Below are 453,949 nucleotides of genomic sequence, written 5' to 3'. Positions count from 1 at the left end.
TTCGGCACGAGGCCGCGCAACGCGATCCGGCCGGCGACAACGCCGCCGGCATTGCCCTGCTGAAACAGGCGGTGCTGCTGGGCGACACATTCAGCGCTGCCGCCAAGACGCACCAGACGGTGGCCTACGCCAGCCACATCGGCGCCAGCGCAGCAAACGCCAGCGCGCTCGACGGCCAGGCTGCGCCCTTGAAAGCGATGCTGGCCAGCGTTTCCGGCATGCATGAACAGTTGCCGCACACAAAGGACGCCATCATCGCGATCGCCGCCAGGGCCGGACTGGGCGTTGTCGCGGGGCAAGACATGCAACTGGCCAGCGGCGAAACCGTCACCATGATGAGCGGCCAGGATACCCAGTTCACCGGTGGCGGCCAGTGGCGCGTGCACGCGGGCCAGGCCATCGGCGTGCTGGGCGGCGCCGTCAAGGCCGGCGAGGGGGATACCGGGGTGCAACTGATCGCGGCCCAGGGCGCCATCGACCTGCAGGCGCAGGCCGACGTGCTCAACGTGCAGGCGCGTGACGAGGTCAACGTCATCAGCGCCAACGCGCATGTGGACTGGGCGGCGGCGAAAAGCATCCGCCTGTCGACGGCGGGCGGCGCGAATATCACCATCGAAGGCGGCAATATCACGATCCAGTGCCCGGGCAAGATTACGGTGCATGCGGGCAAGAAAAGCTTCAGCGGACCGACGAAACTGGACCATCTCATGCCAGTGTTGCCCAAAGAAGACAATACCTGGGTTGAACTCGAGGCAAGTTACGACGATGCATGGAATACACCTTGGCCTTTGGAACAGCTGAAATTCAAGGTCGATGGCAAGAGCATTTTACAGTCGGTCAATGTCAACCCGCTCAAATCAGGTAGCAAATAAGATGCAAGAGAAAGACTCGGAAATCAAGCACCTGCAGTTGCCGAAAGATGGTGCTGTGCTGGTGACCAGCGAACCCAAGGTGACGGAACGGGAAATCTTCGAAGACCGTGAATCCATCGTCCAGCGCCTGCATGCCACTTACCTCAACCTGACCGACCAGATGGCGGAATTCCAGAGGCTATGGGATGACGGCCCGACATTAGCGTTTATCAATAGCGCACGCGAGGGCTTGAATCAGGGGGGAGCCAGCTGGCTTGATGATCAGGCCGAGCTTTTCGAAGCCCGGACCTGGGTGGCAATAGGTGACAACATCAAAGAGAACGCAGGTACAGCTTATGACCGTCTTGGGACATACAGTGGGCAGCGTTATCGGGCACTTCAAAAGGAATTGAACAAGCATATCGATCATCCGGAAGATACCTTGTACAACTGGGCATGGTGGCGGAAGTCCATTGAAGATGAGGCGAGCGAACTGTATCGGCAGCAAGTCGGAAAATTGAAAAATACGGTCAATGCAATTTCCGACACTGCCGGGATGGTGCTCAATACAGCGGCAACAGCGAAGAAAATCTACAAGCATCGCACCGCCATCCTCAATCTGCCCAGTTTGATTGCCAATGGCGATCCAAAGCCGATCCAGGCGTTTGTCGACAGGGAATTGATGGATATCGATCCCAAACTGGCCAAGGCCATTAAAAATGACCCCAATTTTCCAGTTGTGCTGGAAATTATTGCCGACGCCGATAGCGCCTTGGCCTATGTTTCTTACGTTGGCCTGATGCTGGAAGCGATTCCGCCGAATTTCTATGCTTATGCGGCCGGCAAAGGGGGCGCGTATTTGATGATCGAGGTAGTCCTGCTGATTGTGACTGCTTTATTGAGTGCCGGAACCGCAGCAGCTGCACGCATCACCATGCTGGTCGCGCGGATTGCCGCAAGCAGCGCGAAAATCGCAACGGCAGGAAAGAAAATCAAGCGCGCGAAGGCAGCGGTGGATGCCCTGATAAGAATGCTGGAAGACTTGTCGAATGCGGTGGATGACTTGCACCAGCTCGGCGCCAAGCTGGTCAAGGCACGCGCAAAAGGACTTCGCATCAAGGGGAAATCAAAGATGACGCTGAAAACCAGGAAAGAAAGCATCAAACGCGACAAAAAATGTCGCTTGTGCGGCAGTACCGGGCACAGCACGCCGCGTGGCAGGCAGGGAACAGTGGTCTATAAATGATATTTTAAATTTATCGAGGCAGGTATGGCATTGATTGGAAATTCATCCAAGGATAGTAAATACTTGAATAGAATTAAGGCGGTAATTGAAGGAGATCATCATCATCCTCGCAATAACGGCGTGAGAATGCAGGCGCATCATATTATTTCCGCAGAGGGTATGAAAAGAAGTCAGCTTGGGAAGAAAATAGAAAAGTTTGGCTATGATATTAATCTTCTGCCGAATCTTGTATTTATACCATGTACTTTGCAAGGGGCCTGTCACCTCAACGTTCAGTTACACCGAGGGAATCATACTTCGAACCAAGATTCTTATGACGATGATTCTGAACCTGCGAGTTATCATCATATGGTGGCGCAAAGGATAATAGATCTTGGCCTGCCTCTTCATAAAGTATGTGCTGGCGACAAAATTTCAAATTCAAAAAAAGTCATATCTGAATTAAACAGGCTAAGCACTACAATTTTGGCTATGATTCAAAACAAACCTAATAAAGCACCGCTAACACGAATCGCTAAAAATTTTTCCCCAGGGAGTTTGCAAGGTTGTGGTAGCGTGGATTCGATAAAAAAATATAATGATAAAAAAGCATGTGGGGTGGATAGAAATCACTTCAACAGAGAAGCGAAAGAGCAAACAAGTGAAAATATAAAATATAAAAAAGTCAAAAGCTATATTTTCATGACAGGAAGGTAAAGTGAAAAAATATGAGCAGCAATATTACATTTTGATCGAGGCAGATGATGAAAGAATTCCATCGCTTTCTGCAGATAAGAACACGTCAAATAAAAATTATGATTTCGAGGAATTTCCAATCGGTTCACCTCCTTTTATGTTTTTTAACGCCGGGAGAGAATACAATGAAAAAAATGGTATTCCGTCATTGAAAAAAGTTCCATCCATACTTTTTGATGGAAATAATTTGCTTATAAGCAGCAGAATGCGAGAGGCGCTTCTGGAACTTGACATTCCGCATCTTCATATGCATCCATCGGTTTATATTCATGATGATGGACAATGGCATGAAGATTACTGGTATATGACTTTTACGGAAAGGTTCGATTGTTGGAGCAGGGCTGAATCTAATTATTTCAAAGATGCGGGACCTGTAAGTCTGGGCGGATTTGAACTTTATGAAGTATATGACTTTTGTTTTGATGAAGAGTTGTTGAATTCAATTCCGCAATCCAAGCGTTTGCTGTTCAAAATGGGCGGCGCTTTGAATGCTTTTATCGTATGTCATGAATCAATTTTAAGTATATTTAAATCTGGTGAGGTTAATGGAATAAAATTTACCAAAGTCGAAGATTATTGATGGGGTTATTTTAATGAAATGCAAAGGAGTAAATTGGTGAAAAATTTATTTCAAAAACTAATTATTGCATTTTAAGAGCTGGGAAATTAATTGAAAAAATATGAGCAGCAATATTATTTTTTAAGAAAGGCAAAAGAAAATGAAAGCCTTCCTTCCCTATGTCCTGATGATAACACCTCAGATAAAAACTATGATTTCGAAGAGTTTCCAGCCGCTGCCTCCCCGTTCTTTTTTTTAAATGCGGGAAGAGAGTATGGTGAAAAAAGAAATATTCCATCTACGCAAAGGATTCCGTCCATATTGTTTGATGGAACGAATTTACTTGTGAGTAGTAGCATGCGGGAGGCACTTCTTGAGCTGGATATTCCACATCTTCATATGCATCCATCGGTTTACATTCATGACGACGGAAAATGGCATGAGGATTATTGGTACATGACATTTGTGCAAAGATTCGATTGTTGGAGTAGGGGAGAATCCGAATATGATAATGAGGATGAACCTATACAGCTTGGTGGATTTGATCTTTTTGAAGTTTATAAATTTCACTTTGATGAAAAGCTGTTGAATTCGATACCTCTATCTCAGCGCTTGCTTTTTAAGATGGGCGGTGCGGTGAATGCTTTTATTGTTTGCCATGAGTCAATTTTGAAAATATTTAAATCAGGAGATGGCGATGGTGTAAGATTTGTAAAGGTGGAAGATTATTAATTCATGGGGTAATAAATTCAGGGGGCGAGCATGGAAACCAAGATCAATCTATACGGCCAGGTAGATTAATTGGCTATAAAAAGTCGAAAGCTATATTTTCATGATGGGAAGGTAATGTGAAGAAATATGAACAGCAATATTACTTTTTGAGAGTTGCAGATGATGAAAGGATTCCTTCAGTTTCTGCGGATGATGACACGTCAGATAAAAATTATGATTTCGAGGAATTTCCAATCGGCTCGCCTCCTTTTATGTTTTTTAACGCCGGGAGAGAATATAACGAAAAGAATGGGATTCCATTATTGAAAAATGTTCCGGCCATATTGTTTGATGGAACGAATTTGCTTGTGCCTGGCAGTATGAGAGAGGTACTTCTTGAGCTGAATATTCCCCATCTTCATATGCATCCTTCAGTTTATATCCACGATGATGGGCAGTGGCACGAAGACTATTGGTATATGACCTTTGTAGAAAGATTGGATTGTTGGAGCAGGGAGAAATCTGATTATGAAGATGAAATTCAACCCATACGACTGGGTGGATTTGAATTTTTTCTAGTTTATAAATTTTGTTTTGATGAGGAGTTGTTGAACTCGATGCCGCAATCCGAGCGTCTGCTGTTCAAAATGGGTGGAGCATTAAATGCTCTTATTGTATGCCATGAATCTATATTGGATATATTTAAATTGGGCGATGTGCATGGCATCAAATTCATAAAAGTTGAAGATTATTGATGCTCGGCGAGGAGCGTATGTTGCGGTTGTCCGGAGAGCTGAAAGTTCGAGTGGCATATTGGATGTGATAAAGAGTATTCCTAATAAGGCAGCTCTCGCAAGAATTGCTGAAAATTCCCATTTTGAATTTTCAGGCTTGCGATGGGTGGATTCAGTAAGAAATGAAATAATAAAAAGACATATGAGGTGCATGGTCAAAAAGAAGCGAAACTAAAACAAGTGAAATATAAATTGCAAAAGATCGACGATTCCAATTTCAAAATAGGGAAATGCAATGAAGAAATATGAACAGCAATATTATTTTTTAAGTGAGATGGAAGATGAACGAGTTCCTTCACTGTCTCCAGATGATAATACATCTGATAGAAATTATAATTTTGAAGAGTTTCCAATCGGCTCTCCTCCATTTGTATTCTTTAATGGCGGAAGGGAATATAATGAAAAGCGAGGCATTCCATCGTTGAAAAAAGTACCATCCATATTGTTTAGCGGGACGGATTTGCTTGTAACCAGCAGCATGCGGGAGGAACTTCTTGAACTTGATATTCCGCATCTTCATATGCATCCATCGGTTTATATTCATGATGATGGACAATGGCATGAAGATTACTGGTATATGACTTTTACGGAAAGATTCGATTGTTGGAGCAGGGTTAAATCTAATTATTTCAAAGATGCCGGACCTGTAAGTCTGGGTGGATTTGAGCTTTATGAGGTATTTGACTTCTGTTTTGATGAAGAGTTGTTGAATTCAATTCCGCAATCCAAGCGTTTGCTGTTCAAAATGGGCGGCGCTTTGAATGCTTTTATCGTATGTCATGAATCAATTTTGAATATATTTAAATCCGGTAAAGTCAATGGAATAGAATTTACCAAAGTCGAGGATTATTGATTGTTGTTGCAGGTAGGACTCATGAGTCCTGGTTGTTACCAGAGCTAAAAATTCTGCTGGGCGCGTGCTTTGGCCACAGCTTTGAACCAATGATTGCCGCAGTCCCGATTTCAATCGAATCACTCTTGCTATAACGAAATTTCTAGGGTGTAATGGCTTTGATAAAAGTGCTTATTTACTAATTTTGTGCGGGAAGCCGCGTGATGGAGTTTCCGGATGTCGATGTCCTTGCCCGCCAGTTTCACGCAAGCCAGCAGATTGCTACAGCTGACCACGCCCCTCGGCGCCGACCGCCTGCTGGCCGAATGCGTGCGCGGCGAGGAAGGCTTGAGCACGGGCTTCGTGTTCCAGATCGCGGCCCTGTCGACGGACGCCACCATTTCCTTGCGCACCCTGATCGGCCAGCCGGCCTTGCTGCAATTGCTGACCTCCACCAGCGCCGACGCGCTGCGCCCGTTCCACGGCCATATCACCGCCGTTGAACTGGTCGGCGCGAACGGCGGCATGGCGCGCTATCACCTGACCCTGGAACCCTGGAGCGCGTTTCTTGCCCACGGCCGCGACAGCCGCGTGTTCCAGGACATGACGGTCTTCGACATCCTCGACGCGCTGTTTGCCGCCTATCAGGCGCAGGGCAAACTGGCGCCGGCCTGGCGTTTCGATATTCTCGACCGCGCGGCATACCCGAAGCGCAGCCTGAGTACCCAGTACCAGGAAAGCGACTGGGCTTACGCGCAGCGCCTGATGCACGAGGAAGGGCTGTTTTATTACTATGAACACGGCGGCGATCCCGGCAGCCCCAGCCTGGGCAGCCACTGCCTGGTGATCGCGGACCATAACGGCGCGTTCAAGCCGAATGCCCAGAGCAGCATCAACTTCACGCAGCCGGGCGCCGTCATGAAGGTCGACAGCATCGACCGCTGGCGCACCGAATTGCGCCAGCAGACCAATGCCATCGAAATGGGCAGCTGGGATTACCGCTCGCTCGACCAGCGTGTCGCCAGCGCGGCGGCAGAGGCGGGCGGGGCGCAGGGCGTGGAGCTGCTCAGCCGCGACGCGCCCGGCGCCTATGCCTACGCTTCGCGCGAGCAGGGTCAGCGCATCGCGCGCAACCAGTTGCAGGCGCTGGAAGCGGGGAAGGAGATCCACGTGGCGGCCGGTACCGTGCGTACCTTGTCGCCGGGCACCACGTTTGTCTTGCAGGGACAGCCGGTGTTCGACGAGGCCGGCGGTGACGACGAACGCACTTTCCTGGTCGTGCGCACGGTCCACTTGATGCACAACAACTTGAGTGCGGATTTGCAGTCATCCATTGTGCAAACGCTCAAGACGGGTTTGCTCGATGCGGCCATCCGCAAGGAGCAAGCGGGCAGCCTGCACCGTATGCCGGCGCTGTTGGGCGCCATTGCCGAGCGGCCCCTGTATCGCAACCGCATCGATGCCATCCGCAGCAATATTGCTTATCGCGCCAGCGGCAAGGACCAGCATGGCCATTTGCTGCATCCGCGCCCGACCGTGCATGGCCAGCAGACGGCCGTCGTGGTGGGGCCGGCCGGCGCCGTGATTCACACAGACCGCGACCACCGCATCAAGGTGCAATTTCACTGGCAGCGCGGCGTCATGAGCCACAGCCGCCTTGACCATCCGCAAGGCGGAGGGCATACGGGCGCGCCGGGCGACGACAGTGCCGGCATCTGGGTACGCGTCGCTTCCACCATGGCGCCGGTGGCGGGCGCCAACTGGGGCGGCCATGCACTGCCGCGCATCGGCCAGGAAGTATTGATCGATTTTCTGGAAGGCAATATCGACCGGCCGGTCGTCATCGGCGCCGTCTACAACGGCCAGGGCACGGCCGATGCACAGAATAACCGCGTGAGCCATGGCGCGGGACCGGCCACCGGCAACGCGCCGGCCTGGTTTCCCGGCGAAGCGGGCGCGCATGCCCATCCGGCCGCGTTGTCCGGCATCAAGAGCCAGGCCATGCAGTCCAGCCAGCAGGGCGGCGCGGCGTACAGCCAGCTGGTGTTCGACGACAGCCCCGGCCAGCCGCGCGTGGCCCTGCAGCGCCATGCCGGCGCACACCAGGGCACTGCCGAGCTGAACATGGGACATTTGCGCCATCAGACGGACAACCAGCGGCTGGCCGCCGCCGGCTTCGGCGCCGAACTGAAAACCGGGCACAGCGCCGCGCTTCGCGCAGGGCAGGGGTTGCTGTTGTCGACCGACGGGCGCAGCAACGCCAGCGGCACGCAGATGGATAGCAAGGAGGCGACGGACCAGATCGAACAGAGCCTGGCCCTGCTGACTTCGCTTGCGGAAACGGCGCAAAAGCACAATGCGGGGCTGAAAGGTGGCCAAGGGCAGGCCGAAGCGGCGCCCGACACCTTGCCGGCGCTGAAACAATTGGCGCACAGCATAGAAATGCTCAAGGGCGCGGCGGGCACGGGCGACGGCCAGGCGACGGCCTATGGCGCGCCGCAGCTGCAATTGTCCAGTCCGGCTGGCATCGCCGCCACCACGCCGCTCAATGTGCTCTTTGCCGCCGGCAATACCAGCAGCATCGCGGCAGGGCAGGACATCAACTTCGGCGCACAAGGCAACCATTTTCATGCAATCAGTTCCGGCATCAGCCTGTTTACCTACGGCAAGGCCAGCAAGGCCGACAAACCGAACCAGGAAACGGGCATCCGCCTGCACGCCGCCAGCGGCAAGGTCAGCAGCCAGAGCCAGTCCGATGAAACAAAATTAACCGCAGACAAGGCCGTGACCGTGGCCAGCGTCAGCAAGAGCGTCAACGTGAGCGGCAAGCAGCATGTGCTGCTGACGGTGCAGGGCGCCTACATCAAGCTCGAAGGCGGCAATATCGAGATTCATGGGCCCGGCAAGATGGAATTCAAGGCCGGCATGAAGGAGTTCACGGGGCCGGCGAGCAGTAGCGCGGTAAAGCAATTGCCGGTGGGTGACCTCAAGGGGTGCGAACAAGCAAGTAAGAATGCCAGCGCCACTCAGGCCGGATCACAAACATTGTAGCTCGGGGAATTTGTATGGAATCGACGGTCGAGGTTATTGTCAGCCAAGCATGGGAAGCACCACTCCAACTGCTCCATAAACAATTTCATGAAACGGCAAATGACCGATGTTTGTTATGGGTAAATCCTGCACAAGGAGATCCGTTTTCTTCGTATGCGATCGTGCAGCAACGAAAAATAGTCGTGCCCATTGCACATCCCCGTTTCGATCAGCAGTTCGCGCCATATCTGATCGAGCTGGCGCTGGATGAATATGCCGGCGCTGAACTATTCAAAATGAGTGTCGAACTTGCCTGGAAATCTTGGACAAAGGACAGTCTGTGGGCTGGTAACGGCCAAGCGATCGCTGGATGGGTTGTCAGTGACGAAGCGCCGGAAAACATAGCGCGCCATTGGGCCAGCCATTGCCATATTCATTCAGTTCAAGGCCTGGAAAAATTGCTCAGATTCCATGACCCGGGTGTCCGCGAATGGTTATGGCCGGCGATGACTGTCGAACAGCAGCGTCAGATGCTGGGGCCGGCAAGCAGTGTGATCGCATTTGACCGGCAGCAAAACCTGATGCGACATGGTCTGGATGACACCCGTGCGCTGTCGCCCCATGTTGCGCCTGAGCAGCGGCTGATCCTGAATTCATTGCAGTGGGCGCAAGTGAATGATTATTCCACGCTTCATGCCGCGTGGTTAACGTGGGGGGAATCTGGGCCGATGCGATGGGAGCAGGCGGTTTTTTCAGCATTGGCACGCGCTACGGACTATGGCATCTTGGATAGAAAAGACCGTGAATTATTTGCTTTACATGTTTTGCAACTCGGCAGTAGTTTCCATGATGATCAGCGTCTACAGGCAGTGTGGAGAATGACCAGCGCCGGCGAATTTTATGGCGGTGCGCTCGAAGAGGTGACTGGATGCCCTGCTGATCAATTACAAGATTATTTTTCAAAAAAATAATATAAAGACCTTCAGGAAAATTTATGGCTTGTACTAATCCAAAAAACCCAGAGTGCGAAAACTGCAATAAGTCCGGACTGGCTATTCTGCCTGTCCGATATGCCGTTGTGCCAAATGATGTTGATGCGACATTGCCCGATCCGCTAGGAAATAAAGTCACGGATGTGAAACTCAAGCATCACAAGTACGCATTGCGCACCTTGCGTAAAGGTTTTGTCTATCTTTTTTATGAAAAACATGCACGTGGAAGTCAAATCAAATGGGAAGTGTATAGCGTCTCTGAGGCAGGGACCTTATGGAAACAATATTTCACCAGCGGCCTCACGCCAATTAGAGTTGAACCGGCCTGTTCACGCAACGGGCATAACATACCTGCTTCAATCATATCAATCGAAAAGCCCGAGAAATGTGGAAAAGTCTGGCTGGCATTTTCAGACCATGCTTGGAGCAAAGAAACCTTTACTTTGTTTGCCAGCGATGAAAAATTGCGCGACAAGCGTATGCAAACTTTTTTACCTTCGACATGGGTGACGGCTGGAGGTTATCGACACGGCCTTCCCGCTACCAAGAAAAATATTGAAAAGGTCATTGAGTATAAAGAAAATTTCAACTCCATAAGTCTCAACGGGCTGCCGCTCGGTGAAATGAGCAAGGTGGATGGTAGCTACAACGCTGCAAAACTGAAAATGGAAAGCACTTGCCATGCTTTGCACCTGAGAAAAGGTGAAAGCGAAAAACTGGCTGGATTGATGAAAACAGTCGGTGACGGAAAAAATACCAAGGGTAATGCTCCTGTCATTATCGCCCTGTGGGATGCATTTGGCATTACCCATGAGCTCAACGGCTTCCGGAATGAACCTGCAGGTTGGATAAAAAAATACAGTGAAGAACGAGAACTGGAACTGACTGCATTGCAAGGTATCGAAGGCGTCAGAAAAACTCTGGAAAATACGGCGGTGGCGAACGAAGAGCAGCATCAGGAGGACACGCGAAATAACGCTCCTCAAATAAGCTCAACACAGGAACGCCGTGATCGGGCATTAAAACTGGCGGAACCGCAAAGAAGTCGTGAAACCGAAGTATGTGATTTGTTGGACCAGTGGGCTCGGGAGAAGGTGCCGGTTACCATGGGTTTTAGTGCGCGCCTTAATGATGCAAATGCTTATCCGGAGCCGTCGCGCAGCATCAAGATGGCCAAGGTAAAAGCCGATGCGGACAGCTTTATTGCGAGGCGAAGAGAAAATTCTCCAGCGATGATCGCCAACGAAAAAGAACTGTCTTGGGCGAAGTATGAGGAGATGCTGGAGCCTGGAGCTTATCAGGACTTCCGAAAGAAATATGATGCGATGCTGGGTGAAGCAAAAAATATTATCGACGAAAGAACACATGATCTGATCATGTGGTTGGAATCAAAATCATTGATTAATTACTTGAGCGAATTTAATGAGGAAAGTATCGAAGATGGTGTTGCCTTTGAGGATAAGATTGGTAGCGCAATAAACGGCATGAATTCGAGTATTCAAGGACAGAATAAAATTACTGAATGGGTCAAAGAGATGAAGGCGCATGAGCCGAATCTTCTTTGGCGTGCCCTGTCTCTGAATCAAAAAGCGCTTGGTGAACAATTTAATACTGCGCTGGCAGAAGCCGGAACGAGTTTTAGCGAGGTCGGTAAGGCCAGTATGGATTTTTTGGCAGTGCATATCAGAAAGGCCTGCGATATCTACAAAAAGGTCAATACCATGCAAAATACCTTGCTGAAAGCTGCAGATGCTACCGAGGGTATTAAGGTCATAAAGGTGGTTGAGCTTGATCGCTTGTTCATGACAATTGGAGATTTGCTGTTCAGACCTTTTTTGAAGAGGGGCGCAGATTCCACCGCTGAATATGCTGTCCGAGGTTTGATGATGGCGCGTGCCGGAGTTGAACCTGGACGCATCATCGGCGCAATAGAAATTCAGGCAAGGCAGGAAGGTTTGGCCAGAGCCGATATTGTACGTCGCTTGTCGACAGCAAAAAGCTTCATCGGATCGGGGAATGATTTAAAAAGCGACAAATATGCAGCACTGGAAAAGAAATGGATGGAGGTAAAGGGAGATACTACCAAAGGTCCTACAGCGCTGAAAGAAAATCGTTTGTCGTTGCTTGTCGCGACACTTGAAATTATTAATTTGGTAAAGATTGCGTGGGAATTCAAGGATGATAAAAAAACCTTGGGTGAATTGTGTGCTGCCATATGTTCGACGACTGCCGCGATTCTTGATATTGGCGCCAATGCAGCGAAACATTTGGTTGGCGACAAGGTATCGGTGACATTTCAATATTTGAAAGTATATGGTGGTATATTTAGTACTGTAGCAGGATATTACACAGCATTGAAAGATTTTCAAAGTGCGCAAGAAAATTCAGAAAAGGAGAATTATAATTTAGTGGTTATGTACAGTTTTAAATCCATTGTGCAATTTTTTGCCGCCACATTAGGATTGCTTTCGAGTTTATCTTATGCCGCCCCATTGCTTAAAGCTAGTAAAATGAAAGTTGCTCAGTGGGCGGGGAAGAAACTTTTGTTTTACAGATTATTTTGTATGACTTGGGCTGTGCGATTGAATATGATTGGATTGGCTGTTACTTTGTTAGTTTGGATTATTACCCCAGATGCTTTAAAAGAATGGTGTGAAAGATGTCCTTTTGGAAAGGAAAAAAATAAAGGAACAAAAGATCCAAAAGTTTTGTTGGATGAACTGGGCATGGCGTTTCAAAAGGTTTCATGATGAATAATATGAATGACATACAGTATAGTGTAGTAACTGGATTTATTGATAATTTAAATACGCATGACGTTAATGTTAATTATTTGAAGGGAAGCGAGAAATTTAAAAAAACTGCAGGTCTGACTGCAGTCTTACAAGCTGCTGCTGGTGAGCCAGGAGCGGTCCATAGCGCTCAGGCGGCGACAAGTGATGGAGATCCTGTAACGAGCTTCAGAATGAGTGTCGCTGGAAAATCTGTTAGTGGAAGTTTCTGGGAGGTTGACTTCAAGGAAGGTGATGAGGTTCAAGTTGTAGGATATGCAAGGAATAGTGACTTCATTGCTGTCGCAGTCGTCGATCTAAAAGAGAAGAAAATATGGATGCGACCGCATTGCGAACGTGGCACGACCGCAAAAAAATATCATTTATTAAAATGTAGTGGATATTTTTGCGTAGGGTTATACATCCTTACTCTTGGAATGGGTTTTTTTGGAAATATTCCATTATGGTTGATGTTAATTACTGCGACTGTAACAGCGCCAGTTATTTTATTTGCAACTATAGGGCTGAGTTGGTCAGATTTTATGGATTTCTCAAAAGAAATGAATAGAGTTGGAAAAGCCTTGGGAATTGTTTATCCTGAAAAAATTGATCTTTTTAAAAGTACGAGAAAATCCAGAAAGTCAGGAAAGCCAGCTTTGCCGATGGGTGTGTATTATCTTTAAGCGCGATGGCGCTACTCTATAGAGATATTTCCAGATGCCATAGATCTTGATGTGAATTTCGTCCATCGGTCAGCTCAGCCGACCGGACGCTTGTGCTTGCATGCCATCTTTTCAATGAGCAACAGGAGTCGATCGCCTACCTGTTGATCGATGAATGGTCAACCGATACGCCGCGCCTCTCCATCAATTATTGAAGATGGATATCTGATGTAGATGAGGAGTGACAAATTGGCGAACCGGTTTCAAGCATGAAAATGGAGGAAAAGATGAGAATAGCTTAGCGAATAGCCGTTTGATTCTGTTGAAAAATTTAATAAAATTGCAGAAGGAATTAAAGATGATTCAAGCATAATTGTTAGGAAGCGCATGATGGCTGAAGAGAATAATGAAAATGAATTTTCCGACGAGGATTTTTTCATAGTGGAAGGAAAACTCACAGAATTTCATATGGCTGCAACAAATGTAAATTTACTTGGTAAAATTGAAAGCAGCCTTGCGGAAAAGAATCTGGCAGGTGGTGTCGCGGCCGCCATCAATGGCATGCCAGGGGCGTTGGCAAATGCAGCCATGCTGAGTTTTTACGATGGCGAAGATATGTACAATTTTGCCGGGTTGGTCAACGGGAAAGTAGTATGCGGTGTTTTTAGAGACGCTGATAAGATCAAGGATGGTGATGTCGTAAAATTGGTGGTCACACAGAGAAAGGACGTGCTGTACGTACACAGTTTGATCCGCGTTGATGATAGCTTTTTTATGATGCCATTGAATGCTTATTGCGGAGAGCGTGCTTTTTTCTGGAGTTGCATGAAATTTGCAAGGAACATGACTTTGGCTGTTTGGATAATTCTTTCTCTTGCGTTTTTTTTATCTGTCGATGTATCGTTGGAGAAAAATGAGAATTTAATTACGATGTTCAGCATAATACTCCTGATACCGTTGATTTTTTGTTTTCCTTTTGAGTATTGGAGCTTCCGAACTATGCGTGATTATTCGATCTATGCGACGGAGATTTTCACTGCCCATGGCTTTCCAAGGCCAAGTGACTTTGATATGCGCGCTGGCGCTACTTTATTCAAGGATCACAGCTATGGTTTTATTGGATACAGTTGTGAATTGGCTTTGAAAAAACACAGGTCGAAATACAAAATTCAATCTGCTTGATAATTTCCTCGATACATTTCCGTTACTTTCCAAGGTGGATCGGAGCCGCTTCCTCCCCGAAATTGATGGCATTGCTGTAAAGATATTGCCAGTTAGCGATCGAGAAAATCATATGCATGAATTCTCCTATAAGTTGGTCAGCGGTGTTATTGAGGAGTTAAGAACTTCCGACATGCATGTGAATTATTTGAAGAGTGCCGAATCGTTCAAAAAAATGTCCGGTTTGACCTCGATCGTGCAGGCTGCCACGGGCGAATCAGGCGCTGTTCACAGTGCGCAGGCGGCCACAAGTGACGGAGATCCTGTCACAGGTTTCAGCATGAGCGTGGGCGGCAAGTGGGTTAGCGGGAGTTTTTGGGAAGTTGATTTTAGAGACGGAGATGAGGTTCAGGTTGTGGGATATGAAAAAGGCAATGATTTTATCGCTGTCGCAGTCGTTGATGTAAAGGAAGAAAAAATATGGATGCAGCCACATTGTGAACGTGGAACACTTTCAAAAAAATATCATCTTTTAAAATGCTGTGGATATTCTTTTATTGGATTATGTATTTTTGAAATTTTATTGGGATTTTTTACTGGATTTCCAATTTGGTTTGTTTTGATTTGCTCTGCTTTTATTAATCCAATTATTTTGTTTGTAACTGTTGGATTAAGCTGGAAGGATTTTATGAGTTTTGCAAAAGAAATGAATAAGGTAGGAAAGGCGCTAGTGATCACTGAGCCGGAAAAAATTGATCTTTTTAAAAGTACGAGAAAATCCAGAAAGTCAGGAAAACCAGCTTTGCCGATGGGCGTGTACTATCTTTAAATTAGATAAGTAAAATGTACGATCCCGTTGATTTTCCTAATGAGCTACTCCTTTCTGGGGTAGAAATGAAGCATTTTCATTTTTCTGGACAAGGATGGCCGCAGGTACTTAGCGCTCGATGCTCTGGCGGTCGTAATCGCGCGCCATCTCCCGCGATGCCGTAGCGCGACTACTGGCAGACAGTGCCCCTGTTTTATTCCGCTTGGCCCAGGCTGGCCAGACGTGCCAGGGTCTCTTGCGCATTCATGCTCCTGGCCAGCGTGACGGCAGTCATGCCGCGGCTGTCCACGGCATCGATGCGGGCGCCGTGCTGCAGCAGCAGGTCGAGGATGGCCAGGCGGTTGAACATGGCGGCCATCATCAACGGTGTCTTGCCGTCCGGGCTGGCGCCGTCCACGCTGGCGCCGTGCTGGAGCAGCAGTTCGGCGAGCTCCAGGTAGCCCTTGTAGGCCACGCCGGCCAGCGGCGTCTGGCCCTGCTCGTTCGGGACGTTGGCGTCGGCGCCCGCTGCGAGCAGCAGGCGCGATGTTTCCAGGTGGCCATGGTAGCTGGCCAGCATGATCAGACTGTCGCCTTTTTCGTTGCGGAAGTTGACCGGCACGCCCTGGGCTACCATGGCGCCCAGTTGCTGCGTATCGCCTTCGCGCACCAGGGCAAACAGGCCCTGGATGAATTCCAAGGTTTCGGCATCCATCGTTGCCGGGCGTTTGCGCGCATCGTCGTTCATCGTGTTCTTTCCGCCAAGGTGGTTAATTAATGCCTGCAGTCTACTATGCGGCCGGCGCCAGCGCCTTTTGCCGCGCAGCCAGCGCCGCGCCGATGAAGAGGGCGATGGCCGAGGCGATCAAGCCCCGTTCAAGGCCGGCCGGGCCATCGGCGATCCAGCCGACGACGATGGGGCCGACGATCTGGCCCAGCGCGAACACGGTCGTGTAGGCGGTGATGCCGGCCGTCCACGATTGCTGCGGCAAATTATGCCGCACCAGGGCCGTGGTCGAGGCCACCACCGACAGGAACACGGCGCCGAAGACCAGGCCGGAGAGGAACACGACGGGCACAAAACTGGTCAGCGCGGGCAGGATGGTGACCGCGCCCAGCACGCCATTCAATATCGCCAGCGATTCGCCGCCCTTGTAGCGGTCCAGCATGCGCGCCCAGATGCGTGACGACGCCACCACCGCCAACCCCAATACGGTGTAGAAGACAGTGATCAAGGTGGCGCTCATGCCTTGCTGCTTGAGCAGGGCGATGACGAAGGTCATGTAGCCGATGTAGCCGACGCCAAACATGAAATAGCCGGCCAGGCTGGGGGAAAAGTCGCGCCAGGCGAAACGCCGCGGCGTGTCGAGGGCGCGCGGCGCTTCGCCGATCGCCTTCGCCGGCAGGGCCATGATGGCGGTGGCGGCCAGGCAGGCCGTGCCCAGTGCCAGCCAGGGCCATTGCCAGGCATGCGCGGCGCCGTGCGCCTGGGCGGACGTCAATGTGGCCGGCACCAGCAGGGCCGACAGGGCGATGCCGAAGCCCGTGCCGCCATAGTACAGGCCGATATACAGGCCGGCGCGCCGGCTGTGCATGGAGCCGAGGCGCGCCGCCAGCACGCCGCCGGCGATGAAGATGAAGGCGCTGGCCACGCCCGCGCACACGCGCTGCAGGAACAGGGCGGCCGTATCGCTGACCAGGCCCGACAGCAGCATGAAGACGCTGGCCAGCACGCAGCCGGTCATCAGCAAGCGCCACACGCCCAGGCGGCGCATCAGGGCCGGCGTGGCCAGGGCGCCGAGAAAGTAGCCGAGCGCATTGAAGGTATTCATGGCCCCGGCCAGCAGGTAGGACCAGCCCAGGTCGGCGCGCATGGGCGGCAGCAGCAAGCCATAGGAAAAGCGCGACAGGCCCAGGGCAATGGCGGCGCCCAGCGAGAGCGCCAGCGCCGTGGCCAGCGGATGGGCCGGGGAATGATCGTGTGTCGGCATGGCCTGGTGACCCGTCTATGTGAGAGCGTGGAGTTGGCGCCGGGTGGGGCAGGCCGGCGGGCAAGGTCTGTGGCGGCAGTGGCGTACGGCGCTGCCTGCACGCTCTTTTACTGCTAAGTTAATGAATCGGCTCCGGGAAGTCAAGCAGGCGCGCGCCTGACGTGGCTGGCAACAATGCAATCCTTGCCATCGTTACTTTTGGAGGGAATTATAAGACATACAATGCCATATAATTGCATTTAGGAAAGTAACTTGCTTATAATCAATTTTGTGAGTTGCTCCTGATCCTATATATCATAAGGGCACTATGAACAAGAATAAACCCGGCGCGTTGTTGATTGCAGCGCTGATTGGCGCGGCCCTGGCTGGCTGCGCTTCCGAATCCTCGCAAGCTTTGGCTGTCCCCACGGTTGCCAGCGCAGCCCGTCCCTACGTTGGTCCTCGTACCCTGATCGCTGTCGGCAAATTCGACAACCGCTCGAACTTCATGCGCGGCATCTTTTCCGATGGCGTCGACCGCCTGGGCAGCCAGTCGAAAACGATCCTGATTGCGCATCTGCAGACGTCCAACCGTTTCAACGTGCTCGACCGCGACAACATGGCGGAACTCAAGCAGGAAGCCGATTTCAAGAAGCAGGGCCAGAATATCAAGGGCGCCGATTTCGTCGTCACGGGCGACGTGACCGAATTCGGCCGCAAGGAAGTTGGCGACAAGCAATTGTTCGGCATCATGGGCCGCGGCAAGACGCAAGTGGCGTATGCCAAGGTCACCTTGAACATTGTCAATATCGCCACCTCGGAAGTCGTGTACTCGGCCGGCGGTGCCGGCGAATACAGCCTGTCGAACCGTGAAGTGCTGGGTTTTGGCGGCACCGCCAGCTATGACGCCACCCTGAACGGCAAAGTCCTGGACCTGGCCATGCGCGAAGCCGTCGAGCGCCTGGTGGCTGGCGTCGAAGCGGGCGCATTGCGCAAACAATAAGGTTTCCCATGAAAACAATGATGAACAAGGGCGCAGCCCTGCTGGCGCTGCTCGCCTGTGCCGCCCTGACCGGTTGCGCCACGCAATCGAAGACCCTGTATCAATGGGAAGGCTACCAGCCGCAAGTGTACGAGTACCTGAAGGGCGAAAGTCCCGAGCAGCAGATCGCCGCCATGGAAAAAGACTTGCAAATGATCGCTGCCAAGGGCAATCACGCGCCGCCGGGCTACCACGCCCACCTGGGCATGCTGTACTCGATCGCGGGCAAGCCGGAGCAGGTCGCCGCGCAGTTCGAGGACGAGAAGAAGCTGTTCCCGGAATCGGCGCCGTACATGGACTTCCTGCTGGGTAAAATGAAAAAAGGCGAAAAATTATGATGTCGCGCATGTTGAAAATGGCCCTGTGCCTGGGTCCCGCCATCTTCATGGTCGGTTGCGCCACCAAGCAGGCGGCCTACGATTACACCGCCTTCAAGGCGGCCAAGCCCCGTTCCATCGTGGTCTTGCCGCCGTTGAACAACTCGCCCGAAGTCAATGCCGCCAACAGCGTCTACGCGCAAGTGACCTATCCGCTGGCCGAAGCGGGCTACTACGTACTGCCGGTGGCCGTGGTCGGTGAAACCTTCAAGCAGAACGGTTTGACGAACGCCGCCGATATCCACGGCGTCGATGCCAAGAAGCTCAACGAGATTTTCGGCGCCGATGCGGGCCTGTACGTGACGATCTCCAAGTACGGCACGACCTACGCCGTGATCGACAGCGTGACGGTGGTGTCGGTCGATGCCAAGCTGGTCGACCTGAAGACGGGCGCCTTGCTGTGGCAGGGCGCGGCCAGTGCATCGAGCAATGAAGGCAATAACAGCGGTGGCGGCGGCCTGGTCGGTATGCTGGTGACGGCGGCGGTCAAGCAGATCATCAACACCAGCACCGACGCCAGCCATCCGCTGGCTGGCACGGCGAATGCGCGCATGCTGTCGGCCGGCGTGCCGAATGGCTTGCTGTACGGCCCTCGTTCGGAACGCTATCTGGCGCAGTAATCGTTCGGTAATACCCCGCACAGGCCCTGCATCAGGCAGGGTCCGTGGCGCTTCGGTTTCCCTTCAGTTGAAGCGCCCGGGCCGCCATGCTCAGACCTCGACGGCCACGGTGCCGCCCTTGGCGATCAGCCGCCCGAAACTTTGCCGGCGACGCTGGCAGATTTCGGTATGGCTGACGGATGGCGCGCATTTCATCGCGTTCGCCGGCGGCTGTCGAGCGTGGCGCTTCACTGCGTGGTCGTGGCCGGCACCGTGGATGCGCCGGCCGGCGAGGCATGGCAAGATGGGGGCGCGGACGACAGGGCCATCGAGGCCGGGTTTGATCTGGTCATGCGGCCGTACTGGCGCACAATATAGCTAAAAATGCAACATTGTCGGCTCAGCTTGCTTGTATCGCGGGCCTGCGCCGGCGCCAGAACGGTGCCAGCGGCCAGCGCGTTTCCTGGCCGTAGCAGTACGCCAGGTGGCGCTCGTACGCCGCGCCGATGGCCGACAATTCTCCATGGTAGTGTTGATAAGCTTGCGGCTCTCCCTGCAGTGTGCGGTCGGCGGCCTCGGCAGCGGCCAGGCCCGTGTACAGGGCGTTGAAGATGCCTTGCGACGACAACGGATCGAAGCTCAGGGCGGCGTCGCCGACGGCGAACCAGCCTGGGCCGGCGCCGGCGTCCAGGGTGGCCGTATGGGCGGGCGTGGCCAGGGTTTGTGTAGCGGCCATGTAGCCTTGCTGTTCCAGTAATTCCCGCGTGGCCGGCAGACGCCGCGCCGCCGCTTCCAGCCAGCCGGCATCGCGCAAGGCGTTGCTGTCGAGTAAATCCGCGTCCGTGTGCAGGGCCAGCACGCGGCGCTGGCCGGGCAGGGGCGCGCTGTACCACCAGCCGTATTCGCAAGCCTCGATGTGGGCAACGCCCCGCGCCGAGGGCGTGCGCTCATGTCCGTATTGCCACACTGAAACTAACCGGTCGCTGCGCTGGCGCCGCGCCCCGATGCCGCGGGCCAGCCGGGCGCTGCGTCCGGTGGCGTCGATGACGATGCGCGCCGCCGCGTCGCAGGGGCCGCGCGGCGTTTCCAGCCGTACTCTCCAGCCGCCATCGTCAGGCGTGATGCCGGCGACCTTGGCCGAGGCCAGCAGGGCGGCACCGCGCCGGCGCGCCTCGTCGCGCAGCCACAGGTCGAAGGTGCCGCGCGCCAGGTGCCAGCCGTGCCCGTCGGGATCACTGAGAAAATGGTGTTCCGTCCAGGCGCCGTTCCACCAGGCGCGGTTGCCGTGGTAGGGCGCATGGCCCTGCCGCAGGAAGGCGTCAAGCAAGCCCATGTCCCGCAGCAGGCGCGCGGCGGCCGGCGGCAGCGATTCGCCGATGCGCGCCAGCGGCGCGGCCAGCCGGTCCACCAGCAAGACCCGGTGCCGCCCCGCCAGGTTCAGGGCGGCCGTGGCGCCGGCCGGACCGGCGCCGACGATCAGCACGTCGGCCTGCAGCACGGTCACAAGCGGTGCCGTTGCAGATGGCGCGCTTTTTCCGTGCCTTCCAGGTCGACGTCGACGAACTCGTCCGGTATGGAGGCTGCCGCGCGCAGCTGGTGCCTGCCGGTTATCGGCTGCGGCAGGTTTTCCACTTGCAGGAAGGCAGGGAAGCCGGTCATATCCGTGGGGCCGGGGCGCACCTCGACCACGCCCACTTGCGCCAGGTCGGCGATCATGTTGTTGATCTGCTCTTCATAGCTGATGTTGCCCAGCGGACGTATCCACGCGGCACGCCGGGCGAAGGCGGCCAGGCGGTCGTCGATGGGCACTTCGCGGTTCATCACCGTGTCGTAGGCAAGCTTGCTCATCACCTGGTTCGGCACGCGCGCGGGCCAGAACGTGGGCACGTAGGGATCGTAGTCGGACTGGTAGCCGGAGCGGCAGCTGGCTGTGTCCGTCTGCCATGGCACGGCCATCCAGCGCGTCACGCCGCCGGCGATCTGCGCCGAGCAGGGGCCGCCGATATTGTCCGGCGTCAAGACGGCGCCGTAATCGGGCTCGACCCAGCCGGGCGGCCGGTGCGCCAGGCGGTAGGGCGCGCTGTACATGCTGGCCTGGCGCATGGGCCAGGTCATTTCGCAGCCGGGGTGGAAGGCGTCGGCCAGGCAGAATTCCATGGCCGCGCGCAGCAGGGTGTCCGGTTGCAGGGCCACGTCCACGTCGGCCAGGCTTTGCGGCGGCACCTTGCCGGGCGCATAGTCGTCCGTGAATTCGCCGGCGGCCCATTGCTTGAGGAAACGCAATTGCAGATTGCTCAGCGCGCAGTTCTGGCGCGGCGTGTCTGCCGGCGGGATGGCCATCGCGTCGCCATACAGCCACGGCCACGGCGATGGCGCCCAGGCGTCGCGCTCGAACTGGCGGAACTGGTTATAGATGACGTTGCGCCACTCCTTGCGGTTTTCGGACGGGCTGGCCAGGCGCGCCATCCATTCGTCGCGGCTGAACGGCGTGCTGCCATCCCAGCCGAAGGCGGCCGCGAAGCCGGCGTTGACCCATTGCAGGTTGGACAGGCGTTCGAAAATAGGGCGGATATCGTCCTGGAACGAGGGAACGGCAGGCGCGGCAATTTTGCCTTCGGCAACAAACAAGTCGCGCATCAAGTCCCACATGGTGCGCACCGACTTTTGCTGCGGCGCGTAGTCGGGCGGCGCGACGACCACCCAGGCCATGTCGACGGGCAAGGCCTGGCCCTGGTAGTGCACGGTGGCGCAGACGGGGCCGTCGGCCGTGTCGTCGTACCAGCCTTCGTTGTTGGCAAAGGTGATGGCGCGCGCGCCATTCCACGAAGCGGACTTGCCACGGCCGCCCAGCACGATCAGCCGGCCCATGGCGTCCGTGCGCAATTCGCCCAGGTAGACGGGCGTGCCTAGGAAGCTGCCGCTGTCGAAGGCCACGGCCGGCTGTTCGCTGCCGCTGATCTTGCGCTCGCCCGGCGTGATGGACAGTTGCGCGCGGTCGGTGACGGCCATGTTGCGCAGGAACGAGGGCTGGGTGACGTGCGCCTCGGGAATATCGAGCGCGATCTGGAACTGGTACCACGCCGCCTTGGTATTGGCCAGGGTGACGGACCATTCGATGTCGGCATTGCCGGCGTTCAATTCGGCCACCGCCACGCCGGCGGCGTTCAGGCCGTAGATGCGAAAGCCGGCCGCCTGGCGCTTGATGGCCCCGGACGCATCGCGGTAATACCCGGCCGGCCGCGCCGCCGGTTCAGGCACCTCCGGTCCCAGAAAATACTCGCTGGGGCTGTTGCCCACGCGGGCAATGCCGATGGGGGGATAAATCGCCGCCTTGACGATGACGGTATCTTGGGTGGAACTGGACATGGCATGCCTTTCCAGGTGCGTGGAGGGAAGGAAAATATACCGCATAAAAAACGCGCCAAATGCGCACATAGTCACGCTAGCGTGAATTCATGCCGGGCAGGGCCGAGCAATCCAGTTGCTGCACAGATTGACTTGTTGCCGGCATGTCGGTATCTTGGGCTGGCATTGCCTGTTTGTTAATATATAAAATAATATATTAATCCGCTCTTTTCTATGCAACCTTCAAGGAATGATATGAAAATCAAGGCTATTTTCTGTGTTGGCGCGGTATCCCTGCTGGCCTTTCTGCCCGTATCGCAAGCGGCCCAGCCTGGCGAGGCGCTCGCTGCGGCGGTACCGCTTGCGAAAGGCGTGGCGCTGTATCCGCAAGAAGGTAATATCCCGCCGTTCCGCGGGTCTGGCAAGTAAGGCCAGTGCAGCAGCCCATGCGGCGCGGCGCCGGTCAAGGTAAGATGGCGGCTTTTTCAAGACATTGAGAGGCCCGGGTGCGCGTGTTGCTGGTGGAAGACGATCCGATGATCGGGGAAAGCCTGGTCGAGGGCTTGCGCGGCGAGTGCTATGCCGTGGACTGGGTGCGCGATGGCCACGATGCGGAGCTGGCGCTGGCCGGCTTCGCCTACGATTTGATGCTGCTGGACCTGGGCTTGCCCGGCAAGCAGGGCATGGACGTGCTGCGCGCCATGCGCGCGCGGGGCGCCGAGCTGCCCGTGCTGATCATCACGGCGCGCGACGGCACGCCGGCCCGCGTGGAAGGACTCGACAGCGGCGCCGACGATTACCTGGTGAAACCGTTCGACCTCGACGAGCTGCTGGCGCGCATCCGCGCGCTGCTGCGGCGCCGGGTCAGCCGTTCGCGCTCCGTCATCGAGCATGGCGCGCTGATCCTGGACCTGGCCAGCCACGACGTCACGTTCGAGGGAGAGCTGATCAAGCTGCCGCCGCGCGAGTTTTCCGTGTTGCGCGCCTTGCTCGACCATCCGGGCAAGGTGGTGTCGAAGCGGCAACTGAGCGAAAAGCTGTACGGCTGGGATAGCGAAGTGGAAAGCAATACCGTCGACGTGTATGTATATCAGCTGCGCAAGAAGTTCGGCGCGGACGCCATCCAGACCGTGCGCGGCGTGGGCTACAAGATGCGGACGGCGCCATGCTGACGATCCGCCGCCAATTGCTGCTCGGTTTGCTGGCCGCCACCTTGCTGTGCGTGCTCGGTGCCGGCATTTCGCTGTTCCGCTCGCTGCTGGAAGAAACCAATGAGCTGGCCGACTTGCAGCTACGCCAGCTGGCCGTGGCTTTGCCCGACGAATTCGAGCCGCAGACGGGCCTGGCTGCCGCGCAAGAGCCGGAAGAAGCGTTCGTGCTGCAGGCGTGGGACGAAGAGGGGCAGCCCTTGCCAGTCTTGCCGGGTGAACAACAACTGCCGCGCTATGCGCTGGCCGGCTTTGCGGACGTTACCGTGCACGGCGAAGACTGGCGCCTGTACGGCGAGACGCGGCGCGGCCGCTACGTGCAGGTGGCGCAGGCGCAGGCCGTGCGCGACCAGCTGGCCTGGCAGATGACCATGCGCGCCGGCGCGCCGCTGCTGGTGTTCGCGCTGATCCTGGGGGTGCTGATCGTCGTCGTGGTGGCGCGCGCGCTGGCGCCGCTGCACCGGCTGGCCGAATCCGTCGCGGGCCGGTCGCCCGATGCCCTGACGCCGCTGGCGGCCGACGATATGCCGCCCGAACTGCGGCCCGTGGCGCTGGCGCTCAATAGCCTGATGGGGCAGTTCGAGGCGGCGCTGGCGGCGCAGCGCACCTTTGTTGCCGATGCCGCGCATGAATTGCGTTCACCGCTGACGGCGCTGAAACTGCAGCTGCAGGTGGCCGAACGGGCCGCCAGCGAAGACGAGCGCCGCGTGGCGCTGGCCAAGCTGCATGACCGGCTGGACCGCAGCACGCACCTCGTGCGCCAGTTGCTCAGCCTGGCCCGCCATGAAACGGCGTTGACTTCCAGCCAGCTGCACACGGTGGATCTGGGACAGTTGCTGGAAGCGGCCGTGGCCGACCACAGCGCGCTGGCCGACAGCCGCGCGATCGACCTGGGCGTGGTGGAAACGCTGCCGGCCCCGGTGCTGGTGCAGGCCGATCCCGACGGCTTGCAAGTGTTGCTGAATAACCTGATCGACAACGCCTTGCGCTACACGCAGCAGGGCGGCCGGGTCGACTTGCAGGCGGCGCTGGAAGAGGGCAGGCCCCTGCTGCGCGTGTCCGACAACGGCCCCGGCGTGCCAAGCCAGCACCATGCGCGGCTGTTCGACCGCTTCTTCCGTCCCGACGGCAACGACGCCTGGGGCTGCGGCCTGGGCCTGTCCATCGTGCGCCATATCGCCGAGCACCACCAGGCGGACATTGCGCTGGCCGAAGGCGAGGCGGGGCGGGGCTTGCAGGTGACGGTGCGCTTCCCGCAGGCGGCCTGAACGAAAAAAAGCGGATACCGGCGAGGGCATCCGCTTTTCAGTCGCTGGCGCTTGAGGTGCTTACGCCAGCTCGGTGATGAACTGCTCGCGCGCAGGGCGCACTTTTTTCAGGTCCACCAGCCAGTCGCCTGCGTCGGCGCGGTAGCCGAGCGGCAGCATGACGACGGAACGCAGGCCTTTTTCGCGCAAGCCCAGGATTTCATCGACCTTGGCCGGGTCAAAACCTTCCATCGGCGTCGAATCGACTTTTTCCTGTGCCGCGGCGATCAGGGCCGTGCCCACGCCGATATACGCCTGGCGCGCCGCGTGCTGGTAGTTGGTTTCCGCGTCGCGCTGCGGATACGTGGCCAGGATCTGCTGGCGGTACGCTTCCCAGCCTTCGTTCTTGAAGCCGCGCACGGTGTTGACCAGGTCAAAGCGGGCGTTGATGCGTTCGGCCGTGTAATTGTCCCAGGCGGCAAACACCAGCAGGTGCGAGGCTTCCGTCACTTGCGACTGGTTCCACGCGTGCGGCTTGATCTGCTCGCGCAGGGCCGGATTCGTCACGACGAACACTTCATACGGGTGCAGTCCGCTGGAGCTGGCCGTCAGGCGCACGGCTTCCAGGATGCGCTCGACCTTGTCTTGCGGCACCGTTTTCGCCGGGTCCATCTTCTTGGTGGCGTAGCGCCATTGCAGTGTTTCGAGCAAATCGGACATGTGAATCCCTTTCAAAGTGAATAATTCAGATTGGAAATGATAGCGGATTCAGCCATTTCAAGTGCGGCCCAGCAAAGAGAGTTGTATAGATGAGCTGTCTCTTGCCCTTTACAGCCCCACCATGGCCAGCTCCACGTCCGGGTAGCGCGCGCCCTGTACGCTGGCGGGCGCGATGGCGGCGCCGATGGCGGCCAGCTCGGCGCCGCTCAGGGTAAGTTGCGCGGCGGCCACGTTCTCTTCCAGGTGCGCCAGGCTGCGGGCGCCGGGAATCGGCACGATGTCGTCGCCTTGCGCCAGCAGCCAGGCCAGGGCCAACTGGGCCGCCGTGGCGCCGCGCGCCGCCGCCAGGCCTTGCAATTCGGCAACTATCTGCGCGTTGGCCGCCATCGCCGGCGGCTGGAAGCGGGGCAGGCTGTGGCGGTAGTCGTCTGGCGCCAGGACGGCGCTAGAGGGCAGCTGGCCGGTCAGGAAGCCCCGGCCCAGCGGGCTGTAGGGCACGAAACCGATGCCGAGCGCGCGGCAGGCGGGCAGCACGTCCGCTTCCACGTCGCGGCTCCACAGCGAGTATTCGGACTGCACGGCCGCAATCGGATGCACGGCGTGGGCGCGGCGCAGGGTGGCGGCCGACACTTCCGACAGCCCCAGGTGGCGCACCTTGCCCACCCGCACCAGCTCCGCCATGGTGCCGACGACGTCTTCGATGGGCACGGCCGGGTCCACGCGGTGCTGGTACAGCAAGTCGATGCACTCGATGCCGAGCCGGGACAGCGAAGCCTCCACGGCTTGCACGATGTGTTCGGGGCGGCTGTCGACGCCGGCCATGCGTTCGACGCCTTTTCCTTCAGGCAAGATCTTGAAGCCGAACTTGGTGGCCACGCTGACTTTGCCGCGCAATTGCTTCAGGGCGCGGCCCACCAATTCCTCGTTGGCGTAGGGGCCGTAGACTTCCGCCGTGTCGATCAGGGTTACGCCCAGTTCCGCTGCCCGGTGCAGCACGCGCAGCGAGGCGGCTTCGTCTGCGCCGCCGTAGGCAAAGCTCATGCCCATGCAGCCCAGACCAATGGGGGCGACGCGCAAGCCGGAGTGGCCCAGTGTTCTGTGTTCCATTGTCATTTCCTTTCAAAAAAAGATGCAAGGAGTATGGATGAAGCAACAGCATGCGATAAGATGCCTAATCCTGCATGCATTACTGAATTTTGTTCATGAATTTTTTCCTCGACAATGGCTGACCTCAACGAATTGACGGCCTTTGCCGCCGTCGCCCGCCTGCGCAGCTTCCGCAAGGCGGCCCTCGAACGTGGCGTGTCCGCTTCCGCCCTCAGCCATGCGCTGCGGGCGCTGGAAGAGCGCCTGGGCGTGCGCCTGCTGAACCGCACCACGCGCAGCGTCACGCCGACCGAGGCGGGGCAGCAGCTATTGGCGCGGCTGGAACCGGCCATGCGCGAAATCGACGATGCCTTGCAAGACCTGAGCGCCTTGCAGGATGTGCCCGCAGGCAAGCTGCGCCTGAACGTGCCCCGTCCGGCCGCGCGGCTGCTGCTGGCGCCCATGCTGGCCGGCTTTATCGCGCGCTATCCGCGCGTGCAGGTGGAAGTGGTCACCGATGACGGCATGATCGATATCGTGCGCGACGGTTTTGACGCGGGCATCCGCTTCGGCGAGCAGGTGGCGGCCGACATGATCGCCGTGCCCGTGGGCGCGCCGCAGCCGTTCGTGGTGGTGGCGTCGCCCGCCTACCTGGCTGCGCATGGCGCGCCAGGCACGCCGCGCGACTTGCTGGCGCACGCCTGCATAGGCCGGCGCTTTCCCAGCGGGCGCCAGTATGCGTGGGAATTCGGGCAGGATGGGGCCGCCGTCAGCATCGCCGTCGACGGCCCGCTGGTGTTCGACGACGATGAATTGATGCTGCGCGCGGCCCGCGACGGGGCGGGGCTGGCGTATGTGTACGAGGCCGATGCGCGCGCCGATATCTCGGCGGGCCGGCTGGCGTGCGTGCTGGAGCGCTGCCTGCCGCCGCCATCCCGTTACTTCCTGTACTACCCGGGCCGGCGGCAGATGCCGCCCGTGCTGCGCGCCTTTGTCGACATGCTGCGCGCCGGCGGTGTTGCCTAGACCGCGGCCGGCGGCGCGCCGTGCTCGACCGGCCACTTGACGGTAAACACGCTGCCGCCCGCCTTGCCGCGCGTGCAGGCCGCGCTGCCGCCGTGCGCGCGGGCGATGGCTTCCACCACCGCCAGGCCCAGGCCGCTGCCCGCGTTCAGGTCGACCCTGGCGCTGTCGCCGCGGCGGAACGCTTCGAACACGTGCGGCGCCAGTTCCTCGGCAATGCCCGGGCCCGCATCCTCGACGCTCAGGTAGTACTGGCCGGCCAGCACGCGGGTGCGCACGCGCAGCAGGCCCGGATGCGCGTAGCGGCGCGCGTTGTCGAGCAGGGCCAGCACGATTTGCCGGATGCGCGCCGCGTCGCAGCAGACGGGATGGTCGGACAGGTGCAGTTGCAAGGTAAAGCCGGCCGCTTCCATTTCCTGCGCCAGCAGCCGGCCCACTTCCTCGATTTCCAGGGTCAGGTCCGTCCACGCCATGCGCAGCTGCATGTGGCCGCTGTCGGCCAGGCTCAGGGTGCGCAAGTCCTCGATCAGGCGGCCCAGGTCTTCGACTTGCGCCAGCAGGCTGGAAAACGGCACTTCCTCGGGCTTGAAGACGCCGTCGACAACGCCCTGCAAGGTGCCGCGCAGGATGGTCACGGGCGTGCGCAGTTCGTGCGCGATGGCCGCATTCCACGTCTCGCTTTCCTTGGCGCCCCGCTGCAGGCGCTCGGCCATGCTGTTGAAGTCATCGACCAGCATGGCCGTCTCGCCCAGGCTGCGGTCGCCCGCGAAGGCGCGCGCGGACAGGTCGCCGTGGGCCACGCGGCGCACGCTGTCCATCACGGAATTGATCGGTTTCAGGATGCGCGCGGCCAGTTTGATGGCGAAAAACGCGGCCAGGCCCAGGCCGAAGACGGTGATGGCGAAGATCCACAGCCATTCGACGGTGCTGGGCGACCAGTCGTCCGGCTCGGACAGCATGCCGGGATCGATCTTGAAGGCGATGGCGAAGAAGGTCCAGGAACCGATCCAGATGATCAGGATGCTGCATACCATCAGCACGGACATCGACAGGATGATCTGCCGGTTCAGGCCCGTGAAGCGCATCAGTCGCTTTCCAGCCGGTAGCCCACGCCGCGCAGGCTGGCGGGCATGTTCATCACGCCAGCTTCTTCCAGCTTCTTGCGCAGCTTGCTGACGTGGCTGTCCACCGTGCGTTCCATCGAATTGCTTTCGGGCATGCACGACTCCAGCAATTCCAGGCGGCTGCAGACGCGGCGCGGCGTGCGCGCCAGGTGCGCCAGCAGGCGAAATTCCGTCAACGTCAGGGTCAAGGGCACGGGCGCGCCGTCGCGCAGCACGCTGGCCACGTACGTTTCCTGGTCAATGTCGATGGGGCCGCAGCGCAGGCGCTGGCCGCCCACGGGGTGGTGGCGCACGCGCGAGCGGCGCAGCACGGCGGCCACGCGGGCCACCACTTCGGCCGGATTGAAGGGCTTGATGATGTAGTCGTCGGCGCCCACGCGCAGGGCGGCCAGCTTGTCGGCATCCTGGTCGCGCGCCGTCAGCATGATGACGGGCGTCTCGCCGCGCCGCCGCACTTCCGCCAGCACGCCCCATCCATCGACGCGGGGCATCTGCACGTCGAGCAGCAACAGGTCCGGCGCCAGCGCCAGGTGCTGCTGCAGCGCTTCCTGGCCATCGAGGGCGAAGGCCGTGCGGTAGCCGTCGCGCTCCAGGTAACCGGCGAGGATGCGGGCGATTTGCGGTTCATCTTCGGCGATCAGGACGAGGGCGGAAGGCGGCGTGGTGGCAAGAAACGAGGGCTGGCTGGCGCTGTGATGATAGTTCATTGAAATAGTCTAGCATTCTTCTTTCTCTCCATCGAATCTCCACATTTCTTTGACGAAATATCCACCTTGGCCTTTTATGCTGCGCTTATCTGTCGACCGGACCGCCGGTTGGGATCTGCCATAGAAAAGACCATGCATCCGAACCACCTCTCCAAGAAAAACATGTTGATCGCCGCGGCACTGTTCAGCCTTGCCGCCTGTTCCAAACCCGCGCCGGAAGAGGCGGCCGCACCGCCCGCCGCCGTCACGGTGCTCAAGCTGCAAGCGGCGCCCGTCGTCCTCAGCGACGAATTGCCGGGCCGGGTGGCCGCCTTCCGCACGGCCGACATCCGTCCGCAGGTGGGCGGCATCGTGCTGCGCCGCCAGTTCGAGCAGGGCGCCGACGTGCAGCCGGGGCAGAAGTTGTTCCAGCTCAACCCGGCGCCATTCCAGGCGGATGTCGATTCCGCCGCCGCCGCCCTGCAGCACGCGGTGGCCACGGCGAACCGCGCCAGCAGCCAGGCGGACAGGTTAAAACCGCTGGTGGAAGCGGACGCCATCAGCCGCCAGGCGTATGACGATGCCGTGGCCCAGCGCGAGCAAGCCGTGGCCACCGTGGCGCAGGCGCGCGCGACCCTGGCGCGCCGGCGCCTGGACCTGGCCTTTGCCAGCATCGAGGCGCCGATTGCCGGGCGCATCGGTTCCGAGCTGGTGACGGAGGGTGCGCTCGTGGGCCTGGCCGATGCGGCGCCGATGGCGCGCATCCAGCAGATCGACAAGGTGTATGTCGACGTGCGCCAGCCGGCCGCCGCGCTGGCCGCGCTGCGGGCCGCAGGTTCGGACGGCACGGACGGCGCGGACAAGCTGCCCGTGACCATTTTAGGCGCCGACGGCCAGCCGCATCCCGTCACGGGGCGCATCCTGTTCTCGGGCATCAGCGTCGATGCGGGCACGGGCGACGCCGTCATCCGCGTGCTGGTCGACAATCCGCAGCGCCAGCTCTTGCCTGGCATGTTCGTACGCGCCCGCATCGCCCGCGCCGTGCAGGCCAACGGCATGCTGCTGCCGCAGCAAGCCGTCTTGCGCAGCAGCGGCGGCCAGGCGCAGGCCTGGGTGCTGGACGGCACGAACAAAGCCAGCCTGAAGCCGATTACCGTGGGCGACGTGGTCGAGCACCAGTACGTGGTCAGCGGCGGCCTGAAGGCGGGCGACACCGTCGTCATCGAAGGCCAGGAACGCCTGCAGCCGGGCGCCACCGCCGCACCCCAGCCATGGAAGCGCGCCGCCGCCGTCGCCACCGCGCCCGTCGTCAGCGCCGTGCGCTGATCCGTACATATTTAAAGTGTACTTATTGAAAGTTTAATTACATGCCTCAGTTTTTCATCAACCGCCCCGTCTTTGCGTGGGTGGTGGCGGTCTTCATCGTCCTGTTCGGACTGATCGCCATACCGCAATTGCCGATTGCGCGTTTTCCTTCCGTGGCGCCGCCCAGCGTCAGCATCAGCGCCAACTACCCTGGCGCCACGCCGCAAACCATGAACGATTCCGTGGTCAGCCTGATCGAACGCGAACTGTCGGGCGTCAAGCACCTGCTGTATTTCGAGTCGTCCACCGATACCTCGGGTTCGGCCTCGATCACCGTCACCTTCCAGCCGGGCACGGACCCGGAAATGGCGCAGGTGGACGTGCAAAACCGCCTGAAAGCCATCGAACCGCGCCTGCCGCAAGCCGTGCGGCAAAACGGCTTGACGGTGGAATCGGCGTCGTCGGGCTTTTTGATGATCGTCAGTTTGATCTCCGACAATGGCCAGCACGATGAAGTGGCGCTGGGCGACTACCTGGCGCGCAACGTGACGGAAGAGCTGCGCCGCATCCCCGGCGTGGGCAAGGTGCAGCTGTTCGGTTCCGAGCGGGCCATGCGCATCTGGGTCGATCCGGCCAAGCTGGTGTCGTACAACATCGCCATGGGCGAGCTGACGGCCGCCGTCGCGCAGCAGAATGCGCAGATCGCGCCGGGCCGCCTCGGCGATTCGCCCTCCGTGCACGGCCAGCGCGTGACGATTCCGCTGACGGTGCAGGGCCAGTTGCAAACCCCGGCCGAATTTGCCGCCATCGTGCTGCGCGCGAATGCGGACGGCTCGAAAGTGACCATCGGCGACGTGGCGAAGGTGTCGCTGGGCGCGCAAAGCTTCAATTTCAGCATCCGCGAAAACGGGCAAGCCGCATCGGGCGCCGCCATCATGCTGTCGCCCGGCGCCAACGCCGTGCAGACGGCGGCCGCCGTGTGCGCGCGCATGGCCGAACTGGCGCACACCATGCCGGCCGGGATCAAGTACTCGGTGCCGTTCGATACGGCGCCGTTCGTCAAAATCTCGATCGAAAAGGTCGTCGTCACCTTGCTCGAAGCCATGGTGCTGGTGTTCCTCGTCATGTATCTGTTCCTGCAAAAGATACGCTACACCCTGATTCCCGCCATCGTCGCGCCGATTGCCCTGATGGGCACCTTTACCGTGATGCTGCTGGCCGGCTATTCCGTCAACGTGCTGACCATGTTCGGCATGGTGCTGGCCATCGGCATCATCGTCGATGATGCCATCGTGGTGGTGGAAGCCGTCGAGCGCCTGATGGCGACCGAAGGCCTGTCGCCAAAGGAAGCGACGTCGAAAGCCATGCGCGAAATTACGGGGGCGGTGGTCGGCATCACCCTGGTGCTGACGGCCGTGTTCATCCCGATGGCGCTGGCCAGCGGCTCCGTGGGCGCCATCTACCGCCAGTTCACCTTGGCGATGGCCGTCTCGATCCTGTTCTCGGCGTTTCTGGCCTTGAGCCTGACGCCGGCCCTGTGCGCCACCATGCTCAAACCCATCGGCCCGCATGACCACGATAAAAAGGGATTTTTCCGGTGGTTCGACCGCCAGTTTGACCGCATGACGGCGCGCTATGAAAAGGGCGTGGTGGCGATGCTCAAACGCGCGGGGCGCTCGATGGTGCTGTATGTCGCCATTGTCGCCGCGCTGGGCGTGGCCTTCATGCAGCTGCCGTCGGCCTTTTTGCCGGAAGAAGACCAGGGATATTTTATTACCTCGATCCAGCTGCCGTCCGACGCCACCATGGAGCGCACGCTCGATGTCGTCAAGTTGTACGAGCAGCACGTGGCCACGCGGCCCGGCATTGAGGTAAATCAATCGATCCTCGGCTTCAGCTTTTCCGGCGCGGGACCGAATGCGGGCCTGGCGTTCACCATGCTGAAGGACTGGAAAGAACGTAACGGCGCCACGGCGCAGGAAGAGGTGGCGCTGGCGCAGGCGGCCATGGCGCAGGCGAAGGAGGGCGTGATCATGAGCCTGATGCCGCCCGCCATCGATGAACTGGGCAATTCGTCCGGCTTTTCCCTGCGCCTGCAAGACCGCGCCAACCAGGGTGTCAACGCCCTGCAGGCGGCGCAGAACCAGCTGCTGGGCCTGGCCGCGCAAAGCGCCAAGGTGGCGGGCGTGTATCCGGACGGCTTGCCGCCCGGCGCCAGCGTGCGCCTCGATATCGACCGCACCAAGGCCGAGGCGCTGGGCGTGCCGTTTACGGCGATTGCCGACATGCTGACGGCGGCCATGGGTTCGACCTATGTCAACGATTTCCCGAACGCCGGCCGCATGCAGCAAGTGATCATCCAGGCCGATGCCCCATCGCGCATGCAGTTGAACGACGTGCTGGCCTTGCGCATTCGCAATAACGCGGGCGGCATGGTGGCCTTGGGCGAGCTGGTGCGCCCCGTGTGGAGCGAGTCGCCGCTGCAACTGGTGCGCTACCAGGGCTACCCGTCGGCGCGCATTTCCGGCAGCGCGGCGCCCGGCGTGTCGAGCGGCGACGCCATGCTGGAAATGGAGCGTCTGGTGAAGCAATTGCCGCCCGGCTTCGCGCTGGCGTGGACGGGCCAGTCGCTGCAAGAGAAGGAATCGGCCTCGCAGGCGCCCATGCTGATGGCGCTGTCGATGCTGGTGGTGTTCCTCGTGCTGGCGGCCCTGTATGAAAGCTGGTCGATTCCCGTCTCCGTGATGCTGGTAGTGCCTTTGGGCTTGCTGGGCGCCGTGCTGGCCGTGATGCTGCGCGGCATGCCGAACGACGTGTTCTTCAAGGTGGGCATGATCACGATCATCGGCCTGTCGGCGAAGAATGCGATTCTGATCGTCGAATATGCGCGCCAGCTGCAGGCGCAAGGGCGTGGCCTGGTCGAGGCGACGCTGGAAGCGGCCCGCCTGCGCCTGCGCCCGATTTTGATGACGTCACTGGCGTTCGCGCTGGGCGTGGTGCCGCTGATGCTGGCCACGGGCGCCAGTGCCGAAACGCAGCACGCGATCGGCACGGGCGTGTTCGGCGGCATGATCACCGCCACCGTGCTGGCCGTGTTTTTCGTGCCCGTGTTCTTTGTCGTGGTGCTGGGCACTGTCGACAGGATGGCAAGCTATTTTCTAAAAGACAATAAGCGCAATCGCACCGCCGTCAAGGCGGTGGAAGGAGAATCGTAATGCGTTTGATATTTATCATGCCCCTGGCCGCGCTGGCCCTGTCGGCGTGTTCCCTGACGCCGCCGCTGGTCAAGCCGGCGCCGCCCATTCCGGCTGCGTATGCCGAGGCGTCCGCGCCAGTCGCGGCCGACACCGCGGCCGGCCTGGGCTGGCGCCAGATGCTGCTCGATGCGCGCCTGCAGCGCCTCGTCGACATCGCGCTGGAAAACAACCGCGACTTGCGCGTGGCCTCGCTCAACGTGGAAGCCGTGCGGGCCCAATACCAGATCCAGGACGCGGGCCGCTACCCGGCCATCGGCGCGAATGCGGGCGGCGTGCGCCAGCGCGGCGCCGATGCCACCGTTCAAAACCAGTTCACGGCCGGTATCGCCATGAGCGCGTTCGAGCTCGACCTGTTCGGCCGTCTGCGCTCGCTGTCGGACGCGGCGTTTGCCCGCTACCTGGCCACGCAGCAAGGCCAGCGCGCCGCGCACATGGCCCTGATCGGCGCCGTGGCCGACGCCTACCTGGAGCAGCGGCTGGCCGAGGAACAGCTGGCGCTGGCCCGGCAAACCTTGCTTGACTGGCGCCAGGCCTTGCTCCTGACGCAGCGCCTGCACGGCGCACAGCAGGGCAGCGGCCTTGACGTGGCGCAAGCCGAAGGCCAGGCCGCCACGGCGGAAGCGGACGTGCAGGCCCGGGAACGGTCCAGTCTACTTTCGCGCAACAACCTGGAATTGCTGCTCGGTGCACCATTGCCAACGGACTTGCCCGCCGGCCGGCCGCTCGATGGCCAGCCCGTGCTGACGCAGCTGCCGCCCGGCCTGCCGTCGGACTTGCTGGCGCGCCGTCCCGACATCTTGCAGGCCGAATATGCGCTGGTGGCGGCGAATGCGGAAATCGGCGCCGCCCGCGCCGCCTTCTTCCCCCGCCTGTCGCTGACGGCGTCGCTGGGCCTGGCCAGCCCGGAATTGGGCGACCTGTTCCGCGGCAGCGCGCGCAGCTGGTCGTTCGCGCCGCAAGTGACGCAGCCGCTGTTCCAGGGCGGCCAGCTGCGCGCGGAATTGCAGCTGTCGCGGCTGCGCAAGGATGTTGCCGTGCTGCAGTACGAGCAGGCGATCCAGGCGGCATTCCGCGACGTGCGCGACGGCCTGGCCGGCAGCGCCACGTTTGCGCAGCAGATTGCCGCGCAAGAGCGCGTGGTGGCGGCGGCGCGCCAGCGCCAGCGCCTGTCGCAGCTGCGCTACGATGCGGGCCAGGACAGCCGGCTGGAATTGCTCGACGCGCAGCGCCAGTCGTATGCGGCCCAGCAAGCCTTGCTCGACGCGCGGCGCGACCAGTTCAAGTCGGCCGTGGCCCTGTACAAGGCGCTGGGAGGCGGCCTCGAGGAGTGACCTCCTTCTACCATGGCAGCGCCACGGGCACGCTGTCGCGGTGCTTCGCCTGGTAGTGGGAGCGCAGGAATTGCGCCAGGAAAGTGAATTCGTTGTAGCAATGCATGAGCAGGGCGCGGGCGAATGCATCGGGGAAGAGGGCGGCGATCTCTTGCGGGCTGTGGCCGGCGTCCGGCAAGTCCTGGCCCATGTAGAAATGGCTGCGCAAGGTCATGCCCCAGGCCGTGTCGCGGCCCATGTGCAGCAGGCGCCCGCCGATGACGGCGCCGTCCGCCGTGCGGGGCGGCGCATAGCTCATGCCCACCCTGGCGCACACGGCGGCCGAAATGCGGCCCTCGGCCCGCGCCGCTGCATATTGCTCCGCGTCAAAGAATTCACGGGGATCGCGGAACTGGATGGCCAGCTGTTCGGCCGGCATGCCGCTGAAAAATTCTTCCGCCAGATGGATGGAGCCGACGTGCGTCCCGGCGCTGCCTTCGATCCAGCCGCTGGCCAGGTGGTCGACCGGATGCCACATCAGGTAGCGTTCCGTGTCGGGCCGCGAACGGAACCACCATTCAAACATCTCGCCAGTGCAATTTGGCAAGTCGGTGCGGCACGCCACGTGCAGCACGCCGCTGGGCAGCCGTTCGAAGCCCGTTTCCAGTGCCAGGGGAGCGGGGTGCAGCAGGGCGTGGACGTCGTTGAGATCCATGGTCTTACCTTTCAGTGCGGGTGGTGGAAACAGTCGCGGAGCCGGCGGCGCGGCGGCGCAGCAGCGGCGCGGCCGCCACGGCCGCGCCCAGCAGGGCCAGCGCGGCCGTGGCGGCAAACATCGTGGCGTGGCTGCCGGGCAGGCAGGTCATGAAGGAAGAGAGAAATTGCCCGCCGAAGATGGCCATCGACAGATACGCGAGGTTGCGGTTGCGGCTGGGCAGGTGGCTGCGCTCGACCGTCATGTGCGTGCACAGGGGCACCGACAGGCCGAAGCCCATCCCCAGCGCCACGGCGCCGGCCAGCAGCGCGGGCAGCGCGGCGGCGCCCGCAAACAGCAGGTGTGCCAGCGCATAACAGGCGAAGGCGGCGCCCAGGGTGCCGTGTTCATGCAGGCGCCGGACCGCCTGGGGCATCAGCCAGGCGGCCGCCACGGCCACCAGCGACACGAAGGAAAGCAAATACCCGGCCCGGTCCTCGCTCCAGCCCAGCTGCTGCAAGCGCAGGGGCAAGACGATGATGGCGGCAAAGAACACCGTCATGGACAGCGCCGCCAGGGCGTGGACGTGAAGCAGGGCGCGCGACGGGCCAGGACCATCCATGCCGCCATCCCCGGCCGGCCCGGGCGCCGGCACGCAGCGCCAGGCGCATGCCAGCAGCACCCACGAGGCCAGATACAGCAGGAAGGGATAGCGCCAGCCCGCCGTGGCCAGCAGCCCGCCCAGGGCGAGGAAGAGCACGCCGCCCAGTTCGATCGTCATGCCTTGCCTGGCGATCATGCGCAGCCGCGCCTGGCCGCTGAACAAGGCCGAGATCAAGGCCGTGCCCGAGGCCATCACCAGCGCCGTCGGCGCGCCCAGCAGGAAACGGTCGGCGAACACGGCCAGGTGGCCATGCAAGAACATGCCCGAGACGCCCAGCAAGCCGTACAGGAACAGCCCCGCCAGCAGGCTGCGGTGCAGTCCCAGGCGCTGCATGAGCATGGCGGCGAAGGGGCCGGCCAGCACCACGCCCAGCGAGGGCAGCGTGACGAGCCAGCTGGCGGCGTCGGCCACCCCGAGGCGCGCGGCGATGGACGGCAATCCCGGAACCAGCACGCATCCCACCATGATGGTCAGGCTGGCAACGCAAAGGAGCGTGCACGTTGCTGTCTTCGATATACTGCGGCTGGACATGCGCCTCCCTGGTGTTCGGGTTAACTAAACCGTTTATCGGAACAGTGTTCCGAATGATGGAACAATTATAGGGCCATGTACAATGCCGGTCAATGCCGTCACGGCAGCTATCGTCATGCACAATTGGGTAAAGAGATGAGTGAAGAAAACGAAGGCAATAGCGGCAAGCAAGTCATCGCGCGCGCGGCGGCGGTGCTGCGCGCGCTGGAAAACCAGACGGGCGGCCTGAGCCTGGCGCAGATCGCCAAGGGCGCGGACTTGCCGCGCACCACGGTGCACCGCATCGTCGCCGCGCTGGAAGCCCAGCAACTGGTCAGTTCCGGCGCCGGCGGGGTGAAGCTGGGGCCGGCCATCGCCCGCCTGGCGGCGTCGGCGCATACGGACGTGGTGGCGGTCCTGCGGCCGTACGCGGAAGCGTTGGGCCGGCGCACGCGCGAAACGGTGGACGTGTGCGTGTACCGCGGCCTGCATGCGGTGTCGGTGGACCAGTACTGTTCCGACCATGAGCTGCGCGTCGTCTCGGCCGTGGGAACGGCCTACCCGATCCACTGCACCGCGCATGGCAAGGCGTTGCTGGCGCAGATGCCGGACGAGGCGCTGGGCCGGCTGTTCGGCGAACGCCTGGAAGCGCGCACGGACCAGACCATCACGGCGCTTGCGCAACTGCTGCCGCACCTGGCGCAGGTGCGCGCGCAGGGCTATGCCGTCGATATGGAAGAGCACGCGCCGGGCGTGTGCGGCATCGGCGTGGCCCTGGACACGGGGACGAGCGAGCGCTACGCGCTGTCGCTGGGCGTGCCGGCCCTGCGTTTCCACGCCCAGCGGGAACAGCTGCTGTCGGCGCTATTGCAGTGCAAGGCGGAAGTCGAAGCCGTGCTCGGTGTCAAGCCGTAAAAGCGCTGATCGGGCGGTTGCGTGCCAGGCTCCAGCCCGTCGTGTGTCGGGTGCCGGGTTGGCCGTCCGCCTGCAGCGCGCCGTTGTCCCTCCAGGCGCTGTCGATCAGGCTGCCGCCGTCCGGCGTCTTGCCGAATACGAGGTCAGGGTTGCCGGGTTCGAGCAAAATCAAATCCGTGACGCATTCCTCCGCTTGAGTGTCAGCTGCCGCCGTGCGAGAGGCAGCCCTTGAGCCGGTGTGGCCTGGTCCAGCCTGCCTCGCCGGCCTGGTCGACAAAACAGATGGTCAGCTGCGCAAAGCCTTGCGAGGTGAAGTACACGCTGGCCGTGGCATCCTGGCGCTCGCGCGTGATGAACCACTGCGCGTCGCCTGTCGCCAGGCCCCGGCTGGCTGCGCGGTGCACGAGCAAGTCGGCATTGCCGCGCTGCACGATGGCCACCCGCACGTCGGCTTCACCCATGTTGTTGGTCTGATAAATGCGTGCCACTTTCCTGACCCCAGTTGCAATCGTGCCTGCGACTATACACCGATTAAGTTGCTTAAAGACAAGTGTAAACGGCTGCGGAGACACTTTTTTTTCACCGCTGGTTCCCGCCCTGGCCATCGCCTCGACGTGAAGGAATGCCTTGCTGTTTTGCATTAATTCAATAATTCCAGTATTATGGAATAGATGAAAACATACACAGGCTGCGGCGCATGGTGCCCGCGACGCCGCATCGCACGGAACCTCGCCCCATGCTGACCGCTTTCCTGATCTTTCTCGCCACTTTAACCCTCGTCATCTGGCAGCCGCGCGGCCTGGGCATAGGCTGGAGCGCCGTCATCGGCGCCTGTGTGGCCTTGCTGGCCGGCGTGATCCACTGGGGCGACATCCCCGTCGTCTGGCACATCGTGTGGAACGCCACCGGCACCTTTGTTGCCGTGATCATCATCAGCCTGCTGCTGGATGCGGCCGGCTTCTTCGAGTGGGCCGCCTTGCACGTGGCGCGCTGGGGCGGCGGCAGCGGGCGCAAGTTGTTTACCTTGCTGGTCTTGCTGGGCGCGCTGGTGTCCGCCGTGTTCGCCAATGACGGCGCCGCGCTGATCCTGACGCCCATCGTCATCGCCATGCTGCGGGCCCTGAAGTTTTCCGCCAAAGCCACCTTGGCCTACGTGATGGCGGCCGGTTTCATTGCGGACACGGCCAGCCTGCCGCTGGTGGTGTCGAACCTGGTCAATATCGTCTCGGCCGACTATTTCAGGATCGGCTTTGCCGCGTACGCGTCCGTGATGGTGCCCGTCAACGTCGTCGCCGTGCTTGCCACCCTGGCAGCCTTGCTGCTCTTTTTCCGCCAGGATATCCCGCGCGACTATGATCTGGCGCAACTCAGGCACCCCGGCAGCGCCATCCGCGACTTGAGTACTTTCCGCGCCGGCTGGCTGGTGCTGGCGTTGCTGCTGGCGGGATTTTTCTCGCAAGAAGCCCTGGGCGTGCCCATCAGCCTGATCGCGGCCGTGGGCGCCGCATTGCTGCTGGGCGTGGCGGGCAGGGGCCATGTCATTTCCACGCGGCACGTGCTGCGCCATGCGCCGTGGCAGATCGTCATCTTTTCGCTGGGCATGTACCTGGTCGTGTACGGCTTGCGCAATGCGGGCCTGACGGCTTACCTGACGGGCATGCTCAACCATTTCGCCCAGTACGGCGTGTGGGGCGCGGCCATGGGCACGGGCGTGCTGACGGCCTTGCTGTCGTCCGTCATGAACAACCTGCCGACGGTGCTGGTGGGCGCGCTGGCCATCGACCCGACGACGGCGCAGGGGGCCGTGCGCGAAGCGATGATCTACGCCAACGTCATCGGCAGCGACCTGGGACCGAAGATCACACCCATCGGCAGCCTGGCCACCTTGCTGTGGCTGCATGTGCTCGACAGCAAGAATATTCACATTTCCTGGGGATACTATTTCCGCGTCGGCATCGTGCTGACCGTGCCCGTGCTGCTGGCGACCCTGGCGGCGCTGGCGCTGCGCCTGTCCTGAGTTCCGTGTATGGTGGTGGCTGACAGCAACTTGAACGGGAAAGCCATGAAATTACTGCTCGTCGGCGCCACCGGCCTCGTGGGCCGCGAAGTGCTGCGCCTGGCGCTGGCCGACGCGCGCGTCAGCCAGGTCGTCGCGCCCGTGCGCAAGGCCTTGCCGGCGCATCCCAAGCTTGATGCGCCCATCGTCGATTTCGACCGCTTGCCGCCCGACGCGCCGTGGTGGCAGGCGGACGCCGTCATCTGCACCCTGGGCACGACCATGAAGGTGGCGGGCACGCGGCGGGCGTTCATGCGGGTCGACCACGATTATCCGCTGGCCGTGGCGCGCCTGGCGCTGGCGGCCGGCACGCCTGCGTATGCGCTCAATTCCGCCGCCGGCGCCAACGCCGCCTCGCGCATCTTCTATAACCGCGTCAAGGGCGAGCTGGAACGCGACCTGGAGCAGCTGGGTTTTGCATCGCTCACCTGCGTGCGGCCGGGCCTGATCGGCGGCGAGCGCGAGCAGGCGCGCGCGGGCGAGGGCGCCGCCTTGCGCGTGCTGCGCGTGCTGGGGCCCGTGCTGCCGCGCCGCTGGCGCATCAATCCCGCGCCGCGCATCGCCGGCGCCCTGCTGGAAGCGGCGCTGGCCGCGGCGCCGGGCGTGCACATCGTCAGTTCGGAGCAGCTGGCATGAATGCGCATCGCCTATAATCGGCATTCATGTTCTTTTGAGTACGGAAAATGCAAACAATACGTCCTTACCGGGCCGGCGACCGCGACGCCTGCCTGGCCCTGTTCGACGGCAATGCGCCGCGCTTTTTCGACCCGTCCGAGCGCGCGGACTTTGCCGCCTGGCTCGATACCTCGACGCATCCGTATCTGGTGATTCTGCACGACGGCCGCATCGTCGCCTGCGGCGGCCATGCCATCGAGGCGGGCGGCAGCGTCGCCAGCCTGTGCTGGGGCATGGTGGCGCAGGATGCGCATGGCCAGGGACTGGGCCGCGCGCTGACGCAGGCGCGCCTGGACGCGATACGCGCCATGCCGGGAGTCGCCAGCGTGCGCATGAATACCAGCCAGCATACGCAGCAGTTTTATGCGCGCTTCGGCTTTGAGCCCGTGAAGGTGACGCCGGATGGCTTCGGACCGGGCATCGACCAGTGGGACATGCTCCTGTCCCTGAAAGGCACGGAGCCTGAACATGGCCATATCGCCCCGGTGCCGCTGGAAAAGGCCTACCGCCTGCTCAATCACGGCCCCTCCATCCTCGTCTCGGCCCGCCATGGCGGCGTGGACAATGTGATGGCGGCCGCGTGGGCCTGCGCGCTCGATTTCGCGCCGCCGAAACTGACCGTGGTGCTGGACAAGGCCACGCGCACGCGTGCGCTGGTCGAAGGCAGCGGCAGTTTTGTCATCCAGGTGCCGACGGCGGCGCAGCTGCAGCTCACGCATGCCGTCGGCACGCACGGGCTCGATGCGCAGCCCGATAAGCTGGTCCGCGCCGGCGTGCGGCTGTTTCAGCGGGAAGGATTTGATCTGCCATTCGTTGCCGGATGCTCGGCCTGGCTGGCCTGCCGCCTGATCCCCGAGCCGCACAACCAGGCTGCGTATGACCTGTTCATCGGCGAAGTGGTGGGCGCCTGGGCCGACACGCGCGTGTTCCGCGATGGCCACTGGCATTTCGAGGATGCTGGTCCGGACTGGCGCAGCCTGCACTACATCGCCGGCGGGCGCTTTTATGCGATTGGCGAAGCGCTCGACGTGGATACCTAACTAATCGAGCGCGATGACCCGGTCGTCTGCGCCAGGAATACAGCCATCGGCGATCGGTTCCCAGCCCCGGTGCACCACCACCTGCTTGCCGTCGTGGCAGATTTCCACGCGTTCGCTGGCGGGCAGGCGCTGGCGCGCGAATGCTTCCAGGCTGGCCGGCAGGCTGACCGCCAGCTGCATGGTGCCGATGGCTTCGGGCGGATGGTCGTCCATGTGCACGAGGGGCACGAAGATGGAACCGAGCATCAGCCAGCGGGCGCCCACGTCGACGGGTGCGGGGTTGTAGGGCGCGGCGCGCAGCCAGTCCTGGGCGCGGGCGCGCAAGCCGCTGCCCGCAGCCAGTTCGCCCCAGGCGGCGGCCAGCATTTCCACCACCCACTGGTTGCAATTTTGATATTTCAGGCTGAATGCATACGCATTGGCGCTGTAGCGGCCCGCCAGCAGCTGCTGCACGCGCGCGGGGTCGAGCAGGGCGCGGCGCAGGGGCGGCCCGGTTTCCGCCGGCAGTTTTACGAGCGAGATGTAGCCGAGCGATGGATTGGCCGTGCCCATGGCGAAACCGGCCGTGCCCTGGTCGAAGATGCGCGGGCGGCCTTCGTCGCAGGCGTAGTACAGCTGGCGCGCGGACCAGCCGTCGTCATTGTCATGGCGCCAGGCCAGCGCCGCGTGCGAATAGCGGATGCCGAAGCGGGCCAGGTCCAGGCCGGAACGGCTGATCAGGGCCACGCTGCCTTCGCTGGCGGCCAGTTCCTCGCGCACGACGGCGGCAAAGCGCAGCAGCCGGTCCTGTTCCGTGGCCGTGAGTTCCTGGGCGCGGTCGCAAAAGCGCGAGGAGGCGAGCGAAGTGCCTGCCTGGACGGTGCCGGCCAGGACGAGCGCGGCGCAGCCGGCCAGCAGCGGCGCCAGCTTGCGCAAAATCAAAGGCTGACGGGACGCGTGGCCAGTTCGCCGTACCACTCGTCGGCCAGCACGAGGAAGAAGGCGGCGCGCGTGTCGTTGCGCGAGAATTCGATGCCGTAGGCGCGGTTTTGCGCATGCACCACGTCGCCCTGCGCCAGCTGCTGCTTGTCGAGCGCCGCTTGCGGCAAGTCCAGCACCAGCGGCGTCGCCGTGGCGTCGGCCTGCATGGTCAGGCGCGTCATGCCGTCGCGGCCCGGCAAGGCGGCCACGTCGATGATGCGGTAGGGACCATTGGCCACCTTGTTGTCGCGCGAGGAACTGTTGCTCGAACCGTTGAGCGAATCGGAAATGCTGCCGCTCGACTGGGAGCCAGCGCTGGAGGCCGAGGAAACGAAGCTGTCGGCGTTGGCGTTGCACGCCACGGTCAGTGCTGCGGCCAGGCCGAGCATGCGTAAGGAGATAGTCAAGGCAGTTTTCCAGTGGACGTCAATGAAAGCGCGCCGGGTCCATCCCGGCCTGCGCCATCATAGCAGATCGGCCATCAGCTGAGGAGCACTTCGATCAGGCCCTTCGCTTCGGCCGACGGCTGCGTGCGCAGCGCCTGCAGCACGGGATCGTGCTCCAGGTAGGCCTGCAGCGGCGCGCCGACGGTGATGCTGGCCTGCGGCAGCGGCGACGGAACCGGCGCCAGCGCCTTGGCCAGCAGCAGGGTGTCGCGCAAGCCTTCGGGCGGCAGCATGATGGTCGAACCGGGCAAGGCGTTGACGGCGTCGGCCACCGGCTGCGGCACGCCAAGCTGGCGCATCAGTCCCCGGCCGATCACTTCCAGCGCGGAGGCCATCTGCGTTTCCAGCTGGGCGTACAGGCCCGGCGTCTTGTCGGCCTGTGCCAGCAAATAGAAACCGGCCACTTCATGCACGATGCCGGCGAACAGCGCCGTATCGGCATCCGTGTGCGTGACGGCGCCCGCCAGCGCATGCGCCAGCACCGCCACATGCACGGTGTGCGCCCACAGCTGGGTGGCATGGGCGCGCAAGGCTTCGTCGCGGATGCCCGCGTTCAGCTGGCGGATGACGGCCGCCGTCGCCAGCGCATACAGGTTGCGGTGGCCGAGACGCTCGACGGCGGCGCGCACGCTGGTGATGGCGGGTGCCTGGCCGGGCGCGAACAGGGCTGAATTGGCCAGCGCCACGGCGCGCGCCGACAAGGTCGGTTCGCACAGCAGCAGCCGGCTGATGTCGGCCGAGTGGCAATCGGGGTTGGCCAGTTCCTTTTGCAGGAGCAGGGCCGTATTGATGCTGGTAGGAAAGGCCAGGGTTTCCGTTTCGGCGCTGGCCAGGAGTTGCGCCAGGCTGCTGAGCGTGTTGACGTGCATGGATGGGGGAGCGAAAAGTAGCAATGCCCTCATATTATCAGGCAATCCGGCCCGCATGGCGTCCGCCAGCCTTTCCTGTGCAACTGGCCCCGCCTCGGCTCATTCATCAGCCCAGCTTATAAGTCCTAGCGGATTTACTGCGCTAATCAGCGCGGGCCAGCACTGTTAAGCTTGGCTTGCCAGGACAGGCGCAGCCGGCTGCCCGGCGGCACGTGTGCTTATCTTACCGGCATGAAAGGAAAACAGACATGCATCGATACGCCGCGGCACTCTTGCCGCTTTGCCTGCCCGCCGGGGCCGTCTCTGCCTCCGCGTCCGCCGAGGCCGCAGCCACACACGCTGCCGTGACCGTCACGCGGGCCGCCGCCATGCCCGCCATCACGGGCGACGCCCGCTATTTCACGGGCACGGTCGCAGTCGACGCCATGTTCCAGCGGACGGCTCCGGCCCGCGTGGGCGGCGGCATCGTCACGTTTGCGCCCGGCGCCCGCACGGCTTGGCATACGCATCCGCTAGGCCAGACCCTGATCGTCACGCAAGGCAATGGCTGGGTGCAGCACTGGCAGGGACCGCTGCAGGCGCTGGCCGTGGGCGACGTGGCGTGGATACCGCCCGGCGTCAAGCACTGGCACGGTGCCACGGCCACGTCCGCCATGCAGCATGTTGCCATTGCCGAGGCGCAAGATGGATCGGTGGTCAGCTGGCTGGAGCAGGTGACGGACGACAGCTATCCGCGCTAAAGAGGCGCTGGCTGGCGTTGCCGCGCGGCGCGTTCACGCTACGGCAGCAGCAGCGCATGCTGGCTGGCCGTATGGAAATCGCGCCAGACGCGGTTGATGGCGCTGTCTTCGCGCGCCGCGTACAGGCCGCAATATGGATACAGGCCGTCGACGGCCGCGCGGCAGACGGCGACCAAATCCAGCGAACTGGCCTGCACGGCCTGCATGGCGTGCTCGTCGAGCGCCGCGCCGGCGGCCACCTGTGCCCAGCTGTCATCGAGCACGGCGTAGAAGCGGGCGCGGGCGGCGATAAAGGCGTCTTTCTTGCCTTGCAGCATGGATATCACTTCCGGCACCTCCAGCAGCGGCAAGCCGGCACGCGCATGGCGGCGGTGGCGCATGCATTCCTCGGCCAATTCCATGAAATGCGTGGCCATGCCGGCCACGTTGGCGGCCAGGGTGACATAGGCAAGCGAATAAAAGGGATAGCGGTACAGGGGGCCGTCGGCCGTCGCGGTGCCGGGACTGATGGTAAAACCATGTTCCTTGGCAAGCCATTCCCCGTCGATGCGGTAGCTGTGCGAGGCGCTGGCGCGCATGCCGATGCTGTTCCACGAGGGCACCAGCTGCACCAGGGCGGCGGGCACGAGGAAGGCGCGGATGCGCGGTTGTCCCTGCGCATCAAGCAGGGGCTGGCCAGCGCGCTGCAGTCGGGCGTTCAGGGTGAAGTGGGTGGCCATCGGCGCGCCGCTGGCGTAGTCCCAGCTGCCCGTGATGCGGTAGCCGTCGCCTTCTTCCTCCGCGTAGCCGGTGGCCGCGCCGCTGCCGCCCAGGCAGACGCGCGGCGTGCCGATGATGCTGCGCGCCATGCCGGGCGCCAGAAAGCCCGCGAACCAGCCCGCGCCCGCGCACAGGGTCAGCACCCAGCCCATGCTGCCGTCGGCGGCGGCCACGGCTTCTTCCAGGCGCACGGCCTGAGGCAAGGGCAGCTCGGCGCCGCCCGCACTGCGCGGCGCCAGCATCGTCAGCCAGCCGCGCCGGTGCAGCAAGGCTTGCTGGGCCGGATGCAGGAAGCGGGCGGCATCGGCCGCCTGGGCGTGGCGCGCGATGCGCCGGGCGTCGCGCCCGGAAAGGGTGGCAAGGGTAGCGAGAGCAGCGTGCGGCATGAGTAAAGTCCGGCAATGGCGAAGGCGGGCATTTTCGCACAGTGGGCGCGGTTGCGGGCGCCTGGCGAGTGCGGCTAGGCGCTGCGCCGCCGGTACTCGTCCGGCGTCTCGCCCGTCACCTTGCGGAACATGGTGATAAAGGCAGAGGAGCTGGCGTATGCCAGGTCGAATGCGATGCTTTCCACCGTCTGGCCCGTTTCCAGCATGGCCATGGCCTTGATCACGCGCAACCGCGCGCGCCATTGGGCAAAACTCATGCCCAGGTCGCGCTGGCAGCGGCGCATCAGCGTGCGCTCCGTGGTGTTGACGGCTTGCGCCAGCGCGGCCAGCGGGCGGTCATCGCCGGGGTTGCTGTCGAGCATGGCCAGCACCTTGCCCAGCATGGGGTCATCCGAGCTGGGCAGATAGCTGCCCACGGGTGCGGCGCGCGCCAGCTGGTCCAGCAAGACCTGCAAGAGGCGCTCTTCATGAATCGTCTGCGGCATGCCGGGCGGATGGCTGCGCAAGTGCTCGTGCATGGCGCGCACGAAGGGCGTGACGGCCAGCGCGCATGGCGCGGCGGGCAGCTCCCCGCACAGTGCTTCGTCCACATACAGCGAGCTGTGGCAGGCGGGATGGCGGTTTTGCCCCGTGTGCGGCACGCGCGGCGGCAGCCAGATACCGTACTGGGGCGGCACCAGGTAGTGTTTTCCGGCCACCAGCACTTCCACCACGCCGCTCAGCGCATACACGAACTCGCCCCAGGAGTGGCTGTGGCTGGGGTAAATTCCTGCGGCCGGCATGGCGGCGCTGCGAAAGCAGATGGCGGCTGGCAGGGCACCGCTGTAGGGTGCCAGCAGCAGATGTCTTGTGGTGGGCACGGGCATTGTGGTTGGCTGCAATGAAAGAGTGGCTGTCGGATTCTCACTATATCAAGAAAAGCCGCACCGTTGATAATGATGACTCTGCAACAAGGAATCCTGACGCCGCTGTCCGGCGTGTTGCTGGCCGGCATCGTGCTGGTCAGTGCCTGCGGCACCCTGACCGTATTGTTCGCGGCGCGCAAGAAGCAGGGTAGAGTGGTGCCATAAGTTCTTTTTTCTGTTCACTTGAGAAAGTATTTCACCATGACACGACTTCCCGACCCGCAATTCGCCGACCGAGTCCGCGCCAGTTTTGATTTGCAGAACGCCATGACCCTGATCCGGGCCAGCTTGCCCGTGGTGGCGCATGGCAGCACGGAAATCCACGTGCCGCACTGGAGCGGAATCGAGCAGCAGCACGGCTTCGTGCACGGCGGCGTGGTGGGCATGATCGCGGACTCGGCCGCGGGTTACGCGGCCATGACGATGGTGCCGGACGGCGCGTCCGTGCTGACGGTGGAATACAAGATGAATTTGCTGGCGCCCGCCGATGGCGAGAAACTGATTGCGCGCGGCAAGGTGGTGCGTCCCGGCCGCACGCTGATCGTCACGCAGGCCGAAGTGTTTGCCGTCAAGGATGACAAGGAAACCCTGTGCGCGCTGATGCAGCAAACCATCATGGTGATGCACGGCAAGTCCGAAAAGACGTGAGCCCGTGCACCGGGCCACACCGTTCAAGCGGCCTTGGCCAAGCCTTCCGCTTCCCGAGCAGCGTTGACGCTGTCGCGCTGGCCCACTCTTGCCAGGAAGGCTTGCAGATGCGCCAGCGCGGACAAATCCACGCCCACGTTCGGCGCCCAGCCTGTAACGACGAACAGATAGGCGTCGGCCACGGTGAAGGTGTCGCCCGTCAGATAGGCACGGCCTTCCAGCCGGCTGTCCACATACTTGTACTTCTTGCCTAGTTGCTCGACGAACAAGGCCTTGGTGGCGGCGTCGAAGCGGGGATCGAACAGGGGACTGAACGATTTGTGCAGTTCGGACGTGATGTAATTCTGCCATTCCAGCACCTTGTAGCGGGCCGGGCTGCCTACGGGCGGCAATAAATCCTGCCTGCCGGCCTGTTCGGCGATGTACTGGGCGATGACGGGGCCTTCGCTCAGGGTCGTGCCATCGTCGAGCGCCAGCAGCGGCACCTGGCCTTTCGGGTTGAGTTCGTAGTAATTGCCGCCTTCCTGTGTACGGTGCTGGCCCAGGTCGACCTTCACGAGGGTGAATTGCGTGCCCGTTTCGCGCAGGAGGATGTGCGGTGCCTGCGAGCAGGCGCCCGGCGAGTAGAAGAGTTTCATGGCGATCCTTGAACAGGTGGGAAAGCAGCCACTATAGTCCTGTGCCGCCGCACGGTAAATGCGTGTTCGTGCGGTTCGCCGTTGACGCCAGGTGTAGCCTTGCGCTGGCTCAAAGCCGGGGATAGCGCAAGGTGTCGAGCAGCAAGGTAAACGCGGGCGAGGGGTGGCGCCGGCTCGGGTAATACAGCTTGTAGCCCGCATACGCGGGGCACCAGTCGTCGAGCACGCGGATAAGGCGGCCATCGGCGACGTAAGGCTGTACCACATCTTCCGCCATGCAGGCTAGCCCCAGGCCATCGAGCGCCGAATGCAGCCGCATGGCCATGTTGTTATAGATCATCTGTCCTTCCACGCGCACTTTCAGCTCCTGCCCATCCTTGGCAAATTCCCAGGCATACAGGCCGCCCAATGTCGGCAGGCGCATGTTGATGCAATTGTGCGCCATCAAGTCCTGCGGCGTGGCCGGCGGCGCATGGCGGCTGAAATACGCGGGCGAGGCGACGACGGCCATGCGGAAATCGGGGCCGATGGGCATGGCGATCATGTCCTTGGCCACTTGCTCGCCCAGGCGCACGCCCGCGTCGCAACGCGCGGCGACGATATCGGTCATGCCATTGTCGACGACGACTTCGATGTGGATGTCCGGGTAGTGCGGCAACAAGCGGGCGATGGCCGGCTGCAGGACGGTCAGCGCCGCATGTTCGCCCGCACTGATGCGGATGTTGCCGGCCGGCTTGTCGCGCCGTTCGCTGAGCAGGGCCAGTTCCGCCTCGATCTCGTCGAAGCGGGGCGCCACCGTGCGCAGCAGCTGTTCGCCCGCTTCGGTCGGCGAGACGCTGCGCGTGGTGCGCACGAGCAGGCGCAGACCGAGCCGTTCTTCCAGCGCGCGCACCGTCTGGCTCAGCGCCGACTGCGACACGCCCAGCTTGGCCGCCGCCCGGGTAAAACTGCCGGCGCGGGCCACGGCCACGAAGGCGAGGATGTCGTTGAAGTTGGTTTGTGCCATTCATTAATCCTGCTAATAAGTTCATGCGGACTTTAGCATCTATTCATGGTAATGGGGAAGGCATACAGTGGCGGCATGAAAAATCTCCCCGCTCACGCCGCCGCGCCGCACAAGGCGGCCATCCTCGCCATCATTCTCGTCAGCTATGTGATGATCGTGCTCGACACATCCATCGTGCTGACGGGCTTGCCGAAAATCCATCAGGAACTGGGCTTTACGGACACGGGCCTGGCCTGGGTGCAAAGCGCCTACACCTTGACGTTTGGCGGCTTGCTGCTGCTGGCTGCGCGCGCCGGCGACGTTTTCGGCCGGCGCAGGATGCTGCAGCTGGGCCTGGCGCTGTTCACCGTGGCGTCGCTGGCCATCGGCCTGGCGCAGTCGCCGGACATGCTGATCGCCGCGCGCGCCATCCAGGGCACGGGCGCGGCCATCCTGGCGCCGTCGACCCTGGCACTGCTGCAAACCACGTTCGCGGAGGGGCGCGAACGCACGCGGGCCATCGCCCTGTACAGCGCCGTGGCCGGCATCGCCGCCAGCGTGGGCCTGGTGCTGGGCGGCGTGCTGGCCGAATGGCTGTCATGGAGAGTCGGTTTCTTCCTTAACCTGCCCATTGGTGCGGCCATGCTGGTGGCCGCGCGCCGTTTCATTGCGGAAAGTGACCGCAGCCGGGGCTCGTTCGACGTGGCCGGCGCCGCCAGCTCGACCTTTGGCATGTCGGCCTTCGTGTATGGCTTGATACGCTCGGCCGGCGCCGGCTGGGGGAATTTCCTGACACAAGGCGCCTTGGCGGCGGGCGTGCTGCTGCTGGCCGCTTTCATATTGATCGAGCGGCGCGCCGCGCAACCGATCCTGCCGCTGAGGCTATTTGCCGATAGGCAACGCAACGCCGCGTACGGGGCCAGGGTGCTGTTCCTGGGCGCCATGATCGGCTTCTTCTTTTTCACCACGCAATTTTTGCAAGTGGTGCTCGGCTATCCGCCATCGTTGACGGGCCTCGCCTTCCTGCCCATGACTTTGGTCAACTTTGCCGTCGCCCTGTGCGTGCCGCGCTTGACGCGGCGCTTCGGCAATGCGCGCCTGCTGGCCATGGGACTGGGCTTGACCCTGCTGGGCATGGCATGGCTGAGCCGTGTCGGCGCGGACACGGCGTACTGGCTGGGCGTGGCCCTGCCGATGGTGCTGATCGGCGCGGGGCAGGGCATGGCGCTGAGTCCCCTGACGGCGGCCGGCGTGGCCGGCGTGCCGGCGCGGGATGCGGGCGCGGCATCTGGCATCGTCAACGTGGCGCACCAGCTGGGCAGTTCGCTGGGGCTGGCGACGCTGGTGGCGATCTCGGCTGTTGGCGCGGGCCAGCTGGCGGGCGTGCCGCTGCTGGCGCACCGCGTCACCGTGGCCCTGGGCAGCGCGGCCGTCATGCTGGCGCTGGCCTTGCTGCTGGTGCTGTCATGCCGCCGGCGCGGCTGACCGTTCACGCAGCAACCGTCCGGGCCCTGCGGCCGCCGCATTTTTCGGAGTGCTCCTATAGTGCTTGAGTTGCAGGGGTTTTACACTTCACCCCGCAATGACACAGGAGCGCGGCCAAGAAAGGGGCTTCCAGGAACGGACGGGAAGCGCAAGCCGGCCAGGTCGCCTGCGGGCGTGCGGCCATGGCCGCTAGAGCTCCGGGCGCCCTCATCAAATCCTTGATGTACCGCATGCAATCTCAGTCAGTTGCACCAATCAACATCGTAAAGGTACCGTTATGAATATTGGCTCTTTGGTCAAATCGGGGTTGGCCGCCGCGCTACTGTGGGCAGCGACCGGCCCGGCCTTCGCGGTCACCTGCACCTACATGAACGGAATCCAGCCGGCGGTGGGCGCCATGCCGCTGCAGGTCTCGGCGATCACTGTCGGGCGCGATGTGCCGGTGGGCACCGAAGTGTATCGCCAGACATTCAACATGGCCGGCGGCCAAGCGGTGAGAGCGGAGTGCCTGTATCCTCCGTATCAACAATTTACCGAGTTTATGGTTGAGGCAGGTTCCGGCCAGGCCAACTGGACCAGCGGGATGTATGCCGGTAAAGTCTACCAAACCAGCATTGCGGGGCTGGGGGTTGCCTTCAACAGTACGGGCGGTCTGCTGCCCAGACAGACAGGCAAGGTATGGACCACTTGCGAAGCGGGCTATCGCTGCATTGTTCCTTTTGATGGGCCTGCCAATTTTGAATTGATATTGATCAAGCTGGGCGACGTGGCGCCGGGCGTGCTGCGGGGCGACTCACTGCCGACCGTCAGCCTGTTCGGCAATTTCGGCGATGCGAGAGTGCTGGGCTTCAAGATGGGCGTCTCCGGCAGTCTGCAGATTGTCTCGCGCACCTGCCGCACGCCGGATGTGGCGGTGGCCATGGGCACGCACCGGCCCAAGGCATTGACCGGGGTCAACAGCGCCACTGGGTGGACGGATTTTTCCATTTCCTTGAACAATTGCCCGGCCTTCCATGGCACAGTGAACAAGACTCCTGCCAGCTGGGTCTCGCAAAGCGGCAGCCCGCCGAGAGGCACGGGTGGCAGCGGAACCAGCGACAGTAACAGCCTGCAGTACCGCATCGATCCAGCCGGCGCCGCGATCAACCCGGCCAATGGCGTGCTGAGCCTCGATCCCAGCCCTGCGGGCCGTCCTCCCGCCGCCAGCGGCATCGGCGTGCAGGTGGCGACCACGGCCGGCACGCCGCTGCCGTTGGCTATCAAGCGAAGCAGCGGGCTGACCCTGAGCGCCAGCGACCGCAGTTATACCATCCCCCTGCGCGCGCGCTACCTGCAGACCGGGGCCAATGTGACGCCGGGTCCGGCGAATGCGTCGGCGACGTTCACGATCAGCTATGAGTAATGTTGTTCAGGAAGCCGGGGCTGGGCCGGCTGACGGCGTGCCGGTACAGATGCGGCGGCGCCTCGGGCGTCGTCCGGTAGAACAGGACAGCGCGCAGTGTCAAGCCAGCGCCGCGGCCGACCATTCGCGCAGCATCTGGCCGAACGCTTCGGCCGCCGCCGTCTGGCTGGCGGCACGCCGGAGCAACTGGAACTGAGCAGCGGGCAGGGCGGGCAAGCCAAACTGCCCATCGATGACGACCATGCCCGCTTCCAGGTCGCCTTGCGGCAGGGCCGTGATCGCCAAGCCAGCCAGCACGGCGGCGCGCAAGCCCTGCTGGCTGGGCGAGGTGAACGCCACGCGCCAGTCGAGGCCGGCGCTCTCGAGGGCATCGACGCCCACTTGCCGGTGCATGCACGGCGCCGGTGAAAACGCCAGCGGCAGGGGCAGCGCGCCGTCGTGGCGGAAATCCTGCGCCGCGGCCCAGACGAAGCGCGTGCGGCGCAGCACGGCCGCCTCGTCGCCGCTATCGGCCGGGGCCATGATGACGGCCAGGTCCAGCGCATCGGCGGCGACCAGTTTCTGCAAATCAAGATAAGTGCCGACCGTCACGTCCAGGCGCACGGCGGGAAACAGGTGCGCGAACTGCGCCAGCAGGGCCGGCAGGCGCGCGCCCATGAAATTTTCCGGCACGCCGAAGCGCACGGCGCCGGCGATCGAGGAACGCTGGAAGCGGCGCGACAGGGCATCCTGGGCCGCCAGGATCTGCCGCGCGTGGCGCAGGAAATCCTCGCCATCTTCCGTCAGGCGCAGGCTGCGCGTCGTGCGCACCAGCAGCGCCGTGCCCGCCTGATCTTCCAGGCGGCGGATCTGGTGGCTGATGGCGGACTGGCTCAGGTGCAGCCGTTCGGCGGCGCGCGTAAAGCCGCCCGTGTCGTGCACGGCCACAAAGGCGCGCAGCAGGGCGGTATCGAAGTCCATGGGTTTCCCGTGATTCATGATGAAAATGAATGAATTGTACAAAATTTTATCATTTCCCTCATGAGTCGAGGCTTTCTAGAATGGCGGCTCGCGGTGCGCCGTCTCTACGCGCCCCTCCATGACTACCGACATCAAGGCTTCGATGCTACCGACTACTTCGCAACAAAATGCACTGACCCTGGCCGCCGTGTGCCTGGCCTCGCTCATGTTTGGCCTGGAAATTTCCAGCGTGCCCGTCATCCTGCCCACCCTGGAAACCGTGCTGCATGGCGGTTTCAAGGACTTGCAATGGATTATGAATGCCTACACGCTGGCTTGCACCACCGTGCTGATGGCAACCGGTACCCTGGCCGACCGCTATGGCCGAAAACGCTTGCTGCTGGCCAGTCTGGCGCTGTTCGGCCTCAGTTCGCTGGCATGCGGCTGGTCCGGCAGCACCGGCGTGCTGATCGCCGCGCGCGCGCTGCAAGGCATGGCCGGCGGCGCCATGCTGATTTGCCAGGTGGCCGTGCTGTCGCAGCAGTTCCCGGCCGGCGCCGCGCGGGGCAGGGCGTTTGGCGCCTGGGGCATCGTGTTTGGCCTGGGCCTGGGCTTCGGTCCCATCATCGGCGCGGCCATCGTCGCGCTATCTGGCTGGCAATGGGTATTCCTCGTGCACGGGCCGCTGGCCGTCGTCGCGCTGCTGCTGGCGGGCCTGGGCGTGAGCGAATCGCGCGACCCGCAGCGGCGCAAGCTGGACGTGGCCGGTATCGCCACCCTGTCGCTGGCCGTGTTCAGCCTGGCGTGGTGCATCACGCAGGGGCCGGCCCTGGGATTTTCCGACCCGCGCAGCGTGGCCAGCCTGGCCGTGGCGCTGGCCGGTTTTGCCGCGTTTGCCGTCATCGAACGGCGCCAGCCTGAGCCGATGATCGATTTTTCCGTCTTTCGCATCCGCCGTTTCTCGGGCGCCTTGCTCGGTTCGGCGGGCATGAATTGCAGTTTCTGGCCTTTCATGATTTATCTGCCCCTGTACGTGCAATATGGCCTCGGCTACGGCAGCCTGGGCACGGGCCTGACCCTGCTGGCCTACACGGTGCCCACCTTGCTCATGCCGCCGCTGGCCGAGCGGCTGGCGCTGCGCTACCGGGCCGATGCGGTCATTCCCGCCGGCTTGCTGGCCATCGGCGCAGGTTTCCTGCTGATGTTGTGGGGCAGCCGTGCCGAAACTGCCACCTGGCTGACCATCCTGCCCGGCTGCCTGCTGGCCGGCACGGGCCTGGGCTTGACGAATACGCCCGTCACCAACACGACGACGGGCGCCGTGCCGGGCGAGCGGGCGGGCATGGCGTCCGGCATCGACATCAGCGCGCGCATGATCAGCCTGTCGGTGAATATCGCGCTGATGGGCTTTATTCTCGTCGCTGCCATCCAGTCGGCCCTGCGTCAGCATGTACCCGGCGGACTGGACGCGGCTACCTTGCGCGCCATGGCGGAGGATTTGTCGGCAGGCAAGGGCGCCGGCGCGTTGCCGGCCGGCGTGGCGAAACTTGCGCTGGCACAAGGCTTTGGCGCCGTGATGCTGTACGGCGGCGTGGCCGCCTGCCTGTTCGCCGTGGCCAGCTGGCTGGTGTTTCGGGCCGGGAGGACGAGCGCGCCAAGGGGCGGGGAGGCTATAATCGGGGCACGTTGACAAGTGTTGCTCAACGTTATTACGAGGCTGCCCATGCATAAACTGATTTCCGAACTCACCCGCCTGTACCTGTTCGAGGAACAGCAGCACTACGTCGATGCGCAGGGCGGCGTCCAGCCGTTGACGCCTGCCGTGCTGGCGCGCCACCTGGCGGGCGAACAGACGGTGGCGGTGCAGCTGGTGAGCGAACGCGGCCTGGCGCGCGCGCTGGTGCTGGAGTTTGGCGGCAAGGGCGGCGGCGAGGCGCACTGGAGCGCGCTGTGCACGATCGCCAATGCCGTGCAGCACGAGCTGGACTTGCCGGCGCCCGCCGTCAGCATCTCGGGCACGGCGTTCCAGCTGTGGCTGTCGCTGGCCACGCCCGTGCCCGCCGCCCAGGCGCGCCAGTTCGTGCAGCTGCTGCGTTCCACCTTTTTACCCGCCTCGACCGACATCCTCGCCGTCGCGCCGCCAGACTACGTGGAACAGGCGGCGCTGCCGCCGTGTTTGCAGCCGTCGGGCAAGTGGGCCGCCTTCATCCACCCCAGCATGGGCGCCGCCTTCGTCGACGAACCGGGCCTGGACATGCCGCCGCCACCGGCCGCCCAGCTGGGTTTCCTGGAAAGCTTGCGCAGCATCAATCCAGCCCAGTTCGCGCAGGCGCTGGCCAAGCTGCAGGGACATGCGGGACTGGCCGACGCCACGCCCGCGCCTGCGCCCGTTCCCGCGCCATTGCCGGCGATCATGCCCGTCGCCCAGCCTGGCTTGCTGCTGCAGGATGCCACGCTGGAAGACATCGTGCGCTGGCTGCATGCGCGCAATATTGAGCCGACGTTCCGGCACAAGCTGCCCTGACTGGCGCCGGCATTGGCGTGGCACCGTGCGCTTGTTGCGCAAGTGCAACTAGCGAAATAAATACCCGCATGGTGGTATTTGGAGATTGTCTTTCTGGCATGCCGGCGGGAAGATACAGACTCTTCCATTATAAAAACGGGGATGGCCATGCAAGGGACTCGCTTTTTTGCCGCAGCACTGATCATGTCGCTGCCATGCACGCCGGCCCTGGCCGTCGTCACCGTCAAGAGCCTGACGGCGAATATCCAGAAGGAAAAGAATGCCGTGGACCTGGGCCAGGAGCTCAATGGCTTTTTCAAGAATGGCGGCTGTTCCTTGCCCAAGGAGCTCGTGAAAAAGCTGGACAAGAAAGACAAGGCTTACATTCCCGGAGAGCTGAAGAACATACTGGCGCGCGACCTGACGGCCGATGTCGACAAATATTCGGGGCAGAGCGTGCTGAAGGTCTTGAATACGGCGATGTTCGTCGACACGAAGTCCAATGCCAGGCAAGTGACGTTGACCGGGGCGGAAACGTATGCTGGCTACGATCCGCTGCACAATATGGATACGCAGACGAATAATTTTGCCTATGCGATGGATTGTTCGGGTTTCCTGAATTCGTCCATCAGCGTCGCCGGCGGCATTTCCGGCAACGACGGCGCCATCGCCGCGAAAAATGCGCTGGAGACAAAGAAATCCATGCTGGCGGTAAAGGCCTCCGTCTTTTCCCCGATCGCGCTGGCCATTTCCCCCGATATCGGCGGCAATCTGAGCCGTCGCCAGCGCATCAGCGTCCTGTATTCGCTGTCGCGGGAAGTCAGAGGGGCGGACCCGGCCGCGCCCGAGAGCACCAGGGTGACGTCGGGCAGGATGCTGCCCGCGGTGTGGATTTCAAGCGCGGGGGCGTCCTCTTTCCAGGGCGAGAGTAATTTGTCAGGCAACGGCAGCGCGGGCATCGGCGTGCTGTCCGCCTCGGGCAGCACGGCCGGGAATGCGACTTTTTCGAAAAGCATCGCTTTCAGCCAATTTGACACCTACATCATCAACTCGCAGGAAATTTCGACGGTGGAAGCGGATTTGAAGACCATCAATGAGACGGTCGTTCAACTGGTCAACGCGACGATCAGCGCCACGCGCCTGTTGCAAATCGGCAAATCCTTCCAGGTATTCTTTGACTTGCCGCGCCTGGTTTGTCAAAAAAACTGGAGCATCAGCAGTCTCAAGTCGGCGGATGTGGCCTTGCCTGGCACGGTACAGACGGCGTGGGACGGGCAGAAAGGCTGCGAAATGATGATACAGCCCGCATCGCCGTTGGCAAACGATGAAACGGGCCTGGTGTTGCAGGCGGCCAGCGATTTGACGCAGGGGCTGCAGTTCGTGCTCAAGGCGCCCATGCCTTGATGGCTGGCGTACGCCATGGCGTGCCGGCGCCCGGCGGGTGGCGGGGTCAGGTCTGCTATTCGGACACGATCTCAGCCTTGGGCTTAGGCTCACAGCAAACTATGATTTATTAATTGTCAATACGGCTCGACTAACTATGCTGCGTATGCGTACAGACGCTGAGCTCACGCAGAGACTTCAGCTTGGGGATTGGCATAGCTGGGCCTGTGTCGGAATGGCAGACCTGACCCTCAAACGCGTGCTGACTCAAGCCGCTATTTCCCTGGCCAAAGTCAATACCAATTCCTCCGCCCCCATTTCCCGCGCCAGCGGCGCGCCCTGGCCTGCCCATTGCGCGGCGAATTCGCTGTCGCCGTGCCGGCTCGCCAGCGCATTCAGTTGCTTGGCGGCATCGTAGGCGACGGGATAATCGGCCGGCGGCGGGCTGCCGGGCGCTTCGCCGTGTTCGATCAGCCGGTTCACCATGCCGCGCGCCAGGCGGCCCGAGAGCACGCTGGTCAGGCGCGTGCTTGCGGCCCGCGCGCTTTGCAGGTTGGCGCGGTAGCCCGCATTGGCCGACGATTCCGGGCACAGCACGAAGGCCGTGCCCAGCTGCGCGGCTGCTGCGCCCAGGTCCAGCGCGGCGCGGATGCCTGCTCCATCCATGATGCCGCCGGCGGCGATGACGGGGAGGGCAGTGCGGCCCGCCAGCAGCCGCAGCAGCACGCTGGTGCTGTGGCGCTCGTCCGGCGCCTGCGGGTCGAACGCGCCCCGGTGTCCGCCCGCTTCCACGCCCTGCGCCACGATGGCGTCCACGCCCGCCTGTTCGATCAGCAGCGCCTCGCGCAGATTGGTGGCCGTGGCCATCGTGTAGATGCCGGCCTGGCGCAGGGCGGCGATCTGCGGCTGCGCCGGCAAGCCGAAATGGAAGCTGACGACGGCGGGGCGCAGTTCCAGCAGCAGGGCAAACGCTGCCTCATTGCCGAGAAACGTTTGGTAAATCTCGTCGAGTTCCGCTGGCACGGGCGCGCCCAACTCCGCGAACAGGGGCGCCAGATGGGCCAGCCAGGCCGCTTCGCGCCGCGCATCGCGCACCGCCGGCGCATGGCAGAACACATTCACGTTGAAGAGGCGGTCCGTCAGCGCGCGGGTTTCCTCGATCGTCTGGCGCGCCTGCGCCACCGTGCCGGCGCCGATGGCCAGCGAACCGAGGCCGCCCGCATGCGAGACGGCGGCCGCCATGCGCGGCGTGGAGACGCCCGCCATCGGCGCCTGGATGATGGGGTGCTGCAGGCCGAGACGGTCGAGGAAGCGCTGGATTGAAGTCATGATGTTTCCTTCATCAAGTTGAGGATGCCGCATTCAGTTCTTATTTTGAGAATATAATAGCATGATAATTCTTAAATCGAGAACGTGATGGACATGGAATCCCTGACGATTTTTTGCGCCGTGGCGAGTGAGCTGAGCGTCACCCAGGCCGCAGCCCGGCTGGGCCGCGCGCCGTCCAGCGTCACCACGCGCATCCAGCAGCTGGAAGCCGATATCGGCGCGGAACTGTTCGTGCGCACCAATAAACGCATGGCGCTGACGGCGGCGGGCGAGCGCTTTCTCGAATATGCGCGGCGTTTGCTGGCGCTGGCGGACGAGGCCCGCCACGTCGTCACGGGCGGGCGCGAGGGCGGAACCTTGCGCGTGGGCAGCATGGAAAGCACGGCGGCCAGCCGCCTGCCGGCGCTGCTGGCCGCGTATCACGCCCGCCATCCGGACACGCGCCTGGCGCTGAGCACGGGGCCGTCGCGCCCCCTGATCGAGCAGGTGCGCACGGGTTTGCTCGACTGCGCCTTCGTCGCCTTGCCGCCAGCGTTCGGCGGCGCCGCCGCGCTGGAAGAGCTGGGCCTGGCGTCAACCGCCGTATGGCGCGAGGAACTGTGCTTGCTGCTGCCGGCCAGCGAAGGGCAGGCGCGGCGCCCCGCGGACGTGCGCACGCGCTCGCTGGCGGCCTTTCCCCAGGGCTGCACTTATCGCGGCATCGCCGAAGAGCTGCTGGGCGTGGCCGGCAGCACGCAGTGGCGCGTGCAGGAGCTGAGTTCGTATCACACCATGATCGCTTGCGTGGCGGCCGGCGCCTGCGTGACCGTGCTGCCGGCCAGCGTGCTGGCGCTGTCGGACGCGCCGGCCAGCCTGGCGACTATTTCCGCAGGACAAGCCGACACCGTGCTCGTGTGGCGCGCGGGCTTCGACGTGCCCGCGTTCCAGCACTTGCTGGCGCAACTGGGCGAGGCGGCGCCGTGAGCGGGGCGGCCAGGCTGCGTGCGGCCATCGCCGCGGCGGCCATTCTTGCCATCGGCATGGGCTTTGGCCGCTTTGCCTTCACGGCCATCTACCCGCACATGGTGGGCGAAGGCGTCTTGAGCTTGCGCGACGGCAGCCTGGCCGCCTCGGCCAACTATGCCGGTTATTTGCTGGGGGCCATCCTGGCCATGCGCGCGCGGGCGCCCGGCGCGCACCGGCTGTGCCTGTGGTCGGTGGCCGGCACGGCGCTGTGTCTGGGCGTGCTGGCCTTGCCGATGCCCGTCTGGCTCATCGTGGCCGTGCGGGGCGCGGCGGGCGTGTTCAGCGCCCTGGCCATGGTGGCAGCCTCGCTGTGGCTGCTGGTGCAGCGCGGGCATGGCCGCGGCGCGCCGCTGCTGTACGCGGGCGTGGGCGCGGGCATTGCCGTGTCGGCCGAATTGCTGGTGCTGGCATCGCAGCTGGGCTGGCGCAGCGCCGGCATGTGGCTGCTGCTGGCCGGCGTCGCCGTGCTGCTGGGGCTGGCGGCCGCGCCCGCCATTGGCGCAGGCGGCCAGGCGACGCCGGACGCGCCGCCGCAAGCTGTTACATCGGCCCTGGCGCCCGTGTCGCCATGGCCGCTGGTGCTGATCTACGGGCTGGCGGGACTCGGCTACATCGTCACGGCCACCTACTTGCCCGTGCTGGTCGGCGCGGCCCTGCCCGGGCTCAATTCCGCCCACGTGTGGGCCGTCTTCGGCCTCGGCGCGGCGCCGTCGTGCTTCCTGTGGCACCGGCTGCACGAGCGCCTGGGCACGCGCCGGGCGCTGCGGCTCAATTTGCTGCTGCAGGCGCTGGGCGTGGCCTTGCCCGTGCTGGCGCCCTCGGCCGCCGGCTACCTGCTCAGCGCCATCCTCGTCGGCGGCACGTTCGTCGGCACGGTGACCATCGCCATGCCGGCCGCGCAGCGGGCCGCCGTCAGGGCAGGCACGAACATGATGGCCATCATGACGGTGGTGTATGGCGTGGGCCAGATCATCGGCCCGGTGCTGGCCGGCAGCCTGTATGCGCAGTCGCACAGTTTCAACAGCGCACTATTGGCGGCGGCCGGCGCGCTGCTGCTGGCGATTATCGTCAGCCTGCGGCTGTAAAACTCAAAGATCGAAGGCGCAGCGCATGAAGTCGCCCCGCAGCGCGTTGATCCTGGCGAAATCGCGCGTGTAATACAGCTTATTGGTCAGCAGCACCGCATAACGGCCGCGCCGGGGGCTGATCCACATGGCCGTGCCCGTGAAACCCAGGTGGCACCAGACATCGTCTTCCGGCCCCGTGCCTGCCGCCGGATGCCAGAACAGGCCGCGCGACGGGTTCAGGGTGCCCGTCTGCACCGTCAGCGAATCCCTTACCCAGCCGGCATTGAACACCTCGCCTTGCTGGGCCAGCATCGCTCGCAGGAAGCGCTGCAGGTCCGGCACATTGGAAAACAGCCCGGAAATGCCGCACACGCCGCCCAGCAGCCGGGTCGAAAAATCATGCGTCACGCCGGCAAGGTGGGCGCCCGCCTGCTCGCAGTATTCGGTCGGCGCGACTTGCCTGCCGCGCCCTGGCGCCAGCGGGCCATAGCCCGTGGCGGCCATGCCCAGCGGCCGCAGGACATGCTCTGCGAGGGCCTGTTCCAGCGGCATGTCCAGCAGCCGCTCGATGACCAGGCCGAGGATCAGGGCCGCGCGGTCCGTGTATTCCACGGCCCGGCCCGGCTTGCCTTCCAGCGGCTCGCGCAGCACGCCGCGCACGATATCGTCGTATGCCTCGCCATAGCTGGCGCGCAGGCGGGCGCGCAGCGGCAGGCCGGCCGTATGCGTGAGCAGCTGGAAAATCGTGACGGGCGCCAGCGCATAACCGTGGGTGCCGGGCAACAGGTCGGCCAGCCGGCTGTCCATGCCCAGGCGTTCCTGCTTTACCAGGCGTCCCGCCAGCGACCAGACGCTGATGATCTTGGTCAAGGAAGCGATATCGAACAAGGTATCGATTTGCATTTCGGCACTGTCTGGCCCGGGCGTGAGCCGCCCGGCCGCGCCCGCCACGCCGTGGCCGATGCCGCCCACGGCCCAGGCGGCGCCCGGGAAAATGCGCTCCTGCACGCCGGCCTCGGCCAGCGCTGCCAGTTGCTCTGTACTGCCGCTTGTTATCCGCATGATGACTGCCCTGTGCCGGCATGCTCCGTCCCTTCTTCCCCCAGCCAGCGCACCACCGACTGCGCCACCCATTCGCCTTCGTCCAGCGGCAAGTCGTGTCCGGCGTCGCCGTGGATCAGGCAATCGGCTTGCCAGGCGCGCGCCAGCCGCTGCGAGCAGCGGTGGTCGACCAGTTGGTCTTGTGCGCCGGCCATCACCAGCACGGGCATGGCCGGACGGCTGGCGGGAGCGCGGTAGCGGGCGGCCGACAGCAGCTGGCGCAGCGCGTTGCGGCGGCTGACGGGGTATTCCTGCTGGAAACTTAGCCAGTTGGCCAGCAGCGCGGGGTCGCCGCCAGCATGCCGGCGGCTCGTCAGGCGCAAGATCAGCGCTTCCTGGCTGCGTGCATCGCCGGCCAGCAGCTGGCGCAGCAGGGCGCCATAGTTTTGCCAGCGCAGGCGCCGGTAAAACGGACTGAACGGCCGCATGCTGGTGTTGATGAGTACGCAGCGGGCGATTTCCTGCGGGTAGCGGTGACCCCATTCGACGGCCACCATGCCGCCCAGCGACAGGGCCAGCAAGTGGTACGGCGCGGGGATGCCGCGCGCCTGCAAGTCCTGGCGGCAGCTGTCCACCATGGCGGCCACGCGGGTGGCGCTGTCCTGCGCGTGGCGCGTGCCATTGCCGGGCAAGTCGGGCGTGACGATGCGGGCGCCGGGCAGGGCGCGCGCCAGCGTGGCGGGAAAGGTGCCCCAGTGGCGCTGTTCGCGCATCAAACCGCGCAATAAAATCCAGGTGGGCGGGTTCATGATTCGTACCATTGCGCCAGGGCGCGCCGGCGCTGCGCCTTGCGCAGCAAGCCTTCCGGCATCCAGCGGCCGTGGCTGCTGGCGGCGCGCATGAGGAAATCGAACCACACCAGGTGCCGGCGCAGCACGCGCTGCAGGCGGTGCGCGGCCGTGGGATTGAAGATGCTGACCCGGTTGAACAGCTGGCGCGGATTTTTCTTGACCCACAGCCACGAGCCCATTTCCAGGGTCAGCGGCAGGAACACGCGGCCCGTGTAGCTGGTGCCGTTCAAATACAGATAATCCCACAGGTCGCCATGCGTGCGGTATTGCCGGCTTTGCGGCTCGAACACGTAGTTGTGGTTGGGGTAGCTCTGGCTGAACAGCTCTTCCAGCGCGCCGATCTCGGCCAGGTGTGCTATCGGCACCTTGGTGTGGGCGTGGGGAAACCAGATGCGGTCGCGCAAGCCGAAGCCGGAATGGCAATCGAGGGCGATGCTGAACTGGCGCGACAGCAATTCGCGCTCGACGAGGTCGCACACGGCCCGGCTTTCCAGCTCCATCGCGCCATCCGCCGCGCCCCGGTACCAGGGCAGGCGGGCGCTGTAGCGCTGGCCGCCGAGCATGAACGGCACTTTTTCGCGCGCGCTCAAGGGCGCATTGCGCATCAGGTCCACGCCGCGCGGATTGCAGCGCGTGGCTTGCCACATGCCGCCCGGATTGACCAGCGGCATGAAGACGAGGCGCATGCTTTCCAGCTGCTGGTGCAGGGTGGCATCCCAGCGCAGGCGGGCGACCAGGCTTTCCAGGAAAGACAGGATGACTTGCGTGCCGATGCGTTCGAGGCCGTGGATGCCGCCAAACAAGCCCAGCACGGGCACGTCGGGACTCGGATTGCCCAGCGCAATCGTGTACACGGGAAACTCGCGCCCATCCATGGCGATGCTGCAGGGCGCGGCCACTTCCAGGTGGCTGCCGCCCTCGTCGATGAGGCGCTTCAGCATGGCCAGCTCGGGCAGGTTCTTTTCGATCATCAGGCGTCTGAAAGGGAAAGTGACAGCCAGTGTAGCTGAAATCATTGGCGCGCCGGCTGTCCCGCATGGCGAAATTTATTGGTGACAGGCATGTCACGAAGCCGTCATGTTTGCTGTGTAGCCTGTTGCAGTTGACGCAAGGATTGTTAATGTTGAACACCCCCAGGCGTCCTGCTTTACTTCTCACACGATAGCGACACGATAGCGATATGACAGGCAGCCCGGCATCCGTCCATGTGCTTGCGCTGGCGGGATACCTGGTTTTGCTGGGTTTCCTGGCCGCGGTGGGGCCCGTGCGGGCGCAGCCGGCCGACGGCCCCGTGCTGCAGTTCGATATCGCCGCGCAAAACCTGGGCGACGCGCTCGACCTGTACAGCCGCCGCACGGGCATCGCCGTGCTGATGGACCAGCGCTACGCGCAGCGCCAGTCGGCCGCCGTGCGCGGCGCGCATGCGGCCGGTGCGGCCCTGCAAGTCTTGCTGGAGGGCACGGGCCTGCAATCGCGGCTGTCCGACGCGCAAGCCGTCATCGTGTATGCCCCGGCCGCGGCTTCAGCGCTGGCCGCAGCGGACTTGCCGCCGGCCGCCGTCGTGGCCGCCGCCGACATCCCGGGCGCCGCGCAGGGCGGCGGCGACCACCTGGCCTATGTCAGCCGTCTGCAGCACGTGCTGCTGGGGCTGCTGTGCCGCGCGGCGCAGACGCGTCCCGGCGGCTACCGGCTGGCGCTGCAGCTGTATCTGAACCGTGCCGGCGTGGTGGACCGCGTGCACCTGCTCGACAGCACGGGCTTGCGCGCGCGCGACACGGCGATTGCGCGCGTGGTGCTGGGCATGCGCGTGGGGGCGCCGCCGCTGCCCACGATGCCGCAGCCCGTCTCCATCCTGCTGCTGCCGCAAGGCCCGGGCAGCGAAGTCGATTGCGCCGCCGCGCAAGGAAGCTCCGCGCCATGAGCCTGCCCGACCTGCGCACCAGGCTGAAAGGCCACCTCAGTTCGCGCTACGCCGTGCTGCGCTGGCGCCTGGAAAGGGTCGTCGGCTGCAAGCACCATGCGGCCGATGCGCTGCAGGAAACCTGGCTGCGCCTCGAAGCGATGGTGTCGCCTGGCCCCGCCGCCGCGCCCGTCCACAATCCCGACGCCTACCTGCTGCGCATGGCGGCCAATATCGCCACCGATGCCTACCGCCGCGACCGCATCATCGTCACCGAGCGCGAACGCGACGAGCTGATGCACATGGCCGACGAGGCCGGCGACGACATCAGCGACCCGGCGCGCATCGTCTCGGCGCGGCTCGACGTGCAGGCGCTCGACGCGGCGCTGGCGGGCCTGTCGCCGCGCCGCCGCGCCATCCTGACGGCGGCGCGCATCGACGGCATGCTGAATGCGGACATCGCCGAGCGCTTCGGCATTTCCGTGGCGATGGTGAAGAAAGAATTGCAGGCCGCCATGCAACACTGTAAAACGTGCATGGCCGACGCCGAGGCCGTCCAGCGCAGCGATGTGTCGGGCCGCCGTAAATATTGATGAATCTCATGACTGCTCCTGACCGCGATCAACGCGCCCCTTTTAATCGTGCCGGCAGCGACGCTGCCATCGGCCGGCAAGCCGCCGCCTGGTGGGCGCGGCTGCGCTCCGACGATTTCACGCAAGCCGATGCCGCCGCCTTGCGCGCCTGGTGCGCGCGCAGCCCCGACCATGCGCGCGCCTGGCGCGACCTGCAACACTTGTGGCAAGCGCTCGATCCCGCCTTGACCCGCGCCGCCGCCGCGCCACAGCGGGCGAACGTGCTGGCGTTTCCGCTGCGCCCCGGGCGGCGCGCCTTCCTTGGCGGCGCGCTGGCGGCCGGCGTGGCCGTGCTGGCCCTGCGCCCGCCGCTGGGCGCCTGGCCGTCGTTGCAGGAATTCGCCGCCGACTACCGCACGGGCACGGGCGAGCAGCGGCAGGTGGCCGTGTCGCAGCAGATGACGGTGCAGATGAATACGCAGACGCGCATCGACGTGCGGGCGCCCGAGTCCATCGAACTGCTGGGCGGCGAGGCGGAAATCCTCGCCAGCGGCGCGCGCCAGCCCGTCACGGTGCTGGCGGGAGCGGGGCGCCTGCTGGCGCAGTCGGCCCGCTTCAATGTGCGCCACACGGACGACGCCGTCTGCGTCACCTGCCTGGCGGGCGCCGTGGAAGTCGTCTGGCAGCAGCGGCGCGTGACCCTGGACGCGGGGCAGCAACTGGCGTACGACGAGCGGGGCGTGCAGGCCGCCACGGCTGCAGCAAAGGGCGAGGCCAGCGCCTGGCGCACGGGCGCGCTGTCGTTCGTCGGCAAGCCGCTGGCCGATGTCGTCGATGAAATCAACCGCTACCGGCCCGGTCGCGTGCTGCTGCGCAATCCCGAACTGGGCCGCCGCCTCGTGCGCATGCGCTTTTCCATCGGGCAAACCGATGGCGCGCTGGCGATGATACGCGACCTGTATGGCGCGCAAATGACAAGCTTGCCAGGCGGCATCGTCTTGCTCAGCTGATTCCGGGTTTTCCTTTGGCGGGCTTATTTGAAAATATTTAAAAATATTTTCCAAAAAACATTATCCCTTCCGCCATCGAGCTACGTCATGGAGGCATGGACGCTTGCGCTACCGCCAGGCTCCGTTCCCTACTCTCTAGCCAGGAAACCATTGCCATGACCAAGTTTCACACTGCCCAGCGCCCCGTCCCGAACGTCGACAAGGGCGCGCAGCGTAGCTCCACGCTGGGCAGCCGCTTGCGGCTCACGCCGCTCGCTTACGCGCTGACCACCATGCTGATGGCGGGTGCCTTCACCACGCCGGCCCGCGCGCAGCAGGCGTTCAGCGGCGGCTGGTTCGCGGCCAAGGGGGCGAACCAGAATACGGCGGCCAGTTCGGGCCGCTTGCCGAATGGCCAGCCGCTGCCCCTGGGCAGCCGCCCCGAGGGCCAGCAACAGCAGGCGAACCAGCAGTTGCAGCGCTCGCTCAACAACCTGAACCTGGCCGCGCGCGCCATCGCCGCGCAGCAAGCGGCCCAGGCGCAGGCGCGCCAGGCCGCTGCCGGCGGCGCCAGCGTGCCGAACGGCCTGGCGCAGGGCGGCTTGCAGGTCGACACCAACAGCCTGACGGCCGGCTGGATCAATGCCCAGGGTCCCGTGCAGACGGTGGCGAACGGCAAGACGGCCGTGGTGGTGCAGCAGACGGCGGACAAGGCCATCCTGAACTGGGAAACGTTTAATGTGGGCAAGGACACGACCCTGACGTTCCAGCAACAGAAGGACTGGGCCGTGCTGAACCGCGTCAACGATCCGCAAGCCCGACCCAGCCAGATCCAGGGCCAGATCAAGGCCGATGGCACGCTGCTGCTGGTCAACCGCAACGGCATCGTGTTTAGCGGCACGAGCCAGGTCGACACGCGCAGCCTGGTGGCGGCCGCGGCCCGCATCGGCGATGCGCAATTCCAGAAAAACGGCATCTACAGCGCCGGCACGGCTGGCGCCACGACTTTTACGGACGCGGGCGGCAAGGTGCAGGTGCAGGCGGGCGCGCGCCTGGCCAGCAATGCGACCAAGGGCAGCACGGAGGGCGGCGGTTATGTGATGCTGCTGGGCAAGGAAGTCCACAATGGGGGCGAGATCAGCACGCCCAAGGGCCAGGCCCTGCTGGCGGCCGGCGACAGTTTTGCCATTAAAAAAGGCGTGGGCACGGACGGCAATCCGCTGTCGACCACGCGCGGCAGCGAAGTCACGCCGCAGTTTGCGGCCGGCAGCACGGCAGGCAAGGTCGTCAACACGGGCCTGATCCAGGCGCGCGAAGGCGACGTCACACTGGCCGGGCGCACGGTGCAGCAGGACGGCGTGCTGCTGGCGTCCACCACCACGGCCACGCGCGGCACGATACACCTCAATGCCCTGGGCAGCGACGCCGCCGTCACCATGGGCCGCGGCGCCACCACGGCCATCGTCATCGAGGACGACGGCAAGACGACGGCGCTCGACAGCCAGCGCGACGCCATGCGCGGCCCGGCCGTGACGGGCACGGAAAATATCCTCGCCGTGAACGACCGCCGCGACCAGTCGCGCATCGAGATCGGCAGCGCCGGCACGGTGGAGTTCCTCGGCGACTCGCTGACCCTGGCCACGGGCGGCCAGATCGCCGTCAACGCGGCCAGCCGCAGCCTCGTGCGCGACGGCGCCCAACTCGACGTTTCCGGCGCCGTGGGCGTGAAGGTGGCCATGGAAGCGAACAATGTCGAGATCAATGTGCAGGGCAACGAGCAGCGCGACGCGCCCGTCAACCGCGATGGCAAGGCCTTGCTCAACAGCAGTATCTGGGTCGACCGCCGCAAGCTGGTGTTCGTGCCAAAAGGTACGAACGGCTACGACAGCGACCGCTGGTACACGGCTGGCGGCTTGCTGGAAGTGGCCGGCTACCTGGGCACGCAGGGCCATTCCGTCAGCGAATGGATGGCGCAGGGCGGCACGGTCAGCTTCGGCGGCAAGGATGTCGTCACGCAGCTTGGCTCCGCCATCAACCTGTCGGGCGGCACCCTGGACGTGCAGACGGGCGCGCTGCGCCAGACCTGGCTCAAGGGCGCCGATGGCAAATTATATGAGGCGGGCAGCGCGCCGGCCGACCTGGCGTATGCGGGCGTGTACAAGGGCTACGAGGAAGAACATGCGCGCTGGGGCAAGGAAGCCAGCGCGTTTTACGCCAGTCCCCTGATCGCCGCGCAAAAACGCCTGGAAAACGGCTACACGGTGGGCCGCGACGCCGGCAAGCTGGTGGTTGCGACCGGTTCTGCCGTGCTGGAAGGGGCGATTGCGGGCGAGGTCTTCCAGGGCGAGCGCCAGACGCAGGCGCCGCAGGCCCTGCTCGACGGCTACCAGCAGTCGCAGCTGGCGGCCGCGCAGCGGGGACAATTGATCGTCGGCCAGTACCAGCCCATGTTCGACAAGCGCACGGGCGTGCTGCAGCATGCATTGTCGGCCGTCATGGACGAGGTGCGCCTGACGCGCGTGCAGGACGGCATCGCCGCCGGCCTCGACGTGACAGGCGTGCTGGCGCCCGAGCGCCAGGGCAAGCTGCTGCTCGATACTGGCTTGCTCAATGAGCAACGTCTGGGCGCCATCCGCCTCGCCGCGAAAGGCGCGATCACGGTCGACAGCGCGCTGCAGGTGGCCGATGGCGGCAATATCACCCTGTATGGCAAGGACGTGGCGATCAACGCCAGCCTGCGCAGCCATGGCGGCAGCATTGCGGCCGGCAATGTGCTGAACCAGGTCGGCGCGCTGGGCATGGTCGATACGGTCGTGAACCCGGGCGGGCCAGCGGGCCAGCTGGTGCTGGCCGACGGCGTCACGCTCGACACCAGCGGCTTGCTGGCCAATGTGCTGCGCGACCCGCTGGCCGCTGCCGGTTTGCCATATATCAATGGCGGCAATGTCACGCTGCGGGCGAACGGCGACGTGCGCATCGGCAGCGGCAGCCTGATCGACGTCAGCGCGGGCGCGGCAATTCTTTCTCAGGCGAAACAGCAGGGCGGCAAGGGCGGCAACGTGACCCTGGCCAGCTATGGCGCCAAGGCCGACCTGGTGCTGGGCGAGGGCGCGCAGCTGCGCGGCCATGGCGTGACGGGCGGCGGCAAGCTCGAATTACAGGCGAACAAGATTGTCATTGGCGACATTGAAAAACCCGTCGCAGGCGCCCTGCACCTGGGCGGCGACTTTTTCGACAAGGGCTTTTCCAGCTACAGCCTGCTCGGCAAGCAGGGCTTGACGGTGGCGGACGGCACGCAAGTCGACGTGCGCATGCCCGTGCTGCGCGTGGTGGACAATGAAAAACTGGCCTTGTGGACGCCGGAGCAGGTCACGGAAAACGCGCTGAAGAGCACTTTGACGCAGCGCAAGGGTGCCAGCCTGGCCCTGCAGGTGGGCGATATCCAGTCCGGCGCGGCCGACATGGCCAGCGCCGAGTTGCTGATAGGCAAGGGCGCCGTGGTGAGCGTCGATGCGGGCCAGGCCATCAAGCTGGCCAGCGTGGGCCAGCTGACGGTGGAAGGCCGGCTGAACGCCTGGGGCGGCAAGATCAGCCTGGGCGGCGTGGGCGTCGACGTGAACGTCTCCGAAGCGGTGGAAGCGGCCGGCCATGGCCGTTCCATCTGGATAGGCGAAAACGCCGTGCTCGACGTCGCGTCGCGCGCCGTCACGGCCACGGATGCGCAGGGCCGGCGCTACGGCAAGGTGATCGATGGCGGCAGCATCGTCATCGGCGGCGAGATCGACCATGCGCAGGGCAGCACGTCGGCGGCCAGCCTGTTCGTCGTCGTGCGCGATGGCGCCGTATTGGATGCTTCCGGTGCGCACGCCGTGCTGGACGTAAACGGCGCGGCCGTCGACGTGGCCAGCGCGGGCGGCAGCATTGCGCTGGCGTCGAACAACGGCTTGTACCTCGATGGCCAGCTGCTGGCCCGGGCGGGCGGTGCGGGCGCGGCGGGCGGCAGCCTGTCCGTGGCCACGGGCACGCCCGTCTACCTGAAAACGCTGGCGACGGACAAGGTGCTGCAGGGGCGCCAGCTGGCCTTGACGCAGAGCAAGGTTGCCAGCGACCTGGCCGGCGGCGTGCATGCGCAGGACGCGGCACCGCTGCTGCAGTATGGCCATGGCCGCTACTCGGTGGAGCAAGTGGAGGCGGGCGGCTTCGGCAACCTGTCCCTGCTGGGCGCCGCCTCCTTCGATGGCGACGTGTCGCTGACGCTGCAGCAAAGCTTCCAGCTGTACGGTGCGCCCGTGCTGGCGCCAGGCAGCAAGCCCGGTGCGAAGGTCGGCATCGCGGCGCCGTACGTGCGCCTGGCCAGCGTCAAGCCGGCAGGGCGCGACTACTATGTCACGCCGGGCACGGCGGGCCAGTCGCCGGTGGCCGGCCAGGTCAGCATAGCTGGCGACCTGATCGACGTGCGCGGCATGGTCAATGTCGTCGCCGACGACGTGCGCCTGACGAGCCGCGGCGACCTGCGCTTCCTGCTGTCGCCGCTGGGATGGGATGGCAACCAGGCGACGACGGTGCTGTCCACGCCGGGCGACATGACCCTCAGCGCGGCCCAGCTGTATCCGGAAACGGGCGCCGGCGCCGCCGTGCGGGCCGGTTATGGCAGCATCAATGGCAAGATCGGCTACGATCCCGCCCATGCCCTGCACATCGCGCGCACCACCGACAGCGTGCCGGCCATGCCGTATTCCGCCTTCGGCTCGCTGGAACTGGAGGCCGCGCACATCGAGCAGGGCGGCGTCGTGCGCGCGCCGCTGGGGCGCCTGGCCATCGGCGCGGCACGCTATGACAATGACAAGAGCCTGACCGTTAATTTGTTGCCAGGGAGTATTACCTCTGTCAGCGGTGCCGGCCTGGCCATGCCGTATGGCGGCACCGTCGATGGCCAGAACTGGAACGTGGATGGCAAGTTGACCTCCCTCATGGGCGTGGGCGGCTTCAATGCGCAGGGCGCCCTGCGCCTCGGCGTGGAAATGGCCGGCGTGGCCGTGGACGTGCGGCCGGGCGCGCTGCTGGACCTGTCCGGCGGCGGCGAACTGACGGGCGCCGGTTTCATCGCCGGCCGCGGCGGCTCCACCGACGCGCGCTACCATCCGCTGGTACAGGTGGGCGCAAACGGCGGTTTTGTCCTGCCGGGTCTGGCGACGAATCCCGTGTACGCCATCGTGCCGGGCGTGCAGGCGCCGCAATCGCCTTCGGGCGGCGACAAGGCGGCATCCGATGCGGCCATCGGCCGGCAGGTGACGATAGGCAATGGCGTGCCGGGCTTGCCAGCCGGCACCTACACCCTGATGCCATCGACCTATGCCTTGCTGCCGGGTGCCTTCCGCGTGGAACTGAACGGCCTGGCGGGCCAGGGCAGCGCCGGCACGCTGGCGCAGCAGCTGCGCAACGGTTCCTGGGCGGCGCCTGGCACACTGTCGATCGCCGGCACGGACATCCGCGCGCCGCTGGCCAGCCAGCTGATACTCACGCCGGCCAAGGTCTTGCGCACGTACTCGCAGTACAACGAAACAGGCTATGCCGCGTTTGCCCTGGCCGATGCGCAAACGCGTGGCATTCCCCGCGCGCAGCTGCCATCCGATGCCAAGACGCTCAAGCTGACCCTGGCGCAAGGCGGCGGCCTGGACACGTTCCAGTTCAATGGCACGGGCAAGTTCGCCGCAGCCGAGGGCGGCTATGGCGGCAGCGTGGTGCTGATGCCGAACATTAACTCCGCTGGCGTGATTGAAATCCTCGCCGACGGCGCGCCGGCCACCAGCGGCGCCGGGCAGGTCAGCGTGCGCGCGTCAAGCCTGAACAATATCGGCGCGGCCCGCATCGTGGTGGGCAATTCATCGACGGTGGAGTATGGCCAGGGCGGCAATTACGTGAATTTCGGCGTCAACTCGGCGCGCGCCATCTACCTGCGCGCGGGAGCCGTCCTGTCGGCGCCCGAGGTATTCCTGGTGGCCCAGGATCCTGGCAATTATGAATTGGGCGATGGTTTGATCGATATCGCCGCCGGCGCCGGCATCAACACTGTGGGGCGCGGCAAGGCCGCGTATGACGCCAACGACGGCTTCATCTACAAGAGCCGCCCGGATGTGCACGTGCTGGCCGCCTCGAACGGTTTGCTCAATGTGGCGCCGGTTGGCGGCGCGACGCGCGGCGGCATCCGCATCGGCGTATGCGACGACGCTTGCGGGGGCACAGGTACGGGCACAGCGAGCCTGTACTCGGAAGGCACGTTGCTGCTGTCGACCACCGGCAGCTTCCAGCTGGACGACACGGCGCGCTACGGCACGCGCAACCTGAGCCTGGCCGTGGGCGCCATCAATATTGGCTCGAACGAGGCGCTGGCGGCGGCCCATGCCAGCGGCACGCGTTCCACCGGCCTGGCGATGAACCAGGGCTTGCTGGACCGCCTGCTGCGCGGCGATACCAGCACGGGCGCGCCGGCCCTGCAGGCGCTCATGCTGAGCGCGGCCGACAGCGTCAATTTCTATGGCGACGTGGTGCTCGATACCTATGACAAGGGCACGGGGAAATCGACCCTGGAGCGCCTGGTGCTGACCACGCCCGCCATGTATGGACAGGGCGGCGCCGATGCCGTGGCGACCATCCGCACGGCTAACCTGATCTGGGGTGGCGCCCTGTCGCCGGCCGGCAATGTGATTACGCGCGGCGCCGGCACGGGCAGCGGCACCCTGAACCTGGAAGCGGAGCGTATCGATTTCGGCTTCGGCCCCTTCACGCAGCCGGCCGGCGTCGCCTCGTTCGACCGCCTGGCGCTGGGCTTTGGCAAAGTCAACCTGAAAGCGTCGGGCCAGGTGACGGCCAATCACAAGGGCAGCCTGTCCGTCTACCAGGCGCAGGGCGCCTATGAAACGGGCAAGGGCTACCAGTACAGCGGCGGCAACCTCCATATCAGCACGCCGCTGCTGACGGGCGACGCAGGTTCCGCGCACAGCTACACGGCGGGCGGCGCGCTGACGGTGGCGGCCCCGGCGGGCGCGGCGCCAGCGGCCCCCGTCAGGAATAACGCGGCGCTGGGCGCGCAACTGGCGCTGAACGGCGACAGCGTCACCGTCGCAACGGCCGTGGTGTTGCCTAGCGGCAAGCTGACCATTAGCGCCCAGCACGACATCAGCGTGGCCGACGGCGCGCGCATCGACATGGCGGGCCGCAAGTCCACCTTCTTCGACGTGGACAAATACAGCTGGGGCGGCGACGTGACCCTGGACAGCCGCGCCGGCGATATCCGCGCAGCCAGCGGCGCCGTGATCGACCTGTCGGCCGAGAACAACCGCGCCGGCAGCCTGAAGGCCGTGGCGCTCGATGGCGCGGCCGGCATGGTGGACTTGCAGGGCAAGATCCTTGGCGGCGCCAGCGGCAGCTATGACGCGGGCGGCACCGTCGTGCCATACAAGAAGGGCAGCGTGGACGTGCGCGCGCAGACGCTGGGCGCGGGCGGCACGCTGGACAGCCAGTTCGCGTCGCTGAACACGCGCCTGACGGAAGGCGGCGTGACGGGCGGGCGCAGCTTCCAGCTGAAACAGGGCGACTTGACCATCGTCAATGAACTCAAGGCGGGCGAGGTGCAGGTATCGCTCGACAACGGCCGCCTGACGGTGGCCGGCACAATCGACGCCAGCGGCGAGCGCGTGGGCAGCATCCGCCTGGCCGGCAAGCATGGATTAACTTTGGCCGGCAACGCCGTGCTCGACGCGCATGGCACGCTGTTGCGCGTCGACAGCTATGGCAAGATCATCGACAGCCCGAACCGCGCCATGGTGGAACTGAATGCGGGCGAGGGCACATTGGACCTGGCCGGCGGCGCGCAGATCGACGTGCGCCACGGCACGGTGGCCGTGGCCGGCAAGGGCAAGGGCGAACACGACGGCGCCGCGCGCGGCACCGTGGAACTGAGCGCGCCGCGCCTGGGCAGCGGCGGCGTTCGCACGGATCTTGATGCGGCCACCTTCGGCGACATCGCCATTGCGGCCGGCGGCGGTTTGACGATACGCGGCGCGAAATCAATCGCCGTCAACGCCATGCAGCGCTATGACGATGCGGCCTACGCCACGGATCTGTCGGCCAGCGGCCGCCCCTACCAGGTGATCGACCAGGCATATCTCGACGGCAAGCATGCGGACAGCACGGCTTTCATCGACGCGGCGCTGGCCAACACGAACTTGCGCAATATCAAACTGGCGGGCTTGACCACGGCCGCGTATGCCGAGGCGCTGCATTTGCGCCCCGGCGTCGATATCGTCAGCAAGACGGCGGACGGCGACCTGGTGGTGCGGGGCGACCTGGATCTGTCGGGCATGCGCTATGCCAGCCTGAACCCGCGCTTCCCGCACACGGCTGTGCGCGGTTCGGGCGAGGTGGGCAGCCTGCTGCTGCGCGCCGGCGGCGATTTGAGCATCTACGGCAGCATCAATGACGGCTTCGCGCCGCCACCGGCCACCAAGGACGACGGCGGCTGGGTCTTGCTGCCGGGGCGCGACATCAATGGCAGCGACGTCATCGTGCCGGGCCAGGGCGTGACCGTGGCCGACGGCACCTTGTTCCCGGGCGGGATCGCGCTCAATTACGACGTGCCCCTCAAGGGCTTCAATCTGCTCGCCGACACGCGCCTGCCCGTGGCCGCGACGCTGGACCAGGCCGTCACCTTGCCGGCCGGCACGGTGCTGGCGGCCGCCGTGCGCGACAGCGCCGGCAACATCGTCCATGCGGCAGGCAGCTTGCTGGCCACGGCGCAGACCTTGACAGCCGGCATGCGCCTCGACGCGGGCAGCGTGCTGGCGCAAGCGGTCAAGGTGCGCGCCATGACCTGGCCCAAGGGCGTGCCCCTGCCTGGCGTGGCGGGCGAACGCTCGGTGTTTGCACTCAATGGCAACCTGGCGCTGGCCGTGGGGGCGCTGATCCCGTCCGGCACCGACGTCAAGCTGATGCCCAATGTGGATTCAATCCAGCTGCGTCCGGACGTGGCGGGCAGCCAGGGCAAGCTGTGGGCCATCGCGCCCATGCTGGCGGAAGGCTCGCAAGCATGGGGCATGCGCCTGGTGGCCGGCGCCGACCTGGAGGCGGCCGACACGCGCGGCGTGCAGGCGCACCCAAGCCACGGCACCCTGCGCCTGGCCGACAGCCATTACGGCATGTATGGCATCCTGATCCCGCCGAAAGGCGTGCAGTACTGGAGCAAGGAAGCGGGAGAGCAGGGCATCGAAGGCGTCGTGGCGGGCGAGCCGATCTCCGAGGAATTCCTCAATCAGAACGGCACCACGATTGCGCAGTTCTGTGCCGACACCCCCGGCTGGTGCGATCTGAGGGTGGCCTACGTGTGGACCAAGGCCGGCGCGGAAGAGTTTGCGGATGACAACGTGAAGGCGGGCGACCTGCTCGACCCCGTGGCGCTCAAGTGGCCGACCATTTGCGAGGACAATCCCACCTGGTGCGGCCTGCCCAACGCCACGTTCGACTACAAGGCGTCGAGCCTGCGCCACAGCGTGCTGCGCACGGGCACGGGCGACCTGGACCTGGTCAGCGGCGGCGACTTGCGCGTGGACAGCCTGTACGGCGTGTACACGGCCGGCATGTCGTCCACGGCGACGTCGGCAGGCGACCCGTTCAACCAGGCACGGGCGCGCAATGCCGACGGCAAGGTATTGAACAATCCGGACGGTGCGCACGAACATCTGGTCGACGGCGGCGCCGACAGCATTTACCGCGCATGGTATCCGGACCAGGGCGGCAATCTGCTGCTGCAGGTGGCCGGTGACTTGAGCGGCTCGCTGATCGACGCGGCTGTCGCCAGCAACCTGCGTCCCGTGAGCAAGGATGGCATGGCTGACTCGGTGGCAGTGGGCAACTGGCTGTGGCGCCAGGGCAGCGGTGGCGTGGCCACAGGCGGCGCGCCCCAGCCGACGGCGTGGTGGATCAATTTCGGCAGCTACGTGGCCCGCGATACCCTGGCCGATACGGTGCTGGGCTTTACAGGCTTCGGCACCCTGGGCGGCGGCAATCTGCGTGCCGACGTGGCAGGCGATGCGGGCGTGCTGGCGCCGCTGACGGGCAGCTCTTATAGTGAAAACATCAACCGACGCTCGCAGGGCTTGCTGCTGGCTGTCGGCGGCACGGGCCGCGTGCAGGCCGACGGCAGCCTGCTGCTGACGGGCGGCGGCGACCTGGACCTGCGCGTGGGCGGCGCCCTCAACCCCGCCAGCAAGCCCGGTGGCGGCCACCTGAATGGCGCGCTGGTCGACTTGCGTGGCCACGTGGAAACGTTGGCCACGCAGTTGGGCAGCGTGGCGCTGGAATACGGTACGCGCAATACGGATCACGTGCCGCTGGAAACGCGCGCCTTTGACGCCTTCCGTGCCACGCGCGCCTCGCCCCGGGGCGGCATGACCCTGGTGCCGGGCGATGCCACGTTCAACGTGGCGACGCTGGGCGACCAGGTGCTGCAGGACGTTGCCGACCCCGGCCGCGTGACCGCGTTCAATGCCACGCCGTTTACCGGCGCGGCGGGCGAGCAGGGCTTTGGCTACAGCTGGTTCAGCCTGTGGACGCCGCGCACGGCGCTCGACCTGTTCTCCGCCGGCGGCAACATGACGCCGTTGACGGCGCCGGTCGGCACGGCCACCGACCTGGCCATCGTCTATCCCTCCATCGTGCGGGCGGCTGCCGCGAATGGCAGCCTGTACTACGGCAAGACCATCGCGGATTGGGGTAGCGCGTCCGTGTATGCGGATCCTTTGGTGCTGGCGCCGTCTTCCAACGCCCAGTTGCAATGGCTGGCCAGTGATTCCATCTATGCGGGCGGCTATGCCATCAGCCAGTCCGGTGCGGCCGCCGACAGCATCGCGACGCCGTTCAAGCCTGGCTTCACGGGCTGGGATATCAAGTCTTACGTGACCAGTCCCCTGGCTAGCAATGTCTCAAGCACGGGGACGCCGGCAACGAAATGGAACTTCCCGCTGTTTGCCTTCGGCCCCAATTCCTCGGCCGGCTCCGCCAACAGCGGCACGCAAGCGGCCCGTATCTATGCCGTCACGGGCGACCTGGTGGGCGTGAATAGCGGCCGCATCCTCGCCTTTTCCGACGCCAAGCATGCGGGCATTACCTGGTACGAGGGCGGGCAGCCCGTGTGGATGAAGGCGGGCCGCGATATCGTCGGCAGCGGCACGGCGCAGCTGGAAGCCATCAATGGCCAGGCCAGCGGCAGCGAGATGCGTTTCGCCAATATCAGTAACCTGGTCGTGCACAATAATGCGTATGACGTGTCGCTGGTGTCGGCCGGGCGCGATATCCTGAACAGCTCCTTCAACGTGGCCGGCCCCGGCACGCTCGATATCAGCGCCGGACGCAACATATTGATGCAGGACAAGGGCAGCGTCGTCAGCCTCGGTCCTGTCGTCGCCGGAGATAAACGCCCGGGCGCCAGCATCGCCATGCAGGCGGGCGTGGGCGCGGCCGGTCTCGACTACCTGCGCTTCGTCAAGCCGTATCTGGACCCGGCCAACGTGGCCCAGGCGGGCGTGCCGCTGGCCGACCAGGCTGGCAAGGTGGTGAAGTCGTATGCGACCGAATTGACGACCTGGCTGAATGAACGCTACGGCTTCAAGGGCACGGCCGCCGAGGCGCAGGCCTTTTATCTGGCCTTGCCCGAGCCGCAGCAGCGCGTGTTTGCCCGCGACGTGTATTTCGCGGAACTGAAGGCGGGCGGGCGCGAGTTCAACGATGTGGACAGCGCCCGCTACGGCAGCTTCCTGCGCAGCCGCAACGCCATCGCGGCCCTGGCGCCGGCCGCCGACGCGAATGGCAAGGCGATTGCCTATGCGGGCGACATCGTCATGTACCGCGGGCTGTACGCGGTGCGCAATGATGGCGAGCAGCGCTGGGACTATTTCCCCCGCAGCGGCTACGTGCACACGAACTTTGGCGGCGACATCCAGCTGTTGACGCCGGGCGGCAAACAGGTGTTCGGCATCGAAGGCGAGGCACCGCCGTCGACCTCGGGCATCATCACCAAGGGCGGCGGCAATATCGAGCTGTTCTCGCACGGCAGCATCCTGCTGGGCCAGAGCCGCGTCATGACGACGTTTGGCGGCGATATCCTGGGCTGGTCGTCGCAAGGCGATATCAACGCGGGCCGCGGCTCGAAGTCGACCATCGTCTATACGCCGCCCAAGCGCGTGTATGACAACTGGGGCAATGTGACCCTGTCGTCCGACGTGCCCAGCACGGGCGCCGGCATCGCCACCCTGGCGCCGATCGCCGAAGTGCCGGCCGGCGACGTCGATTTGCTGGCGCCGCTGGGCACCATCGACGCGGGCGAGGCGGGCATCCGCGTGTCGGGCAGCGTCAACCTGGCCGCGCTGACGGTGATGAACGCGGCGAACATCCAGGTCAAGGGCGAATCCAAGGGCATGCCGGCGGTGGCGTCCGTCAACGTGGCCGCCATGACGAACGCCAGCGCGGCCGCCACGCAGGCCACGGCCGCCGCCCAGGACGTGGTGCAGCGCGAGCGCGCGGCCACCCGCGCCGCGCAGCCGTCCGTGTTCACGGTGCGCGTGCTGGGCTTTGGCAGCGACGCCCCGCCCGACAGCGCGCAAGCGGCACCGCAGGAGGGCGCGCGCACCGAGGCGGCCGACTACAACCCGCGCAGCGCCGTGCGCGTGCTGGGCCTGGGCCCGCTGCCGGAATCGGCCACGCGCCAGCTGACGGCGCAGGAACGCAGCAGGTTGTCGCCATGATGGCCGGCATGGCGAATGTGGCCGATGCCTTGCCCTTGCGCATGGCGGGCGCTGCAGGCATGGCCAGGTTCCGGCCCGCCATCCGGCCCCGCCGGCAGGCGGCCAACGACGTGGCGCCCCTGCCGGCGCCGGGGCAGGGCGCCCGGCTGCAGGCGGTACTGGAAAGCAATTACCGGAGCCTGCACCGGCGCCTGGCGCGCCACCTCGGTTGCGCCGAACTGGCCAGCGACAGCCTGCACGACGCCTGGCTGCGCCTGGGCGCGCTGGCGGCCGGGGATGGCGCGACGCTGGCGCACAGCCCCGTCGCCTACGTGTTTCGCGTGGCCTGCAATGCGGCCATGGACAGCCTGCGCCGCAACCGCGCCTGGCTGTATGCGGACGAGGGCGATGGAGATGGCGCCGCCAGCCTCGTCGATTTCCTGGCCGATACGGCGGCCGGGCCGGAGCGCCTGGCCGAGCTGCAGGCCGACGTGCGCCGTCTGGCGCAAGCCGTCGAGCTGCTGCCGCGGCGCCACCGGCAAGTGCTCGAAGCGCTGCGCGTGGATGAGCTGACCCGCCAGGAAGTGGCCGAGCGGCACGACATGTCCTTGCGCAATGTCGATACGGCCTTGCGCCAGGCGCTCGACCACTGCGCCCGCCACACGGGGTATGCGGCGCAGGGGGGCGTCGGCACGACCCGGCGCGGTTTGAGGCTGAACGTTCGTTCGCGTACAGACGCGTAGGAATCCGGCCGCCAGACTGCTGCTTCGGGCTTGCATGCGCCCACCCAGCCAGTCCACAGCCAGGAGGAAGCGCGACATGACAGAGATTAATCCTATCAATGCCGGCAGGCGCGGCGTGCTGATCGCCGGCGCGCTGTCGGCCACGGCCGCGGCGGTGCCCGGCGTGGCGGGAGCGGCGCAAGCGGTCAACACGGCCAGTGTTTCTCCGCCGCCGGTGTTGATGAAAGTCAATCTGGACATCAACGGCCGGCGCCACAGCCTGGAACTCGACACGCGCACCACCTTGCTCGACGCCTTGCGCGAACATTTGCACCTGACGGGGACCAAGAAAGGCTGCGACCACGGCCAGTGCGGCGCCTGCACCGTCATGCTCGACGGCCAGCGCATCAATGCCTGCCTCACTCTTGCCGTGATGCATGACGGCGCCAGGGTCACCACCATCGAGGGGCTGGGCACGCCGGAGAAACTGCATCCGATGCAGACCGCTTTCATCGCGCATGACGGTTATCAATGCGGCTATTGCACGCCGGGGCAGATCTGCTCGGCCGTCGCCGCGCTGGGCGAGATCCGCCAGGGCATCCCCAGCCACGCCAGCGCGGACTTGAATGCGGCCCCCTCGGTGACACCGGAAGAATTGCGCGAACGCATGAGCGGCAATCTGTGCCGCTGCGGCGCGTATTCCAACATCATCGACGCCATCACCGAGGTGGCGGGGAGGCCGGCATGAGAGTCTTCAGCTACCAGAAGGCCGCCACGCCGGCCGAAGCGGCGGCCGCCGCCTTGCACACGCCGGGCGCCCGCTTCATCGCGGGCGGCACGAATCTGCTCGACCTGATGAAACTGGAGATCGAAACGCCCACGCATTTGATCGACGTCAATGGCCTCGCGCTCGATACAGTGGAAACGACGAAGGACGGCGGCTTGCGCATCGGCGCCCTGGTGCGCAATACGGCCCTGGCGGCCCACGCCACCGTGCGCCGCGATTATGCCGTGCTGTCGCGCGCCTTGCTGGCGGGGGCTTCCGCGCAACTGCGCAACAAGGCGACGACGGCCGGCAACTTGCTGCAGCGCACGCGCTGCCCGTATTTTTATGACACGAACCAGGCCTGCAACAAGCGCGTGCCGGGCAGCGGCTGCTCGGCCATCGGCGGCTACAGCCGGCCGCTGGCCATCCTGGGCGGCAGCGAGGCGTGCATCGCCACGCACCCGAGCGACATGGCCGTGGCCATGCGCGTGCTCGACGCCGGCATCGACACGGTGCGGGCCGACGGCAGCACGCGCAGCATTCCCATCGCCGACTTTTACCGCTTGCCGGGCAGTACGCCGCAGCTGGAAACGGTGCTGCAGCCGGGAGAATTGATCACCAGCGTGACCTTGCCCCGGCCTATCGGCGGCACGCACGTCTACCGCAAGGTGCGCGACCGCGCCTCGTATGCGTTCGCGCTGGTGTCCGTGGCGGCCATCATCTTGCCGGACGGCACGGGCCGGCTGGCCCTGGGCGGCGTCGCGCCGCAGCCGTGGCGGGTTGCCGGCGCGGAGCAGGCGCTACCCGCCGGTGCCGCCGCCGTCAGCGAACGCCTGCTGGCCGGCGCCAGGCCGACGGCCGGCAATGCCTACAAGCTGATTCTGGCGCAGCGCACGATTGCCGCCGTGATGGCTGAAGCACCAGCGAAGAAAGGCTAGGGCCATGAAATTCACGACACCTGCGACCACGAATCCCATCGACCAGCTGAAAGTCGTGGGCCGTCCCACGGACCGCATCGACGGCCCCCTGAAAACCACGGGCACGGCGCCGTACGCGTATGAACAGAACAAGGCCGCGCCGCACGCCGCCTATGGTTACGTCGTCGGCGCGGCCATCGCCAGGGGGCGCATCGCGTCCATCGACACGGGCGCGGCGCGCCGGGCGCCCGGCGTGCTGGCCGTGGTGACGGCGGAATCGGCCGGGAAATTAACAAAAGGAAAGATGAACACGGCGAAGCTGCTCGGTGGCCCGGACATTGAACACTATCACCAGGCCATCGCGCTGGTGGTGGCGGACACCTTCGAGCAAGCCCGTTCGGCCGCGCAGTTGCTCGATGTCAAGTATATCGCGCAGCCGGGCGCCTTCGTCCTGGCCAAGGCCAAGGGCAGCGCTGCCAAGCCGAAGGACGGCAAGCCCGACAGCAAGACGGGCAACCTCGCCGGCGCCTTTGCTGCTGCCCCCGTGCGCCTGGACGCCACCTACACGACGCCTGACCAGTCGCACGCCATGATGGAGCCGCACGCTTCGATTGCCGCGTGGGACGGCGATAAATTGACGGTCTGGACGGCGAACCAGATGGTGGACTGGGGCCGGAGCGACCTGGCCCGCACCTTGGGCGTGCCGAAAGACCAGGTGCGCATCGTCTCGCCGTATATCGGCGGCGGTTTCGGCGGCAAGCTGTTCGTGCGCGCGGAAGCCTTGCTGGCGGCGCTTGGTGCGCGGGCGGCGCAGCGTCCCGTCAAGGTGGCCCTGACGCGGCCCCTGATGTTCAACAACACGACGCACCGGCCCGCCACCATCCAGCGCCTGCGCCTGGGCGCCACGCGTGACGGCAAGATCACGGCCATCGGCCACGAATCGTGGTCGGGCGACCTGAAGGGCGGCCAGCCGGAAACGGCCGTGATGCAGACGCGCCTGCTGTACGCGGGCGCCAACCGCATGACGGCCATGCGCCTGGCCGTGCTCGACTTGCCGGAAGGCAATGCCATGCGCGCGCCGGGCGAAGCGCCGGGGCTGATGGCGCTGGAAATCGCCATGGACGAACTGGCGGAGAAATTGAAAATGGACCCCATCGTCTTGCGCATCCTGAACGACACGAAAGTGGACCCGGAAAAGCCGGGCCGGCCGTTTTCCCAGCGCCGCCTGATCGATTGCCTGCGCACGGGCGCCGTGGAATTCGGCTGGAAGGAGCGGCAAAGCCGGCCCGGCGCGCGGCGCGACGGCCGCTGGCTGGTGGGCATGGGCGTGGCGGCCGCCTTCCGCAACAACCTCGTCATGCAGTCCGCCGCCAGGGTGCGCCTCGACGCCAACGGCATCGTCACCGTGGAAACGGACATGACGGACATCGGCACGGGCAGCTATACCATCATTGCGCAGACGGCGGCGGAAATGCTGGGCGTGACCTTGAACCGTGTCGTCGTGCGCCTGGGCGACTCGGATTTTCCCGTCTCGGCCGGTTCGGGCGGGCAGTGGGGCGGCAACAGCGCCACGGCCGGCGTCTACGCGGCTTGCGTGCGCCTGCGCCAGGCCATCGCGGCCAAGCTGGGCTTTGACGAAAATCAAGCGCGCTTTTCCGATGGGCAAGTGAGTGAGGGCGAGCGCAGCGTGCCGCTCGTTGCCGCCGCCTACCATGGCGACGTCGTCGCGGAAGACCGCATGGAATATGGCGATCTCGATAAAAAATTCCAGCAATCGACGTTCGGCGCGCATTTCGTCGAGGTGGGCGTGGACGGCGACACGGGCGAAGTGCGCGTGCGGCGCATGCTGGCCGTGTGCGCGGCCGGCCGCATCCTGAACCCGAAAGCGGCGCGCAGCCAGGTGATCGGCGCCATGACCATGGGCGTGGGCGCGGCCCTGATGGAGGAACTTGCGGTCGACCGGCGCCGCGGCTTCTTCGTCAACCACGACCTGGCCGGCTACGAAGTGCCCGTGCACGCCGACATCCCGCACCAGGACGTCATCTTCCTCGACGAAACGGATCCCATGTCCTCGCCCATGAAAGCCAAGGGCGTGGGCGAGCTGGGCATCTGCGGCGTGGCGGCGGCCATCGCCAATGCCGTCTACAACGCCACCGGGGTGAGGGTGCGCGACTATCCCGTGACCCTGGACAAGCTGCTGCGGGGGCTGCCCGTGATGGCTTAGCACCCCGGCTGCGCCGGGCGCGTGACAAAGCGTGTATTTTTGGTAATTTCCAGGTGCTATGCTCGGAACGCATGTTGCGGGGCGAGTTCCCGGCCCGCAAGGTCATGCCGCCAGGAGAATGCATGAACAGCTCGTCAATGCCGCCGCGGATACTGATAGTCGATGACGAGCTGGCGCACGTGCGCGCGCTGTGCGACACCCTGCGCGGCCAGGCCTACGACACGACGGGGCTCGCTTCGGGCGAGGCCGCGCTGTCGCTGCTGGCCGTCGAATCGTTCGACCTGCTGCTGGTCGACCTGATGATGCCGGGCATGAACGGCATCGCCGTGGTGGAAGCGGCGCGCCGGATCGACCCGGACCTGGCCTGCATCATCATGACGGGCGAGGGCACGATCGCCTCGGCCGTGCAGGCGATGCAGGCGGGCGCGCTCGATTATGTCGTCAAGCCGTTCAAGGTCTCTGGCATCCTGCTGATACTGGCGCGGGCGCTGGAGACGCGCCGGCTGCGCATCGCCAATGCGCGCCTGGAAATGCTGCTGCGCCAGCACACGGCCGAACTTGACGCCATGAACCAGGATTTGCAGCTGGCGCGCGAGGTGGCCGAGCGGGCGAACCAGGAAAAGACCAATTTCCTGGCCAGCATGAGCCACGAGCTGCGCACGCCGCTCAACGCCATCCTGGGCTTTTCGCAGATGCTGATGTCCGATTCCATCCCCTCGACGGCGCAGGAAAAGAAGACCTTTGCCTCGCACATCTTCGGCGCGGGCCGGCATTTGTTGACCCTGATCAACGATATCCTCGACATCGCCAAAATCGAGTCGGGCAATCTGTCGCTGTCGATGGAGTCCGTGGGCCTGGCCGGCATCTACCACGAATGCTGGCAAATGATGGAACCGCTGGCGCGCAAGCGCGGCATCACCCTGACGTTCGTCGAGGCGGGCAGCATGCACGTGCTGGCCGACCGCACGCGGCTCAAGCAGGTGCTGCTCAACCTGCTGTCGAACGCCGTCAAGTACAACCGCGAACAGGGCGAGATCCACGTCGATTGCCAGCCCGCCGATGCGCACCAGCTGCGCCTGTCCGTGCGCGACACGGGCGGCGGGCTGAGCGCCGCGCAGCTGGAGGCGCTGTTCCAGCCCTTTAACCGCCTTGGACGCGACGCGCGCGACGAGGAGGGCACGGGCCTGGGGCTGGTGGTCAGCAAGCGCCTGGCCGAAGCCATGCAGGCGACCCTGGGCGTGGCCAGCACGCCCGGGCGCGGCAGCACCTTCTGGCTCGATATCGCCAGTTGCCCGGCGCGCCAGGCGCTGCCGGAAAGTGCGCGCCTGCCCGTGTTCCCCCGTCCGGCCGAAGCGCTGCCGTTGCCGGAACGCAAGACAGTGTTGTACGTGGAAGACAATCCCCTGAATGTGACCCTGGTGGCGGGCCTGATCCATTTTCGCCCCGACCTCGACCTGCTGTCGGCCGGCGACGGGCAGGCGGGCCTGGAACTGGCGCGCCGCCACGTGCCGCAGCTGATCCTGATGGACAGCGACTTGCCCGACATCAGCGGCACGCAAGTGATGCAGCTGCTGCGCGCCGATGCCCGCACGGCGCATATCCCCGTCATCGCCCTGACGGCCGTGGCCGGGCCGGGCGATGTCCGCCAGGGGCTGGCCGCCGGCTTTTACCGCTATCTGACCAAGCCGATCGACGTGACGGCGTTTTCCGAGGCCATCAACAGCGCGCTGGAATCGGCCACGGCGCAGCGCAGCGCATGAACGCCCCGGCGCGCCGGGCGGCCTGGCTGGCGGGCATCGCGCTGTTGCTGGCGCTGGCCGCCGCGGCGCTCTGGCGGCTCGTTGCCCGTCCCGCGCCGCCCGGCCCCGTGGAAGTGCTGCGCCTGGCCGTGAATGGGGAGTACGTGGGCAGCTGCCCCGTGCTGGCCGCGCGCGGGCAGGGCTATTTCGCGCGCGAGGGCATCGACGCGCTGCTGCAGCCGTATTCGTCGGGCAAGGCGTCGCTGGAAGCCGTGCTGCAGGGCAAGGCCGACCTGGGCACGGTGTCCGACATTCCCGTGGTGCTGGCCAGCCTGCAGAACCAGTCCGTCGTCATCATCGCCAGCATCTTCGAGGCCGAGCGCGACCACGGCATCGTGGGGCGCCTGGACCGCGGCGTGTCCACGCCCGCTAGCCTGAAGGGCAAGCGCATCGGCGTGACCCTGGGCACCTCCGGCCAGTTCACGCTCGATGCTTTTTTGAACCGCCAGAAGCTGCTGCCCGGGGAAGTTACCTTGCAGAACTACGCGCCGGAGCAGCTGGCCGGGGCGCTGGCGCGGGGCGAGGTCGACGCGGCGGCCGGCTGGGAACCCTTCTTGACGGCGATGACGCAGGCCATCGCGGGCAAGGCGGCCCTCTTCTATGGCGAGGACGTGTATGCGGGCCTGTTCAACGTGGCCGGCACGGGCGCCTATGTGCGCAGCCACCCGGCCACGATGCGCAAGGTGCTGCGCGCGCTGATCGCCGGCGCGCGCTTTTGCCAGGATGAGCCCGATGCCGCGCGCAGCCTGTTTTCCAGGGCCTCGGCCGGCGAGGCGGCGCGCCTGCAGGCGGCCTGGCGTGGTTATCAGTTTGATATCGTGCTCGACCAGCGCTTGCTGCTGGCGCTGGAAGACGAGGCGCGCTGGGCCATCAAGAACCGCCTGGCCGGCAGCGGCGAGATGCCGAACTTCCTCGACGCCGTCTACCTGGACGGCCTGGAAGCCGTGGCGCCATCGGCCGTGACGGTCATTCATTGAGAAAGCCACCGTGAAAATCGTGACGCGCTTCAAGCTGGCCCAACTGTTTTGCGTGGCGCTCGTGGCCATCATCGTCGCCGTGCTGTTTTCCACCACCATGGCGATGCAGCGCGAACTGGCGAAGAACAAGGCGGCAGCCGATATCCTGCAAGCCGTCACTTCGCTGCGTTATCTGTCGATCGAGTATGCGCTGCACCATGGCGCGCGCACGCGGGCCCAGTGGCAGCTGCGCAGCGAGTCGCTGGCTACGGGGCTGCTGGCTACGCCCGCCTTCAGCACCGGCGAGGAGCGCGCGCTGTTGCGCGAATTGCAGGGCGACCTGGCCGGCGTGGGCGCTTTGTTCCAGCTGTTTGTGGCGAATCACCGCGAGCTGGGGCAGGACCCGCAGCGGCGCGAGGTGCTGGGCGAGCTGGAATCGCGCCTGTCCGGCCAGATCATGGGCAAGGTGCAGGGCATGATCGCCGACGCGATGCGCTTGTCCGAATTGAGCCGGCAAGGGGTGCTGGCGGCGCAGCAGCGGGCGAATGTGGCCGTGATGCTGTTTGGCGGCGTGATCATCGCGCTGGTGGCCGGTTTGATCTACTTCACCATGACCAGCGTCACGGGACCGCTGGAGAAGCTGCGCCAGGGCACCCTGATCGTCGGCGCCGGCAAGCTCGATTTTGCGCTCGGCGTGCACACGAAGAATGAAATCGGCGACCTGGCGCGCGCCTTCGACGGCATGACGGACAAGCTGCGGCGCACCACCGTCTCGCGCGACGAGCTGGCGCAGACGAATGCCGCCCTGGAAACGCAGATCGCCGAGCGCCAGCTGGCCGAGCGCAAGGTGCATGAACAGCTCGAGCGCCTGAACCTGCTGCAGCAGATCACGCGCTCGATCGGCGAACGGCAGGACTTGCGCAGCATCTTCCAGGTGGTGGTGCGCAGCCTGGAAGAGCAGCTGCCCATCGATTTCAGCTGCATCTGCCTGTACCGGCCGTCCGAACACGCGCTGCAGGTGACGTGCGTGGGCGTGCGCAGCGAGGCGCTGGCGCTGTCGTTCATGATGGGCGAGCAGGCGCACATTCCCATCGACGAAAATGGCCTGTCGAGCTGCGTGCGCGGCAAGCTCGTGTATGAAGCGGACATCGGCGAAGTGGCGTTTCCGTTTCCGCAGCGGCTGGCGCAAGGGGGGCTGCGCGCCCTCGTCATGGCGCCGCTGCTGGCCGAAAACACGGTCTTCGGCATCCTGATTGTAGCGCGCCGCGCCGCGCACAGCTTTACCAGCGGCGAATGCGAATTCCTCAGCCAGCTGAGCGAGCACGTGGCGCTGGCCGCCAACCAGGCGCAGCTCTACGGCGCGCTGCAGCGCGCGTATGACGATTTGCGCCAGACGCAGCAGTCGGTGATGCAGCAGGAACGCCTGCGCGCGCTGGGGCAGATGGCCAGCGGCATCGCGCACGATATCAATAATGCCATTTCCCCCGTGGCCCTGTACACCGAGTCCTTGCTGGAGACGGAAACCAATCTCAGTCCGCAGGGCCGGCATTGCCTGGAAGTCATCGAGCGCGCCATCGACGACGTGGCCGCCACGGTGGCGCGCATGCGCGAATTCTACCGCCAGCGCGAACCGCAGCTGGCGCTGTCGCCCATCGACGCCAACCTGGTGGTGCAGCAGGTGCTGGACCTGACGCGGGCGCGCTGGAGCGACATGCCGCAGCAGCGCGGCATCGTCATCGCCCTGCGCACGGAGCTGGAGGACGGCTTGCCCATGCTGCCCGGCAGCGTGGGTGAAATCCGCGAGGCGCTGACGAACCTGGTCTTCAACGCCGTCGACGCCATGCCGGAAGGCGGCACCCTGAGCGTGCGCACCAGCTGCGCCGGTGCAGCGGGCGAGGCGGCGCGGCAGGTGCGCATCGAGGTGGGCGACACGGGCGTCGGCATGGACGAGAATACGCGCCGCCGCTGCCTGGAGCCGTTTTTCACCACCAAGGGCGAGCGCGGCACGGGCCTGGGCCTGGCCATGGTGTACGGCATGATGGAGCGCCATGGCGCCAGCATCGACATCGTCACGGCCCCGGGGCAGGGCACGGCGGTGCGCCTGGCGTTTCCCGCCTGCGCGGTGGACGCGGCGGAGCAAGCGCCCGACGCGGCCCACGCCGTGCCGCCGCGCCTGCGCATCCTGGTGGTGGACGACGACCCGATGGTGCTCAAGTCCCTGCGCGACATCCTGGAAATCGATGGCCACGAAGTGGTGTCCGCCGACGGCGGCCAGGCCGGTATCGACTGCTTCCGCGCCGCATGCGAGCGGCACGAATACTTCGCCGTGGTCATCACGGACCTGGGCATGCCCCACGTGGACGGGCGCAAGGTGGCCAGCGCGGTGCGCCAGCGTTCGCCGGCCACGCCCATCATCATGCTCACGGGCTGGGGCCAGCGCCTGGCGGCCGACAGCGACTACCCCGAGCACGTCAACTGCGTGCTGGGCAAGCCGCCCCGGCTGAAGGAACTGCGGCGCGCCCTCAATACCGTCATCTCGACCACGTAGCCGGCTGCGGCATCCATTATCGCTCGAAGACCAGCCACCTGCGTGCGATGGGTGGCGTTGCCAGCGGTTGACAAGCATCGCAAAATTGCGCGACATCTTCCAGTGCCTGTCATATAATGAGAATCATTATCATTTATGTTGCCGGGTCCGCTCTTGTCTGCCTTTTCTTGCCCCTCGAATGACGCCACCCTGGCCGCCAGCCTGTTTACGGGCCACCAGGGCTGGCTGCTGCAGCGCTTGCTGTTGCGCTTGCGTAACCGGGCGGAAGCAGAGGATGTGGTGTCGGAAACCTTTGTGCGCGTGCTGCATGCGGGAAGATTGTCCGCCATCCGCGAGCCGCGCGCCTACCTGACGACGGTAGCGAAAAGCATCTTGCTGCAGCAGTGGCGGCGGCGCGATATCGAGCAGGCGTACCTGGAGACCCTGGCGCTGCTGCCCGATGCCGTCCAGCCGTCGCCGGAGGAACGCGCCGTGCTGCTCGAAGCGCTGGAACGGCTGTCGCGCGCGCTCGATACCCTGTCCGCCAAGGCGCGCAGCGCTTTTCTGATGAGCCAGCTCGACGGCCTCACGTATGCGCAGATCGCCGCCCGCCTTGGCGTGTCGGCCAGCATGGTGCGCCAGTACATGGCGCAGGGCTTGCGCTGCTGCCTGGCGGCGCAGGCGGCATGAGCATGTCCCCCGCGGTACAGGATGCCGCCATCGGCTGGCTGGTCGAACTCAGTTCGGGCGAGGCGGACGAAGGACAGCACCAGGCCTTCGCCCGCTGGCTGGCCGCCGATGCCCGCCATGCGGCCGCGTGGCAGATGCTGGGGCAGGCCGTCGAGCACAGCATCGGGCCGCTGCAGGCGGCGGGCGGGGCGGCGGCCGTCGGCCACACCCTGGCACGCGCCGCCCGGCACGATGACCAGCGGCGCCAATGGCTGCAGGGCGTGCTGTGCCTGGCGGGCGCGGCGTTCGGTGGCGCCTGGCTGCTGCGCGGCAGCCCGTTCTTGCCGGACTGGAGCGCGGACCTGCATACGGCCACGGCCAGGCGGGGCCGCTACACGCTGGCCGACGGCAGCGTGCTGACCCTGGACGCCCGCTCTTCGGCCGATACGGATGTCACGCATGAACACCGGCAGGTCGCCTTGCGCCAGGGCCAGTTGCTGGCGCGCGTGGCGCCTGCTGCCAATGCGCCATTCGTGCTGCGCAGCGCGCACGGCACGGTGACGGCGCTGGGCGGCGAGCTGATGCTGCGGCGCGAAGCGCGCGGCACCGTGGCGCTGGCCGTGCAGGGCGATCTCGACGTGCGTCCGGCCGGCAAAGGCCTGGCGCGCGTGCTGCGCCAGGGCCAGGCGGCGCGCTTCGATGCGGACCGCTTGATGCTGCTGCCAGGCATGGCGGCAGGGCAGGCGACGGCGTGGCAGCAGGGCATGCTGGTGGCCACCGACCAGACGCTGGGCGACGTGGTGGCGGCGTTGCGGCCGTACCGCCACGGCTACATCGACGTCACGGCGCAGGCGGCCGCGCTGCGCGTGTCCGGCAATTATTCGCTCGACGACAGCGGCGCCACCCTGCTGGCGCTGGCCGAAACCCTGCCCGTGACCTTGCGCCAGGGGCCTGGCGGCTGGTGGACGGGACTCGACCTGAAGACAAGCTGACATATTTTTTGCGCCGGCACTGTCACTTTTGGCGCGCCGCGACTCATACCTGGTGTAGCCCCACTTTTCCTTCACCATCAAGATAGAGTCCCAGCATGCCACCATTGTTGATGCGCCAGATTCCCCTGGCCGTAATGTTACTTTCCTTCACCGTTCCTGCCGCCCTGGCGCAGACGCCATCGGTGCAAGCCGCGCCGGCCGCCACCCGCTACGACGTGCCGGCCCAGGCGCTCAATGCGAGTCTGATCGTCATTGCCAGCCGTGGCGGCGTGCGCATTTCCATCGATGCGGACCTGGCGCGCGGCGTCAGCAGTGCGGCCGTGCACGGCGATTTCACGGCCGAGCAGGCCTTGCGCCGCGCCTTGCAGGGCACGCGGCTGGCCCTGCTGAAGACGGACAGCGGCGTGTATACTGTGCAAAACGCCGTGCAAAACGCCGCGCCAGCCGCGCCACAGGCCGCCGTCCGGCTTGAAGCGACCATGCCGGAAGTGGTCGTCACCATCAATTACCTGGGCCAGGTGACGGAAGACACGGGTTCCTACACGACGGGCGCCGTCAGCACGGCGAACCGCCTGGTGCTGTCGCCGCGCGAGACGCCGCACGCGGTCAGCGTGGTGACGCGCCAGCAGATGGACGATTTCGGCCTGGTGCAGCTGAGCGAGGTGCTCAATCACACGCCGGGCGTGTACGTGCAGCACATCGACAGCGAGCGCACGATTTATTATGCGCGCGGCTTTTCGCTCGACAATTTCAGCTATGACGGCTTGCCGTGGACGCGCGACGCCTCGCTGAACCTGGGCGAATCGCTGGCCAATATGGACCTGTACGACCGGGTCGAGGTGCTGAAGGGCGCGAATGCGCTGATGAGCGGGGCCGGCACGCCGGGCGCCACCGTCAACCTGATCCGCAAGAAACCCACGCGCGAATTGCGCGCGCTGGCCGACCTGTCGGCCGGATCGTGGAGCAATTACCGCGGCATGGCCGACGTGGGCGGTCCCCTGAACGCCAGCGGCAGCGTGCGCGCGCGCGCCGTGGCTTCGTACCAGGACAAGCACTCCTTCGTCGACCGCTACCAGCGCCGTTCAGAACTCGCGTATGGCACCGTGGAAGCGGACCTGTCGCCGCGCACCCTGCTGACCGTGGGCGCCGACTACCAGCACACGGTGCCGCGCAATAGCGACTGGGGTGGCGCGCCCCTGTTCGACGCGGAAGGCAAGCGCTTCACCATGCCCCGTTCGTTCAATGGCGCGCCCACCTGGAGCACGCAGCAGACGGAAGCCAAATCCGTCTTCGCCTCGCTCGAACACAGTTTCGACAACGGCTGGATGGCCAATCTGCGCCTGATCCACCAGGCCAATGCGCTGTACGCGCCCGTCGCCTACCTCGACAGCTTCCCGAAGGCGGACGGCAGCGGCACGGCCATCACGGCGCGCCAGTACAACAGCGACGCCACCAGCAATGGCCTGGACGTGTACGCGAAGGGCCCGTTCACCCTGCTGGGCCGCACGCATGAACTGGTGGTGGGCGCGAACGCCTACCGCAAGCAGTCGGACGACGTCTTCAGCCCGTATTCCTTCATCAAGGTCGACAATATCTATACCTACCGGGGCGAGGTGCCGGAGCCAACGTGGGTGCTGGACACGGCCCGCGAAGTCATCCGCCAGAAGGCCGTGTACGCGACGGGCCGCTTCTCGCTGCCGCAAGGCGTGCACGTGATCCTCGGTGGCCGCCTGTCGTCCTACGTCAACCCCACGGCCGACATCGACGAGGCGTCGATCTTCACGCCGTATGCGGGCCTGACCTGGGACTTCGCGCCGAATTTGACGGCGTTTGCCAGCTATAGCGACATCTTCAGTCCGCAAAACAGCCGCGATGTCGACAACAGGACCCTGGACCCCGTGCTGGGCAAGAATATCGAGGCGGGCGTAAAGGGCGTGTTCCTCAACGGCCGCCTGAACGCCAGCGCGGCCGCTTTCGAGGTGCGCCAGGATAACTTCGCCGAGTCCGTCGATGCCGTGAACAAGGTGACGGGCATGGATGCCTATCGCGCCGTCGACGGCGTGCGTTCGCGCGGCGTGGAACTGGAAGTGGCGGGCCAGCTGATGCCGGGCTGGCAGCTGCAGGCCGGCTACACGCACAAGGTGGCGCGCGACGCGGGCGGCAAGGTCAATACCCTGGCGCCCGAAGACCAGCTCAGCCTGTACAGCACCTGGCAGCCGATGCCGCGCCTGACGGTGGGGGGCGGCGCGCGCTGGCAATCGCACACCTGGCAAAACACGCGGGCCGTGCGCGGCGGCATGACCACCGTGCACCAGGGCTCGTATGCCGTGTTCGACGCCATGGCACGCTACCAGCTATCCGGCCGCCTGGCCCTGTCGTTCAACCTCAACAACCTGACCGACCGCGCTTACTATGGCATCAGCACGGGCCGCAGAGTCAGTTACGGCGACCCGCGCAATGCGATGCTGAGCCTGAATTACCGCTATTGACATGATTGATGTAGAGCAAGCCGGGCGCTTGCCGCCCGGCTTGTGCGTGTACTAAAAACGGTACGTCAACGTCCCTCGCACGCTGCGCGGCGCGCCATACGTGCCTTGCGCATAGGTGTTGATGTTGATGTACTTCTTGTCGAGCAGGTTTTCCACGTTTAATTGAGCCGTCAGCTGGCGCGACAGCTGGTACGTGGCCATCAGGCTGACCGTGCTGTAGGCTTCTTGCGTCACTCTTTCCTTGCCGTTCGGGCCCGTGTCGTCGAAGTAGAACTTGCTTTGCCAGTTGACGCCGCCGCCCACGGTGAGGTCGGGTCGTACCTTCCATGTGGTGAACAATCGCGCCGTCGAGCGGGGCGACAGGGTGTTGATGTCCTGCTGCTCGCGGTCCTTGGCGCGGAAGTGGCTGGCGCTGGCCGTCACGTTCCAGCCCGGCGCCAGGCGGCCCGACAATTCCCCCTCGATGCCGCGGCTGGTGGCGCCGCGCGCCGCGTAATACGCCTGCGTGGTGGTGCCGGGGACCCGGTGCGCGCCGTCCGGCTGGGCCAGCTTGTCCTGCTTGATCTCGAAGAGGCCGATGGAGCCGTTGGCCTGGCCGCCGGCCCATTCTCCCTTCATGCCCATTTCCATGCTTTGTCCCGTCAGCGGGTCCAGCCAGGCGCCCGCGCGGTCCTGGTTTTCCTGCGGGCGGAAGATGTCCGTGTAGCTGGCATACGCGGAATACGTGTCGTTCAGGTCCACCACCAGGCCCGCATACGGCACGAACTTGCTCTTGGCGAAGGCAAAGCGGGCGCTGCCGTCAAAGCCGATGCGGTCCTTGTCCCAGCGGCTCAGGCGTCCGCCGACGATCAGTTTGGTGTTCTCTGCCAGGTTCAGGCGCGCCGCGCCGTAGGCACCATATTGCCTGGTCGTGTATTTTTCCGACAGCACGGGCTCGCCCCAGGCCGGCTGCGGGTAGCTGCCGTCCCAGGCGAGGAAATTGCCGATCGGTTCGGGATCGAGCGCTTCCTTGACGCTGAATTGCGCGTGCTGCACCGTGTAATTGGCGCCCACGATGACTTCATGTTCGCGTCCGCCCAGGGTAAATGGCCCCGACAGTTTCACGTCGGCGCTGCTCTGGTCGCGCGAGCCGATGTAGCGGTTCGGGTAGCCCAGCATGCCCAGGCCCGTGACGCGGTCGGGCCGCTCGGCCAGGAACAGCAGCGGCGTGTCTTCCGTGTGCTTGCTGTACATGGCTTGTGCCTGCGCCTTCCAGCCCTGGCCCAGCGCGTGTTCCAAGGTGGCGTGCACGTTGGTCTGCTCGGTGGCCCAGGCGGCCCAGCGGGGCGCCGTGGTGACGGAACGGTCGAAATCGGTGCGCGAACCGTCGCTGTACCACAGGGGGAAGCCGCCCCAGTTGCTGCCTTTCGGGTCGTTCTTCTGGTAGCTGGCGCCCACCATGACGACGCTGCCGGGCGCCAGGTCCGCCTCGGCGGTGGCGTAGACGAGCTGGCGCTGGTTCGAATAGCCATTGGTAAACGACTTGCGGTCCTGCCAGGCGCCGGCGATCCTGCCGCGCACGGAGCCGTCCGCGTTCAGCGGCGCAGCCAGGTCGACGGTGCCACGGTAGTCGCTCCAGGAACCGGCCGCCAGCGACCATTGCCCTTCGAATTGCCTGGCGCTGGCCCGCTTGCGCACCAGGTTGATCGAGGCGGACGGGTAGCCGGCGCCCGTCAGCAAGCCCGTGGCGCCCCGCGTCACTTCCACGCGGTCGTAGATCAGCGAATCCATTTCCGATTCGCCGCCCGAATACTGCACTTTATACGTGGTGGGCACGCCGTCGTACTGGAAATTGTCGACGTCGAAGCCGCGCGCGGAAAAGGTGCTGCGCTCCGTGTCGAACTGGTTGACGGCGATGCCGGGCGTATTGCGCAGCACGTCGCGCACCGTCAGCAAGTCCTGGTCATCCATGCGCTGGCGCGTGATGACGCTGACCGATTGCGGCGTCTCGCGCAGGGACAGCACCAGTCCGGTGGCGCTGGCCGTGGCTGGCGTCGTGTACGAATTCGTCCCTTCCGTGCTGGTGCTGCGCTCGGCCGTGGCGCGCACGGCGATGCCGGGCAGGGTGGTTGCCTCGGCGGCGGACGGCAGCCTGCGCACGGCGTAGTGGCCGCCGCCCTGGTCGACGGCAATCAGGCCACTGCCATCGAGCAGGCGGGCAAAGCCGTCGGCCACCTGGTAATTGCCGCTCAAGCCCCGGCTGTGCAAGCCCGCGTACAGGCTGGCGGCGCCGGAAATGCTGACGCCCGCCTCGGCCGCAAACGCGGACAGGGCCGTGCCCAGCGGGCCGGCTGCCACCTGGTAGTGGCGCGCAGGCGCATCTTGCCGCTGCGCCTGCGCGAGCGGCGCCAGGGCCAGGCTGCCCAGCAGGGCGAGAGTGATGCTGGTGTTGCGATAGTGCTTCATTGCTTGTTTCCCTTCGTTCATGTGTTGGTCCTGTGTGGATTGACGGGGCACATGCGCGAAAGGGACATTTTTTCAAGAATATTTATGCGGGGCCGACGGAAATCCACCAGCGGCTGTGGCGCTGCACGCGGATGGGCAGCGATGCTTGCAATAGTGATAATAGTTGATCCGTATCATGCAATTGGTACACGCCCGACACGCGCAGCCGCGCCACGGCAGGGTCGCAGCGCACCACGCCGTGGCGGTAGCGGCTCAGCTGCGCCAGCACGTCGGCCAGCGGCGTGTCGTCCGCGTACAGCAATCCCTTGGTCCACTCGGACGCATGTGGCGCCAGCGGCCGCGGCGCGCTGGCGGCGTCCGCGTCGAAACTGGCTTGCACGCCCGCCCGCACGATGCGGGCCTGGCCCTCGGCGGGCCGCACTTCGACGGCGCCCTGCGAGACGGCCACGTGGGTGCGCGCACCGAGCAGGCTGTCTTCCTGGCGTACCGTGAAGCGCGTGCCGAGGGCGCGGATGCTGCCGTTGCTGGTGCGTACGACGAACGGCCGCCCGAGCGCATCGGGGCTGGTTGCCACGTGAATCTCTCCGGCGCGCAAGTGCACCAGGCGCAGGGATGCGCTGAAGGCGATGTCGGCGGCACTGGCCGTGTTCAGGCTCAGGGCGCTGCCGTCGGCCAGGGGCACATGGCGGATTTCGCCCGTCGCCGTGCGCAGTTCGGCCGTCCACGCCTGCCATGGCGCCAGCTTCAGCATGGCCCAGCCGCCTGGCCCGGCGGCGATCAGCAGGGCCAGGGTTTTCAGGGCGGCACGGCGCGGCGCACCGGCCGGGCGGTCGAGCACTGGCATGGCCAGCGGCGGGGGCAGCATGCCGAAGGTGCGGCAGACCTGCTCGGCGCGCCGCCAGGCCGTTTCATGGTCGGGGTGGGCGGCGCGCCAGCGGGCCAGGGCCTGCTGCGCGGCGGCGTCCAGTTCGCCGCCCTGCAGGCGCATCATCCAGTGCGCCGCTTCGCGCGCGGCGCGCGCATCGATGGCCGTGCTCATGCCAGCAGCAGGATGCACTGTTCGAACGCCTGCACCATGTAGCGCTTGACGGTGCGCTCGCTGATGTTCAGGCGCGCGGCGATGTCCGCATACGCCAGGCCTTCCAGCTGCGACAGCAAAAAGGCCGTGCGCACCTTCGCGCCCAGGCCGTCGAGCATGGCGTCGATCTGGTGCAGGGTTTCCAGGATCAGCAAACGCTCTTCGGCCGATGGCGCGGCGGGCGCGGGCAGCTGCGCCAGGGTGGCCAGCCAGGCTTGCTCCAGCGACTGGCGGCGGTAATGGTCGATCAGCAGGCGGCGCGCCACGGTGGTCAGGTAGGCGCGCGGCTCGCGCAGGGTGACGGCGCGCTCCGATGGCGTGGCCAGAAGCTTGACGAAGGTATCCTGCGCAAGGTCGGCCGCGTGATCGGTGCAGGACAATTTGCCGCGCAGCCAGCGCAGCAGCCAGGGATGGTGCTCGCCGTACAGCTGGCTCAATGAAGACGGGCCTTGAGGATCGGCGGCAGGGGATACGGCATACGTCACGGCACACTCCAGTTGGCGCGGAAGTCCCGTGCCGCTGGCGCATGCAGGCCCTTCTTAAATGCGAATGGTTCTCATTTTACATTGACGTGCCTGAAAGTCAATGCGGCAGCGCCATTGACATGGCCAGCATGGCATTTCCGCTATACTGGCCCCCCAATATTGCCGCCATTCGCCGAAAATCACCATGGACCTGAGTACCCACGCCGCCGTCGTCAATTGCGAAGCATATCGCGACGGCAGGAAGATCGCCCATTTCGACATCGACAAGGTGGGCGATTTCCTCGGCGACCCCGATTGTTTCGTCTGGATCGGCCTGGCCAGCCCCGACGTCACGGCCATGCACGCGCTGCAAGCGGCCTTCGGCCTGCACGAACTGGCCGTCGAGGATGCGCAGGGCGCGCACGAGCGGCCCAAGCTGGAAGAATACGGCGACACGCTGTTCATGGTGATGCACACGGCCACCCTGGACGGCGATGCCATCGTCTACGGCGAAACCCACGTCTTTCTCGGCCCCCGCTTCATCATCACGGTGCGCCACGGCGCCTCGGCCGGCTATGCGAAGTTGCGCGAACGCAAGGAAAGCGTGCCCGAGAAACTGGCCAGCGGCCCCGGTTACGTGCTGTATTCCATCATCGACTTCATCGTCGACCAGTACCAGCCCTGCATCGACCATTTGCAGGCGAAGTTTCAGCACTATGAACTGCAGCTGTTCAAGCCCAGTCTGAGCGAGGACAAGCTGCAGGATTTCTACCAGCTCAAGACGGAGCTGCTCAAGCTCGATGCCGCCGTCAACCCGCTGCACGACATTTGCACCCAGCTGATCCGTTTCCATGGCGATATCGTGCCCAAGGAAAACCGCATCTATTACCGCGACATCCTCGACCACGTCAAACGCGTCACGCACACGGCGGGGCAGATGCGCGAACTGGTCAATTCGGCCATGCAGGTGGCGCTGGGGCAGATTTCGATCCGCCAGAACGAAGTGGTCAAGCGCCTGGCCGCCTGGGCCGCCATCCTGGCCGTGCCCACCATGGTCTTCAGCCTGTACGGTATGAACTTCGAATTCATGCCGGAACTGAAGTGGCGCGGCAGCTATCCGGCCGTGATCGTCGTCATCATCGCCGGCTGCTACTGGCTGCACCGGCGTTTGAAGCGCGAAGGCTGGCTGTAGCGTTCAAAGCACGGGTAAGGAAAGTATATTTATTGCAAGAAATGTTGCCAATAATGGTTTGAAATAAATAAATGTTGCTTTACTCTTTCTAAAAATTCTCATAGGAAATAAAATGCTGCGTTAGTTAAAATGCAAAGGATAATGTCGTGGCAACGAATCAGCAGTCTCTACTGCGCCAGTGGCACATGCTGCAGGACATCCCGCGTGCTCCGAGCAAGGTTTCGGTAGAGGACATTTGTGTGCGCTTGAAGGCACTCGGCTATCTGGTGACGGCGCGCACGGTCCAGCGAGACTTGCAGGCCTTGCGTGAAGTGTTTGCGCTAGAAGTGGACGCGCGGGAAAAACCATTTGGCTGGAGCTGGCGCCGTGATGCGCCGCCTTTCAGTATTCCTGGTGTGACCATTCCCGAAGCATTGACGCTCAAACTGGTGGAGCAGCATCTGCATCACCAGCTGCCTCCGCATACGGCACAGGCCTTGCGCCCCCATTTCGCAGCGGCGGAGCGCACGCTGGCGACGCTGGATAGCACGGAGCCTTCGAATGCGTGGCTGGACAAGATACGCCATATTCCTTCGATGCTGCCGCTGTTGCCTCCCGTGCAGGACGAGGCGGTGCGCAACAGCGTGTATGAAGCCCTGATGCAGGATTGCCAGCTCGAGCTGAGTTACCGCCGGCGCGATGCGGCGGCGGCCACAGACTACCCCGTTGTACATCCGCTGGCCATCGCCCAGCGTGCCGGCGTGGTCTATTTGATCTGCATGTTTGCTGACTATACCGACATCCGCATGCTGGCGCTGCACCGCATCGAACACGCGCAGCGGCGCTATGAGCCGGCGCGCAAATGTCTGGACTTCAATCTCGATGCCTACATCGCAGCCGGCCATCTCGGCATTGTCAACGGCGCGCCCCTGGCGCTGCGCGCCACGTTTTCCAGCGCGGCAGGCGCCCACCTCTACGAAACGCGGCTGCACGCCGAACAAACGTTGGAGCGGGCGGCCGACGGTTCGCTGACCTTGTGCGCCACCGTACCCAATACGCAGGCGCTGCGCTGGTGGCTGCTGGGCTTTGGTGCGGGCGTCAGTGTGCTGGAGCCGGCGGCGCTGCGCGGAGAAATGGCCGCCATCGCGCAGCAGATGGCCGCGTCCTACGCCTAGATACCTCCCCAAACTGATCGTTTGCTGCGACGGCTTTCGTCGCTACTGGCCCGATGATGTGGCATGTTTATTTAGAAAGACAAGAAGATGAGTCTGGATTTATTATCCCCGAAGGATATCTTTACTGCCGTGAGCAAGCAGGTCAATGTCCTGTTAGGCAGCTTGCGCCAGCCGATGCAGGACGTACAGCTGGAAAGTGCCAGGCAGGCGGCGGCCGGCGAATTGAACATCCTGCTCGATCTGCTGCAGGTGGATCTCGATGCACTGGAAAGTAATGCCGAATGGCAAACTTTCACGATTGCCCTGTATGGTGAAACGAATGCGGGCAAATCGACCATCATCGAAACGCTCAGGATCGTGCTGGGCGAACAAAGCAAGTTGCAGCAGCAACAGGCATTCAAGGAACTGCAAGTCAAGCTCGGCATCACGGCGGCTGATCTGGCGCAGATGGCTGCCGCTGTCGAGCAAGCCAACCGCCTCGTCACGGATTTGCGGCAGGAACACGATGTACTGCAGCGGCAAGGCGTCAGCAAGCATGACATATTGCTGACGCGGCGCGATAGCCTGGCGCATGCCGTCACGGAGCTCAAGCGCAATGCCTCGCTGTGGCAAAAGATCGTCAATCTGTTCGCCAAGCTGCCCGAGGAAAAAGAGTACGCGCGGCAGGTCAGCGCCATCGCCTCCCATGAGATGGAACAGGCGCAGGTATTGGAGAAGCAGCAACAGCGCGTGGATGCCGCCGGGCGGGAACAGGAGCATGCCCGGCAGGCGGAACAGCGTGCACAGGACGCGCTGGGCCAGCTGGCAGCCACCGCCGACGGGGCGATTATTGGCGATGGCCGCTCCGATTACACCCGTGCCACGCAGCGCTATGATTTTGTGGCCAACAACCAGCAATTTTGCCTGCTTGACGTCCCCGGCATCGAAGGCGATGAAAGTGCCGTGAAGGACAGTATCGGGTCTGCCGTGAAAACGGCACATGCCGTCTTTTACGTGACGAGCAAGGCGGCGCCGCCACAGCGGGGAGAGGGCGGCAAGAAGGGCACGCTGGAAAAAATCCAGGAGCACCTGGGTGCGCAAACGGAAGTCTGGACGCTGTTTAACAAGCGTCTTGCCAGTCCTGGCGCGCTGGCAAAACCCAGCTTGATCAGCGACGATGAACAAGTCAGCCTGGATGACCTGGACAAGAAGATGCATGAGTATCTGGCGCCGCATTACGTGCGCACGCTCACGCTCAGCGCTCAGCCCGCATTCATGGCCGTGGCCAGCTGTCTGGTACCCGATTCGTCGACGGCCAAAAGTCAGGCCAAGTTCCTGGCTGGTTACAGCCAGGAGCAATTGTTGGAGAAGTCGGGCGTGGGCGCATTCCAGCAACTGCTGACGGGAGAACTGGTACGTGATTACCGGCAGAAAATCATCCGCTCGAATTTTAACAAGGCCAGTCAGGCAGTCAAGGCGGCCGGTGCCAAGGTGAGCGAGTTGCTGCGGCACTCTTTCCATCCCTTGCGCACAAAGCTGAGCAACGATGCCGAGAAAGCGGAGCAGCAACTGGCGCTGGCGTTCAGTGGCTTGAAGAGCCAGCTCGATTCGCGTTGCGAAGATGTCATCAGCAAATTCGCTAACGAAGTGCGCCGTTCGACGGACAGCAAAATCAGCGAAGGCATCGACAACGATGAGTTCAGAGAGGTGCTGGAGAGAAGTATCAAAAGGGCACAGGAGGGATTGACGCAGCAGTTTTCCAGCCTCATGCAAGATGAGCTGGCGCGTTTCCAGGAAGAAACCCGGGAAGTCATCGAGCGCTTCCGCCAATTTGCCGAGGAACTGTTTGAGGTCTATGGCAATGTGCAGATCAAGGGCGTCGACCGCCATTTCCAGCTGAAGATCGATATCGACAATGGCATCAAGGTGGCCGGCCTGATCGGCGCCGTGGTGGGAGCCGCGCTGATGTTCTGGAATCCTGCCGCCTGGCCCATCCTCGCGGTGGGCGCTGTGACCGCGCTGGTGAGCGTGGCGAAGTCGGTCATGGGCTTTTTCAGCAAGGACTACAAGATGGCGCAGCAGCGCAAGGCCGTGTCGGAAAACTTGTCGAAAGTGGTGCGCAAACTGCGTGAAGCGCTGGAGGAAAGTCTGGAGCCGGCCTGGCCGCAGCTGGAAGAAAAGATGGAGGCACTGGCGGCGGCGGTCAGGCAGCCCGTCGCACAGGTTGACGGCATCATCAAGGTCTTGAGCACATCAGAAATCCAATTAAAAATGTTGTCCCACAATATAGAAAAGGCAGGGAGCAAATAATGGAACATACCTTAGACGCATTTCAAGTCAAGAAAGCACAGGCGCTGGCTATCCTGCAAAAGTTGCAAGTGTTTCTGCAGCAGGGACAGGACGCAGGCGTGCAGATCGAGGAAAATACCCGGCACAAGCTTGAGGCTGCGCTGAGCAGTGTTTCCGGTGAAAAACTGAAGATCGCCCTCGTGGGTGGCTTTTCGGAAGGAAAAACCTCGATTGCTGCCGCCTGGATGGAGCAGCTCGACAAGGCGAGCATGAAGATCAGCCATCGGGAATCGTCGAATGAAGTCGTCATCTACGATGTGGGCGCGGGCTTTGAATTAATCGATACGCCGGGCCTGTTCGGCTTCAAGGAAAAATTCAACGCCGACACGCACGCGATCGAGAAGTACAAGGATATCACCAAGAAATACGTCAGCGAGGCGCATCTGCTGCTGTATGTGATGAACCCGGTCAACCCCATCAAGGAAAGCCACAAGGACGATCTGATGTGGCTGTTCCGTACCCTGAATCTGTTGCCGCGCACAATTTTCGTGCTGAGCCGTTTCGATGAGGTGGCCGATGTGGCCGACAACGAGGAATATCAGCAGAGCATGGCGATCAAGCGTGCCAACGTGATCGGCCGCCTGAGTGACCTGATCGGCTTGACGGCGGCCGAGTCCTCGGCGCTGGCCATTGTCGGCGTGGCTGCCAATCCGTTCGACATGGGCGTGCATCACTGGCTGGACAATCTGGAGCAATTCAAGGCCTTGTCCCATATCGCCACCTTGCAGACCGCCACCTCGGAAAAGATCAAGGCCAATGGCGGCGCCGTCGCAATTGCCGATGAAACCAGGAGAAGCATCATCCGCGACGTGCTGACGCGGCAGTTGCCGATTGCCGTGGCGATCGATGAGAAAGAGGCAGTGGAAGTCGCCAAGCTGGAAGGCATGAATTTCAGCCTGAGCAAGCAGCTCACCGTCACGGACGGCAAAATCAGCGATGCCCGGGTACGCCTGCGTTCTTCGATTGTCGAGTACTTCTCCGACTTGATCCTGCAGGCGCAGGGCGTGACGATGGATACTGCCGCAGAATTCTTCGAGCGCGAAGTCGGCGATGAAGGCATCATCGTGTCCAACCGCCTGAAAAACATCTTTGACCGCACTCTGAAGTCGGCGACGCTCGAGGTGAGCAAGATACAGGTGAGCTTCGAGTCTGAAGTGAACCATTTCAATGGCATGGTCAAACAGTATGGGAAACAGGGACTTAACTATCTGCGCAGTAATAATTTGATCAATAACAAGAGTATCCTGGGTGTGCGCGATGGGCTGGTCAGCATGGGGGGCATGGTGGGTCTGGACCTGGGGAAATACCTGAAGTTCAAGCCATGGGGAGCGTCGAACCTGGCCAAGAACATCAATGGCGCATTCGCTATCGCCGGCCTGGTGATGGAAGCCTGGGATAGCATTGAGCAAGCGCGGCGGCAGGACGCGTTCGGCAAATTGCGCGAGACCATGGTCAGCAACTTCAAGAAGCAGCGCGCCGAGTTGCTGGAGCTGATCGATGCCGCCACTTTCAATGAGACATTCTTCAGCGACTACGTGACGCTGGTCGGCAATGTCGAGGAAGTGCGCAAGGACGTTGCACAACGCCAGCGCCAGCGTGAAAAATTCCATGCCTGGCGTGAGGCCGGCGAGGCGATTGACGTGGAGTTTGCCGCGATCTGATTGCCGCCATGCAAACATTGGAGAGTTTTGCCGCGCAATTAGCTGCTACGATGAAACTGTCTCAGTGCATGCGCATGATGGCAGGTGACTGAACCTCCTTGGCGTGGATGGCGTGTCCGGCCGGCGCTGTACCCCACAGCCGCCGGCGGGCGTACATTGCCTGTCCGGCGCCACAAGGCTCCTGTAACCCGGGAGCCTTCTTTTTGCCTATTTCACCAGCACCGCCGCAGCCGCCTCGAGGATCAGCGCGGCCACCTCCACGGGACGCGAGGCCAGCGAGGCGTGGCTGGCGTTGAGCGTGATGACTTTGCGCGCTTGCAGGCGCGCGGCCATGCGCTCCTGGTTGACGGGGGAAATCATGCGGTCGGCGCTGGAAACCTGGTACCAGCTGGGTTTATGCTTCCAGGCCGGGTCGCTGACCGTATCGCCGAAGGTGCTGGCCAACGGCGCCTTCTGGATCACGCCCAGCACGGCGCCTTCTTCCGCGTCGAGGTCCTGGCAAAAGCTGTCATGGTATTGCTCGGGCTTGACCCACAGATAGCCGTCGCTGTCGCCTTCCAGGCTGGCCGCGCCCAGCGGCGGGTGTTCCTGCGTGATGCTGCCCGGGCTTTCGCCCGCGTCGGGGGCGAAGGCGGCGATGTACACGAGGCCCGCCACATTCGGCGCATTGCCGGCCACGCTGATGACGGCGCCGCCATAGGAGTGTCCTACCAACAACACCGGGCCAGGCACCTGCGCCACCATCTTGCGCGTGCGCTCGGCATCGTCGGCCAGCGACGTCAAGGGCAGTTCGACGGCGCGGATGGCCGTGTGGCCCTGCCGCCGCAATTCGGCGATGACGCGGCTCCAGTGGGCGGCGCCGCCCCAGAAACCGTGGACGAGGACGATGGTGGCTTGCTGGCTCATGCGGATACTCCTTGATGTAGGGGAAACGGCAAAGACCGCGCAGCTGCAGAAGAGTAAGCGCGCGGCGGACGGCTGCGCAACCATTGTAGACCTTCCGGCGCCGCCGCCAGCGCCGCTTTATTTTTCCCGGCGCATGGCTGCGCTAGTGCGAGACCAGCACCGGCAAGGTCGTCTCCTGCAGCACCGTGCGCGTGACGCCGCCCAGCAGTGCTTCGCGCAGGCGCATGTGGCCGTAGCAGCCCATCACGACCAGGTCGCAGCGCCGCTGCGTCGCCATCGCCAGCAGGGCCGCGCCCACGTCCTGCCCCGGCGGCGTGTCATGTTGCAGCACCTCGACGTTGACGCCGTGCCGCGCCAGGTACAGGGCCAGGTCGGCGCCCGGCTGCTCGCCGTGCGCGGCCGGCTGGGCGTGCGAATTGACGACGGCCAGGGTGACTTGCCGCGCGCGCTGCAGCAGCGGCAGCGCATCGGTGATGGCGCGCAGCGCTTCGGCGCTGCCGTTCCAGGCCAGCAGCGGATGCTGGCCCGTCTGCGGCGGGACGGCGGCGGGCGCATGCGGCACCATCAGCACGGGGCGGCCGCAATGGAGCATCAGGTATTCGGCCGTGCCAGCGATGACGCGCGAGGGCGTGTCCTGCGCGTCCGTCTGGCCCAGGATCAGCAAGTCGCAATAGCGCGCCTGCAGCAGCAGCGCGCCTTGCGCGTCGTCGTCGACGAAGCGCGTTTCATAGGTGCCCAGGCCTTCCTCGCGGGCGATGCGCTCGAAGTCGTGCAGCGCGTCGCTGGCCTGGGTGCGCAGCGCCTGCATTTGCGCCGGCGCAAACTGCAGCGCGTTGACGCCGCCGCCATACGCGTAGCGCGAAATGCCGCTCATGGCCGAACCGATCAGGTGGGCGCCTTCGGCGATGGCCAGGCGCACGGCCAGGCGGATGCGCTGGGCGCAGTGGCGGGAATTGTCTACGTGGACCAGCAGGGTAGTGTAGGGCATGGCGTTTTCCTCGGTTGTCGGTTGTCGGTTCTCAGGTCTGCAGCACGTAGCTGCCCGGCGCGTCGCCCAGGGCAGCCCCCATGGCCGGCGGCGCCGCTTGCGCGCCCGCGCGTTCTGCCAGCCAGGCTTGCCAGGCCGGCCACCACGAGTCGTCATGGTGCGGCACGTCGCGCTGCCAGCTGTCCGCGTCGATGTAGGGCGCGTCGTGGCGGTGCGTGGCCAGCTGGTAGCTGCGGCGCGGCTGGCCCGGCGGCGAGACGACGCCCGCGTTGTGGCCGCCCGACGTGAGTAAAAAGGTGACGTCCGTGTCGGTCAGCAGCTGCAGCTTGTACACGGAGCGCCACGGCGCCACGTGGTCCGTCAGGGTGCCGACGGCGAAGATGGGCGCGTCGATGTCGGGCAGGGCGATGTGGCGGCCCGCCGTGCGGTAGCGCCCTTCGGCCAGGTCGTTGTGCAGGAACAGGCGGCGCAGGTATTCCGAGTGCATGCGGCAGGGCATGCGCGTGGCGTCCGCATTCCAGGCCATCAGGTCGCTGTCCTGCTCGTCGAGTCCCAGCAGGTAGTGGCGCAGCCGGCGCGACCAGATCAGGTCGTTCGAACGCAGCAGCTGGAAGGCGCCCGCCATCTGCTTCGTATCGAGGTAGCCCTGCTTCCACATGGCCGCTTCCAGGAAGCTGACCTGGCTGTCGTCGATGAACAGCGACAGTTCGCCCGGTTCCTTGAAATCGACCTGCGAGGCGAGCATGGTGAGGCTGGCCAGACGCGTGTCGCCGTCGCGCGCCATCGTGGCGGCGGCGATCGCCAGCAGGGTGCCGCCCAGGCAGTAGCCGGCCGCGTGCACCTGCGGCGCGCCCGTGAGGCGGGCAACGGCGTCGAGCGCGTCCATCACGCCCAGCTGGCGGTAGTCTTCCAGCGACAGCTCGCGGTCTTCCTCGGTGGGGTTTTTCCAGGAAATCATGAACACCGTGTGGCCTTGCTGCACCAGGTAGCGCACCAGCGAATTGTGCGGCGACAGGTCGAGAATATAGAACTTCATGATCCAGGCGGGCACGAACAGCAGCGGCGTGGCATGCACCGTGGCGGTCGCGGGAGCGTACTGGATCAATTCGATTAAGTCGTTGCGGTAGACCACCTTGCCCGGCGTGACGGCCACGTTGACGCCCACCTGATAGGTGCGCTGGTCGGGCGCATGCACGCCCATGGCGGCGCGCTGCCAGTCCTCGGCCGCGTGGGCCATGCCGCGCGCCAGGCTGGCGCCGCCGCTTTCCAGGGTTGCCTGCTGCACCACGGGATTGGTCAGCAGGAAGTTCGACGGCGCCAGCATGTCGAGCCACTGGCGCACGGTAAACGTGACGACATCTTCGTGGTGCGGCGCCACGCCGCGCACGCCCGTGGTGGCACGGTGCCACCACTGCTGCTGCAGCAAGAAGCCCTGGTAGACCAGGTTGTAGGGCCAGCGCTGCCAGGCCGCGTCGTCGAAGCGGCGGTCCTGCGGCAGCGGCGCGATGCATGGCGGCCCGAAGGGCGCACCCGGCAGCGCAGCTTGCATGGCGTACTGTTGCCAGCGGCCGATCTTTTTCCACGCTTCCTGCAGCAGCGCTTGCTGTTTCGATGGCGCCAGCGCCAGGTGGCTGAGCCAGTCGGCATAGGCGTTGCCCAGCGCGGCCGGCGAAATGCCGCCCGTAAACTTGCCCAGCCAGGCGTTCAGCAGCAGATCCAGGGTGGCGCCCTCGGGCGCGCTTTCCGGATAGTCGGGCACCGGCACGCCTTGCCAGGCGCTGCCCAGGCGCTCATGTTCCACGTTGTGCTCCGCCTTGCTCGGCTGCGTCTTGCTCATCCAGGACTCCTGTCATTTTTTTACAGGATAGCAAGAGCTTGTTCAAAAAATTATGATCTACATCAAGTTTGGCCGGATGCGTGCAGCAGGCAGCCTGCCGCCGGGATGGCCGCGCCGGTGTCCTGCACAAACAGCCGCACTTGCTCCTCCAGCGCATCGAGCCGCGCCAGCAGCGCCGCCTGCGGAGCATTTGCCGCTTCGCGCTCGATGGCGGCGGCGATGGCGACGGCGGGAGCCGCATGGAAGTTGGCCAGCAAGCCGGCCAGGGTATGGGCTTGCCGGCTTGCGGCGGGCCGCTCCCCTGCCTGCAGGGCCGCGCGCATGGCCGCCAGCTGTCCCGGCAAGCCGGCCAGGAACGATGCGCCGATGATGCCGAGCACGTCGGCGTCGGCGTCGGCCAGCGCGGCGGCATAGTCGAAGCGCGGCGCGCCGTTCCTTGCCGGCACGCTCATGGCCGGCGCCAGGGCCGGTGGTTGCTCGCTTATTCGCAATACATGCTGTTCGATCAGGCTCTGGAAGGCGGCCGTGCGGAACGGCTTGGACAGGTAGTCGTCCATGCCGGCGGCGATGCAGCGTTCGCGGTCGCCTTCGAAGGCGCTGGCCGTCATGGCGATGATGACGCTCTTCGGCATGCCCTGCGCTTCGCGCGCGCGTATCTGCGCGGTGGCGTCGAAACCGCCCATTTCCGGCATCTGCAGGTCCATCAGGATCAGGTCGAAATGGGCCGCCGCCTGGCATTCGAGGGCGATGCGGCCGTTTGCCGCATGCGTGACCCGGTGCCCCGCATTCGACAGCAGCACGGTGGCCAGTTCGCGGTTCATGGCGTTGTCCTCGACCAGCAGGATGTCCAGGCCGGGCGTGTCTGCGCGCACGCACTGGGGCGCTGTGGCGGGGGCGGCGCCGGGCATGCCGCGGCACGTGCCCAGCACGCCCGCGGTGATGGCCAGCAGTTCCTCGGGGCTGGCAGGCTTGAGCAGGTAGCCGTCGATGCCCAGTTCGCGGCAGCGTGCCGCGTCGCCCAGGCTGCCGCTGGACGACAGCATGACGATGGGCACCTGGCTCCAGTGGGGCAGGGCGGCCAGGGCCGCTGCCGTGTCGAAGCCATTCATGCCGGGCATGGCGCAGTCCATGATGATGCAGTCCGCGGGCAAGCTGGTGCGGCAGCCGTCGAGCGCTGCCTCGCCCGACTCGCAGGCGGTGACGCTGGCGCCGCAATGCTCGAAGATCCTGCGCAGGATGGTCAGGTTGCTGGGGTTGTCGTCGACCAGCAGGATGCTGCGTCCCGCCAGCGAAGCGCCGGGCGGCGGCAGCAAGGGCTGCTGCTCGCCGACGGGCAGGGCCAGGTCGACGGTGAAGCAGCTGCCCTTGCCCAGTTCGCTCGACAGGCTGATACTGCCTTTCATCATCGTCACCAGGCGGCGTGTGATCGACAGGCCCAGTCCCGTGCCGCCGAAGCGCCGCGTGGTCGACCCGTCTTCCTGCTGGAAGGCGTCGAAGACGGCCTCCTGCATGTCGGCGGCAATGCCGATGCCGGTGTCGCGCACGTCCAGCTGCAGCCGGGCCATGCCGTTGCCGCCGGCGCGCAGCCGGGCGCTGACGACCACCTCGCCGCGCGGCGTGAACTTGATGGCGTTGCCCGCCAGGTTGGTCAGCACCTGGCGCAAGCGGCCCGGGTCGCCCAGCAAGGTTTGCGGCAGCGCGGGATCGATGTCGAGCACCAGTTCCAGCCCGCTGGCCTGCGCCCGCATGGCGTGGGCGCGCATGGTTTCCTGCATCAGCTGGCGCAGGTCGAAGGGGATGCTTTCCAGCGTCAGCATGCCCGCCTCGATCTTCGAGAAATCGAGGATGTCGTTGATGATGCACAGCAGGGCGTCGGCCGAGGCCTTGACGATTTCCAGGTACTTGCGCTGGTGGCCATCGAGCTCGGAATCGAGCACCAGGTCCGTCATGCCCAGGATGCCATTCATCGGCGTGCGGATTTCATGGCTCATGTTGGCCAGGAATTCGCTCTTCGAGCGGCTGGCCGACTCGGCCGCTTCCTTGGCCAGCAACAGGGCCCGTTCGGCCGCCTTTTGGCTGGAAATGTCGACCAGGGTGCCCACCAGGCCGTGCAGGCTGCCGTCGGACTTCAGCAGGGTTGCCTTGCTGAACAGCACGTCGACCTGCCGCGTGCCGGCGGTCAGCCGGTCTTCATACGTCTGGTTGCCCTTGTCGAGCATCAGGCGCAGGTCCTGCCGCGCCACCAGCTGCGCTTCCTGCGGCGGCAGGATGTCGGCCGCCGTCATGCCCAGGATATCCGCTTGCGCGAGCTGGAAGAAGGCGCAGAAGGCGCGGTTGGCGCGCAGGTAGCGGCCCTGCACGTCCTTCAGGTACAAGGGGATAGGGATGGTTTCGATCAGTGCGTCGACGAAATTGAGGTTGTGCCGCAGCTCGCGCGCCGCCAGGCGCCGCTCGGTGATGTCGGTGAGGCTGCCCGTGATGCCGGCCAGGCGCCCCAGGCCGTCGCGTTCGGCGCGTGCGCATACGTCGATCCAGCGCACGTTGCCGTCGCTGGTGACGTAGCGCGCTTCATGGCGCATGCTGTCCACCTGGCCGTCCAGCAGCTGGGCCAGGCCGGCGGCGGCGCGCTCGCGGTCGCGCACATCGACGAATTGCAGGATACGCTTGCCCAGGCTGTCGGCGATGGAAAAACCGGTGATGGTGTGCCAGGCGGGGTTCAGGAAGGTCCAGGCGCCGTTCAAGTCGGTGCGGAAGACCACTTCATTGAGGCTGTTGACGACGTTGCGGTATTCGCGCTCGCTTTTCGCGATGGTCTCGGCCATGCGCTTGCTCTCGCTGATTTCCGTGCGGATGGCGATGTACTGGTATGGCTTGCCGGCCGCATCGAGGAAGGGCACGATGGTGGCGTCCACCCAGTATTGGCCGCCATCCTTGGCATGGTTGCAGATTTCGCCATGCCAGACCTGGCCGGCGGTAATGGTCTGCCACATCTGCGCAAAGAAGGCGTCCGCATGCGTGTGCGAGTTGATCAGGCGGTGCGTCTGGCCGACCAGCTCTTCGCGCGCGAAGCCGCTGATGGCGCAGAACTTGTCGTTGACGTAAATGATGGCGCCGCTCGTGTCGGTGATGCTGACAATGGCGTGCTGGTCCATCGCAAAGCGCTGGTTCTGCAGTTCGATGCGGCGCAGTTCCTGCTGCGCCACCAGTTCGGCCAGCAGCACCGACAGGCCTTCGATATCGCTTTCCTGCGGCAGGCGCAGGCCGGAATCGTCGTTGTCGAGCAGGCGCACGGCCGCCACGCGCAGCGACTGGATCACGCGGTTGCGGCTGGCCAGTTCCGTGCGCAGCAGGTCGTTGGTCATGCTCAGTTCCGTCGAACTCAGTTCCAGGCTGCGCGAGCGCAGATCCAGGTCGCGTTCGGACTGGTCGTAGGCGCTGTCGATGCGCAGCAGCAGGGCCGGCAGGCCAGCCAGGAAAGCGGCCAGTTCGGGCGGCGTGCCGGCTTGCGCGCTCAGTGTCTGCGCCTGTTCCAGCAAGGCGGCGCAGGCGCTTTCCGAGTCGATATTGCAGACGCGGTTCAATTGGCGGGCGAGGGTGCGGTTCATGCTTCGCTCAGGACGGTGACGGTCATCGTCTGGTTATGCAGCTGGCAAGTGCCATGCGGCTGGGCGATGCCGATTTCTCCGTTGGAATAAAAACCGGCGATGCAGGCCGCGCCGCCCAGCAGGTCGGCCACGGCTTCGACCTCTTCCTCGACCCGGTCGCCCATGACCAGCTTGCGCCCCACGCAGCTGACCAGCAGGGCCAGCTGGTCGCCCGCCGCGTCGGCGTGGGCCTGGACGCCGCGCGCGGCCGTTTCTGCCCCGTCGATCAGCCTGTTGGTGCTCGAATGCATCAGTTTCAGGTAGCCGTCGGCGAGGATGTCGCCGGCCAGGGTCAGCGAACCCTGTTCCTCGTCGACGGCGAGGATGGTGCGGAAGACATTGCTTTTTTCGTGCGCGGCCGTCAGCATTTCAAAGGGGAACAGCAGCCCCGAGCCGGGCAGGTCGCGCGCATAGTCGCCCAGGTACAGCTTGTAGATGTCGAGCGCGCGCGCGCCGTCCAGGCCATACAGCACATTGTCGACGCAGCGCGTCACCTTGCGCGCCGGACCGAACGCTTCCCAGCCCGCATGGCTGCCGTAGCCGAGGCGGATGCGCTCGCCGTACAGGCCGACGGCGACGATGGTGTTGTCGGCCGCGCCGCGCGGACCCAGGGTCCAGGTCTGGCGGAAGGCGCCGCCGTCGGCCGCCAGCCCGCCGGACACCGTCACGCCCGGCGGCAGGTTGGCCTGCAGGCCGGCGATGAGGGCGCTGCCATTGATGGCCACGCCCGTGCCCAGCATGAAAACGGCCGCCAGGCCGTCCTGCGGCAGCGCCTGCGCCAGGCGCTCGCCCGTGTCGTGCGAATCGGCCATGTCGCAGATGATGGCGTCGGCGATGGCCACCGTCGTGTGCTCGAAGCCGATGGCGGTGATGACGCAGCTGTCGTCGTAGACGCGCTTGCCGGCGATCTCCCCGGCCGTGGAACAGCCGGCGATGACGGCGCCGGGCATCTGGCGGCGCAGCGCCGCCGTCAGCTCGGGAGTGGCAAAGTAGGCGCAGGCGCCAAAGGCCAGCACCAGCTGCGGTTGCATGGCGGCCAGGGGGGCCAGGGCGGCATCGAGGTCGGCATGGTTTTTCAGGATCAGTTGTTGCACGCGCATGGCAGGTTCCTCGCTTACAGTGGGTGGGCGTGGTGATGGATGGGGTCGGGCAGGCTGTCGCGGATGGCGAGCACGTCGTCCCAGGCGCCCAGGAAGGCGTCGATGCAGCGCGGGCAGAAATGGCTGCCCTTGTTCTCTTGCAGGAACTGGCGCGCCTGCGCCAAAGGCCAGGCGGGCTTGTACGGGCGCTCCGAGCTCAGTGCGTCGAAGACGTCGGCCACGGCCACGATGCGCGCCGACAGCGGTATCTGGTCGCCCGCCAGGCCGCGCGGATAGCCGCTGCCATCGTATTTCTCGTGGTGGCCGCAGGCGATTTCCTCGGCCAGGCGGATCAGCGGCGAATCGCTGCCGGCGAGGATCTGGCCGCCGATTTCCGCATGCTGGCGCATGATGGCCATTTCCTCGGGATCCAGCCGCCCCGGCTTGAGCAGGATATGGTCGGGCGTGGCCAGCTTGCCCACGTCGTGCATGGGCGCCGCCTTGAGCAGCAGGTCCTGCCATTGCGCGTCGAGACCCAGTTCCCTGGCGATCAGCGCCGAGTAGCGGGCCATGCGCATGATGTGGCCGCCCGTTTCGGGATCGCGGAATTCGGCCGCCCGCGCCAGGCGCGCGACCAGTTCCATCTCCCTGGCGGTGACGTTGGCGATGGCCTCGGCCACTTCGTGTTCGAGCAGCTTGGCGCGGTCGGCCAGCATGGTTTGCGCCGTGCGCAGGGCCAGCAGGTTGCGTACGCGCAAACTGAACTCGATGGTGTCGATGGGTTTGGTGAGAAACTCCGTCACGCCCAGCGAAAAGGCTTGCTTGCGCACGGCGCGGTCGTTCTCGGTGGTCACCATGATGATGGCGATGTTGGCCATGCCCGGCATCTTGCGGAAAATGCTGAGGAATTCATTGCCGGACAGGCTGGGCATCCGGTAATCGAGCAAGACCAGGTCCGGCACGTTCGATTCGCACCAGTACAGCGCGTCGATGGGATCGTTCATGCAGACCGGTTCGGCGGCGCTGGCCTTGCGCGCCAGGGTCGCCAGCAGGCTCAGATTGGTATCGTTGTCATCGACGATCAGGATGCTCATGGTGTCTCCGGCGGGGCGGGTTCGGGTGGTGGCGGGGCTGGTGGCTGGCTCAGGCCGCCAGTTTTCCGCCGGCGTGCATGCCCATGCCCGACAGCAGGCTATCCATGTCGAGCACGATCAGCATGCGCTCGTCCAGGGCGCCGATGGCCGTCACGTGGCCGGCCATGGCCGAGCCGTGCAGCTGCGGCGGCGGCTTGATCTGCGCCGGCGCCAGCGGCACCACGTCGGCCACGCGGTCGACCACGATGCCGGTGGCGCCATGCGCGAAGATGAGGATGATCACCACGGTCGAGGCGTCGTATGCGGGCTCGGCCTGGCCCAGCGCGATGCGCAGGTCGATCAGCGGCACGATGCTGCCGCGCAGGTGGATGAAACCCTTGAGGAAGGCGGGGGCGTTGGCGATGCGGGTCACGGCGCCGTAGCCGCGGATTTCCTGCACCAGGCCGATGTCGATCGCATATTCTTCCTTGCCGAGTCCGAAGACCAGCAATTCCCGGGCGTCCGCTTGCGCCAGCTGGTTCGCTGCTGCGGCATGTGTCGTGGTGGTTTCCATGTGCTTGCTCCTGTCAGGTGCTGCGGGGTGAATGAAACGGCGGATATGGCCGGGTGCTCAGGCTTGCTCGATGCGGTTGCGGCCATTGTTCTTGGCCTGGTACAGCGCGGCGTCGGCTTGCATGAAGCCCGCCTTCCAGTCGCCGTTGTCGGGCAGCGGTGCCAGGCCGATGCTGATCGTCACCGGAATGGACAGCTTGCCGAACTCGAAACGCGTCTCTTCCACGGCGCGGCGGATGCGTTCGGCCACCTGGCAGGCCATGCTCATGTTCGTATGCGGGAACAGGAAACCGAATTCCTCGCCGCCCACGCGGGCGACGACGTCCGAGGCCCGCGCCTGGAACTGGAACACGGCGGCGATGGCTTGCAGGACGGCATCGCCGGCGGCATGGCCATGCTGGTCGTTGACGTGTTTGAAGAAGTCGATGTCGGCGATGCCGATGGCCAGTGGGCTGTGGGCGCGCCGGGCCCGCGCGGCGGCACGCACGGCTTCGACCTCGAAGGCGCGGCGGTTGGACAGATGGGTCAGCGGGTCGCTCAGGGCGATGCGCTGCAGCTGCTGCCAGCGGGCCGCATTCTGCTGTTCGAGCGCGCGCTCGCGGCGCTGGTCGATGAAAAAGGCGCCCATGTAGTTCTCGTCGCCGAGCTTGCCCAGGTCCATGGCCTTGAGCACGATGGGCAGCATGGAGCCGTCGTGGTGGCGAATGGCGAAATGGCGTTTGTGCCCGAGTACCCTGGACTTCTTTTCGCCGGCCAGATAGGCGCCGATCTGCGCGCCATGCTGCTCGCGCACGGCGTCCGGCAGCAGCGCCTCGATTTGCCGGCCCGCCAGGCTGCCCTGCGCATAGCCGCTCAGCGCATACATGGCGTCGTTCGCATACTGGATGCGTGAAGCGGCGTCGATGATGACGGCGGCGTCTTCTGCTGCGTCGAGCAAGCGCAAGGCCAGGACTTTGTTCATGCGTATCTCCCCTACATAGGTGCGGATTTCCCGGGTGGCGAAAGTGACGATGTCATCGCATCGTTTTTGTTTTCCCATGTCAATCATCATACCTCAAATAAAATAGAATGCAATGAATTTCATGATTTTAATGATTTGTGTTTGCCGCGCAACTGCGGCCTGCTGCTCGATTTTGTCTTGGAGAGCTGGTTTTCACTGTGGCGACGCGACAATCTATCCATTTGTCACCATTTCAAAAATGACAAATTCGTTTAAATTTTTCATTTAAATGTTGTAATTGGTTAAATCATGGAGCAAAATGAATTTGATCTAAATCAAAAAGAGGGCAAATAGAGGCAAGTTGTTGGCAAGGCGCCTCTCGCCACTTGTCAGGATCTGTGCAGGAAAGAGCAGTGTTGTTCAGGCCAGGGCGCGAGCCCGCTTCTTTTCGGGTGGCGCCGCCATTCGCTTGTGTAGGATAGGGAGACAGAAATGCGTACAAATATGCCGGTAACGAACAGGGAATATGTGCTTCATGATGGTCAGACGGTGGTATCGAAGACTGACCTGAAGGGCAACATCACCTATGTCAACCAGGATTTCATCGATATCAGCGGCTTTTCGGCCGAGGAGCTGATCGGCGCGCCGCAAAACATCGTGCGCCATCCGGATATGCCGGCCGAGGCCTTCGCCGACTTCTGGCGCACCATCAAGAGCGGCAAGGCGTGGACGGGCATGGTCAAGAACCGCTGCAAGAATGGCGATTACTACTGGGTGGAAGCGAATGCCGCGCCGATGCTGGAAAATGGCCAGATGGTGGGCTACACCTCGATCCGCGTGAAGCCCAGCCGGGAACAGGTGGCCGCCGCCGAGCAGGCATACCAGGCCATCAAGCAAGGCGGCACGACGCTCGAAGTGCGCGAAGGCGTGGCCATGCACCGCTCGGTCCTGCGTCGCCTGAACCCTGTGGCGCAGCTGTCGCTGCGCGCCCGGATGTCCCTCGTGTTCGGCTCGCTGGCGCTGCTGTTCGTTGCCGCGCCGGCCATCTCCTATGTGGCGTCGGGACACGCCGGCATGCCGATGCTGTTCAGCACTCTCTGCGGCGTGGTGTCGTGCGCGGCCGGCGGCTACACCTTGCAGCGCGCGGCCGTGGTGCCGCTGGAGCGCATGCGTGGCGATATCGAGCGCATGAGCGCGGGCGACCTGTCGGGCAGCATCAGCGCCAGCGGCAACGACGAATTGACGGCGGTGGCGCAGGCGCTGCGCGTCCTGCAGACGAACGTCAAGCTGCTGGTCGGGCAAATCAAGGAATCGACGGGCGTAGTGGGCCGCGGCGCGGAGGAAATCGCCGCAGGCAATGCGAACCTGTCGCGGCGCACGGAGTCGCAGGCCAGCGCGCTGGAAGAGACGGCGTCGTCCATGGAAGAGCTGACCGGCACGGTCAGGCAGAATGCCGACAATGCGCGCGAGGCGAACCGCCTCGTCAGCACCGCCTCCGAGACCGCGCACAAGGGCGAGCAAGCCATGTCGCAGGTGATTGCCACCATGGGCTCGATCCAGGACAGCTCGCGCAAGATCGTCGACATCATCGGCGTGATCGACGGCATCGCCTTCCAGACGAATATCCTGGCGCTGAATGCGGCCGTCGAGGCGGCGCGGGCGGGGGAACAGGGGCGCGGCTTTGCCGTGGTGGCGTCCGAGGTGCGCAGCCTGGCGCACCGCTCGGCACAGGCGGCCAAGGAAATCAAGGTGCTGATCGGCGATTCGGTGGACAAGGTGGGGGCGGGCAGCCGGCTGGTGCAGGACGCCGGCAAGACGATGGGCGATATCGAGCAGTCGGTGCGCCAGGTGGCCGGCTACATGGCGGACATTACGGCGGCCAGCCAGGAGCAGAGCGAGGGTATCGAACAAATCAACCAGGCCATCACGCAGATGGATGACGTGACGCAGCAAAATGCGGCCCTGGTCGAGCAGGCCGCCGCCGCCGCGGCCGGCATGCAGCAGCAGGCCGTGCAACTGGCGACGCTGGTCGATTCCTTCCAGCTGGTGCGCAGCGTGGCGGCCGGCGTGGCGGCCCGGCCGGCAGCCAGGGCTGCCGCGCCGCGCAAGCAGTTATCAGTGACGAGCCTGCTAAAACCGCAGCTGGCGTGATGCCGCGGCAGGCGCTGGCGCTGGAAAAGCGCGCTTACACCGCCTGGCTGACGGAGTAAATCAGCAAGCCGGCCAGGCCGCCCACGATGGTGCCGTTGATGCGGATGAATTGCAGGTCGCGCCCGATGGCCAGTTCGATGCGCTCGCTCATTTCATCCTTGCTCCACGAGTCCAGGCGGGCGGCGATGAAGGCGCCCACCTCGCCCCGGTAGCGCCGTACCAGCGAGCCGCTGCCGGCGACGATGGCGTCGTTCAGCCATGCCCGCGCCGTCTTGTCCTCGCCCAGCACCTGGCCCGTGTTGCGCGCCAGGCTGGCAATCGCTTGCGCCAGCACGGGGGCGTCGGCGTGCAGGTCGGCCAGCACGCGCGCGCGGATGGCGTCCCACAGCTCGCCCAGCATGGCTTGCACCGTGTCGCTGGCGATCAGCTGCAGCTGGTAGCGGCGCACCGTTTCCTGCCACTGCGGGTCGGCCTTCAGGTGCAAGGCGCTGTCGGCGATCCAGCCGGCGATGCGCTGGCGCAGCGGGTGGGCCGGGTCGATGCGCACGGTCAGGGCGAATTTTTGCAGCGAGGCGATCATGCGCGGCTCGTACGCTTTCACGGCTTTTTTCACCAGCGCGTTCTCGATCTGGAAAGCGCCCAGCACGAAGTCGCCGATGGCCGTGTGGTGGCGCTCGTCGTCCAGGTAGGCGGCACTGCGGTCGAGCAGGAAGTCCAGCAGTTCCTGCGGCTTGCCATCGGCGATCAGCGCATCGATGCAGTCTGCCGCCACGTCCGATACATTCAGCTGGCCCAGGTAGCCGCTGGCCTGTTCGCGCAGCAGGCGCCCCAGCTGCTCATGGTCGGCCATCGCCAGCAGCTGTTTCGCCACGCCGGCACCGGTCATGCCCAGCTGCCGCGCGTGGGCCTCCTCACGGAGCCAGGCGCCCAGGCGGGCGGCGGGATCGGCTTGCGCGATGCGCTCGGCGATGCCTTGTTCGGTAATGAAATGGTTTTCCACGAAGGCGCCCAGGCTGCGGCCGATGTCCGCCTTGCTGTTCGGGATGATGGCCGTATGCCACAGGGGGATGCCCAGCGGGTGGCGGAACAGGGCCACGACGGCGAACCAGTCGGCGATCGCGCCCACCATCGCCGCTTCGGCAAACGCTTCCACATAGCCCCAGGCGGGGTGGCGGCCCCGCTGCGAGCGGGCCACGGCGAAGACCAGCGCGGCCAGCAGCAGCAAGCCGGCGGCCAGCCACTGCATATTGCGCAGGCGCGCGCGCTTGAGCTGGTCCGTGCTCTGGTCCAGCTGTGCGATGAGGTCGGGGGATGGTTGCATGGATGGCGGCCTGCAGGGTTGCGAGACCGCCATCTTAACTGCGGCAGCGACAGGATGTGTCGCTGCACGGGACTTTTTACTGCTGCGGATGCAGCAGCGAACGGCGGCGCGCATAGCCGAAGTAGATGGCCAGGCCGATCACCAGCCAGATGGTAAAGGCCATCCAGGTGACCCAGCTGAGGAAGCTCATCAGGCCCACGCACAGGATCACGGCCAGCGCCGGCACGAACGGTACGCCGGGGCAGCGGAAGGCGCGCGGCAGGTCCGGGCGCTTCTTGCGCAGCACCACCACGGCAATCGACACCATGGTGAAGGCGGCCAGGGTGCCGATGTTGATCAGCTCGGCGAGGATGTTGAGCGGGATCGTGGCGGCGATCAGGCCGAAGACGATGCCGACCAGCCAGGTGGCGAAGAATGGCGTGTGGAAGCGCGGGTGCACGGTCGACAGGCGCTTGGGCAGCAAGCCGTCGCGCGACATGGCGAAGATGATGCGCGTCTGGCCGAAGGCCATCACGAGGATCACGGTGGTCATGCCGAGGATGGCGCCCAGGTCGACGAAGCCGGCGATCCAGTTTTCGCCCGCATATTGCAGGGCCAGCGAGACGGGATGGTCGACGCCGAGGAATTTCTGGTACGGCACGATGCCCGTCATGATGGCCGAGACCACCACGTACAGCACGGCGCACACGGCCAGCGAACCGATGATGCCGATCGGCAGGTCGCGCGACGGCTTCTTGACTTCCTCGGCGGCCGAGGTGACGGCGTCGAAGCCGATGAAGGCGAAGAAGACGAGGGCGGCGGCGCTCAGCATGCCGTGGTAGCCGAAGGGCATGTAGGGCTGCCAGTTGGCCGGCTGCACGTGGCGCGCACCGAAGATGATGAACAGCAGCACCACGCCCACCTTGATGGCCACCATGATGTTGTTCAGGCGCGCCGATTCGCGCACGCCCCAGCCCAGCATGGCCGTCAGGGCCAGCATGATGACGAGGGCCGGCAGGTTGATGAAGGTCGTCACGCCGGGCAGGGCGCCCGGTGCGGCCGTCAGGGCCACGGGCAGGGCGATGCCGAAGCCCGACAGCAGCGACTGGAAGTAGCCGGACCAGCCGACGGAGACGGCGGCCGCGGCCAGGCCGTATTCGAGCAGCAAGTCCCAGCCTATCATCCAGGCGGCCAGCTCGCCCAAAGTCGCATAGCTGTAGGTGTAGATGGAGCCGGCCACCGGCACGGTGGAAGCGAATTCCGCATAGCACAGGGCGGCGAAGCAGCAGGCGACGGCCGCCACGACGAAGGACAGCGACAGGGCGGGGCCGGCCGTCAGCGCACCCGTGCCGGTGAGTACGAAAATGCCGGTGCCGACGATGGCGCCTATGCCCATGAGGACAAGGTCGAACGGTCCCAGCACCTTGGCCAGTCCTCCCGGCTTCTTGCTGTGGGCAATCATGTCATCCAAATTCTTGGTTCTAAATAAGCTCACTGTGTCTCCTGGTGGTTTTTGTCATGGCGCCATTGCCGCCTCGTGAGTAGCACGACGCAGCCAGATTCTAGCCCACGCGCCCGTAATTCCAGAAGGAAAACCGTACATTGCCGTGCGCGCCCGCCCTGTCAACTTGCGAAACAGGCAAAAAAACAGCCCCGGATGTGGGCCGGGGCTGGAAAGGAGACTGCTACAAATGGTTACTTTGGCTTACCTGGAAAAGTGCGCTTCGATCTCTTCCAGCGTCTTGCCCTTGGTTTCGGGGAGCAAAAACGCGGCCGCCAGGAAATACAGCACGGTGCAGCCGGCGCCGAAGAAGAAAAGTGTCGAATAGCCATGCAAGCCGACGGTGGGCAGGAAGATGGCGGCGATCACCGTCGAGACGAACTGGTTCACCAGCAGGGCGATGCTCATGCCGTTCGAGCGGATACGCGTCGGCATCAGCTCGGACAGGGCCAGCCAGACGCACACGCCCGGTCCCACGGCAAAGCTGGAAACGAACACGCAGATGGCGATCGCCACCAGCCAGCCATGCGTGGACGAGGGCACGGGGCCCAGGCTGGCCTTTTCGATGCGCAGCGGCGCCTCGCGCCCGGCGGCCGGGTCGGCGAAGGGGTTCAGGTGCAGTTTGCGGAAGAACACGCCGATGACGCTGTCGGCCTGCACGGCGTCCGCGCGTGCGATGGACACCTGGCGCAGCACGGGATCGTCGCTGCGCAGGCTTTTTACGTTGGTGAAGGGGCCGTAGGCGTAGGCGATGGTCAGCTGCTGCGGCGTGCCGTCGGCGGCCGCGCCCAGCGCCGTCAGGGTGGCCGCATCGAGGCGCACGGCCAGGCCGTCGTGCTGCACCTGGGCGGCGATGGCGGGGCGAACGTCGGCCAGGTGCGCTTCGGCGCCGCGGAACAGCAAGCCGGCCGCCAGCAGCGAGACGACGATACCGCCCGTGCCCAGCATCAGCAGGAACTTGCGGCCCTTGCGGTCGACCAGCAGCACGGCCACCACCGTCATCACGGCGTTCAGTACTTTTAAAAGTACGTCCGCCATGTTGGCCGAGGCGCCCGACAGGCCCGCCTGGTTCAAAATATTGACGACATAGGCGAGGATGGAATTGATGCCTGTCGCTTGCGTGCAGGCGAGAATCAGGCAGGCCAGCAGGAAGGGCAGCACGTAGCGGCGGCTCAGCAGCGGGTCTTTCGCCTTGCCGCTGGCCTTGGCCGCGTTTTCCGGCGTGTCTTGCATCTCGCGCAACTCGATGTCGGCGGCGGCGGGCAGGCGCGTGCGCAGCAGCGACTGGCGCGCCTGCTCGATGCGGCCCCGTTGCGCCAGCCAGCGCGGCGACTCGGGCAGCAGCAGGGCGCCGATGGTAAACACGAGGCCCGGCGTCAGGCAAACCCAGAAGATGCTGCGCCAGGCGTGGTCCTTGGCCGTGAAGATGGCGGCGATGCGGCCCGCTTCCGGCAAGGCTTGCGCCGCCTGCGTGGCCGTTTCCACCGTCTGCGCTTGCAGCAGGCCGATCAGGGCGGCGGCCACCAGGCCGATGGTCAGCAGCAGCTGGAACAGGGCGGCACCGCGTCCGCGCTGCTGCGCGGGCAGGCATTCGGCCAGGTACAGGGGCACGACGACGCCGATCAAGCCGCCGCTGATGCCTTGCAGCAGACGGCCCAGCAGCAGCGGCGTGTAGCCGTCGGCCAGGGCAATCAATGGAATGCTGGCGCTGAACAGGGCGCCGGCCAGGAACATCACCCAGCGCCGGCCCAGGATGTCGGCCAGGGCGCCGGCGAACAGCGACGACAGGACTGAACCCAGGAGCACGGCGGCGACGATAAAACTCAGCTGCTGGGCCGTCAGTTTCCAGGCCACCGAGGCCGTCGACTCCAGGTAGGGCAGGGCGCCGGCGATGATGCCGATGTCTATGCCGTACAGCAATCCCCCCATGCCGGCAATAAATAGCAGGTAGCGCATGGCCCACACGGGGGCCTTGTGTGACGTGTCGTGCATGAAAACTCCGGGACGGGGTTGAGGTTGGGGGCTGGGTCTAGGGACTGAATCTAGCGGGTGGAAAGATCGATGGCCGCGCCTTCGACGAAGACGGACACTGGCTGTAATTGGGGATCGAGGACGACGATATCGGCCCAGGCGCCGGGTGCCAAACGGCCCCGTTCGGATTCGCCCAGGTAATCGGCCGGGTACAGCGACAAACGGTTCGAGGCGTCCGCCAGGTCCAGGCCCAGCTCGACGAAATTGCGCAGGGCCTGGTCCATGGTCAGCACGCTGCCGGCCAGCGATCCCGTGGCCAGACGCACGCAGCCCAGGCATTTGTAGACGCGCTGCGTGCCCAGTCCGTATTCGCCATCGGGCATGCCGGTGGCCGAGGTGGCGTCCGTCACGCCGTACAGGCGCGGGATGGCGCGCAGGGCCGCGCGCAGGGCGCCCTTGGCCACGTGCTGCAGGTCGGGGATGATTTCCGCGTATTCGGCATGCGCCAGGGCCGCGCCCACCATGCCCTGGTCGTAGTGCGTCATGCCCGTCATGCCGTTGTACAGGTGGGTAAAGCCGGAGACTCCGGCCTGCAGCGCCGCCAGGCCTTCGTCATACGTGCCGGCGCTGTGGCCGATCTGCACGCGGATGCCCATCGCCGCCAGTTGCGGGATCAGTTCCAGGTGGCCGGGGATTTCCGGCGCCATGGTGAGCACCTTGATGGGGGCGAGGGCGTGGAAGCGCTGCACCAGCGCCAGGCTTGCTTGCACCACGTCGGGAGGCTGCGCGCCCAGGCGGTGCAAGTTCAAAAACGGGCCTTCCAGGTGCACGCCCAGCATGCGCGCGCCGTTGGCCGGGCGCTCGGCGATGACGCCGGCCAGCCCTTGCAGGGCGCGCACGATCGACGGCTCCTTCGCCGTCAGGGTGGTGCCCAGCAGGGCCGTGGTGCCGTGGCGCGCATGCACCCGCGCCACGGTGGCGCCCGCGTCACCGCCCTCCATGATGTCGACGCCGGCCGCGCCATGCACGTGCAGGTCGATGAAGCCGGGCAGGATGGTCAGCGCGCTGTCGGCGGCAGGGTCTTCTTGTATCTGGACGATGCGCTGGTCAAAAGTGATGGTGCCCGTGATCCAGCCAGATGGGGTAAGGATTCTGCCGCTCAGCATGTGTTATTCCGCTATAAAAAGTTCGATGCCCAGCTTGTGCAGCCCTTCGCGGTATTCCTGGCTGATGCTGGCATCGGTGATGACGGTATCGACGCGGTCCAGTTGCACGATGCGGTGCAGGCTGACGCGGCCGAACTTGGAGGCGTCCGTGAGGACGATGATTTTCTTCGCCCGTTCCACCATCTTGTGGTTCAGGCTTGCTTCCGCTTCGTGGTGGGTGGTGACGCCGAACTGCAGGTCGAAGCCGTCCACGCCCAAAAACAGTTTGTCGAAGCTGTAGGCTTGCAAGCAGGTTTCGGCCTGGCTGCCCTGGATTGACAGCGACTGCTTGCGCAGCAGGCCGCCCGTGAGGATCAGGTCCACGCCGGGAGCGTCGGCCAGCTCCCACGCGATGTTCAGGCCATTCGTGGCCACCGTCACGCCAGTCGCATCGCGCAGATGGCGCGCCAGCGAGATGGTGGTGGTGCCCGAGTCGATGATGATGTTGTCGCCCGGTTCCACCAGCCGCGCCGCATACGCGCCGATGCGCTCCTTCTGCTCGTGGTTGATGGCATCCTTCTGGCGTATCGTGTGCTCGGGCGGCGGCGTGCGCGTCAGGGTCGCGCCGCCGTGGCTGCGCGTGGCCATGCCTTGCGCTTCCAGCGCATTCAAGTCGCTGCGGATGGTGACCGCGGACACGCCGAGCTTTTCCACCAGATCGGTCACCTGCACCGAGCCCTGCTGGGCAAGCATTTGGAGGATGGATTCACGGCGTTGGCTGGTATTTCGCATGGTGGCGGGCTCAGTAAAAAATGAAAATACCGAGCTTAACAGATTGCCGCTTCGGCAATGGCGGCCACTGCCGCATTGCGGTTGCAGGCGCGCGCATATTGCGCCAGCAAGCTGCCGATCTTGTGCTCGATCAAGGCCGGCGCCTCGGCTTCCAGGCTGCCCTGCACCACGGCCAGATACTGTTCCGGCAAATGCTGGCTCAGCAGCGGCAGCGGAATCGCCGCGGCGTCCAGGTTGGCCAGCAGCTTGCCGACGGCGGCCGCCACTTCCGGCTCGCCCCAGTAATAGCGGCAACGGTCGCTCAAGCCGTAGCGGCGCATCAGGCGCTGCTCGTCCGGCGTGCCCAGGTAATGCTTGATCCAGTTCTTCGGCTTGGCCACCATCACGTCGTCGAGCACCTGCATCAGCTGCGAGGTGGCGTGCGCCGGCAGCAGTTCTTCCTCGATCTGGCACAGGGCGAACAGCGCCTCGCGCAGGGCGAAGGTGGCGGCCGGGCCCACTTTCAGGATGGCGAAATGGTCGCGCACCATGGCGTGCAGGGCCGATTCGCGCTGGTAGTCGGTGGAATGGGCTTCGAACACGAGGCCGGGCTGCTCGGCGACGAAGGCCGACAGCTCGGCGGCGGCATCCGCATCGTAGTGCTGGATGCTGCTCTGGTCGAAATCGACGCCCGGCTGCACCACCATGGCGATGACGCGGCGCCATGCGTCGTGCAGGCCGTTGTCGAGGAAGGCGCGGCAATGCACGTCGAGGGTGCGGCGCGCGGCCTGTGGGCTGGTGACGGCGCCGGCCTGCGCCAAGGACGCTTCGCCGCCGGGAATCGGCACTTCCGTGCCGATCACGTAGACGGGCGGCGCGAAGCCGGCGGCGGCCGCCGCCGCTTCGGCGACGATGCACAGGCGCGCCGAACGGGCGGCCACGGTTTCATCATCGAGCTGCAGGGGGTCGTCGGCACAGCGCATGCTGCAATCGAGGTGGATTTTATGGAAGCCGGCCGACGCATACGCGGCGATCAGCGTTTCGGCGTGATCCATGGCGGTAGCCGCATCGAGGTGCTGCCAGGCGTTCGGACCCAGGTGGTCGCCGCCCAGCACCAGGCGGCTGGCGGGGAAGCCCTGTTCGCGGGCCAGCGCCAGCATGGTGTCGCGGAAAACGTTTGGTGTCATGCCCGTGTAGCCGCCGAACTGGTCGACCTGGTTCGACGTCGCCTCGATCAGCAGCACGGTGTCGTAGTCGCTGGCCACGCGCATGGCGGCGCGCAGCACGCTCGGATGGCTGCAGCAGACGGCGTACAAGCCAACGCGCTCGCCGCGGCGGTGCGCCTTGATCACTTGCTGGATGGGCGACAGGGTAAAAGTCGGGTTTTCCGCTTGCTTCATCATGTTGACGCCTTTATATGTTGTCGTATCAAAAGGGCCGCGCCGCGCGCGCCGCCGGCGTCGCCAAAGCGGGGCGGCAGGATGGGCGGCACGTGCACGCCGGGGAATAAATGGCGCCTGACGGCCGCCGGCAGCTTGTCGTACAGGTGCGGCAGCTTGGACAGGCCGCCACCGAGCACGATGACGTGCGGGTCGTAGGCCAGCACCAGGCCGGCCAGCGCGTGACCCAGCACGTCGAGGTGCACGGCCACCGTGCGCTGCGCCACGGCGTCGCCCATGTTGGCGCGTGCCACGATGGCCAGCGTGGCCAGCGGTTCTGTGCCTTCGCCGCCGAAATGCGCATATAACTTGCTCATGGCGGGGCCGGAGACATAGCGCTCCAGGCAGCCCGCCTTGCCGCACGGGCACGGGTATTCGGTCAAGCCATGCTGCGCCAGCAGGGTGGCGGGCAGGCTCCAGTGGCCCCATTCGCCGGCCACGCCGTTCAAGCCGCGCAGCAGCTGGCCGCCCACGCAATAGCCGCCGCCCGCGCCCGTGCCGAGGATGGCGCCGAACATGCTGGCGGCATGGTCGGCCGCGCCGCCTTGCGCTTCCGACAGGGCGAAGCACTGGCAATCGTTGCCGATGGCGACAGGGCGTTGCAAGGCTTGCTGCAGGGTTTGCGCCACCAGGCGGCCGTTCAGGGCCGGCACGTTGGAACTGAGCTGGCGGCCGCTGGCGCTGTCGATCACGCCGGGCAAGCCGATGCCGACGGGCGCCGTCGTACCCAGGGCGGCGTCGCCGCGCGCCACCAGGCCGACGATCGCTTGCACGAAGGCGCTAAAATCGTCGCCCGGCGTGGCCACCCGTTCGCGGAACACCTCGGCCAGCGCGCCGTCGCGGTCGGCAAAGGCGACCAGCTCCATCTTGCTGCCTCCGATGTCGATGCCGTGGTAGCCGGCCGTGTGATTAGAATTGGTCATGGCCATAGATGGTGACGCCCTGCACGACACGGTTGACGATGCCGCCGGCGAATGGATTGTCGGGGCGCAGTTGCAGCAGCGCGGACTGGTGCAGCGCATATTGTTGCGCCATCAGCAGCCACAGCGGGGCCAGCCAGGCGTCGGGCCAGGCCGGAGCGTCGGCTGACAGGTCGCCGCCGATGCCTACCGTCAGGCACGCCTGCGCCACGCTGTCGCGCTGCAGTTCTTTCAATAGATCGTCTTCATACTGGCGCGCCAAGGGTTTGCTGCTGCGCAGCAGGATCACCAGGGACTCCGTGGTGACGGCCGATTTCGGGCCGTGGCGGAAGCCCAGCGCGGTATTCGCCATCGCCATCACGCGACCGCCCGTCAATTCCAGGATTTTCAATGCCGCTTCCTTGGCCAGCGCTTCCAGCGGACCGCTGCCCAGGTAGACGACGCGCTGCACGGGTGTTGATCCCAGCTCTGCCACGGGAGCCGACCAGTCGCGCAAGGCTTGTTCGCCCAGCTGCGCCAGGCTCTCCAGGCGCGCCACGTCGACGTCCTTGCCCAGGACCGACAGGGCCGCCAGCAGCATGCTGCTAAAGCTGCTGGTCATGGCGAAGCCGCGGTCGCAGCTGCCTTCCGGCATCAGCAGGTTAAAGGTACTGCTGTCGTTGGCGCCCTGGCGCGCCAGCTTGCCGTCCGCGTTGCAGGTGATATTTAAAAAGCGCGCGCCGGGCACGACCTGGCGCAGCAGTTCCACGGCCGCCAGGCTTTCCGGGCTGTCGCCGCTGCGGGCAAACGAGACGAGCAGGGTGGGCGCATCCGCTTCCAGGTACAGCTCGTGGTGCGTCAGCAGGGTGGTGGTGGCGATGGCGCGGATCTGCGCGGGCCAGGCCGCATTCAAGGTGTCGACGACGATTTCGCCCACATACGCCGAGCTGCCGGCGCCCGTCAGGATGACGCGCTGCGCGGGATTGGACAGCGCGTCGCCCAGGAAGGCGGCCAGGCTGGCTTGCTCGTTGCGCAAAATGCCGGCCAGCGCGCGCCAGATGGCCGGCTGGTGGGCGATTTCCTCGGCCGTGTGCAGGCCGCCGATGTCGCGCCAGGTTTGAATGTCACGCTGAAGAAGGGTAGTCATGGAGTGTCAGTAAAGTGTTTGTTGGAGAAAGCATAAATACTAAATTTCGAAAAGTCAAATACGAAAGTAAAACGAAAGTAAATTGTTTTGCAGCTTGCGAAATAATGTCGTCGTATTGGTGTTTTTCTGGACCGAAATCATGTTGCGGTGCCGCATGAAACACAGTCGTGCTGCCGCCTGTCGCTGAAATGCGACGATAACGAAAGTATGTTTTGTGACATTTTGGTGAAACGTAAGAAAAATGCGTCAATTCTGGGCGTTTTATTAATAAATTGCTGCTTTAACTTTCTTTTTGTTGACGATGTTTATTTTTCTTCTTAAAGTAATTTCATTGAATCACTTCTGAAAGCCAGCAGATGAAACCTCTCCCGCTTCCCCGCCGCGCCCTTGCCGCCTGTGTCCTCGCCGCCCTTGCCACCCTGGCTGTCCCTGGCTTGCAGGCCGCGCCCATCGGCAATCTGACAAGCCTGAGTGCCGTGCGTGCGGCCGACGTGGCCAAGGGCGAGGCGCTGGGCTGGGATCTGCGCAGCGACACGGGCATGCAGCTGCGTATCAGCCTGCCGCAGGCGGACGTGCTGCGCATTCAGGCGGGCGGCAAGGCCGGTTTGACGGGAGCGGGCGACAAGGCCGCGCCCATCGTCGTGGGCCAGCCGGCCGCGCAGGTGGCATATGAGATCAGCGAGCAGGCCGACCATATCCTGATCGGCACCGAAGCCCTGAGCCTGCGCATCGACCGCAAGCCCCTGCGCTTTACCTTGTACCGCAAGGGCGACGCAGTGCCGCTGTGGCGCGAAGTGCAGCCGCTGTCGCTCGACGACAAGCAGGGCGTGCAGGTGCTGTCGAGCCTGCCGGGTGAGCGCTATTTCGGCGGCGGCCAGCAGAATGGGCGCTTCGAATTCAAGGGCAAGCAGGTGCCCGTGTCGTATTCGGGCGGCTGGGAAGAGGGCGACCGTCCGAATCCCGCGCCATTTTTGATGAGTTCACGGGGCTGGGGCATGCTGCGCAATACCTGGTCCGACGGCAATTACGATTTGCGCGACAAGGAACAGATCTCGCTGCAGCACGCGGAAGGGCGCTTCGATGCGTATTTCTTCGTCGGCAAGGACTTGCGCGACGTCGTCGCCCGCTACACGGACTTGACGGGCCGCGCGCGCATGCTGCCCCGCTGGGCGCTCGAATACGGCGACGCCGACTGCTACAACGATGGCGACAACGTGAAAAAGCCCGGTTCCGTGCCGAAGGGCTGGACGGACGGCCCCACCGGCAAGACGCCGGACGTGGTGGAAAGCGTCGCGCGCCAGTACCGAGACCACGACATGCCGGGCGGCTGGATCCTGCCCAACGACGGCTATGGCTGCGGCTACACGAACTTGCCGGAAACGGTGAAGGGCCTGGCCGGCTATGGCTTCCGCACGGGCCTGTGGACGGAAAACGGCGTCGACAAGATCGCCTGGGAAGTGGGCCAGGCGGGCAGCCGCGTGCAAAAGCTGGACGTGGCGTGGACGGGCAAGGGCTACCAGTTTGCCATGGATGCGAACAAGTCGGCCTACGACGGCATCCTGAACAACTCCGACAGCCGCCCGTTTTTGTGGACGGTGATGGGCTGGGCCGGCATCCAGCGCTACGCCGTGGCGTGGACGGGCGACCAGAGCGCCAGTTGGGATTACATCCGCTGGCACATTCCGACCCTGATCGGCTCGGGCCTGTCCGGCCAGGCGTATGCGTCCGGCGACGTGGATGCCATCTTCGGCGGCAGCCCGGAAACCTATCTGCGCGACTTGCAGTGGAAAAGCTTTACGCCCGTGCTGATGGGCATGTCCGGCTGGGCCGCGGCCGAGCGCAAGCACCCGTGGTGGTTCGATGAACCGTACCGCGACATCAACCGCCGCTATCTGAAACTCAAGATGCGCCTCACGCCGTATATGTATACCCTCGTGCGCGAAGCGGAACAATCCGGCGCGCCGCTGGTGCGCGGCCTGATGTGGGATTACCCGCAAGACCCGGCCGCCTACACGGAAGCGTATAAATATCAATTCCTCCTGGGCCGTGACGTGCTGGTGGCGCCCGTCTACCGCAGCCAGGCCGTCAGCGGCGGCTGGCGCAAGGGCATTCATTTACCGCAGGGCACGTGGTACGACTACTGGGATGGGCGCCAGGCCACGGCCGGCGCGAAAGGGCGCGACCTCGATATGCAGGTGACCTTGGACAAGCTGCCCGTGTTCGTGCGCGCCGGCGCCATCCTGCCCATGTACCCGGAAATGCTGTACGACGGCCAGAAACCGAAGGATCAGCTGACCCTCGATATCTACCCGCACGGCGATTCCGAATACACCCTGTATGAAGACGACGGCAACACGCGCCAGTACCAGGGCGGCGCCTTCAGCCAGCAAGTCATCCGCATGCGCCAGACGGGCGGCGACGTGCAGGTCGACATCGGCGCCGTCGATGGCAATTACCAGGGCCAGGAAGCGCGCCGCGGCTATGCGCTGCGCATGCTGGCGGGCCAGCGCCCGGCAGCCGTCAAGGCGGGCGAACGCCTGCTCGCGGTGTCCGCCGATCGTGCCGCCTACGACAAGGCGGTCGAAGGCTGGTATTTCGACGCGGCAGACAGGCAAGGCACCTTGCACGTAAAAGTGGCGGCGCAGGATATCCGCCAGTCCCTGGCCTTGCAGGTGGCCGGTGCGCAGGCCGTGGCGCGACTGGACGCCGACTTCCCCGCCGCGCCCGTGCCGGGCCGCGCCTTGCCGGCCGACGCCATGCAGGTGGTGGCGCGTCCGGCGGAAGAAAGCGGCTATCCGCTGGAAAACGCATTCGACGGCAAGCCCGAGACGTGGTTCCGCACCGTGCGCAGCCCGTCCGTGAAAAGCGGTCCGCACGAATGGGTGATCGGCTTTACGGAACGGCGCCTGGTGGACGGCATCGAACTGGCGCCGCGCAACGACCAGCACTGGAAGCATGGCCAGGTGCGGGATTACGAAATCTACATCGGCGACAACAACGGTGAATGGGGCGCGGCGCTTGCGCGCGGCACCTTGAAACTGCAGGAAGGCAGGCAGACGATCAATTTCCCCGCCACGGCCGGGCGCTTGCTGCGCTTCCGTGTCATGAGCACGCAAAATCCGGAAGGCGATGGCGCGGCGTCCACCGACCCGATGGTGACGGCGGCGCAAACGGGCCCGGTGGCGCGCGCGTTCGACGCGGCGCTGGCCACCGACGTGGCGCCCGTCACCTTGTCCGCCTTCCGCGTGCTCGAGCACCGCGTGGCCGAAGGAGAAGAGGTGCAGCGCTACCTGTCGGACCTGGCGCTGCCGAAGAACATCGCGAAAGACCGGCCGGCAGGCAAGGCGGCCGAGATGCGCATGAACGGGCTGTGGTTCCGCAAGGGCCTCGGCGTGGGGCCTGCCAGCCGCATCGACTTGCAGCTGGCGGGCAACTGGAATCTGCTGCGCGCCGACCTGGGCGTGGACGATAGCTGCCGCAGCGCCGGCGGCTTGCAATTCCAGGTCTGGAGCGGTGAGCGGCTGCTGTATGACAGCGGCCTGGTCACGGCTCCCGGGGTGGTCAAACCCGAGATTGACGTGCGCGGCCTGAGCCAGCTCAGTTTGCGCACCCTGGGCGCGCGCGGCGCCCACCCGGCCCAGGTCTGCGGCAACTGGGCCAACGCCGTACTGACCGGCACGGAAGGCGCGACAGTCAAGCCGCGCTAACCGCAATCACTTCATTTCACCAAATCGAGCCCCTCTTTGGACCGGGGAGGGGCTCTTGCAGCCTTACGAAAACAAATCACTTATAAAAGGGAGTCGGGAATGCACTTGAAAAAACTGATGGCCGCCATGGTGGCGGTAGGATTGTGCTCAACTGCGCTGGCATCAACGGCGCTGGCGGCGGAGGAGGAAAAACTGGCGCGCGTCGAAGTGACGGGCTCCAGCCTGAAACGCATCAACGCGGAAACGGCGTCGCCGGTGCAGGTGATCAATGCCAAGCAGATCGAAAACATGGGCGCGCTCACCTTGCTACAAGTGCTGGACAACTTGCCCGCCGCCCGTCCGGCGCAGCAGGACTTCCGCTCGATGTTCACGGGGTCCGACGGCGGCTCGCAGGCGAACTTGCGCGGCATGGGCGCGCAGGGCACGCTGGTACTGCTCAATGGCCGCCGCCTGTCGTTCTACGGCGCGCCGGCCGGCTTCCAGACCATGTTCGTCAATATCGACGCCATTCCCGCCGCCGCCATCGAGCGCATGGAAATCCTGACGGATGGCGCGTCGGCCGTGTATGGCTCCGATGCAGTGGCCGGCGTCATCAACGTGATCACCAAAAAATCGTATCAAGGCCTGGAAGCGCGCGCCAACGGCGAGTTTTCGCCCAGCGTAAAGGCGTATGGCGAGCGCCAGGCCAGCGTACTGTATGGCCTGGGCGACCTGGCCAGCGACGGCTACAACATCTACGGTTCCGTCAACGTCTACCAGCGCGACCGCATCGCGCTGGCCGATACCTGGCAGAAGCGTCCCTCGTATTTTTATGCGAACAATCCCAATTTCATCCCGAACATGCGCGTGGGCGTGGGCAGTGAGCCGGGCGTGATGAATCCGGGGACCTTCTTTGTCTTCGACAAGGCCAACAACAATGCGCGCACCCAGCGCGCCGCGCCCGGCTGCAACACCAGCATCACCGAAGCGTCGGGCACGCGCTGCGTGTGGAATGCGCTGCCCAACCAGCTCGACACGGGCCCCACCTCGGAGCGCGCCACGGCCTACCTGAGCGGCCGGCTGAAACTGGGCGGCGACATGGAAGCGTTCGCGGAAGGCGCCTTCACCCACATCAAGATGCGCGGCGAGAATGGCCCGTCCAGCTTCAACAGCGGCAGCACGAACAACTGGTTCGCGCGCAACACGGGCAATACCCTCAATACCTTCGCCACGCCTTTCCTGAGCCCGAACAACGTCTACCTGAAGGGCAAGCTCGATGCCGATATGCTGGCCAAGATGGGCGGCGCGGCCGGCTTGAACTATCTGCTGCAGGATGCCACGGGCCACTTCGGCCAGAAGAACGTGGATGAAAACTACCGCGCGCTCGTCGGACTGCGCGGCAGCATCGGCGGCGGCTGGGATTTTGAAACGGCGCTCAGCGTGGCGGGCAGCCATTCGACCCTGTTCCAGACGGCGAATATCAACATCAATGGCTTCAAGCAGGCGTTCGGCCCGTTCACCAAGGACCCCGTCAGCGGGCGCACGTATATCTCGGACAATCCCGCCTACAAGTTCGGCGAAATCAGCGAGGCCAATGCGGCGCTGGTGCGCGCCGCCTATCCGACCTTCGCCATCGAATCCTGGACCAAATTGATGACGTGGGACGCGAAGCTGGAAGGCACGCTGTTCAAGCTGGGCGAGCGCGAAGTGCGCGCCGCTGTCGGCACCAACGTCATGCGCGAGAGTTTTCTTACGCCCGGCAACGCGGATGCGGCCAATGGCCTTATCACGCAGCAGGGCGGCTCGTGGTTCGACGGCAAGCGCACCATCGCCGCCGTGTTTGGCGAGGTGGTGGTGCCGCTCAGCGACACCCTGGAAGTCAATGCGGCCGCGCGCCTGGACAAATACCCGCATTTTTCCGCCAACCTGGCGCCCAAGCTGGGCGTGATCTGGCGCGCGCGGCCCGACCTGATGCTGCGCGGGACGTATTCGGAAGGCTTCCGGGCGCCCAACCTGGCTGAATCGGGCTCGGGCGGCGTCTTTGCGCAGGTGGGCGGCATCCGCGACACGGTGCGCTGCGATGAAACGAATGCCATGGCGCGCGCGCTGATGAAATCGAAGGTGGCGACGGATGCGGACCTGGGCAAGAGCCTGCTCAATTCGAACTGCTCGACGACGGTGGGCGGCCTGACGCCGCCGAACCAGAACCTGCGTCCGGAAAAGGCCAAGATTTCCACCGTGGGCCTGGTCCTGCAGCCGGCCAAGGACGTGAGCATCTCCATCGATTACTGGTTCATCAACCGCCGCGACGAAATCGTGCGCCAGGACTTCAACGAGCTGTTTACGGAACTGGTGGACAAGTACGGCCCGAGCCTGGCCGGCACGTCCAGCGCCATCCGCAACGACCTGACGGACGCGGACCGGGGCAATATGGCGGCGGTGGCGGCCATGTGCGCCAATCCCGTCAATGCGGGCGTGTGCGCGGGCGGCGTGCCGAAGTATTCCGTGGGCAACCTGGGCGGCTTGATCAACTCGTATTCGAACCGCGGCCGCACCCTGATGGACGGCGTGGACATCGATGCGCGCACGCGCTTTGCGCTCGGCGACTGGGGCAAGCTGAGCACGGGCATCGCCGCCACCATCCGCAAGCGCGACACCCACGACAGCGAAGACGGCAGCGATATCAAGGGCAATACCGTCGGCTACTACGATTCGCCGCGCTACCGCGCCACGGTCAATGCCGACTGGAGCTACCGCAACTTCGTCAGCAGCGTCTTCATCAACTATTCGGGCAAGACGCGCTGGGCCTATGGCCCCTGGGACAAGGACAACACGCCGGAAAACTGCACCGCCGCCTCGGTGGCGCTGCCGACCGGCCAGTGCAAGGGCGCGCCGTCGTACACGACGGTCAACCTGGCCTTCAGCTGGAAGCCGATCAAGAACCTGGACGTGGGCCTGAACGTGAAAAATGCGTTCAACAAGCAGCCGTACTACGACCCGAACGGCTGGGAAGGCTACAACCATAGCCAGGACCTGTTCGGACGCCAGTTTGCGCTCTCGGCCAGCTACAAGTTCTTTTAAGGCGTGACGCCGCCCCGGCCTGCCTGCGGGCCGGGGTATTGCCATGAAAAGAAAAATGCAATATTCCGAAATGCGCAATACGAAAGATAAACGTAAGTGAAAGGCGATTGGCCTGTCGTCTTTCGCGTTTTTCTCTCCCCATTACTGCGCGAATTATGCGCTTCCGACGGCCTCCTTGCGTGCGCGTGTATCTGTCACACCACGATAACGAAAGTTATCTGCGGCGTTGATCATTAAATCGAAAGATAAATGGCATTTATTTGCTCGTTTTAGAGACAAATTTGCGTTATGGCTTTCTTTTTATTGACGATACTTATTTTTCTTTTTAAAGTATTCCCAAGAAAACGAAAATCAGCCGAAACGGACTGATTTCCCGGAAGGGACGGCTGCCTGGCTCTACCTTCCGACGCTCACCATAAAAATTGCATCCCCCCGACTTCTCCCTGGAGCGGGGAGGGCGCGTATAACCCTCGATATAGACGGAGAGACACATGCATACCACCCGACTCAAATTGCGCGACATCAGCCGCGCCGCCGCGATCGTGATCGCCCTGGCGGCCGGCGTGCCAGGCCAGGCCTGGGCACAGTCGAACGCCACCAGCACCATTTTCGGCGAAGTGAGCGCGCCCGCCGGCGCCACCGTGGTGCTGGAAAACCTGGCGACGGGCGTGCAGCGCAGCCTGACGCCGGATACGTCGGGCCGCTATGTGGCCAACTCCATGCCGCCGGGCCGCTATGCGGTGCGTGTGCTGCGTGCCGGTTCGGTGGAAGCGTCGCAGGAAGTCGAAGCCCTGATCGGCGCGGGCGCGGAAGCGAACTTCGGCCCGGCCAGCGCGGCAGGCACTGTGGGCCAGGAGCAGACCGTCGTGGTGAAGGCGTCGCGCAATCCGATCGACGTATCGAACACGAACAATGGCGTGATCTTCACGGCCAAGGAATTGAAAGCCTTGCCGGTCGGCAACGATGTCGCCTCCATCGTGCAGCTGACGCCGGGCGTAGCGCGCGGCACCAACAGCGTATATGGCAATGCGCCGTCGATCGGCGGCTCGGGCCAGTCCGAAAATGCGTTCTACGTCAACGGCTTCCCCATCACTAACCTCCTGACCCAGGTGGGCGCCTCGGAGCTGCCGTTCGGCGCGATCTCCAACCTGCAGGTGCTGTCGGGCGGCTACGGTTCGGAATTCGGCCGCTCCACGGGCGGCGTGATCAACATCACCACCAAGAGCGGCGGCAACAAGGTCGAATTCGGCGGCAAGGTCTCCATCATCCCCCGCTCGCTGAAGGGCACGACGGAAAACCGGTATTACCCGAACACGGGCGCCAATCCGGAGACGGATGGCACCTTGAAGTACTGGAACCGCGATAACGGCAGCACCAGCAAGGTCGTCGGCTTGTACGGCAGCGGACCGCTGATCAAGAACAAGCTGTTCGCCTTTGTGGCGCTGGAACAGACGCGCACGGACGGCGGCGCCGTCGCCGGTGCGCGCGACGACCTGGTCGACAAGGTGCTGCCGAACGGCTGGCGCGAGAGCAAGAGCAAGGTTGACCGCATGATGGCCAAGCTGGACTACAACCTGACGGACGACCATCACTTTGAATATACCAAGCTGTATGACCGCACGACGACGGACAGCCAGAGCTATGGTTTCGACTATGCCACCTTGAAACGCAACAACGTGCCTGGCGGCGGGAGCGAGACCACCATCAACTGCTGCGGCTCGTCGGCCGCGCCGGGCGCGAATGTCGACATCTTCAAGTACACGGGCTACCTGACGGACAACCTGACGGTGACGGCGATGATGGGGCAGTCGCGCACTTCGCACCGCCGTACCCCAGAAGGCTACAATCCGCTGCTGGCGCAAACGTCGTCGAATGAATCGACCCAGGTGCCTGGCCTGACGTACACCAATCCGCAAACGGTGACCGGTACTCTGGTCGACCCGTCGTCGGAAGACCGCCAGAAGGCCAAGCGCCTGGACCTGGAATACAAGCTGGGCAAGCATTCGCTGCGCGGCGGCATCGACCGCATCGACGTGGAATCGAAAGTGGGCCTGAGCCTGGCCGGCGGCTACCGCTGGAAATACCAGAAGGTCAAGGATGCGACGCTCCTGATCAACGGCGCCTTTGAAACGCCGGCCCAGGGCAACGGCTACGGCAAGGATGGCTATTACGTCAGCAAGGAATTGAACGCCAACCTGGCGCGTCCGACCAGCGTGCAATCGGCGCAGTACATCCAGGATCACTACCAGGTCACGGAACGCGTGCTGCTGGACCTGGGCCTGCGCCGCGAACAGTTCACCAACTACAGCACCGATGGCGTGGCCTTCATTTCGCAGCGCAACATGATCGCCCCGCGCGTGGGCGCCACCTGGGATTACCTGGGCGACGGCACCCTGAAATTCTTCGCCAACGGCGGCCGTTACCACTTGCCGGTGCCATCGAATTTGTCGAGCAACATGGCCAGCCCCTTCCTGGCCACCAGCGAGATGTTCACCTATACGGGCGTCGATCCCGTCACGGGCGCGCCGACGGGCCTGCACGCCATCAGCAAGCCGTATTCGGCCAACAACGCGTATGGCCAGAGCCGCGATGCGCACGAAGTGACGGCCGTCGGCCTGAAGCCGCTGTCGCAGGATGAATTCTCGCTGGGCTTCGAACGCGCCCTGAGCAAGAAACTGGTGGTGGGCGCCAGCTTCCTGTACCGCAAGCTGAACGACACCAACGACGATGTCTGCGACGAGCGTCCGCTGCAGGCCTGGGCCACGCGCAACGGCGTCGACACGGGCAAGTGGAGCGGCTTCCAGTGCGCCATCATCAACCCGGGCCGCGACAACAGCCTGATGGTGGACTTTGACGATGGCAAGGGCCTGCGCCGCGTGGATATTTCGGCGGCGGAGTGGGGCAACCCGCTGCCATCGCGCACTTACCGCGCCTTGAACATGTTCATCGAGCACCCGTACACGAATGGCTGGTACGGCAAGCTGACCTACACCTTGTCCGGCCTGAAGGGCAATATGGAAGGCCAGACGGACAGCATCGGCGGCGGCGACGTGGGCCTGACGGTGAGCGACGACCACAAGGAATTGATGTACAACGCGTATGGCTACCTGCCGGGCGACCACCGCCACGCCTTCAAGGCGTATGGCTTCATGCAGGTCATCCCGGACGTGACGGTCGGCGCCAACCTGTCGCTGACCTCGGGCGCACCGCGCAACTGCATCGGCGCGCTGCCCGACAACCTGAGGTTCGAGAAAGATTACGACGATTCCTACTTCTATTGCAATGGCAAGCCGGCGCCGCGCGGCAGCCAGGGCCGCCTGCCGTGGCAAGCCCAGCTCGACATGAATGTGGCCTATACTCCCAGCGCCGTCAAGGGCCTGAGCCTGAAAGTGGACGTCTTCAATGTGTTCAACAGCCAGACCGTGACCCGCTATACCGAAACGCGCGAAGACCATGGCGCCATCTCCCGCAATTACCTGCAGGTCGATGGACGCACGGCGCCGCGTTCCGTGCGCTTTACGGCTGAATACACCTATTAAACTGCAGCCGGCCCGCTGCAAGGCGGGCCGGCGACGATCATTACCAACGGAAGCGAGTAGAGACCAATGACAACACAAATCAATCGACGCAATTTCCTGTCCGCCAGCGCCGCGCTGGCCGGTGGCGCCATGGCCGGCAGCGCCTTGCTGCCTGGCGACGCCAGCGCCGCAGCTGCCGCCGGCCGCGACAAGGTCCGCCTGGGCCTGATCGGCACGGGCATGCGCGGCCAGGTGCTGCTGGCTGAACTGGTGCGCCGCGACGACGTCGAAGTAGTCGCCCTGTGCGATATCGAGCCGATCATGCTGAAACACGCGCTGGGCCAGGTGGCCAAAGCCGGCAAGCCGCGTCCGCGCACGTATGGCGAAGACCGCGACCAAAAAGCCTACAAGCGCATGCTGGACGCGGGCGGCCTCGATGGCGTGATCATCGCCACGCCATGGGAATTCCACGCACCGATGGCGATTGCCGCCATGCAGGCGAAAATCGCCGTCGGCTGCGAAGTGGTGGCCGGCATCACCCTGCAAGACCACTGGGATGTCCTGAATACCCAGCTGAAAACGGGTACGCCCTACATGTTGCTGGAAAACGTGTGCTACCGCCGCGACGTGATGGCTGCGCTGCAGATGGTGCGCGCGGGCCTGTTCGGCGAACTGCTGCACCTGCAGGGCGGCTACCAGCACGATTTGCGCGCCGTCAAATTCAACAGCGGCAATCCGGCCAAGCCGTATGGCGGCGGCGTGGAATTCGGAGAGAAGGGCTGGTCGGAAGCCCATTGGCGCACGCAGCACTCGGTCGAGCGCAATGGCGAACTGTATCCGAGCCACGGCATCGGCCCATGCGCCATGTACACCAACATCAACCGCGGCAACCGTTTTACGCGCATCAACGCCTTCGCCACCAAGGCGCGCGGCTTGCACGACTACATCGTCAAGCAGCCGGGCGGCGCGCAGCATGCGAACGCCAAGGTCAAGTTCAAGCTGGGCGACGTCGTCACCACCACCCTGGCGTGCGAAAACGGCGAGACCATCATCCTGCAGCACGATACGAGCCTGCCGCGCCCGTATTCGCTGGGCTTCCGCGTGCAAGGCACGGACGGCCTGTGGATGGATTTGAACAACTCGATTCACATCGAAGGCGTCAGCAAGCCGCACCAGTGGGATGATTTCAAAGCTTATCAGGACAAGTATGAGCACCCGGTCTGGCGCAAGTACGCGGCGCAAGCCGAGGGCGCGGGCCACGGCGGCATGGACTTCTTCGTCATCCACGCCTTTGTCGAAGCCTTGAAGGCCAGCGCGCCGATGCCGATCGATATCTACGATGCCGTCACCTGGAGCGCCATCACGCCGCTGTCCGAGCAATCGATCGCCGCCAATTTCCAGACCCTGGACTTCCCCGACTTCACGGGCGGCCAGTGGAAGTCGCGCAAGCCGATCTTCGCCCTCGACGGCAAGTACTAAGCCTGAACGACCCGCTACCGCGCCTGCCGCCGTAGCGGTTTTTTTCCATCCCGGGAGACGTTGATGAAACACAGAAGTGCATTACTTCATTCAGTCCTGCCCGCCATGCCTTTGCTGGCCGCCTGCCTGGTCATGCCCGTGGCGTCCGCGGCGCCCGCCACCGTGGAACTCGCCGGCAACGCCTTCATCACCAGCGGAGACAAGGGCGCCGTCATCAACGAACATGGCCTGGCCGGCTGGAGCAATCCCGCTGCCGTCGCCAGCACCTACTTCCGCGTGGCCGAAGCGGGCCCCGTCCAGGTGGCGCTCGATGCCAGCCTGGCCGATGGCGGCAACAGCACCATCCGCGTGAAGATCAACGGCGCGCCGTTCGACGTCAGGCTGGCCGGCAAGGACCGCAAGACTTACGCCGTCGGTACGGTCAATGTGCCGGCGGCCGGCTATGTGAAGGTGGACTTGCAGGGATTGACGCGCGCAAAGGCCACGTTCGGCGACGTCGCCGCGCTGAAGGTGACTGCGAACGCGGCGCTCACGTATGCCAACGACCCGGCCAATTACTACTGGTCGCGGCGCGGACCGTCCGTGCACATGGGTTACACGGTGCCGGCCAATACCGAGTACTTTTATAACGAAATGACGATACCCAAGGGCCAGGACGCCATCGGCTCCTATTTCATGGCCAACGGTTTTGGCCAGGGCTACATGGGCATCCAGGTGAAGTCACCGAGCGAGCGCTGGGTCCTGTTCTCCGTGTGGGACGCCGAGAATGGTGCGAAAACCACCCTGGTCAGCAAGGGCGCCGGCGTGGTCGACAACGCGTTTGGCGGCGAGGGCACGGGCGGGCAAACCTACCTTTCATATAATTGGACGGCCGGCACGACGTACCGTTTCATCACGCGCGCGCGGCCCGACGGCAAGGGCAGCAGCGATTATTCGGCCTGGTTCTTTGCGCCGGAAACGGGCCAGTGGCGCTACATCGCCACCTGGAAGCGGCCGGCGATTTCCACCTATTTGACGCGCGTGCATTCCTTCCTCGAGAACTTCATCGATACACTGGGCTACACGGAGCGCCGCGTCCAGTTCGGCAACCAGTGGGCGAGGAACGTTGCCGGCACCTGGTCCGAAGTGACGGCGGGGAGGTTCACCGGCGACGCCACGGCCACCAATGCGCAGCGCATGGATTATGCGGGCGGCCTGGAAAACGGCAGGTTCTACCTGCATAACGGCGGCTTTTTTGCCGATGTCGTGAAAACCGGCCAGAGCTTCACGCGTCCGGCCACGGGCCAGGCGCCCGCCGTCGACGTGAGCGCCTTGCCGATGCAATAGGCATTGATCCTTACCCCGGCCGCTTGCCCACCATCGCTTCGATGCCGCGATAGTAAGTGAGCGGGCGGCCTATCGTCACTCCCATCAATGCCGCCGCCTGGATGATGTCGTCTGTATCGCGCCGGTACACGACCAGCGCATCCATCTGGTCGGTGCCGTTGCCGTCGATCTGGATCAGGTCATAGCCGCCTTCGTCCACGGCGCGCTGCGCCAGTTCCGCGTCCAGCCACTCGAAATAGGGCAGCGCGCTACCGTCGCCTCCCTCGAGCATTGCGTACGGGAAGTCGGGGAATTCGTCGAACATGTCCTGTATCTGTTCGTGCAGCTCATCGAGCTTGTCGCCCGACGCCATATAACCAGCCAGGTGCCAAAGGATCGCCACCGCGTAGGCATGCGCATCGCTGTCGATCCATTCGTCGCGCGGAGCGGAGGGCGCAGCGGTGATGGCGGTGACGGCTTCGTCGAGTTCCTCGCCTTCCAGTTCACCGCAGGTCAGCTTGGTCAGCAGTTCAGATAACAGCATGTTTGCCTTTCAATAGTGTGGATGCATGGCCAGGGAGGCCTGCTTGTTGAGGTGTTGCCAATACTATCATTGCCGCGTATCTGGGCGCGCTCTGCAGAACTTGTAATGTGGGCTACGCCACCGGAGACGATCAGCAAGGAAATGTTGGAAAGAAGCGCGTCAAACAAGCCTTTGCAGGGCGCTTGCGCCGCAGCCCCGCATGGATATAGAATGCGAATCATTATTATTTGCGAACCAGGGAGTATGCGACGTGTCGGCTGCCCAACCCGGCGTCCACCAGGAGGTGGGCAGCCTGTATCACGAACACCACCGCTGGCTGCAAGGCTGGCTGCGGCACAAGCTGGGCAATGCGTTTGACGCGGCCGACGTGGCGCACGACACCTTCATGCGCCTGCTCAATCGCGAAGAAAGCATCGCCGCCCGCGAGCCGCGCGCCTTTTTGACGACGGTGGCCAAGGGCGTGCTGGGCAATCTGTACCGCCGCCGCGACCTGGAAGCGGCCTACCTGGAAACCCTGGCCAGCCTGCCCGCGCAATGCGCGCCCGATCCCGAGGCGCAAGCGATCCTGCTCGAAGCCCTGTTCGATATCGACCGCCGCCTCGACGGCCTGGCGCCTGCCGTGCGCCGCGCCTTTCTGCTGTCGCAGCTCGATGGCATGCCGCAGGCGGCCATCGCGCTGGAACTGAATGTCTCGCTGGCCACCGTGCAGCGCTATCTGGTGAAGGCCATGCACCAGTGCTTCTTTTCCCCGTCGGCGCCGTGATGGGCGGCTTGACGCCGGAAGCGGCCAGCTTGCAGGCGGTCGAATGGCTGGTGCGCCTGCAGGCCGGCGATTGCGCGCCCGAAGTGGAGCAGGCCTGGCGCGCCTGGCGCGGCAGCGACCCGGAAAACGAGCAAGCCTGGCAGCATGTGGAAGGCTGCATGGCGCGCATGCGAGCCTTGCCGGCGCCGCTGGCGCACGGCACCCTGGCGCGCAAGCCCGCGCATGCGCAGGCGAATGCGGCGCGCCGGCAGTCGCTCAAGCTGCTGGCGCTGCTGGCCGTGGGCGGGGGCGCATGGCTGGCGGGCGGCGACGAGCAGGCGCGCTTCTGGCTGGCAGATTACCGCACCGGCACGGGCGAATTGCGCCGCCTCGTGCTGGCAGACGGCACGCGCATCACCCTTGGCACGGCTACCTCCATCGACGTGCGCTATGACGCGGGTCAGCGCCTGGTGACGTTATTCAAAGGCGAGATCATGATCCGCACGGCGCGCGACGTGGCGGGCCGGCCGTTTTTCGTGCAAACGGCGCAAGGCCGCTTGCAACCGGTGGGTACGCGCTTTGCCGTGCGCGCCGGCGGCGAGTCCACGCGGCTGGGCGTGTTCGAAGGCGCCGTCGATATTCTGCCGGAACGGGCGCCCGCCGCCGCGCGCCGGTTGCAGGCGGGCGAACAAGCGACGTTCACGGCCGGCCGCGTCGGGCCCGTCGAGTCCCTGCCTGCCGGCGCGGACGCCTGGACGGCTGGCATGCTGGTGGCGCACGACATGCCGCTGGCCGATTTTATCGGCGAGCTGGCCCGCTACCGGCAGGGGCGCCTGGCCTGCGATCCGGCCGTCGCCCATCTGCGCGTGTCGGGCATCTACCCGCTGGCCGACACGACGCAAGTACTCGACATGCTGGCGCGCACCTTGCCCGTCGACGTGCGCCAGACCACGCGTTTTTGGGTGACCGTGATGCCACATCGGCAGCATCCATAATTATTTTCTGAAAAGTGAGGGGTTTTCGATTTTCGCGTGACATAGCAAGTGAACCCTTCATTCACTTTCAGGAAAACAGTCCGCATGCCCAGCACAACACCTATTTACGCTTCTTCCATTTCCAGCACATGCCGCCGCAGCGTGGCGGCGCTGGCCGTCAGCCAGGCCCTGTGGCTGCTCGCCGCTGGCGGCGCCTCGGCCGCCGCCCCCGTTGCCCAGGCAGCCAATGCGGCGCGCATCGAGTTGGCGATACCCGCCGGCACCCTGGAACAGGTGCTGGTGCGCTTCGGCCAGGAGACGGGCACCATGATTTCCTACCAGGCCGCCGCAGTGGCGGGCAAGCGCAGCGCCGGCCTGGCGGGCAGCTACAGCGTGCCTGCAGCGCTGGGCGCCATCGTCGCCGGCTCGGGCTTGCGCGCAGTGCCGCAGGCAAATGGCGGTTATGTGCTCGACGTGGCGGCGGCCGATGGCGGCCAGACCATGCCCGAGATGAAGGTCAGTGCCAGCGCCGATGCGCATGGCGCGACGGAAGGCAGCGGCTCCTATACGACGCAGACCATGCGCTCGGCCACGCGCCTGGGCTTGTCGGTGCGCGAAACGCCGCAAGCCGTCAGCGTGGTCACGCGGCAGCAGATGGATGACCAGAACCTGCAAACGGTGGAAGATGTGCTGCAAAACGCGGCCGGCGTGGCCATCAACCGCTACGACAGCGACCGTACCTCGTTCTTCGCGCGTGGCTTTTCCATCGCCAGCTACCAGTACGACGGCATTCCCACCACGGTCGACAATGCGTTCAGCGTGGGCGACAGCACCCTGGACATGACGGCTTACGACCGGGTCGAGATCGTGCGCGGCGCCACGGGCCTGCTGACGGGCGCGGGCGAGCCGTCCGCCACCATCAACCTGGTGCGCAAGCGCGCGTCATCGAGGCAGCTGGCCGGGAATGCGGCCCTGAGCCTGGGTTCCTGGAACAATGCGCGCGCCAGCGCCGACCTGTCCACGCCCCTGAGTGCGGACGGCAAGGTGCGCGGACGAGTCGTCGCCAGCTACCAGGACAGCGAATCGTATGTGCACCTGTATCACGCCAAGAAAGCCATGGCGTATGCCACCATCGAAGCGGACCTGGCGCCGGGCAGCGTGCTGATCGCCGGCTATGAATACCAGGATAACCGCCCGCGCGGCGGCATGTATGGCGGCTTGCCGCTGTGGTATGCGGATGGCGAACGCGCCACGCTTTCCCGCTCCGCCACCACGGCGACCACCTGGAGCCGCTGGTTCAGCACCAGCCAGACGGCCTTTGTGCGCCTGGAGCAGGAGCTGGGCAGCGGCTGGAACCTGACGGCCATGCTGAATCACGGCTGGGGCAATTATTCGGCCGCCGAGCTTTTCGCCAATACCTGGCCGGACAAGGCCACGGGGCAAGGCGTGACGGGCTACGCCGGTTTTTACGCTGGCACGCGGCGCCAGGACAGCGTCGACGCCTATGTGCAGGGCCCCGTGCAGCTGCTGGGCCGCACGCACGACCTGGCGTTCGGCGTCTCGGGCAGCAACCAGTTCTCCAGCTATCCGGGGATTGCCGGCAGCAGCGTCGATTACGGCAATTTCTACCAGTGGCAGGGCGTGGCGCCGGAACCTGACTGGAATGATCCGAGTTTCTCGCGCTGGCAGCTGCTCGACACGGTGCAGCAGCGCGGCATCTATGGCACGGCGCGCTTTTCGCTGGCGGATCCCTTGAAGCTGATCGTCGGCGCGCGTTACAGCCGCTACAAGGCGGACCACGTCGATGACTGGGGCGGCAGCTACGCCTATGCCAAGCACGCCGTCACGCCGTACGCGGGCCTGGTGTGGGATATCGATGCACAGCATGCGCTGTACACCAGCTACAGCAAGATATTCAAGCCGCAGGGCTACCAGGACCGGTTCGGCCGCTACCTCGATCCCGTACAGGGCAAGAATGTGGAAGCGGGCGTGAAGGGCGAGTATTTCGGCGGCAGGCTCAATGCGGCGCTGGCCGTGTTCCGCATCGCGCAGGATGGCCTGGCGCAGGAAGACACGGGCCGTTTCGTCGGCAATTCGCTGACGCAGGCGTACTACGCGGCCTCGGGCACCACCAGCAAGGGTGTGGAACTGGACGTGTCGGGCGAGCTGGCCAAGGGCTGGAACGTCTCGGCCAGCGTGTCGCATGCGGCGGCTGAGGACAACACGGGCGCGCGTCTGAACAGCTATGTGCCGCAGACCCTGGCGCGCGTGTTTTCCACGTATCAGCTGCGTGGCGACTGGCGCGCGTTATCGGTGGGCGGCGGCGTGAACTGGCAGAGCGGCGCCTACCGCGACGCCACCGGGCCGACGGGTACGCAGCGCGTGGAGCAGGGCGGCTACGCCGTGGCCAGCCTGATGGCGAAATACGCGCTGTCGCGCCAGCTGTCGCTGCAGGCGAACATCAACAACGTGTTCGACAAACATTACTACAGCCAGCTTGGCATGTACAACCAGGGTTACTGGGGCGCGCCGCGCAATGCCAGCGTCACCCTGCGTTACCTCTTCTGATGTATCAGAATGGCCAGGCCTGCTTGGTCACGGCCACGGCGACGATGTAGGCGAAGACCAGCACGGCTGCCGCGAAAGCGGCGCCGCGCACGGCCGGCGTCTTGCCCCGCTTCAGGGCGATGGTGCCCAGCACGATGTAGGCCACCAGCGCGCACAGCTTGGCGGCCAGCCAGGGCTGACTGCCCGGGGATTGGCCGCTCCACACGGCCAGGGTGATGGCGCTGGCCAGCAGGGCCGTGTCGACCAGGTGCGGCAGGATTTTTACCCAGCGCTGCTGCAAGGCGGGCGAGGCGCGCAGCATCCAGGCGCCGCGCAAGAGGAACAGCGCGCCGCTGGCAGCGGCGCAACCCATGTGGAAGTGCTTGAGGCTCAGATAATCCATGCGTGAGGTGGTGGGCGTTGATTGATGGTGGCGCCAGCATAGCCGCCTTTGGCGCGCCGCGCCATACGCCGTCGGGATGAGACGAGCCTAAGGCAGGAATTTCACGTACACGAGTTCAGGGTCACCTTCATCGAGATGGTCGATCTGGCCGCTGCGCACGAAGCCAGCGCTGGCGAACAGCCGTTGCGCGGCGCCGTTGGATTGGTTCGTCGAGGTGAATAGCTTCCCTGTCTGGCACGCGTCCGCGGCGGCCGCCAGCAGGCACCGTCCCATGCCGCAACGCTGGTGTGCGGGCGCGATCACCACCAGCGAGACAAAACCGTAGCCGAAGAAGTCGCCGTGCGTGAGGACATAGCCGGCCACCTGGCCAGCCCGGATGGCCACCTGGCAGCGGCCGTGGCCCACGGCGGCGCGCACGGCCTGGCCACGCTCCGGGTGCGTCTGGGCATAGGCGTCGCAAGCCAGCATGGCTTCTACATCGCCATGCCCGGCCACGCGCGTGACGATTTCATCTGCTTGCGTTCTGTTTTCCATGCCTCTCCCCGTTGTGCCGGTGCCGAGTGTGCCAAAAATGCGCCGTTTTGTAAAACACCCGCCATCCAGGCTAGGTCCATCCCCCGCCATCTAGTCACTTTTGCCGATGCGGCTATCCAGATTGCCTTTCCAGAATCACCCTGTGGCCGATAGTGCCTTTCGCCTCTGCCACGTAAGCTGGTCGGGACGGCTGGCCAGACGGCCAGTGCATTCATGGAGAAACATCGTGGCTACCCTAGATGGCACTAAGAACAACAGTAGTAACAAGGCAGTCGAACCCGGCATGCGGCGCAAGCAGTTTTCCGTGTTAGTCAGCAGTACCTTCGCATTTACCATCTGCTTCGCGGTATGGATGATGTTTGCCGTGCTCGGCATCCCCATCAAGACCAGCCTGGGCTTGACTGAAACACAATTCGGCCTGCTGGCCGCCATGCCCGTGCTGACGGGTTCCCTCGTGCGCGTGCCCTTGGGCATCTGGACGGACAAATACGGCGGACGCCGCGTCTTCTTCCTGCTGATGCTGGCCAGCGTGGTGCCGATCTACCTGATCTCCTACGCCACCGCCTACTGGCACTTCCTCGTGCTGGGCATGTTCGTCGGCCTGGCGGGCGGGTCCTTTTCCGTCGGCACGCCGTACGTGGCGCGCTGGTATGAAAAGGAGCGCCGCGGCCTGGCGATGGGCATTTTCGGCGCCGGCAACTCCGGTTCCGCGCTGACCAAGTTCGTCGCACCGGGCATCGTCGCCGCCTTCGGCTGGCAGATGCTGCCCAAGGTGTATGCGGTGGCCATGCTGGCCACGGCCATCATCTTCTGGCTGTTTTCGTTCACGGATAAATCGCACCTGGCGCCATCGGGCGAAAGTTTTTCGGCTCAGATGAAGGTGCTGAAGGACCCGCGCGTGTGGCGCTACTGCCAGTACTATTCGGTGGTGTTCGGCGGCTACGTGGCGCTGGCCTTGTGGATGACGAAGTACTACGTGGCCGAATATGGCTTTGACTTGAAGCACGCGGCGCTGTTGGCCGCCTGCTTCTCGCTGCCGGGCGGCGTGCTGCGCGCCGTGGGCGGCTGGATCTCGGACAAATACGGTGCGGCGAAAGTCACCTGGGCCGTGATGTGGGTGTGCTGGGTGTGCTTCTTCCTGCTGTCGTATCCGCAAACGCAGATGGTGGTGGAAACCGTCACGGGGCCGCTGGCCTTCCATATCGGCCTGTCGCCGCTGTGGTTCACCGTGCTGCTGTTCATCGTCGGCATCGCCATGGCTGTCGGCAAGGCGTCCGTCTTCAAATTCATCGGCGATGATTTTTCCGACAACATCGGCGCCGTCTCGGGCGTGGTCGGCCTGGCCGGCGGCCTGGGCGGCTTCATCCTGCCCGTGATGTTCGGTGCCCTGGTGGATTTCACGGGCGTGCGTTCGAGCTCCTTCATGCTGCTGTACGGCACCGTCTGCGTTTCCCTCGTCTGGATGCATTTCTCGTTCAAGCCGCTGCGCGCGGCACCAACTACTCAACCTGCAGGAGTTAAAGCATGAGCCGCTATATGATCAATACCTGGGAGCCGGAAACCCCGAGCTTCTGGCAAAGCACGGGCAAGGCCACGGCCGCGCGCAATCTGTGGATCTCGATTCCCGCGCTGCTGCTGGCGTTTGCCGTGTGGATGGTGTGGAGCGTGGTGGTGGTCAACCTGCCCAACATCGGTTTCACCTACAGTAACAACCAGCTGTTCTGGCTGACGGCCTTGCCGGGCCTGTCCGGCGCCACCTTGCGCATCTTTTACTCGTTCATGGTGCCGATCTTCGGCGGCCGCCGCTGGACGGCCATTTCCACGGGGTCCCTGCTGATTCCCGCCATCGGCATCGGCCTGGCCGTGCAGGACGTGAACACGGGCTATCCGACCATGCTGATCCTGGCGCTGCTGTGCGGCTTCGGCGGCGGCAATTTCGCCTCGTCGATGGCCAACATCAGCTTTTTCTATCCAAAGGCGAGCAAGGGTTTCGCACTGGGCATGAATGCGGGCCTGGGCAACCTGGGCGTGTCGGTGGTGCAGTTCGTCGTGCCGCTGGTGATCACGTTCGCCGTCTTCGGCGCCTGGGGTGGCGATTCGCTCACCTGGGTGAAAAATGGCGTGAGCAAGGAGATGTGGCTGCAAAACGCGGGCTTCATCTGGGTGCCGTTCATCGCGCTGTCCACTTTGCTGGCCTGGTTCGGCATGAATGACCTGGCCTCGGCCAAGGCCTCGTTTTCCGAGCAGGCCGTGATCTTCAAGCGCAAGCACAACTGGCTCATGTGCTGGCTGTACACGGGCACCTTCGGCTCCTTCATCGGCTATTCGGCCGCATTCCCGCTGCTGATCAAGATCCAGTTCCCCGACGTGAACCCGCTCGATTACGCCTTCCTGGGACCGTTGGTCGGCGCCCTGGCGCGCGTGGCCGGTGGCATGATTTCCGACAAACTGGGCGGCGCCCGCGTCACCCTGTGGTCCTTCCTCCTGATGATAGGCGCCGTGCTGGGCGTGCTGTACTTCATGCCGCAAGCGGGAGTGGGTGGAAGCTTCAACGGCTTCTTCTGGATGTTCATGCTGCTGTTCGCCGGCACGGGCATCGGCAATGCGTCGACCTTCCGCATGATCCCCGTGATCTTCCTGACGGAGCACCAGCGCGCGGCCGCCGGCAAGGGCAAGGCGGCGCAGGAGCAAGCGATCGTCGACGCCAACAAGGAAGGCGCGGCGGTGCTGGGCTTCACGTCGGCCGTGGCGGCCTACGGCGCCTTCTTCATCCCGAAAAGCTACGGCACCTCGATTGCGCTGACGGGCAGCCCCGACGCGGCCCTGTGGTGCTTCATCGGCTTTTATGTCAGCTGCATCGCCATCACCTGGTGGTGCTACGCCCGTAAAAACGCGCCGATGCCTTGTTAAGTGAGCAAAACGCCTGGCAGGTCGCACTTATCAGGCGTTGTTTAAAGTATCAGAGGTAGTCATGGAAGAACTGGAAAAATTCGTCAACGGCTTCAGCCTGTTTCAGCAGCAGTATTTCAGCGAGCCGCAAACCTTGTACGACAGCTTGCGCGACGGGCAGCGGCCCTCGACCTTGCTGATCGGCTGCTGTGATTCGCGCGTCGACCCCATGCTGCTGACGGGCAGCGACCCGGGCGACATGTTCGTCGTGCGCAATATCGCCAACCTGGTGCCGCCGTGCACGCCGGACGCGCCGCCCGGCGTCAGCTCGGCCATCGAGTTCGCCGTCTGCAAGCTGGAAGTGGCCAGGGTCATCGTGCTGGGCCATGCGCGCTGCGGCGGCATTCGCGCGTTGCTGGAACCGCAGCCGCGCGCGGAAGGCCAGGAAACGGACTTCGTGGGACAGTGGATGCGCATCGCCGAACCGGTGGCGCAGCGCGTGCGGCGCGACCTGGCGCACCGTTCGTCGGCAGAGCAGCACCACGCGTGCGAACTGGCCAGCATCCTGCAGTCGCTGGACAACCTGCTTACCTACCCGTGGCTCAAGCGCCGGGTGGAGCAGGGCGTATTGAAACTGCATGGATGGTATTTTGATATCGACAGCGGGGCGCTGATGGCGTATTCGGCGCGCCAGCAGCAGTTTTTGCCGCTCGTGTGTCCGATAGAGCGCGCGCGGCATCTGCACGAGCGCCCTTGGCCGGATTCAGCTAAAACGTAGCAAATCCCCGCTGCGGTCGAACGCCAGCAGGCTGTCGATGCGGCCTTGCTCGATGGCCGTCACCATGGCGCGCAGGGGCGCTTCGCATTCCTGCGCGGCTGGCGGTTGGCCCTCGCGGCCCGCCAGTCCCGCCACGAAGACCACGTCCCAGTGCGTCTGCATCTGTTTCGACTCCTCCTTCAATGTCTCGAAGCTGCCCAGTTCATCGGGCAGCTTGTCGGCGCACATTACGGGCGTAAGGGACTTGCCCTGGCCGCCAGGCTGGGCCTGCGCCTGGGTAAAGGTGAACAGCAGGCGTTGCGGCTGCTCCTGGTTGCGGGCGCTGCGCAGCAGGCTGGCGTAATCGGTAATTGGCATGATGCTCTTTCTCTGTGTTGAACGATGACGACAGGTATACCGCAGCGCCGCCTTGCCGCCCATAGGCAATAGTGACTATCCGGGTGACTACGCGCCTATGCATTCCTGGTGCCGGAAACCGACTTCTTGCCAATACCGCCGGGCAGGGCGCGTCGATAGACTGTTTGTATCGACGCTTGAGCCATCCTGCTTGCAGCGTTTTTTAAGACCTGGCGCCGCTGCCTGCGGCGCAATGTGGAGGTAGCATGAGTCACTTTCTGGACCGCCTGAAATTTTTTAGCAAGCCCGCCGAGCCGTTTTCCAACGGCCATGGCACCGTGGTCGACGAAGACCGTACCTGGGAAAACGCCTACCGCCAGCGCTGGCAGCACGACAAGATCGTGCGCTCCACGCATGGCGTGAACTGTACCGGCTCGTGCAGCTGGAAGGTGTATGTCAAGAATGGCCTGATCACCTGGGAAACCCAGCAAACCGATTACCCGCGCACGCGGCCCGACCTGCCCAACCACGAACCGCGCGGCTGCCCGCGCGGCGCCAGCTATTCCTGGTACGTGTATTCGGCCCAGCGCGTGAAATACCCGATGGTGCGCGGCCGCCTGATGGAAATGTGGCGCGAAGCGCGCAAGACCATGGATCCCGTCACGGCCTGGGACTGGATCAGCCAGGACCCCGTGCGCTCGCAGCAGTACAAATCCATCCGCGGCCTGGGCGGCTTCGTGCGCGCCACCTGGGACGAATCGAATGAAATCATCGCCGCCGCGAACGCGCTGACGATCAAGAAATACGGCCCGGACCGCATCATCGGCTTTTCGCCGATTCCCGCCATGTCCATGGTCAGCTACGCTTCCGGCACGCGCTACCTGTCGCTGATCGGCGGCGTGGCCCTGAGCTTCTACGACTGGTACTGCGACTTGCCGCCGGCCAGCCCGCAAGTGTGGGGCGAGCAGACGGACGTGCCGGAATCGGCCGACTGGTACAACTCGACCTATCTGATGGTGTGGGGCTCGAACGTGCCGATGACGCGCACGCCGGATGCCCACTTCTACACGGAAGTGCGCTACAAGGGCACGAAAACCGTGGCCATCTCGCCCGACTACGGCGAAATGGTGAAGTTCGGCGACATCTGGCTGGCGCCGAAGCAGGGCACGGATGCCGCGCTGGCGCTGGCCATGGGCCACGTCATCCTCAAGGAATTCCACTCGGAAGGGCAGAGCGCCTACTTCCGCGACTATGCGCGCCAGTACACCGACTTCCCCATGCTGGTGCTGCTCAAGGAGCATAACGGCACCCTGGTGCCCGACTACTTCCTGCGCGCTTCGCACCTGGACAACAACCTCGACGAAACCAACAACCCGGAATGGAAAACCCTGGTCATCGATGAAACCACGGGTGCGATCACGGCGCCGGCCGGCTCCATCGGCTTCCGCTGGGGCGAGTCGGGCAAGTGGAACCTGGAGCAGAAGGCCGGCGGCAGCGGCGCGCCCATCGTGCCGATGCTCTCCATGATCAACGACAGCGACGCCGTCACGGAAGTGGGCTTCGCCTACTTCGGCGGCAAGGACGCGTCCGACATGCTGCTGCGCAAGGTCCCGGTGAAAACCATCCGCCTGGCCGATGGCACGACGGGCCTCGTCACCACCGTGTTCGACCTGACCCTGGCCAACTACGGCATCGACCGTGGCCTGGGCGGTGAAAACGTGGCCGAGAGCTATGACGACGACGTGCCGTACACCCCCGCGTGGCAGGAAAAGCACACGGGCGTGAAACGCGCCGACGTCATCACCGTGGCGCGCCAGTTCGCGGAAAACGCGGACCAGACGCGCGGCAAGAGCATGGTCATCGTGGGCGCCGGCCTGAATCACTGGTACCACATGGACATGACCTACCGCGGCATCATCAACATGCTGATGATGTGCGGCTGTATCGGCCAGTCCGGCGGCGGCTGGGCGCATTACGTGGGCCAGGAAAAACTGCGTCCGCAAACGGGCTGGACGCCTTTGGCCTTCGCCCAGGACTGGGTGCGCCCGATGCGCCAGATGAACGGCACCTCGTTCTTCTATGCCCACACGAGCCAGTGGCGCCACGAAAAGCTGGAAACGGGCGATATCGCCTCGCCATCGGCGGCCGGCGGCACGGGCGACCTGACCCTGCTCGACTATAACGCCAAGGCCGAGCGCATGGGCTGGCTGCCATCGGCGCCGCAGCTGCAGACCAATCCGCTGGAGGTGGCCAAGGCCGCTAAGGCGGCAGGGCAGGCGCCGGCCGCGTATGCACTGGACCAGATCAAGGCAGGCCAGCTGCAATTCTCGTGCGACGACCCGGACAATCCGGCCAACTTCCCGCGCAATATGTTCGTCTGGCGCTCGAACATCCTCGGCAGCTCGGGCAAGGGCCACGAGTACTTCCTGAAATACCTGCTCGGCACGCAAAACGGCCTGCTCAGCGATGAAGACGACTGCATCACGCCGAAACAGGTGAAGGTGCGCCCGGCCGCCGAAGGCAAGCTCGATCTGCTGGTGGTGCTGGACTTCCGCATGTCGACCACGTGTCTGTATGGCGACGTGGTGTTGCCGACGGCCACCTGGTACGAAAAGGATGACTTGAACACCTCGGACATGCACCCGTTCATTCATCCGCTGTCCGAAGCCGTGCAGCCGTTGTGGCAATCGAAGTCGGACTGGGAAATCTACAAGGGACTGGCCGAGAAATTCTCGGAAATCGGCGGCGAACTGCTGGGCACCCAGCAAGACATCATCCTCACGCCGCTGATGCACGATACCCCGGGCGAACTGGGCCAGCCTTTCGATCCCAAGGACTGGCGCGCCGGCGAATGCGATGCGATTCCCGGCAAGACCATGCCGAACATGACGGTGGTCGAGCGCAATTACCGCGACGTCTACAAGAAGTTCACTTCGATCGGGCCGCTGCTGGAAACCATCGGCAATGGCGGCAAGGGCATTTCCTGGAAAACGGGGCATGAAGTGGACGTACTGCGCGGCATCAACCGCACGGTGCTGGAAGAAGGCGTGTCGCAGGGCCAGCCGCGCCTCGATACGGCCATCGATGCGGCCGAGATGATCCTGTCGCTGGCGCCGGAAACGAATGGCCACGTGGCCGTGAAAGCCTGGGCCGCGCTGTCCGCCATCACGGGACGCGAGCATACGCACCTGGCGCTGCCGCGCGAGCATGACAGCATCCGCTTCCGCGATGTGCAGGCGCAGCCGCGCAAGATCATCTCCTCGCCCACCTGGTCGGGCCTGGAAAGCGAAGAAGTCAGCTACACGGCCGGCTATACCAACGTGCATGAACTGATCCCATGGCGCACCCTGACGGGCCGCCAGCAGTTCTACCAGGATCACCTGTGGATGCGCGACTTCGGCGAGGGCCTGTGCGTGTACAAGCCGGCGATTAACACGAAGACGACGGAAGCGCTGCTGGGTACCAAGCCGAACGGCAACAAGGAACTGGCGCTGAACTTTTTGACGCCGCACCAGAAGTGGGGCATCCACTCCACGTATTCGGACAACCTGCGCATGCTGACCCTGTCGCGCGGCGGACCGCACGTGTGGCTGTCGGAGACGGACGCGCAAGCTGCCGGCATCGTCGACAACGACTGGATCGAAGTCTTCAACGTGAATGGCAGCCTGACGGCGCGCGCCATCGTCAGCCAGCGCATCCCGGCCGGCATGACGATGATGTACCACGCCCAGGAAAAGATCATCAACGTGCCTGGCGCCGAGATGACGGGCAAGCGGGGCGGCATCCATAACTCGGTGACGCGCGCTGTGCCCAAGCCGACGCACATGATCGGCGGCTACGCCCAGCTGGCCTACGGCTTCAATTACTACGGCACGGTGGGCTCCAACCGCGATGAATTCGTATTGGTGCGCAAGATGAACAAGGTTGACTGGCTCGAAGGGCCATTGGAAACAGAAGACGGGAGCATGGTATGAAAATCAGAGCGCAAATCGGCATGGTGCTGAACCTGGACAAGTGCATCGGCTGCCACACCTGTTCCGTCACCTGCAAGAACGTGTGGACCAGCCGCGACGGCGTCGAATACGCATGGTTCAACAACGTCGAAACCAAGCCCGGCATCGGCTATCCGAAGCAGTGGGAAAACCAGGACAAGTGGAACGGCGGCTGGCGCCGCACGGACGCGGGCAAGATCGAGCCGCGCCAGGGCAGCCGTTTGAAGATCCTGGCGAATATCTTCGCCAACCCGAACCTGCCCGCCATCGACGAGTACTACGAGCCGTTCACCTACGACTACGAGCACCTGCAAAGCGCGCCGCTGTCGCAGACGCCGCCGACGGCCCGTCCGATCTCCGTGCTGACGGGGAAAAAGATGGAAAAAATCGAGTGGGGCCCGAACTGGGAAGATGACCTGGGCGGCGAGTTTGCCCAGCGCAGCAAGGACAAGCTGTTCGACAACATGCAGAAGGAGATGTACGGTACGTTCGAAAACACCTTCATGATGTATCTGCCGCGCCTGTGCGAGCATTGCCTCAATCCGACGTGCGTGGCGTCTTGCCCGTCCGGCTCCGTGTACAAGCGCGAAGACGACGGCATCGTGCTGATCGACCAGGACAAGTGCCGCGGCTGGCGCATGTGCATCTCCGGTTGCCCGTACAAGAAGATTTACTACAATTGGTCGTCCGGCAAGGCGGAGAAGTGCACCTTCTGCTTCCCCCGCATCGAGGCCGGCCAGCCTACCGTGTGCTCGGAAACGTGCGTGGGCCGCATCCGCTACCTGGGCGTGCTGCTGTACGACGCCGACAAGATCGAGGCTGCCGCCTCCGTGCCGCAGGAGCAGGACCTGTACCAGGCGCAGTTGGATCTGTTCCTCGATCCGCACGACCCGGCCATCATTGCCGAGGCGCGCCGCCAGGGCATCCCTGACCTTTGGCTGGAAGCGGCCGTCAAGTCGCCCGTCTACAAGATGGCCGTCGAGTGGAAAGTGGCGTTCCCGCTGCATCCCGAATACCGCACCTTGCCGATGGTGTGGTACGTGCCGCCCCTGTCGCCGATCCAGGCGGCCGCCGAATCGGGCAAGCTGGGCGTCAACGGCATGCTGCCCGACACCCAAAGCCTGCGCATTCCGGTGCAGTACCTGGCCAATTTGCTGACGGCCGGCGACCAGCCGCCCATCGTCACGGCGCTGGACCGCATGCTGGCCATGCGTGCCTACATGCGCAGCAAGACCGTCGAGAAGGTGGAAAACCTCACGGTGCTGAAACAGGTGGGCTTGAGCAAGGCGCAGGTGGAGGACATGTACCACATCATGGCCATCGCCAATTACGAAGACCGCTTCGTCATCCCCAGCAGCCACAAGGAAATGGCCGAGGACAGCTTCAACGAGAAGGGTTCGTGCGGCTTCAGCTTCGGCAACGGCTGCTCGGACGGCAGCAGCGAGCCGACCTTGTTCGGCAAGAAAAAGCACGGTTCGGCCATCTTCATGCAGATGCCGAAGTCGCGCAAAACGGCGCCAGGCGCTTAAGGAGCTCATATGGAACACGCTATGCATCACTACCAAGTCCTTTCTCGCCTGCTGCTGTATCCGGAGCCGGAGCTGATCGCGCATCTGCCGCAGCTCGACGCCGCGCTGGCGGCAGTGCCGGAGCAGCACGCGCTGCTGCGGCCCTTGCTGGCGCACCTGGAAAGCAGCAGCCTGATCGACCTGCAGCAGCAGTACGTGGCCACCTTCGACCGCAATCCCTCGCACTCGCTGCACCTGTTCGAACATATTCACGGCGAATCGCGCGACCGGGGCCAGGCCATGGTCGACCTGATGGAGGAATACAAGCGCCACGGCCTGCAGATGGTGGGCGACGACTTGCCCGACTTCGTGCCGCTGTTCCTGGAGTTTTTGGCGCAGCTCGACGAGGCAGTCTCGGCGCCGCTGCTGGGCGACGCCGTCCACGTGCTGGCGCACATCGGCCGCAAGCTGACGGCCAACGGCAGCCCGTACGCGCCCGTCTTCACCTTGCTCGAACGCCTGAGCCCCGTGGCGGCAGAAATGCTGGCAGAACCGCCGGTGCGCGACATGGACGAAGCGCTGGAAACCTTCGGTCCCGGTGCGGACGGCGTCGAGCCCTTGCTGCGTCAAGCCCCGGGCGGCGTCCATCCCGTGCATTTTCACCCGCAGCCGCGGCGCGCAGCTTGAACCGCGTCCGCATGAGGAGAGTACATCATGAGTAATTACTTGCATCAATTTCTGTATGGCATCTATCCATACATCGCACTGGCCATCTTTTTCCTGGGTAGCCTGATTCGTTTCGACCGCGAGCAATACACGTGGAAGTCCGATTCCAGCCAGCTGCTGCACCGCGGCAGCCTGCGCCTGGGGAACATCCTGTTCCACCTCGGCATCATCGGCCTGCTGTTCGGCCATGCGGCCGGCTTGCTGACCCCCGTCTGGGTGTGGGATACGCTGGGCGTGTCGCATAGCCTGAAGCAGGGCGTGGCCATGGCGGCCGGCGGCGTGATGGGCGGCCTGTGCCTGGCCGGCATCCTGATCCTGCTGGCGCGCCGCTTCGGCAATGCACGGCTGCGCGCCGTTACCACGGCCGGCGACAAGCTGGTGATGCTGTGGATCCTGCTGACCTTGCTGCTGGGCCTGTCGTCGATTTTTGTGTCGGCTTCGCACATGGATGGCCACATGATGGTCTTGCTGATGAACTGGGCGCAGCACATCGTGACTTTCCGCGGTGACGCGGCCAGCTTCATCGTCGATGCGCCGCTGGTGTTCAAGCTGCACCTGTTCATGGGCATGTCGCTGTTCGTCATCTTCCCGTTCACCCGTCTGGTGCACGTGTGGAGCGGCTTTGGCGCCATCGGATATCTGGGACGCACTTGGCAACTGGTTCGCCGCCGTTAAGAAAGGAGTCACATCATGGGAATCTCCGTCAATGGCATCGATATCGACGATGCCGACATCGCGCAGGAATTGCCGCATCACGATGGTGCCGGCAATCCGCTGAAACAGGCCGTGCATGAACTGGTGCTGCGCCGGCTGCTGCAGGACGAGGCGCAGCGCCTTGGCGTGCAGGGCGGCAGCGATGACGACCGCATCGAGGCGCTGTTCGCGCAGGAAGTGCGCGTGCCGCCGGCCGACGATGCGGCTTGCCGCACCTTTTATGCGCAGCGCCCGCAGCTGTTTCGCAGCGGGGCGCTGGTCGAGGCGCGCCACATCCTGTTCCAGGTGACCCCGGAGGCGCCTTTGGAACTACTGCGCACGACGGCGCAAGCCGTGCTCGATGCCCTGAAGCTGGCGCCCGAGCGCTTCGCCGAACTGGCGGCGCAGTATTCGAACTGCCCGTCCGGCGCCCTGGGCGGGAGCCTGGGCCAGCTGTCGCCGGGCCAGAGCGTGCCGGAATTCGACGCCCTCGTGTTCCGCCTGGAAGAGGGCGCGCTGGCTGGCCACTTGCTGGAAACGCGTTTCGGCTACCACATCGTGCAGGTACAGCGCCGGGTCGAAGGCCAGGCCATCCCGTACGAAGCGGTACAGGCGCAGATCGCCGACCGCCTGTCGCGGGCGGCGTGGCAGCGCGCCGTGCACCAGTATCTGCATTTGCTGGTGGGGCGCGCCGACATCGCCGGCATCGAGCTCGAAGGCACAGCCAGTCCGCTGGTTCAGTAAGTAGAAATGCGTAGCTAAAAAGGCGTAGGCCGCTAGGCCTTCTGGGGCACAGCCAGATCGTGCCCCAGCCTTTACAATCACGGAAGAAACAGGAGTAGCGTCATGGGTAGCGTCAAGTTGCAGGACCGTTTTGGCCGTTCGATCGATTATGTGCGGCTGTCCGTTACCGACCGATGCGACTTGCGTTGCAGTTATTGCATGCCCAAGGGCTTTCGCGGCTTCGAGGAGCCGAAGGATTGGCTGACGTTCGACGAGATCGAGCGCCTGCTGGGCATTTTTGTTCGCCTTGGCACGCGCCGCGTGCGCCTGACGGGCGGCGAGCCCCTGTTGCGGCGCAACCTGCCCGAGCTGGCGCAAAAGCTGTCCGCGCTGCCCGGTCTGGACGACCTGTCGCTGTCGACCAACGCCACCCAATTGGGCAAGCACGCCGTGGCCTTGCGCGCGGCGGGCGTGGACCGCATCAACGTCAGCCTCGATTCGCTCGACCGCGCCTGCATGCAGCAGATCACGGGGCGCGACAGCCTGCAGCCCATTCTCGATGGCCTGGTGGCGGGCAAGTCGGCCGGTTTCGACCCGATCAAGATCAATATGGTGGCCATGCGCGGCATCAACGACGGCCAGATCGAGGCCATGGCGGCGTTCTGCATCGAGCAGCAGTTCATCCTGCGCCTGATCGAAGCCATGCCCATGGGCAGTACGGGCCGTAATGCCAGCTACATGCCGCTGGGCCCCGTGCGCGAGCGCCTGGCGGCCCGTTTTGGCCTGGTGCCGCAGGCGATGGAACTGGGTGGCGGACCGGCGCGCTATCTGGCGACGCAAGACGGACGCTCGAGCATCGGCTTCATTACGCCCATGTCGCAGCATTTTTGCGCCACCTGCAACCGCGTGCGCCTGTCCGTCGATGGTACCCTGTACCTGTGCCTGGGCCAGGAAGAAAAATTCGCCCTTGGCCCCATGCTGCGCGGCGGGGCCACGGATGCGCAGATCGAGGCGGCGATCCGCGCCGCCATCGAACTGAAGCCGCAGCAGCATGATTTCAATTCGCAGCCGGACAAAATCGTGCGCTTCATGGCGCAGACGGGCGGCTGAGACAGTTTGCATTTACATTCAAGGGTGGTATGAAATTCAAGGCGATGTTTTCCTCGTGGCAGAAGCTGTCGACCAAGATCGTCGGCGCGCTGCTGCTCATGCTGGTGCTGGCCCTGAGCGCCATCGGCTGCACCCTGTTCCTGTCGTGGCAGCTCGAAGGCAGTTCGGCCGCCATCAATGAAACGGGCCGGCTGCGCATGCAGACTTACCGCCTGACCCTGCTGCTTGCCAGCGACGCTGGCGAACAGGCGCGCCAGCAGGTGCTGCTGATCGACGAAACCCTGGCCAAGATCGGCCACGGCGACCCGCAGCGCCCCTTGTTCCTGCCCCCCAGCACGGCCATCAAGTCCGAATTCGAGCGCATCGGCACCGCCTGGCGCGGCGCCTTGCGCCCGGCCGCGCTGGCGGCCGATTCCGCTGCGCGCGCGCGCCAGTTCGAGCATGACGCCGATACCTTCGTCGGCCAGGTCGATCAATTGGTGCGCCTGATCGAGCACGATAGCGAACAGCGCACCTTCTGGCTGCGCGCCTCGCAGCTGATCCTCGTCGGCATGGCCGTCATCGGCACGGTCAGCATGATTTACCTGATGTTCATGCTCATCATCGAACCGGTGACGCGCCTGCGCCTGGGCATGCAGCGCATGAAGGAGCGCGATTTCAGCGTGCGCCTGGCTGTCGAGAGCAATGACGAATTCGGCCAGCTGGCCAGTGGCTTCAACCAGATGGCCGACCGCCTGCAGGCGCTGTACGGCAACCTGGAAGAGGGCGTGCGCAGCAAGACGGCCACCCTCGAATACCGCAACCGCGAGCTGGCGCTGCTGTACGAAAGCGCGGCCTTTTTGCAGCGCCCGCAGCCCCTGGAAGACATTTGCGGCGGCTTCATGCAGCGCATCGTCGATTATTTCGAGGCCGACGGCTCCACCGTGCGCGTGCTCGACGCCGAGCGGGGCAACCTGCACATGGTGGTGCATACGGGCCTGTCCGAGGAACTGGTGGCGTCCGAGCATTGCCTGAAGGTGGGCGACTGCCTGTGCGGCACGGCCGTCGAGATGAAGGTGGCGAAGGTGCACGACATGCGCCGCATCGACAAGGCGCACGAGCTGCGCTGCCACCGCGAGGGCTTTGCCACCGTTTCCGTCTTCCATATCCATGCGCATGAACAGCACCTGGGCTTCTTCAACCTGCATTTTCGCCATGCGCGCGTGTTTTCCGCGCGCGAGCTGGCCTTGCTGGAAACCCTGGGCCAGCTGCTCGGCATCGCGCTGGAAAACCTGCGCCTGGCCGCGCGCGAACGCGAAATGGCCATTTCCGAAGAGCGCAACCTGGTCGCGCAGGGCCTGCACGACAGCATCGCGCAAAGCCTCAATTTCCTCAACCTGCAGGTGCAGATGCTCGACGACTCCGTGCGCAATGCGCGTTTCGACGAGGTGGCGGGCATCGTGCCGGCCCTGCATGCGGGCGTGAAGGAAAGCTACGAGGACGTGCGCGAGCTGCTGGCCAACTTCCGCAGCCGTTTGATGGAAGATGACCTGATCGGCTCCCTGCGCGCGGCGCTCGACAAATTCCGCCGCCAGACGGGCATCGACGCCGAACTGCTGGCCGATGTCGACGGCGCGCCATTTCCCCGCGAGCAGCAATTGCAGTTATTATTCATCGTGCAGGAAGCGCTGTCGAACATCCGCAAGCACGCCCAGGCCAGCCACGTCGAGGTGCGGCTCGCCGATCACCAGGATTTTACGCTGACGATCAGCGACAATGGCGTCGGCTTCGACGCTGCCGCCGTGCTGGAAAAGGGCGACAGCCATGTCGGCATCCACATCATGCGCGAGCGCGCGCAGCGCATCGAAGCCACGTTCGACGTGCACGCCTGTCCCGGCGGGGGCACGACCGTCGAACTGCATCTGTCGCGCGAGCAGCGCCGCGCCGCCTAAGCCACTATCAGAAAGTATAAAAAATGGAGACTCCCGATAAACCGATCACCGTCATGCTGGTGGACGACCACGCGCTGTTCCGCAGCGGCATACGCTCGCTGCTGCAGCGCCACACGGAATTTTCCGTCGTGGGCGAGGCGGCAGACGGCGTGGAAGGCATCAAGCGCGCCATCCAGCTGCAGCCCGACGTGGTGCTGCTGGACCTGAACATGGCCGGCATGTCCGGCGTGGAAGCGCTGCAGCTGATGCAGCACGACTGTCCCGACACGGCCATCGTCATGCTCACCGTGTCGGAAGATGCGGAGGACCTGGCGACGGCCCTGCGCGCGGGCGCCTGCGGTTACCTGATCAAGAATATAGACGCCGACTACCTGGTGCGCGCCATCCGCCGCGCGGCCGCCGGCGAAGTCGTCATCGCTGAAGCCATGACGGGCAAGCTGGTGGCGCAGCTGCAGGCGGGCACGCGGCGCGAGGAGCCCGTGTCGGAGCTGGACAAGCTCACGCCGCGCGAAAAGGAAATCATCGATTGCCTGTCGCGCGGCGAAAGCAACAAGGGCATCGCCCGCACCCTGGATCTGGCCGAAAGCACGGTCAAGATCCACGTGCAGAACGTGCTGAAAAAACTCAACCTCACCAGCCGCGTGCAGGCGGCCGTGTACGCGGTCGAGCACCGCCAGGGCAAGTAGCCCGGGTTGGGGTCTGACCCGCCGGGCCGGACCCCATGGCTATTATCTCTAGTCCTTTTTGCCGATGGCAGTTCCTGCGCTTTTAAAGTAGTATATTGAATATATCTTTAAAGGCGACTCCATCATGGCCATCACCCCGATCAGCGAACCTTCTTCCTCTCCCGCCGCCGCCTCCGGCGCGGCGCCATGGCAAGCCGGCCACGCCGTCTGGCAACTGGGTTTCCGCCCGTTTTACCTGCTGGCGGCCGTGTTTGCGGCCATCGGCATACCACTGTGGCTGGCCAGCTATGCGGGATTGCTGCCGGGCGGTTTGCAGGTGGGCCTGGGCTGGCACATGCACGAGATGGTGTTCGGCTTTGCCGTGGCCGTCGTCGTGGGCTTCCTGTACACGGCGGGACGCAACTGGACGGGCTTGCCCACGCCGCACGGCGCGCCGCTGATGGCGCTGGCGGGCCTGTGGCTGGCCGGGCGCGTGGCCATGCTGTGCGGCCCCGGCCTGTTGCCGGCGCTGGTGGACTGGCTGTTCCTGCCGCTGGCCGCCTGGCCCCTGTACCAGGTGTTGCGCCGCTCTGGCAATACGCGCAACCTGTTCCTCGTCGGTCTGCTGGCCTTGCTGGCGCTGGCCAATGGCCTGTTCCACGCGGCTGAGCTTGGCTGGCTGCCGCTGTCGCTGTTCCTGCCCGTGCAGGCGGCCATTTTCATCATCGTGCTGATCGAATCGGTGATCGGCGCGCGCGTCATTCCCATGTTTACGCGCAATGGCGCGCCTGGCAGCACGCCCGTGGCCAGTCCGCAGCGGGCCCTGATCGCCGTGGCCTGCATGGCGGCCGCCGCCATCGCGTGGCTGGCCGGTGCGCCAGCCTGGCTGACGGCGCCGCTGGCGTTCTGTGCTGCCGGCGTGTCGCTGGCCAACCTGCTGGCCTGGCAGCCGCAGCGCACGGTGCGCGTGCCGCTGCTGTGGATACTGCACCTGTCGTATGCGTGGATCGGTATCGGCTTTGCGCTGCTGGGACTGGCCAGTCTCGGCCTGCTGCCGGCCAGCGCCGCGCTGCACGCGCTGACCGTGGGCTCGATGGCGGGCCTGATCATCGGCATGATGACGCGCACCACCCTGGGCCATACGGGCCGTCCACTGAGGGGCGGCCGGGCGGAAGCGGCGATGTACTGGCTGATCCAGCTGGGCGCGCTGGCGCGCCTGCTGGCCGCCGCCGGTCCCGCCGCGCTGTCCATGCCGCTGCTGCTGGCGGCCGGCGCGTGCTGGTCGCTGGCCTTTGGCCTGTATGCGTGCGTGTATGCGCCCTATCTGTGGCGCGCCAGGGTGGATGGGCGCGAAGGCTAAGCTGGTATCAGGACGGGCGCCAGGCCAGCAGTTTCCTGATTTCCGGCGTCCAGTACGACAGCGATTCGCCCACGACGAATAGCAGCAGGCCCAGCATCAAGGCTCTCAGCAGCAAATCCCTGCACCAGATCATGGCGTCTCCTGAATTTTTATATTGGCAAGTTTATCATTGGCATGCGCTGCCATGTTGCGTTTCTGGCGTGGCTGCCTGGCCAGGCGCCGGCGCCTGTGCCGTGTATGCGGCGGCGGCATCGATGGCGTGCGCCAGCGCCAGTTCCAGGGTGTCGAGCGCGGCGGCCGCGTCCTTGCCGGCGTGGAGCAGCTGCTCCGCGCGCTGGGCCGCGTGCAGGGTGGCGGGCAGGGCCAGGCTGCCCGCCACGCCGGCCAGCTTGTGCGCCAGCGCGGCGGCGTCGCCGCGCGCGTTGGCCGCCAGCAGGGCGCGCATGGTGGCGACGGTGTTGCGGTACGTGGCGCCAAAGCGCGACAGGTGCTGGCGGTAGGGCGCCTCGTCGAGCCACTGCGCCAGTCCTTGCGCCAGGTCGATCACGGGTGCCGTGCCGGATGGCGGCACGGGCATCGCCGCCGCGCTGATGGCTGGCGGCAGGGCCGGCAAGCCTTGTGCATGGCGCCGGTGCACGCGCGCGACCAGGGCGATGGTCTGCGGCACGTCGAATGGTTTGCTGATGAAATGGTTCATGCCCGCTTCCAGCGCCGCCGTCTGCTGCGTCTGGAATGCGCCCGCCGTCAGCGCCACCACGGGAAGGTCGTGGAATTGCGGCAGCTGGCGCAGCGCGCGCGTGGCCTGCAAGCCATCCATGACGGGCATCTGCACGTCCATCAGCACGATGTCGACTTCATCCGGGTGATCCAGCAGCCAGTCCAGCGCCTGCCGGCCATCGCAGGCGAACGCGGGCAGGGCTCCCTGGTCGCGCAGGATATGGTTGACCACGTCCCGGTTGATTTCGCTGTCGTCGACCACCAGCACGCGCACGCCGGCGAGCTGGCGTTCCTCCAGCGCCGCATGGCTGGCATCGAGGCCGGCCAGTTCGGCGCGGCGCTGGCGCGCATCCATCGTTGCGTTGTACAGGCTGGAGGCCGTGACGGGTTCGTTGAGGATGGCATCGGCGGGATTGTCCGGATCGGTATGGCGGCGCGCGGGCGCCGTGGCCGGCGCGCCGCTGGCCGCCACGATGACGACGGGGCAATCTTGCGGCGGCAAGTGCTCGCGCAGCGCGCGCGCAACGGCTTCGCCATCCATGTCAGGCAGGTGCGCGGCCAGCAGGACGACGCCGGGCCGCGCGCCCTCGGCGCAGGCGAGCGCGTAGTCGAGCGCCGCCTCGCCGCCGGCGACCGCATGCACGCTCCAGCCCAGGCCTTGCGCCACGGCGCCGACCGTCGCGCGCGTGGCGGCGTTGCCGTCGGCCAGCAGCACGTGCAGGCCCTGCATGTCGGGCATGCCGCGCGCGCGCGCGGGCATCAGCTGCAGCGGCGCCGTGAAACTGAATTCGCTGCCCTGGCCCAGCGTGCTTTTCAGGCGCAGGGCGCCGCCCATCAGACGCACCAGCTGGCGGCAGATGGTCAGGCCCAGGCCCGTGCCGCCGAAGCGGCGCGTGGTCGAGGTGTCGGCCTGGGTGAAGGCGGAAAAGATCGTTTCCTGCACTTCGGGGGCTATGCCGATGCCCGTGTCGCGCACGCAAAAGCGCAGCACGGCGACATCGCCATCGCGGCTTTCCAGCGCCGTGTGCAGCTCGACTGTGCCCTGCGCCGTGAACTTGATGGCGTTGCTGGTGAGGTTGACCAGCACCTGTTCCAGCCGCAGCGCGTCGCCCAGCACATGGTCGATGCCGTCGGGCAGGGGGCCGATGCGCACGGCGATGGGCTTGTCATGCACGGCCACGCCCATGCTGGCGGCGATCTTGTCGATCACCTCGGCCAGGCGGAACGGCGCCTGTTCCAGGTGCATATGGCCCGCCTCGATTTTGGACACGTCCAGCACATCGTTGATAATGCCGAGCAGCGACTGGCCGGCGGCGCGGATCTTGCGCGCCATCAGCAGCGCCTCGCCATCGAGGCCGCCTCTTTCCAGCAGCCAGGCCATGCCGAGGATGGCATTCAGGGGCGAGCGGATTTCATGGCTCATGTTGGCGAGGAATTCGGCCTTGCTGCGGTTGGCCGCCTCGGCCCCGTCGCGCGCCAGCAGCATGGCTTCCTCGGCCTGTTTTTGCGCGGATATGTCCTGCACGAAGATCAGCGTTGCCGGCCCGTCCTTGAGCATCACGCGGGCCGTCGTCTTGAGGATGGGCACGGGCCGTCCCTGCTTGTCCAGGCCGACTGCTTCGAAGACCTGCTCGCTGGCGGAATCGGCCTCGATCAGCGCCTCGCTGCTCGCCAGCGCCGCCTGCGATTCTGCCGTGAGCATGCTGCGCCACGGCAGGCCGCTCAAGTCGTCCTCGAGGGCGTAGCCGTGCAAGTGGCGGTAGCGGGGGTTCGAATAGACGAAGCGGCCATGGCGCAGGATGGCGATGGCCAGCGGCGCATCCTCGATCAGCGTGCGAAAGCGCGTTTCGCTGTCCGACACGGCCTGCATGGCCTGCCGCGCGCTTTCCTGCTGCGCGTGCCAGGCGGCCAGGTGCCGCCGGCGCCGCTGGCTCCAGTACAGCAGCGCGCTGCCGGTGGCGGCCAGGATGGCGAAGAAAATGGCATAGCCGGTTGCCTGGCGCCGCAGCGGAGCGGCGATGGCCGCTTCCTCGCGGCTCAGACCGATGATCAGCGCGCGGTCCATGTGCAGCGCCGGCGGCGCGATCGTGGCCATGGCCATCATGCGCGGCGGGCTGGCGGGCTGGCCGGGCACCATCACACCGTCGAGCACCGCCGATGGCTGGCCGCTGTCGCGCAGGCGCCGCAGGAAGCTGCCGGGCACGTCCAGGTTGCTGCCGTCGACGGCGCCCTTGGCCGGGTAGTTGAGGAACTGGTGGCCGTCGCCGTGCAGCACCACGGCCCACACGTCGCCCGCATACATGGCGGTGCGGAACTTGCCCGTGAAATATTCGGGATCGAAGGTCGCCATCACCAGGCCGGCGAAGCGGCCCTGCCGGTCCGGCACCATGCGCGCGGCCGTCATCACGAGGTCGTTCCTGAACGAGCGGAAGGGCGGCGACAGGTACAGCATGTGCGCGTCGGGCGCGTCGCGCACCGTCTGGAAGTAGCCGCGGCGCGAAAAATCCTGTTGCATCAACTCCGGGATATTCGTGGCGAGGGGCTTGCCGCTGGCGTCGAGCACCAGCATGGTGCGCACGCCGGGCATGGCGTCGACCAGGGCGGTCAGGCGCCGGGGCAGGGCCTGGCTGGCGCCCGTTTCCGCCGCAGGGCCGAGAAAGTCGCGGATCACGCCTTCGAGCACCAGGTTGGTGGCGGCCAGGTCGACTTCGATATTCTTTGCCAGCAGCGCCGTCAGCACCTCCAGCCGCTCGCGTTCCGCCGCCGCGTGCCGCGTGGCTTCGGCGAGGTGCAGATACGCCAGGGTGACGCCGATGACCAGCAGTCCGAGGAGAAAAAAAAGCCACTCAATCAGTCGTCTGTGCACTGCGTCGCCACCTGGTAGTCGGATCATGTGACGATGCTATACCGTATAGGGGAGAAGAACAACTTTCCCTGTGACTACTCAGCCGATAGTGTGGTCAATTTGTCGAAGTGGCCCACCGGCTGCGCCGTGTCGGCCAGCGGCAGGTACAGGCTGAATACGGCACCCTGGCCCGGCGCCGATTCCACCGCGATGCGTCCGCCCATCAGGACCGCCAGGTGGCTGGCGATGGCCAGGCCCAGGCCGGCGCCGCCATGCGCGCGGCTGGGCGTGTCGTCCGCCTGCGAGAATTTCTCGAAGATGCTGGCCTGCTGCGCCTGCGCGATGCCGACGCCCGTGTCGCACACGGCGATGCGCAGCTGGCCGGCGTGGCGCGCCACGCGCACGTCGATGCGTCCGGCGGGCGTGAAGCGCAGCGCGTTGTCGAGCAGGATGGCGAGCAGGCGCACCAGGCGCGGGCGGTCGCAAACGAGGTGCGACGGCGTATCGGCGGCGGCGCACCAGGCCAGGGCGATGCCCTGCTCCGCCGCGCGCTGGCGGAACGGCGCCAGCGCCTGGGCCAGCACGCCGGGCAGCGGCTCCACCGCGCACTTGAGCCTGAGCTGGCCGCCCTCGAGGGCACTCAGTTCCATGGTCGCCTCGACCAGCGCCAGCAGCTGGCGGCCGCTGGCGCGTATGGCCTGCGCGTGGCTGGCCAGCCCGGGCTGCGGCTGCAGCTGCTCCAGCAGCAGGTCGGAAAAGCCGAGGATGCCGTTGAGCGGCGTGCGCAGCTCATGCGACATGTTCGACAGGAAGCGCGACTTCGCTTCGCTGGCGGCGATGGCCCTGGCGCGGCTGTCGATCAGGCGCCCGATCAGCAGCACCAGCGCGGCCCACGACAGCACGATCAGCGCGCTGGTGACGGTCGCCATCAGCAGCGCCTGCTCGCGGCGCGAAGCGTAGTCGGCCAGCACCGTGTCGCGGTCCAGGCCGATCAGCATGTAGAGCGGATAGTGCGCCAGCTTTTCAAACGCGTAGTAGCGCAGGGTGCCGTCGATGGGGCTGCGCTGCAGGAAGCTGCCGCGCGTCTTGCCGCGCATCTGCGCGAACAGGGCGCTGTCGCCGACGTCCTGGCCGATGGTGTTGACGCTGCCGACGCGGCGCGCCCGCATCACGCCATCGGTGCCGATGAGGGCGATGGAGCTGTTCTTGCCCAGGTCGACCTCGTCATACAGGCGCGTGAAGTAATACGGATCCATCGACGCCACCACCACGCCCTTGAAGCTGCCATCGGGGTGATTGATGCGCCGCGTCAGCTGGATCGACCATTTTTTCGACACGCGGCCCAGCACGGGCTTGCTGATGTAGAGTTCGCCGCTGTCGCCGCGCACGTGCACCTGGAAGTGCTCGCGGTCGGCCAGGTTGGTGGGTTTGAACGGCTTGCTCGTCAGTACGGTGTCGCCCCGCTCGTTGACGATGCTGAACAGGTTATACAGGGGGCCGGGATTGAGCCCCTGCTGCAGGTCGGTGACGATGTCGAGCTTGTCTCCCAGCGCATTGTAGCGCCCGCGCAGGTAAGTGACGGCCTGGTCGGCCCCTTCGATGGTGCGTATCGCATGTTCGTCGAAGACCCGCGCCATGCTGCGCGCATCGCGCTGGGCGTCGGCGATGGCCCGCTCGTGGGCGTGGTCGAGTTGCCGCAGCGTGACGCCCCACAGGCCGGCCAGCAGCAGGGCCACGAAAAACGACAGCAGGATGCGCGTGTCCAGGCGTTCCCAGGGCAGGGCCTGCCATTTCAATCGTGGTGTGATGTCGTGCCGCATGCCGCCTCCCACAGTAGTCGTCCCGTGACGGCCGCCGCGATGGCGGACCTGGACACGGACTGCATTACTCTCTGCGATCAATTATATCGAATATAAATGATTTCATCGATAAAATTGAATTATTTGTGGTAAGTGTTGTATTTGCCCGCTGCGCCTAGGATGTGGCCTGGCGTGCCAGCCAGTGTTCCACCAGCTCGCGCAACTGGGCCGCCGTGAAGGGTTTGGACAGGTAAGCGTCCATGCCGGCATCCATGCAGCGCTGCCTGTCGTCGTCGGTGACGCCCGCCGTCAGGGCGATGACGGGGGTGCGCGCGGCGCCGCTGCGCAGTTCGCGCGCGCGCAGCGTCTGGCAAGCCTGGTAGCCATCCATGACGGGCATCATGCAATCCATCAGCACCAGGTCATAGCGCTGTGCCGCCAGGGCCAGCAGGCCCAGCTCGCCGTTTTCCGCCGTATCGATGGCGTAGCCGCGCCCGCCCAGCTGCAGGCAGACCAGCTGGCGGTTCAGCGCCGTGTCCTCGACCAGCAGGATGCGGGCCGCGGGCGCGGACTCCGGCTCCGGCTCCGGTGCCGGCGCAGGGACGGGGGCGGGCGGTGCTGGCGGCGCGGCAGGCGGCGCGGCGCACGCTTCGTCCTGCGGCACGCCAGCCGGGGCGGCCGGGCCGCACGGGATGCGCACGGTGAAGCGCGAGCCGGCGCCGGGCGTGCTGTCGCAGCCGATCTCGCCGCCCAGCAGTCCGGCCAGTTGCTGGCAGATGGCCAGGCCCAGTCCCGTGCCGCCATATGCGCCGCTGATGCTGGCGTCGGCCTGGCAGTAGGGCAGGAAGACGCGGCCCAGCTGCTCGGGCGTCATGCCGATGCCGGCGTCGCTGACGCGGAACAGGAGGGCGGCCGTGCCGGGGCTGTCCGGTGCGCCAGGCGCCAGCTGCAGGCTCACCGTCACCTGTCCCGACGCCGTGAATTTGATGGCGTTGCCGACCAGGTTGCCCAGTATTTGCGCGATGCGCGTGCGGTCCGAGCACACCTGCCGCGGCACGCGCGGGTCCACCTCGGCCACCAGCTGCAAGCCTTTGCGGTCCGCCTGCGCGTGGTGCAGCGCCAGCAGGTCGTCGAGCAGCTGGCGCGGGTCGAAGTCGCGCAGTTCCACGCCCATCTGGCCCGCCTCGGCCTTGGACAGGTCGAGAATGTCGTTGAGTATGTGCATCAGGTCGTGCACGCCGTTGCTGACGTTGGCCGCATAGTGGCGCTGCGTCGCATCGAGCGGGGTTTCCAGCAGCAGTTCGGCCATGCCGGCGATGCCGGCCATCGGCGTGCGGATTTCATGGCTCATGATGGCCAGGAAGCGCGACTTGGCGGCATTGGCCGTTTCCGCGTGCGCCTGCAGCGCCAGCGCCTTGGCCGTGTCGCGCTCGCGGCGCCGCAGCAGGCCCATGATCAGCGCCACGGCCAGCGCCACCGCCAGCAGGCTGACCAGCGCCGCCCCGCCCATGGTGCGCAGCATGCGGCGCCAGCCCGCCAGGTAGACTTCGTCCGTGACGGTGACGTTGACGGCCAGCGGATAGTCGCGCACCAGACGGATGCCGGCCAGGCGGTCGACCGGGCGGCCCTGTTCGGCCGCGCGCGGCAAGTCCACCTGCAGCACGCCATGCGTCTTGCCCTGTTCCAGCAGGCGGTAGGTACTGCCCGTCAGGTTGCGCTTGCCCATCATGGCGGGGGCGGCAGGCCAGCGCGCCAGCAGGGTGTAGTCGCTGCGGTACAGGGAAAAGGCCGTATGCTCGCCGATGCTCGTGTTCTGGAAGAATTTGCTGAAGAAATCGCACGACAGGCCCACCAGGATCACGCCCAGGAAGCGGCCGTCCGGCCCGCTGATGCGCCGGCTGATATAGAAGGTCCAGGCACCGTTGCCCTTGTTTTGCACGGGCGCGCTGACGTGCATGCCGCCGTCCGGGTGGCGGCGGTGGTAATCGAAATAATCGCGCTCGTCGAGGCGGATGGGCGGTGCGGGAAAGGCGCGGCTGAAGACCAGCACGGCGCCGTCGCCGCCCACGATGGACACCACGTCCACTTGCGGCACGCCGCCGATCTTGTGCCGCAGCATCTGGTGCATGGCCTGGTTGCCGGCGGTGGCGGCCAGCGCGGCTCCGTCGGCCGGGGCGGCTGCCTGCACTTCGTTGCTGACGCTGTCGAGCACGAGGCGGGCCGCCGTCATGCTTTGCGCCGTGTTTTCCGCCAGCAGCAGCGACAGGTTGGACAGATCCCGTTTCCAGTCTTCGACGGCTTCGCGGTGCAGCAGCATGCCGGAGATGACGATGCACAGCGCCAGCAGACCCACCAGCGCCAGGCCGGCCACGGCTGCCGTGGTGCGCGGCGGATAGCGGTGGACCAGGCGCAGGATGGCCCGGCGCGCATTCATGCCTGCGCGCCCGTGTAGTCAAGCATGCTGCGGCGTACCTCCTGTTCCACCGCGCCGAGCAGCGCCGCCGTTTCTGCGAGCCAGCCGGGTGCCGCCACGCCCTGGTGGCGCACCAGCTGCTCCAGTTCCGCCAGGCGCGCCGTCAGCGCGCGGGCGCCCAGCAGGGCCACCGTGCCGCGCAGGGTATGGCAGGCATGCACGATGGCTTGCGCCGCACCGCCGCGCACGGCCTGCTCCACGCGCGCATACATGGCCGGCGACGTGTCCAGATAGGTCTGGGACAGGGCGCGGAACATCTCCAGGTCATGGCCGGTGGCCTGGAACAGCACGGCGGGATCGATGTGGCGATAGGCTGGCATGCTGGACTCCCGGACAAAGGTGGTGAACTAGGCGGCCAGGCTGTTGCGCCGCGCATGGCCGGCGCAGCAGGCGCGCAGATAGCCGCGCAGCTCGTCGTAATTGACGGGTTTGGCAAAGAACACCACGCCGGGCGGCACGCCGCCGCGTTCTTCGAGTTCCTCCGACGTCAGGCTCGACAGCATGGCGATATGCATCTCCGCCAGCAGCGGATCGGCCAGGATGGTGCGGATCACCTCGTAGCCGTCGATGCCTTCCATGACGATGTCGGCCAGCAGGATGTCGGGCTGGTCGCGGGCGATTTCCATCAGCGCCTGGTAGCCGTTCTCGCAAAAGCGCAATGCCGCCTGCAAGCCCCAGGAGCCGATCTGCTTTTCATACAGCGCGCGCTCGATCGGATTGTCTTCGATTACCAGGATGGAGGGCGGACGGCCTGATGGGGCGGGGCGGCTGGCGCGCGCCGCGCGCTGGTCCTGGCCCGGCTGGCCGGGATTGCCCTTGTAGGCCTCGACGGCCGCGAGGGGAATGCGCCGGTGGCCGCCCTTGGTTTTCCAGGCTTCGATTACGCCTGCCTCGACCAGTTGCTGTACCGATGTCACCGAAATACCGAGGATTTCGGCGGCCTTTTGGGTAGTGCAAACGTCTGCAGTGTGCATGATGGACTTTATGGTCGCGGATGAAGTTGAAGGGAATGATACGCAATCGCGCTCAAAAAATCAATTTCAACGAATTAGATGAATTCACTAAAAACCTGGCCGGTGGCGGGCCGGGGCCTGGTGCGCGTGCGGCAAGTGGCGACATGGGCGGGCGCTGCCAGGATCTCGCGCCATTCGCTCCACTCGGCGTTGCTGTGGCGTAGCAGGGTTTCCATGTGTTCTGCGTCCAGGCCCAGTACCCGCGCAGCGGCCAGGGCCGGCCCGCGCGGCCCCGCACCATTGCGCAGTATCAAGTCGGCGAAACTGCTGGCCAGCTTCAGCAGCCAGGCCAGGTCCGTCATGTGCCCGGCACGCCCGAAGCCGGGCGGCGCGGCATGGCAGCGCACGGCGTCGCACAGGATCTCCGGCATGCCCCAGCCCCGCATGAGGCTGGCCGACAGGGCCAGCCGGTGGTGGCCGAAGCGCCGCGACTCCGCGCACAGCAGCCGGGCGCCGGCAGCGTCGCCATGCTGGGCCAGCAGTTGTCCATATTCCTGCGGATGCAAGGTGGCCAGGGCCAGCTGGCCGCAGTTGGCCAGCAAGCCGCAGCTGTACAGCTCATCGGCCGGCGCCAGCTGCAGCGCGTCGCCCGCCACGCGGGCGGCGCACGCCATGGCCAGCGAGTGCGACCAGAAGCGCTGCGCGTCGAAATGCGCGCAGGTGGCCGCTGGCGGGGCCGGGGCGGCGATCGCCTCGCGCAGGGCGGGCAGGCCGATGGCCTCCAGCAGCGCGGCGTTGACTGCAGCATGCATGCGTTCGCCCGGTGGCACGCCGGCATTCGCCAGGCCGATGACCTTGCCGGTCAGGGCCGGATCGCAGCCTATCTGTTCGGCGAGCTCATCGAGCGGAACCTGCTGCTGGCAGCGGCTCGCCAGCCAGTGCTGGCGCCAGGCGGGCGAAGGCAGGATGGCGCCGCCGAGCAAGCCTGCCAGGTCGATGTGCGCGCTCATGGCCGGCTCCCGATGTCGCTATAGTCATCGGCTTGCGCCGTGCCCGTTTGCAGGGCCGTGACGGCTTGCGACAGCGCATCGAGCGCCATCAGCAGATCCGCATGCAGGAGGCGCAGCGCGCCGATATCGTTGGAGAAGCCCGCATGCACGGCCTGGCGCGCCAGCGCCTGCAAGGGAAGCAGTCCCATGGCCTGGCTGCCGTCGAGAATTTCCTGCGCCAGCACGCGTGCGGGGGCGGCCCGCTCGCAGCGCAGCGCATGGGCGATGCCGGCCAGGCGGTCGCGCGTCTCGGCCACGAACAGGGCCAGGATCTCGCCCTGCAGGCGCCGGTCGTAACCGAACATCGCGTCGAGCCGGGCCGCCTCGAAGGGCGGCGTGTCCGCTGCCCTGGGCGCCGGCGGCGGTGCGCTGTCCGCCGCCTTGGCCGGCGGGGCCGCTTTGCGCGTTTGCAGCAGCTGATGCAGATCGGGCGGCGTGCCGCCTGCGGCCGGCGCGCGGCCGGCATGGCGCCAGCGGGTGCGGCGCCAGAGCAGGGCTGCCAGCAGCAACAGCAGGCCCGCCAGCGCCAGCGCCGGGCGCATCAGCGAGAGGTCTTCGCAGCGAAGGAAGGGGTGGATGGAGAGTAAGGCGTTCATGACAGTGCTCCAGTACGGACGATGCTTGTTATCTTGCGTGATGGCAGACCTAAAATACTTCCCAGTCGCCGGAGTCGGCCACCGCCGGGGCCGTGCCCTTGGACTGGCCCGGGGCAGGCGTGGCGACCAGCTTGAGCGACGCCTTGCGCTGTGCCGGCCGCGGGGCGGCAGGCGCGCGGGGCGCTTGAGGCGGCGCTGGCCGGGCCGCCGCGCCGGCTTGCCCGTGCGCCAGCTTGAAGGTGCCCACCACGCCGGCCAGGATGCCCGCCTGCTCCTGCAGCGATTGCGATGCCGCCGCCGCCTCTTCGACCAGGGCCGCATTCTGCTGCGTGACTTCATCCATTTGCGTGATGGCGTGGTTGATTTCCTCGATGCCCGTGCTTTGTTCCACGCTGGCGGCCGAGATTTCGCTGACGATGTCGGTGACGCTGCGCACCGTGTCGACCACTTCCGTCATGGCCGCGCCGGCCTGCCGGACCAGCTTGCCGCCTTGTCCCACCTGTTGCACGGAGTCGCCGATGAGTGTCTTGATTTCCTTGGCCGCCGCCGCCGAACGGTGCGCCAGGTTGCGCACTTCGGTCGCCACGACGGCAAAGCCGCGCCCCTGTTCCCCGGCGCGCGCCGCTTCCACGGCCGCATTCAGGGCCAGGATATTCGTCTGGAAGGCGATGCCGTCGATGACGCCGATGATGTCGGCGATCTTGTTGGACGCGCTGTCGATCGCTTCCATGGTGCGGATGACGTCGTCCATCACCTGGCCGCCCCGTTGCGCCTTGTCCGAAGCGCTGACCGCCATTTGCTGGGCCTGGCGGGCATTGTCCGCGTTCTGCCGCACGGTGGCCGTCAGTTCTTCCATGGCCGAGGCGGTTTCTTCCAGCGAGCCGGCCTGCTGTTCCGTGCGCGCCGACAGGTCCAGGTTGCCCATTGCGATCTCACCCGACGCGGTGCTGATGGTGTCCGTGCCGGAGCGCACTTCGGACACGATGCGCACCAGGCTCCCGCTCATCTCCGCCATGGCGTTCATCAACTGGCCCACCTCGTCGTTCGAGGTGGCGCTGATTTGTGCGCTGAGGTCGCCGCCGGCGATGGTGCGGGCCACGCCGATGGCGCTCTCGAGCGAAGAGGCGATGTGCCGCGCCAGCAGCAGGCCCATGCCGGCCACCAGCGCCGTCACGGCCAGGGCCAGGCCGAGCGAAATCCAGCGCGCGCTGGCCGCGGTGGCGGCGCCCTCGGCGGCTCCCCTGGTGGCCAGGCTTTCGTTGTAGCTGTGGTGGGCGGCGAGGGCATCGACCAGTTCCTTGATGACGGGCTGGCTCTGCATCAGAAAGTCGCGCGCCGCGTCGAGTTCTCCCGCCTTCGACAGTGCCAGTACCTTGTCGCGTACGGCGTCGTAGTGCTGCAGCACGGCGCGGTCCGCGGCCAGCAGTGCTTTATCTTGCTCATCGGAAAGGTTTTCTTTTTCATACTTGTCGAGCGCCTGGCCGACTGCCGCGCGCGCTTCCTTGATGCCCGCTTCCAGGGCGTCGCGCCTGGCGGCATCCTTGCTGGCCATGTGTTGCCAGACGGCCGTGCGCATCTGTGCGAACGGCACGAAAGCCTGGTTCAGGGTCAGCAGGCTGGGAACGGTGTTGACGGTGGCATAGCTGGCCGCCGTGTACACGCGATTCATCTGGTAGATGCCAAAGCCCGTCAGGGCGGCCAATCCCAGGACGACGGCAAGGATCAATAAGTACAGGCGTTTGGCAATAGTCATGATGGGGACCGCTCCAATGAAGTGAAATTCACGAAAAGTGCTTGGTTTCGATGTTTTTTCCATTCTACGATAAAAATATGTTTTATTCGAGAAATTTGTTGTTTATTTATTTTATTCAATGATTTTCATCAAAATCGCACTGCTGTGTATGTCTTGACGGTCAGTTCGTGTATAAAAAGCCACACGGCACGCGGCGGGCGCTCTCGCGTGTGCCACGCTTTGCCGATTGGTGAAAAAATGAAATTGCATTGATCGCCGTCAATTCGGTGCGCTGGCGCGTGCCGCCGACTTACCCTTGCAAAGGAGCATCATGACTGCCTCTACCCGGCCTGGACCCTTGTTAGTCATTACCGCAGTCGTCTTTATCCTGCTTGGACTGGCGCTCGCTGGCGGCGGCGCCTGGCTCGTCAGCCTCGGCGGTTCCTGGTATTACGCGGTGGCCGGCATCGGCATGCTCGTCGCGGGCGCGCTCGTGGGGAAGGGGCGGCGCAGCGCCCAGCTTTTCCTCGCGCTGCTGCTGTTTGCCACCCTGATCTGGTCCGTCATCGAAGTAAAGTTCGACTGGTGGCAATTGCTGCCGCGCCTCGATATCTGGTTTGCCGCCGCCGTCTGGCTGCTGCTGCCGTTCGTCGACCGCCGTCTGGCGCCGGCTCTGATCCACGGCGCCAAACCGCGCGACGCGGGCAAGAGCGCCTTGACGGCGGCCGTGCTGCTGACGGCCGCCGTGGCTATCTTTTCCCTGTTCCAGGATTACTACACCTTGCACGGCGAAGTGCCGGCCGAGAACATGGCGGCCGCGCCGCAGGGCGACTACGCGCCCGGCGTGGCGCCCAACGACTGGGCCGCGTATGGCCGCTCCGGCTATGGCGACCGCTACGCGCCGGCCGCGCAGATCACGCCGGCCAACGCCGCGCAGCTGCAACAGGCGTGGGTCTACCACACGGGCGACTTCAAGGGGCCGAACGATCCGGGCGAGATCGCCAACGAAGTCACGCCGCTGAAGGTCAACGGCATGCTGTACCTGTGCACGCCGCATAACATCGTCATCGCGCTCGATCCGGATACGGGCAAGGAGCTGTGGCGCCACGATCCGAAGATCAACCGCGACGCGTCCAGCTACCAGCACATGATCTGCCGCGGCGTCGCCTACTGGGACGTCAACGCGGGCCGCGCCAAGGACAGCCCGGCGCCCGAGGCGGCCGGCATGGAGTGCCCGCGCCGCATCTTCGCCCCCACCATGGATGCGACCCTGATCGCCGTCAATGCCGATACGGGCGAAGCGTGCAAGAGCTTTGGCGAAAACGGGGTGATCGGCCTGTACCACGGCATGGGCATGAAGAAGCGGGGCTTTCTGATGCCGACGTCGCCGCCGGCCGTGGCGCAGAACGTGGTGGTGATGGCCGCCAGCGTGACCGATAACTTTTCCACGGAAGAACCGTCAGGCGTGATCCGCGGCTACGATCCCGTGACCGGCAAGCTGATGTGGAACTGGGATGCCTCGAACCCGGACGACACGGCACCGATCGCCGATGGAAAAACCTATACGAACAACTCGCCCAATTCCTGGGGCGTGTCCAGCGTCGATGAAAAGCTGGGCATGGTGTACGTGCCGATGGGCAATGAAACGCCGGACACGTGGGGCGGCAAGCGCAACCCGAATGGTGAAAAGTACAATAGCGCCATCGTCGCGCTCGATCTTGCCACGGGGAAAGTGCGCTGGGTCTACCAGACCGTGCACCATGATATCTGGGATATGGATATCGGCGGCCAGCCCACCCTGGTCGACATCGACACGCCGAAAGGCAAAGTCCCATCGGTTGTCGCCACGACGAAACGGGGCGACATCTACGTGATCGACCGGCGCGACGGCAGCCTGGCCGTGCCGGCGCCGGAAAAACCCGTGCCGACCGCCAACGCGGCCCCCGGCGACCGCCTGTCGCCCACGCAGCCGTTCTCGGCCCTCACGTTCTTGCCCGAGAAGCACATCAGCGAAACGGATATGTGGGGCACGACGCCGTTCGACCAGCTGGCGTGCCGCATCATCTTCCGCCAGCACCGCTACGAGGGGCCGTTCACGCCGCAGACGGTGGCCGAAGGCAAGATCAAGGGCGCCATCATCTCGCCCGGTCCGCTCGGCATCTTCGAGTGGGGCGGGGCGGCCGTCGATCCCGTGCGCCAGTTGCTGCTGGTCAATCCCGACTACATGGGCTTTCTGGAGCGGCTGGTGCCGCGCGCGCAAGCCAATGCGCCGGGCGGCACGGGCACGGAAATGGGCTTGCAGCCGCAGACGGGCGTGCCGTTTGCCGTGGAAATCAAGCCCTTCCTGTCGCCGCTGGGCTTCCCCTGCCAGGCGCCGCCATGGGGCTATGTGGCCGCCGTTGACTTGCGCACCATGAAAAAAGTCTGGATGCACAAGAACGGCACGACCATGGACAGCGCACCCGTGCCCATCCCGCTGCCGCTGGGCGTGCCCAGCCTGGGCGGCATGAGCACGACGGGCGGCGGCGTGGCATTTCTCAGCAGCACGCTCGATTACTACATCCGCGGCTACGACGTGCGCAATGGCAAAACCGTCTGGAAAGCCCGTTTGCCGGCCGGCGGCCAAGCCACGCCAATGAGTTATGTCTCCGACAAGACGGGCAAGCAATATGTCGTCGTCATGGCCGGCGGCCATGGCTCCCTGGGCACGAAGATGGGTGACAGCCTGGTGGCGTTCGCCTTGCCGGACGAGGCGGTGAAGGGGGCGGGGAAAGGGAAGTAAGAAGATAAGTAGGTGAAGCGCATCCGCGGCATGGTCTGGCCATGCCGCGGATGCGCCGCCATAAGGGCCCCGACGCTATGGCAAGCGGCGATTCAAGATGATGAGTTCGGCATTATCCGCGGTATCGTCCGCCAGCGGGTAGAGCACGACCGCATAAGCACGCTCCGTGGTCTTGTTGATGCTGGAAATGATCAATTTGTCACCGGGTATCGACAGAACCTCGTTGGTCAGCAGGTTCCTGTAGCCTTGCTCGCCTTTGCTATAGAATATTTCCAGTAATTTATCATTTTGCGTGGTCAGCCAGCCGTTTCCAAACTCGGTATTGAACCGCGTGACAAAAGTGTCGTCAGCGATGTCGACTGGTTGCCATGTATTGAACAGCGGGTCGGCAAAGTCCACCAATTCAATGATCTCGCTTGCCCCGGACGCAGCTATTTTTTCGATAATGATTTTATCGTTTTCTTGCGCCAGCAGATAAGAATCCCTGTCGAAGGAGGCGCTTAATATCTGCAATACATGGATATCGTTCGCGCCGATCTCCCGCGAGCGCGTGACATTGCCTTTTTCATCGATCTCCCGGTGCAGCAGGATGCTGCCGTCATTTGCCAGCAAGTGGATCGCCTTGTTGCAAATGGCGATGCGATTATTTGCGGGCAAGGGGACCTTGCTATTGTGTTTCTTCTTCAGCTTCCCATTGATAAACTCGATGGCCAGGATTTTGTCCGGTTTCTTATCGTCAAAATCCACGTCGTGAAATATCGAATGCGAGTCCGTCGTTCCAATGAAGTCTCCTGTACATGGACGGTTACCCTTTGGTAATTCCACATCTTCACGATGAAAGACGGGAATGCTGATTTCCAGTTCTTTATCAGGATGATAGGGAATGACGGAAACATAATTTTCCTGATCCGGACTCAGGAACAGTGTCGGCAAGATGCCGTCATCCTCGACGTAGTTTTCAATACTGCCATCCATCCCGACAGTCGTATATATCAGCTTGTAGGTGCCATTTTTTTCATACACATAGTTAGCCAGCAGCGTCTTTTCAGCACATGACATGCTGTCTTTGGCTGATACGGCTGTTTCAGCAAGCAACGTTGTCATTGTGCCCCAGTCGCCTTGCGTGACAGACGATGTATAGGGCGCTACCTTGTCGAGGTTTTTCATGCGTCAGATGGTTCCCATATCTTATTGTGCCGCCAATCCCAGTTTCAGCCCCACCAGCTTGCCTGGCGCAGCCTCCGTCTTTTCCGGCGCACCCGCGCTGACCCTGGTCGCCGGCGTGCCATCCTGCTGCAAAGCGGCCAGAATGGCCGCGCTGCGCTGGGCACCCAGTTTATTCAATGCATCGGCAGGCAGGGGCTGTCTGGCTTCCAGCTGCTCGCGCAAGCCGTTATAGAAAGCGCCCGTGTCGGCCACTTGCGGCTCGCCCTCGATCAGCTTGCCCAGGCGCTGCAGGACGGGGATCTTGGCCGCCGCCGGAGCGGAGGTGCTGGAGGATGCCGCCGCAGTGGCTGGAACGGCCGACTCCGCCGCCTTCTTCTGCTTGTCCAGCTCGGCCTTGCCGAAGCGTTCCGCGTACAGGTCGCGCAGGGCGCCCCGTATCTTGCGTTCGCCCAGGTTCAGCGGTCCCGGTTCTTCGCCCGCTTCCAGCTTGATGCCGGCCTTGGCGGCGACGGCGCGGCGCACGGCCTGGGCGCGCAGGGCGGCCCCGTCCGTGTCGCTGTACTGGCCCGGCACGGCCAGCTTCAACTGTTCGCGCTTGGCGAGGATCTGCGCCACCTGCTTGAGCTTTTCCCGTTCGGGCGGCAGCAGCACGGCGCTGCCCGCATCGAAATCGATGGCTTCCAGCTTGTCGGCGCTGATGCCCAGCAAGTTGCCCAGCGCGCGGAACGGCGCCGTGACGATCTTGGTCAGCACATTGCCCACGGCTTTCCAGATCAGCGCGCCATAGCTGAATTGCGGGTCGTTCATGTCGCCCGACACGGGCAAGCCCAGGTCGATGCGCCCGTCGCTATCCTTGAGGATGGCCAGCGCCAGTTCCAATGGCAGTTTCAGGGCGTCCGGGCTGTCGATGCGCTCGCCCAGGGTCAGCTTGTCGAGCACGATCTGGTTGGTGCCGTCGAGCTGGCGGTTGCGCACCTTGTATTGCAAGTCCAGCGAAATCTTGCCTTCGGCCACCTTGTATCCCGCGAACTTCATCGTGTACGGCGAGGCGGAGACCATGTCGACGTTCTTGAAGACGACGTTCAAGTCCGTGTTGTCGGTCGGGGCGAAGGGATTTAATTGTCCGCGCACGCGGGCCAGGCCGAATTCGTCGATGCGGCCATCGAGTTCGATCTGGCTGCGCGCATCGCGTTTCGTCGACAGGCCAGTGACGACGCCGTTCAATTCATAGATTTTCGCCGCAAACTGGGGCCGCAGGCTGAGGTCGGCAAAGTCCAGCTTGGCATTCTGCAGGCGCACGCGGCGTACGCGCACGGGGAAGCCGGCGTCGGCCGCCTGCGCAGTGGCGGTCGCAGGAGCCGGGGAGGGCGCCGTGGCAGGCTCGGGCGGTTTCACCAGCAGGCGCTGCGCGTTCAGGCTGCGGTCGTTTTCGATGATCAGCTGGGCATTCGGTTCGACCACGCGCAGCTCGGGGATGTCGACAAAATCGGGGCTCACGCTGGCCGTCAGCTTGTCGGCGCGCACGCTTTTCCATGAGGCAAAACGCTTGCCATCCGTTTCATTGAGCACGAGGCCGGCGATATCCACGCCGCCCTCATAGCGCACTTTGGGCGCTTTCGGCGCGCCGCCGCCCGTCGTCAGGCGGCCGCTGCCGGAGAGGGTGCCGCCCGCCAGCTTCAGTTTCAGATGTTGCGCCAGCAAGGGTTGCACGGGCGCCAGGGCCAGCTGTTTCAAATTCAGCTGCGCATCGACGGCGCCCGTGCCCGGCACGAACTTGCCGTTGGCCGTGAGCAAGCCGCCTTCGCGCAGGCCGACACCCAGCTCGAACGGCAGCGCCTGCTTCATATCGTTGCTGACCTTGTGCAGCGACAGGCGCGCGTCCTGCAGCGTGCCCTTGATGCCCGTGCCCGCATCGTCGAAACGGGCGCCGAACTTGCTCAGTTCTACCTTGTCTACCTGGGTGGACCACGGCGCGGAAGCGGTTTCCTTGCCTGCGTCGGCCTTGCTGGAGGCAAACACGGGCAGCTTTTGCGCAATCGCAAACTCTCCCTGGCGGTTGCGCGCCAGGTCGATCTGCGCGCCGCTGGCCGTCACGGCGCCCAGGCGCACGGTATGCGCCGCCAGGTCGATCTTGCCTTCCGTAAAGCCCAATTGGGCCAGCTTGAACGGCGTTTGCGCGCCGCGTTGCATGGCCAGATCGGCCAGGCTGAAATTCGCGCCGTCGATCACGGTAGCCATGCCCGCTGGCCCTTGTTGCAAGCCCAGCTGCAGCTGCAGTTGCAACTGTCTGGCGCTCAATTGCAGGGCGGGCGAGACGGTTTCATCGATGGCGGACACGTCCACATTGGCCAGCGCCAGCTGTTTTAAATCCACCTTCCACTTGCCAGGCTTGGCTGGCGCGGCGGCCGCCGATGCTACGGGTGCGGGATTGCCCGGCAGCATCAGGTTCGCCACGTCGATCTCGCCCTTGCTGTCGCGCCGCACGGCCACCTTGCCGCCGTACAGATTGATTTTATCCACCGTGACGTTCTGGCGCGCCAGGTCCACGTTCACGCCGGCGATGCCCAAGGTGTTCAGCGAGGTAAACGCGTCTCCCTTGCCATCGCGTACCAGCGCCAGGTCGCGCAAGGCCAGGCCCGCGCCCTTGACCGTCGCTTGCAGCGTGCCGTCGGCATAGGAAAAGGCGTAGGGCAGGCGGGCCGACAGTTTGCCGCTGCTTACCGTCGCCCGCGTGTACGCTTTCAAATACGCGGCCAGGCCGGGCAGGGAAGCGTCGTTCAATATCAGTTCGCCTTCGCCACGGATGGGGCTGAGCGAGGCCGTGCCGCGCCAGTGCAGCTTGCCGCCGCGCGCCGCGTCGGCGCTGAGGCTGTAGCTGCCGTTGGCGTCGGGCAGGGTCGAGATATTGTCGAGCGTAAAGTTGATCGGCGTGAAGTTGTCCGCGTAGCCCGCTTTCTGGTCTTGCCAGTCCACTTTGCCTTGTTCCAGCGCAAAGTGGCTGATGACGAGGCGCGGCATGCCGCCTTCGCTCTTGTCCGGGTGATTGCGTTGCCAGGTGGCCAGCACTTCGGCCAGGTTGAACTTGCCGTCCGGCGCGATGGTCAAATGCGCCTGGGGCGCCGTGATGCGGATTTCCGCCAGGCTCCAGGCGCGGCGCACGATGGATTTCCATTCCAGTTGCACGGCCAGACCGCCGATGGACAGCAGCGGCGCATCGCTCTTGCCATCTGCGCCGGGCGCTTCCTTGAAAGCGATCTGATCCGCTTCCAGGCGCAAGGTAAACGGGTTGAAGCGCACGTCGGCGATGCTGGCCTGGCGCGCGAGTTCTTTTTCTGCAAATTTGGGCAACTGATTCTTGATGACGTAGGGCACCAGCCAGAAGCCGGCTGCGCTGTAGGCGGCGAGGGCGCAGCCGGTGCCAAGGGCCCAGCGCTGCCAGCGTTTCCAGCGAAATGTTTTCGTCTGCACGCTTTTGTTGTCGATTGTGTTCACGAACTTACCTTTTGATCTTGTTGGGCGGCGCATCTTGGGCGCCGTGACTGTCAGTATGCCTCTTTGCGGCCTCGTCTGCAAAATTCAAACGTGTTCAAGTGATAACAGGCGCCACGGTGGCCTTGTTTCTTCTGTAAAACTCACACAAACTCACCGTTACTTGATAATGATTCTCATTATCGGTATCATGCCCGCTAACCGTAAGTTTCCATTCGTACATATTTTTTCATTGAAAGCCCGATGTCATGCCTGTCGTTTCTCCCCGTACCCGCTTACTTCCAGTCGCCGCCGCCCTGTCGCTGGCCTTCGCTTCCCATGCGGCCCATGCCGCCAGCGGCCAGGATGACTTGACGGCTGGCGATGAGAAAGTCATGCAAGCCGTGCAAGTGACGGGTGCCCGCGCGCAAGGCCTGGTGCCCGTGACCACGGAAGCGGGCAGCTTTCGCGGCGCCAGCATCATGGACGTGCCCTCGACTGTCAACGTGATCACGCGCGCATTGCTGCAGCAGCAAGCCGTGTCCGGCCTGTACGACGCCGTGCGCAATACGGCAGGCGTGACGCGCCAGCAAAACGGCGGCGAAACGTGGGATCAGCTGGTCATCCGCGGCATCGCCGTGGAAAACCGCACGAATTACCGCCTCAACGGCTCCATGCCCATCATGAACTTCTCGCAAGTGCCCATGGAAAACAAGGAGCGGGTGGAAGTGCTGAAGGGGGCTTCGGCCCTGTACTACGGTTTTACGTCGCCGGCCGGCGTCGTCAACTTCGTCACCAAGCGGGCTGGCAGCCAGCCCGTCACCAGCATGGGCCTGGTCCTTGACGACCGCGGCAGTGCCGTGGCGAATGTCGACGTGGCCCGCCGCTTTGGCGCGCAGCAGGAATTCGGCGTGCGCATCAACGCCGCCGGCGGCACCCTGGGTTCCTACCTCGATCATGTCGGCAATGGCAACCGCAGCTTTCTCTCCACCGCGCTGGACTGGCGCGTGACAAATAAACTGCTGCTGAAGGCGGACCTGGAATACGACCGCCGCAAGGTGACGGAACAGGCGGGCGTGGCCTTGCCGGCCGCCGTGAAAGGCGTGATCAGCCTGCCGCGCGCCGTCGACCCGCGCCAGCTGATCGGCCCCGACTGGTCGAATTTCGAGGCGCAGACGAAAAACGCGCAATTGCGCGCCGACTACGCCATCACGGATGGCTGGGCCTTGACGGTGGAGGCGGGCCACTCGGAAACGGCGCGCGATCGCCGCCTGGCGATCTTTCGCCTGAACAATGCGGCGGCCCTGGCCACGGGCGCGGGCCGCATCACGGGCAATATCCAGCACAGCGTGACGGCGTCGGACTTGCTGCGCGCGGAACTGGCCGGCAACTTTAATACCGGTTTCATTGCCCACGAACTGACCCTGGGCGCCTCGCGCACGGAGAAATCCCAGGATCCTATCTACCAGAGCAACTACACGATCGCGTCGCAAAACCTGTACCAGCCCGTGCCCGTGACGAATGTCGTGTTCGGTCCCAAGCCGACGGCGCCCACGACGGCCGCGCTGGAGACGCGCGACACGGGCTTGTACGCGCTCGACCGCATGGTCTTCAGCCCGCAATGGCAAAGCGTCATCGGCGTGCGCCGCAGCAGTTATCAAAGCGACCAGGGAGTCAGCCACTACGACGTCAGCAAGACGACGCCGATGGCCTCATTGATCTACAAGGCCACGCCCGAACTGTCGTTCTACGCGTCGACGGCGCGGGGGCTGGAAGAGGGAGAAACTGGCCCGACGGGCACCGTCAACCAGGGCGTCAAGATGGCGCCCGGCGTGAGCAAACAGAAAGAACTCGGTGCGCGCTGGCTGACGCCGGGCGGCACCTTGCTTTCCGTCGCCTTGTTCGACATCACGCGCCCCGGCTACTACACGAATGCCAGCAATATATTTACGTCGGATGGCGAACAGCGCTATCGCGGCCTGGAAATCTCGACGCAAGGCAAACTGACGCGCCAGCTGTCGTGGCAAACGTCGGCCCAGTTGCTCGACCCCAGGTTCGCCAACATCAACGCCGATTACAACGGCAAGGCGCCGGAAAACGCGTCGAAACGCACGGCCAGCGCCTTTTTGGCCTACGCGTTCGACGCGGTGCCTGGCCTGTCCGTCAACGGCGGCGCGTATTATTACAGCGCGCGTCCCGTCAACGACCTGAACCAGGCCTTCCTCGGCGGCGTGAGCCTGTTCAGCGCGGGCGCCCGCTATGCGAGCCGCGTGCTGGACAAGGCCGTCGTCTGGCAGCTGAACGTGGAAAATCTTGCCGACAAGTGCTACTGGGCCGGCGCCGGCACGCGGCTGGCGTCCGGTGCCCCGCGCGCCATCAAGCTGTCGATGAAGGTGGATTTGTAAGCAAGGCTTGACCTGCACCCTGTGCGCAGGGGCCTTGCCCTGATACAATGTTGCCATGTTCATCAGCAAAAGCAAGGCCAGCATCGTCCTGTGGATCGCGTGTATCGCCATCTTCCTGGCCACGCTCGCCCCTACGGTGTCGCGCGCGCTGACGGTCGCCAGCGGCCTAGCCGTGCCCAGCCTGGAAATCTGCTCGGTGGCGGGCGGCATGAATATGTTGCCCGCAACATTGTCCACTGACGCGCCCGATCCCGATACTTCCAAGGGCAGCATGCGCATGGGCGACTGCCCCTGCTGCAGCATGCATGCCGACACCTTGTCGATACCGCCTACCTCGCTCGTGCTCGCGTCAGGCGAGCTCATCACGGGCTTGCTGCCCGAACTGTTCTACCAATCCGCCACACCGCTGTTCGCCTGGACGCCCGTCCAGCCCCGCGGCCCGCCCGCCGCTTTCTGATCTGTCCTTTTCCTGAACTGCCTTGTGCCGCGCGGCAATGTGCTGCGCTTGCGGCCGTTCGTCTTACCCATACAGAATCTGAAAGCAGCACCATGAAACATTTACCGTTCTTGATTTCCCTCGCCATCGCCATGCCCGCCGTGGCGCAAACCCGTAATGAAGCAGGCACCACCGTCTTGCCCGAGATGAAAGTCATCGTCACGGCCATAGGCGACGGCTACCGTCCCGCCGCCGACACGGCGCTGATGCTCAGCAGCACGCCCGGCTACAGCGTGGCGGCAGGCGGCGGCGTGTCCGGCTTGCCAGTCATCAATGGCTTTGCCGATGACCGCCTCAAGATTCGCATCGATGGCATGGAACTGACGTCCGCCTGTGCCAATCATATGAATGCGCCGCTGTCCTACATTGATCCGCAACAAGTGCAGCGCATCCGCCTGATCGCGGGCGTGACGCAAGTCAGCGCGGGCGGCGACAGCATCGGCGGCACCATCGAGGTGCAATCGAACGCGCCCGTGTTCGCCCAGCCCGGCGCGGGGCTGCACACGCAAGGCAGCTTCGCCGTGTCGGGGCGCAGCGTCAACAACAGCGTGGCGAGCAGCGTGAACGCCTCGGCCGCCAGCGACACCTTGAGCATCGGTTACAGCGGCGCCTATACGCGGGGCCACAGCTATGAAGATGGCCATGGCAACAAGGTGCTGGCCAGCATGTACGAAAGCATCAACCAGTCCATCGTGCTGGCGGCGAAAGGCCAGGGCCAGCAGCTGACCCTGCGCGCCGGCGTGCAGCACATCCCGTACCAGGGTTTTCCGAACCAGTACATGGACATGACGGACAACCACGGCCAGTTCGCCAATCTCGCTTATAAAGGCGAGTTTGGCTGGGGCGTGCTCGATGCGCGCGCCTACTGGCAGCAGACGGACCATGAGATGGGCTTTTTCTCGCCCGAGCGCAAGGGTTCGATGCCGATGATTACGCATGGACGCAACACGGGTTACGCGCTGATGGCCAGCCTGCCGACGGCGGCGGGCGAGTTGCGCCTAGGCCAGGAGTGGCACGGCTTCCGCCTCGACGACTACTGGCCAGCCGTGCCCGGTTCCATGATGATGGGGCCGCGCACCTACCTGAACATCAATGACGGCAAGCGCGACCGCACCGTGCTGTTCGGCGAACTGGAAACGCGCCACGCTGCGCGCTGGACGAGCGTGCTGGGCGTGCGAGGCGAATCCGTGCGCATGGACACGGGCGACGTGCAATCGTACGGCACCAACATGATGAACATGCCGGACCTGATGGCTGCCAAAGCCTTCAATGCGCGCAGCCGCAGCCAGCGCGACACGAATATCGATGCTACGGCGCAAGCGACCTTCACACCGGACGCCGCCAGCAGCTATGAATTCGCGCTGGCGCGCAAGGTGCGCTCGCCCAACCTGTACGAGCGCTACTCGTGGGGCCGCGGCTCGATGGCCATGACCATGACCAACTGGTTTGGCGACGGCAACGGCTATGTGGGCGATATCGACCTGAAACCCGAGACGGCGTACACTGCGGCTTTCACGGCCGACTGGCATGGCGGCGGCGAGGAGGGCTGGTTCCTGCGCGTTAATCCCTATTACAGCAAGGTCGACAATTACATCGATGTCGACGTGCTGGCGTCTTTCCACCCGTACATGAAAATGGGCGCGAACGGCAACTTGTTGCGCTTTGCCAACCACGACGCCAAATTGTACGGCGCGAATGTGACCTGGCAGTTGCCGCTGGCCAGCAGCGCGCGCTGGGGGCGCTTCATGGCGACGGGCAATGCTGCATACACGCGGGGCAAGCGCAGCGATGGCGGCGACCTGTACCGCATGATGCCGTTCAACGCCTTGCTGGCCGTCGAGCACAAGCTGGGCGCCTGGAGCAGCCGCATCGAAACGAAGATCGTGGCCCGCAAGGACAAGGTCGATGCCCGCCGCTTCGAACCGGAAACGGGCGGTTATGCGCTCGTCAACCTGCGCAGCAGCGTGGCATTGAACAAGATGGCCAGCCTGAGCGCCGGTGTCAGCAACCTGTTCAACCGCGCGTATGCGGACCCGCTGGGCGGCGTGTACTTGTCCGGCCTGAAGGCGAACGGCGGCGCGCTGCAAGCCTTGCCGGCCGAGGGCAGGTCGATTGATCTGGGGCTGCAGCTGAAGTTCTAAGCCCGGCAGTCAGATGTGGCGCCTTCCAGTTGCCGACGCGGGTGGGGAAGGCGCCTGCCGAATGCACCGCATCGGCGCTGGCCAGGTGCTTGTGACAATGTGTGCATGTTTCTTCGTGGTAATTTGTTATGCTGCATGGCGTCCTGTTTTCGGCGTTTGCCGCACAGGAGGGCGATGGCGAGGCATGCGGGTGTGGTCTGAAGTGGGCGCCGTGCCGCTAAAGCCGTAAGGGGATTATTTCTCCTGGTTAATTCATCGTCGTCCTGCTACACCCGTTCGTGCCATCGGAAACCTGTGAAATATCAAAAAATACTCGGCGAAGATGCCGCCGCCATCGTGCTGTCCCTAACCGTTGTCGCGTATGTGGCATCCCTGTTTTTAACGGCAATCGTGGACTCCCACGAAGTCTTGCTCGGTGGGGGCGTATTATTGCTCGGCTGGTTAGGGCCGTTGGCCGGCAGTTTTGCCTGGTTTGCCAATCCGCCGCTTATTTTTGCCATGTACTTTTCGAAAGAGAAGCCCAGTGCCGCCATGGTGGCCGCCTTTTTTGGCTTTGCGCTGGCACTGACAACCTTCGGCCTAAAAATAATTCCTAGTGATAATGGTTCCTACACGGTGCTGGGCTTCGGCGCCGGATGCTATCTTTGGCTGGCCTGTTTTCCAGCCGTGTTCTTCGCATCGTTCTTGAGCAGCAGAAAATCCAGGGCGCTTGCTTCTGGCGAATAGTTCTGTTGCAGCAGGACAGGTGATCTCCCGTCACCCATTGCCTGATCAACCATCCTTTGCCAGCGGCGCCCGGATGCGGTCTAATCATGGTTTGTTCCTATACGAGCTTGCCATGCTGCCCACTCCCGCCATCGCCGCGCTGCGCGAAAAATTTCCCCTCATTAGTGATCTGATGGCCTTGCAGCCCTTGAGCTGGTTCAATCCCGCCATCGCGCCTGCGGCCGAGGCCTTGAACGACGTGGGCTTGACGGCGTCCGACGTGGCCGACGCCAGCGCGCGCCTGGCGCGTTTTGCGCCGTATCTGGCGAAGGCGTTTCCGGAAACGCGGGCCAGCGGCGGCGTCATCGAGTCGCCCGTGGTGCCGTTGCCCGCCATGCAGGCGGCGCTGGGTTTGGCGTCAGGCATGACGAGCGGTCAGCTATGGCTCAAGCAGGATAGCCATTTGCCCATTTCCGGCTCGATCAAGGCGCGCGGCGGCATCTATGAAGTGCTGAAGCACGCGGAAACGCTGGCGCTCGATGCCGGTTTGCTGAAGGAGGGCGACGATTACAGCCTGCTGGCCAGCGATGCCGTGCGCGCCTTCTTTGGCCAGTATGCGGTCGCCGTCGGCTCCACGGGCAATCTGGGATTGTCGATCGGCATCATGAGCGCGCGCCTGGGCTTTCGCGCCACCGTGCACATGTCGGCCGACGCGCGGCAGTGGAAAAAGGATAAATTGCGCAGCCATGGCGTCACGGTCGTCGAATACGCGACCGACTACAGCGTGGCCGTGGAAGCGGGGCGCAAGCAGGCGGAGGGCGACCCCACCTGCCACTTCGTCGACGATGAAAATTCGCACGATCTGTTCCTCGGCTACGCGGTGGCGGGCCAGCGCCTGCAAGCCCAGTTCGGCGCTGCCGGCGTCGCGGTCGATGCGCAGCATCCGCTGTTCGTCTACCTGCCGTGCGGCGTGGGTGGCGGCCCCGGCGGCGTGGCGTTTGGCTTGAAGCTGGCGTTTGGCGATGCCGTTCACTGCGTGTTCGTCGAGCCGACCCATTCGCCGTGCATGCTGCTGGGCGTGCACACGGGCTTGCACGAGGGAATCAGCGTGCAGGAAATCGGCATCGACAACCTGACGGCCGCCGATGGCCTGGCCGTGGGACGCCCGTCCGGCTTCGTGGGCCGGGCCATGCAGCGGCTGATCGACGGCTACGCCACCGTCACGGATGAAGAACTGTACCGCTTGCTGGCGACGCTTGAGCAAACGCAAGGCTTGTGTCTGGAACCGTCGGCCGTGGCCGGTTTCGCCGGCATTCCTGCCGTGCTGGCCGCGCCGCAATACCAGGCGCAGCTGAAAACGGCCACGCACCTGGTGTGGGGCACGGGCGGCAGCATGGTGCCGGCGCAGGAAATGGCGGCCTACGTGGCCCGTGGCCGCGCGCAGCTGAAGGCCGGAGCCGCGTGATGCCGGCCGGCGCGCCGCGCATGTCCACGCTGACGGCCGGCCAGTTCGCCAACCTGCACACCTTTCTCGTGGCGGCGCGCCACGCCAGTTTCGCGCTGGCCGCGCAGGAACTGGCGCTCACGCCCAGCGCCGTCAGCCACCGCATCGCGCGGCTGGAAGCGGGCCTGGGCTTGCGCCTGTTCCAGCGCCTGACGCGGCAAGTCAAACTGACGGCCGATGGCGAGCGCATCTTCGCCGCCCTGCAAATCGGCTGGGACGGCTTGCAGGCGGCGCTGGCCGGCGGCGACGCGCTGGCGGGCAGCATCACCGTGCATGCGCGCCCGTCCATCGCCCAGTGCTGGCTGGTGCCGCGCCTGGCAGGGTTCGCCGCGCAGTTTCCGGACGTGTCGCTTGATTTGCGCGTGGGCAATGAAAGCGTGGACTTTCGCGCCGGCCAGGTCGACCTTGCCTTGCACTATGGCGACGGCCACTTTCCCGGCCTGGCCTCGCGCAAGCTGATGGATGAATGGCTGGCGCCCGTGTGCAGTCCGCACTATGCGCGTGAACATGGCCTGTTTGACGCGCCGCAACACCTGGCCGGCGCAACTGTGCTGCACGATACGCTGGCCTGGCCCGCCTGCGCGCCCGACGCCGAGTGGCGGCTGTGGCTGGACGGGCAGGCGCCCGAGGTGACCTTGTCCGCGCGCAGCCTGCGTTTCGACCGCGCCGACCTGAGCGCGCAGGCGGCCATCCACCACGCGGGCGTGGCCATGGGCCGGCGCCAGCTGGTGCAGCCGTGGCTCACCAGCGGCCAGCTGGTGCTGCCGTTCGGCGCTTTCGGCTTGCCCAGTCCGCAGGCGTATTACCTCGTGCATGCCGCGCGGCCGCTGCCGGCCAGGGTGCAGGCCCTGTTCGACTGGCTGCTGGGGCAGGCAATTTGATACACTGCGCCCCTCATTGAAACGCGCACGAAAGAATGCCCATGCAGCCATCCCCATCGACCTCGACCGCGCCGCCGCAATTGCGCGAGTTACGCAGCACCGCGCTGGCCTGCCTGCTGGAACCGGACCCGGCCACCAAGGTGGCGATGGTGGCGGCCATGGCCGCAGCGCAACTTTCTCTCGATGCGCAGGCGCCGCTGGTGCCCACCGGCGCCGTGCCGGGCCGTCCCGAACGCCCGGAGCTGGTGCCGCCGCGCCTCGTGGGGCGGCGTTCGATGATCACGCCGGAAGGGCGCGCCATGCTGGTGCACGCGCTCGCGCACATCGAATTCAATGCCATGAACCTGGCGCTCGACGCCCTGTGGCGCTTCCCGGACTTGCCCTTTGAATACTACACGGACTGGCTGCGCGTGGCGAAAGAGGAAGCGACGCACTTCGCCATGCTGCAGGCGCACCTGCAGGTGCTGGGCCACACGTATGGCGACTTCCCCGGCCACGACAGCCTGTGGGAAATGGTCGACAAGACGCGCGGCGACGTGCTGGCGCGCATGGCGCTGGTGCCGCGCACCCTGGAAGCGCGGGGCCTCGATGCGATTCCGCCCCTGCGCGCCAAGCTGGCGCAGGCGGGAGACATGGCCGCCGCCGCCATCCTCGACATCATCCTGCGCGATGAAGTGGGGCACGTCGAGATCGGCAACCGCTGGTATGGCTATCTGTGCGATCAACGGGGCCTGGAATTGCGCGCCACCTATGCCGAGCTGGCGCTGCGCTACGAAGCGCCCACCCTGCGCGGCCCGTTCAACCTGGAAGCGCGGCGCCGGGCCGGCTTTTCGGAACTGGAATTGTCCGACTTGCCGGCCTGAGCCGCCGCATGCCCGCCGCCGGGATGCTCAGGGATGGGCCGTCAGGCTCAGGTGCCAGTGGCTCAGGTGGGCGGGATCGATGCTCACCTTGGCGGGTTTGGCCCAGGCCGGTACGCCGGGTATCCTGGCGTTGGGCGGGTTGGCAAAGCGGCCGTCGACGAGGGCCAGCTTGACGAAGCTGTGGCCGATGTAGATGACGCGCGTGGCGCCCTGTGCCGCTTCCAGCGTCAGCATGGCCCGGTTGGCCGCGATCCACGCCACCAGCAATGCCAGTCGCGGTTTTTTCGGCAGGCCGGCCGCCACTTCGGCCTGCGCGTCGTTGATCAGCTTGCGGATGCTGGCGCCGTTGCCGGCGCCGCCCAGCGTATCCGTGTAGCCGCCCGCGCCGTCCGCGTAGCGCATGTCGATCTGCTGGCCATCGCTGTGGCCGCTATGCCCGAGGATGGAGCGGCCCGCCGCCGTCTGCGTCACATGCTGGCCGCTGATGTCGTCGAAGCGGTAGGGCTTGTTCAACAGCCAGGCGATCGTCAGGCGCGTGGCCCACGAGTCGCCGCCCGCATCGCGGGCGCCGTAGCGCCGCGCCGCCAGCGCCGGCTCGTTGTTGGCCAGGTACAAGGGGATGAAGGCCGTGTCGCCCTTGAAATCCACCTGGCCCCCTTCGGCCGGATCGGACGTCGCTTCGCTGCCGTCGATCTGCCCCTTGAGGCGGATGGTGACGACGGCCTTCTTGTCGATCTTGTTGCCGGCAAAGGTGGGCAGCACCAGGCCCTCAAACTTGACCTTGCCGGGATTCTTGGTGTTTGCCTGGGCCAACAGGTTGTCGGCGCTGAACGACGGGTTGCCGCCGCCGGCGGATATGCCGATGTTGACTTCCGTAATGGTGGCCGCCGCCGGCGTGTACTGCAATTCCAGCGGTACCGTGTGGGTCGGCGTGGTGGCGCCTTGCGACACGGAAACATAGGGGCCCGGCAAGTTGCCCGCTACCTTGATCGGTTGCAAGATGGGATGGCCATCCTTGTTGGGTGACAGAAATTGCGCCTTGCTGACTTTCAAACCCTTGCACGCCAGGCTCAGCTCCACCTGGGTGACGGTCGGCAGCAGGCTGTCGCCGATATTCGTGGCGCTGACGCCGCCGCCGAGGGTCAGGGCGCCATTCACGGTTTGCTTGCTGACATCGATACAATCGGTCTTGACGATGGTTCCCTGCGTGAAGTGCGACTGGTTCACGGCGCCGGCGGCTGCCAGGTTGGCGCCGGGCAAACCGAGCACGGCATATGACCAGGTATCGTTGAAACGGCTTTGCTGCGTCGTGTACGCGGGATATTCGGCGGTGCTGACGGTGATCTTCACGCCCACGTATTTCGTGCCTTGCGGCACCGTGTAGGCGATGGGGACGCTGATGGTCTGGCCTTGCGCGGCCGCCGCGGCCGTAAAGGTCTGGCTGCCCTCGCCATTGAGCGGCGTGGCAGCGGGCGGCGGGGCCGTATCTTCCTGCGCGCTGCGCGCGGGCGGCGCGCTGCCGTCCTGGGTGACGGTGCCGGCGACAAAGGCGCCGCCGGCAGCTGGCCTGGCCGCCGACGCCGCATAGGGATAGACGATGCCGACGTTGACCGTCGTGCTGTTCGGAAAGACGGCAGCGCTGATGCTGACCGCATTCGGATGTTCGAGGTCGTTCAGGGTCAGCTGGTAGGTGTCGGGGATGACGCCGTCGAAGCGGAAGGCGCCCTTGGCGTCGATCACGGCCACGCGGCGCTGGTGGAGGTTATAGCCGGCCAGCAAGATCTTCTTGCCGGCCAGGCCCGTGGCATTGCTGCCCGTCGGCGTGCGCATCTGCCCCAGCAGCACGGTGCTCGATTTGATGACGGTCAAGGCATACGACACGGCAAATTCGCCGTCCTGCGAAACGAAGTTGAGCTGCATGTCGAGCGCGCCGGAGGGCAGGGTTGCCAGCAACTGCTGCATGGCCGTGGCGCTGATGGTGAAGCTGCCCGTATCGGGATGGAACACCCAAAACGGCTTCAAGGCGACGGCCGTGCCGCCGGGCGCCGCCAGGAAGCCGTCGCTGTCGTTCTGCAGGGCCAGCGCCGGCGCGCCGCTCAGGCGCAATGTCAGGCCGCCGGCCTGCAGCGTATTGTTCGGCCCCAGTCCCGTGATGGCCAGCTTGGGCGGCGTTGCCGGCAGGCTGCCATCGTCGAGCGGTTCGACATAGGTTTCCACCGCCGTCGGCACTTCCGTCTGGATCAGCACATCGAAGATGGCGACCGTAGCACCCTTGCTGATGAAAAATTGCGCATGCTGGTCGCTGCCCGTATCGCCGGGCGTGGAAAAGCGCAGGCTGCCATCCTTGAGCAGCACGTCGGTGATGGCGCCGGCGGCCTTGACGCTATCGGCGCCATCCGGAAAGCCCAGGGCGTCCAGCGGCAGCACCACCACCTGCGCAGGCCGCACGGGGGCGAGCGCCACGCTGTCGCCGGCCGTGACGTTCCACACGAGGCCGCCCATTTCGAACGGACGCGTGCGGTCGATGCGCAGCACGATGACGTCGGTGGCGGTGACCGTCGCTCCTGCCGCGATGCTGCCGGCCAGGACGTCGCCGTCGACGATGGTGGCGCCGTCCGGCGTACTGGCGAGGACGGCATGCACATTGTTTGCCGTGTCGCTGCCGTTGTTGCGGATGCTGACGCGAAACGTGTATTCGTAAATCCTGCGGTTGATGCGCCGCTCCGCCGTCTTGCGCAGCGACGTGACGTCAAAGGGGCCGGCGGCAACGCCTTCATCCGTGCCATCCATGGCCGCTGGCACCGCATCCTTGCCGGCGTCTTCTGGCGTGGCTGCCGCCTCTCCGTCCGCTGCCGCCAGCATGATTTTCGGCGTGGGCGGCTGCGTCGGGTCGTTCGAGCCGCCGCAGGCGCACAGGCCCGCAGCCAGCAATGGGACCAGCGCGGCGGCGGCCAGTTGCCGGCGCCGCAGGCACAGCATGGCCAGCACGCCGGCCAGCAGCAGCCATGGCGTGGCGGGCAGGGGCACGGCGGCCGCCTGCGTGAAGCCCGCGTCGAGCTCGGTGAAAGAGACGGGGTCGAGAATGGAAAACGGCTGGGCGCCGGGGCTGCCCGCGCCCAGGTAATCGAAGGTGACGGAAAAGCCCGTGGCCGTGGCGCCGGGGGCAATGCCGCCCAGCAAGGCCAGCGCATCGAAGTAGCCGCCGGCGGGAATGGCGGGATCGGGCTGCACCAGCAGCACGTCCCAGCCGGGCGCCATGGAGACGTTCTGCAGGTTGGCGTACGTGCCCTCGCTGAAGAACAAGGTGAATTCGGCGATGGGCACGGCCAAGGTGGTATTGCTGACCGTGTAGTCGTAGCGCCACTGCGTGCCGCCCAGCGACGTCGCCGTGTAGCCGATGCTGGTGGCGCGCGCTGCCGGCAACATGCATAGCATGATGCATAAGAGCAGCGCTTGTTTGAGGTATCTCATGTGCACTCCCTGGTATGGTGATTTTGCATGGCGCATGCGGATCACGAAGCAGGAAGCGTTCCCGTCAGGTTTTTCCTTTTTAAACAAGGGCTTGCAGCACAGGCTGGCGGCGGGTGTCAAATCTGCCGACACTGCTTCTTATGGATGAGCCTGTCAGCGCTGTCCTACCCATCTTGTCGAAAGCGTCTGATTGTATGCCTTGCGGAAACACGCGATGATCGTGTTCATGCTGCAACAGTCAACCAATCCGATGGAGTATGCGATGCACAAGCCTGACCAGTCTTTTCACGTGAACAAGCCATTCCTGCTGATCTGCCTGTTCACCTGCTCGACCCTGGCGGCCAGCCTGATGCCCGCAGGCGACGCTGTCGAAGCGGACACGGGTCCGGCGCCGATGGCGCGCGAGGCCGGCCATGCGACACTGCCGGTATGCAGTACCGACGCGCTCAAGTTGTCCGCCCATTGCCAGCCTGGCCGCCAGGCTTGATGCCAGCCTGCAGCCGCTGCTGCGCCCGCGCGCGGCGCGGCCCGTTGCCTGCAGATGGCCGTTGGCGTGCGGAACTTGCCGGGCTTGCCCACCCGGCGCGCCGTTATGCTAAGGTGCGCATTCGTAACGCCGTGCGCGGCAGACAGGAGCAGCAGATGTTTGGCAGAAAAAAGAATCTGGAAGAAGACCACGCCCCCCAGGCCGACAAGCAGTACGAAAAGAAATACACGGATGACAGTTTCTGGGACAAGGTCGTCAAGTTCGCCAGGACGGCGGGGCGCGAAGTCATCGAGAAAGCCCTGTGGCTGTACTACGCGGCGCAGCAGCCGAATACCCCGCTGTGGGCCAAGACGGCCATCTATGGCGCGCTCGGCTATTTTATCTCGCCTATCGATGCGATTCCCGACATCACGCCCGTGGTCGGCTATGCGGACGACCTGGCCGTGCTGGCGGCGGCCGTCGCCACGGTCGCCACCTACATCACGGCCGACGTCAAGGAACGGGCCGCCGACAAACTGCGCGGCTGGTTCGGCGCCTAGCCTTTCTTGGCCGCCGGCGCGCTGCTGCCCCCGTGCGCGAGCAGGCGCAGCACGACTTCTTTCTGGAATGAACGAAACTCCTTGTCGGCGCTGACGTTGGCGAAGGCCAGCACGGCCGTCTTGCTGGCGCGGTCGACGCAGACAACGGACGCGGCGCCCGGGTCGCCGCCGCTGTGCGTGGCCAGCGGCTTGCCGTCGATGTCGCGCAAGAGCCACACGAGGGCCTGGCGCACGGACGAGTCGGCGGGCACGACGGGGGCCGCTTGCGGGGCAAAAAACAATTGCAGGGTGGCATCTTGCAGGTAGCGGTGGCCATCGACCCTGCCGCCATTGCTGAAAATGGCGAGGAAACGGGCAAAGTCATGCGCCGAGCTGCGCAGCAGGCCGGCCGGCCAGTCCGGGTAGCCGACGGGCGGCAGCACTTGCAGGCCCGGCTCCTTGTGCGCATACGGCTGGGCCACGACGGCGCGCCGCGGCAAGCCGGCCAGGCTCCACGCCGTGTTGTCCATGCCCAGCGGCTCGAACAGGTGCTCGTGCGCAAAGGCGTCGAGGCCATCGGGGTTCAGGCGGCCCACCAGATAGCCGAGCAGGGCGATGCCGACATTGCTGTAGCGCCATTCCGTGCCGGGCCGGGCCGCAAACGACACATCCGCGTCATACCAGGCGCCGCCGCGCGACAGATAGCCCTTGACGAAGTCGCGCAGCGGCAAGCGCGGGTCGCCCTGCACGGCAAATGCTGTCGTTTTGTCGTACACGGCGTCGGAAATGCCCGAGGTGTGATTGAGCAAGTGCCGAAAGGTGATGGGCACGTCGGGGAACTTCGGATGCATGAGCGGGAAGTCCAGGTAGGCCGCCACCTTGTCGTCGAGCTGGAAGGCGCCCTGTTCCAGCAGCATCATGACGGCCGTGGCCGTGACGAGCTTGCTGACGGAGGCGATATGGAACACCGTGTTGGCGTCGGCCTTCTTGCCGGCCTCGATGTCGGCCCAGCCATAGCCGCGCGCGAAGATGGTCTGTTCGCCGCGCACCACGGCCACGCTCATGCCCGGCGTTTCCGTGCGGGCCAGGCCATCGCGCATGAAGCCGTCAAATTCCGTTTCCCACGCCAGCCTGGCCGGATCGGTGGCGCAACCCGTCTGCAGCAGGGCCAGTGAGACGCCCAGTCCCAGCACGCTTCTTCGTTTCATTGATTCTTTCTTTAGCCATTTTTAATTATCTTAACAATATTTCTGCCCGCCATAGGGGCGATTGACAAAACATTGCTCTGTAGCAATGAAAAAGGAGGCAAGCGGCGCTCATTTGCACCTGTTATTTGCGCCAGTAGCGTTCCAGCAGCGGCTTGACCGTCAGGCCGTGCGCGACGATGGAGACGATGACGACGACGAGGGTGATGTCGGCCAGTTCGCGCGCCAGGCCGCGCGGCAAGCCATGCGCGATCGCATAGCCGAGGTAATACAGCGAGCCGATGCCGCGCACGCCGAACCAGGCGGCCAGCCCGCGCAGGCGCACGCTGGTGCCCGAGGCCAGCAAGCCGAGCATCACGCTGGCCGGACGCGCCACCAGCAGCAGGAACAGCGCCACGCTCCAAGCCTGCCAGCTCCAGGCGGCGGCCGTGACGGTGCCGCCCAGCAACAGCACCAGCGTCAGTTCGGACAGGCGTTCCAGGTGTTCCTTGAAGACGAGGGATTCGCCGCTGACGGTCAGCGTCACCTCGCCGTCGTGCGGCCTGGCGGCGGACACGGCATGCGTTTCCTCCGCCTGCAGCAAGCCTTGCCGGTCTTTCGGCGCGCCAGCGAGCCGCAATTCCGTCTGGCGCAAGGCGACGCCGGCAAAGAACACGGCCAGGAAACCCCACGCGTGCAGCCAGGTAGTCAGGCCATACACGAGGGCGATCAGGCCCAGGGCCGCCAGGTCGTCCAGCATGGCGTGTTTCGGCTCCTTGGCGCGCAGCTGCCAGGCCAGCCATGCCAGCAGTGCGCCGCCGGCCGCGCCCAGGGCGATGGCGCCCGCGCTGGCCCAGCATAAATCGCGCCACAGCCATGTGGCGCCGTGCGGCCCCAGCTCATGCAGGCCCAGCAAGCCCAGGCCCAGCATGACGAAAGGAAAGCCGCTGCCATCGTTCATGCCCGCCTCGCTGGTGAGCATGAAGCGCAATTGTTCGCTGTCGCCCGCATGGCGCAGCTGCACGTCGGTGGCCAGCACGGGGTCGGTGGGCGCGAGGATGGCGCCCAGCAGCACGCCCGCGCCCAGCGGCAGGCCCAGCACCAGGCACGCGAAGGCCGCCACCAGGGCCACGGAAATGGCCATCGACAGCCACGCCAGGCGCAGCGATGGCATCCAGCGCGCCAGGCTGAAGGGCACGGGCATCTTCACGCCGGCGGAAAACAGGGAGATGAGGACGGCGATTTCCGTCAGGGTTTCCAGCAGGGGCGCCTGCTGCACCAGGTCGAACGAGAACAGGCCGAGGAACATCGGCCCCAGCAGCAGGCCCACGCCCAGGTAAGCCATGGCCGAAGTCAATGGCAGGCGCGCGATGCCGTCGGCGCCCAGGCCGCGCGCCAGCATCAGGCAACCGATGAGGATGAACCAGGCAGTGGTGCTCATGCGCCTCATTGTAGCGGCGCATGGGCCGGGGCAGCGCGCCGCAGCTTGTTTTACGCCTTGTGCAACTGTACCGTATCGTTTTGCGCCTGCATCGCGTGCAGCTCGATCGGGTCGTGCGTGGAGCGCAGGCGCGGTAAGCCATGCGGATAATTGGCCGTGATAAAGGCGAGCATCTGCTCGCGCACGAGGCAGCGCAATTCAAACGCCGTGCCCGAATCCACCGCGCTGATCAGGAAGCGCACGCGCACGGCCCGCTCGTTCGAATCCGTCGCCTGCACGGTGCAGACGCGGCCATCCCATTGCTTGGCGGATGCGCAAATGCGCGTCAGTTCCGCGCGCAGGGGTTCGATCGGGATGCTGAAATCGAGCCACAGGAACACCGTGCCCAGGATGTCCGAGGAGGTATGCGTCCAGTTCTCGAACGGATTTTCGATGAACCATTGCAGCGGGACGATCAGCCGGCGCTCGTCCCACACGCGCACGACGACATACGTGCCCTTGATTTCCTCGACCGTGCCCCATTCGCCATTGACGATCAGCACGTCATCGATGCGGATGGGTTGAGAAAACGCAATTTGCAAACCGGCAATGAAATTACCGAGCACGGGGCGGGCGGCGATACCGGCCACCAAGCCCGCCACGCCGGCCGAGGCCAGCAGGCTGGCGCCGATCTGCCGCGCGCCGGGCAAGGTCAGCAGCACGAAGGACACGCCCAGGAGGACGACGATGGCATGCGCGCTGCGCGTGAGCACGCGCGCCTGGGTGATCCGGCGCCGCGCGCGCAGGTTGTCGGCCGCGTCGACGGGATTGATCTGGGAAATCGTGATGCTGAGCGACTCGATGCATTGCATGGCCAGCCAGGTCAGGGCGATGATCAGCGCCACGCTGGCCAGGTGCGAGATGGCGACGAGGCCCGGCGTATCGTCGGGCGCGCTGGCCAGCACCATGCGCAGGCCGAAGACGATCAGGGACAGCTGGCTGGCGCGGAAGGCCACGCGCGCCACGTTGCTGGCCAGCGCGTGGCCCTGGGCCAATCTTTTCAGCAAGCCGATGCCGGCCCGGTGCACGCCGATGGCGACCACGGTGACGAGCAGGGCGGAAACGAGCACGGTCAGCGCCGAGCGCAGCGGGCCTCCCATCAGCGAGTGAAACGTGCTGAGATCCATAGGCGAAAACTCCTTAGTTATTGGTGAAATGGATGTCGGAAGCGGTATTTTACGGGCAGATGGCGTAACGGGGGCGTGCGTTGCCGTACGGATAAGACTTGCATCAAGGTGGATACTGGAAGAAATTGCTGCGCTGCGCCATGCCACGTTGACGTTTCAATACGGAAAGCAAGCGGGCGTCGCCGCATTGGAAACATAGTCATACTTGCCATGCTTTTCGTTTTTGCAAAGGAAACCGATGATAGTACGATCACTGCGAATGTCCTTGCGCTTCATCCTGCCGCTGGCCCTCATGCTGGGGCTGTTTGCCTATATCGTTGTACCCCTGCTCGACAATATCACCCTGCGCTGGTATGTGCGCGACCTCGACAGCCGGGCCGAATTGCTCGCTGGAACCCTCCGCCCCTCGCTCACCGAATACCTGCCCGCGCAAGATGCCACGCGTATCAGTGAACTGTTCCAGGGCGCCACGCGCGACGAACGGCTGATCGCCATCGGCTTTTGCGACAACGGGGGCCACTTGCTGTACCAGTCCGCGCAATACCCGGCCTCCATCGGCTGCTGGAGCACGCCTGCCACGGGCGGCCTGTACAAATCGCTGGCGCAATTGCCGCAGGGCCAGGTCCACCTCAGCGAAACGCCCGTCATGCAGGACGCTTCCCAGCTGGGCCGTCTGGTGCTGGTGCAGGACATGAGCTTTGTCGAACGCCGCAATACCGATACCAAGCGTTTTATTTTTGCCTTCCTGGCCGTGCTGGCCGTGCTGATTTCCCTGATGACCGTGTTCGTGGCCCACCTGAGCTGGCGCGGCTGGTTGACGGCCGTCAAGGAGATCTTGCGGGGCGAGTTACTGCCGAAAAGCAATGGCGCAGTGGCCGCCGCCACGGCGCCCGCCGCCGCGCCCGCGCCGCCGCCGGAAATGCAGCCGCTGATCGGCGACTTGCGCGAATTGCTGCAGGAATACCACCTGGAACGCCAGGGCGATAACGGCTGGTCGTCCGACTGGACGCCGGACAAGCTGCGCGCCTTGCTGGAAGCGGACTTGCAGGGCGACCAGGTGCTGGTCGTGTCGAACCGCGAACCATATATCCACACCAAAACAGAGAGCGGGATCGTCGTGCAGCGCCCGGCCAGCGGCCTGGTGACGGCCGTGGAAGCCGTGATGCGGGCGTGCTCCGGCACGTGGATCGCGCATGGCGCCGGTTCCGCCGACCGCGAGACGGTGGACAAGCTCGACCACGTGCCCGTGCCGCCCGACAATCCCAGCTATACCTTGCGCCGCGTGTGGCTGACGCAAGAGGAAGAGCAGGGCTACTATTATGGTTTTGCCAATGAAGGCATGTGGCCGCTGTGCCATATCGCCCACGTGCGTCCCGTGTTCCGCTCGTCCGACTGGGAACAGTACGTCAAAGTCAACCGCCGCTTCGCCGACGCCGTGATCGCCGAGGCGAAGACGGACAACCCCGTCGTGCTGGTGCAGGACTATCACTTCGCCTTGCTGCCGCGTATGGTGCGCGAAGCCTTGCCGAAGGCGACGATCATCACGTTCTGGCATATCCCCTGGCCGAATTCGGAATCGTTCGGCATTTGCCCATGGCGCGAAGAAATCCTCGACGGCTTGCTGGGCAGCACGATCCTCGGTTTCCATACGCCATTCCACCGCAAGAACTTCCTCGAAACGGTGGACCGCTACCTGGAAACCCGCATCGAGCCGGAAGCATCGACCATTTCGTATGGCGGCGAGATGACGCAGGTCGAGGATTACCCGATCTCGATCGCCTGGCCCGAGGATGATCCGGCGCAGCCCGACGTGGCCGCGTGCCGCGCACAGATCCGCAGCGAGCTGGGCGTGGCACAAGACCACTTGCTGGGCATCGGCGTGGACCGCCTCGATTACACGAAAGGCATCGTCGAGCGCTTCCAGGCCGTCGAGCGCATGTTCGAATTGCAGCCCGGCATGGTCGGCAATTTCACGTTCGTGCAGATCGCCGCCCCCAGCCGCGCTTCGCTTGACGAATATCAAAGTTTTGACGCCAGGGTGCGCAAGATGGTCGAGCGCATCAACCGCCGCTTCGGCAGCGGCGACTATGTGCCCATCCTGCTGAAGGCGGAGCACCATGGCCAGGACGATTTGCAGCGCTATTTCCGCGCCTCGGAAGTGTGTATGGTGACAAGCTTGCATGACGGCATGAATCTGGTGGCCAAGGAATTCATCGCCGCGCGCGACGACGAACTGGGCGTCCTTGTTTTAAGTCAATTCACCGGCGCGGCGCGGGAACTGCATGAGGCGCTGATCATCAATCCGTATCATATCGAGCAGGGCGCCGACGCCCTGTACCGTGGCCTCGTGATGCCGCCCGTGGAACAGCGCGAGCGCATGAAGAGCATGCGGGCCAGAGTCAAACATTTCAATGTCTACCGCTGGGCCGGTCGCATGCTGCTGGACGCGGCCCGCTTGCGCCAGCGCGACAAGGTCATGACCAAGATCGACGCCCACAGCCGCATCAAGCGGCGCAAGGGGATGTGATGGCCGATCTCCCTGACGATAGCGCGGCCCTGTTGCAGCTGCTGAGTGCGCCCGGCACGGCCGTCTTCCTCGACTTCGACGGCACCCTGGTCGACCTGGCGCCCACACCCGACGGCGTGCGCGTGGCGCCCGGCGTCATCGAAGCGCTGGCGCTGCTGGCCGAGCACCATGGCGGCGCGCTGGCCCTCATTTCCGGTCGTCCCGTGGCGCAGATCGACGCCATGCTGGCGCCCTTGGTCTTGCCTGTTGCCGGCGTGCATGGTGTGGAGCGGCGCGGCGCCGATGGCCAGTTTCACGTGGCGGCCACGCCTGACGTGTCGCCCGTGCTGGCGCGCGCCCGGGCGCTGGCGGCGATTTACCCCGGCTTGCTGGTGGAGCAGAAGCGGGGTGCCGTGGCCCTGCATTACCGGCTGGCGCCCGAGCTAGAACCGTTATGCCTGCAGGAAATGACCGCCGCCGTGCAAGCGTGCCCGGGGGTGTTGCTGTTGCATGGCAAAATGGTCCTGGAAGCCAAGCCAGCCGCCACCGACAAGGGCGGCGCCATCGCCGCCTTCCTGCGCGAAAGCCCGTTTGCCGGCCGCCGGCCCGTGTTCGCGGGCGACGACACCACCGACGAGGCAGGCTTTGCCTTTGTACAACAAGCAGGCGGGCAGGGCGTCAAGGTGGGCAACGGCCCCAGCGCCGCCACCCTGCGCCTGGCCAGCCCCGGCGCCTTGCGCGCCGCGCTGCTGGCCGCGTCCGTATCCCCGACATCGAAGGAGTAGCCCATGACGACATCGCATGACACCCGCGCCAGCCAACCGCCCACGCCAGCATCGCTGAACTGCGGCGTGGTGGGCAATTGCGCCTTCAACGCGCTGATCGACCAGGCCGGGCAGGTCGTCTGGTCTTGCCTGCCCCGTTTCGATGGCGATCCCGTCTTCAACCGCTTGCTGGACGACACGGAAAACGGCAGCGTGTGGGCCATCGACATCGAGAACTTCGCCCGCAGCGAGCAAGTCTATGAACCGAACACGGCCGTGCTGCGCACGCGCCTGTACGACACGCAGGGGCGCGGCGTGGAAATCACGGATTTCGCGCCCCGATTCCTCAGCCGCGACCGCATGTTCCGCCCGCTGATGCTGATCCGCCGCGTCCGGCCGCTCGACCATGCCGTGCGCATCCGCGTCCGGCTGCGCCCCCGCTACGACTGGGGCCGGCTGGCGCCGCAGATCACGCAGGGCAGCCACCATATCCGCTACGTGGGGCCGGAACAGACCTTGCGCCTGAACACGGATGTGTCGCTTAACTATGTGCTGAGCGAAACGTATTTCGTGCTGGGCGGCACGGCCAACTTCCTGCTGGGCCCCGATGAAACGCTGGCCGGCGGCATCGACGAGACGGCGCGCATCTTCGAAAAGGAAACCATCAACTACTGGCGCACCTACACGCGCCGCCTGGCCGTGCCGCTGGAATGGCAGGACGTGGTCATCCGCGCCGCCATCACCTTGAAACTGTCTTTATATGAAGACACGGGCGCCATCATCGCCGCCATGACCACCAGCATCCCCGAAGCGCCGGGCAGCAGCCGCAACTGGGATTACCGCTATTGCTGGCTGCGCGACGCCTTCTTCGTCGTGCGCGCGCTGAACAGCCTGTCGGAAGTGGGCACGATGGAGGAATATCTGCGCTGGCTGACGAATATCGTCGCCCGCTCGAAAGGCGGCCACATCCAGCCCCTGTACGGCATCGGCCTGGAAGAGCAGCTGCCCGAATCGATACTCGACCACTTGCCCGGCTACCGCGGCAACGGCCCCGTGCGCGTGGGCAACCAGGCGCAGGAACACTTCCAGCACGACGTTTACGGCAATATCGTCCTCGGCGCGGCGCAGGCGTTTCTCGACCACCGCCTGTTCCACCGGGCGGGAAAAGCCGAGTTTGCCGCGCTGGAAGCCGTGGGCGACCAGGCGTTCCGGCTGCATGCGGAGCCGGACGCGGGCATGTGGGAGCTGCGCACGCGGGCGCGCGTCCACACTTCGTCCATGCTGATGAGCTGGGCCGCCTGCGACCGCCTGGCGAAAGTCGCGCACAAGCTGGGCTTGCCGGACCGCGCCGACCACTGGAACAGCCGCGCCGTGCTGATCCGCGAGAGATTACTGCGCGAAGCGTGGAGCGAGGAGCGCCAGGCCTTCGCGGAAAGCCTGGGCGGGCGCGACCTCGACGCCTCCGTCCTGCTGATGGCGGAAGTCAACTTCATCGACCCCATGGACCCCCGTTTCATCGCCACCGTCGACGCGCTGGAAGCATCGCTGTGCGACGGCCCCTACATGCGCCGCTACGAAGCGCCCGACGACTTCGGCAAACCGGAGACCGCCTTCAACATCTGCACCTTCTGGCGCATCGACGCCCTGGCCCGCATCGGCAGGAAAGACGAAGCGCGCAAGATCTTCGAAACCATGCTGCTGGCGCGCAACCACCTGGGCTTGCTGTCGGAAGATACGCACCCGGTGACGGGAGAGATGTGGGGGAATTTTCCGCAGACGTATTCGATGGTGGGCCTCATCAATTGCGCGGTGAGGTTGTCGGCGCCGTGGGATAGTGCGGTTTAGACACTTCGCGGTGAGAAGCTTACCTCTCACCTGCCGAAAATGACAATTTTTTTTGAGGCCCGCTGAAGCGGGCTTTTTTATGAGCACTAAGAGCAGTCGATATATTGACAATTTATTTTAAGTGATATCTATAATAACTTTTGCATGAAAGTGTACGTTAGCGTTGACGCTGCTCCGAATTCTTGGCGTCGGACTGCTCACAGCGAATGCAGCGGTTGTCACCATCGGTCATCCTGCCGGCTTCAGTTCCGGTCGTCAATTTGCGACATGGCTCGGCTTGGTACTAAGCCAGACTGAAATTGGTGGATACGTTCGTTAATTTGGTTTAAGCAAACTGGGCGACGTCTATCTGTGAACATTGCTCGTTCACGGCGCTAGAGCGATCATCTCAGGCAGTGCGCACTCCCCATGGATTATTGAACTTTTAAGTGAAGGCCGTACGGCGTTACAGGTACCGCTCTGGCGAACAAGTTGGCTCGAATAATTTGGGCAGTATTGTTCACGATAACGTATTTGATCTCGAGTAAAGTCCACCGAACTGAAAAGTTCGGCATACGGGACAACAAGCTTTACTTCAGGAGTGCAAGCGAAAAATACATGATGGCGAACAGAGAGTACCGTGACGAGAATAACCTGATAGGGAATTGCAGTCATTTATATTAAAAATAAGATAAGAAATTGTCGGTGAATTCTATCAGGGTCTGCAAGTGATGGACCTGCATCAACAGGCTAGATATCAGACTGTTACCTCATCTGGACTTAACGTGCGAAGCTACTTAATCTCCGTGAGTCGTCCATATAAGTTATCCATAGAGCCTGTCCAGGCTCACGTCCACACTTATTCGCCAAAAAATATGCGCTTTTAAGTGATATTTAGAGAGACCACATCCAAAAATGAAGCTATCATGTAGGATTGATCCTACTTACTAAACTCAAAGGAAAACATGACAGTCGATCTTGATGTGATTATAGATAGTCCCGACTATTCGGTTGAAATGAAATCTGGCCTTAAAACACTTCAGGGTTCATCGGATGCCATCAGAATAATTGCAGAAACCGTTTTGTCGGGAAAAATCCCAGGAAGAAAGACTTTCAAAGGGAAAGTTAAAACAATCTTGAAGGCCAGCTTTAGCGGATCATATGGTCAGATTTTTACTTTAGATATTTCCGATCAGGTATTAAAAGAGAAATATGGAAAGATTGGATGGGAAGTATTTACGGAAATAATTTCTTATTTCTTAAATGATTCGGTTTATAAGGAAAATGAAATATTGAGCGCTCAAGCAAAGGAAATAATCGATAATCTGGGAGAGAAAGCAGAAGACCTTAGCAAACATCTTCGAGTTTCGGCGATGAAAAATATTCATGACACAAGTTTTAAATTTAACTACGATGTCAAAATTCGATTCAGAAAAAACAGAGATGAAAAGAAAATATTGGCAGAATTTGATAGAAGTACAGGCTTAACTTTAGCAGCGAAATTGGATCGCCAGAGCATAGATGTCTCTGTTGCAATTACAAGGTTAAATATAAATACAGGTAATGGACGTCTTCAAATTTTCGGTGAAAATGAAACTACAGCATTTGGTTTCTTAAGTGAGTATAAAGTAATAAACGCAAGGGCAAAAAGCTTAATATCGGATAATCTTTCGAAAAATAATATATTGGATGAAGAGCAACGAATTTATATAAGATTACAAGTTCGTGCTTTAAGAATTCGTGATGGAAAAGCAGTGAAGTATTTTATCTCGGGATTTTATGAGGAATAATTATCTTATTTTTCTTGGCGGGATGGCAATTACGATAATAATCGCTTTCTACGTATTGAAATTTTTCCCAATATTTGGCTCCCAATTGTCAGAGGATACGGCGGTTTGGGGTCAGTTTGGTGACTACATAGGTGGGACATTAAACCCAATCTTAAGTTTTTTATCCGTTGTACTCCTGATACGATCAGCCACATTGCAAAAAGAAGCAAATGCCGAGCTTAAAAAAGAACTTAAGAATAGCGAAAGAACTGAAAATTTTAGATTATTTAATACGTTGTTTTTCAATATGATAGAATCACAAAAAAATATTTTTCGTGAATTTAAAATATATTTCTACGAAGGTCACAACATTGTGGAGAAAACAGGTGCTGCTGCTGTATTGCATATGGAAGAGGAAATAGAGAATTTGAGAGATAATGGCGTAGGCAACGAAGGTGTAGCAGATTATCTTAGTGAGTTGGATTCCGAAGATCAGATTTTTGGGGTTTTACGTGCTTTTTACACTACCGTGAAAATAATTTGCGATAAGATTGTTGATGAGAATGGTTTCAAGGAAGGAGAAGCAAGAGATCAAATAATAACTTTGATTAACTTTACAGATTTCTCTCAGCTTCGTTTGGTGGTGATTGGGACTCAATTTTTAAATTACAAATCTTGCGAGTATCTTAGAGGTAATAATTTATTTATATCCTCGCTCAACGAGGTTAAGCTTAGTTTGGATTTGTATTAATTAGAATTGGGACACTTATTGAACTTTTTCTGATGCAATCGATTTTGCTAAACATCAAGTTTTTGCGCAAAATTCGCGTCATGCATCAGCGCGCTTTTCACCACGCCCATACAACCTGCACTCCGCCGCCAGCGCCAGCAAATTGGGATCGCGCTCGCGGCTGCTCTGCATCAGCAGGGTGATTTGCTGGTGCGAGCCGTAGCGCGCGTCGAGGGGCAGCAGTTCGATGCGCGAGCTGAAGGCGCGCACGCGGCCCGGCAGCAGGCTGTAGCCGATGCCGCCGCTGACCAGGTTGATCAGGGAGAAGATGTCGCCCACGCGCATGGCCGTGTCGGGCACGAATCCCGCCAGATCGAAGGCGTGGTTGAAGCTTTGCGAGGTGACGAAACCCTCGCTGAGGGTGACGAATTTGTCGTTGCGCAACTGTTGCAAGTCCACCGAGGCCTCCCCTGCATAGGGCGAACCGAGCGGCGCGGCCAGGAAGATGTCGTCCTGGAACAGGGGCACGGCCACCAGCCCCGCATGCTGTTCGTCTTCCTGCACGCCGATGATGATGGCGTCCAGGCGGCCGTCGGCCAGGCTTTGCAGCAGGTCGCGGTTCGAGCCCAGGGTCAGGTCGATGTCCAGGCCCGGCCGGCGCAGTTTCAGGGCGATCACCAGTTGCGGGATGCAGTGCAGGGTCAGTGAATACAGCGAACCGATCTTCAGCCGCACGGGATTGATGCCCGACATTTCGCGCACCTTGCGCACGCCTTCCTCGCATTCGGCCAGCGCGCGCCGCGCCGATTCGGCAAAGGTGTAGGCCGCATGCAAGGGGATCAGGCTGCGCCCCTCGCGCTTGAACAGGGGGCAGCGCAAGCCGTCTTCCAGCGAGTGCAGGGCGCGGTGCACGCTGACCGTGCTCTGGCCCAGCGCATCGGCCACCCGCGCCAGGTTGTTCAATTCCATAAAGCTGAGAAACACTTCCAGCTTTTTCAGGGTAATTTCTTCGTTGATGGCCATGACTAGCCTCTTTCAAGGGAGTTCATTAACTTCAAGGTAATGAACATGCTAGCAGATTGATTGTCGCGCTGGCGCTTTCGTTCTATCGTCTGGATTCGATAGCTCATTCCGGAGGCATGATGTCAACCGCCACAGCAGCGCCAGCGCAGCGGCAAAAACAATGGGACACGCGGCGCACCGAGAAACGCCGCCGCCTCGCCGCCGTGCGCCAGTACGCGAACGGCCCCGTGCTGCAACCGGGCGACATGGTCGCCGTGCTCGAAGCCTTGCTCGCACCGGGCGACCGCGTCGTCCTTGAAGGCAATAACCAGAAGCAGGCCGATTTCCTCGCCCGGATGATGACCCAGGTCAACCCCGACAAGATCCACCATCTGCACCTGATCATGCCCAGCGTCAGCCTGCCCGAACACCTGGACCTGTTCGAACGGGGCATCGCCCGCAAGCTCGATTTCTCGTTCGCCGGCACGCAAAGCCTGCGCATCGCCCAGTTCCTGCAGGACGGTTTGCTGGAAGTGGGCGCCATCCACACGTATATCGAGTTGTATGCGCGCCTGTTCGTCGACCTGACGCCCAACGTCGTCATGGTGGCCGGCTACATGGCCGACCGCCAGGGCAATCTGTACACGGGGCCCAGCACGGAGGACACGCCCACGCTGGTGGAATCGGCGGCCTTCCGCGACGGCATCGTCATCGCCCAGGTGAACCAGATCGTGGACGACGTCAGCGACTTGCCCCGGGTCGACGTACCCGGCTCGTGGATCGATTTCGTGGTGCAGTCCGATAAGCCGTTCTTCATCGAGCCTTTGTTTACCCGCGATCCGCGCGTGATCAAGCCCGTGCACGTGCTGATGGCCATGATGGCGATCCGCGGCGTGTATGAAAAACACCAGGTGCAGTCGCTCAATCACGGCATCGGTTTCAATACGGCCGCCATCGAGCTGATTTTGCCCACGTATGGCGAGCAGCTGGGCTTGAAGGGCAAGATTTGCCGCAACTGGGTGCTCAACCCCCATCCCACGCTGATCCCCGCCATCGAGACGGGCTGGGTCGAGAGCGTGCACTGCTTCGGCGCGGAGCTGGGCATGGAAGGCTATGCGGCCGCGCGGCCCGACGTTTTTTTCACGGGCCGCGACGGTTCCATGCGCTCGAACCGCGCCCTGTGCCAGCTGGCGGGCCAGTACGCGGTCGACCTGTTCATCGGCGCGACTTTGCAGATGGATGGCCTGGGCAACTCGTCCACCGTCACGAACGGCCGGCTGGCCGGTTTCGGCGGCGCGCCCAATATGGGCCACGACCCGCACGGGCGGCGCCACCCGACGCCGGCCTGGCTGGACCTGATCGAGACGGACGACCCGCTGGCACGCGGCAAGAAGCTGGTGGTGCAGATGGTCGAGACGTTCCAGGATGGCGGCCAGCCGACCATCGTCGAATCGCTCGACGCCGTGGCCGTGGGCCAGGCCAGCGGCATGCCGCTGGCGCCCGTGATGATCTATGGCGACGACGTCACCCATGTGCTGACGGAAGAGGGCATCGCCTACCTGTACAAGGCCCGTTCGCTGGACGAACGCAAGGCCATGCTGGCGGCCGTGGCCGGCGTGACGCCCATCGGCCTGCGCCACGACCCGAAAACGACAGCGAAATTGCGCGCCGGCGGCCTGATCGCGCTGCCCGAGGATATCGGCGTGCAGCGCGGCGCGGCGAACCGCTCGCTGCTGGCCGCGAAAAGCATCGCCGACCTGGTCGAATGGTCGGACGGCCTGTATCAACCCCCCGCCAAATTCAGGAGCTGGTAATGATGACAATGATGACCACAATGATGACGACAGTGCCGGTGCGTCAGCGCTGCGCCGCGCTGGGTCGGCAGGTGCTGCAGGCGCTGCTCGATGAAGTGACCCTGACGCCGAAACCGGGCCTGGTCGATTTGCGCAGCCGCGGCGCCCACGCGGACTTGAACTGGGCCCTGATGTGCCATTCGGCCTGCGTGCTGGAGCCCGTGTTTGCCGCCATGGCCCAAGCGGCTTGGGAAAGCGGCGATGACGATGGCCTGCGCCAGCGCATCGGCGCCCTCGGCCGCGACGGCGAGGCGCTGATGCTGGCAGCAACGGGCGGCGTGAACACGCATCGGGGCGCCATCTGGGCGCTGGGGCTCTTGGCGACGGCAGCGGCGCAGCAGGGCGCGCGCGGTGCGTCGCTGGCGCCAAAAGCCGTGGCGGCGCGGGCCGGCGCGCTGGCCCGTTTGCGCGACCGGGGGGCGCCTGCCGTCACCGGCAACAAGGGCGAGCTGGCGTGCCGCCAGTACCAGGTCGATGGCGCGCGGGGCCAGGCCCGGGCCGGTTTTCCTCTGGTGACGGGCGCCGGGCTGGTGCAGCTGCACGCCTCGCGGGCGCGCGGCGACAACGAAACGACGGCGCGCCTGAACGCCTTGCTGGCCATCATTGCGCGGCTGGACGACACCTGCGTGCTGTCGCGCGGCGGCGAGGCGGCCTTGCTGGAACTGCAAACGGGAGCGGCACGGGTGCTGGCCGCCGGCGGCGCGGCCACGGCAGATGGCGCCAAGGCACTGCTGGCGCTGGAAGCGGTGGCGCTGGCGCGCGGCGTGTCGCCGGGCGGCGCGGCCGATCTGCTGGCGGCCACCCTGTTCCTGGACAGATTACAAGAAGGAGAAGCGCATGGAGACGCGTGACTACACATTCCCCGCCGGGCAGCCGGCATCGGGGCGCGCGCTGGCCGGCGTCGTCGGTTCGGGCGACCTGGAAGTGCTGCTGCAGCCCGCCGACGATGGCGTGACCCGCATCGTCGTCAACACCTCCGTCGACGGCAAGGGCGCCGTCTGGGATGCGCTCCTGCTGCGCGTGTTCGGCGGCGAGCCGCTGCCGGCGGCGACCATCGTCATCAACGACTGCGGCGCCACGCCGGGCGTGGTGCGCATGCGCATCGAGCAGGCTTACGAAGAATTGCAAGCGGGGAGGGCGGCATGAGTACATTGACGGAATTGCTGGAGCGCGACAGCTTCATCGAACGGGGTGCGCGCAGCCGTGCCAAAGCCCTGCTGGATGCGGGCAGCATGCGCGAACTGCTCGACCCGTTTTGCGGCATCGCGTCGCCGTGGCTGCCGCAGCAAGGCGTCACGGCGCAGGCGGACGACGGCGTGGTGGTGGCCAAGGGCCTGTTCGACGGCCAGCCGGCCGTGGTGCTGGCCATCGAAGGCGCCTATCAGGGCGGCAGCATGGGCGAGGTGGGCGGCGCGAAGATCGCCGGCGCGCTGGAACTGGCGGCGCGCGACAACCGCCAGGGCGTGCCGACGCGCGCCGTGATCCTGTTCGAGACGGGCGGCGTCCGGCTGCAGGAAGCCAACCTGGGCCTCGCGGCGATTGCCGACATCCATGCGGCCATCGTCGACTTGCGCCGCTACCAGCCCGTGATCGGCATCACGGCCGGCACGGTGGGCTGCTACGGCGGCATGTCGATCGCGGCGGGCCTGTGCAGTTATCTGGTCGTTACCCGCGAGGCGCGCCTGGGTCTCAACGGGCCGGCCGTGATCGAGCAGGAAGCGGGCGTGGACGAATTCGACTCGCGCAACAAGCCATTTATATGGAGCCTGACGGGCGGCGAGCAGCGCTTTCACAGCGGCCTGGCCGACGCCTATGTGGCGGACGACACGGCGCAGATGCGCGCCACGGTGGCCGAACTGTTCGCGCGCGGCGTGCCGGAGCGGCATCGCAGCAGCCAGGCCGACGGTTTTCTCGCCCGCCTGGCGCAAGTGGACACCGGGCCGCAAGCCACGCCGGAAGCCGTGCGTTTGATCTACAGCAAAGGAGCCGCAGCATGAACGCCATCACCAATTCCAGCCGCGGCGCCACCTGGCTGGCGGCCCTGACCGACAGCAGCGCACCGCTGGACGGCTATCCGCCGTCCGTGCGCGTGGCCGACGCGCCGCTGGCGGGCGAGCCGGCGCGCTATGTCTCCGTGCTGCCCGATCCGGACAACCGTTTTACGCGCGCCCGCACCGGTGAAATCGGCCTGGTCGAGGCGTGGCAGCTGGCGCGCGCCGTGCAGCAAGTGGTTGTCGAAGACCGCGCGCTGGCGGTGAAACGGCCCATCGTCGCCGTCATCGACGTGGCCAGCCAGGCGTATGGCCGGCGCGAAGAGGCGTACGGCATCCACCAGGCGCTGGCCGGCGCGGCGGGGGCGTATGCGGAAGCGCGCCTGGCCGGCCATCCCGTCATCGGCCTGATCGTCGGCAAGGCCATGTCGGGCGCCTTTCTCGCGCATGGCTACCAGGCCAACCGGCTGATCGCGCTCGACGATCCGCAAGTGATGGTGCATGCGATGGGCAAGGCGTCGGCGGCGCGCATCACCCTGCGCACGGTGGCAGCGCTGGAAGCGCTGGCCGCGACGATTCCACCGATGGCTTATGACGTCAAGAATTACGCGAGCCTGGGCCTGCTGTGGCAAACCTTGCAGGTGGCGCACCCCGACGCGCCGTCGGAGCTTGATCTGGCGCAGGTGCGCGCCAGCCTGCAGGCGGCGTTGCATGATATCCGCGCCGACCCGGAACGGGGCCTGGCCAGCCGCCTGGGCGCGCCGCACCGCCAGGCGTCGGCAAAAGTCAGGGAGGTGCTGGGGCAGCAGTGGTAAGTGAAATAACAGAGAAGACAGCAAGTCATTCCTATTCCAATAACGGAGACAATCATGATCATTTACGGAACCGCATTGCTGGCGCTATGCCATTTGCTCGGCATCTTCCTGGGCGACCTGCTCGGGCAGCTGATGGGCGTCAAGACGAACGTGGGCGGCGTGGGCATCGCCATGCTGCTGCTGATCTGCGCCCGGCTCTACATGCAGCGCCGCGCCTGGCTGCCGCAGATGACGGAACGGGGCGTCGAATACTGGGGCGCCATGTATATTCCCGTGGTGGTGGCGATGGCGGCGCAGCAGGACGTGGTCGCGGCGCTGCGCGGCGGCCCGGTGGCCGTGCTGGCCGCCATCGCTTCCGTGCTCGTTTGCGGCGCCGTCATTTCGCTCATCAATCGCACGGAAAGCCCGGCCGCCATCGCTGCCGCCGAAGCGGATTTGATGCTGGTCAAGGAGCACCGTCATGCTTGAACTCTTTGATAAAGCCGCCATCCACAATGGCCTGGTGACGGCGTTCGCCTTTGTCGGCCTGATCATGCTGCTGTCGATGGCGCTGTCGAAATACCTGACCTTCGGCCGCGTGCACGGTTCGGCCATTGCCATCGTGATCGGCCTGGGGCTCGCTTACTGGGGCGGCGTGCATAGCGGCGGCCACAAGGGTCTGGCCGATTTGTCGCTGTTCGGCGGCATCGGCCTGATGGGCGGCGCCATGCTGCGCGACTTCGCCATCGTCGCCACCGCCTTCGAGGTGCAGGCGACCGAGGCGCGCAAGGCGGGCCTGATCGGCCTGGCGGCCCTGGTGCTGGGCGTGGTGCTGCCGTTTCTCGTCGGCGCGGGCGTCGCTTACGCGTTTGGCTACTCGGATGCCGTCAGCATGACCACCATCGGCGCCGGCGCCGTCACCTACATCGTCGGCCCCGTCACGGGTGCGGCCATCGGCGCCAGTTCGGACGTCATGGCGCTGAGCATCGCGGCGGGCCTCATCAAGGCCATCCTCGTGATGGTGGGCACGCCCGTCGCGGCGCGCTTTTTGCGCCTGAAGACGCCCCGTTCGGCGATGGTCTTCGGCGGCCTGGCCGGCACCGTCAGCGGCGTGTCGGCGGGCCTGGCCGCCACCGACCGCAAACTGGTGCCGTATGGCGCCCTGGTCGCCACTTTTCATACGGGCCTGGGCTGTCTGCTGGGACCCTCGCTGCTGTACTTTGCCGTCAAGGCGGTGGTGGCTTGATGGACGGCTGGCGCGCGCATGATTTGCTGTGGGTGTCCGGCATGCCGGACGGCGCATCCTTGCCTGCCTGGCTTGATGCCGCGTGGCTGGCCGCCGCGCCGCTGGTGGTGCGGCGCGCCAGCACCTCGCCAGGGCGCATCCCCGTCGGCGTGCGCGGCATGCTGCGCAGCGAGCGGCAGGCGTGCGAAGTGGACGCTGCCGCCGTCGTGCGCCGCGTGACGCCGGAAACGGTGGCGAGGATGCCGCTGCCTGATTTTCCCTCTGCCGCGCTGGACGCGTTGCGGCTAGTCGCGCCCCTGCTGGACGCCACGGGCTGGGCCTGGGGGCCGACGGGCGGCGTGGGCTTTGCCCTGGCCAGCGGCTTGCCCGTGCTGCGCCCGGACAGCGACCTCGATCTCGTGCTGCGCATGGCCGCGCCGCCGGACGCCGCCCAGGCCGAGGCCCTGCGCGCCATCGCGGCGACTGTCACGGCGTGCCGGCTGGATCTGCAGATCGACACGGGCCATGGCGGCTTTGCGTATGCCGAGTGGGCGGCGGACCGGAGCAGGGTCTTGCTGAAGACGGATCAGGGTCCCGTGCTGACGGCCACGCCATGGGAGCCGGCATGAGCGTGCTATTCACCTTTCCGGGCCAGGGCGCCCAGTCTGCGGGCATGCTGCACGCGCTGCCCGGCGACGCGGCGGTGGCCGATACCCTGGCCGAAGCGGCGGCCGTGCTGGGCTGCGATCCTTTGGCGCTGGACACGGCTTGCGCGCTGGCCTCGACGCGGGCCGTGCAACTGTGCTTGCTGATCGCGGGCGTGGCGATGGCGCGCTCCCTGGGCGCGCGCGGGGCGCTGCCCGACATGGTGGCCGGCTTTTCCATCGGCGAATATGCGGCGGCCGTCGTCGCGGGCGCGCTCGATTATGCGGACGCCCTGCGCCTGGTGGCGCGGCGCGGACAGTTGATGGAGCAGGCGTATCCCACCGGTTACGGCATGGCGGCCATCGTCGGCCTTGATCTGGCACAACTCGAACCCTTGCTGGCCCGGGTGCACGGCGCGGCCACGCCCGTGTATGTCGCCAACCTGAATGCGCCGCGCCAGATCGCCATCGCCGGCAGCGCACCCGCCTTGGAGGCCGTGATGGCGCTGGCCCTGGCGCACGGCGCCGGCAAGGCCAGGCGCCTGGCCGTCAGCGTGCCGTCGCATTGTCCGTTGCTGGACGGCGCCGCCACCGGCATGGCCGCCGCTTTTGCGGGCGTGATTGTCCGCCGCCCATCGCTCGTCTACCTGAGCAGCAGCGCGGCGCGCGCGCTGTTCGACCCGGCCCGCATCCGCGACGGCCTGGCCGCCAACATGGCGCAGCGCGTGCAATGGGCCGCTACCGCGCGCCTGGCGTGGGAGCGGGGCGCCCGGCTGGCGCTGGAAATGCCGCCGGGCAGCGTCCTGACGCGGCTGACGGCGCCCGATTTCACGGATGGCGTGGCCGTCTGCTGCGACGGCAACCGGGGCGACAGCCTGCTGGCGCTGGTGGGGCGGGAGCGCGATAGCGCCGCTTAATCGGCGGCCACTGTCTTTTTATGCGCCTGCAGCCGGCGCGCACGGCGCTTTCTTTCCCATATGACAATGCCCGTCACGGACAGCATGGCGACCATGAGGCCCATGCAGGACATCAGTATGCGTCCCGGCAAGCCGAGGATGCGGCCCGAGTGCAGGGGAAATTGCAGTTGCACGAAGACGTCGGCGGCCGTGCCTTCCCACGGCTTGTGCTGGCCGATGATGCTGCCGTCCATGCCATCGACGTACAGGTTCGACAGGCCCATGCCGGCCGCGCCGAATTCGTCGGCCGGGTCGAAGAACGAGACGTTGTAGAACGAATAATTGCCGCCATAATAAATGCCGCCGATGGGCGCCGTGATGCCGCGCTGCACGGCTTGCTTTTTCGCAATGTCTACTGCCCGCTCGAAGCCGATCACGGGCGCGATGTAGCTGCCGTACGGCGCCGGCGTCTGCGTCTCGTACGGTCCCGGCGTGGTGGTCGAGACGAGCGACATGACGGGATAAAACACTTCGCGGTACAGGTTCAGCGAGAAAGAGGTGAACGCGACGACGATGATGATGGCCCACACCCACAGGCCGCCCGCGCGGTGCAGGTCGAAATTGAGCTTGTAGCCGCCGGCAGCCCAGCGCAGCACCCACGACGGTTTCCAGCGTTGCCACCAGCTGGCGGCGTCGCGGTGGCGCGGCGCATCAGCCCGTTCGCGCAGGCGCCGCGGCGTGGTCAGATAAAACGCCACCATGCTGTCGAGCAGCCAGATCAGGGCCACGCTCCCCATCAGCCAATAGCCCCAGCGGTCCGTGCCCCAGAAGGCGGGCACGTGCAGGCTGTAGTGCAGGTGGCGCAAGAACGGCATCAGGCTGCGGCGCGACAGGGAAATGGCCGTCGAATCGCGCGTGCCCGTGATCTGCGCCGTGACGGGGTCGATGTAGACGGTGTTGTAGCCGAGCACGAACGGCTTGTTCGTGGCGGGATCGGTCAGCGGGCGCACCATGAAGGCGGCCGCATGGCCTTCTTCCAGACCCAGGGTCATGTAATTGACTGCCGCGCGCGGGTCGGCGGCGGCAACCTTTTGCGCCAGCGCAAACGGCGCCTGCAGGGGGCCGCGGCCCGGCGTGTCCATGATGTCGGCGTTGAGCCATTCATCGAGTTCATGGTCCCACGAGGTGACGGCGCCCGTCAGGCCCGCGACGATGAGGAAGAGGGCGATGGTGAGACCGGCCCAGCGGTGTATGACAGTCCAGAAAGCGCGCATGCGGTACAAACCTTCAACAAAAACCGGCTTGTTGCCGCCAGCGGGCGCCATGGCGGCGCACAGGAAAACGCCAGGCACACGCCTGGTAGTTTGATAATGGGAATCGTTCTCATTATCCGCCTGAGCGCGGCGTTTGTCCAGCGCCAATGGTGTTGCCCAAGGTCAAATCGCACATGCTAAGATGCTAGCAAGATGCTAATTTGAGTTCCATGTGGCAATACTCAGGACGAACATGCGTATAGAAGACCGTAATAATATCCGCGTGAGCGAACGCAGCGGTGCGCAGCAGGCGGGCGCGGCAGCCACCATGGTGTTCATGCATGGCTTTGGCTGCGACCAGACCATGTGGCGCTACCTGGAGCCGCTGTTCCGCCCGTACTACCGCACGGTGCTGTTCGACCTGGTCGGCAGCGGCGCGTCCGACCTGGGCGCCTACGATTTCGATCGCTACGCGCAGCTCGACGCGCATGGCGCTGATTTGCGGCAAGTCATTCACGCCGTCGGCGGCGGCCCCGTCATTTGCGTGGGCCATTCCGTCAGCGCCATGAGCGCCTTGCTGGCCACCATCGCCGAGCCGGAGCTGTTCGCCGCGCAAGTCATGCTGGCGCCGTCGCCATGCTATGTCGACGATACGGCGGCCGGTTACCGGGGCGGCTTCAGCCGTGCCGATATCGACGACTTGCTCGATGCCATGGACAGCAATTACCTGGGCTGGTCCGCCGGCATGGCGCCTGCCATCATGGGCGCCCCCGGCCAGCCGGCACTGGGACAGGATCTGGTGAACAGTTTTTGCCGCACGGACCCCGTCATTGCCCGGCATTTCGCGCAAGCCACTTTTCTGTCCGACCACCGCGCCGTCTTGCCGCACAACCGCACGCCGGCCCTGATCGTGCAATGCAGCGACGATTTCATCGCTCCGCCGGCCGTGGGCGTGTATTTGCGTGAAATGCTGCCGCACAGCAGCCTGCACGTGGTCGAGAACGTGGGCCATTGCCCGCACATGAGCGTGCCCGATGCCAGCTACCGCGCCATCCGTCAGTTTCTCGACGGCCTGCACCTGTAATGCGCGACGCCATGTCCACGCCTTCCTTGCCCGATGCCCATACCCTGTTCCAGCATGCGGCCTGCGGCTTGCTGCTGTGCGCGGCCGACGGCACCATCGTGCAGGCGAACGCCACCTTTTGCGGCTGGCTCGGCTATGGCGCCGGGGAATTGCTCGGGAAAAAGAAACTGCAGGACTTGCTGACCATCGGCGGGCGCGTGTTCCACCAGACGCACTGGCTGCCGCTGATGCAGGTGCAGGGCAGCGTGTCGGAAGTGCTGCTCGACATGCGCCAGCGCCAGGGGCAAGCGATACCCATGCTGTTCAACGCCGTGCGGCGCGTGCATGACGGCGTGCACTACGACGAAATCGCCGTGTTTGTCGCCAGCGACCGCCGCAAATACGAGCAGCAGCTGCAGCTGGCGCGCAAGGAAGCTGGCGAGCTCAACGATCAACTGGCCGCCGCCGACCGGCGCAAGGACGAATTCCTGGCCACCCTGGCGCACGAGCTGCGCAACCCGCTGGCGCCGATCCGCAATGTGCTGGAAGTGCTGCGCCTGGCGCAGCTGGATGACCCGCAGCTGTGCTGGGCCCGCGACGTGCTGGGCCGGCAAGTGGGGCACATGACGCACCTGGTCGACGACTTGATGGAAGTGTCGCGCATCACGCGGGGGCGCATGGAGTTGCGCCGCGCCAGCGTGGAACTGGCGCCCTTGGTGGAAGCGGCCCTGCACAGCGTGGCGGAGCTGGCGGCGCAGTCGGGCCACAGTGTGCACGTGGAGCAATGGCCGCAGCCGATCTGGCTCGATGCCGATGCCACGCGCCTGGCGCAAATGATCGCCAACCTGCTGACCAACGCCGTCAAGTACACGCCCGCCAACGGCGTCATCGGACTGGACGTGGCCTGCACGGAAAATGAGGTGCGCATCAGCGTGCGCGATTCGGGCATCGGCATCGCGCCCGAGCATCTGGACACCGTGTTCGAGCTGTTTTCTCAGCTGGAACCGGCCCTGTCGCGCGCCCAAGGCGGCCTGGGCATCGGCCTGTCCCTCGTGCGCGGCCTGGCCGAATTGCATGGCGGCAGCATCAGCGCGCACAGCGATGGCGTAGGGAAGGGCAGCACGTTCGAACTGCGCCTGCCGCTGCCGGCCGTGCCGCTGGAACCGGCCGTGCCGCCGGACCGCCGCCTGCTGGCGGGCACGCGCGAGGGCACGGTGCTGGTCATCGACGACAGCGCCGACGCGGCTGAAAGCCTGGCGCTGGCGCTCGACATCCTCGGCTACGAGGTGCGCACGGCCTACGATGGCGCGGCAGGCATGGCGGCAGCGCAAAGCTTCATGCCGCAAGTCATCCTGCTCGACATCGGCTTGCCGCACATGAACGGCTACGACGTGGCGCGCCTGTTGCGCAGCGAACCCTGCGGCCAGCACGCCATCCTCGTGGCCGTGACGGGCTGGGGCCAGGACAAGGACCGCCAACTGGCGTCCGACGCGGGCTTTGATCTGCACCTGACCAAGCCCGTGGATTTTTATGAGCTCGATGCGGTGCTGCAAAAGATGCTGCAAACGCGTTGAGTTGCCGTGGGGCCAGTCGGCTCCATGCTGCCCCCATTGCCTGCGCCTGTTTTTCTTCTCCCCACATCTCTTTCCGTCGGTATATCTCTATTGTTTGTGCTAAATCAAACACGAAGTTCCAATATTCAATATATAAGAAATTTCATTTAAAAATTAAATGTTATTAATGGATAGATTCTAAATATTATTAAAAATAATTTGACTTAAAAAAATAGATAAAATATTCTCTCTTCGTGGTTGCGGTAATGAAGATCAAAAAATCCCATTGATCATCAGATGCATGATCTTATCGATAGATTTGGTGATTTATTGATATATTTCGTGTATTTTTAATTGATACATTTTGCGTATTTTTATGCGCCAGTGATGGAATCCGTTTGCGCCGATGGCGCTGCCGGTAATTTGACTGGATCTTCATTATTTCATCGCACAAAGGATAGCTGTAATGTTTAATTCCATTCCAAAGAGGGGCAAAACCATGGCAACAATTAATGTGCTGGTAGCGGTCAATGTTGGTCAGGCAGTGGCACAAAAAGATCTGAGCAGGTACGTCTTCATGGTCGATACGACCGGCTACTCGGGCAATGGCAACGAAGGCGGCAATGAACTGGTGACGACGTGCAAGAACGGCGACACCATCGTCTGGAACGTGAGCTCGCTGGACCCGGCCGAGCAAGTTTCCATCCATAACTTCGATGGCACGGCCATCACCAGCGGCATGATCAATCCGGCGCCTTACCCGCAATATGACAGCACCGTATGGGGTGGCCGCGTGAATGCCAAAGGCAGCAATGTGCAATATACGATCACCTTGTTGTTGGCGGGCAATACTCTGCTGACCTTCGATCCATTCATCGTGGCGTCGAATCCGCAATAATCGGGCAAGGGCCATGTTCGGCATGTCGCGCGCATGGCCTGTTTTGATGTTTCTTAAAAAGAATACTTTCCCGATAAACTTCGGACTGAATATTTAAAATTGATTTATTGTTTCCATTCTCCTGAATAATTGCCCCGCTGCGCGGCAGTATAGTCAATTGTTTCCCTTTCTTTCCTATCGAAGCGTAAGCCCTTCGTTTCAGCCCTTATTCCCTGCGTGCGCTTTGCACTGTCCATCGTATAATATGTCCGCAACAACCATCCTTTCAGGTGCCGGGCACCGTTTATAGCAGCGACGCGCTTGCGAAGAATAACAATGGAACAATTGACAGAACTTGAGCTGGAATGCTTCCAGCTGCGCCATGGCGATGGCCGGGCGGACCGCTGCGTGGACTGGGCCGTGGAGCGCTTGCGCCTGGATCAGGAGGGCGACGACCTGAATATCGTGCTGCTGGCCAGCGCCCGGGGCATGGACGAGGTGCTGGCGCTGGCCGAGGCCATCATCGGACGCTATCGTGGCGACGCGCGCCTGGAGGAACAATTCCTCGCCGGCAAATACCTCGTCGAACTGCGCGCCGCCTACCTGGCAGGCAGGGAAAGCGTGCAATCGCTGGACGCCAGGCTGACGCGCTTGTATCCGGCGCTTGGCTATCCTGACTGGCTGGTCATGCTGAGCCGCAATTGCGAATACGCGATCGACGTGCCCGACTTTGAGCAGCCGTTCGAGCGGGAGTTCGATTACCTTGCGGGCTTGTGGGCCGAGGCCGGTAATGTTGCCGAATTTGAGCAGCAATATTCCCGCGAGACGTCGAACCGGCACGATGTGAGCGCTACCTGATGCAGAACGCACTATGAAGAAAATCGATATCTTTGTCTGTTCCGAGGCCGAAATGCGCGCATGTGCCAACTGGCAGGATGCTTTCAATGCGTTTCCCGTCACCGGCATCACCTTGCCCGGCGAACTGGATTTTGTGTCACTTGGGCAATTATTGACGCAGTCGGCAGCATCTGCCCTCCGGCCGGCGACGATGCATGGGCGCGAGCTTTACGTGTTTACGGACGCCATAGCGCGGGCGATCGGCGGCATGGCGGCCGACGAGTTGAGCGATATCGCGGTGGCATGGTCGAAGACGGCACCTTGGGCCGGTTCGGATATCAATCCCTTCGACTTGGCGGGATTTCTCTTGGAGCTGCAGTCGGCCTGGCATCAATCCGTGACACCGGACAAGGCGCTGTTTGCGTGGATCGACGCCTGATGCCGGCATACTCATGGTGGTGATCGCTATCGTATAATTTGCGCAATTCTTTTCGCTGGGAATAATGTGCAAAACAAGACGATAGGACTCATCGGCGGCATCGGCTGGGCTTCCACCCTGGAATACTACCGCTTGCTCAATGAAATGCTGGTGGCGCGCATCGGCCCCGCGCACAGCGCGCGCATCATGCTGGTCAGCATGGACCAGGCCGATTTCATCGCGCACGCGGCGCAGCCCGGCACGCAGGCGATCGAGCAATTCCTGGTCACGCAAGGGCAGCGCCTGCAAGGCATGGGCGCGGACTTCTTTTTGCTGTGCGCGAATGGCGCGCACCGCTTCGCGCCGGCCGTCGTGCCGCGCATCGGCTTGCCTTTTATCAGTATCGTCGAGGAAACGGCAAAGCGGGTGCAGCAGTCGGGCGTACGCAAGGTGGGCTTGCTGGGCGTCAAACAGACGATGGCGGGCAGTTTTTATCATCAGGCGCTGGAGCAGCATGGCATCGCGACGGTAACGCCCGATGCGGCCGACCAGGAAATCCTGCACGACATCATCTATACGGAGCTGGTGCAGAATGTCTTTACCGACGCTAGCCGGAACATTTTCCTGGAGATTATCGGGAAACTGCGGCTGCAAGGCGTGCAGGGCGTGATATTGGGCTGCACGGAGATACCGCTGCTGATCCAGCAGGGCGATGTGGACTTGCCGCTATTTAATACCACGGCCATTCATTGCGAGGCGGCGGTGGCGTTTGCCATTGCGGAGTAGCGATACCTGTCAATGTCCTCTGCGCGATACGAGTAGCGATCTGGGTCATTCACGGACATTTTGAGCGGTACGGCCACTTTTAAGATCGCTACTATTATGATCAGGCGCTAAAGTCAGCTTCTGTCAGTCGCGAACTTGAGTATTTGACGTTCATCGTCTGCGGCCACTACCTGTACATTTTCAGCCAGCAAATCTAGCCGAATCTCTTGGAATGCATGGTAAGGCTTGGTGTTGGCTGCCGGTTGAGTGACCGGGAACAAGACCTTTGGTGGTAGTGCATTGCGTTTGCGTAGGCGCCGGACTTTGTCAACCCATTGACCACCATGCGTAAGGATCTTGGTGCTGTCGCCTTGGGCAAGGTACAGTGGTTTGATCACTCGCTCAGCTTTGCCTTCAACCATGTCGACAAAGGGAAAGTTTACGGCGAAGTCCTCCGTACCAACCTTTTCACGTTGATATCGCGCTCCGATTTGCGCGTTGAGGAGGAGTTTGCGAACATTGTTTTCCAATAAACGCTCTTGGTATTCCTTGGTTACAAAGTTGCGTTCGACATAATGATCAAAGAGCTGCAGAAGTTTGGCCTTTGGATCCTCCGCCAAGACGACTCGTTGATCGGCAAACTGCAGCATCGCTTCTCGTGGGCGTACCACTTCAGCAAACAGATTTCTTGCGAGCACTATATCTGGCTGTGTTTTTCGTCCATCTAGTGCCAGCCGACGAAGCTCGAGAGCAAAGCGATCCATCTCTTCTTTAAAGAGTTGGCGGCCATCCAGATAAATTTGACGGTCAAGCTGATGAAAGAATTGGGTGATACGGCCATACCGCTTCAGTATGCGGAAGCCAAAGAAGCGCGCTTCGGGTGCGATCAGCGCAATACCGACGTTGGCGAACTCTCCGGTTTCGACAAACGGGCGAAATCGCAAAAGAGCATATTGGCAGGCGAACTTTTTCATGGGGTATTCCAAAAATCTTCTCGGCGGCACCGTTGCAGGCATGCTTCGATTTCATCCCATGTCACATTTGCTGGGACGCCCTCGTCAACATACCACCAAGAGTCAGGTATGTTAGCACGGATATTCGCCAATTTTGGCAAAATTGCCTCCAGTTTCCTTGCGTAGTGTTCGCGTTGAAAATGGTCGCTAAAAATGTCATTCCACCTGCTCGCAAACACATGCGTTTTCAGGAAGTTGCTCGAATCAAAGTGTCGATCAAAGGCTTGGTTATGGTCGATCACGACCAACTCTGAACTCTGCATGTCCCAAAGCAAGTTAGGATTGCCGCCACGTGCGGTTAAATGACGATCTTCGTTATGCAACCACCAGTCGAAAACCAACACATCGCTTGCCAGTTGATCCGGCACAAGGTCTCGTGTGATCGCTGTCAGCTCTTGTGGATGTGGAAGCTCTTTCGATGCAAAGACTATCCCGCTACCGAGTTGGCTGATATTGGGAAATGCATTTGCCTCGATGAGTTCCTCAGCTACTTCGGCCAATGCATACTCCGCGATGGGAAGACCAAATTCGGTGGCTAGTTGCGCCGAGACCCACTCACAAATCTGGCTACGCCGACCAGCCCCTTTGCCTTTGATAAAGTAAATCGCCCCATCGTCGCCTCGGCAAATAAATGGCTCGGTTATGCCTTGCTGCGCTCGCCCGAGAACCTCGTCAATGAAGATGGTCGCGGTACTCACAGAGGACAGCTTTCAGATGTGTATCTGGCGATGATTGCTTTGTTCATGGCTTGCACATTCATCATGTAAAGAAATCGGATGCGCAGGAATTGCGAAATCCGATCTTTATTCATGATATAGGAAATGATAACTATCCTAAGAAAATTATCCTACCAATGCGCAAGCATCAAGCCGGCTGCACACCGCCCACATTCCGGCTGCGGTTTTCCACCAGCACGGAAATGCCGAGCACGACGATGCCGCCGCAGGCCAGCATGGCGCCCACCCAGCCCGTCGAGCGCAAACCCATGCCCATGGCGATGGCGATGCCGCCGGCCCAGGCGCCCAGGGCGTTGGCGATGTTGAAGGCGGAATGGTTGAGGGCGGCGGCCACGGTTTGCGCGTCGCCGGCCACGTCCATCAGGCGCGTCTGCACGGCCGGGGCGACGGCGATGCCGGCGCCGATGGCGAACAGGTTGATCGCCGTCAACCAGACATTGCTGCTGGTATAGGTAAACGCGGCCAGCGCGGCCACGTTCCACAGCAGCACGCCAAAGATGGTCCACAGGCGCGAGCGGTCGGCCAGCCAGCCGCCGATCAGATTACCCACCGTCATGCCCACGCCGATGATGGCCAGCAAGATCGAGATGACCAGCGGCGAGACTTTCGTGATTTCCAGCAAGGTTGGCGTAATAAACGTGTAGACGGCGAACATGCCGCCGAAGCCGATGGCCACCATCAGCAGGGTCAGCCACACTTGCAGGCGGCGGAACACGCCCAGTTCGCGGCGCGGGCTGGAATCGCCGGCGGCGACCATGGGCACGAAGATGCGCACCATCAGCATGGTCAATAATCCCAGCGCGGCCACCAGCAAAAAGGCCGAGCGCCAGCCCAGAGTCTGGCCGATGTAGGTGGCCAGCGGCACGCCGAAGATATTCGCCACCGTTAAGCCCATCAGCACGCGGGCCACGGCCTGGCCGCGCCGGTCCGGTTCGGCCAGGGCGGCTGCCACCAGGGCTGCCACGCCGAAATACGCGCCATGCGGGATGCCGGCCACGAAGCGGGCGACAACCAGCAAACCGTAGTTGGGGGCGATGGCGCTGAGCAAGTTGCCGCCCGCGAACATGAGCATCAGACAGATCAGCATCAGGCGGCGCGGCATGCGGGCCAGGAAGATGGTGATTAATGGCGCGCCGATGACCACGCCCAGCGCGTAGGCGCTGATCATGTGGCTCATCTGCGGCAAGGTCGTGCCCAGGTCGTCGGCCACCACGGGCAGGATGCTCATGGAGGCGAACTCGCCCGTGCCGATGGCGAGGCCGCCGATGGCCAGGGCCAGGTCGGCATAGCCAGCGCCAAAAGGCGCGGTGACGCGCGGAATCAGGGGATCTACGGAGGCGTGCATGTTCTTGTTGTTTGGGTAAAGAATGACAGGGTGGAGAGGCGCGCAGTGGCCCGGCCGGAAGTGGCAATGCGCCACCAGAGTCGACGGCTGGCCCGTATTTTCGGGCTATAACAACTGCCCAAGGACAACATTGTAAAAGATTCGGGCAAGTTCTGCCGGGCGGCGGCCAAAATATGCTGCACTGCACCTAACAGCGCTTGCTCTTGTTGTTAACGATAACACGGAATGCCTGCGATTCCGCCACAGGGCGGGCGAAGAAAACCCGGCTGTGGCGGAAATGGTCTTCGTTGCGCCTTACTTCGCCAACGTTTGCTGCAACGCTTCCAGGCCCGCCACATAGATGCCGTGGAACAAGTCGGTTACTTCCTGCTCGCTCACACCCACGGGCGTGAAGCGGCCGGACCAGGTGACCCTTGCCCCAGCGCCGTCCGCCAGGGGTTCAACTTGCAGGGTGGACAGGTAATCCGTGGCGGGAAACGGCGCCTGCAGGATGGAGTAACTGTAGCGGCGCGCCGTGTTGTCGTACGCTTCCAGCTGTTCGACGATGACGTCGCCGGCCGGGTTGGCCAGGTGGCGGATGCGGCCGCCGCCGCTCAAGGTACTGCTGGGAATGTAGGGCAGCCAGTCGGGCAGCGAGTTGAAGCCGCCGATCAGTTGCCACACTTGCGCCGGCGTGGCGGCGATGTCGATCGAAGTAGTGGTGTGTGCCATGGTGTGTTCCTGTATATATATTAGTTGGCGCCGGTTGGCAGCGGGGCGAATGGCGACACGAGTTGCTCGGCGCGCATGTCGTGCCAGAAGGCGGCCGGAATGACAGTGTGTAACGCTTGCTGGTCTTCGGCCAGGCGTTCCGGACGGCTGGCGCCGGGGATCACGGCGGCGACAGCGGGATTGGCCAAGGAAAATTGCAGGGCGGCAGCCTTGACGCTGACGCCGTGGCACGCGGCGATGGCCTTGATGCGTTCGACTTTGGCAATGATTTCGGGCGAAGCCTTCTGGTATTCGAAGTGGGCGCCGCCGGCCAGGATGCCTGAGCTGTAGGGACCGCCGACGACGATGTCGACGTTCTGGCTTGCCGCGGCCGGCATCAATCGCTGCAGCGCCCGTTCATGGTCGAGCAGGGTGTAGCGGCCGGCCAGCAGGAACGCGTCCGGTTGCGCTTCGGCCAGGTCCAGGGTCAGTTCCAGCGGTTCCACCTTGTTCACGCCCACGCCCCAGGCCTTGATGACGCCTTCTTCGCGCAAGCGGGTCAGCACGCGGAAGGCGCCCGTGCGGGCAATCTCGAATTGCGCCAGCCAGTTGTCGCCATGGAAGTCTTGCGCGATGTCATGCACCCAGACGATGTCGAGGCGGTCCGTATCCAGGCGTTTGAGGCTGTCTTCGATCGAGCGCAGGGTGGCGTCGGCCGAATAGTCGTCGACGATTTTGTTCTTGCGGCCGAATTCGAACAAGCCGCCTTTTTCGCCCATTTCGCGGCTGGCCGGGTCTTCCAATTCGTCGAGGATCAAGCGTCCCACCTTGGTGCTGAGCACGTAATCGTCGCGGCGGCGCTGTTTCAGGGCGGCGCCCAGGCGCAGCTCGGCCAGGCCGGCGCCGTAGAACGGGGCCGTGTCGAAATAGCGGATGCCGCTGTCCCAGGCCGCGTCGACGGTGGCCAGCGCTTCTGCTTCGGGAATGTTGCGGAACATATTGCCCAGCGGCGCCGTGCCGAAACCCAGTTTGCCTGTCAGTAAGTGTTTGATTGTCATGATGTTTTCCTTCAATGTGTGGATCAGTGAAGACAGAATAGCTGGACAAGTTAAGCCTGTCCAAGACATAATTGGCGCAACTTGAGTCCTGAAAGGTCTGATATGCTGGACATGCGCCAATTGCAATACTTCATCGCCGTCGCCGAGGAAGAACACGTGGGACGGGCCGCCGAGCGCCTGCATATTTCCCAGTCGCCGCTGAGCCGGCAAATCGCCCAGCTCGAAGACAAGCTCGGGTTGGCCCTGTTCGAGCGCAGCGCGCAGCGCATCCGCCTGACGCGCGACGGCCACACCTTCCTGGCCGAGGCGCGCGCTTTTATTACCCACGGGAACCGGCTGGAAGCGCTGGCGAAACGCCTGGGACGCGGTGACGAAGGTGGCCTGTGCATCGGCTACATCGAGAACGCCATGCATGCGGGCGTCTTGCCCGACGGTTTGCGTGCCTTGCGCGCCACGCGGCCGCAAGTCCACGTTGCCCTGTACAACCTGCATTCGGCCGAACAGATCGAGGGCTTGCGCCAGCGCAGCCTCGACATCGCGCTGCTGTGCGAACCGCCGCTGCCGAACGACCCGGACCTCGATTGCGCGCAAGTGCTGAGCGACCCCATGCTGCTGGCCTTGCCGGAAAGCCATCCCCTGGCGGCAAAAGCGGAGCTGACGCCGGCCGACCTGGCGGGCCAGGAGTGGATTGCCGTGCTGCACAAGGAAAGCGTGCTGAAACACGATAACTTCATCGCCGCCTGCGCGCGCGCCGGTTTTACGCCCGATATCCGCATGGAAGCGACGGAGCCGCTGACGGCGCTGGGCCTGGTGGCGGCCGGGCTGGGCATGGCCATGATCCAGCGCAGCCTGCGCCAGCACGCGCCGGCCGGCGTCGTCGTGCGCGAACTGCCGTGGTTCAGCTACCGCACGCCCTTATGGCTGGCCTGGCACAAGGTGAATCTGCGTCCGCTGGTGGGGATTTTCCGCGCCACCTTGCTGGAGCAGGCCGGCGCGCTGGCCTGACGGGGCGCCCGCCTGACCGGCCCGGCATCATGCGCTGCCGGGCCGCGGAGCGCGTGGCGTAGGCTTGGCGATGACGGGGACATCCGTCAGCCTCGCTTTCAGGCGCGCAAACTGCGGCCAGCAGGGGATGGCCAGCTTCTGGACTTGCTGCGCTTGCCGCTCGGCTGGCAGCTTGCTCCAGGAATCGACATGCAGGCGTCCGTTTTTGATATCGATGCTGTAACGGGCCGTGTACAGCGCTGGCGTATCCTGCACTTCGAACTGCCAATGGTCTTCGTTCCTTTTCTTCGTCACGCTACGGTGATGGATGCTGGCGAACAGCGTGCCATCCTTGCATGGGGACAGCGATCGAATGCCGATCAGCGGCGGGTAGGTCTTGGTCTTGCGTTGCCTGTCCCACCACTTGTTTTCCTCATGGGCATCCCTGTCGCCGATCAGCGCATCGGGCGAGTGCGTCATCCACCTTGGCTTGTCGATCAGCCCGCGCAGGCAGCTGATGACCGAGGCGTGCGTGGCGCACGCCATGCCCCATGGCCCGAAAACCCAGAGAAAGTGCGGGTCGACGTCGATGCCGCCATAGCTGCCCCACGGAGACGGCACGTAGCGCAGTGTGTTTAGATAATCAACATAGATGTCGCCGGACGAGGCGAGCGCGCCATACAGGATGGCATGCTCTTCGCCCTTGCCTTGCAGTAACTCTGGCGGCATGGCGTCCCCGTGCGGATCGCCAGGCAAGGTGGCGGGCGGGTGGTGAAGGGCGCGCACATTGACGATGCCGGATTTGGTGGTCGCTTTCCAGCCGATTTCCTTCAAGGTGTCGTTGGCACCGATCGCAAACAGTTTGACGGCGCCGCTGTTGCCATCATTGCGTGCCGCATACACGAACGAGGTATCGCGCTCCTTGGGGGAGGGGATGGCCCAGACGTCATGGAATTTATCCGGAGAAATCATGGCGCGGCCAGAAATGTCGACGGCGGCCGGGTCTACCCAGCCGTGCTCCATGTCTCCGTTGTCGGACAATACCCAGTGCTGGCAAAAAAAGATGCGATAGCGGGCCTGCAGCGAGCCCGCGAATGTTCCGGGAATGCTCATGGCGAAGCGGTGGCCGCGGTCGTAAGGCCCCATTTGCAACAGGGTCCAGTCAGCGGGTTCCATGACCTTGCCTCCCGTGGCAGCGTAGAGGTCGGACTTGTTCCTGTTTCTATTGTTATAGTTGTTGTTCAGGTTACTGTTTTCACTGGCGCCGAGGTAGACGAACAGTCCCCGCGCGCGGGCCACCGGCTCGACGGCCTGCATGAACCGCAGGATCAGATCGTTACCGTCGTCCCACAGCTTCGGTATCGCCTCGACGGTGGCACTGAGCATCATCAAACGATCATAGATCGCGTCGAATTGGTGCTGGAACCTCTTGTAGTCCGGGTTCTTGCTCGAGGCGTCGTCCAGCCGTCGATTCACCACGGCAAGGTTTGCCATGGATGCCAGTGCCATGTTGGCGAGCAGGGAATCGGCGTAGGTGCGGCAGAAAACGCCCAGGATTTCCGGCCATTGGGGCAGTTCCTGGGTTTTCGGATCCTTCAGCCATTCCGCGGTCGCCCATTTTTTGTATAGCAGGGAAATCTTGTCGTGCGCCTTGTTGATGGAAACGAGGCAGGTATCGAGACCTTTGTGGAACGTCCTGATGTCCTCTTCCGTCTTCATGGGAAGTTGCAACAGGAGCGGCAGGTCTGCTCGCATGCGATACACGGTGCGCGTATATTCGTCGACGACATTGGCATGCTCTTGCGCGTTGCGCAGTTTTTCGTCCGCGTTCAGCCCCTTGATCGCCTCGATGATCTGGTCCTTGAGGGAAGGCTGCTCTTCCCCGAAATACGTGAGGAGCTGGCCGACGAGGCCAAAAAGCGCCGCAAACGCCACGCCATACGGACCTGCGGCGACAGAGAAGCCGGCGAGTATCTGCATGCCGGAAGCGCAGATAGTCATCAGCGCGGCACTGCCGTTGATATGGTCGCCGGCCTTGAAGGCGGCAGACGCGGACAGCATGGCGTCGACCATGTCGGGCAGGTTCTTGTCGATGGCGTCGAGGATATCCTTGGCATCTTTCCTGGCCTTGCCGCCTGATTTCTCGTCGTGCAAGATGCGCAGCGCATCCTCATACGTCGTCTGTATCTCGCGGGTTGCCGTCGCAATGATCTGGATCTGCTTTTTTTCCTTGGTCGATTGCGCATGCACGTTCATCAGCGCAAGCTGTCTCTTGATTTGGTCGGGATCGGCAGTCAAGTTGTCATCCTTCCATTGCGGCGCAAGCGCTTGTTGGGAAAAGAAAAATATTGCATCCAGAATAACATGGGCGGCTGGGCGCAGAGGCAATATTTGATGGCGGCAAGCCAGCGCAGCGGCATGCGGCGGCCGGCACCCTGGCGCCACTGGACGAAGGAAGGGGATGGAATTGCCGTGTTGACGGGTAATATTGTCATGCAGTAAATTAAAATGGCTATGCTTTCGCTAGTCAGCCAGCCCCGCCTAGATTTTCCTGCTGCGCTTCAAGTGCAATGGCAGCAGCCACCACAGGCAGACGATGAGCGTGCCCATCAGCGCGCAGGCGACGATGCCGGCGACGTGGCCGAAGACTTCCGAGATCACCAGATTCGTGCCCAAAATAAACGCCAGCGCCAGGGAAAAGGCGCCGCACATCATGATGCGGTCGGCCACGCGCTTGAAGCGTTCGCGGTCTTGCAGGGGGCGCATCACGCGGTGCTGGATGGCCGGCGCGCTGAGCAGCACCAGGCTGGTCATGGAAAGGAAGAACGTGGCCAGGAAGACGATCTTTTCCGCCTGCACGATCTTCGCGAAGCCGCCGTTGAAGGGCAGGATGATGAGGAAGGCCGTCAGCATCTGCGCGCCCGGCAAGAGGATGCGCAATTCGCTGAGCAGGTCGGACAGATCGCCTTCGTCGTCTCGCTGGCTATTCTCGTCGTGTGGCGGGGTGTGCGGCATGGCGGCGTTCCTGATGGTGGCGATGCGCCCAGTCTACGGGGCCTTGTCCGTGCCGACTGTGGGCGGGCGCACCTTCAGACGCAGTGCGTGATGCGCTGGCGCAAGCGCCACAGCGGTGTCGAGACGATGGCGGTGGCGCTGTGCGAGGCGTCGTGGCCGCAATGGCCGCAGCTGTGGCGCCGGTGCGGCGCCAGCGCGAAGCTGCCCAGGTCCAGGTGGGGATGGCCGCAGCGGGCGCAGTCGCTGCAATCGAGCGGCGTGCCCGCCTGCAAGGCGGCAACGTAGGCTTGCGCGGCGGGCGGCGTGAGGTTCAGCTGGACTATGTCGGGCGGAAACAGGCCGGGCAGGGCGCGGCAATCGATGGCCAGCGCGGCCACGTCGCGCGCCAGCAGGGCGCCGCCGTCATCGGCCCGGGCGCGCAGTTGCAGCAAGCCGTCCGGGCCCAGGCGCAAGGTGGCGGCGTGGAACTGCATGGGATCGAACAGTTCAGGGTACAGCACATAGCCCATGGGGCTGGCGTGCTGGCGGCAACGCATGTGGCCTGTGGCCTGCTGCCCGGCCAGGTCGGCCTTGGCGCCCCAGTAGCACTGGTGCGTGCGGCACCAGTGGCGCGTCGCGCCATTGCGAAATTTTCCGGCCGGCAGCAGATCGCACAGCACGATGGCATCGCAGCCCGCGCCGGCGCGAAAGTGGCCCGTGATGTGGGACGTGGCGACGGCAAGATCGCCCGTGCTCGCATGCAGGGGCCAGCAAATGCCGGGCAGGGTCAGCGGCGTGGGCAAGCGCGCCTCCGCGCGGCGACCGGCGTGCCAGCCGCCATGGCGTAAAAAAGCCCGCCGACGTGGGCGGGCCGTGCTGACGGGAATGCCTGCGGCATGGCCCGGTCTATTCTTCCGTATCGGCCAGGGTGACGATGGCGCGCGCCCACTTCGAGTATTTCAGGTTCGCCAGGTCGCGCACGGTCTTGATGTTGAACGCTTGCTTGAGCAGTTCCGCATCTTTCTCGCTCACGCCTTGCAGCGCATCGACGGGCGCATCGGCGATTTCCTTGAACGTCTTTTTTTCGTAGGCTTTGTCTACCGCTTTATTGATGTTCATGTGTTGATACTCCTCAGTAAGTAGGAAAATTAATTCTACACGGTTTTGTAAATCGTCAATTTACGCTTGCATGTTGTACCGAACTAAATATGATGGAGGTGGGTGAGGCTGCTGCCGAGCCTGTTTTTAGCCCGTCCGTTGAATTGTAAAAGTGACATTGTAATTATTCATAGTATAATTGTTGTGTGTGTCGGCGACTATGCGCCGGCATTACCGGACGCCGCTGTACGCGGCACTGATTGACAGCGTTCAGGAGAATACGATGAGTTTGCTAGACCAACTTGCAGGACAGGCGATGAGCGCTTTGGGCAACAAGGGGGCGGAGGGGGAAGCCCCGTCGGGACTGATGGCCAGCGTGATGGACCTGGTCAACCAGCATGGCGGCTTGCCCGGCCTGCTGCAGAAATTCCAGGAAAGCGGCCTGGGCGACCAGGTAGCCAGCTGGATCAGCACCGGCGCGAACGCGCCCGTCTCCGGCGAGCAGATCAAGGATGCGCTGGGCGCCGACACGATCACGCAAATCGCGGAAAAAGCGGGCGTCGCCCCGGACGCGGCCTCGGGCGGCCTGGCAGCCTTGCTGCCCCAGCTGATCGACAAGCTGACGCCGGACGGTCAGGTACCGGAGGGCAATGACCTCGTCAGCCAGGGCTTGAATATGCTCAAGGGCAAGATCTTCGGTTGATACCCTGGTGCTGAAAGTGAAAAACCTCGCGGCGATGCGAGGTTTTTTTATGTGCAAGGTTTTGTGTGCGAACTATGAACGTCTGAAAAACGCCCAGGGCTAGGCGCCGCCCCGAAGACAGTACGCGAGTACGGCGAGGGGCAGGCAACAACGCCATGGGCGTTTTTCAGGCGGCGGCCATCATGCCGAAGTGGGGAGGCGCGCCGGTCAGCCTGGCCGTACTCCCCTCGACCAGATACGAGCAGTACCGTCTCCGCTCGGCGCTGCCGCCGCGCCTCTCCATCAGTTCGCCCAGCATGGCGACGGCATCGGTGGCCATCTTTTGCACGGGCTGGCGCAGGGTGGTGATGTCGTAGCTGAGCCAGCCGGACGCTTCCAGCGCGTCGAAGCCGGCCACGGACATCTGCAGCGGCACCTGGATGCCCATCTGGTGGCGCGCCGTGTCCAGGCAGCCGATGGCCATGATGTCGTTGCCGCAGATGACGGCGTCCGGCACGCGGCCCAGGCGGTCGATGACCTTGCGCAAGCCCCGGCCGCCGCTGGCGTAATCGTAGTTGCCGCTGACGACGATGGGCGCGGGCAAGCCCAGCGTGAACAGGCGGTCCAGCATGCCCGCCTTGCGTTCCTGCGCGACGGCCGAGTCGCCGGGGCCGTCGATGATGGCGAACTGGCGGTGGCCCGCGTCGGCCAGGCGCGAGACGAGCAGGCGCGCCGCTTCGCCCTGGTCGCACAGCACGGCATGCACGGCGTGTTCGCGGGGGCTGCGGTTGAACAGCACCAGCGGCACGTCGCGCCGGGCGAATTCAGCCATCTGCTCGTCCGACAGGCAGGCGGCGACGACGGCGCCGTCGACCTGGTATTGCCACACATCGCTCAAGACCTTGCCGATGTCCGCTTCGCGCTCCAGGGTAAACAATAACAAGCGCTTGCCGAGGCGGGCGATTTGCTGGCTCAGGTCGGACAACACTTGCGGATAGTACAGATTGGCCAGGTTGGAAATGATGACGGCCACCAGGTTCGAGCGGCGCGTGATCAGGCTGCGCGCGGCCGCGTTGGGGATGTAATCGAGGGTGATGGCCGCCTGCATGACCTTGGCATGCGTGGCTGGCGAGACGCTGGCGCCCGGCTTGAAGCAGCGCGATACGGCCGATTGCGACACGCCGGCCAGCAGGGCCACGTCATACGAGGTCACGCGCCGTCCGGCACCGGGTATGGCGCGGGCAGTGGTGCCGGGTGTCCTGGCTACAGTATTCTTTTTTCGCATATTGGTTTGGCAAGCAACCTGTCTCAAAGTATTCCTGCAGGCCCGGCCGCTTGTGGCGGCCTGGGCGGGAAAAATGAGCATAGCGAAAATATTTCCATGTGGCAAGACTGTTTTCTTATCCATGTTGCAAATAATTTGATTGAATGGCAAGTGGTATGCTTGCCCCTTAGTCGGCACTGTCGCAGGGGCCGCTGCCATAGGGGCTGAGGCGTCCCGGCGGGTCCACGCGGCGGGCGCTGAAGTCGCTGGCCAGGACGGGTAATGGAAAATCCGCGGTGGCGCTCGCCTCCGTGCCGCTGACGGTGCCCCGCACGGTCAGGGCGACCTCTACCCAGGAACCAAAGTTGCGCGGATAGCTGATGGTCACGGTGGCCATGCCCAGCGCGTCGCTCAGGCCGCTGGCGCTGACGGTCAGCGGGATGCCCGGGTCGAGCACGCCATTGCCGTTGCGGTCGTAGGCGGCGTCATAAATGCCGTTGCGCAAGACGTCTTCGTTGGCGCAGCTGTAGTGGGGCAGGGCCAGGCGCCACACGCCCGTGTCGGGGAATTCGGGCTTGTCCGCTTGCCACACATAATATCCCTTGGCATAGCGGCTGGGCCAGGCGGCGGCCGTGATGGCGACGCCGGACACGGCATTGCCGGCGCTGTCGGACACGAACACGGCAAAGTCCTTTTGCAGCACGCCGGCCGAATACTCGCGCAGCAGGCTGCCCGTGCCCAGCTTGATCGACAGCGCTTGCCGCGCCACCGTCAGGCGCACGAGGGCCGCGGCTGCCGCTTGCGGGGCGCCCTCGATGCGGGCCTGGATCAGCACGCCGTCGCGGCCGCTGTCGGCCGGACCCGCCACATACGCGGCGCGCGCCAGGCCGTCGCTGCCCGTCAGCACCCGGCCCGCCTGCCGCAGGTAGCCGCCGCTGGGGTCGCTCAAGATGGTGAACACGACGGGCGCATTCTTGACCAGGTTGTTCGCCGCGCCGTCGCGCACCACGGCGCTGATGGTGCTGATACTGGTGCTGGCGTTGTCGGCCGGGGCCGCCGAAGTGCCCGTATTTGCGCGCAGCACGGCCGGCTCCGCCTGCACGGCCAGCTTGCTGGCTGGGCTCAATGGCGCGACGAATTCCAGCCGCGTCTGCGCCGAAGGGCCGCCCGCCACGGCGGCCGTGACGGTGGCCACGCCCGCGTTGGCCGACTGAATATAGCTGCGCGGCAAGTTGCCGTTGCTAAAGATCAAGCTGGCGGGCAAGGCCTGGCTGCAGGCGCTGTCGCCGAACAGGCTGCCGCGCGTGGTGGACAGGCTGGCGCTGCCCGTTTGCGCCACGCCCGCCTTGTCGTAGCGCGCGTCGATGGGCTGGCACGCCAGGGTCGCCACTTCCGGCAGCACGTCCGCGCCGCTGGCGTCCTGGCCCACGGCCGGACTCAGGCGCAGGTCGCTGCCGGCCACGGCATACGCTTGCGTGGCGGCGGCGCCCAGCGCGCTGACGGACACGGCATCCTTGCCCAGGCTGTTTGCCGTCAGGCGCAGCACCAGCTGGCCCTGTGCATTGCTGAGCGCCGCGCCGCCATCCCTGACACGCAGGCCGTTGCCGGTGCCCGTGCTGTAGGCGATGGCGGCGCCGGCCACGGGCCGCTTTGCCGAGTCGCGCACGGTGACGGTGAGGTCGGCGCCCTGGCCCAGCATCAAGGCGGCCGGCCCCAGCAGTTCCACGCTGCTGCCCGTCACCGCCACCGTGCCCTTGCCGCTGCGCGTGCCGACATTCGCCGTCACGGTGATGCTGCGGTTGCCGTTGGCGCCACCGGTGCCCAGCAGCGCGCGCGCCTGGCCATTCTTGTCCGTCACGGCATCGACGCTGCCGAGGATGCCGGAATCGGCGGCAAAGGAAATTTTTGCGTTTGGCAAGGCCAGGTTGGCGCCATCCTTGACGAGGGCCGTGACGGCCACCTCGCTGCCGGCCAGGCCCGCCGAGGCCAGTTCCGTGCTGGAAAACACCAGGTTGACGGCGCTGGCCAGGCTGGCCGGTTCGGGCGGCGTGACGGGCGGATTCACGGGTGGCGTCACGGGCGGGGTGACTGGCGGCTTCACGGGCGGCACAATGGGCGGCGGCGGGCTGCCGCCGCAGCCTGCCGTGCTGTGCAGCGAACAGCCGGCGCCGGCCTGGGTATCGGTGCCGCCTCCGCCGCCGCAGCCGGCCAGGAACACGAGGAAGGCAGCCAGCCAGGCGGCGGGCAGGCGGGGCAGTTGGCGTACGGGGGCGTAGGGCACGATGGGTCTCCGGAAGCTTGCCGAGTTGCTCGGCATCAATTTCCCAAGAGTAGCTTTTGCGCGCGGCCAGTACTTGATGCAAAGCAAGCTTATGCTGTTGACCGAGCCGAACGGTTTTTTCTGGTGCAATGGCCTGCGTTCTGATAACATAACGCCCCTTTATTCAGGGAAGGGTCGACATGGCCAATGCTTGCGGCGTCGATTTCGGCACGTCAAATTCCACGGTAGGCTGGGCGCGTCCCGGGCAGAGCACCATGCTCGGCCTGGAAGATGGCAAGACGACCCTACCGTCCGTCGTCTTCTTCAATGCGGAAGACGAGGAAGTCAGTTTTGGCCGCGCGGCGCTGGCCGGCTATCTGGCCGGTTACGAGGGGCGCTTGATGCGCTCGCTGAAAAGCTTGCTGGGCACCAGTCTCATCGATGGCCAGACGGAAGTGGGCGGCCGCGCCTTGCCCTTCCGCATGTTACTGGCCCAATTCATCGGCGAAGTGAAGCGCCGCGCCGAGCAGTCCGCCGGCCGCGAATTCACGTCCGCCGTGTTCGGCCGTCCCGTCTTCTTTATCGACGACAATGCGCAAGCCGACCAGCTGGCGCAGGATACGCTGGCCGAAGTGGCCCGTTCCGTCGGTTTCAAGGACGTCGCCTTCCAGTTCGAGCCGATCGCCGCCGCCTTCGACTACGAGTCGCAAATCGACAGGGAAGAGCTGGTGCTGATCGCCGACATCGGCGGCGGCACGTCCGACTTTTCGCTGGTCCGGCTGTCGCCGGAGCGGGCGAAAAAGACGGAGCGCCGCGACGACATCCTCGCCACGGGCGGCGTGCATATCGGCGGCACGGACTTCGATAAATACCTGAGCCTGTCTTCCGTCATGCCTCTGCTCGGCTATGGCAGCCGCCTGCACAACAATAGCGAAGTGCCGTCCAGCTATTATTTCAACCTGGCCACCTGGCACACGATCAACCTGGCCTATACCAAGAAAATCTGGGTACAGCTGGCCGACGTGTGCCGCGATGCGCGCGAGCAAGATAAAGTGAAACGGCTGCAAACGCTGATCGACGAGCGCGCCGGCCACTGGCTGGCCATGAAGGTGGAAGAGGGCAAGATTGCCCTGTCCGACGCGGCCGAAGTGCAGCTGGAACTGGACCGTCTGTCGCCCGCGCAAAGCCTGTTGCTCAAACGTACGCAATTCGACGACGCCATCGGCCATTTGTGCGGTTCCGTGGAAGAAACCGTGCTGCGCTTGCTGCGCGATGCGGGCGTGGCGCCGCAAGACGTCGACACCGTGTTCTTCACGGGCGGTTCCAGCGGCGTGCGCTTGCTGCGCGAAAAGATCGCCGCCCTGGTGCCGGCCGCGCGCAAGGTCGAAGGCGATTTGTTCGGCAGTATCGGTGCCGGTCTCGCGCTGGACGCCGTGCGCAAATTTGGTTGATAAAATGTGCATGGCGGCGTTGCCGCGTCTTGCCGTACTAGTGTACTGTCTGCGACGCGGCGCCTTGCCCTGCGCATTTTATCGATACACCCACTGTTGCACCCACGAAAGCGCCCCATGAATGTGTTTGACAAACCGATCGTCATGATCGACTTCGAGACGACCGGTTTATCTCCCGACATGGGCGACCGCATCACGGAAGTGGCGGCCTTGCGCATCGAGGGCGGGCAGATTACGGACCGCTATGTGACCCTGATCAACTGCAATGCCCGCATTCCCGCGTTCATTACAGGCTTGACGGGCATCACGCAGGCCATGGTGGACAAGGCGCCGCCCGTGGCCGAGGTAGTGCCGCAGTTGCTGGATTTTATCGGCAGCGATGCCTTGTCGGCGCACAATGCCAGCTTCGATGAAAAATTCCTGCGCGCGGAAAGCGCCAGGCTGAACCTGACGCCGGCGCACCAGTCGCTCGTGTGTTCCTTGAAACTGTCGCGCCGCGTGTTTCCCGGCCTGTCCAGCTACAAGCTGGGGCTGCTGTCGAGCCAGTTGGGCATCGCCTTCAAGAGCGCCGCCCACAGGGCCGAGTCCGATGCGGAAGTGGCGGCGCAAGTGCTGATCCATATCGGCCGCCATTTGCGCAGCAGCTACGGCATCGCCGATGTCGACGCGGATTTGCTGGTGTCGCTGAACAAGCTGGCCGCCGCCAAGGTACCGCAATTCCTGCAAAAGCACCCATCACGCCACTGATCTCCGCATCGCCTACAGGCGGGCTCATCAGAACGATATAATTTTGTTATTTCCTTTGAGCCTGCTCAAGTCCTTTCCCCGCATCGAATTTAAAATTTAAGCAACACACGATTTCGCCGCCCTGGGCCGCCGTTTTGCGCGTGCTGCCGGCAAGCGCAATGTGGATGGGGGCGCACATGGACAAGCACCAGACTGCCAGAGATAGCCACCAGGCGTATATCTGGTTCCGCACGGCTGCCGAGCAGGGCAATGCCTACGCCCAGTTCAACCTGGGCTTGATGTACAAGAAGGGCGAGGGCGTGGCGCAGGACGATGCGCGCGCCTTTGTCTGGCTGCGCCTGGCCGCGCTGCAAGGGCTGGCTTTCGCGCAAAACCACCTGGGCGCCCTGTATTACCACGGCCGCGGCGTGGCGCAGAGCGACGAGGACGCCGTGCTGTGGTTTCGCCGCGCGGCCGCGCAGGGCGACGCCTCGGCGCAGCAAAACCTGGGACAGATGTACCGCAAGGGACGCGGCGTGCTGCAGAGCGACGAGCTGGCCCTGGCGTGGTTTTACCGCGCCTCCGAGCAGGGCGTGGCCAGCGCGCAATCCTTGCTGGGCGAAGCCTATGCGCAAGGGCTGGGCGCGAAAAAGAACGATGCGCTGGCCCTGGCCTGGTTCCGCAAGGCCGCCTTGCAGGGCGATGCGCAGGCGCAGCTGAACCTGGGTCTCGTCTACAAGCGGGGCCAGGGCGTGGCGCAAAGCGATGCGCAGGCGCTGGCCTGGTTCCGCCAGGCCGCTGCGCAAGGCCTGGCCGTGGCGCAGCGGCAGCTTGGCGTGGCGTATGCGGAAGGCCTGGGCGTGGCGCCCGATCAGTTGCGCGCCTACGCCTGGCTGCAGCGGGCGGCCGAGCAGGATGACGCCGACGCCCAGTTCAACCTGGGCCTGATGCTGGCGCGGGGCCAGGGCGTGGACCGGGACGAGGCGCGCGCCGTCGCCTGGTACCGGCGCGCCGCCCTGCAGGGCCATTGCATGGCGCAATACAATCTGGGCGGCATGTTTGCGGGCGGACGCGGCGTCGCCCGCGACTTGCGCCAGGCGCTGGACTGGTATGCCCGGGCGGCGGATCAGGGCGCGTCGAATGCGCAGTTCAACCTGGGCGTGATGTATGCGAATGGCCAGGGCGTGGCGCGCGACGCGGTGTGCGCCGTGCGCTGGTATCGCACGGCCGCCGAGCAGGGCGATGCCAGCGCGCAAAACAACCTGGGCGTCATGTATGCGAACGGCCATGGCGTGCCGCAAGACGATGGCCTGGCCGTGCAATGGTATGCGCGCGCGGCCGGCCAGGGCCATGCGCTGGCGCAGTACAACCTGGGCGGCATGTACAACAGCGGGCGCGGCGTGGAGAAAGATCCCGTCTGCGGCTACATGTGGCTGGCGCTGGCGGCCGAGGGCGGCGACAGCGGCGCGGCCCGGGCCAGGGAAGCGGCTGCCGCCAGGCTGGAGCCGGCGCAGCTGCAAGAGGCGCAGCAGCGCATGCGGCAATGGCACCAGGTGCGCTTCCCGCCGCTGCCGCCGAGCGACTGAGGCACCGGTGCCGCGCGCGCAGCGATGCGCACCGCATGCGATAATTGCTGAAGAGCATGTCGCGCAGGCGGCGCGGGTGTTGGACACAGTGAAAGGTGGAACATGGTAAGGCAGACAGGCGAGGATGCATCCGAGCAAAAAGTCATCGACGACATCGCCACGCATGGCTGGCATGGCGTGCATATCAGTGCCGATGAAGAAGGTCCCGGCTATGCCTTCACCATAGGTGCCGGCCACAGCTTCGGCCAGCCTGAATTTCTCATCATGGGCTTGCCGCGCTCCACTGCTCATCAGATACTCGACGTGGCGCTCGATGCCGTGCGCAGCGGCGCCATCACGGATTTTACTGCCACCACGGACGCCTTGCTGGAAGGCCATCCATGCGCCTTCGTGCGCGTGCCCGTCGAGCAATACCGCAACTACGTCGGCTATGCGCGCTGGTATTACCAGGGCGATGATTTTACCGTGTACCAGATCGTCTGGCCTTCGCGCGATGGCCATTTCCCGTGGCAGGCGCAAGCGAGCGCGCAGTACGTGGAAAGCCAGCCCCTGCTGGGACCGGCGCCGCTGGCCGCATGACGAGAATCGCAACCGGCACGGCCACCGTGTGCGTGTTCGACCCGGCCCTTCTGCGCCACAAGCTCGGCGACGACTGCGACTGGTGGAGCCTCCCCAGTGCGGAACTGGCGGCCGTGAATGCGGGGCACGTGGCGTTTTTCAACGTGGGCGGCGACGGCGCGTATGACATCGCCTTGCACGCCGAACTTGCCGAGCCCCAGGTAACCGTGCATCTGACTGTCGCCTCGGGCCGCGTCTTCATCGGCGCCGGCGAAGATGTCACGGGCGGCGGCCTGGAGCCGGACACGGCTTATGGCGGCCTGTTCCTGGACGTTCCCGTGGGCAATTGCCGCGTGCAGGCGCGCCGCGATGGCGAGCGCATCAGCCTGGCATTCGTGCCCGATGCGCGCGGCAGCAATACGTTTGACGACCTCGTGCGTATTTGATGCCCCGTTGAACCCTGGCTAGGCATCCATGCGGGCCACGCCCGTGCCTTGCCGCCTATCCAGGAACAGGCTGTTGCCGTGGATTTTCTTCGCTTGCTTCTTCGCTTCGGCCGCCTGCGTGGCGATCTGATGGTGCGTGTAGTACTGGTGCGCCTCGACCTTGATGACGCCCAGCGACAGGCTGATCAACGAATAAAACACTTTCTTGCCTTGCCGGTCTTCGCTGATGTAGCCGCCCCGTTCGCAGTCGCCCGTGCTGTAGTAGGCGAGGATGGCGGCCGCGAAGTCGTCCAGCATGGCGTGGCAGCGCGTTTCCCAGTCTTCGCTCTGGAACAGGATCATGAAATCGTCGCCGCCGATGTGGCCGATGAAATCGCGGTTCGGGTCGCAATGGCTGCTGAGGATTTCTCCCGTCAGCTGGATCACGTCGTCGCCCTTGCGGTAGCCGTACACGTCGTTGAAGGGCTTGAAGTGGTCGAGGTCGCAATAGCAGACCCAGAAGCGGCTGCCGCTGTGCAATAAGCGGTCGATATGCTCGTTGATGGGCACGTTGCCGGGCAGTTGCGTCAGCGGGTTGGCGTAGCGGGCCGCATTGATCTGCATCTGCGTGATTTCGCGCATCAGGTCGTGTCCCGTGCCCATGCCCAGGTAGCGGCCGTGTTCGGTGATGATGAAACCGTTGAACAGGTGGTGGGCGCTCGATTGCACCATGGTGTAGCTGAGCTCCTGCAAGCTCGTTTCGTGGTCGGCGATCAGGGGATTGGCATCCATGAACAGGCTGCACGATTTCTTGCCATACAGTTCGCGCTGGTAGGGACGGGCGAAGTGGTCGATCATTTCGAAGCGGCTGATCAGGCCCAGCGGCACGCCGTCGTCGACGACGGGGATGATCATCAGCTTCGGTTCCTTCAGGAAGATATCGTACACCTCGTTATTGTTCTTTTCCGGCGAGACGGCCGCCACGCGGTGCAGCAGCTTGCGGATGCTGGCGCCGTTCTTTTCCAGGCTGCTGCGCTGCGGATACACGGCCACGCCGTTGCGCCCCAGCGCCTGCACCACTTCGGCCGGCAGCGCCCGCGCCGGCACCGCATTGGGGCGTCCCAGGTGATAGCCCTGGCCGAACGCCACGCCCAGGTCGCGCAAGACCAGCAATTCCGTCTGCGCTTCGATGCCTTCGGCGATCACCAGGGTGCCCGATTTTTCCGCGATTTCCTGGATCGAGCGCACGAATTGCAGTTTCACGGGGTCATTATTGATGCCCTGGATGAAATGCATGTCGATTTTCACGTACTCGGGGCGCAGTTCCGACCACAGGCGCAGGCTGGAAAAACCTTCGCCCAGGTCGTCAATGGCGATCTGGAAACCCATGTTGCGGTAATGCAGCACCGCTTCGCGCATCAGCTCGTAGTCATACGTGGGCTGGTTTTCCGTCAGCTCGATGATGACCCTGTCCGGGTTGATGCCGATGTGCTCGATGTATTCCAGGGTTTCGCCATGGCGCGCATTGCGTAGCAGCAAGCATTCCGGGCTGACGTTGAGAAACAGTTTTCCTGGCAGCTGCAGTTCCGCAAAGCGTTCCAGCACGACTTGCCGGCACAAATGTTCCACTTCCAGCGTCAGGTCATGCGCGCGCGCCACCTTGAACAGATTCATCGGCGCGTGCAGGGGGCTGTCGGACGGCCCCCGTATCAAGCCTTCGTAGCCGATGATGTCGCCGCTGTGCATGTGGATGATGGGTTGGAACAGCGCGCTGAGCTTGCGGCCCGCCAGGATATCGTGCAAGGCATCCGTCCCTTCGATGGTCATGGCGGCCGATGGCGGTTTCAGGTAAGCCACATTCGATGGCATCGCGCCGGGCGGCACGGCGGTGGCGGAAGGGAGGGCGAGAGTGTGCATAGGCGGCTGTGGCGGCACGGCCTCTGGACGGGCCATGAACAAGTTGCCTATGGTAAGGACTATTTATGACGGCTTGATGAAACGTATTTGCTTTTGATAATGTTTCTTGCATGAACGTCAGTTTGCCGATTCCGGCGAAAGCGAGATTTATCACGGCAATTCCTTGGAATTGTCCAAATAAAAGACGGCAAATCCACCGGATAACTGTGCTTTAAAAGTGGCAATCCGCGCTATGATTTCTCTTGGCGAAAGTCAACATGGGCAGCCGCAGCGCGAGTTTGAACGGCTTGCTTTCCTCGACATCCAACAATGAGACAACAACCCATGCAATTACGTAGTGCAACCCTCATATTCAGCTTGCTGGCCGCTTTCGGTGGCAATGCCCTGGCGCAAAACGCCGCGATGCCAGCGTGCCCGGCCGGCGATGGCGCCCCCGTGACGTATCCGGTCAGCAAAAAAGTCGACCAGCAAGACAGCTATTTCGGCACCACCATCGCTGACCCCTACCGCTGGCTGGAAGACGCCAACAGCGCGGAAACGGGCGAATGGGTCACGGCGCAAAACAAGCTGACGCAGTCGTACCTGGGCACCATCCCCGAGCGCGCCGCGATCAAGCAGCGCCTGACCAAGCTGTGGAATTATGAGCGTTTCTCTACGCCAACGAAGCAGGGCGGCCGCTATTTCTACAGCCGCAATGACGGCTTGCAGAACCAGGCCGTGCTGTACACGGTGAAAAAACTGTCCGACGAGCCGCGTTTGCTGCTCGATCCGAACACCCTGTCCACCGACGGCACGGTGGCGCTGGCCGGCACCTCGATCAGCCCGAACGGCAAATACCTGGCGTATGCCACGTCCGCTTCCGGTTCCGACTGGAACGAGTGGAAAGTACGCGACATCGAATCGGGCAAGGATTTGACGGACCACATCAAGTGGGCCAAGTTCTCGGGCGCTTCGTGGACCAAGGACAATAAAGGTTTCTTCTACAGCCGCTATGACGCGCCGAATGAAGCGACCAAGCTGGCCGATATCAATTACTTCCAGAAATTGTATTTCCACAAGATCGGCACGCCGCAAAGCGACGACGTGCTGGTCTTCGACCGTCCCGACCAGAAGGAATGGGCGTTTGGCGGCAGCACCGTCAGCGACGACGGCAATTACCTGATCATCACGGCCACGCAGGGCACGGAACGCAAGAACCGCGTGTTTTATAAGGACTTGCGCCAGAAGAATGCCAAGGTCGTGGGCTTGCTGGAAGAATTCGACGCATCGTACGCGTTCATCGACAATGACGGCCCCGTGTTCTTCTTCAAGACGGACAACAAGGCGCCGAAATCGCGCGTGATCGCCATCGATACGCGCAAACCTGCGCCTGCCGACTGGAAAGAGATCGTGCCGCAAAGCGCGGAAACCCTGGTCGCCGTCAACCTGATCAACAACCAGCTGGTGCTCGATTACTTGAAAGATGCGCAAACGCAAATCAAGATCGTCGGTCTGAACGGCAAGCTGGTGCGTGAAGTAGCCTTGCCGGGCATCGGTTCGGCCGGCGGTTTCGCGGGCAAGCGTGGCGACACGGAAACGTTTTACTCGTTCACCAGTTTCACGACGCCGGCGACCATCTACCGCTACGACATGAAGTCGGGCAAGAGCACGGTGTACCGCCAGCCGAAGGTCGATTTCGACCCGAACGCCTTTGAAACGCGCCAGCAATTCTTCACCAGCCGCGACGGTACCAAGGTGCCGATGTTCATCGTCTCGAAAAAAGGCATGAAGCTCGATGGCACGAATCCGACCTACCTGTACGGTTATGGCGGCTTCAATATTTCGCTGACGCCGAGTTTCTCCGTGGCAAATCTTGCCTGGGTGGAAATGGGCGGCGTCTATGTGATGGCCAACCTGCGCGGCGGCGGCGAGTACGGCGAAGCCTGGCACCAGGCTGGTACCAAGCTGAACAAGCAAAATGTGTTCGACGATTTCATTGGCGCGGCGCAATGGCTGGTGGACAACAAGGTCACCTCGCCATCGAAGCTGGCGATCGGCGGCGGCAGCAATGGCGGCCTGCTGGTCGGTGCGGCCATGACGCAGCGTCCGGACCTGTTCGCCGCGGCGATTCCGCAAGTGGGCGTGCTCGACATGTTGCGTTTCCACAAGTTCACCGTGGGCTGGGGCTGGGTGCCTGACTACGGCTCGTCGGACGACGCCGAGCAGTTCAAGGCGCTGGTGAAATACTCGCCGCTGCACAACCTGAAGGCGGGCGGCTGCTACCCGGCCACCATGATCACGACGGCCGATCACGACGACCGCGTCGTGCCTGCCCACAGCTTCAAGTTCGCCGCCGCCGCCCAGGCAGCGCAAGGCGGCCCGGCACCCGTGCTGATCCGCATCGACAGCAAGGCCGGCCATGGCGCCGGCAAGCCGACGACCAAGCAGATCGAAGAAGTGGCCGATCGCTGGGGCTTCCTCAGCCGTTCGCTGAAGATGGCGCCGGTAGTGGCGGAGCCGGCCAAGGTGGCGGCGCAGTAATCTAGCTAAGGACACCGACCAAAACCTACTGCGCGTCGTGATTTACGGCCTGCGATGCTCACTGTACCTTCGTACAGTTGCGCTTCTCGGCCGCAACTCCCTTCCGCTCGCTACGGTTTTGTTCGGCGTTGTAAGTATCGTAATCTGATTGATAAAAAGCGCGGGTGCGGTTGGCCCGCGCTTTTTTACGTCCGGTGCAAAGGCGCGATGCGCGCCAGCACGCCGTTTTCAAACGTGGACTGGAACGGCAAATCCTTGCGCTGCGCGTAGCCGATATAGCAATCGCACTTGAAGCGGGGGCAGGATTTTTCTTGCAGCAGGTCCGCCAGGTCGTCCGTGTACAGATTCCCCAGCCGCTCGGGCACGAAGTGGCAGCGCGCCAGCTCGCCGTCGCCATCGACGGACAGCGCCGCTTCGCCCGCCAGGCACGGTTTATTGCGCGAGGGCGACGGGCGGCGGTTTTGCGCAAACCACGGATCGATGGCGTCCAGTTCGGCCAGCTCTGGTTCGCTGTAATAGCCGGGGCCGCGCCTGTCGTACGCGTTCAGCCACAGGTAGACGTGGGCGGGCAGCGCCGCGCGCAGGGCGCGGATGGCGTCCAGGTGTTCGTTCATGGCCACCACGCCGACGGAATAGCGCACGCCCATGGCATCGAGCCGGGCGCAGCGGGCGAGAAAGCGGGACAAGGTCGTCTGGTCCGGGTGGTAGGTGCACCACAGGCCGACCTTTTCCAGCCCGTCCATCTTATCCAGCCAGTCCAGGGGACCGGACAGATTCGTCTGCAGCGCCACCTGGCGCACGTGGGGCAGCGCCGCCAGTGTCTGCATCGCGCTCCGGTAGTGGCGCCGCACCAGCGCTTCGCCCCAGGGCGTGAACAGCACGCCGATGGGGCGCGCTTGCGCCGCCACCCAGTCCGTAAAACGCGCCACTTCGCGCGCATCGCGGGCCAGCGCGGCGCGGCTGTCGCGCTTCTTGGCAAACGGGCAGTAGCCGCAGGCGTAGTTGCAGCTCGATAGCGTACCGCGGTACAGCAGGGACAGCGTTGCTGCTTGCGTTGTCAGCACGCCTGGCCCTCTTGCGCCATCAGCGCGCGCACCGTCTCGGAGGCCAGCCACGGGCCGATGGTGTCGGCGTAGCTGTAGCCCCGCTCGTTCAGCCGCAGCAGCGGACCATCCTCCTGCACCAGCTCCAGCGCGTGCAGCTCGGCCAGCTGCGGCAGATCAATCTCGCAGCGGGAGCCGAAGCGCGCCGTGTAGGCGTCGCGGTCCAGGCCCGGTTCCGTCAGCAGCGACTGGATCACGTAGCGCCGGCGCTGTTCTTCCTCATCGAGCTGGTAGCCGTGTTCGGCCTGGGCGAAGCGCGCCTCGTCGAGCGCCAGGTAGTTGTCGATGATGTTGATGGTATCAAGCCGCGCCACCGCGTATTCGCTCGAGTAATGGAGGCTGGCCGTGTACGAGCGGGCGCCCGCGCCCAGGCCCACCATGCCGTCATTCTGGCAGCAGTACGAAGGCCCGTCTTGTTCCGGCGCATGGGGGGCGCGGAACATGCGCATCGACACCTGCTCGTAGCCCTGGGCGCGCAAATGGTCGCGCGCGGCCGCGTACAGGGCCAGACGGCTGTCGCCGTCCTGCGCCAGCATGATGGGACTGAGCGATTGCGCGCCCTGCCGGCGCGCCACTTTTCCAAGGCCCGTCTGTTCGCGCACGTACAGCGGATACAGATAGATTTCCTCGGGCCGGAAGGCCAGCGCGCTGTCGATGGAAGCGAGCAGGCTGGCGACGGTTTGCCCCGCGATGCCGTAGATCAGGTCCAGGTTCAGGGTGGGGAAGCCGGCCGCGCGTATCAGGCCGATGGCGTGATGGACGGTGGCGTTTTGCTGGGGGCGGGCCAGCGCGCGCATTTCGCCGGCGGCAAAGCTCTGGATGCCCAGGCTGACGCGGTCGATGCCGTGCGCGCGGCAGACGGCCAGCCGTTCGGCCGTGATGGTTTCGGGCGACGCTTCGATGCCGGCCGGCGTTTGTTGCAGGTCAATGCCGAGGATGTCGCGCGCGCCGCACAGCAGGGTGTCCAGCTGCGCGGGCGACAGGTAGGTGGGCGTGCCGCCGCCCAGCGCGAAGCGGGCAAAGCGCCGTTCGCCCAGCGCGCCGGCCAGGGCACGCATCTGCACCAGCACTTGCCGCACATAGCGCTCGACCATGCCGGCGCTGGGGCGGGCCATGGCGAACAGGTTGCAAAAGCCGCAGCGCATCTCGCAAAACGGAATATGGATATACGCAAACAGGGCGGAGCGGTCTTGCCGCGCCCACAGTGGCGCCAGCGGCGCCGCCTGCGGCAAGGCGCGGTAGGCCGCCTTGTGCGGATACGAATAGGAATAGGCCTGGTAGGGCGTGTGGCGCATGCGCTGCGCCAGGGTGCCCGGCTGTTCGGATGGATTCACGGTGGGGATTCCTTGGGAAGTGTATCGGGGGCGATGAAGAAGTGCGCGTACGGCACGTTCCACACGCTGTCGTGGGCCACCCGGTGGCCCCGGTAGCCGTCTTCGCCATACGCGCTGCCGTGGTCCGAGCAGACGATGGCGAACGTGGGCGCGCGCGCGGCGCAGGCGGCAAACAGGGGCGCCAGCGCGCCATCGACATAGCGCAGGGCGGCAGCATGGCTGTCCAGGCAATCGGCGCGGCAGCCGGGCAGGTAGGCGCGGTTCGGCGTATGCAGGGCGGCCACGTTGATGAATAAAAAGGTGCGCTGCGCACCGTCTGCCAGGCGGTCGATGGCCAGCGCCACCTGTTTTTCGGTCGAATGGCGGCTGGCCACGCCCATGCCCGCGCTCCAGTGGCTTTCCTGGAACAGCGACGGCAGCACGCAGCCCAGCGCCGTTTGCTTGTTGAAAAAGCCCACGCCGCCGATGCAGATGGTGCGGTAGCCGCGCGCGGCCAGCGCGGCGGGAAGGTCCGCTTCTTCGAACGCAAACGTGTGCGGCGACGTCGTTTCGCTGCCGGCGAAGGCGGAAGCGAACAGGCGCGGATGGCGGCCCGGCGCGGCCGGCGTGGGCAAGAAGCCCGCGAAGAAGGCCTGGTGCGCCGCATACGTGAACGTGGCGGGCGAGTGGCGGCGTTCCCAGCCTCCCGGCGGCAAGAAGCGCCCCAGCACGGGCAATTCGCCCGCCTCGTACAGCGCTTGCGCCACGTCAAAGCGCAGGGTGTCGAGCGTGAGGAAGACGATGTCGTGGCTGCCGACGATGGCGTGCATGTCGGGGATGGCCGGGGTGTTGTTAAACATGGGTCAGTTGCGCCGTGTAAGTATCGATGCCTTGCCACAGCAAGCCTGGCAGCAGGTCGCCGAAGGCGTTCGCTTCCAGCACATGGGCCTGGCCGTGGCGCACGACGAGGTCGTAGCCCGTCACGTGGCTATGGGGGAAGGCGCGCGCGGCCAGGGCGGCGGTCTGTTCCAGCGCGGCCAGGTCGGCGTCGTCCAGCAGGCCGGACGCGTCGCCGCGCCGGTTGTCGAGGTGCAGATTCGTCATCATGCGGTCGCCGATGCGCGCCACGCGGTGCGCGGGCTGGCCTGCCACGGTCACGACGCGCAGGTCGTAATGGCTGTCGCCGCAGCGGGGCTTGTTCAGCCACGCTTCCGCGTACAGTTCCTGCGCGGCCAGCGCATCGACGAGGGCGGCGATGTCGTGCCGCGTTTCATAGCGCGCCATGCGCTTGACGTTGAACAGGCGCGCCGCGCCGTCCCCATGCTGCAGGGCGGCCGAGGTGGTGGCTTGCTGGCGTCCTGCCTTGTTGCGGCGGTAGGCGACGACGCCGGACGCGGACGAGCCGTAGCGCGGCTTTAAATACACGCGGTCAAGGTGGCGTTCATGCAGCAGCACCTGCAGATGGTCGTAGCCTTGCACGGGTCCCAGCAAGGCCGGTATGGGCACGCCGTGCGCGGCCAGGTGGCGCTGGCAGGCCAGCTTGTCCGTCATGACGGTGATTTCGCCTGGCGCATTGAATACGCGCGTTTGCGGCAGGTCAAGCAGTTGCGCCGCCAGGGCAGTCATGGCGGCCGTAAAACCGGCGAACCACGCATCCATGGCCAGCAGTTCGCCGTGTTCGGGCGCAGCGACCGGCGGACGCTCCAGCAGCCTGCAGCCTGCCTGCAGCAACAGCCGGTGGGCGGCAGGATCGTCGCCGGGCGGCTCGATTTTTAATATGCCTGGCTGGCGCAATGCTTCATGCAGCAGGGCCGGCTGCGCCAGCCAGTCGCGCCATTCCAGCACCTGCGCGGGCGGCAGGCGCAGTTGCGCGCGCGCCGCCTGCATCAGGCGCACGCGCTTGCTGCCGGCGCTGGCCAGCAGGGTGAGGGGTGTAGCCAAAGAAAAAGACTCCGCTTATTCGCCGACCGCCACGTAGCGGTAGCTTTCGCCGTCGTCCTCGTCCGCTTCCTGCGGGTCGTCCAGCACCACCTCGAAGGGCAGCGCCTTCAGTTTTTCCTGGTTTTCCTCGGAAATGTAGTGGTGCGACAGGTCCAGGCGCTTCAAGCCGCCCAGCTGCGTGTGATTGAGCACGGCCACGGCGCCCAGGTCGCCGATGGTGCCCAGCGACAGGTCGAGCGTGTCGAGCTGCGCCACCAGCGGTTCCTCGGCCAGCCAGACGGCCAGGTCGTCGGCGATTTCCGCGTCGCGCAAGCCCAGATATTTCAGGGTCGGCACGGTCAGCTGCGCCAGCACCTTGCGGTACAGGTCGACGTCGCCCGAGAAGCCGTATTCCTCGGTGCCCAGCCACAGTTCCAGGTGTTCCAGCTGCGGCATGCTCGATTGCGCCAGCGCTTCGGCGATCTTTTGATCGAGGCCGCCCGCCTCGATGGTAAAGCGGCGCAGGTGCTGGTGCGCGAACGGTTCGATGACGAGCTCATTGCCGCCGCGGATGCGCAATTCTTCCAGCAGCGGGAAAGCGTCCAGCAGGGGCTTGTAGCTGCCTTGCACGATCCACGAGATTTCGCATTCCTCGTACGTCATGTCGCCGATGAACAGGGCGCGCAAGTTGGGCAGCTGCGGCGCGTGGGCGATCAGCGCGGCCATCACTTCGTCGGCGCCCGATTCGTACGGGTCGCCCCACATGCCGATGATCAGCGCTTCGAGCGCGCCCTTGTCGGCCTTGCCGAGAAAGCCGGCGATCAGCTCGTCCATCTTGCGCTTGTCGTCGTATTCGAGCGACAGGCGGTAGACGATGCCGGGCGAGGCGTCGAAGGGCAGGTCAGGGTCGTACTGGACGACTTTCTTGTTGTGGAAGGTGGTGGTGCTGTCGGAAATGGTCATCGCGTGGGCTCCGTTAAAAACAGTTGGGGCCTGGATGCCGCGCAGGGGCGTAGCAAGCATGGGGTGAGCCGGGATGTGCTGCGGCGCTCTGCAAAGACATCCAGGCCTGGAAATCTTGTCTATTGCGAAATCTTAGCATGGACAAAAGGACTTATTGCGCACGGCTGCGCGGCAACGCCGTGACCGAAAATGCCTTGCAAACAACAATGTTGTCAAATAAGTTTACATTTTTGATATTTAATCGTATCGTGCATTTTTCTTGGAGGGAATAATGAAAATAATCCGGAGAATCGCGCTGCCCTTGTTTTGCGCTTGCGTCAGCACGCCGGCGCTCGCACAGGGGGCGCCGGCATCGCCGCCCCGGTTTTCGGTCACGGTGTTCGAGAATGCATCGCTGGCCAATCTGAGCGTGGGCAGCATCAGCGCCATGGGGCAGATTTACGGCGTGGGCCGGCTCGACGGCGTCGACATGGTGTATGCCACGGCGGGCAGCCAGTTGACGGTGGCGCCGAAGGCCGCGGTGAGTAATCTGGTGTTTGCCAGCAATGCGGCAGGGGACAGCCTGATACGCTCGGCCGGCAGCAATGGCAATGCGCTGGTGCACATCCTGTCGGGCGGCGTGGCCACCTCGCTCAATATCGCCGGGCAAACGACCTGGTCCGGCACGATGAATGCTGCAGGGCAAGTTGCCTTCAATGCGGGGTTTGGCAGCTATGCCACCTTCGACTACACGACGAAAGCCTATCTGTACGACCCGCAAACGGGCATACGGGCGCTGGGCACCCTGGGCGGCAAGGACAGCTATGTCACGGGCATCAACGACGATGGCGTCGTCGTCGGCGCTTCCGCGATGGCGCCGACGCCAGGCGGCGCGCAAGGCTTCATGTACAAGGATGGCGTGATGACCAGCGCGACGGGCTGGGGCGGTTACCAGAGCGCGATTTCGGGCATCAACAATGCGGGCCAGATGGTGGGCCATGTCACCCCCGACTGGAACCAGGACCGGACGCGCGGTTTTCTCAAGACCGACGGCAACAACACGTTCCTGAAATCCATCTCCACACCGATCGGCGTGGATGGCTTGGGCCAAGTGCTGGGGGAAAACGCCATGTTCTACAGCAATGGGGTGACTTACAGCCTGGAAAGTCTGGTGCAGGGCGAGGCGGGCTGGAGTTACATGGCCGTCGGCGGCATCAACGAGGCGGGACAGATTTCCGCGCGCCGTTGCCAGTCGCTCATTTGCGAGATTGTCCGCCTCGATCCCGTCAGCGCCGTGCCCGAGCCGCAAACCTATGCCATGTTGCTGGCTGGCATGGCCTTGCTGGGCTTTGCGGGGCGCCGGCGCCGGCAGCGCCCGTGTGATGCCGTAACGTAATACTTTCTGTCATACAGGGTGGAGGATGGGCCGGCGCGCTAGCGGTGGATCACCACCAGCAGCGCCTTGCCCTCCGTTTTTCCCAGATTCCTGATGATATGCGGCTGGTCCGCCGGATAGCGCGCCGTGCCGCCATTCTTGACCTTTTTCTTTGCCGTCCCCACTTCCAGTTCCAGGTTGCCGTGGATCACCGTCAAATGCTCGGTGGTGCCGGGATCGTGCGGCTGCGACGCCAGTTCGCCGCCGGGCGCCAGCGTCACTTCATACCATTCATATTTGCCCGCCAGTTCCATCGGCCCCAGGATGCGCAGCACGTAGCCCGCATGGTCGCCGGGCAGGGTGGGGGTTTCGTGGGCGTCCGTGATGCGGATGGTTTCCACGGCTTTTTCCGCGCTGGACAGCAATTCGCCGATCTGCACGCCCAGGGCGTTGGCCAGGCGCCAGGTGATGGCGATGGTGGGATTGGCTTTTTCGCGCTCGATTTGCGACAGCATGGACTTCGATACGCCCGCGATGCGCGACAAATCCTCGAGTGTCAGGCCGCGCGCCAGGCGCAGCCGTTGCAGGGTGGCACCCACTTCAGGGGGAGAATTGGTCGAAACGCTGGTTTTCATCGGCAGGTGGCTTGCAAAGTTCAATAGGCTTGGGTAATATCCACTATATTGAATTTCAGTTCGAAATAGTGGATTTTGAGGAAAAACACGGAAACGTGTAGACTTCAAACAGCGCTTCACGGTACAGCATTGTGCGCGCACCGGTCAAGCGGCGGCTTTTTCCCTATGGCGGCTGAAACCACACGCACACCACACGCATACATCAGGGACACAAGGAATATCATGAGCGAGCAAGCGAAGAACACCTTTTTCAGCGGTCTGCAACAGAATCTCGATCAACTGCGCCAGCAAGGCTTGTACAAGCCCGAGCGCGTGATCGCCTCGCGCCAGGGCGCCGAAGTGGTGTGCGACGATGGCCGTACCCTGATCAATATGTGTGCAAACAACTACCTGGGCCTGTCCGGCGACCTGCAGACGCAGGAAGCGTCTATTGCCGCCACGCAAAAATACGGCTACGGCCTGTCGTCCGTGCGCTTCATCTGCGGCACGCAAACCGTGCATAAAGAACTGGAACAGGCCATTTCCGCCTTCCTGGGCACCGAAGACACGATTTTGTACGCGGCCGCATTCGACGCCAACGGCGGCGTGTTCGAGCCGCTGTTCGATGAAAACGACGCCATCATCTCCGACGCGCTGAATCACGCCTCCATCATCGACGGCATCCGCCTGTGCAAGGCTGGCCGCTACCGCTATGCGCACAACGACATGGCCGACCTGGAAGTGCAGCTGCAGGCGGCGATTGCCGCCGGCAAGCGCCACAAGGTCATTGTCACGGACGGCGTGTTCTCGATGGATGGCACGATCGCGCAACTCGACAAGATCTGCGATCTGGCCGACAAATATGGCGCGCTGGTGATGATCGACGAATGCCACGCTTCCGGCTTCATGGGCGCGACGGGCCGCGGCACGCACGAGCACCACAATGTGATGGGCCGCATCGACATCATCACGGGCACGCTGGGCAAGGCCCTGGGCGGCGCCATGGGCGGTTTTACGTCGGCGCGCAAGGAAGTCATCGACACCCTGCGCCAGAAATCGCGCCCCTACCTGTTCTCGAACACCCTGGCGCCATCGATCGCCGGCGCTTCGCTGTCGGTGCTGGAACGCCTGGCCAAGTCGACGGAACTGCGCGACCGCCTGCATGACAACACGGCCTTCTTCCGCAGCGAGATCGAGCGCATCGGCTTCACCATCAAGCCGGGCACGCATCCGGTGGTTCCCGTGATGCTGTTCGACGCCCCCGTGGCGCAGAAATTCGCCGCCCGCCTGTATGAACTGGGCGTGCTGGTGACGGGCTTCTTCTACCCGGTCGTGCCGATGGGCCAGGCCAGGGTCCGCGTGCAGCTGTCCGCCGCCCACACCCGCGAACAGCTGGTGCAAGTGCTGGCCGCGTTCGAGCAGGCAGGCAAGGAACTGGGTCTGCTGACCACTACCACCACTACCAATTAACAAGAATTCAGGAAAATAGCATGGAACGCATCTTAGTCATTGGCGCAAACGGCCAAATCGGTAGTGAACTGGTGGGCGCGCTGGCGCAGCAGCACGGCGCGGACAACGTCATCGCCAGCGACATCGGCACGAACAATCTGTACCAGGCCAAGCGCTATGCGCAATTGAATGTGCTGGACAAGGACGGCCTGGCGAAGATCATCGCCGACGAAGGCATCACCCAGGTGTACCAGCTGGCGGCCATGCTGTCGGCCACGGGCGAAGCGGCGCCGTTGAAGGCGTGGAGCCTGAACATGGATGGCTTGCTCAATATCCTGGAACTGGCGCGCGAGCGCGGCGAGGCGGGCAAACCGCTGCGCATCTTCTGGCCATCGTCGATCGCCGCCTTCGGCCCGAACACGCCGCAAGTGAACACGCCGCAAATGACGGTGATGGACCCGACGTCGATGTACGGCATCAGCAAACTGGCCGGCGAGCGCCTGTGCGAATACTATTTCAACAAGTATGGCGTGGACGTGCGCAGCATCCGCTACCCGGGCATCATCAGCTACAAGTCGCCTCCGGGCGGCGGCACCACCGATTACGCCATCGCCATCTTCCATGCGGCCTTGCGCGGCGAGCGCTATGACTGCTTCCTCGATGCGAACACCACCCTGCCGATGATCTACATGCCCGACGCCATCCGCGCCACCATCGAACTGATGGACGCTCCCGTGTCGCAGATCAAGATCCGTTCGTCCTACAATGTGGCCGGCGTGTCGTTCAACCCCGAGCAGCTGGCGAAAGCCATCGTGCACATGGTGCCGGACTTCAAGATCAGCTACAAGCCGGACAGCCGCCAGGCCATCGCCGACAGCTGGCCGCAAAGCCTGGACGACAGCAAGGCCAGCGCGGACTGGGGCTGGAAGGCGCGGATCGGCGTCGAGCAGATGGTCACGGACATGCTGGCCAATGTCGATGCGGGGCAGGCGGCCAAGGCGGCCTGAGTCCTGTACCGGCATTCATAAAAACATACTAATATAAAGAGACACCATATGGACATGAGCGTATTCGACCTGTTTAAAATCGGCATCGGGCCGTCGAGTTCCCATACTGTGGGGCCGATGGCGGCGGCGCGGCGTTTTCTGGTCGAATACGGTCCGCTGGACCAGGTGGTGGGCGTCGAGGCGGCCCTGTATGGCTCGCTGGCGCTGACGGGCGTGGGCCATGCCACGGACAAGGCCGTCATTCTGGGCCTGATGGGCGAAACCCCGCAAGACGTGGCGCCCGATGCCGTCGACAGCAAGCTGGCCGCCATCGAGGCGGCCGGAGAAATCGCGCTGCTGGGCACGCATGTGGTGCCGTTTACGGCCGCCACGGGCTTGATCTGGCACAAGAGCGAGTCTTTGCCCGAGCACCCGAACGGCATGCGCTTTACGCTGAAACTGGCTGACGGCAGCCGTGCTGACAAGGTGTATTACTCGATCGGCGGCGGTTTTATCCGCGAAGCGGGCGAAGTGCAAGCTGAGACCCAGGCCGAAGCGGCCGTGGAGTCGGCCGCTGCTGCTCGCGTCGTGTTCCCCTTCGACACGATGGAGCAGTTGCTGGCGCACGGCGTGGAAAGCGGCCTGTCGATCCCGGAAATGCTGCGCGCCAACGAATGCGTCAAGCGCAGCGAGACGGAACTTGATGAAGGACTGGACCGCATCTGGCACGTCATGCGGGACTGTATCGCGCACGGCCTGGAAACGACGGGCAACCTGCCGGGCGGCCTGAACGTGAAGCGCCGCGCCGCGAAATTGTGGCGCCTGGCGCAGGAAGCGAAGGCGTCGGACAACCGCGCCAACGACTTGCCGCACGACGCCGTGCACCTGGTCAGCCTGTACGCGATGGCCGTCAACGAGGAAAACGCGGCCGGCGGGCGCGTGGTGACGGCGCCGACCAACGGCGCAGCCGGCATCATCCCGGCCGTGCTGCGCTACTATGCGCAGGATTGCCGCCCCAGCGATCCGGTCGGCGGCGTGCGCCGCTTCATGCTGACGGCAGCCGCCATCGGCATGTTGTGCAAACGCAATGCCTCGATCTCGGGCGCGGAAGTGGGTTGCCAGGGCGAAGTGGGCGTGGCCTGCGCCATGGCGGCGGCTGGTCTGGTGGCGGCCCTGGGCGGCACGAACGAGCAGATCGAAAACGCGGCCGAAATCGGCATCGAACACCACCTGGGCATGACCTGCGACCCCATCGGCGGCCTGGTGCAGATCCCCTGCATCGAGCGCAACGGCATGGGTGCCGTGAAAGCCATTACGGCCGCCTCGCTGGCGCTGAAGGGCGACGGCACGCACTTCGTCAGCCTCGACGAAGTCATCGAAACCATGCGCCAGACGGGCGCGGACATGCAGGACAAGTACAAGGAAACGTCGTTGGGCGGCTTGGCCGTGCATGTCATCACCGTGAACCATGCGGCTTGCTGAACATCTGAAAAACACCCCAACGGCAGACGCTGGGGTCGGACCCTGAGGGTCCGACCCCGGATTTTGTCTTTGGGCTGGCCTTCACTCCTCCTCAAACAGCTGTTCCAGCCTTCTGGGATAATTATTCAGGAAATCGCGCGTGACGGCATAGTGTTCCGTGTCTTCATACGCCACTTCATGGATGCCGCCGCCCGTAAACATGAGGATTTTCGCGTTCGGGTAGGCGAGCAGAATCGGCGAGTGGGTGGCGATGATCAGCTGCGAATCGTCCTGCACCAGCTGGTGGATCACCGATAATGCCGCCAGCTGGCGGCTCGGCGACAGGGCCGCCTCGGGTTCGTCCAGCAGATATAAACCCTTGCCCCGCAGCTTGTTGATCAGGGTCGCCATGAACGCTTCGCCGTGCGATTGCGCGTGCAGCGACTTGCCGCCGTAGCTGGCCAGGTATTCGGGCATGTCGTCCATGTAGGTGGCGACGTTGAAAAAGCTCTCGGCACGCAAAAAATAGCTGTCATCCGGCTTCTTGTAGCTCTTGCTCAGGCGCAAGTGTGCGTGCAAGCCCGATTCCTCGTCCGAGGGCAGGGCGATGCGCACGTTGCGCGTGCCGCCATCCTTGCCGAAGCCCAGCCCCACGGCCAGCGCTTCGAGCATGGTCGACTTGCCGCTGCCGTTCTCGCCCACGAAGAACGTCACGTCGCGGTGGAAATCCATGTGCACGAAGTCGCGGATGGCGGGAATGGTGAACGGATAGTGGTCGAGGTCGACGACGGCGTCAGCGCGCAGCGCAGCGCTTTGCAGATACGGTTTTTTACTCAGCGACATGACCGCTTCCATGAATGACCCGCAGGCGGGCCGACAAGCACCAGTGTGGCGCAAATCGGGCGCACGCGCCAGCACGGGCGCCTGATTTTTTGACTTAGGACTCGCGCATGCAATCGCCGAAGTATTCGTGGTAGAAGGCGGTAGGACGATATTTTCCGTCCAGCAGGCCGAAATGACGGCCGACCTGGCGTCCGACCGTCATCAGGGTGTTGGCAGCATTTTTCGTTCCCGCATAGCCCTTTTTCAGCAGCCAGGTGGTGCTGGCGGCGGGCGACATGTCCGCCGTGCGTCCGACCAGCAGGGCGTCGACCAGGCAGATTCGCTCGCGCTCGGCGTCTTCCGCATATGCTTCCGTGCTTCCCACTGCCGCATACAGTCCTTCTTTTCCACCGTGGACAATGGTGCTCAGCCGTTCGTCACTGCTGCCAAACAGATCGAATTCGCTTTTGGTATATGGGAAGCAGTAGGCCCTGGCCGTTTGCAGGGATTTGTTCTGGGTCATGGCGTACCACTGGGCGAAGGTGGCAAGATCATCTTTTTCCTGTCCCCGCCGGAATTGCGCGTATAGAGGAAGGACGTTCTTGAATGAGCAGCCAGTCGGCACCCAGCCCCTTTGCGGCACGCCGTCCTTTGCAACCCTTTCTTTTGCCATAGCGGCTTCCGCAGTTGCCTCTGCCTCTGCAAAACACCGCAAGTCATACCCCAGCATGAACAGACACGCTTCGAAGGCATGGCAGCGGGCGGCCATGTCGGCGCCGTCCGCCTTGAACCAGTCGCGCTGTTCCAGCACGGCGCGCAGTATCCAGCCCAGCTTGACTTGCCATTGCGCCCAGTCCTGGCACGACACGGCCTTGCCGAAGAATTGCGGTGCGCCGGCAAAGCCGCTGTCGATACCCTTGGGATTGCGGATCTGCTTGCCGCGCGCGGCGCCCGAGGGGAAGGCCAGCCAGTGCTTCTTTGCCAGCTTCTTGCCTGCCTGGCTGCGGTATTGCGCGTACAGCATGGCCACGGCGGCGCCCACGCGGGTGTCGTAGATGGGCGAGCCGCTGTCGTCAAGCAGGGCGTGGATCTTGGTCAGGCCCGCGTCGAAGCGTTCCACGCTGTCCGTGTCGAGCGCGTCCAGCGAGGCGTCCGAGTCGAGTGCCATCAAGGGCGCCAGGCGCCTGAAGTAGGCGACCAGGCGGCCTTGCGCGTGCAGGCGCTTGAGGAAGACGATGGCGCCGCGCACGCCGCCCCATTCGAGGACGGCCAGGCAGGCCGCCAGCGCCTGGTCTTCATCGCCGTGCGCGATGGCGGTCTTCAGCCAGCCGCGCAGCAGGCCCAGCGAGGCGCGCGTTTCATGCCAGTTGCCCGAGACGACAGCCTTGCCTTGCGCATCGGTCCAGCGCGTGCTCCACACGTAGTGGCCCAGCACCGCTTCCAGGCCCGTCGCCTGCACGTCCAGGCCGCCCGGCACGAAGCGGCTGCGCGCCATCTTCAGGTGAAAGGGCCTGTCTGGCAATGCGGCCGCCAGCCAGTCGATAAAGCCCCGTACATCGTCCTGCTTGAGAAAATCGTCGCGTTTCATGTGGCATGGCTGTGGCATGGTCGTCGTGGGCGGGCTGGCGTGCCCCGCTAGTCTGGAAAGCGGCCATGATACAGTTGCCGTGCGACAAGGTGTGTCGTTTGACAACAGACGCCCCCCGCGCAAGCAGGGTGGCGCCCGGGCGAACGCGACGGATTCGCCTTGGGCGCCGCCTCGCACTATAATATCCGCTGCCATTCATGATCAACCGCACTCAGCTCAACTGGACTCTTCAAATCTATGCATTACGTGTCTACCCGCGCTGATAAAGCGCCATCGCAATCGCAACAAGCATCTTTGCAGCAATTTTCCGACATCCTCCTGGGCGGCCTGGCCCCCGATGGCGGACTGTACCTCCCTGAACACTACCCGCAAGTCACTGGTGCCGAGCTCAACGCCTGGCGCACATTGTCGTATGCCGACCTGGCCTACGAAATCCTGAAGAAGTTCGCCACCGATATCCCGGCCGCGGACCTGAAGGCATTGACGGCGAAAACCTATACCAAGGCAGTCTACAAGAACGCCCGCGCCGGCGAAAACGCGGCCGACATCACGCCGCTGCGCGTGCTCGAAGAAAACATCGTCAAGGGCGGATCGACCACCCTGATGCTGCAGGCGCTGTCGAACGGCCCGACCCTGGCCTTCAAGGACATGGCCATGCAGCTGCTGGGCAACCTGTTCGAATACACGCTGGCCAAGCACGACGCCGAACTCAATATCTTCGGCGCCACCTCGGGCGACACGGGCAGCGCGGCCGAATACGCGATGCGCGGCAAGAAGGGCATCCGCGTCTTCATGTTGTCGCCGCACAAGAAAATGAGCGCCTTCCAGACGGCGCAGATGTTCAGCCTGCAAGACCCGAACATCTACAATATCGCCGTCGAAGGCGTGTTCGACGATTGCCAGGATATGGTCAAGGCCGTGTCGAACGACTTGCCGTTCAAGGCGCAGCAGAAGATCGGCACCGTCAATTCCATCAACTGGGCGAGAGTCGTGGCGCAAGTCGTGTATTACTTCCGCGGCTACCTGGCGGCCACCACCAGCAACGAGCAAAAAGTGTCGTTCACGGTGCCGTCTGGCAACTTTGGCAATATCTGCGCCGGCCATATCGCCCGCATGATGGGCTTGCCGATTTCGAAACTGGTGGCCGCGACGAATGAAAACGACGTGCTCGACGAATTCTTCCGCACGGGCGTCTACCGCGTGCGCAAGTCGGCCGAAACGTACCACACGAGCAGCCCGTCGATGGATATTTCGAAAGCGTCGAACTTCGAGCGCTTCGTCTACGACCTGGTGGGCCGCGACAGCGACCGCGTGCGCGCCCTGTTCACGAAAGTGGAAACGCATGGCGGCTTCGACTTGTCCGGCAAGCCGGGCAGCGATGGCGACGAGTTCAAGCTGGTGGCCAAATACGGCTTCAAGTCGGGCAAGTCCACGCACCAGGACCGCCTCGACACCATCCGCGACGTGGCCGACGACTACGGCATCACCATCGACACGCACACGGCCGATGGCATCAAGGTGGCGCGCGAGCACCTGGAGCCGAACGTGCCGATGATCGTGCTGGAAACGGCGCTGGCGGCCAAGTTCAATGAAACCATCCTCGAAGCGCTGGGCGTGGACGCCGAGCGCCCGGCCGGCTTCGAAAACATCGAGGACTTGCCGCAAAAGTTCGTTGTGATGGGCACGGACGTGGAAAAAATGAAGGCGTATATCGCCGCCAATACGGGATTGTGATGACGGACGCCAGCACTGTACGTAAACCCATGCTGTCGGTGGCCGAGGCGCAAGCCTTCATGCTGGGCGCGGCGCGTCCGGTGGCCGAAGTGGAGCACATTGACACCATGCGCGCCAACGGCCGCGTGCTGGCGGCCGCGCAAACGTCGACCCTGAACGTGCCCGAGCGCGACAACACGCAGATGGATGGCTATGCCGTGCGCGCCAGCGATTGCGCCAGCGGTGCGGCCAGCCTGCCCGTGTCGCAGCGCATCGCGGCCGGCCACGTGGGCCAGCCCCTGCAGCCGGGGACGGCGGCGCGCATCTTCACGGGCGCGCTGATTCCGGACGGCGCCGATTGCGTGGTGATGCAGGAGCAGTGCACCGTGCTTGACGGCGTGGTGACGGTCAATCACGTGCCGCACGCGGGCGAATGGGTGCGCCGCCAGGGCGAGGATATCCGCGCCGGCGGCGAAATCCTCGGCGCGGGCCGGCGCCTGCGCAGCCAGGAAATGGGCCTGGCCGCCTCCGTGGGCCTGGCGCGGCTGCCCGTGCTGCGCAAGCTGCGTGTGGCCGTGTTCTTCACGGGCGACGAACTGGCCATGCCCGGTGAGCCTTTGGCGCCGGGCGCCGTCTACAACTCGAACCGTTTTACCTTGCGCGGCCTGCTGGAAAATCTCGGTTGCGAGATCACGGACCTGGGCATCGTGCCTGACAGCCTGGAAGCGACGCGCGCCGTGCTGCGCCAGGCGGCGCAGGGCAATGACCTGATCATCACCTCGGGCGGCGTGTCCGTGGGCGAGGAAGACCATATCAAGCCGGCCGTGGAAGCGGAAGGGCGGCTGAACATGTGGCAGATCGCCGTCAAGCCGGGCAAACCCCTGGCCTTCGGCGAGGTGCGGGACGCCTTCTTTATCGGCTTGCCCGGCAATCCCGTCTCCAGCTTCGTCACCTTTTTGCTGTTCGTGCGCCCGTTCATCCTGCGCCTGCAGGGCGTGGCGGGCAGCCTGACGCCGCGCAGCTACAAGCTGCCGGCCGCGTTCGAGCGCCTGAAGGCGGACAAGCGCAACGAATTCCTGCGCGCCAAAGTCAATGAAGACGGCGCGCTGGAACTGTTCGCCAACCAGAGTTCGGGCGTGCTGACGTCCACCGTGTGGGGCGACGGCTTGATCGATTGCCCGCCGGGGCTGTCGATCGCGCGCGGCGACATGCTGCGCTTTATCCCGTTTAACGAATTGCTGTACTAAGGAATTCTTGATGAAGATTAATCTGCGATTTTTTGCCAGCGTGCGCGAGCTGGTGGGCACGGGCCAGGAAGCACTGGAAGTGGCCGGGCCGCTGACGGTGGGCGAGGTGCGAGCCCTGCTGATCGCCCGCGGCGGCAACTGGGAATATGCGCTGGCGCAGGGCCGCGCGCTGCGCATGGCGCATAATCAGGTGATGTGCGATGCCGATACCGCCATCGGCGAAGGCGACGAAGTGGCGTTCTTCCCGCCCGTGACGGGCGGCTGATCCCGCTTGCCAAATGAGACGGCCACTTCATCGAAGTGGCCGTTTTTTCATGAAGATCTGGTTTTCGGTTTGTCTGCGCTGCACGTGGCGCAGGCGATGGCCTTCTTGTAGCGCCAGTATTTCGAACCGATGAAGATGGCCGATGCCACCAGCGACCAGGCCAGCGCGCTGAGGATGTCGGCCTGGCTGGTGGTGCCCTTGCTGTACTCGACCACCGTCAGGATGATGAATAAGATCGAGCTGGCCAGCAAATAACGGGAAATCCAGAATCCTGCGCTCATGTGTTTCTCCTCTTGTCGTCGCGTTGTCGCGTGAAGTCAAAGTACCGATCGCTGCAGCATGTCCGCGCAGTATGCATCATTTTTCGGCATTCTTGCCATCCGCTGGCCTTATCTCGACTAAAATGCCGGGGTTTTCACCGTCTTCCAGCATGCCATGACCCATTCCAGCTTTCCTCCATTTCACATCGCCGTCATCGGCGGCGGCCCCGCCGGCCTGATGGCCGCCCAGGCGGCCAGCGAGCAGGGAGCCAGGGTGGAGCTGTTCGACGCCATGCCGTCCGTCGGCCGCAAATTCCTGCTGGCGGGGCGGGGCGGCATGAATATCACGCATGCGGAAGGCTACCAGGCTTTCGTCTCGCGCTACGGCCGGCAGGCGCACAGCGTGAAACCGGCGCTGGACCAGTTCGGCCCGCAAAAGGTGCGCGACTGGGTGCACGGCCTGGGCGTCGACACCTTCGTCGGTTCCTCGAACCGCGTCTTCCCGACCGATATGAAGGCGGCGCCGTTGCTGCGCGCCTGGCTGCACCGCCTGCGCGAAGCGGGCGTGCAATTTCACATGCGCCACCGCTGGACGGGCTGGCAGGACGGCCAGCTGGCGTTTGCCACACCGGACGGCGAACGCCTGTGCCGCTTTGACGCCGTAATCCTGGCCCTGGGCGGCGGCAGCTGGGCGCGCCTCGGTTCCGATGGCGCCTGGGTGCCGCTGCTGCAAGGGCAGGGCGTGGCCGTGGCACCTTTGGCGCCGGCCAATTGCGGCTTCGACGTGGACTGGAGCGCGCATTTCAGCAGCCGCCATGCGGGCGAACCGCTGACGACCGTGGCCATTTCGGCGCGCGACATCGACGACTGCATGATCAAGCGCCAGGGCCAGTTCGTCATCACGGCGGGCGGCGTCGAGGGCAGCCTGATCTATGCCTTGTCGGCCGCCTTGCGCGAGCAGATCGCGCGTGACGGCCACGCCACCATCTGGCTGGACCTGGCGCCCGACCACAGCCATGAACGCGTGTTCGCGGAAGTGACGCGCCCGCGCGGCGCCCGCTCCATGTCCAGCCACCTGAATAGCCGGCTGGGAATAAAAGGCGTGAAATCGGGCCTGCTGCGCGAATGCCTGAGCGCCGCCGACTTTGCCGACGAGGCCAGACTGGCGGCCGCCATCAAGCTGCTGCCCGTCACGCTCAAGCGCCCGCGTCCCATCGATGAAGCCATCAGCAGCGCCGGCGGCGTGGATTTCGATGGCATCGACGGCAGCATGCTGCGCGCCATGCCGGGCGTGTTCGTGGCCGGTGAAATGCTGGACTGGGAAGCGCCGACGGGCGGCTACCTGCTGACGGCCTGCCTGGCGCAAGGCAAGGCGGCCGGCGAGCAGGCGGTCAGTTGGCTTGAGGCCCGCTCCGCCTGATCCCATCACCGGGCGCCCGCGCGCTGCTGCGGGCGCCTGCGCTGTCCTCTCTCCCCATCATTTTGTTGACAATAAACAATGCCCTGCGCTAGTATCGTTTCTCGCTATATCGATCTACGATATAGCGAGAAACGATATGGAGGCAGCATGGACAATATCAATTTTTCGCACTACCTGCCGCTATCCGAGGCCACGTTTTACGTGCTCGCTTGCCTGCATGAACCCATGCATGGCTACGCCATCATGCAAAAGGTGGACATGCTCAGCGAAGGCAGTGTCAGCATCGGTCCCGGCACCTTGTATGGCGCTTTTGCCACGCTGGAAAAGCAGGGCCTGATCGTCAAGCTGCGGGAAGAGGAGCGGCGAAAAATCTATGGCATGACGGAGCTGGGGCGCGGGGTCTTGAGCGAGCAGGTGCGGCGCCTGGACATCATGGCAGCCACGGGGAAAAAAACATTGTCACTTCTACAGGGGAATGCGGCATGAGCAAGCAACTGGTCAAGAAATTCAAATGGTGGTGGGTGTGGCAAGACGGGATGCATGAGCGCTGGCTGCAAGAGCAGGCGCGCCAGGGATTGCACTTGCATGCCAGCGATCCCCTCGGCATTCGCATGACGTTCGAGCGCGGTGCACCAGCGGACATGGCATATCGCTGGGACTTTCCGGGCGTAAAGGCGGATCCTGTCTATACGCAATTATTTGTCGATGGAGGCTGGGAACGCGTGGTGGATGTGGGGGGATGGCGTTGCTGGCGCAAACCTGTGGTGGATGGAAAAATTCCCGAAATTTTCACGGATGTGCCATCGAAGGTGCGGAAATACCAGCGCAGCCTGGTCCTCTTGCTGGTAAGCGGATTGCCATTCTTTCTGGTGGTCGTTGCGCCAGCATCACGCCATGTCTTGTTGGCGGAGCCCCGGGTGAGTGCTGTCACTGGCGCTGGCCTGTTAATGCTCGTCTACGCCATTGGCAAACTCATGCAGCGTGTGCGTCAGTTGCGGCGGGGCGCGGCGCAGTAGGGGCCAGGCTGGGGGGCGGCCCGCTCAATGCCAGATGATGTCTCCTGAGCCACTCTTTTGCGTCTCGCGCTGGCGCGGGTTGCCGTGCACGTGGATGTCGCCGCTGCCGCGCAAGGTCAGGTTGCTGGCGTCGCGCACGAAGACGGTGCTCTCGCCCGAGCCTTGCAGGCTGACGCTGGCCTTGTCTGCCGCCAGGTGTTCGGCATCGATGTCGCCAGAGCCGCTCAGGTCGGCACGCAGGAATTTCGTGTTGCCGCTGGCGGCGATGCGTCCGGAACCCACCATTTCCAGCACCACGCTGTCGCTGTTGCCGGCATTGATGTCGAGGTCGCCACTGCCGTTGACGGTCGCTTGCACCTGCTTGTAGCGTCCCGTAAAACTGACGTCGCCCGAGCCCGTCAATTCCAGTATAAAGCTGTCGCCGGAAAAGCCCGTGATCCTGCTGTCGCCATTGCCGTGCACTTCCAGCCGCGCGAGGGCTGGCAGCACCAGTTCCACCTGAAGCGGCTGGCGATGGTGGAACAGCATGCCTTTCGGGCCGATATGCAGGGTCGTGCCATCGGCCGTCGTGTCGACGTTCGACAGCAGACGCTGCTCGCCGCTCACTTTCAGCGACGGCGTGGCGCCGCGGCGCAGCACCAGGTCGATGGGGCCGGCCAGGTCGATGCTGGTGATGTCGGCGGAAATGGGGCGCGTTTCGCTGCGCACGGCGCGGCCGGCAGCACTGCTGGGATTGCTGATCCCCTTGGCGCGCAGCGCCGCATACGACATGGCGATCAGGACCAGGGCCAGCAGGAGCATGGACAGGCCGACTTTGAGTAAGCGTTTCATGGCAGCCTTTCTAGTGACCTTTGAGGAGGGAGACATTCATGGCGATGTAGCGCTTGACGCCGATCAAGGTATAGCGCGTTACCACCAGACTGAGCAAGAAGATGGCGATGCCGCCGAGCAGCATGCCCACGCCGAAGACGGTTTGCGTGGTGCGCGCATCGCGGTCCATGTCGGTGGAGATGCGGATGCCGCCACCGGCCAGCGCTTCGGCCCGCTCCATCACGCGCGAGGAAGTGCTCGGCGCCTCGGGTTCGGTTTTGACGGGGCCGGGCAGGTGGTCGACTTCGATGCCCGTGTCGCCGATGGTGATGCGCGTTTCGCGCCGCTCGCCCCCATCGCCGCCATCGTCGTCATGGATGAAGACGTGGCGCAGGGGGCCGTCGAGCACCAGTTCGTTGGCGCCGGACAAGCCGCTGGCCGTGATGGCGATGCCGGCCAGGTAAAAGCTCAGGCCGACCGCATACAGGGTGGCCAGCAGAGCCGCGTAGACGGCGGCAGGCACGACCATGAACAGGTTGAAGATGGCCAGGCCCACCAGCGAGACGAGCAGGCGCAGCAGGTTGACGGGGGTTTTCTTTTGTTCGAAAGCCTGGCGGTGGGTGCTGCTGCGCAAGGTGAGGGCGATTTTTTTCGGGTCGCCCAGATCCTCGGCGATCTCGTGCTCGCTGCGGCCGGCCGCCGCGCCTTCGATGAAGGTCTGTTCGTAGTAATCGAGCGTCTTGGCCACCAGGTCCGGCGGCAAGCCCGCCAGCGCGCGCCGCAGCGCCTCGAGATAATCTTGCTTGTTCATCATATTCTTCCTGTTCCTGCGCGCCGCTTAGCCCAGCGCCGGCAGCAGCATGCTTGCCTGGCTCAGCATCAATGGCGCTTGTGGCGCCTGTTGTCCGTGAATGACGGCCAGGGTGGCCAGCACCACACCCGCCAGCAGCGCCAGGGCTTTCAAGCTGTTTTTCAAGTGCAAGGTGGTGTGCATGGTATTCCTCTGTGGCATGGCCGTTGTCGATGATCGGACTGTACCCAAGCGCACGTGAACGCACCAGCACGGTGCGACAGAATGCAATTTCGCGGGGACCAGCGACACCAGGGGAGGATGCACCGTCAAGTCTGTTTTGCCGCCTTGGCCGTGGTGACGGCCCTGGCGGCCGCCACGCCGCTGCGCACGGCTGCCTCGATGGTGGCCGGATAGTCTTGCGTCCGGTCCTCATTGGCCGTGTAGTCGCCGGCCAGCAGCAGGCCCGGCATGCCGCTGGCATTGCCGGGGCGCAGCAAATCCGGCGTGCAGGCAAAGGTGGCGCGCTTTTCCGTGATCAACTGGGTCCAGACGGGTTGCGCCAATTCAGGGCGCTGCAGCACCTGCGCCAGCTGCGCGGCAATCGCCTGCGCCAGCGGCCCGTGGCCTTGCTCGGCGGCAGGACCGGAGGCGCTGATGACGACGGCCAGCAAGCCTGCCTGCTTGCTGTCGAGCTGGCCCCGGTCGAAGACGAACTGGCCCCAGTGCTGTTGCTCCGGCGCATCGACGAGCGCGTAAAACGGCAAGTCCAGGCGCACGCCGGTGTCGTATTGCAGATAGCAGGTGCTGATGGCTTCCGGCGTGAAAGCCTGCATGCGGGCAATGGCATCGGCCAGGCGCGCGTCCTGCACGGCATGCAGCAGGCTGGCGGCCTGCACGGACGAGGTGGCCACGATGACGCCATCATAGCTGTCGGTCTCATCGAGTTGCCAGCGGCCATCGGGCAAGGCGTGCAGGGATGCCACCTTGGCGCCCGTGCGGAATTCTCCGCCATGCCGTTCCACATAGCGAGCGGCCGCGTCGGGCAGCAGGGCGGAGAGATCCGCCTTCGGGATCAGCATGTCCGAGGCGCGCCGGCGCGATGCCCCCAGGCTGTCGCGCAGCACGTTGATGAAGACGCGGGCCGAGGCCCGCTCGGGCGGCGTGTTCAGTGCGGCCAGGCACAGCGGGTGCCACATCAGCCGGTTCAAGGTATCCGTCTGGTCGAAGCGCTGCAGCAATTCGGTTACCGTGCAATCGTGGTACAGCTGCCAGCCCATCCATCGCATGGCCGTGGAAAATCGCATCAGGGCCAGCTTGTCGGCGCGTAATAGTCCTTTGGCGCGCAGCAGGGCCCAGGCTAGGTGCAGCGGCGCGGGCAGGCGCGGCGCGATGAAATCCATGCCACCGGAGTTCACCGGATAGCGCATCTGCAGGGGCACGGTGAGGATCAGTTCGGCAGGGTCTTGGCCCGCGAGCTTGATCAGGCGCAAGGTTTCCGTGTACGCGCCCAGCAAGATGTGCTGGCCGTTGTCGAGCACAGTATTTTCCCGTTCGACACGGCGCGCGCGGCCGCCCAGGGTGCGCGCCGCTTCGAAGACGCTCACCGAGTGGCCGGCGCGCGCCAGTTCCATGGCCGCCGCGCAGCCGGCCCAGCCGGCGCCGATGACGGCGTAGCGTTGCTTCACGCGAATATCAGCCACGGACCCAGGTCTTCCACGCCAGCCACAGTTTGCGGATCGGCGTGAGCGAGATGCGCTGCTTCAGCACGTGGTAGCCGTCGCGCTCGACTTCATTGAGCAGGGTGCGGTAGATGGCGGCCATGATCAGGCCCGGGCGCTGGGCGCGGCGGTCTTCGGCCGGCAGCAGGGCGAACGCTTCGTCATACGCCTTTTGCGCGCGCGCCACCTGAAAGCGCATGAGGTTTTCAAAGTTTTCGCTGTGGCGCGCGTTCAGCAAATCGGCTGCCGTCACGTTAAATTGCTGCAATTCGCTGATCGGCAGGTAGATGCGCCCCTTGCGCGCATCTTCGCCCACGTCGCGGATGATGTTGGTCAGCTGGAAGGCATGGCCCAGCTTTTCCGCGTACAGCAGGGTTTCCGGGCGGGTCGCGCCAAAGATGCTGGCCGACAAGATGCCCACCACGCTGGCCACATGCCAGCAATAGCGGCTCATGGCCTGGTAATCGAGGTAGCGGGTCTGGTTCAAGTCCATTTCCATGCCGTCGATGATGGCCTGCAAATGTTTTTCTTCCAGTTTATAAATGTCGAGGTGCGGCTGCAGCGCGCGCATCACGGGATGCGTGGGGTTGCCCTCGTACATGGCCTTGACTTCCTTGCGCCACCACACCAGCTTGGTGCGTGCCACGGCTTCGTCCGTGCATTCGTCGACCGTGTCATCGACTTCGCGGCAAAACGCATACAGGGCCGTGATGGCCTTGCGGCGTTCGGCCGGCAGGAACAGAAAGCTGTAGTAGAAGCTGGAGCCGCTCTGGGCGGCCTTTTGTTGGCAGTATTCGTCGGGAGACATAGTCAAAAGAGCAAGGGTTGCAGATCGAAGCCGCTATTCTATCGTCTTACAGAGTGGGCGACGGGGGAAAAGCCGTTTTTACTTGCGTCTCTTGACGCAGGCTTTTGCGGGACATGCGCAGGGCGCGCCAGAAAATGATCAGCCAGTCGCGTTTTTCCAGCTTGGGACGGCGCCGGAACACGTCGTAATTGACGGCTTCGATGGCTTCCAGGATGCGCAAGCCCCCTTGCACCACCAAACGCAGTTCCCAGCCGATGCGTCCCCGCAAACGCAGGGCCAGCGGCGCGCCGGACAGCATCAGGGCGCGCGTGCGGGCCACTTCGAAGCGCATCAGGGCGCTCCACTTGCCGTGCGCCTCGGGCCGCTCGAAGGCGGCGGCGGAGACGGCAAAGCGGCTCAGGTCTTCCATCGGCAGGTAGATGCGTTCCTTTTGCTGGTCGATGGCGACGTCTTGCAAGAAATTAATTAATTGCAAGGCTGAGCATATCGCATCGGAATCGCGTACATTCTGTTCATCGGCCGCGCCGTACAGGTGCAGCATCAGCAGTCCCACGGGGTTGGCGGAGCGGGCGCAGTAATCGAGCACGTCGTCATAGCTGGCGTAGCGCGTCGTTTCGACATCCTGTTTGAAGGCCGACAACAGATCGTGGAAGGGCTTCAGCGGCAACTGGAACCGGGCGATGACGGCGGCCAGGCGTTCGAACATGACGGCGTTCTCGCCGGCATGGCCTTCCTCGCGGGCGATGCGGCCCAGCGCCTCTTCGTAGGCGTGCAAGGCGGCAAGGCGTTCGGCCGGCGTGGCGTCGCCTTCATCGGCCAGATCGTCGGCGCTGCGGGCGAAGGCATAGATGGCTTCGACGGCGGGCACCAGGCGGCGCGGCAGTAAAAATGATGCTACAGGAAAATTTTCGTAATGGTCTACAGGCATTGAACACGCTTCTTTAGTCTTGCAGTTTTTTAATCTCGAGATTAATGACGCAAAAGTCACTAAAAACTTTTACGCACGATTATAATTAATAACCAGAAAGTCATTAGCGGGAAATCGTTCCCCGCCATGACCAAGCTGATATTGTCACAAATTTAAGGATATCGCGTGCGAAAAAGTTTGGCTTGGCCCAAAGGGCAAGCAAAAAGTTTCTCCGCATAAAAATATTACAGCCCGCATAGTAAAGGAAAATACCTTGTTTGCCCTGAAAACCCTGCGCCGCGAGACCGGCGCACCCGCACTGCCCGCCCTGCGGCTGATTGCCGCCGCCGCCCTGGCGCTGACCCTGGCGGCCTGTTCCAAGCCTGCCGTCAAAGTGGAAGACGTGCGCCCCGTGCGCGCGATTGTGTTGTCTAGCAGTAATGTCGACGTGAGTGCCGAGCTGGCGGGCGAGGTCGTGCCCCGCGTCGTGTCGCAGCTGGGTTTCCGCGTGGGCGGCAAGATCGTCGCGCGCAAGGTGGACGTGGGCGCCAGCGTGACGAAGGGGCAAGTGCTGATGCAGCTCGATCCCGCCGACTTGCAGCTGTCGCAGGCGCAGGCCAAGGCGTCGCTGGTGAGCGCGGAAACGAGCCGCGACCTGGCCCGCGCGGAACTGAAGCGCTACCAGGATTTGCGCGAGAAGAATTTCGTCAGCCAGGCCGTGCTCGATGGCAAGGATGCCACCTACAAGGCGGCGCAGGCGAACGTGGAAGCGGCGCAAGCCCTGTACCGTGGCCAGGCCAACCAGTCCGGCTATGCCAGCTTGGTGGCTGACGTCGATGGCGTCGTCACGCGCATCGAGGCCGAAGTGGGGCAGGTGGTGGCGCCAGGCGCGCCCGTGGTGCAGGTGGCCAAGAGCGGCGAGAAGGAAATCGTGATCGGCATTCCCGAAGACAAGGTCGAGACCTTGCGCAAGGTCAAGGATGTCACCGTGCGCCTGTGGGCCGATCCGAAGCAGGGCTTGCCGGGCAAGATACGCGAAGTGTCGCCCGTGGCCGATGCCGCCACGCGCACCTACCTGGCCAAGGTCAGCATCCCGGACGCGCCGCAGGCACGCCTGGGCATGACGGCCGTGGTGCAGTTCGCCTCGCAAACGGCCACGCCGCAGATCAAGGTGCCGCTGACGGCCCTGTTCAACGAAAAATCGCAAAGCTCCGTGTGGGTGGTGGAAAACGGCGTCGTGAAGCTCGTGCCGGTGACGGTGGGCGGCGTGGCGGGCAATGAACTGCTGCTGACCTCGGGCGTGAAAGCGGGCCAGACCGTGGTCACGGCCGGCGTCAACCTGCTCAAGCCTGGCCAGAAAGTGACCATCCTCGGCGCCGGACTGGCCAGCAAGCCCGATGTCGCCGCTGCCGCCGTCAGCGTGGGTGCAGCCAAATGAAGGGCGGCTTCAATCTGTCGCGCTGGGCCCTCGAACACATCCCGCTGACGCGCTACCTGATGGCCGTGCTGCTGATCGGCGGCATGCTCAGCTATGCCAGCCTGGGCCAGGATGAAGATCCCCCGTTCACCTTCCGCGCCATGGTGCTGCAAGCCTACTGGCCAGGCGCCACGGCCTTGCAGATGGCCGAGCAGGTGACGGACAAGCTGGAAAAGAAGCTGCAGGAAACGCCGTACATCGACGAAATCACCAGTTATTCGAAGCCCGGCGAAACCTTGATCCTGCTGGAGCTGCGCGAATCGGCGCCGCCCAAGGAAACAGCCGCCGCCTGGTATCAGGTGCGCAAGAAGATCGGCGACATCAAGGGTACCTTGCCGGCCGGCGTCGTGGGCCCGTTCTTCAATGACGAGTTCGGCGACACCTACGGTTCCATCTTCGCCCTGTCCGGCGACGGTTTTACCTACGCGGAAATGAAGGATTACGCGGACAAGGTGCGCCAGGAATTACTTTCTGTTGGGCAGGTATCGAAGGTGGAACTGTTCGGCGTGCAAGATGAAAAGATCAATATCATCTTTTCGCACAAGAAATTCGCCCAGTTGGGCATTCCTTTCGATGCCATCGTGCAGCAATTGTCCGAGCAAAACAGCATCAACGCCACGGGCGTGCTGGTGACGCCGACGGACAACCTGCAGGTGCGCGTGACGGGCGCCATGCTTACCGTCAAGGACCTGGAAAACCTGGAATTGCGCGCCAACGGCACCACTTTCCGCCTCGGCGACTTTGCCACCGTGAAACGTGAATTCGTCGATCCGCCGAAGGACAAGATGCGCTTCAACGGCAAGGAAGTGATCGGCCTGGGCGTATCGATGGAAAAGGGCGGCAACATCATCGACATGGGCAAGGCCTTGCAGGCAACGGTGACGCGAATGAAGAGCGAATTGCCGGTCGGCATAGAGCTGCAGCGCGTGTCGAACCAGCCGGAAGCCGTGTCCGCGTCCGTGGGCGAGTTCGTGCATACCCTGATCGAAGCCATCCTGATCGTGCTGGCCGTCAGCTTTGTCGCGCTGGGCTTGCACACGAAGCCGCTGCGCATCGACGTGCGTCCCGGCCTCGTGGTGGCCCTGACCATCCCGCTGGTGCTGGCCGTCACCTTCCTGTGCATGCGCCTGCTTGACATCGACTTGCACAAGATTTCGCTCGGCGCCCTGATCATCGCGCTGGGCTTGCTGGTCGATGACGCCATCATCGCCGTCGAGATGATGGTGCGCAAGATGGAAGAGGGCTTCTCGCGCTTCGACGCGGCCACGTTCGCCTATACCTCGACGGCCATGCCCATGTTGACGGGCACCCTGATCACGGTGGCGGGCTTCCTGCCCATCGGCCTGGCCAAGTCGGCCGCCGGCGAATACACGTTTTCCCTGTTCTCCGTCAATGCGCTGGCCCTGATCATTTCGTGGGTGGTGGCCGTCGTCTTCACGCCCTACATCGGCTACGTCTTGCTGAAAGTCAAACCGCACGCGCATAACGACCATGAATTGTTCGATACGCCGAACTTCCGCCGCTTCCGCCGCACCGTGGCCTGGTGCGTGGAATGGCGCAAGACGACGATTGCCGCCACCCTGGCCATCTTTGCGCTCGGTATCTATGGCTTCAACTTTATTGAAAAGCAATTCTTTCCCGATTCCAGCCGTCCGGAACTGATGGTGGAACTGTGGTCGCCCGAAGGCACGACGTTCGCCGCGAATGAAAAGCAGGTGAAGAAATTCGAAGCTTTTGTGGGCAAGCTCGACGGCGTGGAAAGCGTGACCAGCTACGTGGGCACGGGCAGTCCCCGTTTCTACCTGCCGCTGGACCAGATCTTTCCGCAGACCAACGTGTCGCAAGTGGTGATCCTGCCGAAGAGCCTGGCGGACCGCGAGCAGCTGCGCCAGAAGATCATCGACGTTTTCAAGAAGGATTTCCCGGAAGTGCGGGGCAGGGTAAAACTGTTGCCGAACGGACCACCGGTGCCGTATCCCGTGCAATTTCGCGTCACGGGGCCGGAAGTGGCGGGTGTGCGCGCCATTGCCGACCAGGTCAAGGATATCCTGCGGGCCAATCCGAACACCGTGGGCGTCAATGACAACTGGAATGAATCGGTGAAAGTGCTGCGCCTGGACCTGGACCAGGACAAGATGCGCGCGCTGGGCGTCACCTCGAAAACGGTGATGCAGGCGGCCAATACGATACTGTCGGGCACCGTCATCGGCCAGTTCCGCGAAGACAACAAGCTGATCGATATCCAGGTGCGCCAGCCGCTGGAGGAGCGGGCGACGATTTCCGTGCTGAACGACACGAATATCCCGACGGCAACGGGCAAGTCCGTGCCCATCTCGCAGCTGGCCCGCGTGCATTTTGTGTGGGAGCCGGGCGTCGTCTGGCGCGACAAGCGCGAATGGGCCATTACCGTGCAGTCGGACGTGGTCGACGGCATCCAGGGCGCTACCGTATCGACGCAACTGGCGCCGCAACTCGACGCCTTGCGGGCCAAAATGCCGGACGGCTACCGCATCACCGTGAAAGGCGTGGCGGCCGACAGCGGCGAGGCGGAAGCGTCGATCGCGGCGAACTTGCCGCTGGCCATCTTCATCATCTTCACCTTGCTGATGCTGCAGCTGCACAGTTTCTCGCGTTCGCTGCTGGTGTTCCTGACGGGGCCGCTGGGCGTGGCGGGCGCCGCGTTTGCCTTGCTGCTGCTGCACCGTCCGCTGGGCTTCGTGGCCAACCTGGGCGTCATCGCGCTGTTCGGCATGATCATCCGCAATTCCGTGATCCTCGTCGACCAGATCGAGCAAGACATCAAGGATGGCTCCACGCCGTGGGACGCCATCATCGACTCGGCCGTGCGCCGCTGCCGCCCCATCGTGCTGACGGCGGCTGCCGCCGCGCTGGCCATGATCCCGCTGTCGCGTTCGGTCTTCTGGGGCCCGATGGCCGTCGCCATCATGGGCGGCCTGATCCTGGCGACGGCCCTGACACTGCTGTTCCTGCCGGCCCTGTATGCGGCCTGGTTCAGGGTCAGGAAGCCGGAGCCGGTGACTGCAAAAGAAGGCTAGGAGCCAGCGCCAAGGTGCAGTCATAAAAAAGGCGGCATTCCTCTGGGAAATCCAGTAGAATGCCGCCTTTGCTTTACCGAGCGCTTGCTCCGGGCTTGCTCAATGAGTCCGCGGTAGCCAGATCGCTCCCGAGTTGTTAAAATCAGGGGCGGCAGCCTGTGGCAAGTAGCACAAAGTAGTACAAAATGCGGATGTGGTGGAATTGGTAGACACGCTGGTCTTAGAAGCCAGTGCTTCGGCTTGGGAGTTCGAGTCTCCCCATCCGCACCAATCCGGGTTGTTCCAGCCCGGAAGTGCAGCACCATCAAAATTTTCCCTGAACTAATTTCATCAGCCCAGTGCGCCGAGTGCGCCCAGTTGCCGGCTTGACTGTTGCACCATCTGCGCAATCAGTGCCTGCGCCTGCGGGTAGCCGCTTCTTTCCATTAATTTATCATCTTCAGTCAGCGGCCAAAGTGCCTGCAAGACGCGCTGGCGCGCCTGCGGCCAGTCGTGCTCCTGCGCCGGGGGCGCTGGCGGCAGTTCCCGATCCAGCATGTGCAGCGCCTGCCGCGTCATCGCCAGCTCTTGCTGCGCCAGCGCGGCCAGCGCGTCGCTGCGCGGTGGCGGCTGCTGCAGGAGAAACGTGTCGAGCTTGCGGCTCTGGCGTTCGTACAGGTCGAGCAGCAGGTGCAGGGTGGCGCCGGCAGGCCGCCGTTGCGTGTCGAGCGCATCGAGTACGTCCAGCAGCCAGCGCGTCATCTGGCGTCCGGCCAGTCCCAGCTCCGGCCAGGTCGTGCTGTGCAATTGTTCGCCCAGGTAGCGGGCGCGGTCGATGGCGCGCCGGCTGCCGCTCATGTGCTGGCCGATGGGGCCGTACCGGGGCGCCAGCGTGGCTTCCTGCCGCTCGGCCTGCAGGCACAGCAAGGCCAGGTGGACGTACACGTGGAAGGCGGCCAGGGTGCGGTGGGCATCCCAATAGTGATTATTGTCGTCATCGGGCGCATTCCATAGCGAGCAGACCCTGGCGCCATCGTCGCGCGCATAGTCGGGGGCCAGCAGGCTATGGCCGTGGCGGAAGTCGTACAGCTTCTGGTGCAGCGATTCGTGCAGCAAGTGCTCGGCCAGCCACCAGGGATTGCCGGTCAGTTCCTGGTTCAGGAACACGCTGCCATTGACGCGGAATTGCGAGCTCGATGCCTTGCCGCGCCACGTGCCCAGCTTGGGAAACAGGGCGATCAATTGCACGTGAGACAGCGCGCTGGCCGTCAGACGGGGCAGCAGGGTTTCCAGCAGGTGCAGGCCGCGGCGCAGCAAAACCCGTTCCTGCGGCGTGGGCGTGGCCAGCGGCGCGCCATAGTTATCTTCCATTACGGCAAGAAAGGCGCGCGCATACGGCGTGCCTTCCTGCCAGGCATGCCATATATAAGTGTCGTCATAAGTATAAGTGTCGTCATAAGTGTCGTCATGATCGATGTCTGTGATCTGAGGCCCGCCCTCGTCGTGCAGCCGGGCCAAAGGCGGCAGATGGGCCACCAGCGGCCCGCCGGGCAAGCCCGCGCGCAAGTGCTCGCCCGCCGCCTGGAACAGCGCCGCGCATTGCGGCAGGGGCAAGCCGTAGTCGTCGCCCAGGTGCAACTGGCGCATGGCGTGCTGGACGGCGCAGCGCAGCACCGTGTCGCCCAGCAGCTGGCGCTGGCGCGCGGGCGGCGCCGCATCGAGCTGGCGAGCCAGGCTTTCCGCCTCGGGCAGGCTGCGGCCCAGCTTGTGCAGCCGGCGCCGGTAGGCGACGGCCAGCTGGTCGCGGATGTAGCCGCTGTCGCCAAAGGCACGGTGGGACGCCAGTGCCGTTTCCACGGCGCCCAGCATGCCGGTGTCCGCTGGCGCGGCGCCCAAGCTGTGAACGGGCTGCACGGCGCGGCCGGGTCAGGCGACGGTGGGATGGTCGTGGTCGTGGTGACCATCGCCCTTCATGCGCAATTCCATTTCATCGACTTCCGTCTGGATTTTTTGCAGGTCGTCATCCGTTACGCCGTCGAGCAGGCGGCTGAGGACCATTTGCAGCTTGGCTTTGGCGTTGCTGGAACCGCCGGGTGCGCTATCGCTCATGATGTTTTCTCCATTAAATGCACTTGGAGAGGGGCGAAGCGGCTTAGGTTTGCCTGAAAAATGGCCAAATTGAGGTAAATCAAAGGTTTTTTGGCCGAAATCTTCGCCAAGAGCGCATTTCTTTGTTTCGGACGGGGCGACAGTTCGCATATACTAATGAACGAAGCAGGCTGGAAAGCCTGTCTCTGGCGAAATAAAGAATGCCGGGGCAAGAGTAAAGACAGGGCCACCCAGGCTGTAGCGACTCGTTCGCCGCCGCTGGTATCCTCTGTGGCCGGGCTGCAAAGCCAGCCACTTTCCCGAAGTCCTTTGTTATAATGCCACGCTTTACCGAATGATGGCCGGCCCTGCATTTACTGAGAAGCGGGGCTGGACGCTCGGAGCCCTGTCGCAGTACTGGAAGCGGCGGATTGTTTGGTGCCTGGTGCGGGTTTTCCCTCAGCCGGGTAGACCAGGTCCATTGTCCTGCTTGCAGTGCTTTTACAGATGAATATGCGAGCGAGTGAAGCTGGACCCATGTCTTGCCGTCAGCGATGGCGCAAGGGGTCGGGTCTTCTTTTCTCGCACCAACAGTGTTTATTTTTTGGACGATTTTTTACATGGCAACTGCAGTCGAAACCTTGGGCAAACTCGAACGTCGTATCACGATCTCCTTCCCGCTGACGGACGTCCGCACGGAAGTTGAGAAGCGCCTGAAAGTGCAAGCCCGTACGGCTAAGGCACCGGGCTTCCGTCCGGGCAAAGTGCCGTTGAAAATGGTCGCAGCACAATACGGCTACCAAATTGAATCGGAAGTGCTGAATGACAAAGTCGGCCGCGCGTTCAACGACGCTGCCAACGAAAACAATCTGCGCGTGGCCGGTTTCCCGAACATCGTGCCGAAAGAAGAAGCAGCCGAAGGCCAGCTGGCTTTCGATGCAACGTTCGAAGTGTATCCGGAAGTCGCCATCGGCGACCTGACGGCCGTTGAAATCGAAACCGTGCAAGCCGACGTGTCGGAAGCCGAAATCGACAAGACCATCGATATCCTGCGCAAGCAGCGCGTGCACTTCCACACCAAGGGCGAAGCTGGCGAACACGGCGACGGCGGCGAGCCGATCGCTGCCAACGGCGACCGCGTGACCGTCGACTTCGTCGGCTCGATCGACGGCGTTGAATTCCCAGGCGGCAAAGCTGAAGGCTACGCTTTCGTGCTGGGCGAAGGCCGCATGCTGCCGGAATTCGAAGCAGCGACCCTGGGCCTGAAAGTGGGCGAGTCCAAGACTTTCCCATTGTCGTTCCCAGAGGACTACCACGGTAAAGACGTTGCCGGCAAAACCGCTTCGTTCACCATCACCCTGCAAAAGCTGGAATGGGCGCACCTGCCGGAAGTCGATGCCGAATTCGCAAAGTCCTTGGGCGTTGCCGATGGCGACCTGGCCAAAATGCGCGAAGACATCAAAGTCAACCTGCAGCGCGAAGTCGCTGGCCGCGTGAAAGCACGCAACAAGGAAGCCGTCATGGACGCGCTGATCAAAGTTGCTGAGCTGGAAGTGCCAAAAACGCTGATCGCTCAGGATTCCGAGCGTCTGGCCGAAATGACCCGCCAGGACATGGCGCAGCGCGGCATGAACGTCAAGGACGTGCCTTTCCCGGCAGAACTGTTCGCGGAAAAAGCCGAGCGTCGCGTACGCCTGGGCCTGATCCTGTCGCAGCTGGTGGGCGACAACAAGCTGCAGGCTACGCCTGAGCAAGTCAAGGCGCAAATCGAAGATTTCGCCCAAAGCTACGAAGATCCACGCGAAGTGCTGAAGTACTACTACAGCGACCGTCGTCGTCTGGGTGAGATCGAAGCCCTTGTATTGGAAGAAAACGTCGTCACTTACGTGTTGGGCCTGTCGAAAGTCACGACGAAAGCAGTTGCTTTCGACGAACTGATGGGAAGCAACGCACAAGCGTAAACCAGTTGGTATCCGGATGCCGCTCCCGGCCGCAAGGCCGGGGCGGCGCCCTCTAACTGCTTCACAAGGAAATGAAATGACAGGTATGAACCGTAATCCGGCGCTGGACACAGAGATGCTCGGCCTGGTGCCGATGGTGGTGGAACAAAGCGGTCGCGGCGAGCGCTCGTATGATATTTACTCGCGCCTGCTGAAGGAACGCTTGATTTTCATGGTCGGCCCGGTCAATGACCAGATGGCCAACCTGGTTGTCGCCCAGCTGCTGTTCCTGGAAAGCGAAAATCCGGAAAAGGAAATCTCGCTCTACATCAACTCGCCAGGTGGTTCGGTCTCGGCCGGCATGGCCATCTACGACACCATGCAGTTCATCAAGCCGGACGTCTCGACCCTGTGCACGGGCATGGCTGCCTCGATGGGCGCTTTCCTGCTGGCCGCTGGCGCCAAGGGCAAGCGTTTCTCGCTGCCGAACTCGCGCATCATGATTCACCAGCCGTCCGGTGGTTCGCAAGGCATGGCGTCCGATATCGAGATCCAGGCGAAGGAAATCCTTTACCTGCGCACCCGCTTGAACGGCATCATGGCCGAGCGCACGGGCCAGACGATCGAACAGATCGCCAAGGACACCGACCGCGACCGTTTCATGTCCGCCGACGAGGCCGTTGAGTATGGTTTGATCGACAAAGTGTTGACCAGCCGCGCTTGATGAGCCCCTACCGGTATTGCTAAGTACGTAAGTAAACGCCCGGGCGATCAAACGTTCGGGCGTTTCGCTTTTATTTCGGGTAGCATGGAGCTTGTGCACGTTGTTGACTTGCACCATGGGTAGCTGCCTTTCCGGCAACTACCGCACTCCGGCTTGCGATTTTGCAATATTGTTAATGCAGTTCCAACCAAAATGCCTTATGTCAGACAAAAAATCCTCTAGCGGCGAAAAATTACTGTATTGCTCGTTCTGCGGCAAAAGCCAGCACGAGGTGAAGAAACTCATCGCCGGCCCGTCCGTGTTCATTTGCGACGAGTGCATCGACCTGTGCAACGACATCATCCGTGATGAAACGTCGAGCATCGAGACGGTGACCGGTACCAAATCCGACCTGCCGACGCCGCAAGAAATTGCCGCCTTGCTCGATCAGTACGTGATCGGCCAGCAGACTGCCAAGCGCATCCTGTCGGTGGCGGTGTACAACCATTACAAGCGCCTCAAGCACCTGGGCAAGAAAGACGACATCGAACTGGCCAAGAGCAACATCTTGCTGGTCGGTCCTACCGGCTCGGGCAAGACCCTGCTGGCACAGACCCTGGCGCGCATGCTCAACGTGCCGTTCGTGATCGCCGACGCCACCACCCTGACCGAAGCCGGTTACGTGGGCGAAGACGTGGAAAACATCATCCAGAAGTTGCTGCAAAGCTGCAACTATGACGTCGAGAAAGCCCAGCGCGGCATCGTCTACATCGATGAAATCGACAAGATTTCGCGCAAGTCCGACAATCCGTCCATCACGCGCGACGTGTCGGGCGAGGGCGTGCAGCAAGCCTTGCTCAAGCTCATCGAAGGCACGATGGCTTCCGTGCCGCCACAAGGCGGCCGCAAGCACCCGAACCAGGATTTCGTGCAGATCGACACGACCAACATCATGTTCATCTGCGGCGGCGCCTTCGACGGCCTGTCGAAAGTGATCGCCAACCGTTCCGAAAAGAGCGGCATCGGCTTCTCGGCCACCGTGCGCAGCAAGTCGCAAAGCTCGGCCAGCGAACTGATGCTGCAAGCGGAACCGGAAGACCTGGTCAAGTTCGGCCTGATCCCGGAACTGGTGGGCCGTCTGCCCGTCATCGCCACCCTGGCGGAATTGACGGAAGAGGCGCTGATCCAGATCCTCGTCGAGCCGAAGAATGCGCTGATCAAGCAGTATTCGAAGCTGCTGGAGATGGAAGGCGCGGAACTGGAGATTCGTCCGGCCGCCCTGCATGCCATCGCCCGCAAGGCGCTGGCGCGCAAGACCGGTGCCCGTGGCCTGCGTTCCATCCTGGAACATGCTTTGCTGGACGTCATGTACGAACTGCCGAGCGAACAAAATGTGGTGAAGGTCGTCATCGACGAAAATACCATCACCAGTGGCGCCAAACCTTTATTGATTTATCAAGAGACTGCCAAGGCCTCCGGAGAAAATTGATTACTGCTGAGACAAATGCATAAAAAGGGTTTTGATTCCTTAAAGCATGGCAGTACAATTTAAATCAATGAGTGCAGGCTTCAATCGGAAAGCCACTCGCGGCGCTTAGCTGCGCGTGGCTTTTTTACTGTGAAAACTGCATTTATTACCGTCATGCGGGTGTGTTTTGCGAAATAGACAGAAAAATGTTTGTTTCACAGAATTATTTATTCTCGCCGGTCTTGTGTTTTGGCAGCGAGCGCCAACATCGTAAACACGCTTTCTATAAGGTACGCCATGACAACTTCCAAATTAACTGAGCAAACTCAACTGCCGTTATTGCCGTTGCGGGATGTCGTCGTTTTCCCGCATATGGTGATACCGCTGTTCGTTGGCCGTCCAAAGTCGATCAAGGCGCTGGAAGCTGCGATGGAGCAGGGCAAGAGCATCATGCTTGCCGCTCAAAAAGCAGCCGCGAAGGACGAGCCGTCTCCTTCGGATATCTATGAAATTGGCTGCGTTGCCAATATTCTGCAAATGCTGAAGCTGCCCGATGGCACCGTCAAGGTGCTGGTCGAAGGCGCGCAGCGTGCCCGTATCAACCACATCAGCGATGCGCCGACGCACTTCATCGCCGACCTGACGCCGCTCGAGTCCGAGCCGGGCGACGAGTCGGAAGTCGAAGCCATGCGCCGCGCGATCGTGCAGCAGTTCGACCAGTACGTCAAACTGAACAAGAAGATCCCGCCGGAAATCCTCGCTTCACTGTCGGGTATCGACGATGCCGGCCGCCTGGCCGACACGGTGGCCGCGCATCTGCCCCTGAAGCTTGAGCAAAAACAAGTCATCCTGGAAATTTTCAGCGTGGCCAAGCGCCTCGAGCACCTGCTGGGCCAGCTCGAAGGCGAGCTCGACATCCTGCAGGTGGAAAAGCGCATCCGCGGCCGCGTCAAGCGCCAGATGGAAAAGTCGCAGCGCGAGTATTACCTGAACGAGCAAGTCAAGGCGATCCAGAAAGAACTGGGCGAGGGCGAAGATGGTGCCGACCTCGACGAGCTGGAGAAAAAAGTCGCTTCGGCCAAAATGCCGAAGGAAGCGCTCGACAAGGCCACCAACGAGCTGAAGAAGCTGAAACTGATGTCGCCGATGTCGGCCGAAGCCACCGTCGTGCGCAACTACATCGACACCCTGGTCAACTTGCCTTGGAAAAAGAAATCCAAGGTCAATAACGACTTGTCGAATGCGGAAAAAGTGCTCGAAGGCGACCACTACGGCCTCGACAAGGTCAAGGAGCGCATCCTGGAATACCTCGCGGTGCAACAGCGCGTCGACAAGCTGAAAGCGCCTATCCTGTGCTTCGTCGGTCCTCCGGGCGTGGGCAAGACCTCGCTGGGCCAGTCCATCGCCCGCGCGACGAACCGCAAGTTCGTGCGCATGGCCCTGGGCGGCGTGCGCGACGAAGCCGAGATCCGCGGCCACCGCCGCACCTACATCGGCTCGATGCCGGGCAAGATATTGCAATCGCTGTCGAAAGTCGGCGTGCGCAATCCTTTGTTCCTGCTCGATGAAGTCGACAAGATGGGCGCCGATTTCCGTGGCGATCCTTCGTCGGCCCTGCTGGAAGTGTTGGACCCGGAACAGAACCACACGTTCTCCGACCATTACATCGAAGTCGATTTCGACTTGTCGGACGTGATGTTCGTGGCGACGTCGAACTCGTACAATATTCCGCCAGCCTTGCTTGACCGCATGGAAGTGATCCGTCTGTCCGGTTACACGGAAGATGAAAAGACCAGCATCGCGCAGCGTTATCTGCTGCCGAAGCAGATCAAGAACAATGGCTTGAAGGAAGATGAAATTTCGGTGGCCGAGTCGGCCCTGCGCGACATCATCCGCTACTACACGCGAGAAGCCGGTGTGCGTTCGCTCGAGCGTGAAGTGTCGAAGATCTGCCGCAAGGTGGTCAAGATGCTGCTGCTGAAGAAATCCGACAAGAAAGTCATCGTCAACTCGAAGAACCTGGACAAATTCCTCGGCGTGCGCCGCTACGATTTTGGTGTCGCAGAGAAAGAAAACCAGGTGGGCCAGGTGGTCGGTCTGGCATGGACGGAAGTGGGCGGCGATCTGCTGACCATTGAAGCCGTGTCGATGCCGGGCAAGGGCGGCATCATCCGCACGGGTACCCTGGGCGACGTCATGAAAGAGTCGATCGAGGCAGCCCGCACGGTGGTGCGCAGCCGGGCACAGCGCCTGGGCATCAAGGCGGACGTGTTCGAGAAGAGCGACATCCACATCCACGTGCCGGAAGGCGCGACACCGAAGGACGGTCCTTCGGCTGGCGCGGCCATGACGGTGGCGATGGTCTCGGTCTTCACGGGCATTCCCGTGCGCGCCGATGTGGCGATGACGGGCGAGATCACCTTGCGCGGCGAAGTGTTGCCGATCGGCGGCCTGAAAGAAAAGCTGCTGGCGGCCCATCGCGGCGGCATCAAGACGGTCCTGATTCCAGAGCAGAATGTGAAAGACCTGGCCGAAATTCCGGACAACGTCAAGAACAAACTGGAGATCGTTCCCGTGCGCTGGATCGATAAAGTGCTGGAAATCGCCCTCGAACGCATGCCGGAAGCACTGGCTGAAGTGGCTGCGGTGGAGGCTGTCACGGCCGCCGCGACGAAGCCTGATGCGGCTGGCGAGGTGGTAAAACACTAACGTTTTACCCCTGTTTTCCCCAAACAAGCGCTTTTAGAGCGCTTGTTTTATATTGAAACGTGAATTGCGCCCCCAAAGCGCTTGACACATATACAGTGTGGCTTGTTTAATACGCCTGCACATTTTTTTCGCCGGACAGCTGTGGTGCCAAAAGTGCCGCAACGATACGGTAAACGTTTTATACCTTTGTAATTGGGGATGCTAGTGAACAAGACTGAATTGATCGACCACATTGCTGAAAAAGCTGACATTTCCAAAGCCGCCGCTGCGCGCGCACTCGACGCTGTTATCGGCGGCGTGACGGAAACTTTGAAAAACAACGACAGCGTGACGCTGGTTGGTTTTGGCACTTTCTCGGTCAGCGAACGCGCTGAGCGTACCGGCCGCAATCCGCGTACCAAAGAAGCGATCACGATCGAAGCAGCAAAAGTTCCAAAATTTAAAGCTGGTAAAGCTTTGAAGGATGCTGTAAACTAACGGACTTCGGTGAGGTGACAATCACCGGAAACATTTGGCGGCGCCTTCGGGTGCCGCGATTTCAGGGTTGAAGTTCTTCGAATAACAGCCCTGGATACAAATGCAAGCAGTACTGTGTATTTTTCGGAGTGGTAGTTCAGTTGGTTAGAATGCCGGCCTGTCACGTCGGAGGTCGCGGGTTCGAGTCCCGTCCGCTCCGCCAAAAAAATACGCTCTTAAGGAGTGGTAGTTCAGTTGGTTAGAATACCGGCCTGTCACGTCGGGGGTCGCGGGTTCGAGTCCCGTCCGCTCCGCCAGAATATAGAAGCCCGCGCTGCTGAATAAGTAGCGCGGGTTTTTCTTTTTCAGCGCCCGATTATCTCGGCGCGCCTGCTTTCTAAAATCCCTTCCCGCCGTTTTGAATAAAAACACCTGTGCTTAAATCCCCTTTAAGCTGCGCCGGGTTAAATGCCCGGATCCGGCGCCTTGCCGTCCCCGCGGCGCCAGGGCAGGGCGCGCGCCCTGATTTACCCTTGCTATAGCGCTATGGGCATTGTAGAATCAGGAGATAATGGCTTGGGCGTCAGAATCCTGCTTTAGTTCCAGCGCCAAGTTGTTGAATCTAAAGGGGAAGTGGACATCTGTCCCGTCCATTCCGCCGAAGAAATCAAGGCGAACGCATGTTCGCCTTTTTTTATAGTGATCCACTCATCCCGAATTGGCTGACCATGTTTGAATTTATTCGTACCCATCGACGCTTGATGCAGTTTCTCTTGATGCTGGTCATCGTCCCGTCTTTTGCACTGGTCGGTATCAGCGGCTACCAAAGCTTCGGCGACGGCGCGAACACCATCGCCAAGGTCGGCGACCAGGTCGTTACGCAGCAGCAATATGAAGAAGCGCAACGCCAGCAGATCGACCGCTACCGCCAGATGATGGGCGAGCAGTTCGACCAGAAAATGTTCGATACGCCGGAAGCGCGCCAGAGCATCCTCGACAACCTGATCGCCGAGCGCGCCGTGGCCGCCGAAGTGGGCCGTAGCCACTTGGTCATCAGCGATGCCGTGCTGCAAAAGGAAGTACTGGAAATTCCAGGCTTGACCTTGCCGGACGGTAAATTCGACCTGGAACGCTACAAGGCCATGCTGGCCGCCCAAGGCATGACGCCGCAGATGTACGATGCGCGCCGCCGCAGCGACCTGGCCCTGCAGCAACTGGCCGGCGCCGTGCAAGGCACGGCCTTCGCGCCGAACACCGTCTCCAAGCGCCTGTCCGACATTACCTCGGAAGAGCGTGAAGTGCAGGAATTGCTGCTGCCGATCGCCCAGTACGTGCCGGAAGTCAAAGTGACGGACGCCATGATCAAGGCTTTCTATGACAAGAACAGCAAGTTCTTCGAAATCCCGGAACAAGCGAAGATCGAATACGTCGTGCTGGACGACAGCGCTGCCGGCGAGCAAGTCGACGTCAGCGACGCCGACGTGACCGCCTACTACGCGAAGAACCAGAAAGCCTACACGACGCCAGAAGCGCGCCAGGCCAGCCACATCCTGGTAGCCGTCAAGAAAGACGCCTCGGCCGCCGACAAGGCAGCCGCGAAGGCCAAGGCGGAAGCCATCCTGGCTGACGTGCGTAAAACGCCTGCCAGCTTTGCCGCCGTAGCCAAGGCCAAGTCGGAAGACCCGGCATCCGCCGAGCAGGGCGGCGACCTGGGCGTGATCGGCAAGGATGGCTTGCCGGCACCGCTGCTGAGCGCCGTCAGCAAGCTCAAGCAAGGCGAAATCAGCGACGTCGTCGCTTCCGATTTCGGTTACCACATCCTGACCGTCACCTCGCTCAAGCCACAGCACGTGCGTGCGCTGGACGAAGTGCGCGGCGAAATCACGGCCGACCTGCGCAAGCAATTTGCTGCCAAGAAATATTCGGAAATGGCGGAAACCTTCACCAATACCGTGTACGAGCAATCGGACAGCCTGAAACCGGTGGCCGACAAGCTGAAGCTGAAAGTGGAAACCGCCGCCAACCTGTCGCGCACGCCGTCGCCGGCACTGGGCAAGGCGCCGTTCAACAACGCCAAGTTCCTGGCCGCCATCTTCTCGAACGATTCGCTGAAAGACAAGCGCAACACGGAAGCCGTCACCGTCGCGCCGAACGTGCTGATCGCCGGCCGCGTGGTGGAATTCAAGCCCGCCTCGAAGCGTCCTCTGGCCGAAGTCGAAGCGATGATCCGTCAGCGCGTGACCCTGGAAGAAGCGGAAAAGCTGGCGAAGAAAGCGGGAGAGACCAAGCTGGCCGCCTTGAAGGCTTCGGGCGACGTCACCGGTTTCGGCGCCGCCCAATGGGTGTCGCGCAGCAAGCTGGACGGCATCAACCGCGCCGCCATCGCGCAAGTCATGAAGGCGGACACGAGCAAGCTGCCAGCCTATGTGGGCGTGGACTTGCCAGCCCTGGGCTACGGCATCTACCGCATCGCCAAGGTGCAGCAGCCGGCGCAAGTGGACGCAGCGCGCCGCCAGCAAGAGAAAGACCAGATCAGCGGCATCCTGGCACAACAGGAAATGTTCGACTACGTCGAATACCTGAAAGCCAAAGCTAAGGTGAAGATCGTCAAACCGGTCACCGCCCCAGCCGCCGCAGCGCCGGAAGCGCCGTAAGATTTAGTTTCCATGCATAAAAATAGCCGCTTTCGAGCGGCTATTTTTTTTTGTCTGCTGAATCGACAGGCTTACTTGGCTTTCAGCAACGGCGCCAGTTGCGGCCAGATGTTTTTCAGGATGGTCGGATGCGCCTTGGCATTCGGGTGCATGCGGTCGGCCTGGAACAGCTGAGGCTGGTCGGCGATGCCTTCGAACATGAAGGGCACGAGCGGCGCCTTCCATTCCTTCGCCAGCTTGCCGTACACGCCATAAAATTGTTCACCGTAGGCGCGGCCATAGTTGGGCGGCATGCGCATGCCCACCAGCACCACTTGCGCGCCCGTCTTTTTCACGGCCTCGCCCATGGCGCGCAGATTCGCTTCGGCGGCCGCCACGGGCAAGCCGCGCAAGCCGTCGTTGGCGCCCAGTTCGATCAGCACGACGTCGGGCTGGTGCTTGGTCAGCAGGGCCGGCAGGCGGGCGCGGCCGCCGCTCGTGGTCTCGCCGCTGATGCTGGCGTTGACGATGCGCGTGTCGTTCTGCTGTGCGGCCAGCCGCTGTTCCAGCAGCGCCACCCAGCCCGTGCCGCGCGCCAGCCCATACTCGGCCGAGAGACTATCGCCGAGCACCAGCAGCGTTTTTGGTGCAGAATAGGCGTTCGTCATGCCTGACATCAGGAGCAGGGCTGCCGCAGGAAGCAAGGACAGGGTGCGCCGCCGTGCGCGGTTGGCGTCCTCGACACTTATTTGTTCACGAAATTTTTTAAGATAGATCAGCATGCCCGAATTCCCTAAAGCGACTTCCACCAGTTTTCTCCCGTCAGAGACAGCCGCACGGCGAGCGGACCAGCGGCCCGCCGCAAGCAACAGCCAAAACAGTCAAAACAGCCAAAATGCCCGGCCGGCCATCGAAGTGGTCCAGCTGGCCAAGCGCGTACCCGATGCCGATGGTGAGCTGACCATCCTGCATCAAGTCGATTTTACCGTGCAAACGGCGGAGACGCTGGCCATCGTCGGCGCCTCCGGTTCCGGCAAGTCGACGTTGCTGGGCTTGCTGGCGGGACTGGACACGCCCAGCGACGGCAAGGTGGTGCTCGATGGCACCGATATCTTCGCCCTCGATGAAGACGGCCGTGCTGGTTTCCGCAAGGAAAAGCTCGGTTTCGTGTTCCAGTCCTTCCAGCTGCTGGCCCACCTGACGGCGCTGGAAAACGTCATGTTGCCGCTGGAATTGCGGGGCGACCCCGATGCGAAGGAAAAGGCGCAAGCCATGCTGGGCAGAGTCAACCTGGGCAGCCGCCTGAAACACTATCCGAAATACCTGTCCGGCGGCGAGCAGCAGCGCGTGGCCCTGGCGCGCGCGTTTGTGACGGAACCGCCGCTGCTGTTCGCCGACGAGCCGACGGGCAGCCTGGACGCCGCCACTGGCGAAGCCGTGATCCAGCTGATGTTCGAGCTGAACCGCGAACGGGGCTCGACCCTGGTGCTTGTCACGCACGACAGCTCGATCGCGGCCCGTTGCGGCCGGACGATTACGATTGCGGCAGGGCGGCTGGTATAGCGTTTTAACTATGCCGACAAGGCATTGATCAACCTGCGGATTGCCGGTATCAATTCCCCCGCCGTCAAGCCGATAGGGCCGCTGCCTGCGGCCACCAGCGCGTCGGCTGCCGCGCCGTGCAGCCACACGGCGCCGAGCGCCGCTTCCCATTCCGGCCAGCCCTGCGACAGCAGGCTGCCGCACAGGCCGGACAGCACGTCACCCGTGCCGGCCGTCGCCAGCGCGGGGCCGCCCGTGTTGTTGACGACGACGCTGCCATCGGGCGCGGCGATCACCGTGCCCGAACCCTTGAGTACCACGATGACACCCAGCTGCGCCGCCAGCTGGCGCGCCGCGCCCAGGCGGTCGGCCTGCACCTCGGCCACCGTCAGGTCGAGCAGGCGCGCCGCCTCCAGCGGATGCGGGGTCAGGATCGTCGCTCCCGCGCCCGTGCGCACGGCCAGCGCCGATTGCAGCTCCGGCTCGGCCGCCATCAGGTTCAGCGCATCGGCGTCGAGCAGCAGGGGGCTGTCGCTCTCGAACGTGCGTTGCAGCAGCTCCACCGTATCGACGTCGTCCCCCAGGCCCGGCCCCGCCACGAGCGCGGCAAAGTGCAGGCCCGAGAAATCCACGTCCTGCGCGCGGCGGCACATCAGTTCCGGTTGGCCGCTGTCGAAGGCGGGCGGCGCGTCGGGAAAGGCGATATACACTCTTCCCGCGCCCGCATGCAGGGCCGTGCGGGCCGCCAGGATGGGCGCGCCGGCCATGCCTTGCGCGCCGCCGATGACGGCCACGCTGCCGTAGCTGCCCTTGTGCGTGTTCTGCCGGCGCGGCTGCAACTGGCGGGCGAACAGGTGCAAGCCGCCCAGCTGGGCCCTGGCGGGCGGCAGCAGCGATGGGTCGATGGCCAGCGCCGCCACTTCCACTTCACCCGCATAGTCGCGGCCATTTGCCGTGTGCAGGCCCGGCTTGTCGCCGATGAAGGTGAGCGTATGCGTGGCGCGGATGGCGACGCCGTCGATGGCGCCCGTGTCCGCATGCAGGCCGCTGGGCACGTCGAGCGCCAGCACGGGGCAATCGAGATTGTTGACCAGCTGCGCCATGTCGCGGCATTCGCCGTCCAGCGGGCGCGAGGCGCCGATGCCGAACAGGCCATCGATGACGAGGTGCCAGGGCGCGGCGCCCACGGCGGCCGACGCCATGGACGTTGCCGCGTCCATGAAGCGCGCGGCGCTGTTGCGGGCGCGGCTCAGGGCCTGTTCGCGTTCGGGCGACGTGGCTTGCGCCTCGGGCGCCAGCCATATCAGCACCTCGGTGCCGCTGCCGGCCAGGTGCGCGGCCGCTTCCAGCGCATCGCCGCCATTGTCGCCGGGGCCGGCCAGCACCAGCACGCGCCGGTGGCCCGCGTCGCCGTCTTCCTGCCCGTGCAGCAGCTTCAGGGCGGCACTGGCGGCGGCCTGGCCCGCGCGCTGCATCAGCAGCCCTTGCGGCAGGCCGCGCAGGGCGGCTTGTTCGATGGCGCGCAGTTCGGCGATGGCGTACAGCGGTGTTGCGGAGTCGATCAGTGTCATGGCGCGTGTTCCGTTAGTCAGCATGCCTTCAACATAAGGCCGAAGCGGGCGAAAGGCAAGGCGCGCACGCCTGAAACGCGCCCCTGTTTGGCGGCTACAATAGCCATCTCACATAGTGGAGCTCAACACATGGACTGGCAATTCTGGATCGACCGGGGCGGCACCTTTACGGACATCGTGGCGCGCCGTCCTGACGGCAGCCTGGCCACGCACAAGCTGCTGTCGGAAAACCCGGGCCAGTACCGCGACGCGGCGCTGGCCGGCATGCGCCAGCTGATGGGCCTTGCGCCCGGCGCGCCGCTGCCCGTGGAGCAGGTGGGGGCCATCAAGATGGGCACGACGGTGGCCACCAATGCGCTGCTCGAACGCAAGGGCGAGCCGACCGTGCTGGCCATCACGCGCGGTTTCCGCGACGCCTTGCGCATCGCCTACCAGAACCGCCCGCAGCTGTTTGCGCGCCAGATCATCTTGCCCGAACTGCTGTACGGCGACGTGATTGAAATCAATGAAAGAGTGGGCGCCCATGGCGAGGTGGTCGCGCCGCTCGACGAGACGGCCGCCCGGGCCGCGCTGGAACAGGCTTACGCGCGCGGCGTGCGCGCCATCGCCATCGTGCTGATGCATGGCTACCGCCATCACGCGCACGAGGCGCGGCTGGCCCAGCTGGCGCGCGAGGCCGGTTTTACGCAGGTGTCCGTGTCGCACGAGGTCAGCCCCATGATGAAACTGGTGGCGCGCGGCGACACCACCGTGGTCGACGCCTATCTGTCTCCCATCCTGCGCCGCTACGTCGACCAGCTGGCGATGGAGCTGCCCGGCGTGCACCTGCAATTCATGCAGTCGAACGGCGGCTTGACGGATGCGCGCGCCTTCCAGGGCAAGGACAGCATCCTGTCCGGCCCCGCCGGCGGCATCGTCGGCATGGTGCGCGCCAGCGCGCTGGCCGGTTTCGACAAGGTCATCGGCTTCGACATGGGCGGCACGTCCACCGACGTGTCGCACTACGCGGGCGAATTCGAGCGCGTGTTCGAGACGCAGATCGCCGGCGTGCGCATGCGCGCACCGATGATGAGCATCCACACGGTGGCGGCGGGCGGCGGCTCCATCCTGCATTTCGACGGCGCCCGCTACAAGGTGGGGCCGGACAGCGCGGGCGCCAATCCCGGCCCCGCCAGCTACCGGCGCGGCGGCCCGCTGGCCGTCACCGACTGCAACGTCATGCTGGGCAAGCTGCAGCCCGCCTTCTTTCCCCATGTCTTCGGTCCCGGCGCCGATGAGGCGCTGGACGCGGCCACCGTGCGTACCCAGTTCGAAGCGCTGGCGCGCACGGTAGATAGCACGCCGGAGCAGGTGGCCGAAGGCTATGTCGCCATCGCCGTGGGCAATATGGCCAACGCCATCAAGCAGATTTCCGTGCAGCGGGGGCACGACGTCACCGAATATGCGCTCACCAGCTTTGGCGGCGCGGGCGGCCAGCACGCCTGCCTGGTGGCCGATGCGCTGGGCATGCGCACGGTCTTCATCCACAGCCTGGCGGGCGTGATGTCGGCCTACGGCATGGGCCTGGCCGACCAGAGCGCCATGCGCGAGCGGGCCGTCGAAGCGGCCCTGGGCACGCAACTGGACACCGATTTCGCGGCGCTGGGCGAACTGGCGCGGCGCGACTTGCTGCGCCAGGGCGTGGCGGGGGAGCGCATCGCGCTCGTGCACCGCGTGCACCTGCGCTATGAAGGCACGGATACGGCCCTCGTCGTGCTGTCCGATACGCTGGCCGGCATGCAGGCGCAGTTCGAAGCGGCGTACAAAAAGCGCTTTTCGTTCCTGATGCCGGCGCGCGCGCTGATCGTCGAAGCCATTTCCGTGGAAGCCATTGGCGTGTCCGATGCGCCGGAACCGGCCGCGCCCGCGTATGCGTCCCGTGAAGGTGCACTGGCGCCCGTGCAGACGGTGGCCATGTACTGCGCCGGCGCGTGGCGGCCAAGCGGCCTGTATGCGGCGGACAGCCTGCGTCCCGGCGACGCCATCGATGGCCCGGCCATCGTCAGCGACGCCAACGCCACCACCGTGATCGAGCCGGGCTGGCGCGCCGACGTCACGGCGCACGGCCATTTGATCTTGCGCAGGGTCGTCGCCGTGCCGGAGCGTGTCGCCATCGGGACGAATGCGGACCCCGTCATGCTGGAAATCTTCAACAACCTGTTCATGTCGATCGCCGAGCAGATGGGGCTGCGCCTGCAGAATACGGCCCATTCCGTCAACATCAAGGAGCGGCTCGATTTCAGCTGCGCCATCTTCGACGCCCAAGGCCATTTGATTGCCAACGCGCCGCACATGCCCGTGCACCTGGGCTCGATGGGCGAGAGCATCCGCACCGTCATGACGCGCAATGCGGGCGCCATGCGGCCCGGCGACGTGTACATGCTGAACGACCCGTATCACGGCGGCACGCACTTGCCCGACGTGACGGTGATTTCTCCCGTGTTTGACGAAAACGGCGCTGCCATCCTGTTTTACGTGGGTTCGCGCGGCCACCATGCGGACATCGGCGGCACGACACCAGGCTCGATGCCGCCCGACTCCACGCGCATCGAGGAAGAGGGTGTGTTGATCGATAATTTCAAGCTGGTCGACGGCGCCACGGGCGCGATGCGCGAAAACGCAACCCTGGCCTTGCTGGCGGGCGCCAGCTGGCCGGCGCGCAACCCGCAGCAGAATGTGGCCGATCTGCGCGCCCAGGTGGCGGCCAACCAGAAGGGGGCCGAAGAGCTGCGCAAGATGGTGGCGCATTTCGGCATCGAGGTCGTGCAAGCCTACATGGGCCATGTGCAGGACAACGCCGAGGAGGCAGTGCGCAGGGTCATCACCACCCTGAAGGATGGCAGCTACGCGCTGAACCTGGACAACGGCGCGCAGATCAAGGTGGCGGTTTCGGTCGACGTGGCCGCACGCAGCGCCGTCATCGACTTCACGGGCACGTCCGCCCAGCTGCCGAACAACTTCAATGCGCCGTCCGCCGTCTGCATGGCGGCCGTGCTGTACGTGTTCCGCACCCTGGTCGACGACGAGATTCCGCTGAACGCGGGCTGTCTGAAGCCTTTGACCGTGATCATCCCGCCCGGCTCCATGCTCAATCCGCAGTACCCGGCCTCCGTTGTGTCGGGCAACGTGGAAACCTCGACCTGCATCACCAACGCCCTGTACGGCGCGCTGGGGGCGATGGCCGCCTCGCAGGGCACGATGAACAATTTCACGTTCGGCAGCGAGAAATACCAGTACTACGAGACGATATCGGGCGGCTCGGGCGCCGGTCCCGGTTTCGACGGCACGGACGTGGTGCAGACGAACATGACCAATTCGCGCCTGACGGACCCGGAAATTCTGGAATGGCGCTTTCCCGTGCGGCTCGACAGCTACAGCATCCGTGGCGGTTCCGGCGGGGCGGGGCGCTGGCATGGCGGCAACGGCGGCGTGCGCCGTGTGCGCTTTCTGGAACCCATGACGGCGGCGATTTTGTCGAACAACCGCATTATTCCCCCGTTCGGCATGGATGGCGGCGAGGCGGGCGCGCTGGGGCGCAACTACGTCGAGCGCGTGGACGGCACGGTGGAGCAGTTGGCGCACATCGGCAAGACCGCCATGCAGGCGGGCGACGTGTTCGTCATCGAGACGCCTGGCGGGGGCGGTTACGGCAAGTTGGAGTAAGCCGTGCCGGCGCCGCTGAGCTGCGCCCGCACCTGGCCCACGTCGCGCATGGGAGCGCGGCCGAACTGGCGGCTGTATTCGCGGCTGAACTGCGATTCGCTGGCGTAGCCGACCCGGTAGCCGGCCGTGCCGGCGTCGATCTGCTCGACCAGCATCAAGCGCCGCGCTTCCTGCAGGCGCAGCAGCTTCTGGTACTGCATCGGCGTCATCGCCGTAATCGCCTTGAAGTGGTGGTGCAGCGACGACATGCTCATGTTCGCCATGCCGGCCAGGTGCTCGATGCGCAGCGGCTGCGCGTAATGGTGCCTGATCCAGTCGATGGCTTGCGCCACCTGGTGCGACTGGCTGCTGGCCAGCGCCATGTGGCGCAAACGCGCGCCTACGGGGCCATTGAGCAGGCGATACGTCAGCTCGCGGCGGATCAGGGGCGCCAGCGCGGCGATTTCCCCCGGTTTGTCGAGCAGGCGCACGAGGCGCAGCATGGCGTCGAGCAGTTCGGGCGAGACGTCGCTGACGGAAATGCCGCGCGTGGCGGGCAGGATCTTCTGCTGCGCCGCGCCACCCGCGCTGCCGGCGCTTTCGCCGTCGAGCAGCGCCGCGACGTCGGCGATGTCGATGCCCAGCACCACGCACAAATGCGGCTGTTCCTCGCTCGCCTGCGCCACGCGTACCTGCACCGGCAGGTCGACGGACGTCAGCAGGTACTGCATGCGGCTGTAGTGGAAGGTTTCGCTGCCCAGTGTGACGTCTTTCGCGCCCTGCGCGATGATGGCCACGCTGGGGCGCGCCGCGTGGAACAGCGATTCCGTGACGGACGACTGGCGGTGGAACGTCAGGTTGGCGATGGCCGTCGCATAGTCGCCGTTGCGCGGCGCGTGGCGGCTGATCAGGGCGGCGATTTCATCTTGCGGGAGGATCTGTGCGGGCATGGTGCAGTAAGTGTCAGGCGAGGGGGGCGGGGCTTGATCTTACGCAGATTTGGAGGATCGTGCAAAGGTCTTGCAGGATCGCGGTAACGGACACCGGGCATCTGGGGCACACTTGTGCAATCGCATGCATGGCACGCGTTCCCCTCGCCACACACCTATAGATACAGGAGTTTTCATGACCACCATCGCCAAAGGCTACGCCGCATTCGGCCCGACTTCCGCACTGCAACCGTTCACGTTCGAGCGCCGCGCCCCGCGCGAAGACGACGTGGCCATCTCGATCAAATACTGCGGCGTGTGCCATTCCGACATCCACCAGGCGCGCGACGAATGGGGTGGCGCCGCCTTCCCGATGGTGCCCGGCCATGAAATCGCCGGCGTCGTCACGGCCGTCGGCGCCAATGTGAGCAAGTTCAAGGTGGGCGACCACGTGGGCGTGGGCTGCTTCGTCGATTCCTGCACCACCTGCAAGACGCGCAACGTGGATCTGGAACAGTACATGCCAGGCCTGATCCAGACCTACAACGGCCTGGAAGCGGACGGCAAGACGGCCACGCAGGGCGGCTACTCGGACAGCATCGTCGTCAAGGAAGGCTATGTGCTGTCGATTCCCGACAATCTGCCGCTGGACGCCGCCGCGCCGCTGCTGTGCGCCGGCATCACCCTGTATTCGCCGCTGAACCACTGGAAGGCAGGTCCTGGCAAGCAGGTCGCCATCCTGGGCATGGGCGGCCTGGGCCACATGGGCGTAAAAATCGCCCACGCCATGGGCGCCGAAGTGACGGTGCTGAGCCAGACCCTGTCGAAGCGCGAAGACGGCCTGCGCCTGGGCGCCGACCACTACTACGCCACCAATGACGCGGAAACGTTCAGCAAACTGGCCGGCACGTTTGATTTGATCATCTGCACGGTGGGCGCGTCCATCGACTGGAACCAGTACATCAACCTGCTGAAAGTGGACGGCAACATGGTCATCGTCGGCATCCCGGACGGCGCCGTGCCGCCCGTGAACGCCTTCGGCCTGGTGGGCGCGCGCCGCAGCCTGTCCGGCTCCATGATCGGCTCGATCAAGGAAACCCAGGAAATGCTGGATTTCTGCGGCAAGCACAATATCGTGTCGGACATCGAGATCATCCGCATCCAGGATATCAATGAGGCGTTTGAGCGCGTGGTCAAGAGCGATGTGCGCTATCGCTTCGTCATCGATATGGCCTCTTTGTAACGCTCGAGAAAAAGCCCAGGGCGTTGTTGCCGCGTCTCGCCGTACATTCGTACTGTCTTCGACGCGGCGCCTAGCCCTGGGCCTTTTTCGAGCGTTCCATGAACGCTACCCGAAAAGCCAGGACCGGATTCGGTTCGCCAGACTTTCCCCATTCCCGCCCAAAATCAAGCTCCTGCATCAATTTTTCTTTCCTTGCGTCAAAAATCGGCATAAAATGAAACCGTACAGTACAGTTTCACTACGTAGATTTAAAAAATCAGCCATCCCCGGCGTGTTGGCCTGGGCAGGGGAGGCGTCATGGATAAAAAATGGACAATTCAGTAAATAAAGGGGCGCCGGCAATCCCGGCGGTCTTCAGGGGCAAGCGGCTTGCCCTGACGGTTTTTGGCATTTTTCTCGGATTTTCCGGCCTGGCCCTGGCGGCAGGCGGCATCGAACTGATTACCCTGGGCGGTTCCTGGTATTACCTGCCGGCAGGTCTCGGCTTGCTATTGGCCGGCGTGCTGTATTGGCGCCGCAAGCCGCTGGCCAGCGGCGTTGTCGCGGCGCTGCTCATCGCTACCCTGGTCTGGGCCGTGTGGGAAACCGGCTTCGCCTTCTGGCCCATGGTGCCGCGCCTGGCGCCCTTCCTCGTCATCGGCCTGGTGGCCGCCTTGCTGCATCCGTGGCTGGCCGGTCGCAGGCACAATGGGCAGTCGCGCGGTTTCGCGGCCCTGTTCGCCGTCGTGCTGGCAGCCGGTTTCGCCTCGATGTTCAAGCCGCATGGCGTGACGGAAGCGACGACGCAGCCGCAGCAGGATGCCGTGACGGCGATCAATGACGGCAGCGCCAATTGGGCGCATTATGCAAATGGGCCGAAGGGCACGCGCTTCGCGCCCTACACGCAGATCGACAAGGCTAACGTCGACCAGCTGCAAGTGGCGTGGACCTACCGCTCGGGCGAACTGGCTGAAGGCGCGTCCGAATCGCAAAACACGCCGCTGCAGATCGGCGATACCATCTATACGTGTACGCCGACGAGCAAGGTCATCGCGCTCGACGCGGACACGGGCAAGCAGCGCTGGATCTTCGATCCCAAGCCGGTCAATACCAAAACGTGGAACCGCTGCCGCGGCGTGGGCTACTACGAGCCGGCGAAAGTGACAAAGCCGTTCCGGTTCGAGGGCATGCAGGCGGCCGGCGCGCCGCAAGCGGGCGCCTGCGCCAGGCGCATCGTGCAAGTGACCATGGATGCGCGCCTGATTCAGATCGACGCGCAGACGGGCAAGCAGTGCGAAGGCTTCGGCGACAAGGGTTCCGTCGACCTGACCGCCGGCCTGGGCAAGGTGAAGATGAACGTGCCGTACTACGCCTACACGTCCGCGCCGACGGTGGCGCGCAACCTGATCATCCTGGGCGGCTGGGTCTTCGACGGCCGCTCCACCGATGAACCGTCGGGCGTCGTGCGCGCCTACAGTGCCGATACGGGTGAACTGGTATGGGCCTGGGACCTCGGCAATCCCGCCATCACGAAGCTGCCGCCGGAAGGGCAGACCTACACGCGCAGCACGCCGAACATGTGGTCGGCGCCCGCTTTTGATGATGCACTGGGCCTGGTCTACCTGCCGACGGGGAACGAGCAGCCCGATTTCTGGGGCGGCAAGCGTCCGCCGCTGACGGAGAAGTATTCGTCGGCCATCGTCGCCCTCGACATGGCCACGGGCCGCGAACGCTGGACGTATCAGACCGTGCATCACGATATCTGGGATTACGACGTGGCCGCGCAGCCGGCCCTGTACGACGTCCCGGACGGCAAAGGTGGAAAAATTCCCGCGCTGGTGCAGCTGACCAAGCGGGGCCAGATATTCATGCTGGACCGCCGCACGGGCAAGCCGATTGCCGAAGTCACGGAAAAAGCCGTGCCGCAGGAGCACGCGGCCGGCGACTGGGTGGCCAAAACGCAGCCATATTCGACCGGCATGCCGGCCCTCGGCGCGGAAACGCTGACGGAGCGCGATATGTGGGGCGCCACCTTCTTCGACCAGCTGGCGTGCCGCATCAGCTTCCGCAAGCTTAATTACCAGGGCGAGTTCACGGCGCCGAGTACGCGCGAGACCTTGATTTACCCGGGCTACTACGGCGGCTTCAACTGGGGCGGCGCGGCCGTCGATGAAAGCAATGGCTATATGTTCGTCAACGATATCCGCATGCCGCAGGTGGTCAGGCTGGTGCCGCGCGACACCGTGGACGTGGCCAAGCTGACGGCTGGCCACGGCGTGGGCAGCACCTATCCGATGGATGGCACGCCGTTCGTCATCGACCACAAGGCCTTCAATTCGCCGCTGGGCATACCTTGCCAAAGCCCGCCGTGGGGCGTGTTCGCCGCCATCGATTTGAAAACGCGCACCAAAGTGTGGGAGCGTCCGGCCGGCACGGTGCAGGACGCCGTCATTAACGGCGTGCGCGCGCGCCTGCCCATCCCGCTGGGCATGCCCACCCTGGGCGGCGGCGTGAGCACGGCGTCGGGCCTGGTGTTTTATGCGGGCACGCAGGATTATTATCTGCGTGCCATGGATATCGCCACCGGCCGCGAAGTATGGAAGGCGCGCATGCCCGTTGGTTCGCAAGGCACGCCGATGACGTATGTGTCGCCCACGTCGGGCCGCCAGTACGTGGTGGTGGTGGCGGGCGGCGCCCGCCAGAGTCCGGACCGGGGAGATTACGTGATAGCATACGCGCTTCCCAGGACACAGTAAGAGTTTGCTTCATGCCCCAGTTGCGCACCGTTCCAGCTTCCCCGAGTACCCGAAGCGAGGAGCGGCGGCGCAAGCTGCTGGTGGCGGCGGCGGACCTCTTCCTCGCCTCCGGCTATGACGGCGTCAGCATGGACGCCATCGTGGCAGAGGCGGGCGGCTCGAAAGCCACCGCCTACCGTTATTTCGGCAGCAAGCAGGAACTGCTGGTGGCCGTGGTGGAATACCTGTGCGCCGACTTCATCATCGCGCTGCGCCGGCTCGATACGTCGCAAGTCGGTCTGGAACAGGGCTTGCAGCTGATCCTCGATGAACTGGTGGCCGTCGTCACCAGTCCCCGCCACGTAGACTTTTATCGCCTCGTCGTCACGGGTGCTGCCGCCGTGCCGGCCGTGGGCCAGACCTGGTACGAACACGGCCCGCAAGTGTGGCACGCCTTGATATTGCGCCTGCTGGAACAGCAGCGCGCCCAAGGCCGCATCGCGCCCGACACCGCGCTTTCCAACCTGCCGCAAATCCTGTTCGACGCCGTCTTCTCGCACCTGACCACGCGCACCGTCATGCTGGGGCAGGGCGGCGATGCCGCCACGTTCAGGCCCTTGATTGCGGAGCTGATCGAGCTGGTGGTGGCGCGGGTGGAACGCAAGGCGGAGTCGGCCCGATAGGGCCGTAATCCGGGAGTAGTCTGTTGGCCGGTGGTCTCAGGGATTTGTGCGCCGGAGCTTTTCCAGTTCTTCAGTCGCGTGGCGGTTGCCTGGATCCAGGGCCAATACCCTGGCATAGCCGGCGCGGGCGCCTTCGCGGTCTCCCGATGCAAGCAGGGCTTCAGCCAGGCTGTCGTGGACATTATGGCTAAGGGGATAGGCTTCCGCATTCCAGCGGAAGACCTGGATGGCAGCTTCCGGCTGGCCCTTGCGCAACAGGCTATAGCCAAAAGCGTTGAGTGCGGATTCGCTCACATCGTATGTTGCGGACTCGCGTGCTCCCAGGCGGAGGTAGGCGGCACGCATTGCATCCAGGCCTTCACGAAACAAGATCGGACTGAGGGCAGCCTGCAGGCTGCGTCGCGGCAAGGCCACCGGCTTGCCGTGCACAAGGTCGGCAATGTCTCTTGCCATCGCGACCACCGTCGCTCCCTGCCAGGCATTGTCAAGAATGACGATCGCCACATGATCGGATAGCGAGCGCACAAATATGCTCTGGTAGCCAGGGACGCTTCCCGTATGCAGGACAACGGGAAGTGGCGTATCTTTTCGTACGGCCCAGTCCTCGACCTCCCAGCCGTAACCATAGCCCTTGCCCCTGTTGGTGAACATTTCGCGCTGGGACGTCTGCTTGAGCAGGCGGCCGCCGGCCAGCGCAGCGTCAAAGCGCACCAGGTCGAGCGCCGTCGCATACAGGCCGGCCGCGGAATAAGATACGGATGGATCGATATAGGGGGGCATCACGCGCGTGCCATCGTCGGTCTGCACGGTTCCCTGTGCAAGTTTCGCGATAATTGCGCGGCCATCGAATACGCCGCTGTCTTGCATGCCCGCCGGCGCAAAGACATATTGTTTCATATTCTCGGCATAGCTTTTCCCGGTGGCCGCTTCCACTATCATTCCGAGCAAGTAATAGCCGTTGTTGTTGTAGCGCCAGGTCCCGGGTTCGCTTGCCAGTGCGCCAGGAATCCATTCGTTTGCGAATTCTTTGGGCGTGTAATGACGGCGCGCGTCCTTGCTCCAGAATGGATCGGTGTAGCGGGATGGCAGATCGGCCAGGCCGGACGTATGCGCCAGCAGTTGTCGCACCGTTATTTTCCCTGCGGCAGTACCTGCATACGCCGCCGGGAGGTAGATGCCGACGGTTTCATCGAGGTTGATACGGCCAAGCTCCGCGAGCCGCATGACCAGGGTCGCAGTGAGCGGCTTGCTGAGCGAACCGATACGAAAGACGCTATCGTCGGTGACGGCTACCTTCCAGGCCGGCTGCGCGATGCCAAAAGCGGCCTGGTAGATGGGCTGGCCATCGCGCGCGACCAGCACGACCCCGCTAAAGTCGCGCTGTTGAGCGTAAGCGCGAACGAGTTCGTCAAGCGTGCTTGCCTGGACATTGACAGCGGCGCTCAAGGCGAATACGAGCGCAGCTATCAGACCTATCTTCTTTTGCATTGTTTCCCCTTGTTTGGCAGCGTGCTACCCGCCGCTCATGATAAAGGCTTAACAATACGCTGTGATTTTTCACCGCTTGACAGGCATGCGACGGACCGCCCGAAAAGAGGTGCAGAACGCACACTGGCCAGATATTTGGAGTGGGTCTATTGCGCAATTGCGTAGGGCAGCTTCTGGCCGCTATGTTAACGTGATGCCGCCAAGGGGCGGATGATATAGTGGCGGGAATGTATACACTGAAAGAAACTGCCATGAAAAACGACGCAACCGCGCGCCCGCCAGCCAGCCAGGCACCTGCCAGGCTCAGTAAAGGGGACTTCGTCACCGCATTGCGCAAACTGCTGCAAGAAGAGGGAAAGGCCGGCAAGACCAGCGTGGACGTGCGCGCCGCGAACCTGCACACGGACGTTGGCGTGTATCCGGCGCGCGGCCACTCGATGCCGACCTGTTGCACGGTGATGTATGAAGAGATGCAGCCCGGTGACGAGATACTGCTGACGCCATCCGGCGGGAAGGGGCCTACGCTGCTGGTACGGTACAAATTGCCGCGCTGACAATCGCGAATCAAAAGTTTTCAAAATAGAATAATTTTAGATAAGTCCTTATGTAAATAGTGCTACCATGGTGACATGAAACCTGGACTCGGCACACAATTACGACATCTCATCGAACTGCTGGACGGCGCGGTCGAGCAAGCCTATGTGGAAGCGGGGCTCGATTACCGGCCGCGCTACACGCCGGTCATGCGCGTGCTGGCCGAGCAGCCAAGCGCCACCATCGGCGAGCTGGCTGCCGTGGCCGGCCTCACGCAGCCGGCCGCGACGCAGACGGTGGCCTTGATGGTGAAAAAGGGCCTGTTGACGGTGGCCGCCGGCGGCGCGGACGGCCGGCAGCGCGTGGTGCGCCTCAGCGCCGATGGCGAAACGCTGCTGCCGCGTCTGCGCGTGTGCTGGCAGGCGACCAAATCCGCGGCCGACAGCCTTGATGCGGAACTGGCGTTTCCCTTGTCCGCCTGCCTCGAACAGGCGATCGCCGTACTCGAGACGCGCTCTTTCGGCGCGCGCATCCGCGAAGCCAACTTGCGGCGGCACCCTGACGAAAACTCCGAATGATGCAAGCACGCCTGACTGAACGCCGATTCGATGACGTTCCGAGGCGGGGCGCATTGCGCACATTTTTTTCCCACAGCTATCAAACGTTTCGTAGCTTCGCAGTCCAACCTGGAGGAATGTATGTCAGGCAGAAAGAAGTTTGTCGCAGCAGCCGTATTGGGCACCTTGTTGTCGTTGCATGCCTTCGCGGCGGAGGACACGCCGTTGAACGCGTCCGCTCGCGCTGCGATCGTGCAGACGCTGGTCACGAAAATGAACGCGAATTACATCGAGCCAGCGGTGGCTGAACGGGTCGGCAGTGCGATCGCCAGGAAAAATGCCGAAGGAGGCTATGCGAGCGCCGCCAACGTGAAGGCGTTCAGTGCGGCGCTGGCACAGGACTTGCGCGAATTGAGCGGCGACTTGCATTTCGGCGCCGCGTTTTATGCAGGTCTTCGCGAGCGCAGCGACACCGCCGAACTGCCCAGCCGTGCCAAGATGGACGAATGGCGCGAACAAGCCGCGCGGCGCGGCTTTGACATCGAGAAGATCGAACGTCTTCCCGGCAACATCGGCTATATCGAGCTGCGCGGCTTCGGCGGCCCGGAATTCGTCGGCGCGGCGTACACGGCGGCGATGTCGCTCATGGCGGGAACGGATGCGCTGATCCTCGACCTGCGCCGCAACGGCGGCGGCAGCCCGGCCAGCGTGGCTTACCTGATGAGTCATTTCTTCCCGCTCGGCGACGAACGTCACCTGATCGACATGTACGATCGCCCGACCGATACGACGCGGCAGTTCTGGACCGTGAAGACGGTCGCACAGCGTTACGACAAGCCCGTGTACGTGCTGACCTCGGCCCGCACGTTTTCCGCAGGGGAGGATTTCTCGTATGGCATCCAGGCGCAGAAGCGCGGCACGGTGGTCGGGGAAACCACGGGCGGCGGCTCCAATCCCGTGAGCTGGTATAACCTGGGGCAGGACATCATTGTCTCGATCCCCACAGCGCGGGCGACCAATGCCGTCACCAAAACCAACTGGGAGCACGTCGGCGTGAAACCGGACATCGCCGTGCCCGCGGCGCAGGCGCTGCAGGCGGCGCATGTCGCCATCCTGCGCACGCTGGTGTCATCGGCCAAGGAGGGCAACGAGCGCAAGGAACTTCAGCGCGTGCTGGCAATGGCGGAAAAAGGGGAGTCCGACAAGCCGGTCTACACGCTCAGGGGGGAGCGTTGATACAAGCCACCGAACGTGCCCGCGAAGAAGCGCGCGCCGCTCGCTAATCCGACCTGCGTGACTGACCTGCGCGTTTTTGACGCAAACGCACGTCACGACGCCTCTGAAAACCGTAGCGAGCAAGCCCAATGTCGGGTTGAGTAGCGCAGCCGTACTTTAGTACGGTGAGCAACGCCGACCCGAGAGTGGGCTGCGCAGCAGGTTTGCAGTGCGTCCCTCAAATCAAGTAGCAATACCATACTTGTGCTGCGTGGCCTCATACTGCTGCTTCAAGGACTCCAGCTGCGGATGCCTGGGGTCGATTTTGCGGATCACTTGCATCTGGTGCTGCGCCTGTTCGGCCAGCGGGGCTTCCCAGCCCAGCATGTTGAGCTGGCGCAAAATGGCCTCGACGGAGGCGAACAGCACGGGCAGGTTGCCCGGCGTCTTGCGCAGGGCCTGGCGCAGCACGAAGACTGCCCCCTTGAGCTCGCCGCTTTCCGACTTGCTGGCCGCATCCTGCATCAGTTCCTGCACCTGGTGCGTGATCTGCTGGCCCATGCCTTGCGCCAGATCATGCCGTCCCGCTTTTTCAAACACGTCCACGGCCGCTTCCATCGTCACGTCGCTGTCGGCCTCGTTGACGAGCTTCATCATGACCTCGGACGCGGCCTGTTCCAGGTTGTTCTTCAGGCAGCTTTGCACGAGGCCCACCTTGAGCTGGGTCGACAGGCCGCGTGCGTCGTCCAGGGCGGCGGCGGCCAGCTGCAGTTCGGTGGCGGCGGCGATGTCGTTGCCCGACAATTCATGCAGCATGGCGGCCGAGATGGCGCGGCACGCTTCCACGTTGGCGCCGCCGCGCAGCGAGCGCTCCATGTCGCGCAGCACGCCGCTCGCCTGCGGCGCATCGCCCTTTTTTACCAGCGTTCTGACCAGGTTGACGTGGTCTTCCGGGTCGCGGAATTCGGAATACTTCGCCTTCGTCACGACCTGTTTATATGCTCGTTCGGCCGCGCCGATGTCGCCCGTGTCGTAGGCGATGCCGCCCAGGTGGCGCAAGCGGCGCACCATGTGCGGTGAAATGGCCACGGCGTCCTCGAGGATTTTCTTGGCCTGCACCTGCTGGCCCATGGCTTCATGGTTTTGCGCCAGCAAGTCGTAGGCGGCCATGAAGCGGGGATAGGCTTCCACCAGTTCCAGCAGCGCGTCCTGCGCTTCTTCGTGGCGCTGCTGTTCGAACAGGGTACGCGCCAGGCCCAGGTGGGCCCAGGCCATGGGCCGCGTGGCCAGCATGTCGGCGTACAGCTGTTCCGCTTCCTTCCATTCGTCCAGGGCGAGGTGCAGTTCGGCGCGCAGGCGGGCGAAATCGGCGGCCAGGCGCGGGTGCTGCAGCTCGGCCGCGCGGCAGCTTTTCACGGCTTCGCGCAAGTCGCCCTTGTCGATCAGCTGATAGGTGGGCAGGAAAATGGCGCGCCGCTCGATGGCGCGGGCGATGCGCCCGCTCAGCACGTCGACGGTGAACGGTTTCAATATGTAGTCGGACGGGGTCAGTTCGGCCGCGCTGATCACCTTGCTGTGGATGGCTTCCGAGGTCAGCATGATGAAGATCGTCCACAGGCCGATCAGCTTGTGATGGCGCAAGTCTTCCAGTAATTGCTGGCCATCCTGGCCGTCCGTGCCGCTGCCAAGGTCGTATTCGCACAGGATGATGTCGAACGGTTTCTTCGTCAGCAAGCGGATGGCCGTGCCGGAATTGACGGCATATTCCACCTTGGTGATGGCCGCCTGGTTCAGCATATTGTGCAGATTGCCCCGCATGCTGGGGTTCGGGTCGACGATCAGGACAGATAAGTCGCTAGTTTCTGGCATTGTTCAGCTCTCGTTCATCTGTTCGGTCATTTGCGGGAACTCTTCTTATATGTATCTGCCTGGCGGCAATATTTTTTATCAGCATACTGCAAAGCCGGGCGACACTGCCAGCAAAATGCATGCAATCGGGCGCGGGGCAGGGCGCCGGGCGCGTCCGGCGGCGCGCGCCGTTGTATTTTGTGGCGCCGCCGGCCTGTGCGGGGGACAGGCTGCGCATATTCCGGCACGCGGACGACTAAGTAACCCCCAATAAATTATTGTGATTTCTGACTTCCATAACCGGCGCTCTGCTGTGTTGCCCGCTGCTAGCAGTGCTCGCACTGCGTCGCAGCGGGCGCCTTGCATAGCATCCGGTTCTGTTCGTCACAAATTCACAATAATTTCCTGAGGATTACTTAGCATGATAGTATCCTAATTACAACTAATGTTGGATGCCGCGCAATTGCGCGGCCAGGCATGCGCAAGGCTGTACCGGGCGCTTTCTTCTTTCTGGTGTCGATACCCGTATGCGCATTCCTGACCTTTCCTCCCTGCGGCGCATCGCCGTCCCCCTGGCATTCGGCGGCAACAGCGAACAGCAGCACACGTATTTCGCGGAATTGCACCGGGTCGGCATGGTCACGCAGCTGCTGGGCATCATCGCCTTCAGCCTGACCTGGCTGCTGATGCCGGCGCCGTATCATCCGAACCAGGCGCACGCCGTGCTGGCGCTGCTGGGCATGTTGACGAGCCTGGTGGTGCGCTACCGCTGCACGACCTTGCCCGTGCTGACCATTACGGGCGCCTGCGCCGTGCTGACCCTCACTTTTGGCTTGCGCACCATGGCCGACGCCATCGATCACGCCAGCTTCTGGGTCTTGCCCGTGGGCGTCTTCATGACCCTGGCCATCGCTTCCATCTTCAACGGCGGCCTCAGCTACCTGGCCGTGGTGGCCGGCGTGTGGTGGAACGTGGGCCACGGCCTGTATCCCGTGAATGCGGGCTTGCCCGACCAGTCGTGGGCGCCGCTGATGATCGCCGTCAGCGTGCTGTTCGGGCTGGCGCTGAATGTCAGTTTCAGCCTATTGCGTTTACGCAACTATCACTCCAAGGTGGAATTGACGCGGCTGGCCTTCCAGGACAGCCTGACGGGCTTGAACAACCGCCGCATGTTCACGCAGCGCGCCCAGCAGATGCATGGCGCGCCGCAGGGCGGCATGCTGCACTTCCTGATGATCGATATCGACGATTTCAAGATCATCAACGACCAGCAGGGCCACGATGCGGGCGACGAGGTGCTGGTGCGCACGGCCGCCATCATCGCCGGCAAGGCGCAAGGCCATCTGTGCGGGCGCCTGGGCGGCGAGGAATTCGGCATCGTCTACGCGGGCAGCCGCGAGGATGCGGGCGCCTTTGCCGGCGCCCTGGTCGAGGCCGTCAGCCAGGCTTTCCATGCGGCACAATTCGTCTCGATCAGCGTGGGAGTGGCCGAGCTGGACCGGGGCAGGGAACTGGGCCACAGCTACCGGCTGGCCGACGAAGCGCTGTACCTGGCCAAGCGGCAAGGCAAGAACCGCTACGTGATCGCCTGATGCTCGCTCGCGCGGGCTGGTTGTTGCAAGTTGGCAAAAACTGCCGGTTTCAGGGGCAAAATGGCCCGGAAGCCATAAGTTCCGGTCATAAAGCAGGGGTAAAACGGGTATAATGCGCGCAAAGGAAATTTGCCGTACGAAAGATATTGTCATACCTACCTTTAACCCGCAGCCACGCTGCATCAACCACCTTCCAATCATGTTGATACTGCCGGGTTCCAATGCCCTGTCCCATTTCCGTAGCCACCGTCTGTTAAGCCAACTGCAAGCCGTCTCGCCTGCGATTGTTGCCGTACAAGCACGCTATGTCCATTTCATCGATGCCAGCGCGCCTCTCAGCAACGACGACAGCACGCGCCTTGGCGCCTTGCTGACGTACGGCGAGCCGGCCCACGCTGACAATACGGAAGGCGCTGCCGAAGAATTCTTCGTCATCCCCCGTTTCGGCACGATTTCGCCGTGGGCTTCGAAAGCCACCGACATCGCGCACAACTGCGGCATGGCGCACATCAAGCGCGTCGAACGCGGCGTCGCTTTCCGCATCAACCTGAAATCGGGCATCCTGGGCAGCGCCATTGGCGCCGGGAAATTGTCGGACGAGCAAGTACAGGCCGTGGCCGACCTGCTGCACGACCGCATGACGGAATCCGTGCTGCGCAGCGCCGACGATGCCAAGGACCTGTTCCGCACCCTGGAAGCGCGTCCGCTGGAATCGATCGACTTGCTGGGGCAGGGCAAGCGCGCGCTGGAAACGGCGAACACGGAACTGGGCCTGGCGATGTCGGAAGACGAAATCGACTACCTGGACGCCGCCTTCACCAAGGCCGGCCGCAACCCGACGGACGTGGAACTGATGATGTTCGCGCAGGCGAACAGCGAGCATTGCCGCCACAAGATCTTCAACGCCGACTGGACCATCGACGGCGTGGCGCAGCCCAAGTCGCTGTTCGGCATGATCAAGAACACGCATGAACTGCAGCCGAAGGGCACCGTCGTCGCCTACAGCGACAACTCGTCCATCATGGAAGGCGCCACCGTGTCGCGCTTCTACCCGCGCGGCGCCAGCCACGAATACGCGGCTTCCACGGAACTGACGCACACGCTGATGAAGGTGGAAACGCATAACCACCCGACGGCGATTTCTCCATTCCCCGGCGCCTCCACGGGCGCGGGCGGCGAGATCCGCGACGAAGGCGCGACGGGCCGCGGCGCCAAGCCGAAGGCTGGCCTGACGGGTTTCACGGTATCGAATTTGTCGCTGCCGGACGCCGTGCGCAGCTGGGAAACGGCCGCTTCCGTGACGGCGCCATTGGCCGCGCGTATTGATGCAGATCATGCAGATCAATACGGCAAACCGGAACGCATCGCGTCGCCCCTGCAGATCATGATCGAAGGCCCATTGGGCGGCGCCGCGTTCTCGAACGAATTCGGCCGTCCGGTCCTGGGCGGCTACTTCCGCACGTATGAGCAGAACGTGGGCGCAGACAAAGACGCCGTGTTCGGCTACCACAAGCCCATCATGATCGCGGGCGGCATCGGCAATATCTCGGCGCAGCACACGCACAAGAACGACATCCCCGTCGGCAGCCTGCTGGTGCAGCTCGGTGGCCCGGGCATGCGCATCGGCATGGGCGGCAGCGCCGCCTCGTCGATGACCACCGGCAGCAACACGGCCGACCTGGACTTCGATTCCGTCCAGCGCGGCAATCCGGAAATGGAACGCCGCGCCCAGGAAGTCATCAACGCCTGCTGGCAAATGGGCGCGGACAACCCGATCATCTCCATCCACGACGTGGGTGCGGGCGGCTTGTCGAACGCTTTCCCGGAAATCACCAACGACGCCAAGCGCGGCGCGATTTTCGACCTGCGCAAGATCCCGCTGGAAGAATCGGGCATGGCGCCGAAGGAAATCTGGAGCAATGAATCGCAGGAACGCTACGTCCTGGCCATCGCGCCGGAAAGCCTGCCACTGTTCAAAGCCATGTGCGAACGCGAACGCTGCCTGTTCGCCGCCGTGGGCGTGGCCACCGAAGAGCGTCAACTCAAATTGATCGATCCGGAACTGGGCAACGAACCGGTCGACATGCCGATGGACGTCTTGCTGGGCAAGCCGCCGAAGATGCAGCGCGACGTGGTCCACGTGGCCAACGATTTCCCGGCCATCGATCTGACGGGCATGGACCTGGTTGATGTAGCGCAAAAAGTGCTGCTGCTGCCGACCGTGGCCGACAAGTCGTTCCTGATCACCATCGGCGACCGCAGCGTGGGCGGCATGACCGTGCGCGACCAGATGGTGGGACCGTGGCAAGTGCCGGTGGCCGATTGCGCCGTCACCACCATGAGTTTCGAAGGTTATCTGGGCGAAGCGATGGCCATGGGCGAACGCACGCCGCTGGCCGTCATCGACGCGGCAGCTTCCGGCCGCATGGCCGTGGGCGAAGCCGTCACCAACATCGCCGCCGCCGCGATTGCCGACATTTCCGACATCAAGCTGTCCGCCAACTGGATGGCCGCCTGCGGCCAGCCTGGCCAGGACGCAGCCCTGTACGACACGGTGAAAGCCGTCGGCATGGACCTGTGCCCGGCGCTGGGCATCAGCATCCCCGTCGGCAAGGATTCGCTGTCGATGCGCACGACGTGGAAAGACGAGGGCACGGGCGCGGCGAAATCCGTTACCTCGCCCGTCTCCCTGATCGTCTCCTCGTTCGCGCCAGTGACGGACGTGCGCAAGTCGCTCACGCCGCAGCTCAAAACGGACCAGGGCGACACGTCCTTGATCCTGATCGACCTGGGCCGCGGCAAGAACCGCCTGGGCGCCTCCGCGCTGGCGCAAGTCATGGGCCAACTGGGCAATGAAACGCCGGACGTGGACAGCGCGGAAGACCTGAAAGGCTTCTTCGCCGCCATTCAAAAGCTCAACAGCGACGACAAGCTGCTGGCCTACCATGACCGTTCGGACGGCGGCCTGTACGCCACCCTGACGGAAATGGCCTTCGCCGGCCACACGGGCATGTCCGTCAACCTGGACATGCTGACCATGGAAGGCGAGCATTCCAGCGACTGGGGCGACGCCAAGAACTGGGCCGGCCAGGTGGCGGAACGCCGCAACGAACTGACCCTGCGCGCCTTGTTCAGCGAAGAGCTGGGCGCCGTGATCCAGGTGCGCGCGGAAGAAAAGTCGCTCGTCATGGACGTGCTGCGCACGTTTAATTTGGGCGCCTGCAGCCATATCATCGGCAAATTGAACGACCGCGACGTGATCGAATTCACGCGCGACGCCAAGCTCATTTACACCCAGCCGCGCGCGGACCTGCACCGCCTGTGGAGCGAAACGAGCTGGCGCATCGCCCGCCTGCGCGACAACCCGGCCTGCGCGGACGCCGAATACGACCGCCTGCTGGACGTGCAAGATCCGGGCATGTCGCCTATCGTCACGTTTGACCAGAACGAGAACATCGCCGCGCCATTCATCGCCACCGGCGTGCGTCCGCGTGTCGCCATCCTGCGTGAGCAGGGCGTCAACTCGCACATCGAGACGGCTTACGTGATGCACCAGGCAGGCTTCACGGCCGTCGACGTGCACATGAGCGACCTGATCGCGGGCCGCGTGAAACTGGACGACTTCCAGGGCGTCATCGCCGTGGGCGGTTTCTCGTACGGCGACGTGCTGGGCGCGGGCGAAGGCTGGGCGAAAACGATCCTGTTCAACGCCAGCCTGGCGGAACAGTTCGCGCGCTTCTTCAACCGCACGGACAGTTTTGGTTTGGGTATCTGCAACGGCTGCCAGATGATGAGCAATCTCAAATCCATCATCCCCGGCGCCCACGCCTGGCCTAAATTCACGCGCAACAAGTCGGAGAAATTCGAAGGCCGCTTTGCCATGGTCGAAGTGATGGATTCCCCATCGATCTTCTTCAACGGCATGGCCGGCACGCAAGCCGGCATCGCCATCGCCCACGGCGAAGGCTACGCCGACTTCTCGCAAACGGGCGACATCACCCAGGTCACCAAAGCCATGCGCTTCGTTGACAACAAGGGCGCCGCCACGGAAGCGTATCCATACAACCCGAACGGCTCGCCGGAAGGCATCACCTCCGTCACCACGCCAGACGGCCGCTTCACCGTGCTGATGCCGCACGCGGAGCGCGTGTTCCGCTCGGTGCAGCAGTCGTATCACCCTGAAGCGTGGGGCGAGGATTCGCCTTGGATGCGCATGTTCAGGAATGCGCGGAAGTTTGTGGGGTAATTAACAGGGAATTTTGAAGTTATCATTAAAAAGGCCGCTGCATAAAAGACAGCGGCCTTTTTTTGAAAATTATAATTTTTTTTGGCGCGAAATATTTTTTTCTGTAGGGATTTCTAATTGCCAGGTGTGAATTGTGAAAAAAGCCAAGAAACTTCACTCATGGGGACTTCTCTATTAGATGTTCCTTCACGAAGAAAATACTTATTATTGTACAGTCGCGGTGATGCCCCACTTGTTAGTTGAAATATAAATATACTTTTAGATTGATAGGTGACTAATTTTAAATTGGTCTTTATGTCTTTTATGGTACTCTTTTCGATAGGTTGACGATCTAAGGTCGTGCATATTTTTGAAAATAGCGTATCTTCATTTAATCCTAGGCAAGTGCAGTCGTGTTCGATTCCAACGATGTGGCGTTTATAGCGCTCTATTGATGTCGTGTTATATTTTTCTTCGATTCTTTTTGCATCTGCATGTTTGTCTGCTATCCCTACAATTACATAACCAACTTTTCCTTTTCCAATGTTGGTCATGGCTGTCAACGTCTCTACAATTTTAGCAACTGTTGATTCTGAGTATGACGGTGAAACTCCAAGATCAGTGAAGCCAATTTTGAAATCGTATAATTGTTGTTCAATTAGTGATTGGTTTAATATATTCTCAATTCGTGTGGTCCAATTTGTTTTTGTTGGATCATCTACGTTTCTATCTTCACAGCACTTGTTTAATGCAATTGTGAATAGCTCTATATTTCTTTCTTTACTTGCGGCTGACCAGTTACCGCCTGTTCCAACATCCATCTTGTCGCAAATGTTTCTTAATTTTTTGTTGGCAGCTATATAGTCAGTTATTTTTCGGTTTTTCTTAAAAATTAAATCATGTACGGCAAGGAAAAATGCAGTAAAGTACCGTGGAGCTCTTGGTGGGGGAGTTGTAAAACAATGGTCGACAAATGTTTTTCCTATGGTCTGAAATAATCTTCTAATTTCGTCTAATGTTTCAAGTATCTGAGCTTCAATCACCTCAGGGTCAATTCGTGATATTGCAGCATTAATTTCTACAGATCTTGCCGACTCAATTGGCATTCCATAATATTCATTGAAAATATCGGTATTGGAAGGCGGAATTTCTTGAAGGGCGACAGAAGCTATTATGTCGCACACGATCTCTTCATCCCTTGATTCTCTTAGCCACTCCTTCGAAATTATTCCTTGTTTAATCCAAAATATATCTTGCACTTGAATTCCAACGTCGTTTTCTGAAAAGGCCAGGCTAATGTATGGCATTTTATCCAAAGAAAATATATCCGATTGGCTTGAGTCACCCCTGATGTTGGCCGATATTTTTCTGACTAATGTTGAAAACTCGCCCGTAACGCCCGCAACCCGCAATTCCTGTCTTGATAAATATCGCCCCATACTATTTATTCTTTTGAATACTTCATCAATTTGCCCCTGATTTTCAAATTCGTATATGCTTGATGGGACAATGTATGAGGTGAAGTCCAAGCAGGAGTTTCGACTTAATTTTGGAAATCTTTGTATGAGTGCTCCTGTGTCTAATTTTGATTTTGTTGCAGATAAGCTATCGAGATCGAAATATTTCCCATTGTAGGATATTCTATTTTCTATAAAATATATTATTGCATTAATTCTTTGCATGCCATCAATTATTTCATAGTATTTTTCAGATTTTTCTTTTATATCGGCAAACAGTAGGAGTGGTATTGGGAAAGAGGAGAAAATAGATTCAATTAGTCTTTCTTTGTCATCAGTTGTCCAAACCAATTTCCTTTGGTATCGACGATTTATTTTGTATTTATCTGCTGAATAATTGTTGTACAAGCTCTCTATTGTTATTCCGGTTACTGATAATTCGCTTGATGAAGCCATTTTTCTTTCCCTTTATGTAATTGAGGATTTTTCGATAATTGATAAGGCTATTTTTATTTTCATTTAAGATTGGTGCTTTTATTTTTAGCGTTAAGATTACACCCCCTTCGCCACCCCCACAATCACCACCGCCGACGGCACCAGCAAAAACTGCGCAATCAGCGTCCCCGCCAATCTGCTCCCCACCAGCCACACCACTGCGCGCCTGAACTGCGATTCTTCGATCTTGCCTTCGATGACGTCATCCGTCATGCCCGACATGTGCGGGTCGATGAAGACGGCCATCATGATGGTGGCGCCGCCGTTGATGATCGATGACAGGGTGCTGGAGGTGACGCGCACGCTGGGGTCGAGCACGCCCGCGTACAGGGCGGCGAAGACGCCCACCGTCCACAGGGCCGTGGCGATGACGTTCATGGCTGTCATGAATATAGAGACGCCGGATTTTTGGCGCAGGCCCGTGACGTTGGCGGGCTTGGGCAGGCTGGCGGAGGTCTTGAGGTAGGACAAGCCGCCCTTGAAGACGGCGTGCAGCAGCAGTTTCGGTACCGACCTGTGAACCTGGAAGTGCTCGACGGCGCGGCAGAAGGCGCGCTGGAAGGTGGGGATCAGGATGGCGCCCAATATCGTCGCCAGGCTGGCGGAGAACAGCAGCCAGCGGAAGTCCAGCAATAGCGTGCCGGCGGCGACGTGCTGGTCGATGCCCGTTTCCACGCGCTTGGCCAGGAATGGCCCCAGGAAGGAGTTCGACGTGCGCGACAGCAGCATCAGAATGCTGAACAGGGCCAGCGAGACGGCGATGCGCCGCGTGCGGATGCCGGCGATGCGCACGGAGTAGGCGAGGGTGCCGATGAGGTGGATGATGAACGTCAGTGCGCAAACCAACAGCAATTGCTTGTCCATCACAACCTTGCAGTAAAGAAAATGTAATTCCATGCTGCCATGAAGTTACTTATTTTTCAACTGCAAATAAGCTAATTTTATGTGATTGGGGTTTTGTGGTGGTTTGTGCTGGTTTGTGTGGAGTTGACTGAATTTCACCCCAAGGCAGAAACTGGGGTCAGACCCTTAGGGTCTGACCCCGGCTTTTTGCCTGTGGGTGAGGTCAATGCCGCTGGCACACCTAAGCTTATCCATTGCTTGTATTTCAAGCTTGCACCCTCAACTACCGAGCATGGCGGCGTGTCTTGCCGCATTGATCAATGAACAACCCGGAGGTACACCATGAGTTTCGATTCCTTTTTGTCCAAGCTGAAGTCCAAGGCAAGCGAACTGAAAACCGAGGCCTTGAAGTACAAGAACAAGGATTTCCTGAACGCCGCGATGGCGGGCTCGGCCCTAATCTCGATGGCCGACGGCAGCGTCAGTGCGGAAGAGAAGCAGAAGATGGTGAAGTTTATTGAAAGCAATGACGCGCTATCCGTGTTTACCACCAGCGATGTCATCAAGGCTTTCCAGGAATATGTCGGCCAGCTGGAATTCGACAAGGATATCGGCGAAGCCAAGGCGTATCAGGCGCTGGGCAAGATGAAGTCGAATGTGGAGGCGTCGCGCCTGCTGGTGCGCATGATCATCGCCGTCGCTTCGTCGGACGGCAATTTCGACGCCAACGAGCAGCGCGTGGCCAGCAAGATCGCGCGCGAGCTGGGCTTGACTCCGGCGGAGTTCGAGTTGCAGTAAAGCCGGGCCGGCCGGCCCCGGCTGGCTTAACTCTTGTCCCACCACGGCGGCGTGCCCGACGACCAGGGGCACGCCATGTCCACTTCGCTGATCCTGTAGCGGATTTCGATCACCTGGCCTGGGCTGAAGGGACCGCGTTTCCAGTCGCCGGAATCAAAGACGTAGCCTTTGCCCTTGATGCAAAGACTGGTCGGATTGTTGCCGATCGGGCCGGTCGAGTGCAGCGTGACGCGCACTTCGCCGTTGGCGTCCAGCGGCGCGTCGCCGCCCGTGAACAGTGCATCCGAGCCGACGTCGCAGACAGTGGTGCTGCCTATCTTGCTGCAGCGTTTGATATACGTTTGCTGGCGCGCCTGGGCCAGGTAATCGTCATGCCGCATCGGCTTGCCATCGTCATAGGTAAAGCGCAGGATGACTTGCGTAGGCTCGCTGGCCGGATGGCGCGTGGTGCTGGTGCAGGCGGCGCTGACCAGGGCCAGCAGGGGCCAGGCCAGCAGGCGCAGGCCGCGGCGCAGCAGGGATCGGGATTGACTGCCGGATGGATGCTGCATGTGGCGTTGCCATTTGTCTCATGAACGGGGCGCCGATCATAGCATGCGAAGGCGGCGGTTCCGCTAGGACGCGCCGCGATTCAATTCCTGCAGCACTTTCTTGCACAACACCCCATAGCCCACGCCCGTGCCGCGCTTGTGTGCGGCCAGGTCGTAGCCGGCGCTGATGTCGTCCCACGCCACGCTGCCGGGCAGGGGGCGCAGCTTGTCGTCCAGATCCATCTCGAAATGAATGAAGTGGCCGTCGGCGCTCAGCAGCTTGCCGTAGACGGCGGGCATGCCGGGCCAGGCCAGTTGCAGGTCGAGCATGAGGGCGGCATCGAGCGCCACGCCATGGCTGGCCGCGCACTGGCGCAAGGCGTCCGGCAAGGGGCGGGCGCGCCACCAGGCCGCCGTCTGCCTGATGGCGGCCTGGGTCAGGGCGTTTTGCTGTTGCACGGAATACTGCTTGCTCATGGCTGCCACCCATGCGGCATGCGGTTTGCCGCCCTAGCGCGATGCCAGGCTCATGCTTTGCACGTGGGCAGGCACGATGCCGCCGCTGGCCATTTTTTCGGCCGGCACGACCATCCGTACTTCGCCGCCCACGCTGCCATCGTCGCGCAGGTCGATGCGCATGGCCAGTTGCTGGTCGAGCGCCACGAAGCTGTTGCTGCCGCTGGCGACGATCTGGTGTTCTTCCTGGTCATCGATGCGCGCATACATGATGGCGCCGATGTTGCCCGCATTGCGCAGGTAGAGCACTTGTCCGTTCGACAGCTCATAGCCGCCGCGGAACGGGGCAAACGTTTCCGCACTCATGAAATGTTTGTGTGCCGGCAGTTCGATCGTCTGCATGCGTCCGCCTGGAACGACGACGGTCTGGCTGTCGGGGAGCGTTTGCGCATTTGCCAGCAGGGCGCAGACGCCCAGGGTGCCGGCGAGGATCCATGTTTTCATTTTTTTACCCATCCTTGAATTGTGGTGCCGTCCGCTGCCGGCGCGGCGATGTGCTTGCCAGGGAAACCGAACCGGCTCGTCCGCGCGTGCTGCTGTCACTATGACAAGGCGCGGCCTGCCGGTCTTGCCAGTGTAGTCAGGCAATATGCACCGCGCATCATCCGATCGGATGACACGGACTCAGGCATCGAGGATGGCCAGGTGCGCCGTTGCGCCGTGGATCAGGGCGATCAGCTCGCCCTGGCGCCGCGTATCCGTCTTTAAATAGGTGTGGTGCAGGTGCGTCTTGACGGTGTTGACGCTGATGCCGCCGCGCGCGGCGATTTCCTCGATGGTGGCCCCTTGCGCCAGCGCCTTGCCCACTTGCGCTTCGGCTTGCGTCAAGTCAAACAGCTGGCGCAAGGCCGGGACGGACGTGCACGTTTTTGTGGGGTCGCGCGCGATCAGCAGTGCGCACGTGGGCTGGCAATCGGCAAGCGCGGTGACGGTCAGGGCCAGCGGCGCTTGCTGCTTGCGCGCCAGGCGCAGCGACTGGCATTGCGCCGCGCCACCGGCGCCGGCGATCACCAGGCGCACGGCGCGCACCAGGGCGGGCGGGGCGGCGTGTTCCAGTTGCGCCGCATGCAGCGCGTGTCCGGCGGGGGTGGCGAAGCGTAGCGCGAGGTTGGCATCGAGCACCAGCACGGCGGCGCCCATGGCGTCGAGCGCCGCCAGCGCGCAGTGGCTGGCCAGCTGCGCCTCGCGCAGGCGCTGCTGCAGGCACAGCGCGCGTTGCAGATGCGGCAGCAGTTCCTGCCATTGCTGGCCGCTCAGGCCAGCGCTGTCGAGCTGCGGCCAGTCGCCCGCGCCGCAGGCCGAGTCGTACATGGCGGCGATCAGTTTGCCCACATCCGCCGTTGCCGTAGCTGTCTCCATGCTTGCCCCCAATCCTGATGACATCAGTGTGCCGCAGGCGTGCAGGTGCGGAACTGGGTAAGGGCGGTCTTGCGCGGCGATCCGCCCCGCCTTTGTGGGGAGGGGCTGGTCGCTGCCATCTGTCCTGGGCAACTATCAAGATAGTACAAACGCTGCCCCACCGCAATGCGCCGCCGCCGATGCAATCGTGCTCCGGGATTAAACATTCCCCGATACAATAAAAAATTGTCAAAATATAAACTCATGGCATGGGGCGGGAGTCGCATGCCATGCTGATCGAGGAAGTCATATGGCCAGCAGTATTTTTTCGATGAGACCGCTTCTCGCGGACAGAATTCAAGTTCCAGCAACGCAACGGTTTTCGTTGTCAAAGCACGCCGTTGCATTTCGGACAGGAGCTTGACACTTTCCCTTAACGCCCTGGCGAAACCGCTCTTGATGCGTTTCCCGAAGGGCATGTTCGTCCAGGTTGGCGAGAGGTATCATCATCAAGTTTGCTTATTGCAATGGCAGGCCAGGAGAGGCCGGCACTGCAGCGGTCTTGCGCCGTATCACCACCGTATCAGCGATCTTGTCATGCCACCCCTGCTTGCGCGAGTCCTTGCCAATCCAAAAGAACCCCAGGTATAGCGGTAGCGCGGACAGGTAAGAACTGAGACAGCGTTTGACACACTGGCCGGCAGAAGGCTTGTTGCCCGTCTTCGCATCGACAATGATCGCGCCGATGGCCATCTTGCCAGGTGTTGTAGACAAGGTAATCCAAAACGCCAATTGAATCAGTGGCGGCATGACACATGAAATCATGAAGTGGGCCGGGCCACGGAACAAGGAATCGGTCGAAAAGTAGCTTCGGCCATATATGGCTATCAGCATCGGCATGATGATAATCAGCAGGAGCAAGGTGTCGATCAACGTCGCGCCAACGCGCGGCCAAAAGCCGACATAGTCCATTTCAGGATTCTGTTGCATTATTTTTCCAAAACGTCAGTAAATGGGTGGCCGCCAGCGTCGGGGCGGAATGGCGCAGTGTACGATCTTGTTGCTTTCATTGCAAGTTAGAGCTTTTGTCAGGTATTTGATAGCGCATGGTGCCATCCGCAGCAATCGGACGCATGGAAAACATATCCATAGGGTAAGCTTCGGGCCTAGGCTATTTCGCAACTCTATCAAAAGTACATGACATCCATAATGATCCCTGACGTCGCCCTGGTCGACAATACCGAACAACGCACGCCGCTGGTGCTCGTGCTGGACTGCTCCGGCAGCATGGCGGGCGAACCCGTCTCGCTGCTCAACGAAGGCCTGGCCTTGCTGGAACAGGAACTCAAGTCCGACGTGATCGCCGCCAAGCGCGTGCGCATCCTCGTGATTCAATACGGCGCGCACGATGAAGCCGTGGTGGCCAGCACCTGGTGCGACGCCATGGATTTCACGGCGCCCCGGCTTGAAGCGAACGGCACCACGCCGACCGGCGCGGCCGTGGAACTGGCCCTGGCGGAAATCGAGCAGGAAAAGCAGCGCTTCCGCCAGGCGGGCGTGGCGTACACGCGGCCGTGGCTGTTCCTGATGTCCGACGGCGAGCCGACCGATCCCTGGCTGCGCGGCGCCGAGCAGGCGTGCGCGGCCGAGCAGGCCAATAAAGTGGCAATCTTCCCCATCGCCGTGGGCGACAATGCGAATACCGGGACACTGGGGCAGTTTTCCAGCCGTGGCGAGCGGGGCGTGAAGCAGCTGAAAGGCTTGCAGTTCCGCGAACTGTTCCTGTGGCTGAGCGCCAGCATGCAGGTGGTGTCGCAGTCGCGTCCCGGCGCGCAGGCGCAGCTGGCCTCGACGGACGGCTGGTCCGTCGTGAATACGTGAAAGCCCGCTGATTCATGACTGCGGTACACAATACCTGGCGCGTGTTCGGCGCCTCCGTCACGGGCAAGGCGCACCTGGATAAGGACATCCCTTGCCAGGATGCGCACGCGCACGCCGTCGTGAACGACGTTTTGGTGGCCATCGTCTGTGACGGCGCCGGTTCGGCCCGCCTCAGCGAGCAGGGCGCGCAGTTTGTTGCGGAGCAAACCGTGCAAGCGCTGGCCGGACGGCTGGAGCAGGGCGCCACCGTGCAGGATCTGCATGACGGCGCGCTGGCGGGCACCCTGGCGCAGATCCGCGCCGCGCTGGACGACATCGCCCGCGCCGCCAACGCCACCCTTGATGACTACGCCTGCACGGTCGTCGGCGTGGTTATGGGGCAAGATACAGGCTTCTTCTTCCACCTGGGCGACGGCCTGGGCGTGGCGCAGCTGATGGACGGCGGCGAGCTGATCTCGCTGCCCGCCAACGGTGAATACGCCAACGAAACATATTTCATCAGCGGCGCGCGCTGGCGCGAACAGCTGCGCCTGCTTGCGATTCCGCAAGCCGTGCGCGGCGTCGTGCTGATGTCGGACGGCTGCATGCCCTTTGCCATGAGCAAGAACAATGCAGCGCTGTACGCGCCGTTCATGGATGCCGTGCAAGGCTATCTGCGCGCGGTCGACAGCGTGGAACTGGGCAATACGGCACTGGCGTCCACCCTGGCCGACCCGCGCACGCACCAGATCACGGGCGATGACAAGACCTTGCTGCTGGCCTTGCGCGCATGAGCCGGAAGCAGGGAGTCGCGCCCGGTCTGAGTCCGGGCGGCAAGATATGGCTGGATAAGGTTCGCAGCCTTGTACTGGGCAAACTCGTCAAGAGCGGCGGCGCGGGCAGCGTGTATCTGCTGCCCGGCGCGCCCGCGCAGGTGGCCAAGCTGTACCACCCGCACCTGGACCGGGCCGCCAACCGGCGCAAGCTCGAAGCGATGCTGGAATTGTCGCCCGAATTGCCCGACCAGCTGGAAAACGGCAAGCGCTACGTGCAGATCGCCTGGCCGCAAGCGGCCGTGTTCGACGACCAGGGCGGTTTTGCCGGTTTCGTCATGCCCCTGCTTGACATGGCGCAAACGGCCGAGCTGGAACAGATCATGCAGGAGCGGCAAGCGCGCGCGGCGGGCTTGCCCACGGGACTCGGTCCCAAGCTGACCCTGGCCGCCAACCTGGCCGCCGTCCTCGATGCCTTGCACCAGCAGCAGCATTACGTGGTCGACTTAAAACCCGTGAACCTGCGCTTTTACCGCGATTCGCTGTACATCGCCATGCTCGATTGCGACGGTTTCAGCATCCAGGGTCATGCGGAGCGTTTTCCTGCCGAGCAATTCACGGCCGACTACCTGGCGCCGGAATTCCAGCGCAAGGGCATGCCTGCGGGCACGGAAATGGCGCAAGACCGCTTTGCCCTGGCCGTCGTCATTTTCCAGTTGCTCAACTTCGGCATCCACCCGTACAGCGGGCGGCCCGGCAATGCGCAAGTGGCCACCGATATTCCCGGCCGCATCCGCGACGGTTATTACGCGTATGGCGTGAAGCGCCACAAGCTGCTGGCGCCGAACGCCACCAGCGGCCACGCGCTGATGCCGCCCGAGCTGCGCGCCATGTTCGACCGCGCGTTTTCCCAGTCGCCAAACGCCCAGCGGCCCTCGGCGGCCGACTGGGCGCAGTTGCTGCGCGGTTATGCGCAGCGCAGCGGCGGCAAGTTGGTCGTTTGCGCCGTGAATCCCGAACATCAGCATTTTGCGGGCCAGGGTTGCGCGGCCTGCGCGCGCGACAAGGTGATCGGCGCGGCCGCGCAAGCCTCGGCTCAGGCTTCGGCGCAGGCAAGGCAGGCGGCGCCGCAGCGTTCGCGCGCCTTGCCTGGCAAGCCGGCGCCTGCGCCGGCCCCGCAAGGGCAGTCCGCCGTGTCGGACACGGGCTGGGTGGTCATCATCATCCTGATCGTGTTCTTCGTGATCGGCTTTGCGATCTGGACCGCCGTACCGGCCGATGCGGAAAAGAAAACTGAGCAGCAAGTCACGACGGTGCCCGTAGCCGGGCTGGAACAGTTGGACTGGCATGCGCGCAAGGCCGGTGCATTGCAGCAGTCGGACGTGCGGCGCGCCGTGCGCAACCTGTCGCAAGCCATGGGCAAGGGCGACGATGCCGCCATCGGGCGGGGCTTGCAACTGCTGTACCGCAGCGAGCGGGAAAAGTCGTCGGGCTACAGCGGTGACCTGGCGCGCACGCGCTTGCGCACCTCGATGATGGAAAGCATGGGCTGGCTGCCCGGCTATCAGTCCAGCTTGTCCGATACCTATCTCGACTTGCTGCAAGCCGATCCGCGCGACCACCTGGCTGCCGCGGCGCTGGCGCGCACGCACCTGAGCCTGAACGAGCCGCAAGCGGCGCGCCAATACTTCGAGCAAGCCGTGTGGGCCCGTCCGACCGATGGCGTGGCCTGGCTCGGCATCGCCGCCACGGCGCTGCTGCGCGGCGGGGGCGGCGGCGAGCAGGATGCCGCCAACCTGGTGGCGCTGGCGCAAGTAACGGCGCAGCGCCATGCGGCGCAGAATGCCATGCCGGCCGAAGAAGGCGAAGCGGCCGACAACGGCGTCGAGCGCACGGCCAGCCGCATGGAGCGCGCGGCCAATATGCTGCGCCTGGTGCAGCCGGGCGCCTATCCGAAGCGCTGGGACAAGGCGCTGGCCGACGGCGCATTGCTGGCAAAGAGGCTGGCAGCCTTGCCGGCGCCGCCAGACCAGGGCGCCAGCGTACAGCGCGACAGCATGGCCACCGTCGCCTACCGCGTGTTGAGTGAGGCGCAGGCCAGCGGCGAAAGCCGCCTGACCTTGTCCATCGCTGCCGATGGCAGCCTGACCGCTGCGCGGGCCGAGCAATTCATGGAGCCCATGCTCAACAAGGTCATCCTGGATAGCCTGAAGAGCTGGACTTTCAACCCGTCCGTGAAAAATGGACAATTCCAGGACGGCAAGGTTGACGTGCTGGTGCGCTACCGCAATGGCCGTGCCAGTTTCGTGCCTGCCGACGCGCCCGCCACGGCGGAAAATTAAAGGAATAGCATGAAAATCAAGACCCTATGCGTGCTGCTTGGTGCTTCCCTGTTGTACTCGAGCATGGCGCAGGCGGACATCGTGCAGCGCCAGGTGCTGGCAAGCATGGCCGGCGAACCCGACAGCGAAGGCGGCGATGTGTTCACTATCGCGGGCACGACGGCCTGCGGCGGCAAGCAGATCCGCATGGATGCGCGTTCAGTGAACCTGGACGAGGCGCCGTACGAGGCGCTGAAAACCGAACTGGCCCGGCACATCCGCAGCAAGACGCCCATGCTCGTCACCGTGAAAAAATGCCCCGAGGATGCAAGCGTGCCCATCGTGCGCCAGATCGCCGCCTGCACGCCAGCCGCCTGCGCCGATGGCCGGGCGCGGCTGTACCTGCACGAAGGTTTCTACCCCATCGAGCAGGAAAACGCACCGAACGTGCTGCTGTTGCCCTTGCCGAAAGGCAAGCTGCCGGGCACGTGGAAGGTGGAGATTGTCAGCGTCGCCGGCCACAAGCTGCGCCTGTCCGGCCAGGTTAACAAGGCCGATTATGCCTCCGGCGAGCTGGTGGGCGGCTATGTCACGTATTACCCGAATGGCAAGATCGAGAAACAGGTGGCGCAGGATGGGCAGGGGCGTCAGGACGGTGTTACCAGCCAGTATTTTGCGGATGGCACCCTGGAAAAGCGCGGCAACTGGCGCCACGGCTTGCCTGAAGGCGAACACCAGTTGTATCACGCCACGGGCAAGCTGCGCGAAACGAGCAGCTACCGCGATGGCAAGCAGCTGGACGGCCCCAAGCAGATCTCGGCTGAAAATGGCAAGCCGAGCACGAGTTATGTACTGCGCGGCGGCAAGATCGAAGGCGAGATGCTCACGTATTTCCCTGATGGAAGTATTTCCAGCCGCTCCGCAATGAAGGAGGGGAAATACAATGGTTTGACGACAAACTATCACCCTGATGGCGCCGTGCGCGGCACCATGACATTGCGCAATGACTTGCCCACGGGCGAGGCGCTGGAATTCTATCCGGACGGCAAGGTGCAAAGCCGCCAGCAGTATGCCGACGATGGCGGCTTGCTGAGCCTCCAGCGCTACAGCCCACAGGGCGTGCTGGTGCTGGAACGACGCTGGGATGCGCAATGGCGCGAGCAGGGCACGTCGCGCTCGTGGTACGAAAGCGGCAAGCCCGAGCAATCGATCGAGTACGTGAATGACCGGCGCGACGGCTGGAGCCGCAGCTGGCACGAGGATGGCAGCCTGAAAAGCGAATGCCGTTATGTGGCCGGCAAGGCCCAGGGCGGCTGCGGCGAGGCGCCGCCGGCGCCGGAACTGCAGCGCAAGGAGCAGGCATGGCGCGCCTTGTGAAGCACGTGCTTGGCGCCATGCTGCTGTTGCCGGTGCTGGCCCAGGCTGAGATCGTGCAGCGGCAAGTGGTCAGCGCGATCCAGGCCGAGCCCGGCAAGGGCGGCGGCGACGTGCTGACCCTGGCCGGCGACAGCGGCTGCAGCGGGCGCCAGGTGCGCATGGATGCCCGCTCGGTCGGGCTGGATGCGGCGCAATACGCGGCCATGAAGCAGCAGCTGGCGCCGTTGATACGCGAGGCGACGCCCTTGCTGATGCGCATCAGATCGTGTCCGGCACCCGGCGCAGCGCTCGCCATGCCCGAAGTCAGCAAGCTGGGCGGCTGCGAGCCGCAAGCGTGTGCCGATGGCAAGGCGCGGCTCTACCTGAACCACAACCTGTCGCGCGGCGAAGTGATGGAAGAGGCACGCTATGCGCTGGTCGTTCCGCTGCCGCCCGGCAAGCTGCCCGGCACCTGGCAAGTCGAGATCTATCACGTGCGCGAAGGAGAGCCGAAGCGGCTGACGGGCCAGGTCGACGCCCCCGATTACCTGCGCGGCAAGCTGGTGGGCAATTACAGCATGTATTACCCGCATGGACAGCTGGAAATGCTGGTGGAGCAGGACGGGCGCGGCGTGCAGGAAGGCGTGCAGACCCGCTATTACCCGGATGGCCAGGTTTCCATGCGCGGCAGCTGGCGCAATGGCGTGCAGGAAGGCGAAGAGCAGACTTATCACCAGAGTGGCAAGCTGATCGAGTCACGCACCTACCGCAACGGCGCCCGCGCCGACGGTGTGGTGGAAACGTTCGATGAAAACGGCAAGCTGCGCACGCGCATGACGCGGGTCAAGGGCGAGACGGACGGCGAGCTGCTGCTGTTCTATCCCGACGGCACCGTGGAAAGCCGCAGCCAGCATGTGAATGGCATCATGACGGGCCCCAGCACCGGCTATTTCCCGGATGGCAGGGTACGCAGCACGGTAAGCTATGTGGACGGCAAGCCCGCTGGCGACAGCGTCGAATATTATCCGGACGGCAAGGTCGCCAGCAAGCGCACGCACAGCGGCCATTACGTATTGCGCAGCGAACAGCGCTTCAGCCGGGCCGGCGTGTTGCTCTTGGACAAACGGTGGAACGCGGGCGGGCGCGAGGAGGGCGCATTGCGCTCGTGGTACGCCGATGGCAAGCCGAGGCAGCTGATCGAATACGTGAACGGCGAACGCCAGGGCTGGACGCGGCACTGGAGTGCAGACGGCAGCCTTGAAAGCGAGTGTCGCTATGTGGCGGACGAGCCGCAAGGGGAGTGCACGGGCGCGTCGGCCAAGATGTCGTACACGGAGGATGGCATCGCGCCGCTGATACCGGAACCGTGAGCCGGGGGGGGGGCATTGCCGTTCGATCACTGATGCGTGGCCAGCCTTTTTGCCAGGCATGCACAGGTACTGCAGGGATACCGTATGGCGGATGGCATCCACGGTTCGTCCCGTTGCAGCACTGTGCTGCTGGCCTCAAACACCGTTGCCAGCCCGGACGGAACCTTGGGCATGGCCGTTTGTGCCGGACCGGGCCTTTTGTGGTTGGCTGCTTTCGCCCCATACCGGTCATTGAAGTATTGCTCCTGACTCTGGAGCTAGGCTAAATGGGCGCCAGCCGCCTGGTGGGTCCCATTCACCATCACCACGAATCCGACCCGCGCTCGCATCGTGAAGGACTACACCGTCGATCCCAAGCGGCGACTGCCCCCAGATCAGACCTCCTGTATGGTCAAAAGCAAGAACTTCAGATGCCGAAGTTACAAGCACTGCGATGCGGCTATTTAAGTTCTCAAGGTCGCGCGAATCGTACAGATGGCCAAAGTAACCGTCCAGCTGATGGCGACGAACTTCGCCAAGGTAAAGATCAACGACGAACACGAACTGCCCAAAGCCGATGTAAACGATGCCCTCAGCGAAACGTGTGCTCTGAAAGCACGAGTACCCTGCGCTGGCAAGAATGTTTACGCGAGTCACCGGCGCACTATGGTGAGCGATCAAGACACTGGCAACGATGTTGGATTCTGAGGTTGGCCCGCGAGCAACAAGGACGCGACCATGTTCACTGTGCTCGCCAAGACTAAGAAATTTAACTTCCATCTGCATTTGTTTCCAAGGGATACGTCGAGTGACCGCTTCTGGTTGCCGTCGTTGGCCGGTTGTGCCCCATTTCAGTAGTTGTTAGCTGAATGGGAATGACGGAAGATGAGCACGAGTGCAGGCAGCGAGCGCTTTTGGCCGGCTGCTGTCGTTAGTGGCGTTCTGCCCGCATACCTGACTATCATCTAAGGCTAATGCAATGGTTTGGCGTGAAGGTGCTGGCTAGCGAGCTGACGGGTGTCAATTGCCTGGGGCCGTTGCTGATACCACGGGTTTGCAAATTGACGGGCATTGTTTGCTTGCCCCCTTCAAGGTCTCGCAAGCGCCGCCGGGACCCGCATAACAAGCACCACCTGGTCCCGAATAGGCGACACCGCCTGGTCCAGAGTCTCTGGCACCACCTGGGCCTGCATATAGCGGACCACCAGGTCCAGCGTACATGGCACCGCCCGGACCCGCGTACAGTGGTCCCCCTGGTCCTGCGTAGCAGGCCCCCCCCGGAGAGGTTGGACAGGAACCAGCTACTTGGGTGGTGGTGCAGCCAGAAACAGAAACAGTAACGGCGAAAAGAAATGCCAGTGACGACTTCAGTAGTCTCATCAGATGCCTCGTTTGTGAGTTGCGAATTAAAAACTAAAACGCTGTCTTTTAGCTAGATTTATTTTTTCTCGAATGTCCGCTTGTGGCCGAAAGCGGAACTTCCCGAGAGCATGTCTACCTCGGCCTCCTGTGTCAAACATTGTTGTTTTGTGTCTGACTTTAATAATCGCGCTCCAGTGAGGCTGCCGGATTAATCCACTGCATCGTTGAGCAGCGTATCCATCAGTGAAAAAGCGTGACCGCATCCGGCGCAACATGCGCTGCCAAACAGGAAAGGCAAGCGAAACGCGATGTCATCCAGCAATGGCAAAGCGTCCGCTTGCGCCTGCAACCAGGCAAAGGCGGCAAGGTGGGGTGAGTCGTCGGCAGGGCCGGCAATCACCAGCAGCGTTTTCGCTGTTGGCGTAAAGACGGGATCCTCGGCGGCGACCGACAGCCCTTGCGCTACCGGCCACACATAGAGCTCTACGCCGCAGGCAGGACATGCCAGGCAGAACTCCTCGTTGGCAAAGCCGCCCAGCACTCGCGCCACGCCGGCAAATCCGGCGAATGATGCGGCGGCCTTAAGCAGGTAGATGCCGCTCACCGTGTCCTCGACCTGCCGCAGGTCGGCGGTTGCCATGACGAGCGCGGCCGGGACTGCGGCATTAAAGGCCGCGACATAGGGGGATGCCTTCAATTCCTCGTCGAGGCCGGCGCTTTCATGAATCGACGCCGCCAGCGACAGCACGCCGGCGCGCAGGTCCGGCGATGTCACCGTCGCCGCTAGGGAAACCAGGTGCGGGAATGCGGCGACCGAAGCCGGATAAATCGAGCCCTGGTGACAAATATGGCCATATAAATCGTCCAGGGCCTCGGCGTCGCCCCGCCGCAGGTCCTGCAGCAGCGCGGGAATTTTTTCAGCGCCGCCGTAACCATCCGTCAGGCTTGCCCATGCGGCAGAACGCAGATCGAGTGGCGTCGTTTCAGTCTGTTTTTCCATTGCATCAACTTAAACGATGGACGACAGGCAGTCAAGCCTGACGCTACGTGACCGTGCACTGCCCGGGGCCGGTCCAGGCGCTGATCCTAAACGGGCCGGTGATATGGCCTTGATCCCTGTAGTACGTTACCACCTCGGCCGAAAAGGATTTCATAGGAAAGGGCTTGATATTCATAGACTTTCGCGTAGAGGGTTGCAACGGCCAGAACCGCCGCTGTTGAACGATCAGCGACTGCTTGGTGGTCTGATATCTCCCGAAATTGTTGCCGCTCGATTTCTTCAACACGATAGGCCACTTAAAGCCACCTCAAATTCCATACCTGTTCCGAGCAGCGGCCTCAAGCTCAGACTGGGGCAAGCCTGCTTGCTGCCAAAATGCAAAAAAATACTCCAATGTTTCGGCAGTAGCGCCACTATCCATGGGATGCAAGACGCATATGGCCGTTCTGATTTTCAAAACGTCTGGCGCGTCCGATTGGTCACGCCCTTCAATTGCTCGCCAGAAACCTACACGCTCAGCGATGACTTCCTCAGCCGTCGCCGCACCGGTCATGTATCGATACGCCACCGCTGCCGCTGACCTGGCAACCGCAGGCAATTGCTCAGTCACACTTCCGATAGCCTCAATCATGAATCGCTGAGCTGAAGATTGTTCTGCAGGGGCATCCAGGTCCACCGCGGATGCAATCGCATCAAAAAGTCTCTTATTCAATATGTGCATTCAGTTTCGGTGATTGCGCGATGCCTGCAGCGGGGCCGCCTGTGGCAAATGGCGTGCCCCCGGACCTTGCATGGGTTCCATGATGGCTTAGCGGTGCGGCGGCGTCAGCACGCTGGCGATGGCCTTCGGCAAGGTTTCCGGATAGTCTCTGCTGAAGTGCAGGCCGCGGCTTTCGCGGCGGGACAGGGCGCTGTTGACGATCATCGAGGCCACGTCGACGAGGTTGCGCAATTCCAATAAATCGTGCGTGATGCGGAAGTTGCGGTAGTACTCGTCGATCTCTTCCTTCAGCAGGGCGATGCGGTGCTGGGCCCGCTCCAGGCGCTTGGTCGTGCGCACGATGCCCACGTAATTCCACATGAAGCGGCGCAGTTCGTCCCAGTTGTGGGAAATCACCACTTCTTCATCCGCATCCGTGACGCGGCTTTCATCCCAGTCGGGCAGGTAGGGCGTGCCCAGCTTTTCCTTGCTTTCGATATCCTGCGCGCAGGCGCGGCCGATGACGATGCATTCCAGCAAGGAATTGCTCGCCAGGCGGTTCGCGCCATGCAAGCCCGTGCAGGCCGTCTCGCCCACGGCATACAGGCCGGGCAGGTCGGCGCGGCCGGACAAATCCGTCACCACGCCGCCGCACGTGTAGTGGGCAGCGGGTACGATGGGGATAGGCTGCTTGGTGATGTCGATGCCCAGTTCCAGGCAGCGCGCGTAAATCGTGGGGAAGTGTTCGATGAGGAATTCGGCCGGTTTGTGGCTGATATCGAGGTGCACGTAGTCGAGGCCCCGTTTCTTGATCTCGAAGTCGATGGCGCGCGCCACCACGTCGCGCGGCGCCAGTTCGGCCCGCTCGTCGTGGGCCAGCATGAAGCGCGTGCCGGCGGCTGCGCCCGCTTCGGGCGGCAGTTTCAGCAAGCCGCCTTCGCCACGGATGGCTTCGGTGATCAGGAACGATTTTGCATACGGGTGATACAAGCATGTCGGATGGAACTGGATGAATTCCATGTTCGACACGCGGCAGCCGGCGCGCCAGGCCATGGCGATGCCGTCGCCGCTGGCCGTGTCGGGGTTCGTTGTATATAAATACACTTTCCCGGCGCCGCCCGTGGCCAGCACGGTGTGCTCGGCGGCAAAAGTGTGCACCTTGCCCGTTTGCTCATCCTGCACGTACAGGCCGTGGCAATGCGGTTGCGCGTTGCGCTGGGCCGGCTTCATGCCCAGCTTGTCGGAGGTGATCAGGTCGATGGCGCAATGGTGTTCGAACAGGCTGATGTTCGGGTGGGCGCGCACCTTTTCTTCCAGGGTCACTTGCACGGCGTGGCCCGTGGCGTCGGCCGCGTGGATGATGCGGCGCTGGCTGTGTCCGCCTTCGCGTGTCAAATGAAAACCCAGCTCGGCCGAGGCGTCGCGCGTAAACGGCACGCCTTGCTCGATCAGCCATTCGATGGCTTCGCGGCCGTGCTCGACGATGTAGCGCGTGGCGCTCTCGTCGCACAGGCCGCCGCCCGCGATCAGGGTGTCTTCGATGTGTTGCTGGTGGCTGTCGCCGGAGTCCAGCACGGCCGCGATCCCGCCCTGCGCCCAGTTGCTGGCGCCGTCGAGCAGCGCGCGTTTGGAAATGATCGCGACGGTGCGCGTCTCAGCTAAATGCAGTGCAACCGATAAACCCGCCAGGCCACTGCCGACAATCGCTACATCAAATTTCATGACATTTATCTCTTTTAGGGGATGCATACTATATGCCATTTCCCCTCATTCGGTAATGTGTTGAGATAAATTCTGCAAGCGAAAGATAGCTGGGACCGTAGCTTGTGGCGCATCAATGTCTTCGCGGAACAGTTCGCCATCATGGCAAGACAGCAGCAGGCCGCCCCGTGCGCGGCGTGACGCTTTTTGCCGCAGGGGGGAACCATGATCCGCATCTTCAGCCATTATGTCTCGAAAACAGCGTTTATCCTGCTGTTGCTGGAAATCCTGATCCTGCTGCTGTCGGCCACCCTGACGTCCTTGCTGTGGCTGGTTGACGGCAGCCGCGTGCTGCGCGTGGGCGAGATTTACCTGTCGTCCGCGATCTTTGCGCTGGTCATCGTCCTGAGCATGAGTGCGCTGGGCATGTACCAGCACCGCTCGCGCGAAGACATCCGCAACACCTTATTACGCATCCTGCCGTCGTTTGCGCTGGGTTTTGCCGTGCTCAGCGTGCTGATCCGCTTCGTTCCGTCCCTGCATTTCGGGCGCGGCAGCGTGCTGATCTTCGGCCTGGGCGCCATCGGCGTGCTGCTGGCGCGCCTGGTGGTGTTCAAATCCTCGCAATCGGCGCTGATGGAAGGCCGGCTGATCCTGGTGGGCGGCGGGGCGCTGGCGCGCGAATGCATGGACTTGGCGGCCAGCAAGATCGGTTTCCACCAGTTCACGGTGGTGGGCTGCATCGATGTGGCGGGCGAACAACGCTGCGTGCCGGCCTCGGCCTTGCTGCCGGCCGAACCGTCGCTGCTGGCCATGGCCCAGCGCCATGCGGCGCATGAAATCGTCGTCTCCGTCAGCGACCGGCGCAATGGCGCGTTTCCTGCCAAGCAATTGCTGGAATGCGCGCTGGGCGGCGTCAAGGTCATCGACGCGGCCACCTTCTTCGAGCGCGAAGCATGCCAGATCCGCATCGATTCCTTGCAACCGAGCTATCTGATCTATGGGGGCGGCTTCGACCAGAGCTTTTTCCGCGCCGCCTCGAAGCGCCTGTTCGACCTGGCCGCCAGCGGCGTCATCTGCCTGGCGGCGCTGCCCGTGATGCTGGTGACGGCGCTGTGCATCCGCCTGGAAGACGGCGGCCCCGTGTTTTATCAGCAAGAGCGGGTAGGGCGCGACGGCTTGCCCTTCAACGTGCTGAAATTTCGCAGCATGCGCTGCGATGCGGAGCGCGACGGCAAGCCCATCTGGGCGCTGGCCGACGATGCGCGCATCACGCGCGTGGGCAAGCTGATCCGCAAGCTGCGCATCGACGAGCTGCCGCAGATGCTCAATGTGTTTCGCGGCGAGATGAGTTTTGTCGGCCCCCGTCCCGAGCGCGCCTACTTTGTCGAGCAGTTGAAGCAGCAAGTACCGTACTACAACATTCGTCACAGCATCAAACCGGGCATCACGGGCCTGGCGCAGGTGCGCTACCAGTATGGCGCCTCCGTCGACGATGCCGTCAAGAAGCTGCAATACGATCTGTATTATGTAAAGAACAACAGCCTGTTCCTCGACTTGCTGATCTTGCTCGACACGGTGCAGGTCGTGCTGTTTGGCAAGGGCAGCCGATGATACGGGCGCAGTCGGACTGGCTGGCGGCGGCCGACGCGGCGGCGCTCAGCCATGGCCTGGCGTCGCTGGCCTTCTTCCTGCTGGCGCTGCTACTCATCAGCAACTGGCGCGCGCGGCAGAACGTGCGCGCCTTGCTGGTGGCGTGCCTGGCGACGGGGGGCTGGGCCACGGGCACGGTGGTGCTGGTGCTGCTGGGGCAGCGCATTTCGCTGGCTGGCGATGCGCTCGAATTGCTGCGCACCCTGGCCTGGCTGGTGCTGGTGCTGCTGCTGATCGAACCGTCGCGGCCCCGCTTGCGCCTGGTGCTGCTGGGCATCGTCCTCACGGCGCTGGCGCCCGCCTTGTCCGCGCTGGCCTCGTGGTTGCTGGCGCTGCCTTTGCCGGCGCGCATCATCGCCAGCGTCAGCCGTTTGCTGCTGGCCGTGCTGGGCATGCTGCTGGTGGAGCAGTGGTACCGCAACACGCCGCCCCTTAAACGCTGGGGCATCAAGTTTGCCTGCCTGGGCGTGGGCGGCCTGTTCGCCTACGACTTTTATCTGTACAGCGACGCCTTGCTGTTTCTCGCGATCAACGACGACATCTGGGCCGCGCGCGGCATCGTCGACGCCCTGTGCGCGCCGCTGCTGGCCGTGTCGGCCGCGCGCAATCCGGGCTGGGCGCTGGGCTTGTCCGTCTCGCGCCAGATGCTGTACCGCTCGGCCGCCTTGCTCGGTTCGGCCATCTATCTGCTGGCCATGGCGGCCAGCGCCTACTACTTGCGCTATTTCGGCGGCACCTGGGGTTCCTTTATGCAGATGGCTTACCTGGGCGGCGCGGCCCTGCTGCTGGCCGGCGTGCTGTTTTCCGGCAGCCTGCGGGCCAAGCTCAAGGTGACCATCAATAAACATTTTTACAATGCCATCTTCGATTACCGCGAGGAATGGCTGCGTTTTACGCGCGCCTTGTCGGAAGACGGACCCGCCCTGGGCGAACGCACGATACAGGCCATGGCGCAACTGGTGGAAAGCCGCGCCGGCGCCCTGTGGATACTGCGCGAGCCTGGCCAGTTTGCCCCGGCCGCCAGCTGGAACTGGCCCCACAGCACGTGGAGCGAGCCGGCGTCCAGTCCCCTGTGCCAGTTCCTGGAGGAACGATTATGGGTGATCGACGTGCCCGACTGCCAGCGCGATCCCCGCCAGTACGGCGGCTTGCTGCTGCCGCCCGCGCTGCTGGCGCTGCCCGACGTGTGGCTGCTGGTGCCGCTGATGCTGCACGGCCAGCTGTTCGCCTTGGTGGCGCTGGCGCGGCCCCGCACGCGTATCGGCCTGAACTGGGAAATCCGCGACGTGCTGAAAATCGCCGGCAGCCAGGCCGCCAGCTACCTGGCGCACCGCGAATCGCTCGACACGCTCACGGTGTCGCGCCAGTTCGACTCGTTCAACCGCATGTCCACCTTCATCGTGCACGACCTGAAAAACCTGGTATTTCAATTGTCGCTGCTATTGAGCAATGCGGAAAAGCACCGCGCCAATCCCGCCTTCCAGGAAGACATGCTGGGTACGCTCGACCATTCCGTGCAGAAAATGAAGACCTTGCTGCAGAAACTGGCGCGCGGCGAGGCGCCGGAAGCGCCTGCGCCGCTGCTGCTCGATAACTTGCTGCGCCAGGCCGTGGCGGCCAAGGCCAGCCTGGCGCCCGCGCCCCGGCTGGACATCGTCGATGGCGAACTGACGGTGCTGGCCAACCGCGCACGGCTGGAACGGGTGCTGGGCCACTTGATCCAGAACGCCATCGAGGCGACGGCCAGCGATGGCACGGTGGACGTGCGGCTGCGGCGCGAGCAGCGCACGGCCGTGATCGAGCTCGACGATACGGGGCAGGGCATGAGCGAACAGTTCATCCGCGAGCGTCTGTTCAAGCCGTTCGACACGACCAAGACGGCGGGCATGGGCATCGGCGTCTTCGAAAGCCGCGAATACCTGCGCGAAGTGGGCGGCAGCCTGGAAGTGCGCAGCGAACCGCAAGTGGGCACGACGTTCCGCGTGATCCTGCCGCTGCATGCGGCATAGCAAAGGAGTGCCATGGGCAAACAGAAACTGCTGGTCATCGAAGACGACCCCGGCCTGCAAAAGCAGCTGCACTGGAGTTTCGACGGCTATGACGTCTTGCTGGCGGGCGAGCGCGAAACGGCGCTGGCGCTGGTGCGGCGCCACCAGCCGGCCGTCGTGACGATGGACCTGGGCTTGCCGCCCGACCCGGACGGCGCCACGGAAGGCCTGGCCACGCTGCAGCAAATCCTCGCGCTGGCGCCGGACACGAAGGTCATCATTCTGTCGGGCAACCAGGAGCGCGCGCATGCCTTGAAGGCCATTGCGCTGGGCGCCTACGATTTCCACCAGAAGCCGTTCGAGGCCGACATGCTGGGCCTGGTCATCGCCCGCGCGTTCTATCTGCACGCGATGCAGCAGGAGAACCGCCGCATGCTGCAGACGCAGGCCGATTCGCCGCTGGCCGGCATCGTCAGCCGCGACCCCGGCATGCTGAAACTGTGCCGCAGCGTGGAAAAGGTGGCGCCGTCGTCGGCCAGCGTGATGCTGCTGGGCGATTCGGGCAGCGGCAAGGAATTGATTGCGCGGGGCTTGCACGCGCTGTCGAGCCGCCATGCCCAGCGTTTTGTCGCCATCAATTGCGCGGCGATTCCCGAAAACCTGCTGGAAAGCGAGCTGTTCGGCTATGAGCGGGGGGCGTTTACGGGCGCGGCGCGGCAGACGCTGGGCAAGATCGAACTGGCCCACGGCGGCACCTTCTTTCTCGATGAAATCGGCGACATGCCGATGGCGCTGCAGGCAAAATTGCTGCGCTTCCTGCAGGAGCGGGTGATCGAACGGGTGGGCGGGCGGGCCGAGATCGCCGTCGACGTGCGCATCGTCTGCGCCACGCACCAGGATCTGAAAGGGCTGGCGGAGCAGGGGCGTTTCCGCGAAGACTTGTATTACCGCCTCAGCGAAATCGTCCTGCGCATTCCACCGCTGCGCGAGCGGGCCGGCGATGCGGCCTTGCTGGCGCAGCATTTCAAGAACAAGTTCTGTGCCAGCGAAGGGCGCGGCAGCCTGCATTTCAGCGCCGGCGCGCTGCAGCTGATCGAAAGCTATGGCTGGCCCGGCAATGTGCGCGAAGTGGAAAACTGCATCAAGCGGGCCGTCATCATGAGCGACGGCCCGCAGATCGCCGCCGACGACCTGGGCTTGCCCGCCAGCGCCCAGGTCGCGCCCCCGGATGAGCCGCTGAACCTGCGCCAGGCCCGCGAAGGAGCCGAATACAAGGTGATGGTGCGGGCGCTGGCGCGGGCCGACGGCAATATCGCCAAGGCGGCGGAACTGCTGGGTGTGAGCCGGCCCACCCTGTACGACCTGATGGGCCATCACGGCATCAAGTAGGCCGGCAGTGTATTAAAAATCAAGATTGTGTAAGGCGTCGCACATACGCTGGCGCCGCCGTGGCGCATCCTTGTCTCATCTACAACGAGGAGGCGCCATGAATGCGATCAGTTTATTGATGCAGGACCATAAGGCCGTGAAGGCCCTGTTTGCCCAATATGAAGGCTTGAGCGACCGCTCATTTGCCACCAAGAAAAAGCTGGCCGACCAGATCTGCCAGGAACTCACCGTGCACACGCAGCTGGAAGAGGAAATCTTCTATCCGGCCGTGCGCCGCCCCATCCACGACGGCGACCTGATGGATGAAGCCCTCGTCGAGCACGCGAGCGCCAAGGAACTCATCGCGCAGATCGAAGCGATGGACCCCGCCGACGAGCTCTACGACGCCAAGGTCAAGGTCTTGTCCGAGCAGATCGAACACCACGTGGGAGAAGAAGAGGGCGACATGTTCCCCAAGGTGCGGCAGACGAGCGTCGACCTCGATGCGCTGGGCCGGGAAATGGCCGCGCGCAAGGAACAGCTGACGGGCATGCCTGCCTGACGCACCATATTACTTAACGAGGGAGATTTCCATGCAAGCTACGCAATTGTCCGTGTCGGACCTGAACAACCCGGGCGTGTCCTGGGGCGCCGTGCTGGCGGGTGCCGCCGCGGCCGCCGCCCTGTCTTTTATCCTGCTGATCCTCGGCGTGGGCCTGGGCCTGTCGTCCGTGTCGCCGTGGTCGTTCAACGCCACGGCCATCGGCGTGTCGACCATCGCCTGGCTGGCCTTCATGCAACTGGCCGCCTCCGGCATCGGCGGCTACATGGCGGGCCGGCTGCGCGTGAAATGGAGTGCCATCCACACGGATGAGGTGCATTTCCGCGATACGGCGCACGGCTTGCTGGCCTGGGCCGTGGCCACCCTGATCACCGTGGCCGTGCTGGCCGGCGGCACGCGCGCCGTGCTGAGCGGCGCCATCGATGCGGGCAGCGGCGTGGCGGCGGCAGTTGGCCCGGCCGTGGGAGCGGGCACAGGTGCTGCAGGTGCTGCCAGCGCCAGGCAAGGCGAGGGCGGCAGCGGCGCCAATCCCCTCGATTATTTCTCGGACATGTTGCTGCGCGCGGCTCCGGCCCCGGCTGACGCTGCCACCGGCACGCCGGCAATGGCAAATCCGGGCATGACGGCCGCCGACCAGCGCGTGGAAGTCGGCAAGATCTTCGCCGCCAGCCTGTCCTCGGGCAGCCTGTCTGCAGATGACCGCGCCTATCTGGCCCAGGTCGTGGCCAGCCGCACGGGCTTGACGCAGGCCGATGCGCAAGCGCGCGTCGACGCCGTCTACGCCCGCGCCGCCAAGGCCGCCGCCGATGCGAAGGCTGCCGCCCAGCAAGCGGCCGACACGGCGCGCAAGGCCGGCGCCCACACGGCTTTGTGGATGTTCGTCGCCTTGCTGCTGGGCGCTTTCGTGGCCAGCCTGGCGGCAACGTTCGGCGGCCGCCAGCGCGACCATGAGCGCGTGTTGCGCCACGTGACCATTTAAATCCCCCCATTCAATTCAGGAGTCTGCCATGCGTTCCATCCTCTTGCTGCTGCTGGGCATTCCATTGCCCATCGTCATACTGATCGCCCTGTTCGTCCGCTAAGCGGGCCAACAAAACCGGCGCCCGCTGCAAGGTGGGCGCCGGTTTTTGCGTGAAAGCGGGCGCATGTGTAAGATGGCGCCATTTTTCCACCGAGACTATCCATGACCGTGACCGCCATCCGTCCCTTGCTGAAAACCGCCGCCATCGCCGCCTTTGCCTGCAGCGTGCTGGCCTCGTGTTCCACCCTGATCGGCCCGCGCGACGTGAATGTGTCGCTGAGCAAGATGCAGCAAGGCCTGGAGCGCCGCTTTCCCATCGACAAGCGCGTGCTGTCCGTGCTGGACGTCAAGCTGACGCACCCGCAACTGTCCCTGCAGCCCGAGCGCGAACGGGTGGCCCTGAGCGTGGATGCCAGCGTCTTGCCGCCGTTCATACGCCAGAGCTGGCGCGGCAGCCTGGCCATGTCGGGCCGTTTGGTGCTCGACGCACAGCGCAACGCGGTGTATCTGAGCGAAGCGAGCGTGGACAAGGTCACCATCGACGGCATGGACGAGTCGCAGCAGCGCCAGTTCGCCAAGGTGGCCAGCCTGGTGGCCGACCAGCTCATGCATGAAACGCCCATCTACACCTTCAAGCCCGACGAATTGCGCTATGCGGGCGTGCAATTCGTGCCGACGCAGATCAGGACTACCAGCAATGGCTTGACGGTGACGTTCGAGCCGGTGAAATAAGCTAGGCCCGGCATGCGGGCGCGGCGATTGGCGTGGCCGTGTTATTGCGCGGCGTCGCCTCTTCATGGAACAGGTCCGCCAGGTATTCGCACAGCGCATCTGCTTGAATATCGTCCGGAATAATGAAATCGGCGGGGCGGCGCTTGCCTTCCGCGCCCAGGTAGAATGCGCGCCATGCTCCCGGATTTCCCCGGACGGCAATCAGCGTGCCGAAAATATTGAATCTGTATTCCTGCATCAAGCTGCTCCATTCCCTTGCTCAGGTTTGATATTTGTTGTGCTATAGTAATATTTACTTATATAGTAACATTTACTTATCCAGGGGCGGGCAATGGTCAATATCAGCACGGCGGGAATCCAACCCGGGGCACTGTTTGCTGCAGATGGCAGCAAGGTGTCATCAGGCAAGGCAGCATCGGACAAGGGCCAGACAGCGCCGGCCGGCGCTGGCGCCGTGGCGGACGATGTCGTGATCTCGACCCTGGCCGGGCGTTTGTCGGCGGCCGCGACGGCCACCAGCGCCACCATCCGGGGCTACGACCACGCTACGCTGGGTGCGTGGGTGAATGACAATACCACTGACATCCTGTATCCGCTGGACGCCGAACACAAGGCGGCCGCCGCAAAGCAGGTACCGCAACCGAACGATGCGGCAGCGGCAAAGTCGGCCGCCGCCGCCACCGCTTATGTCGAGAGAAAGGGCCCCAATCCGTTTGCCGGGCTTTCGCGAGAGCAATTGTCCGCCATTTCGAACGATGACAGCGGGACATTTACCATCAACGAGCGCCGCGCCGCCTTTATGCAGGCGTATCAGGAAGAAGAGGCCTGGCGCACGCAAGTCGTGGCGCAAGCCATGCATGAATACAATACTACCGGCAAGACGACCAATTTCTTCAAATCCGTGCTGGCGCATTACCAGGCATTGCCCCAGCTGGAACAGTCGCAATATCCGGCCAATTATGCGAGCGACCTGGAAGACAAGATCAAGCTCGATTTTAATTATTTCAATCATGCGGCCGGCAATGGCGGGCCAACGCCGGGTTCGCTTGCGGACATGCTGAAAAATCAGGATAAAAAAGGCCTGGATCTGTTTGATCTGCTGATCCGCTGATCCCTGGAATTGTTCAACTGTCATTGTTGCCCCGCAGGCAGGCCGACTATAATCCTGTCTCTCATGCCTGGACACAGCATGTTCCCCAACATGAAGTCAAAACAATTAAAGGAATCTTCGTGAAACGTTCACTCATCAGCGCCGCCTGCTGCGCCTTGCTCGCCTTATCTTCGCCACCGCTGTACGCCCAAGCTAGCAATGCTACCGCGCCCGTATCGGGCATCGACCTGAAAACCCTGGACCCGGCCGTCAGCCCCAAGAATGATTTCTACGGCTACGTCAACGGCGTGTGGACCCGCAATACGGAAATCCCGGCCGACAAATCCGTCTGGGGTACGTATATCGAATTGCGCGAAATCGCGCAAGGCCAGCTGCGCGGCCTGATCGACGCCACCGTCAAGAACCCCGGCAAGCCCGGCAGCGAGGCGCACAAGATCGCCGACCTGTACACGAGCTTCATGAACGAGAAGGCGCGCGATGCGGCCGGCTTCAAGCCCCTGAAGGCCGAACTGGCCCGCGTCGCCAGCGTGAAAGACAAGAAGGACTTGCCGGCGCTGTTTGCCTATTTGCAAGGCAATGGCGTCGCCACGCCGTTTTCCGCCTATGTGGCGCCCGATGCGCAAGACCCCGAGCGCTACACGGTCAACATCAGCCAGTCCGGCCTGGGCTTGCCCGACCGCGACTATTATCTGAAGGAGGACGACGCCAAGCTGCAAGCCGTGCGCGCCAAGTACCTCAAGCACGTCGAAACCATGCTGGCCATGAGCGGCGACAAGGCCGCAGCCGAACATGCGGCGCAGATCCTCGATATCGAGACCCGTCTTGCGGCAGCGCAATGGACGCGCGTACAGATGCGCGATCCCGTCAAATCGTACAACCGCGTCGATTTCGACAAGTTCGGCGCACTGGCGCCGGCCTTCGACTGGAACGCGTATTTCGCCGCCGCCGGTCTGGCGAAAAAGGAAAGCTCGGCCGTGGTGCGCCAGCCCAGCTTCATGACAGGCTTCTCCGAGACCGTGGCCGCCGTGCCGCTGGAAGCGTGGAAGAGTTACCTGAACTGGCGCATCATCGAAAGCTATGCCTCTTACCTGGACAGCGCGACCGTCAAGGAGCGCTTCGCCTTCGACGGCACGGTGCTGCGCGGCGTGCCGCAAAGCGAACCGCAGTGGCAGCTGGCGCTGCGCTTCACGGATAACGCCATCAGCGACGCCGTCGGCAAGCGCTACGTGGACATGTATCTGCCGCCGGAAACCCGGCCCCGCGTGATGGCCATGTTCGACAATTTCGTCGCCTCGTTCAAGGATGGCATCGAGCAGCTGGACTGGATGGGCCCGGAAACCAAGAAGGAAGCGCAGCTCAAGCTGGCCGCCCTGAAGCCGAAGATCGCCTATCCCGATACCTGGCGCGACTACAGCAGCATGCAGACGCGGCCGAACGACCTGATCGCCAACGTGCGCGCCGCGCGCGCGTGGAGCCGCCAGCAAAACCTGGCCAAGCTGGGCAAACCGGTCGACCGCGACGAATGGTCAATGACGCCGCAAACCGTCAACGCCAGCTACAGCCCGGCACTGAACGCCATCACGATTCCGGCCGCCATCCTGCAGCCGCCATTTTTCAATGTGAAAGCGGAAGATGCCGTCAACTACGGCTTGCTGGGCATTACCTTCGGGCATGAAATCAGCCATGCTTTCGACGATTCCGGCAGTCAATATGACGCCAAGGGGCGCCTGCGCAACTGGTGGACGGCGCAAGACCGCGCGGCCTTCAAGGCGCTGGCGGCCGGCCTCGTCAAGCAGTACGGCGCCTACAGCCCCGTGCCGGGCTACCACATCAATGGCGAACTGACCCTGGGCGAAAACATCGGCGACAATTCCGGCCTGTCGATCACCTACAAGGCGTATCAGCGTTCGCTGGGCGGCAAGCCGTCGCCCGTCCTCGATGGCTTGACGGGCGAACAGCGCCTGTACATCGGCTTTGCGCAGAAATGGCGCGCCAAATTGCGTCCGGAAGCGGCGATCGCCCAGATCAAGAGCGATCCCCATTCGCCGGGCGAATTCCGCGCCAAGGGCACGGTCAAGAACCAGCCCGGCTTCTATGAGGCGTTCGGCATCAAGCCGGGCGACCCCATGTATCTGCCGCCGGAGCAGCGCGTGATCATGTGGTAAGCATGGGTTAAGCAGCTCGCCGCGCCGGGGACTATTCCTTGGCGTGGTTGAGCGTGTACCTGGGCAGCTCGACCGTCAGGTCTTCCTGGCTGACGCGGGCCTGGCACGACAGGCGCGAGTGGGGCTGCAAGCCCCAGGCCTGGTCGAGCATGTCTTCCTCATTGTCGCCCAGTGTGTTGAGCGAGTCGAAACCCTGCACCACGATGACGTGGCAGGTGGAGCAGGCGCCTACCTGGCCGCACGCGTGTTCGATGTCGATGTTGTTGAGCAGCAATGCGTCGCAAATGCTCATGCTTTCCGGCGCGTCGATGACGGCGCCGTCCGGAGCCAGCTCGGGATGGGGTAATACGGTGATGGTTGGCATACGATAATCTCCTTGAATATCGCTACCTTGAACCTTCCCGCCTGGACAAGGTCAAGCGCATTCTGCGCCTGACCCTGGCCGTGCCGCGCCTACAGCTTCGAGGCCGGATGGTCCGCCAGCGGGACAAATTGGCCGGTCGATTCGTCGAGCGCATCGAGCGAGCCGTTTTCGATGTCGTACACCCAGCCATGCAGGGTCAGGCGCTTTTGCGTGATGCCCAGCGCTACGGAAGGGTGGGTGCGGATGTTGTTCAGTTGCGCCACGACATTGGCCCGCACCATGCCGTCGATGCGCTCCTGTTCCGTGGCGTGCTCGACGGATTCGTTGATCATGCGCGCCGCATCCGCGTGCCGCAGCCAGCTCTTGACGGCCGGCATGTGTTCGAGGCAGGTGCAGGTGGCGATGGCTTTCATGGCGCCGCAGTCGGAATGGCCGCAAATGACGATGTCCGTCACCTGCAGGGCCGCCACGGCAAATTCGACGGACGCGCTCACGCCGCCCGGTTCCGGGCCAAACGAGGGCACGATGTTGCCCGCGTTGCGGATCACGAACAGTTCGCCAGGTTCCCGTTGCGTCACCAGTTCCGGCACCATGCGGCTGTCGGAACACGAGATGAACAAGGCCTTCGGCGTCTGGCCCGTGGCCAGCGTCTTGAACAGTTCTCGGCGTTCAGGAAAGACTTCCTTCTGGAAACGTAGAAATCCGGCAATGATGTCGCGCATAAATAAAGAAGAAAGTGGTGGAAGCCGGTATTATCGCCGATTTGGCGCCGCTCCTGCTTGCGGCCCGCCAAGGCAGCGCTCGATATGCTCGAGCAATTGCAGAAACACGCGTCTATCGGCCATGTGATTCATCGTGTTGCTCGTGAAGACGTCGCTGGCGGCCGCTGCCACGGCTTTGCGGGCTTGCGCGCAGGCGGCGTGCAGTTGCGCGCGCTCAAGGTCTACCAGCGCCGCAGCGATGCCTTCGGGCGTGAAATCGAAGGCATCCATACCGCAGCAGCCGGCCACGCAATAGGTTTCCAGGCGGCAGAGCAGCGGCCACAGTTCCCCCAGCAAGCCATCGATGTCGACGGCCTGGTCGTAGCGGCCGTCAAGATCGATGAATTCGATCCAGGCGTCCTCGCCGATCTGGATATCGTACTGGCGGTCGCGTTCGGTCATTTTCAGATTCTCCTGGTGAGTGGCATCGCATTATAAAAAAAACCGCCCGGAGGCGGTTTTTCAATGCGGTGCAAGCAAGGCGCTTAAATAAAATAGATCAGCGCGATCACGCCCACGACGAGGGCCACGCGCGTGACCTGGTACGCCGTCTTGTTCCACGCCTTGAAGCGGCGGCGGTACTGGCCCATGGTCCAGGAAATCTGGAACAGCTTGCTCACGCCGCCCACCTGGTCGCCCAGCTCGTTCGGCGAGGCGGCGGCCGTCATCAGGGTGCGGCCCAGCCAGCGGTTCAAGCCTTGCGCCCAGCGGTAGCGCATCGGGCGCTCGATGTCGCAGAACAGGATGATGCGGTCGCTGTCGGCATCGTTGCGGGCCCAGTGGATATACGTTTCATCGAACATCACGGCCTGGCCGTCGCGCCAGCTGTGGCGCTCGCCATCGACGTCGATGAAGCAGCGGTCGTCGTTCGGCGTCTGCAAGCCCAGGTGGTAGCGCAGGGAGCCGGCGAACGGGTCGCGGTGCGGGTTGAGCTTGCCGCCTTGCGGCAGTTCCGCGAACATGGCCGCCTTGATCGACGGAATCGATTGCAGCAGCGCATAGGTTTGCGGGCACATCTGCTGCGCCGACGGGTGGTTCGCGTCATACCATTTCAGGTAGAAACGCTTCCAGCCATACTTGAAGAAGGAATTGAAGCCCACGTCATTGTTCTTTTCGGCCGCCTTGATCTTTTTCATTTCCTGCATGCGCAGCGCTTCATCGCGGATGATCTGCCAGTTCTGCTGCAGCGGCGCCAGTTCCGGGAATTGCTCGACGGCTAAATAGGGCGTGGCCGGCACCTTGGAAAAGGTGTGCATGAACAGGTTCAGCGGCGCCATGAACGAGGAGTGATCGAAGATCTGGCGGCGGAACGGCAGGCGCACCTTGCCACGAAAATGAATATGTAAAACAGAAAACACAAAAATGCCCAGCAAGGCCCACTTCATACACAACCTCGTTTTTTAAGAATGGGGCAATTATAACCAGTTAATGCCGGCGCCACCCCGTGCCACGGTGAAGGAAAGATGAAGCGGCGCGCGCGGGCGCTCTGTCCTACAATGGTTTTATTTCATCTGTGAAGGGGTAACAATGGAAATCTGGCACGCACCGCTCGACCTGGCCACCCTCAACGCTGCCAGCGAGGGCACGGCCATGCGCCACCTGGGCATCGAATTTAGCGCCTTCGGCCCGGACTGGATCGAGGCGACCATGCCCGTCGACCACCGCACCATGCAGCCTTTTAAACTGCTGCATGGCGGCGCTTCCGTGCTGCTGGCCGAAACCCTGGGCAGCATGGCCGCGAATGCCTGCCTCGATTCCAGCCGGCAAGTGAGCGTGGGCCAGGAAATCAATGCCAACCACGTGCGCGGCGTGCGCGGCGGCCACGTGACGGGGCGCGCCACGCCCATCCACCGGGGCCGCAGCAGCCAGGTCTGGGAAATCCGCATCAGCGACGACGATGGCAAGCTGTGCTGCATCTCGCGCATCACCATGGCCGTCATCGATACGCCAGGCCAGCGTTAATTGTCTTTTTTGATATGCATCAAGGCATTAAAAGTGTACACGTGGAATCATCCGTAACGCTGTTCGCTTATAATTCAGTGTGCTGTTGTATGGCGCAGGGTCTGTCCCGCGCGCCTGCATTGCCCGAAATTAGAAGCTGACTGCCCAAAAAACGCCAGTTAGAGACCCATCCTGCACCATGCGGGAAAGGCAGCACGACGGCGAGCAGATCGCCGGTTCTAGCGGAACCGGCAACAATCAACTTTATTACAGGGTAATAACAACAATGATGTCATTCAATCGTTTGACGATAGGCGCGCGCCTGAGCGCAGGCTTCGGGCTGCTGGTCTTACTCATGCTGGTGCTGGCCGCCTTCGCGCTGCTGCGCATCGGCGCCATCTCCGGTGCCATGGACGCGCAAGAAAAAGTCCAACTGGAAAAACTCGAACCGCTGTACGTGGCGCGCGAAGCGCTCGACCAGACGGGCCTGGCCGCCCGCAACGCCTACATTTTCCATGACCAGGCCGCCGCCGAAAAAGAGCTGGCCATCCTCGACAGCCAGAAGGCGCTGTACCTGGACGCGCTGGCGAAGCTGGCGCCGCAGTTCGCCGGCGATGCGCAATTCGACAAAATCAGCACGGGGCTGAAAACCATGGCGCAGGAACTGCAGCGTCCGCGCCAATTCCGCGCCACGGGACAGATGGAGCAGTACGGCACCTTCCTCGTCGAAGAATGCAGCCCCCTGCGGCGCCGGATCGTCGCCGACATCGATGCCGTGCTGAAAAACGTGCAGCGCGAATCGGAGCAGGCCAGCGTGGCCGCGCGCGCCATCTATGGCCAGTCGCTGCGCTGGATCGGCGTGCTGGCCGCGCTCAGCGTGCTCATTTGTATTGCGGTCGCCACCGTCATCACGCGCGGATTGCTGCGCCAGCTGGGCGGCGAACCGGCGTATGCGGCCACGATTGCCGGGCGCATCGCGCTGGGCGAACTGGCCATCGACGTGCACACGCGCCACGGCGACGACAGCAGTTTATTGTTCGCGATCAAGACCATGCGCGATAATCTGGCCGCCATCGTCGGCAAGGTGCGCCACGGTACGGAAAGCATTGCCACGGCCTCGACCGAGATCGCCTCGGGCAACCGCGACCTGTCGCAGCGCACGGAGCAGCAGGCCGGTTCGCTGGAAGAAGTGGCTTCGTCGATGGAAGAACTGATTTCCACCGTGCGCCAGAATGCGGACAACGCCCAGCAGGCCAACCACCTGGCGCGCGAGGCGTCGAAGGTGTCGGAGCAGGGCGGCAGGGCGGTAGCCGAAGTGGTGCACACCATGGGCCTGATCAATGCCTCGTCGAACAAGATCGTCGACATCATCGGCGTGATCGACAGCATAGCCTTCCAGACCAACATCCTGGCCCTGAACGCGGCCGTCGAGGCGGCGCGCGCGGGCGAGCAGGGCCGCGGTTTTGCCGTGGTCGCCTCGGAAGTGCGCAACCTGGCGCAGCGTTCGAGCGCCGCCGCGCGCGAAATCAAGGCCCTGATCGACGATTCCGTCAGCAAGGTGGGCACGGGCACCTTGCTCGTCGAGCAGGCCGGCGTCACCATGCATGACGTGGTGGCTGGCATCGGCAGGGTGACGGGCATCATGGCCGAGATCAGCCATGCCACGCAGGAGCAGGGCGCCGGCATCGAGCAAGTCAACCGCGCCATCGTCGACATGGACCGCGTGACCCAGCAAAACGCGGCCCTGGTCGAGCAGGCGGCCGCTGCCGCGCACGAATTGCAGCAGCAGGCGGCGCAGCTGGAGCAGGAAGTGGGGATTTTCAAGCTGGCCAAGCCGGCCAACGGCCCCCTGCGCCTGGCAGCCTGAGGCCGCTCATACTGCAGCGCGGCGCGCCAAGCGCCATATTCCGCGCTACAATGAGAGCTGGATCACCGCCAGGACTACTCATGCAAGTGCGCAGCAGCCACGATCTATCCAGCCCGGACGACGACAAGCCCGCGCCGCCCGTGCTGCACCAGGCCTTGGCCGGCCTCGGCTGGGGCTTGCTCACCTGCATGCTGTGCTTTGCCATCCTGTTCCTCACCAAATGGCTGTTGCCGCCCGCATACTGGGGCGCGCACACGGGCCTGGCCAAGTTCAAGCGCGAAATGTCGCTGCCGCTGCTGGTGTTCTGGGTCGTCATCTATTCTCCCATCCTGGAAACCTTCCTCGGCCAGTTGCTGCCGCTGGAAATCCTCAAGCGCCTGGGCGCCACGCGCCAGCTGAGCATCTTCATCGGCGCCATCCTGTGGGCCATCGTGCATTTCATCAGCGGCGGCCTGCTGCACGCCATCGTCGCGCTGGGCTCGGGCGCCATGTTCAGCTTTGTCTACCTGCGCTACCGCGAGCCGGGCGTCGCTGTTGCCTATGCAACAACGACATTTTCCCGCGCCTGCAACAATATCGCCATCCTGGTGGCCGTGTTTTACGGCCTCGACGCCTAGGACGCCTGCCGAAACCTGCTGCGCGTCGGTACAGATGGCCTGCGATGCTCACCGTACCTGAGTACGGTTGTGCTTCTCGACCACCTCTACCTTCCGCTCGCGACGTTTTTGTCAGGCGTCGTCAAGTTCTCTTTTCTTGAGCAAATACGGCACCAGCGCCACGCCATCGATGCTGATCAGCACCAGCAGCGCGCCGATGGCGCCCAGCGCGGCGAGAGCTTTCTCCCAGCCGCCTGAAAACAGACCCCCATAACAGCCCCCCTCGCAGCGGGCGCGCCCGCGTGCTTCCTTCCCCGTCTTGCTCTTCTTCCCTCCCTGCAGTGTGACATTTGCATGACAAATAACAGTGTGATACCCGCTTGAACGTCAATAAGGCGTGCATGCGAGGCGGCGTTCAATCGCGCGCCGTCCCTGCGCCGAAAGTGCCGGACCGTTGAAGGTGCACGCTGAACTGCAAGTGGAGGCGGCCGGGACTTTTGCCTTGCATGTCAGCTTGCGCCGACATATTCACTCTTGGTTTTGACGTTTAATGACAGGAAACTGCAACATGACTGAAAAATTTGCATCGCAAACTTCCACCGCCGCCGACGACGGCATGTCCGCCATCGAGGCATACCTGAACGGTGTCGCGGCCGCCCCGCAGCGCTTCACCGGCACGGCGAACGCGGATGTGCTCACCGGCACCACGGGCGCCGACGTGCTCGAAGGCCTGGCCGGCGATGACACGTATTACGTCAACGACAGCGGCGACGTGATCGTCGAACTGGCCAACGGCGGCAACGATACCGTGTACACCAGCGTCAATTACAAGGTGGCCGACAACGTCGAGAACGTGCACCTCAGCCGCAGCGGCCTGACGGTGACGGGCAGCGCCACGAACAACAACTCCTTTTATGTGCATGCGCCGGGCGGCAATGTGCTCGACGGTGGCGGCACGGGCAATTCGGTCAGCTATGCCTACGCTGCAGCGGGCGTGACCGCCACCCTGTCGGGCGCCAACGGTCCCCTGCCGGCGGCGCCCGGCACCGACGTGCTGCTCAATTTCGTCGGCCTGACGGGCAGCAAGTTCGACGATGTCCTGACCGGCAACGAACTTAAGAACGCGCTGATCGGCGGCATGGGCAACGATACCCTGCGCGGCGGCAAGGGCGATGATCTGCTGGCCGGCATGGTGGGCGACGATACCTATATCTTCGCCCGCGGCGACGGCGCGGACAACATCCACGAAGTGCCCGAGGGCGGCGGCCACAATGTCGTCGCCTTCCTGGCCGGCGTCGGCATCGACCAGCTGTGGTTCCGCCAGGTGGGCACGGCCCTGGAAGTGAGCACCATCGGCACGACGGACAAGATCAGCATCAGCGGCTGGTACAGCGCCGGCATCGTGCCCCGCATCGAGGAATTCCGCCTGGCCGACGGCCGCGTGCTGCTGGGCGGCGACGTGCAAAACCTGGTGCAGGCGATGGCGGCCCTGACGCCGCCGCCGCTGGGCCAGTTGACCTTGCCTCCCGGCACCGCCAGCCTCCTGTGGCCGGCGCTGGCGCAGAACTGGCGCATCGACGGGACGGATCTGCCGACCAATGGCGGCCCCTTCGTCGGCGGCGTGTACAAGGACATCATCAGGGGCACGGCGGGCGCCGACCTGATGGCCGGCCAGGGCAACGACGATATCTATTATGTCAACCATGTCAATGACGTGGTCGTCGAAGAGGCCGACGGCGGACGCGACACCGTGTATGTCAGCACGAGCAGCTACACGTTGCCGGCCAATGTCGAAGAAGTGCATATCAGCGCAGGCAGCCAGATGGTGGCAGGCAGCAGCGGCTCCTACAATGTGTTCCATGTCGACGTGACCGGCGGCAACCTGCTCATAGGCGGCGGCGCGAACAATACCGCCAGCTATGCCGGTTCCAGGACTGGCGCGACAGTGCGCCTCGTCTCCGCCAACAGTGCCCCGGCGGTACAGCAGGGGCGCGACGAACTGGTCAATTTTTCCACGGTGGAAGGCAGCGCCTACAACGACGTGCTGACCGGTAACGAGCTGAACAACACCCTGAGCGGCGGCCGGGGGCACGACATCTTGCAAGGCGGCCAGGGCGCCGACGTCCTCGCGGGCGGCCTGGGCGACGATACCTATGTCTTCGCCCGCGGCGACGGCGCCGACGTCATCGCCGCGTCGGCACCGGATACGGGCTACGACGCCATCGCCTTCCTGGGTGGCGTCAACCTCGACCAGCTGTGGTTCCGCCAGGTGGGGGCGGACCTGGAGGTGAGCACCATCGGCACCACGGACAAGATCACCATCCGCGGCTGGGACGGGGCCGTCCCCGGCATCGCGGAATTCCGCACGGCCGCCGGCCATGTCCTGCTGGGCGCCGACGTGGGGCTGCTGGTGCAGGCGATGGCGAACCTGGCGCCGCCGCCGCTGGGCCAGCTGACCTTGCCGGCCGCCACCGCCGCCATCCTGGCGCCCGCGCTGGCCCAGGCCTGGCACTTCAACGGTCCCACGCAGCCGACGGTAACGTATGTCGTCGGCACGGAAAACGCCGATTTGCTCAATGGCAGCTACGGCGCCGACTTGCTGGAAGGCTTGCACGGCGACGACAGCTATTTTGTCAACCACGGCGGCGACTTCATCGTGGAACGGGGCAATGGCGGCAACGATACCGTGTACACCACGGTCAACTACACGGTGGCCGACAATGTGGAAAACGTGCGCCTGAACGCGCGCGGCCTGACGGTGACGGGCAGCGCCTACACCAGCAACAACTTTTTCGTCAATACGCCCGGCGGCAACGTGCTTGACGGTGGTGGTGCCGGCAACTTGCTCAATTACAACGGCGCCAGCGCAGGCGTGACGGCCGCCTTCGCGCCCGTCGGCGCGCCCCTGGCGGCGCGGGCCGGCGTCGACGTGCTGGCCAACTTCAACGCCGTCGTCGGCAGCACTTTCGCGGACTTCCTGAGCGGCAATGAGCTCAAGAACATCCTCGCCGGCGGCCTGGGCAACGATACCCTGCAAGGGGGCAGGGGCGACGACGCGCTCTCCGGCGCGCTGGGCAGCGATACCTATATCTTCGCCCGCGGCGACGGCGCCGACACCATTTCCGAGGCGGACGAGGCGGGCAGCCGCGACGTGGTGTCCTTCCTGGCCGGCGTCAGCGCCGAGCAGCTGTGGTTCCGCCAAGTGGGCACGGCCCTCGAAGTGAGCACCATCGGCAGCGGCGACAAAGTCACCGTCAACGGCTGGTACGACAGCGCGCCGCGCAGCATCGAGGAATTCCGCACGGCCGATGGCCGCGTCTTGCTGGGCAGCAATGTGCAAAACCTGGTGCAGGCGATGGCGGGCCTGACGCCGCCGCCGCTGGGCCAGCTGACCTTGCCTGCCAGCACGGCCGCCACCCTGGCGCCCGTGCTGGCGCAGAACTGGCGCGCCGGCCAGGCATTTAACGCCGCCAGCCAGGCGGGCAGCGGCAGTTGGCAAGCCGATCCTGCACAGCTGGTGCAAGCGATGGCTGGCTTCGCCGTGCCGGCGGCGGCATCGGCGCCGTGGTCGGCCCACGGTGGCCAGGCATCGCAGATCCAGTTGGCGGCAGCGCAATGATCGCTGACGTTGATCGCTTGAGCAGCTAGTTTCACCAGCACGCAGCCTGGCCGGGGTGAGCAGCCCCGGCCAGGCTGCGCCATTGAATTTCTGACATGATCCGATGACCGCATTTTTATATCGCCACGATACGTCCCCCTTGGAACCTGCCGCGCCCGACACGGGCTTGCTGTCGCTGCTGCTGATGGCCAGCCTGCACGGCATCGCCGCCGACGGCGCCCAGCTCAAGCACGCATTCGGCCATTCCGTGTTCACGCGGCAAACCGTCTTGCTGGCCGCCAGACAGCTGGGCTTGACGGCCAAGCTGGTGCAGCAAGCGCCTGAACGGCTGGCGCAGGCCCCGCTGCCGGCCATCGCCATCGGCCACGACGGCCGGTTCTTTATCCTCGGCAAGGTCGACACGGGCGACGGCGGCGTGAGCAAGGTGCTCGTCCAGCATCCGGGCCAGCCGCCGCAAATCCTGGGCCGCGACGATTTCCTCGCCATCTGGTCGGGCGAACTGATCTTTTTTACCAGCAAGGCCAGCTACGCGGGCGAGACGGCCCGTTTCGACTTCAGCTGGTTCATTCCCGCCATCGTCAAATACCGCCGGCTGCTGGGCGAAGTGCTGCTGATTTCCTTCGTGCTGCAGCTGATCGGCTTGGCCACGCCCCTGTTTTTCCAGGTGGTGATGGACAAGGTGCTGGTCAACCACGCCATGCAGACCCTGAACGTGGTGGCCATCGGCCTCGTGTGCGCCATCGTCTTCGAGGCCGTGCTGGGCCAGATACGCACCTATGTATTCGCGCGCACCAGCAGCAAGATCGACGTGGAACTGGGCGCGCGCCTGTTCCGCCACCTGCTGGCCTTGCCGATCGCGTATTTCCAGGCCCGCCGCGTGGGCGATTCCGTGGCCCGCATCCATGAACTGGAAAGCATCCGCTCCTTTCTCACCGGCAACGCCATGACCCTGGTGCTCGACGTGCTGTTTTCCTTCATCTTCATCGCCGCCATGCTGTGGTACAGCGCCGCGCTGAGCGTGATCGTGCTGGCCTCGATTCCCGTGTATGCGGCCCTGTCGATGCTGCTCACGCCCGTGCTGCGGGGGCGATTGAATGACAAATTCAACCGCAGCGCGGAAAACCAGTCTTTCCTGGTCGAAACGATCAGCGGCGTCGACACGGTCAAGGCCATGGCCGTCGAACCGCGCTGGCAGCAGCAGTGGGAAAAGCAGCTGGCCGGCTACGTGTCGGCGGGCTTGTCGGCGAACAACATCGGCATGCTGGCCAGCGGCGGCGTCACCCTGGTGAGTAAACTGGTGACGGCGGCCATCATGTGGTGGGGCGCCACCCTCGTCATCGACGGGAAAATGACGGTGGGCGAGCTGGTGGCCTTCAATATGCTGGCCGGGCAGGTGGCCTCGCCCATCCTGCGCCTGGCGCAGCTGTGGAACGATTTCCAGCAAGTGGGCATTTCCATGAGCCGGCTGGGCGATATCCTGAATGCCCGCACGGAATCGGGCGGCTTGAACGTAGGCAGCCAGAAGGCGCGCATGCCGCGCATTGCGGGCGCCATCGAATTCCAGCAGGTGGGTTTCCGCTACCGGCCCGACGCGGCCGAGGTACTGCGCGACGTGTCGATCGCCATCGCGCCCGGCGAAGTGATCGGCATCGTCGGGCGTTCCGGCTCCGGCAAGAGCACCCTGACGCGGCTGGCGCAGCGCCTGTACATCCCCGAACGTGGCAGGGTGCTGATCGACGGGCAGGATATCGCCGTCATCGACACGGCCTCGCTGCGGCGCCAGATCGGCGTGGTGCTGCAGGAAAATATCCTGTTCAACCGCTCCGTGCGCGACAATATCGCGCTGAGCGACCCGGCGCTGCCCATCGACGCCGTCATCGCCGTGGCGAAACTGGCGGGCGCCCACGATTTCATTTGCGAGTTGCCAGAAGGCTACGACACCATGGTGGGCGAGCACGGCACGGGCCTGTCGGGCGGCCAGCGCCAGCGCATCGCCATCGCCCGCGCCCTCGTCGGCAACCCGCGCATCCTGATTTTCGACGAAGCGACGAGCGCGCTCGACTATGAATCGGAAAAAATCATCCAGGACAATATGCGCGGCATTTGCGCGGGCCGCACTGTGCTGATCATCGCCCACCGCCTGTCGGCCGTGCGCGAGGCGCACCGCATCGTCGTCATGGAGCGGGGCCAGGTGGCTGAACTGGGCACGCATAACGCGCTGCTGGCCCGGCCCGGCGGCATCTATGCCCATTTGTACGGCTTGCAGCAGGGCACGACCGGGAGCGCAACAGGGGACGCAACATGAGCGCCGGCCACCGCCTGGCCGCGTATGGCGAACTGCTGGCCCGCTATGGCCAGGTGCTGCGGCACAGCTGGCGCATCCGCGCCACCCTGGGCGGTCCCGTGCTGAGCGAGGACGAGGCGGCCTTCCTGCCGGCCGCGCTGGCGCTGCAGGAGCGGCCCGTGTCGCCGTCGCTGCGCTTCACGGCGCGCGTGCTGATGCTGCTCGTCGGCTGCGTGGTGCTGTGGGCCGTGTTCGGCAAGGTCGACATCATCGTCAATGCGGCGGGCAAGATCATTCCGTCCGGCAATACCAAGACCATCGCTTCCGTCGATGTGGCCGCCGTGCGCGCCCTGCACGTGCGGGAGGGGCAAGCCGTCAAAGCGGGCCAGCTGCTGGTGGAGCTCGACAGCCGCGGCCCCGACGCCGAGCGCGACAAGGCTGCCGGCGACGCCGTGGCGGCCGCGCTGCAGATGGCCCGCTCGCGCGCGCTGATCGCCGCCGTCGACACCGTACGCGCGCCGAAGCTGGCGCCGCCCGCGGATGCTTCCGCCGCCGACGTCGCCGCCGCGCAGGCGCATGTGGACGGCCAGTACGCGAGTTTCCGCGCCAGACTGGCCCATCTCGATGGCGAAATCGCGCGCTATGCGCAGGCGCTGCCGCTGGCGGTGCAGCGCGCCGGCGACTACCGGGCGCTGGCCGGGACGCGCGACGTGGCCGAACACGCGTGGCTGGAAAAGGAGCAGGCGCGCATCGATCTGGCGGGCCAGCTGGCGTCGGCCCGCAGCGAACGCGGGGCTCTGGTCGCGCAGACGCGCAAGGATGCGTACGACGCGCTGGCCGAGGGGACCAGGGTGGCGGCCGCCAGCGGCCAGGATGCGCGCCGCGCCGGCGCCCGCGGCAGCCTGCTGCGCCTGACGGCCCCCGTCGACGGCACGGTGCAGCAGCTCAAGCTGCATACGGTGGGCGGCGTGGTGCCGGCCGCGCAGCCGCTGATGCAGATCGTGCCGCGCCAGGGCAGGCTGGAAATCGACGCCATGCTGGAAAACCGCGACGCCGGCTTCGTGCAGGAAGGGCAGGCGGTCGCCATCAAGGTCGACGCCTTCGACTACACAAAGTATGGCACCGTGCCCGCCGTCGTCAGCAGCGTGTCGCGCGACGCCATCGAGGATGACAAGAAGGGCCTCGTCTACGCCGTCAGGATCACGCTGCGGCAGCCGGCCATCGCCGTCGACGGCAAATTGGTGCCGCTGTCGGCCGGCATGGCCGTGCGCGCGGAAATCCGCACGGGCACGCGCAGGGTGGTCGAATACGTGCTCTCGCCGCTGGTGCAGCACCAGAAGGAGGCGCTGCATGAACGCTAGGCACGCCGCCATTTTCTTCGCCGCCGGTTTGTTCCTGGCCGCCGCGCCAGTCCGGGCGCAGATGTTGGACGCCGCGCCATGCCCGTCCACGTACGAGGGCGATGTGCCGTTGACCCTGCCGGCGGCCGTCGACCTGGCCCTGTGCCGCAACGCGCAGGTGCACGGCGCCTGGGCCGGCATCCGGCTGCAGGCGGCCGGCGTGGGCGAAGCGCGGGCCGCCTATCTGCCCACCCTGAATGGCAGCCTGAGCCGCGTGCATGACCGCACGGCCTATCCCGGCGCCAGAACGGCTTCCAGCAGCCTGGACAGCAATACGGGTTCGCTCAGCCTGTCCTGGCGTTTGTTCGACTTTGGCGGCCGCGCGGCGGGCCAGCGATCGGCGCAGGCCTTGCTCGATGCGGCCCTGGCGAACCGCGACGCCGTGCTGCAAAAGACCCTGGCGGCGACGGTCAGCGCGTATTTCGACATGCAGACGGCGCGGGCCAGCGTGCGGATGCGGCAGGCATACGAGGCGCTGGCCCAGGAAACGGTGCAAGCGACGCAGCGGCGCGCACAGCGGGGCCTGGGCTCGCACAGCGACACCTTGCAAGCGACGAGCGCGCTGGCCAAGGCGGCCCTGGGCGCCAGCCGCGCCGACGGCGACGAACGCAAGGCCCGCGCCGTACTGGTGTACACCCTGGGCTTGCCGGCCGGCACGGCGGTGCTGGTGGACGACGACGGGGATGGCGCAGGGGCGGGCTCGGGCGCAGGCGCAGGCTGGCGTGACGACTTGAGCGCCTGGCTGGCGCTGGCCAGGGAACGGCATCCGGCCATCGTGGCGGCGCAGGCGCAGCTGGCGGCCGCGCGCGAGCGGCTGGCCGTGGCCCGCTCGGAAGGCCGGCCCAGCATCGACTTGACGGCCAATATCTACCAGAACGGCCGGCCCAACCAGGGCTTGTCGCCGGCTTCCACGCGCGAAACGCTGGTGGGCATCTCGCTCAACATTCCCCTGTTCGACGGCTTTGCGCGCCACTACAAGGTGCGCGGCGCGCAGGCGCAGGCCGAGCAAAGGGAAGCGGAGGCGCAGGAGGTGCAGCAGCAGACGCTGATGGACCTGGTCAGGACGCATGCGGAGGCGAGCACGGCCCTGGCCAACCTGTCCGCGGCGCAGACATGGCTGGATGCGGCGCAGGACGCGCTGGCCAGCGTGCAGCGCAAGTTCGGCCTGGGCGCGGCGGATATCCTGGAAATGCTGAATACGCAGTCGGCCCTGCTGGAAGCACAGCAGGAGCGCATCCGTTGCCAGGCGGAATGGCGCTCGGCCCGGCTGCGCCTGCTGGCCAGCGCCGGCATGCTGGGACGCGGCGATATCGCGCAAGAGGGTGGCGCAAGCGGCGGCAAATTGCGCGCCTCGACGGCGCGATAGTGACTATGATGGAGCACTGGCCTTCCCGCACAGGGAAGGTGTTTCTACTTCGACCAAGGGAGACATCATGCACAGCGTACAAAAGATTACCCCATGTTTATGGTTCAACGGCAACGCCGAGGCGGCGGCCCGGTTTTATACGGAAATATTTCCCAATTCAAAGATCGGCCAGATCCTGCGCTACGGCGAGGAAGGCAAGGAAATCCACGGCCAGGAGCCGGGCAGCGTGCTGACGGTGGCCTTCGAGCTCGATGGCCAGACGTTTACGGGCTTGAACGGCGGGCCGCAATTCCAGTTTTCCGAGGCGATCTCGTTCCAGGTCAATTGCGAAACCCAGGATGAAGTCGACCACTACTGGAACCTGCTGTCCCGGGGCGGGCCGCCGGAAGCGCAGCAATGCAGCTGGCTCAAGGACCAGTTCGGGGTATCGTGGCAAATCGTGCCCACCCTCATGATCCGCCTGCTGACGGACCCCGACCCCGTCAAGGCCGGGCGTGTGATGAAAGCGATGATGGGCATGAAAAAGATCGACATAGAGCAGATCAAGCGCGCGTACGCGGGCTAGCCGGCCACGCGGGGCAGGGGGCGCACGCCAGCGGCACGCCCTGTCCAAGATGGCCGGCATTTGCTATAGTTCCGGCCATCTTTCCATTGCCAGATTGACCCTGCCCATGACTATCAGCACCAGCAACACCATCGTGCCCCGCACTTTCGGCACGCCCCTGTCTTCCACCGCCATCAAGGTCATGCTGCTGGGTTCCGGCGAACTGGGCAAGGAAGTGATCATCGCGCTGCAGCGCCTGGGCGTGGAAGTGATCGCCGTCGACCGCTACCCGAACGCGCCGGGCCACCCGGTGGCGCACCGCTCGCACGTGATCGACATGAGCGACGGCGTGGCGCTGGCCGCGCTGATCGACCTGGAAAAGCCGGATCTGATCGTGCCGGAAATCGAAGCCATCGCCACCGAGACCCTGGCGGCGCTGGAAGCGGCGGGCCAGATCACCTGCATCCCGAATGCGCGCGCGGCCGTGCTGACGATGAACCGCGAAGGCATCCGCACGCTGGCCGCCGAAACGCTCGGCGTGGCGACTTCTCCCTACCGCTTCGCCAGCAGCCTGCAGGAGCTGCAGGCCGCCTGCCAGGAAATCGGCTTCCCGTGCGTCGTCAAACCAGTGATGTCGTCGTCGGGCAAGGGCCAGTCCAAGCTCGATAGCGCCGCTGACGTGGATGCGGCGTGGGCGTATGCGGCCAGCGGCAGCCGGGTCGATACGGGCCGGGTCATCGTCGAAGGCTTCATCGACTTCGACTACGAAATCACCCTGCTGACGGTGCGCGCCGTCGGTGCCTCGGGCCAGATCGAAACGCAGTTCTGCGAGCCGATCGGCCATTTGCAGGTGCACGGCGACTACGTGGAATCGTGGCAGCCGGCCCGCATGGCGCCGCTGGCCCTTGAGCGTTCGCGCGAGATCGCCCGCAAGGTGACGGACAACCTGGGCGGCCTGGGCCTGTTCGGCGTGGAGCTGTTCGTCAAGGACGACATGGTGTGGTTCTCGGAAGTGAGCCCCCGTCCGCACGACACGGGCATGGTCACCATGGCCAGCCAGGTGCAGAGCGAATTCGAGCTGCACGCGAAAGCCATCCTCGGCTTGCCCGTCAACGTGGCGCTGCGCTCGCCCGGTGCCTCGGCCGTCATCTACGGCCAGCTGGAAGCGAAAGGCATCGCCTTCGAAGGCGTGGCCGATGCCTTGAATGTGCCGGGCGCCGACCTGCGCCTGTTCGGCAAGCCGGAATCGTTCGCCCGCCGCCGCATGGGCGTGGCGCTGGCCACGGCCGACGATATCGACACGGCCCGCCAGCGCGCCGTGCTGGCCGCGTCCAAAGTGAAGCCGGTGGCGAAGTAAGCCTGTTTACCGATACAACAGTCATCAACATGGAAGCCGGGGCATGACGGAACTCGATACTTATCTCGCGCAGCACTATCTGGACGAGACGCAGCTGGCGGCAGCCGCCGCCATGGGCATGGACGAAATCGATGCCCTGATCCGGGCTGGCCTGGTTCCCGCGCCTGCATACGTGGTCGATGACGGCGGCAATCTGTGTTCCTTCGTCTTTGGCGCCATGGCGGCACCCGGGTCCAGGGCCGGCCGCTATTTTCCGCCGGCCCAGCTGGGATGGATCGCCATTGCGCGCCACGCCCTCGCCGAGGGAGCGGAAACGGCGCAAGCGCGCCTGAAAGCGCAATTTACGTCGCGCTATGCGGCCGCGCTGGCGACCCTGAACCTGACGACCTGGCGCCTGCGCGACAGTTTCGACGACAGGGGCGCCCCGATCGCCGACGGTTTACTGGCCCGTACCGACAGCGCCTGGACATATTTTTTGAACGGCACGTTTTCCCTGTGCGTGGCCAATCCCATGTCGGAAGCCCACATCGCCTGGAAGGAAGTGCTGCAGGAAAAGCTCGCGCAGCAAAGTGAAAACGGCAGCAAGACGCTGCTGCCGCAGCAGCAGGCGCAGGAAATGCGTGCGCTGATCGATGCCTATGCCGCGGCGGCCATGCCTTTTTCTCCCGTCGAATACCCCTTGAGCAGCCGCAAGCGCCTGGTCGAGGATTTGCGGGCCAATATGCGCGTGGCCGTAACGGACCCCGCATGACTGCCTCAGCGACGCAGCACAGCCTGCCGCTGGCCGACGCCGGCGGCGACGACATTAAGCGCAAGCTGCGCGGCCATATCGCGCGGCGCAACCTGGCGGGCGCCGCCAACGACTGCAAGTGGAACGAGCTGCTGGCCTTCATGCGCGGGCGCACCGACTGGGTGCCGTCCTACCGCTACGGTTCCGTGTCCGGCTACGTCTCGCGCTGGGACACGGAGTGGGATTACCACCCGCCATTCCCGTTCCTGGGCGTGGAATGGTTCGACATCGGCCTGACCTCGGAAGAACACGTGGCCATGCTGCTGCCGAAGAAAATCATCGACCATGGCGTGTGGATCGTGCCGGAGCTGGAACGCATCGGCTTCGATTTCGAGGTGCGCGAGCGGGTGGCGCGCATCTGGGGCTATCTGCCCCGTTCCTACCATGACTTCCCGCCTGCCGACTAATTTAATGAGTATTGATATGCCTGACAACGATATTCCACAAGTACCGCAACCGGACGACGCCGTCGTCGGCAAGGAAGCGGGTGCGCAGATGCTGGCCGCGGCCTGCGCCGCGCGCGACGCCTTCTATGCCACCCTGGGCACCGTCGACGCCGACGTGCTGGCGCCGCTGGTCAACCCGGCCTTCATGGGAGGCCCGCGCTGGCCGTCGCTGCGCCAGGCGTGGCGCGTGATCCGCCGTGCCGATTCCATCCTCATCGCCAGCGACGGCTTGAGCGATCCGTTCGAGGATGACGACGACGTGTTCGTGCCGCGCGGCCACCTGCTGGAAGTGTGCATCGAAGCGCCGCTGGCCGCCTTCGACGGCGATGCGGTGCAGGCATCGTGGCTGTTCGACGTGATCTACCAGGTCAGCCAGAACGTGGCCGACCACGGTTCCATCGATTTGCTGGTGCAGCGCCACGGCAGCGTCTCGATGGTGCTGGACGTGCAGGATGCGCCGGCAGGCCTCGAAGACGAGGATGAACAGGTGGGCGTGCTGCTGGCCCAGGGAGCGGCCACGCTTCCTCCAGCGTTCGCCACGCCGTATGGCGAAGTGCTGCTGCTCGCCGTCACCGTGCTGCAGCCGGCGGAACTGGCACACATCGGCGCGGCCGAAGACAAGGCGCAATCGCGGCGCGACCTGGCCGCCGCGCTGGCCGCCTCGCCGACGGGCCACCTGAGCGTGGCCCGGCGGCCAGCCCTCATTCCCCGCTAGGTTCTTCGACCGGCGGCATGGCCGGTTCTTCCGTTTTCGGTGCTTCCTTCGCTTCAACGACGGCCGGCGCCGGTGGCGGTTCGCGCCACTTGCCCGCCGCCTTCAGCTTGTTCTTCAGCCCCGGCAAGGGAAAGCCCAGCGCATAGGCTTTTTGCGCGTGCGCGCTGGCCTTCTCGTACTCCTTCTTTTTCACGTACATCAAACCCAGGTTGTACTGGATGGTGGCCTGCTCGGGCGCCAGGCGGCTGGCCGTGTCCAGCTGCTCCAGCGCCGCCGCGTCCTGGCCCGTGGCCAGCAGGTAGCTGCCGTACACCATGCGCGCCGTCACGTCGTGCGGCGCGAAGGCGATGGCGCGCTCGAAAAAACAGCTGACCGTGTAGCGGGCGCCCGGCGGCTGCGCGCTTTTCAGGCGCAAGCCCAGTTTCGCCATCGAGGCCAGCGCCCGGTGGTGGTTCGGAAAGTGCTCCAGGGTGTAGCTGATGTCGCCGCCAAGGCTGCTCGTCATGCCTTGCGTGAGCGTTTCCACGGCGCGCGAAAAATGGAATTTCTCGACCACGGACAGGCCTTCGCGGTCTTCCGCGCTCGTGTAGTCGCCGCCCGTGGTGCCCTTGACGTAGGGCGGACATTCGGCCGCCGCCATGCCGCAGCAGGCGGCCAGGGTGCAGGCAAGTATGCGGTGCTTCATGCTGTTCTCCTGTGGCTGACCTGGTCCAGCACGTCGGCCAGGGCGTTGCTGCGGGCTTGCCGCGATTGCAGGGCGATGGCCGCGGGGCTGGCCAGCGGCGCGCGGCCCTGGCGGGCCAGTGCCAGGAAGCGCAGCAGCGCGTGCGCGCAATCGCCGCTCGAGGCCAGCTGGCCGATGGTGTCGATGCCGCAGTGGCGCAGCTTGGCCGCGCTGTCGCCCGCCAGGTCCGTCAGCGCCAGGATCGGGCGGCGGCAGCGCAGGTATTCATACAGCTTGGCGGGAATCTGCGCATTGCAGTTGGCCGCCTGCAGCAGCAGCAAGCCGTCGGCGGCCAGCATTTCCTGCAGCGCCGCGCCGTGCGGCTGCAGCGGTTCCAGGCTGACCAGGTCCCCGATGCCGTATTTCGCCAGCAATTGCGCCAGCCACGCATCGTGGCCCGTGGCGCGCAGCACCAGCTGGAAATTGCGCGCATGCAGCGCGCCGTCGCGGCGCAGCCGGGCCAGGGCCTCGAACAGCGCTTGCGGATCACGCTCGGACGGGTAGATCACGCCGCTGTGCAGCAGCAAGAAACGGCCGCGGCGGCCCGTGGGCGCCGGGCTGTCCGGGTAGCCGTCTTCGTCGTAGCCGTTCTCGATCAGGTGGAAACGTTCGCGCGCCAGCTGCGCCAGGCGCCGCCGGTGCGCGTCGATGGCGCCCGGCGTGGTGCAGACGATGGCCGCACTGCGCGCCGCGATGCGCTGCTCGATCCACGCATGCATGCGGTGCAGGCGCGGCTCGGGCGGATACGGCGCCAGCGGGTCGCTGTCGTCCAGCATGGGGTCGCGCTGGTCGGCGATCCACGGCAGGCCGCTGAGTTTTTGCAGGGTCAGCGCGATCAGGTGCGCCGTGGCGATCGGATACGTCGACCAGATGGCGTCGGGGCGGTATTCGCGGATCATGCGCAGGCCGGCCGGCACGGCGCTCAGCCACCAGGAACTCCAGCGGTCTGGCAGGGCCAGGCAGCGCGGATAGCGCCCGGCGATGGCCAGATGGCGCGCCGCGTCCAGCGCCAGGGTGCGCCGCACGGTGGCGCGCTGCCCGATCTGCGCCAGCTGCGACGTTCCTTTCTGCGCATACGCGACGGGGCTGGGACTGAGCACCAGCGGCTGCCAGCCGCAGTCGGGCAAATGGCGCGCAAAGCCCAGCGTGCGCAAAATGCCGCTGCCGCCGGCCAGCGGCGGAAAATGGTAGGCCACCATCAGCACCCGTTTTGGCGAGGTTTTTACCATGACTGCAGCCATTGTGCGCACCGCTGTTCCACTGCGCCGCGCCAGGCGGCGCTGGCGAACGTATGGTTGGCGCCCGCCACTTGCGCCTGCGTCCATTGCGCGCGGGCGGCCACGGCGCGCCAGGCAGGATCGCCAGCGAGCAGCGCTTGCCACTCGCGCGCGCCGAGGTCGTCGCCGCTGAGAATCAGGAGCACCTTGCCCTGGAATTGCGTCAATGCCCGCAGCATGGCCGGCGCGGGCGCATCGTTGTCTGGCGTCGTCTGTTCCTGCGTGGCGGCCGCCACCTGCCGCAGCGACGCCAGGCTGGCGCCCAGCCGCAGTCCGCCTTTGGCCAGCTTGCGCCAGAAACTGCCTTGCAGCAGGCGCGGCAAATAATAATGGCGCAAGGTGGCGCGCGCCAGGCCGGCGCTGCTGCGCACCCAGGGATTGAGCAGCACCAGGGCCTGGACGCGCGCGTCGCGCGGCGCATGGCAGGCGGCCGCCGTGGCGCCGTCGCACAAGCCCCACAGCGCCACTTCGCGCAACGAGGGCACGGCGTCGAAGAATTGCGCCAGCGCGCCGGCGATGTCGGGACCGGCGGCGCGGTAGTCGCGCGCGCTGCCCTCGCTGTCGCCCATGCCGCGCAGGTCGAAACGCAGCACGGGCCAGCCTTGCGCGGCCAGGGCGCGGGCCAGCAGGACGAACTGGCGGTGGCTGCCGACCCGGTACTGCGGCCCGCCCGTGACGATCAACATGCCGCGCGGGCCCGGTACGGCGGGCAGGCTGAGGATGCCGACCATGTGCGCCCGCGCCTCGCCGTCTTCCGCCGTGCTGCGAAAGCGCAGGGCCAGCTCGCGCACGCCGTGCCCTGCGAGGTGCGGCTGACTGCTGTCGCGTTTCATGGCGGCGTCCCTTCCTCGTCGAGCCAGTCGCGGCAGAGTAGCCGCGTGGCGTGCAGCAGCTGCGGACACGCCAGCAGTTCGCCGCTGTGCCAGAACGGGCCGTCGCCGAAGCTGGCCACGTGCACGGCGGCGCCGTGTGCGCGCCAGTGGCGCGCCAGCGGCGGCAAGGGAGCGGCAGCTTGTTCCGGCGCCTGGTAATCGAGCCAGTAGACGGGCACGGACGGCAGCAGGGCGGATGCGCTGACACTATCGATGGCCTGCGCCAGTTCTGGCGCCAGCAGGTAGCCTGCCACTTCCACAGAGTCGCCATTCGCCAGCGCGGCGCGGGCATGGCCGGGCGCCTCATGCGCGCCGCCGGCCAGCATGCCCGACGCCAGGCGCAGGCGCAGGAAGCGGTCGATGACGCGCCGTCCATCGGCTTCCGGTTGCCACAGCAGCAGGCGCGCCAGCGGCAGCGGCGCGCGGCTGGCGAAATCGAGGGCCAGCAGGGCGCCCAGGCGCAAGCCCCACACGCTCAAGGCACCGTCGACGCGCTGCGCCAGCCACGCGCAGGCCAGGTGCAGGTCGTTGTGCCAGATGTCCCAGCGCGCTTCGCCAAAGTCGCCGCTGCTGTCGCCGCAGCCGTACAGGTCGATCTGCAGCACGCTGTAGCCTGCGGCGGCAAAGGCGCGCGCCTGCGCGGCGGCCACGTGGCGGCTTTTATTGAGTTCTTCCGCAAATGGATGCACGTAGACGATGCCGCCGCGCGCGCTGCGGCCCGGCGCCGGCAGGTGCAGCAGGCAGTAGCGCTGGCCGCCGCTGGCGGGCAGGAAGAAGGGCAGCAGCGGCAGCGCGTCGAGGGCGGCGCCGTTCATGGCCGCAGCTGCGCAAACACGAAATCGTGCAGGGTGCCGACGGTGGCGAAGTGGCGCGCATGGATGTCGTCGTCGGCGACGATGATGCCGAAATGGTCTTCCAGCGCGGCGATCACGCCGATCACGGCCATCGAATCGAGTTCCGGCACGCTGCCCAGCAGCGGCGTGTGGGCTTCCAGTGCGCGCCCGTTCAAGCCCAGGGTGGTGTCGAGGATGCGTTTTACTGCTTCAAGATGCGGCATGTCAGCTCCAGGGAAGGGAAGTGCGGCAGGGTCGACGTATCGAAGGCGAGGCAGGGGATGTCGTCGGGGCGGCGCGACAGGTGGATATATGGCGGCAGGCTGGCGGCCATCCATTGCCAGCGCCCGCAGCGGATAAAGGTGGCCGTGCCCAGCGCGTGCGTGCCCAGGCGCGCATGGGCGCCCAGCGAGGCGCGGTTGAAGCGCGAGATGCGGCTGCACGTCCAGCGCACGCCCTGCGCGTGCAGCACGGCGTTGGCTTCTTCCCACAGGCGGGCGAAGACCAGGCCGCCGCGCCGCTCGGGATGCACCCACACGTCCAGGTCCCACGACGACTGGTTTGAGGCCAGCGCATAGCGGGCGCGCACCTCGTCTTCCTGGCAGCCGTGGCGCAACAGCCAGATCCAGCCGGCCATGCCGGACTTGTCGCGCGCCACCAGGCATTGCGCGCCTTGCCGGTAGCGTTCGTGCAGCGCGCCGGGCCGGCGTTCGGGACCGGGCGGCAAATCCGCCTCCGCCAGGCAGGGCGCGACGGCAATCGACTGGCCGCGCCCGCGGCACAGCGAACCGGGCGCCACGGCCTGCGCGACGAATTGATAACGATATAGCGCGCAGCGCCCGCCCGGCACGCTTTCCAGCAGGCGCGCCACGGCCAGCCAGGCGCTGTCGCGCCAGCCCAGCTGATCGAGGCTGGCGGCAAGCCGTTGCAGCAGGGGAAATCGCGGGGACGGAGCCATGGTGGTAACGGATGGGGCGGCTATGCAGCCAACGCTGTCCATTAGAACGCAGCGGCCGGGGGCCGATGTTGCGCCGGCTCAAGCTGTGCTGCTGAAACTGTTAATTGATCAAAATCAAGACCGTTGTGGCCGTTTGTCTGAATCATAGGGGAATGCATGGCAATCATGGCAACCCGGGGATGAAACGATGGCGACACTGATACACGATCTGATCTTTGAAACGGCGCAGCGCGCCCCCCACGCGCCGGGCCTGTCGTGGCAGGGCGAAGAAACAAGCTATGCCGCGCTGGCGCAATCCGTGCGCGAAGCGGCCGCTACCCTGCTGACCCTGGGCTTGCGGCGCGGCGCGCGCGTGGCCGTGTACCTGGAAAAGCGCCCGGAAAACGTCAGCGCCATGTTTGGCGCGGCGGCCGCCGGCGGCGTGTTCGTGCCCGTCAATCCCTTGCTCAAGCCGGAACAGGTGGCGTACATCCTGGCCGATTGCAACGTGGCCATCCTCGTCACCTCGCGCGAACGCCTGGCCCAGCTGGGTCCCGCGCTGGCCGCCTGCCCGGACTTGCAAACGGTGCTGCTGACGGGCGAACCGCTGCCGGAATCGCGCCTGGGCAAGCTGCGCGTGCTGCCGTGGAGTGCGGTGTCCAGCGATGTGCCCGCTGTCGGCGGACCCGCGCCGAGGCCGCATGCGGCGATCGACACGGACATGGCGGCCATTTTATATACCTCGGGCAGCACGGGGCGGCCGAAAGGCGTGGTGCTGTCGCACCGCAACATGCTGGCGGGCGCGCTCAGCGTGTCGGGCTATCTGCGCAATACGCCGGACGACCGGATTTTGTGCGTGCTGCCGCTCAGCTTTGACTACGGCCTGAGCCAGCTGACGACGGCCTTTGCCAGCGGCGCCTGTGCCGTGCTGATGAATTATCTGTTGCTGCGCGACATAGTCGAAGCCGTGGAGCAGGAAGCCATCACGGGCCTGGCCGCCGTGCCGCCCCTGTGGGTGCAGCTGTCGCAGCTGAGCTGGCCCTTGTCCACGCCCTTGCGCTACATCACCAATTCGGGCGGCGTGATGCAGCGCGCCACGCTCGACCGGCTGCGCCAGTCGCTGCCGCGCGCGCAGGTCTACCTGATGTATGGCTTGACGGAAGCGTTCCGTTCCACCTACCTGGCGCCGGAACAGCTGGAGCGGCGCCCCGATTCCATCGGCCAGGCGATCCCGAACGCGGAAGTGCTGGTGCTGCGTCCCGACGGCAGCGTGTGCGACGCCGACGAGCCGGGCGAACTCGTGCACCGTGGCGCGCTGGTGGCGCTCGGCTACTGGAACGATGCGGCGCGCACGGCGGAGCGCTTCAAGCCCTTGCCGCCGCAGGCCAGCGGGCTGGTGCTGCCGGAACTGGCCGTCTGGTCGGGCGACACCGTGCGCCGCGATGCGGAAGGCTATCTGTATTTCGTGGGCCGCAGCGACGACATGATCAAGACATCCGGCTACCGGGTCAGCCCCGCCGAGGTCGAGGAAGTCGCGTATGCGAGCGGGCTGGTGGGCGAGGCGGCAGCGCTGGGCTTGCCCCATGCCGTGCTGGGCCAGGCCATCGCCTTGCTCGTCACGCCCGCGCCCGGTGTCGCATTGCAGCGCGACGGCATACTGGCCGCCTGCCGCGCACGCCTGCCCAGTTATATGGTGCCGCTGTGGGTGGAAATCCGCGACGGCGTGCTGCCGCGCAATCCGAACGGCAAGATCGACCGCCCCTTGCTGGCCAGGGAACTGGCGCAGGCGTATGCGGTCCAATCAGGAGATGCGGCATGAAGGACTTGATCCGCTCGAACAATATGGAATTGCCGTTGCACGCGGCCCTGGGGCAGCAGTTCGCCGTGGAAAACGACGTGCTGCAGGTGGGCGGGGTGCCATTGCACCGCCTGGCCCAGCGCGTGGGCAGCACGCCATTCTATGCGTATGAACGGGCGCACATCACGCGCCGCGTGGCGCAATTGCGCGCCGCCTTGCCCGCTGGCGTGCACGTGCATTACGCGATGAAGGCCAATCCCATGCCGGCCGTGGTGCAGTGGCTGGCGGGCCTGGTCGACGGCATCGACGTGGCCTCGGGCGGCGAACTGGCGACGGCGCTCGATACGCCCATGCCGGTCGAACGCATCAGCTTTGCGGGGCCGGGCAAGCGCGAGGGTGAACTGGCGCGGGCCGTGGCCGCAGGTGTCTTGATTAACGTGGAGTCCGGCGCGCAGCTGGAAAGGACGGCGCTGGCCAGCGAACGGCTGGGCATGACGGCCAGGGTGGCCGTGCGCGTGAATCCCGATTTCGCCTTGCGCCGCACGGGCATGCGCATGGGTGGCGGGGCGCAGCCGTTTGGCGTCGATGCGGCCCTGGTGCCCGCGTTGCTGGGCCGCATCGGCCAGCTGGGGCTCGATTTCCACGGCTTTCACCTGTATGCGGGGTCGCAAAGCCTGTCGGGCGCGGCCCTGGCCGAGGCGCAGGCGCTGAGCGTGCAACTGGCCCTGCAGCTGGCCGACAGCGCGCCGTCGCCCTTGCGCACCCTGAATATCGGCGGCGGCTTCGGGGTGCCGTATTTTCCCGGCGACCAGGCCCTGGATCTGGCGTCCGTGGCCGAAGGCTTGCAGCGGCAGCTCGATCTGCTGGCCCAGGCGGCGCCCGGGGTGCGCCTGAACCTGGAACTGGGGCGCTACCTGGTGGCCGAGGCGGGTATCTATGTGTGCAAGGTGCTCGAACGCAAGGTATCGCATGGACAGGTATTTTTAGTGACGGACGGCGGCTTGCACCATCACCTGGCCGCTTCCGGCAATTTTGGCCAGCTGATCCGCAAGAATTACCCTGTCGCCATCGGCACCCGGCTGCACGGCGGGCCGCGCGAAGTGGCGTCCGTCGTGGGGCCGCTGTGCACGCCGCTGGACTTGCTGGCCGACCAGATGGAAATGGCGCGCGCCGGGGAGGGCGACCTGGTGGTGGTGTTCCAGTCGGGCGCCTACGGCTTGACGGCCAGCCCGACGGCTTTTCTCGGCCATCCCTTGCCGGCCGAGGTGCTCGTATGAGCGGCCTGTGCGGTTGGCTGGGGAAGGCAGGCGGCGCTGCTGGCCTGGCCGCCGCCGATGCCGATGATGGCGCGGCCACGGCGCTGGCCGGCATGGCCGCGCCCCTGTCGCGTTTCGATGGCGCGCCCCTGGCCGCCAGCCTCAGCGAAGTGGGCGGCGTGGCCGTGGCCGCCATCGACGGCAGCCGCCATGTGTATCAGCAAGATGGCTTGCAAGTGGCCATCTGGGGCCGGCCCGTGCTCGACGGTTCGGCCGAGGACGTGGCGTGCCGCCTCGCGTCCCTGTGGCTGAGCCGGGGCGTGGCCGCCTGCGCCAGCCTGTCCGGGCCATTCTGTTTAGCCATCCTCGACGCCTTTTCCGGCTCGGCCCTGCTGGCCGTGGACCGCGCCGGCATGCATCCGCTCAGCTATGCGAGCAATGCGCAGGGGCTGTTCTTTGCCTCTTCCCACGATGCCTTGCTGGCCCATCCATCCGTGCGCGGCGCGCTCGATCCGCAAGCGCTGTATCACTATTTGTACTTCCACATGGTGCCAGGCCCGGCCACGGCCTATCTGGGCCAGCAGCGCTTGCTGCCCGGCGAATACCTGCATGTACGGGGCGGCAAGCAATGCAAGGGCAGCTACTGGCAACTGGCCTTCCACGAGCCGGCGGCAGGGCGCGCGCGGGCCAGCTTTGCCGCCAACAAGCAGGAATTCCTGCGCCTGCTGCGCCAGGCCGTGGAAAGCAGCCTGGGCGCGGATGGGGCGGATACGGGCGCGTTTCTCAGCGGCGGCACGGACAGTTCCACCCTGGCCGCCATCATGGGGCAAGTGACGGGCCGCCCCGCGCGCACGTATTCCATCGGCTTCGATGCGCCCGGCTATGACGAAATGGCGTATGCGCGCCTGGCCGCCAGCCATGCGGGCAGCATCCACCACGAGCGCTACGTGACGCCCAACGACGTGCTGGCCGCCATCCCCGCCATGGCGGCCATCTTCGACCAGCCTTTCGGCAATGCCTCGGCCATTCCAGCCTACTATTGCGCGCGCATGGCGCGCGAGGATGGCGTGACGCGCCTGCTGGGCGGCGACGGCGGCGATGAGTTGTTCGGCGGCAACGAGCGCTATGCGCACCAGGCCTTGCTGTCGCAGTACGAGCGCTTGCCCGTCATCTTGCGCCAGGCCATCATCGAGCCGCTGCTGTTCCGTGAACGGATAAATCAACCGTGGCGCCTGGGCGACAAGGCGCGCCGCTATATCGAACAGGCGAGCTTGCCGCTGCCGGCCCGGCTGGACGGCTATAACCTGCTGCTGCGCCATGGCTACCGCACGGTGCTGGAAGCGGGTTTTATCGACACCATCGACCCGGGCGTGGCGCCCGGCTGCGTGAATGGCGCGTATTGGGAGCGGCAAGGCCAGGGCTTGAGCCAGATCAATGAGCTGCTGGCCCTGGACATGCGTTTTACCCTGGCCGACAACGACCTGTTCAAGGTGCGCAAGGCGTGCGAGCTGGCCGGCGTGGAAGCGGCGTTTCCCTTCCTGCACGACGCGATGGTGGCGTTTGCGTCGCGCCTGGCGCCACGGGACAAGCTCGACGGCAGGCAATTGCGGCCCTTCTTCAAGCGGGCGCTGGCGGAAATCCTGCCGCCGGCCATCGTGCGCAAGAAAAAGCACGGCTTCGGCTTGCCTTTCGGCCAGTGGCTGCACAGCCACGCCCCGCTGCGCGAATTTGCCTTCGACAACCTGACGCAGCTGCGCGGGCGCGGCATCGTGCGGCCCGCCTTCATCGACGATTTGAAGGGGCGCTTGCTGGCGGAACACCCGGCCTATCACGGCACCATGGTGTGGCTGCTGCTGATGCTGGAACAGTGGCTCAGCCAGCATCCGGCGGCGCTGGGTGCGCTTGCCGGCGGTTTTGCCGCAAGCGCCACAGAAACGCCAGCCGTCCTCGATCCCACGGCGTAAAGCGGGGCAGCTGCAGCAAGTCCAGCCCCGCGCCGGGGCGCGCCACGCCCCAGTCCGTCGCCACGGCCGCCTGGAAACCCAGGCGGCGCACCATCGCCACGTGCGGCGCGCCGTAATCGCGCCCGGCCTTGCCGTTCGGATACGCAAACAGGGTGACGGGCGCCTGGATCAAGTCTTCCAGCCGGCGCTTGCCGTCGGCGATGTCGCGCTGCGCGGCGTGGTCCGGCAAGGTGGACAGAATCGGGTGGCTGGCCGTGTGCGCGCCCAGCCCCATGCCGGCCGCCTGCAATTGGCGCAGCTGGGCCGTGCTCAGCATGGCGGCCGGGCCCGCCGTGGCGCTTGCCTGGCGGCGGATGTGCATGGCCAGCTGCTGGCGCCGGGCAAATGGCAGGTATTTGAGCCGGCCCAGCAAGGCGGCGATGGCCGCCTGCCGCTGCGCCAGGCTGGCGACGGGCAGGCAGTCCAGGCCGAGTTCGCGCAAGTCGAGCCGGGGTCCGGGCGCGTGGCGCACGGCCTCGATCACCGTGTCATTCCACATCTGCCCCCCATCGAGGTAGCCCGTGGCGATAAAAAACGTGGCGTGCAAGCCGTGACGCTGCAGCAGGGGCAGGGCCACTTGCGCATTGTCCGCATAGCCGTCGTCGAAGGTGATGCAGGCGGCGCGCGGCGGCAGGCTGCCATCCTGCAGCCGCTGCACGGCCTCGGACAGGGGCAGCGGCGCATAAAACCGTTTGACAAGGCGCAGCTGGCGCTCGAACAGGGCCGCATCGACTTCGCCGGGAAACAGCGGGTCGGGCCGCGCCAGCACGCGGTGGTAGATCAGGATGGACAAGGTGGCCGTCATGGCTGCTCCGCGACGGCGGCCCTGGCCTCGGCCTTGGCCTGGCGCGACATGGGCGCCGGCGCGCGCAATTCGCGCTCGACGACGATGCGCGTGGCGATCAGGGCGGCCATCAGGTAGTACGGCATGTCGAAATACAGCAGGCTGAGGAAGGCGCCGCCCACGGCAAAGCCGATCAGGCTGGCCTGGCTCATGGTGGCCAGGCCGTGCGCCCAGCGCAGTTCCGGCTGGCCCCGCGTGCGGCGGATGATGGCGGCCGCCGTGCGCCAGGTGGCGAAGCCCAGCGCCAGGTAAATCAGCAAGCCGACGAAGCCGTGTTCGCCCAGAGCCTGGAAATAGATGCTGTGCGCCGCATGCACGTCCATGGGGTTCGGCGCGTAGCGGGCAAAGATGGCGGCGTCGGACACGTCGAAGCCGCCGCCCAGGAAACGGTCGCGCGCCAGGTTCCAGGCCATGCGCCAGGCATTCAGGCGGCCCATGGCGGACACATCGTCCTGATAGGTGTTGATGGTGTCCATGCGTTCGGCCCAGCGCTCGGGCATGAAGGCCAGCAGCAGCGGCGTGACCGCACCGAGCAGCGCGCCCAGCATCAGCTTGCGTTCGCTTTTCAGCCACATGAACAGGCCCATGGCGGCAATCGCCAGCAGCGCGCCGCGCGAATACGAGCCCAGCGCGGCCAGGGCCGACAGCAGCATCGCGGCGGACAAGCCATGGCGCACCCAGCGTCGCTGTTTCTCCGTGTTTTGCTGCAGGTAATACATGAGGGGAATCGTGATGATCAGGGCCAGGGCCAGGGCATTGTTATCCCCAATAAACGTTTCCTCCGGTCCCCAGACCCGTTCCGTGCCGCCGCTGCGGATGGTGAAGATGCCGCCTTTCACGCCGTAATAGCCGATCGAACCCACCAGCACCCAGATCAGGCGCACGATGTCGCGCCGCGTGCGTATCACCATCATGATCACAAAGCTCATCAGCATGATCTTCATGACCTTGTTCCACTGCACCCACGACGCTTCCGGCAGCAGGGCGAACGGGGCCGTGACATTCATCCACGCGACGAACAGCAGCAGCAGCACGCTGACGGGCGTGAGCGGCAGGCTTTTCGGCTCGCGCGTCATAAGCAGGCTGACCATGGTGGCGATGGCGATGATGAAGGCGAACGGCAAGTGGGTGGCAAAGCCCCAGGCCTGCGTGTGCGGGTTCATCACGCTGACCCATACCCACATCAGGCCGCCGATGGCCGGCGACTTCAGGATGAAGGGCAGCGAACCCAGGATGATGATGGTAATCAAGATGTCGCGCATGAAGGGGGACGCTCCTGGTTTTGCCCGGGTTGCCATGGTCTTGATGCCTGTCAACGGGCTGGCGGTCAGGCTCAGTACACTGGATCAATACTGTTGAGTGTTGTTGAAACCATCAATCAGTTTTGTCATGGTAAGACCAAGGAGGCATGTCCTTGTTGACCGTTCTCATGGCGACCTACAATGGCGCCGGCACCTTGCCCCAGGTATTGCGCGCCTACATGGGCTTGCGTCCGCCCGTCGGCGGCTGGCGCCTCGTCATCGCCGACAATGGCAGCACGGACGCCACGGCCCGGGTGATCGCCGCCTTTCGCGGGCGCTTGCCCTTGAGCTATATCTATGTGGCGCGGCGCGGCCGCAGTCCCGCCCTGAACGGCGCCGTCGAGCACGCCCTGCGCCTGGGCGGAGACGGCGGCGAGCTGTTCGTCTTCGGCGACGACGACGCCATGCCCGCGCCCGACTGGCTGTGCCGCTTGCAGGACAGCGCGCGCGCCCACCCCGGCTACGCCCTGTTCGGCGGCGCCATCGTGCCCGCCTGGCGGGAACGGCCGGCCGACTGGCTGCTGCGCCTGACCCCCGTGGGTTTAACGTGGGGCATCACCAGCCCCGACCTGCGCGACGCGCCCATCTATCCGGGCCTCGTGTGGGGCGCCAACATGGCGATCCGCCGCCGCATCTTCGAGGCGGGCGCCCGCTATGACGAAAGCATCGGCCCGCAAGGGGCCAATTACGCCATGGGCAGCGAAACCCGGCTCAACCTGGAGATGCATGCGGCCGGCAACCCATCCTGGTTCTGTCCGCAAGCGCGGGTGGCGCATATCATCCGCGCCCCGCAAGTGCGGCGCGCCTGGATACTGCGCCGCGCCATGCTGTTCGGCCGGGGCCAGTGCCGGCTGGCGACCTTTGCGCCGAGCGTGGAGCTGCTGGGCGTGCCACGCTGGATGCTGGGCAGATACGCGCGCGATACCTTCGGCGCCGTGCGGGCCTGGCTGCGGCGCGACCACGCCGACCTGTTCCTGCGCCAGTGGGAGCGGGCCTGGCTGCGCGGCTTTTTCCATGAAGCGTGGCGCGGAAGGCGCAAACGCTTGCCGCGCATCGTCATCAGCAGTTATTCCGGCGAGCTGGGCGGCATGGAGCTGCGCATGGCGCAAGAGGCGACAATACTGGGCGCGAACGGCTATGACAGCGTGCTGGCGCTGCGGCGCTTTCCCGGTTTTACCGCCTGGGCACAAGACTTGCGCGCAAGGCAGGTGCAGGTGCGCGTGTATGAGCCGCCCCTGTTTCTCGAACACTGGGCCTGGCGCCGCTGGAACTGGCTGCGCGCCAGGGTCACGGGCGCGTGGCGGCTGCGGCGGCTGCGCCCGGACCTGGTGCACGTGGCGTTTTGCTGGACCGCATATGGCGCTTCCATCCTGTGGCTGGCGCGGCAATGCCGGCTGCCGGCCGTGATCAGCGTGCACAATGCGTTTCCGCTGGAAACCTTCAGCGACTGGCAGCGGCCCCGGTTGCAGGAGGCGTTTCGCAGCGTCAAGGGCGTGTATGCCGTGTCGGCCTCGTCCATGCGGCATTTCCTCGACCTGTACCGCGACATGCTGGCGCCGCAGACGCGGCTGGCCGTCATTCCCAATGGCGTCGATACGGACACGTTCATCGTCTCGCCCGAACGGAAAATACTGGCGCGCAAGGAACTCGGGCTGCCGCCGGACGCGCTCGTGCTCGGCTGCGTGGCCAGATTGTCCGCGCAAAAGCGCCCGCAAGCGCTGCTGGCCCTGTTCGCCAGGCTGGCGCCGCAGTTTCCCCACTTATATCTGGTACTGGTGGGCACGGGGCCGCTGGAAGCCATGCTGCGGCTGCAGGCGCAGCAATCGGGTTTGCACGACAGGGTCGTGTTTGCCGGCTTCCGGCAGCGCGTCGAGCTGCTGATGCCGGCCTTCGACTTGCACGTGCTGCTGAGCAAGAACGAGGGCTTCGGCATCGCCACCATCGAAGCGATGGCCTGCGGCGTGCCGGCCGTGGGGACGGACGTGCCGGGCACGCACGATATCCTGCACGATAGCGCAGGCGGGCTGCTGCTGCCGCTCGATGACGAGCACGCCGCCTGCGCCGCCGTGGCGCAGCTGCTGGCAGACGCCCCCCGGCGCGCCCGCATGGGACGGCTGGCGCGCGAAGAAACCGTGCAGCGCTATTCGATGCCGCGCCTGGAACGCCAGCTGCGCCAGTTCTATGCGGGCCTCGTGTAGGCGCCGGCCACGGGGATGAACGCCACCCGCCACTCGTTTTTCTTTTCGTTTGCCGAAAAATACACGGTGCTGCTGCTCGGCATCGTCGCCACCATGGTGCTGTCGCGGCTGCTGACGCCGGCCGAGGTGGGCGTGTATTCGCTGGGGGCCGTGCTGGTGGCGCTGGCGCAAGTGGTGCGCGATTTCGGCGTGGGGCAATACCTGATCCAGGAAAAGCGGCTCGATGCCGTCAAATTGCGGGCCGCGCTGGCCACCAGCCTGCTCGTCGCCTGGCTGCTGGCGGGCCTGGTGCTGCTGGCCAGCGCGCCGCTCGCGCATTTCTATGGCGAACCCCGGCTGACCCTCGTGCTGCGGCTGCTGTCGGTCAATTTCCTGCTGATCCCGTTCAGTGCCTTGACCTTGCCCATGCTGCGCCGGCAACTGCGCTTTCGCGCCATCTATGCGATCAATGCCGCCAATAGCGTGGTCAACCTGCTGGTGGCCGTGCTGCTGGCGCTGCAGGGCTACAGTTACATGAGCATGGTATGGGCGGCGCTGGCCGGTTCCTGCGCCTCGCTGCTGGTAAGCCTGCTGGTGCGGCCCCGCGAACTGCCGTGGCTGCCGGGACGGCGCGGCATCGGCGATATCGCCCGCTTTGGCGCGTATGCGACCGGAGGCGGCCTCGTCGACGAGGCGGGTGTGGCGGCGCCGGACCTGATCATCGGCAAGCTGATCGGCATTGAAAGCCTGGCCCTGTTCGGCAAGGCGCAAAGCGTGCTGAATATTTTTAATCAGGCCATCACCAGCGCGATTTCTCCCGTCGTGTTTCCCCTGTTCGCGGCCCGCGCGCGGGAGGGGAGTGGACAAGGGGAGCAGGGCGGGGCGGAACGCGTGTATCTGCGCACGATCAGCTACATGACGGCGCTGGCCTGGCCGTTTTTTCTGTTCCTCGCCTGCATGGCTTTGCCCTTGGTCAAGGTGTTGTACGGCACGCAATGGCTGGACTGTGTGCCCTTGATCCGCATCATGTGCCTGTCCTCGGCCGTGTATAGCATGTTCAGCATGGCCCGCTACCTGTTCGTGGCGACGGGCCAGCTGCATGCGCAGGTGCGGCTCGATGCCTGGGCCGGCGCAAGCAAGGTGGCGCTGCTGCTGGCCGCGGCGCCGTTCGGCCTGGTGGCCGTGGCCTGGGCCGTGGTGCTCAGCAATGTGCTGCGCAGCTGGATGAGCTACGGCTGCCTGCGGCGCTTGAGCGCACTCGACTGGCGCATCCTGGCGCGGGCCTTGCGCAAGAGTTTGCTGCTGTGCGGTGTCAGCGCCATCGCGCCCGTCGCTTCGCTGCTGTGGCTGCCTATCGACACGCCGGCGCTGCTGGCGCTGGCGGGCACGGCGCTGGCGACCTTGCTGTGCTGGCTGGCCGGTCTGTTCCTGTTGAAGCATGAACTGGCCGGCGAATTTTTGTTGTTGCAACGCAAGCTGGCCGGCCGCTGGCTGGCCGTCAAATCACCGCACTGAGCCGTTGACAGCGGCGCGGGCGCACGAAAGGAAGACCATGCGTGTCGGTATCCTGTCCTACCCGATGCTGTTCCAGCGCGACGGCGGCTTGCAGATCCAGGTACGCGAAACCATCGCCGCGCTGAACCGGCTGCCCCAGCAACCGGCACGGCCCCTGGACGTGCAGCTGGTCGACGCCAACCATCAGCGGCTGGCCGATTTCGACGTGCTGCACGTGTTTTCGGCCAGTAATGGCACTTACCGCATCATGGAAATGGCCAGCGAGCAAGGCGTGCCCGTGGTGCTGTCGCCGCTGCTGTCGCCGGGCTGGGGCCGCGCCAGCGCCTGGCGCGCGCGACTGGCCGACCGGCTGGCAGGGCGCTTGACGGAGTGGATGGTGCAAACGAGCTATGCGCAAACGCGGCGCGCCCTGCAGCTGGCCGACGTGGTGATCGCGCTGGGCGAGGCCGAACGCGACGCCATCGTGCAAGGCTTCGGCATGCCGTCCGACGCCATCCGCGTCTTGCCGAACGGGATCAACCCGCATTTCTTCACGGCCAATGGCGATCTGTTCCTGCGCGAGACGGGCATCACCGGGCCGTTCGCGCTGATGGTGGGCAGCATTTCGCCGTATAAAAACCAGCTGGGACTGGCGCAGGCGCTGGCGGGGGCCGGCTTGCCCCTGGTGCTGATCGGCGCCGCGCCCCGGGAACAGCAGGCGTATCTGCAGCAATTGCTGGACTTGCCGTATGTCAGGTGGCTGGGCGCGCTCGACCACGCCGACCCGCTGCTGGCCAGCGCCTACCATGCGGCGGCCGTGGCGGCCTTGCCCAGCCAGGGCGAAGTGTTTCCCTTGAGCGTGCTCGAAGCGCTGGCGGCCGGCACGCCCGTCGTCATGACGGCGCAAAGCGCGCTCGACTTGCCCGATTCCGCGTTCGCGCTGCGCAAGGTGGCCTGGGACGACGGCGCCGCGCAGCGCCAGGCCATCCTCGACCTGCTGGCGCTGCCGCCCGAACGCGCGCGCGTGCAAGCCCTGGTGGAACGCTTTACGTGGGAACGGGTGGCGGCCCGGATCGCCGAATGTTACTACCAGGTGCAATCCCTGCCTGCCAGGAGACGCCATGCTGTTTAATTCCTTCGCCTTCCTGTTCGCCTATCTGCCCATCGTGCTGGCCGGCTATTTTCTGCTGGACCGATTGACGTCCTCCGCCAGCTGGCGCCTGGCGCCAGCCGTGTGGCTGGCGCTGGCCTCGCTGTTCTTCTATGCCTGGTGGGACGTGCGCTATCTGCCGCTGCTGCTGGCCTCGATCTGCGTCAATTACGGCGCCGGGCGCCTGCTCGGTGCCAGCGCGGGCGCGGCCCGCAAGCGCGTGCTGGTGGCGGCCCTGGCACTGAACCTGGGCTTGCTCGCCTACTATAAATATGCGAATTTCTTCATCGACAGCGTGAACGCGGTCGCCGTCGCCGCCGGTGCCGCCGGTGCCGCCGGTGCCAATACTGGCAGCCTGCCGTGGTCCGGCCTCGACATCATCCTGCCGATCGGCATCTCGTTCTTTACCTTCACGCAGATCGCCTTCCTCGTCGATTGCTACCGGGGCGAGGTGCGCGAATACCGCTTCATCCATTACGTGCTGTTCGTCAGCTACTTTCCCCACCTGATCGCCGGCCCCGTGCTGCACCACCGCGACATGATGCCGCAGTTCGCCGACCCGGCCAACGCCCACCCGCGCGCGGCCAATTTCGCCATCGGCCTGTCGATTTTTACGATAGGCCTGGCAAAAAAGGTGCTGATCGCCGACAACCTGTCGCCGCTGGCCATGCCAGTCTTCGCGGCCGGCGCCACGCCGACCCTGATCGAGGCGTGGATCGGCGTGCTGGCCTACACCTTCCAGCTGTATTTCGACTTTTCCGGCTATTCGGACATGGCCATCGGCCTGTCGCGCCTGTTCGGCGTGAAATTGCCGCTGAACTTCAATTCGCCGTACAAGGCGGCCAATATCGCCGACTTCTGGCGCCGCTGGCACATGACTTTGTCGCGTTTCCTGCGCGACTATTTATATATCCCGCTGGGCGGCAGCCGGCGCGGCGAAGCCATGCGCTACCGCAACCTGATGCTGACCATGCTGCTGGGCGGCCTGTGGCATGGCGCCGGCTGGACCTTCGTCATCTGGGGCGGCTTGCACGGCCTGTACCTGGTGCTGCAGCAGGCGTGGCAGCGGCTCTTCGGCGCGGCGCGGGCGTACCGCTGGCTGCGCTGGTGGCCCGGCGTCCTGACTTTTTTTGCCGTGATGCTGGCCTGGGTCTTCTTCCGCGCGCCCGACGTGGCCACGGCCTGGGACATCACGGGCGCGCTGCTGGGGGCGAACGGCGTGAGCCTGCCGCGTGGCCTGGCCAGCCATGGGGCCAGCCTGGCGCAGTGGGGCGTGCACCCCGCGTTCGACGGCATCCGCTGGATCGAACTGATGGGGCCGGGCTTGCCCGCGCTGCTGGCGGCCATGCTGCTGGCCTTCAAGGCGCCGAATACGCAAGAAATATTCTTTCTCTACGAGCCTGCCATTGAAAGAATATTTCAGCCGACAGGGCGCTGGGCCTTCAGCTGGCGCCCCACGGCCCGCTGGAGCGTGGGCTTTGCCGCGCTGTTCGTCGCCTGCATCTTCGGCATGAACCGGGTCACTGAATTTCTCTATTTCCAGTTCTGAGCATGGACGCCGCCGCCCGCCGCTACCTCGTCTGCTTCTGCGCCTGCGCCGGCCTGGCGCTGGGCGCCGTCTCGCTGCTGAATTACCAGGTCGACCCCTACCTGCTGCACCAGTGGGACAGTCCCTTGCTGCAGCGCCCGCGCCAGATCAATGAAAAGCTCGGTGCCTGGGCCAAGACCTATGCCGTGGCGCGCTACCGGCCGGCCATCGTCTACATCGGCAATTCGCGCACGGAAATGGGCTTGCCGACGGGCGTGCGCGCGCTGTTTGACGGCAAGCGCGTGTTCAACAGCGCCGTGTCCGGCGCCTCGATCGGCGACGCCATCCGCCTGGCCGAGCATGCGGCCAGGGTCAGCCGCATCGACACCATGGTGTGGGGCATGGACGCGCCCACCTTTTCCCTGGAGATGGGGGCGGCGCGCGTGGAAAACAGCCTGACGGGCACCGGACGGGGCTTTTTCGCCCGGCGCGCCCTGGTCAACCTGCAGCGCGGCCTGACGGTGGACATGACGCAGGACAGCGTGCGCATCCTCACCGGCAATGCGGGCGATACCTGCCGCTCCAGCCTGGCCGTCTACGGGCAGCGCGACGAGTCGTGCACCCGCAAGGGCATCGCGCACTGGCTGGGAACGAAGGACGCGATACCCGTGCGGCTGCAGGAATTCGGCGATGGCCTGGGGCCGACGCCGCCCTCGACGTTGGCGCTTGACGCCAGCATCGGCAAGCTGTGCCGGGAAGGCATGCGCTTGCGCCTGTACATCAACCCCACGCACGCGCTGACCTTGTACGCGCTGCACTGGCGCGGCAAGTGGGATGCCATGCAGGCCTGGCAGCGCGGCCTGGTGAACATCGCCGAGCGCCACCGCCGCCAGGGCTGCGACGTGCGCCTGGTTGATTTTTCCGGATTCAACAGCATCACGACGGAAGCGACGCCGCTCGTCAGCGGCAAGCCCGACATGCATTATTACTGGGAAGTATCGCATTACCGGGACAATGTCGGCCACCTGATCCTGGCGCGCCTGTTCGGCGGCGGCGCGCCGGCGCCGGCCGATTTCGGCGTGGAGCTGACGCCAGCCAACGTCGACGCCCACCAGGCGTCCATGCGCGCCGCGCGCGACCGCTACCGCGTGGAACACGCGCGCGAAACGGCCTATGCGCAGCAGGTGCTGGACGGGCCGCTGATCCGGCGTTGATGCAAGACTCCGCATACGCCATTTCTCCACTTCCTATGCCGACCATGGACACTACCGCCCGCCGCTACCTCGCCATCTTCTTTGCCTGCGCGCTGGCCGCGCTGGCCCTGATCTCCGCCGTGAATTACCACGTCGATCCGTATCTGCTGCACCAGTGGGACACGCCGCTGGTGCAGCGTTTGCGTCCCACCTACGAAAAGCTCGCCGTGTGGGGCAAGACCTATGCCGTGGCCCGCTACCGGCCCGCCGTCGTCTACATCGGCAATTCGCGCACGGAAATGGGCTTGCCCACCAGGGTGCGCGCCTTGTTCGATGGCAAGAGCATCTTCAACAGCGCCGTCTCGGGCGCCTCGATCGGCGAAGCCATGCGCCTGGCCGAGCACGCGGCCAGGGTCAGCCATGTCGACACCATGGTGTGGGGCATCGACGCGCCTTCGTTCTCGCTGGAACTGGGTACGGCCGGCGTGGAACCGGGCTTGACGGCTGGCGGCCCCGCGTTTTTCGCGCGGCGCGCCTTGCTCAACATCAAGCGCGGCCTCACCGTCGACATGACCCAGGACACCTGGCGCATCCTCAGCGGCAGCTATGACGGCGTGTGCCTGTCCAGCCTGGCCCTGGACGGCCAGCGCGACCAGGGCTGCATCACGGCCCGCAACCATGGCTGGGTGGGTACGGCGCGCGCGTTCAAGCCGCGGTTGCAGGAATTCGGCGACGGCCTGGGGCCGACGGCGCCCGCGCTGCAAGCCTTCGATGCCAGCGTCGGCAAGCTGTGCCGGGGCGGCACGCGCTTGCGCCTGTACATCAATCCCACGCACGCGCTCACGCTCGACGCCCTGTACTGGCGCGGCAAGTGGGACGCCATGGAAACCTGGCAGCGCGACCTGGCGCAACTGGCGCAGCGCCACCGCAGCCAGGGCTGCGACGTGCGCGTGTACGATTTTTCCGGCTTCAACAGCATCACCAGCGAGCCTATCCCGCAGGTGACGGGCAGGCGCGAAATGCGTTATTACTGGGAAGCATCGCATTACCGCGACAACGTGGGCCATTTCATCCTGGCGCGCCTGTTCGGCGGCGCCGTGCCGGTGCCGGCCGATTTCGGCGTCGAGCTGACGGAAGGCAGCATCGCGGCCCACCAGGCGGCCATGCGCGCCGCGCGCGAACGCTACCACGCGCAGCACGCCGAGGAAACGGCCTACCTGCGCCACGTGCTGACCTTGCCCCGCGAGCCCAAATAGGCAGTCAAGGAGGCAGACGTACGCCGGGAAGCAGGGCGCTTGCGCTATGATAATGTTTTGCCATTCAGCAAGTTCCAGGACGCCCCATGAAAATCGCCTTCTTCGCCAGCCAGCCCTACGACCGCCGCTTCTTCGACGAAGCCTTGCCGTCCCAGCCCGATCCGGCTGGCATCGAACTGGTCTACCACAGCGCCTTGCTGAGCCAGGAAACCGTAGTGCTGGCGCAAGGCGCGGACGCCGTCTGCGTCTTCGTCAACGACGTGCTCGACGCGCCCGTGCTGGAAGCGCTGCACGGCTACGGCGTGCGCGCCATTTTGCTGCGCTGCGCCGGCTACAACAACCTCGACCTGGAAGCGGCCAAGCGCCTGGGCCTGTTCGTTGCCCGCGTGCCAGCGTATTCGCCGGAAGCCGTGGCCGAATACACCTTGGCCCTGGTGCAGACCCTGAACCGCCACACGCACCGCGCCTACGCCCGCGTGCGCGAAGGCAATTTCTCGCTCGACGGCTTGCTGGGTTCCACCTTGCACGGCAAGACCGTGGGCATCGTCGGCACGGGCAAGATCGGCCTGGCCACGGCGCGCATTTTTAAAGGTTTCGGCTGCACGGTGCTGGGCCACGACCCGTATCCGGCGCCCGCGTTCGCGCAGCTGGGCACGATGGTGGAATTGCCGCAGCTGCTGGCCGAAGCCGACATCGTCTCGCTGCATTGCCCGCTGATGGAGAGCACGCGCCACATGATCAGCGAAGCCACGTTGCCGCTGATGAAGAAGGGCGCCATGCTGGTGAATACCTCGCGCGGCGGCCTGATCGACACGGGCGCCGTCATCGAGGCGCTCAAATCGCGCCAGCTGGGTTCGCTCGCCATCGACGTGTACGAGCAGGAAAGCAATCTGTTCTTCCAGGACCGCTCGTCCGACATCATCGACGACGACGTCTTCCAGCGCTTGATGACCTTCCCGAACGTGCTGGTGACGGGCCACCAGGGCTTCTTTACCATCGAGGCGCTGCGCGAGATCGCCGCCATCACCTACCACAACCTGCAATGCTTCCTGCAGGGCAAGGCGTGCGAGAACAGCGTACTAGCTGTTTGATGCCGTTTTTTTCGGCTTGGGCGGCGGCTTGGGTTTCGGCTGCGGCAAGGCATCGGCCGTGCGCCGCGCCAGCTGGGACAACCAGTCGCGCTCGTCCCACAGCCCGCCATCGATGAGGAAATACGGCTTGGCTTGCGGATAGGGCGGCGCTTCCTGCAGCGTGCCCATGGTACTGATCCAGGCGCGGCCCGCATCCGTCGGCTTGATGAAGAGCATGTCGTCGGCGACGATGGCGAACATCTTGCCGTCGCAATACAGGCCGTACTCGCCGAACATCTTTTTTGCGCTGATACCGCCCGCGCCCGCCATCTGGTCGAGCAAAAAATCCACCGTGCCTTGCTGTGATGCCATGTTGTCCTCCGTAGGAAGCAATAGTGTAGCGCACTGGCCAGGACAGGGCGGTGCGGCTACACTATCGCCATTATTTATTTTGCATTAGCTGCCATGACACCCCAGCATATTATTCACCGCGGCATCACCATCGCCACCCTGGCCGCCGATCAGGCGCTTGAAACCCATTGCGCGCCGGGCCAGACGGCCATCCGCGAGCAGGGCGGCGGCTGGTGGCTGTATTTTGTCGATGAAGACGGCAATATCGACGGCTACGACAGCCCGTTCGCCAGCCACGCCGAGGCGCTGTGGGCGGCCAAGGCCGCAGCCGAGTTCAGCGCGCAATGAAGGCCAGTCCCTGGGCCTTCCTGGGCTTGCCGCAAGCCCCCGTGCCGGAAGCGGAAAGCGCCGACTACGGCGCCTGCCGCGCCGAACTGCACGGCAAGCGGCTGGTCTTGCGCGTGGCCAAGACCACGCCGACGAAAACGGGCCAGTTCGTCACCGTCTGGAAGCGCCCCCATCCCGACGCCGACATCGCCCCGCTGGACGACGCGGACCCCGTCGATGCCGTCATCATCGCCGTGGCCGACGACGGCGGCGCGCGGCACGGCTTTTTCATCTTCCCGCGCAGCGTGCTGCTGGAACGGGGCGTGATGTCGCGCGCCGGAGCTGGAGGCAAGCGCGCGCTGCGCGTGTATCCGCCGTGGTGCGCGCCGGAGTCCGTCCAGGCGCAGCGCACGCAGCGCTGGCAGGGGGAGTGGTTTGTGGCGGCGGGGGATCAGCGAAGGCTGGAACAGCTGCTGGGGCAGTGATTGTTTTCGTTTCCTTGGAATTTATCCGCGCCTTGCTGCTGTTCGTCCGCTATCGGCCCAGGAGCGGCCATTCGCGTTGACGTGACAATGCGTGACTTTTCTCATTTGGCAATTTGCTAATCTCTGGGGCGCTGTCAACAGCGGCCACGGTCGGCTGCTGGAATGATGGGCTTTCTGACGCCCGCGCCGATGCCATGCTGAACATCCCGCTCGCGCTCTGCCTGCTGTTTGTTTTTCCTGCCTTGAACGCGTGGCGCAGCCTGCCTTCGAAGAGCAACAAGCCAAGATCGGGACGCTGAGCCGCGAGCTGATCTCATGGTTGCGGCAGGGCAGTTGTAAGGCATGGCGCATGATGTGGCGCTCCATTTTGCTTAGTCCGCTAGCGGCCAGTAGCGAACCTCAATATGATCGATTATAAGAAGGAGCGTATGCTCGTGGGAAATGCCGTTTTTAGCCGCTTGTCCATGTTGGGCGTTGTTTTCTTATGCCTTTCGCTGTCGTCCTTGACCTATGCTTCCGAGCAACAAAGCGATATGGCCTCGATCAAGCAGGAGCATTGCGAGGAAAATAATAATCTTTGGGGTACTTTATGCATGAGTCGAGAGCTAAAAGAATCCGACACGCGTCTAAACATCGTCTACAAGACCTTGATGTCTGCGCTTGCCAAGCCACAAGGCTTGCAACGCGCGCAACATGCATGGCTTGTCTTCCGCAACGCCGAGTGCACGTTCCACAACGCGGCGATGGATGGGGGAAGCAGTTACCACTTTTCGATGGATCTGTGTTTGATGCAGCTGACTGAACAGCGCATATCGGTGCTGGAAACCGTTAGGCCCTGCAATGGATGCGTAGAATTCAAGGATGAGTTTTATGGAAATGGCAAGGGATTCAGTTTGCCAGAGCGTACCCGCACTCCTGCGTCGGGCAAGCTATGACACGCGGAGAGGTTTGCTGCTTGTAGTCCCGTCTTGACGCGCTTCAACTGCCACATCCGCTAAGTGGCGCCAGCTGCCAATAGGCGCAACCGCCCAGCAGCGCTCGCGCCCGCCAATGCGGGAGCGCAACCAATCCGGGAAAATGACCGCCCATGACTGATATCTGACGGCCTGTCGCAATGCTGCATGGCAGCCATTCAACAAATGCGCCTTGGTCGCCCCATCCGTAAAGTAAAATACTTTCTGCTGAAATTAGCGGTGTTAATCCGGCTGGTGAACGGGCTATTTGTCGGAACATTTTACAGTCACGGATTCGATGTGGCGTGGTACATTTTTGGTGCCGCCGTCAGTCTGGCCGGATGTGTCGTTGCAGGCATTGCGGTAGTTGCCTGGGCGGCTTTCACAAGCCGCAAGCAGGACAGTTAATATGCTTTATGAAGTTGCATTACCTACGAATATAGTTGCCGGCCGATATCTACTTCCGGCCAGTTGCAGGCGTTCGTGGTCCTCCATCACACTGGCCTGAATTAAAAGCTGCATTGGCTCACGTGTCCCTTACCCCGATCTCCGACCGACTCGCCGCAATATATGCACGGGTCGCCGCAATTGACTCGACCGCCGCCAGGCCATCACCTAATGTCAAGGCTTCCCTGCTACTGGACCTTCCATGTGCGTATTGCTTGCTATTCGCCGGGTGATTGAAACGCTACAATTGCAGAATTGCATTTCTGGAAACCCCGCGTGAAAGTCGAAACCCCTTTGCTCGTTCCCGTGCTGGCCGCACTGCCGGTATCAGCCTGCATGGTCATTCTCGGCCTGCCCGCCGTCAGTGATTACTATATCGTTGCCTTCCGTACGCTGTTCCTGGTCGCCTGCCTGCTATGGCTTGTTCCGCTGACGCTGCTTCAGCGGGCCATGTGGCGTCGCGATTGGTCCTGGCTGCGCATGGGATCGATACTGCTGGCGACCACCTATGCCATGGCGATTACGAACGCCTTTCTGGGACAGAGCTTTGGGATCGCGATCGGACGGGAGACGGGCTACCAATGGGAATATCTGGCACGGGGCCTGGACAGCTGCTGGCTGGCGTTGGTCGCGTTCTGCGCGGTCCATGCGGTGGCGGCCTATTACCTGTCGCTGCAACAGGTCAGGCTGCATCTGGCCCAGGCGCAAAGCGCGGCCCGCGACGCCGAATTGCGCGCGCTGCGCTTGCAGGTCAATCCGCACTTCCTGTTCAACTCGCTTAACGCGATCTCGGCGCTGGTGTCGGCCCAGTCCAACCGTGAAGCCAACCGCATGCTCGCGTGCGTGGCCGACTTCCTGCGCGCCACCCTGGCGCATGATGGCCGCCACGAGCATGCGCTGGCCGATGAACTGGCCCTGCTCGACGCCTATCTGGCCATCGAAAAAGCGCGCCTCGGCGAGCGCCTGCGCCTGACGATGAAAACCGGCCCCGACCTGCTGGGCAGCGTCGTGCCTTACCTCATGCTGCAGCCGCTGGTCGAGAATGCGATCCGCCACGGCATCGCGCCGCTGGCCGTGCCCGGCCAGCTCGATATTCTGGTCGAGCGCGCCGGCACGCGCCTGCTCATCGGCGTGCAGAACGACGGCCAGCCGTCGGCGCTACAGGGTAGCGGCATCGGCCTGGCCAACGTCCGGGAACGCCTGCGCCACCTATATGGCGCGGAGCAAGCGGTGGATGCAGGTTGGCGTCCGGACGGCCGCTTCCACGTGCAGATTTCCATGCCGCTGCGCGGCATCGAGGTGGAGGCATGAACATCAGGGTGGTGATCGTCGACGACGAACCGCTGGCCAGGCTGGCGGTCAAGGTCAGGCTGGCGCGGCGCGGCGCCTTTGAGCTGGTAGGCGAATTCGGTGACGGCGACAGCGCTTACCAGGGGATGGTGACACTGAAGCCCGACCTAGCGTTTGTCGATGTCGAGATGCCGGGCAAGAGCGGACTCGACGTGCTGGCCGCACTGCCGCCGGCGCAGCGGCCGATGGCGATCCTGCTCACCGCCTACGAAGGCTTCGCCCTGCAAGCGTTCGAACTGGCCGTCCTCGATTACCTGCTCAAGCCGGTCGATGACGAGCGCTTTGACGAAGCCCTGGACCGCGCGCAGCAGGCGTTCCCCTACCGCTGTCAAAGTCGTGCCGCAGCACCGGCGGCAGCGGCAATGCGCAGCTTCAGCGTGCGTGTGGGATCGCGCACGGTGCTGGTGCCGGTGGCCGACGTCGAGCGCATCGAGGCCGACGGCGACTACGCCTCCCTGCATGCGAACGGCAAGACCTGGCTGGTGCGGGAACGCCTGCAGAAGCTGGCCATGCAGCTCGATCCGCGTCAGTTCCACCGCGTGCACCGCTCGTCCATCGTGCGGCTGGACATGATCGCCGAATTGCGTTCGCTGACCAACCGGGACGCCATGCTGCGCCTGCGCGACGGCACTGTGCTGCGCGCCAGCCGCTCCTACATGCCGGCGCTGACAGAGGCGCTGCAACACCTCAACGCAAAAACCGATTCGTAGTCCAACCTGGAGGAATGTATGTTAGGTAGCAAGAAGCTTGTTTCAGCGGTCGTGTTGGGCGCGCTGTGGTCGTTGCCCGCCTTGGCGGCGGAGGACACCGCGTTGAGCGCGTCCGATCGCGCCGCAATCGCGCAGACGCTGGCGGCGAAAATCAACGCGAATTACATCGATCCAGCGCGGGCCGAACAGGTCGGCGGTGCGATCATCAGGAAAAATGCCGAAGGAGGCTATGCGGCCGCCACCAGCGCGACGGCGTTCAGTGCGGCGCTGAAGAAGGACTTGCGGGAATTGAGCGGCGACATGCATTTCAGCGCCGGGCGTTACGAGGGCTTCAGTGAGTCCAGCGCTACCGAGGAGGAGCCGAGCCGCGCCAAGATAGACGAATGGCGTACCGCGGCCGCGCGGCGCGGCTATGACATCGAGAAGATCGAACGCCTTCCCGGCAACGTCGGCTACATCGAGTTGCGGCGCTTCGCCGGCGTGGAATTTGTCGGCGCGGCGTACACGGCGGCGATGTCGCTCCTGGCGGGCACGGATGCGCTGATCCTCGACCTGCGCCGCAACGGCGGCGGCGACCCGGCCAGCGTGGCATACCTGATGAGTCATTTCCTCTCGGCGGGCAAACTGCACCACCTGATCGATATTTATGATCGCCCGACCGACACCACGCGGCAGATCTGGACCGTGCCGACGTTCACGCAGCGTTACGACAAGCCCGTATATGTGCTGATCTCGGCTCGGACAGGTTCGGCCGCCGAGGACTGCGCCTATGACTTCCAGGTGCTGAAGCGTGGCACCCTGGTCGGCGAAACCACCGTCGGCGCTTCCAATCCCATTGGCTGGTACAGCCTGGGACACGATATCGCGGTCTCGATTCCGACGGCGCGCACGACCAATTTCGTCACTAAAACCAACTGGGAACATGTCGGCGTGAAACCGGACGTCGCCGTGCCCGCAGCGCAGGCGCTGCAGGCGGCGCATGTCGCCATCCTGCGCAATCTGGTGTCCTCCGCAAAGGAGGGCAACGAGCGCACGGAACTGCAACGCCTTCTCGTCATGGCGGAGAAGGGAGAAACCGAGAAGCCGGTCTATATCCTCAGGGGCGAGCGTTAATCGACCGGCCTTGCCATCCTCGAAGCCGCCACGAACGACGACATGCGAAGCATATGCCGAGTCGAACTTCCGCTTCGGGGCGGAAACTGCCAACAGCGGCAAGCAGCCAGAATTCGGCACGCCAGCAAACGCGGGCCGCAACCCATCCGGGAAAATGACCGCCCATGACTGATATCTGACGGCCTGTCGCAATGCTGCATGGTGGCCGGGCAAGGTGACGTATCGTCAACCTTTCCTTACTGATATCCGTCATTCACCATTGAAAGAGGCGCTCATGCGAGTTCATTCCCTGGCAGTAATCGTTACCCTGTTGTTCGCAAGTGGCGCCCGGGCGGACGCATTGGACGACATTATCAAAGCCGAAATGCAGATGCGGAAGATCCCCGGACTGTCGCTTGCCATCATCGACAACGGCAAGATTGTCAGGGTGCAAGGGTACGGTGTCACGGAAAAGGGCGGCAAGACGCCGGTCGGTCCGCACACACTGTTCCAGGCCGGTTCGGTCAGCAAGCCGGTAGCCGCGCTGGGGGCGCTGCACCTGGTAGAGCAGGGCAAGCTTGCCCTTGACGAGGACGTCAATACCCGGCTGCTCACGTGGAAGCTGCCGGACAGCGCCCTGACGGCCGAACAGAAGGTGACCTTGCGCAGGCTGCTCAGCCACAACGCGGGGCTGACCGTGCACGGCTTCCCCGGTTACGCCAGCAATGCGCCGCTGCCCACCGTGGTCCAGGTGCTGAACGGCGAGCAACCGGCGAATACCGCGCCCATCCGCGTTGACATCGTTCCAGGCAGCAAGGTGCGTTACTCCGGTGGCGGCTATACCGTCATGCAACAGATGGTGGCCGACGTGAGCGGCCAGGCGTTTCCCGATTACATGCGCGACGCGGTCCTCAAGCCCCTGGGCATGCTGGAGAGCTCCTATCTGCAGCCGCCGCCAGCCGAACGCGCGCGCCTGAATGCCAGCGGCCACCTTGCCGACCGCAGCCTGGTGGCGGGACGCTGGCACCTGTATCCGGAAATGGCGGCGGCCGGTTTATGGACCAACGCGTCGGACCTGGCGCGCTTCGCCATCGGCGTGCAGCAATCCCTGGCCGGCACGTCCAACCCGGTCATCTCGGCAGCCTTGACGCAACAGATGCTGACCCCGCAAATAGAGAACGCGGGCCTGGGCGTCTTCCTGCACGGCAGCGGCAGCGCGCAACGCTTCTCGCACGGCGGGCGCGACGAAGGCTTCGATACCTTGCTGACGGCATTTTCCCGCACGGGCCAGGGCGCCGTGATCATGATTAACGCGAATGACAATTCCCGCATGATGGACCGCCTGACCGCCGCCATCGGCCGCGCCTATCGCTGGCCGGATGCCGACTACGACGTGTTGCGCAAGCAGCCCGCCATCCACATCGATGCCAGGGCGCTCGGCCGCTACACGGGCCGCTACGAGTTGGCGAACAACACGATGGGCACCTTCGATATGCGGGGTGGCCAGCTGCGCAGCATTTACGATGGCTTGCCCGACGAAACTTTCGTGCCTGTCGGCGCGCACCGTTTCCATTCGACGTCGCGCAATTGCGAACTGGCTTTCGTCGTCGATGCACAAGGAGAGGTGACGGACGTCGTCGTGACAACCAAGGGCAAAGCCAATAAGGCGCCGCGCATCGGCCCGCTGATGCACACTTTGAAAGCGCGCACCGACCCCCAGCCTGCGCGTACCCGGAGTGTGCAGGCCTTGCTGGCCGACATAGCGCGTGGCGGCAGCGCCCTGGCCAATTCGGATTTTGCGACACCTGGCATCAAGAGCAACTTTGGCACGCAAGCCATTGGCGAACTCGTCAATGTTAAGTCACTCACTTTTTTGCACGAGCAAGCTGTCGCTGGTCGCGCGATCGAACGTCATGGCAGCAAGGTGGACAGTGTCCTTGCCTACCATGTCAGCGGCATCAAGCCAGGGCGCAAATTGCTGGTTTACCTGACCGCGGACGGTTTGCTTGCCGACTTCGATCTGGTGGACGACTGAATGCCCGGCGTGCCCAGCCTTCCTTCTTTTGCCAGCCTGGATCCGCACTCACTGACAGGCCTGCACTTGTCATATCGTTAGTCCTGCAGGACTTCTTGTGATGAAAATACGCGTTTACATGGCAATAATAAATCAAATCAGAATCTCCATACTGAAAGAAAAACGATGCTGCCACTGAAAATATCCGCGCTATATTTTTTTGTTGACGATCTCCGCATGCGTGCATGCCCAGGTTGGATAGCATTCACATGCGGAAAAGGCAGATGATTATTCCGCCAAAATCGACAGCGTGGCAAGATCAACAAGTCCAAGAAGTTTCAATGGCGTCATCCTCCTCACGAAATATGGCCAGACCAGATACTCAAAAGCCTTTGGCTATTCGGATTTTGAAAATAGAACACGGTTAAATCCGGGCGATAATTTTCGGATCATGGATAGACTTGCAAAGGCCCGTGAGTAGATACCTGCCCGATTTGCCACAGGTCTGGGCCTGGGATTTACATCCATTGAAATGTATTTTCCTGAGAAAAAGGTCGATGTCATTGTTTTGGAAAATCAGTTTGGCGAAGATAGTGGCGTTAATTACCATTTCGAAATAAAAGTATCGGCTTCATATTGCATGTTTTTCCTTGTTTTGCCTTGTAAGTTGGGCGCGATTAAAAATACAATATAAGAAAATTACCAAGGGGAAATATGGGTATCAAATATCGCGTCGATGAAGACCTCGCATTCCTGCCGTATTGCAAGGAAGAGGATTTGCGTGTTTTGGCGGGCTATCTCACGCACGACAAAGATGGATCGGCTCGCATCGCCAGCGAACTTCTTGAGGACGACAACTTCAAGAAGTTTGCTGGAAAGAAGGACCAGCACCGGCAATGCTGGAAGTTGATTGCCGGCGAGCTTCAGCATTTCGGCGGCGACACGATCGTCAACCTGTTTCGCGGCGATGGCGTGCTTTACAAGGAGATTTTATCGGACGTGTGCGATAACCAGAAAGTCAAGACGGAAAAAAACAGTTCCGCCTATCTGATGGAAAACAAGCTGCTGGAGAAATTCATCGGCGATGCCTGGGAAAAGCTCGGTGCGGAACAACGTGCTTCGCTGCTGAAGGAATTTGATATCGGCAATAACTTACGCGATGCGGAAGGATTGGCCTTGCTGAAAGCGGCCTTGTCGAGCGGCATCGGTTCCTTGCAGATATCGGCACTGATCGCCACATCCGCTGCAAGCATGTTCGCGGGACGGGCACTTGGCGTCATTGCGACAGGTGGACTGGGCAGAAGCCTGGCCATGTTTGCCGGACCGGTCGGATTGGCCGTGTCGGCAGCGCTCACCGTGCCCGCAATCAGCGGCGCCGCATATCGCGTAACGATCCCTGCCGTCATTCAGATCGCTTATATGCGGCGGGAATGCGAAGCACGTGAATTTTTCTAAGGAAATGTAAATGTTGCAAGAAACGATATGGATCATCGACCAGGCCAAATTGAAGCCGGTGTTGATACAAGCGATGGCGGAAGGCAAGGCAGCCATACATGACGGCGTCGCATACTGGGCCGAGGGTAGCGGCGGGTCTGGCATCATCCAGCATCTTCCATTCAAGGAAAGTGCGGCCAAGAGCGTGGAAGAAGCGCTGAAAATGGCGCAGGCGACGACGGCGATTGCCGCGGCCGTTTCGACCGGCATTATTCTTGCCGCGATCGTGGTGCAGACAAAATATCTGGCAAAGAAACTGGATAAAATCCAGGCCACTGTCGATGTCATTGCACAAGATGTGCGCTCGCAGCACATTGTATTTTACATGGATAAGATCAGTGAATATGTAGGACTGGTGGAGGCAGCGCGAACCTTGTTGCAGGATCGTAGCCTGGCATCGGAAATACGCGAGCTTGCCATTCCGCTGTTGACCAGCATGGCGGCGAAACGCAATGAAGTGTTGTCCTTTATCGATAATATTCTTGCCTTGACGAAGTCGTCCAAAGACGTGTCCGCAACGCATTTTGAGCTGATCACCAATTTCGCCCAATTAATGCTCGACATGATGCCTGCGGGAATTCATATCGAATACTTGCTTTGCGCGCGTATCGGCAAACTGCGGCTTGCAGAGCATATCCTGCTCGACGGTGCAGGGCGATTCAACGATGGTCTGCAGATTTTCCGTCATTTCATGAATGAGTTACACCGCGAAGTGATACGCGGCGTCGCCGGAGCGCGCAGCGAGGTCTATCGTTCGATCGAGGCCAATGCGAAACAGCTTTTCCAATCCGAGCACGGAAAAATGCTGCTGTCGCTGCCGGCGGGCCGGGTGGCAATGTAACGCGGGTTGTCTGCCTACGCCACCGCGCTCACCACATACCGGTACTTGCCCGACGCCTCCGCCGCGATTTCTTCGACTTCCTCGATGGCGATGTCGACCTGCGCGCCCAGCCTGGCCTGGAAGCCCCTGACGATGGCGCTGCGCGTGGCGTCGTCCAGGCGCGGCTGGCAGACCAGCAGCACGCGCGTGCGCAGCAGGGTTTCCTGGATGATTTTAAAGCTGCGCACCTGCGGCAGTTCGCGCACGATGTAGACGAGGGCCAGGCCGTGCATGACGGTGCCGTCGACGGCCGTGAGGAAATCCGTGCTGCGCCCCTCGATTTTCTGCAGCAGGGGCAGGCCGCGGCCGCAGGCGCAGGGCTGCGTGCCCAGCGCGCCCACGTCGCCCGTGGCGTAGCGGATGAAGGGGTAGTCCTGCGTGGCCAGGTGGGTGACGACGATGTCGCCCGTGACTCCCGGCGGCAGCGGCTGGCCCTGGCCATCGACAATTTCCACGATGATGTCTTCGGCCGTGATGTGCATGCCGCCGTCCGGGCATTCGTGGGCGATGAAGCCCGCGTCGCGTCCGCCGTAGCCGTTGGCGACGGGGCAGCCGAAGGCGGCGGCGATCTGCGCGCGCTGCTCGTCGTACAGGCGTTCGGCCGTGACGAAGGCCACTTTCACGCCCAGGCCGTCGAGCGGCTGGTCGCGCGCCGCGGCGTGGCTGGCGATGCGGCACAGTGCGGACGGATAGCCGAACAGCATGCGCGGGCGCCAGCGGCGCAACTGCCGCACGTAGCCGTCCAGGCGGTCGGGCGACATCGCAAACGCGGGCAGCAGGGTGGTGCGCAGCAGCGCGTCGCGCAGGCGGCGCACGCGGTCTTGCGCATGCAGCTCGATGGGCGAACCCCACAACACGGCTTCGCGGTCGCCGATGTCGACGCCCCACCAGCGCGTGGCGCGCCACTTGGCGGCGATGTCGTGGCTGACCCTGCGCCGTCCCAGGAAAAACTGCAGCGGCTGGCCGCTGGAGCCGCCCGTGGCGAACGGGCGCAAGCCCACGGCGCGGGCGGATTTGAAGCTGTCGCGCTCGCCCGCAATGTCAGCCTTGCGCAGCAGCGGCAGGCGCGCCAGGTCGGAAAGCTGGCGCAGCTGCTCCGGATCGAAGCCGCAGCGGGCGAACAGGGCGCGGTAGTAGGGTACGTGCCGGCCCGCGTGGCGTAGCAGGTGGCGCAGGCGCGCCAGTTGCCACTCCCGCAGCTGCTCCGCGTTCCACCACTGCGAGCGTTCCAGGCGGCGCAGCAGGCGCGCGCTATGGTGGCCCTTGAGCCATTCGTGCAGGGGAAACAGCCAGCGGGCGACGAGCCGCGTGTAGGCGCCGGGGCGCGGCGCGGCGAGGATGCGGCGGTAATGCGCGGCCAGCCTGGGCGCGATGCCGGGCCAGCCAAAGGCGGCCCCATGTGCCAGGCCCGCGTCCGCCAGTGCCCGCGCGCGGCGCGGGTCGCGCAGCAGCGCCACGATGGCCTGCGCCATGGCGGCCGGATCGCCGGGCGGCACCAGCAGCGCCGTCACGCCGTCCTGCAGCAGGGCGGGAATGCCGCCCACGTTGGTGCTGACGACGGGCACGCCGCAGGCCAGCGCCTCGAGCACGGAATTGGGCATGTTGTCGGCCAGGCTGGGGTTGAGCACGATGTCGCTGGCCTGGTACAGCGCCGGCATGGCGGCGTTGTCGACGGGGCCGGCGAAGCGCACGGCAGCGTCCACACCCAGGGATCTGGCCAGGCGCGCCAGCGCCGCGCGCTGCGGCCCGCCGCCGGCCAGCACCAGGCGCGCCGTGGGATAGCTGCGTCGCACGATGGCCAGGGCGCGCACCGCGCTGGCATTGTCGTACAGGCTTTCCAGGTGGCGCGCCACGAGGATGCACGGGCCATCGGCCGATGCTGGCGCGGCACGTGCGGCGTGGGTAAAACGCTGCAAGTCCACCACGTTGGGCACGATGTGGGCCGTATGGCCGTACTGCTCGAAGATGCCGGCCAGGTAGGCCGAGGGCACGACGATGGCGCTGGCGCGGCGCAGGCTGAATGCCAGCAGGCGCGGCGAGCGGGCGAAAAAGGCGGCCGCTTCGCCGCCCCGGTAGTTGAGCAGGGCCGGCTTGCCTTTCAGGCTGGCGATCCACAGCGCGGGCGCGGCCTGCAGATGCCAGGACCAGCCGGAATTGGCCATGATGTGGAACAGGTCGACCGTATTGGCGGCGCGCCACAGGCGCCACAGGTGCACGGGCAGGCGCAACGCGGCGCGCAGGTAGCGGATGCGCTCCAGCCAGGGCGGCAGCGCGGGACCGTTGACGGCCAGCAGCTGCACTTGCGCGCCGTCGTCGCGCAACAGCTTCGCCAGCTGCGCCGTCTGATTCGCCATGCCGCCGGCCGGCGGCGGCAGCGGGCCGACCAGCGCGATGCGCAAGCCCGTGAAGATCATGGCATCGCTCCCGCCGCCACGCGCGCCGCGGTTACGCGCGCATACACGGGCGCATAGCGGCCCACGCTGGCGCCCCAGCTGCGCTCCGTCTCGACGAAGGCGCGCGCCTGGCGCCGCAGCAGCGGCCAGCTGTCGGGCGCCAGCAGCAGGTTCAATACGGCCTGCGCCAGCGCCCCGGCGTCGCCGGCGCGAAACAGCATGCCCGTCTTGCCATGTTCGACCAGTTCGCGGTGGCCGCCCACGTCGGAGGCCACCACCAGGCGCCCCTGCGCCATCGCCTCCAACGGTTTCAAGGGCGTTACCAGTTCCGTCAGGCGCATCGGCAGGCGCGGATACACGCAGATGTCGACCAGCTGATAATACGCGGCCACCTGCGCGTGCGGCACTCTGCCCGCGAAGACCACGGCGCCCTCGATGCCCAGCTGCGCCGCCAGCGCGCGCAGCGCCGCTTCCTGCGGGCCGCCGCCGGCCAGCAGCAGGCGCAATGCCGGCTGCGCCACCAGCAGGCGCGGCATGGCGCGCAGCAGCAGGGCCAGTCCCTCGTAGGCATAGAAGGAACCGATGAAGCCGATGACCAGGTGGCCATGCAAGCCCAGTTTGTGCGCCAGCCAGAGGTCGTCGGGCGCGGTGGTGCTGAAAGCCCCGGCATCGACGGCGTTCGGGATCACCGTGATCTTATGCGCGGGCACGCCGCGCGCGCACAGTTCGCGCCGCAAGCCCTCGCAGATGGTGGTGACGGCGTCGGCGCGGCGCAGCGCATAGGTTTCCAGCGCCCGCGTGAGGCGGTAGCGCAAGCCGCCGGCCCGGCTGCTGCCATGGTCGGCGGCCGCGTCTTCCCAGAAGGCGCGCACCTCATACACGACGGGGATGCCCAGCGCGCGTCCCGCATTGATGGCGGCGATGGCGTTCAGGGCGGGCGAGTGCGCATGCAGGATGTCGGGCTCGAGCCGTTGCGCCAGCTGGCGCAGGCGCACGGCCAGGCCGAGGATGACGGCCACCTGGCGCAGCACGGGCAGGCGCGCCCACCAGCGGGCATCGGGCGCCGTGCGGTAGAAATGCCAGCCGTCGACCAGCTGCTGCGCGCCGTCGGCCGGCCCCTGCTTGGCACTCGTGAGCTGCATGGTGTGCCAGCCCAGCGCGCGCTGCTGCCGCAGGATGGCCAGGGTGCGGAAGGTGTAGCCGCTGTGCAGCGGCAGCGAGTGGTCGAGGATGTGCAGGATGCGCATGGATTCACTCCATGGCCATGGCCGGCGCGGCTACCGCCGCCTTGCGGCCATCGACGGGCAGCACCTGGCGCAAAAAGGCTTCGAACATCAGCAGCGCCCACAGGGGCGCGCTGTAGTCGCGGCGCCCGCTCGCATGCTGCTCGAGCAGCAGGCGCACGTAATCCATGTCGAACAGGCCGCACTGCGCCAGGGTGGGCCCCAGCAGCCGCTGCTGCAGGCGCTGGCGCAGCGGGCCGCGCAGCCAGTCGGCCAGCGGCACGGAAAAGCCCATCTTCTGGCGGTACAGCAGGGTGTCGGGCAGCAGCGGGCGCAGGGCTTTTTTCAGCAGGTATTTGCCTTCGCCGCGCCGCAGCTTGAATTGCGGCGGCAGGCCCGACATCCACGCCACCAGTTCATGGTCGAGCAGGGGCGAGCGCACTTCCAGCGCATGCGCCATGCTGGCCCGGTCGACTTTCGTGAGGATGTCGCCAGGCAGGTAGGTTTTCAGGTCCAGATACTGCACCTGCGACAGCGGATCCTGCGCGGGACTGGCCAGCGCGTGGCGGCGCAGCACCTCGACGGCGCGGTAGCCGTGCAGGCTGCGGCGCAGCTCGGGGCTGAACAGGCGCGCGCGCATGGCGTCGCCCAGCAGGCTGACGCCGTGAAAATACGCGTCCGTCGTATCGCGCGCCAGGCCTTCGAAGGTGGTCTTGGCGCGCAGGAAGCGCGGCGCCCAGTCGGCCTTCGGATACAGCCGCCCCAGGGTGCCGAACAGCGACTGGCGCAGGCCGGCCGGCAGCAGCGGGTCCATCGCCTTGCGCACCTTTTCCTCGCGCGTGTGCAGGCGGTAGCGCCGGTAGCCGGCCAGGCTTTCATCGCCGCCGTCGCCCGACAGGGCCACCGTGACCCGCTGGCGCGCCAGCTGGCAAACGCGGTAGGTGGGCATGGCGGAACTGTCGGCGAACGGTTCGTCGTACAAATTGGCCAGCAGGTCGATCAGCTCGAAGTCGTCTTGCTCGACCTGGCGCGCGTGGTGCGCCGTGCCGTAGCGGCGCGCCACCAGGTCGGCGTAGCGCGCCTCGTTGTACGCCGGGTCGCCGAACGAGATGGAGCAGGTGTTGACGGGCGTGCTGCTGGCCCCGGCCATCAGCGCCACGACGGCGCTCGAATCGACGCCGCCCGACAGGAATGCCCCCAGCGGCACTTCGGCCACCATGCGGATGCGCACCGCTTCGCGCAGGCGCGCCAGCAGTTCGTCGGCCGCCTGCGCCTCGCTGGCGGGCGGGTTCGGCGTGAACGGAATATCCCAGTACGCTTGCGGCGCGGGCAGCGGCTGGCCGGCGCGGATCGACAGGGTATGCCCGGGCGGCAGCTTGCGCGCGTGCTGGAAGATGCTGCGCGGCTCGGGCACGTAGCCGTAGGCGAAATACTCTTCCACGGCCAGCGGGTCGAGCGCGCGCGGCATGGCCGGATGCGCGAGCAGGGCTTTGAGTTCGGAGCCGAACAGCAGGGTGCCGTCCTGCGCCTCGCCGTAATACAGGGGTTTGACGCCAAGGCGGTCGCGCGCCAGGAACAGCAGGTGGCGCCGGCGGTCCCACAGGGCGAAGGCGAACATGCCGCGCAGGCGCCGCACGCATTGTTCTCCCCACTGTTCCCAGGCGTGGACGATGACTTCCGTGTCGCTGCTGGTGCGGAAGGTGTGGCCGAACTGGCGCAGTTCCGCCATCAGGCTGCGATAGTTGTAGATTTCGCCATTGAAGACGATGGCGATGCTGCGGTCGGCGTTGAACAGCGGCTGCTGGCCGCTGGCCAGGTCGATCACGGACAAGCGCCGGTGCGCCAGGCCCAGTCCCGGTTCGCGGTGCAAGCCCCCTTCGTCCGGCCCGCGGTGGCGCAGGCTGTGGTTCATGCGCGCCAGCAGCAGCACGTCGATGTCGCGCTGGCCCTGCAAATCAAAGATGCCGCTGATGCCGCACATGGGAGGCCTTTCAGGGATAGGTGGACAGGGGAGAGGGCTGGCGCGCGCCCGTCAGGCGGTCGTACACGGCCAGATAGGCGCCGGCCATGGCGGGCAGGCTGTGCTCGGCCAGCACCTGGCGCCGCCCGCGCGCGCCGTGGCGCGGACCGAGTTCCGGCATGCTGTAGTAGTCGAGCATGGCGTCGGCCAGCATCTCGGGCGAACCGGGCGGCACCAGCGTGCCGCTCCAGCCCGACTGCACCAGTTCCGCGTTGCCGCCCACCTGCGTGGCGACGATGGGCAGGCCCGTCGCCATCGCTTCGAGGATGGTGTTCGAGCTGCCTTCGGCCAGCGAGGGCAGCACGAACAGGTCCATGGCGCGCAGCAGCTGCGCCACGTCGTCGCGCGCGCCGGGCAGCCAGGCAAGGTGGGCCGCGCCCGCCTGTTGCAGCAGATCCAGGCAGGCCTGGCGGCACGGCCCGTCGCCGACGATGATCAGGCGCAGGCGCGCGCGGGCGCCCGGCTGCGCCAGCAACAGTAAAAAGGCTTGCACCAGCGAGGCATGGTCCTTGACGGCGGCCATGCGGCCCACGCTGCCGATGACGAAGGCGCCGTTGCACAGGAAGCCGGGCGGCCCGACGGCGGCCGGCGGCCCCAGGCGCGGGTGGAATTGCACGCTGTCGACGCCATTGCCGATGTGCGACACCTGCGCGGGCGCAGCGCCGATGACGTCCACCAGCCATTGCCCCAGGTCGGCGCTGACGGCGATGAAGTGCTGCACCAGAGGCAGCATGCATTTGCGCAGCAGCCGGTATTTGCGGCGGGTGCCGTGCAAGTCGCTCATGTCGCGCCCGTGTTCGCCATGCACGCGCAGGCGCACGCCGGCCAGCCAGGCCAGCAATTGCGCTTCGAGGCAGCCCAGGTTGCGCGTGTGTACGAGTGCCGGATGCAGCTGTTTCAGCACGCGGTACAGGCGCAGGTAGTGGCGCCAGTCCTTGCCTTCGCGCTTGTCCAGGCTGATCACCTCGACGCCTGGGGTGGTCAGGCGCTGGCGAAACGCGGTGGCGTTCTTCAGGCAGACGATGGCGTGCCGGTAGCGTTCGGGCGGCAGATGGTTGATCAGGTTCACCAGGCCGTTTTCCAGGCCGCCCACGTCGAGCTGGTGGATCACGTGCACGATCAGGGGGGCGGCGCCGGGCCCTTCGGCCGCTTGCCGGGGGCGGACGGTAGCGAGGTCAAGGGCCATGCGGCAGCTCCTGCAGGCGTTGTTCGATGACGGGCAGCGCCGCTTGCAGGAAGGCTTGCAGGTGCGCGCGCGGCGGCGGCGCCAGCTCGTCGTAGGCGGCAAAGACGAGGATGTCGGCGCCATCCTGGCGCCTGCCCAGCAGCTTGGCTTGCGCCAGCAGCAGCTTCACCAGCACGGGCCGGGCCGTGACGATGCCGCCCTGGCGGTAGACGCGCCACACGAGCAGGCGTTCGCCGCCGTGTCCCAGCACGCTTTCGCGCACGCCCAGGACGCCGCTGGCCACGGTGACGGGCCGCATGCGCTGCGCCAGCGCCATCCAGCGGGGGCCGTAGGGCAGGGCCTGGTGCGTCAGCAGTTCGGCATCGCGCGCCTGGCGCGCATACCAGTGCAGCTGCAAGCCGACCGGCGCGCCGTCGCCATCCCGGCGCGCATACGTGGCGGCAAAGCGCGCCGGCGCGCCCGCATACGGCGCTTGCCAGACGGGCGGCGCGGCATGCAGCCGGCGCCAGGCGGGCGGATCGGGCAAGGCCAGCACGGCGGGGGAGCCGGGCGCCGCCGTGCCATCGTGGCGCTGGCTGGCCAGGGCCAGCGCCGGCCACAGCGCCGCCAGCAGCAGGCAGGCGATGCTGGCGCGGATGACGGCGCGCGTGCTGGCCGCAGCGGCGCTGGCGCCAGGCCGGGCGGGCAGTGTCAACGGCCGCGCAGCGCGCGCCAGCGGCAATTCGCGCCAGCGCGCCGCCAGCCAGAACAGCAGCAGCGCCACCAGGCCGAAGAACAGCCAGCCATAGATCAGGTGGTCGACGCCCACGGCCAGGCGCATATTGCTCAGGTGGCCCAGCATCACGATCAGGTAGGCGCGCACGCCATTGGCGAGGATGGGCACGAGCAGGGCGGCGGCCATGACGGCCAGGCGCCGCCGCGTGCTGTGGAAATTGACGTGGGCGAACAGGGCGCCCAGGGCCAGCGCGGCAATCAGGTAGCGCAAGCCGCTGCACGCTTCCACCACCGACCAGTTGCCGGTGGGCAGAGAAAAATTGCTGCCGTCGCGGAACACGGGCACGCCCGTCCATTGCAGCGCCGTCACCGTGAAGGCAGCCGTGAAGTCGATCAGGGGATCGAGGAAGACTTCGCCGAACGGCACGGCGAGGAACAGATACGCGAGGGGAAAGGCCAGCAGGCGCACGGCCGGCCAGCCGAGGATGGCCAGCACGCAGGCGGGCAGCATGGCCGTGGCCGCATATTGTTCCACCACGGGCACGTTGGCGGCGTCGGCCAGCAGCCAGGCCAGCCCCAGCGCGCCCAGCAGCAGCAAGCCGCCCCGCGACGGCTGGGGCGCCAGCGCGGCCAGGGGCGCCCGCTGGCGCCAGGCCAGCCAGCAGCTGATGGGCACGATCAGGAATCCGTGCGCGAAGGTTTGCGAGCGCGACCATAGTTCCAGCATCGACCAGAAGGTGGCGTGGTACAGCAGCACGACGGCGGCCAGGGCCAGCAGCAGGATCGCCAGCGCTTGCTGCTGGTTGTGTGCATGCGGCAGGACGGCCGCGTCCGGCAATCGGGCCAGCTGGTCGAGTTGCAAGCTCATGCGGATGGCTCCCGCACGGGCAGCAAGGGCGCGGCGGCGCCGCTGGCAGGCGCATCGGTACCGGCCTCGGCCGATACACCCAGCATGGCGCCCAGGCCCCGCAGGTTGCGTTCCCAGTCGTAATCCTGTAACACCAGCTGGCGCGCCGCCGCGCCGATGGCCGCGCCGCTGCCTTCGGTCCCGCCGCCCTGGGCATTGCGCAGCACGCGCGCGGCATGGTGGATGAATTCGGCGTCGTCGCGCGCCAGCAGCAATTCCAGGCCCGGCTGGGCGGCGATGCCTTCCAGCGCCTGCGGCGTGGCCAGCACGATCTTGCCCATCGCCATCGCTTCGAGCACCTTGTTCTGCACGCCGCGGGCGATGCGCAGCGGCGCCACGGCCAGCGCCGCGCCGGCCAGGTAGGGGCGGATGTCGGGCACCTTGCCCGTCACCACCACGCCGGCCACCCTGGCCAGCGCCGTCACGGCGGGCACGGGCGCGCTGCCGACGATGTAGAACTGCAGCTGGGGAAACTGGCGCCGCAGCGCGGGCCAGACATGGCGCACGAACCATTGCACGGCGTCGATGTTCGGCCAGTAATCCATGGCGCCCGTAAACACCAGCGCCTGCACGCCGGGCGCATAGATTGCGGGCTGGGCCGCCATGGGCGCGAAATACGCCGTGTCGACGCCATTGTTGAAATACCCGGTCTTGCGCCGCGCCATCGGCGCGCACTGGCGGAACAGGGCCGCTTCGGCGGGCGAGACGAAGCTGGCGGCCGTGAACTGCTGGGCGATATGGCGCTCGTACTGCAGCAGCAGCTGCGCTTCGCGCCGGTACAGCAGCGACATGGGCCAGGGCTTGCTGTCGCCGTACTGGCGCCATTTGTCGGAATCGACGTCGACGAAATCGATCACGCGGTGCAGGGCGCGGCCCGCGCTGCCGTCGATGTATTGCGCCATCGGCCCGGAAAAGGCCAGCGCGTGGCGCACCTTGCCGCCCGATAGCACGCCATCGACCCATTGCAGCAGCCGCGCATCGCGGTAGTACTGCACGCTCATGGCTTGCCGCGACAGCAGCGCCTGCAGGGCGCGCCAGCGGGCCGTGCCGCGCCGCAATTCAATGAAGCGCGTGCTGGCGCACAGGGCGGCCACGCTTTTTGTATGCTGCCAGTCGTCGTCATCGTCGATGAAACACCCCAGGTGGACGCGGAAATGCCGGCTCAGGTACTGCAGCATGTGCCACGAGCGTATCTTGTCGCCCTTGTTGGGCGGATACGGCAAGCGGTGTGAAAGGAAGAGCAGTTCGCGCATGGCGTGTCCCGGTGCTTAGCCCAGTTGCCGCACGATGTGCGGCCCCAGCAGGTTGGCCAGCGGCAGCGGCAGGCGGCGCCAGGCGCGGATGAACAGCGCGTACCTGGGATTGAGTGGATTGACCTCCGGCAAGGCCCTGGCGCGCACCAGCTGGCAGGCATACGGCAGCGGCTGCGGCGTAAAACCCCAGTTCTTCTTGAAGTCGTATGCCCCGGTGCCCAGCTTGCTGCGGCCGAAATCGAACAGGCGGTAGCCGCGCGCGCTGGCGCGGCGCATCGCTTCCCAGTACATGAAGTCGTTGGCGCCCGTGCTGCGCGCCAGCACGCTGCCGCCGCCGTAATACGGCAGCACTTCATCGCGGAAATAGAACAGCAGCACGCTGGCCTGCGCCTGCTGGCCGTGATACACGGTGAGGATCTCGCAGGCGTCGCCGAAAACCGCGCGCAGCAGGGCAAAATGGCGGCGCGCGAAGACGGGCGTGCCCAGCCGGTGCACGCTGGCCGCGTAGATCGGGTAGAAATGGCGCAGGTCATAGTCGATGGCGCTGTGCAGGCCGCCGGCCATGGCCTTGCGCACGACGGCGCGCTGCTTGCGGGGTATGGCCAGCAGATTCTGCTCGGCATCGGGACTTAACGGCCGGCGGAAGGTCGCGTACAGGGGTTTCTGCAGCCAGGAAGTCGCCATGTTTTCCGGCGCTTCGCGCCAGCGGTATTCCAGGTGGCCCACGCCGAGGCGCCGCGCCAGCGCCAGCGCGGCACTGTCGAGCGCCTGGCGCACGGGAGCACTGCCGCCGGCGGTGCCGCCGTACACGCAGAACGGCAGCGAAACGAGGGAAGCGCCGAACAGGCGGCTGCGCAGATGGGCCAGCGGCAGCACGCCGGCGATGCGCCCGTCCTGTTCCGCGTACAGGAAATAGCTGTCATGGTGAAAACCCTGTTCCATGATGGTGTGCCAGCCGGCCCGGTGAAAGAAGGTGGCCTCGGGGCAGGCGTCGACAAAGGCATCCCAGCGCGCGTGCTCGTGCGGCTGCAGCGCGCGCACGGCGATGGTGTCGCTGGACTGCGCCGTGTCGGGAAGAAGACTGGCCTCGTGCATCATGTGCTTTCCAGAAAAATGCGGTCCATGCGGTCCCAGACGAAGTCGCGCGTCAGGCGCGCCAGCCGCGCTTCCATGCGCCCCAGGTTCAGGTAGTGGCGAAAGCGCGTCTTCGCGCTCAGGCCCGGCGGGCGCGGCTGGCCGGGATCGAGTTCCCAGGGATGAAAATAGAATATGCCAGCTTGCCCGTCGCGCGAATTGATGCGTCGCAAAAGCCAGCGCGACAGTGCATACGGCAGCAATCGGAAATAGCCGCCGCCGCCGGCCGGCAGGTTGCGCCCGCGCAGGCGCACGGTGCTGACGGGCAATTCCAGCACGCCCTGCGGTCCGCGCGGGCGCCAGGCGAAGCGGGGCGCATCGGGCATGCCGTAATGGTCGTGGCGGATCGGATAGATGCTGGAACTGTAGCGGTAGCCCGCTTCCTGCAGCACGTCGAAGGCCCACAGATTGGCCGCGCCGATGGAAAAGCTGGGCGCCCGGTAGCCGCGCACGGCCAGCCCCGTCAACTGTTCCAGGATGGTCTTGCTGCGGCGCACGTCGTCGGCGAACTGCGCGGCCGACTGCTCGCTGGCGCGCAGGTGCGCATAGCCGTGGCTGGCCACTTCGTGTCCGGCGGCGGCCACGCGGCGCAGCATGGCCGGATAGCGCTCGGCGATCCAGCCCAGGGTGAAAAAGGTGGCGTGGATGCGGCGGCTTTCCAGCAGCAGCAGGATGCGCTCGATGTTCGCCTCGACCCGGCATTCCAGGCGCGGCCAGTCGGCGCGCGCGATGTGCGGCGCGAAGGCGGAGACCTGGAAATAGTCTTCCACGTCGATGGTCAGCGCGTTGCGCAATATCAAAGAGCAAGGCGGCGGCATCATGGCGGCCCCCGGCGCGCCGCCAGCCAGGGCGCGATGACGGCGGCGATGCGCGTGGCCGCGTGGCCATCCCACAGCGGCGGAATGCGGCCCCGCTTGCCGCCCGTGTCCAGGATGGCGCGCGCCAGCGCCAGGATGGCGGCGGGATCCGTGCCGGCCAGGGTGTTCGTGCCGTCGGTGACGGTGACGGGGCGCTCCGTATTGGCGCGCAGGGTCAGGCAGGGCACGCCCAGGGCCGTGCTTTCTTCCTGGATGCCGCCCGAATCCGTCAGCACCAGGCGCGCGCCCTGCATCAGGCCCAGCATTTCCAGATAGCCCAGCGGCGGCAGGCGGACGATGGCGTGCCGCGCCAGCAGCGGTTCCAGGCCCGCCAGGCGCAGGCCGGCCGCCGTGCGCGGGTGGATGGGAAACAGCAGCGGCAGCTGGCATGACAGTTGCCCCAGCGCCTGCAGCAGCGCTTCCAGTTGCGCCGGATCATCCACGTTCGACGGCCGGTGCAAGGTCAAGAGTCCGTAGGCGGGCGGACAGGCGTGGCCATGCGCGCGCACGGTGATGTCGGGCCGGACTGCGCGTGGCAGCTGCTGCCGCAGGCTGTCGATCATGACGTTGCCCGTGAAGTGGATGCGTTCGGGGGCGATGCCTTCGCGCAGCAGGTTGGCGCGCGCGCCTTCCTCGCTGGTCAGCAGCAGATCGGACAATTGATCCGTCAGCACGCGGTTGATTTCCTCGGGCATGCGCCGGTCGCCGCTGCGCAGGCCCGCCTCGACGTGGATCACGGGCGTGCCGCGCTTGGCCGCCACCAGCGCGCAGGCGAGGGTGGAATTGACGTCGCCCACTACCAGCACGGCATCGGGCGCCAGCGGCGGATGGGCGTCGAGCACGGCGTCGAAGCGGCGCATGATCTCGGCCGTCTGCTGCGCGTGGTTGCCGGAGCCGACGTCGAGGGCAAGGTCGGGCGGACGCATGTCCAGGTCGGCAAACAATTGTCCGTTCATGGCCGTGTCGTAATGCTGGCCCGTATGCAGCAGGGTCACGCGCACGGCGGGCGCCTGGCGGGCCAGGGCGGCCAGGATGGGCGCCATCTTCATCAGGTTGGGACGCGCGGCCACCACGCACAGCAGGTGCGCCGGCGCGGCGGACGCAAGATCGGGGTCGGACATTGCGGGCTCCTTAGAATTGCATGTTGAGCGTGGCGCTGACGCCGTTTTCGCGGTAATCGCCGCCGTGGTTGCTGGCGTGCCGCGTATGCCGCACGTCGATGCTGACCGTCATGTCCGGCTGCAGGATGCGGCTGTAGCCGGCCGTGACGGTGATGTTGTTGTCGCGCCGGGGCACGCTCAGCGAGCGCACGCTGGCGTAGCCGGCATTGACGTTCACGCTGGTGCGCGCACTGGCTTGCCAGCTCCAGCCCACGTTGCTGCCGATCTGGCGCGTGCGGTCTTCGCTGCCGAACTCCATGTCGGGCAGCAAGCCGCTGTCGATGCCGCTGGCCGTTTGCGCCGTGCGGTCGACGGCCGTGATGCCGGCGACCATCGTGCTTTTCGCCGTGGCGCGCGCCATCGTCAGTTTCAGCTGCTTTTCCAGGAAATAGCGGTGGCTGAAGTAATTGATGGCGCCCCGTTCCGGCCCCAGGCTGTTGGCGTAGCGCAGGAAGGCATTGATGCGCAAGCGCCGGTCGCGCGCATTCGGAAAGAGGCCGCGCCACAATTGATCGAGCAGCTGGGCCGCGTCGCGGTCGCCCAGGCGCGCAAACTGCGTGGGCAGGGTGGTGATGTTTTCGCTGTAGCTCAGTTGCCAGTTGGTATGGCGCTGCAGGAAATTGGCGTCCAGGCTGTAGGTGGTGCCAAAGAAGCGCTTGCCCGTGCTGAAGGCCACGCTGGTGCGCGGCGACGGGGTCCACACGCCGCCCAGCGACCAGAAGCGGCCCGCCGGCGCCTTGCCGCTGGTCGACGCATAGCCTTCCTTTTCCATGCCGCCGCTGGCCGTGGCCGCCCACTTCCTGCTGAACGCATAGCGCAGGCCCACGCTGCTGCGCTGCATGCGCACGGAAGCGAGCTTGCTGTCCTGCGTGCGGCGCACGTCGTGGCTGGCATTCCAGGACCAGCCGCCGGCGCGCGGCTCGCCGCTGAGCAGCAATTCCATTTCATCGCTGTGCACGGACAGCAGGCCGCCGCCGCTGGCGACCGTGTTGCGCGTGTAGCGCAGCTCGGCCGTGGCCAGGCCGCGGAAACGGTGGCGCAGGTAGGGGCTGATGCTGGTGGTGCGCACGGTGCTGGTATTGTCCGTGTCGGGCAGCTCGGCTATCAGTTGCGGGCCGAACGGCGAGATATTGCGCCGGCTCACGCTGGCATGGGTATCGATGAAGAACCAGTCCTTGACCAGCTCGGCGTCGGCCGCGGCATGCAGCTGGTGGTCGTCCGTATTGCCGCGCTGCCCGGAGATGAATTTGTGCCAGCTGTAATCGAGGTCGACGCGCAGGCGCGGCCCCGTGCCGATGAGGGCGATGGCGGGCGCGATTTCCGTGATGAAGTCCGATTGCGCCTGGCCGGGCGGCGCGCGCGTGGCATTGTCCGTATAGCTTTCGCGCAGGCGCAGCGAGGGCTTGACCAGCCAGTCGACCGCGCCGGCCGGCAGGGGCAGCAGCAGGGACAGCAAGGGCAGCAGCGGCAGCGGAATCCGGCGGCTAATCGTAATGGCCATAGCCGTAGTAGTCATTGCCGGGGAACGATTTGGTCTTGTTGTAGATCAGATGAATGTGTTCGCATCCTTCGATCTGGCGCAGCGCTTCCTTGACGGCGTGCTGGGTCGTCGTTTCCGCCTCGACCACCATCACCACTTGCCCCATCTGGCCCACCAGCGCGTGCGCCTCGCTGGTGATCAAGAGGGGCGGCGAGTCGAAGACGACCACGCGGTCGGCGTAGCGGCTGGCGATCTCGGCCAGCAGACGGCTCATGGCGCGGCTGGCCAGCAATTCCGTCGCGTGCTTGTTGCTGCGCCCGGCGGGCAGGATGCTCAGGTTGGCCACGTTGGTTTTCAGGATCACGTCGGCCATGGCCAGCTGCGGGTCGAGCAGCACGTCCATCAGCCCCGGCTCCGGCGGCAGGCCCAGCACTTTCAGCACGGACGGGCGCGCCACGTCGGCATCGACCAGCAGTACCGTGATATCCATTTCCATGGCGATGCTCATGGCCAGGTTGACGGCGCAATACGTCTTGCCTTCGCCAGGCATGGCGCTGGTGACGACGATCAGGTTGCCGTTGCGGATGGCCTCGGCGCCGCTGGCGCGCGCCTGGCGCAGCAGCGGGCGCTTGATGATGCGGAAATCCTCGGCCACGGCGCTGCGCCCGCCATCGTGCGTGAGCATGCCTTGCTCGGCCAGCCGGTCCAGGTTCAGGGGCCGGTACTGCGGCGACCTGGCCGCCTCCGCGCCATCCACGCCATACGGCACGCTGGCCTCGGCCACGCCGAGTATCGTCGGTTCCTGCTTGCCGCTGTCCTTGCTGCTCATCGTCGCTCCCCTGGTTGCTCTAGAATTTCAGCAGCGCGGCCGTCATGACCCCGCCGTACAGCAGGAACAGGCTGCCCAGGCAGGCGCTGAACACATAGCGGGCGCGGCGCCGGCGCACCTGCTGCAGCGGCGTCCAGTTCATCGATACCGTGCCCAGCACGTTCAAGCCCGTGGCGTCGCGCAATTCGGAAGGGCTGAGGAAGGTGGGGCGCACCTGGCTGATCAGCAGGGCCGTGGCCACGCCGGCCACCAGGGCCGCGCCCAGCGCCGCGGAAAACAGCAGCGGGCGGTTCGGGCCGACGGGCGCATATTGCACCGTGGGCGGATCGATGATCTTGAAGGCCATCATCTCGGTGGTGGAGCTGAGTTCGCCCGACAGCTTGGCCGCTTCGCGCCGGCCGATCAGCTTTTCATAGTTTTCCTTGTTGATGATGTAGTCGCGGTTGAGCTGCGCCAGCTGCGATTCCACCTCGGGCACGGCATTGCTTTGCGCCAGCAGGCGCTCGTTGCGCGCGCTGTATTCCTGCACGCGGGCGCGGATGGCGGCCACCTTGGCGTCGGCGTCCGTCAGCGCCACCTTCAGCTGCTGCAGCATGGGGCTGTAGTTCTTGCCCGGGTCGCCGGACGCCGTTTTCAGCTTGCTTTCCTCGATCTTGCGTTCTTCCAGCTGGGCGATGAGGCGCTTCGAGGCGATGATGTCGGGATGCAATTCCGTAAATTGCATGCGCAGGCTGTCGAGGTTCTTGTTGAGCGTGGCGATGCGCTCGTCGAGTTCGGGATTCGTGATCGATGCCGCGTTCGGCTCCAGGTCGAGCACGGGTTCGTCGCCCTCGATCTGGCTCTGGATGGCCTTGCGCGCCTGTTCCGCCTCGACCAGTTCCAGCTTGGCATTGTTCAGGCTATCGGACGACATCAGCAGCTGGCTGCCATAGTCGATGCCCTGGCGCGGCAGCAGCAGGTTGTTGCGGATCTTGAATTCCTTCACCAGGTTTTCCGCCGCGCTCAGCTTGTCCTCGTAATTCTTGATCTGTTCGTCGATGAATTGCACCGCCTTCTGCGAATCGCCCTTCTTGCCCTGGAAACTGCCTTCGACGAAGATGGTCAGCAGGCTTTGCACCACGTCGCGCACCAGCTTCGGGTCGCGCCCGCTGTAGCTGATGGTGTAGATGTCATACGCATTGGTGCCCGTGATCTTGATGCGGCTCATCAAGTCGTCGAGCTGGGCTTCGTGCTCGCGCGCCGTCTTCGAATCGAGGTCGAGGTCGACCATGCGCATGACCCGCTCCACGTTCGGACGGCTGAGCAGGGTGCGGCTCATGATGGCCACCTGCTGTTCCGTGTTCGGCACGCTGGTCATGCCGGCCAGCAGGGGCTTGAGGATGGTTTGCGTATCGACAAACACGCGCGCCGACGTCTGGAAGTCGTCGGGCAGGGTGATCACCTTGATGAAGCCGGCGATGGCCACCAGCCACGCCACCAGAACCGCATGCCAGCGGTATTTCCAGATGCCTTTCAGACCGGAAAGCAGTTGCTGTATCAATTGCTCCATGTCGCTTCCTTCGGGTAACGTGCTGCACGGCAGATGGGCGGGCGACGGCGTCTTGCAAGAAATGCTTGCCTGTTGAGTAAGCAAAGTATAGGGCGGCTGAGGGGCAAGATTTCCCCAAATGATTGCTTCTTGATACGCCTCAAGGTTCACTTGCCCGGTTTTAATAATCATAGGAAGTTCGCGGCCCAGGCTGGTTCTGCGGGGCCGCCCATGGACGCGCCATCGACTCGAAGAGGCTCCGCATGAATCTGTTTCGCCGTGCATTTGTCATCAACGCGCTGGTCCTGGCGGGCAGCGCCAGCCTGCTGGGCGCCTGCCGCACGCCCCATCCGCCAGCGCCCACCGATGACAGCGCGCCCATGCACGATTACCTGATCGGGCCGGGCGACTCCGTCAACATCATCGTCTGGCGCAATCCGGAAGTGTCGCTGACGGTGGCCGTGCGGCCGGACGGCAAGATCACCACGCCGCTGGTGGAAGACCTGGCGGCCAGCGGCAAGACGTCGACCCAGCTGGCGCGCGACATCGAGCAAGCCCTGGGCAAGTTCATCCAGCAACCGGTGGTGACGGTCATCGTCACCAATTTCTCGGGGCCGTACAGCGAGCAGATCCGGGTCATCGGCGAGGCGGCCAAGCCGCAGGCGCTGCCGTACCGGCTGGGCATGTCGCTGATGGACGTGCTGATCGCCGTGGGCGGCATCACCGACTTTGCCGCCGGCAACAAAGCCAGCATCATCCGCATGCGCGAAGGCAACCAGCAGCAGCTGGGCGTGCGCCTGGACGACCTGCTGAAGAATGGCGATATTTCCGCCAACGTCATGATGCGGCCGGGCGACGTCTTGCTGATACCGGAGAGTTTCTTTTAGGCGCGCCTTCAATGGTGTCAAAACAGCATTTATATTTGCAATTTTGCACTGTTTGGCAAATTTTATCGTGTAATTTTGCCATTCAAATGTAAATTTCTTCTGTTTTTTTGTATTTGCTGGGAACTTCTCCAGTTTTTGTCTTGTCACAAGGCATTGGCTTCAGTCCGTTTCGACGGCTGCCGATGAACGTGAGGACAAGATGAGCTTTGACGACGAACCCATTATTTCCTTCGACACGCCAGGTACTTTCAGCGACCTGGTGGTGGGCGAGGGGCAGATCGATCCGGCCATGGAGCACGAGCTCGACCTGCAGCGCTTTCATATCCGCATGGCCAATTCGCGTGGCCGGCGCGAAGCGGCCAGTTTGCTGATCCGCAAGATGTACGGCTGGCGCGGCTATGCCGTCGATCCCGGGATCGCACATGCGCTCAACAAAATTACCCTGTTCGCGGAAACGGCCGGCTCCACCGTCGGCACCATGACCCTGTGCCTGGACAATGACGAGACGGGCTTGCCCGCCGACGAAAACTTCCGCGACAAGCTCGACGTGCTGCGCGAGGAGGGCCGCCGCCTGTGCGAACCGTCGCGCCTGGCCATCGACAAGGGCGTCAGCAAGCGCGTGTTCGCGGCGCTGATCCATATTTCTTATATCTATGCCCACAATATTCACGGCTTTACGGATTACGTGATCGAAGTCAATCCGCGCCACGTGGTGTTTTACAAGCGCATGCTCGGTTTCAAGGACTTCGGCGGCGAGCGAGAGTGCACGCGCGTGGGGGCGCCGGCCGTGCTGCTGCGCCTGGACCTCGACTACATGGGGGCCCAGATACGCAAGTACGGCGGCATGATGGAACAGCATGGGGGTGAACGGTCGTTTTACCCCTTTTTTTTTCCGACATGGGATGAGCCTGGCATTACCGACCGGCTCAGGCAGGGGCGCAACTGATTTATTTGCTTTTCAGCAGGATCGCCTGCATGTGGCTGCCCGGAATCGCGTACGTGATGCCGCTGGGCGCGGTGATGGCCGCCTCTTTCAGGCCCTTCACATACACCATGTTGACGATGCCGTAGACGAGACCGGTCTCGGGATCGAACAGGGGGCTGCCGCTGCTGCCCGGGTATGCCGTCGCGTCCAGCTGGAACACCGTGTACGGCGCTTTCTGCAGTTGCGCCAGGCGCCGGGTGTCCAGGCGCTGCGCGTTGGCGCTGGGCCTGACTACCGGCGTCAGCGATGACACGGTGGCGCGGTGCGTCACGTGGTGCAAACCCAGCAAGCTGCCCAGTGGAAACCCCGTAAACGCCATGGCCTGGCCTTCGCGCACCGTGGCCGCGTCGCCCAGCGCCAGGGCCGGCAGCGGTGCGCCGGCCAGGCGCAGCAGGGCCAGGTCGTGCTCCGTGTCCACCGCCTCGATTCTGGCGGGGCGAAATTGCGCCCGCTCGCCCTGGCCCGTGAGTATGCCGAGCGATTCGTCCGGATTGGCGTCGAGCAGTTTCTGCACCACATGGGCGCAGGTCAGCACGCTCAAGCCGTCGCCCGCCACGAAGCCCGTGCCGAGAAAATTCACCGGCGGCGTGCGCGTCGTCTGCAGGCTGCCCACGCCGACGATGGACGGCTTGAGGCGCGCGATGGTTTGCGCCAGCGGCGCTTCCGCGCGGCACGGCGTGCCGGCCAGCAGCAGTGCAAGGCAGAACAGCTGGGCGCGGAAAAATGTCGACGGCAGGGCTTTCATGGCGGCGTGCTTTCAAGGGGCGGAGGTGGCGGGGAGGGGGCCGGGCCGAGCAGCGCGCACAGCAGCATCAGATAGCACAACAGGGCGATGCGCGGCACGTCGAGCAGGCTGTCGAACAGGCCGACGACGAGAAAACCCAGCAGGGCGGCGGCGCAGGCCAGCGCGCCCGGGTCGCCACGCGCCGCCTGGCGCAGCAGGCGCAGGCCGGCCACGGAAAGCAGGGCCAGCAGGGACAATGCGCCGCACCAGCCCGTTTCCACCAGCAGGTGCAGCGCCATGCTCTTGATATGCCACGGCAAGTGATGGTGGTCGCTGCTGAAAAACCAGTAATTATTGGCCTGCCTGAAACGTCCGTTGGCGATCAATTCCTCGCCGCCCGGCGCGCGCAAGCTCAGATTGTCGACCTCGAGCACGGACGAGTCAGCCGTGCCGCTGGCCGCCAGTTCCAGCTGCACGGGCGGACGCAGCAGCCAGGCGCCGGCGCCCAGCCAGGCGCTGTCGAACGGCACTTCATGGTGCTGCCAGGCGCCGGCCGGCGTGCCAGGCGGCGGCGCGTGCAGGCGCAGGGGGATATTCACGCAAGCTTGTGCATATAGCAATTGTCGCTGGCACAGGCGCACCAGCAGCACGGGCATGGGGCCGGCGCGGCGCGCATCGAGCGCCAGGGTATAGCGCGTGGCCGGCTGCACGGGCAGCCGTTGCAGCAGGCGCAGCAGTTCGCCATAGCCGGCGCTGTAGCCGGGACTGGCCAGGCGCACATAGGTGTTGGGGGAATTGCCAGGCTGGCCGTCTTCTTGCGCATACGCGATGCTGGCCGGCACCTCGCGCCCCGGATTGTGCCAGTAATAGGTGGCGGGAAAGCTGCCCATGCCCATACCGAACAGGCGGTCGCCCCAGTCGGGCGGCTGCATGGCCAGCACTTGCCGCCAATGGCGCAAGCGGCCCTGCATGTCGAAGGCCGTGGTGGCGAAACGTTCGGTGGCGTAGTAGCTGGCCGAGACGGGGATGGCCAGCAGCAACAGGATGCCAGCCGCGCCCGCGATGCTGAGACTGGCCCGGTCCAGCCGCCACAGCGGCGTGCGCAAGCGGCCGTTGTACAGCATCAGCATGGCCAGCAGCACCACCAGGCAGGCCGGCGCCAGGGCGGCAGCACCCGCCCAGTGCCAGCCTATCCAGGCCAGATTGCAGGCCAGCATGGTCCACGCCATCATCGCCAGACCCAGCCTGGCCGCGCCTTTGCCGGCGTGACCGGCCGGCCGCAGGGGGCCGGGCAGCAGCACGGCCGCCAGCAGCATGGCGGCCAGCAGGAACAAAAAATACGGGCCTTTCAGCCAGCCGGCCGTTTGCTGGCCGGACGGTTCCGGCCACCAGGCGGCCAGCACGCCCTGCAGGCACAGCGCGCACAGCAGGCTGGCCGGCGCCAGGCGCCACGGCAGGGGCCGCGCCGCCAGCACGAAGCTGGCCGCGAGCAGGACGACGGCGGCGAGCAAGCCCCGGTAGCCGGCCACGCCGAACATGTACACGAGCAGGACTGTGCCCAGGGCGGCCAGCAGCAGTTTCAGCAACAGGCTGCGCCCGCGCCGCCGGTCGGGCGGACGCGGCGCGCCGGGCGCCGTCCGCAGGGTTTGCGACAAGGCCAGCAGCATGGCCGCCGCCAGGGCCGCGTACAAACCGCGTGAAAAAGTGGTGAACGCCGCATGCAGGGCCAGGGCCAGCAGCAGCATGGCCAGCGCCGCCTGCCAGCGGCTGCGGGCGCAGGCCAGCCACAGCGCGGCAAACGGCAGGCTCAGGGCCAGGTAGCCGTCGAGTGCGGCGCCGCCCGTGTGCATGGCGGAAAACGGCGCCGTGATGCGGTAGTCGCTGGACAGGTTCAGCAGGCCGGGAAACACGGCCCGTTCCCACAGCGCGAACAGCGAGACCATGGCCAGCCCGGCCAGCATGCCCGGCAGCGCATAGCGGCGCAGGGTGGACGCATCGCCGTCGCGCAGCAGCAGCGGCAGCAGCAGCATGCTCCAGGCCCAGGCCTTGCCGAGCCGCAAACTGTTGTAGGGACTCAGATAATTGTCCCAGGCATTCGCGTCGAGGGGGGCCAGCGGCAGGACGCCCCGCAGCAGCGCCGCCAGCCAGGCCAGGCTGCACAGCAGCAAACATATGCGGGCGCCCGGCGAGAGCCGCGCCGCCGCGCTCTGGGGCGCTCCGCCCAGGCGCCAGTAGCCGCACGCCACCGTCAGCAACAGCAGCACGTCGATTTCTTCGAGGAAGAACCAGCCCGTCCACGGCGCCAGGTCCAGCACCGGCAGCAGCGCGGGCACGCAGAACAGCCAGCTGGCGGGACGCCAGCACAGCAGCAGGAAATAGGCGGGCAGCAGGACGGCAAACAGCAGGCCGGGCCAGCCGTGGCCCAGCGGGTAATGGCGCAGGGCCAGCGCGCAGGCCGCGCCCGCCAGCAGGGCCAGCGGCCGCGCTGCCAGGCCGGGCAGGGCAGCTTGCATGGCCTTAGAGCCGGGTCAGCAAGGCCTGCGCCGCGGCCCGCTGCGGAAAGTCCTTGTTGGCGGCCAGCAGTTGTTCCAGTTGCTTGCGCGCGCCGCCCTTGTCGCCCGCTTGCGCCAGGGCCGCGCCCAGGTGGTACTGCACTTCGGGCGATTTCGGCGCCAGCCCCGCCGCCTTGCGCAGCAGCACCGTGGCACGCTTGACGTCGCCTTGCTGCAGGACGATCCAGCCCAGGGTGTCGAGCACGGCGGGATTATCGGGCGCCAGCTTGAACGCCTGCTCGGCCGTCGCTTGCGCGCGCGGATCTTTTTCCTGCTGATAGGCCCAGGCCAGGTCGTTCAGTGCCATCACATTGTTGCCGTCCTTGCCCGCGATGTACTGCAGGTGATCGATGGCGCCGCGGTATTGTCTGGCGGCCAGCATCGCGCCGGCCAGGTAGGTGCGCGTGCCCAGGTCTTCCGGGTGTTCCTTCAGCCACGCCGCCATGCGCGCCTCGGCTTCGCGCGCCTGTCCCGACGCCAGCAGGGCGCGGTACAGCTGCAGCTGCATGGGACCGATCTTGCTGATCTCGAAAGCACGCTCGTACAGCTTGACGGCTTGCTGCGGCAGTTTCTGTTCCATCAGCACGTCGCCCTCGAGCTTGTAGCCGGCCGCCAGCTTCGGGTGCTGTTCCTGCACCTGGCGCGCCACGGCCAGGGCCTCGCGCTGGCGATTCAGGCTCAGCAGCATGACCACTTCGATCACGCGCGCTTCCAGCAGGTTCGGGTCCAGCGCCTGCGCCCGCTTGACGGCCAGCAACGCCTGATGATGGTCGCCCAGCGTCATGTGCAGGCTGGCGATGCGCATCTGCAAGGGCGCCGAGCCGCTCTGGATGCTGGCCAGCTTGTTGTAGCTGTCGAGCGCCGCCTGCGCCTGGCCGGCGCCGTATTCCACCTGGGCGCGCAGGGCCAGGGCATCGGCGTCGCCCGGATGGCCCGTCTGCAGGGTGCGCGCCAGTTGCAGCGCCTTGTCGGGCGCGCCCGTTTTCAGGTAGAAGTTACTTAATAGCAGGGCTGGCGCGACGGCGTCGGGATTGTCGCGCTGGGCCCGTTCGAGCCAGCGCCGCGCCTCGTCCGTCTGGCCCTGCGAGGCGGCCAGCTTGGCCAGGGCGGCGCACAGGTCCGCATTTTTCGGCGCCTTTGCCAGTGCCCGCTCGAAACGCTGGCGCGCCTGCTCCGGTTTTTTCTCGGCCAGGTCGATCTGCGCCAGATTCTCCAGGGCGGGAACGTACACGGGGTTCATCGTCAGCGCCTGCTCGAAGCTGGCGCGCGCGGCCCGCACGTCGCGCAAGGCCAGGTAGACGCCGCCTTTCAGGTTCAACAGCAGGGGATTCGTGCCTTTCTGCTGTTGCTCCATCATCTGGACGCTGGCCAGGGCCTTGTCGTTCTGCTTGTTGCGCAGCAAGGTCATCACCAGCATGGTGCCCGCCTGCGGCGTGCTCTTGTCGAGCATGCTGGCGCGTTCCAGTTCATTGATGGCGCGGCTGTTCTCGCCCTGGCCCAGGCGGCTGATGCCCAGCGCCGTATGCAGCTTGGCCGTGTCCGGCGCCAGGGTGCTGGCCTTTTCGAAATACGCCGTCGCCTTGTCGTATTCGCGCGCGCGCAAGTGGGCTTCGCCGGCCATCGACAGCAATTCCACGTCTTCGGGGTAGGCGGCCAGCATGGGCAGCAGCAAGGCCAGGGCCGCATCGCTCTTGTTGCGCATCAATTCGATCGAGGCCATCATCTTGATCGCATACAAATGCCTGGGATACACGGCCAGGAAGCGCTGCAGATAGCTTTCCGCCAGTTGCGGCGAGCCGAGCGCCAGCTGCACGGCGCCGGCCAGCAGGATGGTCGGCATGTGGTCGGGCGCCACCTTGAGCACCAGTTGCAAGGCTTGCAAGGCCGCCTTGTTCTTGCCCTGGCGAAAATCGAGCAGCGCCTGGGCTTGCAACAGGCCCAGGCTGTTGGGCGCCGTCTTGCGGGCCGAGGCCAGTTGGGCCGCCGCTTCCGCGTAGCGGTTTTCCGCGATATCGAGGTTGGCCAGGTCGATATGCGCCTGGGTATTGTCCGGCTTGATCTTGAGGATCTGCATGTAGGCGAGCCGCGCCCCGGCACTCTTGCCTTGCAGGCGCAGCAGGTCGCCCTGCAGGCGCAAGGCGTCGAGGCTGGCGGGCGCGCTTTTCAGGGCTTGCGCCAGCAGCAGCTCGGCCGCCGCCACCTGCTGCTCCAGCGCCGCCAGGCGGGCCAGGCCCAGCAGGGCCTCGACCTGGCCCGGATGGGCTTCCAGCAGGCGCGTAAACAGGGCGCGCGCCTCGTCCTGGCGCCCCAGGGCCAGCAAGGCGTCGCCGCGCAGGCCCAGCACGTTTGCGGGCTGGGCCGCATCGTCGGGGATCTCGGCCAGTACCTTGTCGAACTGGCCCAGCATCAGCCAGGCCTTGGCCAGCAGCGGCATCACTTGCTGCGCCGACAGGCCCAGCGACTTTGCCCTGCGCAATTCTTTTTCGGCCGACAGCGATTCGCCCGTGTCGATATAGATGCTGCCCAGCAGCAAGCGCGCCGCCGCATTGTCCGGTTCCTTTTGCAGCAGGTTCTTCAACTGGATGATGGCGGCCCGCGCCTCGCCCTTCTGGCGGTACTGCTGCGCGTCGGCCAGCAGGGAGGCGCTGCTTTGCGTGCCGTTGCAAGCCGTCAGCAAGGGCAGCAGCAGGGTGCAGCACAGCGCGGCGGCCGGCAAGCCAGGAAAAGGGCGGGACAGGGAACGGGCCATGGAAGTCTCCGGTAGCGGCGTGCATGAGGGATGGGCATGGCCTAGCTTAAAAAGATGGCTGCCGCTCTCCTTGATTGCGCTCAACAAGCCGCCGATTCGCCCCGCGCCCGGCCGCCGTAGCCCCGCGTTCCTTGTTCCTGCTCAAGAATGGCCGGTCCGGCAACCGTAGAATTTCCTGGACGGCGTTGCTCAGGCCGCAACCATTGGGAGCACAGGCATATGGACAGCAAGGTGGATGGCAAGGCGGACGTGGTGGCGGTGGTGGGACTCGGCTATGTGGGCTTGCAGCTGGCCGTGGCGTTCGGCATGCGCCAGCGCACGATAGGCTTTGACTTGTCGGCACGCAAGGTAGACAGCTACCGGCGCCATGTCGATCCCACGGGCGAGGTAAGCACGGAACAGCTGCGCGCGTCGCAATGGCTGAGCGTCGGCTGCGATCCGGCCGAACTGCAACTGGCCGATTTCATCGTCGTGGCCGTGCCCACGCCCGTCGACAGCGCGCACAATCCCGATTTCTCCGCCCTGGCCGGCGCCAGCGCGGCCGTCGGCCGCCACATGCGGCGCGGCGCCATCGTCATCTACGAGTCGACCGTGTACCCGGGCGCCACCGAAGAAATCTGCATCCCTATCCTGGAACAGCATTCGGGCCTGCGCTGGAAGGAGGATTTTCACGTGGGCTTTTCGCCCGAGCGCATCAACCCAGGCGACAGGGACCACACCCTGCACAGCATCCGCAAGGTGGTCTCGGGCGACGACGCGGCCACCCTGGAAAAGGTGGCGGCCCTGTACGAAGGCGTGGTCGAGGCCGGCGTGCACCGGGCGTCGAGCATCAAGGTGGCGGAGGCGGCCAAGGTCATCGAAAACACGCAGCGCGACCTGAACATCGCGCTGATGAACGAGCTGGCCATCATCTTCGACCGCATCGGCATCGACACCCTGGAAGTGCTGCAGGCGGCGGGCACGAAATGGAATTTCTTGCCGTTCCGCCCCGGTCTCGTGGGCGGCCACTGCATCGGCGTCGACCCGTATTATTTGACGCACAAGGCGGAAATGCTGGGCTACCACCCGCACGTGATCCTGGCCGGGCGCCGCATCAATGACGGCATGGCCAAGTTCGTGGCAGAAAAGACCATCAAGGAAATGGTGCGCGCCGGCTTCAAGCTGAAAGGCGCGCACGTGAACGTGCTGGGCCTGACCTTCAAGGAAAATTGCCCGGACTTGCGCAACTCGAAAGTGGTCGACATGATCCACGAACTGCAATCGTACGGCGTGCAGGTGCACGTGCACGACCCCGTCGCCGATGGCCGCGAAGCGCTGGAAGAGTACGGTTTAACCTTGGAAAGCTGGGAACAGCTGCCGCAGGCCGAGGCCATCATCAGCGCCGTCTCGCACCAGGCCTTGCTGGCCCGCCCGCTGGCCGACTTCCAGGCCAAGGTGCTGGAAAATGGCTGCTTCATCGATATCAAGTCGCATTTCGACCCCCGTCCGCTCGAGGATGGCGGCTTGCGCGTGTGGCGGCTGTGATGGCGGCCGATACCTCGCATGCGGCTGCCGGCGCGAGCGCCTGCGCCCAGGCCTGCGCGCAGCTGGCGCAAGCGCCGCGCCGCTGGCTGGTGACGGGCGTGGCCGGCTTCATCGGCTCGCACCTGCTGGAAACCTTGCTGAACCTGGGCCAGGAAGTGCGCGGCCTCGATAATTTCATGACGGGCCACCGCCACAACCTGGAGCAGGTGCGCGCCAGCGTGGGGGAATCGGCGTGGCGGCGCTTCACCTTCATCGAAGGCGACATCCGCGACCCGCGGGCCTGCGCGCATGCCTGCGGCGGGACTGCGGCTGGCGTTGTCAATGTTGCCAATGTTGCCTATACCAGTGCCGATGGCGCTGCCGCCGGCAGCGGCAGCCTCGGCGCGGGCGCGGCTGCCGCTCCGGGCGGGTCCGGCGCCGTCGATTATGTGCTGCACCAGGCGGCGCTCGGTTCCGTCTCGCGCTCGCTGGAAGACCCGCTGCTGTGCCACGCCGTCAATGTCAGCGGCTTCCTGAACATGCTGGCCGCCGCGCGCGACGCGGGCGTGCGGCGCTTCGTGTATGCCGCGTCCAGCGCCACGTATGGCGACCATCCGGCCTTGCCGAAAGTGGAACAGCACATCGGCGCGCCCCTGTCGCCATATGCCTTGAGCAAATATGTCAATGAACTGTATGCGCAGGTGTACGCGCGCTGCTACGCCACGCAGACGGTGGGCTTGCGCTATTTCAATGTCTTCGGTCCGCGCCAGGACCCGCTGGGCGCCTACGCGGCCGTCATTCCCCGCTGGATCGCCGCCATGCTGGACGGCCAGGCCGTGCACATCCATGGCGACGGCGCCACCAGCCGCGACTTCTGCTTCGTGCACAACGCCGTGCAAGCGAATATCCTCGCCGCCACGCGTGCCGACCCGGCAGCCGTCAACCAGGTCTACAACGTGGCCGTCAACGCCCGCACCAGCCTGACCCAATTGCACGCCACGATGCAGCAGATGCTGCTGGCCGCCCGACCGCAGCACGTGGCGCAGGCCCCCCTGTATGGCGAGTTTCGCGCCGGCGACGTGCGCCATTCGCAGGCGGACATCGCCAAGGCGTCCCGCTTGCTGGGCTATGTGCCCACGCACGACCTGGCGCAAGGCTTGCGGCAGACCATTGCCTGGTATGTGGCGCAGGCTGGCCGTGCATGAGAACCTGGCCCGCCAGGCCGGAAGCACAAGCTGGCCAGGTACACTCCGATATTCGTCCGATCGGCGGCCTTTTAGCGTTGCACGGGCGGCGCTGTCGGCGTTGTTGATGACGCTGTCGGCTCGGGCGGCTCCGGCACGCCGTCGGTCTTGCTGTGCAGAACCCGGGGCGTGCCCCTGAAATCGGCCGTATGCAGGGTGACGGGACGGCGCCAGATGCGGGCGATGTACGCCAGCACCTGTTCGGCCCGCTCCAGGTCGAGGCCGCGCCCATCGCGCTGGTGATCGTGGCGCAGCACCAGGCTGCCGTCGTCGTTGAGCAGGGTGACGGCGATGCATGGCGCGCCATAGTTGTATTTGGGCGCCAGGATGGCTTCGCGGATGGCCTGCAAGTCGCGGCTGGCCAGCCGGGTTTCGCCATCGCGGCGGCTCTCATGCACGAACAGGCCCAGGCGGTCGGCCAGTTCCCCGTCCAGATAATTGCGTATGAAACTGAAGTCGTCGTCGTCGCGGCAAATCTGGCGCGCCCGCGCCAATCCTTCGCGCTCGATGATGTGTTCCCACATGCAAAAGCCCAGATGATAGGGATTGACGGCCAGCGCCTGCTGATGCTCGCCCGCGTAAGGGCGCACTACGTCGGAATGCGACTTGAGGGCGGACAGGTACAGCGCCGGCGGCAGGAAGTCGGCTTCGCGCAGCAGCCGTGCGTGCCAGTACGAGGCCCAGCCTTCGTTCATGATCTGGCAGGCGTACACGGGATAAAAATAGAACGACTCTTCGCGCACGGCCAGGAAAATGTCGCGCTCCCAGTCGGCCAGTTCCGGCCCGTGGTGTGCGATGAACCACAGCAAGTCGTACTCGGCTTGCGGCGGCACGAGGGGGCGCTGTGTCACGCGCGCGCGCGCCGCCTCGTGCGCCGCCAGCGCGGCCGCTTCGCCGGGCAGGCGCCGGTAGCGTCGGGCAAAGGGGCCGTCCGCGCCGATGCCGTCCTGCTTGTCCGCCACGCCGGCTGGCGCGGAAAGCGCGGATGGTACGGCGTATGGCGGGCGGTGCAGCTCGGCGTGGATGTCCACATGCTGCTCCAGCGCCAGTGCCGCGTCGAGCACGGCTTCCACCTGCTCTTGGCCGTGGCGTTGCAGCGCCATTTCCAGACGCCGCGCCCGCGCCGCGCTTTGTTCCAGGATGCGCTGGCCCGCCATGGCGCCGAAGCGCAGGAACAGGCTGTTCCGGCTGGCAAAGTCGGCGTGGCCGAGCACGTGCGCCGTGACGAGGGTGTTTTCGGCCAGGGAATTGTGTTCGGCCATGTAGGCATGGCAAGGGTCGCCGGGGAACATGACTTCGAACATATGCGAGTTGCCCATCTTTTGATGGACGAGCTGGTGGATGTAGCGCACGCCGAACGACCAGTGGCGCATGCGCACGGGCAAGCCATAGATGGCGATCTCGTTCATGAAATTGTCTGGCACCAGCTCGAACTCGACGGGGGCAAATCCCAGGCCCAGCTCGCGCGCCAGCGTTTCGATGCGCGCCGCGTAGCCGGCCAGCCCGGCCGTGCCTGCCGCGTCGCCATGGCGGTGAACGTCATGCTGCGTCATGCCGCGTCCTCCGTGTCGGCCGCCTCGTGCAGGAAAAAGGTGCGGATGGCTCCCCACACATCGTCGGCCTTGCTGAGGATGCTGCTGTGCAAGGGCAAGCCCCGGCGTTCCTGCTCGGCGCACAAGCCGTGCATTTCCGTTTCCAGGCTGCGCGGCACGCCGGGCACGGTTTCCACATAGCCCATATAGTTGAGCATGGCGGCCAGTTCGCCCAAGGCCAGGCTGGCCGCCGCCCGGTCTTCGCTGAAATTTTCGCCATCGGAAGCATAGAACAGGTAGGCGTTGTAGCGGCCCGGCGCATAGTGCTCTTTCAGCAAGTCGCGGCTCAGAAGAAACGCGGTGGATGCCATGGTGCCGCCCATGCCATTGACCCGGAAGAACTCGGCTTCGGAAAACTCCCAGGCCCGTGTCGTGTGGGCGATAAAGCGCGTTTCCACGCGTGCATATCTGCGGCGCAAGCCTTGCAGGGCAAAGAAAAAGAACGATTTTGCCAGCTTGCGCTCGGCCTGCGCCATGCTGGCCGACACGTCGAGCACGAAAAACACGACGGCATTCGCGCTGGGCCGGGGCTGCTGCAGCACCTGGCGGTAGCGCAAGTCCTCATTGGTGAAAGGCACGGGCTGCGCTTGCAGGGCGCGCCGCTTGATGGCTTCCTTGACGGTGCGCCGCCGGTCCAGGCGCGAACGGGCACCGTGCCGGTCCAGGCCGCTGCGCACCAGCCGCACCTCGTCGATGGCGCCCAGGTGGCGCGGCTTGAGGTGCGGCAGTTCAAAAGTGTCCCACAGCCAGTCGAGGATGTCGTCGATGGGGAATTCCAGCAGCAGGCGCACGGCGCCCTCGCCATCGCCGCCTTCGCCTTGCGTTCCGCTGCCGTCCGTGGCGGCGGGATGCGCCGGGCGCAGGATGTCGCCGGGCTGGCCGTCGCCCTGGCCAGCGCCCACGCTGTTGCGCGCGGGCGCCAGGCGGAAACGCGCATGTTCGAGCAGGCGCATGGGCACTTGCACCGTGCGCTGCTGCGGCCCGCCGATCAGGTCGGGCGTGGCGATCAGCTCGGGCAAGTGCGCCTGCACGGCTTCGCGCACTTTCTGGTTGTGGCGCAGCCAGTCGCGCGCGCCGCGCGAGAACAGCGCGTACCAGGGCCGGGCCAGGGCCGGCGCGGCCTCCGCCTGCGATGGCGCGCCGGCAGGGCGTGCCGGAGCGCCATCCCGGTTGCCGCTGCCTGGCGTGGTCGTGGCGGACATGGCTATTCCTGCGCCAGCAAGGTGGTCACGTAGTTGAGCGCTTCGCGCGCGCTGTGGGCGTCATAGCCGTATTCGTCGACCAGGCGCTGCTCGACGGCAGAGATCCTGGCCCGCACGTCGTCATCGGGGCGCTTGGCCGAGCCGACCAGGCGCAGCACGTCGCGCCGCTGCTCGAACAGATATTGCTGGATGGCATCGTGCAATTGCGCATGGCTGCCCAGGCCAAAGGTTTCGCCCCGCTTGAAGGCACTCATGGCCTTGCGCACCACTTCTTGGCGGAAAGACTGCTTGCCCGAGTCGCTGATGTGGATTTTTTCTTCCACGGCGCGTAGGAAGCGCTCGTCAGGACGGCGCTCTTCGCTGGTGATGGGATCGCGGATCTGGCGGTTGTCGAGCATGGCTTCGACTTCATCGAGATATTTGTTCAGCAAGTCTTGCGCTTCTTGCTCGAATGAAACGAAGAGCGCCTTGTGCACATCGGCCTTGACCCAGCGGTTATAGAAATCCTTGCGCGTGAGTACCAGGTAATCGACCCACTTGCGCTTGCGCCGCGGCTCGATGCGCGCATCGTTTTCGATGCCGTCCTTCAGGGCCAGCAGCACGTCCATGGTGGACAGGCTGTTGCGCTGGGCGGAAATGATGGCGTGCGACAGGGCGTTGATGACGAAACGGGGCGACACGCCCGACAGGCCCTCGTCGGGCGCCTTGTCGCGCTCGCGCATGCGGCGGATGTCGGCAGGCTGCAAGTCGTCCACGTCTTCGTTGGCGTAGATGCGCAGTTTCTTGACCAGTTCGGCTTCCTTGTCGTCGCCTTCGGGCAGGCGGCTGAGGATGGCAAACACGGCCGCCGCATGCAGCACATGCGGATCGAGGTGCACGCCGCGGAAGGCGGGCGCGGCCGCCAGGATCAGTTTGCGGTAGATGCGGGCTTCTTCTCGGTAATTGAGCGTGTACGGCACTTGCACGATGACCATGCGGTCGAGCAGCGCCTCGTTTTCGCTTTCTTGCAGGAATTTGCGAAATTCGGCCAGGTTCGTGTGCGCGAGGATGGTTTCGTCGAGGTAAATCAGGGGAAAGCGCGACACCTTGACATTCTTTTCCTGCGTCAAGGTCAGCAGCAGGTAGAGGAATTCCCGCTTGACCTTGAGGATTTCGATCATTTCCAGCATGCCGCGGCTGGCCGCATACACGGCGCCCGACCACGACCAGGCGCGCGGATCGCCTTCGTCGCCGTACTGCGCCACTTTCGACAGGTCGACGGAACCGACGAGGTCGGCCAGGTCGGCCGTCGTGGGATCATGCGGCGCATACGTGCCGATGCCGCAGCGGCCCGCCTCGGACAGGTGGATGCGCTCGACGGGCATGCGCAGGAAGTCGCCCCCGTACTGCTCTTCCAGGCGGGCGCGGCAGTGGGGGCACAACTCGCCATGCAGCTCGGCATCGTAGCTGGCGCGAAAGTCGGCGCGCATGCTGTGCGGCACCAGGTGCAGCGGCGATTCGTGCACTGGACAGCCGGCGATGCCGTACAGCGCGCCTTCGCTGCTGTGGCTGTATTCTTCCAGCCCCCGCTTGAGCAGGATCACCATGGTCGACTTGCCGCCCGACGGGGGACCCAGCAACAGCAGCATGCGCCGGCCCACTTCCGAGCCGGCGGCGGCCGCCTTGAAATAGGCGGCCACGCGGTCGATGGCTTCGTCGATGCCGAACAGTTCGTCGTCGAACAGGCGGCAGCGGAAGCGCCCGCTGTCATCGGTCTGGCCATTCCAGCGCATCATGTCCCACAGGTACTGGTGCGCGCTGCGCGTCAGCAGGGCCGCGCGGCCGGGCAGGATTTGCTCGATGAAGTCGGCAAAACTGCCGCGCCAGGGGCTGATGCGGTGTTTTTCTGCCCAGGCCGCCATGCCGTGCATGAAACCCGCATGCTGGCCAGCGCCAGCGGCCTGTTCGGCGCCGTCGCCCGCAGGCGCGTCGTCGTGGCTTGTCATCCCTGGACTCGTCATTGTTTCCCCATCCATACCGTTGCTGCCGTGACGCAGGCCCAGTTCCAGCCTGCCAGCCAAGTATACGGCGCGGCCACTGTCCACACGCCTGATCTGGCTCAACCTTGACGAGGGAACTATTTTTATCCTCGCTGCCCCCATTAAGAAAGGGCAGCCATGCGCCAGTGCAGTTCAATCCAGATCAATACCGGCTGGCGCGGCCCGTCCACACTGGTGGTTTGCGGCGACCCACGAGGAGAACACGATGACAGGCATTGAGAATGGTTTCAGCGCCCCGCCGGGCAGCAGCGGCAGGGGCCAAAGCGCGGACGATGAAGAGGCCGTCGGCCAGTTTGCCGTCCCCGGCGAAGACGACAATATGATCGAGAGCGCGTCCGTCGCGGAGGTGCCCGACGCCCTGAGCGGCGTCAGCATGGAATTGCTGGAAATCAAGCGCAGCATCGAGGACGGCATGCGCCAGGGTATCACCCAGGCGGGCGGCGTGCGCGCGGCCGATGCCTTCAGCGACGGCGGCAATATCCAGGGCGTGTCCATCGGCCTGGGCGAGGGCGCCAGCGACAGCTCGTCCGGCGAACCGGGCTTGCCTGCGCTGACCCTGTACGTGGCCGAACCCACCTCCGTCGACCGCGCCAAGGCGGCCATCGTGGGCGCCATGGGCGTGCGCGCCGTGGCCAGCGACAAGGTGCCCGTCAACATCGTCGTCACGGGCGTGATCGATGCGCAGCCGCACCGTTTCCGCCTGCGCCCGGCACCGGGCGGCGTGTCGGTCGGGCATTTCCGCATCACGGCCGGCACCATCGGCTGCCTGGCCGTGGGGCGCAGCGCGCAGCGCGACGGCCGCCTGATGATCCTGAGCAATAATCACGTGCTGGCCAATTCCAACGGCGGCGTGTTCAACGATTGCATCGTGCAGCCCGGTCCCATCGACGGCGGCCGCTGCCCGCAAGACCAGGTGGCCGTGCTCGAACGCTTCGTGCCCATCAATTTCAGCGGCGGCGTCAATTATGTCGATTGCGCCACCGGCTGGGCCTGGCCAGACCGCGTGCGGCCCGAACTGGTCTACCTGAGCGGCGGCGTGCCCGCGTACTTCCGCATCAGCAATGCGCTGGTGGCGCCCGCGCTGGGCATGCTGGTCGGCAAGTCCGGCCGCACGACGCAATTGACGCAGGGCCGCATCACGGGCCTGGGCGCCACCATCAACGTCAATTACGGCAGCGGCAGGATCGCGCTGTTCCAGGACCAGATCGCCATCACGGGCCTGAGCGGGGCCTTCAGCGCGGGCGGCGATTCCGGCTCCTCCATCTGGACCTGGAACCAGCAGCGCAATCCCGTCGGCCTGCTGTTTGCTGGCGGCAACAACATCACGTTTGCCAACCAGATGCGGCGCGTGGTGGTGGCGCTCGACATCAATTTATACACTTGAGCACGCCAACAGGCAGCGGTGCGGCCCCGCCGCGGCGCCTTGCCCAAGGCGGCTTTTTGTACGATGATGATCTTGTCAGGGGGCAGCAGTCGCGCATGGTTGCGTCCGGCGAAGGGCGCCGCAGCACCGGGTGGCCGGGTGTATCATGGAGTGGATCAGGAGGGTGTGTCATGTCAAACAGTAAATTCGCACAATCGCCATATGCCGTCTTCGAGGACGCCGCCATGCCGTATTTGCCGGATGAGGCTCTTGTCCATGCCCCGCCGCCTGGCCGCCTGGAAGCGGCAAGGCGGCGCAACGAGCGGGCGCTGATGGCCATCGACGGCGTGGAAGGCGTCAGCCTGGGGCAGACGGCCGTGGGCGGGGAAGCCCTCGTCGTGTATCTGCGCGACTCGTCCGTCAAGCGGCGCGTGCCGTTGCAGGTCGATGGCTATCCGGTGGAAACGAGCATCACGGGCCAGATCGATATCCAGCGCTGGTAGGCAGGCGGGCCGGGCGGCTGGCCTGCCTGCCGCCAGGTACTGCGGTGGAAAGCCTGTTGCCAGGCCTTCCATGCCGTCTTGCAGCCTGCCTTCGATCAGCCTGCCTTATTTGCTCAGGCGGCCTATCGCTTCGGCCACGCCCGCGCCATACGCGGGGTCGCACAGGGTGCAGTTGCCGATGTGGCGTTGCTTGACCTGCTCCGAGGCGCCCGAGATGGCGCGCGCCGTGTTATCGAACAAGGCTTGCTGCTGCGCCGGCGTCATCAGGCGGAACAGGGCGCGCGGCTGCGAATAGTAATCCTCGTCGACCCTGTGGTTCCAGTGGTCGGCCGCGCCCTCGATACTCAGCGGCGGCTCGCGGAAATCGGGCTGCTCGGCCCATTCCTGCGCGCTGTTCGGTTCATAGCCCAGGGTTCCCCCCTGGTTGCCGTCGACTCGCATCTGGCCGTCGCGGTGGTAGCTGTGGAACGGGCATTTCGGCGCGTTGACGGGGATGTGGCTGTGGTTGACGCCGAGGCGGTAGCGCTGCGCGTCGCCATACGAGAACAAGCGGCCTTGCAGCATCTTGTCCGGCGAAAAGCTGATGCCGGGCACCACGTTGGCCGGGTTGAAGGCCGATTGTTCCACTTCCGCGAAATGGTTGTCGGCATTGCGGTTCAGTTCCAGCACGCCCACCTCGATCAGCGGGTAGTCGCCGTGCGGCCACACTTTCGACAGGTCGAAGGGATTGATGTGGTAGGTTCCCGCCTCTTTTTCCGGCATGATCTGCACGTACAGGGTCCAGCGGGGGAAATCCTTGTTTTCGATGCTGTCGTACAGGTCGCGGTGCGAGCTTTCGCGGTCCTTGCCGACCAGCGCCTCGGCCTCGGCATCCGTCAGGTTTTGTATCCCTTGCTGTGTTTTAAACGTGAACTTGACCCAGAAACGCTCGTTTTGCGCATTCAGGAAGCTGAAGGTATGGCTGCCGAAGCCGTGCATGTGGCGGAAGCTGCGCGGCAAGCCCCGGTCGCTCATCACCACCGTCACCTGGTGCAGCGCTTCCGGCAGCGAGGTCCAGAAGTCCCAGTTGCTGTTGGCGCTGCGCAAGCCCGTGCGCGGGTCGCGCTTGATGGCGTGGTTCAGATCGGGGAATTTCAGCGGGTCGCGCATGAAAAACACGGGCGTATTGTTGCCGACCAGGTCCCAGTTGCCTTCTTCCGTATAAAACTTCAGGGCAAAGCCGCGGATGTCGCGTTCCGCATCGGCCGCGCCCCGTTCGCCGGCCACCGTGGAAAAGCGCGCGAACATCGGCGTTTGCTTGCCCACTGCGCCAAAGATTTTCGCCCGCGTGTAGCGCGTGATGTCGTGCGTGACGGTAAACGTGCCGTGCGCGCCCGATCCCTTGGCATGCATGCGGCGCTCGGGGATGACTTCGCGGTCGAAGTGGGCCAGCTTTTCCAGGAACCATACATCTTGCAGCAGGGCAGGGCCGCGGGGGCCGGCCGTCTGGATGTTCTGGTTGTCGACGACAGGCGCGCCAAAGGCGGTGGTCAGCTTTTTCATTGGACTCTTTCTTTATAGGGAGGTCAACGGACGAGCCAGGGCCTACCCAAACACTGGCTGGGCTGAGCGCATGTAACGTGCTCACCGAGGCTGGTCCAGAGTAACAAATTTCTAAAAAGCAAATTCAGTGTAATGCATTTTCGGGGCGTGCTGCTGCCCCGCCGTCTCCGGAGAGGCAGCTGGTTCATCATAGCCCGTCGGCAATGTCTAGCCCAACACGATTGACCTGGCGCAAAGGATGGCGTGATTTTTCCGCGTGTCAGCGGTAGTTGGCCCAATTGGCCCGCAGCCAGGTCAGCACGGCGCCATGGCCGCGTATGTCGGCCGGCAAGTGGCGCTGGATCAGGCGTTCGCATTTCAGGGCCGTGGCCAGGCTGCCGCCCGACCAGCTGTTGCAGCTGTAGAGCACTTCATACCATTCATGGCGGTTCAGCAAGACGCTGTCGGGGATGGCGCGCCGGGCCGGGTCATCGCCGTCCGCCGGGCCGTCCGGGTAGCTGAACTGCAAGTCGCTCTTTTTCATGGGGCCCAACCGGTGATCTGCCATGCTTGCCTCGCGATGAGATTGCGCACGAACACCTGTGCGTGCCAGGCAAGCTTATGCCACCGGCAAGTATTCCATTCAGCAATATGAGCCGGTCTTGATCTGGCTTAAAACTTGTTCCAGTTATTGTGCCGGTGCTCCGTCGCTTCCTTCATCAGGTGGCCGGCGCGCAGGGCGTCGTCGGCTTGCACCGTCATGGCCAGTTCCTGGAGGGCGGGAGGGTATTCGTGGTGGGCCGCTTCTTCCAGCAATGCATGGCCCTTGGCCAGGTCGCGCGGCACGCCGCGGCCTTCGCGGTAGGCGTTGTACAGCAGGAACATGGCGTGCGGGTTGCCCAGTTCGCTCGACTTGTCCAGCCAGCGGGCCGCCTCCGCCTGGTCTTGCGGCACGCCTTCGCCATTTGCCGCCAGCAAGCCCAGCATCAATGCCGCCTTCGCATGGCCTTGCTGCGCCGCCTGGCGGTACCACGGCCAGGCCTGGGCCGGCGTGGCCGCGCGCAGCATCTGGCCCAGCTCGAACGCCGCTTCCGTGTCGCCGGCGCGGGCCGCCTGTTCGAACAGGCTCAATGCCTCGGCGCGGCGCTCGGTCCGGGACTGGTAAATCAGCGCCAGTTCGCGCTCGGCGACGGGCATGTCCTTGCCGGCCCAGCTGCGCACCTTGCGCTCGGCCTGGCGGTCGCCCGCCTGGCGCGCATGCATGGCGACGGCTTCGATTTCCGCCGCCGTGGGCGGCGGCGACGCCTGGCAGGCGGCCAGGGCGGCAGCCAGCACGAGTGCGGGGAGGGAAAGCGCTTGTTTCATCTGCATTAACTTTCATGACGTGGGCCGGGAAGCCAGCAGTCCCGGCCCGTGGACCTTATTTGCTCAGGTCGATGCCGTACTTGGCAAAGCCGCTGGCGTCGAGCCCGCCTTCGGACGCCACGTTGGCGATGCCGCTGCTCTGCGCCAATGCCAGGTGGCCCGGCGCCGAGCGCAGGATCACGGGGCCGGCCGTGGCCGTCTTGACGAAGCTCCAGCTGCGCGCGCTGCCATTCGCCGCCAGGGTCACCTTGCCGCCCTTGGTGCTCAGCGACGCCAGGTAGTTGCTGACCACGGCCTGGTTCGCATCGGGCGACTTGATGATGGTCTTGCTGCCATCGATGCCCGGCACGGCGCCGCCGCCGCCGGCGCGGTAGTCGTTGGTGGCGACGATGAAATCATCGCCGTCGGCGACCGGTGCGCCCTTGTACGTGAGGTTGACGATGCGGCTGCCGACCTTTTTCGTCACGTCGATCTGGTACGTCAGCGCATTGTTTTCGGCGTAGAACACGTCATAGTTATAGATCGTGCCATACGACGGCACCAGGTCTTGCTCGGCAGTAATGGCCGGGTCGATCTGGTTGAATTGCCTGGCCGACGTTTCCAGCCACGCTTTCAAGTCCGCGCCCTTGATCTTGACGGCTTGCAGGTTGTTATTGCTATATAAATACAAATCGCCCGGATTGCGCACTTGCAAGCCGACCGGCGCGGCAGGCGAGGCGCCGGATGCCACGTCCGTGAAGTCCGACGGCCCGTTGCGGCCCGCCTTGAACGGCGCGCTGCACGAGATCACGGGAATGTTCTTGTAGCTGGACAAGGTCGCATCCGTGCTGGTGGCGATGAAATTCTTCACGTAGTCGAGCTGCGCCTGGTTCACCAGCTGGATGGCGCTGACGTCGCCCACCAGCGCAAAATACGCGGACATCTCGAAATCCGTGCTGATGCCCAGCGGCTGCTTGGCGTAGGCGACGGTGGCCGCGTGTTCGGTGGCCACCAGCGGGGCGATGGCCGGGTCGGCTTTCACGAGCGTCTTGCCATCCGTGTACTTGAAACCGCGCGATTCCACCGTCGTCTTGGCCGGCTGCACCACCCATTTCCCGCCCTGGTACGCCATCGTCAGTTTGATGATGCCCAAGCGGCGGCCCCAGCTTTGCGCCATGACGGTCGGCACGCCGTTGACAAAACCGTTGACGGCGTCGATCTTGGCGCTGGCCGGGAAGGCGGCAAACGAGGCGTCCAGCGCGGCTGCGCCTTCTTCCTTGCCTTTCGGGAAGATCAAGTGCGAGTGGCCGATCATCAGCGCGTCGATGCCCGTGCTGGTCAGGTGATAGCTGCCGTTTTCCATCTTCGGGCTGTAGGTGCTCGTGTCCAGGCCGCCATGCGACAGGGCCACGACGAGGTCGGCGCCCTTGCTGCGCAATTCCGGCACGTATTGTTTCGCCGCTTCCTGCACGCCCGTCACGCTGACTTTGCCGGCGAGCACTTTTTGGTCCCATTCGAGGATTTGCGGCGGCACAAAGCTCAGCACGCCCACATTGATCTTGACCGTCAGCTTGCTGCCGTCGGGCGCCGTGGCGGCGAAATCGCGCGGCAGCACGGTGTAGGGCTGGAAGATGGGCTTGCCGGTGGCCACGCCAACAACATTGCTCAGCACGGAAGGGAAGGCGGGCGCGCCGCACGTGCCCGTCGGCTTGGCCACGCCGGGAATGCCGAAATCCGTGTTGGTGATCTGGCTCAGGTAACCGAGGCCATAGTTGAATTCATGGTTGCCCATGCCGCCCGCATCGTATTTCAGCGCATTCATGGCCTTGTGCACGGCCAGCGTGCCGGAGCAGGGCACGGGCGCGGCCACGGCTTGCAGGTCGGCAAGTAGCGTGCCCTGGATGACGTCGCCATCGTCGAGCAGCACATTATTCGGGTTTTCCGCGCGCGCCGCCTGGATCAGGGTGGACGTGCGCTCCAGGCCCAGACTCGTGTCTTCGGCCAGCGCGTAATAGTTGTAGCTCAAGACGTTCGAGTGGATATCGGTGGTTTCCAGCAATGCCACGGTGACCGTCGTGCCTTCGGGAATGGCCGGCGCCGCCGGCGTATTCGAACTGCCGTTGCAACCGACGAGACCCGCACTTGCCAGCGCCGCCAGCATGACCCAATTTGTTTTCATTACCGCCCTCGGAAAGATTCAAAGGACGCGACTGTAACGCCGCCATATGACGCGGCGATGACAGCCGTGCAGGGCGCATGGATGCAGGCGCCGCGCAGGTGGCAGCGGCCATGCCGCAGCGGCGCGCTCCAACTTCTGCGCGCGCCTGCTGCCGAGAGTTCACTCTCACAAAGTACGGCAAGTCATTGATTTTATGCATGAATATGTGAGGAGGATTGCTCGTCGCGGCACCGCTGCGAACAGCGGCAAGGCCGAGCGTGTGGCAGGGCAGGCAAAGATTGCCGCACAAATGCAACTGAGCTGCATTATAATTAAAACGCAATTAACTTGCATTTAGTATGAGGCCGTCCATCGCCTCCCTCAATCGACTCCATCCGAAGGAACCCCATGCCCCAGCGCAAACTCCCCGTCACCGTCCTGTCCGGCTTTCTTGGCGCCGGCAAGACCACCTTGCTCAACCACATACTGCGCAACCGCGAAGGCAAGCGCGTGGCCGTCATCGTCAACGACATGAGCGAAGTCAACATCGACGCCGCGCTGGTGAAGGACAGCGCCGAAGCGGCCGGCGCAGCGCTGTCGCGCACGGAAGAAAAACTCGTGGAAATGTCGAACGGCTGCATTTGCTGCACCCTGCGCGACGATTTGCTGCAGGAAGTGCGGCGCCTGGCCTTGGAGGACCGCTTCGATTATCTGCTGATCGAATCGACGGGCGTGGGCGAGCCGATGCCCGTGGCCGCCACCTTCGACTTCGAGGACGAGCACGGCGACAGCCTGAACGACGTGGCGCGCATCGACTGCATGGTCACCGTCGTCGACTGCGCCAACCTGCTGGCGGATTTCCATAGCGAAGACAGCCTGGAGCAGCGGGGAGAAACGGCGGGCGAGGGCGACGACCGCCAACTGGCCAACTTGCTCACGGAACAGATCGAATTTGCCAATGTCATCGTCCTCAACAAGGTCGACATGGTCGATGCGGCCGAGCGCCTGCGCGTGCTGGCCGTGTTAAAAGCCCTGAACCCGGGCGCGCGCATCATCGAAACCAACCAGTCCATCGTGCCGCTCGACGCCATCCTGGGCACGAACTTGTTCGACCTGGAGCAGGCGGCCGCCATGCCGGGCTGGGCCCAGGAGCTGGCGGGCAGTCATGCGCCGGAAACGGAAACGTATGGCATCGCCAGCTTCGTCTACCGGGCGAAGGAACCGTTCCACGCGCAGCGCCTGCACGACTATATTTCGCAACCGATACCGGGCGTGGTGCGCAGCAAGGGATACTTTTGGCTGGCCAGCCGCCCCGAATGGGTGGCCAGCCTGTCCGGCGCGGGCAAGCTGATGAATATCGAACCCGTGGGCCTGTGGTGGGCGGCCGTGCCGCAGGAACGCTGGCCCACGGATGCGGCCTCGCTGGCGGAAGTCAAGGCGGGCTGGAGCGAAACGTATGGCGACCGCTACCAGGAGCTCGTCTTCATCGGCCAGGACATGGACCAGGCCGCCATCGAGGCGGACTTGAAGAAATGTCAACTTAACTATACGGAAACGCGCCAGGGCATGGCCGCCTGGCGCCAGCTGCCCGACCCGTTTCCACTATGGCAACGGATGGAAGAACTCGAAGATCAAGCTTGAACAGGAACGCGCCATGACAGAATTGATCCCCGTCACCATCATCACGGGTTTTCTCGGCAGCGGGAAAACGACCTTGCTCAAGCGCATATTGCAGGGCGATCACGGCGTGCGCATCGCCGTGATCGAAAATGAATTCGCCGCCGAAAGCATCGACCACGGCTTGCTGGTGCAGGACAGCGGCGAGCAGATCGTGGAAATGAACAATGGCTGCATCTGCTGCAGCGTGCGGGGCGACCTGATCCGCATCCTGGGCGAATTGCACGCCAGGCGCGCGGCGGGAAGCATCGCATTCGACCACGTCATCATCGAAACGACGGGCCTGGCCGCACCCGGTCCCGTGGCGCAAACCTTCTTTGCGGAGCCAACCGTCAGCGAGTGCTACATGCTGGACGCCATTTTGACGGTGGTCGATGCGCGCCATGCGCAGCAGCAATTGACGGCGCACAAGGAAGCGCAGGAGCAGGTGGGCTTTGCCGACCGCATCCTGCTGTCGAAGACGGACCTCGTCAGCAAGGATGAGCTGGCCGCGCTGCGCCAGCGCCTGGCCGCCATCAACGGCCGCGCCAGCATACAGAAAGTGCGCTTCGGCAATGTACCGCTGGGCGACATCCTGAACATCCGCGGCTTCAACCTGAACGCCATCGTCGAGCTGGAGCCGGATTTCCTCGGGGAACTGGGCCACCGCCATGGCGACGGCGTGCAATCGTTCGTCTACCACCAGGCCCAGCCCCTCGATCTGCTGCAGGTGGAAAACTTTCTTGATGCCGTGGTGCAACTGTTCGGCAGCCAGCTGATGCGCTACAAGGGCATTTTATATGTTGCCGACCTGCCATGCCGCGCCGTGTTCCAGGGCGTGCACATGCTGATGGGCTCGGAACTGGGCGCGCCGTGGCGCGACGGGGAAACGCGCGCCAGCAAGATCATTTTTATCGGCCGCGACTTGCCGCAGGATATGCTGACACGGGGCCTGGACCGCTGCGTGGCCAAGGTGGCGGCATGAGCGTGGAAGCGGGCTTGGCCATTCTCGCCATCCGCGTGCGTGCATGGAGAAAGGGCGTGGGTATAATGGGAAAAAACTCCCGAGTCCTCCCATGCCCGCACCCGATATCGTCATCCGCCTGTTGACGCCAGCCGACACCGCCGCCTTTCGCGCGCTGCGCCTGCGCGCCATCCTTGACTCGCCCAGCTCGTTTTCCTCGTCGCGCGAGGATGAACTGGCGCGCACGCCGGAGGAACATGCGCAGCGCATCGCCGGCGGCCCCCTGCACAGGGCTTTCGGCGCCTTCGATGGCGAACGCCTGGTCGGCTTTGCCGGCTTGCGGCGCGAACCCTTGCGCCAGCTGTGGCACAAGGCCATGCTATGGGGCGTGTTCGTCGATGCGCCTCAGCGGGGCCGTGGTGTGGCGCGGCGGCTCGTCAACGCCTGCATCGAACAGGCCGAGACGGACCCTGCCGTCATGCAGGTGCACCTGAGCGTGAATGCGGAAAACAATGCCGCCTTGCGGCTGTATGAATCGCTGGGATTTATCGCGTATGGGACGGAACCGCGCTCGATGCGCGTGGGCGAGCTGTTTTACGACGAGCATCACCTGGCGTTGCTGCTCAAGTGATACCTTCAGGTGATGTCTTTTTGAAAATTACTTGCAGCGCGGGCACAGGCCCTTGATCAGGTAATCGACTTCGCCGCCGCTGAAGCCTTCCGGCAAGAGCACGGGCGGCGGCAGCTTGACTTCATTGAAGCAGGTGACGTTGGCGCACTTGGTGCACTGGAAATGCGCATGTTCGTGCGCCTGATGGCCGGCGCCGGCGCTGAAGCGCCACACCTGGTCGGCGCCCGCGATGCGGTGCACGAGTTCATTTTCCGTCAGCCATTCCAGCACCCGGTACAGGGTGACGGAATCGATATCGCTGTCCTGCGACAGCGCTTGCTGGATTTCATGGTGGGTCAGCGAACGGCTTTGCGCCATTAAAAAGTCGAGCACCTTCACGCGCGTCTTGGTAACGCGGGCGTTGGTGTTGCGGATCAGCGATTCGGCGTGCGGTGTAGAAGATGATGTCAACATGATAAGCCTGCTTGCGGGGGATCGGCTGGCGGCGTCATCGCCGTGCCCGTTGCCACCCTCTGGGCCATATCTTAGCATGTGTGCCCCTGTGCATGAAGCCGCGTTATGCTTCGAACGTCCAATCCGGCATGCCGGCGCCGCTGGCATGCCCGGGGCAGCGGGCAGTGCCGGCGGAGCGGGCCATGGCTCAGGGCATCGAACATTCGGCCTTGGCCATGCCGGCGATCCATGCGCTCAACATGGCGTTCGCTTCCGCGTGATTGGCGGCGCGCCCGATCACCGGCATCACCGATTCCGAATCCGTATGGCTGGTGCGGTACAGCAAGATGGAGGTTTCAGGCGAGCCCGGCACGATATCGTACTGATAAGGCAGTCCCGGGCCACCATAGGCCAGCGGCTTCTTGCAGATGCCGCGCTTGATCGAGTCGATCAGCGGATTGGCTGTCTGGTTGAATCCAAGCAATAGTCCGCTTTGCTGGGCCTGGCCAGTGGTGGAATGACAGTGCGCGCAGTTTGCCTCCAGGTAGCCTTTGGCGCGGGCGTCCAGCGTTTGCGAGGCATCGCTCCAATCGGCCGCCTTGGGCGCGGCTGCGGCGCTGATATAGCCGCTCAGCATGCCAAGGTCGTTGAGATTGTCGAGCTGGTTCTTTGCCCCCGTGCCATACACATAAGTCTTGTTCAGATGATGTGCCTTGGTGCCTATCGGCAGCAGCTCGCCGCCGCCAGCCGAGGTGGTGGCGTGGCATTGCTGGCATTGCTGAGCGCTCGGTACTTGGTAGCTGATTTTCTGGTGCGATCCATTGTCGCTGACCAGTTCCACGCGTTTGACGTCGCCGCCGATTTTCAGCGATGCGTCTTTCTGGTCGTCATCCCACACATAGGGCAGGCCCAGCCAGCGGCCATCGGCCTGCTTGACCAGCAGGCGGGTTTCGACCAGATGGTTCTTGCTCAAGTCGATGGAATTGCCCTGCACGGTTTGATGGCTGACTGCCTGCGCGCCGATGTAGCCGGCATCGCTGCCTGTCGCCTTCGGGTAATAGAAAGTCTTGACGATGACCGCGCCATTCGGAAAAACAAAGGGGTCGGCGCCATTGCCGTTATAGCTGATCTTGCCGCCCTTCGGGAGATAGATGGCGCGCAACTTGCTGGAGTAATCGGAAAACAGGGGGCTGTTCAAATCATACGCCACGGTAGCGGTATTGAGCCGCATCAACTTGCCATCGCTTTGCACCAAATTCCAGCTCGATAATTTGTCCGGCGCGGTGGTGCGTTCAAACAGCTTCACCTCGGCGGCAAAGCTGTCGCCCTCGGCGGTCTTGCCGCCGCCGCAGGCGCTGAGCAAGCTCATGGCGAGCATGAGGGGGAAAAGTGCGGCAAAAAAGGTCAATCTGGTCTTCATATCATGGACTCCTGGCGAGCAAGGGTTGGATGGCGGGCACGCTGCGCCCTGTGGCGCGGGCACGCGCGGCCGCCCCGGTTTGCTTACTTAATGATCGGAAAGGCTGGAATGGCTGGCAGCGTCAATTCACAGTGCATGCGCGGCGCGAATGGAAAGCCTGGCTGTAACAGCTCGGCGGGGATGCCCGCAATCGCTTCCGGCGGTGTTTCTCCCGCCGCGACCGACGCGCCCAGCTTCAGCCCGATCAGGTTGATATCCAGCGTCTCATAGGAAATCACGCCGTCGATGACGGGCGTATCGAGCGAGGTATTGTTCTTGATGCAAATGCGGCTGTCATCGCTGGCCACGCCACCGATGCCCAGGCCGCCCATGCCGGGCAAGGGGATCAGGCCGGTGCTTTTTGCAGGATCGAGTATGCCGTCCCAGACGCCGTACGGCAGCAGCGCCGGCAAGCCGCTCGACGCCAGCTGCGCGAACAGGCCATCGACCAGGGGTTTGAGCTCCGTCTTGAAGGCGCCGTCCGGCGCATGGCCCGATAGCGAGATGGTATTGCCGTAGGCATACAGGCCATGGATGAAGGGATTGTAGTCCGGGTCGTTGATGGCGAAACCGGTCGCCTGATAGCTGAGCGCCAGTATGCTGGTGGTCTTATGGTTCCTGATGACGTTATTCTTGATCTCGGTATTGTCCGCCGCCAGCACCATGATGCCGGTGCCGACGGGCACCGAGGTGACAAAGCCCGTGGCATTGTCGGCGACGGGCGTATTGTTGTCGTGGATATTGTTGTTTTGTATCAAAACCCCGTAACCTTTTTTGAAACGATAGGTGCCGGGCAGGGAGAACACCAGCACGCCGCCCGTGTTGTCATGCAAATCATTGTTCTCCACGATGGCATTGAGCGAGTTTTCGATCTCCACGCCGGCCACGTTCAAATACACTTCATTGTTGCTGACGCGGATATTTTGCGATTGGCCGACATAGATGCCCGCGTCTTCCGAGCCGATCACCTTGCTGTTTTTGACGATGATATTGTCGGAATTGACGGGATACAGGCCATACGCCATTTTGGACGTTTTGGTCGGATCGGTGGTCCACTCGGCGCGCAAGCCATCCATGGTCACATTGCTCGACGCTGAGACAAACACGGCATTGCCGGCCGCATCTTCCACCGCGAAATTTTTCAGCGTGATGGTCTTGACATTGCTGACCTGCAAGCCGTTGCGGCTGCTGGCGTCCTTGAAGGACAAAATGGTATCGCTCGCCGGATTGCTGCCGCTGCCCTTGCCGATAATCGTCACGCCGCTGGTGTTCATGATCAGGGGCCGGTCAAAGTGGAATTTGCCGGCCGGCAGCATGACGGTGGAGCCTTCCCTGAGACGAAACAGCAGATTGCTCATGTCGCTGTCATTCATTTGCGCAGCAGTGACGACGACGTCCAGTGCCGGCGGCGCCACGGCCTCGGCAACGGGTTCGCTGGAACCGCCGCCGCAACTGCCCAGCAGGAGCATGGTGCTTGCGCATGCAATGGTTAGACAGCGCTTGAGGCGCGGTAGTTTGTTCATGCTGTGTCTCCCTTGTTGTATGGTGATTTTTATCTTTTTATCCATATTTATGCGATGATTATAGTTCTGCCCTTGTATTTCATTAGTGACAGAAATGGCCTAAATATGTGCATTTCATGCCAAATTTCGGGAGATAAAATGTTGCATTGCATTATTTAATGAGCCACCGGAGCGCGACCATTTCGGTGGGCCTGGCGACCGATTTGCTGCAAGGACTCGATCCCGGTTCGGACCTGGTCAGGACCGTGCTGGCGCGCGCCAAGATCGCGCCCGAATTATTGCTGGAGCAAGGGGGGCGCATTACGATAGAGCAATTTTCCACCTTGCTGCGCCAGACTGCGCTCTTGCTCGACGATGAAACCCCGCGCTTCTTTTCCCGCCCCTTGCGCAATGGCACGCTGAAGTTTCTCTGCCTGGCGATGCTCGACGCACCGAATCTCGATATTGCACTGCATCGTTTCGTCCGTTATTTCCGCTTGCTGCTCGATGACATGGGCTTCGATGTCACGCACGACGATCGGCTGACCCGCATTGCCCTGATTGAATATGTGCCGCCACAAGGGGAGCGGGTGCTCGTCCACGAGCTGATGCTGAAACTGGTGCATGGCCTCGCTTCCTGGATGATAGGGCGCGAGATACCGCTGGCGCGGGCCGATTTTGCGTTTCCCCGGCCGGCGCGGGTGGCGGAATACGTATATTTATTTCCTGGCCCCATATATTTCGAGCAAGCCCAGACCGCGCTGTACATCGGCTCCGGGTATCTGGGCGCGCCATTGCGCCAGGACAAGAGTGCGCTCAACCAGTTCTTGCGCAATGCGCCCGCCGATTGGCTATACGTGCCATTCAATGACAAGATCCTCACGCACCGGCTGCGCGACTACCTGGCGTCCCGCCTGGCCGATGTGATGACGATAGGTGCTTGTGCGAAGGCGCTGCATTTTTCCGTGCGCACGTTGTCGCGCCGGCTGGCGGAAGAAGGCAGCTCGTTCCAGACGGTAAAGGATGAGTTGCGGCGCGACATGGCGATTTTGCAGCTGATCAAGAGCGATTTGACGATCGCGGCCATAGGGCAGGGCCTGGGCTTCGATGATCCCACCACGTTCAGCCGGGCATTCAAACTATGGACCGGCAGCGCCCCGGGGGTGTACCGCCGTCTCGGGGGCAGCGAAAAGTGCCATTGAACGGCCCGGCTCAAGGCTTGAACGTCCAGTAGCGGCCCGCCACCGTATCGACGGGGTCGAGAAAGCGCTGGTCGGCGCGCGCATTGTTGCGTATCAAATAAAACATGTCGGACAGGGCGGAGCGCTTTTCCGCAAAGTACGAGTGTTTCATGAAGCTCGTGTCGACCCCGGTGGCGTCGATGGTTTCCACGCCGGCCACGATCAGCATGCCGGCGCCGCTGTCGCCCGCGCGCGGGTAGCCGTGCACGGCTTTCGAGGCGGCCAGGGCCAGGTCTTGCGACGAGGCATACAAGGTGACGGGGTTGCGCGCGTGGGCCAGTTTCGGCGCGATATCGTGCCTGAAGATGGCGGCGTCGATATCGGGCGCGGAGAGGATGATTTCCGTGATCTTTTGCGCCAGTTGCGGCTGCGTGGCCAGCAGGTCGGCCACGGCCCGCGCCAGGCCCCGGTTGCCCATGCTGTGGCCCACCAGATACACTTGCGCCGCCTCCGTGCTGGCGAGAAAGTCGGCCAGGAAGGCCGTGAGGTGAGGCGTGCTCCACTCGATATTGTTTTCATCGATGGTGTAGGCGGCCAGGTCGCCGCGCGACGGCCAGCTGTAGAACACGGGCGCGCCGTCGAAGCCCAGGTCGTAGGCCATCTGTCCCGTGCGCCGCGCCGCATCCTCGAAACTCACGTTGTAGCCGTGCACGAAGACAAAGGCGCTCTTGCCGGCCGAGGCGCGTATCTGCGTTTTTAATGCTGCAAAGAAGTTGTCGCGGTCTTGCACCTCGGCAGACAGCAGCACCACGTGCTTGGCCGGGTCGTCGCGAAACTCCAGGCGCCACAGCGACGGCGATTCCAGCTGGCCCATGCGGTGGTCGCGGGGGATGCTGATGTCGCAGCTGCCATAGCTGAGCGGGCCATCGCTGCCGCCATTGCCCCCCGTCATACTGCGTTCGCCGCTGAAGCGCTGCGCCGGCGGCTTGCCCACGTCGCGCTGGCGGTCCGTGGCGAAATACACTTTGACCACGGCATAGTTCGACACGACGGTGCTTTTATCGGCCGGGGCGGGCGCGGTTCCCACCTCTGGCAACGGGGACGGCGGGCGCTGCAGCGCATCGAGCAAGCCTTGCGCGGCAAACAGGGTTTCCATGTCGTCCGGCACTTTCGCCGTGGAAAGGGCGGCCGATAGGGCCAGTTGCAGCTGGGTATTGCCCGGTTCGGCCTCCAGCGCGCCGATGGCGGCCAGGATGGCGGCCGCGCCGTCGAACTTGGCAATGGCCAGCTTCAGGCGTTGATAGTGGCTGGCGACGGCTTCCGGCGCGTGGCCGGGCGCGCCATGTTCGATGGCCGCGACGACGGCGGAAGTGATCAAGTCCATGCGCCACCTGCCTCTCTGATCAATATGAATTAAATATCAACTCATATTGCCATAAAAGCACGCGGAAAGCGACTTGTCCAGCACTGCGCGCAACTGGTGCGCGGCGGATCAATGTTGCTTGTCGTCGCTGAACTGCTGCGCCAAGGATTGCAGGGGCGCCACCGTCAGGCCGCCGCGGCTCACGTGCCCGGGAATGGCCACGCGCACGGGCTTGCTTTGCATGCTGGTGGACGACAGCACGTTCGCCGTGGTTTCCGGCGCCGCATTCCACACGGGATCGGCGATGCCTTCGAACACCTGCTTCAATTGCTCGCCCCAGGTGTCGCGGATCATGCGGAAATACTGGTTCTTTTCATCGATGGCGACGAAGCGCGTGACGGCCAGGCTGCCCGTCTCGTAGACGAGCAGGTCCAGCGGCAAGCCGACGGAAATGTTCGAGCGCAGGGTCGAATCCATGGAGATCAGCGCGCACTTGGCCGCCTCGTCGAGCCGGGTCGTCGGGTTGACGACGCGGTCGATGATGGGCTTGCCATATTTGGCTTCGCCGATCTGGAAATACGTGTTTTCATCGTGCGATTCGATGAAATTGCCGGCCGAATACACCTGGAACAGCCGGCAGCGCTCGGCGCCTATCTGGCCGCCCACGATGATGCTGACGTTGAAGTCGATGCCGCAGTCGGCCAGGGCCTTCGCTTCGCGCTGGTGCACGGCGCGCACGGCGTCGCCCACGATGCGCGCCGCGTCGTACATGCTGGCCACGTTCCAGATGCTGCGCCCGTCCGCATCGACATGGTCTGAAACGAGCTGGCGGATCGCTTGCGAAATCGACAAGTTTCCGGCCGTCATCAGCACCAGCATGCGGTCGCCCGGGTTTTCGAACACGCTCATCTTGCGGAAGGTGCCGACCTGGTCCACGCCGGCATTCGTGCGGGAGTCGGACAGGAAGACCAGGCCTTCATTCAGGCGCATGCCTATGCAGTATGTCATTGTCGTAAATCAAATCAAAAGGGGGAACATTCTACACCAGCCGGGGCTGGACGATCCGCCGCAAGCCCCGGCCAGCCTCATTCCTGCCCATTTACACGGGCGCGATCTGCACGTCCACGTGCAAGGTTTCCGTGCCGCCGCCCTGGCGCACGCCGCGCACGGGCGCGGCCGAATCGTAGTCGCGCCCGATGGCCAGACGGCAATACGCGTCCGTCATCAGCCGCGCATGCGTGACGTCGATGCTGACCCAGCCCGCGAAATCCGTGTCTTCCGTCCACGCGTCGACCCAGGCGTGGCTGGCCGCGTGGCCCGTCGTGCCCGGATCGATGTAGCCGGACACATAGCGGGCCGGGATGCCCCAGGCGTGGCAGCAGGCGAGGAACAGATGCGCGTGGTCCTGGCACACGCCGCGCCCCAGCGCCAGGGCGTCGCCGGCCGTGGTGGTGACCATGGTGGCGCCGCTTTCATAGGCCACCTTGCCGACGATGTGTTCGGCCAGCCGCAGCAGATGGCCCGTGCCGGCCGTCACGCGGCGGTCCGGCAGGCTGGCGGCCGCCAGCTCCACGATGGCGGGATTGGCCTGCGTCAGCGGCGTCGGCATGGTAAACAACAGCGGTGACAGGGTATCGACCAGGTTCAGCCGTCCCTTGTGCGGGTAAATGGTTTCCACCACGCCCTGGGCGACCAGGCTCAGCGACTGGTGGCTGCCGTTGATCGTCAGCATGTGCGACAGATTGCCGTAGGCATCCGTGTAGGCGTGGCACTGGCCCGGCGTGGTGATTTGCCAGGACAGTGCCCGCTGCTGCGGCTCGACGCGCGGCGTCAGGTGCAGCTGCTGTATCGTGTAGGCCAGCGGCGCACTGTAGGCGTAGCGGGTTTCGTGGCGGATGGTGAGCTGCATCAGGCCGCCAGGGGAACGAGGAAGTCGCGGCTGACCCGGTTGCCCAGGTCATAAATGTTTTCCAGAAACTCCGTCAAGGTATGGTGCAATCCCGCCTTCATGATGTCGTCGATATGGCCGAATTTCAGCTCGGCATGCAATTTGCCGGCGAACCGCTCCGTATCGGCCGACACATCGTTGCGGATATGCTTCAGATTTTCCACCACGTCATCCATGCAGGCCAGGAGCGACCTGGGCATGTCGCCGCGCAGCATCAGCAGTTCCGCCACCCGTGCCGGCGTGATCACGTCGCGGTAGACCTTGCGGTAGATCTCGAAGCCGGAAACGGAGCGCAGCAGGGCCGCCCAGTAGTAAAAATCGCGCTGGGCGACGTCTTTCGACGTGTCGCGCGCGCCGTGGAACTTCACGTCGAGGATGCGCGCCGTGTTGTCGGCCCGCTCCAGGAAGGTGCCCAGGCGGATGAAGTGGATGGCTTCGTCCTTGAGCATGGTGCCCAAAGTCACACCGCGCGACAGGTGCGAGCGGTACTTGACCCACTCGAAGAAGGCGCTGGGGTCCGTTTCCAGCAGATTGCTTTTCAAGCGCTTCTGCATGTCGAGCCAGGTGGCGTTCTGGATTTCCCACACTTCCGTCGTCAGCGTCCCCCGCACGGCGCGGGCGTTTTCGCGCGCGCCCGTCAGGCAGGCGAGGATCGACGACGGATTGTTCGGGTCGCGCACCATGAAGTCGAGCACGTCGCGCGTATGGAAGCGCCCATACTTATGGTCGTATGCGCTTTGCAGCTCGGAAATACCCAGGGTGGCGCGCCAGCCTTGCTCCGCGTCCTGCTCCGACTGGGGCAGCATGGACGTTTGCATGTTGACGTCGAGCATGCGCGCCGTATTTTCCGCCCGCTCCGTGTAGCGGGCCATCCAGAACAAATGATCGGCAGTGCGGCTCAGCATGTTTTCTCTCCTGCAAAAGCTGCTTTTTCTTCTGATAATGTGGCTTCCAGTACCCAGGTATCCTTGGTGCCGCCCCCTTGCGAGGAATTGACTACCAGCGAGCCTTCACCGAGCGCCACGCGGGTCAGGCCACCGGGCACCATGGAAATCGTCTTGCCGGACAGCACGAACGGACGCAGATCGATGTGGCGCGGCGCAATGCCGGCCTCGACATACGTGGGGCAGGCGGACAGGGCGAGCGTGGGCTGGGCGATATAGCCGCCCGGATTGGCCAGCAGGCGCTGGCGGAAATCCTCGATCTGCGCGGCGCTCGACGCCGGCCCCACCAGCATGCCGTAGCCACCTGCGCCATGCACTTCCTTGACGACAAGTTTCGGCAAATTCGCCAGCACATAGGACAAATCGGCGCTCTTGCGGCACTGGTACGTGGGCACGTTGTTCAAAATCGGTTCCTGCGACAGGTAAAACTTGATCATGTCGGGCACGAACGGGTAGATCGACTTGTCGTCAGCCACGCCCGTGCCGATGGCGTTCGCCAGGGTGACCCGTCCCGCGCGGTAGACGGACAGCAGGCCCGGCACGCCCAGCGACGAATCGGAGCGGAAGGCCAGCGGATCGAGGAAATCGTCGTCGACGCGGCGGTAGATGACGTCCACGCGCTTGGGGCCGCGCGTGGTGCGCATGTAGACGGAGTTGTCGTTGACAAACAAATCCTTGCCTTCGACCAGCTCCACGCCCATCTGCTGGGCCAGGAAGGCGTGCTCGAAGTAGGCGGAGTTGTACATGCCGGGCGTCATGACGACCACCGTCGGGTCATCGATGCCCATGGGCGCGACGGAGCGCAGGTTGTCGAGCAGCATGTCCGGGTAATGGTCGACGGGGGCGATGCGGTTGCGGGCGAACAGTTCCGGGAACAGCCGCATCATCATCTTGCGGTCTTCCAGCATGTAGGACACGCCCGAGGGCACCCTTAAATTGTCTTCCAGTACATAGAATTCGCCCTGGCCCGCGCGCACGATGTCGACGCCGGCGATGTGCGCGTAAATGTCGGAAGCGACGGCGATGCCCTGCATTTCCGGGCGGTACTGGGCATTCTTGTAGATTTGCTCGGCGGGAATGATGCCCGCCTTGATGATGTTTTGCTCATGATAAATATCATGGATGAACATGTTCAAGGCTTGCACGCGCTGCACCAGGCCCGTCTGCATCTGCGCCCATTCGGCGGCGGGGATGATGCGGGGAATGGTGTCGAACGGAATCAGGCGTTCCGTGCCGGCATCGTCGCCGTAGACGGCAAACGTGATGCCGACGCGGCGGAACGTCAGGTCGGCTTCGGCCCGCTTGCGGGCGATGGTTTCCGGGGATTGCTGCGCCAGCCAGTTGTCGAATTCACGATAGTGTTCGCGTACCTTGCCGTCCGTCCCCACGTCATCTGCAGTCATTTCATTGAAAAAATTTGCCATGTTGTGATGTCCCTTGAGCCGTGTCTGTGTATAGCTCAGCAGGAAACGTGCCAACAGTGCGGACGGGAACAGGTGTAAAGATGACCACTTTTGTGGCGTCGCGCCAGCCTTCGCACCGTTTTGGTGCGCTAGCTGTCACTGTTGGGGACGCCAGCGGGCGGGACGAAGGGACGGCAATCGACGGGCACGTCGAAGATGAAGCTGGTGCCCGTTTCCGGCGCGCTGTCGACGGCGATGCTGCCGCCGTGGCTTTCGGCCACGTTCTGCACGAAGGGCAGGCCGATGCCCCAGCCGGGCGCGGGACTGTCGTTCTCGCGGCGCAGGTAGTCGAAGATGCGCTCCGCCTGGGCCGGCGCGATGGCGTGGCCGCCATTGTGGACGGTGATGATCAGCCGTTCGTGGCACGCTTCCACGTGCACCTTGACGGGCGCGTCGTCGCCGTACTTGATGGCATTGCCGAGCAGGTTTTCCAGCGCGCGCCGCAGCGAGTTCTCGCACCACCAGCCGGTGACGGATTGCCCGCTGACCTGGCATTTTCCGGGCCGCTGCAGGTTGACCTGGCCGGCCACGGCGTGTACCAGGGGCAGCACGTCGAACTGGCTCAGCACCAGCGGCAGCCGCTGGCCCTGGTGGTAGCTGAGGGTGTCGAGCAATTCCTCGATCATGCTGTCGAGCCGTTTGCTATGCTCGGCAATCTTGCGCGCCAGCAATACCACGCGTTCCGGCTCCGCTGGCCGCAGCAGCAGCTGGGCGCTGGTGCTGATCACGGCCAGCGGGTTGCGCATGTCGTGCGACAGGCCGGCCGCGATGCGGCGCCGGAAGCCTTCATGCATGCTGGTAAATTCGCGTATCGATTCGCGGATGCCCGAGTCGATCGACTCGTTGAGCACCTGCCAATCCTTGCTGCGCAAGGTGATATGGGCATCGTGCGCGGCGGCGGCGAAGCAGTCGCGGAAGATCTGGTATTCCTGGATCACCTGTTCCGGCCCGTAATTGGTCATGCGCGCCCGTTCGTTGCCATGCACGGCAGGAACGTTGCTGTTGCTGGCCGCGTTGTCGCGCGGATGGCCCGGCGTGAGGGCTTCGGCCAGGTTGTCGAAAAAGGCGGGCAGGGTATTGATGAGTATGGGCGTGAGCAACTGGTCGGCGCCGCGCACCTTGGCGCGCACGCGTTGTTCCCAGGCGTTGAGGACGGCGTCGCGCATGGCAAAGATGCGCTGCGCGCGCTGCAGTGGCTGGCGCGCGCCGGCCTGGCGACCCGCGTGATGATCCGTGGCAATATTCACCTGGACTCCCTGACAGGAATGACTATGCTCATAATAGTATGCGCCTAATCCGCCGCCAGGAAAACGCCTTATTGACCAGTATCGGCTTGCCGCAAGGCCGCATACAGGCGGGAAAGCGAGGCTGACCACTCGGCCAGGGAAAAGTTCTGTGGGTCGTCATGACCGTTCGCAAAGCCCGTATCGAGCACGGCGTGGAAGGCGGGGATCAGCCACGTGCCCTTGCGCACGCTGGCGGCGATGTAGAGCAGGGCCAGGCGCTCGTATTGCGCGGGCGTAAAGCCGGGATCGGGCGCCAGGCCATCGTTGCCCTTGCCGCCGCCGGGCACGGAATGGCGCGGCTGCACCAGTTCCACGTGCAGGAACAGGCCCGTCAGCGACGGCTTGTCCTTTTCCAGCTTGCTGGCATAGCCGGCCGTGCCGAAGTCGCGCACAGCCAATGAACCGCCGAGGCGGTTCACGTAGACATGGCCTTTCGGGCCGGCGCCCAGCGCCGGGTTACGGATAGTGAAATCGTTGAAATCCCAGCTGGCGTCGTTGATGTGATCGGGAATAGTTTCTAACAAGAAATTCGGGTAGCTGGTGTCGTGGATGACGAAGTAGCGGGCCATGGGCGCGGCCAGCCGGCCCACGGCGCGCGACAGCGGTGCATCGACGGCGCCGCCCGCGTCCGCTTCGCTGATCGATTGCTGCGCCAGCCAGGCGCGCAGCCGGGCCGGGGCGACGTCCGTGCGCTGGCCGATGTGCTCGGCAAGAAAGTCCGGCAGCGGCGCGCTGTCGCCCAGCCGCGCATACAGTTTGACGGGGCGCAATAAACACGTGGCTTGCGCCCGCGCATCGCCCTTGAAGCCGCTTTTCCAGGCGGCGTAGGGGCAGGCGGCTTGCTTTTGGGCAAGGGCAGTGCCGGTGGTGGCGAAGAGCAACAGGGAGAGGAGGGCGGGGCGCAGTGTCATGCGCGCATTGTCGCCCAAGCGCAGGCGATTGCACAGGGGCGCACGCGGCGCGGCGCCCCTGCCGGGCATGGAATGACCGTCTAGAAGTCGACCGAGGCGGAAACGACGACGGTGCGCGGCGCGCCCAGCACCAGGTAGCCGGCGCCGGAAGCGCCGCCGGCCGAGGCCCAGTAGTTCTTGTCCGTCACATTGTCGAGGCGCGCGCGCAAGGTCACTGCCCGCTCGGCGATGCTGGCCGTATAGCGGGCGCCCAGGTCCAGGCGCGTCCACGACGGCAGCTGTTGCTTGTTGGCCGCATCGAGATACTGGGCCGAGGTGTACAGGGCGCGGCCCGTCAGCGCCAGGCCGTGCACGCCCGGCACATCCCACTCCACGCCCGCATTGAGCTGCCTGCGGGGCACGCCGATGGCGTCCTTGCCATTGTTCGCCTGGTTTTGCACATTCACCTGTTCCGCATCGAGGAAGGTCAGGCCGCCCAGCAGGCGCAAGCCGCGCGCGGGGCTGCCGAAGACGGACAATTCCAGGCCACGGTTGCGCTGTTCGCCAAACACGCCGAAGGTGCCGTTGTCCACGTACGCCAGCGGCTGCTTGGTGGTGAACAGCGCGGCGCTCATGCCGATGCGGCCGCCGTCGTATTTGACGCCGACTTCCTTCTGTTTCGATTTGTACGGCGCAAAGACCTGGCCGATATTGTTCGTCACGCCGAAGCCGCCCGCCACGGCGCCTTTCTGCAAGCCTTCTATATAGTTGGCATACACGGACATTTCCTTGCTGGGGCGGTACACGAGGCCGGCCAGCGGCGTGGTGGTGCTTTCGCTGTAGCCGGGAGCCGTCTGCTTGCCCGTGTCGTAGTCGTAGCTGTCGTCCTTGATGGTCTGGCGGCGCAAGCCCACGGTCAGCAGCACGCTGTCGTTGGCAAAGCCCATGGTGTCGGCCACGGCAAAGCTGGACAGGATGCTGCGCGACGTCACCAGCGGATTGTCCAGCTTGCCGCCAACGTACAGGGTGGCGGCCGGCGGCACGGCATTGAACGGCGCATCGATGCTGGCGTTGAAGTTGCCGCTCATGCCGTAGGCGTTGCGCGATTGCGACCGGAAGCTCGATGCCGTGGCGCTCAGGCTGTGGCTGACGCTGCCCGTGACGGCCTTGCCGCGCACGCCGATCTCGCCCGTGCGCACCGTGTCGCGGCGCTCATTGTCGAAACGGTAAGCCGTGCCGCCGCCATCCGCGCTGGCGACCGTGGGCACGGCCAGCACGTTCGATTCATTGCCGCTGCGCGCGCCCAGCGCGGCCCAGGCCACGACATCGCTGGCGATATCGTATTCGCCGCGCAGGGTGCCGAAGGTGTCGCGTTCGTTCGAATGCGTCCAGTCCTGGGCGAAATTGCGGCTGGCGTCCGGCGCGGCCGGGATCGCCAGGCCGGGGGCCACGTTCACGCTGGGACGCGGCGCCGTCAGCTTGTGGTCCTGGTAGCCGGCGTCGGCCGACAAACGGAAGCCGCGACCACGGTAGTCGGCGCCGATGGAAAAGACGCTCAGTTCGCGCTTTTCACGGTCAACGGCCGTATCGCCGTCGCGGCGGGCCGCATTGATGCGGATGCCCGTATTGTTGTCGGGGCCGAAGCGGCGCGCGATATCGGTGGCCACATATGCCTGGCCGCCGCTTTCCACGCCCACCGTTACCTGCGTCAGCGGCGCATTCGGCGCCCGCTTGGGCAGCAGGTTGATGGCGCCGCCAATGCCGCCGCCGCCCGGCGCCGCGCCATTGATGAAGGTATTCGCGCCACGGAACACTTCCACGCGCTCAAGCAGCTCGGAGGCGACGAACTGGCGCGGCAGCAGGCCGTACAGGCCGTTGTACGCGAGGTCGTCCGAATTCACGGGGAAGCCGCGGATCATGTACATTTCCTGGAAATTGCCGAAACCGCGCGTGACGCGCACGCCCGGATCGTTTTGCAGCACGTCGCCCACGCCTTGCGCCTGCTGGTCCTGGATCAGCGCCTGCGTGTAGTTGAGGCTATTGAACGGCGTGGCCATCATGTCCACGTTGCCCAGCAAGCCCAAACGTCCGCCGCGCGCCACCTGGCCGCCCGCGTAGGCTTTCGACAAGCCTTCCGCCGAGGCGTCGGCCGAGGCATTCACGACCACGGTCGGCATGGTTGGCGCGTCGCCGGCCGATGCCGTGGTGATGGTTTGGGCGTGGGCGGCGGCGCTGGCGAGCAGGAAGGCGGCCAGGGCGAACGGGGTAGGGACGAGGCGGAAGGTGCGCATGGTATTGTTTGGATATTAATGAGAATGATTATCATTATATTCCAGTGAGGCGCCGTGCGTGGGAAAGTGTGAGAAAGCGGCAAGAAAAGTCGACATTCCTGCCACACCGGGCGCCTAAAAGTACCGGAATCTGGCGGGAAAAGGCGCGCCAGACGATATCTTGTGGATTTATTAATGCCTACGGTCAAGTTTCGCTAAAATAGGCCGTCGCGCCCGGCGCCCACAGGAAACCGCATGCCATTGCTTCGCCATCTACCGTCCGCCTCCCTGCGCCTGCGCATACGGGGCGGCTTGAGCCTGAAGGGCGCGGCCGTCGCGCTGATCCTGGCCATGCACGTGCTGGGCCTGTATTTCCTGCTGCTGCCGGCGCGGCAATTGAAGCAATACACGGAAGTGGCCTTCATGACCCTGCTGCCACCCCGGCCAACGCCGCAGGCGCCGCCGATGGCCTTGCCGCTGCCCATGCCGGCTCATGTGCCGCGCGCGCGCAGCAGTGCACCGCCCGCCACGCCTCCCGCCATCCTCGCACCACCGGCCGTGGCTGCGGAAAGCATCACCGTGCCCGCCGAAGACTTGCCCGCCGCGCCAGCCAGCGCCGACTTGCGCACGCGCGCCCGGCTGGCCGCGGGCGCCGCCGACAAGGCCCTGCGCGGCGAACTGAAACAAGACAAACCCTGGCTGGCCGCTGCCGACCTGAAAAGCGAAAGCAGCTTCCAGAAACTGGTCGCCTCCGCCTGGCGCGGCGGCCCCGTCATCCGCGTGGAAGACTACCTGACGGCCGACGGCCGGCCCGCCACGCGCGTCGTCAGCGCCAGCGGCGCCACCTGCTATGGAATGGCCGACAATCCTGGCTCCGGCGCCGACCCGTTCAAGACGGGTGGCAAGGTCAAGCGCGTGCCTTGCCCGGGCTAAAGTTTCCAAGCGGTACACGGTTTTCACGGCAATTACGGGCGCTCAGCCCCGGCTGGTTCCCAACTATGCTAAGTTGCGTCTGCAAATCTTGTCGACACGACCCAGGACGCCCATGCCACCCGAACTCCTCATCCTTGCTCCCAGCCCTTCGGCTGCCGTCAACGCGCAGCTGGAGCAGCAATACACGTGCCACCACGCCTGGCAAGTGCCGGCGGACGAGCGCCATGCCTGGCTGGCCGAACGGGCACCCGGCATCCGCGCCGTCGTCACCACGGGCGCGCTGGGCTTGAACGCCTTTGATATGGCCTTGCTGCCGAAGCTGGAAATCGTCGCCGTCAACGGCGTGGGCCTCGACGGCGTGGCGCTTGACCAGGCCCGCGAGCGCGGCATCGCCGTCACCACCACGCCGAACGTCTTAACCGATGACGTGGCCGACCTGGCGCTGGCCTTGCTGCTGGCCAGCGCGCGGCACGTCGTGGCGCTCGACCGTTTCGTGCGCGACGGCGGCTGGGAACGGCGCGAAGCCATCGCCCCAGCGTCCAGCCTGCGCGACAAGACGGCCGGCATCTTCGGCTTCGGCCAGATCGGGCAAGCCATCGCGCTGCGCCTGGCCGCCTTTGGCGTCAACGTCCGCTACTTCCAGCCGCGCGCCATTCCCGGCGCCAGCGCGCCACGCGCCGCATCGCTGCTGGCCCTGGCGCAGGAAAGCGATGTCCTGATCGTTTGCGCGCCGGGCACGCCGGCCACGCGCAAGAGCATCGACCGCACGGTGCTCGACGCGCTCGGTCCGCAAGGCACCCTGATCAACATCGCCCGGGGCGCCCTGATCGACGAAGACGCCCTGATCGCCGCCTTGCGGGAGGGCCGCCTGGGCGCGGCCGGCCTCGACGTGTTTGCCGACGAGCCGCGCGTGCCAAACGCCCTGCGCGCCTTGCCCAACGTGGTGCTCACGCCCCACGTGGGCAGCCTGACCGTGGAAACGCGCCATGCGATGGGGCAACTGGTGGTCGATAACCTGGCCGCCCACTTCGCCGGCTTGCCGCTGCGCACGCCCGTGCCCTGACGCTGCCGCCGCGTCAGGGCCGCACCACCCAGCGCACGTCGTCGAGCGACAGCAGCAGTTGCTCGGGCGCGCCGTCCGTAAAGAAATTCAGACGGAAATCCATGGCCGCGCCGCCACCCGTGGTCGGCTGCTGCGTGTCATACCATTGCTGCACCTGGGCCACCAGCGCCATGGGCGCTGCGGGCGGCTGGGCCGCATCGATGGGCGCGAGCACGGCCGGCAGCAGGCTGACCGGCAGCGAGGTGCGGGGAAAGCCCGCCACGGCCGGCATCACGCTGTAGGAATAGCTGCCATCCATGGCGATGCGTACGCTGCCCGAGGCGCCCGTGAAGAGGGCGTTGAAGAAGCCCCTCATGTAGGCCGCCACGTCGCTGCCGCCCACCGGTGCGACTTGCCGCAAATCATAGCCTTGCCAGCTCAGGCGCGGCAGGATGGGGTCGCTGAACTTGACGACCGGCGTCTGGTACAGGAAGGCGGGCATGGTCGACACCTGGGTCTGGCTGGGCGGGCACAGGTAGCGGTTGCGCTGCACGTACAGCGAGGCCTGGGCATTCTGGTACACCATCACGTTCAGCCCCGGCATGCGCACTTCGCGGCCGGTATTGGCCAGCGCGGCGGCAAACGACAGGTCGGGCGCGCCGGCGGCGATGGCCGCGTAGCGGTAGGCCAGCAGCGCATCGGGCGGCGTGGGCGTGGCCGGCGTGGCCCGGTACTGCTGCGCATCGATGCCGAGCACGGGCACGGGCACGCTGACGGCGCCGTTGCTCAGGGTGCCGGCCTGCGGGTCGTAGGTGGCGGGCGCGCCGCCGACGGTGACATTGAGCAGCGCATACCAGGCGTCGCCGCCATGGTCTTCCAGGCGCGCGTCGAATTCCACGGCCACGCTGGCCTCGCCTTGCGCCGCCGCCAGCCGCGCCGCGCCGAAATGCTCGCCATAGCTGGCCGCCACCTGGGTCACCAGCTGCTGGAAGGCGGTGGTGGCCAGTGTTGCCTTGGCGATACTATCGGCCGTGTCCTGCTTGCCGTCGAGGGGCGCGAGGAATGCGTCGAGGTCGGCCGAGATGAGCGGATAGTTGCTGACGAAGGCGGCCAGCGCCGTGAACAGGTCGGGACCGGCCGCCGCGGACAGCCTGGCCGCCTGCGGCGGCACGTTGAGCACGATGCTGACGTGCACGGCATCCTGCGCCGCCTGGCGATAGGTATAGCTGAAGCCGTAATCCCACTGGGCCAGCTGGGCCGGCTGCAAGCCGTCGGCGGCCAGGCGCAGGCGGCCGGCCTGCGGCGCGGCGGACGCGGTGGCCGTCTGCCGGTTGACCGTGGGCGGCACGGGCAGGGCGCGGTTCAGCACGGGGATATATTGCGTGCCATTGCCCAGCGGCACCTCGAACGGACCGGTGATGAACAGCAGCCACTGGCTTTGCGCGTAGTTTTCGATGCCGGGCACGAATTGCTGGTCGAATTCCATGTGCGTGATCTGATAGCGCAAGTCCAGCGGCACATAGGCCTGGCCTTCGACATTCTTCGAGATGAAGTTGAATGACAGCCGGCTCTGCTCCGGCACTGCCGCGCCCAGCAAAGGCAGCCGGGTCGGGAACAAGGTGTAGTTCTGGTTGTCGCCGCCGTCGGCTGCGCCCGCGCCGGCGGGCTGGCCGTACAGCGCGGGCGGCCCGGCCGCGTAGATGCCGTCCGCGCCCGTGACCTGGTCCACGCCGTACACCACCACGGCGCCGGCGGCAAAGGCCGGACCCAGGGTGGTCAGCAGCTGCTGCCGCATGGTGGCGGCCGCGCTGGCGCGCGTCGCTTCGTCCGCGGCGCTGCTGCTGAGCACGGGGCTGACCGTGGCGCTGATGGCGTCGGCCAGCGTCTGTTTCGCCTTGAGTACGAGGCCCAGCTGGCCGCTCTGCAGCGGATCGGCGATGCCGTTGAGGCGATCGAGGATGTAGGCGGGCGGCGCATAGGTTGCCGAGAGGAACTTGTCGACGGCGTCGAGACAGCTTTGCAGCCACAGGTTCAGGTCGACGCTGTTGAACGTCAGCGCATGCGGCGCATTGGTCGGATAGGCGTCGATGCTGACCGTGCGGCTTTCCAGCGAGTTGGCGACGGGCAGCGGCGCGTAGTAGCTGGCTTGCTGGCCCAGGCGGAAATGGATGCCCTGGCCCGGCGTGTCGCTGAAACGCACGGCGAACAATTGCTGCGTCTGCTGGCCGGCGCTGCCCACGCGCGTCAGTCCCGCGCCCGCGCGCATCGACCATTGCGGCGTCTTCAGGCATGCTTCGAGCGCCTTGGCAAACGTGGTGTAGCTGGACGCGCCGCCATCCGTGTCGGCCTGCGGCAGCACGGCGCTGACCACGCTGGCGCCGTCCGGCAGGGCCGCCAGCACGGGATCGAGCAGGATGGCCTGGCGCGTCAGCACCAGTGCCACGTCGAGCGCGATGCGGTTGGCGCCGGCCAGTTGCGCCAGCGGCACCGGCACCGACAGCGTGGCGGCGGGCGCCTTGGCGCTGCCGCCGCCGGCCAGGGTCTGCAGGTAAATGGCGCAGGCGGCGGCGAAGTCGCGCACCTGCCGCGCTTGGGCCTCGCCCAGCGGTTGCAGCGGCGTGGCCAGCAGGGAGTTGCTGAGCGAGATGCTCACCGCATTGCCGCTCAGTCCGGGCACGCCCAGGCCCGTATAGTCCTGGTGCAGCTGGAAGTACAGGCGCTGGTAGGTGGGCAAGTCTTGCATCGCATCGGCGGGCGTGGCGTAGGCCAGGCCATCCATGCGCAAGGTCAGCAGCAGCGCGGGCGCGCCGCCCGCATCCATGCCATACAGGTAGCTGGCCTGGACTTTCGGCCAGGCGGACAGGCCCAGCAGGCGATCCGTGTAGCGCAGCGGGGCGGGGGCCTGGTCCAGCGCGCCCGTGTAGCCGGCCGGCGGCGCCTCGAACGGCGTGACGGTGGTGTTGCCGAACAGGTCTTGCCAGCGCAGGGCCAGCGACGCATGGCCGCCCACGCCCAGGTAGGGATTGTCGGCGGCGGGCGGCAGGCCGGCCGGCGGATTGGCCGGCGCCGCATTGAGCGTGGCGAACGGCCGTCCCTGGCTGTCGTTGCCCAGGTAGCCCAGCGCCTGGCGGTAGTCGTAATCGGCCAGGGCCGCGGCCGCATAGCGCCGGCGGTGCGCTTCGCCAGCGTCGCCGCCGTCGGCGTCGCTGTCGTTCGCATGGTCCTGCGGTCCGAAGGGCAGGCTGTAGGGACTGGGCCGGAAATACGGGTTGGCGCCCAGGCCGGCCGACAGCGTGTTGTAGAGCGCGGACAGGGTCGCTTGCGCATATTGCTGCCGTTGCTGCGGCGTGGGATCGGGCGGCAGCACGGGCACGCCGTCGTTGCTGCGCTCGAGCTGAAACGACAGGTTGCCCGGCGCCAAGGTCGCTTGCGCATCGAGGGCCAGGCTGTCGACGTCGAGCACGGCGCCATCGGCGTACAGGCCTTCGGTGGCGGCCGCGCCCAGGGCCAGGGCATCCACCGACAGGCCATAGTAGGCGGCCAGGGCGGCGAAGGTATTGCCGGGACCGTCAGAGGCGGCGGGCACGCGATAGACGAGCGGCGGGATGCGCATGGTCGCGCCCAGCGCCACCGTCACGCCGGGATTGTAGGCGGCGATCTGCGCCGCGCTCAGCGGGGTGGCGCCGGCCGAGTAATACGCGGCCAGCCGCTCGAGCGCTTGCGCGGGCGCGGCCATGTCTTGCTGGTTCAGCTGGTGCAGGATGCCGGCAACGGGCACGCTGGCGCCGGCGCGCAGCGGCAGCGCGGCGTTTTGCTGCGCCAGTTGCCCCACGCCCATGCCGTACGTGGCGGCCAGGGCGGCCAGGGTGCTCGTGGCGGCGCGCGCCAGAGGCTGGGTCCTGGCCGGCTTGCTCAGCGATTCGAACACCAGCACGTCCTGCTGCGGATCGATCGCCTGCGTCGTCAGCAGGGCGTTGACGAAGTTCGGCACGGTGCCGGCGGCGCTGGCCTGGCGCGCCAGCGGCACCACCAGGGTCAGCGTGGCCGTGCCCGTGGCGTCGAAGACGGATGGCGGCAGGCCGGCGCCCGACACCATGTCCTCGAAATACAGATAGTAGCCGCCGCCGCGCACCACCGATTGCTCCCACAGCAGCTTGATGAATTGCGATGGGCTGTTGGCTATGCCGCGCGGCAAGGCCGTCCCCGCCGCGTCCAGCAGCATGCGGCTGGCTGGCGGATGGCTTTCCGTGGACAGATTGGTTTGCGTCAGGAAGCACAGGTAGTCGGCATCGGCCTGGCCCGTCAGCGCCACCTGGTCGCTGCCGCCTTCGCTATACAGCAGGAACAGGCCGGCCACCAGGGTTTCGCCCACCGCGGCCATGCCGCTCAGCAAGTATTGCAGGCGCTGGGCATCGGCGGCCGACGGTCCGACAAGCTCGTACACGTGGGCCAGGGTGGCGGCGCTGGCCAGCGCGGTGCCGCTGGCGTCGTTGGTGGCCACGGTGGCGGCCGGCATGCGCGTGATCTGGAAGTCCACGCGCGTGGCGTAGGCATAGCCGCTCACGTCCTGGAATACCGTGCTGCTGCTGTTGGGCGGCGTGTTGCCGATGCGGGGACGATAGGCGGGCATCAGGGTCAGCATGTCCGCGTATTGCGCCTCGGTGTACAGCGCCTGCAGCGTGTCCTGGCGCTGGGCGATGCTGGCCAGCATGGCGTCGGGCAATTGCCACAGATACGGCGCCGGCGTGGCCTGGCTGGCGGCGGCGCGCGCCGCCATAGCGTCGCCCGACGTCACGGCCGTCAGGCGCGCCAGGTCGGCGGTGATCCAGGCGGCGTAGCCAGCCGCAGGGAATTGCCGCGGCTGCAAGGAAGCCAGCGGCAGGATCTGCAGCGCTGGCGATGGCGCGAAGCTGCCCGCCTGCGCATACGCCAGCACGCCCGACAGCAAGCCATAGGCGGCGTCCAGGTCGATGGGCAGGCTGGTGCCGGGCGCGCCGGCGAAGGTGATGAAATCGAGGGCGACGCCATGCGACATGGCATTGCGCCCCAGGCCGATGCGGTAGCCGCCGGCGGCGCTGGCGGGCGTGGGGAATTGCTGGCCCGTCAGCTGGTACAGCGCGTAGTCGGTCTGCGTCTTGCTATACAGGAAGGATGGCGACAGGCTCAGGCCCGGCGCCACGGGCAGGCGCAAGCCATAGGTGACGAAGCGCGCGACCTGGCCGGCGGCCTGGGCCACGGCGCCGCTGGCCTGCACGCCGCTCCACAGCTGCTCCAGCGGCAAAGCGTCGAGGCGGGCGATGGCCAGCCGGCCCGGGGCCGCGGCGAACAGATTGGCGACGCCGGCATTGTCGCGCCCCAGCGTGGCGACCGTGGCGGCAAAGCGGCTGGCGATGCCGGCCAGGGTATCGCCGGCGGCCGAGGCATAGGCCAGCGGCGGCACGGCGAGGATGGCCGTCGGCAGCAGCAGGTCGGCGCGCGCATACAGCGACGCCTGCTGCGCCAGGGCGGCCAGCGGCACGCCCAGCGCGGCGGCGATGGCGCCGAAGCTGTCGCCGGGCGCGGTGACGTGGCTGACGGCGCCGGCGCCGAAGTCGAAGACCAGCGTGACGCCCGTGCGCAGCGCGCGCGGCGCCGCATTCGCGCCGATCAGCTGGGCCGCGGTGGTTTGCCAGCGCCCGCCGGCGCCGGCCGGATCCGTGTAGCGGGCGGCGATGGCCGCCAGCGTATCGCCGGCCTGGATCACGGCGGACAAGCCGCCGACCTGCAGCGGCAGCGCGCCGTTCAGCGGGTACGCGGCATTCGGCAGCGACACGTCGTCCGCGTCGATGGCGTTGCCGGCCCCGTTGAAGGCGGCGACGATGCCGGCGATGCTGTCGCCCGGCTGCAGCGCATAGCTGTAATTGTCGAAGGCATCGATGGCCGATTGCAGCAGCGCGCGGCCGATCAGGCTGAAGACGTCGACGAAGATGAAGGCCGCCATCGATTCGGGCTCAGCGTCGTCCTGCGCCAGCAGCGCGGGCTTGGCGGGCGCCTTGCCCACCCTGGCGGCCACCTGGCGCAGCACGCCGGCCACCGTGCTGCGGTACTGCTCCGTCGCCGTCGCGTAGGTTTCGAGGTCGATCGCCTGCGTGCCGGCGCCGCCTTGCGGGTCGGGGACGTCAAGCCGCAGGCCGTCGAACAGGGGGAATAGCGTGGCGCCGTCCATATTGGCGCCCGGCGCGCTGATGTTCACGATGAAGCTGTCGGCGAGGAAGTGCAGCAGGTCGCCCATGCCGAATGGCTGCATGGCGGGGTCGGCCAGCACCTGAATGCCCGCCACCAGCTGCGCCAGCGTGACGCTGGCAGCCGCGGCGGCAGCCAGGTCCAGCGCCGCGCCGTCGGCCAGCGCCGCCGGCTGCAAGGCGTCGAGCAGCCACGGGAAATACGCCTTGCACAGCAGGTCG

360 protein-coding genes, 3 tRNA genes and 1 pseudogene (1 of these 364 only partly in view) are annotated in these 453,949 nt (G+C 64.2%); 206 read left to right on the top strand and 158 right to left on the bottom strand.

Translation table 11 applies throughout. The features are described 5' to 3' along the window. The 13 genes from IGS61_RS03585 to IGS61_RS03525 form a co-directional block, all read left to right on the top strand. A partial coding sequence (locus tag IGS61_RS03585; protein ID WP_230538340.1) for a DUF2345 domain-containing protein occupies window positions 1-872 on the top strand: 872 nt, incomplete at its 5' end. A 1-nt stretch (window position 873) separates the two neighbouring features. Further along, entirely contained in the window at window positions 874-2,097 is a 1,224-nt protein-coding gene (locus IGS61_RS03580) for a hypothetical protein (RefSeq protein ID WP_230538339.1), read from the top strand. A gap of 24 nt (window positions 2,098-2,121) precedes the next feature. Further along, window positions 2,122-2,793, top strand: a complete 672-nt coding sequence (locus tag IGS61_RS03575) for an AHH domain-containing protein (RefSeq protein ID WP_230538338.1) — start codon at window positions 2,122-2,124, stop codon at window positions 2,791-2,793. 1 nt (window position 2,794) lies between these two features. Beyond that, entirely contained in the window at window positions 2,795-3,412 is a 618-nt protein-coding gene (locus tag IGS61_RS03570; protein ID WP_230538337.1) for an imm11 family protein, read from the top strand. A gap of 90 nt (window positions 3,413-3,502) precedes the next feature. Beyond that, window positions 3,503-4,123 carry an imm11 family protein gene (locus IGS61_RS03565; RefSeq protein ID WP_230538336.1) on the top strand — a complete coding sequence of 207 codons (621 nt, stop codon included), beginning with the start codon at window positions 3,503-3,505 and terminating at the stop codon, window positions 4,121-4,123. A gap of 116 nt (window positions 4,124-4,239) precedes the next feature. Next, the gene (locus IGS61_RS03560) at window positions 4,240-4,857 is read left to right on the top strand and encodes an imm11 family protein (protein WP_230538335.1); all 618 of its coding nucleotides are present in this window, start codon (window positions 4,240-4,242) and stop codon (window positions 4,855-4,857) included. Window positions 4,858-5,131: 274 nt separating this feature from the next. Then, a complete protein-coding gene (locus IGS61_RS03555; RefSeq protein WP_230538334.1) occupies window positions 5,132-5,749 on the top strand; it encodes an imm11 family protein in 618 nt (205 codons plus the stop codon). 216 nt (window positions 5,750-5,965) lie between these two features. Beyond that, a complete protein-coding gene (locus tag IGS61_RS03550; protein ID WP_230538333.1) occupies window positions 5,966-8,779 on the top strand; it encodes a type VI secretion system Vgr family protein in 2,814 nt (937 codons plus the stop codon). A gap of 14 nt (window positions 8,780-8,793) precedes the next feature. Next, window positions 8,794-9,729 carry a DUF4123 domain-containing protein gene (locus IGS61_RS03545; RefSeq protein WP_230538332.1) on the top strand — a complete coding sequence of 312 codons (936 nt, stop codon included), beginning with the start codon at window positions 8,794-8,796 and terminating at the stop codon, window positions 9,727-9,729. A 23-nt stretch (window positions 9,730-9,752) separates the two neighbouring features. Beyond that, window positions 9,753-12,500: a T6SS effector BTH_I2691 family protein gene (locus IGS61_RS03540; RefSeq protein ID WP_230538331.1), complete on the top strand. Its 2,748-nt coding sequence runs from the start codon at window positions 9,753-9,755 to the stop codon at window positions 12,498-12,500. Continuing rightward, complete coding sequence (locus IGS61_RS03535; protein ID WP_230538330.1) at window positions 12,497-13,204, top strand: putative type VI secretion system effector; 708 nt, start codon at window positions 12,497-12,499, stop codon at window positions 13,202-13,204. The genes IGS61_RS03540 and IGS61_RS03535 overlap by 4 nt, the downstream gene beginning before the upstream one ends. Before the next feature lie 366 nt (window positions 13,205-13,570). Next, window positions 13,571-14,365 carry a hypothetical protein gene (locus IGS61_RS03530; RefSeq protein WP_230538329.1) on the top strand — a complete coding sequence of 265 codons (795 nt, stop codon included), beginning with the start codon at window positions 13,571-13,573 and terminating at the stop codon, window positions 14,363-14,365. A gap of 112 nt (window positions 14,366-14,477) precedes the next feature. Beyond that, the gene (locus tag IGS61_RS03525) at window positions 14,478-15,173 is read left to right on the top strand and encodes a putative type VI secretion system effector (RefSeq protein ID WP_230538328.1); all 696 of its coding nucleotides are present in this window, start codon (window positions 14,478-14,480) and stop codon (window positions 15,171-15,173) included. A gap of 193 nt (window positions 15,174-15,366) precedes the next feature. On the opposite strand, the gene IGS61_RS03520 is transcribed toward IGS61_RS03525, so the two are convergent. Together IGS61_RS03520 and IGS61_RS03515 are read right to left on the bottom strand one after the other, a co-directional pair. After that, window positions 15,367-15,900 carry an ankyrin repeat domain-containing protein gene (locus IGS61_RS03520; protein WP_230538327.1) on the bottom strand — a complete coding sequence of 178 codons (534 nt, stop codon included), beginning with the start codon at window positions 15,898-15,900 and terminating at the stop codon, window positions 15,367-15,369. Between the two features lie 43 nt (window positions 15,901-15,943). Then, the gene (locus tag IGS61_RS03515; RefSeq protein ID WP_230538326.1) at window positions 15,944-17,143 is read right to left on the bottom strand and encodes a YbfB/YjiJ family MFS transporter; all 1,200 of its coding nucleotides are present in this window, start codon (window positions 17,141-17,143) and stop codon (window positions 15,944-15,946) included. A 307-nt stretch (window positions 17,144-17,450) separates the two neighbouring features. On the opposite strand from IGS61_RS03515, the gene IGS61_RS03510 reads away from it, so the two are divergent. Genes IGS61_RS03510 through IGS61_RS03500 form a run of 3 tightly spaced genes read left to right on the top strand, consistent with a single transcriptional unit; the run spans window position 17,451 to window position 19,161 of the window. Next, window positions 17,451-18,125: a CsgG/HfaB family protein gene (locus IGS61_RS03510; RefSeq protein WP_230538325.1), complete on the top strand. Its 675-nt coding sequence runs from the start codon at window positions 17,451-17,453 to the stop codon at window positions 18,123-18,125. Between the two features lie 8 nt (window positions 18,126-18,133). Beyond that, the gene (locus IGS61_RS03505) at window positions 18,134-18,502 is read left to right on the top strand and encodes a DUF4810 domain-containing protein (RefSeq protein WP_442908019.1); all 369 of its coding nucleotides are present in this window, start codon (window positions 18,134-18,136) and stop codon (window positions 18,500-18,502) included. Beyond that, window positions 18,499-19,161 (top strand): DUF799 domain-containing protein, encoded by a 663-nt coding sequence (locus IGS61_RS03500; RefSeq protein WP_442908018.1) that lies wholly within the window; start codon window positions 18,499-18,501, stop codon window positions 19,159-19,161. Before IGS61_RS03505 ends, IGS61_RS03500 begins: the two co-directional genes overlap by 4 nt. A 379-nt stretch (window positions 19,162-19,540) precedes the next feature. On the opposite strand, the gene IGS61_RS03495 is transcribed toward IGS61_RS03500, so the two are convergent. After that, complete coding sequence (locus tag IGS61_RS03495) at window positions 19,541-20,644, bottom strand: tryptophan 7-halogenase (protein ID WP_230538324.1); 1,104 nt, start codon at window positions 20,642-20,644, stop codon at window positions 19,541-19,543. After that, window positions 20,641-22,506 carry a LodA/GoxA family CTQ-dependent oxidase gene (locus IGS61_RS03490; RefSeq protein WP_230538323.1) on the bottom strand — a complete coding sequence of 622 codons (1,866 nt, stop codon included), beginning with the start codon at window positions 22,504-22,506 and terminating at the stop codon, window positions 20,641-20,643. Before IGS61_RS03490 ends, IGS61_RS03495 begins: the two co-directional genes overlap by 4 nt. 234 nt (window positions 22,507-22,740) lie before the next feature. Between IGS61_RS03490 and IGS61_RS03485 the strand changes: the two genes are divergently transcribed. The 3 genes from IGS61_RS03485 (at window position 22,741) to IGS61_RS03475 (ending at window position 24,961) form a co-directional block, all read left to right on the top strand. Continuing rightward, window positions 22,741-22,914, top strand: coding sequence for a hypothetical protein (locus IGS61_RS03485; protein WP_230538322.1), 174 nt, complete (start codon window positions 22,741-22,743; stop codon window positions 22,912-22,914). A gap of 77 nt (window positions 22,915-22,991) precedes the next feature. Then, entirely contained in the window at window positions 22,992-23,657 is a 666-nt protein-coding gene (locus IGS61_RS03480) for a response regulator transcription factor (RefSeq protein WP_230538321.1), read from the top strand. Beyond that, the gene (locus IGS61_RS03475; RefSeq protein WP_230538320.1) at window positions 23,651-24,961 is read left to right on the top strand and encodes an ATP-binding protein; all 1,311 of its coding nucleotides are present in this window, start codon (window positions 23,651-23,653) and stop codon (window positions 24,959-24,961) included. The genes IGS61_RS03480 and IGS61_RS03475 overlap by 7 nt, the downstream gene beginning before the upstream one ends. Before the next feature lie 60 nt (window positions 24,962-25,021). Here the strand turns inward: IGS61_RS03475 and IGS61_RS03470 are convergent, their stop codons facing one another. Both IGS61_RS03470 and IGS61_RS03465 read right to left on the bottom strand, forming a co-directional pair. Further along, window positions 25,022-25,660, bottom strand: coding sequence for an NAD(P)H-dependent oxidoreductase (locus tag IGS61_RS03470; protein WP_230538319.1), 639 nt, complete (start codon window positions 25,658-25,660; stop codon window positions 25,022-25,024). Between the two features lie 108 nt (window positions 25,661-25,768). Next, window positions 25,769-26,767, bottom strand: coding sequence for an aldo/keto reductase (locus IGS61_RS03465; RefSeq protein WP_230538318.1), 999 nt, complete (start codon window positions 26,765-26,767; stop codon window positions 25,769-25,771). Between the two features lie 114 nt (window positions 26,768-26,881). Here IGS61_RS03465 and IGS61_RS03460 point away from each other — a divergent pair, with 114 nt between their 5' ends. Next, window positions 26,882-27,772, top strand: coding sequence for a LysR family transcriptional regulator (locus IGS61_RS03460; RefSeq protein ID WP_230538317.1), 891 nt, complete (start codon window positions 26,882-26,884; stop codon window positions 27,770-27,772). Here the strand turns inward: IGS61_RS03460 and IGS61_RS03455 are convergent. Continuing rightward, window positions 27,769-28,854 carry an ATP-binding protein gene (locus tag IGS61_RS03455; protein WP_230538316.1) on the bottom strand — a complete coding sequence of 362 codons (1,086 nt, stop codon included), beginning with the start codon at window positions 28,852-28,854 and terminating at the stop codon, window positions 27,769-27,771. The genes IGS61_RS03460 and IGS61_RS03455 overlap by 4 nt on opposite strands. After that, window positions 28,854-29,600 carry a response regulator gene (locus tag IGS61_RS03450; RefSeq protein ID WP_230538315.1) on the bottom strand — a complete coding sequence of 249 codons (747 nt, stop codon included), beginning with the start codon at window positions 29,598-29,600 and terminating at the stop codon, window positions 28,854-28,856. The genes IGS61_RS03455 and IGS61_RS03450 overlap by 1 nt, the downstream gene beginning before the upstream one ends. A gap of 132 nt (window positions 29,601-29,732) precedes the next feature. On the opposite strand from IGS61_RS03450, the gene IGS61_RS03445 reads away from it, so the two are divergent. The 3 genes from IGS61_RS03445 to IGS61_RS03435 are packed head-to-tail and all read left to right on the top strand — an operon-like array spanning window position 29,733 to window position 35,472. After that, complete coding sequence (locus tag IGS61_RS03445) at window positions 29,733-30,905, top strand: efflux RND transporter periplasmic adaptor subunit (RefSeq protein WP_230538314.1); 1,173 nt, start codon at window positions 29,733-29,735, stop codon at window positions 30,903-30,905. Window positions 30,906-30,946: 41 nt separating this feature from the next. After that, entirely contained in the window at window positions 30,947-34,099 is a 3,153-nt protein-coding gene (locus IGS61_RS03440; protein WP_230538313.1) for an efflux RND transporter permease subunit, read from the top strand. Next, complete coding sequence (locus tag IGS61_RS03435) at window positions 34,099-35,472, top strand: efflux transporter outer membrane subunit (RefSeq protein WP_230538312.1); 1,374 nt, start codon at window positions 34,099-34,101, stop codon at window positions 35,470-35,472. Before IGS61_RS03440 ends, IGS61_RS03435 begins: the two co-directional genes overlap by 1 nt. Window positions 35,473-35,479: 7 nt before the next feature. Here the strand turns inward: IGS61_RS03435 and IGS61_RS03430 are convergent, their stop codons facing one another. After that, entirely contained in the window at window positions 35,480-36,166 is a 687-nt protein-coding gene (locus IGS61_RS03430; protein WP_230538311.1) for a DAPG hydrolase family protein, read from the bottom strand. Between the two features lie 4 nt (window positions 36,167-36,170). Then, entirely contained in the window at window positions 36,171-37,340 is a 1,170-nt protein-coding gene (locus IGS61_RS03425) for an MFS transporter (protein ID WP_268993692.1), read from the bottom strand. A 135-nt stretch (window positions 37,341-37,475) separates the two neighbouring features. Between IGS61_RS03425 and IGS61_RS03420 the strand changes: the two genes are divergently transcribed. Then, entirely contained in the window at window positions 37,476-38,234 is a 759-nt protein-coding gene (locus IGS61_RS03420; protein ID WP_230538309.1) for an IclR family transcriptional regulator, read from the top strand. Here IGS61_RS03420 and IGS61_RS03415 read toward each other — a convergent pair. Next, window positions 38,224-38,400 (bottom strand): hypothetical protein, encoded by a 177-nt coding sequence (locus IGS61_RS03415; protein WP_230538308.1) that lies wholly within the window; start codon window positions 38,398-38,400, stop codon window positions 38,224-38,226. The genes IGS61_RS03420 and IGS61_RS03415 overlap by 11 nt on opposite strands. A 34-nt stretch (window positions 38,401-38,434) precedes the next feature. Continuing rightward, window positions 38,435-38,722, bottom strand: coding sequence for a DUF6150 family protein (locus IGS61_RS03410; RefSeq protein ID WP_230538307.1), 288 nt, complete (start codon window positions 38,720-38,722; stop codon window positions 38,435-38,437). Between the two features lie 248 nt (window positions 38,723-38,970). On the opposite strand from IGS61_RS03410, the gene IGS61_RS03405 reads away from it, so the two are divergent. The 4 genes and pseudogenes from IGS61_RS03405 (at window position 38,971) to IGS61_RS03390 (ending at window position 42,005) form a co-directional block, all read left to right on the top strand. Next, window positions 38,971-40,251 carry an arsenic transporter gene (locus tag IGS61_RS03405; RefSeq protein ID WP_230538306.1) on the top strand — a complete coding sequence of 427 codons (1,281 nt, stop codon included), beginning with the start codon at window positions 38,971-38,973 and terminating at the stop codon, window positions 40,249-40,251. A gap of 45 nt (window positions 40,252-40,296) precedes the next feature. Continuing rightward, window positions 40,297-40,926: an NAD-dependent dehydratase gene (locus tag IGS61_RS03400; RefSeq protein WP_230538305.1), complete on the top strand. Its 630-nt coding sequence runs from the start codon at window positions 40,297-40,299 to the stop codon at window positions 40,924-40,926. A 47-nt stretch (window positions 40,927-40,973) separates the two neighbouring features. Beyond that, window positions 40,974-41,390 (top strand): annotated as a pseudogene (locus IGS61_RS03395) (GNAT family N-acetyltransferase); the annotation flags it as partial. A gap of 9 nt (window positions 41,391-41,399) precedes the next feature. Continuing rightward, complete coding sequence (locus tag IGS61_RS03390) at window positions 41,400-42,005, top strand: flavin reductase family protein (protein ID WP_230538360.1); 606 nt, start codon at window positions 41,400-41,402, stop codon at window positions 42,003-42,005. On the opposite strand, the gene IGS61_RS03385 is transcribed toward IGS61_RS03390, so the two are convergent. The 3 genes from IGS61_RS03385 to IGS61_RS03375 all read right to left on the bottom strand — a co-directional run bounded on the left by IGS61_RS03385 (window position 42,006) and on the right by IGS61_RS03375 (window position 44,280). After that, window positions 42,006-42,926 (bottom strand): DUF2145 domain-containing protein, encoded by a 921-nt coding sequence (locus IGS61_RS03385; protein WP_230538304.1) that lies wholly within the window; start codon window positions 42,924-42,926, stop codon window positions 42,006-42,008. After that, complete coding sequence (locus tag IGS61_RS03380) at window positions 42,923-43,354, bottom strand: hypothetical protein (protein ID WP_230538359.1); 432 nt, start codon at window positions 43,352-43,354, stop codon at window positions 42,923-42,925. Before IGS61_RS03380 ends, IGS61_RS03385 begins: the two co-directional genes overlap by 4 nt. Window positions 43,355-43,446: 92 nt before the next feature. After that, window positions 43,447-44,280 (bottom strand): HDOD domain-containing protein, encoded by an 834-nt coding sequence (locus IGS61_RS03375; protein WP_230538303.1) that lies wholly within the window; start codon window positions 44,278-44,280, stop codon window positions 43,447-43,449. 248 nt (window positions 44,281-44,528) lie between these two features. Here IGS61_RS03375 and IGS61_RS03370 point away from each other — a divergent pair, with 248 nt between their 5' ends. After that, on the top strand, window positions 44,529-45,020 hold the full coding sequence (locus IGS61_RS03370; protein ID WP_230538302.1) for a (R)-mandelonitrile lyase: 492 nt from the start codon (window positions 44,529-44,531) through the stop codon (window positions 45,018-45,020). A 38-nt stretch (window positions 45,021-45,058) separates the two neighbouring features. Here IGS61_RS03370 and IGS61_RS03365 read toward each other — a convergent pair whose 3' ends face one another. Then, window positions 45,059-46,165: an acyl-CoA dehydrogenase gene (locus tag IGS61_RS03365; protein ID WP_230538301.1), complete on the bottom strand. Its 1,107-nt coding sequence runs from the start codon at window positions 46,163-46,165 to the stop codon at window positions 45,059-45,061. Between the two features lie 74 nt (window positions 46,166-46,239). Then, the gene (locus tag IGS61_RS03360) at window positions 46,240-47,025 is read right to left on the bottom strand and encodes an AraC family transcriptional regulator (protein ID WP_230538300.1); all 786 of its coding nucleotides are present in this window, start codon (window positions 47,023-47,025) and stop codon (window positions 46,240-46,242) included. A 75-nt stretch (window positions 47,026-47,100) separates the two neighbouring features. On the opposite strand from IGS61_RS03360, the gene IGS61_RS27810 reads away from it, so the two are divergent. Further along, on the top strand, window positions 47,101-47,235 hold the full coding sequence (locus IGS61_RS27810) for a hypothetical protein (protein WP_268993689.1): 135 nt from the start codon (window positions 47,101-47,103) through the stop codon (window positions 47,233-47,235). Window positions 47,236-47,271: 36 nt separating this feature from the next. Next, window positions 47,272-47,718, top strand: coding sequence for a PaaI family thioesterase (locus IGS61_RS03355; RefSeq protein WP_230538299.1), 447 nt, complete (start codon window positions 47,272-47,274; stop codon window positions 47,716-47,718). Window positions 47,719-47,741: 23 nt separating this feature from the next. On the opposite strand, the gene gstA is transcribed toward IGS61_RS03355, so the two are convergent. Together gstA and IGS61_RS03345 are read right to left on the bottom strand one after the other, a co-directional pair. Beyond that, complete coding sequence (gene gstA, locus IGS61_RS03350) at window positions 47,742-48,356, bottom strand: glutathione transferase GstA (protein WP_230538298.1); 615 nt, start codon at window positions 48,354-48,356, stop codon at window positions 47,742-47,744. 109 nt (window positions 48,357-48,465) lie between these two features. Further along, entirely contained in the window at window positions 48,466-49,362 is an 897-nt protein-coding gene (locus IGS61_RS03345; RefSeq protein ID WP_230538297.1) for a LysR family transcriptional regulator, read from the bottom strand. Between the two features lie 75 nt (window positions 49,363-49,437). Between IGS61_RS03345 and IGS61_RS03340 the strand changes: the two genes are divergently transcribed. Next, complete coding sequence (locus tag IGS61_RS03340; protein ID WP_230538296.1) at window positions 49,438-50,826, top strand: MFS transporter; 1,389 nt, start codon at window positions 49,438-49,440, stop codon at window positions 50,824-50,826. Window positions 50,827-51,103: 277 nt separating this feature from the next. Next, complete coding sequence (locus tag IGS61_RS03335) at window positions 51,104-52,228, top strand: fimbrial protein (protein ID WP_230538295.1); 1,125 nt, start codon at window positions 51,104-51,106, stop codon at window positions 52,226-52,228. 99 nt (window positions 52,229-52,327) lie between these two features. On the opposite strand, the gene IGS61_RS03330 is transcribed toward IGS61_RS03335, so the two are convergent. Continuing rightward, window positions 52,328-53,188: a LysR family transcriptional regulator gene (locus IGS61_RS03330; RefSeq protein WP_230538294.1), complete on the bottom strand. Its 861-nt coding sequence runs from the start codon at window positions 53,186-53,188 to the stop codon at window positions 52,328-52,330. A gap of 118 nt (window positions 53,189-53,306) precedes the next feature. On the opposite strand from IGS61_RS03330, the gene IGS61_RS03325 reads away from it, so the two are divergent. The 3 genes from IGS61_RS03325 (at window position 53,307) to IGS61_RS03315 (ending at window position 57,074) form a co-directional block, all read left to right on the top strand. Continuing rightward, window positions 53,307-54,857, top strand: a complete 1,551-nt coding sequence (locus IGS61_RS03325; protein ID WP_230538293.1) for an MFS transporter — start codon at window positions 53,307-53,309, stop codon at window positions 54,855-54,857. Between the two features lie 33 nt (window positions 54,858-54,890). Continuing rightward, the gene (locus IGS61_RS03320; protein ID WP_230538292.1) at window positions 54,891-55,691 is read left to right on the top strand and encodes a TOTE conflict system archaeo-eukaryotic primase domain-containing protein; all 801 of its coding nucleotides are present in this window, start codon (window positions 54,891-54,893) and stop codon (window positions 55,689-55,691) included. 147 nt (window positions 55,692-55,838) lie between these two features. After that, a complete protein-coding gene (locus IGS61_RS03315) occupies window positions 55,839-57,074 on the top strand; it encodes a hypothetical protein (protein ID WP_230538291.1) in 1,236 nt (411 codons plus the stop codon). Between the two features lie 246 nt (window positions 57,075-57,320). Here IGS61_RS03315 and IGS61_RS03310 read toward each other — a convergent pair whose 3' ends face one another. Then, complete coding sequence (locus IGS61_RS03310; protein WP_230538290.1) at window positions 57,321-58,382, bottom strand: NAD(P)H-dependent flavin oxidoreductase; 1,062 nt, start codon at window positions 58,380-58,382, stop codon at window positions 57,321-57,323. 87 nt (window positions 58,383-58,469) lie between these two features. On the opposite strand from IGS61_RS03310, the gene IGS61_RS03305 reads away from it, so the two are divergent. Both IGS61_RS03305 and IGS61_RS03300 read left to right on the top strand, forming a co-directional pair. After that, window positions 58,470-59,345, top strand: a complete 876-nt coding sequence (locus IGS61_RS03305; protein WP_230538289.1) for a LysR substrate-binding domain-containing protein — start codon at window positions 58,470-58,472, stop codon at window positions 59,343-59,345. Continuing rightward, window positions 59,342-60,472, top strand: coding sequence for a YbfB/YjiJ family MFS transporter (locus tag IGS61_RS03300; RefSeq protein WP_230538288.1), 1,131 nt, complete (start codon window positions 59,342-59,344; stop codon window positions 60,470-60,472). The genes IGS61_RS03305 and IGS61_RS03300 overlap by 4 nt, the downstream gene beginning before the upstream one ends. Before the next feature lie 3 nt (window positions 60,473-60,475). Here the strand turns inward: IGS61_RS03300 and IGS61_RS03295 are convergent, their stop codons facing one another. From IGS61_RS03295 to IGS61_RS03285, 3 genes are read right to left on the bottom strand one after another with little or no spacing between them, the layout of a single operon-like run. Next, entirely contained in the window at window positions 60,476-61,516 is a 1,041-nt protein-coding gene (locus IGS61_RS03295) for a serine hydrolase domain-containing protein (RefSeq protein WP_230538287.1), read from the bottom strand. Beyond that, the gene (locus tag IGS61_RS03290; RefSeq protein ID WP_230538286.1) at window positions 61,507-62,304 is read right to left on the bottom strand and encodes an alpha/beta fold hydrolase; all 798 of its coding nucleotides are present in this window, start codon (window positions 62,302-62,304) and stop codon (window positions 61,507-61,509) included. The genes IGS61_RS03295 and IGS61_RS03290 overlap by 10 nt, the downstream gene beginning before the upstream one ends. Beyond that, complete coding sequence (locus tag IGS61_RS03285; RefSeq protein ID WP_230538285.1) at window positions 62,301-63,317, bottom strand: M14 family zinc carboxypeptidase; 1,017 nt, start codon at window positions 63,315-63,317, stop codon at window positions 62,301-62,303. The genes IGS61_RS03290 and IGS61_RS03285 overlap by 4 nt, the downstream gene beginning before the upstream one ends. A gap of 209 nt (window positions 63,318-63,526) precedes the next feature. Here IGS61_RS03285 and IGS61_RS03280 point away from each other — a divergent pair, with 209 nt between their 5' ends. From IGS61_RS03280 to IGS61_RS03215, 14 genes are all read left to right on the top strand, one after another. Then, on the top strand, window positions 63,527-64,267 hold the full coding sequence (locus tag IGS61_RS03280; protein WP_230538284.1) for a hypothetical protein: 741 nt from the start codon (window positions 63,527-63,529) through the stop codon (window positions 64,265-64,267). Further along, window positions 64,264-64,839, top strand: a complete 576-nt coding sequence (locus IGS61_RS03275; RefSeq protein WP_230538283.1) for an RNA polymerase sigma factor — start codon at window positions 64,264-64,266, stop codon at window positions 64,837-64,839. Before IGS61_RS03280 ends, IGS61_RS03275 begins: the two co-directional genes overlap by 4 nt. Before the next feature lie 8 nt (window positions 64,840-64,847). Continuing rightward, window positions 64,848-65,828 carry a FecR family protein gene (locus IGS61_RS03270; RefSeq protein WP_230538282.1) on the top strand — a complete coding sequence of 327 codons (981 nt, stop codon included), beginning with the start codon at window positions 64,848-64,850 and terminating at the stop codon, window positions 65,826-65,828. A 155-nt stretch (window positions 65,829-65,983) separates the two neighbouring features. Next, window positions 65,984-78,601, top strand: coding sequence for a filamentous haemagglutinin family protein (locus IGS61_RS03265; protein ID WP_230538281.1), 12,618 nt, complete (start codon window positions 65,984-65,986; stop codon window positions 78,599-78,601). Beyond that, window positions 78,598-79,323, top strand: coding sequence for a sigma-70 family RNA polymerase sigma factor (locus tag IGS61_RS03260; protein WP_230538280.1), 726 nt, complete (start codon window positions 78,598-78,600; stop codon window positions 79,321-79,323). Before IGS61_RS03265 ends, IGS61_RS03260 begins: the two co-directional genes overlap by 4 nt. A gap of 76 nt (window positions 79,324-79,399) precedes the next feature. Further along, window positions 79,400-80,050 carry an aldehyde dehydrogenase iron-sulfur subunit PaoA gene (gene paoA, locus IGS61_RS03255; protein WP_230538279.1) on the top strand — a complete coding sequence of 217 codons (651 nt, stop codon included), beginning with the start codon at window positions 79,400-79,402 and terminating at the stop codon, window positions 80,048-80,050. Beyond that, on the top strand, window positions 80,047-81,006 hold the full coding sequence (locus IGS61_RS03250) for an FAD binding domain-containing protein (RefSeq protein WP_230538278.1): 960 nt from the start codon (window positions 80,047-80,049) through the stop codon (window positions 81,004-81,006). Before paoA ends, IGS61_RS03250 begins: the two co-directional genes overlap by 4 nt. A gap of 4 nt (window positions 81,007-81,010) precedes the next feature. Further along, the gene (gene paoC, locus IGS61_RS03245; RefSeq protein ID WP_230538277.1) at window positions 81,011-83,209 is read left to right on the top strand and encodes an aldehyde oxidoreductase molybdenum-binding subunit PaoC; all 2,199 of its coding nucleotides are present in this window, start codon (window positions 81,011-81,013) and stop codon (window positions 83,207-83,209) included. A gap of 122 nt (window positions 83,210-83,331) precedes the next feature. After that, entirely contained in the window at window positions 83,332-84,969 is a 1,638-nt protein-coding gene (locus tag IGS61_RS03240) for a response regulator (protein ID WP_230538276.1), read from the top strand. Next, window positions 84,966-85,985 (top strand): ABC transporter substrate-binding protein, encoded by a 1,020-nt coding sequence (locus IGS61_RS03235; protein WP_230538275.1) that lies wholly within the window; start codon window positions 84,966-84,968, stop codon window positions 85,983-85,985. The genes IGS61_RS03240 and IGS61_RS03235 overlap by 4 nt, the downstream gene beginning before the upstream one ends. Before the next feature lie 10 nt (window positions 85,986-85,995). After that, on the top strand, window positions 85,996-88,512 hold the full coding sequence (locus IGS61_RS03230) for an ATP-binding protein (protein ID WP_230538274.1): 2,517 nt from the start codon (window positions 85,996-85,998) through the stop codon (window positions 88,510-88,512). Between the two features lie 153 nt (window positions 88,513-88,665). Beyond that, the gene (locus IGS61_RS03225; protein WP_230538273.1) at window positions 88,666-89,181 is read left to right on the top strand and encodes a sigma-70 family RNA polymerase sigma factor; all 516 of its coding nucleotides are present in this window, start codon (window positions 88,666-88,668) and stop codon (window positions 89,179-89,181) included. Then, window positions 89,178-90,152 (top strand): FecR family protein, encoded by a 975-nt coding sequence (locus tag IGS61_RS03220; protein WP_230538272.1) that lies wholly within the window; start codon window positions 89,178-89,180, stop codon window positions 90,150-90,152. The genes IGS61_RS03225 and IGS61_RS03220 overlap by 4 nt, the downstream gene beginning before the upstream one ends. Before the next feature lie 95 nt (window positions 90,153-90,247). Then, window positions 90,248-92,641 carry a TonB-dependent siderophore receptor gene (locus IGS61_RS03215; RefSeq protein ID WP_230538271.1) on the top strand — a complete coding sequence of 798 codons (2,394 nt, stop codon included), beginning with the start codon at window positions 90,248-90,250 and terminating at the stop codon, window positions 92,639-92,641. 51 nt (window positions 92,642-92,692) lie between these two features. Here the strand turns inward: IGS61_RS03215 and IGS61_RS03210 are convergent, their stop codons facing one another. The 3 genes from IGS61_RS03210 to IGS61_RS03200 all read right to left on the bottom strand — a co-directional run bounded on the left by IGS61_RS03210 (window position 92,693) and on the right by IGS61_RS03200 (window position 96,649). Beyond that, window positions 92,693-95,107 (bottom strand): TonB-dependent siderophore receptor, encoded by a 2,415-nt coding sequence (locus tag IGS61_RS03210; protein ID WP_230538270.1) that lies wholly within the window; start codon window positions 95,105-95,107, stop codon window positions 92,693-92,695. Window positions 95,108-95,168: 61 nt separating this feature from the next. Next, complete coding sequence (locus IGS61_RS03205) at window positions 95,169-96,143, bottom strand: FecR domain-containing protein (protein ID WP_230538269.1); 975 nt, start codon at window positions 96,141-96,143, stop codon at window positions 95,169-95,171. Beyond that, the gene (locus tag IGS61_RS03200) at window positions 96,122-96,649 is read right to left on the bottom strand and encodes a sigma-70 family RNA polymerase sigma factor (protein ID WP_230538268.1); all 528 of its coding nucleotides are present in this window, start codon (window positions 96,647-96,649) and stop codon (window positions 96,122-96,124) included. Before IGS61_RS03200 ends, IGS61_RS03205 begins: the two co-directional genes overlap by 22 nt. Window positions 96,650-96,833: 184 nt before the next feature. Here IGS61_RS03200 and IGS61_RS03195 point away from each other — a divergent pair, with 184 nt between their 5' ends. Together IGS61_RS03195 and IGS61_RS03190 are read left to right on the top strand one after the other, a co-directional pair. After that, window positions 96,834-97,820, top strand: a complete 987-nt coding sequence (locus IGS61_RS03195; RefSeq protein ID WP_230538267.1) for a magnesium and cobalt transport protein CorA — start codon at window positions 96,834-96,836, stop codon at window positions 97,818-97,820. 146 nt (window positions 97,821-97,966) lie between these two features. Beyond that, window positions 97,967-98,974 carry a helix-turn-helix transcriptional regulator gene (locus IGS61_RS03190; protein ID WP_230538266.1) on the top strand — a complete coding sequence of 336 codons (1,008 nt, stop codon included), beginning with the start codon at window positions 97,967-97,969 and terminating at the stop codon, window positions 98,972-98,974. A gap of 153 nt (window positions 98,975-99,127) precedes the next feature. Here the strand turns inward: IGS61_RS03190 and IGS61_RS03185 are convergent, their stop codons facing one another. Then, window positions 99,128-99,733: a hypothetical protein gene (locus IGS61_RS03185; protein ID WP_230538265.1), complete on the bottom strand. Its 606-nt coding sequence runs from the start codon at window positions 99,731-99,733 to the stop codon at window positions 99,128-99,130. Here IGS61_RS03185 and IGS61_RS03180 point away from each other — a divergent pair. Both IGS61_RS03180 and IGS61_RS03175 read left to right on the top strand, forming a co-directional pair. Further along, complete coding sequence (locus tag IGS61_RS03180; RefSeq protein WP_230538264.1) at window positions 99,683-101,263, top strand: hypothetical protein; 1,581 nt, start codon at window positions 99,683-99,685, stop codon at window positions 101,261-101,263. The two genes, IGS61_RS03185 and IGS61_RS03180, sit on opposite strands and share 51 nt — an antisense overlap. Beyond that, window positions 101,263-102,963, top strand: coding sequence for a LeoA/HP0731 family dynamin-like GTPase (locus IGS61_RS03175; protein WP_230538263.1), 1,701 nt, complete (start codon window positions 101,263-101,265; stop codon window positions 102,961-102,963). Before IGS61_RS03180 ends, IGS61_RS03175 begins: the two co-directional genes overlap by 1 nt. A 207-nt stretch (window positions 102,964-103,170) precedes the next feature. Here the strand turns inward: IGS61_RS03175 and IGS61_RS03170 are convergent, their stop codons facing one another. The 8 genes from IGS61_RS03170 to IGS61_RS03135 form a co-directional block, all read right to left on the bottom strand. Then, window positions 103,171-103,869, bottom strand: coding sequence for an alpha/beta hydrolase (locus IGS61_RS03170; protein ID WP_230538262.1), 699 nt, complete (start codon window positions 103,867-103,869; stop codon window positions 103,171-103,173). Window positions 103,870-104,011: 142 nt separating this feature from the next. Continuing rightward, entirely contained in the window at window positions 104,012-104,857 is an 846-nt protein-coding gene (locus IGS61_RS03165) for a universal stress protein (RefSeq protein ID WP_230538261.1), read from the bottom strand. A gap of 31 nt (window positions 104,858-104,888) precedes the next feature. Continuing rightward, window positions 104,889-106,694: a PHA/PHB synthase family protein gene (locus IGS61_RS03160; RefSeq protein WP_230538260.1), complete on the bottom strand. Its 1,806-nt coding sequence runs from the start codon at window positions 106,692-106,694 to the stop codon at window positions 104,889-104,891. A 62-nt stretch (window positions 106,695-106,756) separates the two neighbouring features. Next, window positions 106,757-110,299 carry a response regulator gene (locus IGS61_RS03155; RefSeq protein ID WP_230538259.1) on the bottom strand — a complete coding sequence of 1,181 codons (3,543 nt, stop codon included), beginning with the start codon at window positions 110,297-110,299 and terminating at the stop codon, window positions 106,757-106,759. Further along, window positions 110,296-111,438, bottom strand: a complete 1,143-nt coding sequence (locus IGS61_RS03150; RefSeq protein WP_230538258.1) for an FIST signal transduction protein — start codon at window positions 111,436-111,438, stop codon at window positions 110,296-110,298. The genes IGS61_RS03155 and IGS61_RS03150 overlap by 4 nt, the downstream gene beginning before the upstream one ends. Window positions 111,439-111,452: 14 nt before the next feature. Then, window positions 111,453-112,511 (bottom strand): HD domain-containing phosphohydrolase, encoded by a 1,059-nt coding sequence (locus IGS61_RS03145; protein WP_230538257.1) that lies wholly within the window; start codon window positions 112,509-112,511, stop codon window positions 111,453-111,455. Between the two features lie 49 nt (window positions 112,512-112,560). Continuing rightward, window positions 112,561-113,064, bottom strand: coding sequence for a chemotaxis protein CheW (locus IGS61_RS03140; RefSeq protein ID WP_230538256.1), 504 nt, complete (start codon window positions 113,062-113,064; stop codon window positions 112,561-112,563). Between the two features lie 57 nt (window positions 113,065-113,121). Beyond that, window positions 113,122-114,024 carry a GGDEF domain-containing protein gene (locus tag IGS61_RS03135; protein WP_230538255.1) on the bottom strand — a complete coding sequence of 301 codons (903 nt, stop codon included), beginning with the start codon at window positions 114,022-114,024 and terminating at the stop codon, window positions 113,122-113,124. Window positions 114,025-114,552: 528 nt separating this feature from the next. Here IGS61_RS03135 and IGS61_RS03130 point away from each other — a divergent pair. Continuing rightward, on the top strand, window positions 114,553-116,154 hold the full coding sequence (locus tag IGS61_RS03130; protein WP_329958034.1) for a methyl-accepting chemotaxis protein: 1,602 nt from the start codon (window positions 114,553-114,555) through the stop codon (window positions 116,152-116,154). Between the two features lie 34 nt (window positions 116,155-116,188). Here IGS61_RS03130 and IGS61_RS03125 read toward each other — a convergent pair whose 3' ends face one another. From IGS61_RS03125 to IGS61_RS03090, 8 genes are all read right to left on the bottom strand, one after another. Then, window positions 116,189-117,475, bottom strand: coding sequence for a DUF445 domain-containing protein (locus IGS61_RS03125; RefSeq protein WP_230538253.1), 1,287 nt, complete (start codon window positions 117,473-117,475; stop codon window positions 116,189-116,191). A gap of 76 nt (window positions 117,476-117,551) precedes the next feature. Beyond that, a complete protein-coding gene (locus tag IGS61_RS03120; RefSeq protein ID WP_329958033.1) occupies window positions 117,552-118,949 on the bottom strand; it encodes an amino acid permease in 1,398 nt (465 codons plus the stop codon). Window positions 118,950-119,159: 210 nt separating this feature from the next. Beyond that, on the bottom strand, window positions 119,160-120,947 hold the full coding sequence (locus IGS61_RS03115; protein ID WP_230538251.1) for an MFS transporter: 1,788 nt from the start codon (window positions 120,945-120,947) through the stop codon (window positions 119,160-119,162). 50 nt (window positions 120,948-120,997) lie between these two features. Beyond that, the gene (locus IGS61_RS03110; RefSeq protein ID WP_230538250.1) at window positions 120,998-122,092 is read right to left on the bottom strand and encodes an N-acetylglucosamine-6-phosphate deacetylase; all 1,095 of its coding nucleotides are present in this window, start codon (window positions 122,090-122,092) and stop codon (window positions 120,998-121,000) included. A 3-nt stretch (window positions 122,093-122,095) separates the two neighbouring features. Continuing rightward, window positions 122,096-122,863 carry a DeoR family transcriptional regulator gene (locus IGS61_RS03105; RefSeq protein WP_070223655.1) on the bottom strand — a complete coding sequence of 256 codons (768 nt, stop codon included), beginning with the start codon at window positions 122,861-122,863 and terminating at the stop codon, window positions 122,096-122,098. A 35-nt stretch (window positions 122,864-122,898) separates the two neighbouring features. Then, window positions 122,899-124,242, bottom strand: a complete 1,344-nt coding sequence (locus IGS61_RS03100; RefSeq protein ID WP_230538358.1) for a D-tagatose-bisphosphate aldolase, class II, non-catalytic subunit — start codon at window positions 124,240-124,242, stop codon at window positions 122,899-122,901. After that, complete coding sequence (locus IGS61_RS03095; RefSeq protein WP_230538249.1) at window positions 124,242-125,204, bottom strand: ROK family protein; 963 nt, start codon at window positions 125,202-125,204, stop codon at window positions 124,242-124,244. Before IGS61_RS03095 ends, IGS61_RS03100 begins: the two co-directional genes overlap by 1 nt. After that, window positions 125,191-126,327, bottom strand: coding sequence for an SIS domain-containing protein (locus IGS61_RS03090; RefSeq protein ID WP_230538248.1), 1,137 nt, complete (start codon window positions 126,325-126,327; stop codon window positions 125,191-125,193). Before IGS61_RS03090 ends, IGS61_RS03095 begins: the two co-directional genes overlap by 14 nt. A 356-nt stretch (window positions 126,328-126,683) precedes the next feature. Here IGS61_RS03090 and IGS61_RS03085 point away from each other — a divergent pair, with 356 nt between their 5' ends. The 5 genes from IGS61_RS03085 (at window position 126,684) to IGS61_RS03065 (ending at window position 139,417) form a co-directional block, all read left to right on the top strand. After that, window positions 126,684-130,034 (top strand): TIM-barrel domain-containing protein, encoded by a 3,351-nt coding sequence (locus IGS61_RS03085; protein WP_230538247.1) that lies wholly within the window; start codon window positions 126,684-126,686, stop codon window positions 130,032-130,034. A 99-nt stretch (window positions 130,035-130,133) separates the two neighbouring features. Further along, window positions 130,134-133,094 carry a TonB-dependent receptor plug domain-containing protein gene (locus IGS61_RS03080; protein ID WP_230538246.1) on the top strand — a complete coding sequence of 987 codons (2,961 nt, stop codon included), beginning with the start codon at window positions 130,134-130,136 and terminating at the stop codon, window positions 133,092-133,094. Window positions 133,095-133,585: 491 nt separating this feature from the next. After that, complete coding sequence (locus IGS61_RS03075; protein WP_230538245.1) at window positions 133,586-136,633, top strand: TonB-dependent receptor; 3,048 nt, start codon at window positions 133,586-133,588, stop codon at window positions 136,631-136,633. A gap of 66 nt (window positions 136,634-136,699) precedes the next feature. Next, complete coding sequence (locus IGS61_RS03070; RefSeq protein ID WP_230538244.1) at window positions 136,700-138,091, top strand: Gfo/Idh/MocA family protein; 1,392 nt, start codon at window positions 136,700-136,702, stop codon at window positions 138,089-138,091. Window positions 138,092-138,154: 63 nt separating this feature from the next. Next, on the top strand, window positions 138,155-139,417 hold the full coding sequence (locus tag IGS61_RS03065; protein WP_230538243.1) for a DUF3472 domain-containing protein: 1,263 nt from the start codon (window positions 138,155-138,157) through the stop codon (window positions 139,415-139,417). Window positions 139,418-139,427: 10 nt separating this feature from the next. Here the strand turns inward: IGS61_RS03065 and IGS61_RS03060 are convergent, their stop codons facing one another. Further along, a complete protein-coding gene (locus tag IGS61_RS03060; RefSeq protein WP_230538242.1) occupies window positions 139,428-139,940 on the bottom strand; it encodes a hypothetical protein in 513 nt (170 codons plus the stop codon). 250 nt (window positions 139,941-140,190) lie between these two features. On the opposite strand from IGS61_RS03060, the gene IGS61_RS03055 reads away from it, so the two are divergent. The 3 genes from IGS61_RS03055 (at window position 140,191) to IGS61_RS03045 (ending at window position 144,224) form a co-directional block, all read left to right on the top strand. Beyond that, a complete protein-coding gene (locus IGS61_RS03055) occupies window positions 140,191-140,703 on the top strand; it encodes a sigma-70 family RNA polymerase sigma factor (protein ID WP_230538241.1) in 513 nt (170 codons plus the stop codon). Continuing rightward, entirely contained in the window at window positions 140,676-141,677 is a 1,002-nt protein-coding gene (locus IGS61_RS03050) for a FecR domain-containing protein (RefSeq protein ID WP_230538240.1), read from the top strand. The genes IGS61_RS03055 and IGS61_RS03050 overlap by 28 nt, the downstream gene beginning before the upstream one ends. Before the next feature lie 84 nt (window positions 141,678-141,761). Continuing rightward, window positions 141,762-144,224: a TonB-dependent siderophore receptor gene (locus IGS61_RS03045; RefSeq protein WP_230538239.1), complete on the top strand. Its 2,463-nt coding sequence runs from the start codon at window positions 141,762-141,764 to the stop codon at window positions 144,222-144,224. A 4-nt stretch (window positions 144,225-144,228) separates the two neighbouring features. Here IGS61_RS03045 and IGS61_RS03040 read toward each other — a convergent pair whose 3' ends face one another. Next, window positions 144,229-144,606, bottom strand: a complete 378-nt coding sequence (locus IGS61_RS03040) for a SirB2 family protein (protein ID WP_230538238.1) — start codon at window positions 144,604-144,606, stop codon at window positions 144,229-144,231. Window positions 144,607-144,693: 87 nt separating this feature from the next. Further along, window positions 144,694-145,140 carry a GNAT family N-acetyltransferase gene (locus IGS61_RS03035; protein WP_230538237.1) on the bottom strand — a complete coding sequence of 149 codons (447 nt, stop codon included), beginning with the start codon at window positions 145,138-145,140 and terminating at the stop codon, window positions 144,694-144,696. A 283-nt stretch (window positions 145,141-145,423) separates the two neighbouring features. Here IGS61_RS03035 and IGS61_RS03030 point away from each other — a divergent pair, with 283 nt between their 5' ends. From IGS61_RS03030 to IGS61_RS03020, 3 genes are all read left to right on the top strand, one after another. Continuing rightward, window positions 145,424-146,668: an MFS transporter gene (locus IGS61_RS03030; RefSeq protein WP_230538357.1), complete on the top strand. Its 1,245-nt coding sequence runs from the start codon at window positions 145,424-145,426 to the stop codon at window positions 146,666-146,668. Continuing rightward, complete coding sequence (locus tag IGS61_RS03025) at window positions 146,665-148,050, top strand: NarK family nitrate/nitrite MFS transporter (protein ID WP_230538236.1); 1,386 nt, start codon at window positions 146,665-146,667, stop codon at window positions 148,048-148,050. Before IGS61_RS03030 ends, IGS61_RS03025 begins: the two co-directional genes overlap by 4 nt. 61 nt (window positions 148,051-148,111) lie before the next feature. Then, window positions 148,112-148,807 (top strand): carbonic anhydrase, encoded by a 696-nt coding sequence (locus IGS61_RS03020; protein ID WP_230538235.1) that lies wholly within the window; start codon window positions 148,112-148,114, stop codon window positions 148,805-148,807. Here IGS61_RS03020 and IGS61_RS03015 read toward each other — a convergent pair. Further along, the gene (locus tag IGS61_RS03015) at window positions 148,793-149,164 is read right to left on the bottom strand and encodes a ribonucleotide reductase subunit alpha (RefSeq protein WP_230538234.1); all 372 of its coding nucleotides are present in this window, start codon (window positions 149,162-149,164) and stop codon (window positions 148,793-148,795) included. The two genes, IGS61_RS03020 and IGS61_RS03015, sit on opposite strands and share 15 nt — an antisense overlap. Before the next feature lie 245 nt (window positions 149,165-149,409). Here IGS61_RS03015 and IGS61_RS03010 point away from each other — a divergent pair, with 245 nt between their 5' ends. From IGS61_RS03010 to IGS61_RS02970, 9 genes are all read left to right on the top strand, one after another. Then, window positions 149,410-153,117 carry a nitrate reductase subunit alpha gene (locus tag IGS61_RS03010; protein WP_230538233.1) on the top strand — a complete coding sequence of 1,236 codons (3,708 nt, stop codon included), beginning with the start codon at window positions 149,410-149,412 and terminating at the stop codon, window positions 153,115-153,117. Beyond that, window positions 153,114-154,664 carry a nitrate reductase subunit beta gene (gene narH / locus IGS61_RS03005; protein WP_230538232.1) on the top strand — a complete coding sequence of 517 codons (1,551 nt, stop codon included), beginning with the start codon at window positions 153,114-153,116 and terminating at the stop codon, window positions 154,662-154,664. The genes IGS61_RS03010 and narH overlap by 4 nt, the downstream gene beginning before the upstream one ends. 21 nt (window positions 154,665-154,685) lie before the next feature. Then, window positions 154,686-155,330, top strand: a complete 645-nt coding sequence (narJ, locus tag IGS61_RS03000; protein ID WP_230538231.1) for a nitrate reductase molybdenum cofactor assembly chaperone — start codon at window positions 154,686-154,688, stop codon at window positions 155,328-155,330. A gap of 27 nt (window positions 155,331-155,357) precedes the next feature. Next, window positions 155,358-156,044, top strand: a complete 687-nt coding sequence (narI, locus tag IGS61_RS02995; RefSeq protein ID WP_230538230.1) for a respiratory nitrate reductase subunit gamma — start codon at window positions 155,358-155,360, stop codon at window positions 156,042-156,044. A gap of 15 nt (window positions 156,045-156,059) precedes the next feature. Then, window positions 156,060-156,806 carry a peptidylprolyl isomerase gene (locus IGS61_RS02990; protein ID WP_230538229.1) on the top strand — a complete coding sequence of 249 codons (747 nt, stop codon included), beginning with the start codon at window positions 156,060-156,062 and terminating at the stop codon, window positions 156,804-156,806. A gap of 102 nt (window positions 156,807-156,908) precedes the next feature. Next, window positions 156,909-157,895, top strand: coding sequence for a GTP 3',8-cyclase MoaA (moaA, locus tag IGS61_RS02985; RefSeq protein ID WP_230538228.1), 987 nt, complete (start codon window positions 156,909-156,911; stop codon window positions 157,893-157,895). A 29-nt stretch (window positions 157,896-157,924) separates the two neighbouring features. Next, window positions 157,925-159,826, top strand: coding sequence for a type IV pili methyl-accepting chemotaxis transducer N-terminal domain-containing protein (locus tag IGS61_RS02980; RefSeq protein WP_230538227.1), 1,902 nt, complete (start codon window positions 157,925-157,927; stop codon window positions 159,824-159,826). A 23-nt stretch (window positions 159,827-159,849) separates the two neighbouring features. Continuing rightward, complete coding sequence (locus tag IGS61_RS02975) at window positions 159,850-160,512, top strand: response regulator (RefSeq protein WP_086147379.1); 663 nt, start codon at window positions 159,850-159,852, stop codon at window positions 160,510-160,512. Window positions 160,513-160,636: 124 nt separating this feature from the next. Next, window positions 160,637-161,851: an NnrS family protein gene (locus IGS61_RS02970; protein WP_230538226.1), complete on the top strand. Its 1,215-nt coding sequence runs from the start codon at window positions 160,637-160,639 to the stop codon at window positions 161,849-161,851. Between the two features lie 7 nt (window positions 161,852-161,858). Here the strand turns inward: IGS61_RS02970 and IGS61_RS27805 are convergent, their stop codons facing one another. From IGS61_RS27805 to IGS61_RS02930, 9 genes are all read right to left on the bottom strand, one after another. Next, the gene (locus tag IGS61_RS27805) at window positions 161,859-161,984 is read right to left on the bottom strand and encodes a hypothetical protein (protein WP_263643050.1); all 126 of its coding nucleotides are present in this window, start codon (window positions 161,982-161,984) and stop codon (window positions 161,859-161,861) included. A gap of 33 nt (window positions 161,985-162,017) precedes the next feature. Continuing rightward, window positions 162,018-165,434: a response regulator gene (locus tag IGS61_RS02965; protein WP_230538225.1), complete on the bottom strand. Its 3,417-nt coding sequence runs from the start codon at window positions 165,432-165,434 to the stop codon at window positions 162,018-162,020. Between the two features lie 74 nt (window positions 165,435-165,508). Then, a complete protein-coding gene (locus IGS61_RS02960) occupies window positions 165,509-167,233 on the bottom strand; it encodes a sensor histidine kinase (RefSeq protein WP_230538224.1) in 1,725 nt (574 codons plus the stop codon). A gap of 154 nt (window positions 167,234-167,387) precedes the next feature. Beyond that, a complete protein-coding gene (locus IGS61_RS02955) occupies window positions 167,388-169,646 on the bottom strand; it encodes a hybrid sensor histidine kinase/response regulator (protein WP_230538223.1) in 2,259 nt (752 codons plus the stop codon). Next, the gene (locus IGS61_RS02950; RefSeq protein ID WP_230538222.1) at window positions 169,643-170,005 is read right to left on the bottom strand and encodes an Hpt domain-containing protein; all 363 of its coding nucleotides are present in this window, start codon (window positions 170,003-170,005) and stop codon (window positions 169,643-169,645) included. Before IGS61_RS02950 ends, IGS61_RS02955 begins: the two co-directional genes overlap by 4 nt. Before the next feature lie 27 nt (window positions 170,006-170,032). Further along, entirely contained in the window at window positions 170,033-170,659 is a 627-nt protein-coding gene (locus IGS61_RS02945; RefSeq protein WP_230538221.1) for a response regulator, read from the bottom strand. Window positions 170,660-170,733: 74 nt separating this feature from the next. Next, window positions 170,734-171,648: an HDOD domain-containing protein gene (locus IGS61_RS02940; RefSeq protein ID WP_230538220.1), complete on the bottom strand. Its 915-nt coding sequence runs from the start codon at window positions 171,646-171,648 to the stop codon at window positions 170,734-170,736. Further along, window positions 171,645-172,283: a hypothetical protein gene (locus IGS61_RS02935; RefSeq protein WP_230538219.1), complete on the bottom strand. Its 639-nt coding sequence runs from the start codon at window positions 172,281-172,283 to the stop codon at window positions 171,645-171,647. Before IGS61_RS02935 ends, IGS61_RS02940 begins: the two co-directional genes overlap by 4 nt. Window positions 172,284-172,332: 49 nt before the next feature. Beyond that, on the bottom strand, window positions 172,333-174,036 hold the full coding sequence (locus IGS61_RS02930) for a methyl-accepting chemotaxis protein (RefSeq protein ID WP_230538218.1): 1,704 nt from the start codon (window positions 174,034-174,036) through the stop codon (window positions 172,333-172,335). 310 nt (window positions 174,037-174,346) lie between these two features. Between IGS61_RS02930 and IGS61_RS02925 the strand changes: the two genes are divergently transcribed. After that, window positions 174,347-176,797, top strand: coding sequence for a membrane-bound PQQ-dependent dehydrogenase, glucose/quinate/shikimate family (locus tag IGS61_RS02925; protein ID WP_230538217.1), 2,451 nt, complete (start codon window positions 174,347-174,349; stop codon window positions 176,795-176,797). A 75-nt stretch (window positions 176,798-176,872) separates the two neighbouring features. Here the strand turns inward: IGS61_RS02925 and IGS61_RS02920 are convergent, their stop codons facing one another. Beyond that, on the bottom strand, window positions 176,873-177,964 hold the full coding sequence (locus IGS61_RS02920; RefSeq protein WP_230538216.1) for a hypothetical protein: 1,092 nt from the start codon (window positions 177,962-177,964) through the stop codon (window positions 176,873-176,875). Window positions 177,965-177,985: 21 nt separating this feature from the next. Further along, complete coding sequence (locus IGS61_RS02915; protein ID WP_230538215.1) at window positions 177,986-181,456, bottom strand: DUF748 domain-containing protein; 3,471 nt, start codon at window positions 181,454-181,456, stop codon at window positions 177,986-177,988. A gap of 245 nt (window positions 181,457-181,701) precedes the next feature. On the opposite strand from IGS61_RS02915, the gene IGS61_RS02910 reads away from it, so the two are divergent. From IGS61_RS02910 to IGS61_RS02880, 7 genes are all read left to right on the top strand, one after another. Further along, entirely contained in the window at window positions 181,702-183,837 is a 2,136-nt protein-coding gene (locus IGS61_RS02910) for a TonB-dependent siderophore receptor (RefSeq protein WP_230538214.1), read from the top strand. 55 nt (window positions 183,838-183,892) lie between these two features. Then, a complete protein-coding gene (locus tag IGS61_RS02905; protein WP_230538213.1) occupies window positions 183,893-184,294 on the top strand; it encodes a DUF2946 domain-containing protein in 402 nt (133 codons plus the stop codon). A gap of 92 nt (window positions 184,295-184,386) precedes the next feature. After that, window positions 184,387-186,474, top strand: a complete 2,088-nt coding sequence (locus tag IGS61_RS02900) for a TonB-dependent receptor (protein WP_230538212.1) — start codon at window positions 184,387-184,389, stop codon at window positions 186,472-186,474. Between the two features lie 294 nt (window positions 186,475-186,768). Continuing rightward, window positions 186,769-187,200: a hypothetical protein gene (locus IGS61_RS02895; RefSeq protein WP_230538211.1), complete on the top strand. Its 432-nt coding sequence runs from the start codon at window positions 186,769-186,771 to the stop codon at window positions 187,198-187,200. A 112-nt stretch (window positions 187,201-187,312) separates the two neighbouring features. Beyond that, window positions 187,313-188,644, top strand: coding sequence for a D-serine ammonia-lyase (locus IGS61_RS02890; RefSeq protein WP_230538210.1), 1,332 nt, complete (start codon window positions 187,313-187,315; stop codon window positions 188,642-188,644). A 20-nt stretch (window positions 188,645-188,664) separates the two neighbouring features. Continuing rightward, window positions 188,665-189,564, top strand: a complete 900-nt coding sequence (gene dsdC, locus IGS61_RS02885; protein ID WP_230538209.1) for a DNA-binding transcriptional regulator DsdC — start codon at window positions 188,665-188,667, stop codon at window positions 189,562-189,564. 41 nt (window positions 189,565-189,605) lie between these two features. Further along, window positions 189,606-190,427: a ferritin-like domain-containing protein gene (locus tag IGS61_RS02880; protein ID WP_230538208.1), complete on the top strand. Its 822-nt coding sequence runs from the start codon at window positions 189,606-189,608 to the stop codon at window positions 190,425-190,427. 27 nt (window positions 190,428-190,454) lie between these two features. On the opposite strand, the gene IGS61_RS02875 is transcribed toward IGS61_RS02880, so the two are convergent. Then, the gene (locus IGS61_RS02875; protein ID WP_230538207.1) at window positions 190,455-193,898 is read right to left on the bottom strand and encodes a hypothetical protein; all 3,444 of its coding nucleotides are present in this window, start codon (window positions 193,896-193,898) and stop codon (window positions 190,455-190,457) included. Window positions 193,899-194,124: 226 nt separating this feature from the next. Between IGS61_RS02875 and IGS61_RS02870 the strand changes: the two genes are divergently transcribed. After that, complete coding sequence (locus IGS61_RS02870; RefSeq protein ID WP_230538206.1) at window positions 194,125-194,385, top strand: hypothetical protein; 261 nt, start codon at window positions 194,125-194,127, stop codon at window positions 194,383-194,385. 155 nt (window positions 194,386-194,540) lie between these two features. Continuing rightward, the gene (locus IGS61_RS02865) at window positions 194,541-194,924 is read left to right on the top strand and encodes a YkvA family protein (protein WP_230538205.1); all 384 of its coding nucleotides are present in this window, start codon (window positions 194,541-194,543) and stop codon (window positions 194,922-194,924) included. On the opposite strand, the gene IGS61_RS02860 is transcribed toward IGS61_RS02865, so the two are convergent. The 3 genes from IGS61_RS02860 to IGS61_RS02850 form a co-directional block, all read right to left on the bottom strand. Continuing rightward, window positions 194,921-196,111, bottom strand: a complete 1,191-nt coding sequence (locus tag IGS61_RS02860) for a serine hydrolase domain-containing protein (protein WP_230538204.1) — start codon at window positions 196,109-196,111, stop codon at window positions 194,921-194,923. The two genes, IGS61_RS02865 and IGS61_RS02860, sit on opposite strands and share 4 nt — an antisense overlap. Before the next feature lie 121 nt (window positions 196,112-196,232). Then, window positions 196,233-197,528 carry a cation:proton antiporter gene (locus tag IGS61_RS02855; RefSeq protein ID WP_230538203.1) on the bottom strand — a complete coding sequence of 432 codons (1,296 nt, stop codon included), beginning with the start codon at window positions 197,526-197,528 and terminating at the stop codon, window positions 196,233-196,235. A gap of 50 nt (window positions 197,529-197,578) precedes the next feature. Further along, entirely contained in the window at window positions 197,579-198,694 is a 1,116-nt protein-coding gene (locus tag IGS61_RS02850; protein ID WP_230538202.1) for a mechanosensitive ion channel family protein, read from the bottom strand. 238 nt (window positions 198,695-198,932) lie between these two features. On the opposite strand from IGS61_RS02850, the gene IGS61_RS02845 reads away from it, so the two are divergent. From IGS61_RS02845 to IGS61_RS02820, 6 genes are all read left to right on the top strand, one after another. After that, window positions 198,933-201,221: an alpha,alpha-trehalose-phosphate synthase (UDP-forming) gene (locus IGS61_RS02845; protein ID WP_230538201.1), complete on the top strand. Its 2,289-nt coding sequence runs from the start codon at window positions 198,933-198,935 to the stop codon at window positions 201,219-201,221. Next, window positions 201,221-201,985, top strand: coding sequence for a trehalose-phosphatase (otsB, locus tag IGS61_RS02840; protein WP_230538200.1), 765 nt, complete (start codon window positions 201,221-201,223; stop codon window positions 201,983-201,985). Before IGS61_RS02845 ends, otsB begins: the two co-directional genes overlap by 1 nt. Window positions 201,986-201,988: 3 nt before the next feature. After that, entirely contained in the window at window positions 201,989-203,809 is a 1,821-nt protein-coding gene (locus IGS61_RS02835) for a glycoside hydrolase family 15 protein (RefSeq protein WP_230538199.1), read from the top strand. A 163-nt stretch (window positions 203,810-203,972) separates the two neighbouring features. After that, window positions 203,973-204,128, top strand: coding sequence for a transposase (locus IGS61_RS02830; RefSeq protein ID WP_230538198.1), 156 nt, complete (start codon window positions 203,973-203,975; stop codon window positions 204,126-204,128). Between the two features lie 625 nt (window positions 204,129-204,753). Next, the gene (locus IGS61_RS02825) at window positions 204,754-205,578 is read left to right on the top strand and encodes a hypothetical protein (protein ID WP_230538197.1); all 825 of its coding nucleotides are present in this window, start codon (window positions 204,754-204,756) and stop codon (window positions 205,576-205,578) included. Continuing rightward, window positions 205,568-206,308, top strand: coding sequence for a hypothetical protein (locus tag IGS61_RS02820; protein WP_230538196.1), 741 nt, complete (start codon window positions 205,568-205,570; stop codon window positions 206,306-206,308). The genes IGS61_RS02825 and IGS61_RS02820 overlap by 11 nt, the downstream gene beginning before the upstream one ends. Before the next feature lie 78 nt (window positions 206,309-206,386). On the opposite strand, the gene IGS61_RS02815 is transcribed toward IGS61_RS02820, so the two are convergent. Beyond that, window positions 206,387-207,310, bottom strand: coding sequence for a LysR family transcriptional regulator (locus IGS61_RS02815; protein WP_230538195.1), 924 nt, complete (start codon window positions 207,308-207,310; stop codon window positions 206,387-206,389). Window positions 207,311-207,429: 119 nt separating this feature from the next. Here IGS61_RS02815 and mdcA point away from each other — a divergent pair, with 119 nt between their 5' ends. Genes mdcA through mdcH form a run of 9 tightly spaced genes read left to right on the top strand, consistent with a single transcriptional unit; the run spans window position 207,430 to window position 214,713 of the window. Next, window positions 207,430-209,103: a malonate decarboxylase subunit alpha gene (mdcA, locus tag IGS61_RS02810; protein WP_230538194.1), complete on the top strand. Its 1,674-nt coding sequence runs from the start codon at window positions 207,430-207,432 to the stop codon at window positions 209,101-209,103. Window positions 209,104-209,105: 2 nt separating this feature from the next. After that, entirely contained in the window at window positions 209,106-209,993 is an 888-nt protein-coding gene (locus tag IGS61_RS02805; protein WP_230538356.1) for a triphosphoribosyl-dephospho-CoA synthase, read from the top strand. Then, entirely contained in the window at window positions 209,980-210,288 is a 309-nt protein-coding gene (locus IGS61_RS02800; protein WP_086138093.1) for a malonate decarboxylase subunit delta, read from the top strand. The genes IGS61_RS02805 and IGS61_RS02800 overlap by 14 nt, the downstream gene beginning before the upstream one ends. Continuing rightward, window positions 210,285-211,139: a biotin-independent malonate decarboxylase subunit beta gene (locus IGS61_RS02795; RefSeq protein WP_230538193.1), complete on the top strand. Its 855-nt coding sequence runs from the start codon at window positions 210,285-210,287 to the stop codon at window positions 211,137-211,139. The genes IGS61_RS02800 and IGS61_RS02795 overlap by 4 nt, the downstream gene beginning before the upstream one ends. Beyond that, window positions 211,136-211,948: a biotin-independent malonate decarboxylase subunit gamma gene (mdcE, locus tag IGS61_RS02790; protein ID WP_230538192.1), complete on the top strand. Its 813-nt coding sequence runs from the start codon at window positions 211,136-211,138 to the stop codon at window positions 211,946-211,948. The genes IGS61_RS02795 and mdcE overlap by 4 nt, the downstream gene beginning before the upstream one ends. Before the next feature lie 54 nt (window positions 211,949-212,002). Continuing rightward, window positions 212,003-212,416 (top strand): malonate transporter subunit MadL, encoded by a 414-nt coding sequence (gene madL / locus IGS61_RS02785; RefSeq protein ID WP_230538191.1) that lies wholly within the window; start codon window positions 212,003-212,005, stop codon window positions 212,414-212,416. Beyond that, window positions 212,409-213,173, top strand: coding sequence for a malonate transporter subunit MadM (gene madM / locus IGS61_RS02780; RefSeq protein WP_230538190.1), 765 nt, complete (start codon window positions 212,409-212,411; stop codon window positions 213,171-213,173). Before madL ends, madM begins: the two co-directional genes overlap by 8 nt. Continuing rightward, on the top strand, window positions 213,173-213,781 hold the full coding sequence (locus tag IGS61_RS02775; protein WP_230538189.1) for a malonate decarboxylase holo-ACP synthase: 609 nt from the start codon (window positions 213,173-213,175) through the stop codon (window positions 213,779-213,781). The genes madM and IGS61_RS02775 overlap by 1 nt, the downstream gene beginning before the upstream one ends. Continuing rightward, window positions 213,778-214,713, top strand: coding sequence for a malonate decarboxylase subunit epsilon (mdcH, locus tag IGS61_RS02770; protein WP_230538188.1), 936 nt, complete (start codon window positions 213,778-213,780; stop codon window positions 214,711-214,713). The genes IGS61_RS02775 and mdcH overlap by 4 nt, the downstream gene beginning before the upstream one ends. Here mdcH and IGS61_RS02765 read toward each other — a convergent pair. Then, window positions 214,710-215,966, bottom strand: coding sequence for a PepSY-associated TM helix domain-containing protein (locus IGS61_RS02765; protein ID WP_230538187.1), 1,257 nt, complete (start codon window positions 215,964-215,966; stop codon window positions 214,710-214,712). The genes mdcH and IGS61_RS02765 overlap by 4 nt on opposite strands. Window positions 215,967-216,198: 232 nt before the next feature. Here IGS61_RS02765 and IGS61_RS02760 point away from each other — a divergent pair, with 232 nt between their 5' ends. The 6 genes from IGS61_RS02760 (at window position 216,199) to IGS61_RS02735 (ending at window position 221,479) form a co-directional block, all read left to right on the top strand. Next, window positions 216,199-217,029, top strand: a complete 831-nt coding sequence (locus IGS61_RS02760) for an alpha/beta fold hydrolase (RefSeq protein ID WP_230538186.1) — start codon at window positions 216,199-216,201, stop codon at window positions 217,027-217,029. A gap of 11 nt (window positions 217,030-217,040) precedes the next feature. Further along, window positions 217,041-218,582 (top strand): hybrid sensor histidine kinase/response regulator, encoded by a 1,542-nt coding sequence (locus IGS61_RS02755; RefSeq protein ID WP_230538185.1) that lies wholly within the window; start codon window positions 217,041-217,043, stop codon window positions 218,580-218,582. A 556-nt stretch (window positions 218,583-219,138) separates the two neighbouring features. After that, window positions 219,139-219,459, top strand: coding sequence for a hypothetical protein (locus tag IGS61_RS02750; RefSeq protein ID WP_230538184.1), 321 nt, complete (start codon window positions 219,139-219,141; stop codon window positions 219,457-219,459). 315 nt (window positions 219,460-219,774) lie between these two features. Further along, window positions 219,775-220,296, top strand: coding sequence for a hypothetical protein (locus tag IGS61_RS02745; RefSeq protein WP_230538183.1), 522 nt, complete (start codon window positions 219,775-219,777; stop codon window positions 220,294-220,296). Window positions 220,297-220,309: 13 nt separating this feature from the next. Continuing rightward, complete coding sequence (locus tag IGS61_RS02740; RefSeq protein ID WP_230538182.1) at window positions 220,310-220,714, top strand: hypothetical protein; 405 nt, start codon at window positions 220,310-220,312, stop codon at window positions 220,712-220,714. A gap of 66 nt (window positions 220,715-220,780) precedes the next feature. Beyond that, on the top strand, window positions 220,781-221,479 hold the full coding sequence (locus tag IGS61_RS02735; protein WP_230538181.1) for an aspartate/glutamate racemase family protein: 699 nt from the start codon (window positions 220,781-220,783) through the stop codon (window positions 221,477-221,479). A 113-nt stretch (window positions 221,480-221,592) separates the two neighbouring features. Here the strand turns inward: IGS61_RS02735 and IGS61_RS02730 are convergent, their stop codons facing one another. The 5 genes from IGS61_RS02730 to IGS61_RS02710 form a co-directional block, all read right to left on the bottom strand. Next, complete coding sequence (locus IGS61_RS02730; RefSeq protein WP_230538180.1) at window positions 221,593-222,432, bottom strand: DUF3037 domain-containing protein; 840 nt, start codon at window positions 222,430-222,432, stop codon at window positions 221,593-221,595. Next, window positions 222,429-223,169, bottom strand: coding sequence for a HipA family kinase (locus IGS61_RS02725; RefSeq protein ID WP_230538179.1), 741 nt, complete (start codon window positions 223,167-223,169; stop codon window positions 222,429-222,431). Before IGS61_RS02725 ends, IGS61_RS02730 begins: the two co-directional genes overlap by 4 nt. Window positions 223,170-223,335: 166 nt before the next feature. Then, window positions 223,336-224,553 carry an MFS transporter gene (locus tag IGS61_RS02720; protein WP_083287090.1) on the bottom strand — a complete coding sequence of 406 codons (1,218 nt, stop codon included), beginning with the start codon at window positions 224,551-224,553 and terminating at the stop codon, window positions 223,336-223,338. A 294-nt stretch (window positions 224,554-224,847) separates the two neighbouring features. After that, the gene (locus IGS61_RS02715; protein ID WP_230538178.1) at window positions 224,848-225,264 is read right to left on the bottom strand and encodes an SRPBCC family protein; all 417 of its coding nucleotides are present in this window, start codon (window positions 225,262-225,264) and stop codon (window positions 224,848-224,850) included. Between the two features lie 20 nt (window positions 225,265-225,284). Continuing rightward, window positions 225,285-226,301: an aldo/keto reductase gene (locus IGS61_RS02710; protein ID WP_230538177.1), complete on the bottom strand. Its 1,017-nt coding sequence runs from the start codon at window positions 226,299-226,301 to the stop codon at window positions 225,285-225,287. A 102-nt stretch (window positions 226,302-226,403) separates the two neighbouring features. Here IGS61_RS02710 and IGS61_RS02705 point away from each other — a divergent pair, with 102 nt between their 5' ends. After that, the gene (locus tag IGS61_RS02705; RefSeq protein WP_230538176.1) at window positions 226,404-227,306 is read left to right on the top strand and encodes a LysR family transcriptional regulator; all 903 of its coding nucleotides are present in this window, start codon (window positions 226,404-226,406) and stop codon (window positions 227,304-227,306) included. Between the two features lie 27 nt (window positions 227,307-227,333). Here IGS61_RS02705 and IGS61_RS02700 read toward each other — a convergent pair whose 3' ends face one another. The 4 genes from IGS61_RS02700 to IGS61_RS02685 form a co-directional block, all read right to left on the bottom strand. Then, window positions 227,334-229,583 carry a hypothetical protein gene (locus IGS61_RS02700; RefSeq protein WP_230538175.1) on the bottom strand — a complete coding sequence of 750 codons (2,250 nt, stop codon included), beginning with the start codon at window positions 229,581-229,583 and terminating at the stop codon, window positions 227,334-227,336. A gap of 243 nt (window positions 229,584-229,826) precedes the next feature. Beyond that, window positions 229,827-230,300, bottom strand: coding sequence for a DUF6328 family protein (locus IGS61_RS02695; protein WP_230538174.1), 474 nt, complete (start codon window positions 230,298-230,300; stop codon window positions 229,827-229,829). 74 nt (window positions 230,301-230,374) lie between these two features. Further along, on the bottom strand, window positions 230,375-231,082 hold the full coding sequence (locus IGS61_RS02690) for a hypothetical protein (RefSeq protein WP_230538173.1): 708 nt from the start codon (window positions 231,080-231,082) through the stop codon (window positions 230,375-230,377). A 103-nt stretch (window positions 231,083-231,185) separates the two neighbouring features. After that, a complete protein-coding gene (locus tag IGS61_RS02685) occupies window positions 231,186-231,398 on the bottom strand; it encodes a hypothetical protein (protein ID WP_034751103.1) in 213 nt (70 codons plus the stop codon). Window positions 231,399-231,660: 262 nt separating this feature from the next. Between IGS61_RS02685 and IGS61_RS02680 the strand changes: the two genes are divergently transcribed. Beyond that, complete coding sequence (locus tag IGS61_RS02680) at window positions 231,661-232,080, top strand: YidB family protein (protein WP_230538172.1); 420 nt, start codon at window positions 231,661-231,663, stop codon at window positions 232,078-232,080. A 166-nt stretch (window positions 232,081-232,246) separates the two neighbouring features. Here IGS61_RS02680 and IGS61_RS02675 read toward each other — a convergent pair whose 3' ends face one another. After that, the gene (locus tag IGS61_RS02675) at window positions 232,247-233,272 is read right to left on the bottom strand and encodes a LacI family DNA-binding transcriptional regulator (RefSeq protein WP_230538171.1); all 1,026 of its coding nucleotides are present in this window, start codon (window positions 233,270-233,272) and stop codon (window positions 232,247-232,249) included. A 238-nt stretch (window positions 233,273-233,510) separates the two neighbouring features. After that, window positions 233,511-235,604 carry an Ig-like domain-containing protein gene (locus tag IGS61_RS02670; RefSeq protein WP_230538170.1) on the bottom strand — a complete coding sequence of 698 codons (2,094 nt, stop codon included), beginning with the start codon at window positions 235,602-235,604 and terminating at the stop codon, window positions 233,511-233,513. A gap of 179 nt (window positions 235,605-235,783) precedes the next feature. Here IGS61_RS02670 and IGS61_RS02665 point away from each other — a divergent pair, with 179 nt between their 5' ends. The 5 genes from IGS61_RS02665 (at window position 235,784) to IGS61_RS02640 (ending at window position 240,350) form a co-directional block, all read left to right on the top strand. After that, complete coding sequence (locus IGS61_RS02665; RefSeq protein ID WP_230538169.1) at window positions 235,784-237,034, top strand: Hsp70 family protein; 1,251 nt, start codon at window positions 235,784-235,786, stop codon at window positions 237,032-237,034. Window positions 237,035-237,151: 117 nt separating this feature from the next. Then, on the top strand, window positions 237,152-237,781 hold the full coding sequence (locus IGS61_RS02660) for a 3'-5' exonuclease (RefSeq protein ID WP_230538168.1): 630 nt from the start codon (window positions 237,152-237,154) through the stop codon (window positions 237,779-237,781). 176 nt (window positions 237,782-237,957) lie between these two features. Then, window positions 237,958-239,346, top strand: coding sequence for a tetratricopeptide repeat protein (locus IGS61_RS02655; protein WP_329958032.1), 1,389 nt, complete (start codon window positions 237,958-237,960; stop codon window positions 239,344-239,346). A 102-nt stretch (window positions 239,347-239,448) separates the two neighbouring features. Next, the gene (locus tag IGS61_RS02645) at window positions 239,449-239,925 is read left to right on the top strand and encodes a DUF4262 domain-containing protein (protein WP_230538167.1); all 477 of its coding nucleotides are present in this window, start codon (window positions 239,449-239,451) and stop codon (window positions 239,923-239,925) included. Further along, on the top strand, window positions 239,922-240,350 hold the full coding sequence (locus IGS61_RS02640) for a DUF6386 family protein (protein WP_230538166.1): 429 nt from the start codon (window positions 239,922-239,924) through the stop codon (window positions 240,348-240,350). The genes IGS61_RS02645 and IGS61_RS02640 overlap by 4 nt, the downstream gene beginning before the upstream one ends. 18 nt (window positions 240,351-240,368) lie before the next feature. On the opposite strand, the gene IGS61_RS02635 is transcribed toward IGS61_RS02640, so the two are convergent. Continuing rightward, window positions 240,369-242,156: a GGDEF domain-containing protein gene (locus IGS61_RS02635; protein ID WP_230538355.1), complete on the bottom strand. Its 1,788-nt coding sequence runs from the start codon at window positions 242,154-242,156 to the stop codon at window positions 240,369-240,371. Between the two features lie 414 nt (window positions 242,157-242,570). Between IGS61_RS02635 and IGS61_RS02630 the strand changes: the two genes are divergently transcribed. Beyond that, window positions 242,571-244,766, top strand: coding sequence for a prolyl oligopeptidase family serine peptidase (locus IGS61_RS02630; protein ID WP_230538165.1), 2,196 nt, complete (start codon window positions 242,571-242,573; stop codon window positions 244,764-244,766). Window positions 244,767-244,951: 185 nt separating this feature from the next. Here the strand turns inward: IGS61_RS02630 and IGS61_RS02625 are convergent, their stop codons facing one another. Genes IGS61_RS02625 through IGS61_RS02605 form a run of 5 tightly spaced genes read right to left on the bottom strand, consistent with a single transcriptional unit; the run spans window position 244,952 to window position 250,065 of the window. Beyond that, window positions 244,952-245,830, bottom strand: a complete 879-nt coding sequence (locus tag IGS61_RS02625) for an STM4011 family radical SAM protein (protein WP_230538164.1) — start codon at window positions 245,828-245,830, stop codon at window positions 244,952-244,954. Continuing rightward, window positions 245,824-247,203: an STM4012 family radical SAM protein gene (locus IGS61_RS02620; RefSeq protein ID WP_230538163.1), complete on the bottom strand. Its 1,380-nt coding sequence runs from the start codon at window positions 247,201-247,203 to the stop codon at window positions 245,824-245,826. The genes IGS61_RS02625 and IGS61_RS02620 overlap by 7 nt, the downstream gene beginning before the upstream one ends. Continuing rightward, entirely contained in the window at window positions 247,200-248,042 is an 843-nt protein-coding gene (locus tag IGS61_RS02615; RefSeq protein ID WP_230538162.1) for an STM4013/SEN3800 family hydrolase, read from the bottom strand. The genes IGS61_RS02620 and IGS61_RS02615 overlap by 4 nt, the downstream gene beginning before the upstream one ends. Then, complete coding sequence (locus IGS61_RS02610) at window positions 248,035-249,123, bottom strand: STM4014 family protein (protein ID WP_230538161.1); 1,089 nt, start codon at window positions 249,121-249,123, stop codon at window positions 248,035-248,037. The genes IGS61_RS02615 and IGS61_RS02610 overlap by 8 nt, the downstream gene beginning before the upstream one ends. Window positions 249,124-249,138: 15 nt before the next feature. After that, window positions 249,139-250,065 (bottom strand): STM4015 family protein, encoded by a 927-nt coding sequence (locus IGS61_RS02605; RefSeq protein ID WP_230538160.1) that lies wholly within the window; start codon window positions 250,063-250,065, stop codon window positions 249,139-249,141. 271 nt (window positions 250,066-250,336) lie between these two features. Between IGS61_RS02605 and IGS61_RS02600 the strand changes: the two genes are divergently transcribed. Continuing rightward, window positions 250,337-251,440 carry a PEP-CTERM sorting domain-containing protein gene (locus tag IGS61_RS02600; protein ID WP_230538159.1) on the top strand — a complete coding sequence of 368 codons (1,104 nt, stop codon included), beginning with the start codon at window positions 250,337-250,339 and terminating at the stop codon, window positions 251,438-251,440. Between the two features lie 38 nt (window positions 251,441-251,478). Here the strand turns inward: IGS61_RS02600 and IGS61_RS02595 are convergent, their stop codons facing one another. Continuing rightward, window positions 251,479-252,054 (bottom strand): helix-turn-helix domain-containing protein, encoded by a 576-nt coding sequence (locus IGS61_RS02595; protein WP_230538158.1) that lies wholly within the window; start codon window positions 252,052-252,054, stop codon window positions 251,479-251,481. 222 nt (window positions 252,055-252,276) lie between these two features. Here IGS61_RS02595 and kbl point away from each other — a divergent pair, with 222 nt between their 5' ends. The 3 genes from kbl to IGS61_RS02580 are packed head-to-tail and all read left to right on the top strand — an operon-like array spanning window position 252,277 to window position 255,950. Beyond that, window positions 252,277-253,503 (top strand): glycine C-acetyltransferase, encoded by a 1,227-nt coding sequence (gene kbl, locus IGS61_RS02590; protein WP_070218655.1) that lies wholly within the window; start codon window positions 252,277-252,279, stop codon window positions 253,501-253,503. 20 nt (window positions 253,504-253,523) lie between these two features. Beyond that, window positions 253,524-254,489, top strand: coding sequence for an NAD-dependent epimerase/dehydratase family protein (locus IGS61_RS02585; protein ID WP_230538157.1), 966 nt, complete (start codon window positions 253,524-253,526; stop codon window positions 254,487-254,489). 48 nt (window positions 254,490-254,537) lie between these two features. Next, window positions 254,538-255,950, top strand: a complete 1,413-nt coding sequence (locus IGS61_RS02580; RefSeq protein ID WP_230538156.1) for an L-serine ammonia-lyase — start codon at window positions 254,538-254,540, stop codon at window positions 255,948-255,950. Window positions 255,951-256,031: 81 nt separating this feature from the next. Here IGS61_RS02580 and IGS61_RS02575 read toward each other — a convergent pair whose 3' ends face one another. Together IGS61_RS02575 and IGS61_RS02570 are read right to left on the bottom strand one after the other, a co-directional pair. Further along, window positions 256,032-256,772: an AAA family ATPase gene (locus IGS61_RS02575; RefSeq protein WP_230538155.1), complete on the bottom strand. Its 741-nt coding sequence runs from the start codon at window positions 256,770-256,772 to the stop codon at window positions 256,032-256,034. Between the two features lie 94 nt (window positions 256,773-256,866). Continuing rightward, window positions 256,867-258,339: a hypothetical protein gene (locus IGS61_RS02570; RefSeq protein ID WP_230538154.1), complete on the bottom strand. Its 1,473-nt coding sequence runs from the start codon at window positions 258,337-258,339 to the stop codon at window positions 256,867-256,869. A gap of 237 nt (window positions 258,340-258,576) precedes the next feature. Here IGS61_RS02570 and thrC point away from each other — a divergent pair, with 237 nt between their 5' ends. Genes thrC through moaD form a run of 3 tightly spaced genes read left to right on the top strand, consistent with a single transcriptional unit; the run spans window position 258,577 to window position 261,564 of the window. Continuing rightward, the gene (thrC, locus tag IGS61_RS02565) at window positions 258,577-260,073 is read left to right on the top strand and encodes a threonine synthase (protein ID WP_230538153.1); all 1,497 of its coding nucleotides are present in this window, start codon (window positions 258,577-258,579) and stop codon (window positions 260,071-260,073) included. Further along, entirely contained in the window at window positions 260,073-261,299 is a 1,227-nt protein-coding gene (locus IGS61_RS02560) for a molybdopterin molybdotransferase MoeA (RefSeq protein WP_230538152.1), read from the top strand. The genes thrC and IGS61_RS02560 overlap by 1 nt, the downstream gene beginning before the upstream one ends. A gap of 10 nt (window positions 261,300-261,309) precedes the next feature. After that, on the top strand, window positions 261,310-261,564 hold the full coding sequence (gene moaD, locus IGS61_RS02555; RefSeq protein WP_230538151.1) for a molybdopterin converting factor subunit 1: 255 nt from the start codon (window positions 261,310-261,312) through the stop codon (window positions 261,562-261,564). 47 nt (window positions 261,565-261,611) lie between these two features. Here the strand turns inward: moaD and IGS61_RS02550 are convergent, their stop codons facing one another. Then, window positions 261,612-261,845, bottom strand: a complete 234-nt coding sequence (locus IGS61_RS02550; RefSeq protein ID WP_230538150.1) for a hypothetical protein — start codon at window positions 261,843-261,845, stop codon at window positions 261,612-261,614. A 154-nt stretch (window positions 261,846-261,999) separates the two neighbouring features. Here IGS61_RS02550 and IGS61_RS02545 point away from each other — a divergent pair, with 154 nt between their 5' ends. The 3 genes from IGS61_RS02545 (at window position 262,000) to IGS61_RS02535 (ending at window position 264,260) form a co-directional block, all read left to right on the top strand. Continuing rightward, complete coding sequence (locus IGS61_RS02545) at window positions 262,000-263,244, top strand: TIGR03862 family flavoprotein (protein WP_230538149.1); 1,245 nt, start codon at window positions 262,000-262,002, stop codon at window positions 263,242-263,244. A gap of 147 nt (window positions 263,245-263,391) precedes the next feature. Next, complete coding sequence (locus tag IGS61_RS02540; RefSeq protein WP_230538148.1) at window positions 263,392-263,730, top strand: PadR family transcriptional regulator; 339 nt, start codon at window positions 263,392-263,394, stop codon at window positions 263,728-263,730. Beyond that, on the top strand, window positions 263,727-264,260 hold the full coding sequence (locus IGS61_RS02535; protein WP_230538147.1) for a DUF2812 domain-containing protein: 534 nt from the start codon (window positions 263,727-263,729) through the stop codon (window positions 264,258-264,260). Before IGS61_RS02540 ends, IGS61_RS02535 begins: the two co-directional genes overlap by 4 nt. A 24-nt stretch (window positions 264,261-264,284) precedes the next feature. Here the strand turns inward: IGS61_RS02535 and IGS61_RS02530 are convergent, their stop codons facing one another. The 6 genes from IGS61_RS02530 to hpnC form a co-directional block, all read right to left on the bottom strand. After that, the gene (locus IGS61_RS02530) at window positions 264,285-265,091 is read right to left on the bottom strand and encodes a head GIN domain-containing protein (protein ID WP_230538146.1); all 807 of its coding nucleotides are present in this window, start codon (window positions 265,089-265,091) and stop codon (window positions 264,285-264,287) included. A gap of 10 nt (window positions 265,092-265,101) precedes the next feature. After that, window positions 265,102-265,884, bottom strand: coding sequence for a DUF1700 domain-containing protein (locus IGS61_RS02525; protein WP_230538145.1), 783 nt, complete (start codon window positions 265,882-265,884; stop codon window positions 265,102-265,104). A 24-nt stretch (window positions 265,885-265,908) separates the two neighbouring features. Then, on the bottom strand, window positions 265,909-266,064 hold the full coding sequence (locus IGS61_RS02520) for a hypothetical protein (RefSeq protein WP_230538144.1): 156 nt from the start codon (window positions 266,062-266,064) through the stop codon (window positions 265,909-265,911). Between the two features lie 125 nt (window positions 266,065-266,189). Further along, complete coding sequence (gene hpnE / locus IGS61_RS02515; protein ID WP_230538143.1) at window positions 266,190-267,548, bottom strand: hydroxysqualene dehydroxylase HpnE; 1,359 nt, start codon at window positions 267,546-267,548, stop codon at window positions 266,190-266,192. A 7-nt stretch (window positions 267,549-267,555) separates the two neighbouring features. After that, window positions 267,556-268,389, bottom strand: coding sequence for a presqualene diphosphate synthase HpnD (gene hpnD, locus IGS61_RS02510; protein ID WP_139092815.1), 834 nt, complete (start codon window positions 268,387-268,389; stop codon window positions 267,556-267,558). 46 nt (window positions 268,390-268,435) lie between these two features. Then, complete coding sequence (gene hpnC, locus IGS61_RS02505) at window positions 268,436-269,317, bottom strand: squalene synthase HpnC (protein WP_230538142.1); 882 nt, start codon at window positions 269,315-269,317, stop codon at window positions 268,436-268,438. Between the two features lie 253 nt (window positions 269,318-269,570). Here hpnC and IGS61_RS02500 point away from each other — a divergent pair, with 253 nt between their 5' ends. The 3 genes from IGS61_RS02500 (at window position 269,571) to IGS61_RS02490 (ending at window position 274,099) form a co-directional block, all read left to right on the top strand. Beyond that, window positions 269,571-270,734 (top strand): efflux RND transporter periplasmic adaptor subunit, encoded by a 1,164-nt coding sequence (locus tag IGS61_RS02500; RefSeq protein ID WP_230538141.1) that lies wholly within the window; start codon window positions 269,571-269,573, stop codon window positions 270,732-270,734. Further along, window positions 270,731-273,829: an efflux RND transporter permease subunit gene (locus tag IGS61_RS02495; protein WP_230538140.1), complete on the top strand. Its 3,099-nt coding sequence runs from the start codon at window positions 270,731-270,733 to the stop codon at window positions 273,827-273,829. Before IGS61_RS02500 ends, IGS61_RS02495 begins: the two co-directional genes overlap by 4 nt. 187 nt (window positions 273,830-274,016) lie before the next feature. Then, window positions 274,017-274,099 (top strand) — tRNA-Leu (locus IGS61_RS02490). A 60-nt stretch (window positions 274,100-274,159) separates the two neighbouring features. Here IGS61_RS02490 and IGS61_RS02485 read toward each other — a convergent pair. Continuing rightward, window positions 274,160-275,722: a hypothetical protein gene (locus tag IGS61_RS02485; RefSeq protein WP_230538139.1), complete on the bottom strand. Its 1,563-nt coding sequence runs from the start codon at window positions 275,720-275,722 to the stop codon at window positions 274,160-274,162. 12 nt (window positions 275,723-275,734) lie between these two features. Continuing rightward, complete coding sequence (locus tag IGS61_RS02480) at window positions 275,735-275,917, bottom strand: hypothetical protein (RefSeq protein WP_230538138.1); 183 nt, start codon at window positions 275,915-275,917, stop codon at window positions 275,735-275,737. Window positions 275,918-276,516: 599 nt separating this feature from the next. On the opposite strand from IGS61_RS02480, the gene tig reads away from it, so the two are divergent. The 8 genes from tig to IGS61_RS02440 all read left to right on the top strand — a co-directional run bounded on the left by tig (window position 276,517) and on the right by IGS61_RS02440 (window position 285,826). Next, window positions 276,517-277,857, top strand: coding sequence for a trigger factor (gene tig / locus IGS61_RS02475; RefSeq protein ID WP_070256539.1), 1,341 nt, complete (start codon window positions 276,517-276,519; stop codon window positions 277,855-277,857). 85 nt (window positions 277,858-277,942) lie between these two features. Beyond that, entirely contained in the window at window positions 277,943-278,560 is a 618-nt protein-coding gene (gene clpP / locus IGS61_RS02470) for an ATP-dependent Clp endopeptidase proteolytic subunit ClpP (protein ID WP_369811567.1), read from the top strand. Window positions 278,561-278,759: 199 nt separating this feature from the next. Beyond that, window positions 278,760-280,028 (top strand): ATP-dependent Clp protease ATP-binding subunit ClpX, encoded by a 1,269-nt coding sequence (clpX, locus tag IGS61_RS02465; RefSeq protein WP_076568804.1) that lies wholly within the window; start codon window positions 278,760-278,762, stop codon window positions 280,026-280,028. Between the two features lie 276 nt (window positions 280,029-280,304). After that, on the top strand, window positions 280,305-282,716 hold the full coding sequence (lon, locus tag IGS61_RS02460; protein ID WP_230538137.1) for an endopeptidase La: 2,412 nt from the start codon (window positions 280,305-280,307) through the stop codon (window positions 282,714-282,716). Between the two features lie 204 nt (window positions 282,717-282,920). Beyond that, on the top strand, window positions 282,921-283,193 hold the full coding sequence (locus IGS61_RS02455) for an HU family DNA-binding protein (protein WP_010398442.1): 273 nt from the start codon (window positions 282,921-282,923) through the stop codon (window positions 283,191-283,193). A gap of 125 nt (window positions 283,194-283,318) precedes the next feature. Beyond that, window positions 283,319-283,395: transfer RNA gene (locus tag IGS61_RS02450), tRNA-Asp, on the top strand. 17 nt (window positions 283,396-283,412) lie between these two features. Then, window positions 283,413-283,489 (top strand) — tRNA-Asp (locus IGS61_RS02445). 411 nt (window positions 283,490-283,900) lie between these two features. After that, window positions 283,901-285,826 carry a SurA N-terminal domain-containing protein gene (locus IGS61_RS02440; protein WP_268993678.1) on the top strand — a complete coding sequence of 642 codons (1,926 nt, stop codon included), beginning with the start codon at window positions 283,901-283,903 and terminating at the stop codon, window positions 285,824-285,826. Between the two features lie 71 nt (window positions 285,827-285,897). Here IGS61_RS02440 and IGS61_RS02435 read toward each other — a convergent pair whose 3' ends face one another. Then, window positions 285,898-286,587, bottom strand: a complete 690-nt coding sequence (locus tag IGS61_RS02435; protein ID WP_329958031.1) for an arylesterase — start codon at window positions 286,585-286,587, stop codon at window positions 285,898-285,900. A 133-nt stretch (window positions 286,588-286,720) separates the two neighbouring features. Between IGS61_RS02435 and IGS61_RS02430 the strand changes: the two genes are divergently transcribed. Then, on the top strand, window positions 286,721-287,368 hold the full coding sequence (locus IGS61_RS02430) for an ABC transporter ATP-binding protein (RefSeq protein WP_070218863.1): 648 nt from the start codon (window positions 286,721-286,723) through the stop codon (window positions 287,366-287,368). Window positions 287,369-287,376: 8 nt separating this feature from the next. Here the strand turns inward: IGS61_RS02430 and IGS61_RS02425 are convergent, their stop codons facing one another. Then, on the bottom strand, window positions 287,377-288,918 hold the full coding sequence (locus tag IGS61_RS02425) for an NAD(P)H-hydrate dehydratase (RefSeq protein WP_230538135.1): 1,542 nt from the start codon (window positions 288,916-288,918) through the stop codon (window positions 287,377-287,379). Window positions 288,919-289,047: 129 nt separating this feature from the next. On the opposite strand from IGS61_RS02425, the gene IGS61_RS02420 reads away from it, so the two are divergent. Continuing rightward, window positions 289,048-292,620: a hydantoinase B/oxoprolinase family protein gene (locus IGS61_RS02420; protein WP_230538134.1), complete on the top strand. Its 3,573-nt coding sequence runs from the start codon at window positions 289,048-289,050 to the stop codon at window positions 292,618-292,620. Here IGS61_RS02420 and IGS61_RS02415 read toward each other — a convergent pair. Then, entirely contained in the window at window positions 292,602-293,549 is a 948-nt protein-coding gene (locus IGS61_RS02415; RefSeq protein WP_230538133.1) for an AraC family transcriptional regulator, read from the bottom strand. The two genes, IGS61_RS02420 and IGS61_RS02415, sit on opposite strands and share 19 nt — an antisense overlap. Window positions 293,550-293,724: 175 nt before the next feature. Here IGS61_RS02415 and IGS61_RS02410 point away from each other — a divergent pair, with 175 nt between their 5' ends. The 3 genes from IGS61_RS02410 (at window position 293,725) to IGS61_RS02400 (ending at window position 298,168) form a co-directional block, all read left to right on the top strand. After that, window positions 293,725-294,771 (top strand): NAD(P)-dependent alcohol dehydrogenase, encoded by a 1,047-nt coding sequence (locus tag IGS61_RS02410; RefSeq protein WP_230538132.1) that lies wholly within the window; start codon window positions 293,725-293,727, stop codon window positions 294,769-294,771. A 308-nt stretch (window positions 294,772-295,079) separates the two neighbouring features. Beyond that, complete coding sequence (locus tag IGS61_RS02405) at window positions 295,080-297,506, top strand: membrane-bound PQQ-dependent dehydrogenase, glucose/quinate/shikimate family (RefSeq protein ID WP_230538131.1); 2,427 nt, start codon at window positions 295,080-295,082, stop codon at window positions 297,504-297,506. An 11-nt stretch (window positions 297,507-297,517) separates the two neighbouring features. Next, on the top strand, window positions 297,518-298,168 hold the full coding sequence (locus tag IGS61_RS02400) for a TetR/AcrR family transcriptional regulator (RefSeq protein ID WP_230538130.1): 651 nt from the start codon (window positions 297,518-297,520) through the stop codon (window positions 298,166-298,168). 36 nt (window positions 298,169-298,204) lie between these two features. Here IGS61_RS02400 and IGS61_RS02395 read toward each other — a convergent pair whose 3' ends face one another. After that, window positions 298,205-299,656, bottom strand: coding sequence for a serine hydrolase (locus IGS61_RS02395; RefSeq protein ID WP_230538129.1), 1,452 nt, complete (start codon window positions 299,654-299,656; stop codon window positions 298,205-298,207). 251 nt (window positions 299,657-299,907) lie between these two features. Here IGS61_RS02395 and IGS61_RS02390 point away from each other — a divergent pair, with 251 nt between their 5' ends. From IGS61_RS02390 to IGS61_RS02380, 3 genes are all read left to right on the top strand, one after another. After that, complete coding sequence (locus IGS61_RS02390) at window positions 299,908-300,210, top strand: HNH endonuclease (RefSeq protein WP_230538128.1); 303 nt, start codon at window positions 299,908-299,910, stop codon at window positions 300,208-300,210. Window positions 300,211-300,285: 75 nt separating this feature from the next. Then, entirely contained in the window at window positions 300,286-300,768 is a 483-nt protein-coding gene (locus tag IGS61_RS02385) for a MarR family winged helix-turn-helix transcriptional regulator (RefSeq protein ID WP_230538127.1), read from the top strand. Between the two features lie 120 nt (window positions 300,769-300,888). Further along, window positions 300,889-301,983, top strand: coding sequence for a S41 family peptidase (locus IGS61_RS02380; RefSeq protein WP_230538126.1), 1,095 nt, complete (start codon window positions 300,889-300,891; stop codon window positions 301,981-301,983). A gap of 222 nt (window positions 301,984-302,205) precedes the next feature. On the opposite strand, the gene IGS61_RS02375 is transcribed toward IGS61_RS02380, so the two are convergent. Next, window positions 302,206-303,831, bottom strand: a complete 1,626-nt coding sequence (locus tag IGS61_RS02375) for a response regulator (RefSeq protein ID WP_230538125.1) — start codon at window positions 303,829-303,831, stop codon at window positions 302,206-302,208. A 506-nt stretch (window positions 303,832-304,337) separates the two neighbouring features. Here IGS61_RS02375 and IGS61_RS02370 point away from each other — a divergent pair. Together IGS61_RS02370 and purL are read left to right on the top strand one after the other, a co-directional pair. Beyond that, window positions 304,338-305,402 carry a GGDEF domain-containing protein gene (locus tag IGS61_RS02370; RefSeq protein WP_230538124.1) on the top strand — a complete coding sequence of 355 codons (1,065 nt, stop codon included), beginning with the start codon at window positions 304,338-304,340 and terminating at the stop codon, window positions 305,400-305,402. Between the two features lie 199 nt (window positions 305,403-305,601). Beyond that, the gene (gene purL / locus IGS61_RS02365) at window positions 305,602-309,648 is read left to right on the top strand and encodes a phosphoribosylformylglycinamidine synthase (protein WP_230538123.1); all 4,047 of its coding nucleotides are present in this window, start codon (window positions 305,602-305,604) and stop codon (window positions 309,646-309,648) included. 113 nt (window positions 309,649-309,761) lie between these two features. Here the strand turns inward: purL and IGS61_RS02360 are convergent, their stop codons facing one another. Both IGS61_RS02360 and IGS61_RS02355 read right to left on the bottom strand, forming a co-directional pair. Further along, on the bottom strand, window positions 309,762-311,540 hold the full coding sequence (locus IGS61_RS02360) for a DUF262 domain-containing protein (RefSeq protein WP_230538122.1): 1,779 nt from the start codon (window positions 311,538-311,540) through the stop codon (window positions 309,762-309,764). Window positions 311,541-311,636: 96 nt separating this feature from the next. Next, entirely contained in the window at window positions 311,637-312,443 is an 807-nt protein-coding gene (locus IGS61_RS02355) for a lipid II flippase Amj family protein (RefSeq protein WP_230538121.1), read from the bottom strand. A gap of 321 nt (window positions 312,444-312,764) precedes the next feature. On the opposite strand from IGS61_RS02355, the gene IGS61_RS02350 reads away from it, so the two are divergent. After that, the gene (locus IGS61_RS02350; RefSeq protein WP_230538120.1) at window positions 312,765-313,220 is read left to right on the top strand and encodes a tellurite resistance TerB family protein; all 456 of its coding nucleotides are present in this window, start codon (window positions 312,765-312,767) and stop codon (window positions 313,218-313,220) included. A 26-nt stretch (window positions 313,221-313,246) separates the two neighbouring features. On the opposite strand, the gene IGS61_RS02345 is transcribed toward IGS61_RS02350, so the two are convergent. The 5 genes from IGS61_RS02345 to IGS61_RS02325 form a co-directional block, all read right to left on the bottom strand. After that, window positions 313,247-313,771, bottom strand: a complete 525-nt coding sequence (locus IGS61_RS02345; RefSeq protein WP_230538119.1) for a hypothetical protein — start codon at window positions 313,769-313,771, stop codon at window positions 313,247-313,249. A gap of 63 nt (window positions 313,772-313,834) precedes the next feature. Further along, a complete protein-coding gene (locus IGS61_RS02340) occupies window positions 313,835-314,227 on the bottom strand; it encodes a hypothetical protein (protein WP_230538118.1) in 393 nt (130 codons plus the stop codon). Window positions 314,228-314,260: 33 nt separating this feature from the next. Beyond that, window positions 314,261-314,710: a hypothetical protein gene (locus IGS61_RS02335; protein ID WP_230538117.1), complete on the bottom strand. Its 450-nt coding sequence runs from the start codon at window positions 314,708-314,710 to the stop codon at window positions 314,261-314,263. Window positions 314,711-314,890: 180 nt separating this feature from the next. Then, entirely contained in the window at window positions 314,891-315,625 is a 735-nt protein-coding gene (locus IGS61_RS02330; RefSeq protein ID WP_230538116.1) for a helix-turn-helix transcriptional regulator, read from the bottom strand. A gap of 498 nt (window positions 315,626-316,123) precedes the next feature. After that, entirely contained in the window at window positions 316,124-316,594 is a 471-nt protein-coding gene (locus IGS61_RS02325; protein ID WP_230538115.1) for an RDD family protein, read from the bottom strand. Between the two features lie 207 nt (window positions 316,595-316,801). Here IGS61_RS02325 and IGS61_RS02320 point away from each other — a divergent pair, with 207 nt between their 5' ends. From IGS61_RS02320 to IGS61_RS02300, 5 genes are read left to right on the top strand one after another with little or no spacing between them, the layout of a single operon-like run. Beyond that, complete coding sequence (locus IGS61_RS02320) at window positions 316,802-317,485, top strand: vWA domain-containing protein (protein ID WP_230538114.1); 684 nt, start codon at window positions 316,802-316,804, stop codon at window positions 317,483-317,485. Window positions 317,486-317,499: 14 nt separating this feature from the next. Then, window positions 317,500-318,258 carry a PP2C family serine/threonine-protein phosphatase gene (locus tag IGS61_RS02315; RefSeq protein ID WP_230538113.1) on the top strand — a complete coding sequence of 253 codons (759 nt, stop codon included), beginning with the start codon at window positions 317,500-317,502 and terminating at the stop codon, window positions 318,256-318,258. After that, window positions 318,255-320,579 carry a hypothetical protein gene (locus IGS61_RS02310; protein WP_230538112.1) on the top strand — a complete coding sequence of 775 codons (2,325 nt, stop codon included), beginning with the start codon at window positions 318,255-318,257 and terminating at the stop codon, window positions 320,577-320,579. The genes IGS61_RS02315 and IGS61_RS02310 overlap by 4 nt, the downstream gene beginning before the upstream one ends. Before the next feature lie 9 nt (window positions 320,580-320,588). After that, window positions 320,589-321,935, top strand: coding sequence for a toxin-antitoxin system YwqK family antitoxin (locus IGS61_RS02305; protein WP_230538111.1), 1,347 nt, complete (start codon window positions 320,589-320,591; stop codon window positions 321,933-321,935). Next, entirely contained in the window at window positions 321,920-323,284 is a 1,365-nt protein-coding gene (locus IGS61_RS02300; protein WP_230538110.1) for a toxin-antitoxin system YwqK family antitoxin, read from the top strand. Before IGS61_RS02305 ends, IGS61_RS02300 begins: the two co-directional genes overlap by 16 nt. 228 nt (window positions 323,285-323,512) lie before the next feature. Here IGS61_RS02300 and IGS61_RS02295 read toward each other — a convergent pair whose 3' ends face one another. The 4 genes from IGS61_RS02295 to nadB all read right to left on the bottom strand — a co-directional run bounded on the left by IGS61_RS02295 (window position 323,513) and on the right by nadB (window position 328,047). Beyond that, a complete protein-coding gene (locus tag IGS61_RS02295; RefSeq protein ID WP_230538109.1) occupies window positions 323,513-324,049 on the bottom strand; it encodes a hypothetical protein in 537 nt (178 codons plus the stop codon). Window positions 324,050-324,833: 784 nt separating this feature from the next. Next, window positions 324,834-325,625 (bottom strand): hypothetical protein, encoded by a 792-nt coding sequence (locus tag IGS61_RS02290; protein ID WP_230538108.1) that lies wholly within the window; start codon window positions 325,623-325,625, stop codon window positions 324,834-324,836. A 307-nt stretch (window positions 325,626-325,932) separates the two neighbouring features. Then, the gene (locus tag IGS61_RS02285) at window positions 325,933-326,346 is read right to left on the bottom strand and encodes a hypothetical protein (protein WP_230538107.1); all 414 of its coding nucleotides are present in this window, start codon (window positions 326,344-326,346) and stop codon (window positions 325,933-325,935) included. A gap of 87 nt (window positions 326,347-326,433) precedes the next feature. Then, the gene (gene nadB, locus IGS61_RS02280) at window positions 326,434-328,047 is read right to left on the bottom strand and encodes an L-aspartate oxidase (protein ID WP_230538106.1); all 1,614 of its coding nucleotides are present in this window, start codon (window positions 328,045-328,047) and stop codon (window positions 326,434-326,436) included. A gap of 204 nt (window positions 328,048-328,251) precedes the next feature. Between nadB and IGS61_RS02275 the strand changes: the two genes are divergently transcribed. The 6 genes from IGS61_RS02275 (at window position 328,252) to IGS61_RS02250 (ending at window position 335,350) form a co-directional block, all read left to right on the top strand. Continuing rightward, window positions 328,252-329,640: a TIGR03013 family XrtA/PEP-CTERM system glycosyltransferase gene (locus IGS61_RS02275; protein ID WP_230538105.1), complete on the top strand. Its 1,389-nt coding sequence runs from the start codon at window positions 328,252-328,254 to the stop codon at window positions 329,638-329,640. After that, window positions 329,637-331,688, top strand: a complete 2,052-nt coding sequence (gene prsK / locus IGS61_RS02270; RefSeq protein ID WP_230538104.1) for an XrtA/PEP-CTERM system histidine kinase PrsK — start codon at window positions 329,637-329,639, stop codon at window positions 331,686-331,688. Before IGS61_RS02275 ends, prsK begins: the two co-directional genes overlap by 4 nt. A gap of 12 nt (window positions 331,689-331,700) precedes the next feature. After that, window positions 331,701-333,056 carry a PEP-CTERM-box response regulator transcription factor gene (gene prsR / locus IGS61_RS02265; protein WP_230538103.1) on the top strand — a complete coding sequence of 452 codons (1,356 nt, stop codon included), beginning with the start codon at window positions 331,701-331,703 and terminating at the stop codon, window positions 333,054-333,056. A gap of 97 nt (window positions 333,057-333,153) precedes the next feature. Beyond that, a complete protein-coding gene (locus tag IGS61_RS02260) occupies window positions 333,154-333,597 on the top strand; it encodes a hemerythrin domain-containing protein (protein ID WP_230538102.1) in 444 nt (147 codons plus the stop codon). A 31-nt stretch (window positions 333,598-333,628) separates the two neighbouring features. After that, a complete protein-coding gene (locus IGS61_RS02255; RefSeq protein ID WP_230538101.1) occupies window positions 333,629-334,576 on the top strand; it encodes a hypothetical protein in 948 nt (315 codons plus the stop codon). 204 nt (window positions 334,577-334,780) lie between these two features. Next, window positions 334,781-335,350: a DUF1439 domain-containing protein gene (locus tag IGS61_RS02250; RefSeq protein WP_230538100.1), complete on the top strand. Its 570-nt coding sequence runs from the start codon at window positions 334,781-334,783 to the stop codon at window positions 335,348-335,350. A 1-nt stretch (window position 335,351) separates the two neighbouring features. On the opposite strand, the gene IGS61_RS02245 is transcribed toward IGS61_RS02250, so the two are convergent. Beyond that, the gene (locus IGS61_RS02245) at window positions 335,352-335,588 is read right to left on the bottom strand and encodes a DUF7661 family protein (protein ID WP_230538353.1); all 237 of its coding nucleotides are present in this window, start codon (window positions 335,586-335,588) and stop codon (window positions 335,352-335,354) included. Window positions 335,589-335,744: 156 nt separating this feature from the next. On the opposite strand from IGS61_RS02245, the gene IGS61_RS02240 reads away from it, so the two are divergent. Then, entirely contained in the window at window positions 335,745-336,461 is a 717-nt protein-coding gene (locus IGS61_RS02240; protein WP_230538099.1) for a hypothetical protein, read from the top strand. Window positions 336,462-336,580: 119 nt separating this feature from the next. Continuing rightward, entirely contained in the window at window positions 336,581-338,626 is a 2,046-nt protein-coding gene (locus IGS61_RS02235) for a M13 family metallopeptidase (protein WP_230538098.1), read from the top strand. Window positions 338,627-338,657: 31 nt separating this feature from the next. Here IGS61_RS02235 and fdx read toward each other — a convergent pair whose 3' ends face one another. The 4 genes from fdx to lpxO form a co-directional block, all read right to left on the bottom strand. Further along, window positions 338,658-338,990, bottom strand: a complete 333-nt coding sequence (gene fdx, locus IGS61_RS02230; protein WP_230538097.1) for an ISC system 2Fe-2S type ferredoxin — start codon at window positions 338,988-338,990, stop codon at window positions 338,658-338,660. Window positions 338,991-339,079: 89 nt separating this feature from the next. Continuing rightward, window positions 339,080-339,712 (bottom strand): carbonic anhydrase, encoded by a 633-nt coding sequence (locus IGS61_RS02225; RefSeq protein ID WP_230538096.1) that lies wholly within the window; start codon window positions 339,710-339,712, stop codon window positions 339,080-339,082. 30 nt (window positions 339,713-339,742) lie between these two features. Further along, window positions 339,743-340,153 (bottom strand): DUF6331 family protein, encoded by a 411-nt coding sequence (locus IGS61_RS02220; protein WP_230538095.1) that lies wholly within the window; start codon window positions 340,151-340,153, stop codon window positions 339,743-339,745. A gap of 83 nt (window positions 340,154-340,236) precedes the next feature. Then, window positions 340,237-341,136 carry a lipid A hydroxylase LpxO gene (gene lpxO / locus IGS61_RS02215; RefSeq protein ID WP_077404091.1) on the bottom strand — a complete coding sequence of 300 codons (900 nt, stop codon included), beginning with the start codon at window positions 341,134-341,136 and terminating at the stop codon, window positions 340,237-340,239. A gap of 142 nt (window positions 341,137-341,278) precedes the next feature. On the opposite strand from lpxO, the gene IGS61_RS02210 reads away from it, so the two are divergent. The 13 genes from IGS61_RS02210 to IGS61_RS02150 all read left to right on the top strand — a co-directional run bounded on the left by IGS61_RS02210 (window position 341,279) and on the right by IGS61_RS02150 (window position 356,676). Next, entirely contained in the window at window positions 341,279-341,713 is a 435-nt protein-coding gene (locus IGS61_RS02210) for a hotdog fold thioesterase (RefSeq protein ID WP_230538094.1), read from the top strand. Window positions 341,714-341,978: 265 nt separating this feature from the next. Further along, the gene (locus IGS61_RS02205) at window positions 341,979-343,559 is read left to right on the top strand and encodes a methyl-accepting chemotaxis protein (protein ID WP_230538093.1); all 1,581 of its coding nucleotides are present in this window, start codon (window positions 341,979-341,981) and stop codon (window positions 343,557-343,559) included. An 80-nt stretch (window positions 343,560-343,639) separates the two neighbouring features. After that, complete coding sequence (locus IGS61_RS02200) at window positions 343,640-344,176, top strand: hypothetical protein (protein WP_230538092.1); 537 nt, start codon at window positions 343,640-343,642, stop codon at window positions 344,174-344,176. Window positions 344,177-344,245: 69 nt separating this feature from the next. After that, entirely contained in the window at window positions 344,246-344,413 is a 168-nt protein-coding gene (locus IGS61_RS02195) for a hypothetical protein (protein WP_230538091.1), read from the top strand. A 310-nt stretch (window positions 344,414-344,723) separates the two neighbouring features. Further along, window positions 344,724-347,774 carry a calcium-binding protein gene (locus IGS61_RS02190; protein ID WP_230538090.1) on the top strand — a complete coding sequence of 1,017 codons (3,051 nt, stop codon included), beginning with the start codon at window positions 344,724-344,726 and terminating at the stop codon, window positions 347,772-347,774. 103 nt (window positions 347,775-347,877) lie between these two features. Further along, window positions 347,878-350,079, top strand: coding sequence for a type I secretion system permease/ATPase (locus IGS61_RS02185; RefSeq protein WP_230538089.1), 2,202 nt, complete (start codon window positions 347,878-347,880; stop codon window positions 350,077-350,079). After that, window positions 350,076-351,419, top strand: a complete 1,344-nt coding sequence (locus IGS61_RS02180; protein ID WP_230538088.1) for an HlyD family type I secretion periplasmic adaptor subunit — start codon at window positions 350,076-350,078, stop codon at window positions 351,417-351,419. The genes IGS61_RS02185 and IGS61_RS02180 overlap by 4 nt, the downstream gene beginning before the upstream one ends. Next, entirely contained in the window at window positions 351,409-352,824 is a 1,416-nt protein-coding gene (locus tag IGS61_RS02175) for a TolC family protein (RefSeq protein ID WP_230538087.1), read from the top strand. Before IGS61_RS02180 ends, IGS61_RS02175 begins: the two co-directional genes overlap by 11 nt. A 67-nt stretch (window positions 352,825-352,891) precedes the next feature. Continuing rightward, on the top strand, window positions 352,892-353,389 hold the full coding sequence (locus IGS61_RS02170; protein WP_077404119.1) for a VOC family protein: 498 nt from the start codon (window positions 352,892-352,894) through the stop codon (window positions 353,387-353,389). A gap of 106 nt (window positions 353,390-353,495) precedes the next feature. Beyond that, on the top strand, window positions 353,496-354,725 hold the full coding sequence (gene purT / locus IGS61_RS02165; RefSeq protein ID WP_230538086.1) for a formate-dependent phosphoribosylglycinamide formyltransferase: 1,230 nt from the start codon (window positions 353,496-353,498) through the stop codon (window positions 354,723-354,725). Between the two features lie 43 nt (window positions 354,726-354,768). Beyond that, a complete protein-coding gene (locus tag IGS61_RS02160; RefSeq protein ID WP_230538085.1) occupies window positions 354,769-355,476 on the top strand; it encodes a DUF6058 family natural product biosynthesis protein in 708 nt (235 codons plus the stop codon). Then, a complete protein-coding gene (locus tag IGS61_RS02155) occupies window positions 355,473-355,922 on the top strand; it encodes a DUF6678 family protein (RefSeq protein ID WP_230538084.1) in 450 nt (149 codons plus the stop codon). The genes IGS61_RS02160 and IGS61_RS02155 overlap by 4 nt, the downstream gene beginning before the upstream one ends. Window positions 355,923-355,938: 16 nt before the next feature. Beyond that, the gene (locus IGS61_RS02150; protein WP_230538083.1) at window positions 355,939-356,676 is read left to right on the top strand and encodes a hypothetical protein; all 738 of its coding nucleotides are present in this window, start codon (window positions 355,939-355,941) and stop codon (window positions 356,674-356,676) included. Here IGS61_RS02150 and IGS61_RS02145 read toward each other — a convergent pair. From IGS61_RS02145 to IGS61_RS02120, 6 genes are read right to left on the bottom strand one after another with little or no spacing between them, the layout of a single operon-like run. Further along, a complete protein-coding gene (locus IGS61_RS02145; protein ID WP_230538082.1) occupies window positions 356,663-357,361 on the bottom strand; it encodes an ABC transporter permease in 699 nt (232 codons plus the stop codon). The genes IGS61_RS02150 and IGS61_RS02145 overlap by 14 nt on opposite strands. Beyond that, a complete protein-coding gene (locus tag IGS61_RS02140; protein WP_230538081.1) occupies window positions 357,358-358,629 on the bottom strand; it encodes a glycosyltransferase in 1,272 nt (423 codons plus the stop codon). The genes IGS61_RS02145 and IGS61_RS02140 overlap by 4 nt, the downstream gene beginning before the upstream one ends. Beyond that, the gene (locus IGS61_RS02135) at window positions 358,623-359,510 is read right to left on the bottom strand and encodes a hydrolase 1, exosortase A system-associated (RefSeq protein WP_230538080.1); all 888 of its coding nucleotides are present in this window, start codon (window positions 359,508-359,510) and stop codon (window positions 358,623-358,625) included. The genes IGS61_RS02140 and IGS61_RS02135 overlap by 7 nt, the downstream gene beginning before the upstream one ends. Then, window positions 359,507-360,364, bottom strand: coding sequence for a hydrolase 2, exosortase A system-associated (locus tag IGS61_RS02130; protein ID WP_230538079.1), 858 nt, complete (start codon window positions 360,362-360,364; stop codon window positions 359,507-359,509). The genes IGS61_RS02135 and IGS61_RS02130 overlap by 4 nt, the downstream gene beginning before the upstream one ends. Next, window positions 360,361-360,606: an acyl carrier protein gene (locus IGS61_RS02125; protein ID WP_230538078.1), complete on the bottom strand. Its 246-nt coding sequence runs from the start codon at window positions 360,604-360,606 to the stop codon at window positions 360,361-360,363. Before IGS61_RS02125 ends, IGS61_RS02130 begins: the two co-directional genes overlap by 4 nt. Continuing rightward, window positions 360,585-361,340 (bottom strand): GNAT family N-acetyltransferase, encoded by a 756-nt coding sequence (locus IGS61_RS02120; RefSeq protein WP_230538077.1) that lies wholly within the window; start codon window positions 361,338-361,340, stop codon window positions 360,585-360,587. Before IGS61_RS02120 ends, IGS61_RS02125 begins: the two co-directional genes overlap by 22 nt. Window positions 361,341-361,527: 187 nt before the next feature. On the opposite strand from IGS61_RS02120, the gene IGS61_RS02115 reads away from it, so the two are divergent. Genes IGS61_RS02115 through IGS61_RS02105 form a run of 3 tightly spaced genes read left to right on the top strand, consistent with a single transcriptional unit; the run spans window position 361,528 to window position 366,337 of the window. Continuing rightward, window positions 361,528-363,138: an acyl-CoA ligase (AMP-forming), exosortase A system-associated gene (locus IGS61_RS02115; protein WP_230538076.1), complete on the top strand. Its 1,611-nt coding sequence runs from the start codon at window positions 361,528-361,530 to the stop codon at window positions 363,136-363,138. Further along, window positions 363,135-364,394 (top strand): pyridoxal-dependent decarboxylase, exosortase A system-associated, encoded by a 1,260-nt coding sequence (locus tag IGS61_RS02110; RefSeq protein ID WP_442908012.1) that lies wholly within the window; start codon window positions 363,135-363,137, stop codon window positions 364,392-364,394. The genes IGS61_RS02115 and IGS61_RS02110 overlap by 4 nt, the downstream gene beginning before the upstream one ends. Further along, on the top strand, window positions 364,391-366,337 hold the full coding sequence (locus IGS61_RS02105; protein WP_230538075.1) for an asparagine synthetase B family protein: 1,947 nt from the start codon (window positions 364,391-364,393) through the stop codon (window positions 366,335-366,337). Before IGS61_RS02110 ends, IGS61_RS02105 begins: the two co-directional genes overlap by 4 nt. On the opposite strand, the gene IGS61_RS02100 is transcribed toward IGS61_RS02105, so the two are convergent. After that, window positions 366,246-367,181: a polysaccharide deacetylase family protein gene (locus IGS61_RS02100; RefSeq protein ID WP_230538074.1), complete on the bottom strand. Its 936-nt coding sequence runs from the start codon at window positions 367,179-367,181 to the stop codon at window positions 366,246-366,248. The genes IGS61_RS02105 and IGS61_RS02100 overlap by 92 nt on opposite strands. Then, window positions 367,178-368,482: a putative O-glycosylation ligase, exosortase A system-associated gene (locus IGS61_RS02095; protein WP_230538073.1), complete on the bottom strand. Its 1,305-nt coding sequence runs from the start codon at window positions 368,480-368,482 to the stop codon at window positions 367,178-367,180. Before IGS61_RS02095 ends, IGS61_RS02100 begins: the two co-directional genes overlap by 4 nt. A 152-nt stretch (window positions 368,483-368,634) precedes the next feature. Between IGS61_RS02095 and IGS61_RS02090 the strand changes: the two genes are divergently transcribed. The 7 genes from IGS61_RS02090 to IGS61_RS02060 all read left to right on the top strand — a co-directional run bounded on the left by IGS61_RS02090 (window position 368,635) and on the right by IGS61_RS02060 (window position 378,410). Continuing rightward, window positions 368,635-370,719, top strand: coding sequence for a glycosyltransferase (locus IGS61_RS02090; protein WP_230538072.1), 2,085 nt, complete (start codon window positions 368,635-368,637; stop codon window positions 370,717-370,719). Between the two features lie 15 nt (window positions 370,720-370,734). Next, on the top strand, window positions 370,735-372,213 hold the full coding sequence (locus IGS61_RS02085) for a lipopolysaccharide biosynthesis protein (RefSeq protein WP_230538071.1): 1,479 nt from the start codon (window positions 370,735-370,737) through the stop codon (window positions 372,211-372,213). A 37-nt stretch (window positions 372,214-372,250) separates the two neighbouring features. After that, the gene (locus IGS61_RS02080) at window positions 372,251-373,324 is read left to right on the top strand and encodes a glycosyltransferase family 4 protein (RefSeq protein WP_230538070.1); all 1,074 of its coding nucleotides are present in this window, start codon (window positions 372,251-372,253) and stop codon (window positions 373,322-373,324) included. Beyond that, window positions 373,314-374,891: an MBOAT family O-acyltransferase gene (locus tag IGS61_RS02075; protein WP_230538069.1), complete on the top strand. Its 1,578-nt coding sequence runs from the start codon at window positions 373,314-373,316 to the stop codon at window positions 374,889-374,891. The genes IGS61_RS02080 and IGS61_RS02075 overlap by 11 nt, the downstream gene beginning before the upstream one ends. 2 nt (window positions 374,892-374,893) lie before the next feature. Continuing rightward, complete coding sequence (locus tag IGS61_RS02070; protein ID WP_230538068.1) at window positions 374,894-376,084, top strand: hypothetical protein; 1,191 nt, start codon at window positions 374,894-374,896, stop codon at window positions 376,082-376,084. A 44-nt stretch (window positions 376,085-376,128) separates the two neighbouring features. Then, window positions 376,129-377,319 (top strand): hypothetical protein, encoded by a 1,191-nt coding sequence (locus IGS61_RS02065; RefSeq protein WP_230538067.1) that lies wholly within the window; start codon window positions 376,129-376,131, stop codon window positions 377,317-377,319. An 86-nt stretch (window positions 377,320-377,405) separates the two neighbouring features. Further along, a complete protein-coding gene (locus IGS61_RS02060; protein WP_230538066.1) occupies window positions 377,406-378,410 on the top strand; it encodes a 2-hydroxyacid dehydrogenase in 1,005 nt (334 codons plus the stop codon). Here IGS61_RS02060 and IGS61_RS02055 read toward each other — a convergent pair. Further along, window positions 378,399-378,761 (bottom strand): TfoX/Sxy family protein, encoded by a 363-nt coding sequence (locus IGS61_RS02055; protein ID WP_230538065.1) that lies wholly within the window; start codon window positions 378,759-378,761, stop codon window positions 378,399-378,401. The two genes, IGS61_RS02060 and IGS61_RS02055, sit on opposite strands and share 12 nt — an antisense overlap. Window positions 378,762-378,854: 93 nt before the next feature. Between IGS61_RS02055 and IGS61_RS02050 the strand changes: the two genes are divergently transcribed. The 10 genes from IGS61_RS02050 (at window position 378,855) to IGS61_RS02005 (ending at window position 388,453) form a co-directional block, all read left to right on the top strand. Further along, window positions 378,855-379,088, top strand: coding sequence for a hypothetical protein (locus tag IGS61_RS02050; protein WP_230538064.1), 234 nt, complete (start codon window positions 378,855-378,857; stop codon window positions 379,086-379,088). After that, the gene (locus IGS61_RS02045) at window positions 379,085-379,552 is read left to right on the top strand and encodes a MepB family protein (RefSeq protein ID WP_230538063.1); all 468 of its coding nucleotides are present in this window, start codon (window positions 379,085-379,087) and stop codon (window positions 379,550-379,552) included. The genes IGS61_RS02050 and IGS61_RS02045 overlap by 4 nt, the downstream gene beginning before the upstream one ends. Before the next feature lie 404 nt (window positions 379,553-379,956). Beyond that, entirely contained in the window at window positions 379,957-380,487 is a 531-nt protein-coding gene (locus tag IGS61_RS02040) for a lysozyme inhibitor LprI family protein (protein ID WP_230538062.1), read from the top strand. A 186-nt stretch (window positions 380,488-380,673) separates the two neighbouring features. Next, complete coding sequence (locus tag IGS61_RS02035) at window positions 380,674-380,913, top strand: hypothetical protein (RefSeq protein WP_230538061.1); 240 nt, start codon at window positions 380,674-380,676, stop codon at window positions 380,911-380,913. Window positions 380,914-381,228: 315 nt separating this feature from the next. Then, window positions 381,229-382,263, top strand: a complete 1,035-nt coding sequence (locus IGS61_RS02030) for a sensor histidine kinase (RefSeq protein WP_230538060.1) — start codon at window positions 381,229-381,231, stop codon at window positions 382,261-382,263. Continuing rightward, a complete protein-coding gene (locus IGS61_RS02025) occupies window positions 382,260-383,012 on the top strand; it encodes a LytR/AlgR family response regulator transcription factor (RefSeq protein WP_230538059.1) in 753 nt (250 codons plus the stop codon). Before IGS61_RS02030 ends, IGS61_RS02025 begins: the two co-directional genes overlap by 4 nt. An 18-nt stretch (window positions 383,013-383,030) precedes the next feature. Beyond that, window positions 383,031-384,125 carry a S41 family peptidase gene (locus tag IGS61_RS02020; protein WP_230538058.1) on the top strand — a complete coding sequence of 365 codons (1,095 nt, stop codon included), beginning with the start codon at window positions 383,031-383,033 and terminating at the stop codon, window positions 384,123-384,125. Window positions 384,126-384,399: 274 nt separating this feature from the next. After that, window positions 384,400-386,139 carry a serine hydrolase domain-containing protein gene (locus tag IGS61_RS02015; RefSeq protein ID WP_268993675.1) on the top strand — a complete coding sequence of 580 codons (1,740 nt, stop codon included), beginning with the start codon at window positions 384,400-384,402 and terminating at the stop codon, window positions 386,137-386,139. Window positions 386,140-386,832: 693 nt separating this feature from the next. Next, complete coding sequence (locus tag IGS61_RS02010) at window positions 386,833-387,573, top strand: DUF3944 domain-containing protein (protein WP_230538056.1); 741 nt, start codon at window positions 386,833-386,835, stop codon at window positions 387,571-387,573. Window positions 387,574-387,583: 10 nt separating this feature from the next. Then, window positions 387,584-388,453 (top strand): hypothetical protein, encoded by an 870-nt coding sequence (locus IGS61_RS02005; RefSeq protein ID WP_230538055.1) that lies wholly within the window; start codon window positions 387,584-387,586, stop codon window positions 388,451-388,453. Window positions 388,454-388,467: 14 nt separating this feature from the next. On the opposite strand, the gene IGS61_RS02000 is transcribed toward IGS61_RS02005, so the two are convergent. The 12 genes from IGS61_RS02000 to IGS61_RS01945 are packed head-to-tail and all read right to left on the bottom strand — an operon-like array spanning window position 388,468 to window position 405,197. Further along, a complete protein-coding gene (locus IGS61_RS02000) occupies window positions 388,468-390,906 on the bottom strand; it encodes a glycosyltransferase (RefSeq protein ID WP_230538054.1) in 2,439 nt (812 codons plus the stop codon). Then, window positions 390,903-392,132, bottom strand: a complete 1,230-nt coding sequence (locus tag IGS61_RS01995; protein ID WP_230538053.1) for a TIGR04063 family PEP-CTERM/XrtA system glycosyltransferase — start codon at window positions 392,130-392,132, stop codon at window positions 390,903-390,905. The genes IGS61_RS02000 and IGS61_RS01995 overlap by 4 nt, the downstream gene beginning before the upstream one ends. Window positions 392,133-392,136: 4 nt before the next feature. After that, the gene (locus tag IGS61_RS01990; protein ID WP_230538052.1) at window positions 392,137-394,089 is read right to left on the bottom strand and encodes an XrtA/PEP-CTERM system amidotransferase; all 1,953 of its coding nucleotides are present in this window, start codon (window positions 394,087-394,089) and stop codon (window positions 392,137-392,139) included. Between the two features lie 10 nt (window positions 394,090-394,099). Further along, the gene (locus tag IGS61_RS01985) at window positions 394,100-395,314 is read right to left on the bottom strand and encodes a TIGR03088 family PEP-CTERM/XrtA system glycosyltransferase (protein WP_230538051.1); all 1,215 of its coding nucleotides are present in this window, start codon (window positions 395,312-395,314) and stop codon (window positions 394,100-394,102) included. Continuing rightward, on the bottom strand, window positions 395,304-396,896 hold the full coding sequence (gene xrtA / locus IGS61_RS01980; protein ID WP_230538050.1) for an exosortase A: 1,593 nt from the start codon (window positions 396,894-396,896) through the stop codon (window positions 395,304-395,306). Before xrtA ends, IGS61_RS01985 begins: the two co-directional genes overlap by 11 nt. After that, complete coding sequence (locus IGS61_RS01975) at window positions 396,893-398,188, bottom strand: TIGR03087 family PEP-CTERM/XrtA system glycosyltransferase (protein ID WP_230538049.1); 1,296 nt, start codon at window positions 398,186-398,188, stop codon at window positions 396,893-396,895. Before IGS61_RS01975 ends, xrtA begins: the two co-directional genes overlap by 4 nt. Window positions 398,189-398,203: 15 nt before the next feature. Then, window positions 398,204-399,283, bottom strand: coding sequence for a FemAB family XrtA/PEP-CTERM system-associated protein (locus IGS61_RS01970; RefSeq protein WP_230538351.1), 1,080 nt, complete (start codon window positions 399,281-399,283; stop codon window positions 398,204-398,206). Then, entirely contained in the window at window positions 399,283-400,140 is an 858-nt protein-coding gene (locus IGS61_RS01965) for an XrtA system polysaccharide deacetylase (RefSeq protein ID WP_230538350.1), read from the bottom strand. The genes IGS61_RS01970 and IGS61_RS01965 overlap by 1 nt, the downstream gene beginning before the upstream one ends. Next, a complete protein-coding gene (gene wecB / locus IGS61_RS01960) occupies window positions 400,140-401,300 on the bottom strand; it encodes a non-hydrolyzing UDP-N-acetylglucosamine 2-epimerase (protein WP_230538048.1) in 1,161 nt (386 codons plus the stop codon). The genes IGS61_RS01965 and wecB overlap by 1 nt, the downstream gene beginning before the upstream one ends. Window positions 401,301-401,310: 10 nt before the next feature. After that, on the bottom strand, window positions 401,311-402,840 hold the full coding sequence (locus IGS61_RS01955; protein ID WP_230538047.1) for a TIGR03016 family PEP-CTERM system-associated outer membrane protein: 1,530 nt from the start codon (window positions 402,838-402,840) through the stop codon (window positions 401,311-401,313). Then, window positions 402,824-403,648: an XrtA-associated tyrosine autokinase gene (locus IGS61_RS01950; protein WP_230538046.1), complete on the bottom strand. Its 825-nt coding sequence runs from the start codon at window positions 403,646-403,648 to the stop codon at window positions 402,824-402,826. The genes IGS61_RS01955 and IGS61_RS01950 overlap by 17 nt, the downstream gene beginning before the upstream one ends. Window positions 403,649-403,667: 19 nt before the next feature. Beyond that, window positions 403,668-405,197 (bottom strand): XrtA system polysaccharide chain length determinant, encoded by a 1,530-nt coding sequence (locus IGS61_RS01945; protein ID WP_230538045.1) that lies wholly within the window; start codon window positions 405,195-405,197, stop codon window positions 403,668-403,670. 242 nt (window positions 405,198-405,439) lie between these two features. On the opposite strand from IGS61_RS01945, the gene IGS61_RS01940 reads away from it, so the two are divergent. Together IGS61_RS01940 and IGS61_RS01935 are read left to right on the top strand one after the other, a co-directional pair. Continuing rightward, the gene (locus tag IGS61_RS01940; protein ID WP_230538044.1) at window positions 405,440-406,063 is read left to right on the top strand and encodes an XrtA/PEP-CTERM system exopolysaccharide export protein; all 624 of its coding nucleotides are present in this window, start codon (window positions 405,440-405,442) and stop codon (window positions 406,061-406,063) included. Window positions 406,064-406,262: 199 nt separating this feature from the next. After that, on the top strand, window positions 406,263-407,009 hold the full coding sequence (locus tag IGS61_RS01935; protein ID WP_230538043.1) for an N-acyl amino acid synthase FeeM domain-containing protein: 747 nt from the start codon (window positions 406,263-406,265) through the stop codon (window positions 407,007-407,009). Between the two features lies 1 nt (window position 407,010). Here the strand turns inward: IGS61_RS01935 and IGS61_RS01930 are convergent, their stop codons facing one another. Genes IGS61_RS01930 through prsT form a run of 3 tightly spaced genes read right to left on the bottom strand, consistent with a single transcriptional unit; the run spans window position 407,011 to window position 413,073 of the window. Beyond that, entirely contained in the window at window positions 407,011-407,793 is a 783-nt protein-coding gene (locus IGS61_RS01930; RefSeq protein ID WP_230538042.1) for a S1 family peptidase, read from the bottom strand. After that, entirely contained in the window at window positions 407,790-410,285 is a 2,496-nt protein-coding gene (locus IGS61_RS01925) for a hypothetical protein (protein ID WP_230538041.1), read from the bottom strand. The genes IGS61_RS01930 and IGS61_RS01925 overlap by 4 nt, the downstream gene beginning before the upstream one ends. 4 nt (window positions 410,286-410,289) lie before the next feature. After that, window positions 410,290-413,073, bottom strand: a complete 2,784-nt coding sequence (gene prsT / locus IGS61_RS01920; protein WP_230538040.1) for an XrtA/PEP-CTERM system TPR-repeat protein PrsT — start codon at window positions 413,071-413,073, stop codon at window positions 410,290-410,292. 219 nt (window positions 413,074-413,292) lie between these two features. Between prsT and IGS61_RS01915 the strand changes: the two genes are divergently transcribed. Then, window positions 413,293-414,597 carry a nucleotide sugar dehydrogenase gene (locus tag IGS61_RS01915; protein ID WP_230538039.1) on the top strand — a complete coding sequence of 435 codons (1,305 nt, stop codon included), beginning with the start codon at window positions 413,293-413,295 and terminating at the stop codon, window positions 414,595-414,597. Beyond that, window positions 414,597-415,781: an SDR family oxidoreductase gene (locus IGS61_RS01910; protein ID WP_230538038.1), complete on the top strand. Its 1,185-nt coding sequence runs from the start codon at window positions 414,597-414,599 to the stop codon at window positions 415,779-415,781. Before IGS61_RS01915 ends, IGS61_RS01910 begins: the two co-directional genes overlap by 1 nt. Before the next feature lie 71 nt (window positions 415,782-415,852). On the opposite strand, the gene IGS61_RS01905 is transcribed toward IGS61_RS01910, so the two are convergent. The 3 genes from IGS61_RS01905 to IGS61_RS01895 are packed head-to-tail and all read right to left on the bottom strand — an operon-like array spanning window position 415,853 to window position 420,599. Further along, window positions 415,853-417,373, bottom strand: a complete 1,521-nt coding sequence (locus tag IGS61_RS01905; protein WP_230538037.1) for a SpoVR family protein — start codon at window positions 417,371-417,373, stop codon at window positions 415,853-415,855. Continuing rightward, entirely contained in the window at window positions 417,370-418,614 is a 1,245-nt protein-coding gene (locus tag IGS61_RS01900; RefSeq protein ID WP_230538036.1) for a DUF444 family protein, read from the bottom strand. The genes IGS61_RS01905 and IGS61_RS01900 overlap by 4 nt, the downstream gene beginning before the upstream one ends. 2 nt (window positions 418,615-418,616) lie before the next feature. After that, entirely contained in the window at window positions 418,617-420,599 is a 1,983-nt protein-coding gene (locus IGS61_RS01895; protein ID WP_230538035.1) for a serine protein kinase, read from the bottom strand. 259 nt (window positions 420,600-420,858) lie between these two features. On the opposite strand from IGS61_RS01895, the gene IGS61_RS01890 reads away from it, so the two are divergent. Next, window positions 420,859-422,037, top strand: a complete 1,179-nt coding sequence (locus IGS61_RS01890; protein WP_230538034.1) for a S1 family peptidase — start codon at window positions 420,859-420,861, stop codon at window positions 422,035-422,037. 170 nt (window positions 422,038-422,207) lie between these two features. Beyond that, window positions 422,208-422,519 (top strand): hypothetical protein, encoded by a 312-nt coding sequence (locus tag IGS61_RS01885; RefSeq protein ID WP_230538033.1) that lies wholly within the window; start codon window positions 422,208-422,210, stop codon window positions 422,517-422,519. A 105-nt stretch (window positions 422,520-422,624) separates the two neighbouring features. Here the strand turns inward: IGS61_RS01885 and IGS61_RS01880 are convergent, their stop codons facing one another. From IGS61_RS01880 to IGS61_RS01865, 4 genes are all read right to left on the bottom strand, one after another. Next, window positions 422,625-424,061 (bottom strand): catalase, encoded by a 1,437-nt coding sequence (locus IGS61_RS01880; RefSeq protein WP_230538032.1) that lies wholly within the window; start codon window positions 424,059-424,061, stop codon window positions 422,625-422,627. A 259-nt stretch (window positions 424,062-424,320) separates the two neighbouring features. Then, window positions 424,321-424,584, bottom strand: a complete 264-nt coding sequence (locus IGS61_RS01875) for a hypothetical protein (protein WP_230538031.1) — start codon at window positions 424,582-424,584, stop codon at window positions 424,321-424,323. A 128-nt stretch (window positions 424,585-424,712) separates the two neighbouring features. Further along, the gene (locus tag IGS61_RS01870) at window positions 424,713-425,411 is read right to left on the bottom strand and encodes a tetratricopeptide repeat protein (RefSeq protein WP_230538030.1); all 699 of its coding nucleotides are present in this window, start codon (window positions 425,409-425,411) and stop codon (window positions 424,713-424,715) included. 49 nt (window positions 425,412-425,460) lie between these two features. Further along, a complete protein-coding gene (locus IGS61_RS01865; RefSeq protein ID WP_230538029.1) occupies window positions 425,461-427,563 on the bottom strand; it encodes a bifunctional 2',3'-cyclic-nucleotide 2'-phosphodiesterase/3'-nucleotidase in 2,103 nt (700 codons plus the stop codon). Window positions 427,564-427,950: 387 nt separating this feature from the next. Here IGS61_RS01865 and zigA point away from each other — a divergent pair, with 387 nt between their 5' ends. From zigA to IGS61_RS01850, 3 genes are all read left to right on the top strand, one after another. Further along, on the top strand, window positions 427,951-429,183 hold the full coding sequence (gene zigA, locus IGS61_RS01860) for a zinc metallochaperone GTPase ZigA (RefSeq protein WP_230538028.1): 1,233 nt from the start codon (window positions 427,951-427,953) through the stop codon (window positions 429,181-429,183). 13 nt (window positions 429,184-429,196) lie between these two features. Further along, window positions 429,197-430,183, top strand: a complete 987-nt coding sequence (locus IGS61_RS01855) for a CobW family GTP-binding protein (RefSeq protein ID WP_230538027.1) — start codon at window positions 429,197-429,199, stop codon at window positions 430,181-430,183. A 91-nt stretch (window positions 430,184-430,274) separates the two neighbouring features. Continuing rightward, complete coding sequence (locus IGS61_RS01850) at window positions 430,275-430,793, top strand: GNAT family N-acetyltransferase (protein WP_230538026.1); 519 nt, start codon at window positions 430,275-430,277, stop codon at window positions 430,791-430,793. Between the two features lie 27 nt (window positions 430,794-430,820). Here IGS61_RS01850 and IGS61_RS01845 read toward each other — a convergent pair whose 3' ends face one another. The 3 genes from IGS61_RS01845 to IGS61_RS01835 all read right to left on the bottom strand — a co-directional run bounded on the left by IGS61_RS01845 (window position 430,821) and on the right by IGS61_RS01835 (window position 434,207). After that, window positions 430,821-431,246, bottom strand: a complete 426-nt coding sequence (locus tag IGS61_RS01845) for a Fur family transcriptional regulator (RefSeq protein ID WP_070218730.1) — start codon at window positions 431,244-431,246, stop codon at window positions 430,821-430,823. Between the two features lie 187 nt (window positions 431,247-431,433). Then, window positions 431,434-432,645: an SO2930 family diheme c-type cytochrome gene (locus IGS61_RS01840; RefSeq protein WP_230538025.1), complete on the bottom strand. Its 1,212-nt coding sequence runs from the start codon at window positions 432,643-432,645 to the stop codon at window positions 431,434-431,436. An 83-nt stretch (window positions 432,646-432,728) separates the two neighbouring features. Continuing rightward, window positions 432,729-434,207 carry a parallel beta-helix domain-containing protein gene (locus IGS61_RS01835; RefSeq protein ID WP_230538024.1) on the bottom strand — a complete coding sequence of 493 codons (1,479 nt, stop codon included), beginning with the start codon at window positions 434,205-434,207 and terminating at the stop codon, window positions 432,729-432,731. 158 nt (window positions 434,208-434,365) lie between these two features. On the opposite strand from IGS61_RS01835, the gene IGS61_RS01830 reads away from it, so the two are divergent. Continuing rightward, the gene (locus tag IGS61_RS01830) at window positions 434,366-435,388 is read left to right on the top strand and encodes an AraC family transcriptional regulator (RefSeq protein ID WP_230538023.1); all 1,023 of its coding nucleotides are present in this window, start codon (window positions 434,366-434,368) and stop codon (window positions 435,386-435,388) included. A gap of 10 nt (window positions 435,389-435,398) precedes the next feature. Here the strand turns inward: IGS61_RS01830 and IGS61_RS01825 are convergent, their stop codons facing one another. The 8 genes from IGS61_RS01825 to IGS61_RS01790 all read right to left on the bottom strand — a co-directional run bounded on the left by IGS61_RS01825 (window position 435,399) and on the right by IGS61_RS01790 (window position 445,552). After that, window positions 435,399-436,751, bottom strand: coding sequence for an alpha/beta hydrolase (locus IGS61_RS01825; RefSeq protein ID WP_230538022.1), 1,353 nt, complete (start codon window positions 436,749-436,751; stop codon window positions 435,399-435,401). A 108-nt stretch (window positions 436,752-436,859) separates the two neighbouring features. After that, window positions 436,860-437,738: a proteasome-type protease gene (locus IGS61_RS01820; RefSeq protein ID WP_230538021.1), complete on the bottom strand. Its 879-nt coding sequence runs from the start codon at window positions 437,736-437,738 to the stop codon at window positions 436,860-436,862. A 91-nt stretch (window positions 437,739-437,829) separates the two neighbouring features. Next, window positions 437,830-438,639, bottom strand: a complete 810-nt coding sequence (locus IGS61_RS01815) for a transglutaminase family protein (RefSeq protein ID WP_230538020.1) — start codon at window positions 438,637-438,639, stop codon at window positions 437,830-437,832. Further along, window positions 438,639-439,583 (bottom strand): alpha-E domain-containing protein, encoded by a 945-nt coding sequence (locus IGS61_RS01810; protein ID WP_076572169.1) that lies wholly within the window; start codon window positions 439,581-439,583, stop codon window positions 438,639-438,641. The genes IGS61_RS01815 and IGS61_RS01810 overlap by 1 nt, the downstream gene beginning before the upstream one ends. Then, window positions 439,577-441,046 (bottom strand): circularly permuted type 2 ATP-grasp protein, encoded by a 1,470-nt coding sequence (locus IGS61_RS01805; RefSeq protein ID WP_230538019.1) that lies wholly within the window; start codon window positions 441,044-441,046, stop codon window positions 439,577-439,579. Before IGS61_RS01805 ends, IGS61_RS01810 begins: the two co-directional genes overlap by 7 nt. Before the next feature lie 128 nt (window positions 441,047-441,174). After that, window positions 441,175-442,332, bottom strand: a complete 1,158-nt coding sequence (locus tag IGS61_RS27930) for a sensor histidine kinase (RefSeq protein ID WP_230538018.1) — start codon at window positions 442,330-442,332, stop codon at window positions 441,175-441,177. A gap of 68 nt (window positions 442,333-442,400) precedes the next feature. Further along, window positions 442,401-443,282, bottom strand: a complete 882-nt coding sequence (locus IGS61_RS01795; protein WP_230538017.1) for a hypothetical protein — start codon at window positions 443,280-443,282, stop codon at window positions 442,401-442,403. An 80-nt stretch (window positions 443,283-443,362) separates the two neighbouring features. Beyond that, the gene (locus IGS61_RS01790; RefSeq protein WP_230538016.1) at window positions 443,363-445,552 is read right to left on the bottom strand and encodes a TonB-dependent receptor; all 2,190 of its coding nucleotides are present in this window, start codon (window positions 445,550-445,552) and stop codon (window positions 443,363-443,365) included. Between the two features lie 234 nt (window positions 445,553-445,786). Between IGS61_RS01790 and IGS61_RS01785 the strand changes: the two genes are divergently transcribed. After that, window positions 445,787-446,464 (top strand): hypothetical protein, encoded by a 678-nt coding sequence (locus IGS61_RS01785; protein WP_230538015.1) that lies wholly within the window; start codon window positions 445,787-445,789, stop codon window positions 446,462-446,464. Window positions 446,465-446,576: 112 nt separating this feature from the next. Beyond that, window positions 446,577-447,527 carry a 2-hydroxyacid dehydrogenase gene (locus IGS61_RS01780; protein ID WP_230538014.1) on the top strand — a complete coding sequence of 317 codons (951 nt, stop codon included), beginning with the start codon at window positions 446,577-446,579 and terminating at the stop codon, window positions 447,525-447,527. A gap of 13 nt (window positions 447,528-447,540) precedes the next feature. On the opposite strand, the gene IGS61_RS01775 is transcribed toward IGS61_RS01780, so the two are convergent. Next, window positions 447,541-453,949: the 3' portion of a LysM peptidoglycan-binding domain-containing protein gene (locus tag IGS61_RS01775; RefSeq protein WP_230538013.1), read on the bottom strand. It continues 4,109 nt past the right edge of the window; 6,409 of the gene's 10,518 nt are visible here — the last part of the coding sequence; the start codon falls outside the window, past its right edge — the gene reads right to left on this strand; it ends in the stop codon at window positions 447,541-447,543.

The organism is Janthinobacterium sp. FW305-129, assembly GCF_020858115.1.
Taxonomy (GTDB): Bacteria; Pseudomonadota; Gammaproteobacteria; order Burkholderiales; family Burkholderiaceae_D; genus Janthinobacterium.
Note: the sequence above shows the minus strand (reverse complement) of the source record. Positions and strands in the feature narration are given on the sequence as shown.

Coding starts and splice junctions, on each gene's coding strand:
- IGS61_RS02540 (WP_230538148.1), top strand. CDS start 263,392: ATGGACAATATCAATTTTTCGCACTACCTGCCGCTATCCGAGGCCACG.
- IGS61_RS02710 (WP_230538177.1), bottom strand. CDS start 226,301: ATGACAATCAAACACTTACTGACAGGCAAACTGGGTTTCGGCACGGCG.
- IGS61_RS02010 (WP_230538056.1), top strand. CDS start 386,833: ATGGGTATCAAATATCGCGTCGATGAAGACCTCGCATTCCTGCCGTAT.
- IGS61_RS02050 (WP_230538064.1), top strand. CDS start 378,855: ATGACACCCCAGCATATTATTCACCGCGGCATCACCATCGCCACCCTG.
- IGS61_RS01975 (WP_230538049.1), bottom strand. CDS start 398,188: ATGCGCGAACTGCTCTTCCTTTCACACCGCTTGCCGTATCCGCCCAAC.
- IGS61_RS03545 (WP_230538332.1), top strand. CDS start 8,794: ATGGAATCGACGGTCGAGGTTATTGTCAGCCAAGCATGGGAAGCACCA.
- IGS61_RS02850 (WP_230538202.1), bottom strand. CDS start 198,694: ATGGATCTCAGCACGTTTCACTCGCTGATGGGAGGCCCGCTGCGCTCG.
- IGS61_RS03290 (WP_230538286.1), bottom strand. CDS start 62,304: ATGAACCCGCCCACCTGGATTTTATTGCGCGGTTTGATGCGCGAACAG.
- IGS61_RS02405 (WP_230538131.1), top strand. CDS start 295,080: ATGGACAATTCAGTAAATAAAGGGGCGCCGGCAATCCCGGCGGTCTTC.
- IGS61_RS03315 (WP_230538291.1), top strand. CDS start 55,839: ATGCAAGGGACTCGCTTTTTTGCCGCAGCACTGATCATGTCGCTGCCA.
- IGS61_RS02600 (WP_230538159.1), top strand. CDS start 250,337: ATGAAAATAATCCGGAGAATCGCGCTGCCCTTGTTTTGCGCTTGCGTC.
- hpnC (WP_230538142.1), bottom strand. CDS start 269,317: ATGCCTGTAGACCATTACGAAAATTTTCCTGTAGCATCATTTTTACTG.
- IGS61_RS03060 (WP_230538242.1), bottom strand. CDS start 139,940: ATGCTGTTATCTGAACTGCTGACCAAGCTGACCTGCGGTGAACTGGAA.
- IGS61_RS02640 (WP_230538166.1), top strand. CDS start 239,922: ATGACGAGAATCGCAACCGGCACGGCCACCGTGTGCGTGTTCGACCCG.
- IGS61_RS01865 (WP_230538029.1), bottom strand. CDS start 427,563: ATGAAAACAAATTGGGTCATGCTGGCGGCGCTGGCAAGTGCGGGTCTC.
- IGS61_RS03575 (WP_230538338.1), top strand. CDS start 2,122: ATGGCATTGATTGGAAATTCATCCAAGGATAGTAAATACTTGAATAGA.
- IGS61_RS02385 (WP_230538127.1), top strand. CDS start 300,286: ATGAAACCTGGACTCGGCACACAATTACGACATCTCATCGAACTGCTG.
- IGS61_RS02340 (WP_230538118.1), bottom strand. CDS start 314,227: ATGAGCAAGCAGTATTCCGTGCAACAGCAAAACGCCCTGACCCAGGCC.
- IGS61_RS02975 (WP_086147379.1), top strand. CDS start 159,850: ATGGAGACTCCCGATAAACCGATCACCGTCATGCTGGTGGACGACCAC.
- IGS61_RS03065 (WP_230538243.1), top strand. CDS start 138,155: ATGAAACACAGAAGTGCATTACTTCATTCAGTCCTGCCCGCCATGCCT.
- IGS61_RS02250 (WP_230538100.1), top strand. CDS start 334,781: ATGACCGTGACCGCCATCCGTCCCTTGCTGAAAACCGCCGCCATCGCC.
- IGS61_RS01990 (WP_230538052.1), bottom strand. CDS start 394,089: ATGTGCGGCATCAGCGGCATCTTTGATTTGCAGGGCCAGCGCGACATC.
- IGS61_RS02875 (WP_230538207.1), bottom strand. CDS start 193,898: ATGAGATACCTCAAACAAGCGCTGCTCTTATGCATCATGCTATGCATG.
- IGS61_RS01925 (WP_230538041.1), bottom strand. CDS start 410,285: ATGCAAGCTGCCCTGCCCGGCCTGGCAGCGCGGCCGCTGGCCCTGCTG.
- paoA (WP_230538279.1), top strand. CDS start 79,400: ATGACAGAGATTAATCCTATCAATGCCGGCAGGCGCGGCGTGCTGATC.
- IGS61_RS01970 (WP_230538351.1), bottom strand. CDS start 399,283: ATGCACGAGGCCAGTCTTCTTCCCGACACGGCGCAGTCCAGCGACACC.
- IGS61_RS02970 (WP_230538226.1), top strand. CDS start 160,637: ATGGCCATCACCCCGATCAGCGAACCTTCTTCCTCTCCCGCCGCCGCC.
- IGS61_RS02150 (WP_230538083.1), top strand. CDS start 355,939: ATGCCTGACAACGATATTCCACAAGTACCGCAACCGGACGACGCCGTC.
- IGS61_RS03520 (WP_230538327.1), bottom strand. CDS start 15,900: ATGAACGACGATGCGCGCAAACGCCCGGCAACGATGGATGCCGAAACC.
- IGS61_RS02935 (WP_230538219.1), bottom strand. CDS start 172,283: ATGAACGCCTTACTCTCCATCCACCCCTTCCTTCGCTGCGAAGACCTC.
- IGS61_RS01910 (WP_230538038.1), top strand. CDS start 414,597: ATGGCGGCCGATACCTCGCATGCGGCTGCCGGCGCGAGCGCCTGCGCC.
- IGS61_RS03500 (WP_442908018.1), top strand. CDS start 18,499: ATGATGTCGCGCATGTTGAAAATGGCCCTGTGCCTGGGTCCCGCCATC.
- IGS61_RS02800 (WP_086138093.1), top strand. CDS start 209,980: ATGGAGACGCGTGACTACACATTCCCCGCCGGGCAGCCGGCATCGGGG.
- IGS61_RS01875 (WP_230538031.1), bottom strand. CDS start 424,584: ATGAAAAAGAGCGACTTGCAGTTCAGCTACCCGGACGGCCCGGCGGAC.
- IGS61_RS03375 (WP_230538303.1), bottom strand. CDS start 44,280: ATGCACGTCAACACGCTCAGCAGCCTGGCGCAACTCCTGGCCAGCGCC.
- IGS61_RS03530 (WP_230538329.1), top strand. CDS start 13,571: ATGATGGCTGAAGAGAATAATGAAAATGAATTTTCCGACGAGGATTTT.
- IGS61_RS03215 (WP_230538271.1), top strand. CDS start 90,248: ATGCCACCATTGTTGATGCGCCAGATTCCCCTGGCCGTAATGTTACTT.
- IGS61_RS01890 (WP_230538034.1), top strand. CDS start 420,859: ATGACAGGCATTGAGAATGGTTTCAGCGCCCCGCCGGGCAGCAGCGGC.
- IGS61_RS02330 (WP_230538116.1), bottom strand. CDS start 315,625: ATGGAGACAGCTACGGCAACGGCGGATGTGGGCAAACTGATCGCCGCC.
- otsB (WP_230538200.1), top strand. CDS start 201,221: ATGGCCGATCTCCCTGACGATAGCGCGGCCCTGTTGCAGCTGCTGAGT.
- lon (WP_230538137.1), top strand. CDS start 280,305: ATGACAACTTCCAAATTAACTGAGCAAACTCAACTGCCGTTATTGCCG.
- IGS61_RS02000 (WP_230538054.1), bottom strand. CDS start 390,906: ATGATCTTCACGGGCTTGCGCATCGCGCTGGTCGGCCCGCTGCCGCCG.
- IGS61_RS02815 (WP_230538195.1), bottom strand. CDS start 207,310: ATGGCCATCAACGAAGAAATTACCCTGAAAAAGCTGGAAGTGTTTCTC.
- IGS61_RS02715 (WP_230538178.1), bottom strand. CDS start 225,264: ATGGCACACACCACTACTTCGATCGACATCGCCGCCACGCCGGCGCAA.
- IGS61_RS02410 (WP_230538132.1), top strand. CDS start 293,725: ATGACCACCATCGCCAAAGGCTACGCCGCATTCGGCCCGACTTCCGCA.
- IGS61_RS02940 (WP_230538220.1), bottom strand. CDS start 171,648: ATGAGCGCGCACATCGACCTGGCAGGCTTGCTCGGCGGCGCCATCCTG.
- IGS61_RS03105 (WP_070223655.1), bottom strand. CDS start 122,863: ATGCGAAATACCAGCCAACGCCGTGAATCCATCCTCCAAATGCTTGCC.
- purL (WP_230538123.1), top strand. CDS start 305,602: ATGTTGATACTGCCGGGTTCCAATGCCCTGTCCCATTTCCGTAGCCAC.
- IGS61_RS02400 (WP_230538130.1), top strand. CDS start 297,518: ATGCCCCAGTTGCGCACCGTTCCAGCTTCCCCGAGTACCCGAAGCGAG.
- IGS61_RS01900 (WP_230538036.1), bottom strand. CDS start 418,614: ATGTCCGCCACGACCACGCCAGGCAGCGGCAACCGGGATGGCGCTCCG.
- IGS61_RS02295 (WP_230538109.1), bottom strand. CDS start 324,049: ATGCAGATGGAAGTTAAATTTCTTAGTCTTGGCGAGCACAGTGAACAT.
- IGS61_RS03365 (WP_230538301.1), bottom strand. CDS start 46,165: ATGCCGCACGCTGCTCTCGCTACCCTTGCCACCCTTTCCGGGCGCGAC.
- IGS61_RS01895 (WP_230538035.1), bottom strand. CDS start 420,599: ATGACAAGCCACGACGACGCGCCTGCGGGCGACGGCGCCGAACAGGCC.
- IGS61_RS27810 (WP_268993689.1), top strand. CDS start 47,101: ATGATGACTCTGCAACAAGGAATCCTGACGCCGCTGTCCGGCGTGTTG.
- hpnD (WP_139092815.1), bottom strand. CDS start 268,389: ATGTCTCCCGACGAATACTGCCAACAAAAGGCCGCCCAGAGCGGCTCC.
- IGS61_RS02390 (WP_230538128.1), top strand. CDS start 299,908: ATGAAAAACGACGCAACCGCGCGCCCGCCAGCCAGCCAGGCACCTGCC.
- IGS61_RS01935 (WP_230538043.1), top strand. CDS start 406,263: ATGAGCTTTGACGACGAACCCATTATTTCCTTCGACACGCCAGGTACT.
- IGS61_RS02035 (WP_230538061.1), top strand. CDS start 380,674: ATGGCAGCCATTCAACAAATGCGCCTTGGTCGCCCCATCCGTAAAGTA.
- IGS61_RS02220 (WP_230538095.1), bottom strand. CDS start 340,153: ATGACCGAACGCGACCGCCAGTACGATATCCAGATCGGCGAGGACGCC.
- IGS61_RS02560 (WP_230538152.1), top strand. CDS start 260,073: ATGACGGACGCCAGCACTGTACGTAAACCCATGCTGTCGGTGGCCGAG.
- prsT (WP_230538040.1), bottom strand. CDS start 413,073: ATGGCCCGTTCCCTGTCCCGCCCTTTTCCTGGCTTGCCGGCCGCCGCG.
- moaD (WP_230538151.1), top strand. CDS start 261,310: ATGAAGATTAATCTGCGATTTTTTGCCAGCGTGCGCGAGCTGGTGGGC.
- IGS61_RS03515 (WP_230538326.1), bottom strand. CDS start 17,143: ATGCCGACACACGATCATTCCCCGGCCCATCCGCTGGCCACGGCGCTG.
- IGS61_RS02905 (WP_230538213.1), top strand. CDS start 183,893: ATGTTCATCAGCAAAAGCAAGGCCAGCATCGTCCTGTGGATCGCGTGT.
- IGS61_RS02245 (WP_230538353.1), bottom strand. CDS start 335,588: ATGCAGGAATACAGATTCAATATTTTCGGCACGCTGATTGCCGTCCGG.
- IGS61_RS02980 (WP_230538227.1), top strand. CDS start 157,925: ATGAAATTCAAGGCGATGTTTTCCTCGTGGCAGAAGCTGTCGACCAAG.
- IGS61_RS02520 (WP_230538144.1), bottom strand. CDS start 266,064: ATGCACACCACCTTGCACTTGAAAAACAGCTTGAAAGCCCTGGCGCTG.
- IGS61_RS03035 (WP_230538237.1), bottom strand. CDS start 145,140: ATGGAAAACAGAACGCAAGCAGATGAAATCGTCACGCGCGTGGCCGGG.
- IGS61_RS01830 (WP_230538023.1), top strand. CDS start 434,366: ATGAGCCACCGGAGCGCGACCATTTCGGTGGGCCTGGCGACCGATTTG.
- clpX (WP_076568804.1), top strand. CDS start 278,760: ATGTCAGACAAAAAATCCTCTAGCGGCGAAAAATTACTGTATTGCTCG.
- IGS61_RS02630 (WP_230538165.1), top strand. CDS start 242,571: ATGCAATTACGTAGTGCAACCCTCATATTCAGCTTGCTGGCCGCTTTC.
- IGS61_RS02260 (WP_230538102.1), top strand. CDS start 333,154: ATGAATGCGATCAGTTTATTGATGCAGGACCATAAGGCCGTGAAGGCC.
- IGS61_RS01805 (WP_230538019.1), bottom strand. CDS start 441,046: ATGGCAAATTTTTTCAATGAAATGACTGCAGATGACGTGGGGACGGAC.
- IGS61_RS02315 (WP_230538113.1), top strand. CDS start 317,500: ATGACTGCGGTACACAATACCTGGCGCGTGTTCGGCGCCTCCGTCACG.
- IGS61_RS01845 (WP_070218730.1), bottom strand. CDS start 431,246: ATGTTGACATCATCTTCTACACCGCACGCCGAATCGCTGATCCGCAAC.
- IGS61_RS02495 (WP_230538140.1), top strand. CDS start 270,731: ATGAAGGGCGGCTTCAATCTGTCGCGCTGGGCCCTCGAACACATCCCG.
- IGS61_RS03325 (WP_230538293.1), top strand. CDS start 53,307: ATGACTACCGACATCAAGGCTTCGATGCTACCGACTACTTCGCAACAA.
- IGS61_RS03425 (WP_268993692.1), bottom strand. CDS start 37,340: ATGTCCAGCCGCAGTATATCGAAGACAGCAACGTGCACGCTCCTTTGC.
- wecB (WP_230538048.1), bottom strand. CDS start 401,300: ATGTCCGACCCCGATCTTGCGTCCGCCGCGCCGGCGCACCTGCTGTGC.
- IGS61_RS02760 (WP_230538186.1), top strand. CDS start 216,199: ATGCGTATAGAAGACCGTAATAATATCCGCGTGAGCGAACGCAGCGGT.
- IGS61_RS01880 (WP_230538032.1), bottom strand. CDS start 424,061: ATGAAAAAGCTGACCACCGCCTTTGGCGCGCCTGTCGTCGACAACCAG.
- IGS61_RS02605 (WP_230538160.1), bottom strand. CDS start 250,065: ATGACCATTTCCGACAGCACCACCACCTTCCACAACAAGAAAGTCGTC.
- IGS61_RS02955 (WP_230538223.1), bottom strand. CDS start 169,646: ATGAATGCGCGCCGGGCCATCCTGCGCCTGGTCCACCGCTATCCGCCG.
- IGS61_RS02685 (WP_034751103.1), bottom strand. CDS start 231,398: ATGAACATCAATAAAGCGGTAGACAAAGCCTACGAAAAAAAGACGTTC.
- IGS61_RS03420 (WP_230538309.1), top strand. CDS start 37,476: ATGAGTGAAGAAAACGAAGGCAATAGCGGCAAGCAAGTCATCGCGCGC.
- IGS61_RS02860 (WP_230538204.1), bottom strand. CDS start 196,111: ATGAAACGAAGAAGCGTGCTGGGACTGGGCGTCTCACTGGCCCTGCTG.
- IGS61_RS02950 (WP_230538222.1), bottom strand. CDS start 170,005: ATGCCAGCCTATCGCCACATCGATCCCGCCGTGCTGTTCCAGGCCACC.
- IGS61_RS02120 (WP_230538077.1), bottom strand. CDS start 361,340: ATGGCTCCGTCCCCGCGATTTCCCCTGCTGCAACGGCTTGCCGCCAGC.
- IGS61_RS02865 (WP_230538205.1), top strand. CDS start 194,541: ATGTTTGGCAGAAAAAAGAATCTGGAAGAAGACCACGCCCCCCAGGCC.
- IGS61_RS02355 (WP_230538121.1), bottom strand. CDS start 312,443: ATGGACAAGCAATTGCTGTTGGTTTGCGCACTGACGTTCATCATCCAC.
- IGS61_RS03100 (WP_230538358.1), bottom strand. CDS start 124,242: ATGAAGCAAGCGGAAAACCCGACTTTTACCCTGTCGCCCATCCAGCAA.
- IGS61_RS02990 (WP_230538229.1), top strand. CDS start 156,060: ATGGGAATCTCCGTCAATGGCATCGATATCGACGATGCCGACATCGCG.
- IGS61_RS02720 (WP_083287090.1), bottom strand. CDS start 224,553: ATGCACGCCTCCGTAGATCCCCTGATTCCGCGCGTCACCGCGCCTTTT.
- IGS61_RS03525 (WP_230538328.1), top strand. CDS start 14,478: ATGCATGAATTCTCCTATAAGTTGGTCAGCGGTGTTATTGAGGAGTTA.
- IGS61_RS03405 (WP_230538306.1), top strand. CDS start 38,971: ATGCTGACCGCTTTCCTGATCTTTCTCGCCACTTTAACCCTCGTCATC.
- IGS61_RS02375 (WP_230538125.1), bottom strand. CDS start 303,831: ATGCCAGAAACTAGCGACTTATCTGTCCTGATCGTCGACCCGAACCCC.
- IGS61_RS03295 (WP_230538287.1), bottom strand. CDS start 61,516: ATGCGGATAACAAGCGGCAGTACAGAGCAACTGGCAGCGCTGGCCGAG.
- IGS61_RS03505 (WP_442908019.1), top strand. CDS start 18,134: ATGAAAACAATGATGAACAAGGGCGCAGCCCTGCTGGCGCTGCTCGCC.
- IGS61_RS02275 (WP_230538105.1), top strand. CDS start 328,252: ATGATCCGCATCTTCAGCCATTATGTCTCGAAAACAGCGTTTATCCTG.
- IGS61_RS03490 (WP_230538323.1), bottom strand. CDS start 22,506: ATGTCCAGTTCCACCCAAGATACCGTCATCGTCAAGGCGGCGATTTAT.
- IGS61_RS02255 (WP_230538101.1), top strand. CDS start 333,629: ATGCAAGCTACGCAATTGTCCGTGTCGGACCTGAACAACCCGGGCGTG.
- IGS61_RS02040 (WP_230538062.1), top strand. CDS start 379,957: ATGATCGATTATAAGAAGGAGCGTATGCTCGTGGGAAATGCCGTTTTT.
- IGS61_RS02820 (WP_230538196.1), top strand. CDS start 205,568: ATGAGGAATAATTATCTTATTTTTCTTGGCGGGATGGCAATTACGATA.
- IGS61_RS02350 (WP_230538120.1), top strand. CDS start 312,765: ATGAGTTTCGATTCCTTTTTGTCCAAGCTGAAGTCCAAGGCAAGCGAA.
- IGS61_RS02745 (WP_230538183.1), top strand. CDS start 219,775: ATGGAACAATTGACAGAACTTGAGCTGGAATGCTTCCAGCTGCGCCAT.
- IGS61_RS02395 (WP_230538129.1), bottom strand. CDS start 299,656: ATGCAAAAGAAGATAGGTCTGATAGCTGCGCTCGTATTCGCCTTGAGC.
- IGS61_RS02595 (WP_230538158.1), bottom strand. CDS start 252,054: ATGAAAACCAGCGTTTCGACCAATTCTCCCCCTGAAGTGGGTGCCACC.
- kbl (WP_070218655.1), top strand. CDS start 252,277: ATGAGCGAGCAAGCGAAGAACACCTTTTTCAGCGGTCTGCAACAGAAT.
- IGS61_RS03580 (WP_230538339.1), top strand. CDS start 874: ATGCAAGAGAAAGACTCGGAAATCAAGCACCTGCAGTTGCCGAAAGAT.
- IGS61_RS01955 (WP_230538047.1), bottom strand. CDS start 402,840: ATGGCCATTACGATTAGCCGCCGGATTCCGCTGCCGCTGCTGCCCTTG.
- IGS61_RS03265 (WP_230538281.1), top strand. CDS start 65,984: ATGACCAAGTTTCACACTGCCCAGCGCCCCGTCCCGAACGTCGACAAG.
- IGS61_RS03175 (WP_230538263.1), top strand. CDS start 101,263: ATGGAACATACCTTAGACGCATTTCAAGTCAAGAAAGCACAGGCGCTG.
- IGS61_RS02140 (WP_230538081.1), bottom strand. CDS start 358,629: ATGGTAAAAACCTCGCCAAAACGGGTGCTGATGGTGGCCTACCATTTT.
- IGS61_RS03535 (WP_230538330.1), top strand. CDS start 12,497: ATGATGAATAATATGAATGACATACAGTATAGTGTAGTAACTGGATTT.
- IGS61_RS03285 (WP_230538285.1), bottom strand. CDS start 63,317: ATGATCGAAAAGAACCTGCCCGAGCTGGCCATGCTGAAGCGCCTCATC.
- IGS61_RS02200 (WP_230538092.1), top strand. CDS start 343,640: ATGCAAGTGCGCAGCAGCCACGATCTATCCAGCCCGGACGACGACAAG.
- prsR (WP_230538103.1), top strand. CDS start 331,701: ATGGGCAAACAGAAACTGCTGGTCATCGAAGACGACCCCGGCCTGCAA.
- IGS61_RS02060 (WP_230538066.1), top strand. CDS start 377,406: ATGAAAATCGCCTTCTTCGCCAGCCAGCCCTACGACCGCCGCTTCTTC.
- IGS61_RS02825 (WP_230538197.1), top strand. CDS start 204,754: ATGACAGTCGATCTTGATGTGATTATAGATAGTCCCGACTATTCGGTT.
- IGS61_RS03025 (WP_230538236.1), top strand. CDS start 146,665: ATGAGCCGCTATATGATCAATACCTGGGAGCCGGAAACCCCGAGCTTC.
- IGS61_RS02775 (WP_230538189.1), top strand. CDS start 213,173: ATGGACGGCTGGCGCGCGCATGATTTGCTGTGGGTGTCCGGCATGCCG.
- IGS61_RS03400 (WP_230538305.1), top strand. CDS start 40,297: ATGAAATTACTGCTCGTCGGCGCCACCGGCCTCGTGGGCCGCGAAGTG.
- dsdC (WP_230538209.1), top strand. CDS start 188,665: ATGTCCACGCTGACGGCCGGCCAGTTCGCCAACCTGCACACCTTTCTC.
- IGS61_RS03170 (WP_230538262.1), bottom strand. CDS start 103,869: ATGAGCCAGCAAGCCACCATCGTCCTCGTCCACGGTTTCTGGGGCGGC.
- IGS61_RS03485 (WP_230538322.1), top strand. CDS start 22,741: ATGAAAATCAAGGCTATTTTCTGTGTTGGCGCGGTATCCCTGCTGGCC.
- IGS61_RS01785 (WP_230538015.1), top strand. CDS start 445,787: ATGCCATTGCTTCGCCATCTACCGTCCGCCTCCCTGCGCCTGCGCATA.
- IGS61_RS02180 (WP_230538088.1), top strand. CDS start 350,076: ATGAGCGCCGGCCACCGCCTGGCCGCGTATGGCGAACTGCTGGCCCGC.
- IGS61_RS02545 (WP_230538149.1), top strand. CDS start 262,000: ATGACCCATTCCAGCTTTCCTCCATTTCACATCGCCGTCATCGGCGGC.
- IGS61_RS03210 (WP_230538270.1), bottom strand. CDS start 95,107: ATGAACGAAGGGAAACAAGCAATGAAGCACTATCGCAACACCAGCATC.
- IGS61_RS02835 (WP_230538199.1), top strand. CDS start 201,989: ATGACGACATCGCATGACACCCGCGCCAGCCAACCGCCCACGCCAGCA.
- IGS61_RS03185 (WP_230538265.1), bottom strand. CDS start 99,733: ATGCTCCTGTTCCCGCCCGGCGGCATCCACGCGCTGTTGCTGCTTCTC.
- IGS61_RS02020 (WP_230538058.1), top strand. CDS start 383,031: ATGTTAGGTAGCAAGAAGCTTGTTTCAGCGGTCGTGTTGGGCGCGCTG.
- IGS61_RS03010 (WP_230538233.1), top strand. CDS start 149,410: ATGAGTCACTTTCTGGACCGCCTGAAATTTTTTAGCAAGCCCGCCGAG.
- IGS61_RS02055 (WP_230538065.1), bottom strand. CDS start 378,761: ATGGCATCACAGCAAGGCACGGTGGATTTTTTGCTCGACCAGATGGCG.
- IGS61_RS02125 (WP_230538078.1), bottom strand. CDS start 360,606: ATGCCGCATCTTGAAGCAGTAAAACGCATCCTCGACACCACCCTGGGC.
- IGS61_RS03165 (WP_230538261.1), bottom strand. CDS start 104,857: ATGCCCTACACTACCCTGCTGGTCCACGTAGACAATTCCCGCCACTGC.
- IGS61_RS03095 (WP_230538249.1), bottom strand. CDS start 125,204: ATGACCAATTCTAATCACACGGCCGGCTACCACGGCATCGACATCGGA.
- fdx (WP_230538097.1), bottom strand. CDS start 338,990: ATGCCAACCATCACCGTATTACCCCATCCCGAGCTGGCTCCGGACGGC.
- IGS61_RS03475 (WP_230538320.1), top strand. CDS start 23,651: ATGCTGACGATCCGCCGCCAATTGCTGCTCGGTTTGCTGGCCGCCACC.
- IGS61_RS03455 (WP_230538316.1), bottom strand. CDS start 28,854: ATGCGCTTCACGGGCCTGAACCGGCAGATCATCCTGTCGATGTCCGTG.
- IGS61_RS02705 (WP_230538176.1), top strand. CDS start 226,404: ATGCTGGACATGCGCCAATTGCAATACTTCATCGCCGTCGCCGAGGAA.
- IGS61_RS02415 (WP_230538133.1), bottom strand. CDS start 293,549: ATGCCCGCACAGATCCTCCCGCAAGATGAAATCGCCGCCCTGATCAGC.
- narH (WP_230538232.1), top strand. CDS start 153,114: ATGAAAATCAGAGCGCAAATCGGCATGGTGCTGAACCTGGACAAGTGC.
- IGS61_RS02680 (WP_230538172.1), top strand. CDS start 231,661: ATGAGTTTGCTAGACCAACTTGCAGGACAGGCGATGAGCGCTTTGGGC.
- IGS61_RS02205 (WP_230538093.1), top strand. CDS start 341,979: ATGATGTCATTCAATCGTTTGACGATAGGCGCGCGCCTGAGCGCAGGC.
- IGS61_RS02320 (WP_230538114.1), top strand. CDS start 316,802: ATGACATCCATAATGATCCCTGACGTCGCCCTGGTCGACAATACCGAA.
- IGS61_RS02425 (WP_230538135.1), bottom strand. CDS start 288,918: ATGACACTGATCGACTCCGCAACACCGCTGTACGCCATCGCCGAACTG.
- IGS61_RS03220 (WP_230538272.1), top strand. CDS start 89,178: ATGAGCATGTCCCCCGCGGTACAGGATGCCGCCATCGGCTGGCTGGTC.
- IGS61_RS03275 (WP_230538283.1), top strand. CDS start 64,264: ATGAGCCTGCCCGACCTGCGCACCAGGCTGAAAGGCCACCTCAGTTCG.
- nadB (WP_230538106.1), bottom strand. CDS start 328,047: ATGAAATTTGATGTAGCGATTGTCGGCAGTGGCCTGGCGGGTTTATCG.
- IGS61_RS03320 (WP_230538292.1), top strand. CDS start 54,891: ATGCATAAACTGATTTCCGAACTCACCCGCCTGTACCTGTTCGAGGAA.
- IGS61_RS03250 (WP_230538278.1), top strand. CDS start 80,047: ATGAGAGTCTTCAGCTACCAGAAGGCCGCCACGCCGGCCGAAGCGGCG.
- IGS61_RS02145 (WP_230538082.1), bottom strand. CDS start 357,361: ATGAAGCACCGCATACTTGCCTGCACCCTGGCCGCCTGCTGCGGCATG.
- IGS61_RS01780 (WP_230538014.1), top strand. CDS start 446,577: ATGCCACCCGAACTCCTCATCCTTGCTCCCAGCCCTTCGGCTGCCGTC.
- IGS61_RS01795 (WP_230538017.1), bottom strand. CDS start 443,282: ATGACACTGCGCCCCGCCCTCCTCTCCCTGTTGCTCTTCGCCACCACC.
- IGS61_RS02730 (WP_230538180.1), bottom strand. CDS start 222,432: ATGAAAAAGTTCGCCTGCCAATATGCTCTTTTGCGATTTCGCCCGTTT.
- narJ (WP_230538231.1), top strand. CDS start 154,686: ATGCATCACTACCAAGTCCTTTCTCGCCTGCTGCTGTATCCGGAGCCG.
- IGS61_RS03115 (WP_230538251.1), bottom strand. CDS start 120,947: ATGCACGACACGTCACACAAGGCCCCCGTGTGGGCCATGCGCTACCTG.
- IGS61_RS01930 (WP_230538042.1), bottom strand. CDS start 407,793: ATGAAAGCCCTGCCGTCGACATTTTTCCGCGCCCAGCTGTTCTGCCTT.
- IGS61_RS02325 (WP_230538115.1), bottom strand. CDS start 316,594: ATGCAACAGAATCCTGAAATGGACTATGTCGGCTTTTGGCCGCGCGTT.
- IGS61_RS02660 (WP_230538168.1), top strand. CDS start 237,152: ATGAATGTGTTTGACAAACCGATCGTCATGATCGACTTCGAGACGACC.
- IGS61_RS02065 (WP_230538067.1), top strand. CDS start 376,129: ATGGACACTACCGCCCGCCGCTACCTCGCCATCTTCTTTGCCTGCGCG.
- IGS61_RS03550 (WP_230538333.1), top strand. CDS start 5,966: ATGTCGATGTCCTTGCCCGCCAGTTTCACGCAAGCCAGCAGATTGCTA.
- thrC (WP_230538153.1), top strand. CDS start 258,577: ATGCATTACGTGTCTACCCGCGCTGATAAAGCGCCATCGCAATCGCAA.
- purT (WP_230538086.1), top strand. CDS start 353,496: ATGACTATCAGCACCAGCAACACCATCGTGCCCCGCACTTTCGGCACG.
- IGS61_RS03030 (WP_230538357.1), top strand. CDS start 145,424: ATGCGGCGCAAGCAGTTTTCCGTGTTAGTCAGCAGTACCTTCGCATTT.
- IGS61_RS02170 (WP_077404119.1), top strand. CDS start 352,892: ATGCACAGCGTACAAAAGATTACCCCATGTTTATGGTTCAACGGCAAC.
- IGS61_RS03160 (WP_230538260.1), bottom strand. CDS start 106,694: ATGAGCAAGACGCAGCCGAGCAAGGCGGAGCACAACGTGGAACATGAG.
- IGS61_RS01835 (WP_230538024.1), bottom strand. CDS start 434,207: ATGAACAAACTACCGCGCCTCAAGCGCTGTCTAACCATTGCATGCGCA.
- gstA (WP_230538298.1), bottom strand. CDS start 48,356: ATGAAACTCTTCTACTCGCCGGGCGCCTGCTCGCAGGCACCGCACATC.
- mdcE (WP_230538192.1), top strand. CDS start 211,136: ATGAACGCCATCACCAATTCCAGCCGCGGCGCCACCTGGCTGGCGGCC.
- IGS61_RS02305 (WP_230538111.1), top strand. CDS start 320,589: ATGAAAATCAAGACCCTATGCGTGCTGCTTGGTGCTTCCCTGTTGTAC.
- IGS61_RS02335 (WP_230538117.1), bottom strand. CDS start 314,710: ATGAAAACATGGATCCTCGCCGGCACCCTGGGCGTCTGCGCCCTGCTG.
- IGS61_RS02550 (WP_230538150.1), bottom strand. CDS start 261,845: ATGAGCGCAGGATTCTGGATTTCCCGTTATTTGCTGGCCAGCTCGATC.
- IGS61_RS03305 (WP_230538289.1), top strand. CDS start 58,470: ATGGACATGGAATCCCTGACGATTTTTTGCGCCGTGGCGAGTGAGCTG.
- IGS61_RS02645 (WP_230538167.1), top strand. CDS start 239,449: ATGGTAAGGCAGACAGGCGAGGATGCATCCGAGCAAAAAGTCATCGAC.
- IGS61_RS02210 (WP_230538094.1), top strand. CDS start 341,279: ATGGAAATCTGGCACGCACCGCTCGACCTGGCCACCCTCAACGCTGCC.
- IGS61_RS02580 (WP_230538156.1), top strand. CDS start 254,538: ATGGACATGAGCGTATTCGACCTGTTTAAAATCGGCATCGGGCCGTCG.
- IGS61_RS02525 (WP_230538145.1), bottom strand. CDS start 265,884: ATGATGAACAAGCAAGATTATCTCGAGGCGCTGCGGCGCGCGCTGGCG.
- IGS61_RS03155 (WP_230538259.1), bottom strand. CDS start 110,299: ATGAACCGCACCCTCGCCCGCCAATTGAACCGCGTCTGCAATATCGAC.
- IGS61_RS03040 (WP_230538238.1), bottom strand. CDS start 144,606: ATGGATTATCTGAGCCTCAAGCACTTCCACATGGGTTGCGCCGCTGCC.
- IGS61_RS03370 (WP_230538302.1), top strand. CDS start 44,529: ATGCATCGATACGCCGCGGCACTCTTGCCGCTTTGCCTGCCCGCCGGG.
- IGS61_RS02925 (WP_230538217.1), top strand. CDS start 174,347: ATGACTGCCTCTACCCGGCCTGGACCCTTGTTAGTCATTACCGCAGTC.
- madM (WP_230538190.1), top strand. CDS start 212,409: ATGCTTGAACTCTTTGATAAAGCCGCCATCCACAATGGCCTGGTGACG.
- IGS61_RS03510 (WP_230538325.1), top strand. CDS start 17,451: ATGAACAAGAATAAACCCGGCGCGTTGTTGATTGCAGCGCTGATTGGC.
- IGS61_RS02175 (WP_230538087.1), top strand. CDS start 351,409: ATGAACGCTAGGCACGCCGCCATTTTCTTCGCCGCCGGTTTGTTCCTG.
- IGS61_RS02075 (WP_230538069.1), top strand. CDS start 373,314: ATGCTGTTTAATTCCTTCGCCTTCCTGTTCGCCTATCTGCCCATCGTG.
- IGS61_RS02535 (WP_230538147.1), top strand. CDS start 263,727: ATGAGCAAGCAACTGGTCAAGAAATTCAAATGGTGGTGGGTGTGGCAA.
- IGS61_RS03445 (WP_230538314.1), top strand. CDS start 29,733: ATGCATCCGAACCACCTCTCCAAGAAAAACATGTTGATCGCCGCGGCA.
- IGS61_RS02015 (WP_268993675.1), top strand. CDS start 384,400: ATGCGAGTTCATTCCCTGGCAGTAATCGTTACCCTGTTGTTCGCAAGT.
- IGS61_RS03195 (WP_230538267.1), top strand. CDS start 96,834: ATGGACCTGAGTACCCACGCCGCCGTCGTCAATTGCGAAGCATATCGC.
- IGS61_RS02070 (WP_230538068.1), top strand. CDS start 374,894: ATGGACGCCGCCGCCCGCCGCTACCTCGTCTGCTTCTGCGCCTGCGCC.
- IGS61_RS02300 (WP_230538110.1), top strand. CDS start 321,920: ATGGCGCGCCTTGTGAAGCACGTGCTTGGCGCCATGCTGCTGTTGCCG.
- IGS61_RS02655 (WP_329958032.1), top strand. CDS start 237,958: ATGGACAAGCACCAGACTGCCAGAGATAGCCACCAGGCGTATATCTGG.
- IGS61_RS02440 (WP_268993678.1), top strand. CDS start 283,901: ATGTTTGAATTTATTCGTACCCATCGACGCTTGATGCAGTTTCTCTTG.
- IGS61_RS03540 (WP_230538331.1), top strand. CDS start 9,753: ATGGCTTGTACTAATCCAAAAAACCCAGAGTGCGAAAACTGCAATAAG.
- IGS61_RS02945 (WP_230538221.1), bottom strand. CDS start 170,659: ATGCACACTGCAGACGTTTGCACTACCCAAAAGGCCGCCGAAATCCTC.
- IGS61_RS02155 (WP_230538084.1), top strand. CDS start 355,473: ATGACTGCCTCAGCGACGCAGCACAGCCTGCCGCTGGCCGACGCCGGC.
- IGS61_RS01985 (WP_230538051.1), bottom strand. CDS start 395,314: ATGGCCCTTGACCTCGCTACCGTCCGCCCCCGGCAAGCGGCCGAAGGG.
- IGS61_RS02160 (WP_230538085.1), top strand. CDS start 354,769: ATGACGGAACTCGATACTTATCTCGCGCAGCACTATCTGGACGAGACG.
- IGS61_RS01905 (WP_230538037.1), bottom strand. CDS start 417,373: ATGACGCAGCATGACGTTCACCGCCATGGCGACGCGGCAGGCACGGCC.
- IGS61_RS03555 (WP_230538334.1), top strand. CDS start 5,132: ATGAAGAAATATGAACAGCAATATTATTTTTTAAGTGAGATGGAAGAT.
- IGS61_RS01820 (WP_230538021.1), bottom strand. CDS start 437,738: ATGACATACTGCATAGGCATGCGCCTGAATGAAGGCCTGGTCTTCCTG.
- IGS61_RS02110 (WP_442908012.1), top strand. CDS start 363,135: ATGAAGGACTTGATCCGCTCGAACAATATGGAATTGCCGTTGCACGCG.
- IGS61_RS02080 (WP_230538070.1), top strand. CDS start 372,251: ATGCGTGTCGGTATCCTGTCCTACCCGATGCTGTTCCAGCGCGACGGC.
- IGS61_RS02585 (WP_230538157.1), top strand. CDS start 253,524: ATGGAACGCATCTTAGTCATTGGCGCAAACGGCCAAATCGGTAGTGAA.
- IGS61_RS02755 (WP_230538185.1), top strand. CDS start 217,041: ATGTCCACGCCTTCCTTGCCCGATGCCCATACCCTGTTCCAGCATGCG.
- IGS61_RS03135 (WP_230538255.1), bottom strand. CDS start 114,024: ATGAACAAAGTCCTGGCCTTGCGCTTGCTCGACGCAGCAGAAGACGCC.
- IGS61_RS03340 (WP_230538296.1), top strand. CDS start 49,438: ATGAAAAATCTCCCCGCTCACGCCGCCGCGCCGCACAAGGCGGCCATC.
- IGS61_RS02185 (WP_230538089.1), top strand. CDS start 347,878: ATGACCGCATTTTTATATCGCCACGATACGTCCCCCTTGGAACCTGCC.
- IGS61_RS01885 (WP_230538033.1), top strand. CDS start 422,208: ATGTCAAACAGTAAATTCGCACAATCGCCATATGCCGTCTTCGAGGAC.
- IGS61_RS01840 (WP_230538025.1), bottom strand. CDS start 432,645: ATGAAGACCAGATTGACCTTTTTTGCCGCACTTTTCCCCCTCATGCTC.
- IGS61_RS02750 (WP_230538184.1), top strand. CDS start 219,139: ATGGTCGATACGACCGGCTACTCGGGCAATGGCAACGAAGGCGGCAAT.
- IGS61_RS03240 (WP_230538276.1), top strand. CDS start 83,332: ATGAACAGCTCGTCAATGCCGCCGCGGATACTGATAGTCGATGACGAG.
- IGS61_RS03075 (WP_230538245.1), top strand. CDS start 133,586: ATGCATACCACCCGACTCAAATTGCGCGACATCAGCCGCGCCGCCGCG.
- IGS61_RS02135 (WP_230538080.1), bottom strand. CDS start 359,510: ATGAAACGCGACAGCAGTCAGCCGCACCTCGCAGGGCACGGCGTGCGC.
- IGS61_RS03380 (WP_230538359.1), bottom strand. CDS start 43,354: ATGCTCGGCCTGGCCGCAGCACTGACCGTGGCGTGCAACGCCAACGCC.
- moaA (WP_230538228.1), top strand. CDS start 156,909: ATGGGTAGCGTCAAGTTGCAGGACCGTTTTGGCCGTTCGATCGATTAT.
- IGS61_RS03085 (WP_230538247.1), top strand. CDS start 126,684: ATGAAACCTCTCCCGCTTCCCCGCCGCGCCCTTGCCGCCTGTGTCCTC.
- IGS61_RS02795 (WP_230538193.1), top strand. CDS start 210,285: ATGAGTACATTGACGGAATTGCTGGAGCGCGACAGCTTCATCGAACGG.
- IGS61_RS01825 (WP_230538022.1), bottom strand. CDS start 436,751: ATGGACTTGATCACTTCCGCCGTCGTCGCGGCCATCGAACATGGCGCG.
- IGS61_RS01940 (WP_230538044.1), top strand. CDS start 405,440: ATGAATCTGTTTCGCCGTGCATTTGTCATCAACGCGCTGGTCCTGGCG.
- IGS61_RS02285 (WP_230538107.1), bottom strand. CDS start 326,346: ATGCACATATTGAATAAGAGACTTTTTGATGCGATTGCATCCGCGGTG.
- IGS61_RS03280 (WP_230538284.1), top strand. CDS start 63,527: ATGACAGGCAGCCCGGCATCCGTCCATGTGCTTGCGCTGGCGGGATAC.
- zigA (WP_230538028.1), top strand. CDS start 427,951: ATGCCCCAGCGCAAACTCCCCGTCACCGTCCTGTCCGGCTTTCTTGGC.
- IGS61_RS02115 (WP_230538076.1), top strand. CDS start 361,528: ATGGCGACACTGATACACGATCTGATCTTTGAAACGGCGCAGCGCGCC.
- IGS61_RS02870 (WP_230538206.1), top strand. CDS start 194,125: ATGCTGCAACAGTCAACCAATCCGATGGAGTATGCGATGCACAAGCCT.
- IGS61_RS01790 (WP_230538016.1), bottom strand. CDS start 445,552: ATGCGCACCTTCCGCCTCGTCCCTACCCCGTTCGCCCTGGCCGCCTTC.
- IGS61_RS03020 (WP_230538235.1), top strand. CDS start 148,112: ATGGAAGAACTGGAAAAATTCGTCAACGGCTTCAGCCTGTTTCAGCAG.
- IGS61_RS03125 (WP_230538253.1), bottom strand. CDS start 117,475: ATGCAACCATCCCCCGACCTCATCGCACAGCTGGACCAGAGCACGGAC.
- IGS61_RS02105 (WP_230538075.1), top strand. CDS start 364,391: ATGAGCGGCCTGTGCGGTTGGCTGGGGAAGGCAGGCGGCGCTGCTGGC.
- IGS61_RS03110 (WP_230538250.1), bottom strand. CDS start 122,092: ATGCTGAGCGGCAGAATCCTTACCCCATCTGGCTGGATCACGGGCACC.
- IGS61_RS02930 (WP_230538218.1), bottom strand. CDS start 174,036: ATGACTATTGCCAAACGCCTGTACTTATTGATCCTTGCCGTCGTCCTG.
- IGS61_RS02005 (WP_230538055.1), top strand. CDS start 387,584: ATGTTGCAAGAAACGATATGGATCATCGACCAGGCCAAATTGAAGCCG.
- IGS61_RS01945 (WP_230538045.1), bottom strand. CDS start 405,197: ATGGAGCAATTGATACAGCAACTGCTTTCCGGTCTGAAAGGCATCTGG.
- IGS61_RS02665 (WP_230538169.1), top strand. CDS start 235,784: ATGGCCAATGCTTGCGGCGTCGATTTCGGCACGTCAAATTCCACGGTA.
- IGS61_RS01995 (WP_230538053.1), bottom strand. CDS start 392,132: ATGCGCATCCTGCACATCCTCGACCACTCGCTGCCGCTGCACAGCGGC.
- tig (WP_070256539.1), top strand. CDS start 276,517: ATGGCAACTGCAGTCGAAACCTTGGGCAAACTCGAACGTCGTATCACG.
- IGS61_RS02805 (WP_230538356.1), top strand. CDS start 209,106: ATGACAATGATGACCACAATGATGACGACAGTGCCGGTGCGTCAGCGC.
- IGS61_RS03470 (WP_230538319.1), bottom strand. CDS start 25,660: ATGTCCGATTTGCTCGAAACACTGCAATGGCGCTACGCCACCAAGAAG.
- IGS61_RS01815 (WP_230538020.1), bottom strand. CDS start 438,639: ATGCAGCTCACCATCCGCCACGAAACCCGCTACGCCTACAGTGCGCCG.
- xrtA (WP_230538050.1), bottom strand. CDS start 396,896: ATGAGCTTGCAACTCGACCAGCTGGCCCGATTGCCGGACGCGGCCGTC.
- IGS61_RS02900 (WP_230538212.1), top strand. CDS start 184,387: ATGAAACATTTACCGTTCTTGATTTCCCTCGCCATCGCCATGCCCGCC.
- IGS61_RS02695 (WP_230538174.1), bottom strand. CDS start 230,300: ATGCCGCACACCCCGCCACACGACGAGAATAGCCAGCGAGACGACGAA.
- IGS61_RS03235 (WP_230538275.1), top strand. CDS start 84,966: ATGAACGCCCCGGCGCGCCGGGCGGCCTGGCTGGCGGGCATCGCGCTG.
- paoC (WP_230538277.1), top strand. CDS start 81,011: ATGAAATTCACGACACCTGCGACCACGAATCCCATCGACCAGCTGAAA.
- IGS61_RS01810 (WP_076572169.1), bottom strand. CDS start 439,583: ATGCTGAGCCGCACTGCCGATCATTTGTTCTGGATGGCCCGCTACACG.
- IGS61_RS02740 (WP_230538182.1), top strand. CDS start 220,310: ATGAAGAAAATCGATATCTTTGTCTGTTCCGAGGCCGAAATGCGCGCA.
- IGS61_RS03070 (WP_230538244.1), top strand. CDS start 136,700: ATGACAACACAAATCAATCGACGCAATTTCCTGTCCGCCAGCGCCGCG.
- IGS61_RS03080 (WP_230538246.1), top strand. CDS start 130,134: ATGCACTTGAAAAAACTGATGGCCGCCATGGTGGCGGTAGGATTGTGC.
- IGS61_RS02615 (WP_230538162.1), bottom strand. CDS start 248,042: ATGTTTAACAACACCCCGGCCATCCCCGACATGCACGCCATCGTCGGC.
- IGS61_RS02435 (WP_329958031.1), bottom strand. CDS start 286,587: ATGCTGATCTATCTTAAAAAATTTCGTGAACAAATAAGTGTCGAGGAC.
- IGS61_RS03440 (WP_230538313.1), top strand. CDS start 30,947: ATGCCTCAGTTTTTCATCAACCGCCCCGTCTTTGCGTGGGTGGTGGCG.
- IGS61_RS02190 (WP_230538090.1), top strand. CDS start 344,724: ATGACTGAAAAATTTGCATCGCAAACTTCCACCGCCGCCGACGACGGC.
- IGS61_RS02845 (WP_230538201.1), top strand. CDS start 198,933: ATGATAGTACGATCACTGCGAATGTCCTTGCGCTTCATCCTGCCGCTG.
- IGS61_RS02025 (WP_230538059.1), top strand. CDS start 382,260: ATGAACATCAGGGTGGTGATCGTCGACGACGAACCGCTGGCCAGGCTG.
- IGS61_RS02910 (WP_230538214.1), top strand. CDS start 181,702: ATGCCTGTCGTTTCTCCCCGTACCCGCTTACTTCCAGTCGCCGCCGCC.
- IGS61_RS02480 (WP_230538138.1), bottom strand. CDS start 275,917: ATGAGCGATAGCGCACCCGGCGGTTCCAGCAACGCCAAAGCCAAGCTG.
- IGS61_RS03090 (WP_230538248.1), bottom strand. CDS start 126,327: ATGACTACCCTTCTTCAGCGTGACATTCAAACCTGGCGCGACATCGGC.
- IGS61_RS27805 (WP_263643050.1), bottom strand. CDS start 161,984: ATGATCTGGTGCAGGGATTTGCTGCTGAGAGCCTTGATGCTGGGCCTG.
- IGS61_RS03270 (WP_230538282.1), top strand. CDS start 64,848: ATGACTGCTCCTGACCGCGATCAACGCGCCCCTTTTAATCGTGCCGGC.
- IGS61_RS01850 (WP_230538026.1), top strand. CDS start 430,275: ATGCCCGCACCCGATATCGTCATCCGCCTGTTGACGCCAGCCGACACC.
- IGS61_RS01870 (WP_230538030.1), bottom strand. CDS start 425,411: ATGCAGATGAAACAAGCGCTTTCCCTCCCCGCACTCGTGCTGGCTGCC.
- IGS61_RS02635 (WP_230538355.1), bottom strand. CDS start 242,156: ATGACCATCGAAGGGACGGATGCCTTGCACGATATCCTGGCGGGCCGC.
- narI (WP_230538230.1), top strand. CDS start 155,358: ATGAGTAATTACTTGCATCAATTTCTGTATGGCATCTATCCATACATC.
- IGS61_RS03335 (WP_230538295.1), top strand. CDS start 51,104: ATGAATATTGGCTCTTTGGTCAAATCGGGGTTGGCCGCCGCGCTACTG.
- IGS61_RS03450 (WP_230538315.1), bottom strand. CDS start 29,600: ATGAACTATCATCACAGCGCCAGCCAGCCCTCGTTTCTTGCCACCACG.
- IGS61_RS01965 (WP_230538350.1), bottom strand. CDS start 400,140: ATGCCGCCGCCTTGCTCTTTGATATTGCGCAACGCGCTGACCATCGAC.
- IGS61_RS03435 (WP_230538312.1), top strand. CDS start 34,099: ATGCGTTTGATATTTATCATGCCCCTGGCCGCGCTGGCCCTGTCGGCG.
- IGS61_RS02765 (WP_230538187.1), bottom strand. CDS start 215,966: ATGCGCGCTTTCTGGACTGTCATACACCGCTGGGCCGGTCTCACCATC.
- IGS61_RS02420 (WP_230538134.1), top strand. CDS start 289,048: ATGGACTGGCAATTCTGGATCGACCGGGGCGGCACCTTTACGGACATC.
- IGS61_RS02380 (WP_230538126.1), top strand. CDS start 300,889: ATGTCAGGCAGAAAGAAGTTTGTCGCAGCAGCCGTATTGGGCACCTTG.
- IGS61_RS01855 (WP_230538027.1), top strand. CDS start 429,197: ATGACAGAATTGATCCCCGTCACCATCATCACGGGTTTTCTCGGCAGC.
- IGS61_RS03150 (WP_230538258.1), bottom strand. CDS start 111,438: ATGCGCGTGCAACAACTGATCCTGAAAAACCATGCCGACCTCGATGCC.
- IGS61_RS02360 (WP_230538122.1), bottom strand. CDS start 311,540: ATGGCTTCATCAAGCGAATTATCAGTAACCGGAATAACAATAGAGAGC.
- IGS61_RS02530 (WP_230538146.1), bottom strand. CDS start 265,091: ATGAAACGCTTACTCAAAGTCGGCCTGTCCATGCTCCTGCTGGCCCTG.
- IGS61_RS03390 (WP_230538360.1), top strand. CDS start 41,400: ATGCTCCTGTCCCTGAAAGGCACGGAGCCTGAACATGGCCATATCGCC.
- IGS61_RS03145 (WP_230538257.1), bottom strand. CDS start 112,511: ATGAGCATCCTGATCGTCGATGACAACGATACCAATCTGAGCCTGCTG.
- IGS61_RS02100 (WP_230538074.1), bottom strand. CDS start 367,181: ATGACGGCCACCTTGTCCATCCTGATCTACCACCGCGTGCTGGCGCGG.
- IGS61_RS01950 (WP_230538046.1), bottom strand. CDS start 403,648: ATGAGCAGCAAGGACAGCGGCAAGCAGGAACCGACGATACTCGGCGTG.
- mdcA (WP_230538194.1), top strand. CDS start 207,430: ATGTCAACCGCCACAGCAGCGCCAGCGCAGCGGCAAAAACAATGGGAC.
- IGS61_RS03460 (WP_230538317.1), top strand. CDS start 26,882: ATGGCTGACCTCAACGAATTGACGGCCTTTGCCGCCGTCGCCCGCCTG.
- IGS61_RS03140 (WP_230538256.1), bottom strand. CDS start 113,064: ATGGAAACCACCACGACACATGCCGCAGCAGCGAACCAGCTGGCGCAA.
- clpP (WP_369811567.1), top strand. CDS start 277,943: ATGAACCGTAATCCGGCGCTGGACACAGAGATGCTCGGCCTGGTGCCG.
- IGS61_RS02225 (WP_230538096.1), bottom strand. CDS start 339,712: ATGCGCGACATCATTGCCGGATTTCTACGTTTCCAGAAGGAAGTCTTT.
- IGS61_RS02085 (WP_230538071.1), top strand. CDS start 370,735: ATGAACGCCACCCGCCACTCGTTTTTCTTTTCGTTTGCCGAAAAATAC.
- IGS61_RS03345 (WP_230538297.1), bottom strand. CDS start 49,362: ATGGCACAAACCAACTTCAACGACATCCTCGCCTTCGTGGCCGTGGCC.
- mdcH (WP_230538188.1), top strand. CDS start 213,778: ATGAGCGTGCTATTCACCTTTCCGGGCCAGGGCGCCCAGTCTGCGGGC.
- IGS61_RS02960 (WP_230538224.1), bottom strand. CDS start 167,233: ATGCGGCACGACATCACACCACGATTGAAATGGCAGGCCCTGCCCTGG.
- IGS61_RS02855 (WP_230538203.1), bottom strand. CDS start 197,528: ATGAGCACCACTGCCTGGTTCATCCTCATCGGTTGCCTGATGCTGGCG.
- IGS61_RS02570 (WP_230538154.1), bottom strand. CDS start 258,339: ATGAAACGCGACGATTTTCTCAAGCAGGACGATGTACGGGGCTTTATC.
- IGS61_RS03015 (WP_230538234.1), bottom strand. CDS start 149,164: ATGCCAATTACCGATTACGCCAGCCTGCTGCGCAGCGCCCGCAACCAG.
- prsK (WP_230538104.1), top strand. CDS start 329,637: ATGATACGGGCGCAGTCGGACTGGCTGGCGGCGGCCGACGCGGCGGCG.
- IGS61_RS02310 (WP_230538112.1), top strand. CDS start 318,255: ATGAGCCGGAAGCAGGGAGTCGCGCCCGGTCTGAGTCCGGGCGGCAAG.
- IGS61_RS03045 (WP_230538239.1), top strand. CDS start 141,762: ATGCCCAGCACAACACCTATTTACGCTTCTTCCATTTCCAGCACATGC.
- IGS61_RS02290 (WP_230538108.1), bottom strand. CDS start 325,625: ATGGAAAAACAGACTGAAACGACGCCACTCGATCTGCGTTCTGCCGCA.
- IGS61_RS03430 (WP_230538311.1), bottom strand. CDS start 36,166: ATGGATCTCAACGACGTCCACGCCCTGCTGCACCCCGCTCCCCTGGCA.
- IGS61_RS02575 (WP_230538155.1), bottom strand. CDS start 256,772: ATGTCGCTGAGTAAAAAACCGTATCTGCAAAGCGCTGCGCTGCGCGCT.
- IGS61_RS02345 (WP_230538119.1), bottom strand. CDS start 313,771: ATGCAGCATCCATCCGGCAGTCAATCCCGATCCCTGCTGCGCCGCGGC.
- IGS61_RS02095 (WP_230538073.1), bottom strand. CDS start 368,482: ATGCGCGACATCTTGATTACCATCATCATCCTGGGTTCGCTGCCCTTC.
- lpxO (WP_077404091.1), bottom strand. CDS start 341,136: ATGAAGTGGGCCTTGCTGGGCATTTTTGTGTTTTCTGTTTTACATATT.
- IGS61_RS03330 (WP_230538294.1), bottom strand. CDS start 53,188: ATGGACTTCGATACCGCCCTGCTGCGCGCCTTTGTGGCCGTGCACGAC.
- IGS61_RS01915 (WP_230538039.1), top strand. CDS start 413,293: ATGGACAGCAAGGTGGATGGCAAGGCGGACGTGGTGGCGGTGGTGGGA.
- IGS61_RS02130 (WP_230538079.1), bottom strand. CDS start 360,364: ATGAACGGCGCCGCCCTCGACGCGCTGCCGCTGCTGCCCTTCTTCCTG.
- IGS61_RS02370 (WP_230538124.1), top strand. CDS start 304,338: ATGCGCATTCCTGACCTTTCCTCCCTGCGGCGCATCGCCGTCCCCCTG.
- IGS61_RS03465 (WP_230538318.1), bottom strand. CDS start 26,767: ATGGAACACAGAACACTGGGCCACTCCGGCTTGCGCGTCGCCCCCATT.
- IGS61_RS03355 (WP_230538299.1), top strand. CDS start 47,272: ATGACACGACTTCCCGACCCGCAATTCGCCGACCGAGTCCGCGCCAGT.
- IGS61_RS02880 (WP_230538208.1), top strand. CDS start 189,606: ATGCAGCCATCCCCATCGACCTCGACCGCGCCGCCGCAATTGCGCGAG.
- IGS61_RS03310 (WP_230538290.1), bottom strand. CDS start 58,382: ATGACTTCAATCCAGCGCTTCCTCGACCGTCTCGGCCTGCAGCACCCC.
- IGS61_RS02045 (WP_230538063.1), top strand. CDS start 379,085: ATGAAGGCCAGTCCCTGGGCCTTCCTGGGCTTGCCGCAAGCCCCCGTG.
- IGS61_RS02920 (WP_230538216.1), bottom strand. CDS start 177,964: ATGAAAAACCTCGACAAGGTAGCGCCCTATACATCGTCTGTCACGCAA.
- madL (WP_230538191.1), top strand. CDS start 212,003: ATGATCATTTACGGAACCGCATTGCTGGCGCTATGCCATTTGCTCGGC.
- IGS61_RS03260 (WP_230538280.1), top strand. CDS start 78,598: ATGATGGCCGGCATGGCGAATGTGGCCGATGCCTTGCCCTTGCGCATG.
- IGS61_RS02890 (WP_230538210.1), top strand. CDS start 187,313: ATGCTGCCCACTCCCGCCATCGCCGCGCTGCGCGAAAAATTTCCCCTC.